The 461,373-nt window shown below is 58.7% G+C and carries 405 protein-coding genes and 19 tRNA genes (2 of these 424 running past the window's edge); 275 read left to right on the forward strand and 149 right to left on the reverse strand.

The window, feature by feature from the left end; translation table 11 throughout:
• From BLW36_RS00240 to BLW36_RS00255, 4 genes are all read left to right on the forward strand, one after another.
• Positions 1-302: the final stretch of a hypothetical protein gene (locus tag BLW36_RS00240; protein WP_170833072.1), read on the forward strand. The gene continues 379 nt to the left of window position 1, outside the view; the window shows 302 of its 681 coding nt (coding positions 380-681); the start codon falls outside the window, past its left edge; it ends in the stop codon at positions 300-302.
• A 126-nt stretch (positions 303-428) separates the two neighbouring features.
• On the forward strand, positions 429-827 hold the full coding sequence (gene fos, locus BLW36_RS00245; protein ID WP_091383803.1) for a fosfomycin resistance glutathione transferase: 399 nt from the start codon (positions 429-431) through the stop codon (positions 825-827).
• Between the two features lie 92 nt (positions 828-919).
• A complete protein-coding gene (locus BLW36_RS00250; protein WP_091383805.1) occupies positions 920-1,387 on the forward strand; it encodes an AAC(3)-I family aminoglycoside N-acetyltransferase in 468 nt (155 codons plus the stop codon).
• Positions 1,388-1,467: 80 nt separating this feature from the next.
• Positions 1,468-1,932, forward strand: a complete 465-nt coding sequence (locus BLW36_RS00255) for a GFA family protein (protein WP_091383807.1) — start codon at positions 1,468-1,470, stop codon at positions 1,930-1,932.
• A gap of 32 nt (positions 1,933-1,964) precedes the next feature.
• Here BLW36_RS00255 and BLW36_RS00260 read toward each other — a convergent pair whose 3' ends face one another.
• A complete protein-coding gene (locus BLW36_RS00260; protein WP_170833073.1) occupies positions 1,965-2,639 on the reverse strand; it encodes a DUF4919 domain-containing protein in 675 nt (224 codons plus the stop codon).
• Here BLW36_RS00260 and BLW36_RS17300 point away from each other — a divergent pair.
• Entirely contained in the window at positions 2,638-2,934 is a 297-nt protein-coding gene (locus tag BLW36_RS17300) for a hypothetical protein (RefSeq protein ID WP_170833074.1), read from the forward strand. The two genes, BLW36_RS00260 and BLW36_RS17300, sit on opposite strands and share 2 nt — an antisense overlap.
• Here BLW36_RS17300 and recQ read toward each other — a convergent pair.
• Positions 2,928-4,724: a DNA helicase RecQ gene (recQ, locus tag BLW36_RS00265; RefSeq protein ID WP_091383811.1), complete on the reverse strand. Its 1,797-nt coding sequence runs from the start codon at positions 4,722-4,724 to the stop codon at positions 2,928-2,930. The two genes, BLW36_RS17300 and recQ, sit on opposite strands and share 7 nt — an antisense overlap.
• A 151-nt stretch (positions 4,725-4,875) precedes the next feature.
• On the opposite strand from recQ, the gene BLW36_RS00270 reads away from it, so the two are divergent.
• On the forward strand, positions 4,876-5,310 hold the full coding sequence (locus BLW36_RS00270) for a hypothetical protein (RefSeq protein WP_139304776.1): 435 nt from the start codon (positions 4,876-4,878) through the stop codon (positions 5,308-5,310).
• Here the strand turns inward: BLW36_RS00270 and BLW36_RS00275 are convergent.
• Positions 5,307-6,050, reverse strand: coding sequence for a glutaminyl-peptide cyclotransferase (locus tag BLW36_RS00275; protein WP_244506066.1), 744 nt, complete (start codon positions 6,048-6,050; stop codon positions 5,307-5,309). The genes BLW36_RS00270 and BLW36_RS00275 overlap by 4 nt on opposite strands.
• Before the next feature lie 60 nt (positions 6,051-6,110).
• On the opposite strand from BLW36_RS00275, the gene BLW36_RS00280 reads away from it, so the two are divergent.
• Positions 6,111-6,737, forward strand: a complete 627-nt coding sequence (locus BLW36_RS00280; protein ID WP_091383817.1) for a DUF502 domain-containing protein — start codon at positions 6,111-6,113, stop codon at positions 6,735-6,737.
• Positions 6,738-6,770: 33 nt separating this feature from the next.
• On the opposite strand, the gene mnmC is transcribed toward BLW36_RS00280, so the two are convergent.
• The 4 genes from mnmC to BLW36_RS00300 form a co-directional block, all read right to left on the reverse strand.
• Positions 6,771-8,753 (reverse strand): bifunctional tRNA (5-methylaminomethyl-2-thiouridine)(34)-methyltransferase MnmC2/FAD-dependent 5-carboxymethylaminomethyl-2-thiouridine(34) oxidoreductase MnmC1, encoded by a 1,983-nt coding sequence (mnmC, locus tag BLW36_RS00285; RefSeq protein ID WP_091383819.1) that lies wholly within the window; start codon positions 8,751-8,753, stop codon positions 6,771-6,773.
• 79 nt (positions 8,754-8,832) lie between these two features.
• Entirely contained in the window at positions 8,833-9,366 is a 534-nt protein-coding gene (gene fldB / locus BLW36_RS00290) for a flavodoxin FldB (protein WP_091383820.1), read from the reverse strand.
• A 16-nt stretch (positions 9,367-9,382) separates the two neighbouring features.
• Positions 9,383-9,853: a tRNA (uridine(34)/cytosine(34)/5-carboxymethylaminomethyluridine(34)-2'-O)-methyltransferase TrmL gene (trmL, locus tag BLW36_RS00295; RefSeq protein WP_091386802.1), complete on the reverse strand. Its 471-nt coding sequence runs from the start codon at positions 9,851-9,853 to the stop codon at positions 9,383-9,385.
• Between the two features lie 94 nt (positions 9,854-9,947).
• Positions 9,948-10,478, reverse strand: a complete 531-nt coding sequence (locus tag BLW36_RS00300) for a glycine cleavage system transcriptional repressor (protein ID WP_091383822.1) — start codon at positions 10,476-10,478, stop codon at positions 9,948-9,950.
• Between the two features lie 134 nt (positions 10,479-10,612).
• Between BLW36_RS00300 and BLW36_RS00305 the strand changes: the two genes are divergently transcribed.
• From BLW36_RS00305 to BLW36_RS00320, 4 genes are all read left to right on the forward strand, one after another.
• Positions 10,613-10,918, forward strand: coding sequence for an MTH1187 family thiamine-binding protein (locus BLW36_RS00305; RefSeq protein WP_091383824.1), 306 nt, complete (start codon positions 10,613-10,615; stop codon positions 10,916-10,918).
• A 15-nt stretch (positions 10,919-10,933) separates the two neighbouring features.
• Entirely contained in the window at positions 10,934-11,740 is an 807-nt protein-coding gene (locus BLW36_RS00310) for a class I SAM-dependent methyltransferase (protein ID WP_091383826.1), read from the forward strand.
• 99 nt (positions 11,741-11,839) lie between these two features.
• Positions 11,840-12,064 carry a YheU family protein gene (locus BLW36_RS00315; RefSeq protein ID WP_091383828.1) on the forward strand — a complete coding sequence of 75 codons (225 nt, stop codon included), beginning with the start codon at positions 11,840-11,842 and terminating at the stop codon, positions 12,062-12,064.
• Positions 12,057-12,692 (forward strand): alpha/beta family hydrolase, encoded by a 636-nt coding sequence (locus tag BLW36_RS00320; protein WP_091383830.1) that lies wholly within the window; start codon positions 12,057-12,059, stop codon positions 12,690-12,692. Before BLW36_RS00315 ends, BLW36_RS00320 begins: the two co-directional genes overlap by 8 nt.
• A 3-nt stretch (positions 12,693-12,695) precedes the next feature.
• On the opposite strand, the gene BLW36_RS00325 is transcribed toward BLW36_RS00320, so the two are convergent.
• A complete protein-coding gene (locus BLW36_RS00325) occupies positions 12,696-12,980 on the reverse strand; it encodes an antibiotic biosynthesis monooxygenase family protein (RefSeq protein ID WP_091383832.1) in 285 nt (94 codons plus the stop codon).
• Positions 12,981-13,136: 156 nt separating this feature from the next.
• Here BLW36_RS00325 and tusA point away from each other — a divergent pair, with 156 nt between their 5' ends.
• Complete coding sequence (gene tusA, locus BLW36_RS00330; protein WP_091383834.1) at positions 13,137-13,385, forward strand: sulfurtransferase TusA; 249 nt, start codon at positions 13,137-13,139, stop codon at positions 13,383-13,385.
• Positions 13,386-13,430: 45 nt separating this feature from the next.
• Here the strand turns inward: tusA and BLW36_RS00335 are convergent, their stop codons facing one another.
• The gene (locus BLW36_RS00335) at positions 13,431-14,117 is read right to left on the reverse strand and encodes a hypothetical protein (RefSeq protein ID WP_091383836.1); all 687 of its coding nucleotides are present in this window, start codon (positions 14,115-14,117) and stop codon (positions 13,431-13,433) included.
• A 307-nt stretch (positions 14,118-14,424) separates the two neighbouring features.
• Between BLW36_RS00335 and BLW36_RS00340 the strand changes: the two genes are divergently transcribed.
• From BLW36_RS00340 to BLW36_RS00360, 5 genes are read left to right on the forward strand one after another with little or no spacing between them, the layout of a single operon-like run.
• Positions 14,425-15,009 carry an elongation factor P hydroxylase gene (locus tag BLW36_RS00340; RefSeq protein WP_244506067.1) on the forward strand — a complete coding sequence of 195 codons (585 nt, stop codon included), beginning with the start codon at positions 14,425-14,427 and terminating at the stop codon, positions 15,007-15,009.
• Entirely contained in the window at positions 15,006-15,929 is a 924-nt protein-coding gene (locus BLW36_RS00345; protein WP_091383838.1) for a 5'-3' exonuclease, read from the forward strand. Before BLW36_RS00340 ends, BLW36_RS00345 begins: the two co-directional genes overlap by 4 nt.
• Positions 15,926-17,059: a 4-phosphoerythronate dehydrogenase gene (locus BLW36_RS00350; RefSeq protein ID WP_244506068.1), complete on the forward strand. Its 1,134-nt coding sequence runs from the start codon at positions 15,926-15,928 to the stop codon at positions 17,057-17,059. Before BLW36_RS00345 ends, BLW36_RS00350 begins: the two co-directional genes overlap by 4 nt.
• 1 nt (position 17,060) lies before the next feature.
• Complete coding sequence (locus tag BLW36_RS00355; RefSeq protein ID WP_091383840.1) at positions 17,061-18,197, forward strand: ATP-NAD kinase family protein; 1,137 nt, start codon at positions 17,061-17,063, stop codon at positions 18,195-18,197.
• Between the two features lie 6 nt (positions 18,198-18,203).
• Positions 18,204-19,136, forward strand: a complete 933-nt coding sequence (locus BLW36_RS00360; RefSeq protein ID WP_091383842.1) for a class I SAM-dependent methyltransferase — start codon at positions 18,204-18,206, stop codon at positions 19,134-19,136.
• Positions 19,137-19,148: 12 nt separating this feature from the next.
• On the opposite strand, the gene BLW36_RS00365 is transcribed toward BLW36_RS00360, so the two are convergent.
• Together BLW36_RS00365 and BLW36_RS00370 are read right to left on the reverse strand one after the other, a co-directional pair.
• Positions 19,149-19,547, reverse strand: a complete 399-nt coding sequence (locus BLW36_RS00365; RefSeq protein WP_091383844.1) for a hypothetical protein — start codon at positions 19,545-19,547, stop codon at positions 19,149-19,151.
• 5 nt (positions 19,548-19,552) lie between these two features.
• On the reverse strand, positions 19,553-20,767 hold the full coding sequence (locus tag BLW36_RS00370) for a pyridoxal phosphate-dependent aminotransferase (protein WP_091383846.1): 1,215 nt from the start codon (positions 20,765-20,767) through the stop codon (positions 19,553-19,555).
• 78 nt (positions 20,768-20,845) lie between these two features.
• Here BLW36_RS00370 and msrB point away from each other — a divergent pair, with 78 nt between their 5' ends.
• From msrB to BLW36_RS00430, 12 genes are all read left to right on the forward strand, one after another.
• On the forward strand, positions 20,846-21,253 hold the full coding sequence (gene msrB, locus BLW36_RS00375) for a peptide-methionine (R)-S-oxide reductase MsrB (protein ID WP_091383848.1): 408 nt from the start codon (positions 20,846-20,848) through the stop codon (positions 21,251-21,253).
• Positions 21,250-22,014, forward strand: a complete 765-nt coding sequence (locus BLW36_RS00380) for a DUF1499 domain-containing protein (protein ID WP_091383850.1) — start codon at positions 21,250-21,252, stop codon at positions 22,012-22,014. The genes msrB and BLW36_RS00380 overlap by 4 nt, the downstream gene beginning before the upstream one ends.
• 184 nt (positions 22,015-22,198) lie before the next feature.
• Positions 22,199-22,274 (forward strand) — tRNA-Glu (locus tag BLW36_RS00385).
• 2 nt (positions 22,275-22,276) lie between these two features.
• Positions 22,277-22,352: transfer RNA gene (locus BLW36_RS00390), tRNA-Gly, on the forward strand.
• 123 nt (positions 22,353-22,475) lie between these two features.
• Positions 22,476-22,551, forward strand: a tRNA-Glu gene (locus BLW36_RS00395).
• A 39-nt stretch (positions 22,552-22,590) separates the two neighbouring features.
• Positions 22,591-22,666, forward strand: a tRNA-Gly gene (locus BLW36_RS00400).
• Positions 22,667-22,826: 160 nt separating this feature from the next.
• On the forward strand, positions 22,827-24,197 hold the full coding sequence (locus BLW36_RS00405; protein WP_139304777.1) for a patatin-like phospholipase family protein: 1,371 nt from the start codon (positions 22,827-22,829) through the stop codon (positions 24,195-24,197).
• 159 nt (positions 24,198-24,356) lie between these two features.
• Positions 24,357-25,292 (forward strand): ABC transporter ATP-binding protein, encoded by a 936-nt coding sequence (locus BLW36_RS00410; RefSeq protein WP_091386808.1) that lies wholly within the window; start codon positions 24,357-24,359, stop codon positions 25,290-25,292.
• A complete protein-coding gene (locus BLW36_RS00415; RefSeq protein WP_091383854.1) occupies positions 25,289-26,062 on the forward strand; it encodes an ABC transporter permease in 774 nt (257 codons plus the stop codon). The genes BLW36_RS00410 and BLW36_RS00415 overlap by 4 nt, the downstream gene beginning before the upstream one ends.
• Before the next feature lie 8 nt (positions 26,063-26,070).
• The gene (gene queF / locus BLW36_RS00420; RefSeq protein ID WP_091383856.1) at positions 26,071-26,901 is read left to right on the forward strand and encodes an NADPH-dependent 7-cyano-7-deazaguanine reductase QueF; all 831 of its coding nucleotides are present in this window, start codon (positions 26,071-26,073) and stop codon (positions 26,899-26,901) included.
• Positions 26,902-27,172: 271 nt separating this feature from the next.
• Positions 27,173-27,694, forward strand: a complete 522-nt coding sequence (locus tag BLW36_RS00425; RefSeq protein ID WP_091383858.1) for an HdeD family acid-resistance protein — start codon at positions 27,173-27,175, stop codon at positions 27,692-27,694.
• A gap of 114 nt (positions 27,695-27,808) precedes the next feature.
• A complete protein-coding gene (locus BLW36_RS00430) occupies positions 27,809-29,251 on the forward strand; it encodes an alpha/beta hydrolase (RefSeq protein ID WP_091383860.1) in 1,443 nt (480 codons plus the stop codon).
• 139 nt (positions 29,252-29,390) lie between these two features.
• On the opposite strand, the gene BLW36_RS00435 is transcribed toward BLW36_RS00430, so the two are convergent.
• The gene (locus BLW36_RS00435; RefSeq protein ID WP_091383862.1) at positions 29,391-30,785 is read right to left on the reverse strand and encodes an adenylate/guanylate cyclase domain-containing protein; all 1,395 of its coding nucleotides are present in this window, start codon (positions 30,783-30,785) and stop codon (positions 29,391-29,393) included.
• Positions 30,786-31,021: 236 nt separating this feature from the next.
• Here BLW36_RS00435 and BLW36_RS00440 point away from each other — a divergent pair, with 236 nt between their 5' ends.
• The 4 genes from BLW36_RS00440 to BLW36_RS00455 all read left to right on the forward strand — a co-directional run bounded on the left by BLW36_RS00440 (position 31,022) and on the right by BLW36_RS00455 (position 34,772).
• Positions 31,022-31,588: a nitroreductase family protein gene (locus BLW36_RS00440; protein WP_091383864.1), complete on the forward strand. Its 567-nt coding sequence runs from the start codon at positions 31,022-31,024 to the stop codon at positions 31,586-31,588.
• A gap of 80 nt (positions 31,589-31,668) precedes the next feature.
• Positions 31,669-31,756 (forward strand) — tRNA-Ser (locus BLW36_RS00445).
• A 579-nt stretch (positions 31,757-32,335) separates the two neighbouring features.
• Positions 32,336-33,790, forward strand: a complete 1,455-nt coding sequence (locus BLW36_RS00450; RefSeq protein WP_091383866.1) for a glutamate-cysteine ligase family protein — start codon at positions 32,336-32,338, stop codon at positions 33,788-33,790.
• Entirely contained in the window at positions 33,759-34,772 is a 1,014-nt protein-coding gene (locus BLW36_RS00455) for a M14 family metallopeptidase (protein WP_170833075.1), read from the forward strand. Before BLW36_RS00450 ends, BLW36_RS00455 begins: the two co-directional genes overlap by 32 nt.
• An 83-nt stretch (positions 34,773-34,855) precedes the next feature.
• On the opposite strand, the gene BLW36_RS00460 is transcribed toward BLW36_RS00455, so the two are convergent.
• Together BLW36_RS00460 and BLW36_RS00465 are read right to left on the reverse strand one after the other, a co-directional pair.
• Positions 34,856-37,993 (reverse strand): efflux RND transporter permease subunit, encoded by a 3,138-nt coding sequence (locus BLW36_RS00460; protein ID WP_091383870.1) that lies wholly within the window; start codon positions 37,991-37,993, stop codon positions 34,856-34,858.
• A gap of 12 nt (positions 37,994-38,005) precedes the next feature.
• On the reverse strand, positions 38,006-39,181 hold the full coding sequence (locus BLW36_RS00465; RefSeq protein WP_091383872.1) for an efflux RND transporter periplasmic adaptor subunit: 1,176 nt from the start codon (positions 39,179-39,181) through the stop codon (positions 38,006-38,008).
• A gap of 438 nt (positions 39,182-39,619) precedes the next feature.
• On the opposite strand from BLW36_RS00465, the gene BLW36_RS00470 reads away from it, so the two are divergent.
• From BLW36_RS00470 to BLW36_RS17305, 9 genes are all read left to right on the forward strand, one after another.
• Complete coding sequence (locus BLW36_RS00470; RefSeq protein ID WP_091383875.1) at positions 39,620-40,840, forward strand: cation:proton antiporter; 1,221 nt, start codon at positions 39,620-39,622, stop codon at positions 40,838-40,840.
• Positions 40,841-40,852: 12 nt separating this feature from the next.
• Positions 40,853-43,006: an FUSC family protein gene (locus BLW36_RS00475; protein WP_091383876.1), complete on the forward strand. Its 2,154-nt coding sequence runs from the start codon at positions 40,853-40,855 to the stop codon at positions 43,004-43,006.
• An 18-nt stretch (positions 43,007-43,024) separates the two neighbouring features.
• A complete protein-coding gene (locus BLW36_RS00480; RefSeq protein WP_091383878.1) occupies positions 43,025-43,237 on the forward strand; it encodes a DUF1656 domain-containing protein in 213 nt (70 codons plus the stop codon).
• A 164-nt stretch (positions 43,238-43,401) separates the two neighbouring features.
• Entirely contained in the window at positions 43,402-44,364 is a 963-nt protein-coding gene (locus BLW36_RS00485) for an HlyD family secretion protein (protein WP_483127654.1), read from the forward strand.
• A gap of 22 nt (positions 44,365-44,386) precedes the next feature.
• Positions 44,387-45,856 carry an efflux transporter outer membrane subunit gene (locus BLW36_RS00490; RefSeq protein ID WP_280140347.1) on the forward strand — a complete coding sequence of 490 codons (1,470 nt, stop codon included), beginning with the start codon at positions 44,387-44,389 and terminating at the stop codon, positions 45,854-45,856.
• Between the two features lie 13 nt (positions 45,857-45,869).
• Positions 45,870-46,319 (forward strand): potassium channel family protein, encoded by a 450-nt coding sequence (locus BLW36_RS00495; protein ID WP_091383883.1) that lies wholly within the window; start codon positions 45,870-45,872, stop codon positions 46,317-46,319.
• A 492-nt stretch (positions 46,320-46,811) separates the two neighbouring features.
• Positions 46,812-47,156 (forward strand): acid-activated periplasmic chaperone HdeA, encoded by a 345-nt coding sequence (hdeA, locus tag BLW36_RS00500; protein ID WP_091386810.1) that lies wholly within the window; start codon positions 46,812-46,814, stop codon positions 47,154-47,156.
• A 268-nt stretch (positions 47,157-47,424) separates the two neighbouring features.
• On the forward strand, positions 47,425-48,402 hold the full coding sequence (locus tag BLW36_RS00505) for an isoaspartyl peptidase/L-asparaginase family protein (RefSeq protein WP_244506069.1): 978 nt from the start codon (positions 47,425-47,427) through the stop codon (positions 48,400-48,402).
• Positions 48,403-48,449: 47 nt separating this feature from the next.
• Entirely contained in the window at positions 48,450-48,587 is a 138-nt protein-coding gene (locus BLW36_RS17305) for a hypothetical protein (RefSeq protein ID WP_170833077.1), read from the forward strand.
• A 38-nt stretch (positions 48,588-48,625) separates the two neighbouring features.
• Here BLW36_RS17305 and BLW36_RS00510 read toward each other — a convergent pair.
• Positions 48,626-48,701 (reverse strand) — tRNA-Arg (locus BLW36_RS00510).
• A gap of 507 nt (positions 48,702-49,208) precedes the next feature.
• Between BLW36_RS00510 and BLW36_RS00515 the strand changes: the two genes are divergently transcribed.
• The 3 genes from BLW36_RS00515 to BLW36_RS00525 all read left to right on the forward strand — a co-directional run bounded on the left by BLW36_RS00515 (position 49,209) and on the right by BLW36_RS00525 (position 51,914).
• Complete coding sequence (locus tag BLW36_RS00515; RefSeq protein WP_091383887.1) at positions 49,209-49,391, forward strand: PA3496 family putative envelope integrity protein; 183 nt, start codon at positions 49,209-49,211, stop codon at positions 49,389-49,391.
• Between the two features lie 421 nt (positions 49,392-49,812).
• Positions 49,813-50,157 carry an STAS domain-containing protein gene (locus BLW36_RS00520; RefSeq protein ID WP_091383889.1) on the forward strand — a complete coding sequence of 115 codons (345 nt, stop codon included), beginning with the start codon at positions 49,813-49,815 and terminating at the stop codon, positions 50,155-50,157.
• Positions 50,158-50,159: 2 nt separating this feature from the next.
• Positions 50,160-51,914 carry an ATP-binding SpoIIE family protein phosphatase gene (locus BLW36_RS00525; protein WP_091383891.1) on the forward strand — a complete coding sequence of 585 codons (1,755 nt, stop codon included), beginning with the start codon at positions 50,160-50,162 and terminating at the stop codon, positions 51,912-51,914.
• A gap of 15 nt (positions 51,915-51,929) precedes the next feature.
• Here the strand turns inward: BLW36_RS00525 and BLW36_RS00530 are convergent, their stop codons facing one another.
• Positions 51,930-52,637, reverse strand: coding sequence for a 2OG-Fe(II) oxygenase (locus BLW36_RS00530; protein WP_139304779.1), 708 nt, complete (start codon positions 52,635-52,637; stop codon positions 51,930-51,932).
• 327 nt (positions 52,638-52,964) lie between these two features.
• Here BLW36_RS00530 and ccmA point away from each other — a divergent pair, with 327 nt between their 5' ends.
• The 11 genes from ccmA (at position 52,965) to BLW36_RS00585 (ending at position 65,066) form a co-directional block, all read left to right on the forward strand.
• Positions 52,965-53,609 carry a cytochrome c biogenesis heme-transporting ATPase CcmA gene (ccmA, locus tag BLW36_RS00535; protein ID WP_244506070.1) on the forward strand — a complete coding sequence of 215 codons (645 nt, stop codon included), beginning with the start codon at positions 52,965-52,967 and terminating at the stop codon, positions 53,607-53,609.
• Complete coding sequence (ccmB, locus tag BLW36_RS00540; RefSeq protein ID WP_091383893.1) at positions 53,596-54,309, forward strand: heme exporter protein CcmB; 714 nt, start codon at positions 53,596-53,598, stop codon at positions 54,307-54,309. Before ccmA ends, ccmB begins: the two co-directional genes overlap by 14 nt.
• A gap of 13 nt (positions 54,310-54,322) precedes the next feature.
• Positions 54,323-55,087 (forward strand): heme ABC transporter permease, encoded by a 765-nt coding sequence (locus BLW36_RS00545; RefSeq protein WP_091386815.1) that lies wholly within the window; start codon positions 54,323-54,325, stop codon positions 55,085-55,087.
• Between the two features lies 1 nt (position 55,088).
• Positions 55,089-55,313, forward strand: coding sequence for a heme exporter protein CcmD (gene ccmD / locus BLW36_RS00550; protein WP_091383895.1), 225 nt, complete (start codon positions 55,089-55,091; stop codon positions 55,311-55,313).
• Positions 55,314-55,409: 96 nt separating this feature from the next.
• The gene (gene ccmE / locus BLW36_RS00555) at positions 55,410-55,859 is read left to right on the forward strand and encodes a cytochrome c maturation protein CcmE (RefSeq protein ID WP_091383897.1); all 450 of its coding nucleotides are present in this window, start codon (positions 55,410-55,412) and stop codon (positions 55,857-55,859) included.
• On the forward strand, positions 55,856-57,856 hold the full coding sequence (locus BLW36_RS00560) for a heme lyase CcmF/NrfE family subunit (protein WP_091383899.1): 2,001 nt from the start codon (positions 55,856-55,858) through the stop codon (positions 57,854-57,856). Before ccmE ends, BLW36_RS00560 begins: the two co-directional genes overlap by 4 nt.
• Positions 57,857-57,874: 18 nt before the next feature.
• A complete protein-coding gene (locus tag BLW36_RS00565; RefSeq protein WP_091383901.1) occupies positions 57,875-58,459 on the forward strand; it encodes a DsbE family thiol:disulfide interchange protein in 585 nt (194 codons plus the stop codon).
• Positions 58,422-59,024 (forward strand): IMPACT family protein, encoded by a 603-nt coding sequence (locus BLW36_RS00570; protein WP_244506072.1) that lies wholly within the window; start codon positions 58,422-58,424, stop codon positions 59,022-59,024. The genes BLW36_RS00565 and BLW36_RS00570 overlap by 38 nt, the downstream gene beginning before the upstream one ends.
• 110 nt (positions 59,025-59,134) lie before the next feature.
• A complete protein-coding gene (locus tag BLW36_RS00575) occupies positions 59,135-59,569 on the forward strand; it encodes an OsmC family protein (RefSeq protein ID WP_091383905.1) in 435 nt (144 codons plus the stop codon).
• A gap of 429 nt (positions 59,570-59,998) precedes the next feature.
• On the forward strand, positions 59,999-64,822 hold the full coding sequence (locus BLW36_RS00580) for an RHS repeat-associated core domain-containing protein (RefSeq protein ID WP_091383906.1): 4,824 nt from the start codon (positions 59,999-60,001) through the stop codon (positions 64,820-64,822).
• A 4-nt stretch (positions 64,823-64,826) separates the two neighbouring features.
• On the forward strand, positions 64,827-65,066 hold the full coding sequence (locus BLW36_RS00585) for an Imm74 family immunity protein (RefSeq protein ID WP_091383908.1): 240 nt from the start codon (positions 64,827-64,829) through the stop codon (positions 65,064-65,066).
• Between the two features lie 343 nt (positions 65,067-65,409).
• Here the strand turns inward: BLW36_RS00585 and BLW36_RS00590 are convergent.
• Together BLW36_RS00590 and BLW36_RS00595 are read right to left on the reverse strand one after the other, a co-directional pair.
• A tRNA-Asp gene (locus BLW36_RS00590) sits at positions 65,410-65,486 on the reverse strand.
• A 50-nt stretch (positions 65,487-65,536) separates the two neighbouring features.
• Positions 65,537-65,612, reverse strand: a tRNA-Val gene (locus BLW36_RS00595).
• Between the two features lie 230 nt (positions 65,613-65,842).
• Between BLW36_RS00595 and BLW36_RS00600 the strand changes: the two genes are divergently transcribed.
• A complete protein-coding gene (locus BLW36_RS00600) occupies positions 65,843-66,550 on the forward strand; it encodes a DUF4197 domain-containing protein (RefSeq protein WP_091383910.1) in 708 nt (235 codons plus the stop codon).
• 322 nt (positions 66,551-66,872) lie between these two features.
• On the opposite strand, the gene BLW36_RS00605 is transcribed toward BLW36_RS00600, so the two are convergent.
• Together BLW36_RS00605 and BLW36_RS00610 are read right to left on the reverse strand one after the other, a co-directional pair.
• Positions 66,873-66,949, reverse strand: a tRNA-Asp gene (locus BLW36_RS00605).
• 48 nt (positions 66,950-66,997) lie between these two features.
• Positions 66,998-67,073 (reverse strand) — tRNA-Val (locus tag BLW36_RS00610).
• A gap of 176 nt (positions 67,074-67,249) precedes the next feature.
• Between BLW36_RS00610 and BLW36_RS00615 the strand changes: the two genes are divergently transcribed.
• The 15 genes from BLW36_RS00615 (at position 67,250) to BLW36_RS00685 (ending at position 85,741) form a co-directional block, all read left to right on the forward strand.
• Positions 67,250-67,780 (forward strand): cytochrome c-type biogenesis protein, encoded by a 531-nt coding sequence (locus BLW36_RS00615; RefSeq protein WP_244506073.1) that lies wholly within the window; start codon positions 67,250-67,252, stop codon positions 67,778-67,780.
• On the forward strand, positions 67,773-68,993 hold the full coding sequence (gene ccmI / locus BLW36_RS00620; RefSeq protein WP_091383912.1) for a c-type cytochrome biogenesis protein CcmI: 1,221 nt from the start codon (positions 67,773-67,775) through the stop codon (positions 68,991-68,993). The genes BLW36_RS00615 and ccmI overlap by 8 nt, the downstream gene beginning before the upstream one ends.
• Positions 68,994-69,189: 196 nt before the next feature.
• Positions 69,190-72,693: a chromosome segregation protein SMC gene (smc, locus tag BLW36_RS00625; protein WP_091383914.1), complete on the forward strand. Its 3,504-nt coding sequence runs from the start codon at positions 69,190-69,192 to the stop codon at positions 72,691-72,693.
• Between the two features lie 23 nt (positions 72,694-72,716).
• On the forward strand, positions 72,717-73,817 hold the full coding sequence (gene zipA, locus BLW36_RS00630; RefSeq protein ID WP_091383915.1) for a cell division protein ZipA: 1,101 nt from the start codon (positions 72,717-72,719) through the stop codon (positions 73,815-73,817).
• Between the two features lie 142 nt (positions 73,818-73,959).
• A complete protein-coding gene (gene ligA, locus BLW36_RS00635; protein WP_091383917.1) occupies positions 73,960-75,999 on the forward strand; it encodes an NAD-dependent DNA ligase LigA in 2,040 nt (679 codons plus the stop codon).
• A gap of 239 nt (positions 76,000-76,238) precedes the next feature.
• A complete protein-coding gene (locus BLW36_RS00640; protein WP_091383919.1) occupies positions 76,239-76,673 on the forward strand; it encodes a hypothetical protein in 435 nt (144 codons plus the stop codon).
• A gap of 281 nt (positions 76,674-76,954) precedes the next feature.
• A complete protein-coding gene (locus BLW36_RS00645; RefSeq protein WP_244506074.1) occupies positions 76,955-77,398 on the forward strand; it encodes a DUF4399 domain-containing protein in 444 nt (147 codons plus the stop codon).
• Positions 77,399-77,468: 70 nt separating this feature from the next.
• Positions 77,469-78,857: a class II fumarate hydratase gene (locus tag BLW36_RS00650; RefSeq protein WP_091383921.1), complete on the forward strand. Its 1,389-nt coding sequence runs from the start codon at positions 77,469-77,471 to the stop codon at positions 78,855-78,857.
• A gap of 307 nt (positions 78,858-79,164) precedes the next feature.
• Positions 79,165-79,368, forward strand: a complete 204-nt coding sequence (locus BLW36_RS00655) for a hypothetical protein (RefSeq protein WP_091383923.1) — start codon at positions 79,165-79,167, stop codon at positions 79,366-79,368.
• Positions 79,369-80,439 (forward strand): AraC family transcriptional regulator, encoded by a 1,071-nt coding sequence (locus tag BLW36_RS00660; RefSeq protein ID WP_091383925.1) that lies wholly within the window; start codon positions 79,369-79,371, stop codon positions 80,437-80,439. It begins immediately after the preceding gene.
• A 181-nt stretch (positions 80,440-80,620) separates the two neighbouring features.
• Complete coding sequence (locus BLW36_RS00665; protein WP_091383927.1) at positions 80,621-82,414, forward strand: acyl-CoA dehydrogenase C-terminal domain-containing protein; 1,794 nt, start codon at positions 80,621-80,623, stop codon at positions 82,412-82,414.
• 105 nt (positions 82,415-82,519) lie between these two features.
• On the forward strand, positions 82,520-82,840 hold the full coding sequence (locus BLW36_RS17665; protein WP_170833078.1) for an SCP2 sterol-binding domain-containing protein: 321 nt from the start codon (positions 82,520-82,522) through the stop codon (positions 82,838-82,840).
• Between the two features lie 166 nt (positions 82,841-83,006).
• On the forward strand, positions 83,007-84,644 hold the full coding sequence (locus BLW36_RS00675; protein WP_091383931.1) for an AMP-binding protein: 1,638 nt from the start codon (positions 83,007-83,009) through the stop codon (positions 84,642-84,644).
• 293 nt (positions 84,645-84,937) lie between these two features.
• Complete coding sequence (locus tag BLW36_RS00680) at positions 84,938-85,342, forward strand: YciI family protein (protein ID WP_091383933.1); 405 nt, start codon at positions 84,938-84,940, stop codon at positions 85,340-85,342.
• Between the two features lie 39 nt (positions 85,343-85,381).
• Positions 85,382-85,741 (forward strand): DUF1428 domain-containing protein, encoded by a 360-nt coding sequence (locus BLW36_RS00685; RefSeq protein ID WP_091383935.1) that lies wholly within the window; start codon positions 85,382-85,384, stop codon positions 85,739-85,741.
• Between the two features lie 75 nt (positions 85,742-85,816).
• On the opposite strand, the gene BLW36_RS00690 is transcribed toward BLW36_RS00685, so the two are convergent.
• The 3 genes from BLW36_RS00690 to BLW36_RS00700 form a co-directional block, all read right to left on the reverse strand.
• Positions 85,817-87,592 (reverse strand): M28 family metallopeptidase, encoded by a 1,776-nt coding sequence (locus BLW36_RS00690; RefSeq protein ID WP_091383937.1) that lies wholly within the window; start codon positions 87,590-87,592, stop codon positions 85,817-85,819.
• Positions 87,593-87,749: 157 nt separating this feature from the next.
• Positions 87,750-88,871 (reverse strand): M14 family metallopeptidase, encoded by a 1,122-nt coding sequence (locus BLW36_RS00695; protein ID WP_091383939.1) that lies wholly within the window; start codon positions 88,869-88,871, stop codon positions 87,750-87,752.
• Positions 88,872-89,270: 399 nt separating this feature from the next.
• Positions 89,271-89,852 (reverse strand): lipid-binding SYLF domain-containing protein, encoded by a 582-nt coding sequence (locus BLW36_RS00700; RefSeq protein ID WP_091386821.1) that lies wholly within the window; start codon positions 89,850-89,852, stop codon positions 89,271-89,273.
• Between the two features lie 208 nt (positions 89,853-90,060).
• Here BLW36_RS00700 and BLW36_RS00705 point away from each other — a divergent pair, with 208 nt between their 5' ends.
• Positions 90,061-90,543, forward strand: coding sequence for a hypothetical protein (locus BLW36_RS00705; protein ID WP_091383942.1), 483 nt, complete (start codon positions 90,061-90,063; stop codon positions 90,541-90,543).
• A gap of 99 nt (positions 90,544-90,642) precedes the next feature.
• Here BLW36_RS00705 and BLW36_RS00710 read toward each other — a convergent pair whose 3' ends face one another.
• A complete protein-coding gene (locus tag BLW36_RS00710) occupies positions 90,643-91,575 on the reverse strand; it encodes an AraC family transcriptional regulator (protein ID WP_244506075.1) in 933 nt (310 codons plus the stop codon).
• Between the two features lie 178 nt (positions 91,576-91,753).
• Between BLW36_RS00710 and BLW36_RS00715 the strand changes: the two genes are divergently transcribed.
• The 4 genes from BLW36_RS00715 to BLW36_RS00730 are packed head-to-tail and all read left to right on the forward strand — an operon-like array spanning position 91,754 to position 95,862.
• On the forward strand, positions 91,754-93,094 hold the full coding sequence (locus BLW36_RS00715) for a flavin-containing monooxygenase (protein WP_091383947.1): 1,341 nt from the start codon (positions 91,754-91,756) through the stop codon (positions 93,092-93,094).
• Positions 93,094-94,050: a bile acid:sodium symporter family protein gene (locus tag BLW36_RS00720; RefSeq protein ID WP_244506076.1), complete on the forward strand. Its 957-nt coding sequence runs from the start codon at positions 93,094-93,096 to the stop codon at positions 94,048-94,050. The genes BLW36_RS00715 and BLW36_RS00720 overlap by 1 nt, the downstream gene beginning before the upstream one ends.
• 19 nt (positions 94,051-94,069) lie before the next feature.
• Positions 94,070-95,032 carry an SDR family oxidoreductase gene (locus BLW36_RS00725; RefSeq protein WP_091383999.1) on the forward strand — a complete coding sequence of 321 codons (963 nt, stop codon included), beginning with the start codon at positions 94,070-94,072 and terminating at the stop codon, positions 95,030-95,032.
• The gene (locus BLW36_RS00730) at positions 95,029-95,862 is read left to right on the forward strand and encodes an SDR family NAD(P)-dependent oxidoreductase (RefSeq protein WP_091384000.1); all 834 of its coding nucleotides are present in this window, start codon (positions 95,029-95,031) and stop codon (positions 95,860-95,862) included. Before BLW36_RS00725 ends, BLW36_RS00730 begins: the two co-directional genes overlap by 4 nt.
• 80 nt (positions 95,863-95,942) lie before the next feature.
• On the opposite strand, the gene BLW36_RS00735 is transcribed toward BLW36_RS00730, so the two are convergent.
• From BLW36_RS00735 to BLW36_RS00750, 4 genes are all read right to left on the reverse strand, one after another.
• Entirely contained in the window at positions 95,943-96,401 is a 459-nt protein-coding gene (locus tag BLW36_RS00735; protein ID WP_091384001.1) for a hypothetical protein, read from the reverse strand.
• Between the two features lie 57 nt (positions 96,402-96,458).
• Entirely contained in the window at positions 96,459-97,016 is a 558-nt protein-coding gene (locus BLW36_RS00740) for an Hsp20/alpha crystallin family protein (protein WP_091384012.1), read from the reverse strand.
• Between the two features lie 77 nt (positions 97,017-97,093).
• Positions 97,094-97,582, reverse strand: a complete 489-nt coding sequence (locus tag BLW36_RS00745; RefSeq protein ID WP_211567110.1) for an Hsp20 family protein — start codon at positions 97,580-97,582, stop codon at positions 97,094-97,096.
• A gap of 217 nt (positions 97,583-97,799) precedes the next feature.
• A complete protein-coding gene (locus tag BLW36_RS00750) occupies positions 97,800-98,405 on the reverse strand; it encodes a LysE family translocator (RefSeq protein WP_280140335.1) in 606 nt (201 codons plus the stop codon).
• A 62-nt stretch (positions 98,406-98,467) separates the two neighbouring features.
• On the opposite strand from BLW36_RS00750, the gene BLW36_RS00755 reads away from it, so the two are divergent.
• Both BLW36_RS00755 and BLW36_RS00760 read left to right on the forward strand, forming a co-directional pair.
• Positions 98,468-99,238, forward strand: a complete 771-nt coding sequence (locus BLW36_RS00755) for a TatD family hydrolase (protein ID WP_091384014.1) — start codon at positions 98,468-98,470, stop codon at positions 99,236-99,238.
• Complete coding sequence (locus tag BLW36_RS00760) at positions 99,235-100,881, forward strand: aminotransferase class V-fold PLP-dependent enzyme (RefSeq protein ID WP_091384016.1); 1,647 nt, start codon at positions 99,235-99,237, stop codon at positions 100,879-100,881. The genes BLW36_RS00755 and BLW36_RS00760 overlap by 4 nt, the downstream gene beginning before the upstream one ends.
• A gap of 14 nt (positions 100,882-100,895) precedes the next feature.
• On the opposite strand, the gene tcdA is transcribed toward BLW36_RS00760, so the two are convergent.
• The 4 genes from tcdA to BLW36_RS00780 all read right to left on the reverse strand — a co-directional run bounded on the left by tcdA (position 100,896) and on the right by BLW36_RS00780 (position 103,212).
• A complete protein-coding gene (gene tcdA / locus BLW36_RS00765; protein ID WP_091384017.1) occupies positions 100,896-101,696 on the reverse strand; it encodes a tRNA cyclic N6-threonylcarbamoyladenosine(37) synthase TcdA in 801 nt (266 codons plus the stop codon).
• Positions 101,683-102,138, reverse strand: coding sequence for a thiol-disulfide oxidoreductase DCC family protein (locus tag BLW36_RS00770; RefSeq protein WP_091384018.1), 456 nt, complete (start codon positions 102,136-102,138; stop codon positions 101,683-101,685). The genes tcdA and BLW36_RS00770 overlap by 14 nt, the downstream gene beginning before the upstream one ends.
• Positions 102,139-102,241: 103 nt before the next feature.
• The gene (locus BLW36_RS00775) at positions 102,242-102,706 is read right to left on the reverse strand and encodes an FKBP-type peptidyl-prolyl cis-trans isomerase (RefSeq protein ID WP_091384019.1); all 465 of its coding nucleotides are present in this window, start codon (positions 102,704-102,706) and stop codon (positions 102,242-102,244) included.
• Between the two features lie 146 nt (positions 102,707-102,852).
• Positions 102,853-103,212, reverse strand: coding sequence for a globin family protein (locus tag BLW36_RS00780; protein WP_091384020.1), 360 nt, complete (start codon positions 103,210-103,212; stop codon positions 102,853-102,855).
• 339 nt (positions 103,213-103,551) lie between these two features.
• Here BLW36_RS00780 and BLW36_RS00785 point away from each other — a divergent pair, with 339 nt between their 5' ends.
• The 5 genes from BLW36_RS00785 to BLW36_RS00805 all read left to right on the forward strand — a co-directional run bounded on the left by BLW36_RS00785 (position 103,552) and on the right by BLW36_RS00805 (position 108,158).
• Positions 103,552-103,974 (forward strand): HIT family protein, encoded by a 423-nt coding sequence (locus BLW36_RS00785; RefSeq protein WP_091384022.1) that lies wholly within the window; start codon positions 103,552-103,554, stop codon positions 103,972-103,974.
• A 158-nt stretch (positions 103,975-104,132) separates the two neighbouring features.
• Positions 104,133-104,933 (forward strand): GIN domain-containing protein, encoded by an 801-nt coding sequence (locus BLW36_RS00790; RefSeq protein ID WP_091384023.1) that lies wholly within the window; start codon positions 104,133-104,135, stop codon positions 104,931-104,933.
• Positions 104,934-105,056: 123 nt separating this feature from the next.
• A complete protein-coding gene (locus tag BLW36_RS00795) occupies positions 105,057-106,469 on the forward strand; it encodes a YcjX family protein (protein ID WP_244506078.1) in 1,413 nt (470 codons plus the stop codon).
• Complete coding sequence (locus BLW36_RS00800; RefSeq protein ID WP_091384025.1) at positions 106,469-107,608, forward strand: TIGR01620 family protein; 1,140 nt, start codon at positions 106,469-106,471, stop codon at positions 107,606-107,608. The genes BLW36_RS00795 and BLW36_RS00800 overlap by 1 nt, the downstream gene beginning before the upstream one ends.
• 22 nt (positions 107,609-107,630) lie before the next feature.
• Complete coding sequence (locus BLW36_RS00805) at positions 107,631-108,158, forward strand: ATPase (protein ID WP_139304780.1); 528 nt, start codon at positions 107,631-107,633, stop codon at positions 108,156-108,158.
• Between the two features lie 78 nt (positions 108,159-108,236).
• Here the strand turns inward: BLW36_RS00805 and BLW36_RS00810 are convergent, their stop codons facing one another.
• A complete protein-coding gene (locus BLW36_RS00810; protein ID WP_244506079.1) occupies positions 108,237-108,614 on the reverse strand; it encodes a hypothetical protein in 378 nt (125 codons plus the stop codon).
• 416 nt (positions 108,615-109,030) lie between these two features.
• Between BLW36_RS00810 and gorA the strand changes: the two genes are divergently transcribed.
• Positions 109,031-110,386 (forward strand): glutathione-disulfide reductase, encoded by a 1,356-nt coding sequence (gene gorA, locus BLW36_RS00815; RefSeq protein ID WP_091386827.1) that lies wholly within the window; start codon positions 109,031-109,033, stop codon positions 110,384-110,386.
• Positions 110,387-110,442: 56 nt separating this feature from the next.
• On the opposite strand, the gene BLW36_RS00820 is transcribed toward gorA, so the two are convergent.
• A complete protein-coding gene (locus BLW36_RS00820; protein ID WP_091384029.1) occupies positions 110,443-110,790 on the reverse strand; it encodes an HPF/RaiA family ribosome-associated protein in 348 nt (115 codons plus the stop codon).
• A 510-nt stretch (positions 110,791-111,300) separates the two neighbouring features.
• Here BLW36_RS00820 and BLW36_RS00825 point away from each other — a divergent pair.
• The gene (locus BLW36_RS00825; RefSeq protein WP_139304781.1) at positions 111,301-112,269 is read left to right on the forward strand and encodes a hypothetical protein; all 969 of its coding nucleotides are present in this window, start codon (positions 111,301-111,303) and stop codon (positions 112,267-112,269) included.
• A gap of 64 nt (positions 112,270-112,333) precedes the next feature.
• Here the strand turns inward: BLW36_RS00825 and thpR are convergent, their stop codons facing one another.
• Positions 112,334-112,924 (reverse strand): RNA 2',3'-cyclic phosphodiesterase, encoded by a 591-nt coding sequence (thpR, locus tag BLW36_RS00830; RefSeq protein WP_091384035.1) that lies wholly within the window; start codon positions 112,922-112,924, stop codon positions 112,334-112,336.
• 148 nt (positions 112,925-113,072) lie between these two features.
• On the opposite strand from thpR, the gene BLW36_RS00835 reads away from it, so the two are divergent.
• Positions 113,073-113,549 carry an Hsp20 family protein gene (locus BLW36_RS00835; RefSeq protein ID WP_091384037.1) on the forward strand — a complete coding sequence of 159 codons (477 nt, stop codon included), beginning with the start codon at positions 113,073-113,075 and terminating at the stop codon, positions 113,547-113,549.
• 1 nt (position 113,550) lies between these two features.
• On the forward strand, positions 113,551-114,204 hold the full coding sequence (locus BLW36_RS00840; RefSeq protein WP_091384039.1) for a class I SAM-dependent methyltransferase: 654 nt from the start codon (positions 113,551-113,553) through the stop codon (positions 114,202-114,204).
• Here the strand turns inward: BLW36_RS00840 and BLW36_RS00845 are convergent.
• Positions 114,184-115,170 carry a GlxA family transcriptional regulator gene (locus tag BLW36_RS00845; protein ID WP_091384042.1) on the reverse strand — a complete coding sequence of 329 codons (987 nt, stop codon included), beginning with the start codon at positions 115,168-115,170 and terminating at the stop codon, positions 114,184-114,186. The two genes, BLW36_RS00840 and BLW36_RS00845, sit on opposite strands and share 21 nt — an antisense overlap.
• 141 nt (positions 115,171-115,311) lie before the next feature.
• On the opposite strand from BLW36_RS00845, the gene BLW36_RS00850 reads away from it, so the two are divergent.
• The 11 genes from BLW36_RS00850 (at position 115,312) to BLW36_RS00900 (ending at position 130,988) form a co-directional block, all read left to right on the forward strand.
• On the forward strand, positions 115,312-117,168 hold the full coding sequence (locus tag BLW36_RS00850) for a beta-ketoacyl synthase (protein WP_091384044.1): 1,857 nt from the start codon (positions 115,312-115,314) through the stop codon (positions 117,166-117,168).
• A gap of 137 nt (positions 117,169-117,305) precedes the next feature.
• Entirely contained in the window at positions 117,306-117,887 is a 582-nt protein-coding gene (locus tag BLW36_RS00855; RefSeq protein WP_244506081.1) for a cupin domain-containing protein, read from the forward strand.
• Between the two features lie 330 nt (positions 117,888-118,217).
• On the forward strand, positions 118,218-120,374 hold the full coding sequence (gene fadB, locus BLW36_RS00860) for a fatty acid oxidation complex subunit alpha FadB (RefSeq protein ID WP_091384047.1): 2,157 nt from the start codon (positions 118,218-118,220) through the stop codon (positions 120,372-120,374).
• An 11-nt stretch (positions 120,375-120,385) separates the two neighbouring features.
• On the forward strand, positions 120,386-121,561 hold the full coding sequence (gene fadA, locus BLW36_RS00865; RefSeq protein ID WP_091384052.1) for an acetyl-CoA C-acyltransferase FadA: 1,176 nt from the start codon (positions 120,386-120,388) through the stop codon (positions 121,559-121,561).
• Between the two features lie 191 nt (positions 121,562-121,752).
• Positions 121,753-121,837 (forward strand) — tRNA-Leu (locus BLW36_RS00870).
• Between the two features lie 194 nt (positions 121,838-122,031).
• Positions 122,032-123,345 carry a trigger factor gene (gene tig / locus BLW36_RS00875; RefSeq protein WP_091384059.1) on the forward strand — a complete coding sequence of 438 codons (1,314 nt, stop codon included), beginning with the start codon at positions 122,032-122,034 and terminating at the stop codon, positions 123,343-123,345.
• A 189-nt stretch (positions 123,346-123,534) separates the two neighbouring features.
• Positions 123,535-124,176, forward strand: coding sequence for an ATP-dependent Clp endopeptidase proteolytic subunit ClpP (gene clpP / locus BLW36_RS00880; protein WP_091384060.1), 642 nt, complete (start codon positions 123,535-123,537; stop codon positions 124,174-124,176).
• A gap of 168 nt (positions 124,177-124,344) precedes the next feature.
• Positions 124,345-125,631 (forward strand): ATP-dependent Clp protease ATP-binding subunit ClpX, encoded by a 1,287-nt coding sequence (gene clpX / locus BLW36_RS00885; RefSeq protein ID WP_091384061.1) that lies wholly within the window; start codon positions 124,345-124,347, stop codon positions 125,629-125,631.
• A gap of 278 nt (positions 125,632-125,909) precedes the next feature.
• Positions 125,910-128,315, forward strand: a complete 2,406-nt coding sequence (gene lon / locus BLW36_RS00890; RefSeq protein ID WP_091384062.1) for an endopeptidase La — start codon at positions 125,910-125,912, stop codon at positions 128,313-128,315.
• A gap of 254 nt (positions 128,316-128,569) precedes the next feature.
• Positions 128,570-128,842, forward strand: coding sequence for an HU family DNA-binding protein (locus BLW36_RS00895; protein WP_091384063.1), 273 nt, complete (start codon positions 128,570-128,572; stop codon positions 128,840-128,842).
• Between the two features lie 265 nt (positions 128,843-129,107).
• Positions 129,108-130,988: a SurA N-terminal domain-containing protein gene (locus tag BLW36_RS00900; RefSeq protein ID WP_091384064.1), complete on the forward strand. Its 1,881-nt coding sequence runs from the start codon at positions 129,108-129,110 to the stop codon at positions 130,986-130,988.
• Positions 130,989-131,059: 71 nt separating this feature from the next.
• Here BLW36_RS00900 and BLW36_RS00905 read toward each other — a convergent pair whose 3' ends face one another.
• A complete protein-coding gene (locus BLW36_RS00905; RefSeq protein WP_244506082.1) occupies positions 131,060-132,595 on the reverse strand; it encodes a LysM peptidoglycan-binding domain-containing protein in 1,536 nt (511 codons plus the stop codon).
• A 219-nt stretch (positions 132,596-132,814) separates the two neighbouring features.
• Positions 132,815-133,597, reverse strand: a complete 783-nt coding sequence (gene gloB, locus BLW36_RS00910; RefSeq protein ID WP_091384070.1) for a hydroxyacylglutathione hydrolase — start codon at positions 133,595-133,597, stop codon at positions 132,815-132,817.
• A 234-nt stretch (positions 133,598-133,831) separates the two neighbouring features.
• Between gloB and BLW36_RS00915 the strand changes: the two genes are divergently transcribed.
• From BLW36_RS00915 to dnaQ, 3 genes are read left to right on the forward strand one after another with little or no spacing between them, the layout of a single operon-like run.
• The gene (locus tag BLW36_RS00915) at positions 133,832-134,620 is read left to right on the forward strand and encodes a class I SAM-dependent methyltransferase (protein WP_091384072.1); all 789 of its coding nucleotides are present in this window, start codon (positions 133,832-133,834) and stop codon (positions 134,618-134,620) included.
• Positions 134,621-134,674: 54 nt separating this feature from the next.
• Entirely contained in the window at positions 134,675-135,106 is a 432-nt protein-coding gene (gene rnhA, locus BLW36_RS00920) for a ribonuclease HI (RefSeq protein ID WP_091384074.1), read from the forward strand.
• Between the two features lie 20 nt (positions 135,107-135,126).
• Positions 135,127-135,855: a DNA polymerase III subunit epsilon gene (gene dnaQ, locus BLW36_RS00925; RefSeq protein WP_091384080.1), complete on the forward strand. Its 729-nt coding sequence runs from the start codon at positions 135,127-135,129 to the stop codon at positions 135,853-135,855.
• Positions 135,856-135,987: 132 nt separating this feature from the next.
• On the opposite strand, the gene nhaB is transcribed toward dnaQ, so the two are convergent.
• Positions 135,988-137,523 carry a sodium/proton antiporter NhaB gene (gene nhaB, locus BLW36_RS00930; protein WP_091384082.1) on the reverse strand — a complete coding sequence of 512 codons (1,536 nt, stop codon included), beginning with the start codon at positions 137,521-137,523 and terminating at the stop codon, positions 135,988-135,990.
• A 373-nt stretch (positions 137,524-137,896) separates the two neighbouring features.
• Between nhaB and BLW36_RS00935 the strand changes: the two genes are divergently transcribed.
• The 7 genes from BLW36_RS00935 (at position 137,897) to BLW36_RS00965 (ending at position 145,533) form a co-directional block, all read left to right on the forward strand.
• A complete protein-coding gene (locus BLW36_RS00935; RefSeq protein WP_091384086.1) occupies positions 137,897-139,594 on the forward strand; it encodes a FimL-related protein in 1,698 nt (565 codons plus the stop codon).
• A gap of 10 nt (positions 139,595-139,604) precedes the next feature.
• Positions 139,605-140,423, forward strand: a complete 819-nt coding sequence (gene nudC, locus BLW36_RS00940; protein ID WP_244506083.1) for an NAD(+) diphosphatase — start codon at positions 139,605-139,607, stop codon at positions 140,421-140,423.
• A gap of 47 nt (positions 140,424-140,470) precedes the next feature.
• Positions 140,471-141,121, forward strand: a complete 651-nt coding sequence (locus BLW36_RS00945) for a cation/multidrug efflux pump (RefSeq protein ID WP_091384087.1) — start codon at positions 140,471-140,473, stop codon at positions 141,119-141,121.
• Between the two features lie 45 nt (positions 141,122-141,166).
• Positions 141,167-142,351, forward strand: a complete 1,185-nt coding sequence (sohB, locus tag BLW36_RS00950; RefSeq protein WP_091384092.1) for a protease SohB — start codon at positions 141,167-141,169, stop codon at positions 142,349-142,351.
• A 57-nt stretch (positions 142,352-142,408) separates the two neighbouring features.
• The gene (locus BLW36_RS00955; protein ID WP_091384093.1) at positions 142,409-143,410 is read left to right on the forward strand and encodes a YhdH/YhfP family quinone oxidoreductase; all 1,002 of its coding nucleotides are present in this window, start codon (positions 142,409-142,411) and stop codon (positions 143,408-143,410) included.
• A gap of 187 nt (positions 143,411-143,597) precedes the next feature.
• Positions 143,598-144,863 (forward strand): patatin-like phospholipase family protein, encoded by a 1,266-nt coding sequence (locus tag BLW36_RS00960; protein ID WP_091384095.1) that lies wholly within the window; start codon positions 143,598-143,600, stop codon positions 144,861-144,863.
• The gene (locus BLW36_RS00965) at positions 144,844-145,533 is read left to right on the forward strand and encodes a DUF4919 domain-containing protein (RefSeq protein WP_091384097.1); all 690 of its coding nucleotides are present in this window, start codon (positions 144,844-144,846) and stop codon (positions 145,531-145,533) included. The genes BLW36_RS00960 and BLW36_RS00965 overlap by 20 nt, the downstream gene beginning before the upstream one ends.
• Positions 145,534-145,575: 42 nt before the next feature.
• On the opposite strand, the gene BLW36_RS00970 is transcribed toward BLW36_RS00965, so the two are convergent.
• From BLW36_RS00970 to BLW36_RS00985, 4 genes are all read right to left on the reverse strand, one after another.
• Positions 145,576-147,789: an ATP-dependent helicase gene (locus tag BLW36_RS00970; RefSeq protein ID WP_091384099.1), complete on the reverse strand. Its 2,214-nt coding sequence runs from the start codon at positions 147,787-147,789 to the stop codon at positions 145,576-145,578.
• Positions 147,790-147,853: 64 nt separating this feature from the next.
• Complete coding sequence (locus tag BLW36_RS00975) at positions 147,854-149,599, reverse strand: SulP family inorganic anion transporter (RefSeq protein ID WP_091384102.1); 1,746 nt, start codon at positions 149,597-149,599, stop codon at positions 147,854-147,856.
• 94 nt (positions 149,600-149,693) lie between these two features.
• Entirely contained in the window at positions 149,694-150,137 is a 444-nt protein-coding gene (locus BLW36_RS00980; RefSeq protein ID WP_091384104.1) for a YeeE/YedE family protein, read from the reverse strand.
• A 4-nt stretch (positions 150,138-150,141) separates the two neighbouring features.
• On the reverse strand, positions 150,142-150,576 hold the full coding sequence (locus tag BLW36_RS00985; RefSeq protein ID WP_091384106.1) for a YeeE/YedE family protein: 435 nt from the start codon (positions 150,574-150,576) through the stop codon (positions 150,142-150,144).
• 246 nt (positions 150,577-150,822) lie between these two features.
• On the opposite strand from BLW36_RS00985, the gene BLW36_RS00990 reads away from it, so the two are divergent.
• The 6 genes from BLW36_RS00990 to BLW36_RS01015 all read left to right on the forward strand — a co-directional run bounded on the left by BLW36_RS00990 (position 150,823) and on the right by BLW36_RS01015 (position 156,569).
• Positions 150,823-151,122 (forward strand): ArsR/SmtB family transcription factor, encoded by a 300-nt coding sequence (locus tag BLW36_RS00990; protein WP_091384108.1) that lies wholly within the window; start codon positions 150,823-150,825, stop codon positions 151,120-151,122.
• Positions 151,123-151,278: 156 nt separating this feature from the next.
• Positions 151,279-153,825, forward strand: a complete 2,547-nt coding sequence (locus BLW36_RS00995) for an efflux RND transporter permease subunit (protein ID WP_091384110.1) — start codon at positions 151,279-151,281, stop codon at positions 153,823-153,825.
• 36 nt (positions 153,826-153,861) lie between these two features.
• Positions 153,862-154,641, forward strand: coding sequence for an outer membrane lipoprotein-sorting protein (locus BLW36_RS01000; protein WP_091384111.1), 780 nt, complete (start codon positions 153,862-153,864; stop codon positions 154,639-154,641).
• Positions 154,638-155,897 carry a hypothetical protein gene (locus BLW36_RS01005; protein WP_091384112.1) on the forward strand — a complete coding sequence of 420 codons (1,260 nt, stop codon included), beginning with the start codon at positions 154,638-154,640 and terminating at the stop codon, positions 155,895-155,897. The genes BLW36_RS01000 and BLW36_RS01005 overlap by 4 nt, the downstream gene beginning before the upstream one ends.
• Before the next feature lie 27 nt (positions 155,898-155,924).
• The gene (locus BLW36_RS01010) at positions 155,925-156,158 is read left to right on the forward strand and encodes a YgaP family membrane protein (RefSeq protein WP_091384113.1); all 234 of its coding nucleotides are present in this window, start codon (positions 155,925-155,927) and stop codon (positions 156,156-156,158) included.
• Between the two features lie 57 nt (positions 156,159-156,215).
• Positions 156,216-156,569, forward strand: coding sequence for a rhodanese-like domain-containing protein (locus BLW36_RS01015; RefSeq protein ID WP_091384114.1), 354 nt, complete (start codon positions 156,216-156,218; stop codon positions 156,567-156,569).
• Between the two features lie 123 nt (positions 156,570-156,692).
• Here BLW36_RS01015 and BLW36_RS17445 read toward each other — a convergent pair whose 3' ends face one another.
• On the reverse strand, positions 156,693-156,881 hold the full coding sequence (locus BLW36_RS17445; RefSeq protein ID WP_342027482.1) for an ArsR/SmtB family transcription factor: 189 nt from the start codon (positions 156,879-156,881) through the stop codon (positions 156,693-156,695).
• Between the two features lie 145 nt (positions 156,882-157,026).
• Between BLW36_RS17445 and BLW36_RS01025 the strand changes: the two genes are divergently transcribed.
• From BLW36_RS01025 to BLW36_RS01035, 3 genes are read left to right on the forward strand one after another with little or no spacing between them, the layout of a single operon-like run.
• Positions 157,027-157,905: an MBL fold metallo-hydrolase gene (locus BLW36_RS01025; protein WP_091386831.1), complete on the forward strand. Its 879-nt coding sequence runs from the start codon at positions 157,027-157,029 to the stop codon at positions 157,903-157,905.
• Between the two features lie 36 nt (positions 157,906-157,941).
• On the forward strand, positions 157,942-158,361 hold the full coding sequence (locus BLW36_RS01030; protein ID WP_091384116.1) for a protein tyrosine phosphatase family protein: 420 nt from the start codon (positions 157,942-157,944) through the stop codon (positions 158,359-158,361).
• 41 nt (positions 158,362-158,402) lie between these two features.
• Positions 158,403-160,130: a SulP family inorganic anion transporter gene (locus tag BLW36_RS01035; RefSeq protein ID WP_091384118.1), complete on the forward strand. Its 1,728-nt coding sequence runs from the start codon at positions 158,403-158,405 to the stop codon at positions 160,128-160,130.
• Here the strand turns inward: BLW36_RS01035 and BLW36_RS01040 are convergent.
• The 7 genes from BLW36_RS01040 to ahpC form a co-directional block, all read right to left on the reverse strand.
• Positions 160,127-160,627 carry an arsinothricin resistance N-acetyltransferase ArsN1 family B gene (locus BLW36_RS01040; protein ID WP_091384120.1) on the reverse strand — a complete coding sequence of 167 codons (501 nt, stop codon included), beginning with the start codon at positions 160,625-160,627 and terminating at the stop codon, positions 160,127-160,129. The genes BLW36_RS01035 and BLW36_RS01040 overlap by 4 nt on opposite strands.
• On the reverse strand, positions 160,605-161,441 hold the full coding sequence (locus BLW36_RS01045; RefSeq protein ID WP_091384122.1) for an alpha/beta fold hydrolase: 837 nt from the start codon (positions 161,439-161,441) through the stop codon (positions 160,605-160,607). The genes BLW36_RS01040 and BLW36_RS01045 overlap by 23 nt, the downstream gene beginning before the upstream one ends.
• 294 nt (positions 161,442-161,735) lie before the next feature.
• Positions 161,736-162,197 carry a DUF6010 family protein gene (locus BLW36_RS01050; RefSeq protein ID WP_091384123.1) on the reverse strand — a complete coding sequence of 154 codons (462 nt, stop codon included), beginning with the start codon at positions 162,195-162,197 and terminating at the stop codon, positions 161,736-161,738.
• Between the two features lie 311 nt (positions 162,198-162,508).
• Positions 162,509-162,718 carry a cold-shock protein gene (locus tag BLW36_RS01055; protein WP_091384124.1) on the reverse strand — a complete coding sequence of 70 codons (210 nt, stop codon included), beginning with the start codon at positions 162,716-162,718 and terminating at the stop codon, positions 162,509-162,511.
• A gap of 364 nt (positions 162,719-163,082) precedes the next feature.
• Positions 163,083-163,517: a GFA family protein gene (locus BLW36_RS01060; RefSeq protein ID WP_091384131.1), complete on the reverse strand. Its 435-nt coding sequence runs from the start codon at positions 163,515-163,517 to the stop codon at positions 163,083-163,085.
• 154 nt (positions 163,518-163,671) lie between these two features.
• Positions 163,672-165,270: an alkyl hydroperoxide reductase subunit F gene (ahpF, locus tag BLW36_RS01065; protein WP_091384140.1), complete on the reverse strand. Its 1,599-nt coding sequence runs from the start codon at positions 165,268-165,270 to the stop codon at positions 163,672-163,674.
• Positions 165,271-165,375: 105 nt separating this feature from the next.
• A complete protein-coding gene (ahpC, locus tag BLW36_RS01070; protein WP_091384142.1) occupies positions 165,376-165,942 on the reverse strand; it encodes an alkyl hydroperoxide reductase subunit C in 567 nt (188 codons plus the stop codon).
• A gap of 261 nt (positions 165,943-166,203) precedes the next feature.
• On the opposite strand from ahpC, the gene BLW36_RS01075 reads away from it, so the two are divergent.
• The 3 genes from BLW36_RS01075 to BLW36_RS01085 are packed head-to-tail and all read left to right on the forward strand — an operon-like array spanning position 166,204 to position 168,743.
• Entirely contained in the window at positions 166,204-167,520 is a 1,317-nt protein-coding gene (locus BLW36_RS01075; RefSeq protein WP_091384146.1) for a DUF2157 domain-containing protein, read from the forward strand.
• Positions 167,517-168,044: a GDYXXLXY domain-containing protein gene (locus BLW36_RS01080; protein WP_244506085.1), complete on the forward strand. Its 528-nt coding sequence runs from the start codon at positions 167,517-167,519 to the stop codon at positions 168,042-168,044. Before BLW36_RS01075 ends, BLW36_RS01080 begins: the two co-directional genes overlap by 4 nt.
• Before the next feature lie 39 nt (positions 168,045-168,083).
• Positions 168,084-168,743 (forward strand): CPBP family intramembrane glutamic endopeptidase, encoded by a 660-nt coding sequence (locus BLW36_RS01085; protein WP_091384147.1) that lies wholly within the window; start codon positions 168,084-168,086, stop codon positions 168,741-168,743.
• Here the strand turns inward: BLW36_RS01085 and BLW36_RS01090 are convergent.
• The 5 genes from BLW36_RS01090 to BLW36_RS01110 form a co-directional block, all read right to left on the reverse strand.
• The gene (locus BLW36_RS01090; RefSeq protein WP_091384148.1) at positions 168,675-169,259 is read right to left on the reverse strand and encodes an exopolysaccharide biosynthesis protein; all 585 of its coding nucleotides are present in this window, start codon (positions 169,257-169,259) and stop codon (positions 168,675-168,677) included. The genes BLW36_RS01085 and BLW36_RS01090 overlap by 69 nt on opposite strands.
• A gap of 76 nt (positions 169,260-169,335) precedes the next feature.
• Complete coding sequence (locus tag BLW36_RS01095; protein WP_091384150.1) at positions 169,336-170,706, reverse strand: MBL fold metallo-hydrolase; 1,371 nt, start codon at positions 170,704-170,706, stop codon at positions 169,336-169,338.
• A 283-nt stretch (positions 170,707-170,989) separates the two neighbouring features.
• On the reverse strand, positions 170,990-174,151 hold the full coding sequence (locus BLW36_RS01100) for an efflux RND transporter permease subunit (RefSeq protein ID WP_091384153.1): 3,162 nt from the start codon (positions 174,149-174,151) through the stop codon (positions 170,990-170,992).
• Between the two features lie 28 nt (positions 174,152-174,179).
• A complete protein-coding gene (locus tag BLW36_RS01105; RefSeq protein WP_170833079.1) occupies positions 174,180-175,295 on the reverse strand; it encodes an efflux RND transporter periplasmic adaptor subunit in 1,116 nt (371 codons plus the stop codon).
• Positions 175,296-175,485: 190 nt separating this feature from the next.
• Positions 175,486-176,130, reverse strand: a complete 645-nt coding sequence (locus tag BLW36_RS01110; RefSeq protein ID WP_091384159.1) for an NAD-dependent epimerase/dehydratase family protein — start codon at positions 176,128-176,130, stop codon at positions 175,486-175,488.
• Positions 176,131-176,283: 153 nt separating this feature from the next.
• Here BLW36_RS01110 and BLW36_RS01115 point away from each other — a divergent pair, with 153 nt between their 5' ends.
• Positions 176,284-177,846, forward strand: a complete 1,563-nt coding sequence (locus tag BLW36_RS01115; protein WP_091384162.1) for a hypothetical protein — start codon at positions 176,284-176,286, stop codon at positions 177,844-177,846.
• 31 nt (positions 177,847-177,877) lie between these two features.
• Here the strand turns inward: BLW36_RS01115 and BLW36_RS01120 are convergent, their stop codons facing one another.
• The 4 genes from BLW36_RS01120 to BLW36_RS01135 form a co-directional block, all read right to left on the reverse strand.
• Entirely contained in the window at positions 177,878-178,549 is a 672-nt protein-coding gene (locus BLW36_RS01120) for a haloacid dehalogenase type II (RefSeq protein ID WP_091384165.1), read from the reverse strand.
• A gap of 70 nt (positions 178,550-178,619) precedes the next feature.
• Positions 178,620-180,926, reverse strand: coding sequence for a xanthine dehydrogenase family protein molybdopterin-binding subunit (locus BLW36_RS01125; protein WP_091384169.1), 2,307 nt, complete (start codon positions 180,924-180,926; stop codon positions 178,620-178,622).
• Positions 180,919-181,410 (reverse strand): (2Fe-2S)-binding protein, encoded by a 492-nt coding sequence (locus tag BLW36_RS01130; RefSeq protein WP_091384172.1) that lies wholly within the window; start codon positions 181,408-181,410, stop codon positions 180,919-180,921. Before BLW36_RS01130 ends, BLW36_RS01125 begins: the two co-directional genes overlap by 8 nt.
• Positions 181,411-181,412: 2 nt before the next feature.
• On the reverse strand, positions 181,413-182,732 hold the full coding sequence (locus BLW36_RS01135; RefSeq protein ID WP_091384175.1) for a cytochrome c: 1,320 nt from the start codon (positions 182,730-182,732) through the stop codon (positions 181,413-181,415).
• Between the two features lie 611 nt (positions 182,733-183,343).
• Between BLW36_RS01135 and BLW36_RS17575 the strand changes: the two genes are divergently transcribed.
• On the forward strand, positions 183,344-183,472 hold the full coding sequence (locus BLW36_RS17575; RefSeq protein ID WP_280140336.1) for a hypothetical protein: 129 nt from the start codon (positions 183,344-183,346) through the stop codon (positions 183,470-183,472).
• 81 nt (positions 183,473-183,553) lie between these two features.
• On the opposite strand, the gene BLW36_RS01140 is transcribed toward BLW36_RS17575, so the two are convergent.
• Together BLW36_RS01140 and BLW36_RS01145 are read right to left on the reverse strand one after the other, a co-directional pair.
• Positions 183,554-183,928, reverse strand: coding sequence for a SpoIIAA family protein (locus tag BLW36_RS01140; protein ID WP_091384180.1), 375 nt, complete (start codon positions 183,926-183,928; stop codon positions 183,554-183,556).
• A 51-nt stretch (positions 183,929-183,979) separates the two neighbouring features.
• Entirely contained in the window at positions 183,980-184,294 is a 315-nt protein-coding gene (locus tag BLW36_RS01145) for a cupin domain-containing protein (RefSeq protein WP_091384183.1), read from the reverse strand.
• A gap of 354 nt (positions 184,295-184,648) precedes the next feature.
• Between BLW36_RS01145 and BLW36_RS01150 the strand changes: the two genes are divergently transcribed.
• Positions 184,649-186,400, forward strand: a complete 1,752-nt coding sequence (locus tag BLW36_RS01150; RefSeq protein WP_091384186.1) for an amidohydrolase — start codon at positions 184,649-184,651, stop codon at positions 186,398-186,400.
• 63 nt (positions 186,401-186,463) lie between these two features.
• Here the strand turns inward: BLW36_RS01150 and BLW36_RS01155 are convergent, their stop codons facing one another.
• The 13 genes from BLW36_RS01155 to BLW36_RS01215 form a co-directional block, all read right to left on the reverse strand.
• Entirely contained in the window at positions 186,464-187,306 is an 843-nt protein-coding gene (locus BLW36_RS01155) for a hypothetical protein (RefSeq protein ID WP_091384189.1), read from the reverse strand.
• 199 nt (positions 187,307-187,505) lie between these two features.
• On the reverse strand, positions 187,506-189,278 hold the full coding sequence (locus BLW36_RS01160; protein WP_091384191.1) for an amidohydrolase: 1,773 nt from the start codon (positions 189,276-189,278) through the stop codon (positions 187,506-187,508).
• A 41-nt stretch (positions 189,279-189,319) separates the two neighbouring features.
• Positions 189,320-191,092 (reverse strand): amidohydrolase, encoded by a 1,773-nt coding sequence (locus BLW36_RS01165; protein WP_091384194.1) that lies wholly within the window; start codon positions 191,090-191,092, stop codon positions 189,320-189,322.
• Between the two features lie 156 nt (positions 191,093-191,248).
• Positions 191,249-192,433, reverse strand: a complete 1,185-nt coding sequence (locus BLW36_RS01170) for a serine hydrolase domain-containing protein (protein WP_211567112.1) — start codon at positions 192,431-192,433, stop codon at positions 191,249-191,251.
• Between the two features lie 211 nt (positions 192,434-192,644).
• Complete coding sequence (locus tag BLW36_RS01175) at positions 192,645-194,396, reverse strand: amidohydrolase (RefSeq protein WP_170833080.1); 1,752 nt, start codon at positions 194,394-194,396, stop codon at positions 192,645-192,647.
• Positions 194,397-194,562: 166 nt separating this feature from the next.
• Entirely contained in the window at positions 194,563-196,008 is a 1,446-nt protein-coding gene (locus BLW36_RS01180) for a catalase (protein ID WP_091384203.1), read from the reverse strand.
• A gap of 226 nt (positions 196,009-196,234) precedes the next feature.
• Complete coding sequence (locus tag BLW36_RS01185) at positions 196,235-198,562, reverse strand: amino acid permease (protein ID WP_091384206.1); 2,328 nt, start codon at positions 198,560-198,562, stop codon at positions 196,235-196,237.
• 52 nt (positions 198,563-198,614) lie between these two features.
• Positions 198,615-199,163, reverse strand: a complete 549-nt coding sequence (locus BLW36_RS01190; protein WP_091384208.1) for an ester cyclase — start codon at positions 199,161-199,163, stop codon at positions 198,615-198,617.
• Positions 199,164-199,180: 17 nt separating this feature from the next.
• The gene (locus BLW36_RS01195; RefSeq protein ID WP_091384211.1) at positions 199,181-199,642 is read right to left on the reverse strand and encodes a PaaI family thioesterase; all 462 of its coding nucleotides are present in this window, start codon (positions 199,640-199,642) and stop codon (positions 199,181-199,183) included.
• A gap of 149 nt (positions 199,643-199,791) precedes the next feature.
• The gene (locus tag BLW36_RS01200) at positions 199,792-200,478 is read right to left on the reverse strand and encodes a DUF6064 family protein (RefSeq protein WP_091384214.1); all 687 of its coding nucleotides are present in this window, start codon (positions 200,476-200,478) and stop codon (positions 199,792-199,794) included.
• Positions 200,475-201,326 carry an aldo/keto reductase gene (locus BLW36_RS01205; RefSeq protein ID WP_211567113.1) on the reverse strand — a complete coding sequence of 284 codons (852 nt, stop codon included), beginning with the start codon at positions 201,324-201,326 and terminating at the stop codon, positions 200,475-200,477. Before BLW36_RS01205 ends, BLW36_RS01200 begins: the two co-directional genes overlap by 4 nt.
• 77 nt (positions 201,327-201,403) lie before the next feature.
• Positions 201,404-201,826, reverse strand: a complete 423-nt coding sequence (locus tag BLW36_RS01210) for a hypothetical protein (RefSeq protein WP_091386834.1) — start codon at positions 201,824-201,826, stop codon at positions 201,404-201,406.
• A gap of 112 nt (positions 201,827-201,938) precedes the next feature.
• Positions 201,939-202,268 (reverse strand): hypothetical protein, encoded by a 330-nt coding sequence (locus BLW36_RS01215; protein WP_091384220.1) that lies wholly within the window; start codon positions 202,266-202,268, stop codon positions 201,939-201,941.
• A 217-nt stretch (positions 202,269-202,485) separates the two neighbouring features.
• On the opposite strand from BLW36_RS01215, the gene BLW36_RS01220 reads away from it, so the two are divergent.
• Both BLW36_RS01220 and BLW36_RS01225 read left to right on the forward strand, forming a co-directional pair.
• Complete coding sequence (locus tag BLW36_RS01220) at positions 202,486-203,568, forward strand: linear amide C-N hydrolase (RefSeq protein WP_139304782.1); 1,083 nt, start codon at positions 202,486-202,488, stop codon at positions 203,566-203,568.
• Between the two features lie 165 nt (positions 203,569-203,733).
• Entirely contained in the window at positions 203,734-204,639 is a 906-nt protein-coding gene (locus tag BLW36_RS01225) for a LysR family transcriptional regulator (protein ID WP_091384225.1), read from the forward strand.
• An 82-nt stretch (positions 204,640-204,721) separates the two neighbouring features.
• On the opposite strand, the gene BLW36_RS01230 is transcribed toward BLW36_RS01225, so the two are convergent.
• The 5 genes from BLW36_RS01230 to BLW36_RS01250 form a co-directional block, all read right to left on the reverse strand.
• Positions 204,722-204,964, reverse strand: coding sequence for a hypothetical protein (locus BLW36_RS01230; RefSeq protein ID WP_139304783.1), 243 nt, complete (start codon positions 204,962-204,964; stop codon positions 204,722-204,724).
• A gap of 95 nt (positions 204,965-205,059) precedes the next feature.
• On the reverse strand, positions 205,060-205,941 hold the full coding sequence (locus BLW36_RS01235; protein WP_211567114.1) for a sulfurtransferase: 882 nt from the start codon (positions 205,939-205,941) through the stop codon (positions 205,060-205,062).
• A gap of 120 nt (positions 205,942-206,061) precedes the next feature.
• Complete coding sequence (locus BLW36_RS01240; protein WP_091384234.1) at positions 206,062-206,637, reverse strand: hypothetical protein; 576 nt, start codon at positions 206,635-206,637, stop codon at positions 206,062-206,064.
• Positions 206,638-206,769: 132 nt separating this feature from the next.
• Complete coding sequence (locus tag BLW36_RS17050) at positions 206,770-207,273, reverse strand: hypothetical protein (RefSeq protein ID WP_139304784.1); 504 nt, start codon at positions 207,271-207,273, stop codon at positions 206,770-206,772.
• Between the two features lie 44 nt (positions 207,274-207,317).
• Positions 207,318-207,770: a DMP19 family protein gene (locus BLW36_RS01250; RefSeq protein WP_091384241.1), complete on the reverse strand. Its 453-nt coding sequence runs from the start codon at positions 207,768-207,770 to the stop codon at positions 207,318-207,320.
• A gap of 753 nt (positions 207,771-208,523) precedes the next feature.
• On the opposite strand from BLW36_RS01250, the gene BLW36_RS17450 reads away from it, so the two are divergent.
• The 3 genes from BLW36_RS17450 to BLW36_RS01260 all read left to right on the forward strand — a co-directional run bounded on the left by BLW36_RS17450 (position 208,524) and on the right by BLW36_RS01260 (position 210,350).
• On the forward strand, positions 208,524-208,757 hold the full coding sequence (locus BLW36_RS17450; protein WP_244506086.1) for a site-specific integrase: 234 nt from the start codon (positions 208,524-208,526) through the stop codon (positions 208,755-208,757).
• Positions 208,738-209,595: an integron integrase gene (locus tag BLW36_RS01255; protein ID WP_244506087.1), complete on the forward strand. Its 858-nt coding sequence runs from the start codon at positions 208,738-208,740 to the stop codon at positions 209,593-209,595. Before BLW36_RS17450 ends, BLW36_RS01255 begins: the two co-directional genes overlap by 20 nt.
• A gap of 179 nt (positions 209,596-209,774) precedes the next feature.
• The gene (locus tag BLW36_RS01260) at positions 209,775-210,350 is read left to right on the forward strand and encodes a GIY-YIG nuclease family protein (protein WP_091384244.1); all 576 of its coding nucleotides are present in this window, start codon (positions 209,775-209,777) and stop codon (positions 210,348-210,350) included.
• Positions 210,351-210,679: 329 nt separating this feature from the next.
• Here the strand turns inward: BLW36_RS01260 and BLW36_RS01265 are convergent, their stop codons facing one another.
• The 3 genes from BLW36_RS01265 to acnB form a co-directional block, all read right to left on the reverse strand.
• A complete protein-coding gene (locus BLW36_RS01265; RefSeq protein ID WP_091384247.1) occupies positions 210,680-211,273 on the reverse strand; it encodes an NAD(P)H-dependent oxidoreductase in 594 nt (197 codons plus the stop codon).
• A 50-nt stretch (positions 211,274-211,323) separates the two neighbouring features.
• The gene (locus BLW36_RS01270; RefSeq protein ID WP_091384250.1) at positions 211,324-211,689 is read right to left on the reverse strand and encodes a MerR family transcriptional regulator; all 366 of its coding nucleotides are present in this window, start codon (positions 211,687-211,689) and stop codon (positions 211,324-211,326) included.
• A gap of 185 nt (positions 211,690-211,874) precedes the next feature.
• Complete coding sequence (gene acnB, locus BLW36_RS01275) at positions 211,875-214,490, reverse strand: bifunctional aconitate hydratase 2/2-methylisocitrate dehydratase (protein ID WP_170833081.1); 2,616 nt, start codon at positions 214,488-214,490, stop codon at positions 211,875-211,877.
• 309 nt (positions 214,491-214,799) lie between these two features.
• On the opposite strand from acnB, the gene BLW36_RS01280 reads away from it, so the two are divergent.
• The 4 genes from BLW36_RS01280 (at position 214,800) to BLW36_RS01295 (ending at position 217,796) form a co-directional block, all read left to right on the forward strand.
• Positions 214,800-215,255 (forward strand): DUF1289 domain-containing protein, encoded by a 456-nt coding sequence (locus tag BLW36_RS01280; protein ID WP_091384255.1) that lies wholly within the window; start codon positions 214,800-214,802, stop codon positions 215,253-215,255.
• 96 nt (positions 215,256-215,351) lie between these two features.
• On the forward strand, positions 215,352-216,332 hold the full coding sequence (locus BLW36_RS17455; RefSeq protein ID WP_244506088.1) for a MerR family transcriptional regulator: 981 nt from the start codon (positions 215,352-215,354) through the stop codon (positions 216,330-216,332).
• Positions 216,333-216,424: 92 nt separating this feature from the next.
• Complete coding sequence (locus BLW36_RS01290; protein WP_091386841.1) at positions 216,425-217,375, forward strand: lipid kinase; 951 nt, start codon at positions 216,425-216,427, stop codon at positions 217,373-217,375.
• Positions 217,356-217,796, forward strand: a complete 441-nt coding sequence (locus BLW36_RS01295; protein WP_091384258.1) for a hypothetical protein — start codon at positions 217,356-217,358, stop codon at positions 217,794-217,796. Before BLW36_RS01290 ends, BLW36_RS01295 begins: the two co-directional genes overlap by 20 nt.
• A 161-nt stretch (positions 217,797-217,957) precedes the next feature.
• Here BLW36_RS01295 and BLW36_RS01300 read toward each other — a convergent pair whose 3' ends face one another.
• Complete coding sequence (locus BLW36_RS01300; protein ID WP_091384261.1) at positions 217,958-218,884, reverse strand: hypothetical protein; 927 nt, start codon at positions 218,882-218,884, stop codon at positions 217,958-217,960.
• A 165-nt stretch (positions 218,885-219,049) separates the two neighbouring features.
• Here BLW36_RS01300 and BLW36_RS01305 point away from each other — a divergent pair, with 165 nt between their 5' ends.
• Positions 219,050-219,796 carry an iron-containing redox enzyme family protein gene (locus BLW36_RS01305; protein WP_091384265.1) on the forward strand — a complete coding sequence of 249 codons (747 nt, stop codon included), beginning with the start codon at positions 219,050-219,052 and terminating at the stop codon, positions 219,794-219,796.
• A gap of 76 nt (positions 219,797-219,872) precedes the next feature.
• Entirely contained in the window at positions 219,873-220,493 is a 621-nt protein-coding gene (locus BLW36_RS01310; protein WP_091384267.1) for a MiaE family protein, read from the forward strand.
• Here BLW36_RS01310 and BLW36_RS01315 read toward each other — a convergent pair.
• Complete coding sequence (locus BLW36_RS01315) at positions 220,490-220,750, reverse strand: DUF3081 family protein (RefSeq protein WP_091384271.1); 261 nt, start codon at positions 220,748-220,750, stop codon at positions 220,490-220,492. The genes BLW36_RS01310 and BLW36_RS01315 overlap by 4 nt on opposite strands.
• 82 nt (positions 220,751-220,832) lie before the next feature.
• On the opposite strand from BLW36_RS01315, the gene BLW36_RS01320 reads away from it, so the two are divergent.
• Together BLW36_RS01320 and BLW36_RS01325 are read left to right on the forward strand one after the other, a co-directional pair.
• Entirely contained in the window at positions 220,833-221,306 is a 474-nt protein-coding gene (locus tag BLW36_RS01320) for a DUF3429 domain-containing protein (protein WP_091384273.1), read from the forward strand.
• Positions 221,307-221,381: 75 nt separating this feature from the next.
• Positions 221,382-222,014 (forward strand): malonic semialdehyde reductase, encoded by a 633-nt coding sequence (locus BLW36_RS01325; RefSeq protein ID WP_091384277.1) that lies wholly within the window; start codon positions 221,382-221,384, stop codon positions 222,012-222,014.
• Between the two features lie 48 nt (positions 222,015-222,062).
• On the opposite strand, the gene BLW36_RS01330 is transcribed toward BLW36_RS01325, so the two are convergent.
• From BLW36_RS01330 to BLW36_RS01345, 4 genes are all read right to left on the reverse strand, one after another.
• Positions 222,063-222,518 carry a DUF2269 domain-containing protein gene (locus BLW36_RS01330; RefSeq protein ID WP_170833082.1) on the reverse strand — a complete coding sequence of 152 codons (456 nt, stop codon included), beginning with the start codon at positions 222,516-222,518 and terminating at the stop codon, positions 222,063-222,065.
• On the reverse strand, positions 222,515-223,678 hold the full coding sequence (locus BLW36_RS01335; protein ID WP_091384285.1) for a saccharopine dehydrogenase NADP-binding domain-containing protein: 1,164 nt from the start codon (positions 223,676-223,678) through the stop codon (positions 222,515-222,517). Before BLW36_RS01335 ends, BLW36_RS01330 begins: the two co-directional genes overlap by 4 nt.
• A gap of 113 nt (positions 223,679-223,791) precedes the next feature.
• On the reverse strand, positions 223,792-224,520 hold the full coding sequence (locus BLW36_RS01340) for a UDP-2,3-diacylglucosamine diphosphatase (protein WP_091384288.1): 729 nt from the start codon (positions 224,518-224,520) through the stop codon (positions 223,792-223,794).
• A gap of 22 nt (positions 224,521-224,542) precedes the next feature.
• A complete protein-coding gene (locus tag BLW36_RS01345) occupies positions 224,543-225,052 on the reverse strand; it encodes a peptidylprolyl isomerase (RefSeq protein ID WP_091384291.1) in 510 nt (169 codons plus the stop codon).
• A 210-nt stretch (positions 225,053-225,262) separates the two neighbouring features.
• Here BLW36_RS01345 and BLW36_RS01350 point away from each other — a divergent pair, with 210 nt between their 5' ends.
• The 10 genes from BLW36_RS01350 (at position 225,263) to BLW36_RS01395 (ending at position 237,172) form a co-directional block, all read left to right on the forward strand.
• The gene (locus BLW36_RS01350; RefSeq protein WP_091384296.1) at positions 225,263-226,936 is read left to right on the forward strand and encodes a glutamine--tRNA ligase/YqeY domain fusion protein; all 1,674 of its coding nucleotides are present in this window, start codon (positions 225,263-225,265) and stop codon (positions 226,934-226,936) included.
• A gap of 162 nt (positions 226,937-227,098) precedes the next feature.
• Positions 227,099-228,472 (forward strand): cysteine--tRNA ligase, encoded by a 1,374-nt coding sequence (gene cysS / locus BLW36_RS01355; protein WP_091384301.1) that lies wholly within the window; start codon positions 227,099-227,101, stop codon positions 228,470-228,472.
• Between the two features lie 139 nt (positions 228,473-228,611).
• The gene (locus BLW36_RS01360; protein WP_091386843.1) at positions 228,612-228,800 is read left to right on the forward strand and encodes a DUF3012 domain-containing protein; all 189 of its coding nucleotides are present in this window, start codon (positions 228,612-228,614) and stop codon (positions 228,798-228,800) included.
• 15 nt (positions 228,801-228,815) lie between these two features.
• Positions 228,816-230,276, forward strand: coding sequence for a Wadjet anti-phage system protein JetA family protein (locus tag BLW36_RS01365; RefSeq protein ID WP_091384304.1), 1,461 nt, complete (start codon positions 228,816-228,818; stop codon positions 230,274-230,276).
• Positions 230,269-231,027 carry a DUF4194 domain-containing protein gene (locus tag BLW36_RS01370; RefSeq protein WP_091384308.1) on the forward strand — a complete coding sequence of 253 codons (759 nt, stop codon included), beginning with the start codon at positions 230,269-230,271 and terminating at the stop codon, positions 231,025-231,027. Before BLW36_RS01365 ends, BLW36_RS01370 begins: the two co-directional genes overlap by 8 nt.
• Positions 231,017-234,661, forward strand: coding sequence for an ATP-binding protein (locus tag BLW36_RS01375; protein ID WP_091384311.1), 3,645 nt, complete (start codon positions 231,017-231,019; stop codon positions 234,659-234,661). Before BLW36_RS01370 ends, BLW36_RS01375 begins: the two co-directional genes overlap by 11 nt.
• A gap of 117 nt (positions 234,662-234,778) precedes the next feature.
• Positions 234,779-235,249 carry a hypothetical protein gene (locus BLW36_RS01380; RefSeq protein WP_091384315.1) on the forward strand — a complete coding sequence of 157 codons (471 nt, stop codon included), beginning with the start codon at positions 234,779-234,781 and terminating at the stop codon, positions 235,247-235,249.
• A 146-nt stretch (positions 235,250-235,395) separates the two neighbouring features.
• Positions 235,396-235,866, forward strand: a complete 471-nt coding sequence (locus tag BLW36_RS01385; RefSeq protein WP_091386845.1) for a GAF domain-containing protein — start codon at positions 235,396-235,398, stop codon at positions 235,864-235,866.
• Positions 235,866-236,612 (forward strand): class I SAM-dependent methyltransferase, encoded by a 747-nt coding sequence (locus tag BLW36_RS01390; RefSeq protein WP_091384318.1) that lies wholly within the window; start codon positions 235,866-235,868, stop codon positions 236,610-236,612. Before BLW36_RS01385 ends, BLW36_RS01390 begins: the two co-directional genes overlap by 1 nt.
• A gap of 104 nt (positions 236,613-236,716) precedes the next feature.
• Positions 236,717-237,172, forward strand: a complete 456-nt coding sequence (locus BLW36_RS01395) for a hypothetical protein (RefSeq protein ID WP_091384322.1) — start codon at positions 236,717-236,719, stop codon at positions 237,170-237,172.
• A 27-nt stretch (positions 237,173-237,199) separates the two neighbouring features.
• Here the strand turns inward: BLW36_RS01395 and BLW36_RS01400 are convergent, their stop codons facing one another.
• The 3 genes from BLW36_RS01400 to folD are packed head-to-tail and all read right to left on the reverse strand — an operon-like array spanning position 237,200 to position 239,758.
• A complete protein-coding gene (locus BLW36_RS01400) occupies positions 237,200-238,210 on the reverse strand; it encodes a class I SAM-dependent methyltransferase (RefSeq protein WP_091384325.1) in 1,011 nt (336 codons plus the stop codon).
• A gap of 5 nt (positions 238,211-238,215) precedes the next feature.
• Positions 238,216-238,920 carry a 16S rRNA pseudouridine(516) synthase RsuA gene (gene rsuA, locus BLW36_RS01405; RefSeq protein ID WP_244506089.1) on the reverse strand — a complete coding sequence of 235 codons (705 nt, stop codon included), beginning with the start codon at positions 238,918-238,920 and terminating at the stop codon, positions 238,216-238,218.
• Entirely contained in the window at positions 238,913-239,758 is an 846-nt protein-coding gene (gene folD, locus BLW36_RS01410) for a bifunctional methylenetetrahydrofolate dehydrogenase/methenyltetrahydrofolate cyclohydrolase FolD (protein ID WP_091384328.1), read from the reverse strand. Before folD ends, rsuA begins: the two co-directional genes overlap by 8 nt.
• Before the next feature lie 352 nt (positions 239,759-240,110).
• On the opposite strand from folD, the gene BLW36_RS01415 reads away from it, so the two are divergent.
• From BLW36_RS01415 to BLW36_RS01545, 27 genes are all read left to right on the forward strand, one after another.
• Positions 240,111-240,187 (forward strand) — tRNA-Pro (locus tag BLW36_RS01415).
• A gap of 21 nt (positions 240,188-240,208) precedes the next feature.
• A tRNA-Arg gene (locus BLW36_RS01420) sits at positions 240,209-240,285 on the forward strand.
• A 212-nt stretch (positions 240,286-240,497) separates the two neighbouring features.
• Positions 240,498-240,573: transfer RNA gene (locus BLW36_RS01425), tRNA-His, on the forward strand.
• 201 nt (positions 240,574-240,774) lie between these two features.
• Positions 240,775-241,401, forward strand: a complete 627-nt coding sequence (gene cysC, locus BLW36_RS01430) for an adenylyl-sulfate kinase (protein WP_244506090.1) — start codon at positions 240,775-240,777, stop codon at positions 241,399-241,401.
• Between the two features lie 195 nt (positions 241,402-241,596).
• Positions 241,597-243,966, forward strand: coding sequence for a DUF6351 family protein (locus BLW36_RS01435; RefSeq protein WP_211567116.1), 2,370 nt, complete (start codon positions 241,597-241,599; stop codon positions 243,964-243,966).
• Positions 243,967-244,065: 99 nt separating this feature from the next.
• A tRNA-Val gene (locus BLW36_RS01440) sits at positions 244,066-244,141 on the forward strand.
• A 26-nt stretch (positions 244,142-244,167) separates the two neighbouring features.
• A tRNA-Asp gene (locus tag BLW36_RS01445) sits at positions 244,168-244,244 on the forward strand.
• Between the two features lie 357 nt (positions 244,245-244,601).
• Positions 244,602-244,967, forward strand: coding sequence for an MbcA/ParS/Xre antitoxin family protein (locus tag BLW36_RS01450; protein ID WP_091386850.1), 366 nt, complete (start codon positions 244,602-244,604; stop codon positions 244,965-244,967).
• The gene (locus BLW36_RS01455; protein WP_091384333.1) at positions 244,964-245,749 is read left to right on the forward strand and encodes an RES family NAD+ phosphorylase; all 786 of its coding nucleotides are present in this window, start codon (positions 244,964-244,966) and stop codon (positions 245,747-245,749) included. Before BLW36_RS01450 ends, BLW36_RS01455 begins: the two co-directional genes overlap by 4 nt.
• Positions 245,750-245,812: 63 nt before the next feature.
• Positions 245,813-246,823 carry a pyridoxal-phosphate dependent enzyme gene (locus BLW36_RS01460; protein WP_170833083.1) on the forward strand — a complete coding sequence of 337 codons (1,011 nt, stop codon included), beginning with the start codon at positions 245,813-245,815 and terminating at the stop codon, positions 246,821-246,823.
• A gap of 194 nt (positions 246,824-247,017) precedes the next feature.
• The gene (locus BLW36_RS01465) at positions 247,018-247,890 is read left to right on the forward strand and encodes an NAD(+) kinase (protein WP_091384340.1); all 873 of its coding nucleotides are present in this window, start codon (positions 247,018-247,020) and stop codon (positions 247,888-247,890) included.
• Positions 247,891-247,904: 14 nt separating this feature from the next.
• Positions 247,905-249,329: a mannose-1-phosphate guanylyltransferase/mannose-6-phosphate isomerase gene (locus tag BLW36_RS01470; RefSeq protein WP_091384343.1), complete on the forward strand. Its 1,425-nt coding sequence runs from the start codon at positions 247,905-247,907 to the stop codon at positions 249,327-249,329.
• Positions 249,330-249,467: 138 nt separating this feature from the next.
• Entirely contained in the window at positions 249,468-252,113 is a 2,646-nt protein-coding gene (locus tag BLW36_RS01475) for a glycosyltransferase family 4 protein (protein ID WP_091384346.1), read from the forward strand.
• A gap of 4 nt (positions 252,114-252,117) precedes the next feature.
• Positions 252,118-253,983, forward strand: coding sequence for a hypothetical protein (locus tag BLW36_RS01480; RefSeq protein WP_139304785.1), 1,866 nt, complete (start codon positions 252,118-252,120; stop codon positions 253,981-253,983).
• A 30-nt stretch (positions 253,984-254,013) separates the two neighbouring features.
• Positions 254,014-255,261 (forward strand): hypothetical protein, encoded by a 1,248-nt coding sequence (locus BLW36_RS01485; RefSeq protein ID WP_091384352.1) that lies wholly within the window; start codon positions 254,014-254,016, stop codon positions 255,259-255,261.
• A 48-nt stretch (positions 255,262-255,309) separates the two neighbouring features.
• On the forward strand, positions 255,310-256,875 hold the full coding sequence (locus tag BLW36_RS01490; protein ID WP_139304786.1) for a cell division protein ZapB: 1,566 nt from the start codon (positions 255,310-255,312) through the stop codon (positions 256,873-256,875).
• A gap of 287 nt (positions 256,876-257,162) precedes the next feature.
• Positions 257,163-257,855: an exostosin domain-containing protein gene (locus tag BLW36_RS01495; RefSeq protein WP_170833084.1), complete on the forward strand. Its 693-nt coding sequence runs from the start codon at positions 257,163-257,165 to the stop codon at positions 257,853-257,855.
• Between the two features lie 9 nt (positions 257,856-257,864).
• Positions 257,865-261,581: a glycosyltransferase gene (locus tag BLW36_RS01500; RefSeq protein WP_170833085.1), complete on the forward strand. Its 3,717-nt coding sequence runs from the start codon at positions 257,865-257,867 to the stop codon at positions 261,579-261,581.
• Between the two features lie 92 nt (positions 261,582-261,673).
• Complete coding sequence (locus BLW36_RS17055; RefSeq protein WP_139304787.1) at positions 261,674-262,609, forward strand: hypothetical protein; 936 nt, start codon at positions 261,674-261,676, stop codon at positions 262,607-262,609.
• A 75-nt stretch (positions 262,610-262,684) separates the two neighbouring features.
• Positions 262,685-263,851 carry a nucleotide sugar dehydrogenase gene (locus BLW36_RS01510; RefSeq protein WP_091384368.1) on the forward strand — a complete coding sequence of 389 codons (1,167 nt, stop codon included), beginning with the start codon at positions 262,685-262,687 and terminating at the stop codon, positions 263,849-263,851.
• Positions 263,852-263,885: 34 nt separating this feature from the next.
• The gene (gmd, locus tag BLW36_RS01515) at positions 263,886-265,001 is read left to right on the forward strand and encodes a GDP-mannose 4,6-dehydratase (protein WP_091384371.1); all 1,116 of its coding nucleotides are present in this window, start codon (positions 263,886-263,888) and stop codon (positions 264,999-265,001) included.
• Between the two features lie 9 nt (positions 265,002-265,010).
• The gene (locus BLW36_RS01520) at positions 265,011-265,937 is read left to right on the forward strand and encodes a GDP-L-fucose synthase family protein (RefSeq protein ID WP_091384373.1); all 927 of its coding nucleotides are present in this window, start codon (positions 265,011-265,013) and stop codon (positions 265,935-265,937) included.
• Entirely contained in the window at positions 265,930-267,129 is a 1,200-nt protein-coding gene (locus BLW36_RS01525; RefSeq protein WP_091384376.1) for a DegT/DnrJ/EryC1/StrS family aminotransferase, read from the forward strand. The genes BLW36_RS01520 and BLW36_RS01525 overlap by 8 nt, the downstream gene beginning before the upstream one ends.
• Before the next feature lie 366 nt (positions 267,130-267,495).
• The gene (locus tag BLW36_RS01530) at positions 267,496-269,409 is read left to right on the forward strand and encodes a WcbI family polysaccharide biosynthesis putative acetyltransferase (protein WP_091384378.1); all 1,914 of its coding nucleotides are present in this window, start codon (positions 267,496-267,498) and stop codon (positions 269,407-269,409) included.
• Positions 269,410-269,447: 38 nt separating this feature from the next.
• Positions 269,448-270,650 carry an adenylyltransferase/cytidyltransferase family protein gene (locus BLW36_RS17660; RefSeq protein WP_091384381.1) on the forward strand — a complete coding sequence of 401 codons (1,203 nt, stop codon included), beginning with the start codon at positions 269,448-269,450 and terminating at the stop codon, positions 270,648-270,650.
• 6 nt (positions 270,651-270,656) lie between these two features.
• The gene (locus BLW36_RS01540) at positions 270,657-271,766 is read left to right on the forward strand and encodes a hypothetical protein (RefSeq protein ID WP_139304788.1); all 1,110 of its coding nucleotides are present in this window, start codon (positions 270,657-270,659) and stop codon (positions 271,764-271,766) included.
• A gap of 73 nt (positions 271,767-271,839) precedes the next feature.
• Positions 271,840-272,604 (forward strand): hypothetical protein, encoded by a 765-nt coding sequence (locus BLW36_RS01545; protein WP_139304789.1) that lies wholly within the window; start codon positions 271,840-271,842, stop codon positions 272,602-272,604.
• A 295-nt stretch (positions 272,605-272,899) separates the two neighbouring features.
• Here the strand turns inward: BLW36_RS01545 and BLW36_RS01550 are convergent, their stop codons facing one another.
• Positions 272,900-273,637, reverse strand: a complete 738-nt coding sequence (locus BLW36_RS01550) for an ABC transporter ATP-binding protein (RefSeq protein WP_091384389.1) — start codon at positions 273,635-273,637, stop codon at positions 272,900-272,902.
• Complete coding sequence (locus BLW36_RS01555; protein ID WP_091384392.1) at positions 273,634-274,401, reverse strand: ABC transporter permease; 768 nt, start codon at positions 274,399-274,401, stop codon at positions 273,634-273,636. The genes BLW36_RS01550 and BLW36_RS01555 overlap by 4 nt, the downstream gene beginning before the upstream one ends.
• A 221-nt stretch (positions 274,402-274,622) precedes the next feature.
• On the opposite strand from BLW36_RS01555, the gene BLW36_RS01560 reads away from it, so the two are divergent.
• Together BLW36_RS01560 and BLW36_RS01565 are read left to right on the forward strand one after the other, a co-directional pair.
• Positions 274,623-275,735 (forward strand): glycosyltransferase, encoded by a 1,113-nt coding sequence (locus BLW36_RS01560; RefSeq protein ID WP_091384395.1) that lies wholly within the window; start codon positions 274,623-274,625, stop codon positions 275,733-275,735.
• Positions 275,735-276,820, forward strand: a complete 1,086-nt coding sequence (locus BLW36_RS01565; RefSeq protein ID WP_091384398.1) for a glycosyltransferase family 4 protein — start codon at positions 275,735-275,737, stop codon at positions 276,818-276,820. The genes BLW36_RS01560 and BLW36_RS01565 overlap by 1 nt, the downstream gene beginning before the upstream one ends.
• A gap of 88 nt (positions 276,821-276,908) precedes the next feature.
• Here the strand turns inward: BLW36_RS01565 and BLW36_RS01570 are convergent, their stop codons facing one another.
• From BLW36_RS01570 to BLW36_RS01595, 6 genes are read right to left on the reverse strand one after another with little or no spacing between them, the layout of a single operon-like run.
• Positions 276,909-278,663, reverse strand: a complete 1,755-nt coding sequence (locus BLW36_RS01570) for a BatD family protein (RefSeq protein WP_244506091.1) — start codon at positions 278,661-278,663, stop codon at positions 276,909-276,911.
• Positions 278,664-278,671: 8 nt separating this feature from the next.
• Entirely contained in the window at positions 278,672-280,507 is a 1,836-nt protein-coding gene (locus BLW36_RS01575; protein WP_091384402.1) for a VWA domain-containing protein, read from the reverse strand.
• On the reverse strand, positions 280,504-281,544 hold the full coding sequence (locus BLW36_RS01580; RefSeq protein ID WP_091384406.1) for a vWA domain-containing protein: 1,041 nt from the start codon (positions 281,542-281,544) through the stop codon (positions 280,504-280,506). Before BLW36_RS01580 ends, BLW36_RS01575 begins: the two co-directional genes overlap by 4 nt.
• Positions 281,537-282,103, reverse strand: a complete 567-nt coding sequence (locus BLW36_RS01585; RefSeq protein WP_091384409.1) for a DUF4381 domain-containing protein — start codon at positions 282,101-282,103, stop codon at positions 281,537-281,539. Before BLW36_RS01585 ends, BLW36_RS01580 begins: the two co-directional genes overlap by 8 nt.
• The gene (locus BLW36_RS01590) at positions 282,100-283,065 is read right to left on the reverse strand and encodes a DUF58 domain-containing protein (RefSeq protein ID WP_091384411.1); all 966 of its coding nucleotides are present in this window, start codon (positions 283,063-283,065) and stop codon (positions 282,100-282,102) included. Before BLW36_RS01590 ends, BLW36_RS01585 begins: the two co-directional genes overlap by 4 nt.
• Positions 283,065-284,036 (reverse strand): AAA family ATPase, encoded by a 972-nt coding sequence (locus BLW36_RS01595; protein ID WP_091384414.1) that lies wholly within the window; start codon positions 284,034-284,036, stop codon positions 283,065-283,067. The genes BLW36_RS01590 and BLW36_RS01595 overlap by 1 nt, the downstream gene beginning before the upstream one ends.
• Before the next feature lie 318 nt (positions 284,037-284,354).
• On the opposite strand from BLW36_RS01595, the gene BLW36_RS01600 reads away from it, so the two are divergent.
• Positions 284,355-289,235, forward strand: coding sequence for an NAD-glutamate dehydrogenase (locus tag BLW36_RS01600; RefSeq protein WP_091384416.1), 4,881 nt, complete (start codon positions 284,355-284,357; stop codon positions 289,233-289,235).
• Between the two features lie 91 nt (positions 289,236-289,326).
• Entirely contained in the window at positions 289,327-290,364 is a 1,038-nt protein-coding gene (locus tag BLW36_RS01605; RefSeq protein ID WP_091384419.1) for a quinone-dependent dihydroorotate dehydrogenase, read from the forward strand.
• Positions 290,365-290,464: 100 nt separating this feature from the next.
• On the opposite strand, the gene rmf is transcribed toward BLW36_RS01605, so the two are convergent.
• Complete coding sequence (rmf, locus tag BLW36_RS01610) at positions 290,465-290,716, reverse strand: ribosome modulation factor (RefSeq protein WP_091384423.1); 252 nt, start codon at positions 290,714-290,716, stop codon at positions 290,465-290,467.
• A gap of 464 nt (positions 290,717-291,180) precedes the next feature.
• Here rmf and rlmKL point away from each other — a divergent pair, with 464 nt between their 5' ends.
• Positions 291,181-293,394: a bifunctional 23S rRNA (guanine(2069)-N(7))-methyltransferase RlmK/23S rRNA (guanine(2445)-N(2))-methyltransferase RlmL gene (rlmKL, locus tag BLW36_RS01615; protein WP_244506092.1), complete on the forward strand. Its 2,214-nt coding sequence runs from the start codon at positions 291,181-291,183 to the stop codon at positions 293,392-293,394.
• A gap of 95 nt (positions 293,395-293,489) precedes the next feature.
• Here the strand turns inward: rlmKL and BLW36_RS01620 are convergent, their stop codons facing one another.
• Both BLW36_RS01620 and BLW36_RS01625 read right to left on the reverse strand, forming a co-directional pair.
• The gene (locus tag BLW36_RS01620; protein WP_091384427.1) at positions 293,490-295,922 is read right to left on the reverse strand and encodes a bifunctional serine/threonine-protein kinase/formylglycine-generating enzyme family protein; all 2,433 of its coding nucleotides are present in this window, start codon (positions 295,920-295,922) and stop codon (positions 293,490-293,492) included.
• 18 nt (positions 295,923-295,940) lie between these two features.
• Entirely contained in the window at positions 295,941-296,864 is a 924-nt protein-coding gene (locus tag BLW36_RS01625; RefSeq protein WP_091384430.1) for a PP2C family protein-serine/threonine phosphatase, read from the reverse strand.
• A 313-nt stretch (positions 296,865-297,177) separates the two neighbouring features.
• On the opposite strand from BLW36_RS01625, the gene BLW36_RS01630 reads away from it, so the two are divergent.
• Both BLW36_RS01630 and BLW36_RS01635 read left to right on the forward strand, forming a co-directional pair.
• Positions 297,178-298,044 (forward strand): FHA domain-containing protein, encoded by an 867-nt coding sequence (locus tag BLW36_RS01630; RefSeq protein ID WP_091384433.1) that lies wholly within the window; start codon positions 297,178-297,180, stop codon positions 298,042-298,044.
• Between the two features lie 5 nt (positions 298,045-298,049).
• Positions 298,050-298,298: a glutaredoxin family protein gene (locus BLW36_RS01635; RefSeq protein ID WP_091384435.1), complete on the forward strand. Its 249-nt coding sequence runs from the start codon at positions 298,050-298,052 to the stop codon at positions 298,296-298,298.
• Between the two features lie 3 nt (positions 298,299-298,301).
• Here BLW36_RS01635 and BLW36_RS01640 read toward each other — a convergent pair whose 3' ends face one another.
• Positions 298,302-300,275, reverse strand: a complete 1,974-nt coding sequence (locus BLW36_RS01640; protein WP_091384441.1) for a transglycosylase SLT domain-containing protein — start codon at positions 300,273-300,275, stop codon at positions 298,302-298,304.
• 158 nt (positions 300,276-300,433) lie between these two features.
• Here BLW36_RS01640 and BLW36_RS01645 point away from each other — a divergent pair, with 158 nt between their 5' ends.
• Entirely contained in the window at positions 300,434-302,311 is a 1,878-nt protein-coding gene (locus tag BLW36_RS01645) for an ATP-binding cassette domain-containing protein (protein ID WP_091384449.1), read from the forward strand.
• Positions 302,312-302,339: 28 nt separating this feature from the next.
• On the opposite strand, the gene BLW36_RS01650 is transcribed toward BLW36_RS01645, so the two are convergent.
• Entirely contained in the window at positions 302,340-302,783 is a 444-nt protein-coding gene (locus BLW36_RS01650) for a universal stress protein (RefSeq protein WP_091384451.1), read from the reverse strand.
• 151 nt (positions 302,784-302,934) lie between these two features.
• On the opposite strand from BLW36_RS01650, the gene BLW36_RS01655 reads away from it, so the two are divergent.
• From BLW36_RS01655 to BLW36_RS01670, 4 genes are all read left to right on the forward strand, one after another.
• Complete coding sequence (locus tag BLW36_RS01655; protein ID WP_091384456.1) at positions 302,935-303,459, forward strand: hypothetical protein; 525 nt, start codon at positions 302,935-302,937, stop codon at positions 303,457-303,459.
• A gap of 196 nt (positions 303,460-303,655) precedes the next feature.
• A complete protein-coding gene (topA, locus tag BLW36_RS01660) occupies positions 303,656-306,340 on the forward strand; it encodes a type I DNA topoisomerase (protein WP_091384459.1) in 2,685 nt (894 codons plus the stop codon).
• A complete protein-coding gene (locus BLW36_RS01665; RefSeq protein WP_091384462.1) occupies positions 306,337-306,825 on the forward strand; it encodes a DUF6586 family protein in 489 nt (162 codons plus the stop codon). Before topA ends, BLW36_RS01665 begins: the two co-directional genes overlap by 4 nt.
• 109 nt (positions 306,826-306,934) lie before the next feature.
• Positions 306,935-307,192 carry a hypothetical protein gene (locus BLW36_RS01670; RefSeq protein ID WP_091384465.1) on the forward strand — a complete coding sequence of 86 codons (258 nt, stop codon included), beginning with the start codon at positions 306,935-306,937 and terminating at the stop codon, positions 307,190-307,192.
• Between the two features lie 128 nt (positions 307,193-307,320).
• On the opposite strand, the gene lexA is transcribed toward BLW36_RS01670, so the two are convergent.
• Positions 307,321-307,926 carry a transcriptional repressor LexA gene (lexA, locus tag BLW36_RS01675; protein ID WP_091384469.1) on the reverse strand — a complete coding sequence of 202 codons (606 nt, stop codon included), beginning with the start codon at positions 307,924-307,926 and terminating at the stop codon, positions 307,321-307,323.
• A 168-nt stretch (positions 307,927-308,094) separates the two neighbouring features.
• On the opposite strand from lexA, the gene BLW36_RS01680 reads away from it, so the two are divergent.
• Entirely contained in the window at positions 308,095-308,733 is a 639-nt protein-coding gene (locus tag BLW36_RS01680; protein WP_091384472.1) for an LOG family protein, read from the forward strand.
• A 16-nt stretch (positions 308,734-308,749) separates the two neighbouring features.
• Here the strand turns inward: BLW36_RS01680 and BLW36_RS01685 are convergent, their stop codons facing one another.
• Entirely contained in the window at positions 308,750-309,073 is a 324-nt protein-coding gene (locus BLW36_RS01685; protein ID WP_091384475.1) for a DUF6763 family protein, read from the reverse strand.
• Between the two features lie 131 nt (positions 309,074-309,204).
• Here BLW36_RS01685 and BLW36_RS01690 point away from each other — a divergent pair, with 131 nt between their 5' ends.
• From BLW36_RS01690 to BLW36_RS01705, 4 genes are all read left to right on the forward strand, one after another.
• Entirely contained in the window at positions 309,205-309,837 is a 633-nt protein-coding gene (locus BLW36_RS01690; protein ID WP_091384480.1) for a TetR/AcrR family transcriptional regulator, read from the forward strand.
• Between the two features lie 50 nt (positions 309,838-309,887).
• Positions 309,888-310,904, forward strand: a complete 1,017-nt coding sequence (gene nagZ, locus BLW36_RS01695; RefSeq protein ID WP_091384484.1) for a beta-N-acetylhexosaminidase — start codon at positions 309,888-309,890, stop codon at positions 310,902-310,904.
• A gap of 63 nt (positions 310,905-310,967) precedes the next feature.
• On the forward strand, positions 310,968-312,056 hold the full coding sequence (locus BLW36_RS01700; protein ID WP_091384487.1) for a mechanosensitive ion channel family protein: 1,089 nt from the start codon (positions 310,968-310,970) through the stop codon (positions 312,054-312,056).
• A 288-nt stretch (positions 312,057-312,344) separates the two neighbouring features.
• A complete protein-coding gene (locus BLW36_RS01705) occupies positions 312,345-312,560 on the forward strand; it encodes a cold-shock protein (RefSeq protein WP_020413094.1) in 216 nt (71 codons plus the stop codon).
• A gap of 177 nt (positions 312,561-312,737) precedes the next feature.
• Here the strand turns inward: BLW36_RS01705 and BLW36_RS01710 are convergent, their stop codons facing one another.
• The 3 genes from BLW36_RS01710 to mfd form a co-directional block, all read right to left on the reverse strand.
• On the reverse strand, positions 312,738-313,973 hold the full coding sequence (locus BLW36_RS01710; protein ID WP_091384490.1) for a DUF819 family protein: 1,236 nt from the start codon (positions 313,971-313,973) through the stop codon (positions 312,738-312,740).
• Positions 313,974-314,030: 57 nt separating this feature from the next.
• Positions 314,031-314,771: a CsiV family protein gene (locus tag BLW36_RS01715; RefSeq protein ID WP_091384493.1), complete on the reverse strand. Its 741-nt coding sequence runs from the start codon at positions 314,769-314,771 to the stop codon at positions 314,031-314,033.
• Between the two features lie 96 nt (positions 314,772-314,867).
• On the reverse strand, positions 314,868-318,347 hold the full coding sequence (mfd, locus tag BLW36_RS01720) for a transcription-repair coupling factor (RefSeq protein ID WP_091384494.1): 3,480 nt from the start codon (positions 318,345-318,347) through the stop codon (positions 314,868-314,870).
• A 382-nt stretch (positions 318,348-318,729) separates the two neighbouring features.
• On the opposite strand from mfd, the gene BLW36_RS01725 reads away from it, so the two are divergent.
• The 11 genes from BLW36_RS01725 (at position 318,730) to BLW36_RS01775 (ending at position 329,573) form a co-directional block, all read left to right on the forward strand.
• Complete coding sequence (locus tag BLW36_RS01725) at positions 318,730-320,115, forward strand: glyceraldehyde-3-phosphate dehydrogenase (protein ID WP_425286747.1); 1,386 nt, start codon at positions 318,730-318,732, stop codon at positions 320,113-320,115.
• 367 nt (positions 320,116-320,482) lie between these two features.
• Positions 320,483-321,823: a Na(+)-translocating NADH-quinone reductase subunit A gene (locus BLW36_RS01730; protein ID WP_091384497.1), complete on the forward strand. Its 1,341-nt coding sequence runs from the start codon at positions 320,483-320,485 to the stop codon at positions 321,821-321,823.
• Positions 321,824-321,825: 2 nt separating this feature from the next.
• Positions 321,826-323,037: an NADH:ubiquinone reductase (Na(+)-transporting) subunit B gene (locus BLW36_RS01735; protein WP_091384500.1), complete on the forward strand. Its 1,212-nt coding sequence runs from the start codon at positions 321,826-321,828 to the stop codon at positions 323,035-323,037.
• On the forward strand, positions 323,030-323,812 hold the full coding sequence (locus tag BLW36_RS01740; protein WP_091384502.1) for a Na(+)-translocating NADH-quinone reductase subunit C: 783 nt from the start codon (positions 323,030-323,032) through the stop codon (positions 323,810-323,812). Before BLW36_RS01735 ends, BLW36_RS01740 begins: the two co-directional genes overlap by 8 nt.
• Positions 323,813-323,814: 2 nt before the next feature.
• A complete protein-coding gene (locus tag BLW36_RS01745) occupies positions 323,815-324,471 on the forward strand; it encodes an NADH:ubiquinone reductase (Na(+)-transporting) subunit D (RefSeq protein ID WP_091384505.1) in 657 nt (218 codons plus the stop codon).
• A gap of 3 nt (positions 324,472-324,474) precedes the next feature.
• Positions 324,475-325,083: an NADH:ubiquinone reductase (Na(+)-transporting) subunit E gene (gene nqrE, locus BLW36_RS01750; RefSeq protein ID WP_091384508.1), complete on the forward strand. Its 609-nt coding sequence runs from the start codon at positions 324,475-324,477 to the stop codon at positions 325,081-325,083.
• 18 nt (positions 325,084-325,101) lie between these two features.
• Entirely contained in the window at positions 325,102-326,325 is a 1,224-nt protein-coding gene (nqrF, locus tag BLW36_RS01755; protein WP_091384511.1) for an NADH:ubiquinone reductase (Na(+)-transporting) subunit F, read from the forward strand.
• A 149-nt stretch (positions 326,326-326,474) separates the two neighbouring features.
• The gene (locus BLW36_RS01760) at positions 326,475-327,401 is read left to right on the forward strand and encodes an FAD:protein FMN transferase (RefSeq protein WP_244506093.1); all 927 of its coding nucleotides are present in this window, start codon (positions 326,475-326,477) and stop codon (positions 327,399-327,401) included.
• The gene (gene nqrM, locus BLW36_RS01765; RefSeq protein WP_091384517.1) at positions 327,398-327,637 is read left to right on the forward strand and encodes a (Na+)-NQR maturation NqrM; all 240 of its coding nucleotides are present in this window, start codon (positions 327,398-327,400) and stop codon (positions 327,635-327,637) included. The genes BLW36_RS01760 and nqrM overlap by 4 nt, the downstream gene beginning before the upstream one ends.
• A gap of 77 nt (positions 327,638-327,714) precedes the next feature.
• Entirely contained in the window at positions 327,715-329,112 is a 1,398-nt protein-coding gene (gene sthA / locus BLW36_RS01770; protein WP_091384520.1) for a Si-specific NAD(P)(+) transhydrogenase, read from the forward strand.
• Complete coding sequence (locus BLW36_RS01775; protein WP_091384523.1) at positions 329,109-329,573, forward strand: thioesterase family protein; 465 nt, start codon at positions 329,109-329,111, stop codon at positions 329,571-329,573. The genes sthA and BLW36_RS01775 overlap by 4 nt, the downstream gene beginning before the upstream one ends.
• 88 nt (positions 329,574-329,661) lie before the next feature.
• Here the strand turns inward: BLW36_RS01775 and BLW36_RS01780 are convergent, their stop codons facing one another.
• Positions 329,662-329,958 carry a hypothetical protein gene (locus tag BLW36_RS01780; protein WP_091384526.1) on the reverse strand — a complete coding sequence of 99 codons (297 nt, stop codon included), beginning with the start codon at positions 329,956-329,958 and terminating at the stop codon, positions 329,662-329,664.
• A gap of 205 nt (positions 329,959-330,163) precedes the next feature.
• Here BLW36_RS01780 and BLW36_RS01785 point away from each other — a divergent pair, with 205 nt between their 5' ends.
• From BLW36_RS01785 to BLW36_RS01800, 4 genes are all read left to right on the forward strand, one after another.
• Complete coding sequence (locus BLW36_RS01785; protein WP_091384529.1) at positions 330,164-331,795, forward strand: alpha/beta hydrolase; 1,632 nt, start codon at positions 330,164-330,166, stop codon at positions 331,793-331,795.
• A gap of 49 nt (positions 331,796-331,844) precedes the next feature.
• A complete protein-coding gene (locus BLW36_RS01790) occupies positions 331,845-333,086 on the forward strand; it encodes a lipoprotein-releasing ABC transporter permease subunit (protein WP_091384532.1) in 1,242 nt (413 codons plus the stop codon).
• Positions 333,087-333,149: 63 nt separating this feature from the next.
• Positions 333,150-333,905: a lipoprotein-releasing ABC transporter ATP-binding protein LolD gene (gene lolD / locus BLW36_RS01795; RefSeq protein ID WP_091384535.1), complete on the forward strand. Its 756-nt coding sequence runs from the start codon at positions 333,150-333,152 to the stop codon at positions 333,903-333,905.
• A complete protein-coding gene (locus BLW36_RS01800) occupies positions 333,898-335,160 on the forward strand; it encodes a lipoprotein-releasing ABC transporter permease subunit (protein ID WP_091384538.1) in 1,263 nt (420 codons plus the stop codon). Before lolD ends, BLW36_RS01800 begins: the two co-directional genes overlap by 8 nt.
• A gap of 84 nt (positions 335,161-335,244) precedes the next feature.
• Here the strand turns inward: BLW36_RS01800 and BLW36_RS01805 are convergent, their stop codons facing one another.
• Positions 335,245-335,769, reverse strand: a complete 525-nt coding sequence (locus BLW36_RS01805) for a DUF2062 domain-containing protein (RefSeq protein WP_091384541.1) — start codon at positions 335,767-335,769, stop codon at positions 335,245-335,247.
• A gap of 320 nt (positions 335,770-336,089) precedes the next feature.
• Here BLW36_RS01805 and BLW36_RS01810 point away from each other — a divergent pair, with 320 nt between their 5' ends.
• The 10 genes from BLW36_RS01810 to BLW36_RS01855 all read left to right on the forward strand — a co-directional run bounded on the left by BLW36_RS01810 (position 336,090) and on the right by BLW36_RS01855 (position 350,413).
• Positions 336,090-336,773: a GntR family transcriptional regulator gene (locus BLW36_RS01810; RefSeq protein ID WP_244506094.1), complete on the forward strand. Its 684-nt coding sequence runs from the start codon at positions 336,090-336,092 to the stop codon at positions 336,771-336,773.
• Between the two features lie 8 nt (positions 336,774-336,781).
• The gene (prpB, locus tag BLW36_RS01815) at positions 336,782-337,660 is read left to right on the forward strand and encodes a methylisocitrate lyase (protein WP_091384544.1); all 879 of its coding nucleotides are present in this window, start codon (positions 336,782-336,784) and stop codon (positions 337,658-337,660) included.
• Positions 337,661-337,812: 152 nt separating this feature from the next.
• Complete coding sequence (gene prpC / locus BLW36_RS01820) at positions 337,813-338,940, forward strand: bifunctional 2-methylcitrate synthase/citrate synthase (RefSeq protein ID WP_091384547.1); 1,128 nt, start codon at positions 337,813-337,815, stop codon at positions 338,938-338,940.
• Positions 338,941-339,224: 284 nt separating this feature from the next.
• On the forward strand, positions 339,225-341,825 hold the full coding sequence (gene acnD, locus BLW36_RS01825; RefSeq protein WP_091384550.1) for a Fe/S-dependent 2-methylisocitrate dehydratase AcnD: 2,601 nt from the start codon (positions 339,225-339,227) through the stop codon (positions 341,823-341,825).
• Positions 341,822-343,003, forward strand: coding sequence for a 2-methylaconitate cis-trans isomerase PrpF (prpF, locus tag BLW36_RS01830; RefSeq protein ID WP_091384552.1), 1,182 nt, complete (start codon positions 341,822-341,824; stop codon positions 343,001-343,003). The genes acnD and prpF overlap by 4 nt, the downstream gene beginning before the upstream one ends.
• A 495-nt stretch (positions 343,004-343,498) precedes the next feature.
• The gene (locus BLW36_RS17060) at positions 343,499-345,799 is read left to right on the forward strand and encodes an ABC transporter permease (protein WP_139304790.1); all 2,301 of its coding nucleotides are present in this window, start codon (positions 343,499-343,501) and stop codon (positions 345,797-345,799) included.
• Positions 345,800-347,070: 1,271 nt separating this feature from the next.
• Positions 347,071-347,235 (forward strand): transposase, encoded by a 165-nt coding sequence (locus BLW36_RS01835; RefSeq protein ID WP_244506095.1) that lies wholly within the window; start codon positions 347,071-347,073, stop codon positions 347,233-347,235.
• 93 nt (positions 347,236-347,328) lie between these two features.
• Complete coding sequence (locus tag BLW36_RS17065) at positions 347,329-348,417, forward strand: hypothetical protein (protein WP_139304791.1); 1,089 nt, start codon at positions 347,329-347,331, stop codon at positions 348,415-348,417.
• Between the two features lie 160 nt (positions 348,418-348,577).
• On the forward strand, positions 348,578-349,501 hold the full coding sequence (locus tag BLW36_RS01850; RefSeq protein ID WP_091384560.1) for a M14 family metallopeptidase: 924 nt from the start codon (positions 348,578-348,580) through the stop codon (positions 349,499-349,501).
• A gap of 66 nt (positions 349,502-349,567) precedes the next feature.
• Positions 349,568-350,413 carry a PA4780 family RIO1-like protein kinase gene (locus tag BLW36_RS01855; RefSeq protein ID WP_091384562.1) on the forward strand — a complete coding sequence of 282 codons (846 nt, stop codon included), beginning with the start codon at positions 349,568-349,570 and terminating at the stop codon, positions 350,411-350,413.
• Positions 350,414-350,481: 68 nt separating this feature from the next.
• Here the strand turns inward: BLW36_RS01855 and BLW36_RS01860 are convergent, their stop codons facing one another.
• From BLW36_RS01860 to BLW36_RS01870, 3 genes are read right to left on the reverse strand one after another with little or no spacing between them, the layout of a single operon-like run.
• Complete coding sequence (locus BLW36_RS01860; RefSeq protein WP_139304792.1) at positions 350,482-350,934, reverse strand: hypothetical protein; 453 nt, start codon at positions 350,932-350,934, stop codon at positions 350,482-350,484.
• Positions 350,921-351,613, reverse strand: a complete 693-nt coding sequence (locus BLW36_RS01865) for a response regulator (protein ID WP_170833086.1) — start codon at positions 351,611-351,613, stop codon at positions 350,921-350,923. The genes BLW36_RS01860 and BLW36_RS01865 overlap by 14 nt, the downstream gene beginning before the upstream one ends.
• The gene (locus BLW36_RS01870; RefSeq protein ID WP_091384569.1) at positions 351,613-352,878 is read right to left on the reverse strand and encodes a sensor histidine kinase; all 1,266 of its coding nucleotides are present in this window, start codon (positions 352,876-352,878) and stop codon (positions 351,613-351,615) included. Before BLW36_RS01870 ends, BLW36_RS01865 begins: the two co-directional genes overlap by 1 nt.
• A gap of 267 nt (positions 352,879-353,145) precedes the next feature.
• On the opposite strand from BLW36_RS01870, the gene BLW36_RS01875 reads away from it, so the two are divergent.
• Positions 353,146-353,976: a DUF2306 domain-containing protein gene (locus BLW36_RS01875; protein ID WP_091384571.1), complete on the forward strand. Its 831-nt coding sequence runs from the start codon at positions 353,146-353,148 to the stop codon at positions 353,974-353,976.
• A 336-nt stretch (positions 353,977-354,312) separates the two neighbouring features.
• Here BLW36_RS01875 and BLW36_RS01880 read toward each other — a convergent pair whose 3' ends face one another.
• The 7 genes from BLW36_RS01880 to rfbF all read right to left on the reverse strand — a co-directional run bounded on the left by BLW36_RS01880 (position 354,313) and on the right by rfbF (position 362,606).
• The gene (locus BLW36_RS01880; RefSeq protein ID WP_091384574.1) at positions 354,313-356,409 is read right to left on the reverse strand and encodes an acyltransferase family protein; all 2,097 of its coding nucleotides are present in this window, start codon (positions 356,407-356,409) and stop codon (positions 354,313-354,315) included.
• Positions 356,410-356,484: 75 nt separating this feature from the next.
• Positions 356,485-357,585 carry a glycosyltransferase gene (locus tag BLW36_RS01885; RefSeq protein WP_091384576.1) on the reverse strand — a complete coding sequence of 367 codons (1,101 nt, stop codon included), beginning with the start codon at positions 357,583-357,585 and terminating at the stop codon, positions 356,485-356,487.
• A 66-nt stretch (positions 357,586-357,651) separates the two neighbouring features.
• Positions 357,652-358,992, reverse strand: a complete 1,341-nt coding sequence (locus tag BLW36_RS01890) for an NAD(P)H-dependent oxidoreductase (RefSeq protein ID WP_091384577.1) — start codon at positions 358,990-358,992, stop codon at positions 357,652-357,654.
• A complete protein-coding gene (gene rfbC / locus BLW36_RS01895) occupies positions 358,986-359,528 on the reverse strand; it encodes a dTDP-4-dehydrorhamnose 3,5-epimerase (RefSeq protein ID WP_091384579.1) in 543 nt (180 codons plus the stop codon). Before rfbC ends, BLW36_RS01890 begins: the two co-directional genes overlap by 7 nt.
• 12 nt (positions 359,529-359,540) lie before the next feature.
• Complete coding sequence (locus tag BLW36_RS01900; protein ID WP_091384581.1) at positions 359,541-360,587, reverse strand: NAD-dependent epimerase/dehydratase family protein; 1,047 nt, start codon at positions 360,585-360,587, stop codon at positions 359,541-359,543.
• Positions 360,565-361,743: an NAD(P)/FAD-dependent oxidoreductase gene (locus tag BLW36_RS01905; RefSeq protein WP_091384583.1), complete on the reverse strand. Its 1,179-nt coding sequence runs from the start codon at positions 361,741-361,743 to the stop codon at positions 360,565-360,567. The genes BLW36_RS01900 and BLW36_RS01905 overlap by 23 nt, the downstream gene beginning before the upstream one ends.
• Positions 361,744-361,832: 89 nt before the next feature.
• Positions 361,833-362,606 (reverse strand): glucose-1-phosphate cytidylyltransferase, encoded by a 774-nt coding sequence (gene rfbF, locus BLW36_RS01910; RefSeq protein WP_091384585.1) that lies wholly within the window; start codon positions 362,604-362,606, stop codon positions 361,833-361,835.
• 757 nt (positions 362,607-363,363) lie between these two features.
• Here rfbF and prpD point away from each other — a divergent pair.
• Positions 363,364-364,860 carry a 2-methylcitrate dehydratase gene (prpD, locus tag BLW36_RS01915; RefSeq protein WP_091384587.1) on the forward strand — a complete coding sequence of 499 codons (1,497 nt, stop codon included), beginning with the start codon at positions 363,364-363,366 and terminating at the stop codon, positions 364,858-364,860.
• Positions 364,861-365,070: 210 nt separating this feature from the next.
• Here the strand turns inward: prpD and BLW36_RS01920 are convergent, their stop codons facing one another.
• Positions 365,071-366,018 carry a porin gene (locus BLW36_RS01920; protein ID WP_091384589.1) on the reverse strand — a complete coding sequence of 316 codons (948 nt, stop codon included), beginning with the start codon at positions 366,016-366,018 and terminating at the stop codon, positions 365,071-365,073.
• A 320-nt stretch (positions 366,019-366,338) separates the two neighbouring features.
• Between BLW36_RS01920 and BLW36_RS01925 the strand changes: the two genes are divergently transcribed.
• From BLW36_RS01925 to pgsA, 13 genes are all read left to right on the forward strand, one after another.
• On the forward strand, positions 366,339-368,750 hold the full coding sequence (locus BLW36_RS01925; RefSeq protein ID WP_170833087.1) for a DNA internalization-related competence protein ComEC/Rec2: 2,412 nt from the start codon (positions 366,339-366,341) through the stop codon (positions 368,748-368,750).
• Between the two features lie 178 nt (positions 368,751-368,928).
• Positions 368,929-369,753, forward strand: a complete 825-nt coding sequence (locus BLW36_RS17310) for a hypothetical protein (protein WP_091384593.1) — start codon at positions 368,929-368,931, stop codon at positions 369,751-369,753.
• 31 nt (positions 369,754-369,784) lie between these two features.
• Positions 369,785-370,531, forward strand: a complete 747-nt coding sequence (locus BLW36_RS01935) for a hypothetical protein (protein WP_091384595.1) — start codon at positions 369,785-369,787, stop codon at positions 370,529-370,531.
• A gap of 238 nt (positions 370,532-370,769) precedes the next feature.
• Positions 370,770-371,390 carry a MotA/TolQ/ExbB proton channel family protein gene (locus BLW36_RS01940; protein WP_091384597.1) on the forward strand — a complete coding sequence of 207 codons (621 nt, stop codon included), beginning with the start codon at positions 370,770-370,772 and terminating at the stop codon, positions 371,388-371,390.
• 15 nt (positions 371,391-371,405) lie between these two features.
• Complete coding sequence (locus BLW36_RS01945) at positions 371,406-371,825, forward strand: ExbD/TolR family protein (RefSeq protein ID WP_091384599.1); 420 nt, start codon at positions 371,406-371,408, stop codon at positions 371,823-371,825.
• Positions 371,826-371,981: 156 nt separating this feature from the next.
• Positions 371,982-373,811 carry a lipid A export permease/ATP-binding protein MsbA gene (msbA, locus tag BLW36_RS01950; protein WP_091384601.1) on the forward strand — a complete coding sequence of 610 codons (1,830 nt, stop codon included), beginning with the start codon at positions 371,982-371,984 and terminating at the stop codon, positions 373,809-373,811.
• A gap of 11 nt (positions 373,812-373,822) precedes the next feature.
• Positions 373,823-374,854, forward strand: coding sequence for a tetraacyldisaccharide 4'-kinase (gene lpxK, locus BLW36_RS01955; RefSeq protein WP_091384603.1), 1,032 nt, complete (start codon positions 373,823-373,825; stop codon positions 374,852-374,854).
• Complete coding sequence (gene kdsB / locus BLW36_RS01960; RefSeq protein ID WP_091384605.1) at positions 374,847-375,614, forward strand: 3-deoxy-manno-octulosonate cytidylyltransferase; 768 nt, start codon at positions 374,847-374,849, stop codon at positions 375,612-375,614. Before lpxK ends, kdsB begins: the two co-directional genes overlap by 8 nt.
• 12 nt (positions 375,615-375,626) lie before the next feature.
• A complete protein-coding gene (murB, locus tag BLW36_RS01965; RefSeq protein WP_091384607.1) occupies positions 375,627-376,643 on the forward strand; it encodes a UDP-N-acetylmuramate dehydrogenase in 1,017 nt (338 codons plus the stop codon).
• Positions 376,549-377,385: an alpha-ketoglutarate-dependent dioxygenase AlkB family protein gene (locus BLW36_RS17580; protein ID WP_280140337.1), complete on the forward strand. Its 837-nt coding sequence runs from the start codon at positions 376,549-376,551 to the stop codon at positions 377,383-377,385. Before murB ends, BLW36_RS17580 begins: the two co-directional genes overlap by 95 nt.
• Positions 377,386-377,599: 214 nt before the next feature.
• The gene (gene uvrY, locus BLW36_RS01975; RefSeq protein ID WP_091384613.1) at positions 377,600-378,253 is read left to right on the forward strand and encodes a UvrY/SirA/GacA family response regulator transcription factor; all 654 of its coding nucleotides are present in this window, start codon (positions 377,600-377,602) and stop codon (positions 378,251-378,253) included.
• Positions 378,254-378,333: 80 nt separating this feature from the next.
• Positions 378,334-380,148, forward strand: a complete 1,815-nt coding sequence (gene uvrC / locus BLW36_RS01980; RefSeq protein WP_091384616.1) for an excinuclease ABC subunit UvrC — start codon at positions 378,334-378,336, stop codon at positions 380,146-380,148.
• Between the two features lie 105 nt (positions 380,149-380,253).
• Complete coding sequence (gene pgsA / locus BLW36_RS01985) at positions 380,254-380,823, forward strand: CDP-diacylglycerol--glycerol-3-phosphate 3-phosphatidyltransferase (protein WP_091384618.1); 570 nt, start codon at positions 380,254-380,256, stop codon at positions 380,821-380,823.
• A gap of 307 nt (positions 380,824-381,130) precedes the next feature.
• Here the strand turns inward: pgsA and BLW36_RS01990 are convergent.
• The 6 genes from BLW36_RS01990 to BLW36_RS02015 all read right to left on the reverse strand — a co-directional run bounded on the left by BLW36_RS01990 (position 381,131) and on the right by BLW36_RS02015 (position 387,230).
• Positions 381,131-381,216: transfer RNA gene (locus BLW36_RS01990), tRNA-Leu, on the reverse strand.
• 96 nt (positions 381,217-381,312) lie between these two features.
• Positions 381,313-381,386, reverse strand: a tRNA-Cys gene (locus BLW36_RS01995).
• 604 nt (positions 381,387-381,990) lie between these two features.
• Positions 381,991-383,226, reverse strand: coding sequence for a hypothetical protein (locus BLW36_RS02000; RefSeq protein WP_091384620.1), 1,236 nt, complete (start codon positions 383,224-383,226; stop codon positions 381,991-381,993).
• Between the two features lie 195 nt (positions 383,227-383,421).
• Positions 383,422-385,218 carry a hypothetical protein gene (locus BLW36_RS02005; RefSeq protein ID WP_139304795.1) on the reverse strand — a complete coding sequence of 599 codons (1,797 nt, stop codon included), beginning with the start codon at positions 385,216-385,218 and terminating at the stop codon, positions 383,422-383,424.
• A gap of 1,015 nt (positions 385,219-386,233) precedes the next feature.
• A tRNA-Pro gene (locus BLW36_RS02010) sits at positions 386,234-386,310 on the reverse strand.
• A gap of 71 nt (positions 386,311-386,381) precedes the next feature.
• Positions 386,382-387,230, reverse strand: a complete 849-nt coding sequence (locus BLW36_RS02015) for an acyl-CoA thioesterase (RefSeq protein WP_091384623.1) — start codon at positions 387,228-387,230, stop codon at positions 386,382-386,384.
• Positions 387,231-387,865: 635 nt separating this feature from the next.
• Here BLW36_RS02015 and BLW36_RS02020 point away from each other — a divergent pair.
• The 4 genes from BLW36_RS02020 to BLW36_RS02035 all read left to right on the forward strand — a co-directional run bounded on the left by BLW36_RS02020 (position 387,866) and on the right by BLW36_RS02035 (position 393,981).
• Positions 387,866-388,546, forward strand: a complete 681-nt coding sequence (locus BLW36_RS02020) for a TetR/AcrR family transcriptional regulator (protein ID WP_091384625.1) — start codon at positions 387,866-387,868, stop codon at positions 388,544-388,546.
• The gene (locus BLW36_RS02025) at positions 388,539-389,099 is read left to right on the forward strand and encodes a DUF1285 domain-containing protein (RefSeq protein ID WP_091384627.1); all 561 of its coding nucleotides are present in this window, start codon (positions 388,539-388,541) and stop codon (positions 389,097-389,099) included. Before BLW36_RS02020 ends, BLW36_RS02025 begins: the two co-directional genes overlap by 8 nt.
• A gap of 365 nt (positions 389,100-389,464) precedes the next feature.
• Positions 389,465-391,135: a serine/threonine protein kinase gene (locus tag BLW36_RS02030; protein ID WP_091384628.1), complete on the forward strand. Its 1,671-nt coding sequence runs from the start codon at positions 389,465-389,467 to the stop codon at positions 391,133-391,135.
• Between the two features lie 116 nt (positions 391,136-391,251).
• Complete coding sequence (locus BLW36_RS02035) at positions 391,252-393,981, forward strand: TonB-dependent receptor domain-containing protein (protein WP_091386860.1); 2,730 nt, start codon at positions 391,252-391,254, stop codon at positions 393,979-393,981.
• A gap of 88 nt (positions 393,982-394,069) precedes the next feature.
• On the opposite strand, the gene BLW36_RS02040 is transcribed toward BLW36_RS02035, so the two are convergent.
• Positions 394,070-394,699 (reverse strand): cysteine hydrolase family protein, encoded by a 630-nt coding sequence (locus BLW36_RS02040; RefSeq protein ID WP_091384630.1) that lies wholly within the window; start codon positions 394,697-394,699, stop codon positions 394,070-394,072.
• A gap of 133 nt (positions 394,700-394,832) precedes the next feature.
• Entirely contained in the window at positions 394,833-396,455 is a 1,623-nt protein-coding gene (locus BLW36_RS02045) for an electron transfer flavoprotein-ubiquinone oxidoreductase (RefSeq protein WP_211567156.1), read from the reverse strand.
• Between the two features lie 371 nt (positions 396,456-396,826).
• On the opposite strand from BLW36_RS02045, the gene BLW36_RS02050 reads away from it, so the two are divergent.
• The 16 genes from BLW36_RS02050 (at position 396,827) to BLW36_RS02125 (ending at position 412,355) form a co-directional block, all read left to right on the forward strand.
• Positions 396,827-397,576, forward strand: coding sequence for an electron transfer flavoprotein subunit beta/FixA family protein (locus BLW36_RS02050; RefSeq protein ID WP_091384634.1), 750 nt, complete (start codon positions 396,827-396,829; stop codon positions 397,574-397,576).
• Complete coding sequence (locus BLW36_RS02055) at positions 397,576-398,505, forward strand: electron transfer flavoprotein subunit alpha/FixB family protein (RefSeq protein ID WP_091384636.1); 930 nt, start codon at positions 397,576-397,578, stop codon at positions 398,503-398,505. The genes BLW36_RS02050 and BLW36_RS02055 overlap by 1 nt, the downstream gene beginning before the upstream one ends.
• A gap of 300 nt (positions 398,506-398,805) precedes the next feature.
• Positions 398,806-399,402, forward strand: a complete 597-nt coding sequence (locus tag BLW36_RS02060; protein WP_244506096.1) for a type II secretion system protein N — start codon at positions 398,806-398,808, stop codon at positions 399,400-399,402.
• A 57-nt stretch (positions 399,403-399,459) separates the two neighbouring features.
• Entirely contained in the window at positions 399,460-401,454 is a 1,995-nt protein-coding gene (gene gspD / locus BLW36_RS02065) for a type II secretion system secretin GspD (protein WP_091384640.1), read from the forward strand.
• Between the two features lie 26 nt (positions 401,455-401,480).
• The gene (gspE, locus tag BLW36_RS02070; protein ID WP_280140338.1) at positions 401,481-402,947 is read left to right on the forward strand and encodes a type II secretion system ATPase GspE; all 1,467 of its coding nucleotides are present in this window, start codon (positions 401,481-401,483) and stop codon (positions 402,945-402,947) included.
• Between the two features lie 2 nt (positions 402,948-402,949).
• Complete coding sequence (gene gspF / locus BLW36_RS02075; RefSeq protein WP_091384644.1) at positions 402,950-404,167, forward strand: type II secretion system inner membrane protein GspF; 1,218 nt, start codon at positions 402,950-402,952, stop codon at positions 404,165-404,167.
• Between the two features lie 31 nt (positions 404,168-404,198).
• A complete protein-coding gene (gspG, locus tag BLW36_RS02080) occupies positions 404,199-404,633 on the forward strand; it encodes a type II secretion system major pseudopilin GspG (protein ID WP_091384646.1) in 435 nt (144 codons plus the stop codon).
• A gap of 21 nt (positions 404,634-404,654) precedes the next feature.
• Positions 404,655-405,227 (forward strand): type II secretion system minor pseudopilin GspH, encoded by a 573-nt coding sequence (gene gspH, locus BLW36_RS02085; protein WP_091384648.1) that lies wholly within the window; start codon positions 404,655-404,657, stop codon positions 405,225-405,227.
• Positions 405,217-405,600: a type II secretion system minor pseudopilin GspI gene (gene gspI, locus BLW36_RS02090; RefSeq protein WP_091384650.1), complete on the forward strand. Its 384-nt coding sequence runs from the start codon at positions 405,217-405,219 to the stop codon at positions 405,598-405,600. Before gspH ends, gspI begins: the two co-directional genes overlap by 11 nt.
• Before the next feature lie 5 nt (positions 405,601-405,605).
• A complete protein-coding gene (gspJ, locus tag BLW36_RS02095; RefSeq protein WP_091384652.1) occupies positions 405,606-406,406 on the forward strand; it encodes a type II secretion system minor pseudopilin GspJ in 801 nt (266 codons plus the stop codon).
• Positions 406,369-407,388: a type II secretion system minor pseudopilin GspK gene (gene gspK, locus BLW36_RS02100; protein ID WP_244506098.1), complete on the forward strand. Its 1,020-nt coding sequence runs from the start codon at positions 406,369-406,371 to the stop codon at positions 407,386-407,388. The genes gspJ and gspK overlap by 38 nt, the downstream gene beginning before the upstream one ends.
• A 23-nt stretch (positions 407,389-407,411) precedes the next feature.
• Positions 407,412-408,713, forward strand: a complete 1,302-nt coding sequence (gene gspL, locus BLW36_RS02105) for a type II secretion system protein GspL (protein WP_170833089.1) — start codon at positions 407,412-407,414, stop codon at positions 408,711-408,713.
• Positions 408,714-408,789: 76 nt separating this feature from the next.
• Positions 408,790-409,275 carry a type II secretion system protein GspM gene (gspM, locus tag BLW36_RS02110; RefSeq protein ID WP_091384657.1) on the forward strand — a complete coding sequence of 162 codons (486 nt, stop codon included), beginning with the start codon at positions 408,790-408,792 and terminating at the stop codon, positions 409,273-409,275.
• A 223-nt stretch (positions 409,276-409,498) separates the two neighbouring features.
• Entirely contained in the window at positions 409,499-409,783 is a 285-nt protein-coding gene (locus BLW36_RS02115) for an acetyltransferase (RefSeq protein ID WP_244506100.1), read from the forward strand.
• A 111-nt stretch (positions 409,784-409,894) separates the two neighbouring features.
• Positions 409,895-410,098 carry a DUF2788 domain-containing protein gene (locus BLW36_RS02120; RefSeq protein WP_091384659.1) on the forward strand — a complete coding sequence of 68 codons (204 nt, stop codon included), beginning with the start codon at positions 409,895-409,897 and terminating at the stop codon, positions 410,096-410,098.
• Between the two features lie 46 nt (positions 410,099-410,144).
• Positions 410,145-412,355 (forward strand): response regulator, encoded by a 2,211-nt coding sequence (locus tag BLW36_RS02125; RefSeq protein WP_091384661.1) that lies wholly within the window; start codon positions 410,145-410,147, stop codon positions 412,353-412,355.
• 67 nt (positions 412,356-412,422) lie between these two features.
• Here the strand turns inward: BLW36_RS02125 and BLW36_RS02130 are convergent, their stop codons facing one another.
• The 3 genes from BLW36_RS02130 to BLW36_RS17470 form a co-directional block, all read right to left on the reverse strand.
• Positions 412,423-413,196, reverse strand: coding sequence for an MFS transporter (locus BLW36_RS02130; RefSeq protein ID WP_139304796.1), 774 nt, complete (start codon positions 413,194-413,196; stop codon positions 412,423-412,425).
• Positions 413,197-413,618: 422 nt separating this feature from the next.
• On the reverse strand, positions 413,619-414,143 hold the full coding sequence (locus BLW36_RS02135) for a hypothetical protein (protein WP_091384663.1): 525 nt from the start codon (positions 414,141-414,143) through the stop codon (positions 413,619-413,621).
• A 94-nt stretch (positions 414,144-414,237) separates the two neighbouring features.
• Positions 414,238-414,489 carry a hypothetical protein gene (locus BLW36_RS17470; RefSeq protein WP_244506101.1) on the reverse strand — a complete coding sequence of 84 codons (252 nt, stop codon included), beginning with the start codon at positions 414,487-414,489 and terminating at the stop codon, positions 414,238-414,240.
• A gap of 54 nt (positions 414,490-414,543) precedes the next feature.
• Between BLW36_RS17470 and BLW36_RS17670 the strand changes: the two genes are divergently transcribed.
• Complete coding sequence (locus tag BLW36_RS17670; protein WP_425286748.1) at positions 414,544-414,774, forward strand: S1/P1 nuclease; 231 nt, start codon at positions 414,544-414,546, stop codon at positions 414,772-414,774.
• A gap of 124 nt (positions 414,775-414,898) precedes the next feature.
• Here the strand turns inward: BLW36_RS17670 and arsJ are convergent, their stop codons facing one another.
• The 7 genes from arsJ to BLW36_RS02175 all read right to left on the reverse strand — a co-directional run bounded on the left by arsJ (position 414,899) and on the right by BLW36_RS02175 (position 423,501).
• Positions 414,899-416,128 carry an organoarsenical effux MFS transporter ArsJ gene (gene arsJ / locus BLW36_RS02145; protein ID WP_091384665.1) on the reverse strand — a complete coding sequence of 410 codons (1,230 nt, stop codon included), beginning with the start codon at positions 416,126-416,128 and terminating at the stop codon, positions 414,899-414,901.
• A gap of 92 nt (positions 416,129-416,220) precedes the next feature.
• Positions 416,221-417,234, reverse strand: coding sequence for an ArsJ-associated glyceraldehyde-3-phosphate dehydrogenase (locus BLW36_RS02150; RefSeq protein ID WP_091384668.1), 1,014 nt, complete (start codon positions 417,232-417,234; stop codon positions 416,221-416,223).
• A gap of 82 nt (positions 417,235-417,316) precedes the next feature.
• The gene (locus BLW36_RS02155) at positions 417,317-417,661 is read right to left on the reverse strand and encodes a metalloregulator ArsR/SmtB family transcription factor (protein WP_091384670.1); all 345 of its coding nucleotides are present in this window, start codon (positions 417,659-417,661) and stop codon (positions 417,317-417,319) included.
• 166 nt (positions 417,662-417,827) lie between these two features.
• Positions 417,828-418,643, reverse strand: a complete 816-nt coding sequence (gene xthA, locus BLW36_RS02160) for an exodeoxyribonuclease III (RefSeq protein ID WP_091384672.1) — start codon at positions 418,641-418,643, stop codon at positions 417,828-417,830.
• A gap of 105 nt (positions 418,644-418,748) precedes the next feature.
• Positions 418,749-420,857: a carboxy terminal-processing peptidase gene (locus tag BLW36_RS02165; protein ID WP_091384677.1), complete on the reverse strand. Its 2,109-nt coding sequence runs from the start codon at positions 420,855-420,857 to the stop codon at positions 418,749-418,751.
• 567 nt (positions 420,858-421,424) lie between these two features.
• Entirely contained in the window at positions 421,425-422,777 is a 1,353-nt protein-coding gene (locus tag BLW36_RS02170; RefSeq protein ID WP_170833090.1) for an ATP-binding protein, read from the reverse strand.
• Positions 422,778-422,784: 7 nt separating this feature from the next.
• Positions 422,785-423,501: a response regulator gene (locus BLW36_RS02175; RefSeq protein WP_091384682.1), complete on the reverse strand. Its 717-nt coding sequence runs from the start codon at positions 423,499-423,501 to the stop codon at positions 422,785-422,787.
• 256 nt (positions 423,502-423,757) lie between these two features.
• Here BLW36_RS02175 and BLW36_RS02180 point away from each other — a divergent pair, with 256 nt between their 5' ends.
• The 10 genes from BLW36_RS02180 to BLW36_RS02225 are packed head-to-tail and all read left to right on the forward strand — an operon-like array spanning position 423,758 to position 431,808.
• Positions 423,758-424,195, forward strand: coding sequence for a Rap1a/Tai family immunity protein (locus BLW36_RS02180; protein WP_091384684.1), 438 nt, complete (start codon positions 423,758-423,760; stop codon positions 424,193-424,195).
• A 47-nt stretch (positions 424,196-424,242) separates the two neighbouring features.
• A complete protein-coding gene (locus BLW36_RS02185) occupies positions 424,243-424,728 on the forward strand; it encodes a Na+/H+ antiporter subunit E (protein ID WP_091384687.1) in 486 nt (161 codons plus the stop codon).
• A complete protein-coding gene (locus BLW36_RS02190) occupies positions 424,728-425,003 on the forward strand; it encodes an MrpF/PhaF family protein (protein ID WP_091384689.1) in 276 nt (91 codons plus the stop codon). Before BLW36_RS02185 ends, BLW36_RS02190 begins: the two co-directional genes overlap by 1 nt.
• Positions 424,996-425,391, forward strand: a complete 396-nt coding sequence (mnhG, locus tag BLW36_RS02195; protein ID WP_091384690.1) for a monovalent cation/H(+) antiporter subunit G — start codon at positions 424,996-424,998, stop codon at positions 425,389-425,391. Before BLW36_RS02190 ends, mnhG begins: the two co-directional genes overlap by 8 nt.
• Before the next feature lie 23 nt (positions 425,392-425,414).
• Positions 425,415-426,449, forward strand: a complete 1,035-nt coding sequence (locus BLW36_RS02200) for a DUF4040 domain-containing protein (protein WP_091384691.1) — start codon at positions 425,415-425,417, stop codon at positions 426,447-426,449.
• A gap of 1 nt (position 426,450) precedes the next feature.
• Positions 426,451-426,840 (forward strand): cation:proton antiporter subunit C, encoded by a 390-nt coding sequence (locus tag BLW36_RS02205; protein ID WP_211567119.1) that lies wholly within the window; start codon positions 426,451-426,453, stop codon positions 426,838-426,840.
• A complete protein-coding gene (locus BLW36_RS02210) occupies positions 426,834-428,318 on the forward strand; it encodes a monovalent cation/H+ antiporter subunit D family protein (RefSeq protein WP_091384693.1) in 1,485 nt (494 codons plus the stop codon). The genes BLW36_RS02205 and BLW36_RS02210 overlap by 7 nt, the downstream gene beginning before the upstream one ends.
• Complete coding sequence (locus tag BLW36_RS02215) at positions 428,315-429,808, forward strand: proton-conducting transporter transmembrane domain-containing protein (protein WP_091384695.1); 1,494 nt, start codon at positions 428,315-428,317, stop codon at positions 429,806-429,808. Before BLW36_RS02210 ends, BLW36_RS02215 begins: the two co-directional genes overlap by 4 nt.
• 7 nt (positions 429,809-429,815) lie before the next feature.
• Positions 429,816-430,109: a hypothetical protein gene (locus BLW36_RS02220; RefSeq protein ID WP_091384697.1), complete on the forward strand. Its 294-nt coding sequence runs from the start codon at positions 429,816-429,818 to the stop codon at positions 430,107-430,109.
• The gene (locus tag BLW36_RS02225; protein WP_091384699.1) at positions 430,102-431,808 is read left to right on the forward strand and encodes a Na(+)/H(+) antiporter subunit D; all 1,707 of its coding nucleotides are present in this window, start codon (positions 430,102-430,104) and stop codon (positions 431,806-431,808) included. Before BLW36_RS02220 ends, BLW36_RS02225 begins: the two co-directional genes overlap by 8 nt.
• Before the next feature lie 17 nt (positions 431,809-431,825).
• On the opposite strand, the gene BLW36_RS02230 is transcribed toward BLW36_RS02225, so the two are convergent.
• Positions 431,826-432,482: a TetR family transcriptional regulator gene (locus tag BLW36_RS02230; RefSeq protein ID WP_091384701.1), complete on the reverse strand. Its 657-nt coding sequence runs from the start codon at positions 432,480-432,482 to the stop codon at positions 431,826-431,828.
• A gap of 317 nt (positions 432,483-432,799) precedes the next feature.
• On the opposite strand from BLW36_RS02230, the gene BLW36_RS02235 reads away from it, so the two are divergent.
• Positions 432,800-434,005, forward strand: coding sequence for an efflux RND transporter periplasmic adaptor subunit (locus tag BLW36_RS02235; RefSeq protein ID WP_091384703.1), 1,206 nt, complete (start codon positions 432,800-432,802; stop codon positions 434,003-434,005).
• Positions 434,006-434,017: 12 nt separating this feature from the next.
• Positions 434,018-437,194, forward strand: a complete 3,177-nt coding sequence (locus BLW36_RS02240) for an efflux RND transporter permease subunit (RefSeq protein ID WP_091384705.1) — start codon at positions 434,018-434,020, stop codon at positions 437,192-437,194.
• A 163-nt stretch (positions 437,195-437,357) separates the two neighbouring features.
• Here the strand turns inward: BLW36_RS02240 and BLW36_RS02245 are convergent, their stop codons facing one another.
• On the reverse strand, positions 437,358-438,866 hold the full coding sequence (locus BLW36_RS02245; protein WP_091384707.1) for an aldehyde dehydrogenase family protein: 1,509 nt from the start codon (positions 438,864-438,866) through the stop codon (positions 437,358-437,360).
• Between the two features lie 253 nt (positions 438,867-439,119).
• Complete coding sequence (locus BLW36_RS02250) at positions 439,120-439,905, reverse strand: IclR family transcriptional regulator (protein ID WP_091384710.1); 786 nt, start codon at positions 439,903-439,905, stop codon at positions 439,120-439,122.
• Between the two features lie 151 nt (positions 439,906-440,056).
• On the opposite strand from BLW36_RS02250, the gene BLW36_RS02255 reads away from it, so the two are divergent.
• From BLW36_RS02255 to BLW36_RS02290, 8 genes are all read left to right on the forward strand, one after another.
• A complete protein-coding gene (locus BLW36_RS02255) occupies positions 440,057-441,034 on the forward strand; it encodes an arginase family protein (protein ID WP_091386871.1) in 978 nt (325 codons plus the stop codon).
• Between the two features lie 64 nt (positions 441,035-441,098).
• Positions 441,099-441,887, forward strand: coding sequence for an SDR family NAD(P)-dependent oxidoreductase (locus tag BLW36_RS02260; protein ID WP_091384711.1), 789 nt, complete (start codon positions 441,099-441,101; stop codon positions 441,885-441,887).
• A gap of 114 nt (positions 441,888-442,001) precedes the next feature.
• Complete coding sequence (locus tag BLW36_RS02265) at positions 442,002-443,372, forward strand: aminotransferase family protein (RefSeq protein ID WP_091384713.1); 1,371 nt, start codon at positions 442,002-442,004, stop codon at positions 443,370-443,372.
• Positions 443,373-444,044: 672 nt separating this feature from the next.
• Positions 444,045-445,412 carry an MATE family efflux transporter gene (locus BLW36_RS02270; protein ID WP_091384716.1) on the forward strand — a complete coding sequence of 456 codons (1,368 nt, stop codon included), beginning with the start codon at positions 444,045-444,047 and terminating at the stop codon, positions 445,410-445,412.
• 564 nt (positions 445,413-445,976) lie between these two features.
• On the forward strand, positions 445,977-446,186 hold the full coding sequence (locus BLW36_RS02275) for a hypothetical protein (RefSeq protein ID WP_091384718.1): 210 nt from the start codon (positions 445,977-445,979) through the stop codon (positions 446,184-446,186).
• 60 nt (positions 446,187-446,246) lie between these two features.
• Complete coding sequence (locus BLW36_RS02280; protein ID WP_091384720.1) at positions 446,247-447,482, forward strand: M20 family metallo-hydrolase; 1,236 nt, start codon at positions 446,247-446,249, stop codon at positions 447,480-447,482.
• A complete protein-coding gene (locus BLW36_RS02285; RefSeq protein WP_091384722.1) occupies positions 447,482-448,939 on the forward strand; it encodes an NAD-dependent succinate-semialdehyde dehydrogenase in 1,458 nt (485 codons plus the stop codon). Before BLW36_RS02280 ends, BLW36_RS02285 begins: the two co-directional genes overlap by 1 nt.
• A 63-nt stretch (positions 448,940-449,002) precedes the next feature.
• Positions 449,003-450,385 (forward strand): aminotransferase, encoded by a 1,383-nt coding sequence (locus BLW36_RS02290; protein WP_091384724.1) that lies wholly within the window; start codon positions 449,003-449,005, stop codon positions 450,383-450,385.
• Between the two features lie 414 nt (positions 450,386-450,799).
• On the opposite strand, the gene BLW36_RS02295 is transcribed toward BLW36_RS02290, so the two are convergent.
• Together BLW36_RS02295 and BLW36_RS02300 are read right to left on the reverse strand one after the other, a co-directional pair.
• On the reverse strand, positions 450,800-452,221 hold the full coding sequence (locus BLW36_RS02295; protein ID WP_091384726.1) for an APC family permease: 1,422 nt from the start codon (positions 452,219-452,221) through the stop codon (positions 450,800-450,802).
• Positions 452,222-452,563: 342 nt separating this feature from the next.
• The gene (locus BLW36_RS02300) at positions 452,564-454,939 is read right to left on the reverse strand and encodes an aminotransferase class III-fold pyridoxal phosphate-dependent enzyme (protein WP_091384728.1); all 2,376 of its coding nucleotides are present in this window, start codon (positions 454,937-454,939) and stop codon (positions 452,564-452,566) included.
• A gap of 341 nt (positions 454,940-455,280) precedes the next feature.
• Here BLW36_RS02300 and BLW36_RS02305 point away from each other — a divergent pair, with 341 nt between their 5' ends.
• A complete protein-coding gene (locus tag BLW36_RS02305) occupies positions 455,281-457,338 on the forward strand; it encodes a TonB-dependent receptor (RefSeq protein WP_091384731.1) in 2,058 nt (685 codons plus the stop codon).
• Between the two features lie 47 nt (positions 457,339-457,385).
• On the opposite strand, the gene ygiD is transcribed toward BLW36_RS02305, so the two are convergent.
• Together ygiD and BLW36_RS02315 are read right to left on the reverse strand one after the other, a co-directional pair.
• Positions 457,386-458,183 carry a 4,5-DOPA-extradiol-dioxygenase gene (gene ygiD / locus BLW36_RS02310; RefSeq protein WP_091384735.1) on the reverse strand — a complete coding sequence of 266 codons (798 nt, stop codon included), beginning with the start codon at positions 458,181-458,183 and terminating at the stop codon, positions 457,386-457,388.
• A gap of 144 nt (positions 458,184-458,327) precedes the next feature.
• Complete coding sequence (locus tag BLW36_RS02315) at positions 458,328-458,921, reverse strand: FMN-dependent NADH-azoreductase (protein ID WP_091384738.1); 594 nt, start codon at positions 458,919-458,921, stop codon at positions 458,328-458,330.
• 111 nt (positions 458,922-459,032) lie between these two features.
• Here BLW36_RS02315 and BLW36_RS02320 point away from each other — a divergent pair, with 111 nt between their 5' ends.
• Positions 459,033-459,968 (forward strand): LysR family transcriptional regulator, encoded by a 936-nt coding sequence (locus BLW36_RS02320; protein WP_091384740.1) that lies wholly within the window; start codon positions 459,033-459,035, stop codon positions 459,966-459,968.
• Positions 459,969-459,975: 7 nt separating this feature from the next.
• On the opposite strand, the gene BLW36_RS02325 is transcribed toward BLW36_RS02320, so the two are convergent.
• On the reverse strand, positions 459,976-460,818 hold the full coding sequence (locus tag BLW36_RS02325; RefSeq protein WP_091384742.1) for a mechanosensitive ion channel family protein: 843 nt from the start codon (positions 460,816-460,818) through the stop codon (positions 459,976-459,978).
• Positions 460,819-461,074: 256 nt separating this feature from the next.
• On the opposite strand from BLW36_RS02325, the gene BLW36_RS02330 reads away from it, so the two are divergent.
• Positions 461,075-461,373 carry the beginning of a pirin family protein gene (locus BLW36_RS02330; protein WP_091384744.1) on the forward strand. The gene runs 619 nt beyond the window's last position, so the window shows 299 of its 918 coding nt (coding positions 1-299); the start codon lies at positions 461,075-461,077; the stop codon falls past the right edge of the window.

Here is a 461,373-nt window from a genome sequence, read left to right on the forward strand (position 1 = left end):
GCGGTGCATTAAGTCCGTTCACTTATGCGCAGAAGTTGTTGGCGAGTTTTTGGCCGGTCGTCAGCGAATCGCCTCTTGAAGCTGCCGCTCTGGTGATGGGCAAGATTGCGGCACTCGCATTCATGCCGATTCCGCCTTTCAGTGGTGGCCAGGCGCTCATGGAGCTATCCCGAAGCAAGGGTGCTACACACGGTCGTAGCGCTATGGTTTTTCTACAACTGGGAATGCTTATAGTGCTTCTGCTAGTAGTGTCCTGGATCGCCGCATTGGGGTATTCGTTAGTGCACAGCGGAGCTATATAAGGGCGCAATGCAGTCGATGTCTCATTTTGCGTGCTTTTGCAGCGTCGCTTCGCTGCCATGATCGTGAAACAAGCACACAGAGAATGCGGCCGCTATGTATGTCGTTCTAATTCCTGAGGTGATTCAGTGCTAAGAGGGTTAAACCATATCACCATTGCAGTAAATGATTTGCGGCGTTCATTGAATTTCTACACAAATCTGCTGGAAATGAAGCCGCATGTTCGCTGGGACAGCGGGGCAGACCTTAGCTTGGGTGATGTTTGGCTTTGTCTGTCACATGATGAAGCAAAGCGCAGTCAGGATTACTGTCATTTAGCATTTGATGTGCCTGAGGATAATTTCAACGCGGTTTCTGAGAAGCATCGCGCAGCAAATGTGGCTGAATGGAAACAAAATAGTAGTGAAGGAAGTTCACTTTATTTTCTAGACCCTAACGGTCATAAGTTAGAGATTCATAGTGGTAGCTTAGAAAGTCGTTTGGAGTCTCTCAAATCCAAGCCGTTTCCAGGGCTGGTATGGATGTAGGCAAATGTTGCAAGTCAATTAACTTCGCGCCTTCGCCGCCGGGTGTGATAAGGCGCGCTGATCCGTGGTGTAATACCGATTAGGAGTGTTTAGTGTCGATAATCATTCACCATCTCAAGTCTGACGACGTCTCTCTGATGGAAGCGCTAACCACGATATTCGGCGAAGCTTTTGGCGACGCAGACACCTACACCGGGAATCGTCCGAGTGCGGATTACCTTCGGCGGCTGCTGGGTGGTGACTCGTTCATTGCGCTGGCCGCTTTGAAGAATGGCAGTGTTGTCGGCGGCATTGCGGCCTACGAGCTTAAAAAATTTGAACAAGAACGCAGTGAAGTCTATATCTACGATCTGGCCGTCTCAGCAGCGCATCGGCGCGAAGGTATTGCTTCGAAATTGATCGAAGAACTGAAGAGGGTCGCGGCAGAGCGCGGGGCTTATGTCGTCTTCGTCCAGGCCGATACCGGCATCGAAGACGAGCCCGCCATCGCGCTGTATACGAAATTGGGAACGCGTGAAGATGTCCTGCACTTCGACATTGCGATCGAGGGAAACAACTGACACAACGCGACAACCGGTACCAGGGAGCAATCCGCTTCGCGATCTTGGAATATTAACTCACTAAGAATCGGACACTGATAATGCCACTTCTATCCGGCGGCTGCGCCTGCGGCAAGGTCCGCTACGAATGCTCGGAAAAGCCGATAGTCCAGCTGATCTGCCATTGCCGCGACTGCCAGCATGCCAGCGGCGCTGCCTTCGCGGCGACGATGTTCGTGCCGGCCGATCGGTTGGAATACAAAATTGATACCGAGTTGCACTTCTACGATGTGCAGGCGGAAAGCGGGCGCACGTTGCGCAGGAATTCCTGCGGCGAGTGCGGCTCGCCGATATCGGCCCATTGGCCGGATATGCCCGGGGTGGTATTGCTGGCCGTGGGCGGCCTCGATGACCAGAGTGTGTTCGAGCCGACCCACGAGGTGTGGGTCTCCCGTGCGGAGGCCTGGCATCCGTTCCTGCCGCACACCGTCAAGCTGGACGAGGGGCCGACGGACGACGTGGTGCGCGATCCGTTGCGTGCCTATTTTTCCTCGCGCCGGGGCTGATATTCCGTTCGCCGGGGCTGAAGGCTCAGACGCTATTTTTGCGCAGTCATGCCCTTGGCCCACTGCTTGGTGATATTGAAAAACAGCGAGTATTCCCTGCCGGTTTCCGGATCCCGGACTTTCATCTGATCGAAGACACCCTGTTCGCCCTGCACCAACGACTGATCGACGATCTCCAGCTCCTGCAACTGCAGAAACGCGCGTAGCTCCTGCGTACTGTAAGTCTCGAATGCGGTTTCCATGGTCTTGCCGTTGCCGGTGGCACGGATGGCGTCCATGAAGCCGTTCAGGGCGAACTTGTATTGTTCTGCGACCTGCCGGTTGCCGAGCATCCTGTTGCAGACCATGCCCAGGTAATGGCCGGTGAGGCTGGTGAAGTTGGCGGCGACGATTTTCGCAGCGGCCTGAGCGCAGGCCTTCCCGTTACCCTTGTGCATCTGGTTGATGCCGTACTTCATGACGTCATAGACGGGATCCATATAGGGGGCGTAGCGGCGGGTGGTGGTGTAGGCCTCGCGCACACGCTGGAAATCGGCGGTTTCCGCCTGATCACCCTTCTGTCTCAGGGTCGCGAGAGACTGCTTATACCAGTCAGCGTTAGCATTTTCGGCCAGTGCCGCAGCCTCGGGTGAGGGCGCCTCGTCGGTTGGGGTGGTGCTGGCGCAAGCCGCGAGCAACACGAGGCTGGCGAGGGCAAGGTATTTCATGGCGCGGCTCCTGCAATGGTCGGTATGGTTATTTTTTGCACCGCTGTGGCGCATGGGCTCTAAGCCGTTTGATTATCGGCCGGCTGCGTCCGTTGATCAATTTTGTGCATGGGTACTGGAGATGATTAATAAAAAGCAGCCTTCAGTTGCCTTTTTTATTTGGTCTTTTGGAGAACACTTAGCTATTGATCGGGAAGCTGAACTGCGCTCCTTCGCGCACACCGCTGGCCGGCCAGCGCTTGCTGCAGAAGCGCAACGAGTCCGGACCTCAGGTGTGCCGGGCATTGATCATTGAAAGTCGCGTAGCACCGCCAGGAAGGCATCGCCGAAGCGTTCCAGTTTGCTGTCGCCAACGCCGGATACCGCCAAGAGTTCTTCCCGGGTTTGTGGGCGAGCGCTCACCATGCCGCGCAGTGTCGCATCGTGGAAGACCACATAGGGCGGCACGCCGTGTTCGTCCGCCAGCTGTTTGCGGCAGGCGCGCAGCGCATCCCACAGCGGCTCGTCGGCGGGGGTTAAATCTGCGGCGGCTGCGGCACGGCGCGTCTCGGCGCGCGCGGCTTTCGGCGGCAGCTTGCGCAATTGCACGGTTTCCTCGCCGCGCAGCAGCGGGCGGCAGGCCTCGGTGAGGCGCAGGCCCTGGAACTCGCCCTCGACTTCCAGGTAGCCGCGCACCACCAGCTGACGCACCACCGCGCGCCACTCGTTGGCTGACAGCTCGGTGCCGATGCCGTGGGTGGTCAGCTGGTCGTGGCCGAACTTGCGCACCTTCTCGTTCTCCGAGCCGCGCAGCACGTCGATCACGTGGGCGGCGCCGAAGCGCTGGCCGGTGCGATAGACGCACGACAGCAGTTTTGCCGCGGCCTCGGTGGCGTCCCAGGTCTGCGGCGGTTCCAGACAGGTGTCGCAGTTGCCGCAGGGCTCCGGCTGTTCCTCGGCGAAGTAGCGCAGCAGTGCCTGCCGGCGGCAGCTGGTGATTTCGCACAGGCCGAGCATGGCGTTCAGGCGCGCGCGCTCCTGGCGCTTGTGTTCCTCGCTGCCATCGGACGATTCCACCATCTGCCCCAGCTTGACCACATCCTCGAAGCCGTACAGCAGCAGTGCCGTGGACGGCTCGCCGTCGCGCCCGGCGCGGCCGGTTTCCTGGTAGTAGGCCTCGACACTCTTGGGCAGGTCCAGGTGGGCGACGAAGCGCACATCCGGTTTGTCGATGCCCATGCCGAAGGCGATGGTGGCAACGACGATGACGCCTTCCTCGCGCAGGAAGCGGCGCTGGTATTCGGCGCGAGTCGCCGCCGGCAGGCCGGCGTGATAGGGCAGGGCGGTGAAGCCCTGCTGGCACAGCCATTCAGCGGTGCTCTCCACCTTGGCCCGCGACAGGCAGTAGACGATACCGGCGTTGCCCTGCTGTTCGGATTGCAGGAACTGCAGCAGCTGGCGGCGCGCATTGTCTTTCTGCGCGATGCGGTACTGGATGTTGGGGCGGTCGAAGCTGCTGACGAAGTGGCGGGCATCCTCGAGATCCAGCCGGGTGGCGATCTCGGCGCGGGTGCGCTGGTCCGCGGTGGCGGTCAGCGCGATGCGCGGTACGTTGGGGAACTGTTCGTGCAGGCAGTTCAGCTGCAGGTAGTCGGCGCGGAAGTCGTGGCCCCACTGGGATACGCAGTGGGCCTCGTCGATCGCGAACAGGGACAGCTGCGCCCGCTGCAGCAGCCCCAGGGTGCGGGGTTGCAGCAGCCGCTCCGGCGCCAGGTAGAGCACATCCAGCTCGCCGTGCAGCAGCGCGCTCTCGATATCCTGGGCTTCGTCGAAAGCCACGGAGGAGTTGAGGAAGGCGGCGCGGACACCGGCGGCCTGCAGCGCCTCGACCTGGTCCTGCATCAGCGCGATCAGCGGGGAAATCACGACGCCACAGCCGGGCCGCGCCAGTGCGGGGATCTGGTAACAGAGGGACTTGCCGCCGCCGGTGGGCATCAGCACCAGCGCATCGCGCCCGGCCATCAGGGTGTCGATCACCTCTGCCTGGGGGCTGCGGAACTGGGTATAGCCGAAGACGTGTTCGAGAATATCTTGGGGAGAGTTCATGGTGGCGGAGTATACCGCGCGGGAGCTCACTATGTGGCGGGGCCATCCTCACGGCAGCTCAAATAATGGACTACAATCTTGCGCGTTTTGTTTTGTGATGGGGTTCACGTTTATAATCGTCGCATCACAGCGATAGGCTAAGGATAAGGCTATGCGTGCTTCGATAATGCTGTCTCTGCTGCTGGCGATCGGGCTGGGAAGCCTCGCCGGATGCTCCACCACTCCTCCGCGGACGCTGGTCCAGTCCGCTCTCGCAGATACCCACCTGGGTTGGCAACCCGCGCCGGAAAACCAGCTCGCCTACTCGGTAGCCACGGCCAGCGGCATCGCGCGGGTGGAACTGCAGCCGCTGCCGGACAACCTGCACACCCTGACCCTGGAACTGCCGGGCATGCGCAAGGTGGAAGGCGTGCAGTGGCGCGGCGATGACGGCCGGCACTCGATGCTGTTCGACGGCGCCGGCGGTCCGGATGGGATCAGCCTGCAGAGCCGCGGCCACGGCTTCCGCCTGCAGATCAAGGGCGCCGCTCTCGATCAGGTGCGCAGCGGCGGTGTGCTGACGGTGATTGATTACTACCGCGGCTAGTCGCTCGGCTCTCCGTCGTTTTCGAACCCCAGCCCCTGCGGGCGGATCAGGTACAGCTTCGGCCAGAATTTTCCCGTTACCCAGAGTCCGTTGCGGGCCTCGTCCCAGGCGATGCCATTGGCGACTACATCCGGGTGGCGGGAGTCCGGCACCAGTTCCCGCAGGTCGATGACGCCTTTCACTGCCCCGCTGGCCGGATCTATCGCGATGATGCGGGTGTCCTGCCAGATATTGGCCCAGATCAGCCCCCGCGCGTACTCCAGTTCGTTGATATTCGACCAGTCCTCACCGCCGCCGTGGACCTTGAGCCGCCGCTTGATCGCGAAGGTGTCGGGATCGCGGTAGGTCAGCTCGTCGCTGCCGTTGCTCATGATCAGCTGCTCGCCGTCACTGGTCAGGCCCCAGCCTTCGCCCGCATAGTGGCGCACGCCCAGCGGCGTCAGGTCACCGGCGCGGTAAATCTGTAATTCCCCGGCCTTGTAGGTGAGCAGGTAGACCTTGCCGTCGAGGACGGTCAGGCCCTCTGCGAAGCGGTTCGCAGCCAGCCATTTGCGCCTTAGGGGATTGGCGCCCGGATCGGTATACTCGGCCAGCCAGGAGCGCCGGTAGAGGCCGCTGCTTTCCCACCAGCGCTGGCCATCGAAGAAAAGCCCCTGGGTAAAGTGATCCGCCGGACGGCTGCGCTCGCCCAGGGTGGTGAAGGGGATTGCCTCAAGACTCGTCTCTGCCGCGGCTGCCACAGGCAACAGCAGCAGTAGTAGACGGCAGTGTCGTATTAGAAGGTTGAGCATCGAGAAATTATGACCAGAGTAAAAACATTCGTAACCTTGACCCTTCTCGGGGGACTGGCGGTGGTACTGCCCATCGCCATCTTTATCCTGCTGATCCAGTGGCTGTTCGGCCAGATCACCGAACTGGTCGCACCGGCAGTCATTTGGCTGGAAGCCCATACGCAATTCAAGGATACCCTCGCCAAGCTGGCGGTGATAGCGCTGATCCTCGGCGGCTGTTTCCTGATCGGCCTGCTGGTAAAGACCAGCGTCGGCCACTGGCTGCACCGGCACCTGGATCACTGGTTCGGCCGCCTGGCCCCGGGTTACAACACGATCAAGGACCTAGTGCTGCAGTTTATCGGCGGTGGCGCCGGTGAAGGGGTGCTGTCCGGGCCGGTGGCGCGGGTGCGTATTCACGGCGCCGGCAACCCGCTGTCGGTGACCGCGATCGTCACCTCCCTGCACGCCAACGGCGATTACACCGTCTATGTGCCGACCGCACCGGTGCCGACCTCGGGGTTCGTCTATCACGTGCCGGCGGACTGCGTGGAGATTCTGCCGGATGTCACCGTCGAGGCGGCGATGAAGTCCATCGTCGCCTGCGGCTCCGGCAGCGCCAACTTGCTCGCCCCTGAGGTTGAGGTTCAGGCGTAAACCGCCGCACCTATTGCGGCTGTCTGAAACGGGTCAGCGGTTCTTGCCCAGCGCGCGAATGGCGAAGCGCGCCGGGTGCAGGGCCCGCGCCAGGTCGGCCGTCACTGGCATGGTTTCCCCGCACAGCCAGCCCGCCAGTACCTCGGCGGCCAGCGGCGCATAGGTAAAGCCCCGCGAGCCGAGCCCACCCAGTACGTAGAGCGCCGGCTGATAGGCGGCTCTCTGCGGAATTAGCAGCTTGCGATTCTTGCGCAGCTCGGCGTAGGTCGTGTCGATCGAATCCCAGTCCGGCACCGGGCCCGCCATCGGCAGGTAATCCGGTGTCGCCGCGCGCACGGCCGCGCGCCCGCTGACCGGCTGCCCCGCGAAGTCGGCGGCCACCTGCGGCAGCATTGCGCCCAGGGTGTCGAGATTTTCCCGCGTTTCCTCCTCGCGCAGTTCGGTCTGCGTTTCCTTCAGCTTGAAGGTGGCGCCAAAGCTGTGGCGTTCGCGGAAGGCCGGGGCGATATAGCCATCGCCGCACAGCGTGGTCTGCAACTGCCGTGAATTGGCGCTGGCCGGGGCGCTGGAGACCTGGCCGCGAATCGGGCGCAGCGGCAGCGCGGCAGTCTGCTCGAACTGGCGGATACCGTGGGCGCTGCAGATCACCACCGCATCGGCGCTGAACTCCTGATCGGCGCTGCGCAGCTGCCAGCCGTTTTCCCGCGGAGTCAGTGCATCGATCCTGGTGTTGCAGCGCAGTTCGATATTGCGGTGCTGCAGCAGCGTGGTGCAGACCCGTTGCGGTTCGATCCAGCCCGCCGCCGGGAAATAGAGCCCGCCAAAGTCGAGCGGTACGCCGGCAATGGCACTGGCCTCTTCGGCGTCCACCATGCGGGCGAGGCCTTCCGCTTTGTGCTGATCCAGCAGCTGGCCGATCTGCTGTTGCAGCTGCTGTTCCTTGTCGCTCTGCGCCAGCTGCAACAGGCCGCTGAAGTGCGTTACGTCCGCGCAGTGTTCGCGGTAGTAGCGCTGCGCAAACATCAGCGCGTGCAGATTGAAGTCGCCGTTGGGGCCCGGTTTCGGCGACAGCTTCGCGTAGAGGATGCCCTGTTCATTACCAGAGGCGCCGGCACCGGGTTGCGGTCCCTGGTCGAACACCTGCACGGCGATACCGCGTTCCGCCAGTGTTCTGGCCACAGTCGCGCCGGAGACGCCGGCGCCGATCACGGCGACTTTATTTGGTGTGCACTGCGATGCGCTGTCCGGCAGGTGCCAGGGCGTTGCCGAAATCTGTGTAGGCGCGGTGGTTTCCAGCTGGCCGCGCAACATCTCCCGCTTGTGGCCGAAGCCCGGCACTTTCTGCAGAGTGAAGCCGGCGTCTTGCAGGCCTCGCTTGACCAGTCCGGCGCAGGTAAAGGTGGCAAAGGTTGCCCCGGGCTTGCTCAGCGCGGCGATGTTCTCGAACAGTTCCGGCGTCCACATGTCCGGGTTCTTGGACGGGGCGAAGCCGTCCAGGAACCAGGCATCGACCTGGCGATCGCGATTGTCGTCTTCCAGTCGCAGTGAGCGGAAGGCCGCGCTGGCTTCGCCGATCGCCAGCGTCAGGCTCACGCGGCCGAAGTGCAGCCGGTGTACCCCCTGCGCCAGCAGCGGCGGATAGCGCTCGCTCAGCTGCTCCGCCAGTGGTTGCAGTTGTGGCCACAGCGCCAGCGCGCGCTGCAGGTCTTCGGGATGCAGCGGGTATTTTTCCACCGAGATGAAATTGAGGCGGGCGTTCGCCGGGGCCGTCTGCAGCCACAGCTCCCAGGCGGCGAGAAAATTGAGGCCGGTGCCGAAGCCGGTCTCGCCGATGGTGAAAGTATCGCCGTCGTCGAGTTTGGCCCAGCGCCGGGGCAGGTCGTTCTGCTGCTGGAAGACGTAGCGGCTCTCTTCCAGTCCGGAGGCGGTGGAAAAGTAGATATCGTCGAAGGCGCGCGACAGCGGTTGTCCGTCGTCCCGCCACTCGATATCGGCGTGGAGGTCTTTGTCGCTCACGGTTGTTCTTTCCTGCTCGTTCGGTTCAGGACTGCCATTCGGCTCAGGGCCGCTAATCGGCTCAGGGCTGCTAATCGGCTCAGGGCTGTAGCCCGAACTCGCGCATGATCTGTGCGCACCACTTGTCGATACGCTCTTCGCTGAGATCGAATTCGTTTTCCTCGTCCAGCGCCAGGCCGACGAACTGGGAGCCGTCGTCGGTGAGGCCCTTGGATTCCTCGAACTCGTAGCCTTCCGCCGGCCAATAGCCGACCGCGCGCGCGCCGCAGGCGAGCAGTTGCGCGTGCAGGTAGCCGAGGGCGTCCTGGAACCACTGCGGGTAGCCTTCCTGGTCGCCGAGCCCGAACAGGGCCACGGTCTTGCCGTGCAGGTTCAGCTGCGCCAGCTCGTCCCAGATATTTTCCCAGTCTTCCTGCAGTTCGCCGTAATCCCAGGTGGGGATACCGAAAATCAGGAAGTCGTAGTTTTCCGCCAGGGCGATATCGTCGTCGGCGACATTGTGCAGGTCTATCCACTCGGCACCGATGCGCTCGCGAATTTTCTCCGCGGCCATCTCGGTGTAGCAGGTGCTGGAACCGTAAAAGAGTCCTATCGGAGCTGTGGATGCGTGCATAACAAAAACTAAAAATTTACTTTGTCAGGGCGCCGGAGAAATCCAGCTGGCGCCAGGCTTCGTATATGACCACGGCGGCGGCATTGGAGAGATTGATGCTGCGGCTCTCGGGGCGCATCGGAATGCGCAGCGTGTGCTCCGTGCCAACTGCGGCGAGAAACTCCGCCGGCAGGCCGCGAGTCTCGGGGCCGAACACGATGGCGTCGTCGGCGCGGTATTCGATCTCCGTATGGCTGCGGCTGCCCTTGGTGGACAGGGCCAGCACACGGGCCGGTTGCTCGCTGTCGACGAATGCCTGCCAGTCCCGGTGGCGCACCACGCGGCTGTACTCGCTGTAGTCCAGCCCGGCGCGGCGCAGGCGCTTGTCGTCCATCGCGAAGCCGAGCGGCTCTATCAGGTGCAGCTCGGCACCGGTGTTGGCGCACAGGCGGATGATATTGCCGGTATTCGGCGCGATTTCCGGTTGGTAGAGGACAATCTTGAACATGGGCTGGTGGCCGGCAGCGGCGGCCATATCTGGCCAAATCTGGACGGAGCCGGGTGTAGTGCCCGGCCCCAATTCGGCGCGGATTATTTCATACTTAGAGAGTTGAGGCGATCTCCTCGCAGTCGATCTCGACGCCCAGCTCATTGGCGATTTCGTCCAGTTCGTCGCGCAGGCCGTCGAAGTCCATGTCCTCAGCGACGGTGATGACGCATTCGGCGGTGAACAGCGGCTCGCCGCTCCACGGGGTGCTGTCGTAGCCGGTTTCCAGCTGCTCCATATTGATATTGCGCGCCGCCAGGGCGCGGGAAATTTCGCGCACTATGCCGGGGCGGTCGTTGCCGACCAGCTTCAGGGTGACGGTCTGTTGCGGGCCCGCGGCAACGGCTACGGCTTCTTCGATGACCAGCTTGAAGCCGTCCCCGGCCAGCTCGCCGAGAGCGTCTTTGAGGTTCTGGCAGGAATCGCTGGGCACGCTGACGCGCAGGATGCCGGCGAACTTACCGGCGAAGTGCGCCATGCGGCTGTCCTCCCAGTTGCCGCCGTTTTCCGCCACCACGGCAGAGAGTTTCTCTACTACGCCGGGCTTGTCGTCGCTGATCAGGGAAATAACGAGGTGCTGTTGCATATGGTGTTCCTTTGCTGCAGGGGAGGCGATTACACTGATTGTAGCGACTGGCGGTCTGTCTGATAACTCCATCGGCTGGTCGTAAAGGTATTATTTCCCGGCGCCATGCCAGATAACGTTCGGAGGGACTGTCGATGAAAGTACATGCGGATCTGTGTGTCATCCCGATCGGGGCCGGAGTTTCGGTGGGCGAATATATCGCGGAGTGCCAGAAAGTATTGGACGAAGCGGGCCTGGAACATCGGATGCACGCCTATGGCACCAATATCGAGGGAGAGTGGGACGAGGTGATGGCGGCGGTCAAGCGCTGCCACGAGCGCGTCCACGCCATGGGTGCGCCGCGTATAAGCACCAGTCTGAAGCTGGGAACTCGCACGGACCGGGAGCAGTCTTTACAGGATAAGATCGACAGCGTGCGATCGAAGTTGGACCAACGATAACAACGAGGAGTCAGGATGAAAATCAACAACATGCTGGTGACACTGGCGTGCGCGGCGGCGTTTACCGGCAGCGTGCAGGCTGCCGATCTCAAGTCGGTTGTTGAGGGCGATCATCGCACAGAGTCTTTCGCCGCGCGCGACCAGTACCGTAACCCGCAGGCAACTCTGCAGTTTATTGGTATCAAGCCGGACATGACCGTGGTGGAAATCGCACCGGGCGGCGGCTGGTACACGGAAATTCTCGCGCCCTACCTGAAGGATGAGGGCACCCTGTATGCGGCGCACTTCCCGGCGGACAGCGAGTCCAGCTACTACCAGCGCTCCCTCAAGGCATTCAAGGAAAAGCTGGCGGCGGACAAAGACAGTTACGGCAAGGTAGAACTGACCGAGTTCGATCCGGCCTCCGGCCGCCCGATTGCACCGGCCGGCAGTGCCGACGCGGTGGTGACCTTCCGTAACGTGCACAACTGGATGAACGGCGGTTACGATCAGAAAGCATTCGACAGCTTCTTCGCCGCACTGAAGCCCGGTGGTGTACTGGGCGTTGTGGAGCACCGCGCTAAGCCGGGCACCAGCCGCGAGGACATGATCCAAAGCGGGTATGTAACCCAGGACTATGTGATCGAGCTGGCCAAGAATGCAGGTTTCGAACTGGAGGCGTCCAGCGATGTGAATGCCAACCCGAAAGATACCGCCAAGCACCCGAAAGGTGTCTGGACCCTGCCGCCGTCCCTGCGTCTCGGCGACCAGGACAAGGACAAGTACCTGGCCATCGGCGAGAGCGATCGCATGACGCTGCGCTTCCGCAAACCCAAGTCCTAATTTTTTCCTGTCAGTGCGGCCCATGGCCGCGATCGGAGGGTATCCTATTACCCCGGATCGCGGCCGTGGGCCGTTTCTATTTTTGCAGTAGCGAGTTTTATGATCATCCCATTCCAACAACTGGACCCCGACACCCTGCAGAACCTGCTGGAGGAATACGCTACCCGCGATGGAACCGATTACGGCGAGCGCGAGGTGAGCCTGGTGGACAAGGTGGCCAGCCTGCGCCGCCAGCTGCAGTCCGGTGAAGTGGTGATCTGGTTCGAGCCCGGCGAGGAGTCGGTCAACCTGGTGCTGGCGAGGGATATTACCGACGATGTCTGAATCGCTGATAGATAGCCCCGCCGAACCCCGCGTGCGCTTCCTGTTTGCCCACGGCGCCGGTGCGCCGATGGATAGCGACTTTATGCAGGCCATCGCGTCCGGACTCTGCGAGTGCGGGGTCGAGGTGGTGCGGTTCGAGTTCCCGTATATGGCGCAACGCCGCACCGGTGGCAGCAAGCGGCCGCCAAACCGGATGCCGGAACTGCTGGAGTGCTTCCGCGAGCAGATCGACAGGATCAGTGAAAAGGACGATGGCCTGCCGCTTTACATCGGCGGCAAGTCCATGGGCGGCAGGGCTGCCAGCCTGTTGGCACAGGAGTATTGCGATCGCGGTGTCGTGGCGGGGCTGGTCTGCCTGGGCTATCCGTTCCACCCCCGCGGCAAGCCCGACAAGCTGCGCACCGAGCACCTGCTGGAACTGAGCTGCCCGACGCTGATAGTGCAGGGCAGTCGCGACCCGCTGGGCAATGTGGAAGAGGTGGAGGGCTATGGACTGTCGGATTCTATCCGGCTGCTGTGGCTGGAAGACGGCGACCACGACTTCAAGCCGCGCCGTGTATGTGGTTTTACACGCGAACAGCACTGGCAGGCGGCGGTCGCTGCGGTGGCGCGGTTTCTGCGGGTCTAAGGGTCAGGCTACCTCGAGAATCGTAATCCGTTCCTCGTCCACCAACACCGGCGCCAACAGGGACATCTGCGCGCGGCGCTCCTCGCTGGTGTACCAGTGCTGCCAGTGCAGCTCCGACTGCCACTTGGACAGGGTAAAGCGTCGCAGCGGGTTGTTCTTCTCAACGAAGGTCTGCCCCTCGACAAACCCTACGGTGCGGTAGGCCTGCGTCAGTATCTTGCGCGCCGTCTCTTCGTAGGTGGTCTGCATGTCCGGGGCGATTTCCCGCTCTATCAAAACGTAAATCATCTTCTACTCTTGATCAGCTTATGGTTCCTGAGCACTCTAGGGATTCTAGCGCGGCTGCACCCGATCTAGGTGGGCAAATTGGCCGACGAGTCAGGCAAAGTTGCAGATGACGACAGTGGGCAAATCCCGGACAATAGCGCCATGAAGTCAGATCCCATGAAACCAGATCCCATAAAATCAGACCACTGTCTCGATGCCCGCGGCCTGCTGTGCCCCGAGCCCATCATGATGCTGCACGCGGCCGTGCGCAAGGTGGCAGACGGTGAAGTGCTGCAGATGATCGCCACCGATCCCTCCACCCAGCGGGACGTACCCAAGTTCTGCCAGTTTCTCGGCTACGAGCTGGTGCACCACGCCGAAGAAAACGACGAGTTCATCTACTGGATCAAAAAAGCGGAAGCTTAGGAAGAAGTCTCGGGGCGAACACGAGGTTCGCCCCGATTGATTGGGTTACGGGGAAGTCACCAGCGCCGCAATGGCAGCCAGCGCCTCCGGGTCTTCGGATTTGATCTTGTTGGCGATATGGTGCTGAAAGAAGTAGCGGAAGCCCTTTGCCTCCTGTGCCGGGTACAGGCACAGGTCGCCTGGCAATACCGGGGTGGTTTCCACGATATCGTGATCGATCAGCATGCCGTGAATCTCTCCGCTGGCATATAAACGCCAGCTCACGACTTCGGTGAGGGTCAGGTTCTCCCGCTGCTCATCCATAAACACCCCGTGGGTGCCAATGGTGTCGGGGATCTCCTGCAACACCTCCTCGGCCTTGCTGCTCTCGTATTCGAAATATTCCGCCGCAGTCTCCAGCTCGACGATCTTGTGGATGGGGGGCTCGTGGAAGATTTCCTCGATGCCGGGATCGTAGTAGCCCTCGAAGCGTCCGTCTAAAGGGTCCTTGATGTCTGGACAGGCCACTATGGAGTTTAACCAGGGAACGAGGCCGACGACCTCGCCATTTGCTTTCAGGCCCCAGCACAGAATTTTCAGGCTGTAGAGATCAGAGCCGCTGGAGCTGTTGGAGTAGAGCATTTCCAGGCCGTCTAGCTCCGGCGAAAGACGGATAAAGCGCCTGCTCGCTGAAGTTTCGATCGGCTCGCCGGTGAAGAGGTCAACCACGTTGGTGAAGCTGTGGTCGGTCATGGAGCACCTCCTTGCAGGGCCGGTTATATACCGTCTCCATCCAGAAGATGTTGCGTACCGCGAGTGCCCTATCTCTGAACGAAGACTGGGGCAGGAGGGTGTTTGACTGCTTATTTCCCCCCTGGGGGATTCCGGGCAAAGGGCAGGGGCCCCTTTCCGGTGTCCCTTCAATAAAGGTATATGTTGATTTCCGGAAATACAACCAGTGGGTTAGACCTGTTGGTTATCCTCGACGTGGATTTTCGTGACTTTGCTCCTGACAGTGGCATTGATATAGTCCCCGCCTTTGTCGCCCCCGGAGAATCCCTTGTCTGCCCCGAGCCTGGAACTGGCCCAAGCCCCGACCGCCGAGCCGCTGGTGGATCGCATTGTGGCGGTGTTCGATCGCTGTTTCGCCAGCCCGCGCGGCCTCAATACCCGGCTGTGTGGCGGCTTCGACGAGCCCTACTACCGGCCGGCACATGACGAACTGCGCTACCACCGGGTGGAGTTCACCCGGGACTACGCCGCCAGCGCGCTGCACGAGGCCGCCCACTGGTGTGTGGCGGGGGCGGCGCGGAGGAGACTGCCGGACTACGGCTACTGGTACGCGCCGGACGGGCGCAGTGCCGAGCAGCAGGCGGAATTCGAGCGGGTGGAGGTCAAGCCCCAGGCGCTGGAGTGGATCTTCGCCCGTGCCAGCGGCCTGCGCTTCCGCGTCAGTGCCGATAACCTCGAGAGCGGCCTGGGCCCCAGCGACAGCTTCAAGCGGGCCATCTGGCAGCAGGTGCAGGATTACTGCCGCCAGGGCGTCAACGAGCGCGCCGCGGCGTTTGCGCGGGCCCTGGCGGCGGAGTTCGGGCGCCCGGATCCGCTGAATCCGGCGCTGTATCAACTTGCGGAGCTGGCATGAGCGCAACTGATTTGAGTGTAAAGAGTCCCGCCACCCTGCTGGTGGACGCCTCGGTCTACATCTTCCGCTACTACTTTGCCCTGCCGCCCAACTGGACCAGCCGTTCCGGCCACTCCACCGAGGCGGTGTACGGTTTCAGCAACTTCCTGCTGGACTTGCTCGGGCGGCGTCCGCGCCATATCGCCTGCGCCTTCGACGAGTCCCTCGGCAGCTGTTTCCGCAACGAGCTCTACCCGGACTACAAGTGCAGCCGCGCGCTGCCGGACGAGGCGCTCGCCTTTCAGCTGGCCGCCTGCCGCACTATGGCAGAGGCGCTGGGTATCGCCTGCTTCGCCAGTGACCGCTACGAGGCGGACGATATCCTCGCCACGCTGACCGCGATTTGCCGCGATCAGGAGCCGATCATCATCAGCCGCGACAAGGACCTGGGCCAGCTGTTGGACCGGGGCGCCGCGTCCCTGTGGGATTTTGCCGCCGATAACCATTCGGATACCGCTGCGATCCAGGCCAAATTCGGTGTGCGCCCCGGACAGATAGCCGATTACCTGGCGCTGGTCGGCGACAGCAGCGACGATATTCCCGGCGTACCCGGCATCGGTGCCAAGACGGCGGCGCGGCTGCTGGCGGAATTCGACGATGTGGACGCGCTGCTGGCGCAGTCCGAGCGGGTGGCCGGCCTGCCTTTGCGCGGTGCGGCCGGCATCGCCACACGCCTGCAGGAGCATGCAGAGCAGATCCGGCTCGCCAAGCGCCTGGCGATGCTGCACGAGGATATCGACCTGGATATACAGCTGGCCGATCTGCAGCCCCAGGCGGCGGATATCGGCGTCGCCCAGGCCCTGGCCGATGAATTCGGCATCGGTGGCCTCAAAGCTAAAATCGAACGGACACTGACAGTCGACAACAGGGAAACGGTGTGAAGCAGGCAGAACTGACAATCGTCGCCGACGAAAATATTCCCGCGCTGGAGCAGTACTTTGGCGATCTGGGTACCCTGGTACGGGTGCCCGGGCGCACGCTGTCGCGCGAGCAGCTGACGCAGGCGGATGTGTTGCTGGTGCGCTCGGTCACCGAGGTGAACCGGGCTTTGCTGGAGAGCACGCCGGTGCGCTTCGTCGGCAGCTGCACCATCGGTACCGATCACCTGGATACCGACTGGTTGGAGCAGCAGGGAATTCCCTGGAGTGCCGCGCCCGGCTGCAATGCCAACTCGGTGGTCGAATACGTGTTCTGTGCGCTGGCCGCGCTGGACGTTGACTGGAGCGGGCGCAGCTTCGGCATCGTCGGCTGTGGCAATGTCGGCGGCCTGCTGCAGCGGCGACTGCATGCGCTCGGTATCCGCTGCGCGGTCTACGATCCCTGGCTGCCGGACAATCCCGATGCGGCGGACCTGCAAGAGGTGCTGCAGCAGGATGTGATCTGCCTGCATGCGCCGCTGGTGAAGGATGGGCCGTATCCGAGCTTGCATATGATCGGCGAGCGGCAGCTGAACTGGATCAAGGACGGCGCGGTGCTGATCAGCGCCGGCCGCGGCGCGGTGGTAGACAACGGCGCGCTGCTGCAGCTGCTGCGACGGGACAAGCGCTTTACCACGGTACTGGACGTGTGGGAAAACGAGCCGGGTATCGATACGGAATTGCTGGCGCAGGTGGATATCGGCACGCCGCATATCGCCGGCTACAGTCTCGATGGCAAGCTGACCGGCACGCGCATGATTCGCACGGCGCTGTCCGAAGCTTTGTCCTTGCCGGCAATTGCGGTCGGTAACCGCGAGCGGGATCCTGTCATATGCGAGGTGATGTTGCCCGCGCCGGGGGAGTCCGCCTTTTCCCATTTGGCACAGGCGCTGCTGCAAATTTACGATCCGCGTACCGATGATCGTCGCCTGCGTGCGGCGGCAGACGGCGAATTGCCGATGGCGAAGGCTTTCGATCAACTGCGCCGCGAATATCCTGAGCGCCTCGAGTTTTCCCATTATCAAACTGACGCCGCCGCAATCGATGAATCACGGTGGCAGGAGCTGCAAATACTGGGCCTGGAGCTAGCCTGACGTGCAACTGAAAAAACTCGGACTGATCATCAATCCCTGGGCCGGTGTCGGTGGGCCGGCGGGCCTGAAGGGCAGTGACGGTGCCGAAACGGTGCAACAGGCGCTGGCGGCGGGCATAGAGCCGCAGTCGCACAAGCGTGCGGCCATTGCCCTCGCCGCACTGGAACCGTTTCGCGAACAACTGGAGCTCCTCTGTTTCGCCGGCAATATGGGCGAGGACACCGCCAAAGCACTGAATTTTTCCACCCGGGTCGTCGGCCGGGCCGAATCCGACCCCTCCACACCTGCGGACACCGAGCGTGCGGCGACGGTGATCAGGGATGCCGGCGCCGACCTGATCGTGTTTGTCGGCGGTGACGGCACCGCGCGCAATATGGTCAATGCGCTAGGCGACGAATTCCCGGTGCTCGGCATTCCCGCCGGAGTGAAGATGCACTCCGCCTGTTTTGCGATTTCCCCCAAGGCCGGTGGCGAGGTATTGCGGCGGCTGATGGTGGGGCAGCTGGTGGACCTGCACGAGCGCGAAGTGCGCGATATCGATGAGAAATCTTTCCGCGAAGGCCGCGTCAGTACGCACCACTACGGTGAACTGCTGGTGCCGGAAGAGGGGCACTTCCTGCAGGCGGTAAAGAATGCCGGCCGTGAGGTGGAGGAGCTGGCGGTGGCGGACATCGCCGCCGACGTGGTCGAGGAGCTGGATGCGGACACCCTGTATGTCGTCGGCCCCGGTTCCACCACGCTGGCAATTCTGGAGGAGCTGGGGCTCGAAGGCACGTTGCTGGGGGTGGACCTGCTGCGCGATGGCGAACTGGTTGCGGCGGACGTCGGCGCACCGGATATCGAGCAGGCCATCGCCGCGCACGGCGGCCCGGTAAAAATCATTCTGACCGCGATCGGCGGTCAGGGGCACCTGATCGGCCGCGGCAATCAACAGTTCTCGCCGGCGGTGTTGCGCGCGGTGGGCCGCGACAATCTGATCGTCGTCGCCACCAAGACCAAGGTGACCGAACTTGGTGGCCGGCCGCTGTTGGTGGACAGCGGTGATCCGGAACTGGACGAACAGTGGAGTGGATTCATACGCGTGATTACCGGCTACCGGGACGCGATTCTGTATCCGCTCAGCAATGGGGATTTGTAAATAAAGATGTCTACAGATTGGCAGGCTCTGCTGGAGCAGGTAGAGACCAAACTGAATGAAGCCAGCCCGGACAGCCGGCGCTTGTTCCACGGACGCGGACGCTGTTACCCGGGCCTGGAACAGGTTTGTGTCGACAGCTTTTTCCCGGCACTGCTGGTGACTTTTTTTGAAGAGTACGAGGGCGAAGAGGCCCTGTGTGAACAGCTGTGGCAGCTGGCGGGACCGCACGGTTACCTGGGGGTGGCGGCGCAGCGGCGCTATCGCCAGGGGGCGCCGGTAGACTGGCACTGCGGCCAGCCGGTGGCGGCACCGCTGGCACGCCGCGGCCAGCTGAAATTCCCAATCACTTTCGAGCGCCAGAACGTCGGCTTCTTTCTCGATATCGAGCCGGGGCGGCGCTGGCTGGAGCAGCAGGTAAAGGCCCACGCGGGCACCGAGAACCTGAAACTGCTGAATCTGTTTGCGTTTACCTGTGCCTTCTCCGCCGTGGCCCGCGCGGCCGGCGAACTGGAAATCGTCAATATCGATGTAAACCGCGGCGTGCTGAATCGCGGCCGCGAGAACCATGAATTCAATAAGTTGCCACTGAAGGGCATCAAGTTCCTGCAGCTGGATGCGCTGCGCGAGTTCAAGCGCTTCGACCGCCGCGGGCCATTCCAGCTGGCGGTGGTGGATCCGCCCACGCGGCAGAAGGGGCGCTTCGACGTCAGCCTTAACTACGAAAAACTGCTGAAGCTGTTGCCGGGTTGTCTGGCGGAAGAGGCGGATCTGTTGATGGTGATAAATTCGCCGCGCCACAGCGAGGCGCACTTTCGCGAATTGATCGAGGGGGCCGACAGCCGTTTCGAAGTGCTGGAACGCCTGCCGCAGAATCCGGATTTCCCCGACCGGGACCCGGATGCAGCATTGAAAATGCTGCACGTAAAATTTCGCAGGTAGCTGATTCCAAATTTACAGGCTGGCGAATTCCCTCATCAGCCGCTCCATCAACTCCTGCAATAGCGGCGACGAGCCGTTGCGCACAGCGCTGTCGAGCAGCTGTGCGTTGCTTTCCCCGGACTCGGTTTTTTTCACCAGCAACAGAAAGCCACGGTGGCTCAGCGCCGCTTCCTCTACCGCCTCCTGGCGCACCAGCTGGGAGAAAGTCATATAGCCGCTCTGTTGCAGCCAGGTCATCGCGCCGAGGCAGGCGAGGTGGCGCGGCGAATGCAGGCCGAATTCGTCCGGGGTGTCGGGCCCGGCGATGTCCTCCACGTAGACCGTGGCCGGGGCCGGGAACTGGTTGAACAGCGCCAGCAGAATCCTGCCGGCGTCGCGGTAGAAGTCGTGAATGTGCAGGTCGTCCAGCATCGGCACTACTGAGAATATCTTTCCAGGAAATAACCCAGCCGCTCTATAGAGTGGGAGAGGTCATCGGCGCGCGGCAGGAAGACGATACGCAAATGGTCCGGTGCATCCCAGTGGAAGGCGCTGCCCTGCACCAGCAGGATTTTTTCCTGGCGCAGGAAGTCCAGCACCAGCCGCTCGTCGTTCTGGATCTTGTGCTGGTCCAGGTGCAGTTTCGGGAACAGGTAGATGGCGCCGCGGGGTTTCACGCAGCTGACCCCCGGAATGTCGTTCAGCATCCGGTAGGCGAGGTCGCGCTGCTGGCGCAGGCGGCCGCCGGGCAGCACCAGGTCATTGATACTCTGGTAGCCCCCCAGTGCGGTCTGTACCGCAAACATGGCCGGCACATTGCCGCACAGGCGCATCGACGACAGTATGTCCATGCCCTCGATAAAACCCTTGGCGCGCTGCTTGGCGCCACTGACGATCATCCAGCCGGAGCGGAAGCCCGCCAGGCGATAGGACTTGGACAGGCCGTTGAAACTCAGGCACAGCACGTCTTGCGCCAGCGTGGCCATCGGCGTGAATTCGGCGTCGTCGTACAGGATCTTGCTGTAGATCTCGTCGGCAAAGATCACCAGGCCGTGGGTGCGGGCAACCTCTACAATCTGTTCCAGCAGCGCACGCGGATAGACGGCGCCGGTGGGATTGTTGGGGTTGATCACGACGATGCCGCGGGTGCGCGGTGTGATCTTGGCCTTGATGTCGGCGATATCCGGCAGCCAGCCGGCTTCCTCGTCGCAGCGGTAGAGCACCGGGTGGGCGCCGGTCAGGTTGGTGGCGGCCATCCACAGCGGATAGTTGGGCATCGGCAGCAGCAGTTCGTCTCCGTCGTTCAGCAGTGCCTGGGTGGCCATCGAAATCAGCTCGGAGACGCCATTGCCGAGATAGATATCGTCGATATCCACCCCTTCGATGCCGAGTGTCTGGCACTCCTGCATAATGGCCTTGCGTGCGGCGAACAGGCCTTTGGATTCCACGTAGCCCTGGGCCTGGGCTAGGTTGTGAATCACATCCTGGATGATTTCGTCGGGGGCGTCGAAGCCGAAAGGGGCCGGATTGCCGATGTTCAGCTTGAGAATACGGTGACCTTCCTCTTCCATGCGGTAGGCCTGTTCCATCACGGGGCCACGGATTTCGTAGCAGACGCCGTGCAGTTTTTCCGACTTTAGAATGTCCTTCATGATGGCTGCGGTAACCCTTGAGGTGCGACTCTGCCGAAGCGGCCGCTCCGGCAAAGGAAGTGATACAGGAAGAAGAGTATGTCAAAAGAAAAAGACGATAACTACTGGCGCGACAAGCTGACTCCGGAAGAATTTCACGTTTGTCGCGAAGGGGGCACCGAGCGCCCCTATACCGGTGAGTACTGGGATGTGTTCGAAGACGGCCACTACCGCTGCCGCTGCTGCGGCGAGGTGCTGTTCCACTCCGACTCCAAATTCGAGTCGCACTGCGGCTGGCCCAGTTTCGACGCCGAGGCGAGCGAGGGAGCGGTGGCAGAGCGGCCCGACAACAGCCTGGGTATGCAGCGCACCGAGATCGTCTGTGCCAAGTGCAACGCACATCTTGGGCACGTTTTTCCCGATGGCCCGACGGAAACAGGATTGCGTTACTGTGTAAACTCGCTATCGGTGAAACTGCATACCGAGTCCGGGAAGGAGGAAAAGTGAGTAAGCTGGCGCGATATACCCATTGGAGTCGTTGGCTGGTGCGGGTGCAGTGGTTGCTGCTGGCCGCCATTTTCTGTGCCGGGCTGGCCCTGCGACTGGAACTGGTGCACTTTCGCCCGGTATTCGAGGTCTTCAAGTTTGCCGGCCTGACGGCCCTCGGCGTGGCGCTGATCGGTATGCTGGTATTCATCTGGGGGCTGGTGAAGCGACATCCGCAGAGCCGCTACAACGCACTCTGGGCGGTGATCCTGGGGCTGCTGCCGGTGGCCGTGCCGCTGCTGACCGTGGGGCGGAGCAATTTCGACGTGCCGCCCATTCACGATATCACCACCGATATGCAGAACCCGCCGGCCTACCAGGCGGTGCTGTCCCTGCGCGAGGAGGGCGACAACAGCCCCGAATACGACGGTGAGGAGGTGGCGAAACTGCAGCGCGAGGCGGATATCTACTCGGATATCATGCCGCTGCAGCTGGAGATACCGGTGGCACGGGCCACCGAGCTATCCGCGAAGGTGGCCGAGGACCTGGGCTGGCGCGTCGTGGCGCTGGAGCCGCAACGGGGCCATCTGGAGGCCGTTGACCGGACCCCGCTGCTTGGTTTCAGTGACGACATAGTGGTGCGGGTGACGGAAGAAAATGGCGGCTCGCGGGTCGATATCCGCTCCAGTTCCCGGGTCGGGATCAGCGATCTGGGGGCGAATGCCGAGCGCATTCGCAGTTTTCTCAGCGAGCTGCAGGCGCGCGCGGCGGGGGTGGAGTAGGGCGCTGCCGCGGCTGGCGCCCGGCAAACCTGCGGATTCGGTAAGTGCCTGACTATAAAAGAAAAAAAACCAAAAAAAGTTTTGATGCGGGTGTTGACAGCCCCCCGGGTGCTACATAGAATGCGCCCCACTTCTGACGCAGAGCGGATCTTTAAGACGCCACGCAGACAGAGGTAAGTCCGGGGTCCCCTTCGTCTAGAGGCCTAGGACACCGCCCTTTCACGGCGGTAACAGGGGTTCGACTCCCCTAGGGGACGCCACTGCGGGAATAGCTCAGTTGGTAGAGCGCAACCTTGCCAAGGTTGAGGTCGCCGGTTCGAACCCGGTTTCCCGCTCCAGTTTTCTACTCCTTGTAGAGCGATGCCTAGATCGCACTGTATGGAGTCGCTAACGGAATTTCCGCTAGCATTGCCACAGACAGTGTGGCAGCATTCGATCCCCGGATCGGAAGCAAGTTTTCTGTCCCCATCGTCTAGAGGCCTAGGACACCGCCCTTTCACGGCGGTAACAGGGGTTCGACTCCCCTTGGGGATGCCAATATGGCCCGGCAGCAATGCTGCCGGGCCAACCCAAAACGCGGGAATAGCTCAGTTGGTAGAGCGCAACCTTGCCAAGGTTGAGGTCGCCGGTTCGAACCCGGTTTCCCGCTCCAAATAAAAAAGCCGCTCGATTGAGCGGCTTTTTTATTTCTCCTTCCTTATTTTCCCTGTTGAGCACGCCTCCTGTGTGAACCGCTGGTCGGGCGATTGAGAGCGGTGCCTATACTTACTGCCGGAAACGCGACCCGCCGGGACGCGCGAAGGAGAGTGATAGTGACTGCATACAGGGATGTCTTGGCGTTCGTCGCCCGACTGCTGCTCGGCTGCTTGTTGCTGCTGTGTGCCGCCTGTTCAGCTGTGCCCCCGCAACCGGAACCGCTGCAGCGGTGGTCGCCGGAGCGAAATGCGCAGGTCCGCGAAATGATGACCGGCGAACGCTCGAAAGAGATCGCTGTGCTGCTGGCGTTTTCGGGCGGTGGCACGCGGGCCGCGGCGCTGTCGTACGGGGTACTCAAGGAATTGAACCGCACCCGCATCCCTACTGCTCACGGAAACCGTTCGCTGCTGCAGGAAGTCGACATGATTTCCTCTGTGTCGGGCGGCAGCTTCACCGCTGCCTATTACGGCCTTTACGGCGAGAGAATTTTTGAGGATTTCGAGCAGCGTTTCCTGCGCCAGGATGTGCAGGGGGCACTTGTTAGCAGGGCGCTGAGCCCGGCCAATTGGCGCAGGCTGGGCAGCCCGCGGTACGGGCGCGCGGATCTCGCGGCCGAGTATTACGACGAGATACTTTTCGATGGCGCCCCCCTGTCCGCATTACAGCGACCCGGCGCGCCCTGGGTCGTCATCAATGCGACCGACCTGGTGAGCGGTGTGCGAATGCCGTTCGTGCAGGAGATGTTCGATCTGTTTTGTATCGACCTGAACAGCTATCCGCTGTCCCGTGCGGTCACTGCCTCTTCAGCAGTCCCGCTGATCTTTTCCCCGGTCGCGGTGCAAAGCTATGCCGGCACCTGTGGATTTGAGGAGCCGGCCTGGGTTGCGGCTGCGCTGCAGGAAGACAAAATCACTTCAGAAAAAATCGTCGCGCGCAGCGTGCGCGAATACCTCGAGCGGGATAGGCGGCCCTGGCTGCACCTGGTGGATGGAGGCATATCCGACAACCTGGGATTACGCAGCTACTACCGCACACTGACGATCACCGAAAAGGCGGGGCCTTCCTCTCACCTGCTGCCACATCTCGACGCCCGGCACGTGCTGGTTGTGCTGGTCAATGCTCACTCCCACCCGCACCGTGACTGGGCGCTGGTACAGAAACCGCCGCCGCTGTTCGAGGTTGCCGGCAGTGTCAGCGGCAGCCAGATCGTCCGCTACAGCGAGGACACTGTCCTGCTTACCCGCCAGACCTTCGAGAACTGGGTTGATGAAAATTCCACCCCCGAGCGCCCGTTGACGTTTAACTTTGTCGAGGTGGGTTTTGACCGGGTGAAAGAACCCCTGGAGCGGGAGTACCTCAACAGTATCGGCACCACCTTCAGGCTCACCGATACCGAGGTTGACCGTTTGATCGCCGCCGGGCAGGAGGTATTGGCGCAGTCGCAGGAATATCGGGATTTCGTGCGCATCGTTGGCGGTTCTGAGTGACGCCTTGCCCGGCCAGCGGTCCGCTGCGGCCTGACCCGCCGTTCAGTATGCGGCCGCCGGTCGCGGCATTGACACTGGCGGAATATCCTCAATTTTTATCCGGTTGCAAAGTGCGCAGTAAGCGCGTTGAATATGCGCCCTCGCATCCAGGAGGAAGTGATGACCGCAGCGCTTTCCATTCGCAACCTGCAGAAAACCTATGACAACGGCTTCGAGGCCCTGAAGGGCATCAGCTTCGATGTGCAGCCGGGGGATTTCTTCGCCTTGCTCGGCCCCAATGGTGCCGGCAAGTCCACCACCATCGGCATTATCTGTTCACTGGTGCGCAAGACTGGCGGCAGTGTGTCGATTTTCGGTATCGATATCGACAAGGATTTCCCCGCGGCCAAGCAGATGCTCGGCGTGGTACCGCAGGAATTCAATTTCAGCCAGTTCGAGAAGGTCTACGACATCGTCTGCACCCAGGGCGGCTTCTACGGCATGTCGCGCAAGCTGGCGGAAGAGCGTACCGAGAAGTACCTGAAACAGCTGGGACTGTGGGACAAGCGCAGCACCCAGGCGCGCATGCTGTCCGGCGGCATGAAACGGCGGCTGATGATTGCCCGCGCGCTGATCCACGAGCCGCAACTGTTGATCCTCGACGAGCCCACCGCCGGCGTCGATATCGAGCTGCGCCGCTCCATGTGGACCTTTCTCGAGGAGATCAACCGGCAGGGCACTACGATCATCCTCACGACCCACTACCTCGAGGAGGCGGAGAGCCTGTGCCGCAATATCGCCATCATCGACAAGGGCGATATCGTCGAGAACACCTCGATCAAATCCCTGCTGAAAACCCTGAATCGGGAAACCTTTATTCTCGATTCGAGTGATGGCCTGACCGAGTGCCCGGATCTCGGCGGTTACGACGGCAGGCTGCTCGATGAGCACAGCCTGGAAGTCACGATCGAGAAAGGGCAGTCGCTGACCCAGCTGTTCGCCTCGTTGACGGAGCAGGGCGTGACCATTACCAGTATGCGCAACCGCGCGAACCGGCTGGAAGAGCTGTTCGTATCACTGCTGGCGGAAGACCGACAGCGGGAGGGCGACAAGTGAACAGCAACGCAATCTGGACATCGTTCGCCACGATATTGCGGCGTGAAGTGCGCCGTTTCACCCGAATCTGGCCGCAGACACTGGTGCCGCCGGTGATCACCATGTCACTGTATTTCGTCATCTTCGGCTCACTGATCGGCAGCCGAATCGGCGAGATGGGTGGCTTTTCCTATATGGAGTTTGTCGTGCCCGGCCTGATCATGATGGCGGTGATCACCAATTCCTATTCCAACGTGGCATCCTCTTTTTACAGCGCCAAGTTTCAGCGCAACGTCGAGGAACTGTTGGTATCGCCAACACCCAACTGGGTGATCATGGCCGGCTATGTGTTGGGCGGAGTTTCCCGCGGCCTGATAGTGGGGCTGGTAGTCACCCTGATCGCGCTGTTCTTCACCGACTTGAAGGTGCAGCATGTGGGCCTGACGGTCTCCATCGTATTCCTGGCCGCGGTGCTCTTTTCCCTGGCTGGCTTTATCAATGCGATCTTCGCCAACAGCTTCGACGATATTTCCATAATTCCGACCTTTGTACTGACGCCGCTGACCTATCTGGGCGGGGTGTTTTACTCCATCGAGCTGCTATCGCCTTTCTGGCAGGGGCTGTCCAAGCTGAACCCGGTTCTGTACATGGTGAATGCGTTCCGCTACGGGGTGCTGGGGGTTTCGGATATCAATGTGGCCTGGGCTTTTGTTGGCGTGCTGGTGTTTGTCGCATTATTGTTTGGCTGGGGTCTGCACCTGATGACCCACGGCAAGCGCCTCAGACATTGAGATCGACTATGACGAGAGAAGACTGGCAGGACCTGCCGCTCGGGCGGGAGACGCAATACGAATCCGCCTATAACCCCGCGCTGCTACACCCGATTCAGCGCTCGATTTCGCGCGCCCATCTGGGCTTGGAGGGCGATACGCTGCCATTTTGCGGCGAGGATGAGTGGTGGGGGTTCGAGCTCTCGTGGCTGAATCCGAAAGGCATGCCGCAGGTGGCGGTGGCCCGTTTCACCTTTCCGGCCGCGAGCCCGCATATGGTGGAATCCAAGTCGCTCAAGCTGTACCTGAATTCCTTCAACCAGACAGAGTTTGCGTCCTGGGACGCGGTGCGCGAAACCCTGATCAAGGATCTGAGCGCAGCCGCCGGCGCCGAAGTAGCCGTCACCTTGTTCGAGGTGGAAGACCCCGCGCTGGCGATTGCGAAGCCCGAGGGCGATTGTCTCGATCGGCTGGATATCGCGATCGATCAGTACCAGCCGGACGCCGCGCTGTTGGCGCTGGCCGATTCCGGTGAGCGCGTCAACGAAACCCTATATAGCCATCTGCTGCGCAGCAACTGCCCGGTTACCGGTCAGCCCGACTGGGCGACCGTGTGTGTGGAATACAAGGGGCCGGCAATAAAACGCGAGGCACTGCTCGCCTACATAGTGTCCTTCCGCGATCATCAGGACTTCCATGAACACTGTGTCGAGCGCATCTTCTGCGATCTGCAGCAGCTGGCGAAGTTCGATGAGCTGACCGTCTGCGCCCGTTACACGCGCCGCGGCGGCCTCGACATCAACCCGCTGCGCAGCACGTTGCAGAACAAGAAACTGCCGCCGCGCTTTGCGCGTCAGTGAATCTCCCCGCCCCCTGTTGCCGTCGCGGCAGGGGCGCCAGTAACGCCATTGCCGAATATGCATCGTCTCTGGCGAGCGACCCCGCGCGCTGTCTGAGCAACCCTCGCCGAAACCTGCCTCTCACGTCTGCAGACTAAGAAATCGCGTTTCCGAATCGCCACCTGTTTCGACCATGGGAGGGAGTCTGGATTTGTCTATCTGGTCCCATGATGGCGACGATGGTCTTTAATGAGGGTGTCGGTACAGGGTTCTGGATAACCGGGAGGTGCATATGAGAGATGCGGGTTTCGGCGGCAAGGCGATGACCACACTCGGCATCCTGACGATCATTCTCGGCGTGGTGGCGTTGATGGCGCCGAGTATTACCGGCCTTTCCATCGCCGTGTTTATCGGCGCGCTGGTGCTGGTCGGCGGCATATTCCGCCTGATCTGGTCGTTTCGCGCCGGCAGCTTTGGCCGGGGACTGGTGAGTATTGCACTCGGTGTGTTGACGGTCCTGGCCGGTGTCATCATGTTGAGCAATCCGCTGTTGGCGGCGGGAATGCTCACCGTACTGCTGGCAATCTATTTCATTGTCGACGGGATCGCCGAAGTGTTGACCGGGTTCGGATCCAGCCCGGAATCCGGCAGGGGCTGGTTGATACTGGGCGGTATGGTGTCGATCCTGCTTGGGGTCATCCTGTGGGCACAGTATCCGCTGTCCGGTGACTGGGCATTGGGAATCCTGTTCGGTATCAAGCTTGTCTTTATCGGCTTGATCATCGTTTCCGGAGCCAGGGCGGTCAGGGTTTAGATCTGGACGTGAGCCGCAAGCGGACAACGCCGGCTCGCCCTGCCGCGCGCGACATAACCGATCCCGTCTATCCGGCGCGCTGTCAGTACAGAGGTTGCCGATAGCGCTCCTGCCATGATGATTCAATGGACTCTGCGATTTATTCTCCACTGCCTCATCGGCGTACTGCTGACGCTGTTGGTCGTCTTCGCGATCTATATCGACCGCCTGCCAGATCTGCATGTCTGGCACACGGCAGATCTGGATGAGGAATTTACCGAAGACTCCCCAGTTGCGACCTTTGCAGAGTATCTGGCGCTGGAACAGCGGCTGTTCGCCCAGCTGGATGAAGAGGTCTACCAGAAGACAGAACCGGCGGGGCTGGACAGTCTCAACCGCTATCGGCGCGGCAGCCTGGCCGACCCCGCACGCTGGCCGACCAACTGGAATCGCAGCTATCTGCTCGAAGCCGAAAATCCGCGCTTCATGGTATTGTTGCTGCACGGCCTGACCGACGCGCCCTACAGCCTGCGGCATATGGGGCGGCGACTGCACGAGTCGGGCGCCACGGTGTTGGGATTGCGTATCCCCGGCCACGGTACGGCGCCGTCCGGGCTGGTCGGCGTTCGCTGGCAAGACATGACGGCAGCGGTTCGCTTGGCAATGCGACACCTGGCGGAGCTGGGAGATGGCCGGCCGATTCATATCGTCGGCTACTCAAACGGTGCCGCACTGGCGGTTCACTACGCGTTGGCGGCGCTGGATGAACCGCAATTGCCGCGGGTGCGCAGCCTGGTATTGCTTTCTCCTGAAATCGGTGTGGCACCGGCTGCGGCGCTGGCGGTCTGGCAGGCGCGTCTGGGCCGGTTGCTGGGGATTGAGAAGCTGCAGTGGAACAGTATCCACCTGCTCGAATACGAACCCTTCAAGTACGGCTCATTTGCGGTCAATGGCGGCGCTTTGACCCATGAACTTACCGTCGAAGTGAAGCGAAAGATCAAGGCCCTGTCTGCCGACAATGGGCTGGAGGCTATGCCGCCGATCCTGTCATTTTCTTCCGTCATCGACGCCACCGTAGAGGCGCCGGCGGTGGTCAACAATCTGTTCAACCTGTTGCCCGCCGGCGGCCATGAACTGGTGCTGTTCGATATCAACCGGCAGGCGCGCATCGAACATATCCTCAAGTGGAAACCAGACCGCATCATCGCCGCGCTGCGGGAGGTTCCCAGGCGGAATTACGCGCTGACGCTGGTCACCAATGTCAGCGCGGACTCGCCGCAGCTGGTGGCTCGGCGCTGGCTGTCGGATAGTGACACTCCTGAAGAACAGAGTATCGGCCTGCAGTGGCCGCCGGATATTTATTCCCTGTCCCACGTGGCCCTGCCGTTTCCGCCCGCTGACAGCATCTACGGTGGTTATCCTGCCGCACCGGGCCCCGGCATACAGCTGGGAAATCTCGCGCTGCGCGGCGAGCGCAATGCACTGGTCATCAGCGCATCGACTCAGCTACGGCTGCGCTGGAATCCTTTCTATCCTTGGCTGGAAAATCGCGCGGTCGAATTCATTGAGTCAAACTGAAATTTAGCTCACCGATACTTTCCATCTTGGCAGTGGAGGTCGGTAACATTTTGAGATTGAATGGGGGCAGCCGAATGTGCCGCGAGCTTGCTGGGGCCGGGCTGCTCTGAAATGATGGATTCGGGCTCGTAAAGCCCGGCTAGATAATGACTTTGCTTTTCAGTGTCTCCGCTGCTTTCTCTAGCGATTGCAACACCTTGTCCTTGTCATAGTTGCGGACCTTGTCCAGATCCAGGTGCATCGAGAAGCCGGGGGCGTGGTCCTCGAGGTAACTCTGCTGACCGCCGAGGTTTTTGCGCAGGTCGGTGACCTGGTACACCTTGACCGGCGTGCTGAAGCCTTTGACGGTTACATGGCCTTTGTCGCGGCACATGACACTGTGCTTGATCAGGGCCCAGGTCTCATGGCTGATCAGGATTTCGCCGGGCTGGGCGGCGCCCTCCAGGCGTGCGGCCAGGTTCACATGGGTGCCCATGACCGTATAGGACTGATAGTTGGCGGTGCCGAAAATACCAACGGTGCAATAGCCGGTATTGATACCCATGCGCACCTGCAGCGGCCGGGAAATGCCCTTGTTGTACCACTCCTGCTTCATCTCGCGTGCCCGTTTGCGCATCGCCAGTGCCATGGCGACACAGCGCAGTGCATCGGACTTGGGCCCTTTGCTGTCGTCATCGCCGAAGACCACCATCACAGCATCACCGATGAACTTGTCGATGGTGCCACCGTACTGGCCGGCGATACGAGCCATTTCCGACAGGTAGCTGTTGAGCAGCTGGGTCAACGTCTCGGCTTCCAGCTCTTCGGTCAGCTGGCTGAAATCTTTGATATCGGAGAAGAACACCGTGAGCAGTTTGCGCTCGGTGACCAGCTCGCCTTCCTTTCCATTGGTCACCGCCCGCCACAGGCGCTGGGGCAGGTACTTGGACAGCTTGTAGGTGCGCATCTTGCTGGTGTGCTGTTCTTGGGTGAGCGCGCGGTTACTGTCTTTTAATTGGCTCAGTTGTTTGTGGGTATAAAACGCGTGCGCACAGAAATAGGTGAATACGCCGATCAGGCTGGCGGCACTGATGTTCAGATCCGCATTGACCACCAGCGCCGGCTCGTGGATCAGGTATCCGCCGCCGGTGCCCAGCAACAGGCCGGTATTGTGTTCAAACCAGCTTCGCCCGCCGCCTTCGGTCAGCGCGTTGAACTGCACCATGGTGACGAACAGTAGCGATGGCAGCAGGCTGAAATTCGCCAGCGCGATAGCCATGCCGATCAGAATGGTGTCGGTAAAGGACAGCCAGCGGCGCACATTGGCGGCATTTTGCGGGCTGGCGCTGCGGCTAATCTGGTACGCGATTACGGTATAGACAAGCAGGAAAGCGGCGAGGCCGAGAGTCAGGGCCTTGTCCAGATGCCAGGGGGTAGACCACTGGATGGCATTCACCAGGGTGCCGGCCGCGGCGAAGCAAATCAGAGTGCGGAAATAGAGCGGATAACGGGGGTTGAGGCTCCGCCCTGTGTTCTCCTCAAGCTGGTCCTGCATTTGTGGTTATCTTTGTCTGATTGAGCAGAAAATAAGCAATGTGCGAGGCGGCGATTCAGCGGGTTCTGGCCCGGCTTTTTTAATAGTTTGTTGCCGCTACTGATGGGACGGAAGTTTACTCCTACAGAGCGAATAATGCGAAATATCTGTGAAGCGGCGCAAGTTCTGTGACGTACGTGGGCCCATTTGCGCGCTTGCGTTAGAATCCTCCGTCCAAGTTCTGACTGGAGACAGCGATGGATGCCCTGACGGCCCTACACAACCGAGTTTCAACCGGCCTACTGACCGATCCGGCCCCCAGTGAGCAGCAACGGCAGAACATTTTTCGCGCGGCCCTGCGCGCAGCGGATCATGGATGCCTGCGCCCCTGGCGCTTCCTGTTGATCGAGGGAGAGGCACGCAACCGCCTCGGCGAGATCTTCCTGCGGGCTGCCGAGCAGGCCGAGTCGGCCCCATTGAGCGAGGCGCAGCGGGAGCGCACCCTGGCCATGCCCCTGCGCGCCCCGCTGGTCATCGTTGCGATCACCTACCTGCAGGAGCACCCCAAGGTACCATTTCTGGAGCAGCATATGTCCACTGCCGGCGCCGTCCAGGCGATGCTGACCGCGGCGTACGCCGAGGGGGTAGGGGCCTACTGGCGCACCGGCGCCCTGGCTTACAGCCCGTTGGTGGCCGAGGGGCTGGGCCTGGCCGAAAACGAGCGAATCGATGGCTTCATCTACTGCGGCACCCCCCAGAAACCCCCACGCAAGGCCCCGGATCTCGCGGTGGCGGACTATTTCGCCCAATGGAGTGGTCAATAGGGGTTGCACTGGGACCGCCGTTTCTGTAAAGTGCGCGCTCGCTGAACGGGGCTATGTCCCTGATTTAGCTGACAATTTGCGGTGAGGTGTCCGAGTGGTCGAAGGAGCACGCCTGGAAAGTGTGTATGTCGAAAGGCATCGAGGGTTCGAATCCCTCCCTCACCGCCACTAAACGAAAAAGCCCGGCTTGTAGCCGGGCTTTTTCGTTTAGCGACGGCGAGGGTCGGTGAGAACCCTCGCGGTTCGACCAACTCGCGAAAGCGAGTTGGGACCGAGGCGCTTGCGCCGAGCCCGCAGGGGCAAAACACGCCCTAGCGTGCTTTGAGTCAATCCCTTCTGAGAGGTCACTCTGATACCGAGCCAATCCTTCCCATATTTTCACTCCGATCTAGCTCAACCCTCTCACAATGCTTTTCTGGCTAACCGCGTTGTGGCGCTAATTTTCTGAGCCTCCACTGAGGAGACCCAAAATAATATTTGCAAGGGTTCTAAGCCCCTAGTCTTCTACTTCACCCAGCCCCCTCTCGGCATGCAGTGTTTAGTGCCGTGGCGGAGCGTCCACTGTTGCGAATGATTAAGACGCCACCGATTGATCCAGATCAGTGGCCGGCCATTTACACGACAATAGATGAGCCCCACGGCCTCTGGCCGCGCCCCTTTGCAGTATGCTGGCCTTATAACCATGCGAGTCCGGCGAGCCCGGGCTGTCAGCGTAAAAGCCAGCAAGTGGACTGCCGGGAGCTTCCTATGGGCCAGGAAATAGCCACCACGGAATTCAGCGATGCGGACGAGAAGGAGTTTCGGCGCCGGCTGCTCGCGGAGACCAATATCCTCAACCGCTGGTTCAAGCAGGAGCGCTTCGAGGTACCGGAAAGTCCCATGTGCGGGCTGGAGCTCGAGGGCTGGCTTACCGATAGCGATTTTGTGCCGGCACCGGAGAGCGAAGCCTTCCTGGAGCAGGTAGATGATGAGCTGGTGGTACCGGAGATCTCGCGCTTCAACTTTGAACTAAACAGTATCCCCGCCCCGATCCGGGCGACGGTGTTCAGCGACTTGAATCGCAGCCTGTCAGCGCTCTGGAAGGGCTGCACTCGCAAGGCCGAGTCCATGGGGCTGCGGGCCATCGCCATCGGTTCGCTGCCGACCATCCGCGCGAATATGCTGACGCTCGAGCATATCTACCCGAGCAAGCGCTATTTCGCGCTGAATAACCGCATCATGAAGCTGCGCCGGAATATGCCTACCGTGCTGTCTCTGGAAGGCAAGGAAGTGCTGCGGGTATCCCACCCGGACATCATGCTCGAGGCGGCGGCGACCTCGGTGCAGGTGCACCTGCAGGTGGCGCTGGCTGAGGGCAAGCGGTTCTTCAATGCGTCCACCATCGCTTCGCCGATCATGGCGGCGGTGGCAGCCAACTCGCCATTCCTGTACGGCAAGGCACTCTGGAGCGAGACCCGCATCCCGATCTTCGAGCAGGCGGTAAACCTCGGCAGTTTCCGCAACCTGGATGGTTCGGTGGCCAAGCGGGTTTCTCTCGGCAATGGTTACGTGCGCGAATCACTGCTGGAGTTGTTCCTGGAAAACCTGGATGGTTACCCGGTATTACTGCCGGACAACTACGATCGCACCCCGGATGAACTCAGTCACCTGCGTTTGCACAATGGCACCATCTGGCGCTGGAACCGGCCCCTGGTCGGCATCGCTGACGACGGTACGCCGCACTTGCGCATCGAGCACCGGGTACCGTCGTCCGGGCCCTCCATGCCGGACGTTGTTGCCAATGCGGCATTTTTCCTCGGCCTGGCCACCTACCTTGCACGCATGCCGGAGGTCCCCGAGGACCGGCTGACGTTTGCCGCGGTGAAACGGAATTTCTTCCAGGCCTGCAAGTACGGCCTCAACGCGGAGGTGGAATGGATTGATGGCAAAATCTGGAATTTACAGACCCTGGTGCGGAGCGAACTGGTTGGCCCGGTGGAGGAGGCGCTCGAGGAGCTGGGCGTAGACCAGGATGATATCTACAAGTACATCACCAGGATCATCCGCCCGCGAATGATGACTGGCCAGAACGGTTCCAACTGGCAGCGTGCCTTTATCAATACCCATGGACCCAATTTCCAGCGGTTGCTGGAAACGTATTACCAGTACCAGAAACAGGATATTCCGGTGCATGAGTGGAAAAGTGAAGCTCAATTTTCTTGAAGCGCTGCCCGAGGCTTTCTTCTCTTGCGACCACCCGAGTAAGCTCAGAGAAATCTTTGCCGGGCCAACCCTGGTCTCCCTGCAGGGCGCCGCCAAGGAGCCACTGATGATCAGTACGTTGCTGCACGGCAACGAGACCACCGGCTTCTTTGCGCTGCAGCAGTTATTAAAGGCTTATCGAGACAGGCTGCCGCGTTCATTGCTGATTTTTTTTGGAAATGTCGAGGCGGCGGCACTGGGCGTTCGGCACCTGCCGGGGCAGCCGGATTTCAATCGTATCTGGGGTGGGGGAGAAAGCCCGGAAGCACGGATGGCGCGCGAGGTGCTCGGCTATGCGCGCGAGCGGCAGGTGATTGCCAATGTCGATATCCACAACACAACCGGCAGGAACCCGTACTATGCCTGTGTGAACCGTACCTCGGCGGATTTTCTGCGGCTTGCCAATGGTTTCACCGATATTGTGATCTACTTTACCGAGCCGCACGAGGTTAACTCGAATGCGTTTGCCAAGATTTGCCCCTCGGTCACACTTGAATGCGGGCTGCCGGGGCTGCCAGAGGGCGTAGAGCACCTATACCGCTATCTGGACAATCTGCTCCTTACTGTGGGCAACCACGACGCTACAGCAAATGATTGCCATATTTACCATACGGTTGCGCGTCTGAAGCTACCTTATTACTGCACGTTTAACTTCGAGTTTGACCAGGAGTCGGGCAAGGACTTCTCGTTTGCCCGCTCCTTCGACCACTTTAATTTTCGACGGATTGCCAAGGGCACGGTAATCGCCTATGCGCGTCGCGGTGGGCCGCAGCTGGCGGTGCTGGATAACAGTGACAGACTGGTAACCGAGAAATATTTTGGCTTCTGCGACGGCAAGGTAATAACGCTGCAGGAGATAATTCCGTCTATGTTCACGACGAATGGAGAGGTGGCGCGGGAGGACTCCCTCGGATATCTGATGGAGCCCTACCGCAGTGGTTAGGTCGGAATTTTCAGCCACTCACCGCGCTTTTCAATGCGCAGTGGTTATTTGGCCGGATCCCGGCGCAGGGCTCCGGCTACGAGTTAAGGATTAGTGGAAGCCTTGCGGGCAATCATCGCCACGCCATTCTTCACCGAATCCTTGACCCGCGCAGTGCCAGCACTGATATCCAGTCCAATCGTATACAGTGCCGGTACCAGCAACAGCGTGACAAAGAAGGCCACGAACACCCCGAATGCCAGTGCCACCACGATGGGCTGCAGGAAGGCTGCCTGGATACTGCGTTCCATCATCATCGGCAGCAGGCCGACAATAGTAGTAACCGTCGTCAGCAGGATAGGACGGAAACGGGCTACGCCGGCCTCGACGATCGCCTTCATGGGATCCATACCCTGGTCGCGCAGGCGGTTACTGTGATCCATCAGTACCAGGTTATCGTTGACCACCACGCCCGCGGCTGCGGCGATGCCGAAGTAGCTGAAGATGGCCATGGTCATGCCCATGATCCCGTGGCCGAAGATGGCACCCACGAACGCAAAGGGAATGGCGATCAGGATCAGTATTGGCTGGAAGTAGCTGCGGAAAGCCACGGCCAGCAGGCTGTACATGGCGAAGAAGGCCATCGTGTAGAGGCCGAGTACTTCCTGAATGAAGCGCTTCTCGCCCTCGGCCTGGCCAACGGCGCCGCGAACGATACCGGGGTAGCGCTTCTCCCATTCCGGGAAAAAGTTTTCGTTCAGGTCGTCCATGATGTCGCCGCGCACGTCGTCCTTCAGATCCGCCATCACGCGCGCTGCGCGATTGCCGTTCCAGCGTTGGATACGTTTGATGCCCGGCGCATACTCGAGATCCGCTACCGCCAACAGGGGCACTTCGCGGCCGTCGGCAGTGCGCACGTGGAAATCCTTCAGGCTCTCGATGGAGCGGCGCGAGGCCAGCGGATAGCGCACCATTACCTTGACGTCCTGTCCGGCGCGGGGAAGCCGCTGAACTTCTTCACCGAAATAGGCCTGGCGCACCTGGCGATTGACTTCCGCCAGTGTCAGCCCCAGTTTGGCCGCGCCCGGCTTCAGGTCGATGCGGATCTCCTCCGAGGCACCTTCGAGATTGTTGCGCACGTCGTACAGGCTTTCGTAAGTGCGCAGCTGGGTTTCCAGCTCTGCGGTAGCACTGCGCAGTAGGTCCAGGTCAGGATGGCGGATGGAGAGTTCAAATCCGGGACCGTTGTTGTTGAGCGAATACTGTACCGAGACCTCTTTTGCGTCCGGCACATCGCCGAGCAGTTCCCGCAGGCGCAGAGCCGCATCCTTGGCTGACATGTCGCGGACTTCCGGCGGCGCCAGTTGCACGATGGCAATGACGCTGTCGCGCCGCGAGCGCGTATACCAGTTCTCGATCAATACACCCTGGCCGTCGGTACGCTGATTGACTTCCTCCTCGAGGCGCTTCTCCGCACCCTGCAGTTGCGCCAGCACTTCCAGTGCGCGGCTATAGGGTGCGCCCTCGGGCATGACGACGTTGACGATGATCTGGTCGGATTCGATATCCGGCATAAAGCTTTTCTTGATCCAGCCACTGCCGAACATGCCGAAACCAATCATCAGAACCGCGATAAAAATGCTCAGCGTCAGGTAGCGGCGATCAACGGCCCACTGGCCGATGCGGCGGTAGTGATTCTGGGCAAAGTGAATGATGCTGTCGGCAATACGTTTCTGCACACGCCCGAACCGGCCCAGTTGAGTGCGCGGCTTCAGGTTGCGCAGGTGGGCCGGCAGGATAAACAGGGATTCGACCAGGGAGAACAACAGCGCGAGTATCACCACCCAGGTGATATGCCGGGTGAACTCGCTGGTGGAACCACTGATAAAAATCCACGGCAGGAAGGCCAGAATTGTCGTTACGACAGCAAAGATTACCGGCTTGGCCACCAGCTGTGTGCCCAGCACCGCCGCGTTCAGGCTGCCGCCGGCGTGTTGGTGTTCCGGATTGTGGGATTCTGTGTGGATGCTCTCACCAACTACGATGGCGTCGTCCACGACGATCCCCAGCACCAACAGGAAGGCGAAGGTGGACAGCATGTTCAGGGATACGCCGACACTAGGCAGCAGCACGAAGGCGCCGGCGTAGGCGGTGGCGATGCCGATTGCCACCCAGAAGGCCACTTTCGGGCGCAGGCTGAACACCAGCACCAGCAGTACCAAAAGCAATCCCTGGAAGGCAGAGCTGCCAATGGTTTCCATCCGGCCCTTGAACTCTTCGGCGTTATCGGTCCACAGCGTGAGCTTGGCGCCTGCCGGCAGCGTCTCGCTGCGCTCGGCGATCCACTTGCGGATCGAATCCGAGGCGGTGACGATGTCCATGGTCTCGGTAGTCATCACCTGAATCAGCACCGCGGGTTCGCCGTTCAGGGTCGCGAGGATTTCGTTGTCCTCGAAGCCGTCCACCACGGTGGCCACATCGCCGACGCGGATGGTGCCGCCGTCCGCTGTCTGCCGCACGATGATATTGGCAAATTCCTGCTCGGTGTCCGCCTGGTTGCGCACCTTGAGCTGGTAGGTGCCCACCTCTGTGCGCACCGTGCCGGCGGACTGGTTGAGCGAGTTAGCGCGAATGGCGTCGGCCAGTTCCTGGAACGTCATGCCGTAACGGCGCAGCGCCATCTCGCTGACCTCGATGGAAACCTCCTCCATGCGCGTGCCGAACAGTTCCACCACTGAGATTGCCGGCAGCGTGGCGGCCTCGCGCCGCAACTGTTCTGCCAGCCGCTTCAGCTCGCGTTCACTCAGGTCGCCGTGCACTGCCACGCGGATAAACTCGTTGCGGTTGACCCACTGGTGTACCTGCGGCGGTTCTATGTCCCGCGGAAACGAGGAGATACCGTCGACACGGATCTTGATGTCGTTCATAAAGCGGGAGAAGTCGACGTTAGACTCCGCCAGGATATAGACCTCGCCCTGGCCTTCGGAAGAAGTCGAGCGCACCCATTCGATATTGTCCAGATCGCTGACCGCTTCTTCGATGCGAGCGACGATCTGCTCTTCCACTTCCTGCGGGGCGGCCCCCGGCCAGGAGACGCGGATCTCGAGGCCCGGGAAACGCACCTGCGGGTCCATTTCCCGTTCCATGCTGGCAAAACCGATGATGCCGGCAACGAAAATACCCACCATCGCCAGGTTGGCGGCGACGCTGTTGCGCGCCCACCATTCAATCAACTTGTTCATATACGTGCTCCGTTACTTCCGTGCCAGCTGGGTGACGGGTTGGACTTCCATGCCGTCTACCGCGTTGGCGATGGTGGAGGTAACCACCCGCTCGCCATTCGCGATACCCGAGGCGACGACCACGCGGTGTTCGGAGGTGGACAGGACTTCTACCGTGCGGATACTCAAGCGATTGTTCTCGTCGATGACATACACCTTGTCGGCGTTGCGCAGTGCCTCCCGCGGCAGTACCAGCGCCTGATGCGCCTGCACACCTTCTGCCTCGGCGCTGACGAACAGGCCGACGGCCAGCGGAGCGCCGTTACTGGCGCCCTTGCCGTAGGGATCTTCGACTTCGGCTACCGCATAGATCAGCCGTGTTTGTTGATCCACCGCCGCCTGGGTGCGCACGATGCGCCCCTGCCAGCGGTGCTGCTCGCGGCCAACCTGGGCGGACAGCGTTACCTGCGGGCCCGGATTTTTGCTGGTGGCGACGAAGCCCATCGGCAGATCGAGTTCCTGCAGTTGCGAGTCGGTGAGCGGCAGGCGTACCTCCACACGATCGGTCGCAAACACCCGGCCCAGCGGGGTGTTGGCGGTGACATATTGGCCCACACCCACGGCGCGGCTGATCACGCGGCCGCGGAACGGCATTTTGATCTGCGTACGCGCGAGGTTGAGTTTCGCATCGGCGAGCTCGGCTTTCGCGGAGCGCAACTTGGCTTCGGCCTCCTCAACCTGGGGCTGGTTGACCTGTAGCGGCGTTGGTTCTCTATTCGGGTTGATAGACTTCCACTGCTGGCGCTTGATGGTGGCGGCGGCCTTGGCCTGCAACAACAGGACTTCCGCCTGCGCCACGCCGGCCTCGGCCTGGGCCAGGGCCAGCCGATAGTCCGCGTCGTCCAGTTGAATCAATGTTTCCCCGGGCTCGAAGCCGGCACCTTCGGCGAAGCTGTCGGAAATGGCGACGATTCGACCGGCGACCTGTGGAGTCAGGTCGATTTCGGTGTGCGGGCGGACTTCCCCCTGGGTTGCCACTTCGAGGTGCACCGTGTCCTCCCGGGCCTCGGCATACATCAGCGATACCAGGCGTTGCTCTTCCTCCTTCTTCTCCGGCGCCGGCTTGGTGGCGGCCATCAACTGTACAACCCCAAAACCCATCGCCAGTACGAGGACCGGCGCTGCAGCTTTTAAATATTTGTTCTTCATTTTTCTCATCTTGCCTGGAAAACGAAATTTGCCAACACGACCGTTGAAGCGGATTGGGTCCCATGGAAGCACGGAAGCCAACGGTTGACTACTGGCCGAAGTCGGGGCGAGCCGGATCAGCGGTGAATGCCAGTTGCCAACGATTCTATTGACTAGCTGGGAAGCCGATTTGGATGCAGGTGGCTAAAAATTTATTGGGGACCTGGATAAATCGAGGCGATAGAAGGAACGAAGTGACAGGAAAGTGCCATTGCAGATGTTATAGAAGGGTGCGCCCTGGCTAATGTGTACTTGAGTACCGCAATGTTGCTTACGACCTATTGTAGATCTTCAGCCCGCAGATGTGTCTACACTGAATCCGCAAACGATCGCCAAGTAACATCCGGCTTCGGTAACGAGACAGGTCTTGACAGTTGCCTGGGGAGGAGTGGTTCGAAAATGAATTACGGCAACCTCACCATCCTCGCGCTGTTTGTATTTGCCTACAGCGCGGTGAGTGGTCGCGCCGACCGCACGCCGATCAACGGGGCGCTGGTTTACACCCTGTTCGGGCTGGCGCTGGGCGCCCATGGTCTCGGCCTCCTGGAGCTGAGCGTCGAGTCCGAGGGACTGCGAACACTGGCGGAGCTTACCCTGGCGCTGGTGCTGTTTACCGACGCGGCCAACGCCGACCTGAGTGTTCTTCGCCAGACGATAAAAGTGCCGCGCCGGCTGTTGCTGGTGGGGTTGCCGCTGACGATTATCCTGGGATTCCTTTGCGGCGTATTGTTATTCGATGATCTCGGCCTGTTTGAGATTGCAGTTTTGGCCACGATGCTGGCCCCCACCGATGCCGCACTCGGCAAGGCCGTGGTCACCAACCCCAGGGTGCCTCCCTTTATACGTCAGGGTCTCAGTGCCGAGAGCGGACTCAACGACGGTATCTGCGTGCCCATCCTATTGCTTTTCCTCGCACTGGCAAGCGGGGCGGCGACTGCAGAGACCACACCAATGCTGGCCCTGAAGCTGGTTCTGGAAGAGCTGGGCATAGGTCTGCTGGTGGGGCTGGGGCTGACGCTTATCATGGCCTACCTGTTGCGGGGCGCCAGTCATCGGGGGTGGGTGGAGGAAAGCTGGCTGCAGCTGCCGGTGGTGACGATGGCACTGGGGTGTTTCGCCGCGGCCCAGTGGCTCGGTGGCAGCGGCTTCATTGCGGCGTTTTCCGGTGGGTTGCTGTTTGGCCGGCTGGCGCAGAAAGAAAAACCGGAATTGTTGATGGCGGCCGAAGGCACCGGGGACACGCTGGCGCTGCTGACGTGGGTGGTTTTCGGTGCCGGCGTGGTCGGTAACTATTTTCAGCTGATCAATTGGCAGGTCATCTGTTATGCAGCACTGAGTCTCACTGTCGTGCGAATGCTGCCGGTCTATCTCTGTCTGGCTGGAACCGGGCCGACACGTGCGGAAAAACTGTTTATCGGCTGGTTCGGCCCGCGAGGGCTTGCCAGCATCGTGTTTGGCGTGATCGTACTGAACGAGAACTTGCCCGGGACGGCGACCATATCACTCACGGTGGTATGCACCATCCTGTTAAGTGTTGTCGCCCACGGTCTCACCGCCAACCCCCTCGCTGCGAGACTGGCCAGTAAGGAGTCCAGCGAAGGCCGGCCGCCTACAGGCTAGTGGAGTTGAGCCATGATTTTGGCTGTTCCGTCTATTTCTCACACCACCAAGGAATCGCTGAAAACGGCTGTCGCAATGGTGGTGACCTACACGATCGCGCTCAGCGCTGGCTGGGACAAGTCCATGTGGGCGGGTCTGGCCGTGGCGCTTGTCAGCCAGCAGACACTGGGGCTCTCACTGAATAAAGCGGCCCTGCGCATGCTCGGCACTCTGGCAGCAATTGTCGTGGCTCTGACATTGATTGCGCTGTTCCCACAGCAGCGTTGGCTGTTCATGGTTTGCCTCTCTCTCTGGGTGGGAGCCTGCGCGTACTTTTTGCTGGGATCGAGCCGCCCCTATTTCTGGCAGGTGAGTGGATTTGTCAGTGTAATTATCTGTGTTGGTGCGGCGACAGCTTCCGAAGGTGCTTTCGAAGTGGCCATGCTGCGCGCCCAGCAAACCGGTCTCGGTGTCCTTGTTTACAGCCTGGTGGCGATGCTGGTCTGGCCCTGCAGCAGCCGTGATCAGCTATTTGAGGCCTGTCAGGCACTGCATGCCAGCCACTTGCTGACAATCAGAAAAATAACCGAATTGAGCTCGAAAACGGTTACTAGCGAAGAGCTGGCAAGGCGGGTCAGTGAGATGGTTCAGGCGCAATCGCGGCTGGAGATGTTGCTGGACGCGGCCATTGCCGACAGCCAGGAAATATGGGAGGCGCGACGGCAATGGCGTGTGTATCTGTCTAAATCTGCGGCAGTGACCACCAGTATGCAGCAGCTCTGTCACAGTCAACCGCTTGACTGCGGCTCGCCATTGAGCGATTTGCTGCCGAATCTTGCCGAGTTCAGCGCTGGGCTGGAGCAATCGTTTGTCCAGCTGCAGGCATTAATTGGTGGCGAGATCGGGCGGGCACAACCCAGCGATGACACGCTGCAGGTGGACGCACGGAAGTTGCGGCAATTGTCGCTGTTCGACGCCGGAGTAGTGGCGCAGCTGCGACATCAGCTGGAAAAACTGTCGTCACAGACTTCTGAATTGTTGCTTGCCGCCACGGCCGCTAGATACGGCGTCGCCACTGGGCCAGTTGCTTCGGATAGCACCACCCCGTCGACACGGCTGATGCCGGATACCGATCGGCTATGGGCGGTATTGCGGGTAATGGGAGCCCTGTGGAGTGCTTACCTGGCCTATCTATTCGTGGACGGGCTTCCCGGTGGCGCGACTTTCGTGACTCTCACCGGCTCTCTGGCGCTGGGCCTGGCAAGGTATCCGCAAATAGCGCCTGCGCGCCTGATAACTCCGGTGGCTCTGTGCATCCTGCTCTCCGGTATCATTTACCTTTTTGTGATGCCGCGCCTGGAGGGGGTGCGCGAACTTGGCCTGTTATTGTTTGTAGTGACATTCGGCATCTGTCAGCTGTTTGCAGATCCGAAAAGGCAAGCGGGTAGGGTGATCGGCCTGGCGATTTTTGTCACTGTCTGCAGTGTCAGTAATCAGCAGACCTATAGTTTTATCGCGGTGGCGAATATGGCGCTGTTATTTCCGCTTGTCTTGCTGTTGTTGTCCGCTTTCCGCTACTTCCCGTCTTCTCCCCGGCCGGAGCGGGTATTCCAGCGCCTGCTAGCCCGGTTTTTTCGCAGTAGCGCCTTCTTGCTTGCCTGCGCCTCGGCGTCACAGAGATCGCAAATACTGGATTGGCGGATGCGTTATCACTGCTTCGCGGTGTCTACAATTCCAGCCAGGCTTGCGACATGGTCAGAGCTGATCGATAAGCGCTATTTACCCGGTGAATCGCGATGCCATTTGCAGGAACTGGTCTTGCGATGCAACGCGTTGAGTTTCCAGAGCGGTGAGCTGGTCAGTGCATTATCGGGTGAACGTTCGGCGCTGCCGCCATTCCAGACATGGCGCGATAAGGCGCGTACCCTACTCCGACGACTGGCAGACTATTGGTCTACCGGTGTGACGCCAACGAGTCCGGCCGAAGTAGCGCCGGAAGGCCTGATTAGGATGGAACAGGCGATAAGGGAAGCTGCAGGAAGTAGGGGCAAGTTGTCGGCCGCGGATATTGAACGCCAGCTACGATTGTTGGGCTTGAGCCGCGGAGTGGCTGATTCCTTGAAGTCGCTCACTGAACTGACTGAGCAGATCAAGCTTGAGGATTGGCGCGAGGAACGGTTCTTTTGACAGTGTGCCAGGATAGAGATGCTACCAGTTCCCCATGAGTTCGCTATCGGCGGTGTTTTCCTGCCGCCGCTTTTGATAGCGGCTGTGATCGGCGTTTTGACCGCAGTCGTAACGGCACGGCTTCTGGATCGCTATCGCTTGTCCCGGTTCTTTGCCTTTCCGCCACTCGTTCTTGTCGGTCTGTCGATCATTTACACGGTGCTATTCGGTAGCCTGTTTATCGGTATCTGAGCTTGAAACTACCGCGGAAATATCTACTAACGATTTTGGTTGTGTTCATCGCGATATTCGCGGTGTTGCTCAGATATTGGGATTTCCTCAATAACCCGTGGACCAGAGATGGACAGGTGCGCGCGGCGGTTATTCAGATTACGCCCAACGTCTCCGGCCAGGTGGTGGAAATCTCGATCGCAGATAACCAGTTTGTTCGGCGGGGCGACCTGCTGTTTCGAATCGATCCGCGGCCATTTGAGGCAAAGCTGGCGCGAGCCCGGGCCGAGTACGACAAGACCGGTGACAATTATCTCGCCGAGCAGCAGAAGGTACAGGCTGCTACAGCACAAGTAGACGGGGCCCGCGCAGCGGTTTGGAAGGCGGAGAGCGCGATCAAGGAAATGGATGCGGAGATCAAGAAAAACAAAGCGGAACTGCAGCGACAACGCCAGCTGCTGCCACAGCGTGCAACCTCACAGAAATCTCTGGAACGGGCCCAGGCGCAGCATGATATCTCCCTGCAGCAGCGCAAGGGGGCGGAAGCTGCACTGGTTCAGGCGCGCGCGAGCCTGTCGCGGTCCGAATCGGATCTCGAGGAGGCGCGCGCGGTGCTGGGAGAGCTCGGCGCGGCAAATGCGAGCATCCGCGCCGCGCGTGCCGCCGTGCGGCAGGCAGAACTGAACGTGGAGTTCACTAAAGTGAAGGCTCCGGTGGACGGCTATGTGACCAATCTGAATATGCGGGTGGGAAGCCACGCGGTGGCAAACCAGCCAGTGCTGGCTCTGGTGGATTCCAGCAGTTACTGGATCGACGGCTATTTCAAGGAAACAACGATTGCGCGAATTGCGCCGGGGGATCGTGCGATCGTGACATTGATGGCCTATCCGGACAAGCCGATTGAGGGGCGCGTACGCAGCCTCGGCTGGGGCATAGCACAAAAGGATGGCAGCACCGGTGCAGATTTGTTGCCCCAGGTGAGCCCAACCTTTGAGTGGATCCGCCTGGCGCAGCGGGTGCCAGTGCAAATTGAGCTGGGGGATCTGCCTGAGGGCATACAGTTGAGGGTGGGTACCACCTGCTCGGTACTGGTAAAAAGCGGTTCCGCCGCACAGAGCAGCAATGCGTCGGCAGCAACGAGTGAATAACCCCTGGGCCGCTGTTGGGAGTATGCCCGCGCTCACACTGTGCCTGTTAGCGGCCGGTAGTATGGGTGGATGTATGCTGGGCCCCGACTATCAGCCACCGGCAGCCCCGGTCGAACACGAGTGGATCTATCAGGGTAGTGAGAGAATCAATACCAGCCAGGCGGTCGATCCGCTGTGGTGGGAGGATGCTTTCTCTGATCCCGTGCTGAACGAGTTGTTGGCGGCGACCCTGGAGCAGAACCTCACCCTGGGTTCGGCAGCCCTGCGCACGGTGCAGGCGCAGCAGCAGCTCGCAATCGCGATTGGAAACCAGTTCCCGCAGCAGCAGCATCTTTCCGGTTCCGCGTCGCGGTCAAAGGAAAGTGAAGTCATATTCGAGGAATATGCCGTGGCTTTCAATCTGTCCTGGGAACTGGACATGTGGGGCAGCTTTCGGCGCGAGGTTGAGACTGCTTCCGCACTGTTTGAAGCCAGTGTGGCCGACTATGACGGCGTGCTGGTGTCGGTACTGGCCCAGGTCGCACAAACCTATATCCTCATTCGCACGACGCAGGCGCGCCTGCAGGTTGCCCGCAGAAATATCGAACTGCAGCAGCAGAGCCGGGACATTGCCCGGGCGAAGTTTGAGGCGGGCGAGGTAAGCGCACTGGATCTGGAGCAGGCGGAAACACTGCTGAACAATACCAGGGCATCCGTACCCGACCTTGAGATCACGTTACAGCAGCTGCGCAATGCCCTTGCCGTGTTACTCGGCATGCCGCCCCATGATCTCGGCTATATGCTTGGCGGTGTTGGCGATATCCCGCGTGCTCCGGCCAGTATTGCCGTTGGTATGCCTCAGGACCTGTTGCGCCAGCGACCGGATGTGCGCGCGCTAGAGCGTCGACTGGCTGCACAGAGTGCGCAGATCGGCGTCGCACAGGCAGAGCTCTACCCGGCCTTTTCCATTGGTGGCGCCATCGGCTCAGAGGCCATGCAGGCGGGGAACTTGTTCGAGGGTGAAAGCGAAACCTGGAATCTGTTTGGCGCATTCGAGTGGAACCTGTTCAACTACGGCAGGTTGCGCAGCAACGTGCGTCTGCAAGACGCACGCTTTCAGCAATTGCTGGAAGACTATCGGCAGATTGTTCTCGAGGCGCAGGCAGATGCAGAGAATGCGATTGTCGCTTACCTGAAATCCCATCAGCAACTGCTGCTGTTGCGCCGCGCTGCGGAAGCCTCACAGCGGGCAGTCGAGCTTTCCACGGCGCAATACACCAATGGCCTGATTCCGTTCAATACCGTTATCAGTACCTTGACCGCAGACGCCCAACAGCAGGATTTGCTGGCCCAGTCCCGCGGTGCGGTAGCGGTGAACCTCGTTCAGGTTTTCCGCGCATTGGGAGGAGGGTGGCAGGTGCGGGACAGCCAGCTGCCGGCCGACCTTGTTCCTGGTCCGGTTCAGGAAGAGATGCGCGAACGCAGCAAGTACTGGCGCAAAGTATTGCAATGAATGGGAGCGAAAAATGCTTGCCACAATTCTGATCGCTTCGTTGTTGATCGTGATAACAACGGCGATCCACGCGGTCGGAATGATGGTGGCTATTCGCCTGAGCCGCTCGTTTTGGAATCTGCACCCCAAACACCCGATGCTGCCGATTGCGCGCCCGATGGTTGTATCCTGTGTCGTTCTACTTATGTTCCTGTTATCCATCCTCGAAGTGCTCGTCTGGTCGGTCTCCTATCGGTTACTGGGAGTATTCCCCGAACTTGAGCCTGCGATGTACTTCTCGATGGTCACCTATACAACCCTGGGATACGGCGATGTAGTGCTCAATGAGCAGTGGCGCTTGCTGGCTTCGTTCCAGGCGGCCAACGGTATTATCATATTCGGCTGGACTACAGCCGTAGTCCTGGCGGTTGTGCAGCGCCTCTACGGCAAACAGGAAAATGCCGCGCGAACAGGCGGACAATAGCTTTCACCATTATCGGTTACGAGGTGCCGCTCCCTGATCCTGCCGATTCCTCTCCAGTAATCAGTCACGGCAACTCGCTGACTGGCCGGTACATGGCATATCAGGATGTCACTCGTCCTCCGCGTGTCCGGGCTGGCAAGGCCCTCCGCATTTCCAAAACTAAATTTCGTGCCGAGCAGATCGCCCGCATTTCTTGCTGCAATCTTCCTTGCACGAGAAAAAATACGTCTATTCTATCTAGGGACTGAGGCGCCTTTTCCAACATGGCCATGCAGTCAGTACTTCTCGCGGCCGGGTGTGCCGCGGAGCTTTCGATTCTGCAGTCGAAGTGTTCCGCTAACTGTGGCCGCAGTACATTTTGTCAGTGTTGCTGATAGCGATAGTGACGAACTGAAATTTTTGGCGTTTAGCGTTAAAGAAACCTATTGCGATCCATTCCCGGGGCATCGTCCCCAGACAACCTCAAACCCTGGAGATATCACCGTGAAGAGCATGCGATTCATACTTCCGTTTATTATCCTCGGCGTTGCATCATCGGCTGTTGTTGCAGACCAACACAAGAAAAAGCCCGCGAAAGACTGGACTTGCGCAGACTTCATTGCCATTGATGACCAGTACAAGCCGAAGGTAGTGTACTGGGCCACCGCCTATTCCAAGCACGGCAAGCCTGAGGCTGCGGTACTCGACATCGAGGGTACCGAGAAGGTCACCCCGATGATCGTTACCGCTTGTACGAACGCACCGAATGACTCCTTCTGGAAGAAATTCAAGGAGGAGTGGCACAAGGTGGACAAGGATACTAAAGATGAAATGAAGAAGATGAAGGACAAGATGTAGCGCTATCCCGCTCATCGATAGAGAAAGCCCGGCTGAGCCGGGCTTTTCTATTTTGATGCGCGCTTCGTAAGGGCCGGTCGAGTAGGGGGCCCTTAGCCTGAGAAGTATGATCGATTGATACGCCCGGTCGTATACCGAAACCGACACTCCGACTTTTTTCGACCCCGGTAACGTGTTAATAAGTACATCGCTATCAGGTATTAAGGCTCTAACTATGAAAAAAACGACCTTGTCAGTTCTTCTTGCCACTCTAATTTGCTGTTTGCCATTGCAGGCAGCTGAAAGTCCCATCGCTATCGCCATTCACGGTGGTGCCGGCACCATCGAAAAGAGCAAGATGACACCCGAACGCGAAAAGGCTTATCGCGACAAATTACGCGAAGCGCTGGATAAGGGGTACGGGGTACTGGAGAAGGGAGGAAGCAGTCTGGATGCCGTTGTGGCGGCCATCAATGTGCTGGAGGACTCCCCGCTGTTCAATGCCGGCAAGGGCGCCGTTTACACCTACGAAGGCCGCCATGAACTGGATGCCTCCATCATGGATGGCAAGACCCGGCAGGCCGGCGCGGTAGCGGGGGTAACCCGTATCGAGAACCCGATCAATCTGGCACGCATGGTGATGGAGAACTCGCCCTTCGTCATGCTCGCCGGTGAGGGCGCCGAGGCCTTTGCGCAGGCGCGGGGCGTGCCGATGGTGGACAACAAGGTATTCGATACCGAGCAGCGCTTCGAGCAGCTGCAGAAAGCCAAGGAAAAGCTCAAGAAGGAGCAGAAGCGGGACAAGGACTACCAGGCGGCCGTGGAGCGCCTGCCGACGCCCTACAAGATGGGTACCGTTGGCGCCGTGGCCCTCGACCGACAGGGCAATATCGCCGCCGGCACCTCTACCGGGGGCATGACCGCCAAGCGCTACGGGCGAATCGGCGATTCTCCGGTCATTGGCGCCGGCACCTTCGCCGACAACGACTCCTGCGCCGTGTCGGCCACCGGTCACGGTGAGTACTTTATCCGCTACAACGTGGCCGCGGATATCTGTGCCCGGGTGCACTACAAGGGCAAATCGGTCGGCGAGGCCGCTGATGAGGTGATCAACCAGGTGCTGTTGCCGATAGGGGGTACCGGCGGCGTGATAGTGCTGGATCCAGCGGGCAATATCGCCATGACCTTCAACACCAAGGGCATGTACCGTGCCAGCCGCTCCTCGAGTCAGCCTGCTCGGGTAGCTATCTTCAAAGATTCCGAATAGGCTAAATTTTCATCAGTTGCTCGGCGAATTCAGAAGGAGTTGATTCAATGAGAAAGGGTGTTAGAAAAGGCGGCAAGAGCCGTCGCGAGATAGAGCGCTCAGTTCGCGTCTTTTGGGGCAGTGTGCTGCTGGTAGGGCTGTTTGCGGTCCTGCTGATGCACGCTGCCCTAGCTTCAGCCAACTGAGCTTCTGCGAGGGTTAACCTGGCTGCTCGACAGTGAGGTGGCGCCCCCGGGTGGACTCGAACCACCAGTCCGGACTTAGGAGGTCCGTGGTTTATCCTGTTAACCGACGGGGGCGGAAGGCCTGGGAGTGGCTGCGATCAAGCCGCCCCGGCCAGTGGAAGGCGGCTATTCTAACGGCTGTTTCCCCGGGTGTCATGCCGGCCGCCCAGGCAGGCCTTCCCCGTTGCTGCTGTTGGCTTACGGTTGCCGTTCCCGCTCCCGATGGCTTCTCTCCCTGTGTAGCCCCACCTAGGCGGCCCCACCTAGGCGGCCCCACCATTTGTCACCGTCGGTAACAGTCTCCTGTTTGGGTTACCGCTTTTCCCGCTGTTTCAGATTCATCGATCTTTCGAAATTCTGTAGCAATTTAGTCACGCTTCGGCGGTAATTTTGCGCCCCTGAGCGGCATTCCGGGGGAGGTTTTTGCCCGCCAGTTTGCTCCTTTGATATGGCGTGGAAAAACTTGTTTACGGAGGCGATTTTTTGCTTGACCAGGGTCAGTCGAGCTGGCTAATCTGCGATTGCAAAACAAAAACAACAAGGGTGTTTCTGCTCCCGTAGATCGAGATTATGGAGTTTCGTATGAGCGGCAACGTTAGCGAAAATTACATTGATTTTGATAACGATGACATCCCCCAAATAGCAAACGAGGTACTTAGGCAAGCCACGTCCCAGCCTCCGCGCGATGCTCGCCGGATGGTGGAGGACAAACTTGAGGAGATACGCCTCAGGCGCGAGTTGATGGATTACGATTACGATTTTTAATCAACAAAAAGGCGCCACTGCTGGCGCCTTTTTTCATTAAAGATCCAGGAAAGAATCGGGCAGCTTGCTCCTGGCCTTTACCTGTTGAGGGAAACTAATTATGGTTCGTCATAATTGGTACGGGTAATTATCGGTATTGGGGCTTTGGCTGGTGTCGATTCGCTCCTCTTCAAAGCAAGGTCGCGGTGATTGGCGAAGGCCTGGCGATTGGTCGAAATCAAACCACGGGGTCCGTAGATAACCGATTAAAAGCCCCCTTTATCTGCACTGGAATGCAACACGAGAACTTGCTCGGGATTCGCATTGGAGCCGATTGGTACAAGTCTTGTTACGGAGTGGTGCGAATTCATATCGGACGGCAACTGATAGGATCTGGATGATCTGATTTGGTTGTTGAAAATCATTGAAAGGGAAGTTCGCAATGAATGTTTCGGAATACAGTGGAGCCCGGGTTTCATCGGAGTTGTCGGAAAATGGTGATGCCCTGACCATACGCGTGACGGGCAACTTCGACTTCAATGTACATCGCGATTTCCAGCGCGCTTATCAGAATCTTTCCTCCTCCCCCAAACAATATTGCATCGACCTCTCCGAAACACAGTATCTGGATAGCGCTGCGCTGGGCATGTTATTGCTTCTGCGTGACTACTGTCTGAGTGACGGGCTGGAAGCAGGTCAGGTGAGGGTTGAACTGCTGAATGCCAACGAGCACGTTGGCAATATTCTCGCCATATCTAACTTCGACAAAATATTCACGATTCGCTGATTGTGATTGACCAATTTAGGGTGCTGGTGATTGAAGGGCATGCCGAGGAGTCGACGCAGCTTCGCCAGTTGTTGATTGGTTTTGCCGGGGGAGGGGAGGGGCTCCGTCCGGTGGTCCTCAACTTGTCAGACGACACCGAAGCGGCATTGGCAGACTATGCGGCTTTGCGTCCGCATGTGGTGATATTCGGCCCACGGGCTGCAGAGGCGGCGACGGCAGACGATCTGCAGCAGTTGCGAGCCCGAGCCGGCCTAGAGCCGGTGCCGATTCTTTTCGTGATGTCCGAGCGGCAATCCATAACGGCTGCCAGTCTGCAGACAGGTTGCGACGATATCCTGCTGAAGCCCTACAATCCCAATCTGGTTCGGCTGAAGCTGGCTGCTCTGCAGCGCTTCTGTGATTTCAGTCGCTCCCTGCTGGCGCAGCGCGACCGAATACGCCGACATCATGCCGATCTCCTACAGGAGCAGGCCAGCGCCCGGCAAATTTTCAGTAACCTCGGGCACGAGGGCTGTCTCGGCCAAACCGATGCCATCCGCTATCACCTTTCTCCGCGTGCAGTGTTGGCGGGAGATGTACTTGCGGCGGCCTATGGACCCGGCGGCAAGCTGATGCTGCTGCTTGGCGATTTTACCGGGCATGGACTCGCTGCGGCGGTAGGTGCCGTGCCGCTCACGTCAATTTTCTACTCCATGGTACCCAAGGGTTTTTCCTTGGGCCACATCCTGCGCGAGCTGAACACGAAGCTGCATAATGTCCTGCCGCCGGATATGTTCTGCTGCGTGGTGATGTTTGAATTCGACCCACACAAGCGCCATATCCGTCTGTTCAATGGCGGCATGCCCAGTGTCTGTCTCCGCCATCACAGCGGCGAGCTTCGCTTGCTGGAGTCGCGACATCTGCCTTTGGGGGTGCTCGATGAGGTGGCGCTTGACGAGGCAGTGGTGCACATTCCGGTGGAGGATGGCGATCACCTGTACCTATGGAGCGATGGGATCCACGAGGCGCGCAACTTGCGGGGCGATCTGTACGGCGAGCAGCGCCTGCTCGAGACGCTATCGGCTGAGGCGGCGGAAGGGCAGCGGTTCGACCACATCTTGTCCGCGGTCAGTCGTTTCAGCGCCGATCAACACGACGACCTATCGCTTGTCGAGGTGGCGCTGGACAACGCCGCGCCCTGGCGTGGTGATGGCTGGGCATTGGAGGATGAGACGGCGAAAAAATCGCCGCGCCTCGGCGACTGGTCGATCAACTTTACCCTCGGGCCGGAGGAATTGCGGGAGGCAGACCCGCTACCGCTACTGCACAGCGTATTGGCGCAGGTGCCGGGTGCTGGCAGCTTCCGGGATCCGCTGACAATTGTGCTGGGGGAGATGTTCCGCAATGCGCTGGAACACGGCCTGCTCAAGCTGGACAGCAGCCTGAAAGGGACGGAGCGCGGTTTTACCGAATACTACCGTCAGCTGAATCGCGACCGGCGCGAGTTGCGGGAGGGGTGGATTCGCATAGAGTTGCGCTGCCGCGATCGCGGTGGACGGGGATCGCTGGAAGTGGTGGTAGAAGACAGTGGCGATGGCTTGCCGGAGCAATATTTTACCAGCAATACCTATTCTGGGCGCGGCCTGCCATTGTTGCGGGCAATTTGCCGAAAGGTGCAGTTGCAACCGGGCAGCAGTCGCGTGCGCGCGGTGTTGAATTGGGGTGAGGCGGCCGCGCCCCGAAAAAAAGTCCGGGCCTCGGCTGCTCACCAGGATTAAGCCGGAAACGGGATCTTACATCTGCTCTGCGGTGCCATTGCCGGCGCCACCAAACTTGCGACCCAGCCAGCCCTGTAGCTGTTTCAGCTTATGCGAAAGCTTGCCGCGTTTGGCTTTGCGATCTTTGTCCGCGGCGCTTACCAGCCATGCGATCTGGATCACCAGGCGCTGCCCTTCGAAAGGGAGGTGGCCGTGAAAGGAGTTCTCGGCGCGCTTGAAGGCCACCAGGGTGCCGTATGCGGGCTTGATCTCGGGTACGACCATATCCTCGTAGTCGTCGATCCGGTTCAGGAAGCGCAGGCAGCCATTACCGTCCAGGGTCCATTCCGGATTCAGGTACAGCAACGCGGTGGCCACCTTGGACTTGCCGTCGGTGTGAATGTTGCCGTGACGCTTTTTCAGTGAGCGGCTGATGGAAACGTAAGTGGGGTACTGGGACAGCTGCTCGATGCCCAGGTTCTTGCCGATCGCATCGGCAAAGGCCGGATCCACTAGTCCCTCGATCAGGGTATTAATTGAATCGCCGCACTCTTCTTTCTCGTATGGCAGGTAACCCGCGCCCTTGAGCCGGGGGAAATCCTCGAGTAACGGGGACATCAGCTCTTCAGTCAGTACTTTGGGGGCGACGAAAAAGGGGAAGGGCAGGCTTTTGATTAAGGCGTCTTCGCCAGTCAGGGCGCTGGTATCGAGCCAGCGGCTGGCATCCGCAACGAGGCTTGTCATTGTTGTGCATCCTTACAAGCTGGTCTTGTATAAGCGTCAATTCACATCTGAATTGAATTTGCTGTCATCGACCGCCGAGACACGTTCCGCTACCCCTGGAACGCCAGACACCGGTTAGGTGGCTTCTCGCGGTCTCGCCAAAATATCAGACCGGGCCGCCTGCGGCCAACAGCAGGTGTGTCCAGCTAGAACGATTTGGTCGGAAATATAGTGGTACCGAGCCAAATTTCATGCAATTGGCGCTGGTGCCGGTATAATGCCGGTCAGTTTTTCATCAAAGCAGTAATCTTCGCACCCATGCTCGCGACTTCGGAATCCCCATATCTGTTGCAAGTTCGCGACCTGTCCTGCCAGCGGGACGGGCGGCAGCTGTTTGCGGGGCTCAGTTTTGCGTTATCTGCGGGCAGTGCGGTGCAAATCGGCGGCGCCAACGGGGCCGGCAAGACTACGCTGCTGCGGACGCTGATTGGCAGTGCCGGCGATTACAGCGGCCAGATCCTGTGGCGGGGACGCCAGTTCCCGGCTTCCCTGCCGCAATTCCGTGAATCTCTTCTTTACATCGGTCACCGGGCCGGGGTGCGCGGCGGTCTGACGCCGCTGGAAAACCTGACCTGGTACGGCGCCGATCGCGAGGCGGCCATGCAGGCGCTGGAGCAGGTTGATCTGTTCGGATTTGAAGACAGCCTGTGCCAGCACCTGTCCGCGGGCCAGAATCGCCGCGTGGCGCTGGCGCGTCTCTTCCTGACCGCAACACCGCCGCTGTGGATTCTGGACGAACCGCTGGCGGCGCTGGATGTGGCCGGCGTGGCCGCGCTGCAGGGGCAGATGGCCGTCCATCTGAGTCGGGGCGGTGCCATGGTGTTTACCTCCCACCAGCCGGTGGCACTGGCGGGGCTGCAGCGGGTCGAGCTGGCCGATTACGCCGTCGATGAGTTTGCACAGAGCGCCGGAGGTGAACATGTCTTCGGTTGAGCATGCATCCGCGGTTGGCGGGGCGCGCAGCGGTCCGGGGCTGGCCGCCCTGCTCAAGGTGGAACTGCTGCTGGCGCTGCGCAAGCGCGCGGATATCGCCAACCCGCTGCTGTTTTTCGTCACCGTTTTGGCGTTGCTGCCGCTGGGAGTCGGGCCCGAACCGGAGCTGCTGGCGCGGCTGGCGCCCGGCATGATCTGGGTCATGGCTCTGCTGGCGACGCTGCTGTCGCAGGAGAGCCTGTTTCGCAGTGATTTCGAAGACGGCACGCTGGAACAGCAGGCCCTGGCGCCGCAGCCGCTCTATTTCGCCGTGCTGATCAAGGCAGCGGTGCACTGGCTGGTCACCGGCCTGCCCCTGGCTCTGCTGTCACCTATGCTGGGACTGATGCTGAACCTGCCCGCGGCAGGTTATCTGTGTCTGCTGGTTTCCCTGCTGCTGGGCACTGCCAGCATGAGCCTGATCGGTGCGGTGGGCGCGGCACTGACCGTCGCGCTGCGGCGCCCGGGTCTGCTGCTGGCGTTGATTGTTATGCCGCTCTATGTGCCCGTGTTAATCTTCGGCACCGGCGCGGTGCAGGCGGCCATCGACGGTTACGTTTTCGCGCCGCAACTGGCTATTCTGGCGGCGCTGCTGGCCGCGGCAGCGGCGCTGGCACCGCTGGCAGCGGCGGGTGCCATCCGCATCAGTCTGGATAATTGATTTGGAGGTTTCCTTGGCCTGGCAATGGTTTCACCGCTTGGGTTCGCCGCGCTGGTTCTATCAGAAGACCGGTGCCTGGCTGCCGTGGCTGGCGCTGGCGAGTGTGGTTCTGCTGACCATTGGCACTGTCTGGGGGCTTGGTTTTGCGCCGCAGGACGCCAAGCAGGGTCACAGCTACCGCATCATCTATATTCATGTGCCGGCGTCCTTCCTCGCGCTGGCTGGCTATTACATCATGGCCATCAGTGGTGCCATCGGCCTGATCTGGAAAATGAAGCTTTCGTTTGCTGTAATGCGTGCGGCTGCACCCATCGGCGCGGTGCTTACGGTCATCGCCCTGTTTACCGGGGCCGTCTGGGGCAAGCCCACCTGGGGCACCTACTGGGTCTGGGATGCCCGTATCACTTCAATGCTGATTCTGCTGTTTCTGTACATCGGCGTGATAGCGCTGGCTCGTGCTTTCAGTCGCGAGCAGGTGGCGGACAAGGCCTGCGCGCTGCTGGCGCTGGTGGGTACCGTGAATATCCCGATTATCTACAAGTCGGTGGACTGGTGGTTTACGTTGCATCAGCCGGCCACTATCAAGCTGACGCAGTCGAGCAGCATAGACCCGAGCATGTTCTACCCGCTGCTAACCATGATCATCGGTTTTTACTGCCTCTACGCCTGGACCCTGATCACCCATACCCGCGTGCTGGTACTGCAGCGGGAATGGCGCACCCAGTGGGTGCAGCAGGAGTTGTTGGCAGGCGAATCTCAAGCAGGGGAGGGAAAGTAAGGTGCAGTTTCAATTTGCCGGCTTTGCCGATTTCATGGCGATGGAAGGCCACGGTATCTATGTGTGGATTTCCTACGGTGTAACCTTCGCCCTACTGGCGTCGCTGGCCGCTTTTCCCTTGTTGCGTCGCCGCCAGTTGCAGCGCGAGTTGCAGCGCCAGCAGCGTATTCAGCAGCGCCGCCGTCAGGCCGAGAATGGGCGCAAGGCGACTACTGAGCCCGCGTAACGCGCACGCCGAGCGCGACAGCGCAACGGAATCCACTGGGTGCGCGCGACGCGCCCGACAAAAATTCATTTAGATGTTCGGAGCACAACGAAAACGATGCACCCTGCACGCAAACAACGCCTGATCCTGGTCATTGTTCTGGTAGCCCTCTCCAGCGCCGCAATCGGTTTTGTCACCTATGCGATGCGCAACAATATGGATTACTTCTATGCACCCAGCGCTTTCGCAGCCGGAGAGGTGCCGTTCGAGAAGCGTATCCGTGCCGGCGGCTGCGTGGTGCCCGGTAGCATACAGCGCGCAGCGGACAGCCTGGATGTGCGTTTCGCCATCACTGACGGCGCGGCCGAGCTGCAGGTGGTGTTCGACAAGATACTGCCGGACCTGTTTGCCGAGGGCGAAGCCGCGGTCATCACCGGTCGCCTGGCGCAGGACGGCATCTTGCGCGCGGACCAGGTACTGGCCAAGCACGATGAAAACTACACGCCGCCCGAAGTGGCGGAATCCATGACCGCCGAGGCCAGCTGCGCGGACGGAGCGAAAATATGATCCCCGAGCTGGGCCACTTCGCCCTGATAGCCGGTCTGTTGCTGGCGCTGGCGCTGGCGGCGGTACCCATGGTCGGCAGCTACACCGCGCGGCCGCTGTGGATGGAGGCCGGTCGCTCACTCTCCCTGGGGGTGCTGGCCTTTACCGCAATCGCATTTGTCTGCCTGACAATTGCATTTGTGCAGAGCGACTTCTCGGTCAATTACGTCGCGCAGAACTCCAACAGTATTCTGCCGCTGCACTACAAGATCACCGCTGTCTGGGGCGGCCACGAGGGCTCTATACTGTTGTGGCTGCTGATTCAGGCCGGCTGGGCCGCCGCAGTGGCACTGTTCAGTCGCCAGTTGCCGGCGGAGCTGGTCGCCCGTGTGCTGTCGGTGCTCGGCCTGGTGCTGGTCGGCTTTTTCCTGTTTATCCTGATGACTTCCAACCCCTTCGATCGCAGCCTGCCGTTCCCGCCGCTGGAAGGCACCGACCTGAATCCGCTGCTGCAGGATCCGGGCATGATTATCCATCCGCCGCTGCTGTATATGGGGTATGTGGGCTTCTCGGTCGCCTTTGCGTTCGCGATCGCGGCACTGCTGGGCGGTCAGCTGGATTCCACCTGGGCCCGCTGGGCACGCCCCTGGACGGCGGTGGCCTGGGCTTTCCTGACCCTCGGAATTGCACTGGGCAGCTGGTGGGCCTACTACGAGCTGGGTTGGGGCGGCTGGTGGTTCTGGGATCCGGTCGAGAATGCCTCCTTTATGCCCTGGCTGGTGGGCACCGCGCTGCTCCATTCTCTCGCGGTTACCGAAAAGCGGGGCCTGTTCAAGAGCTGGACCATTCTGCTGGCGATCTTCGCCTTCAGCCTGAGCCTGTTGGGTACCTTCCTGGTACGCTCGGGCGTGCTCACTTCGGTCCATGCCTTCGCGACTGATCCACTGCGCGGTGGATTTATTCTTGTATTCCTGGCGATTGTGGTCGGGCTGTCACTGCTGCTGTTTGCGCTGCGCGCCCCCGCGGTGAGTGCCGGTAGCGTGTTCTCATTCCGCAGCCTCGAGACCTTCCTGCTCGGCAATAACATCCTGTTAATGTTGATCATGGCCATGGTGCTGACCGGCACCCTGTACCCGCTGCTGGCCGACGCGCTCAATTGGGGCAAGATCAGTGTGGGGCCACCGTTCTTCAACCTGTTCTTCGTGCCGCTGATGGCGCTGCTGTGCCTGCTGCTCGGCCTCGGTATCCGTGCGAACTGGAAAGACAGCCGCTGGGACAAACTGCTTACGGCCTGGCGTCTGCCGTTGGCAGTCGCCGTGATCGCGGCACTGTCGCTGCCGTTTGCCCTCGGCCAGGAAGAGAGGGGAGGGTTCCACTGGGGGGCGGCACTGGGTATTTTTATCGGCGTCTGGGTTACCGCTTCCAGTATCGCCGATATTGTTGCCAGGACCCGCAACGCGGACTCTTTTGTCGCCGGCCTAAGACGGCAGCGCGCCAGTTACTTCGGTATGCACGTGGCCCATGTCGGCCTCGCAGTGACCGTGTTGGGCGTGGCGCTGACGACGATTTACAGTGTGGAAAAAGACCTGCGTATGGGTGCAGGTGACAGCCACAGTGTGGCCGGTTACGACTACCGTTTCGATGGTGTGCGTATTGCCCAGGGGCCAAACTTCCGTGCTTTTGAGGGCATCATTTACGTGAGTAAAAATGGCCGCGCTGTTGCCGAGCTGCACCCGCAGAAACGCAATTATTTCTCCGGTGGCAATACCATGACCGAGGCCGCCATCGATTCGGGTCTGTTCCGGGATATCTACGTGGCCCTCGGTGAGCCGCTGAAGAAGGACAATCCCCACGGTGACTGGGCCGTGCGACTGCAGTACAAGGCATTTGTGGCCTGGATCTGGCTGGGGGCCCTACTGATGGCATTAGGCGGTAGTATCGCCGTGGCCGATAAGCGCTATCGCAAGGTTAAGGCGACGCGCGCAGCGGAAGTGAACGCGGCTGTGACTGCCGCTTGACGGATATAGAGCAAAACGATGGCTAGATTAAAACTGTTCCTGCCGCTGATTATTTTCGCTGCACTGGCGGTATTGTTCTGGCGCGGCCTGTCCCTGGATCCGCAGGAGTTGCCGTCGGCGCTGCTTAACAAGCCGGTGCCGGAATTCTCCCTGCCCAAGGTCGCCGACAGTGAAAAAGTGCTGCGCAAGGCCGACCTGCCCAAGGAGCCGTTGCTGCTGAATGTCTGGGCCACCTGGTGTATCTCCTGCCGTGTGGAGCACCCCTATCTGAACAAGCTGGCGGAACAGGGTGTGCCGATTGTCGGCGTCAACCTGAAGGACGACGACACGGCGGCACAGAAATGGTTGGAAAAATTCCATAACCCCTACCTGTTCAGCATCGCCGACCGGGAAGGGCGCCTGGCGTTGGACCTGGGTGTTTTCGGCGCGCCGGAAACCTTCCTGGTCGACGCCGAAGGTACTATCCGCTGCAAGCATGTGGGGGTAGTCGACGACCGTATCTGGCAGACCAAGCTGCAGCCCCTCTATCAGAAACTGAAGACCCAACACTGGGATGAGTTTGCCGGTGAGCTATCAGATTCCCTGCTCTCCCGTTGTCAGTGAAACCGAGGAAAAGAAAAGCCGCTTTATCTGCTGGCTCGGACCGGTGCAGGATAAGGCGGCCTTCCAGCAGCAGCTGGACAGCGTGCGCGCCCAGTATCCGGATGCAACCCATCACTGCACCGCACTCGTAATCGGCAATCCCGCCAATCCGGAAGTCATGCAGTCCGATGATGACGGTGAGCCCGGCGGCAGCGCCGGCCGCCCCATGCTGGAATTGTTGCTGAAGCAGGAAGTCGGCAACGTCGGCGCCATAGTTACCCGTTATTTCGGCGGCACCAAGCTCGGCGTTGGCGGACTGATGCGCGCCTATCGCGGCGCCGTTGGCGCGGCGCTGAAAGCGGCTGAGTTGCAACCCTTTGTTCCCGTGCGTCGAGTGAGTGTGGCTTGCGACTTTGCCCAGGAGTCGCGATTGCGATTCCTGGTGGGGCAGTATCGTGGCCATTGTGAGGATGCCGATTACAGCAACGGGGTCACCGTCCTGCTGCAATTGCCGGAAGACCAGTGGCCGCCACTGCAACAGCAGTTGCTTGCGGAAGGGTTCACATTAATAAAAGGTGCGGAGTAGCCTTTCGCTCCCACTGTATTTGTATCTGCCCGCCTCGAGCCAGCCCCTCTACTTGCCGCCCATTTTGACGTCATCTAAGCTGAATTGAGACACTCTATTGGATGGCACCCATGCAGAACTTTCCCCACCATTACAAGGTTTCGGCAGCCGGCGGCCCCGACGGCGAGGTGCGCGTTTCAGCCGAGGGTGTGGAGATGATTCCCACCGCCGCGCCGACCCAATTCGGCGGTCCCGGAGATCGATGGTCTCCTGAGGATCTGCTCGTCGCCGCGGTCGCAGATTGTTTTGTGCTGACCTTCCGCGCGATCGCCGGACATTCCAAGCTTGCGTGGAAATCCTTGGATTGCGCCGTTGAGGGTGTGCTGGACAAGGCGGAAGGCAAGATCCGCTTTACCCATTTTTCCGTTCACGCCGCACTGGAACTGGAGCCGGGCACCGATGCAGACAAGGCACGGCAGTTACTGGAAAAATCCGAGGCCTATTGCCTGGTCACCAACTCCCTGTCGGCGGAAGTTGAACTTACGTCGGATATCAGTGGTGCCTGAGTTGCCGACGGGTTGCAGAGTGACAGACTGTTTCGATCAATAATCCTGCATTGGTATGCCGCCGCTTTATTGCCAGTGCAAGTGCCGTTATCGATTTGTGGTTCAGGTGCGTGACACAACCCGCTGTCACGCAATCAATATGTCGAAAATAATTCGAATAAAATCCGTTTTCTCCCCAAGATTAAAAGTTTCGGATTTTTAAAAGAACTTCCTCTGTTCGGTTGCGTCGCTCAGCTGGGCGAGTGGCATTGGCGATATTCATCGCCTTGTGTGCGATCACCTGTTTTAAAAATGATTTTGGTGACATTTCACCAATTCCTTTCCTTATTTTTCGGCAGCGTCTCTCCGCGGGCCCTTTGCTCCAATAGCTGGTTAATTTAGAATTTTGCTCTCAGGGAAGAGCGCGTTGCGCAGTTTAAGGGAATAACAATGCAATTAGTTGTCGAGAACCGATCGGGTGTTCGCTATCGGGTCAGCCGCGGTTGGTCGCATCCGCCGGAAGGTCTGCTAAATCACGCAGCACTGGACCTGATATCAACCTTCGATGAAGCAACCATCGAACAGATATTCGATAAATTCTTCGGAATTGATCAGCGCATAACCTCTCCCGCAAGCCTCAACAAAGGCCCCCAGCACGACATTCTGCCGGCGCTCGGAACCGTCGCTAACTTTACCGGGTTGCTTAATGACCGCTACCGGGAAATCTACCTCGCACTGTCGCAAAACCGGCTGCTGATCGAAGAGGCCCCCCTCGGCGCCGCTGATCTGGACGAGCGTCAATCCGACTTGCGCACGCGTATCCGTATGGCGCTGCAGCAGGTCGTTGCCGAGGAGCGGGCCGAGGCCGCCCGAATTCAGACCGTCCACGAAAAGCGTAGCGCGTTGGAAAAAGTGGGGGCCTATATCGAGCGCGGCGGTGCGGGCCTGGGACGGGCCGCTTGGGATCTGGCCGTCTGGGTCAAGGATGTCGGCGAAGTGGTGGCGCTGATCAACCCTGTGCGGCAGAGCACCGGGATGCTGATGGCCGCCGGCAACTATTACCTGAACGACCAGAATCCTGCCGAGTCGGCGCGCGCGCAGTTGGCGAAAGTTCGCAAGGAAATCGTCGACGTGCTCGGGTTCGATCCTGCCAATGTCACGGTCGAGCAACTCGAGCAGGCTTTTGAGGTCGCCCACCTGATCTATGGTGACAGCGGCCTGCGCAGTGATATCACTCGGTTCGCCAGGGATTATGTGAAGGCGCAGCACAGTCTGGAACTGACGGAGTTTGCTGGCGGCGGCGTCTTCGAAGTCATACTGACGATAGTGCTGGCAGCGGTCACCGGCGGAGCGGGCGCTGCTGCGGCCATGGCCAAGAATACACGGTTGATGAAGCGTTTCCGCGGTGTCGGCGAGCTGATGGTGGATTTCGCCAAGCACCGCAAGCAGCGGCTCGCGCTGGCGGAAAAGCGCGGCGCGCGGCTCGAGGGGACAAAGTTCAGCGACCTCGAAACCGTGGATGCCGCCGAGCCGTCTGTAACGCCGGCCCCGGCCGCACGGAAGCCGAGTGCGGCGGCAAGAGGCGATGGAAAAGAAGGTGGCGACAGTGAGAGCCCCGCATCTTCCGCCGAGCCGGATAAGACCAGCAGTGAGACCGGCAGCAACCAGAATGGAGCAAGCACTCAGTGCAATGCCAACGCCTGTGAGGGCGGTGAGCCGATCAACCTGAAAACCGGCGAGGAGCGCCTCACGCTAGTGGATGCGGTACTGGACGGCCCGCTGCCATTGACGGTCGCGCGCACTTATCGCAGCAGCAATCCAAAAGATTTCGGTATGGGGCACGGCTGGACCCACACGCTGGGCGAACGCCTCGAGTGGCGTGGCGCCGGCAGTGCATTGCACTTCCATGATGCCGAAGGCCGGGTCATCGCACTGCCGGAGCCGGGCGCCAGTGGCCGCAGTCACAATGTGGTGGAGGGGCTTACTCTTACCCGCGTCCGGCATGACCACTGGGTGATCGCACCCTACGGCGCACCCAGCGGCGTGCAGAAACACTTCAAGCCTTGCAGTCCCTCAGCGGACTACCTGGTCCTGGCGGAGATCCGCGACGGTTACGGCAACGGGTATATCTTCCATTATGTCGATGGGCGCCTGATTTGCGTCGAGAGCAGCCTCGGCGAGGCCCTGCATATCAGCCCGGCAGGCGACCGTATCGGTGCGCTGAAAAAAGAAAACCGCGATGGACGCATCGTACCCCTGGCCAGCTACCGATACGACGACGCGGGAGATCTGATCGAGGCGGCAGATGCCGAGGGGCAGAGTGAGCAGTACCAATACCAGCGGCACGTCATTAAGAGACGTACCCTGAAGAGCGGTTACAGCTTCCATTTCGAGTGGGATACGGACGGCCCAAGTGCCCGCTGCCTGCGCCAGTGGGGCGACCCTATCGACGGCCAGCCTACCTACAGCTATCGCTTTGCCTGGGACGATGACGGCAAGGGTGTCACGGTGACCGATACCCGCGGTGGTGAAGAGCGCTATCGCTTCAATGAGCGCGCACTGCCGATCTATCACCGCGACCCGGAAGGGGGCGAGACCCTCTATACATACAATGCGCTCGGACAGCTGACCAAGGCGCAATTGCCGAGCAATGACGGCATCCCGCGCGAGGAGCACTACGAATACGATCGCTATGGCCGGCTGATCAGAAAGGTCGATGCGTCCGGCGGCGAGCACCGCATCGAATACAACGTCGAAGGGCTGCCGGCAAAGATTACCAATCCCGCCGGTCATTCCTGGCGGCGCCAGTACAACAGCAGCGGCCAGGTCACTGCCACCGTTGATCCCCTCGGCAATACCACCCAATACAGCTACAACCCCATCGGTCTGGTGGGCAGCATTACCGATCCACTGGGCAACACCACCCGCTATCTGTGGAATCCTCAGGGCAAGCTGAGTGCCGTGCACGATGCGATGGGCCGCGTGCAGCATTACCGCTATGACAGCGCGCAGCGTCTCGTGGAGGTGCAGCACGGCCCCGAGCAGACCACACGCTACGAGTACGACTCTCAGGACCGCATCAGTGGGGTGACCGGTCCGGACGGTGCCCGTACCCGGTATCGATACAATGCGCAGGGTTTCGTGACCGAGATCTTCGACGCCGCGGGCCGCAGTACCCGCTATGAATACGACGGCCTGAGTCAGGTAAGCACGCGCATTAATCCCGATGGCAGCCGGCTCGAGTATCACTACGACGGCGAGCGCAACCTGGTCGGCCTCACCAATGAAAAAGGTGAGCGGTACCAGCTCAAGTACGATCACAGTGAGCGCCTGATCGAGGAAGTGGGCTTCGACGGCCGTGTGACACGCTATGCCTACAACCGCGCCGGCCACCTGGTCAGCAGCCGCGCGGTTACCGATCCACAAAGCGGCAGTGGCATAGATACGGTTTTCGAACGCGATCCCTTCGGCCGCCTACTGCGTGAGACCACGCCGGACGCTGTGACCAGTTTCCGCTACAACCGCATGGGGCAGATGGTCGAGGCTGAGAATGCCCACCGCAAACTGCGCTGGGAATACGATGCCTGTGGCCGTGTCATTGGCGACTGGCAGGATCAGGCCGAGATTCGCCATCGCTACGACGCCGCCGGCAATCGTACCGCGACCACGCTGCCCGACGGCGAGATGTTGAACTTCGCCTACAACCCCGCCGGTCAGTTCGAGAGCCTATACCACCGCCCTGCGGGCGCCGAGACCGATCAGCTGCTCGCGGCAATCCGGCATGACGACCTGGGCCGCGAGATCCATCGCCAACACGGCAATGGCCTCACCAGTGAGCGCGATTACGACCCGCAGGGCCGCCTGCACAAAGTTCGTCTCGGCAAGGCCGCAGGTCCGATTGAAGATCCGCTGCACGAGCGCGGCTATCACTACAATATCGCCGGACAGCTGGCGCAGATAGATGACAGCCTGCGCGGCAGCCGCAAATACCTTTACGACGCGCTGGATCGCCTGACCCAGGTGCAGGGCCCGAATCCCGAGCACTTCGTCCACGATCCGGCCCACAATATCCTCGCTGCAGCAGCGTCACCGGAAGAGGCGCAGCAACAGGCGGGCACCACGCAGGTGAATGGCAACCGCCTGGCGTTCCGCGGCGACACCCACTACCGCTACGACGTCCACGGTAACCGTATCACCGCCTTGCGCGGCAAGAGACAGAAGCTGCAGACCCGCTATCACTACAACAGCAAACAGCAGCTGGTACGTGTCGAGCAATTGAGAGTAGAGGAGGGCGGGGAAGAGCGGCTCTTGCGTGAGACCCGCTATCAATACGATCCCCTCGGAAGGCGTATAAGCAAAAGTGATGCCGGCAGGGAGATCGACTTCCTCTGGGATGGCGATGTGCTGCTGCGGGAAACTACTCGCGATACCCAGACGGGTCAGGACCTGAAGGCCCGCTCTTACTACTTCGAACCCGGCACCTTCAAGCCAATTGCGTTAAGCGAAGAGAATGAGGTCTATCACTACCACCTGGATCACCTGGGCACACCGGATACACTGACGGACAGCAACGGTGAAGTCGTTTGGAGTGTCAGTTACCGGACCTATGGCAATGTGGCGCTGGCGAATTGCGATGCTGTCGAGCAGCCGATTCGATTTCAGGGGCAGTATTTTGATGAGGAGACCGGGCTGCATTACAACCGGTTTCGGTATTATGATCCTGAGATAGGGCAGTTTACGACACAAGATCCGATAGGAATATTAGGGGGTGTAAATAGCTATAGGTACGCGCCCAACCCTATTTCTTGGATAGATCCATCTGGCTGTAAATGTAAAGAAAATTGGGACTCTAAAGTACAGCGTTGGCGTAACTCCAATGGTCAATTTGTTAAAAAATCTAAAGTCGCAACTGAGCCAGATACAGCTTTCTTCTGGTCTGGGCGCACGGATGGCATTGGTGGCCAGAATGTCGCTTGGGAAATCGCCGAGCAAAAAGATGGCGTGACACTTGAGATACTATTAGATAAGAGGAGGATAAACATGCCGGATTGGGACCCGAATAATCCGGGCGCCATAAAGGCGTGGGAAGATATATCTAAGCAGTATGCAGAAAGCGTTTCAGGAGAGGTTAGGGCTGTGGTTGGGCAAAATATGAGACCGGGGAATATTTGGGAAAATAGAGAACTGCCGGCTTTGCTCAATAATCCCAACGTTTCCAAGATTACAACAATTGATCCAAAATCTATGCAAGAAACAATAATTTTCGAGCGTTAGCAACATGATTAAAGAAATTGCGAGAGGACATATAGTTCTACAAACTGAACATGGGACTGTAACAATTTTAGGGGAGGCACTACTTCCTGGTTATGGGTCTCCTGATTTTATTGCATATGAGAACAGTATAAACGAGTGGGATGAACCAAAAGGTGAACTGATTGGGTGTGATTTAAAGAAGAAGATCTTGAGGCAACTGCTGTCGGATGCAAAGGAAAGAAATATTAAAATAGAGATAGAATGAGATGGGTAAATAGTAGGTGTATTACACTTGCGTCGCCTCATAGCTTGTCTACGCGCGCTTCGCTACGGCGTCCAAAACTGTTCCCGGCAATTTTGTCGAACGGGGCTCTCACACGAGGATCCAAAAAATACAAAAAAGGCCCACACTTTCGTGTGGGCCTTTTTTGTATATGACGGACCGGACGGGAATGATGAGCGCCATCCATGGCGCTCACCCTGCGGGCGCCTGCGCTTTGCTTCGGCGTCCAAAATTGCTCCCGGCAATTTTGTCGAACGTGGGATCTCACCCGCGATCCCCCATATACAAAAAAGCCCCGCTCTTGCGAGCAGGGCTTTTTTGTATATGGCGGACCGGACGGGACTCGAACCCGCGACCTCCGGCGTGACAGGCCGGCATTCTAACCAACTGAACTACCGGTCCGCAGTTCCCTTCTTCCCTTAAAAATCCCTACCCAGCAGGTGAAAGGGAAGTGGTGGGTGGTACAGGGGTCGAACCTGTGACCTACGGCTTGTAAGGCCGTCGCTCTCCCAACTGAGCTAACCACCCGACGTCAGGGGCTGCGTATCTTAACGAAAAACTTTGCCCAGTCAACGCTTGTAGAAAATAAACCCCGCTGGATAGCAACCTGGTCGCCATTTTTCTTTTGTATTCGGTGGTTAAATTTTGTTCGGGATTTCGTCGGGCGACTCTTTGCGGGGCTGCCGTATGAAGATTGTCGCTGCCACGCGTTGTTGGCTGCGGTAATATGTCCGCATCAGAAATAGAGGGGAATTTCGATGAAACGATGCTGGGTACTTGCAGGCTTGATGGCACTGGCGGGCTGTCAGAATATGGAAGCAGTTTCGCCCTGGGTCGATGTGGGCAACCAGATCGCAAAAAACGCGGGCTATGATACCGATTCCAGGCTCGCCCGAGGTATCAAGGAAACCTTGTATACCAGTACCGACCGTGCCAGTACCCGGCTGTCACAGTCGGGGGCATTCAACCTGCAGCTGCCAGCGGCTGCGCGGCCCGTCGCGGACAGCCTGCGCCAGTTTGGATTTGGTAGTTATGTGGACCAGCTGGAAATCGCGATGAATCGTGGTGCGGAGCAGGCAGTAGCCGAAGCGGCACCGGTGTTCAAGCAGGCGATAACCGGCATGACGGTCAATGATGCCCTGGGCATTATCCGTGGCAGTGATACCGCGGCGACCGACTACTTCCGCGGGCAAACTGAAAGTGCACTTCGCCTGCGTTATCAGCCGATTGTGGAAGCAAACCTGCGCAAGACCGGCTTTTACGACCAGTACAAGAGTATGCTCGCGGTCTACGGCAAATTGCCGATCGCCAGCAAACCCGACATGGACCTGGAGCGTCATGTGATCGACAGCAGTATGTCGACGCTGTTCAGCCGAATTGGCGAGGAAGAGACGCTGATCCGGAGGGATCCGGTTGCTCGCGGTAGCGTGCTGATCGGGCAGGTGTTTGGTGCGGCGGAGGGGTAGTGGTTCTATTCTCTGCGTGGCGAGAGTTTGCCTAAACGAAAAAGCCCGCTACGCGCGGGCTTTTGCTTTTTATCTGGGCTGGACGGGATTGACTCGGGCCGTCCTGGCCCTCGCCTTGCGGGCGCCTCCGCTGCGCTGCGGCGTCCAAATTCGTTCCCGACGAATTTGTCGAACGGGATACAGATTCGGGCCATCCTGGCCCTCTCCCTGCGGGCGCCTCTGCTTCGCGTCGGCGTCCAAAATTGTTCCCGACAATTTTGTCGTACGCCGATCCAACATATACAAAAAAGGCCCACACTTTCGTGTGAGCCTTTTTTGTATATGGCGGACCGGACGGGACTCGAACCCGCGACCTCCGGCGTGACAGGCCGGCATTCTAACCAACTGAACTACCGGTCCGCATTCCTTTCTTCCTCTAATGATCCTGCCCAGCAGGTGAAGAGGAAGTGGTGGGTGGTACAGGGGTCGAACCTGTGACCTACGGCTTGTAAGGCCGTCGCTCTCCCAACTGAGCTAACCACCCCGCGTCAGGAGCTGCGTATCTTAATGAAAAATTTTGCCCCGTCAACGCTTTCCCGAAAAATTTTTTGTCTTTCAATAGCTTAAGCGGGTTGAGGCGCAGAACGCGGGCGTGTCCGATACGGGTGGCGCTGCTATAATCGCGCAAATTTCCGGCGGATTGAGATCGTGAGAGATACCGTGAGACAGAAAAGCTGGCTGGCCCCGATTGCCGCGGCGCTGTGCGCCCTGTGCCTGTCCCTGGCTGTACAGGCGGCGGTGGAGGCGGAGCAGTTGTCGTCGCCGGAGTTGCAGGCGCGCTATCACGTGCTGATCGAGGAGATGCGCTGCCCCAAGTGCCAGAACCAGAATCTGGCCGGGTCCGATTCGCCGGTGGCAGGGGACCTGCGTCGGGAGATCCGCCGCCTGCTGGAGGAGGGTTTCACCGATGAGGAAATTACCGACTACATGGTGGCCCGCTATGGTGACTTTGTGCTCTACCGCCCGCCACTGCAGCGCAATACGGTCGCCCTGTGGCTGGCCCCGGGGGTGTTCGGAGCCATTGGGCTGTTCGCGCTGATCGTGATAGTGCTGCGTTCACGCAGTGGCACCGGCGCGCGCCAGGACGATGCCAGTGGCGAATTGACGGAGGACGAGCGCCGCCGGCTGCAGCAGCTGCTCGGTGACGATGTGGATGGACTGAGCGGTAGCGGGAAGAAGAACGATGACTGAACTCTGGCTGGGCCTGGCACTGCTGATGCTGCCGCTCATATTCGTATTTCTGTGGCCCGCGCTACGCGGTGTCGGTGTACGGCGAGCGGCGAACAAGCGCGCGGCGCTGGCGGCGCTGTACCGTGAGCGTAAGGCGGAGTTGCAGGCGGCACTGGAAAGCGGCGCGCTCGACGACAAGCAATACGCGCAGCTGGAAGCCGAAATGGCCCGCAACCTGCTTGCGGCGGAAGAGGGCGCGGGCAGCGTGGTGTCCTCCGGTGGCGGTCGCGGGCTGCTGGTCGTGCTGGCGGTGGTGCTGCCGCTGGTGGCGGTGGGGATCTATTTCTGGTCCGGTAATTCTTCAGGGCTGGCGCTGTACCGCGAGATGGTCGCCAGTCAGCAGGGCAAGACCAATGCTGCGGATGAGGCCCGTATTACCCGCGAGCTGCAGGCGCGCGTCGAATCCCATCCCGAAGATCTGACCAGCCGCTATGTGCTGGCTCAGCGCCTGCTGGTGAGTGGTGATACCCAGGGCGCGGTGGCCGCCTATCGCTATGTGGTCGCGCGTGAGCCCCAGGCGGCAGACGTCAAGGCGGAGCTGGCACAGGCGCTGTTCTTCGCCAACGGCTCGCGGGTGAATGACGAGGTGCGCCGGCTGGCGGGCGAAGTGCTGGCTGTTCAGCCGGACAACGGCACGGCGCTGGGCCTGGCAGGTATCGGCGCCTTCGAAAACGGGGAATACCGCGCGGCGCGGGATTACTGGCAGAGTGCGTTGAATCAGTTGTCGCCGAGCTCTGCTGCTGCGCAGGCGCTGGCTGCCGGCGTGGCGCGGGCGGAAAAGGCGCTCGCCGACAGTGGTGAGCCGGTCGAGGCGGTCAAACGTGAAGTGGCGGCAGGCCCATCCATCCAGGTGCGTGTCAGCCTTGCGGATGGCGTCGAGGCCAAGCCGACCACGCCGGTATTTATCTACGCCCGCGGCAGTGACAGCCCGATTCCGCTGGCAATAGTGCGCCTGACCGCCGATCAGCTGCCTGTGGAGGTTGTGCTGGACGAGTCCCGCGCGATGATGCCCGGGCGTTCGATCGCCAATGTCGATGCGGTACAGCTGGTCGCCCGCCTTGCGGTGCGCGGCGATGCCCGCCCGGCGCCGGGTGACTGGCAGGGCATGATCGAATCGCTGCCGAAAACAGATTGGGGGGAGCCCCAGTCCATCACCATCGATAGCGAACTCTAGGCTCGGCAGGTCCGGGCCGGGGTGATGACCTGGCCCGGAATTGTGCCTCCTTGCGGATACCGGTCTCACATCTTCTGCACCGGGCCTGGTCGGGCTGACTAACGGTGAAAATTAGCGCTGAAACGCCCGCCGCTGCCATGTACAATTGGCGGTTTGGTGAGCCGCTGCCTAGAACAAATACCGAGTTAACAAATACATGCGTCTGAAGTGCATCAAGCTTGCGGGTTTCAAATCTTTCGTTGACCCGACTACTGTCTACTTCCCTTCCAACCTCAGCGCCGTGGTAGGCCCCAATGGTTGTGGCAAGTCCAATACCATCGATGCGGTGCGCTGGGTAATGGGTGAATCGTCCGCCAAGAACCTGCGCGGCGACTCCATGACCGATGTGATCTTCAATGGCTCCAGCGGCCGCAAGCCGGTGGGCCAGGCCTCCATTGAACTGGTATTCGACAACTCAGAGGGCAAACTGCAGGGTGCCTATGCTGCCTTCGCCGAAATCTCGGTGAAGCGAAAGGTGACCCGCGACGGCCAGAACAACTATTACCTGAACGGCGACAAGTGCCGCCGCCGCGACGTGACCGACCTGTTCCTGGGGACCGGTCTGGGGCCGCGCAGTTACGCGATCATCGAACAGGGCATGATCTCCAAGCTGATCGAAGCCAAGCCGGAAGATCTGCGCGTATACATCGAAGAGGCCGCCGGTATCTCCAAGTACAAGGAGCGCCGCCGCGACACCGAAAACCGTATGCGCCGCACCAAGGAGAACCTCGAGCGCCTGACCGATATTCGCGACGAGCTGGACCGCCAGCTGGCGCGCCTCGAGCGGCAGTCCGCCGCGGCGGAAAAGTACAGCCGTTTCAAAGAGGAAGAACGCAGCCATAAGGCCCACCTGCAGGCGCTCAAGTACCGCGACCTGAACGATCAGGCCCAGGGCAAACAGCGCCAGATCGGCGAGCTGGAGCTCACCGTCGAGGAGCTGGTGACCCGTCAGGTCAGCTGCGACACCGATATCGAACAGAAGCGCGTGGGCTACCACGAGCTTTCCGACAGCTTCAACGAAGTGCAGGGCCGCTTCTACGCCGTGGGTGCGGACATCGCGCGCCTGGAGCAGAGCATCGCCCACGCCCGCGAGCGCAACACCCGCCTGCAGTCAGACCTGGCGCAGACGGAGCAGGAATTCCGCGAGGCGGAGACCAATCTCGAGGTGGATCAGGAGAAGGCCGCCCAGTTCGAAGCCGAGCTGGAGGTGATCCTGCCGGACCTGGAAATGGTGCAGGCCGCGGAGGAGGAGTCCGCACAGGCCCTGCTCGCCGCCGAAGACCAGATGCGCGACTGGCAGAATGAGTGGGATCAGTTCAACCAGGGGGCCTCCGGCTCGCGCCAGAAGGCGGAAGTGCAGCAGTCCCGCATCCAGCACCTGGAAACCTCCCGCCAGCGCCTGCAGGAACGCATCAACAAGCTGCAGGCGGAACAGGCCGGCCTCAGTGACGGCGGCGATGACGGCGAAACCGAACAGCTAAGCGAGCAGCTGGCAGAACTGGAGCTGCAGGCCGGCGAGCGCCGCGAGTCTGTGGCAGAGAAGAACGAATCCTTGGCCGAGCTGCGCAGTCGCGAGCGCGATACCGCCACCGAGCTGGATCAGCTGCGCCTGCAGCTGCAGACCAGCCGCGGCCGCCAGGCCTCGCTGGAGGCGCTGCAACAGGCGGCGCTGGGGCAGGGCAAGGCGGTGGAGAACTGGCTGCAGCAGCAGGCGCTGGCCGATAAGCCGCGTCTGGCCGATCAGATTTCCGCTCAGTCCGGCTGGGAAAAAGCGGTGGAGACCGTCCTCGGCGCGCAGCTGCAGGCGGTCTGTGTCGATCAGCTGGAGAGCCTGGGCGAGAGTCTCGCCAGCTTGGAGAGCGGTCAGGCGATCTTTATCGACGGCGCCGGTGTTGCCGCCCCATCTGCCGGCAGCCTGCCGCAGCTGGCCGAAGTGGTCGAGGGGCCACAGTCCATGGCCGGTATTCTCGCCGGTATCTATACCGCCGAAGACCTGACTGCGGCGCTTTCACAGCGCGCCCAGCTGCAGGCGCATGAATCCATCGTCACCAGAGACGGGCTGTGGCTCGGCCCCAACTGGCTGCGGGTCAGCCGCGCCTCCGATGCAGAGTCCGGCGTACTGGCGCGCAAGCAGGAGCTGGAAGAGCTGGAGCAGGCGATTGCCGGCTGCGAAGAACAGATCGAAACCCTCAGCGAGCAGCGCGAAGAGCTGCGCCGCCAGGTGTCCGACCTGGAGAGCGGCATCGAGCAGTCCCGCGGTGAAGCCGAACAGCTGAGCCGCCGCGAAGCGGAGCTGCGCAGCCAGCTGTCCGCCCGCCGCGCCCGCGCCGAGCAGATGAACGAGCGCCGCACCCGCGTCGAGCAGGAAATTACCGAGGTGCGCGAGCAGTTGGAACTGGAGGGTGAATCCCTGTCGGAAGCGCGCCTGTTGCTGCAGGAAGCGGTCGAGGCCATGAGCGACGACACCGATCGCCGCGAAACCCTGCTGGCCCGCCGCGACGAATTGCGCGAGGCCCTGGATGCGGCGCGCCAGCGCGCCCGCGAAGACAAGGACCGCGCCCACGAGCTGGCCATGCGCGAGCAGTCGGTGCGCACCCAGATGATCTCCCTGGAGCGCACCCTGCAGGTGATGCGCGAGCAGCTTGAGCGTCTGCGCAGCCGTCGCGAACTGCTGCAGGAGCAGATGGCCGAGACCCAGGACCCGTCGCAGGATTTTCAGGCGGAGCTGGAAGAGAAGCTGGCCGAACGCATCGAGGTTGAGACCGAACTGTCCGAGGCGCGCAAGAAACTGGAAGAGGTGGAAAGCGGCCTGCGCGAGCAGGAGCAGGAACGCCACAAGGTGGAGTCCGCGCTGCAGGGCGTGCGCGCACAGCTGGAACAGGAGCGCCTGGCCGCACAGACGCTGGAGGTTCAGCGCAATGGCCTGGTAGAACAGCTGCGTGAGTCTGACCACGATGTGGATCAGCTGCTCGAGGAGCTGCCCGGTGACCTGACCATTTCTCAGGTCCAGCAGGAGCTGGAACTGGTGGCTGCGCGCATCTCGCGCCTGGGCCCGATCAACCTCGCGGCCATCGACGAGTACAAGCAGGAATCCGAGCGCAAGCACTATCTGGATCGCCAGTACGGCGACCTGATGGATGCGCTGGAAACCCTGGAAAACGCCATCAAGAAAATCGATCGCGAGACCCGTACCCGCTTCAAGGAGACGTTCGACCAGGTCAATACCGGCCTGCAGGAGCTGTTCCCGAAAGTCTTCGGTGGTGGTCACGCCTACCTGGAACTGACCGGCGAAGATCTGCTGGATACCGGTATCGCCATTATGGCGCGCCCGCCGGGCAAGCGTAACAGCACCATTCACCTTCTCTCCGGTGGTGAAAAGGCGCTCACTGCGATCGCACTCGTATTCTCGATATTCCGCCTGAACCCGGCGCCGTTCTGTATGCTGGACGAGGTGGACGCACCGCTGGACGATGCCAACGTTGGCCGCTATGCACGCATGGTGAAGGAAATGTCCGAGCACGTGCAGTTCATCTATATTACCCACAACAAGATCGCGATGGAGATGGCGAATCAACTGCTGGGTGTGACCATGCACGAGCCGGGTGTCTCACGCCTGGTATCCGTGAACGTGGAAGAGGCGGCCGAGCTGGCATCCGCATAAAGGCGTAAGGGAGAGACGCTGCAATGGGCAACTGGCTGATTACAATCCTTGCGCTGGTGTTGCTGCTGGCAATACTGGACGGCGTGCGCCGCGCAATTGTCAAGCAGCGCGCGGCGATGAAAGTCTCGCGTAACTTGTCTCGTGCGATGCAGGGGGATCGCGACGACGATAGGGATATCCTGTCTGTGCCGCGCCGGGTAACGCCGAAAGAAAGCGACGAGGACGATCAGTACCTCGATCCGGAGGAAGAGGCGAAGCGCCGACAGATCGCGCGGGAGCTGCCGGGGCAGGTGCGCGTGGTGCAAAGGCGCGCGCTGGAAGAGGCCCTGCAGGTAAATCGGCAGGTACAGGAGAGCTTTATGTCTTCGCGCAAACCGCTCGCCGGCAGCAATCCGCAGCGTGATGAGCCGGAGCAGGTATCACTCAACCTCGAAGAGCAGGTCCCCACGCTGATGGATTCCGTTTCCGTCGACGCACAGCGCCGCGAGCCGGAACTAAATGAGTCAGAAAGCCTCGAAGCCCTCAGTGCTGATGTAGCCGACAACGAGGAACCGGTAGCCGAGACAGTTGCGCCGGTCCAGGAATCCACCCGAGCGCCTAGAGCAGAAGCTCCGCGCAAGGAGAAGAAAGCCCCGGTGAACAAACAGAGCGAACAGGGACAGAGTGGGCCGCGCGAAAAATCCCCAGTAGAGGAGGTGCTCATCATCAATGTGATGGCTCCGGAAGGGGATTACTTTGAGGGTAATGATCTACTGCGGGTGATGGTTGCCGCAGGTATGCGTTTTGGGGAAATGAATATTTTCCACTATCACCAGGGCGGCGCTGCTGATGGCCCCGTGGTGTTCAGTCTTGCCAATATGGTGGTGCCCGGAGTCTTCGATCTGGCACAGATGGAAGAATTCACAACCCCAGGCGTGAGCCTTTTCCTGGCATTGCCGATCGAGGGTGAGGCGATCAAGGCATTTGAGCAGCTGCTCGCCACATCGCGCCAGATTGCCGAGCTGCTGGGTGGTGAGCTGAAAGATGAAAACCGCAGTGTTTTTACCGCCCAGACCGCCGAGCACTACCGCCAGCGCGTGATGGAATATCAGCGTCGCAAGGCCCTGGCGCGGGCCCAGGCCTGATTTCAGACAAAATATCATCGTAAGAGCGGCCGTTGGCCGCGATCGCCGTTTGCCATTGGCTGACTCGATCGCGGTCAACGGCCGCTCTTCCGTGTAGAATCCCTGCTTTCCATTCTGAATCCGTGTTGTTTGCGAACAATCGATGACCAATAAGAAAATTCCCAGCGAAAAATGCGAGCGCGCGCAGGAACTACACGAAATCCTGCAGCGCGCCAATTATCAATATTACGTGCTCGACAATCCGGAGCTGCCCGACGCCGAATACGATCGTCGCCTGCGAGAACTGCAGGAACTGGAGCAGGAGTTTCCGGAACTGGTTACCGCGGATTCGCCCACCCAGCGTGTCGGCGCCGAGCCCTTGTCGTCCTTTGCGGAAGTGCGTCACGAAGTGCCGATGCTTTCCCTCGACAATGCTTTCGACGATGAGGAATTGCTCGAGTTCGACCGCCGTGTGCGCGATCGCCTGAATAGCAAGGAGGCGGTGGAATACGCCTGCGAGCCAAAGCTGGACGGCATCGCCATCAGCCTGCTGTATCGCGATGGCGTGCTGGAGCGCGCGGCCACCCGTGGCGACGGCACCACCGGCGAGGACATCACGCAGAATGTGCGCACCATCGGCTCGGTACCACTGCGGTTGCTGGACAACGGCGTGCCCGAGGTACTGGAGGTTCGCGGTGAGATCTACATGCCCAAGGAGGGATTCGCCGAGCTGAACAAAAAGGCGGCGGAGGCGGGCGAGAAAACTTTCGTCAATCCACGCAATGCCGCCGCCGGCAGTCTGCGCCAGTTGGATTCGCGTATCACCGCCAAGCGACCGCTGCAGTTATGCGCCTATGGCGTGGGCCTGGTAGAGGGTGCCACACTACCCGGCAAGCACACGGAAATTCTGCAGCAACTGAATCAGTGGGGCTTTCGCATTAACAGCGAAATGGCCGTGGCTGAAAACATTCAGGCCTGTATCGATTATCACCAGAAACTCGGTGAGAAGCGCGAGCAGCTTCCGTACGATATCGATGGCATTGTGTTTAAAGTCAACGATATCGGGTTGCAGCGACGCCTCGGGTTTGTCGCGCGCGCACCGCGCTGGGCGATGGCATATAAGTTCCCCGCGCAGGAGGAAATGACGGAGCTGCTGGATGTGGAGTTCCAGGTGGGGCGCACAGGCGCTGTGACCCCGGTGGCGCGGCTGAAACCGGTATTCGTCGGTGGTGTGACGGTGTCCAATGCGACCCTGCACAATCGCGATGAAATTGAGCGATTGGGCGTAAAGATCGGCGATACGGTCGTGATTCGGCGCGCTGGAGATGTAATTCCGCAGGTGGTATCCGTCGTCGAAAGCAAGCGCCCGAAAAATGCGCGCGCCATCGAATTCCCGACCCACTGTCCGGTGTGTGCTTCGCCGGTGGAGTCGACGCCCGGTGAGGCGGTGGCGCGTTGCAGTGGCGGTCTGATCTGTAAGGCCCAGCGCAAGCAGGCAATCAAGCATTTTGCCTCGCGCAAGGCGATGGATATCGACGGTCTCGGTGACAAGCTGGTGGAACAGCTGGTGGATGAGGGGCTGTTGCACTCGGTATCCGGACTCTATCACCTGAAGCTGGAGGAACTGGTCGAGCTGGAGCGAATGGGGCAGAAATCCGCCCAGAATCTGCTCGACGCACTGGAGCACAGCAAGGAAACCACGCTGCCGAAATTTCTCTACGCGCTGGGCATCCGCGAAGTGGGGGAGGCCACCGCGCGCAACCTGGCACGGTATTACGGCGACCTGGAACCACTGATGCAGGCAGACGAGGAGTCGTTGCAGGAGGTGGAAGATGTGGGCCCGGTAGTGGCGCACTTCGTCGCCGAGTTTTTTCAGCAGCCTCACGCGCAGGAGGAGATCGAAGCGTTGCGCCAGTCTGGTGTGCACTGGGAACCGGAAGAGCAGGGCGGTGAAGAACAGCCTTTGTCCGGACAGACCTGGGTATTGACCGGCAAACTGGAGACTCTTTCCCGCAGCGAGGCCAAGGATTACCTGCAGCGCCTCGGTGCCAAGGTTGCCGGCAGTGTCTCCGCCAATACCGACAGTGTGGTCGCCGGCCCCGGTGCCGGTTCCAAGCTGAACAAAGCCCGGGAGCTGGATATTCCTGTAATGGACGAAGACGAGCTGCTGACAATGTTACGCGAGCGCGGCTTTGAGATCTGATTGACTTGATTATCGCGTTGGATCTTCATCGGGGCAGCCCGCAGGGCTACCCCGATGCTGTTCAAATATTGCGTAAGTGTCGGCCGGCAATTCGATCATAGTTTGATCAAAAAAATGTCGCGCTTTGATTTGCGATCTGGGTTATAGCTTTCTCTTCCCTTCGCCGTTAAAGTGAAGCTCCCAGGTTTTTTGCGCCGCGCATTTTTTATCCAGTGGCGCAGCGGTAAGGAAGAGAGCAAGTGCTTCAGGGCGATCAGGAATCCATTGTCTACGGCTGTATCAAAGACACCAACAGTCTGGCCGGCGGTGCCGATCGCAGGCGCGTCAATCGCACGGCGATTCTCGCGTTGCCGAGCGCCGACGAATGGCCCTTCCTGTGCCGTGATATGTTTTCCATCCCCACCATCAAGGTGAAGCAGTCCCAGTACCAGACCGATGTCATCCACTTCGGCGCCTCTTACCGGGCCGTGGAGTATGAGTGGAATCACTGGATACAGAAATTCGAGGAACTGCTGCGCAGCATGTATTGGGTTTCGGCGACGGTACACCTCGAGACGGAGCTTTCCGGTATTCACTCCTTTACCTGGGAGGCCGCCGGCCTCTATCACGAGCCGGGCAGTGGCGATATGCAGGTGCGTTGCGAGTGGACCCAGGAAGGTCGCGTCAGCGTCTGACGTCTTTCTCCGGCGCCTTTCTCCGGTGCCTCTCTCCGATCTTGGCTATGCTTAAATCGGTCGCAGTTTTCGACTTCGCGCTGCAGCGCGACTGTGATCCCGTCTCGCGCATCAATCGCTAATCTAGAGAATATTATTTCAGTAAAACCTGCTCATTGGTGGACGTAATTCCAATAAGTAGTGATTTTTGACTTGGCGTGGCGTGACGGCGGCGATAAGCTGTGAGTCGCAACCTTCGAGCAAGGGTGCCCGGCGGGCGCCCATACATGAAAGGAGTTCCCATGACCGCTTACAGATCCATGATTTTTGCCAGTGCCCTGATGCTGTCGCCGCTGTTGCACGCGGGCGAAGGCACCCAGGCCAACCTGATCTCGGAAGCGCCAGCGGATGCCAAGGTTTACATCATCTCACCGAAGGATGGCGAGACGGTTCCCCAGACCTTTACGGTGAAATTCGGCCTTTCGGGCATGGGCGTGGCGCCGGCCGGCGTTGACAAGGAAAAAACCGGCCACCACCACCTGCTGATCGACGTCGATGAAATGCCGGATATGACCAAGCCGCTTCCGGCCACGGAAAATATTGTCCACTTCGGTGGAGGGCAGACGGAAACCGAACTTACCCTGCCGCCCGGCAAGCACACACTGCAGTTGGTGATGGGTAATCACCTGCATATTCCATTCAAGAATCCGGTAATGTCGAAGAAAATTACCGTAGTAGTGGAATAGCGGTTGAGCAGAGGTTTTATGTAGCGATCGGAAACCTACCGAGCGGTGCAGATTGTGCACCGGGTGAGCTATGACCCAAGAATACCGCACTGAAAAGGACAGCCTGGGCGAAGTGCAGGTGCCGGCAGATGCCCTGTACGGCGCCCAGACCCAGCGCGCGCTGGAAAATTTTCCGGTCAGTGGCAGCCAGCTGCCGACGGAGTTTATTCGGGCAATCGTGTTGATCAAGAAGTCTGCAGCCCAGGCCAATAAGGAACTGGGGCTGCTCGACGAGAAACTGGCAGCGGCGATCATCGCCGCCTCCGATTCCCTCGGCGAAGAAGAGTTCGCCACTCAGTTCCCTCTGGATATCTATCAGACCGGCTCGGGCACCAGTTCCAATATGAATGTGAACGAGGTGCTCGCGCATATTGCCGAGCGTGATAGTGGCCTCCAGGTGAGTCCCAACGATCACGTCAATATGAGCCAGAGCAGCAATGATGTGGTTCCCAGTGCGATTCATGTTTCGGCGCTGCTGCGCGTACGGGATCACTTGTTGCCGGCCCTGCGGCACCTCCACGGGCAGCTGTGCGACAAGGCGGCGACGGTGGAGGATGTGGTCAAGACCGGGCGCACCCATTTGATGGATGCCGTGCCGATGACGCTGGCACAGGAGATCAGTGCCTGGGCGGCACAGGTGGAGTCCTGTCGCGAGCGCATTCGCGGGACGCTGCCACGCTTGGCGCAGTTGGCCCAAGGGGGCACCGCTATCGGTACCGGGCTCAATGCGCATCCGGATTTTGCCGAATTGTTCGCGCAGAAACTGAGCGCCAACAGTACCCAGCAATTCCGCCCGGCGGATAATCTGTTCGCCGCCATCGCCAGCCAGGACACGGCGGTCGAGTTGTCCGGCCAGCTCCGGGTGTTGGCTGTGGCGCTGATGAAAATTGCCAACGATCTGCGCTGGATGAACAGCGGGCCGCTCGCGGGTCTTGCGGAAATAGAGCTGCGGGCACTCCAGCCGGGTAGCAGTATTATGCCGGGCAAGGTCAATCCGGTGATCGGAGAGGCGGTGGCCATGGTAGCCGCCCGCGTGATTGGTAACGATGCCACCATCGCGTTGGCCGGGCAAAGTGGTAACTTCCAGCTGAATGTCATGTTGCCGCTCGTTGCGCACGCCTTGCTGGACAGTGTTCACTTGCTCGGCAGTGCTGCGCGGCTACTGGCCGACAAGGCGGTTGCCGATTTTGCCGTAAATCGCGAGCGCATCGAGCAGGTGTTGGCGCGCAACCCGATTCTGGTGACGGCGCTTAACCCCGTGATCGGCTATGCGAAAGCGGCAGAAATTGCCAAAGCCGCCTATAAGGCAGGGCGGCCGGTGATGGATGTGGCGATCGAAATGACGGATCTCAGCGAAGAGGAATTGCGCAAACTGCTCGATCCGGCGCGGCTGGCGAAAGGCGGTCTGGTTGGTGAATAGATACTGTTGCGCTGGAGGCCGGTAAGAAAGCGCGCAGCGGTATCAGGCGAACAGGGCAAGCCCCAGCAATATCGCGACCATAAGGGTCGCCAGGCACTCAATCCACGTAAACAGATGCCTGATGGTGTTACGATCTTCGCGTTGCAGCATTCTTTTGCTCATGCGAACCTCCCGCGGCGTTGACACGGCTGCGCCTATCCCTCACGATTCCACGCCGCGTCGGTGCACGGCACCGACATTACAATGGTAACGCCGCTGTCTGGTGGCAACCAATCGTCCACTGTTTTAATCAACGTTGTAGATCCCCATGGCTAAAAAGAGTCGCCGCTCCTTTGTTACCAGTGTGCTCGCCTGCCTCGCCTTCATCGCTGCGGCGATATGGAGTTGGGATCTGCCAGTAAAAGATGTTGCCTCCTATTTGGTGCTGCTGCTGATATTTCTCGCAGTGATTATTGCCGCAGCTCTGGGTTTCGGGGCACTGTTGAGCTGGTTGCGCAGGCGCAAAAAATAGATGTCAGTACCGGAAGAGGATATCCGCATACCCATCGCTTACCTCGAGCGGTTACTGGACGAGGCGATACGCCACGGCTGTGATCGCAGCGAGTTATTGGCATCGGTGGGGATCGACGAGCGGGAACTGGAGGGCGCCGCGGCATTCTCGGCGCTGAAGTATGGCCGTCTGTACCAACGGGTCATGTGGCAGGTGCAGGATGAGTGGTTCGGAATGCTGAGTGGTGGGCGCGTGCGCTCGGGCTCTTTCCGCCTGCTGTGCCTGACCGTAGTCAACTGTGCGACGGTACGTCAGGCCATCACCCTCAGCGCCGAATTCATGGAGATTTGCCGCGGCTTCAAGGTGAAACCGGTATTCGAGCCGGCGCCGGGCGGTCGCGAGCGAGTGGCCATCCGCGGTATCAGCTCGCTGGCGGAAGGCGAGTTCGAGCAACTGATCGCCGACACCAGCCCCGGCGTGATCCGCACGACTCTGGCGGTCTGGCACCGCTTCTACTGCTGGCTGGTGGGTCGCGAAATTCCGCTGGCGCGGCTGCATTTCTCTTTCCCGTGTCCGGAAGAATTCCGCACGCTGGCACAGAGTGAAGCCGGCGAGCTGCTGTTCGACCAGCCCGTCAATGCACTCGAATACGACAGCCGCTACCTGGATTATCCGGTGGTGCAGAATCCGCAGACGGTGGAGGATTTCATTCGCACCGCTCCGTACCACCTGGTCATCAGTGATGGCAGTGCCAACAGTATCAAGACCAAGGTGAAGACGATCCTGAATCGGGATGTCAGCGAGTCCATGCCCGCGGCAGAAGTGGTAGCGGAACGACTGAATATGTCGGTGACCACGCTGCGCCGGCGCCTGCAGCAGGAGGGCACCTCCTACCAGAAGCTGAAGGACGAGTGTCGCATGGAGGCCGCATTTCACTACCTCAGCTGCCCGGACCTGTCCAATGGGCAGATTGCCGAGATGCTCGGTTTTGACGAGTCCAGTGCCTTTTTCCGCGCTTTCAAGAAATGGACAGGTATCACTCCCGGCGAATATCGCAAGAGCGGTAGACTGGCCGCGGGACTGGCGGACTGACCGGAATCGCCATTTCTCCCTCTCTCACTGCCCCTATTTGTCACCGCTTTGGACGGATTTCGCCATAGAGGGGGCCGCCGCCTTGCTACTATGATGAACCAATCCTAGAAACTAGTCACGAATCTGACTGGCCGGTTTTTCGAGGCGAGTCGGTAAACTACAGCGAATTGAGGGTAGCAGGATGACCGATATCAAGATTCCATTGCGCGACATGCGTTTCGCCATGCGCGAATTGCTGGATTGGGACAAGCACTACGAGTCCCTGGGCTACGAAGAGGCCACTCCGGATCTGGTAGACGCCATCCTGGAAGAGGGCGCCAAGTTCTGTGAGAACGTGCTCGCGCCGCTGAATCAGGTTGGCGACCAGCAGGGCTGTACCTGGAAAGACGGTGAAGTCACCACTCCAGAAGGGTTCAAGGAAGCCTACCAGCAGTTCGTAGAAGCCGGCTGGCCGTCACTGGCCCATGATCCGGCCCACGGTGGCCAGGGTCTGCCGCCTTCGCTGGGTACCGTAATGAGTGAAATGGTGGGTACCGCCAACTGGTCCTGGGGCATGTACCCGGGTCTGTCTCACGGCGCGATGAATACGCTGGAGGCGCACGGTACCGACGAACAGAAAGACACCTATCTGACCAAGCTGGTAGAGGGTAGCTGGACCGGCACCATGTGCCTGACCGAACCGCACTGCGGTACCGACCTCGGTATCCTGCGCACCAAGGCTGAGCCGAACGACGACGGTTCCTATGCCATCACCGGTACCAAGATCTTTATCTCCGCGGGTGAGCACGACATGGCCGAGAATATCGTGCATATCGTGCTCGCGCGCCTGCCCGATGCCCCTGCCGGCACCAAGGGCATCTCCCTGTTTATCGTACCCAAGTTCCTGCCCAACGCCGATGGCTCCCTGGGCGAGCGCAACGGTGTCGTGTGCGGCTCTCTCGAGCACAAGATGGGTATCCACGGCAACGCCACCGCAGTCCTTAACTTCGACGGTGCCAAGGGCTTCCTGATCGGTCCGCCGAACAAAGGCCTGAACTGCATGTTCACCTTTATGAACACCGCGCGCCTGGGCACGGCACTGCAGGGCCTGGCCCATGCGGAAGCGGGCTTCCAGAAGTCCCTCGCCTACGCCAAGGATCGCCTGCAGATGCGTTCCCTGTCCGGTCCGAAAAATCCGGATGGCCCCGCCGATCCGATCATTGTGCATCCGGACGTGCGCCGCATGCTGCTGACCCAGAAGGCGTTTGCCGAGGGTGGCCGTATGCTGATTCTGCTGTGTGCACAGCAGGTAGACCGCCTGCAGAAGGGTAGTGACGAAGACAAGAAGGAAGCCGACGAGCTGCTGGCGTTCCTGACGCCGATCGCCAAGGCGTTCCTGACTGAAACCGGTCTGGAATCCGCCAACCTCGGTCTGCAGTGTTTCGGTGGCCACGGCTACATCGCCGAGTGGGGCATGGAGCAGAACGTGCGCGACGCGCGTATCTCCACCATCTACGAGGGCACCACCGGTGTTCAGGCGCTGGATCTGTTGGGCCGCAAGGTACTGATGAGCCAGGGTGAACTGCTGCGCCGCTTCACCAAGGTAGTGCACAAGTTCTGCCAGGCGGAGATCGACAACGAGGCGCTGGCTCCGTTTGTCACCAAGCTGCAAGAGCTGAACAAACAGTGGGGCGACCTGACTCTGCATGTCGGTGGCAAGGCGATGGAAAACCCGGATGAAGTCGGTGCGGCTTCCGTCGATTACCTGATGTTCTCCGGCTATGCCGTGCAGGCCTACCTGTGGGCGCGCGCCGCGAAAATCGCTAACGACAAGCTGGCCGAGGGTACCGGTGAAGCGGACTTCTACCGCGCCAAACTGGCTACCGCGCGCTTCTACTTCGATCGCATCCTGCCGCGTACCGCTAGTCACGCGACTGCGATGCTGAGCGGAGCGGCCAACCTGATGGATCTGGATGCGGAGCACTTCGCGTTCTGATACCAGGCCCGATCAGAAACCGCCGGTAGCACCGGCGGTTTTTTTATGGCGGAGCACCGGAGATTTTACCGGAGTGCCGCCAGCGGTTTTTATGGAGAGGCCCCCATGCAGTTGCCGGCTCAAATACTCGATCGCCTTCGGCGCCTAGCTTGTTCGCACCCACTCGCTCGGGTACAGTTCCGGCTACCGGATGCCAGTGACTTTTACGTCGATTTGGCGCGGGAATCCGAGCGCGGTGAAGTCGTGTCACAGTTTGGACATGCGGAAAGCCCAGCACTGATACTGGAAATGGCAAACAGCACACTGAGTGCTATATTGGACGGCCGTTTAAGTGCGCGCCACGCATTTCTATTGGGAGATCTTCTTTATTCCGGTGATCGGGAACTGGCTGCCGCACTGGCAGACCTGTTTCCCGCCGAAAGCTGACGGGGCAAGAGAACGAGGATGAGTCCGGGTATTCATCCCTTCCGCCCCGTAACAACATTACAAACAATAATTAAATGCCCACTCCCCCCTGCTGTTGGGAGATTTCGTCTATAAGAACGAATGGTATGGGCAAACCACAACAACAATTAGGATTGGGAGAAGACAGTTGGACATCGACCGCAGCATACTCGACGTATTCACAAACGCCTGCGCCAAGTTCGGTGATAGGCCGGCCTTTACCTGCCTGGGGCAGACGCTTTCCATTGCCGATATCGATAGGCTCAGTGCCCAGTTTGCATCCTACCTGCAGAATCACGCCGGTCTGCAGCCGGGCGACCGTATCGCCGTACAATTGCCCAATGTGCTGCAGTACCCGGTGGTCGTGTTTGGCGCGCTGCGCGCAGGCCTGGTGCTCGTCAATACCAACCCGCTGTATACCCGGCGCGAACTCAAACACCAATTGAATGATTCCGGCGCCAAGGCGCTGGTCGTACTGGCCAATATTGCCGATACCGCCTCCGCCGTGGTGGCGGAAACCGGCGTCGAGAAAGTGATCGTCACCGAGATCGCCGACCTGCACAGCCCGCTCAAGCGTGTGCTGATCAACAGCGTGGCCAAGTACATCAAGAAGATGGTGCCGGACTTCTCCTTCGCCAGCCAAGTGGATTTTCGCGAGGCCATGTCTCTCGGGGCGAAGCAGCCGCAGACTGACGTGCAGCGTGCGCCGGAGGATGTCGCCGTGTTGCAGTACACCGGTGGTACTACCGGTGTTGCTAAGGGCGCCATGCTCACCAACCGCAATCTGGTCGCCAATATGGAGCAGGTGCGCGAGGCGCTGGGCGATTCGATGAAAGAGGGCGAAGAGCTGTATGTGGCGCCGCTGCCGCTGTACCACATTTATGCCTTCACTATTCACTGTATGTGCCTCTTTGCCACCGGCAGCCATTCGCTGCTGATCCCGAACCCGCGCGATATTCCGGCCTTCGTGAAAACACTGAAAGGTGTGCGCTTTACCGGTTTCTGTGGTCTGAATACCTTGTTCAACGGGCTGATGCGTAATCCCGAATTTGCCGAGCTGGACTTCAGCAAACTGCATACGACGGCTTCCGGTGGCATGGCCCTGACCCGCGATACCGCCAAGCGCTGGGAGGAGGTTACTGGTTGTGTGGTAACCGAGGGTTACGGGATGACGGAAACCTCTCCGGTAGTCTCTTTCAATCCGGCGGATGCCGTGCAGCTGGGTACCGTCGGTGTGCCGGTGCCGAATACCGAAGTGAAAGTTATCGATGAAAACGGTAACGACCTGCCGAACAATTCTCCGGGCGAGCTGTGCGTGCGCGGTCCGCAGGTGATGAAAGGCTACTGGGAGCGCCCGGAAGCCACCGCCGAAACTCTGGACAGCGAGGGCTGGCTGCGCACCGGCGATATGGCAGTCATTCAGGATGACGGCTATATCAAGATCGTCGATCGCAAGAAAGACATGATCATCGTATCCGGTTTCAACGTCTATCCGAATGAAATCGAAGACGTGATCAGTGCCCACGATAAGGTTGCCGAAGCGGCCGCCATTGGCATTCCCGATGAGAAGAGTGGCGAGCAGGTGAAGCTGTTCGTGGTGAAGGCCGATGACTCGCTGACCATCGACGAAGTTATCGCCTACTGCCGAGAAAATATGACGGCTTACAAGGTGCCGAAGCAGGTGGAATTCCGCGAAGACCTGCCGAAGACGAACGTTGGCAAGATCCTGCGTCGCGAGTTGCGTGACGAGGAGATGAAGAAGATCGACGAAGCGGTCAGCGCCTGATTCTCAGACGCGATCGTAATGAAAGCCCCGCTGGAGACAGCGGGGCTTTTTTATTGGTCTGAATCGGCCTGATCAGCCCTCTGTTTCCCGTCACGTTCGCGTCGGAACGGCTCACGGCAGCCGCACTCCTCGCTACAGCCCCAGCTGAATGGAAGATTCAGCGCCATATAAACTCCGCAAAAATTTCCCTCGGGATGTCGAAACCATATCGCTCCACTCGACTAATGTGTATGACAGCCGAGTGCGGTCAAAACATACTGAGTAAAGGTTGGCCATCGTTTAGGAGAGTTGATATGCGTTTTATGATGTTGATGATTCCCAAGGGCTATGAAAAGGCGGAGCCGGGTTCCACGCCGGATGCCGCTGCGGTCGAGGCGATGATGCGCTACAACGCCGAACTGCAGGAGGCAGGAGTGTTGCTCAGCCTGGAGGGATTGCACCCGCTGTCGATGGGCGCGCGGGTGTCTTTCCAGAGAGGTGAGGCGACGGTCACCGATGGCCCCTTTGTGGAGACCAATGAAGTGCTGGGCGGATTCTGGATGATTCAGGTTGCCTCCAAGGACGAGGCGATCGAATGGGCCAAGCGCTGCCCCGCGTCCGAAAACGAAATCATCGAACTGCGCCAGGTGCAGGAATTTGAGGATTTCCCCGAGGATGTGCAGGAGGCCGCGGCCGAATTCAAGGCGATGCAATCTTAATCCTTTTAATGACAGAGATCTCGATCAAGGAGTCTACCGATGGCGCGTTATGTAGACGGTTTTGTGCTGCCAGTGCCGAAGAAGAATCTGGATGCTTACCGGAAGTTGGCGCAGATCGCCGGTGAGGTATGGAAGGAATACGGTGCCCTGGAGTATGTAGAGTGCATTGCTGAGGATGTGCAGTCCGGGGAGGTCACTTCCTTTCCCCAGGCTGTCAAACTGCAGGAAGGTGAAACGGTGGTTTTTTCCTGGATTATTTACGAATCGCGCGAACAGCGTGACAGCATCAATGAGAAGGTGATGAAGGATCCGCGCCTGGCCGACTTGAAACCGGAAAACCTGCCTTTCGACGGCAAGCGCCTGTTCTGGGGCGGCTTCGAAATGCTACTGAAGATGTAGCGGCTGGTGCGTTCGAAAAAGCTTAAGACTTGGAACAGGGGCGGCCGCAGGCCGCCCCTTTTTGCCAACTGCTAATTATTTTCTGGTATCGGCGCTGGCGTCGCGAATTGCGCGAAACTCGTTGCCTTCATACCAGTTGGGCCAATCGCGGCTGTTGGCCAGCTGCAGGCCCAGTTGCAGGCCCAGTTGCAGATCCATCGCCGCGCCCTTCAGGTTCCACTCCGGATCGTATTCGTCGTCCGGTTTGTGGTAGGCGTGTGCGGTGTAATCTTCACTTTTCTGCTGCGCCCACTCGCGGCCGTGTTCGAAACTGTCCGTGCCGGAATCGAAGTAGAGCATCGGTACGCCTTTCTTCGCCAGGCTGAAGTGATCCGAGCGGTAGAAGTAGCCGCGCTCCGGGTGATCTTCCGGTGCCAGGTAGCGGCCCTGTTCCTCGGCGGCCTTTTCCAGCATTTTTTCCAGCTCGCTGTTGCCGTAGCCGACGACGATGACGTCGCGCATCGGGCCGAGCACGCCCATAGCATCGAAGTTAATGCCGGCCACGGTCTTCTCCAGCGGTACTACCGGATTCTCGGCATAATACTTGGAACCGAGCAGGCCGGACTCTTCTGCAGTCACTGCGACAAATACCAGTGAGCGGTCCGGGCGTTCCGACATTTCGGCTACTTGCTTAGCCATGGCCAGCAGGCCGGCGGTACCGGTCGCATTATCGACAGCGCCGTTGAAGATATGGTCTTCGCCTTCGGCGTTTTCGTTGACGCCCAGGTGATCCCAGTGCGCAGTGTAGATGATGGCCTCGTCAGGATGGCTCGTGCCGGCGAGCTTGGCGACCACGTTGCGGGAGTTGGAAGTGCGCACCTGGTTCTTCAGCTCCACGCTGGCGTTCAGCCCCAGAGATTTCGGTTTGAAACCGCGGGTCTTGGCCGCTTCCATTTCCTCGGCCAGATCCAGGCCGGCGGCCTTGAAGACTTCCTCGGCGGCTTCGCCGGTCATCCAGGCTTCCACTGCGACGCGATCAGCATTCTTGTCTTCTGCGGCCAGACTGATCTGGGCGCCGGACCAGCTGCCGCTGACCACTTCCCACGGATAGCCGGCGGCGCCGGTCTCGTGAATGATGATGGCGCCGTCGGCCCCCTGGCGCGCCGCCTCTTCAAATTTGTAGCTCCAGCGGCCGTAATAGGTCATGGCGTTGCCGTTGAACAGCGCCTTGTCCTGGGTGGCATAACCGGGGTCGTTGACCAGAATCACGGCGGTTTTGCCGGTCATATCCAGGCCGGCATAATCGTTCCAGTCGTTTTCCGGTGCGACGATACCGTAACCGACGAATACGAGTTCGCTGTTTTCCAGCGCTGAAGAGTCGGTCTGGCGCTGGGTAAACGCCACCATGTCGTCGAGCGGCTGCAGTTTCTTGTCGAAGTTGTCGCCCTTGATCTCCAACGGGGTGGATTCGATTTGCATTTCCACGACAGGTACCTGCTGGAACCAGCTCGGCTTGCCGTCGGCATCGACGGTACCCGGTTCCAGGCCCACGGCCTTGAATTGATCGGCCAGGTAGTTGACGGTCAGCTCTTCACCTTTGCTGGCGGGCGCGCGGCCTTCGAACTTGTCGGAAGCCAGCACTTCGATGTGCTTGTGCAGATCTGCGGCCATGGCTTCGACCTGCGCCTGCTCCGCTTCACTGAGCTGAGGCTTTGCGGCGGCATCCGGACTCGGTGCCTGTTGCTCGCTCTGTGCAGAACTGGTGTCCGCGGTCTGTTGCTCCGGGGCGGAGGTGTCTTTGCCGCAGGCGGTCAGGGCGCCGCCAATCGCGACGGCCAGTCCCAGGCGGCGCCAGAGGGTAGGAATTCGCATAGATTTTTCCTGTGAGTCTTATTCTGAACGAAATAAGGTAACAAAAAGCGCGCCGAGAACCGAGATATTCTGTGCTGAATATCCGGCCTTGCGCAGGAAATTAATTTTGGCGGGGCGCACAGAAGCCGCCCTCGGGCGACTCCTGCGGCAGATAGGCTTACAGGATTTTCAGTGTCTCGCGAATCGGGAACAGGATATCCCGAGCCAGCTGCTGGCAGCGCGCCGGGGACCAGCCCTCGATCGGATCCGGCAGCATGTCGTTGTCCTTGAACGGCATCTCCAGTGTCAGCGCCAGGGTGCGGAACTGGTGGCCGCACCAATTGGTGCCGACGGTCATATTGGCCTCGCCGGGCTTATCCAGGTCATAGCCGCGCTCGGTCTGGAAGTCCGGGCTGATGGCTTCGAAGGCGCGCTTGAAGGTGTCTTCGAGCTTGGCGTGGCGCTCGTCATAACCGGGAATCCCTTCACAGGCGGCGACAAAGTTGTAGGGCAGGGCCTCGTCACCGTGGATGTCGAGAAAGATATCACCGCCCAACTCCAGCATTTTTTCCCGCACCAGATAGACCTCCGGGCTGCGTTCCATGCTCGGGTTCAGCCATTCGCGGTTCAGGTTGGCGCCGGCGGCGTTGGTGCGCAGGTGGCCACGCACGCTGCCATCCGGATTCATGTTCGGCACTATGTAGAAGACGGTGTCGGCCAGCAGGCTCTGCGCCGCGGGGTTGGCATCGTCCAGCAGCGTTTCCAGAAAACCCTCGACAAACCATTCCGCCATGGTTTCCCCCGGGTGCTGACGCGCAATCATCCACACCTTGTGTTTTGCGGCTTCGGCATCGCCCACGGTCAGCATTGTCATGTCGCGACCGTCCAGCGTCTTGCCGAGCGATTGCAGTTGCACGCGGTCGTTACCCTGGGCCCAGGCCAGCAGGTCCAGATGGCGATCCCAGGAGAAGGGGGCAAAGTAGGCGAGATAAATGCTGGGCTGGTCCAGTTCCACGGTGAAGTCGAGCGTCTTGCCATCGTAGTCGGCGCCGATGCGGAACCAGTTCTGGCGGTCGTAAGAGGCGCAGACGCGATAGTTCTCCCAGCCTTCCGGGTAGGCTGCCTTGCCGGCGTTCACGATACGCATCGGGTAGCTTTCACCCACTTCGCCCTCCAAGCGGAAGTGGAACCACTGGTAAAAGTCGGAGTTATTGTCCTGGCGGATCGCCAGTTCCACCGGGCTGCTGTCGGCGTTGATTATTTCGATATTGCCGCTGTCAAAAGCGCTGGTGATATACATGCAAAGGCTCCAGTCAGTTTGTCGCGCGCAGGATACAGGGGACAGAAAGATTTTGCAGTCTAGTCGGAGATTGCTGGCGCGACTTTTGTGGCTGGAGGCTTTTATTAGAGCCTGTTAACAGTAATAAAAAAGCACGGTACCGTTTCCGATACCGTGCTTTTGCCGTTCCTTGGCGGCACCTGTTGCGACTACTGCTCCCTGGAATTTCCGGTGTCGGACCTCTGGCGACTGCTCACTGCCCGGTCTGATCACAAGTGCATCATCCACACTGTCAGAAATTGCGTACTTCTCCCTTACAACCCGCAACCGGTGCTGATCAAAGTTTAGGCACTCGCGTGGCAGTCATGTTGGTATTGCGCGTAGATTGGCGTGCTATTGGTCAACTTTTGATCGATTTGCTCAGTCCAGGTTCAGACTTGGGTCTTTCCAGAACTTGGTCCCCTTGAGGGTTGCCTGCAGGGCGATGCCGCTCTCGGTCAGTTGGTAAACCCGCATCCCATCGGCGACAACCTCACCGCCGATAGCTGCGCCCTTGTCCTGCGCCTTGACCGCGGCGTCTGCATGGCCGCCGAACGACCAGCCGTGGTCGACAAAACGCTGCATCACTTCCGGTGAATCGAACAGGAAGAGGGCGCGGAAATCTTTAACCCCGAATCCCAGGCCCACACCCAGCTCGCCCATCTTCATATAGGTGCGCTCGCGGGAGCGGTTGTTGACCGCGACGCCATAACCCGTGGAGGCGCTGGCGAGCAGCAGGTTGACGTTGACGTTACTGAATACGGCGTAGCCGGGAGCCTTGGCCAGGTCATTGCGCAGGTCTGGTTTCAGCTGATACAGCTGGCTGAGCACCTGACGCTCTGTCTGGTCGATGTGCTGACGCTGGTCGTGGCGGGTTTGGCCGGGTGCGGCACAGCCAGCGGTGATAAGTGCTGAAAGCAGCAAGCTGCAGATGATGGGTAGGCGTAGGGCGGTGCGCAGCATGGAGATTCCCCCGTCGAAAATGGCAGTGATGTCATCATCCATTAAATCAGAGGGGGCGCGGTGACTCGAGCAGTCGTTGCCGACTTTGCGACCTGTACCACAGTGGTGGCATGGGGCGCGGCTTCCAGTGTGGGTGTGGATTGGGTAAGCTAGGCGGCCTTGTGGTGGGGGTGCCCCATAGATTCAAGCCTTATAAAAGAGACAAGTCATGAAAAAAAGCGTTAAACGCGGTGTCGCCGCCAGCTGCCTGCTGGTAATGATGATGAACCTGACCGCTTGCGGCTATTTCCTCTACCCGGAACGCAAGGGCCAGGCCGGCGGCCGGGTTGACCCGGTAGTTGTCATCCTCGATGGCGCGGCATTGTTGTTCGGTATTCTGCCGGGCGTGGTAGCCTTTGCGGTAGATTTCACCACCGGCACCATCTACCTGCCGGCGGGCGGCTCCTCTGCAATCGACCGCCACGTGAGCAGCGTGGACACTGACGAGGCGAAGAAGGTGATTGACCAGCAGGGCCAGGAATGGCTGCAGATGCCGATCGACAGCGTTGCGGGCGAAGGCGACGATCTGCAGCAGCTGGGTGCGGCCCTGTCTAACATTACTGAGCGTCAGGTAGCAGTGCAGGACATTGTCTGGCTGGAAGACCTGGCCGCTCTGCGCGCCGCGACAGCCGAGCGCACTGCTGCTCGCTAAGACTCAGCAGTATTCGGTCTGGAAGCCGCGGGTGCGGCTTCCGGGCTCGATAACCAAGCCCTCCCGTTTGTCCTTGCGCCCCTCATCCGCGCCGGGTGATCACGCCGGCTGTTTGCGATAGGCCTTGGGAGAAATCCCGGTCCAGCGCCTGAACGCCTTGCCGAACGCGCTCTCGTCGCAGTAGCCGAGCGCCGCCGCTATCTCCGCGTTATTCCTGTCGTCCTGAAGCAGCCACTGGCGCGCGTAATGACTGCGCACCTCGTCCTGAATGGCACGAAAACTCGCGTTCTCCTCCTGCAGTTTGCGCCCCAAATGGCGCGGGCTGATACACAGCTGGCTGGCTACCTGCTCGCGGGTTAACTGCGGTTCCTGCTGTAACAGGTGGCTCACCTGTAGTTGCAGGCTCTTGTTGGTCAGTGCGCGCAGCAGGGCATCAGCCTCCGGCTTAAGCCGGGCCATCACCTGCTGGTCGGCCGCCACCAGGGGAATCTCCAGATCCTGGGAGCGGAAACGGATAGCGGATACCGGCGCATTGAACTGCACCGGGGTCTGCAGCAGCTGTTGATACTGCTGTTGCAGGGCCAGTGACGGCGCCGGGTAGGCCAGCTGGACGCTCTGGGCGCGGAACGGGTATCCGGTCATGCTGCGAGTCTGCGCGAGACAGGCGGACAGCACCGTCTCCACGCGTAGCTGAGCGCAGCGCAGATAGTTGGGCTGGTAACAGAGGTCGGCGTGGTGGGCGCCGCGGCGCAATTCAAACTGGCCGCCTTCGCCCACCAATGGATGGTAGATCAGCAGCTGCTCTATCGCCGCGCCCAGGGTTTTCTGGGTCATCAGCAGGTAGCCGACCAGGCCCATCTGGCTGCTGTGCATGGCGCGGCCGAGTTTTACGCCCAGCAGCGGGTCCGGATAGGCATCGGCCAGTGCCAGCCACAGCTGCTCCTGTACGCCCATCGGCACCCGTTGGTTTTCGTCTATCCCGGACAGGATGCTCCTGGCATTTTCTGGGATTGGCAGTTCGAGGCTGTTCAAGGCTGCCGTAATTGCTCGTGTATAGCTGAGGGTGACGCTTCTACAATCCGCCGGTTTCACTACTGCTGTCCGAAATTAACCACTGATTGCCCGATTATGACGATCTGCCCGTACCTTGTCACGGTATATTGCCGTCAACGCAACGAGTTTTGGCGAGCAAGCCAGCGGGAGAATAACAATGAAACCCTATGCGGTGATCGGCGCTGGGCCCATGGGCCTCTGCACAGTACGCAACCTGGTCAAGTACGGCATACCCTGTGTCGGCTTCGAGATACACAGCGATGTGGGAGGTCTCTGGGATATCGACAGCCCCACCAGCACCATGTATGAAACGGCCCACCTGATTTCGTCGAAGAAAATGACCGAATTCGCCGAGTTCCCGATGGATGAGGGCGTGGCCCAGTTCCCGCACCACAGCGAGCTGCGCGAGTATTTCCGTGCTTACGCACGCGAGTTCGGCCTGTACGAGCGTTACGAATTCAATACCGAGGTGGTGCATTGTGAGCGCGACGGCGACGACTGGCGCATTACCACCCGTTGCAATGGTGACGAGCAGACCCGCACCTTCGGCGGACTGCTGATCGCCAACGGCACCTTGCATCACCCGAACCTGCCGCAATTGCCGGGGGAGTTCGCCGGCGAAATCATGCATTCCTGTGACTACCGCGATCCGGCCATCTTCGAAGGCAAGCGGGTGCTGCTGGTGGGTTGCGGTAACAGCGGTGCGGACATCGCCGTGGATGCCGTGCACCGGGCGAAGAGCGTGGATATCAGCCTGCGCCGCGGCTACTACTTTCTGCCCAAGTTTATCGGCGGCAAGCCCACCGATGCGGTGGGCGGTAAGGTCAAATTGCCGCGTTTTATCCAGCAGCGTATCAGTGCCGCCCTGAGCCGCTTTATGCTCGGCCGCCCGAGCCAGTATGGTCTGCCGGAGCCGGACTACAAGATGTTCGAGTCCCACCCGGTGATCAATTCGCTGATCCTGCACCATATCGGTCACGGCGATATTCAGCCGCAGGGCGACATAGCGGCCATCGACGGCAGCACCGTGACCTTCAAGGATGGCCGCAGCGGCGATTACGACATGATCCTGCTTGCGACCGGCTACAAGCTGCACTATCCGTTTATCGATTCCGCGGAGTTGAACTGGAGTGGTTACGCGCCGCGCCTGTATCTCAATGTCTTCCACCCGGATTCTGACAACCTGTTCCTGATGGGAATGGTGGAGGCTGCGGGCCTCGGCTGGGAGGGACGCAACGAGCAGGCTGAGCTGGTGGCCCTGTATATCCGCCAGCTGGCGTCCGGTGCCGACTCCGCGCAGCGTTTCAAGGCCACCAAGCATGAGCGCGCGTCCCAGCGCGCCGATGGCGGCATGAAATATCTCGAGCTGGAGCGGATGGCCTACTACGTGCACAAGGACACCTACCTGAAGGCACTGCGCAGTCACGCCGCAGACTTGCGGAGAGATCTGGCGTCGCGGGATACTGCTCAATTAATCAGCAGCGCGGGAGCGGCCTAGTGGATAACACCCTGTCAGTGTCTGAGACGGTGGCGAGCAATTTCCAGATGTCGCCGACTGCGCTGCTGGCATTGAATGCGGTGCTGGCATTCATGATGTTCGGTGTCTCCCTGGGGCTGCGCCCGGCAGACTTTGCCGCAGTGCTGCGTCGGCCGCTGGCGCCGGCCACCGGCCTGATGGCCCAGTTTCTGTTGCTGCCGGCACTCACCTGTCTGGTGACATGGTGGCTCGCCATCGAGCCGGGACTGGCTCTGGGGATGATCCTCGTATCCTGTTGTCCTGGCGGTACCTTCTCCAACGTGATGACCTGGATCGGCCGCGGCAGTGTGGCCACTTCGGTCAGTATGACCGCAGTGTCCAGCCTCGCCGCAGTGGTGATGACGCCACTCAACTTTGCGCTCTACGGCGGGCTGAATCCCCACACGCGGCAGATGCTGCAGGACATAGCCCTGCCGGCGGACAACATGATCCTGCTGGTGGTGCTGGTGTTGGCGCTGCCGATGCTCGCCGGCATGACAGTCGGCGGTCGCTTTCCGCAGTTCGCCGAGCGCAGTGAGCGCTACTTCCGCAGCGCCTCGCTGCTGGTTTTCCTGCTGTTTGTGGTGGTCTCTTTCTCCAAGCATTGGCAAACGGCGGTGCAGATCGCCGGTTCCGTACTGCTACTGGTGGTCGCGCACAATGCACTGGCGTTTCTGATTGGCAACATCAGCGGCCGCCTGATGGGGCTGCCGCTCGCGGACCGCCGTGCGGTGACCATGGAAGTCGGAATTCAAAATTCCGGCTTGGCGCTGGCGATTCTCTTTACCTTTTACCCGTCGGCCGGCGAAATGTTGGTAGTGGCCGGTTTCTGGGGCGTCTGGCACCTGGTGTCCGGCCTGAGCCTGGCGGGTATCTGGAACTTCCACAATCGAAAATGGGGGCTGCGGCGCGAGCTGCAACAGAGCCCGCAAGCGTGAACAAACAAAGATAAGAATTATGACTGAACAACGGGTTTTGATTACCGGTGCCGCCGGCTACGTCGGGCATCAGCTGGGTGAGCTGCTGGCGAGGGAAATGTCTGTGGTGGGGGTGGATATCCGCTCGCGCCCGGCGACCTTCCCGATCTTTACGCTCGACATCTGCGATCCCGCTCTGGGCGAACTGCTGCGCGCCGAGTCCATCACGCACGTGGTGCATCTCGCGTCGGTGATGGCCGCCGGTCGCGATCGTGAGGCGGAGTACCGCATCGATGTCGAGGGCACCGAAAATGTGTTGAAGGCCTGCATCTATGCCGGCGTAAAACATATTACCGTGACCAGCAGCGGTGCCGCCTACGGTTACTACCCCGACAACCCGAAGTGGCTGGAGGAGCACCACCGGCTGCGCGGCAACCCGGAATTCGGTTATTCCGACAACAAGCGCCTGGTCGAGGAAATGCTGGCCGCTTACCGGGAAAAATATCCGCGCCTGCAGCAGCTGGTGTTCCGCCCCTGCTCAATTGTCGGCTCGACCACCAACAACAAGATCGGCGAGCTCTTTTCCGGCCGCGCGATCCTGGATCCCGGCGGCCACAACTCGCCGTTTGTGTTTATCTGGGATCAGGATGTGATCCGCGCGATCCAGTACGGCGTGCAGCGCAGCGCCAGCGGCATTTACAACCTCGCCGGCGACGGCGCCCTGACGCCGCAAGAGATCGCACTGCTGCTGGGCAAGCCGCTGCGCAAGCCGCCGGTATGGCTGGTTAAATTGCTGCTCGGTGTCGGTTACTTCCTGCACCTGACGGACAAGCAGCCGGAGCAGGTGATGTTTCTGCAGTACCGCCCGGTGCTGCTGAACCGCCGTCTGAAAGAAGAGCTGGGGTTTGTGCCGGAAAAAACCTCGGCGGAAGCCTTTGCCTATTTTGCCCGTGAAGCGCTTGGTATCGAACCAGTTGCAGAGGCTGTCGAGGGAATGGCATGAGGCTTCAGCACGATCAGAAAAAAGTTTTCGTCGTCACCGGTGCCGCCGGTGGTTTGGGCTGGGCGATTGTCGAGGCGCTGGCCGCCCGCTTTGGGGCCCGTTTTGCGCTGGTAGATATCAGCGGGCAGGCACTGACCGAACGCGCGCAGCAACTGCGTGAGCGCGGCATTGACGCCGAGAGTTTTGTCGCCGATCTGTCCAGCGAGCAGGCGGTTGCCGAGCTTGCGGCACAGTTGCGCGGGCGCTATCCGCGAGTGGATCTGCTGGTGAACAACGCCGGTATCACGCACCGCAGCCTCTCGACCCAGACCAGCAATGCGGTGATCCGCCGGGTAATGGCGGTGGATTACCACGCGCCGGTCGAGCTGGCCCAAGCGCTGTTGGCGGAACTGCGCGCGGCCTCGGGCTGCGTGATCAATATCAGCTCCATGGCCGGCTGGATGCCGGTATTGGGCCGCGCCGGATACTGTGCGGCGAAGAGCGCACTGCACCAGTATTTCGAAACCTTCCGCGAGGAGGTGCGTGACGATGGCGTGCGTGTATTGATGGTCTATCCAAGTTTTGTCGCCACCAATATTGAGCAAAATGCGCTGTCCGGCGATGGCGGTCGTGCCAGGCACAAGCAGAGCACGATCGGTCAGGTGCGCACTGCCGACTGGATGGCGGACAGGATTGTGACCGCGCTCGAAGAAGGTCGAGAGCGTCTGTTTCCGCGCGACAAGACCCTGCTCGGCGCTTACCTGTACAAATTCTTTCCGCGCCTGTTTATGAAACAGATGGTGAGGAATTTCCGCGTCGAGCTGGAGGTGGCTCGCGGGGCAGGGGGCTGACGGAAACAAAAAGCCCTCCGGGGGGCCGGAGGGTGGCAAAGTGACAGGCCGCGCAGGCTCAGAGCGCAGTAGGCTTGGGCTCAGAGTGCCGCGCTGGCGTCGGGGTTGAGACTGGAATAGTGGCGATACTGCTCTTCGATGTGCCAGGTCAGGTAGGCTGGCTGCGGTTCGGCGCCGCCATTGGCCTCGAAGCGCGTGCCCTGCACCCGGTCGCCGACCACGGCCTCGATGGTGTAGCTACCCGCTGGCACGTCGAGTAAAAATACCGGGCCGTCGCTGATGGTGTTCAGCACCAGGTTACCGCGGGAGTCCCTTACCTTGATCTGGCCGCCACCGAGCAGGTGGCCTGACTCCGTGCTCAGCACCACCTTGAGATCGAAACCCGGTGCGACTTCCTCCAGTGCACGGCGCTCGTCGATGCCAACGCCGCCGGATACAAAGCGCAGGTCGCCGTTGTACTGGATTTCCGGCACCGACAGCGCCACGGCGGGTGCAGACAACAGGCAGAATAACAAGGAAATGGCTCGGCATATTTCCATGGTTACCTCCAGAATTCTCCTCTATCGCTCGTTTTTTGCTTCGGTTGGGATGGTGCCTCAAGCGACCCGGCGGATATCGATCACCTTGCCGCGGGATTTTGGCAGCGCCTTGCGCGGCAGGGTGATGGTCAGCACACCGTTGCTGAACTGGGCATCGATGTTGTCGCAATCGGTATCCTCCGGCAGCGACAAGACCCGCTGGAAGGCGCCGTAGCGTCGCTCGATGCGATAAAATTCCGCCTCCCGGCTTTCCGCTTGCAGCTTTTTTTCGCCGCGAATGGTGAGAGTGTTGTCCACCAGTTCCAGGTGAATATTCTCTTCGTCGACCCCGGGTGCCTCGACAGTGATGCTGTAGGCATCGGCAGTCGTCGCGATATCCACATTCGGTCTCAGCAGCATGCCCCGGCCGGCCAGTGTCGATGGCGTGTCGGGGTTGGGCGGGTTGTGCCGGCCGAAACTATCCAGCAGACGATCGAACAGCCGCTCCACTTCCTCGTGCAGCTGCGCCATAGGTGCCTGATACCCCGGTTCCGTGCGGTTTATCGGCAGGTTACCGCTATGCGTACTTTCCTCATCCTTGAACCAGTTCCAGGGGGCAATCTTCTTGATGTCCATAATGACCTCCGATAATGGTTTCAGTGGCTGACGTGCGAGTGTGAAAAGAACCTGAACTACAGCGATTTTTTACCAGCTCAGCCGGTATTTGCTCGCGCCTCTGACTCCAGAGCCTTGGCTTCCCGGTTTTCATTGCCGGCGACGCTGTTGATGGGGATCCGGCGCGGCCGGTCCTCCTCGGGGACTTCGCGCGTCAGGTGGATGCGAAGCAGGCCGTCGCGGATATTGGCTCCGGTTACCTGCATGTGTTCCGCGAGGCGGAAGCTGCGTTCGAAAGTTTGCGCGGCAATGCCACGGTGCAGATATTCCACGCCGTCCCGAGCCTTGTCCTCGAGCCGCCCGTGGATGGTGAGCTGATCGTTCTGCAACTCGATAGAGAGGTTTTCCCGCTGAAAGCCGGCCACGGCCATAGTGATGAGGTAGTCGTCCTCGCCGTGCTTTTCGATATCGTAACGGGGGTAGCTGTGCGCGCTTTCGTCGCTGCCGAGTGCCGATTCAAACAGTTCGTTGAAGCGGTCGAAGCCGACAGAGTTACGCAACAATGGTGTAAGGGAGCGTGCGTTCACAATTGCCTCCTTCCTCAACAAGCAAGGTCACAACGATGAATGAACACTTGTGGTGCTGAACACCAGCGCATTTCTGTGAGCGCCCATTTGGGCCGCTCACGATATCTGATATGGGAAATGCAGGATAAATTTCAAGGGGCGAAAGTTGACAAACTCGTCGCAATCCGCGCCATCGATTGCCCAGTGCCGCCAGGGGGCAATCAATGGCGCGCGGTGATCAACCGGGTGTGTGTTCGAGCACCATCGGTATCACGCTGGCCGCCAGCAATAAGCCCATGGTGATATTGAACCGGCGCAGGTGCGTGGGTTCGGTCAGTATCCGTTTCAGCCCGACGCCGAACAGCAGCCAGATGATGATGCAGGGGCCGCCGATGGCGATAAAGGTCAGCGCGATGCGTGCGGTGTCGATCCACATTTCGCCGCTGGGGCTGGTAAACGCAGCCAGCGCGCCCACTGCCATAATCCACCCCTTGGGATTCACCCACTGGAAGGCCACGGCCTGCAAAAAAGTGAAGGGCTTGTTGTGACGGGTATTGCCGACTTCCCGGGTGCCGGCAATAACCCAGGCGAGATACAGCAGATAGGCGATCCCGACCCAGCGAATGATTTCATGCAGTAGCGGAAACTGGCTGAACAGGGTTCCCAGGCCCAGCCCAATAGCGATGATCATGGCCGGAAAACCGAGGCAGATACCCAGCAGGTGGGGGATAGAGCGGTTTACGCCGTAGTTCAGTCCGGATGACATTATCATCAGGTTGTTCGGTCCAGGAGTAATACTGGTAGCGAAAGTGAATAACACGATCGGGAGTAGGGTTTCTAACACTGCTGCCTCGGGGCTGGGTAACGCGACCGTGCTAAGATGCGGGCAAAATCGGGGAAGCACAAGTGCAATTGATCGATAGCCACTGCCATTTCGATTTCGACGCTTTCGAGCCGGACCGCATGCGCGTCTGGCGGCAGTGTCGCGAGGTCGGCGTGGAGCAGGTGATTATTCCCGGTGTGACCGTGGCCCAGTGGGCCACCCTGGCGCAGCTGGTTGAAAAAGAGCCGCGCTGGTATGCGGCAGCAGGCGTGCATCCCTGGTGGGTCGGCGAGCTGGATACGCCTCCGGCAACGCTGCGGCAGCTGCTGGGCGAGCACCTGGATCGCCACCCGTGTGTGGCGGTTGGGGAGTGCGGATTGGACGCCGCGGTTGCCACGCCGCTGGAGGAACAGGTCGCGGCTCTGCGACCGCAGCTGGAAGTCGCGTGTGAGCTGAATTTGCCGCTGATTCTGCACGTGCATAAAGCCCACAATGAAATGCTGCGCCTGCTGAAAGAATTTTCTCCGCCGCGCGGCGGCGTGATACATGCATTTAGCGGCAGCGAACAGATGGCACGGGATTACTGGTCGCTGGGCTTTTATCTCGGCATCGGCGGCACCATTACCTACGAGCGCGCGGCCAAGACCCGCCGCGCCGCAGCCGCACTGCCGTTGGAGTCGCTGCTGCTGGAATCGGATGCTCCGGATATGCCGCTGTGCGGTCGCCAGGGGCAGCGCAACAGCCCGGCCAATCTGCCGCTGATCGCAGCAGAGCTGGCAAAATTGCGCGGCGTGTCCGTCGAAGAAGTTGCTGCGCAGACCTGTCACAACACCCGGATTTTATTTTCTTTATGAGTTTCTCCGCCGAAGCGTTCAAGCGGCAGTTCCCACTGTTTGCCCAGCCCGAAAACCAACAGCTGGTCTATCTCGATAATGCGGCAACGACGCAGAAGCCGCAGGCGGTGATCGACGCGATCTGCGGTTTCTATCTGCACAGTAATGCCAACACACACAGATCCAGCCACCGCCTCGCGCGCCTCGCCACCGACATGGTCGAGCGGGTACGCGGGCAGGCCGCCGGCTTCCTGAATGCCACCAGTGCGCGGGAGATCGTCTTCTGTCGCGGTGCCACCGAAGCGCTCAACCTGCTGGCGAACAGCCTGTGCAGCGAACTGCAGGCCGGCGATGAAATTGTCATCTCCACCGCAGAACACCACGCCAATATCGTGCCCTGGCAGATGATGGCACAGCGTTTTCAACTGACGCTGCGCTACGTGCCGCACACGGCCGGCATTCCGCAGTTTGACCGCCTCAGCGAGGTGCTGACGGCGCGCACGCGGATTGTTTCACTGACCGGGGGCTCCAACGCCCTCGGGTTGCGCCCCGATCTGCAAGGTATCGCGCGGCAATTGCGCGGGCGGCAGCTGCACTGGATCGTCGATGGCGCCCAGCTGGCGGCGCACGAGAGGGTTGACGTACAGCAGCTAGGTTGCGATTTCCTGGTCTGCTCCGCGCACAAGTTCTACGGGCCCAGCGGCATCGGGCTCCTGTATGGGCGCGAGCAGCTATTGGAAGCAATGCCGCCCTGGCAGGGCGGCGGCGAGATGATTGCCGAGGTGGACCTGTACACCAGTCACTACGCCGGCTTGCCACACAAGTTCGAAGCGGGCACCTCGTCACTGGCGGCAATTGCCGGCCTCGGTGCTGCGCTGGAGTTTCTTGGCACCCAGGACCGCGAGGCCATGGCCGCCCACGAACAGCAGCTGATGGCGTGGCTGCACGAAGAGCTGGCGGAAATACCGGGAATACGCCTCCTCAGCCAGCCGCAGCACAATCTGGGTATCGTCGCTTTCGCGCCGGTGAACGGCAGTGCGGCGGATCTGATGCATTGGCTGGACGGGCGCGATATCGCGGTGCGGGTCGGCCACCACTGTGCACAGCCGCTGATCCGCGCCGCCGGCGAAACCGCGACCGTGCGCGCATCCATTGCCGCCTACACTACCCGCAACGACGTGGAAGCATTTGTACAGGCGCTGCGGGAGTACCTGGCATTGGCGGAAACTCCGGACTCGGAGGCGCCACAGCGGGGTGTCGAGTGGAGCCTGGACGATCTGTCGGCGCTGCAGGTGGAACGGCTCGCGTCCCAGCGCAACTGGCAGGATCGCTACCGCGAACTGATGCGCTGGAGCAAAGCGATCGGCGCAAAGCCGGAAATCCGCCGCCCGGAAAACCTGGTGCGCGGCTGCGAGTCGGATGCCTGGCTGGCTCATGTGGAGGGGGGCGGTCGCCATTATTTTGCCCTCGACAGTGACAGTCGCGTGGTCAAAGGGCTTGGGGCCCTGTTGCTATCGCAGATCGACGGGCGTACGGCAGAGGAGATACGCGCGCTGGACCTGCCGCTGTTGTTTGCCGATCTGGGGCTGGAGCAACATCTCAGCCAGTCCCGCAGCAATGGGTTCTACGCGCTGCTGCGGCAGGCGCTCGCTTTCGTCGGCTAGCGGCTGGCCGCGCTTCAGCGCTTGCGTTGCAGCAGCCGTTCTATACCGCGGGATGCGGCAACAAATCCGAATGTGCCGGTGACCATGGTGGCGGCACCGAAGCCGCCGCTGCAATCGAGCTTCACGCCGTCCTGCATCGCAGTTTTCTGTTGGCACACCTGGCCATCCGGCTGCGGATAGACCATTGGCTCGGTGGAGTAAATGGCATCCACTCCGAACTGGCGTTTGCGCGATTTCTGGAAATTGTGAAAGCGATACAGGTGGCTGCGCACCTTGGCGAGCATCGGGTCGTTGATGGTGCGGCCGAGATCGGCGCAGCCGATCAGCCGCGGATCTCGCTTGCCGCCGGCAGAGCCAACGGTGATCAGGCGCAGCTTGCGCGCCTTGCAGTAGGCAATCAGCGCAGCCTTGACCCGTGCCGCGTCGATGGCGTCGATGACAATATCGATTGGCCGCGTGTCCGGATCGAGCAACTCGCCAAGGTTGTCCGTGGCGATAAAATCCTCTTCGGTATGCACCGAGATTTCCGGGTTGATCTGTCGCAGACGTTCCGCCATCACATCGACTTTGATCTGTCCGATGGTGTCGGCCAGTGCGTGACTCTGGCGGTTGGTGTTGGTAATACAGACATCGTCCAGGTCGATCAGGGTAATCGCGCCGACCCCGCTTCTGGCCAGCGCCTCCGCGGTCCAGCTGCCCACGCCGCCGATGCCGATTACCACGAAGTGCGCCTCGTGCAGGCGTTTCAAGGCGTCGTCACCATAGAGGCGGCCAATGCCACCAAAGCGTTGCCGGTATTGCTCAGACAGGCTCATCGGTATTTTCTTCCGGTACTTCTTCCAAAAATCGGTGTCTTTCCGCTGCGTTCGGCAGCAGGCATTGATCTCGGCGGCCGAACAGTCGGTAGCGATTGCGCGCTATGACGTCGTAAGCGAAATCCCGCAGAGGGCGCGGTATGTAGCGCAGCACGGCCAGATGGCGCGCGGGGCCCGACAGCCGCGCAGTGATGCGCAGCGCCGCGTCGCTCTTGTGGAAATCGCGATAGCTGCCGTTGCCCCGCTCCAGCAAAATCACCGTTTCATAGGTGTCGAGGGGCAGTCCCAGATCGCCCAATAGCTTCTGGCCGGCGGGGGATTGTACACGGCAGAAGGTGAATCGGCGCAGGCTATCCCGCTTGAGTACAAAGCGGGTCCAGCCATTGCACAGGTTGCACAGGCTGTCGAAGAGGATGATGTGGTCCGGCGGTGGTAGTGACATCTCGGCTTGAACCGGTGGCAGCGGGCCGGGAAATGGTAGTCGGGGGCGGGAAGGTCGGCAAAGGCTGGGGCGGCAGCCGGACTGGCTGCCGCCCCGCGGCGGATTAATGCACGTGGCCGTGATCAATCTCTTCCGGAGTGGCTTCGCGCACGGATACCACTTCGATGTCGAAGTGCAGCTCGACGCCTGCCAGCGGGTGGTTGCCGTTGATGGTGACGTTGTCGCCGTCGATATCGATGATCTCCACCTCTATCGGGTGACCCTCGGTGCTCTGGGCGCGGAAGGCCATACCCACTTCCAGCTTGTCGACACCGCCGAAAGCGTCGCGCGGCAGGGTTTGGATCAGTTCCGGGTTCTGCGGACCGTAGGCTTCTTCCGGCGCGATAACCGCGGTGAATTTGTCGCCAGGCGCCTTCTCAAGCATCTCTTTTTCGAGACCGGGGATGATATTGCCCACGCCCTGCAGATACTTGAGTGGCTCGCCGCCGTCGGAGGAATCGATGACTGTACCGTCAGCGTCTTTCAGGGTGTAGTGAATTTCCACTACAGAGTGGTTGGCAATCTTCATGAATACTCTCTGGAAAATGAAGGAAGGTGAGTGAAGTAGCGCTTACCGGATGCGGTAGCAAACAGGAGGTAAAGGCTGCGAGGGGCCCATTGTATTGAGCGGCCCGCCGAGTCGCAACCTGGCGGGGCGCGAAGGGCCGGCAGCGCTCAGCAGGCGATAGAGAGATCCTGCTCGCAGCTGTCGTACAGCTTGCCGGCGGTTTCCGTCAGGTGGCTGCTCAGCTGCGAGGTGAAACCCAGTTCCACCAGGCGTGCCTCGAAGTACTCCAGCAGGGCCTCGAACAGGGTGGGATTGAGCCCTTGGGCGAGGAAGCCGGCGCGGCTGGTGCGCACCGATTCGGGCTGCGAGGAGAGGGCGAGGCTGAGGAACTGAGCCTGGCGGCTCTCTTGTTTGCGGTGATCGCTGGTTTCAAATGCGGAAAGGTGGCGACCGATGGTCTGGTAGAACTCGCTGACCGTTCGGTTGACAATTTGAGTGCCACCGACCTGCTCCAACAGGCTGTCCATAACTCTTCCCCCGGCGAGAAGTTAACACTGAAAATAATGTTCCCGCCGAGCCGAAAGATGTTCTGGTTTACAAGGGCTACAGCGTGCCCTGGCTCGATAGCGGTACCTCTAAGTTAGTGCTCGAGCCTAAGGCAAATGTTTAGCGCTGCCAATGCGGGTTGATGAAATTGTCATCTTGTTCGACGGGTTGTCATTAGGTGTCAAATCCGCTTTGGAGCGTTTTGCGGCACAGGTTTTGCGATCCGTGTTGTAGAGCTTGCGGCTGCGCTTTCCCGTCAACCTGTTAGACTCCACGGTCGAACGGATTTCCACTGTTGGCGAGAGATATCGAGGCGAGTTATGGCGAGTATTTTTACCAAGATCATCAACGGCGACCTGCCCGGGCATTTTCTCTGGCGCGATGACCGAGCCGTAGCGATCATGACCATTGCCCCCATCAAGCCGGGACACTGCCTGGTCATTCCGGTGGAGGAGGTGGACCACTGGGACGATGTTCCGCCGGATCTGGCGGCCCACCTGATGCATGTCGCCCAGAAAGTTGCGAAGGGACTTAAGGCGGTTTATTCGCCGAAGCGGGTGGGGGTGATGGTTGCCGGGCTGGAAGTGCCGCACACCCATTTGCACCTGATTCCCGTGGATGCGCTGACAGATTTGGACTTCTCCCTGCAAAAGTCCGCGGAGGCCGAGGAGCTGGCCGCCGAGGCGAAGAAAATCCGCGCCGCGCTGGCGGATATGGGCTGCTCTGAGGCAGAGTGCGGCTAGCGCCGGGGGGCGACCCGAAACCGGAATCTGGCAGGGCGCGGGCGGGCTCCGCGGTCACGGGAGACCGGGCTGGAAAATTATTTTGCGGCCGGTGCATCCAAATGGCTCGGTCGGTCGGTCTATTAGAGCAGAACGGTAATTCAAGCGAGAGGATACCCATGGCCGTGAAAAATATTATGTTCGCTCCGCTGGCGGCGCTGCTGCTGGTTGTCGCCACCTTCAGCGCGGTGGCTCAGGCGGAGGAGACGACCAGCAGGCAGTTCGACGTATCGGGGTTTACCCGTATCGCGCTGAAGGGAAGTTCCCATGTGCAGGTGATTCAGGGGGAGCGCTTTGAAGTGGTGGCTAGTGGCCCGGCGAAAGCCATGCCGTACGCCAAGGCCGAGGTAAATGGCGACACCCTGGAATTGTCTGTGGAAGAGGACAAGAAACGCTGGTTCGGCATCATTACCGTCAGCTCGGACCTGGAAGTGGAGTACCGGGTGACCATGCCGAAGGTGGAAGCCATCAAGGTAACCGGCTCAGGCGAGGCAATGGCCGACACCCTCGAGAGCGAAAGCCTGGAGCTGCGGGTGACCGGGTCCGGTACCATTCGCGTCGACAAGGTGGCTGCAGAATCACTGGTGACCACTGTGACCGGTTCCGGCGACCTGATGGTGGGTACGGCGCTCGCAGTGAAGGGACAGGCATCGATTACCGGTTCCGGCGACCTGCGTCTGGACAACTTTGCCGGTGAGAGCCTCGGCGCGGATATCAAGGGCTCTGGCGATATGGTCATCGGCGGTCGCGTGGCGGAGCTCAGTATCAATGTGATGGGATCCGGTGACTTCGTTGGTCGCAGCCTGCGGGCAGACAGCGCCAGCGGCTCGGTGATGGGATCCGGCGATATCGTGATTCGTCGCCCCGCCCGGGACTCCTTCTCGGTCATGGGCTCCGGAGATATCGCCCTGGTGGACTGAGATCACTGAAACTCCTCACACAGAGCGCGCCGACCGAGAGGTCGGCGCGCTTTTTTGTATTCGGCTCACGGCAGGCGAGCTGTTATCCTTGCTCCAGAAACTACCCCTCACATGGAATCGCAGATGAGTGATAGCGGGCGCGTCAGGGACAAGCTGCGAAAGTGGCGTCGCGAAGCGCGGGACAAATCACACTGGGCTGCCGAGCGGTTGCTCGATCGCCGGGTCTGTGTCGGCATCACTGGCCTCAGTGGCGCGGGCAAGTCGACTCTGTTGACCAGCCTCATATATCAGCTCAGCCACCCGCACAAGGCGCAGCTGCCCGGCTTTGCCCCGGCACTGAATGGCGATCTGCTGGGCGCCGAGCTAAAGCCGGCACTGGATTCCGGACTGCCGCCATTCGATTATCAGCACTGCCTCGACGCCCTGATGTCCCAGCCGCCACGGTGGCCGGAGAGTACCCGCGAGGTGTCGGCAATGGAGCTGCACATCCATCTGCGCCGGCGCCGACGGCTGACCGGACCGCAGACCAAAACCCTCATTCTGGAGCTGCGCGACTACCCCGGCGAATGGCTGATGGACCTGCCGCTGCTGCAAATGGATTACCGCGACTGGTGCCGCCAACAGGCCCATATCATCGGCGCCGACGCACGTGCCGGCCTGGCGCCGCAGCTGATGTCGCAGCTTGCGGCCCTGGAACCCCAGGCCAGCGCCGAATCCGCCCTTCTCGATCGGCTCTGGCGCGAGTACCGCCAGTTTCTGCTCGACTGCCGCGAACAGCGCAAATTGAGTTATCTGCAGCCTGGCCGCGCGCTGCTGGACGACGAGAATTACGGTCTGCTGCCGATGCTGGATCTGCGCGGCTATTCGGACGAGCAGCTGGCGGGCATGCCAGAGCAGAGCAATTACCAGCATCTGGCGCGGCGCTACCGCGAATACGTACGCGAGCAGGTGACCCCCTTTGTCGAGAGTCATTTCCGTCACCTTGATCGGCAGCTGGTGCTGGTGGACATGATCGGCACACTGTTTGCCGGGGAGCAGGCCCTGGACGACATGCGACTGGCTTTCGGACACATCGCCGATACCTTCCGTTACGGGCCGTCGGGAATGCTGCGCAAACTCTGGCGCCCACGGGTAGATCGCCTGCTGTTCACCGCGACCAAGGTGGACCAGGTGCTGGCGGCGGACCACGATGCGCTGCGCCAGCTGCTGGGGCAGCAACTACAGCAGGCCTTCAGCGGCGCGCGCCATCGGGGACTGCCATTGTTTTGCGAAGCGATAGCGGCGGTGCGCTGTTCCAACGAGACCCAGCGCGATGGCCGCCGCATGCTGATGGGGCACGACCTGGACGGGCGCTACCTGGGCTTTGAGAACGCGGAAATCTTTGCTCAGCTGCCACGGGAAGGGGAGGAGTGGCGACACTACGCCGGCGCCGCGCCACCGCAACTGCGCCCGCCGGCCGGCATGGCGGCCGGACAGTGCATTCCGCATATCCGTGTCGATGCGCTGCTCAATCTGTTGCTGGGAGACAAAGTGTGATGAACGGCGAAAGCAAACCCACCAGGCGGCAGACCCGTATCGAACCGCTCGACGAGCCGGAAGCGCAGACTTCACATCGCGATGCCACCCGTGTCGAGGCGCTCAGCGAGGAATCGACGGAACTGCCGCGCTCTATCACTACCGGCGAATCCCTGCCCGACAGGGTCTCTTTCTCGGAACTGCGGTTGCCGCTGTTTCGCCTGCGCCTGTGGAAGCCTGCGCTGCTCGCAGCCCTGGGGCTCGCCGGGGCGGCGGTGGCCTGGGAGTTGCGTCAGCTTTACACCTGGGCTGCGGACAAGCACTGGAGCCTGGGCGTATTGGCCGGAGTAATAATCGTCGCCTTTTGCGCGACGATAGTGAGTGCCGTATGGGAATACTTTCGTGCGGGGCGCCCGCTGCGCGGATTACAGAAAACCCAGGAGCTGGCCCGCGAACTGCGCGACTGCCGCAGCCACGAAGAGGCGCAGCCGTTTCGCAGGCAGCTGCAGGAGCACTTTAACGGCAAGCCGCAGGGCGTGCTGCTCGAGCGGGTGCTTGATGAGGCCCCGGATTATTACGACAGCAGTGAGTTGTTACAGCACCTGGAGGTGTCCTTTCTCGATGCTCTCGATCAGGAGGCAATGCGGCGAATAGTTCGGCACGCCACGACCACCGGCGCGTTGGTCGGGCTGAGTCCTTTCGCGACCATCGATATTCTGGTGGCCTTGCGTCAGTCAATGCGGATGATCGATGACGTGGCGCAGATCTACGGTGTGCGCCCCTCGGTCGTGGTGCGCTGGCGGTTGTTTAAGAAAGTTCTGGCACTGGTCGCCTACAGCGGTGCCAGTGAATACGCGGTGAGTGAATTGTGGCCGGAACTGGTTGGCGACAGTATGCTCAGCACCCTGTCTGCACGCCTGGGACAGGGCATGGGCGCAAGCCTGTTTATGGGGCGCATCGGGCTGGCCTCGATGCAGAGTTGCAGGCCCATCCCCTTCGCCGAGAAACAGCGTCCGCGCCTGGGAGCACTGACGCGGCGAATTGCCAGCAGCCTCAAGGAACGCATGCTGGGCAATAATATGACTGCGGGAATAGACAGCGGTGCGCCGCTTGGCGCGGGTCGGGATGAGGCAGTCAAATCCCGGTCTGGGAGAAAATAACCGTCTCGATGGGATCGAAACGATGATCAGAAAAGCTACAACTGTGGTCGGCGCACTGTTGCTCGGCATGGCTGGGGCCGGCCTGTCTCATGCGGAAGTGGTGACCAAGTCTGCCGGCGAATTTTCCATCAAGCTGGAGCAGGAGCTGGCACAGGACAGCGCTGCTGTTTATCGGGGGCTTGCCAGCTTGCCGGCCTGGTGGAATCCGGTCCACAGCTATTCCGGTTCGGCAGAAAACCTGTCGATGGAATTGCGTGCCGGCGGGTGTTTTTGCGAGCGTTGGGACGAGGCTTCCGTCGAGCACCTGCGGGTTATTTACGTGGTGCCAGGCCGTGAGGTCCGCCTCTCTGGGGGGCTGGGGCCGCTACAGAGCATGCCCGTGAACGGGCTGATGCAGTGGCGAATTGTATCGCTCGGTGAAAAGTCACTGTTGACCTGGGAGTATCGGGTCTGGGGCTCCAATGCTAACAATCTGCATGTGATTGCCGAGCCGGTTAACAGCGTGCTGAAAGAGCAATTTGGCGCGCTGCGGGACTATCTTGAGGGGTGACAGGGGGTTGGAGGGGTGATCGCGGGAAGTAGGCTCTGACAGTGGAGCGAGGCGCCGCCACTGTCAGAGGCGTTCCTGTTATTGGAACTGTTTCTTCATCAGCATGCGTGTGTGATGCTGATCTACCAGCTTGGCAAGGGTGTTGTAGTGTTCCTTGATGAACGGTGCTGGATTGTTATTGCCGGCTTCGTCGGGGTACTCAACGCCTTGGCGTACGAGCTGGAGCTCCTTGGCCAGGGCATCTATAGCCGCAAAAATCGCCTTGGTGTTCTGGTCGCTGTAGAAGATATGGCTGTGCCCGGTGTCCAGGAGGTAATCGTTACACTCGTTCAGCCATGCTGATCGCTGTTCCAGAAAGTGAATGGTATTGCGGATACCGCCCTTGTACTGGGGATTGAAATGTTCATTGACGTACTTGCCCAAGCTGCGCATACCGGAGTCGACAAACTGCTCCACTACGCTTTCGCAATATTTCTCGGTCAAGTACGAAGGATGGGTTTTGGCATTGCTCACGCTACTGGCAAGCAGCAGGCAAATAAGCCACAGAGCTCGCTGTATAGTTGAGGAAAGGGAGTCCATTTTTCTTGCCTATATCTTGTTGTTTTTGCACATGGCAATTTTATTTGCCAAAGGCTTAGCGTTGTTTCGTTGTTTTCTGTAAAACGTTATTTTTTGTGACAACCATCACATGAATATCGAAACTGCAAGTCAGTGTCAACGGATATTAAGTAAAAATTGTCAGCTTTGTACCAATTGCATTTTATAACTTTGTCGCCCTGATAAAATTGGTCGAAAGGTCGACAGTTTGTTGGAATTTTAACAGTCGCCGTTAAGTCGCAATGGCTGTGGTGAGCAATCAACAGGAGTCTGTTTTGGCGGAATACGATTTTGATTTGTTTGTGATCGGTGCCGGTTCTGGTGGTGTCCGCGCGGCACGCATGTCCGCAGCAGCCGGTATGCGCGTCGCGGTGGCGGAAGACCGCTACATGGGGGGTACCTGCGTCAATGTCGGTTGCGTGCCTAAAAAACTGTTTGTCTATGCAAGTGCTTACAGTGAAGCTTTTGAGGATGCGGTCGCCTACGGCTGGCAAAACCAGGGAGCGGAATTCCATTGGAAAACCTTGCGGGAGAATAACGCCAGTGAGATTTCCCGCCTGAATGGAATTTATCGCAATCTGCTCGCCAATGCGGGTGTCACCGTGATCGATGGACGGGCGAATATCGAAGATCCCCACTCGGTGGTCGTGGATGGGAAAAGTTATAGCGCTGAGCGCATTTTGGTGGCGACTGGCGGTTGGCCGCATATACCGGATATACCGGGACGTGAACTCGCGATCACGTCGAATGAAGTCTTCTCCATGGATGAATTTCCGCGCCGCGTGCTGGTCGTCGGCGGTGGTTACATTGCCGTCGAGTTTGCCGGGATATTTGCCGGTCTCGGCGCCGAGACCCATCTGTCCTACCGCCGTGACTTGTTCTTGCGCGGATTCGATCGCGACGTGCGCAAGTTCGTGCGCGATGAAATGGGCAAGAAAGGCGCGCAATTACACTTTAATCACCAGGTTGAGGCGATAGAGCAACAGGGCGATGGCAGTTTGCTGGTACGAGCAGAGGATGGCTCCACACTGACGGTGGACACGGTGCTCTACGCAACCGGCCGGGTTCCGAACACCAAGGGCCTGGGGCTGGAAAAGCTCGGCGTCGTACTGCACCGGGATGGCACTATTTCGGTCGATGACAATTTCCGCACGAATGTGCACTCGATTTATGCGCTCGGCGATGTCACTGGCGAGCCGCAACTAACGCCGGTGGCGCTGGCAGAGGCCATGGCACTGGTCAAGCACCTGCAGACCGGACAGTTGACCGAAATTGACTACAACAACATTCCAACCGCAGTGTTCTGTCAGCCGAATATCGGCACAGTTGGCCTCTCCGAAGAGGAAGCGCGGGATTCGGGTATTCCGGTGCAAATATTCAAGTCGGAATTCCGCCCGATGCGCCATACGGTCAGTGGACGCGACGAGCGTACCTTGATGAAGCTGGTAGTGGATTCCAGCAGTGACAAAGTGATTGGTGTGCATATGGTGGGCCCGGATGCCGGGGAAATTATTCAGGGCATGGCGGTTGCACTAAAGGCCGGTGCGACGAAGAAGACTTTTGATCAGACTATCGGTATTCACCCCACGGCGGCGGAAGAGTTCGTGACGATGCGTACGCCGGTTGCCTGACGGCGGCATATAAAAAAGGCGGTGCACCGGCACCGCCTTTTTCCGATTGGTCCCACTTATTCTTCGGTTACGCAGACTGCCTGATGGCGCCGAGCCTTGCGACGCTCGCCACGCTCTTTCAGGCGACGTTCGGCCGATGCGAAGGCATCGCTGACCGCCCGGTGAATGGATTCGTTTTCACAACTGATGGTCACGGGACTGCCGCTGATCGCGAGCTCGACAGAGGCCTTGAATTGTTTGCCTTTCGTTTTGTGTTGATGGGGGGCTTCGAGGACTACGCGACTCCGTATGATGTCGCCACAATAACGTTCCAGTTTATGTAACTTCTTCGATACCGTGGTGGCCAGGGCGGCCGATTTGTCGATATCGCGGAACACAATGTTATCGTTAGGCGCAGATTTCATGGGCAAATACCTCCGGTTAAAAGAAACCATGCAGGCCGCGTTTGCGGTTTGCTGAAAAAGGTAGGGCGCCCTTGGGGGAGTGACGAGGCTGCGAGTGGATAACCGAAGCGCCGGGAACGCAACTAAAACTTTGCTGATTGAACAGCTATGGGTGTTTTACGTCCGGGTCGGATCTCCGCTGAGTCCAGCGATCTTCTCCCTGTTACCCATAATGCGTGCGCACAAAAAAAAATCAAGCACTGCGAACGGAAAATTGTCACAAAAAATTCGCGTGACGGTGTTAGGCAGCGAAATTAGGCGCAGTCGAGCGCGGCCGTCTGTCGATTGTGAACGACCGCTGGCCGTGAGGTCATTGCCCGGCGGCGGGGGCGTGCGTAGAATTGCGGGTTAGCACGGTGGTTTCATTTTGATTTGTTTAAAAAATGATCTCCGTGTGATTTTTCTATGGATCTAAAAAAACCGAGTAATGGGTTCTTTACTATGGCGGTAACGCGGTACTGCTCGCTCTTGATGGCGGGTCTTGTAGTTTTTGGGGGGGCGGGGGCCTTTGCGCAGACGCAGGCGACCCTGACGGCGGAGAAAAACCGACTGGCGCGCATGGAGCAGTCTCTCGAAAACCGAATGGTGGAAGTAGAGGATATCGAGAACGAGCTGCTGTCCTACGAATACAAGCTGGAGCGCGCCAAGGAGTCCCTCGACAAGGCCCGCCAGCACTATGAGGAGAGCCGTGCTGAGTTGCAAAAAGCCGAACGTGACCACCAGCTGAACGGCGATTCAGATACCGAGCGCCAGTTGAGCAAGGCGAAGCACGGTTTCGCCATGGCTGAGCGCGGCGTTGATAGCCGCAATCGGCGGGTCGAGTTCATCCAGACAAACTTCGATGAACTGAAGGCGCAGCTGGATGCTGAGCAAAAAGCCATCACTCAGACCAAGAGCCGGATTTCTGCCCAGGAGAACAAGGTAGCGGAGATGGTGAGCGCGATGCTGGCCAAGGCGGAGGCGGCGCAGCGAACCGCGGCGGCGGCAAAAAACGTCGCACCGGTCAACAGGCCGCAGCTGCCGGCACCGACTGTAGCCGCTGTAGAAGAGGCTCCGAAAAAAGAGGTGGTAGCGGAACCGGCCGCCGAGGTGCGCGAAGTGGATCCGGAGCTGCTGGACTATGTGAAACGCGAGCGCGCACGCCTGGATAAGCTGCTCGCAGACAACAGCGGCGAGGGTAAGCACACGTTCCGCAACCTGGAACTGAGGCCGTCCCGCGGTGAGGCATTGCCGTTCGAGTTCCTGGGGCAGAACCAGTATCGACTGATAGCGCCGGTCGAAGCAGGACGTCAGACTTACAAGATCAATACTTGGAAATTCCGCCGTACCATCCCGGCTGACGACGATGGCGTACGCTACGTGTTCATCTTCGATGCGCGGCGACTTTCCAGGCCCCGCCTGGTGATGTACCCAGAGTATGTGTTGTCACGACTCGATTAATATCGAACATATCGAGAATAAAAAGACCCGCTCAACGCGGGTCTTTTTATTTGCGCGTCACTAGCTAGTTGCCCGTCTCCCCCAGCAGCGCCTCGAATAGTGGCAGATACTGGCTGCCGCCGGGGGCCACATGGCTCTGGTACAGAACCAGGTTGTCGATAGGCATGGTGTATTCCAGCATCAGCGGCTCGAGGCGGGCAAAACCGCGTCTACTGCGCGCCAGGGTGACATGGGGCCGGTAGGTTGCCCGCTCAGGTTTCATGCCCAAATCCATCATCAGTTCCCGGCAGGACTGGTGTAGCTTGTCCAGGTCTGGATTGGTCAGGAGCTCGGCGGCCAGCAGGCTGGAGCGCCGTTGCGGGAAGGGGTTTAGCGACACGATTCGCCCGCTGCAGCGTGGCTGGGCCGTGGCAATTTGTGCCAGTCTTTGCTCGATTTGCGGAATCAACCGATCGGGGGTCTCGCCCAGGAAGGCCAGAGTCAGGTGGCGGTTTGCGTGGCTGGTCCAGCGGATGCGGTCGCGCTTGTCGGATCCCAGTTGCCGCTTTGCTTGACTGGTTAGTCCATCGAGGAATTGCTGCGTACGCGTGTCCGGGCGTATGCCGATAAACAGCCGTGAAACTTCCTCCGGGTTTTCCTGGTTTCTGGTCTGCATAAAATTTTTTTCTCTGCCCTTGAAAGTCCATCGTCAGCCCATACCTATGAAGTACGGGAGGCAGGTTCCTGTCGGAAGTGCCCCCGAAATCAATGCTCGTGCTTCGGACGAGCGAATTTAAATATTGCTCTGAATTGAGGATATGACAATGCGTAATTTTGACTTTACTCCGCTGTACCGTTCCGCTATCGGTTTCGATCGCATGGCCAGCCTGCTAGACGCCATGACCACCAGCGAACAGAAGCAGCCCGCCTATCCGCCCTACGATATCGAGTTGACCGGTGACGACAGTTATCGCATCTCCATGGCCGTGGCCGGGTTTGAACAATCAGAATTGGACATTCAGGTAGAGCAGAATCGCCTGACTGTCAGCGGCAAGAAGCCGGAAGACAGCGAGCAGCGCAACTTCCTGCATCGCGGCATTGCGGCGCGCAATTTCGAGCGGCGCTTCCAGCTGGCCGATCACGTCAAGGTGACGGATGCCAAGCTCGAGAACGGGCTCCTGCATATCGAGCTGGTGCGCGAGATCCCCGAAGCGATGAAACCGCGAAAAATCGAAATCTCCCAGGGCAATCTGCTGCAACACTCGGATGAGGAGAAAAAATCCGATTCTGTAGCGGCCTGATTTGTCCAGACAATGTCCACTGTGCCGCCATCCGGCGGCACAGCCATATTACCGCGATAAATTTCGCCCCTATTACCAGTGCGGCAATTGCGCACTGGTATTCGTGCCGCCTGAATATCACCTGTCACCAGAGGAAGAGCGCGCCTACTATGATTTGCACGAGAACTCTCTGCAGGACGAAGGTTACCAGCGCTTTCTGAATCGCTGTGCGACGCCGCTTCTGAATGAACTGCAGCGCCCCAGTGAAGGACTGGATTTTGGTTGTGGTCCGGCACCACTACTAGCTCAGATGCTTGCGCAGGCAGGCCACAGGGTCGAACTCTACGATAGCTACTACCTGCCCAACACCGGGGCGATGAAACGGGATTATGATTTTATCGTCGCAACTGAGGTGATCGAGCATCTCTCGGCCCCGGACAAAGAGCTGCAACGCCTGTGGCAGCGCCTGCGTCCCGGTGGGCTGTTGGCGGTGATGACCAAGCTTGTTATATCACCGGAGCGCTTTGCGAACTGGCACTACATTCGCGATCCGACTCACATCAGCTTTTTCAGTGTGCCTACCTTTCGCTGGCTGGCTGACTATCTGCAGGCGGAGCTGCAGTTTGCCGATAGCGACGTGATTTTCCTGCGCAAATCAGGTGTTCACTCGGAATAATTTCGCCCGCACCGTTGTGCGGTATTCACTCGGGGTTGTCGACAGGAATTTCTTGAACAGCGCGGTGAAATGGCCCATGTCCTGGTAGCCGACTTTTTCCGCAATTTCATTGACGGAAAGGTTGCTCGACTGCAACAGTTCCCGAGCCATATCTACGCGCACGTTTTGTAAATACTGCAAGGGTGTCTGCCCCGTAGCGAGTTTGAAGCGGCGGTTGAATGAGCGCACGCTCATGTCAAAGTGGCTGGCCACCTCGCTCAGCCGAATTTCCTCGCTGCAGTGCTCCTTCAGCCAGGTTTGCGCCTGCACAATCTCCTCGTCCGGGTGCAGGCGCACCGCACCCTCCGAATAGGCGATTTCCTCGAAAGGCCGGCGTATTTCGTGAGAGAAATTGCGCTCGACGTGGCTGGCAACCGCGGGCCCATACAGCTGACGTATCAGGTAGACGGTGACGTCTGCGAGGGCATTCACGCTGGCGGCGCAAAACAGCTTGTCGGCCTGGGTGATGAAATATTGGCGCTTCAGTTTGACTCGCGGGTAATCGGCGGTAAATCGCTCGAAGTAGTGCCAGTGGGTGGTGGCCGGCTTGCCGTCCAGTAGTCCGGCTTCGGCGAGGAAGCAGACCCCGGTACCGACCGCACTGATGGCGGCACCGGCTTCCGCCTGACGGCGCAGCCATTGCAGTAGTGGGCCACTGCGCTTCAGCGCTGGCCGTGGATTGCGCCACATGGCCGGAATGTAGACGAGATCGCTATCCGGTGCGTCCGCCAGCGCCACGTCGGGCGTAAAAGAAAAGCCGGAACGGGTACTGACCGGGCGTCCGTCAAGACTGGCGGTGAGCAGGCGCAGAGGGGAAGCTTCTCCCTCGACGCGGGCGCGGCTCTCGGCGCCGCGCAGCATCTCCAGAGGCAGCACGGTACCGGTAGCCAGCATCTGGTCTATCAATAGAAAAGTGACTGTTCGCATTACATCTCAACGTGCATTGGCGCCATTGGCCAAAAACTCAATTTTGCTGGCCAGTATGCCCATAACCCGGCCGAATCGCCACCCCATAAACTGACCGGCTCTTGGAATTGGTAATTTCTCAGCGCTTCGCTGGAGGTCAGGATGCAGCGTCTTCCCGTAATCACCGCTTTCGGCGGCTTTAACCCCGCCGGTCGCAGTTCTTTCCACCGCGGTTATCGCCGCTTGGTGTTGGACCAGCTCGGCGCCGCCGAGCGGACCGATACGCTGTCCGATCTCGCGGCACTGATGGGGCTGCGCACCGGTGCGGAAGCAGACGGGGCCCTGGACGCGGACATGGAGCGGCAGGTGCTTGATCGCACCCTGGTGCGGGAACTGGAACAGCGTTTTTACGACTACCGCAAATGCCATTTCCACCAGCCGGCGGAGCTGCGCAGCCCCGATGGCTTTACCTTCGAAATGTCGGCGCGCCAGCTGCCGGAACCCCTGCCGGCGGACTGGCAGGTCGAGTCTCTCGGTGACGGCAGAGTTCGAGTGCGCGCCGGAGGCCTCTCGGTCATGCTCGACAGTTATCGCGAAATCCCGGTCGCCTCTGCCGGTCAGCTGCCGACAGGGTTCGAGCCGGGAGAGCTGTATAACTCCCGCTTTCATCCCCGCGGGTTGCAGTTGGCGATTTTGGGCGCCTCGGACGCAGTGCAGGCGCTGGGTATCGATTGGGAAACCGTTGTTGCAGCAGCCGGCCCGGACAAGATTTCCGTTTATGCCAGCTCCGCCATGAGTCAGCTGGACCCCTACGGTAACGGCGGTCTGTTGCAGTCGCGCCTGCGCGGCAACAGAGTCAGCTCCAAGCAGCTGGCGCTGGGATTGACCAGCATGCCGGCGGACTTCGTCAACGCCTATGTGCTGGGCAGTGTCGGCACCACCGGGGCCGTCGCCGGAGCCTGTGCCACCTACCTGTACAACCTGCGCGCAGCCGTGGAGGACATCCGTTCGGGCCGTGCCCGCGTTGCGGTTGTCGGTGCCGCGGAAGCGCCGCTGGTACCTGAGGTTGTGGACGGCTATACGACGATGGGGGCCTTGGCCAATATCGACAACCTGCGCAAAATTTTCTCCGGTGAAATTGATTACCGCCGCGCCAGCCGGCCGTTTGGTGAGAACTGCGGCTTTACCCTGGGCGAGGGCACCCAGTGGGCGATCCTGATGGACGATGCGCTGGCTCTGGAGCTGGGGGCGACTGTACATGGCGCCGTCGCCAACGTATTTGTTAATGCAGACGGTACCAAGAAATCCATTTCCGCACCCGGACCGGGCAATTATTTGACCGTGGCGAGGGCCATGGCGGAAGCGCGTGCGATCGTAGGCGAGGAGAGTCTGCGCCGGCGCAGCTTCGTGCAGGCACACGGTTCCAGCACGCCGCAAAACCGGGTGACCGAATCGGCAATTTTCGACCGCTTGGCCGGTGCTTTCGGCATCGAGAAATGGCCGGTGTGTGCGGTGAAGGCCTATCTCGGCCACACGGTGGCGGCCGCCAGTGGTGACCAGCTCATCACCAGTCTTGGGATTTTTGCCCGCGGTATCCTGCCGGGAATTACCACCATCGACCGGGTAGCCGACGACGTCCATCACCAGAACCTGGATATTTCGCTGCAGCACAGCGAGCGAGATGCGGGCTCGCTGGACGTTGCTTTCCTGAACTCCAAGGGGTTCGGCGGCAACAACGCCACCGCTACCGTGTTGGCGCCGCATCTGGCGGAGAGCATGCTGGCCAAGCGGCACGGTGAAAAGGCGATTACCGAGTATCGCAGGCGCAACGAGGCTGTCACCGAGCAGTCGCTGGCTTACGATGCCCGCGCCAGTCGTGGTGATCTGAAAGCGATCTACCGCTTCGGTGAAGGCCTGGTGGACGAGAGTGACATCGAGATGTCTGTCGACCAGGTTACCCTGCCGGGATTGCCTTCCGTAGAGCTGCCCAACAGCAATCCGTTCGACGATATGGTGTGAAACGCCGATTTTCCGCTGGGGGCTTGTTATGTCCGCTGTGGCGGATTTCTGTAATGTCGGCGTGACTCCTTTGTCCGCCGGGCCCTGATGGCGCTAAACTGTGGGTCCCGCAATACCCAGGCGACAGCATGGCAAGCATGGAATCGGTTGTTCAGGCGCAGGATGCCAATAGCAGCGATGACGTTGGGCCGCGTCTGAAGGCGGTGCGCTTGATGCATGGCCTCTCCCAGCGGGAGCTGGCCAGGCGCGCCGGCGTAACCAACGCCACCATCTCCCTGATCGAACAGGGGCGAGTCAGCCCTTCCGTTGGATCCCTCAAGAAAGTACTGGACGGTATTCCCCTGTCGCTGTCCGCGTTCTTCAGTTTGCAGCTTGACGATGATACGCAGGTGTTCTTCCGTGCAGACGAGATGCCTGATGTCGGGGTAGAGCCGATTCGGCGCCGGCTTCTCGGTGCCGTCAACGACAGGCGCGAAATGTCCATTATTTATACTGTCTACCCGCCGGGTGGGGATAGCGGCGCGGAATTGCTCACTCGGGGCGGTGAGCAAGGTGGAATCATCGTAGCGGGAAAGCTGGAGGTGACCGTCGGCGGGGAGGTGGCGCTGTTGGGTCCTGGTGATGGTTACTATTTCAGCAGCGATCGACCGCATCGATTTCGCAACGTCGGCGACTGCGACTGTGTGCTGGTGAGCGCAATTTCCCCTTCCACCATTTGAGCTGAATCCTTGTGTTGATTGCTGCGCGGAATGCGAGGCAACCGGCGCCACGGGGCTGATATGCCGGCGCGGTTGGATATAGACTTCCGTCCGACTCTTCTCGCTACCAGCCGAAAGGTTGGTGAATTTCTGAACTCTGGCACCTTTGGTGCCATCTCATTTGTAAGAAAATAGTATTCAAACAATCGTTTGAATCTGGCTATACTAAGGCTGGCTGACTGGATTGTGTCTTCGTGTCACGGCATTGCGCCGGGTCCGCAGACGTTCCGGTCGCAGAACAATCCCGACCCCGGGCCAGGATTCCAGGCCCCGAATAAAAGAGGTCAATCAATGTTATTTAGTGGCAAAGCGCTATCGGTGCAGATGCTCGACAACGGCATCGCCGAGCTCACTTTCGACCTGCAAGGCGAGTCCGTCAATAAATTCAATCGCCAGACAGTTTCAGAATTCTCTCAGGCGCTGGACGCCATTGAAGCGGCGGATGGCATCAAAGGTGTGCTGCTGACCAGTGGCAAGAGCGTGTTTATTGTCGGTGCCGACATCACCGAGTTCGGTGGCGCCTTCTCCGCGGGCCCCGAGGGTATTGCGGATCTGATGAACAAGAACAACGAAAACATGAATCGCCTGGAAGACCTGTCGGTGCCGACTGTTGTCGCCATCAACGGCTACGCGCTGGGCGGTGGTTTCGAGGTTTGTCTCGCAAGTGATTACCGGGTGATGGGCGACCAGGCCAAGGTGGGTCTGCCTGAGGTGAAATTGGGCCTGATTCCTGGCTGGGGCGGCACTGTGCGCCTGCCGCGCGTTGTCGGTGTCGATGTTGCCGCCGAGTGGATTGCCGCCGGCAAAGAGCAGCGCCCGGATGCGGCGCTGACCGCACATGCCGTCGACGCCGTCGTGCCGACAGACAAGCTCAAAGACGCAGCGCTCAAGTTGCTTGGCCGTGCTATCGACGGCGAGCTGGACTACAAGGCGCGCCGCGAAGTCAAGAAGTCGCCGATTCCGCTGAACGATACCGAAGCGATGATGGCATTTTTCACCACCAAGGCATTTGTCGGTGCGCAGGCGGGTAAAAACTATCCGTCCCCGGTTGCAGCGGTTACCTCCATCGAACAGGGCTACAAGGTCGGTCGTGAAGAGGCGCTGAAGATCGAGCAGGAGCAGTTCATCGAGTGTGCCCAGACCGATACCGCCGAGTCCCTGGTCAACCTGTTCCTGAACGACCAGAAAATCGGCAAGGTTGCCAAGGGCTGGGAGAAGAAGGCAGACAAGAAGATCGAGCGCGCTGCGGTGCTGGGTGCCGGCATCATGGGTGGCGGTATTGCCTACCAGTCCGCCTATAAGGGTACCCCGATCAAGATGAAGGATATCGACCAGAAGGGTATCGACCTGGGCCTGAAGGAGGCCAGCAAGCTGCTGACCAAGCTCGTCGATCGCGGCCGCATGACGCCGGCCAAGATGGGTGAGACGCTGAACCGCATCGAACCGACCCTGAGCTATGACGGCTTCGACAATGTCGACGTGGTGGTAGAGGCCGTGGTGGAAAAGCTGAAGGTCAAGCACTCGGTACTGTCCGAGGTGGAAGGCAAGGTGAGCGACGACACCGTGATCGCCTCCAATACATCGACCATTTCCATCGACAAGCTGGCTGAAGCCCTGAAGCGACCGGAAAACTTCCTCGGCATGCACTTCTTCAATCCGGTACACAAGATGCCGCTGGTGGAAGTGATTCGCGGTGAGAAGACCTCTGACAACGCGATTGCCCGTGTGGTGGCCTTTGCCAACAAAATGGGCAAGAAGCCGATTGTCGTGCGCGACTGTCCGGGGTTCCTGGTCAACCGCGTACTGTTCCCGTACTTTGCGGGCTTTTCCATGCTGGTGCGCGACGGTGCCGATTTCCAGGAAATCGACAAAGTCATGGAGCGCTGGGGCTGGCCGATGGGTCCTGCCTACCTGATGGACGTGGTCGGTATCGACACCGGCGTGCATGCCGAGGAAGTAATGGCGGAAGGCTTCCCCGATCGCATGGGCAAATCCTTCAAGGCGGCCTCCGATGTGATGTATGAAGCCGAGCGCTACGGCCAGAAGAATGGCAAGGGCTTCTACAACTACGAGGAGGACAAGAAGGGCAAGCCCAAGAAGGTGGCCACCGATGAGGCCTACGAGCTGCTGAAGCCGCATGTGGCCGAGCCGCAAGAGTTCGAGAAGGATGTAATCATCGAGCGCATGATGATTCCCATGGCCACCGAAATGGCGCGCTGCCTGGAAGAGGGTATCGTTGACTCTCCGGCCGAAGCCGATATGGCGCTGATTTACGGTATTGGTTTCCCGCCCTTCCGCGGCGGCATCTTTACCTGGCTCGACAAGATCGGCATGGCTGAGTTCGTGAAGATGGCAGACAAGTACGCCGAGCTGGGTGAGCTGTACAAGCCCACCGAGCGCATGCGCGAAATGGCCGAGAAAGGCGAAACCTACTACGGCGATAAGTGAGGAGAATTGCGATGAGTTTAGATCCTAGAGATGCCGTAATCGTCGACTATGCACGCACGGCGATGGGCCGCTCCAAGAATGGTGTCTACCGCCACGTGCGCGCGGATGACATGTCTGCGGAGCTGCTGAAAAAATTCCTGCAGCGTAACGACAAGCTGGATCCGGCCGAGATTGATGACCTGATCTGGGGCTGTGTGATGCAGCGTGATGAGCAGGGCTTCAACGTGGCGCGCTTTATTCTGCTGCGCGCCGGTCTGCCGCACACGATCCCGGCGCAGACGGTTAACCGCCTGTGCGGTTCCTCCATGTCCTCGCTGCACACCGCGGCGGCGAATATTCGCGCCGGTGTCGGTGATGTCTATGTGGTCGGCGGTGTCGAGCATATGGGGCACCTGAACATGATGGAGCATGTCAGCCCGAACCCGATGCTGGGTCGGTATATGGCCAAGGCCGCCGGCTCCATGGGTATGACCGCCGAATACCTGGCGATGATGCACGGTATCCAGCGTCAGCAGATGGATGAGTTCGGAGCTCGCTCTCACCAGCGTGCCGCCGCAGCCACCAAAGAGGGCAAGTTCAACCGGGAAATCATTGCCATCGAAGGCCATGACGACGACGGCGTGCCGTTCCTGGTAGAAACCGACCAGACCATCCGCCCCGATACCACGGTTGAGGGGCTGGCGCAGCTGAAGCCGGCTTTCGATCCCAAGCACGGTCAGGTGACCGCGGGTACCTCGTCGCAGATCACTGACGGCGCGTCTGTGATGCTGGTGATGTCTGCCGAGCGAGCCAAGGCGCTGGGTTTGACACCGATCGCCAAGGTGCGCGAAATGACGCTCGCCGGCGTGGATCCGTCGATCATGGGCTATGGACCGGTGCCTTCTACCAAGAAAGCGCTGAAGAAAGCCGGTCTCACCATCGACGACATCGACAAGGTTGAGTTGAACGAGGCCTTCGCCGCCCAGGCTCTGCCGGTGTTGAAGGATCTCGGCCTGCTCGACAAGATGGATGAGAAGGTGAACCTGTACGGCGGCGCCATCGCGCTCGGTCACCCGTTCGGCTGTTCCGGTGTCCGCATTACGGGCACTCTGCTGTCGGTCATGCAGAACGAGGGCGGTAACCTGGGTATATCCACCATGTGTATCGGCCTGGGCCAGGGTATCACCACCATCGTGGAGCGGGTGTAACACACCCCCTCCTGCCTGGATGGAAGAGGGCGCCTTTAAGGCGCCCTCTTTGTATCTGCAGGCCGCCACGGCCGCCATTTTGTTGAAGCCCTCTGGCGCCTGTGGCACAATCTGCTCCCCTCGTCGCCGGGACCCGATGTTTTTGCGGTAAATTGCAGAGATATCAATGAGTTAGCGTCGAGGCGGTTTTCGGGGACGTGGTGGAATTGGTAGACACGCCAGATTTAGGTTCTGGTGCCGCAAGGTGTGGGAGTTCAAGTCTCCCCGTCCCCACCAAACATTGAATTATGCAGTCCGCATTGCTTGCCCGAATAGGGGAGGTGCGGGCTATTTGTATTTGGCGTCGGTCGGGAATTGCCGGGCAATTCCGATATACATGCCATGCGAGGCGGTTGGCCGGCTGTGTCCCGGCGCCCCGGTATAAGTTGGCGCTGCGGCGCGATAAAAGAGATAGTCTCACGAGGATTAACATGCAGGTTTCCATCGAAACAACTTCCGGCCTGGAGCGTCGTTTAACGGTTAATTTGCCGGCGGAAATCGTCGATAAGGAAGTGGACAAGCGCCTCCAGCAAGCAGCCAAGAACGTTCGTGTAAACGGCTTCCGCAAGGGTAAGGTGCCACTGAAGGTTGTGCGTCAGCGCTATGGCGCCGGCGTGCGTCAGGAAGTGCTCGGCGAAGTGATGAGCCGCTCTTTCTACGAAGCGGTACAAAAAGAAGAGGTCAAGCCGGCTGGCCAGCCAAGCATTGAGGCCAAGCAGACTGCGCCCGGTGAGAACCTGGAATATGTCGCCACTTTCGAAGTTTACCCCGAAGTTGAGCTGACTGACCTGGCGGAAATCAAGGTTGAGCGCCCGGTTGCCGAAGTGACCGACAAAGACGTCGACAATATGATCGATGTACTGCGCAAGCAGCAGTCCTCCTGGAAGGACACCAAGCGCAAGGCGCAGAAGGGTGACCGCGTAACCATCGACTTCGTCGGTCGCAAAGACGGCGAAGAGTTCGAGGGTGGCAAGGCCGAGGGCCACCAGCTGGTGCTGGGTTCCGGTCAGATGATCCCGGGCTTCGAAGACGGCATCCTGGGCATGAAGCCGGGTGAAGAGAAAGACATCGAAGTGACCTTCCCGGAAGATTACCAGGCGGAAGAACTGCGCGGTGCTGAAGTCACCTTCAATATCAGGGTTACTGCTTCCGAGAAGCCTGAGCTGCCTGAACTGAACGAAGAGTTCTTCAAGACCTATGGTGTTGAAGAGGGCGGTGAAGACAAGTTCCGCGAAGAAGTGCGCGGCAACATGGAGCGCGAGCTGAAAAATGCGGCGCTGAACAAGGTCAAGACCCAGGTCATGGACCAGCTGTTCGAAAAACACCAGGTGGAACTGCCTTCCGCACTGGTAGCCGGCGAAGTTCGCGCGTTGCGCGGCCAGATGGTTCAGCAGTTCGGCGGTCAGATCAAAATGGAAGACGCCGAGAGGATGCTGCCGGACACCATGTTCGAAGATCAGGCCAAGCGTCGTGTGGTGCTGGGTCTGGTGGTCGGCGAGATCGTCAAGCAGAACAAGCTCGCTGTGGATGCCGATCGCGTAAAAGCAAAGGTCGAAGAGCTGGCCTCTACTTACCAGCAGCCGGAAGAGGTGGTCGAGTACTACTACAACAACCGCGAGTTGCTGTCCGGCGTTGAGTCCGTCGTGCTGGAAGACCAGGTGGTTGATTTCGTCCTCGAAGCCGCCAAGGTCGAAGAGGTGAAGAGCACCTACGACGACGTTATTCAGCCTCAGAAGCAGGGCTAACAACTCGGTTAGCCTCTGCCGAATGGCGGCCGCAACCCGGCGGTCGCCATTCCCCTTTCCTCTCTTTTTTGCCGGCTGGCTTTCTCGCCCATGACCGGTTAAGCTCTGAAAGACCGAATTTTCAGCTTGGGCGCGCGGCGTTCAACAGCTGTCCTGCCTAATACGCCACAAAAGGAAGCAACGGTATCTATGGCACGTTTTGACTATCCCCGTTCCGCGATTGATCCTACAGCTACTGGTCTGGTGCCCATGGTGGTGGAGCAGACTGCCAGAGGAGAGCGCTCCTTCGATATTTACTCCCGTCTGCTGAAGGAGCGGGTGATTTTTCTGGTGGGACCCGTCGAAGACCATATGGCCAACCTGGTCGTCGCCCAGCTGCTTTTCCTCGAGGCGGAAAATCCGGACAAGGACATTCACCTGTATATCAACTCGCCCGGTGGTTCCGTGACCGCAGGTATGTCGATTTACGACACCATGCAGTTTATCAAGCCCGACGTCAGCACCATGTGTATTGGTCAGGCCTGCAGCATGGGGGCTTTCCTGCTGGCTTCCGGGGCCAACGGCAAGCGCTTCGCGACACCGAATTCCCGCGTGATGATTCACCAGCCCAGCGGCGGCGCCCAGGGGCAGGCAAGCGATATCCATATCCACGCGCAGGAAATCCTCAAAATCCGTCAGCGCCTGAATGAGTTGATGGCGCATCATTCCGGTCGCTCTGTCAGCGATATAGAGCGGGATACCGAACGCGATCATTTTCTGAGCGCTGATGAGGCCAAGGAATACGGCCTTGTGGACGATGTGCTCTCGCGTCGTCAGGCGTTGGAAAAATAGAGTCGCGATGTGACAAATTTTGAGCCGTTGGTGGCTTTGCCGGCGGCTATTATTCAGGGCTGGGCCCAGCTGAATACAAAGGGCTTGAAAAACCCGCCAAAAGACAGCATCTTGCTATAGAAGCCGATATGTAGGGCCCCGGCAGGCCGAAGACCACGGAGTATTTTGATGACCGACCAGAGCAGCGGAGAAGACAACGGCAAACTGCTGTATTGCTCTTTCTGTGGCAAGAGCCAGCAGGAAGTGCGCAAGCTGATCGCTGGGCCGTCCGTCTTTATCTGCGACGAATGCGTCGAGCTTTGCACCGATATCATCCGCGAAGAGGTGCAGGAGACTTCGGAGGGTCCTGAGGGTCGACTGCCAACTCCGCGTGAAATCACCGACATCCTCGATCAGTATGTGATCGGTCAGGAGCGTGCCAAGCGCGTGCTGGCGGTGGCGGTGTACAACCACTATAAGCGCCTGCGCAGCAAAACTGGCGTCAAGAGCAAAGAAGACGTCGAGCTGAGCAAGTCCAACATTCTGCTGGTGGGGCCCACCGGGAGTGGTAAAACCCTGCTGGCCGAGACGCTGGCGCGCCTGCTGAATGTCCCCTTTACCATTGCCGACGCCACTACGTTGACCGAAGCCGGCTACGTGGGCGAGGACGTGGAAAATATTATTCAGAAGTTGTTGCAGAAATGCGACTACGACGTCGAGAAGGCGCAGCAGGGTATCGTCTATATCGACGAAATCGACAAGATTTCGCGCAAGTCCGACAATCCTTCAATCACCCGGGATGTATCCGGTGAGGGTGTGCAGCAGGCGTTGCTGAAGCTGATCGAAGGAACTGTGGCCTCCGTGCCGCCCCAGGGGGGGCGCAAGCACCCGCAGCAGGAATTCCTGCAGGTGGACACGTCGAATATCCTGTTTATTTGTGGCGGCGCTTTTGCCGGCCTCGACAAGGTCATCCGGGATCGCTCCGAGAAGGGCGGCATTGGTTTTGGCGCCGAGGTCAAATCCAAGGATAGCAACAGTAACTTTGGTGAGATTCTGCGCGATCTGGAGCCGGAAGACCTGGTGCGCTACGGTCTGATCCCGGAATTTGTCGGCCGTCTGCCGGTCACTGCAACACTGGAAGAGTTGGATCGTGTCGCACTGGTCAAGATTCTGACCGAACCGCGCAACGCCCTGACCAAACAGTACGCCAAACTGTTTGAGATGGAAGATGTGGAGCTGGATTTCCGGCCGGACGCGCTGGATGCCGTGGCTACCAAAGCCATGGAACGCAAGACCGGCGCCCGCGGCCTGCGTTCCATTATGGAATCGGTTCTGCTGGAGACCATGTACGATATCCCCTCGACCGACAATGTCGCCAAGGTCGTGATCGACGAGGCGGTCATCAAGGGCGAGTCCGCGCCGCTGCTGGTCTACGAGAGCGAATCCCAGCCGCAAAAGGCGGCGCCGGAAGAGTAACTCGCGATAAACGGAAGAAAGCCCCAAATTGGGGCTTTTTTTATGCCCTGATGGGCAGGGAAGGGCGGCGCGCCGGTCCCGCCATTAACGTCCAGATCCCTGTTCTGCAAGTTTTCTAGCATCCCATCACTGAATTCGGCACAAATTCGCCGTTAGATTAGACTTGTATTCCGGCCACCGCTCCCCCATTAACTAGCTACTAAGGCGGCGGCTAAAAGTAAGCTGAAGCAGCATTGATGCCGCGCCAACTACCCAGTGATCGGGCCGAGAGGAGTTCTATGGATCAGTCATCCGATACCACACTTGAATACCCGCTGTTGCCGTTGCGCGATGTCGTTGTTTACCCGCATATGGTGATTCCGCTGTTCGTCGGCCGGGAGAAATCCATCGACGCGCTGGAAGAGGCGATGCGCAATGACAAGCAGGTATTGCTTGTCGCGCAGCGAAAGGCTTCGGAAGATGATCCCGGCGCCGAAGATATCTATCGCGTCGGTACCGTTGCCAGCGTGTTGCAACTGCTGAAACTACCCGACGGCACCGTAAAGGTGTTGGTTGAGGGGAGTCAGCGGGTGAACATCCTCGATGTTATCGAAGGGGATGGCCACTACCGGGCTACAGTGGAGCCGATGGAGACGGAGGAGTTGCCCGAGGCGGAGGCCGAGGCACTGGTACGCTCCGCCATGTCCCAGTTCGAGCAGTATGTCTCGGTGAGCAAAAAGGTGCCCAACGAGGTGATAACCTCACTGTCCGGTATCGACGAGCCGGGGCGTCTGGCCGATACCATTGCCGCCCATATGTCACTCGAACTGCCGCAAAAGCAGGAATTGCTGGAAATGACCAGCGTGAAGGACCGCCTCGAACATCTGCTCGGCTTGATGGATTCGGAAATTGACCTGATCCAGGTTGAAAAGCGCATTCGCGGCCGGGTCAAGAAGCAGATGGAAAAGAGCCAGCGGGAGTACTATCTGAATGAGCAAATGAAAGCCATTCAGAAGGAACTGGGTGAAATTACCGAAGAGGCCAGTGAGGTAGAGGAACTCGAGAAAAAGATTGCCGAGTCCGGCATGAGTGCCGAGGCGGAAAAGAAAACCCGCGCGGAACTGGCCAAGCTGAAAATGATGTCCCCCATGTCGGCGGAAGCATCGGTGCTGCGCAGTTATATTGACTGGATGCTGAGTGTGCCCTGGAAGAAAGCCAGCCGGGTGCGACACGACTTGAAAAAGGCCGAGGAGATTCTGGAGAAAGATCACTACGGCTTGGAAGAGGTCAAGGAGCGCATTCTCGAGTATCTGGCAGTGCAGAAACGGGTCAAGAAAGTCAAAGGTCCCATTCTCTGCCTGGTGGGTCCACCCGGGGTGGGCAAGACCTCACTTGGTCAGTCCATTGCCCGTGCGACCAATCGCCAATACGTACGCATGGCGCTTGGCGGCGTGCGCGATGAAGCGGAAATCCGCGGCCACCGCCGCACCTATATCGGTTCATTACCGGGCAAGTTGATTCAGAAAATTTCCAAAGTCGGGGTCAAGAACCCGCTTTTCCTGCTCGACGAAGTCGACAAGATGGGCATGGATCACCGCGGCGATCCGGCGTCGGCGCTGCTGGAAGTACTGGATCCGGAGCAGAACAAGTCCTTCAACGACCATTATCTGGAGGTGGATTACGATCTCTCCGATGTAATGTTCGTCTGTACTTCCAACTCGATGAATATCCCCGGTCCGTTGCTGGACCGCATGGAGGTAATCCGCATTCCGGGTTACACCGAAGACGAAAAACTGAATATCGCCCAGCGTTACCTGGTGCCGAAGCAACGAGCTGCCAATGGTCTCAAAGAGGACGAGTTGGCACTTTCCGATGCGACCGTGCGGGATATCGTGCGCTATTACACCCGCGAAGCCGGGGTGCGCGGTCTGGATCGTGAGATCGCAAAAATCTGCCGCAAGATCGTTACCGAGCATGTGCGCGAGTCGACCACCGCCAAGGCGGTTGTGGGGCCCGAGCAGTTAGAAGATCTGCTCGGTGTGCGCAAATACGATTTCGGTCGCGCCGAAGAGGAAAACAAGATCGGTATCGTGACCGGCCTTGCCTGGACCGAAGTGGGTGGTGAGCTGCTCAGTATCGAGGCATCCGCCGTTCCCGGTAAGGGGCGCATGATTAAGACCGGGTCGCTCGGTGATGTGATGCAGGAGTCTATCCAGGCGGCGCTCACAGTGGTTCGCGCGCGCGCTCAGGCTCTGGGAATAGCGCCGGACTTCCACGAGACTCGGGATATTCATATTCATGTGCCGGAGGGCGCAACGCCCAAGGATGGCCCCTCCGCCGGTATCGCCATGTGCACGGCTCTGTCATCGGTGCTGACCAATATTCCGGTGCGCTCGGAAGTCGCGATGACCGGTGAAATCACCCTGCGCGGAGAGGTTTTACGTATTGGTGGTCTAAAGGAAAAGCTGCTTGCAGCGCACCGGGGGGGCATTAAGACTGTGCTGATTCCGGCGGACAACGAGCGCGACCTCAAGGATATTCCGGATAATATTCTTCAGGATCTGGTGATCAAGCCCGTCAAATGGATTGATCAGGTGTTGGAGTATGCACTCGAGCACAAACCGGAATCCCTGTCTGACGAGGAATATTCCGCGTTGCAAAAACAGGCCGAAGAGCGCTCGCAGCGCTCGATGCACACGCATTAAGCAAGTCCTGGGAGGAGCGCCAGCGCCCCGCTGGCGCTCTCAGGCTAAAAAGTAATCTTCCCGCGGCACAAAGCTGGTGGATTATTGTCCAACTGCCCCGAAACCCGCATGGTTCCTTGACCCGCTACCGGGCAGTTGGTATAAATCGGGGCTTATTGACCGGCGCACAATTCGCCGGCGATTGAAGACTCGAACGCAGCGGCCCCCGGACGTGGGAGCCCAAACATACCTAAAAAAGAACAGAGGGATTAAGCGTGAATAAGTCCGAACTGATTGAAGCAATTGCCGCATCTGCAGACATTCCGAAAGCAGCTGCTGGCCGTGCTCTGGACGCAATGGTAGACAGCATCACAAGTGCTCTGAAAAACGGGGATCAGGTTGCTCTGGTTGGTTTCGGCACTTTTGCCGTTAAAGAGCGCGCAGCTCGTACCGGCCGCAATCCGCGCACCGGCGACCCGATCGAAATCGCCGCTGCCAAAATCCCGAACTTCAAGGCTGGTAAAGCCCTGAAGGACGCCGTGAACTAAGGTATGCGGTAAGTAAAGAAGCCTCCTTATATTAAGTCGAAGCTTCAAAGAGGCGTATCTCTCGGATGCGCCTTTTTTGTTTCGGGCCATCCATGGCCCTCACCTTCCGGGGCAGCTAAAGCTGACCAAAATCGCTCCGGGCGATTTTGTGTTTCGGGCCATCCATGGCCCTCACCCCTTCGGGGCAGCCAAAGCTGACCAAAATCGCTCCCGGCGATTTTGTGTATCTGGTAATAATTTTTAGAGTTAACTTTCGGAGCTGAGCATGCTTCAGTCCATGCGAGATAACCTGAAAGGTACTGCGGCAATTATCGTCGCGGCCTTTTTTGGTTTCATTATGGTCATTGGGGGGATTGATTTTTTTACCGGTGCCAGCGGCGGTTCCGCCGATGCGGTGGCAGAGGTCAACGGTGAGAAAATCAGTAATCTGGATTTGCAGCGCGCGATCCAGAATCGTCGCAACTTGATCATGAGTCAGTACGGTGAGAATGTCCCCGCTGACCTGTTGAGTGACGAGCAACTCCGCGAGCCGGTTTTGCAGCAGCTGATCACGAGTTCTGTGATGCGCCAGGCCGCCCAGGACAGCGGGATGGTGATGAGTGCTGCGGTGGTGGATAAGGAAACCGTGCAGATTCCCGGATTCCAGATCAACGGAAAGTTTGACCCGCAGGTGTTTCGCGACGCCCTGCGTCGAATGGGCTACAGCCCCGCCAGTTTCCGCCAGATCATGGAGCGCGATCTGGTATTACAGCAGTACGCAGACAGTGTGACAGAAAGCGCCTTTACCACTCGTGCCGATGCGGAGCAGGTGGTTGCGGTTTCCATGGAAGAGCGAGACTTCGATTACGTCGTGTTGCCGGTCCAGGGGCTGATGGAGCAAGTGGATGTCAGCGACAGTGAAGTTGAGCGCTACTACGAGGAGAATCAGGCACAGTTTCAGCGCCCGGAGCAGGTGGCCATTGAGTATATCGAGCTGAAGCCGGAACTGTTTGCCGCCAATATCGACGTGTCCGAGCAGGACGTGCGTGCGCAGTACGAGCAGGAAGTGGCCAATTTCCAGGCGGATATCCGCCGTCATGCGGCGCACATCCTGTTGGAAGACGCGAACAAGGACAAGGTGGCTGAGGTCCAGGCCAAGCTAGACGCGGGCGAGGATTTCACCGAGCTGGCCAAGACTTATTCCGATGACCTGGGTTCCCGCGATGAGGGCGGCGACCTCGGTTTTACCAGCGGCGACGTCTTCCCGGAGGAATTCGAGGCTGCCCTGGCGTCACTCGAAGTGGGTCAGGTATCCGGCCCGGTGACCACTGACAGTGGCACGCACTTTATCAAGTTGCTCGAAGTCGAAGATGCCGAGGCGCCAACATTTGAAGAGCGGAAGGCGGAGATAACCGCGCAACTCCGCAATGCTGAGGCTGAGCGCGAATTTGTCGGCGCACTTGGCCGCCTCGCGGATCTGGCCTATAACGCTGACACCCTGGCGGGTCCCGCCGAGGAGCTGGGCGTGCCGCTGCAAACCAGTGCGCTGTTTGGTCGTCAGGGTGGTGCGGGCGTTACCGGCAACGACAAGGTAGTGGCTGCTGCGTTTGCCCCGGAAGTGAAAGAGGACGGCAATACTTCCGATGTGCTGAACCTCAGTGAGGAACATTCCGTGGTTCTGCGGGTGACCGAGCACAAGCCGGCCGGTACCTATCCGTTGGAAGAGGTGCGCCAGCAGATCGTGGATCGTCTCAAGCGCGATAAAGCCAGCACCCAGTTGGCCAGTCGTGCGCAGGAGCTGAAGGCGCAGCTGGAAGCGGGCGGGGACTTCGCCAAGCTGGCTGAGGAACAGCAGTTGACGCTCGAGACCAGCGACAAGACCCGTCGCGGCGGCTTCGGTGAGCGCGGTGAGATTGTTGATCAGGCCTTCAAATTGGAGGCGCCGGAATCCCGTGAAGATGTGGTGACCACCTTTGCGACCAGTGATGGGGATCAGGTGGTGTTGAAACTGCGCGATGTTCGTCCGGGCCAGCTGGCGCGGCAGAGCAGGGAGCAGCGCCAGGCGGTGATGCAACAGCTGGCCACGGTAACCGGTAACGCGGAGCTGATGGCGGTGCAAAAATACCTGTCCAACCAGGCAGATATCGAAATGGGCAAGTCCGACTGAGACTCGTCGACTTCAAAGCAATAAAAAACCCGGCCTAGGCCGGGTTTTTTATTGGGTCTAGCTTGGAGTTTTCAGCTATTCGCTGCGCTGTCGACGAACAGCGTCAGACGCTGGCCGGGCTGTAAATAGCTGGACTTACTGATCTTGTTCCAGCGCAGAATGTCGTCGATGTCGATGCGGAACTTGCTGGCGATACGGTACAGGGAGTCGCCGCTGCGCACACGGTAGGAAAGTTTGCGGGTGGTGCGATTATCGCTGCTGCTTCCGCCACTGTAGGCGACCAGCGTCTGCCCGGGGCGCAGCGTATCGGCCGGCGCCATGCTGTTCCAGCTGGATAATTGGCGGACGCTGACATTCAGGCCGCGCGCGATGCCCCACAGAGTATCACCGGGGCGGACAGTGTAACTGGTTTTGCGTCCGCTGCCGGAAGACTGCTGGCGTTTGACGCGTTCGTCCAGGGCGAAGGCGTATTGTCCGGTCGGCCCGGAGGCGCTCGGGATCAGCAGTTCCTTGCCCGCACGAATATTGTTGCCGCGCAGCTTGTTGGCTTCGCGAATTGCCGCCACAGTGGTCTCGTAGCGGCGGGCAATCGTGGATAGAGTATCGCCGCGGGCGATCTTGTAGCGCTGCCACGTGACGCGCTGGTCCGTGGGAAGCTCTGCCAGCCCCGCTTCAAAGGTTTCCCGCTTTTCCACCGGGATCAGCAGTCGATGATTGCCATTCGGATCCGTGGCCCAGCGGTTGAAGCCCGGATTGAGCAGGTAGAGTTCTTCAATTTCGATATCGGCGAGATCGGCGGCCTGTGCCAAATCGATCTGGCTGCCCACATCCACTGCGGTGTAATAGGGCTGGTTGGCCACATCGTGCAGCGGGATCCGGTAGTAGTCCGGGCGGGATATAACTTCGGCCAGTGCGAGCAGCTGCGGTACGTAACGCTGGGTTTCCCGGGGGAGTTTCAGGTCCCAGAAACTGGTGCCGAGTCCACGGCGTTGATTGCGCTCGATTGCCCGACGTACGGTGCCCTCACCGGCATTGTAGGCCGCCAGCGCCAGCTCCCAGTCACCGCCAAAGCGCTCCGAGAGATAGGTGAAGTACTCGGCTGCGGCACGGGTCGATTGGTCGACATCCCGTCGCCCGTCGTACCACCAGTTCTGGTGCAGGCCGAAAGACCGTCCAGTGGCTGGAATGAACTGCCACATGCCGGACGCCCGGGCATGGGAGTAAGCAAAGGGGTCGTAGGCACTTTCGACGATCGGCAGCAGCGCCAGCTCGAGCGGGAGGTTGGACTGCTCCAGTTCCTCGGCCACGTGGAAAATGTAGCGGCGCGAGCGCTCGGTAACCCGGGCCATATAGCCCTCGTTACGCGAGAAGTAGGCAATGTAGTCTTTGACTTTGGGGTGGTCGATGTTGCGATCGAGACGGAAGCCGCGGCGCAGGCGATCCCAGATGTCCACCGGCGGCAATGCCTTTTCCGGCACCTTGATGGTATCGGAGCCGATACCGGTCAGCGCAGCGGTATCTTCCCCCTGCAGATTCTGTTTGTTATGCGAGATGCTCTTGTCCGGCATCTGCGCACAAGCCCCCACTGCCGCAGCAAGGACTGCCATGGCAAATTTCTTGTGAACCATGCTTGGTATCCGCGAGTCGTTTTTTTAATTTCCGGGCTCAGGATGCGCTTCTGCGCTTATCTAGTACTACACCTGAGCTTTCGTTCGTAATTGTCTGATTCTAAAGAGTGGAATTAGTTTCGGTCAATAAAAACGGCGAGTTTTTGCACAATTTGTCGGCGTTATCACCGATCTATTGCGTGTTGGCGCGCCGCTGCCTCAGAAATCGTCTTTCCAGCGCCTAAGTCTAGCGAATACCCCGACCTCGTCGCTGTCCTCAATCGCGCCATTGGCGCCGTGATTTGCCGCTCGCCGGGCCACGGCGGGAATATGGCAGCGCAGAAAGGGGTTGGTGGCCAATTCTTCGCCAATCGTGGACGGCAGGGTGGGGAGGTTCTTGGCGCGCAGTGCTTTGCTCTCGGCAATGCGGTTTTTGATGGCAGCATTGCCCGGTTCGGCCGCCTCGGCAAACTGCAGATTCGCCACAGTGTACTCGTGGGCGCAGTAGACCAGGGTCTCTGGTGGCAGGGTACTCAGTTTTGACAGCGAGCTGTACATCTGTGCCGGTGTGCCTTCAAACAGGCGACCGCAGCCGGCGGCGAAGAGTGTGTCGCCACAAAACAAATGCTGTTGGGACGCACCATTCTCGCCGCTCTCTTCGAGCACCAGCGCCAGGTGGTCGAGGGTATGGCCGGGCACATCCATTACCCGTAGCGGCAAGCCGAGAATTTCACACCGGTCGCCACTGCTCAGTGGATCCGTGACACCATCAATGGAGCCCGGTCCATAGACCGGACAGTCATAGCGTTCGCGCAGTTTGGCGATGCCGCCTGTGTGATCCAGGTGGTGGTGGGTAATGAGAATCCCGTCGAGAGGTGCGTCACCCAGGGCGTCGAACACCGGCTTGGCCTCGCCGGGATCCACGACCCAGTGCTGGCCGTCCCGTTCGAGATGCCAGATATAGTTGTCACTGAAAGCAGGAATCGGGGAGATTGTGAGCATTTCCGTGGCCCGTTAATCTGGAAGTTGCAACGATACCATGTAAGGTAGCTGGCGATGAATCACAACGACACCTCGGTAGCAATACGGCTTGCTGGAGGCATGGAGTCGCGGGATTCATGGAATGTGGAGTCTCATATTTGCCAAGCTGCGCTGTTTGGTAAAATATTGACCTCTCTTTGGGCGGTGTCTCATTAAAATCGGGTTTACACGGACCCGCAAATGGCTGGAGAAACCATGGCGAAGAAACCGATATTGGGGTCGCGTGCTGAAGCTCCGTCACTGGCGAGATCCTGCGCCGCACTGTCCCACTGGTTCTCCAGCGGGCTGGGGGAAGAAATATTGTCGCAGCAGCTGGCGCTGACGCAGCCGCTGGTGGAAAAGCTGTTCGGTTATCATCTGATGCAGGCGGGGGTTACCAGCGCCGTTGACTTTGCTGCCTGCAGTCGCATCAACCACCGCTTTCGCCTCAGTGCCTGTCCCGAGCAGGAAGGCGCTGCGCTGGTCGAATTCGAGCAGTTGCCCTTGCCATCTGAGTCTATCGATGTGGTGCTGTTGCACCACCTTCTGGACTTCGCCGGCCATCCCCACCAGATTCTGCGGGAGGCAGCGCGAGTGCTGATCCCGGGTGGGCACCTTCTGTTGATTGGCTTCAATCCATTCTCGCTGTTGGGCTTGTCACGGCTGCTGTTCTCCAGTAGCGCATACCAACGCGGCAATCAGCTGCGCGCCGCGCGGGTCGCGGACTGGATGAACCTGCTCGATCTGCAGGCCAATACGGTCGAACGGGGATTTTTTCGCCTGCCACTGCAACAGCGCGAGCTGCTGGCCAAGACGAGCTGGATGGAACGGCTCGGCGCCCGCTGGAGCTTGCCTTGGGGTGGCTTTTACATCATAGTCGCGCGCAAAGAAGTGGCGCGTATGCGCACGATCAAGATCAATTGGCGTGGCGATCAGAAACCGGCTCTGACCGCCGTGTCTTCGAGTCCGCGTGTCGCTGCGCGCGGGCACCATCACAAGCGCTGATTCTCAGGCGGCTGCGCCGCGGAACGGCGCAGTACCGACAAGCAAGCATTCGATTTGAAACAAGTTACCATTTATACCGATGGCGCCTGCCGCGGAAATCCGGGGCCCGGGGGCTGGGGTGCATTGCTGGTCTACGGCGATGCGGAGAAAGAGCTGTTCGGTGGCGAGGCGCATACCACCAATAATCGCATGGAGCTGCTGGCGGCGATCAAGGCGCTGGGTGCCCTCCGACAGCCCTGCCGGGTGGACCTGCACACGGACTCTCAGTACCTGCGCCAGGGGATCACCAGCTGGATTCACAATTGGAAAAAAAATGGCTGGAAGACCGCCAACAAGAAACCGGTGAAGAACGCCGACCTGTGGCGGGCGCTGGACGAGGGTATCGCCAGCCACGATGTACACTGGCACTGGGTCAAGGGGCATGCCGGCCACCCGGGCAATGAGCGGGCCGATCAGTTGGCCAACCGCGGCATTGACGAACAGTAGGGCAGAGGGGAGAGAGGGCGATGCGTCAGGTAGTTCTGGATACTGAAACCACGGGCCTGGATCCAAAAAGCGGGCACCGCATTATCGAAATCGGCTGCGTCGAACTGGTCAATCGTAAACTGACCGGGCGCCACTACCATCAGTACATCAATCCCGAGCGGGAAGTTGATGACGGTGCAATTGAAGTACATGGTATCACCAACGAGTTCCTGGTGGACAAGCCGGTCTTCGCACAGATTGCCGACGAATTTATGGCTTTTTGTGAAGGCGCAGAGCTGGTTATTCACAACGCGCCCTTCGATGTCGGCTTTATCGACTGGGAGCTGAAACTGCTCGGCAGCCCACGTTGGCAGAATGTTGCCGCCCACTGTAGCGTGCTGGATACGCTGGCGCTGGCACGGGAAAAGCACCCCGGCCAGAAAAACAACCTGGATGCCCTGTGCAAGCGCTACTTCGTCGATAACTCTCAGCGCGACTTGCACGGCGCCCTGCTGGATGCGGAGATCCTGGCTGACGTCTACCTGATGATGACCGGTGGCCAGACAGACCTTGCACTGGCTCAGGGCGACCAGCAATCGGGCAATGACGAACAGAGTAGTGAGCAGCGCAATACAGCAGCCGGTGCCACTCGCCGGTTGGCTGCGGACCGCGCAGCATTAACAATATTGCCGGCCTCTGCCGAAGAGATAGAGGCCCATCAATCGATGCTGGCCCTGCTGGAAAAATCCGCCGGCAAGCATTTCTGGTAGTGCAGGCGAGAAACTGCTGTTGATTGCTCCGGGGTGGGCGCGCTGACGGATAGAAGTCGGCAAATAGCTAATGGCAGGGGTAGTGGAAGTCGGTGATGGAAGCGGTACTCGCCTCCATCACCCCATATCGAATTAAATCGCGTAAACCACGCAGATCAGGGCCACAGCGCTGAGCACTATCGTGTAGGGCAGGGCCATCAATACCATGCGGCCGTAAGACAGGCGAATCAAGGGCGCCACCGCAGACGTCAGCAGGAACAGGAAGGCTGCCTGTCCGTTGGGCGTTGCCACACTCGGCAGGTTGGTGCCGGTGTTGATCGCAATTGCCAGCTTGTCAAAATGCTCGCGGGTGATTTCTCCGGCAGTCAGTGCGGCCTTCACTTCGTTGATGTAAACGGTTGCCACGAATACGTTATCGCTGATCATCGATAAGATACCGTTGGCGAGAAACAGCATGCCCGGTTGCTGCTCGGGTTTCAAACCCAGTACGAAGTGAGTAACCGGTTCAAACAGGTGCTGCTGGTGAATCACCGCGACTATCGCAAAGAAGACCACTAGCAGCGCGGTAAACGGCAGCGCCTCTTCAAACGCGTGACCGATACGTGCTTCCTGCACAACGCCGTTGAATGCCGTCAGCAGCACGATAATCATCAGGCCGATAATGCCCACTTCTGCGACGTGAAATGCCAGCGCCAGTACCAGTAGAACAGCGACGATGCCCTGAATCCACAGTTGTGCCACATCACTTGCGGTGCGCTTCTTTTCCTCTTCCTGAGCAAAATTAAACAGCACTTCGCGTACGGCACTTGGCAGTTTAGCGCCATAGCCAAATAACCGGGTTTTTTCCAGCAGTGCGCAGGTTGTCAGGCCGGCGATCAGTGTCGGTATGGTGACCGGGGCCATATTCAGGAAGAACTGTAGGAACTCCCAGCCAGCCTTTTCTGCGATCAACAGGTTTTGCGGTTCGCCGACCAGGGTGCACACCCCGCCGAGCGCTGTGCCGACCGCACCGTGCATGATCAGGCTGCGCAGATAGGCGCGGAACTGGTCGAGATCCTCACGGTGGTATTCCACAACATGCTCGTCATTGGAGTGATCGTGCTCGTGATGGTGGTGAGGTTGGTTGGAGGCCACCCGGTGGTACACCGAATAGAAGCCCACGGCTACCGCTATCAATACTGCGGTCACGGTCAGCGCATCCAGGAATGCCGACAGGACCGCGGCCACGGCGCAAAACAGCAGTGATAACAGCGTCTTGGAATTTACATGGATCAGAATTTTGGTGAAGACGAACAGCAACAGGCTCTTCATGAAGTAAATGCCAGCCACCATAAACATCAGCAGCAGAATCACTTCGATATTTTCCACCACCTCGTGGTAAACGGCATCCGTGCTCGTCATGCCGAGTAATACCGCCTCGATGGCCAGCAGGCCGCCGGGCTGCAGCGGATAGCACTTGAGCGCCATCGCGAGGGTGAAAATAAATTCGGCGATCAAAACCCAGCCGGTTATGAAGGGGCCGCTAACGTACAGCAGTAGCGGGTTGATGATCAAAAATGCAGCAATGGCGAGTTTGTACCAATCGGGAGCTTCGCCCAAAAAGTTGTCGGTAAAGGCGCGACCAAAACCGCTGCCGGAAGCAGTGAGCGCGTTATTGTAGGTGTTCATTTTGTACTTCCTTGGTTAGCCGTAAGGTCCCGGTGGGTTCGGGGCATCGCTATACCCTCTGGCTCCCGCGGTATCGCCTTACAGGAGGCCGGGTGGAGACGGTCTCGCACCCGGCGCAGCACAGGCACTCCGCCACTGTTGATGGGGAGTACAGCTAATTTCGCCGTAGCAAACGCTACTCAGTTTCGGGGAAAATTCAAGTGGTTTGACCAATATTCATTGTGTCGGGGCAGAATTGTCGATTGTTCGATGGACTTTGCCGGCGGAAAGGTGGACTCTTGGCTGCTTTGGTATAAATTGCCATCTACTTAGCCAATCAGTTAACAGTTGGTTAAAATTTGTACAGAAAATGCAGAGTGCAGCGGTGTAGTCAGTGACTGAATTGCGCGATATCAATATAACTTCTGTCAATGTGGTCAAGGATGAGCTGGTCGTTGCGATAGACGGCGCTGCGGCCCATCTCGATCAGTTCGCAGCAGACAACAACAACAAACATTCGCTGGAGCTGTGCCTCGCGGCATTGCGCCAGGTGAATGGCGTATTGCAGATGGTGCAGCTGCGCGCCGGTGAGTTATTGGCCCAGGAGATGCTGAGCGCGCTGGCCGACTTGCAGGAGGGGCGCCAAGACGCCGCCGGGGATCTGATGGAGGGTCTTGGTACTGGTTTCTATGTGCTTACCCGCTATCTCGACTTCGTGCAGGGCCGCGGCACCGCGCGTCCTGAACTGCTGATTCCCTACATCAACAACCTGCGTGCAGCGCGATCGCAGCCACCAGTACCCGAAAGCCATTTTTTTCGCTGCCGCCTGGAGGGGAATGTGCCGGGTGCGGTCGCGTCAGCCGTGATGTCGGAGGATCTGCGGAATTTTGTCCGGCGCTTTCGTCACATGTATCAGGTAGGGCTGTTGGCGCTACTGAAGGGTAAACCCTGCAAACCGGCCTATACGATGATGGCGCGCGCGCTGCAGCGAATAGCCAGCATTTCGGCTGGCCGTCCCAATGGAAGGCTGTGGGCGGTGGCCGGCGAGGCGCTTGGTGGCATGGCTGCACGGGAAATGCATATCAACCGCTCCCGGGTCATGGTATTCAGCATGTTCGACCGGCGGCTGCGCGCGCTGCAGAAGGATGGCGACGCAGCACTGGATCAGCCGGCCCCGCCGGTACTGTTGAAGGAGTGCCTTTACTGGCTCGCGCTCTCTGCGCCGGCGGGGGAGGGAGCCAAGGTGCTGGAAGCCTTTTCTGCTGGCCCCCTGGGATATAGCGAGGCGGAACTGGAACGCGAGCGGGCCAGCCTCGGCGGACCGGGTGCGACCGCGATCAATGCGGTGGCGACAGCCCTCGATGAGGAGCTGTCCGGCGTGCGCCGTATGCTCGATGATGTGGAGCTGATCGGAACGTCCGGGCTGGATGAAGAGGATGGCCTACTGGGAACGCTGCAGCGGGTTGCGAGTACTCTGCAGTTGCTGAATTTCAAGCGGGTCGGCGAGGGACTGCGCAGCGCGGTGCAAGAATGCCGCACCGCTGCCGGTGCCGCCGGTTCCGTAGCGGACGAGGCGCTGCAAAAGCTGACCGGGCAGGTCCTGATGGTCGACAGTACTATCCGCGCCCTGCGCCAGAGTTCTTCTATCGATGTGGACGAGTACGGACACGCCGATGTGGCACTGGAGCACAGTCAGCTGGCGGAGGCCGAAGTTGCGGTGCTGAAGGAAGCGGAAGCGGGCCTGTCGCTGATCAAGCGGGCGCTGGCCTCCTATGCAGAGTCCGGATTCGATCACGGCCACATCCGCAATGTCGCCACCACCCTTAATTCGGTGCGGGGGGGGCTGATCGTGCTCAACCTGCGTCGTGCCGCCGGGGTAGTAGAGCGACTGGTGGATTTCGTGGAAACGGTAATGGATCAGCACGATTCGGCACCTGCGGTCGAGCAGTCCCTGGATATCTTTGCGGATGCCATTATCAGCCTCGAGTACTACCTGGGCGAGGTGAAACTGCATCGCAAGGCCGACATCCAATCCCTGAATCTTGCCGTCGAGAGTCTCGATGCACTCGGCTACCCGGTCGAGGTGGCTTGATCGGGAGGTCATGTTGAACGATTTCTTCGTGCCCGCCGGCAGTGCTTGGCCTGCCCCGGACTTCGCCCGTCATATTTTTGTGGCAGAAGGGCAGTTGCTCTGCTGTGGTGACCGGTTCTTACATGACGGTGACGTGCTGGGTCGCGAGCTGATTATTTGCAGCCATTATCTCGGCGACCTGAGTGGTCGCCCGTGCGGGGTGCACTTATTGTCGGCGCAGATTGAAGTACGTGGCTGCGAGTGGCGCAATCTCCGCAGTCTGTTGCTGTGTACCGACGAGCAACTGTTCGCACTGGCCGGGCGGGCCATGCAGGTGGTTAACTGGGATAGCGAACACCGCTTCTGCGGGCGCTGTGGTAGCAGGACGGAATACCATCCCAGCGACCGCGCACGTGTGTGCCCCGCCTGCCATTTCACGGTATATCCTCGCATTTCACCCTGTGTCATCATGTTAATCACTCGCGGCGATGAGTGCCTGCTGGCCCGACACACCCATCATCGCCACGCGATGTACACGGCATTGGCTGGCTTCATCGAGCCGGGGGAAAATGCCGAGCAGGCACTGATGCGTGAAGTGCGGGAAGAAGTGGGGCTCGAAGTCGGTGAGGTACATTATATCGGCAGCCAGTCCTGGCCGTTTCCGGGGCAGTTGATGCTGGGCTTCCTGGCGGAATGGGCTGCTGGTGATTTGCAGCCGGATCGGGAGGAAATCTCCGAGGCCGCCTGGTTTCACTACGATGCGTTGCCCGAGATTCCACCGCCGCAGACATTGTCGGGACAGCTAATTCGCAAATTTGCGCAAGTCGCGGCGAACAAGAATCGTTGTTGAGTCGTTCCAGTTTTTGGCCGCTGTACAAGTACGGAGCTCGATAAATCATGTATATCGCCATTGTTTTCCTGATTGCCATACTGGCACTGTTACTGATTTTCTGGGGCGCCCGGGTACTGTTGGGTGGCAACTGGTTTTTCGGGTTTATTCGCGGTAGCGTCGGCCTGTTGTTTTTCGGTGTGGCGCTGTTGATCGTCTTGGTGGCCGCGGACGTATATAGCTATCGCAATCTCGCCGAGGAGCACAGTGTCGGCACCGTCTCTTTCAGGAAGGTCGGTGAGCAGCATTTCGAGGCAAAGTTTTCCGACGCGGACGGGCTGGCACAGAGCTTTGAATTACACGGCGATCAGTGGCAGCTGGACGCCCGTATGCTGAAGTGGAAGGGTCCTCTGGCACGCTGGGGAATTCAGCCGGCCTATCGCCTGGACCGTCTCAGTGGTCGTTACCTTACGTTGCAGGATGAGCGCTCCAAACAGCGTTCGGTACATCAGTTGACCGGCAGCAATTACGGTGTGGATGTGTGGCAGTCACTGCGCGGTATCGACAAGAAACTCTCCTTCGTGGATGCGGTATACGGTAGCGCGACTTTCCTGCCGATGGAGGACGGCGCTGTTTACGAGGTGCGGATTACCCATAGCGGCCTGCTGGCGAGACCTCTCAACAAGCAGGCGACCTCGGCGCTGAATGAGTGGCAATAAAAAATCGGACAATTTGTTTTTGCACGGTAGCAATCTGGAGTCTTAGTGGAATTCCTTACTGAATACGGCCTGTTTCTGGCCAAAGTGGTGACCATCGTCGTCGCCCTGCTGGTAATCATCGGGTTTATCGTTGCCAACCGCGAACATCTGAAGGAGCGCGTGCAGGGGCACATCAGTGTCACGCACCTCAATGATCGTTACGAGCAGTTCAAAGAGACCTTGCTCGAGGCGGTAATGGACAAGCACGAATTTTCCCGGCGTAAAAAGCAGATGGCCAAGGAGAAGAAGGCCGAGGAAAAAGCGCTGGCGAAGAAACACAAGGCTGAACTGAAGAAGAAACCACAGGAAAAAGTGCAGCACGCCGGGCTTGAGAGCACGGAAACGCCGGTGCCCGAACAGGGCGAAGCCGATGCGGAGGCGGGCGACCAGCATTCCCCGGCCGTTATTACGCAGAAACCGGAGGGCGAGCGCAAGCGCATCTTCGTGATGCATTTTGACGGTGATATCAAGGCCAGCGCGCTGTCGCAGCTGCGGGAGGAGGTTACCGCCGTGCTGCAGGTAGCCGAGCCCGGTGATGAAGTGGTGGTGTGTCTGGAAAGTCCTGGCGGCATGGTGGCCAATTACGGTCTCGCGGCCAGCCAGCTCGCGCGCGTACGGGGTGCCGGCATCCAGCTGACCATTGCCGTCGACAAGGTTGCCGCCAGCGGCGGTTATATGATGGCGTGCGTGGCCGACCGCATTCTTGCTGCGCCTTTCGCCATGCTCGGTTCCATCGGTGTGTTGGCGCAGCTGCCCAATTTCAACCGCCTGCTCAAGCGTCACGATGTGGATTTTGAGTTGTTTACCGCCGGCGAGTACAAGCGCACGGTGACGATGTTCGGCGAGAACACCGCCGAGGGGCGTGAGAAGTTCCAGAGTGACCTGGAGGAGATACACGCGCTCTTCCAGCATTTCGTCGCCGAGTACCGGCCGAAGCTGGATATCGCCAAGGTGGCAACGGGTGAAGTCTGGTTCGGCCAGCGTGCACTGGATCTCGGCCTGGTCGATGAACTGAAAACGTCCGACGAATACCTGACCAGTTGCGCCGCGAATGCGGACCTGTACCAGGTCGAATATAAAGAGAGAAAGAACATCGCCAAGAAGATGGGACTCGCCGCCCAAGCCGGTTTGGAAGGCGCGCTAATGCGGTTGTTTACCCGCCTGTCCGCCTGGCGTCACCAGGCGCAGTAAGCGAGACCAGTTCAAGATTTGCCGGGGCGTCGCGCGCTCCCGCTGGAGGATGTCACCATGGATGAGACCTTTCGCGCTATTTGGGTTGAGGAAGTGGCTGCGGGCAAGTTCGACCAGCAGTTGGTGCAGAGGCGTCTGCAGGACCTGCCGGACAATCCGTTAGTACTGGCCGTTTCTCACTCCTCCCTGAATTACAAGGATGCGCTGTCCGCTTTCGGCAACCGCACCATAACCCGCGAGTATCCGCATACGCCCGGTATCGATGCAGTCGGAAAGGTGCTCGAGGATGCGAGCGACACCTACGAGCCGGGAACCGAGCTGCTTGTCACCGGTTACGACCTCGGCATGAATACGCCCGGCGGCCTCGCCGAACGTATAGCGATTCCCGCCGGCTGGGCGTTGCCACTGCCCGCGGGCCTCAGTGCGCGTGAGTCCATGATTCTCGGCACCGCCGGCCTGACCGCGGGACTCTGTGTGGAGAAGCTGCTCGAGGCCGGAGCCAAGCCGGCAGACGGCGAGGTATTGGTGACCGGGGCCACCGGCGGCGTGGGCTCCATCGCTGTGGCTCTGCTCGCAAAACTCGGATTTCGTGTCGCAGCGGTGACCGGCAAGCTGGAGTCGGCGGACTTCCTGACCGCCCTCGGGGCATGGAAGGTCATCGACCGGGAAACCCTGGCGCCATTTGCCAGCAAGGCGATGGCCAAGCCCTTGTGGGCCTGGGCGGTGGACACGGTCGGGGGTGAAACCCTGTTCAATGTGATCAAGTCTCTGGCCTACGGCGGCGGTGTCGCCGCCTGTGGCATGGCCTCCGGCGCTCAGTTCCAGGCCAATGTATTTCCGTTTATCCTGCGCGGTATCAGCTTGCTGGGGGTCGACAGTGTCGAGTTGCCGCTGGAGAAGAAGGCGAGGGTTTGGGATAGGCTCGCCAGTGACTGGTATATCGGTGAGCAGCTGGGCCGTATCGCCGAAGATATCTCCCTGGAGCAGGCGCCAGAGTTTCTCGCACGCCTGCACCGCGGCCACGGCATAGGGCGCTATGTGGTGGATATGGCGCTGTAATCGCCGCTACGGCTGACGCAGCAGATCTCTTTATGGTTTGTGACCGGTTTCCCATCTCGGTCATCTGGATCTGGAATCATGCCTGCTATGCTAATAGCCCCGGCAATGTGATTGGACGGAATCAGAGTTCCCAGATTTTTGATTCGTAGTATCCATGTCAGCGTTTTATCGCTATTGGTAGAACAAATTGACTGAAAATAACGAGTTACCAAAGCTCACTCACCAGGCTAGTGCTCTGGTGCTATCTGGTGGCGGCGCCCGGGCTGCCTATCAGGCTGGTGTGTTGAAGGCATTGGGGGAATTGACACCGGACACCAATCCGCACCCCTTCCCGATCATCTGCGGTACCTCGGCGGGAGCGGTCAATGCGTTGTTGCTCGCCTCGCATCCGGGCACTTTCAAGGAGGCGGTCGAACGGCTTTGCGCCCTGTGGCTTCAACTGACTGTGGATCAGATCTATTGCAGTAGTTGGCGCAGCCTGCTGGGCAATATGTTCTCCATCACCCGTTCCTTGTTCAATCAGGGGGTAGGGCGCCAGCGACCACTGGCTCTGCTGGACAACATGCCGTTGCGAAAGCTGATCGAAGAAGTCATCCCTTTTGGCAACGTGCAGAAGAATATCGACGCAGGGCATTTGCGTGCGGTCTGTGTGAACGCCCTGTCTTACAGTGAGGGAGAGTCGGTCAGTTTCTTTCAGGGGGCGGAGAACCTGTTGGAATGGCGGCGGTTTCGTCGATATGGCGTGCGTACCCAACTGACCGCAGACCACTTGATGGCTTCGGCGGCGATTCCGACCCTGTTTTCCACCGTAAAGATTGGCAATGACTATTTTGGAGATGGCGCTGTGCGCCAGCTGGCGCCGATTAGTCCGGCGCTGCACCTCGGTGCCAATCGGGTGTTCGTGGTGGGCGTATCCGATAATCGCTCACCGGAACATTGGGGCAAGACGCGTACCAAGCCGCCGCGGCATTCGCCATCGATGGCGCAAATTGCCGGCCAGTTGTTCAACGCGGCGTTTATAGACAGTCTGGAAGGGGACCTGGAACACCTGGATAGGGTCAATTTGCTGTTGGATTCGGTCGACGAAAAGGCCCTCGGCGGCCTGGCGCCACTGCGCCCGGTAGAATCGGCGGTGATTGAGCCATCCCAGAGCCTGGATCGTCTCGCTGGACGCAAGGTCCGCTACCTGCCGCCGGCGCTGCGCTGGCTGTTCCGTTCGACCGGTGCGACCACGTCCGGAGGCGGCGCGTCAGCGGCCAGTTATCTCCTTTTCGAGAAACCTTTTATCGGCGAACTGGTCGAACTTGGTTACCAGGATGCCATGTGGGAGCGGGACAAGCTGCGCGCATTTTTGCAGCCGCACGCGGAGCCGCAGGAGGCCGAGCGAAGAGGTCTGTTCGGCATCAGAGTTAAACAGGTATCGGAAGCAGCGAATGGCAATTCTCAGACATAAAAACTTCTGCACTGCGGTAGTAGTGGGTCTCTGTGCGATCCTGGCGGCCTGTAGCGGGCCGGCCACCCGTCAGGCCGATCAACAGGCTGGCCCGCAGTTGCGCCAAGCGGAAGTGAGCGAGTACCGGCGCCTGTTGACGGAGGCGCAGCAGCTGTCGTTTACCCTCGACTTTGACGCCTTGCGGCGCGCCTATGTGGAGTCATCGGAGTACAACCCCTATGGCGGCGTGAAGCTGGCCGGCCTGCCCGAGGCCTATCAGTCGGTGGAGAACGCCCAGTTCGGTGAATGTCTCAAGCATGTAGACCAGGTGCTGGCCAGCAACTACATGAGCCTGGAAGCCCATATGATCGGTGTTCTCTGCAGCGGCCGCAGTGCCAACCTGGAGCGGGAAGACCGGCATCGTTACATGGTCGAGGGGTTGATGGAATCCATCGAGAGCAGCGGTGACGGCAGGAGCCAGGACAGTGCCTACCACACCATCAGCACCTCTGAGTTGCGTGGTTTCGTGCGCCTGAAGGGGCTAATGGTGCTGGAGCAGTCCATCGTTTACGATCAGCGGGGCATCTATGACAAGATGCAGGTACGCGATCCCGAATCCGGCGACGAATACGCGCTGTTTTTCAATGTCAGCCAGCAGTTTGCGCACGGCATGGAGAGCGCCGCGGAATAACGCCTGCAGTGCGGCGAATCAGCCCTGATGTGCGTGTCTGTATCACATCAGGTGCTGCGCCAGCGTTTCCCAATCGAAGCGCCGTGTCTTGCGGTCGCTGAACAGTATTTCCAGTCTTTCATCTTCCCACTTGGTGACGCGGCCGTAACCGAGCTTGCGGTGGCGTATTCCCTCGCCCAGCGATGGTTTGCGCATGGGCGCACGGGGACCGCTGATCTCCGGGTTGTAGTTGCAGGCTTCCAGGTAGTGCAGTGCCTGGCGGGAAATCGGTACGGTGCTGTGTATCTCCGCTGGGCGTTGTTGCAAAGCGCCGGCAATCAGTTTGCACAGTGGCAGCTGCATCTCGTCGATAAACAGCGACGGCTGTTGCTCTGCGCCCGCGTCCTGTGCCGCTGGTGGCGCGAGCAAGTAGAGTTTGTTGCGGGCGCGGGTCATGGCCACATACATCAGACGTCGTTCGCTTTCGAGTGACGCGGGTGTGGTGAAATCCCGTTGCGGCTGATAGGGCATATTGTGTTGCGTCAGCGACGGGATAATGACCTGGTCCCATTCCAGCCCCTTGGCTTGGTGCATGGTGGTAATCTGTACCGCGTCCGTCTCACTCTGTTCGCCCTCGCGGTGCTGGCGCTGCAGCTCCTGCAGGTGGGCCAGCGCCGCAACGGGTGGCTGTTTGAGGCTGTCGAGGTACTGGCAGAAGGCCAGTATCGTCTGCTGGCGTTCCTCACCCTGCTGGCGGGTGAAGCTGTCTTCGCCAATACCGGTGAGGTAATCCAACTCTCCCAGTTGGCGGCGCAACAGCTCGCCGGCCAGGCCGCGCCATTTCTCCACTTCGCTAAGCAGGTCGGCGCGTTGTCGCAGCCGTTTTAATTGCGCCTTGCTCAGTGATTCCGGAATCAGACCCAGTAATTGCTTACCCCAGTCGCGCTCGCACAGCGCCAACTGCGCACACAGCGGTTGCAGCACTTTGCGTGGTATGCGGATATGCGGTGCGGTCAGCCACTCGTACAGGCCTTGCTCACGGCGCTTGGCCGGCAATTCGGCAAAGCGCCCGGCAGCAATGTTCAGGCTCCAGAATAATGGCCGCAGTTCGCGCCGCGACAGTACCGTATTGCGGCTGCCGGAATGGTAGGGAATATTACTGGCCAGTAGTGCCAGCTCGATTGGCGCGGCCACGGACCAGAGGCGCACCAGAATCGCGACCCGGTCCAGCGGCTGGCCCTGTTTTTTGCTGCGGCGCAGATGCTCCACCAGCCAGCGGGTCTCTTTTTCGGTGTGTACCAGCTCGATATCCGTCGGTCGTTCCCCGTTGGCGGAAACACAGAAAATATCCGCGCGCTCACGGTTGTTGCCGATAAAGTGATTGGCGGCCAGGGACAACTGGTGGCCGTAGCGGAAAGTACGGCTCAATTGATAAATGTTAGACGGTGGGAAATCGCCGTCGAAAAACTTGAGCAGGTAATCCGGTTTGGAGCCGCGCCATTCGTAAATGGTCTGGTCCGGATCGCCGATGGCAATTACGTTGCCGGATTTTCCGTAGAGCACGCGCAGTAAAAAATGCTGCACTTCATTGATGTCCTGGTATTCGTCCACCAGGATGTCCGCGTAGTAGCTGCCGTACTGCTCGGCGATGTCGGGCTCCAGGCTCAGCAGTATGGCCGGATCGTAGATCAGGTCGGCATAGGTCACCGCCTTCTGGCTGCGGCGCCAGTCTTCAAACGCGCGGAACACCTTCAAGAAATACATATACTCGTCGCCGAGTTTCAGTTCCTGGAAAGCGCTCAGGTCGCCGCTCAAAATCGTTTTGGTGTAGTCGATAAAATATTCCGCGGCTTCAATTTCCGACTGCTTGCGTGCGCGGATTTCCTCCAGCTCGTAGGGTGTTGCGCACTCTTCGATGGCCTTCCAGATCTGCAATTGAATCGTCGATTGAGGCAGGGGGGTCAAATTGGCCGGCGCGATATGGCGGTTGGCGATCATGCGCTGGTAGAGGCGGTAGCCGAGGCTGTGGAAGGTGTGTACCGCGGGCGCAGGACCCGTGACAAGTTGCCGCAGGCGGCGATCGAAATCCTCCCGCGCGCTGCGGTTGTACATCAGCACCAGTATCCGCTCCGCCGCTGTTCCCGCATCGAGCCGGTTGCGGACGTAGTGCAGCAGCGCGGTGGTTTTGCCGGAGCCGGCCACGGCGATGATTTTGGCATGGCCGCCGGCGTGATCGGCAATGGCCTGTTGTTCTTCCGTGAGTTCGGGCGTGCGCATTCAGGATGGTCGCTCAAATACTGTATATTTTGCCAGTATAAGGCGATGGCTTACAAGTGCGCGATCAGGCGTTTTGTGGGCTGGCGGGCGCCGGTCCCTCGTCGCTCATCCGGTCGCGGCGCAGGGCCAGCTCGGCGATGTAGGAGGAGAGAAAGATCCGGCCGGTCAATTCTTCCAGGAATCTCGAGCGCCCCAGCCGGTCGAGAACTGGTCCCTTCACCTCCGATAGGTGCAGGCGGATATCCCGTTCATGCAGGTCGCGGTTGACCTGTTGCAGCCTTTCCAGGGCGGTGCCGTCGATGCGGCTGACCGAAGAGAGGATCAGCACCATCTCGCGTATTGTCGGATGCCGCTTGAGTTCGCTCAGCAGGCGATCCTCCACCGCGCTGATATTGCTGAAAAAGAGATTCTCGTCGATACGCAGGAACAGGATATCCGGCTGGGTCTTGACCGTGTGGCGCAGTACATTGCGGAATTGCTCGGTGCCGGGCACTCGACCGACCACGGCGATATGGGGGCGGCTGGTGCGCCAGATGAGTGTCGCGAACGACAGCCCGATGCCGAGCCCGATGCCCGCCTCGACACCAAACAGCAGCACGCCGAGCAAGGTGCCGGTCATCGCGACACCATCGGTGCGGTCGTAGCGCCAGTTGTGCACGAACCCGCGCGCGTCGATGAGGCTGGCGGCCGCTACGATAATGGTCGCCGCCAGCACGCACAGCGGCAGTTCGCTGAACAGGCCGGTCAGGAACAGCAGTACCAGCGCCATCAGCAACGCGGCGATGACGCCGCTCATCGGTGACATGGCACCGCCCTCATCGTTGATAGCGGTGCGGGCAAAGCTGCCGGTCACCGCAAAACCGCCGGACAGGGCGCTGAACAGGTTGGCCGAGCCCAGCCCGCGCAACTCCGCGTCCGCATTGAGGCGCTCGCCGCGACGCAAGGCGATGGCGTGCGCGATCGACAGGCTCTCGACAAAGCCCAGCAGCGCGATAATCAGTGCCGGCAGCAGCAGCCGGTAAGTCATGTTCCAGTCGAATTCCGGGATCCTGAGCTGTGGCAGGCCGGGCGGAATGGCACCAACCACCGCCATCTGTTCCTCCCAGTGGAGCAGCGTCGTCAGCGCGATGGCAATCAGTACCACCAGCATCGGCGCCAGCCGTGACAACAGCTTCGCCCGCGATGTCGATACGCCCAGTTTGTGCAGCAGAGGCGCCAGCCCCAGGCGCGCGCCGATCAGCGTCGCCGTTGCCGCAACGCCGAGGCCGGCGGTGGCGGGGTCGGCATTGGGGATTTCCATCAGCGTGCTTACCAGCAGCTGCAGGGCGGTGTCGCCATCGCTCTCGATGCCGAACAGTGGTCCTATCTGGCCGACGATAATCAGAATCGAGGCGCCGGAAACGAAGCCGTTGATGACCGGATGGCTGAGCAGGTTGGAGAGGGTACCGAGTCCCAGCAGGCCCATCGCAAACAGAAAGGCGCCACTGAGGGCGGCGAGGATGATCGCGCCGGCGATGTATTCGGCACTGCCCGGAGCCGCGAGGGGCGTCAGTGCGGAGGCGGTCATCAGCGCCAGCACCGCGACGGGACCGACTGACAGTACCGAACTGGAGCCGAACATCGCATATCCCAGCAGCGGCAGCAGGCCCGCGTACAGGCCGATATGGGGCGGAAGCCCGGCCAGGGCGGCGTAAGCCAGCGCCTGCGGCACCAGCATCATGGTGGCCACCAATGCGGCAATCGAGTCCCCCGCCAGCCATTGGCGCCGGTAGTGCTTCAACCAGTTGGGAATCAGTTTGCTGGCCCGCATCCCTGTCATTTATTCCATAGCAGCGGCGTAACAGACAAGATAGACGGGATTTCGGCATTCCCTCTCTCCGCAGGGAGAGAGGGTGGGGGGGAAGTTATGCGGGGCTATCGCTGCCGCCGGCTTTGGGGCGGTTCAGCAGGTGGAAGATGCCCATACCGGCGAGCATCGCCGCGGTGAAGACGATCGCCTTGATCTCTCCGGCGCCAGTCGCGACTATCGCCGGCCCCGGGCAGAAACCGGCCAGCCCCCAGCCGATGCCGAACAGCAGGCCACCGATCACCAGCGGGCGGTCGATGTCGCTGCGTTTGGGCAGCTTCATCTGTTCCCCCAGCACCGACAGATCACGGCCCTTTGCCAGGTAGAACACCGGCAGGCCGACGCAGATGGCGCCGATCATCACCAGTGCCAGGGACGGATCCCAGGCGCCGGCCAGGTCCAGGAAGGCGAGTACTTTCGCCGGATTTGCCAGGCCGGACAACAGCAGACCGAAGCCGAATAGCAGCCCGGCGATGAAGGCGGTTAGATGTGTCTTTTTCATCGCATCAGGCTCCCAGCAGGTGGCGGACGACGAATACCGTGGCGAAGCCGGCGCCCATAAACATCAGGGTCGCCACCAGCGAGCGCGGTGACAGGCGCGACAGGCCGCAGACCCCGTGACCACTGGTACAGCCGGAGCCGTAGCGGGTACCGATTCCCACCAGCAGTCCTGCGGCGACCAGCATCGGATAGTCGGCCCGGATTTCGATTGCGGGCAGGGCGGCGAACAGCAGCCAGGCGGCCGGCCCGAGCAGCAGGCCGAGGGTGAAGGCCAGGCGCCAGCCGGTTTCGCCGGGGGTGCGGTCGATCAGCCCGCCGAGAATGCCCGAAATACCGGCGATGCGCCCGTTCAGAGCGAGGAGGAGGGCCGTTGCGACGCCGATAAGCACTCCTCCCGCCAGCGCCGAAATGGGAGTAAACGCACTCCAATCTATGGTCATAGTCGGTGAACAACTCCGTGACGTAGAACAAACAGAAATCCGATATGCCGAACTGGCTGCCGGTCCAGTGAGAGGTATCGGCAGCAGCGGCAGCTTCTACATGATAATCCAGACCGCATGGCGCCGTGTCGGTCATCGGCCAAAACGCGCATATTCTGCGCCCGCAGAAATATTAGATATTACTAATTTATTGGCTTTGGTATAATGCCGCTCGACGAGAGGAATGATTGGGCGAAAGGAGAAACGATGAGCACTCCCCTGGACCTCCTCGCCAACGCTTCTCAAGCGGCGGCGCTTCTGAAAGCCATGAGTAACGAAAACCGGCTGATGGTGCTTTGCTGCCTGCAGGAAGGTGAGATGTCTGTGAGCGAACTCAATGAAGTCGTTCCCCTCAGTCAGTCGGCGCTGTCACAGCATTTGGCTGCGCTGCGCTCCGCAGACCTGGTGGCCACGCGGCGCGAGGGAAATACCATCTACTATCGGCTGCACGGCGAGGCGCCCAGCGCCATTGTCTCGGTGCTGCACGACCTCTACTGCCCGCGCTAACCCCCCCCCTCTAATTTTTCCTGACGCCGATGCCGGCGATGATCTACTCCGCCGCGGCGCCGGCGATGCCGGCGGTCAGCCAGAGTATTAGGAAAGTCTAATTTTCTGTGTTAGCATTCTCTAAAGTAGATAAATCTAATTTAGAAAGTGCTAACTATGACTGAACGATTTTTCCAGTGGGTGATAGAACACCCGCGCCGCATCTATGCCGGGGTGCTGCTGCTGACTGTGGCACTGGGAGCCCTGATCCCGAATATCCAGATAGATACCGATCCCGAGAATATGCTGCCCGCGGATAACCCCGCGCGCGTTTTCCACAATGAGGTCAAGTCCCGTTTCGCGCTGCACGATTCCATCGTTGTCGGCGCAGTAGCCGAAGAGGGCATCTACAACCCCGCCTCCCTCGCGGCGATCCACCGTCTCAGCGAATCCATTTTGCAGATCGAAGGTGTGGTCGAACGAGACCTGATGTCCCTGTCTGAGGTGGACAACATCCGTCAGGAGGGAGCGGGAACCATCCGCTTCGAGTGGATGATGCGCAATCCGCCGCAGACTCAGGCCGGTGCGGATGATATCGCCCGCTCCGTGGCCCGCCTGCCGATGCTGCGCAACACCCTGGTCTCCGCCGATGGCCAGGCAGCGGCCATCTACGTGCCCATCGAAGACAAAAACGAGAGTTACCGCATCGCCGAAGAGATCCGCGCAATTTTTGCCGGTCTGGATTCCGGCGACACCTACTACCTCACTGGCCTGCCGGTGGCCGAAGATCAGTTCGGCTTCGAGATGTTTGTGCAGATGGGTATCTCCGCGCCGATGGCCGGTGCCATGATCTTCGTGCTGATGCTGCTGTTTTTCCGCAGCCTGCCGTTGGTGGTGGCGCCGATGGTCGTGGCCATGAGTACCGTGATTGCCACTATGGGGCTGTTGATCGGCATGGGCTTCACCGTGCACATCATGTCGTCGATGATCGCGATCTTTCTGATGCCCATCGCCGTGGTGGATTCGGTGCATATCATGAGTGAATTCGCCGACCGCTACCGGCCGGGTAGGGATGCGCGCGAAACCATGCGCGAAGTGATGCGTCATCTGTTCAAGCCAATGCTGCTGACGTCTGTGACTTCCTCGGTGGGCTTCCTGTCACTGATGCTGACGCCCATTCCGCCGGTGCAGATCTTCGGTGCTTTCGTCGCCTTCGGCATCCTGCTGGCATTTCTGCTGACGATTATCTACATCCCGGCCTACATCACTCGTATGAAGCCGGAAACCCTCAGTGCGCTGCAGGCGGCCCAGCACCGCTCCGATAAGGCTCGCGGTATCGATAGCCTGCTCAGGCCCATCGCCGCGCTGGCGCGCAGGCGCCAGGGCGGGCTGTTGCTGGCCTTTACCGTAACACTGGTATTCAGCGCGGTTGGCATTGGCAAAATCCACATCAATGACAATCCCATTAACTGGTTCAAGAGCGAGCACGAATTGCGCGTGGCGGACCGTGCGCTCAACAGCCATTTCGCCGGCACCTACGACGCCTATCTGGTGCTGTCGGCGAAGGATGATGGCAGCGCGCTCGAAAAACTGAATCGCGATGCCGCCAGAATCACTGCCAGTAGTGAAGGGGTGAACTGGCAGCCGCTAAAGACGGACGCCGACTTCAGCGCTGCACTGGATCGCCGCATTACCGAGCTGGATGACGCCCTGTTCGCTGCCGAAGGCGATGATGCGGAGATTATCGAACAACTGCTGGCAGCCGCGGAGCAGGCACGCACTGCCAGCAAGGCGCTCAGTTCCCCCGCGCTGCTGAACTGGATGGCGGAACTGCAGCAGCACCTGGCCGATAGCGGCCTGGTGGGCAAGAGCAATGGCCTGCCGCAGCTGGTAAAAACCGTCAATCGCGAGCTGGTCTCCGGTGAGCCGCAGGACTACCGCATCCCCGCCACCGCCGCCGGCGTGGCACAGACGCTGCTGCAGTACCAGTCCTCACATCGTCCGGCGGACCTGTGGCACTTCGTCACGCCGGATTACCGCAGTGGTCTGGTCTGGGTTCAGCTGACCAGTGGCGACAACCAGCACATGAACGCCGTGGTCGAGTTGGTGGAGCAGTATGTCGCCGCCAATCCGCCGCCGCTGGCTGTGGAACTGCAGTGGGCTGGCAAGGCCTATCTGAATTCGGTTTGGCAGGACGCCATGGTGGCCGGAATGATGGACAGCCTGATGTCCGCATTCGTCGTCGTATTAATCATGATGGTACTGCTGTTCCGCTCCCTGCTGTGGGGGCTGCTGGCCATGCTGCCGCTCACGCTCACCATCAGTCTGATCTACGGCATGGTGGGCTGGCTGGGTATCGATTACGACATGCCGATTGCGGTGCTGTCCGCACTGACTCTGGGGCTCAGCGTAGATTTTGCCATCCACTTTATCGAGCGTACGCGCAGTTATCTGCACAGTGGGCGCGGGTATGACGAGACCATGCGCCTGATGTTCGACGAGCCGGGCCGTGCCATCGCGCGCAACGCGCTGGTCATTGCGCTGGGTTTCACTCCGCTGCTGTTTGCACCACTGGTGCCCTACGTCACCGTGGGCATTTTCCTCGCCACGATCATGGCCGCCTCGGCGCTGGTCACGCTATTGCTGTTGCCGGCGGGTATCTGGGCTCTGCAGCGATGGCTGGTGCCAACGGGTACGGCCATGCCAGTGGCAGCCGATGCCTGACTACAGGTTGAGCGAAATAAATTGAGAGGTGTCATTATGAAAAAACTACTGTTCGGACTGTTGATGTCCGCTGCGACACTCGCGCAGGGTGCCGAGTTGAGTGCGGATGAAATCGTCACCAGGGCGAACCACGCCGCCCTCTATGCGGGCGACAGCGGCCGCGCCGAGGCCCGCATGATGATCGTCGACGCGAGCGGCCAGAGACAGGTGCGCCAGTTTTCACTGCTGCGCCAGAACGGCAGCGGTGGCGACCAGGATTACCTGGTGTATTTTTCCCGGCCGGCGGATGTGCGCGGCACCGTGTTCCTGGTGAAAAAGCAGATCGAGCGGGGTGACGACCGCTGGCTTTACCTGCCGGCACTGGACCTGGTAAAGCGCATCGCCGCCGGTGACAAGCGCACTTCGTTCGTGGGTTCGCACTTTTTCTACGAGGACGTATCGGGCCGCAACCTGAACGAGGATATCTTCACTCTGGCCGGAGAGAACGCCGAGCACTTCCTGGTGCAGGGCAAGCCCAGGCATCCGGACAGTGTGGAATTTGCCAGCTACACCGCGCATATCAGCAAGGACACCTTCCTGCCGGAGCGAGTGGAGTACAAAAACGCGCGCGGCGAAGCCTATCGCCGCGTGACGGTGGTGGAAACCGCTGAAATCGACGGCATCCCCACGGTGGTCAAGTCAAAGGTCGAAGACCTGAAAAACGGCGGTTATACACTGCTGCAATTCCGCAACGTCGCCTATGGCCTGAATCTGGATCGGTCCCTGTTCGGCGAGCGCAGCCTGCGCAACCCGCCGCGGGAGCTGTTAGGCAAATGAATAGTTTGAAAGTGTTTTATCCGTTGGCCGTGGCCCTGACGGTGTCGGGGTACGTTATGGCCCAGGAGGAAGCCGCTGGCGAATGGGAAGAGTGGGACAACTGGGAGGAGAGTACTGCGGAGGAGGAAAAGCCCTTCCCCCTGCACGGCTTCCTGGAACAGTCCTGGGGGCAGCGCACGGGTACCGATCCGCTGCTCGACGACGGCACCCTCGCCGACAGCCGCGCGCGCCTGGAGTGGACGCCCTCCACGGGTCGGGTGCAGTTCAAGCTGAAGGGGGATCTGTACTACGACGGGGTCACCGCCGATTGGGAATCGGATGTTCGCGAAGCCAGCGCTCTGTATTCGCCGACGGGAAATATAGATCTGAAGCTGGGGCGCCAGCCACTGACGTGGGGCACCGGCGATTACCTGTTTATCAACGATCAGTTCGCCAAGGACTGGCAGTCATTCTTCAGCGGGCGCGACGACGAATATCTGAAAGCGCCGCAGGATGCGCTGCGTGCAAGTTGGTACGGGAGCGATATCAACCTCGAGCTGGTGTGGATGCCCCGGTTCACGCCGGACCGGTTTATCAACGGCGAGCGCTTTTCCTTCTTTTCACCGCAGCTGGGCCAACAGATAGCGCCGGACTTCTCCGTGGCTGAACCCTCCGCCGACGAGGTGGCGGCGCGGGTCTTCTGGCGCAGAAACAGCAGCGAGTTCGCGTTATACGGATACCAGGGATACCAGGGCACACCGGATATGCATCCGGTCGCCGGGCCTGTCCATCCGCGCCTCAACGTCTGGGGTGGCAGCCTGCGCCGTCCGCTGGCCGGAGGTCTGTTCAACACCGAGGTTGGCTATCTGGACAACCAGTACAAGCCCGATCAGTGGCGCGCACTCGTCGGTTACGAGCGGGAACTGGTCACCAACCTTACCGCCAGTGGACAGCTGTATCTGGAACGCTATGACGGCAAGCCGGAGCCCTCGCAGTTTGCGACACCGTCGGAATACCTGCCGGCGCGCAGCCGCAGTGTGGTTACCACGCGGTTAAGGTACAGCGCTATGCGCGGCACGCTTATCTGGTCGCTGTTCGCATTTCATTCACCCAGTGATAGCGACGGCTACCTGCGCCCGAGTATCGACTGGCGATACAGTGACAAATGGCAGTGGACCCTGGGGGGCAACCTCTTTTATGGCCGCGACGATTACACCTTCTTCGGCCAGTTCGATCGCGCAGACAACGTCTACCTGCGCGTGAAGTACAGCTTTTAACACCCGATGGGAAAATGGAGAAAAATTATGTCAACCGAACGTGCTACTTTTGTTTTTGCCGGCGTTATGCTGTTGGTTTCTGTGGCGCTGACCCAGCTGGTACATCCCAACTGGTTCTGGTTCAGCGTTTTTATCGGCGTTAACATGATTCAGAGCGCCTTCACCGGTTTCTGCCCCGCGACTCGGGTGATGAGAATACTCGGCATGCACAGTGAAGCAGAGATTGCCTGTGCGGCCGGGAAAAGCCCCGCGGCCCGGTGAGCGGTCGTATTCAGTCAGGAACTTACCGAAGATATTGGATAAGGAAAGGTGTCTCACGTGATTAAAACACTTCCGGAAATTGTGGGCCCGGCCAAGGCTCAGTGCGATTTGATATCGGCCGAGGAGGCCGCGGCGATCAAGGCGCAGGCGCCGGACACGTTGATAGTCGATGTGCGCGAACCAGCCGAGGTGGAGAAGCTGAAAACCGAAGGTAGCGTCAATATCCCCCGCGGCGTTTTGGAAATGAAAATTGGTGAAGTGGCGACAAGTGCCGATCAGCCGATTCTCATTCACTGCGCCACCGGTGGGCGTGCCGCGCTATCGGCAGTTGCCCTCGCCAATATGGGCTATACCAATGTCAGGGTGATCGACGCCGACTGCGAATCGGTGGCGGCCTGTCTGCACTGCTGACCAAAGCGTATACATTACGGGAGGTGGGCGGAATGCGCATCTCCCATACCGCAATGCCGACCGCGCGCAAAAGAGCTGGAACAGGGTGTGCAGTAGCTCTGACCGGCGGGGATCGGCAATTCGTTAGTATCCATACTTTCCCGTGCGACGCGCGGCTACCAAACCTTCCCGGCGCAGTACTCCCAATTGCTGAGACAGAGAGGGCTTGCGGATGTCCAGCGGTTGTTCCAGCTCACTGACACACAGTTCCCCAACGCTTACCTGGCACAGTAGCAGGAGGCGATCCCGATTTTGCAGTGTACGCAGTAACAGGGCGGTTTCCGCTGCGGAAGCGCGCGGCTATTCCAGGGGGAGAGGGGCTGGATTCTCTGACAGCAGCGGGGTATTGCTCTAAATATTAGAGTTTGCTAATATATCTGCGTGAATTGAGTGCAATCTCGAAATGAGAGGAATGTTTATGTCCATCAGTGCTGTTCGTACCCAAGTACAGTCTTTCCTAGACAGGGATACCGAAACCTGGAGCTATGTCGTCTACGACCGCGAAGGCGGCGCGGCCGCAGTGGTGGATGCAGTGCTCAACTATGATGCCGCCTCGGGTCGCACCAGCACCGAGGGTGCCGAAGAGATCGTAGCCTTCGTGCGGGAAAAAAAACTGACCGTCGAATGGATCCTGGAAACCCACGCCCACGCCGACCACCTGTCCGCGGCGCCGTTTATCCGCGAACAGCTCGGCGGCAAGATCGGGATTGGCAACCAGATATGCCAGGTGCAAAAAATCTTCCGCGAGGTGTTCAACCTGGAAAAAGAATTCCTCGTCGATGGCAGCCAGTTCGATCACCTGTTCGGCGACGGCGAGACCTTTAGCGTCGGTGACCTGGAGGCCCGCGTGATCTACGCACCGGGCCACACGCCGGCGGACATGGCATGGCTGATCGGCGATGCGCTGTTTGTCGGCGACACGCTGTTTATGCCGGACGTGGGCAGCGCGCGCTGCGATTTCCCCGGTGGCGATGCCGCGACCCTGTATCGCTCGGTGCAAAAGCTGCTCGCGCTGCCGGAAGAGACGCGCATGTTCATGTGCCACGACTATCCGCCGTCCGATGGTCGGGAGCACCAGTGTGAAACCACTGTGGGCGACCAGAAGCGCGAAAATATCCATCTGCACGACGGCATCAGTGAAGCCGAGTTTGTGGCCATGCGCTCCGAGCGCGATGCAACCCTGGCGATGCCGCGCCTGATAATTCCGTCCATCCAGGTCAATATCCGCGCGGGAGAGATGCCACCGGCAGAAGATAACGGTACTGTCTATCTGAAGGTGCCGATCAACGCGCTGTAAAGTTTTTTCTCGCGAATAGTTAATCAGGTGCAATGTATGGATAACAAACGACTCGACGACCAGGTCAGTGTATCCGGGCAGTTCAGCTGCGCCGCTATGGCGCAGCTGGCCGAGTCCGGCGTCAAGGTGGTGGTGTGTAACCGCCCGGAAAGCGAGAGCGAAGATCAGCCGACACACGCGGCGATGGAGCAGGCGGCACAGGAAAACGGCGTGGAGTACGTCGTTATTCCGTTCGCGCGTGGCCAGATGACGCTGGCACACTGCCAGCAGTTTGCCGAGCTGCTGGCGCGCGGTGAGAAGGTGCACGCCTTCTGTCGCACCGGTAATCGCTCCTGCAATCTATGGGCCGGCGCACGGGTACTGCAGGGCGCGGACAAGAAGACGCTGCTGGGCCAGGCCCGCGCCGCGGGTTTCGATGTCAGCGGCGTACTGGTGGCGATTGATCCCGAGTCGTGAGATCGCTTTTTATCAGATTAATGCAGTAACGGGAGTCATCGATGCGCGCCATTGCCAGCTATCTCCCCATTTTTGCCTCGCTGCGGACTTATGATCGGCAGGCACTGAGCCGCGACCTGCTGGCCGCGGTAATCGTCACGATCATGCTGATACCGCAGTCGCTGGCCTATGCCTTGCTCGCCGGGCTGCCGGCACAGGTGGGGCTCTATGCGAGCATCGTGCCGCTGCTGGCCTATGCGGTGACCGGCACCAGCCGCACCCTGTCGGTGGGGCCGGTGGCGGTAGCTTCCCTGATGAGTGCCGCCGCGCTGAGCGAGGTGGCACTCGCCGGCACCGCGGATTATCTGCTGGCGGCCGCGGTGCTGGCGTTGCTGTCCGGCCTGTTTTTGCTGCTGATGGGGGTGTTACGCCTCGGCTTCCTCGCCAATTTTCTGTCGCACCCGGTGATCTCCGGATTTATCACCGCCTCCGGCCTGCTGATTGCGCTGAGCCAGCTGAAGCACCTGCTCGGCGTCCGCGCCAACGGCGACAATCTGCCGCACCTGTTCGATTCGCTGCTGGAAAATATCGGCGGCATCAATCTCTATGCGCTACTCACCGGTGTTGCAGTTATCGTGTTTCTGTACTGGTCGCGTTCCGGCGCGTCGCGGCTGCTGCAGCGCTGGTCCGTGCATCCGGATACCGCCGCTATCCTGGTCAAGGCGGCGCCGGTGGTCGGCGTCATTGCGACTATTGTCGCGGCGGTGCTATTTGATTTCGAGGGTAAACAGGTGGCGCTGGTCGGAGCCGTGCCGTCGGGCCTGCCGACGCTGCAGTTGCCGGTTATCTCCCGGGAGTTGGTCGAGGCGCTGATACTGCCGGCGATCATGATATCGATCATCGGCTATGTGGAATCGGTTTCCGTCGGTAAGACGCTGGCCGCCAAGCGGCGCCAGAAAATCGACGTGAACCAGGAACTGATCGGCCTGGGCGCAGCCAATGTGGGGGCGGGTCTTTCCGGCGCCTTTCCGGTCACCGGCGGCTTCTCTCGCTCCGTGGTCAATTTCGACGCGGGTGCTGAGACGCAGATGGCGAGCGTATTCACCGCCGCCGGTATTGCATTGGCTTCAATATTCCTGACGCCATTCCTGTACTACCTGCCGAAGGCGACCCTGGCGGCGACGATAATCGTGGCGGTGCTGTCGCTGGTGGACTTCTCCATCCTGAAAAAGACCTGGAAGTTTTCCCGTAGCGACTTTTTCGCGGTGACGGTCACTATCGTCGTGACGCTGCTGTTTGGTGTCGAGGCGGGCGTATCCTGTGGTGTGGCGGCCTCTATCATGTTGTTCCTGTACCGCACGTCCAGGCCGCATATCGCCGAAGTGGGGCTGGTCGAGGGAACGGAGCATTTCCGCAATATCAAACGGCACCGGGTACTCACCGTGCCGGAAATACTGACCATTCGCGTCGACGAGAGCCTGATGTTCTCCAATGCCGCCTTTCTGGAGGAGCGGGTCTACGAGGATCTGGCCAACAACAAGCGGGTGCGTCAGGTGATTCTGATGTGCAGCGCCATCAACGAGATCGACTGGAGCGCACTCGAAGTGCTCGAGGCCCTGAACAGCCAGTTGGCCGAACTCGGTATCGTGCTGCACCTGTCCGAGGTCAAGGGGCCGGTCATGGACGCGCTGCAGCGCAGCGGTTTCCTCCAGCACCTGTCCGGCAAGGTCTACCTGACCCAGTTCCAGGCCTTCAGCGAGGCGCGCCAGGCAGTGGTTGCCGCGGTCTAGAACGCGTCGGGTTCCAGCAGGCACTGCCAGTAACCCACGTCGATCCAGCGATCGAACTTGAATCCGACTTCCTTGAAGTGGGCGACCTTTTCCATGCCGAATTTCTCGTGCAGCGCGACACTGGCGGTGTTGGGCAGCGCGATGCCGCAGATAACGGCGTGGATGGAGCGCTGTTTGAGTTCATCGAACAGGGCCCGATAGAGGATGGAGCCCAGGCCGCGTCCACGGGCATCCGTATGCAGATAGACACTGGCCTCGACGGAGCGGCGGTAGGCGGCGCGGCTGCGCCACGGCGTCGCATACGCATAGCCGCTGATACCGGATTCCCCTTCCGCTACCAGCCACGGCAGGCCGTTTGCAGCCACATCGGTGATTCGCCCCGCCATTTCACTGCCTGAAACCGGTTCCGTTTCGAAAGTGGCCACGGTGTTGCGGATATAGTGGTTGTAAATATCCGCAATCTGCTCGGCGTCGTCAGGTTGAGCGAATCGAATCATTTTTCTGTTCGCTCTGCGGCGGCTGGTGTTCGCGCATAAACTCGAGCATGGCTTTGGTCACCGCCTCGGGTTGCTCGAGCGACGACAGGTGCCCGGCCTTTTCGACAACCTTCAGCTGCGCGTCAGGCAACCGCTCGGCCATACTGATCGAACAGGGCGGCGGCAGGGACAGGTCTTCCTCGCCGACGAGAACCAGGGCTGGCTGCTGTATCTCGCCGAGTTGCGTTTTGAGGGAATCGCGATTGCACAGCGCGTCGACCATGTGTTCGATCGAGAGCAGGGGCATAGTGGCAAATTTCCCTTTCCAGTATTGCACCAACTCTGGCTGGGTCGTCAGGGTATGCTGTCCGAACATCAACTTGGATACCTTGGGCAGCAGCGGTTTTATACCGAACAGCTTGGCGGCCGCGACCATCGCCCTGTATTTGAATTTCTTGAAGCCGGTTTCGGTACCGGCGTGGCTGTCGAGCAGCATGAGACCGGCAACGCGTTTGGGCACCGTCAGCGCCGCACGCAGGGCAATCATGCCGCCGATCGACAGGCCGGCCCAGGTGGCGCTCTCTACACCCTCTTTATCCAGTACTGCGATAACGTCCAGCACCAGATCGTAGATATCCAGTGGCTGATCTGCAGCGCTCGACCGCCCATGGCCGCGGATATCGATATTGATCACCCGGTAGTGTTCACTCAGTGGTGCAACCTGTTCTTTCCACATCTCACCATCGCAGAGGAAGCTGTGCAGCAATACCAGCGCCGGGCCGGAGCCGCTCACCGCGTAATAGATCTCGTACTGGTTGTGTTGGGCAGTAGGCATGGTGATTGATGGCTCCTTCGCCGTATTTATTCTTTCCGGGAGTCAGCGGGTGTGAGTCGCGATACTGGAGTGGCTGCCGGCATAAGTCCCTCGACAGACGATAGATTCTACAAACGATGTGATGAATGGCCAAGGTTGGCCTGGAAAAGGTGACATTCTTCTGTTTCTCCGGCACCTCATCATCTGGCGCCATGTGGATATCTTTGTTGCAGCCGGCAGCAGAGGTTCGCGAGGCGCTGCCGTGGGTCCAGGTTGATCTTCGCAGGACGCTCCGCAGCCGTGACTTAGCGGAATTCAGCTGTCGTTCTTTGACCAGGCCGCATGCCAGGTGCTGCGCCTGGTGCAGAAGTAGGCTGCCATGCACCAGTCGTAAGCGGCACAGAAGATACCGTAGGCCACCGGAATTTCGGTGAGGTGCTCAGTTTGCAGATCATTATTCGTATAGACGGTCAGCTCATGAAGCAGGTCCCAGGCACCGTGCAGCAGGTAGCCGATCACCAGCAGTGCCGGTATGCGGCAGCCGGCTAAGCCTAATAGGGTAAACAGAACGACTGCGGCGATCTCGACCGGCCAGGCCCCCGGGCTATTGAAATAGGCGGTAAAGGCAAGATAGAAAGCGGCAATCAGAGCGAGGAAAAGACCGAAAAAGATCTGTTCTCCTTTGGGCGGCAATAGCCTTTTGACGATAGCGATGGTTCCCGCCGCCGCCATCAGACCAATCGTTGCGTAAAGAACAATAATTACCGCAAGCGCCATTTGCCTCTCCCGTGCGTGACCCGATCGGCCGGCAGGCCGCGCCTGTGATTCGATATCTGCGATCGAGTGTAGATGAATCTTCGCCGTGGGCGATCGTATGTGTCGCGACAGATCAGGCGCTGCGATGTTCAAATGGAATGGAATATCAGGGCAGCGCGGGTATGGGATGTTGGCGTGGGGGTAGGGGAGGCGGATAGCCGGAAATAAAAAGGGCGAACCCTCGCGGATTCGCCCTTGATTGCGCGCTGAGTCAGCGCGACGCGGTGGCGGATTCGGTTCCAGTCAGGAGCCGGGTTGCCAGCCGCACGTCATTAGATAATGACGATATTTTCCGCCTGCAGACCCTTGGGGCCTTTGGCTACGGAAAAGGAGACCTGCTGGCCTTCGACCAGGGTCCGGAAACCGGAATCGCTGATGGCGGAATAGTGGGCAAAAACGTCGGGGCCGGACTGCTGTTCAATAAAACCGAAGCCCTTGGATTCGTCGAACCACTTAACGGTTCCTGTAACGGTGTTAGACATAATCGTGTCCTATAACTTAAAGATATATAGCGCCACACAAAATGGCAGTTTTGGCGGAAAATAAGCAGGAGTGAAAACTAACGGACGAGGACTATGGGTATAACTTCGTAACAGGAGAGATATTCGCGATGCTTAATTTCTAGCTCCAAGGCAGTGTATAGGGGTTTGGCTGGAAGTCAATCAATTCTTTTATCGCTGCCAGGTCCCCTGGCTGTCGCAAAGGGGACTGGCAGGCACGCGATACTGGGCCGGTAACTGCTAACGACAGCGTGCGATCAATTGCACCGGCGCCCCCGCAGCGCTGACATCCCGTGGGGTTGGGAACGGGGGGGGAGCGAATGTGATTAAGATCAGGCCGGAATCGTTACTCTTCCAGCGTGATACCGGATCCGCCCATTTCCTTCGGGAAATCCTTCAGCTTTGGCAGGCCGTCCCTGATTCGCAGCTTCGCCTCCTGATAGTTGACGTGTACGCTCGGCTCGAAAGGGAGATCCGGAATGACCGCCGCATAGACGTCGGTAAGCCCCATGCCCGGATGTTCACTGAAAATATGGCCGCCACAATTCTGACACCACTTGCGATAGCTGTTTGGTGTCTTGTGGTAAGTCCCGATCTTGTCCTCCCCCTCAGTAACCTTTACCGCTTCCGGTTGCCACAGCGAGAAGGCGTTTACCGGGCCCGCCGACCAGTGGCGGCAGGATTCACAGTGGCAGTAGCCCATTGCGGCGGGCTCTCCGCTAACCGTGAATTGAACGGCACCACAGAAGCAACTGCCTTGATAAGATTTTGTTTCGCCCATGGTTTTCTCCTTTTTCTGGCCGCGCCTGGGCGGCAGATCTATAGGGTAGACCAGACCTGTTTTTTTGAAGGCACGGTGCGTTCGGATCAATGGCTAGCCAGCGGCGAAATTGGTTGTGGCGAAAAAAGGCCGGCACCGAGCCGGCCAGAGGGAATCAGGCGCTTTGGGCGAGCGCCTGTTCGGGTTGGCTATTGCCGCTCACTGCGTCAACAGACGAGCGAATCAGATAATCAAAGGCACCCAGTGCTGCGGTGGCGCCGGCGCCCATGGAGATAACAATCTGCTTGTAGGGCACAGTGGTCGCATCGCCAGCGGCGTAGACGCCGGGCATGGAAGTCGCGCCGCGCCCGTCGATGACGATTTCCCCCATGCGGTTCATTTCCACGCCGCTGTCCTGCAGGAACTCGGTATTGGGTACCAGCCCGATCTGCACGAAGACGCCGGCCAGTTGCAGGTGTTTGCCCTTGCCGGTGGCGCGATCGCTATAGGCGAGGCCGGTGACCCTGTTGCCGTCACCGACGATTTCGGTGGTCTGGGCGTTCACGATGATATCGATGTTGTCCATCGAGCGCGCCTTGCGCACCAGTACGTCGTCGGCGCGCAGCGTGTCGGCGAACTCCAGTACGGTGACATGCTCGACGATACCGGCAAGATCGATCGCCGCCTCGATGCCGGAATTGCCGCCGCCGATAACCGCCACCTGCTTGCCCTTGAAGAAGGGACCGTCACAGTGAGGGCAGTAGGCCACGCCCCTGGTGCGGTATTCTGCTTCGCCGGGTACGCCCAGCTCGCGCCAGCGGGCGCCGGTGGCCAACACCACGGAGCGGCTGGACAGGGTGGCGCCGCTCTGCAGCTCCAGCTTCACGCTGTTACTGCGGCTCAGGGTGGCCACGCGCTGGTCGGTAATAATATCCACGCCGTATTCCTTTACGTGCTGTTCGAGGCTGGCGGCGAGTTTCGGGCCCTCGGTGTAGGGCACGGAAATAAAGTTTTCGATACCCACGGTATCCATCACCTGGCCACCGAAGCGCTCGGCGACCAGACCGGTGCGGATACCCTTGCGCGCGGCGTAGATGGCCGCTGCGGCACCGGCGGGACCGCCGCCGACGACCAACAAATCGTAGGGATCCTTTTCATTCAGGGCCGCGGCCTTGCGCTCGGCGGCGCCGGTATCCAGCTTGCCGACAATTTCCTCTAGTGTCATGCGGCCCTGGGCGAAGTGTTCGCCGTTCAGGTAGACCGCGGGCACTGCCATGACATTGCGCTGTTCCACTTCATCCTGGAACAGCGCACCGTCGATCATCTCGTGGCGGATGTTCGGATTCAGTGTCGCCATCAGGTTCAGCGCCTGTACCACATCCGGGCAGTTCTGGCACGACAGCGAGATATAGGTTTCGAAATGGTACTCGCCGTCGAGGTCGCGAATCTGCTGCAGCAGTTCCGGATCGGCCTTCGACGGGTGGCCACCGGCCTGCAGCAGCGCGAGTACCAGGGAGGTGAATTCGTGACCCAGCGGAATACCGGCAAAACTTACCCGGGGGGCTTCACCCCGCCGCGCGATTGCCATGCTGGGCGTGCGCTTGCCGTTACCGCTGTGGGTTTCAATCTTGGCGGAGAGACCGGCGATTTCATCGGCCAGTTGCTCCAGCTCCGCGGATTTGGGGCTATTGTCACCGGACACACGAATCTCGATCGGGTCAATAATATTGCGCAGGTAGGTGTCCAGTTGCTGTTTCAGGTTTGCGTCCAACATCGGTGTGTCCTGTCGATAATCAAAGGGGTTAAAAAAGGCCCACCCGCAGGTGGGCCTAAGGGATGGCAGTCCCGGATCGGGTCCGGGATGGCGAACGGAAGGGGTTTAGATCTTGCCGACCAGGTCCAGAGACGGTGCCAGGGTCTCTTCGCCTTCCTTCCACTTGGCCGGGCAGACTTCACCCGGGTGGCTGGCGACATACTGAGCCGCCTTGATCTTGCGCAGCAGCTCCTGGGCGTCGCGGCCGATACCGCCGGCGGTGATCTCGACAATCTGGATACGGCCTTCCGGGTCGATCACGAAGGTGCCGCGGTCGGCGATGCCTTCTTCCTCAATCATCACGCCGAAGTTGCGGGTGATGGTGCCGGTCGGGTCGCCGATCATCGGAAACTGGATCTTGCCGATGGTGTCGGACGTGTCGTGCCACGCCTTGTGGGTGAAGTGGGTGTCGGTGGACACCGAGTAGATCTCGACGCCCAGTTTCTTGAACTCTTCGTAGTTGTCGGCCAGGTCGCCCAGTTCGGTGGGGCAGACGAAGGTGAAGTCGGCCGGGTAGAAGAAGAATACCGCCCACTTGCCCTTGACGTCGGCGTCGCTGATGTCGAAGAAGTCACCAGATTGGTAAGCCTTGGCCTGGAAGGGTTTCAGTTCGGATTCGATGTAGCGAGACATAAGTAGCTCCTCGTTCAATGTGTTTGGCTGTGAAGTTGTCTGGAACGGGTGAGATGCTATCGAGTGATATAAACCAATAAAAATAATCTATTTAAATGGCTGTGATAGCTTTTATTGATCAGATTGGGTTTTCCAATAGTCAGGCTCGCTGCCACAGCCCGTTTGCAGTGGTTGCCGGCTTTGGGGATACTCGGGGTAAGTGACCGGTGAGTGCTGATTCAGTCAGAGCCGGTAGCGAACAGGTTTGAGCGGGACAGCGCGATGCGATTGATTCGGTTACTGAAAAACGACCTGGCCCGCGAGGCCGGCGAGTGGGTGGAGGAGGGCGTGATCAGTGAGCCCCAGGCGGAGCTGATCTGCGGTCGCTACGGCGTCGACTACCACCAGGCGAAAAACCGCTCCTTCGGCTACAACGTGCTGGTGGGGCTGGGCTACCTATTTATCGGTCTCGCGATTATCACGTTGCTCGGCGCCAACTGGGATGAGATACCGCGGGCGCTGCGCATGTGGGGACTCATAGCCATTACCCTGACCACCCAGGGGTTCGCCCTGCAGCACTACCGGGCCGGCGACTACAGTGCCGGAGTGGGGCTGTTCCTGCTCGGCAATCTGTTCTTCGGTGCCTCGATTATCCTGATCGCGCAGATCTATCACCTCGGCGAACATATGCCGGATGGCGTTTTCTGGTGGGCGCTGGGCTGCCTGCCGTTCGCGCTGCTGACAAAAAATCCGTGGCTGGCGCTGCAGGCCAACCTGCTGGCCGCGATCTGGTTTTTCATGCAGATCAGCTACGGATTTTACCCGGCACTGTTTCCGCTGTTTATCCTCGCCTCTGTCTATGTGCTCCGGCACGGCCGCCAGAGCATCGTGTTGCTGCTGGTGGTACTCGGCAGCATCGGTTTCTGGGTTGAATACTCACTGGCGGCGCTGTGGCGCGACGCCGACCAATTTTTCCTGTTTGACCTGCATGCGGAGAACCTGGCGGTAGCAGTGGCGTTGTTCATCCTGTTGTTCGCCTTCAGCCAGTGGCTGAGATTGCGGCCTGCGTCGGATGCCAAGGACTACGCGGCGGTGATCTCGGTGTGGTGCCTGCGCTTCACGCTGATAACGCTGCTGGTGTTGAGTTTTGCCGCCCCGTGGCGGCAGCTGCTAGAGGCGGACTGGAATCACCTGCTGTCGATGTGGCTGGTAATCGTGCTGCTGTCCGCGGCCGCGTTGTGGCTGGCCACCAGGGCGGGAGGGCGGCTTTCCAGCGCGCTGCTGCTGGGCGCGTTCGCGGTAGTGCTGTTGGCGGTGACGGTTTCCGGCGATCCCGAGCACGCGATCTTTTTCCAGGTGGTGACCAATTTCGCCCTGATCGGCAGTGGCGTCTGGCTGATAGTACGGGGCATTCAGGGCGGCATCTCCCATTACTTCTTTCTCGGCGTGGCCTCGATACTGGTCACCGCGCTGCTGCGTTATTTCGATCTGATCGGTGATTACGTCGGCGGTGCGCTGATCTTTACGCTGTTTGCGGTATTGCTGCTGGGCGCCGCCCGCTACTGGAAACGCCATCAGGCGAAGGAGGGCGCCGCGTGAAGTCGACCATCACCAGCGGCCTGATCGCGGCTATCGCGCTGCAGTTTGTGATATTGACCGGCATGTACCTCAGCGCGCAGATGCCGTTGTGGACGGGCGAGGAGATACGCCTGAAAACCATCCCGGTGGACCCGCGCAGCCTGTTCCGCGGCAACTACGCGCGACTGGAGTACGATTTTTCCCAGCTGGACGCCTCCATGTTTGCCGACGGCAAGAAATTGCGCGAAGGGGAGGTAGTCTATGTGCAGCTGCAACCGAAGAAGTCGGGCCTGCACGAGGTGTCCGGGGTCAGCCTGAAGAAGCCGGATGAGGGGGTTTTTCTGCGGGGCCGGGTGACCGGTACCTGGTGGCGCGATACCGGTAGCAGTTACCGGATCAAATACGGCATCGAGGCCTTTTTCGCCCCGAAGGAAAAGGCCTTGGGGCTGGAAAGCGACCTGCGTAACGGCGGTGTTGCCGAAGTGATGGTTTCCGGCGGCGGCAGGGCGCGCCTGAAGAATGTCGTTGCCGATGCGGCAGAGTAATCGGCGGCAGGGACTTTACAGGCACAAGGAACCATAACGATGACCCACCCCAATGTGGAAAGAGTTAACGCCTTTGTGCTGGTGATGGCGATACAGCTGGTCAGCCTGGCGGTGGCGCTGGCCGGACTGTATTTTCTCGATGTCGAAGTGCTGTTGGTCGGTCACTCCGCGACGCTGGCAATCGCGATCGGCGCCGTCGGCGCGCTGCTCAGCTACGCCGCCGCTGTCGGGCTGACCCGCTCGCCCACGGCCGTCGGGCGCACGTTGCGCCGGCACTGTGCCGAGCTGCACCCCTTCTTCGCCCGTTTCTCCACCCCGCAGATTGTACTGACCGCGTTTGCGGCGGGCGTGTGTGAAGAGTTGCTGTTTCGCGGCCTGCTGCAGCCGTGGCTGTCGGAACTGACTACGCCGCTGTTGGGCTTGCTCGGTGCCTCGCTGTTGTTCGGCTTGCTGCACTACGCGTCTTTCACTTACTTCGCCACCATTCTGCTGGTCGGACTGATATTGGGGATCTGCTACCGCGTCACCGAGAGCCTGCTGTGTGTCATCACCTGGCACGCGGTATACGACCTGCTGGCGATCACGGCGCTGGCGCGCTATCCGCGCGTACTGGGGGTGCCGACGGCGCGTTTAGATCAAAGCCCCGGCAATCAGTCCGAATACAAAACCGGTCACCGCGAGCGCGACCACTGCGAGTAGCCCGTCGTGGGCGACCAGAGCCAGTCCGAACGCCGTCAGGGCCAGGCCGGCGATGGTTGCCGAAAACGGGACTACTTCCATCAGCGGCAGTGCCAGTGCGATGACGGTGCAGATGGTGGCAATCACAAAGGTGCCGCTGCGCCGCACCAGGAACACCAGGCGTGGGCGCAGCCAGCGGTCCACAAAAAGCGCCGGTTTATCGAGCCATTGCAGCGCCCGCTGCAGTTTCTGCTCGGAGATCGAACGCCGCAATATCCACTGCGGCAGCCAGAAGTGTTTGCGGCCCAGCAACAGCTGGATCGTCACCAATAACACCAGCAGCGCCATCGCTGTCGGTACGCCGGGAATGCCGCTCAACGGCGAAAAAAGGATCAGCCCTACCAATAGCAGTAGGGGGGCAAAGGAGCGCAGTCCTACCGCTTGCACCACCATATCCAGCGATACGCGTTCACTGTCGCGGGCGCTGCTGGCGATATGTTCGAGTAGCTGGTGAAGGCTGGTGAGTTCCCGGGGCATATAAGGATCAATCGATAAAACCACACACCATTCTACTGTGCCGCCGTGCGCAGTGCCCAATCCCGCGCATTCAATCCTATTGCGTAACACTGTTACCGGCTGCCTGCCAGGCCCCCATCGAGCCGAGAAAAACATCCACATGCTGAAACCCGGCGCGCCGCAATATCGATGCGGCAATGGTGGCCCGCGCACCGCTGGCACACATGGTCGTGTAGTGCTTTTCCTTCGATAATTGCTCGAGCTGCTGCGGGAGGTGTCCGATATAGATGGTTGTGGCCCCGCTCACGACACCCTCTTCGATCTCGTTCCTGCCACGCACATCCAGCAGGCTCCACTGCTCGCCGTTATCTGCGACTCTTGCCTTGACTTCATCGACGTCGACAACCGGCACGCTATCGAATGGTCGCGCAGCCGCGGCCCAGCCGGGTAGGGCGGGGTCGAGGTAACCGAGCACGTGGTCAAAGCCGATTCGGGCGAGGTGGCGCGCCGCGGCCTCGGCCTGTTCGCTGCTTTCCGCAACGAGCAATAGCTCATCCTGCTCATCGAGAATCCAGCCGGCGAAGGCGGGAATCATATCCTCGGGCAGGGCGATACTGCGAGGCAGGTGCGCACCGAGGTAGGCACTGATGCCGCGTACATCGATCACCACTGCGTTGTCGCAGAGCTGGTCAAACTTTTCCGCACTGAGTGCGGGTGGTGTTAACACGCGGCGAGTCGGTGCTGCGCCTTTCAGGTTGAGCCGTTCCATGGTGCGGAAGTAGGGTGGCTGTTCGTGGTGCTCGGCCACCTTCCTGTCGATGAACTTGTCCCGGTCGCGGATCTGCAGCATGGGATTGTTGTCACGCTCATAGCCGAGCGTGGAAAATTCCCGGTTGGCCATATTGTCCCCGCAGACCGAGCCGGCACCGTGGGCGGGGTAGAGAATGGCCTGGTCTCCCAGTGACAGGATCTTTTCGAGACTGTCGTATAGGCACCCCGCCACTTCCTTCGCCCGATCGGGATAGAAATCCGTGCGCCCGACATCGCCGACAAACATGGCGTCGCCGGTAAAGACCCCCACGGCCTGCTCGCCGAAGTTGTCGTCGTAGATTGCGAAGGACAGGCTGTCGTCGGTATGTCCCGGAGTTTCGAGGACTTTCAGCGTCATCTCACCAAAAGTGAATGTGTCTCCTTCGCGTACCGTGTCTGCGTAGGTCACGTCGCCGGCTGCATTGGGGCCGTGGTGAACCGGGGCGCCGGTAATTTCGGACAGTATCGGCGCGCCGGAAATCAGGTCCTCGTTGCGGTGGGTTTCAAAGATATGGGTAATGCGACAACCGCGCTGCCGGGCCATCTGCGCGTAATCATCGCAGTCCCGTCGCGGGTCGATGACGGCGGCCTCGTTACCGTCGCCAATCAGGTAGGAGAGTTGCGCCAGCCCCGGGGTCTTGATGGATTCGACAAACATGAAACCTCCTCAGGTTTTGCCGCAGCAGCGCGTTTCTACGCGGAAAATCTACGGCCGCTATTCCAATATCATAGCCCCTGAGTGCAGTGCTTCGCCGGTGTCGACGCAGCATGCCTAAACACCGCTGTCGGTGGCGTTTTGCCCGCGACCACCGAGTCGCCGGCCACCGGCATCCTGCACACAGTTGGCAGTGGTGGCAGAGAAAAGAAAGGCGAAAATCGGCAGCAGCACGGCAACGGGTTTAACGATGGCCCTTTACAGCGCGGTGGGCACCAGAGATTCCCTAGACATTGCGTGCCGGGTGGGAGCGGTTCGCCAGCCGCAGGTGCCAGTTCAGTACTAGCACCGTCAGTGCCGGCAGCATGGTCAGCGTCACGATGGTTGCGCCGATAATCCCGCTCATGACGATTACGCCGACGCCACGGTACAGTTCGGTGCCGGCGCCGGGCAGGAATACCAGCGGTGCCAGGCCGCAGATGGTGGTGATCGACGAAATAGCGATCGGGCGCAGACGCGAGCTGACGGCCTCCTGCACCGCCTCCAGCGACGACATGCCTTCCTCGTTCACGTTACTGATCGCGCGGTGCACGATCAGTATCGGGTTATTGACCACCGTGCCCATCAGGATCAGGAAACCGAGCATCGAAATCATATCGAACGGCTGATGGAAGCCTTCCAGCCCCATGCTGCGCATAGTGGCACCGATCATGTTCAGCAGCGCCAGGCCGGCGATGCCGCCGGCAATACCCAGCGGAATGGTGGTCATGATCAGCAGCGGATAGCCCCAGTGGGTGAAGATGGCCACCATCAGCAGATACACGATCAGCAGCGCGACGATATAGTTGCCGCCCAGCGATTCGCGGGTGGCGTCCAGCTGGTCGGCGGCGCCGGAAATATTCAGGCTGACGCCGGCGGGCACCTGGCCGCGGTCTTTCAAATATTGCACCAGCTCGGTTTTCACCCGCTCCACACCGGTTTCCAGCGCGACCGAGCGCGGCGGGATGATGTTCAGCGTTACCGTGCGTCGGCCGTCGACGCGCCGCACCGTACTGGTGTCGACGGTCTCCACCGTCTGCGCCAGTTCCGACAGGGGCAGTACCCGGCCCGCGGGCGTATAGACGAAGATATTCTGCAGTGTCTCTACGGTCGCCGCGGGGCCTTCGCGGTTGTAGAGATACATGTCGATCTTGTCGTCGTCGAGAAAGAATTCGTTGACGAAGGCACCGTCGGTCAGCGCAGACACGGTAAAGCCAATATCCTCGGCACTCATGCCCACTTCTGCAGCCCGGTCCCAGTTGGGGGTCACCTGCAGCAGTGGCTGTGCCAGCGACAGACTGGACGGGCGCGTCTGGATACTGGGGTCGTCGAATATCTGCCCGGCACGCGTATAGGCGGCACGGGCCACCTTGTACAGATCGGCGAGATTGGCTCCGGAGATGTCCAGGTTCACACTGCGGGTGCCGCCGTCATTGCTGCTGATGATGGAACCGCGTGCGGCGAAGGCGCGCATGCCCGGGTAGCTCTCGTACTTGCGTACAATCGCTGCCATCAGCTCGTCGATATGGGCGGGATTCTTGGACTCGGCGATGATGCGCAGGCTCTGCGGCGACACGCGCATATTGACATACTTCATTGCCGGCACTTCCGCCTCGCCAGCTGCAAAGGCCTCGGGTTCGTCGTCGACAAACGGCAGAAAATACTCCTGCAGCTCGCTCGCGATCTCCTCCATGGTGGCCAGGTTGTAGCCGGGCGGCGCGTTCACGGTGGCGAAAGTTTTCGCCTCCTCGCCCTCCGGCAGGTATTCCGCTGGCGGGGTCAGAAACACAATGATGGCGAGGCTGAGGGCGACGGTGACGCCGATGGTATAGAGTCGCCGGACCGGTGTGGCGATCAGCCAGCCGATGCGGTTGAGGACCCCGTTGCGCAGCCGGCTGTGGGAAATGGCCTCCGTTTGCGCGCCGTCGAAATCCAGTCGCGCACTGGCGGTGGGGATGACCGTAATCGCCACCAGCATCGACACCATGATCGAAGCGGAAATGGCGATGGCGATATCGGAATAGAGCTGCCCGGCCTCTTCGGCGATAAACACCACCGGCAGGAACACCATCACCGTGGTCAGCGTCGAGGCGAGTACTGCCGGCCACACCTTCTGCACGCCACTGATGGCGGATTGCAGTTTGTTCAGGCCGCGCCGTCTTTCCAGCTCGATGCTCTCCAGCACTACGATGCTGTTGTCCAGCGTCATGCCGATGGCAAAGGCCACCCCGGCCAGCGAAATAACATTGATCGTGCGCCCGGCGACCAGCAGGCCGATAAACGCGGCAATGGTACAGATGGGAATGCCGGCGACACCGAGTGCGGTCGCGCGCACGGAGCGCAGGAACAGGTACATGATCGCAGTGGCGAGCAGGGCACCGAGCAGCAGGTTCTTCCAGACGTTGAACACCGAGTCCTGCACATAGCCGACGTCGTCCGCAGTCAGCTCCATAATCATGCCCTGTGGCTCGAGCAGCTCGCGGTTGATCTGTTCTACCGCTTGCAGCATGGCCTTCTTGATCGCGATCACATTGGAACCGCTCTCGCGCCTGACCGACAGACTGATTACCGGCCGCCCGTTGACATAGGAATTGCTGCGAATCTTGAAGTGGTCCAGCTTTACTTCCGCCACATCGCCGAGGCGTGTGATGCCGTCGCCGCTACGTTGCAGAATCAGGTCGCGCAGCTCGTCGAGGTCGCGAAAGCGGCCCAGTGTCCGCAACAGGTAGCGGCGTTTACCGCTCTCCACTTCGCCACCGGAAATATCGCGGTTGCGCAACGCGATGGCCGCGCGCACGTCGTCCAGAGTTAGATTGCGTTCGGCCAGGCGCGAGGGGATCAGCCGAATCTGAACCTGCCGCTCGGCGCCGCCGCCCACATCCACCTGGGCCACACCGGGGACGCCCGACATGCGCGGGCGTACATTGTCCTCGACAAAATCCCGCATCATGTCCATATCCAGATTGCGCGGATTGCCGGGCAGCGGCGAGATCCGGAAATACATAAAGGCGTTGGCGGAGAAGGACGTCGCATAGACGCGCGGCTCGTCCACATTCACCGGGTAGGAGGGCACCTGGGTCAGGGCGTTATTGACGCGGATCAGCGCCTCGGTAATATCCACGCCGAACGGAAACTCCAGTTCAATTTCCGCCGAGCCCAGGTCGGCAGAGGACTGCAGTTCCTGCAGGTAGGGGATATTGCGCAGGTATTCTTCCTGCTCGATCAGGATTTCCTTTTCGATATCCTGTGGCGTGGCGCCGGGCCAGCGGGTCTGGATCGAAATCGTGCGCACTTCCAGGTCCGGAATCATCTGTACCGGGATTCGCAGCGCCGCCACTACGCCGAGCACGGCGACAATCAGCACGCTGACGGTTACCAGAATGCCGTTGCGGACTATGTGCTCAAACATGCGGGAAGCCCCCGTTCTGGAAGCGCATTCAGCTTGCCTGCCGCAGTATCACTGTCTGGCCTTCCTGCAGGCTTTCGTTGCCACGCGTGACTACCACCTGCCCCTCCTTCAGTCCGGAACGGATCTCAATCAGGCCGGCGAAGCCGAGGCCGATACTCACCTGCTGCTCGCGTACCCGCGCCGCTTTCCCCCAGCCATTAAATTTCTCCGCCACCCAGACCGTAATGCGCCCGTCCGGGTAGCGCAGCACGGCGTCGCGGGGAATGGCGACGCTGCGACGCCCGGAGCCGAGCAACAGCGTGGCCGATACCGACATGCCGGGAATCAGTTCCGGCGTACTGTCAGTGGCTATTTCGGTGCGCAGCATGAAAGTGCGCGCTCCACTGCTGCTGAGTGGTACCTTGTGCTGCACGCTGGCCTTGTAGGTGTGGTCGCTGTCGGTATCGAAGCGCACTTCCAGCGGTGTCTTGGGGTCGATGCGGGCGTAGACCCGTTGCGGCACCTGGAAATCTGCGCGCAGTCCGTCGGCGCTGACCAGTTCGAACAGGTTCACGCCCGGTTCCACCCACTCCCCCAGCTCGGCAAAGCGCTGGCTGATGGCGCCATCGAAAGGCGCACTGATTTTGTGGCGCCGCAGCAGGGCCTCCTGGTGCTTGGCTTCAATCTGTGCGCGGCGCAGTTCGGCATTGCGGATGCGCACCTGTGAAGCCAGTGCTTCCACCTCGGTCTCGGCGATATGGTTGTCACCGATCAGCCGCTGTGCCTCGCCCAGGCGGCGCCGGCTTTCCGCCAGTGCCTCGCGGCTGCGCTCCACTTCGGCGAGGGCGGCATCGCGGGCGATGACGTTCAGCTCCGGATCCAGCTCCAGCAGTGGCTGGCCCTTCTTTACGCGGTTGCCGACGTCGACGTGGATCTCACTGACGAGTCCGTCCACCTCGGCCGATAGCATCGCTTGTCGCGACGGCGTCAGGGTGCCGGTAACCGGTACCGGCTCCACAATCGCCTGCTGCCTGGCGGTTACCGCCTCGACGGTAATGGCATCCCCTTTGTCGTCCTGCGCCGAGACAAAAGGAACGGCGGTCAGTGCCGACAGGCTCACGGCAAGGGTCAGCGGGGAGAACAACTTCGCAATAGTGCACTGCATAGCGTAAAGCGCTTCCATGTGTTCGCGAAATAGAGCATTGAGCATACATAGCCGGTTGTCGCAAGGAAACCGCGGACGAGCAGCTGCCAGGCGTGGCTACAGTGACAATTTTACGAGTGGGGGCGCCGAATGGATCTATCGCGGGACCAGGGCGACTCTGTTGTGTCTGTTGAATTTGGCGCTAGGGAATTTAGTCGAACAGTTCGTCGAGAGTGAATATCTCCACGGCGGGCCCCGGCGTATTGCTGACTCGCACCATCTTGGCGGCCACCTGTGCGCCGCGGATCGGCCGGTAGCGGCGCAGGCCGGGCAGGGTGCAGATCAACGGCAGCAGCCAGCTGCCGAGCTTTTCCGCCGGGCGAAACTCCCGACGGTCACCGAGTAACAGCGACGGGCGGAAAATACTGATGCGCGCAAAGGGCAGGCGCATCACCGCCTGTTCCAGCTCGCCTTTCATGCGCAGGTAGGCGTTGTTGCTATTCGGGTTGGCGCCGCTCGACGAGACCAACAGGTAGTGGGCGACGCCGGCCTCGGCGGCCAGTCTGGCCGCATGGAGCTGATAGTCCACATCGACCGTGCGCTGTGCGTCCAGCGAACCGGCCTGGCTGCGTGTGGTGCCGAGGCAGGAGAACAGCAAATCCGCGCGGAAAAGTCGGGCAGACTCGTCCAGTCGCGCGAAGTCCAGCACTTCATTGCGCACTTTGGCCGACGGGTGGGGCGCGGCTCTTCGCGTCAGGGAAATTATCTCGCCAATGTGATCGGCGTCGACGAGCTGGTCGATGAGCTGGCGCCCGATGAGTCCGGTTGCGCCGATGATCAGTGCTCTTTTTGTCATACTTTGTTTGCGAACAGTTCTGCAGAATGTTTTTTTTGACGGTGGATAGTGTCACCACTGATTACCGCACGCCGCCTATGACGTTAAATCCAACTCCGGGGAGTCTACTCTTACTCTGTGGTTGAGCGGTAGAGATACCATGGAGTAAACCGGATGGACTCGTTCAAGGCAGTACTTCGGGTATGTGCGGCGGCACTGATCGTTCAACAGGGCGCCTTGGCCTCGCCTTACCTTGCCGAGAAACCCTGGATAATGCCGTTCGACGTCAACCAGCGTTTCCGCCCCCAGAACCCGCACCAAACTCCCCCGGAAGATCCTTCACAGCGCGATATTTACGAATTCGCCTGGCAATCCTTTATCGCCCTGAACTGGCCGTACAAGGTCGGCGGTGTGCGCGGCCAGCCGGACCCCAAGGTGCCGCTGGCACCGATCGCCAACACCACCAATCCGGACAAGGTTGTCGTTTGGGAAACCTACATGTCTCCCGAAACCGTCTTCGTACACCCGCAGGATTGGCCGGTGGTGTGGGGGCAGCCGGACTTTTCCGGCTTGCTGAGAGTGAGCAAGCCACCCTGTTACGTCGGCGGTTACCAGTACGGCCAACCCTTCGCGCCGGGCATCAATCAGCCCTATACGAATGCCAATGTGCCGACCGGACCGGTGGTGGATCAGAACAAGGAGTACCTGCGGGTGGAGGTCACCCTGAGCCAGCCGTATTTCAACTACATCAAGCAGTTCGGATACTACGACGCGGATACCCAGACGAGTGCGGTGAAGAAATATATTCAGTTCGCCAATGACACCGGAGACGCGCCGCCACCGGCCATCAAGCCGTCGGACGACGCCAGCCGTTTCCAGCCGCTACCGACCGGGCTGGAGTTCTATCTCGACGGCCTGCCGAAATACGCCCTGCAGGGCATGACCGAGGTCAAGGCCGCCTGGAAAGTATTGAAGACCGAAGGTGAGGGCGCGGATATTCCTGGCCGCTATTTCCGCCGCATGATGCAGTTTCCGCAACCGGACGGCTCCCTGAGTGAGCCGATGCTGATGGGGCTGGTGGGCTTCCATATTCATCGGGTGACACCGTTCGGCCACCTGCCGTCGACGTTCGAGCATGTCGACAATGTGCGTGTGCGCAAGCGGCGGTTCGATCCGCTGCCGGTGCCGAAACACCCGGCGCTGAATCCCGGCCGTGGAAACGGTCGTCCGGTCCGCTACGCCAACGGGTACGAAGTAAACGGCGAGAGCGGTGTCGCCGGGGTCATACCCCTGCCGTATAAACAGGGTGACTCACTGATTCCGATCGATGAGCGCGAACAGGTCAACGTATCGCGGGTCACGCCGATTCCGCGGGATGTGCAGCGGGTGAACTACAAATACCAGAGGCTGTTGAAAGACAGTGTCTGGTCCTACTACCAGTTGATCGGCACCCAGAACAAGAACCTGGAAACCCCCAACCGGCATCTGGGCCCGGGTATCCCGGGGCCGCAGCGCTCAAACGTGCAGAACCTCGTCAACACAACCCTGGAGACCTATACCCAAAAGGGCTTCAGTTGTGCCCGCTGCCACCTGAATGCGTTCCCCCAAGGGGTTAGCAGCTTCCCGCCCTATGAAAAGCGTTTCGAAGACCTGCACGTGATGAGCTTCCTGCTGCTGAACGCCAAGCCGGGCAGCCAGCCGCCGGGCAAGTTCGAGTGCCTGAAGCCAGGTTACTGACGCGATGGGGCAGGGCAGCGGTAGGCGACAGTCAGCCGGCTTCCAGCGCCACCCGGACTGCCTCTTGCAGGTCGTCGACACAGGCCCGGGGTTCGCGCATCAACGGGTGGTAGAGCGCGTCCTGGCGCCGCACCCAGATGGCCTGCAGGCCGGCTTCCAGCGCGCCATTGGTGTCCCAGGCGTGGGCGGCGATCAGCGTCGCCTCAGCGGGGGACGTGCCCGCCTTGCCGGCCGCCTGGCGGTAGACTTCTGGCCGGGGCTTCCAGACCCCGAACTCCTCGATAGAGATAATCCCGTCCACCAGGGATTCCAGTCCCGCCTGTTGCACCAGTGATTCGGTGTTCTGTTGCGAGCCGTTGGTTAGCAGGAACGACCGCTGCCCGCCCGCGCGGGCCCGCTCGAGGGCAGGGCGCACATCCGGGTGGGCGGGGAGCTCGCCGAATTGTTGCAGGATGGTGTCGATCTCATCCTCGCCGGCTTCGGCCCCCGCGTTGGCGAGGACCACTGCCAGTGTGGCCCGGGCGATCTCCGGGAAAGGCCGGAAGCTGCCCGCGGCCGACAGGGCAAAGGCGTCGCGCAACAATTGCGCAAAGAATACCGCGGCTGTCTGTTCCGGCAGGTCGAGAGCGGTAAATCGCTGACGCAGCGGCGCCAGGGAGAAAAGGGTTTCGATCACATCGAAAAAAATTACCCGGCTCGTCATACCCTGTCCTTATCCGATGAGGGCGATAACCGCCTTTGCATGGGGACGGCCAGCGGCCCTCGTTTGTGGTCTAGGCCTTTTGGTTGCGCTGCAGCTCCGCCCGTATCGCCTCGGGGCGGATGGGAATCTCCCGCATGCGCACACCCACCGCGGCAAAGATCGCATTGGCGATGGCGGGCCCCACCACCGTGGTGGCCGGCTCGCCTAGGCCCACGGCGGTCTCGGTGCTGTCGACAAACTCCATGTCGATGTCGGGCACGTCGCGCATCCGCAGCGGCGTGTAGGTATTCAGGTTGGTATCCACCACGTTGCCGTTGCGCAGCGTGGTGCCCTCATGCAGCGCCATGCTCAATCCCCACAGCGCCGCCCCCTCGACCTGGGCGCGGGCGCCATCCGGGTGCACGATGGTGCCGGCGTCGGTGACCACGAAGAGTTTTTCCACGGTCGGCCGGCCGCTGTCGCGATCCACTCGCACCCTGGCGACGCACGCGGTCCAGGTGGGCATGTTGCGTTCCTGGCCATAGCTGGTTGCGACGCCGAGGGCCGTGTCCGCCGGTAGCTCGCCGCCCCAGCCGGAGAGTTCACGCACGCGGCGCAACACGTTGGCCTGGCGCGAGGCGCCGCCGACCGAATTGGGGGCGCTGCCGGCGTTTATGCCCTGTGCTTTCAGCCGGCGCAGGCGGAATTCGATCGGATCCTCGCCCGCCTTGTGGGCGGCCTCGTCCATGGCGCTCTCCAGGGCCCAGTTGACCCAGCCGGAGCCCACGGAGCGCAGCCAACCCGGGCGGAAGGTATCGTTGGCCAGGTCGTTGGAGATGGCCCGCACGCGGTGGCCGTCCATCGTGTACCAGTGCAGGGCGCCCTGGATGGAGAAGGGGTCGTATTTGCCGTTGATGCCATCGGCCATAAAGCCGGGCGCCATCACCTGCGTGGGCCAGCCGGCGGTGGCGTGGTGTTCCATCGCGGTGATCTTGCCGTCGCCATCGAAGGCCATGCGGATTTTCTGCACCGACGGCGAGCGGATGGAATCGAACAGCGCATCGTCTTCGCGGGTGAGGACCATTTTCACCGGGCGACCCACTGCCTTGGCCGCCAGCGCCGCCGGCACTGCATAGTCCCCGTTCAGGCGCCGGCCGAAGCCGCCGCCGAGCAGGTAGGTGCGCATGACGATACGGTCCTCGGGCACCTGCAGGGCCTTTGCCAGCACCGGGATGATCAGTGACTGCCACTGGTTGCCGGTGTGGATTTCCCAGCGGCCGTCTTTCTCCAGGGCGAGGGCATTGACCGGCTCCAGCTGGAAATGCAGTACGCCGTGGGTGATGTATTCGCTCTCCAGGATCTCGGCGGCGTCGCTGAAGGCTTGATCGACTTCCCCTGCGTCCCGGACCAGCACGCCCTGGTCGGCAGCGTCGATCAGCTTGCGGCCGTGGTCCAGTACGGCCTGCTCGTGCACGCCGGTGGTCTTGCCCGGCGACCATTTCACGGCGACGCGCTCGACCGCCTGGTTGGCGGCATGAAAGCTGTCGGCAATCACCATTGCCCAGCCCGGCACGGTGCCGGACGGGTCCTCCAGCGTAATCGTCTGGCGATAGCCGGGGATTTCCCGCGCCGCGCTATCGTCGATGCTGCTGACGGCCGAGCCGTAGCGGGTGGGCGGCATGATGGGGCGGCCGTACACCATGCCGTCCACTCTCGCGTCCAGGCCGTACAGGGTGCTGCCGTCGACCTTGCCGGGAATGTCGAGCGCGCGGGTCTGCCCGCCGATGATGCGCCGCTCGGAGGGCGGCTTGATGGGCATCTGTTTCAGTTCCTCATCGGTAAAGCTGCGGCTGATGCCGCCGCCGCGGACAAGGTCGGCGTAACTGATCGATCGATTCCCGGCGATGACCCTGCCGGCGCGCGCGCGGCACTGTTCCGGTTTCACGCCGAGTTCTTTTGCGCCGGCCTCGATCAGCACACTGCGCCCGGCGGCCCCCGCGCGACTCAGTTGGTCGAAGCTCTGCCACACCGACCAGCTGCCACCGGTGACCATGTAACCCCACTTCGGGTCGCTATCCACGTAGCGCAGCTCGACCTGGTCCCAGTCGGCCTCCAGCTCGTCCGCCACGATTCGCGCCAGCGCCGTGCCGATGTGCTGGCCCATTTCCGCCTTGGCGATGTTGACCACCACCCGGCCATCGGGCTCGATCCAGTACCAGACGGTGGGGTCGAAGGCCCCCTCGGCAACGGCCTTGTCCGGGTTGGCCAGGCTGAGCGGCGAGCGCGCAAAGGCCAGCGTGAGGGCGGCGCCCGCCATGCCGACGATGAAGCCGCGCCGGCCCGGAGAGGCCAGCTCGTCGGCGCCGGCGGAATTTTTTCCGGTCAGGTACTTAAGCATGGTCGGCCTCCTGTGGGCGCGCGGATCCGGCCTGCATCCGCCGCGCCGCCATCCGGATCGCCTCGCGGATACGCACGTAGGCCATGCAGCGACACAGGTTGCCGCTCATCACCTGGTTGATCTGCTCATCGGTGGGGGCGGGAAAGTCCCGCAGCATGGCGGCGGCCTGCATGATCTGGCCCGGCTGGCAGTAGCCGCACTGGGGCGTCTGCGCCTCGACCCAGGTTTCCAGCAGGGGGTGCCCTTTTTCCGCCAGCCCCTCGATGGTGGTGACCACTGAATTGGCCACGTCCTTTACCGGGGTGATGCAGGAGCGCGTGGCGCGGCCATTCACGTGCACGGTGCAGGCGCCGCACAGGCCGATGCCACAGCCGAATTTGGTGCCGGTATAACCGAGGTCGTCGCGGATCACCCAGAGCAGGGGGGTATCGTCGGGTACGTCCACAGTGACGGGTCTGGCGTTGATCTTGAATTCCGTGGGCATGGCTATTCTCCCGCCTTTCCTGTGGCGCTGTGCTGTGACTGCCGGTGCAACTCGCGCAGTTCCCCGATCCGCTGCTGCAGGTTTTTCCACGGCGGCAGGTTTGAGCGCCGGCGCAGGAAATCCGCGAGTTCCACCAGGTTCTCGTCGCTGAGTGTGGAGAACCCCGGCATCACCAGGATGGGGGTGCCAGCGCCGGTACCGACGCCCTCGATGACCACCCGCAGCAGGTTGGTGGGATCATCGGCGGTTACCGCGCTGTTCAGGCTCAGCTCTGCCCGCGCCGCCAACGGATGCTGGGGGTCGTTGTAATGGCAGGAGGCACAGGCGGAGACATACAGCGCTTCCCCCGCGCCGTGCTCCGAGTGCGCGCGCTGCTGGGCTGCGGTGATTGTCTCGGCGGCTAGTTGCCGGGGATTGCCGGTGTTCCGACGGTCGGCGGAAAGCGACTCCATGTAGCTGGCCAGGGCGCGGATGTCGCTGTCCGGGGCCTGCCTCAGGCCGCGGTGCACTACCTCGCCCATGGAGCCGACGGCGACACCGTGGTAGTTGGATGTCCCCGAACGCAGGTACTGATAGAGGGAGTCCGTATCCCAGTGCACCGGCACCGGCTGGCTCTCGTCCAGCGCTGTCGCGTACCAGTTGTCGACCAGTGCGCCGGCATAGGCCCGGTTCTTTTTCTCTGCCTGCATGAAGTTGCGGGGGGTGTGGCAGGCGCTGCAATGCCCCAGCCCCTTGGCCAGGTAGGCGCCGCGGTTCCATTGCTCGCTCCGGCCCGGGTCCGGCTGCCACGGGTCCGGATCGAAAAACAACAGCTTCCAGCCCCACTGCAGGAAACGCAGGTTGAATGGAAAGGACAGGTTGTTCGATGGCGGTGTGTGGGCGACGGGCTCCCGCGTCATGAAATACGCGTAAAGCGCGTCCAAGTCCTCGTCGGTGATGTTCTTGTAGTGGGTGTAGGGGAAGGCGGGATACAAGTGTGCGCCTTCGCGCGAAACACCTTCCCGCATCGCGCGGACAAAGGCCTCGCGCGGCCAGCGGCCAATTCCGTCCTCCGGGTGCGGTGAGATATTGGTGGAATAGAGGCTGCCGAATGGAGATGGGAATTCAACGCCACCGGCATAGGGCTTGTCCGCGGTGATGGTGTGGCAGGTTTCGCAGTTGCCGATGCCTGCCAGCACCTTGCCCCGTTCAACCAGCTCGGGACTGAAGCTGTGCCGCTTGGCCAGGTCTGCAGCCGGGATTGAAGGTTGCCACACCGCCAGTGCTAGAACGACGGCAAGGATGACGAGCAGTGCGATGGCAAGGTACCAGCCTTTACTCATGGCCGCTTCTCCACTGATAGGGGAACTGATGATTTCGCGACATGTTGTGATTGAGTTTCGTGTCGCTCCGCTTGCAGCTCGCATGGACGTTGGCAAGCAGCACCGGCCGCAGGGCCTCCAGGACCGTGGCCCGGAATACCGGCCTGCGCCAGCGCCCACGTCATCTTTATAGCAGCGGACAGAGACCTGTCGGGCGCCGCCGTTGGCCTGCGTGGATATTTGGCGGGAGTATTTCCGTCACTGTGTCTGCTGTCGCTGTTAACCCTTCTCGGCAAGAAGGACGAATCGGGCGAATTCAGCTTCCTGTGCGCCTAGCTGATTGTGTCATTGGCAGAGCCGAATATCGGCGAGCGATCGACCAGCCCGTAACCGCGTTTCAAAAAAGGTCCGGAGTACCCGGTACGCGCTGTGGTTTCCACAGACGGCCGGGCTCACTTAGGTTGCGATGGAGGGAGATGGAGGGAAGTACAACCCAAATCGCAGTAGAGCAGGGTAGCATTAACTGTAACGCCGAAATTGACAGCAGCTATCTTGCTCAGAGAAAAAATTCATTTAACCCGCACAGTACCCCTCGTTACTCTGGGGACCTGAAAAATAATCAGGAGGTGATTATGAGCAAGGTGATGTCGATTGTTATCCGCTCCACGGGTACTCGCCAAACGCAGCAGCCGGCGGAGTGCAATTACGCCGACAACTACTACGGCGATCAGGTGTGCGTGGTACGGCGCAAAGCCCGGTGAGCGTTTAGTCGCAGGGGCAGGGTCCGCAGCACACGGCAAGGTTTCTCCTGGCGGAGCGCTGCGGGTTCGAAGGTTCCCGTTTCAGGCGGAGTCGCTGGCGAGCCAGATCTCGGCCTCTTGCTTCTGATCGTGGCCAAAGGCCTTGATATGCAGGCCCGGAATCAGCGCACCTTCCAGTTCACTGATTTTCCCGATCCATGCCTTGTCGGTCAGCACAGCGGCCTTACGGAATTGCCGGATAAAATGCAGCATCGATGGCAGGCGCGAGAACTCTACGGCGATAGCCGCGAGGGAGGGCAGCTGGTATTCGATCACGTCAAACAGCATTTGCCCGTCTTCAATGCCATCGGCTTTTTCCGCCAGCTCGTCCAGGGCCCGCTTCATATCGTCGGAATCCAGCTTGCCGCTCATTGAAATATCAAGGCGGTTTTCGCCGGTCCTTTCCACGGTAAACATATCTTCTCCTTGCGTATTCTGTTCGGGCGTTTTCTTTCGCGCTGACAGAGGCTAACGATAGAAAACTGCCAGCCATAATGTCATTTTATCGGGCTCTGTCCAACTCACCCTGTGCCTGGCGTGGGCCGGGATATTGATATAGTCACCTTTGTCCAGGGTGATTTCGCGCCCGTCCTCAAACTGAATCGTTCCCGCGCCCTCGAGCACGATGACCCACTCATGTTCGTCCTGGTCATACCATCCCGATTCGGGAGAGTTCTGCCCATGGGAAACGATACGCTCTATCCGCACGTTCTCCGTGCGAATCAAGTCGAAAAAGTGTTCCGTGGTGTGATCGTCGGGGAGGTTCGAATAAATGCTTTCCACAATTTTAATTCGCGTTAACTGTTAAGCAGGATTTTCGGTGTTCGGCCGTTCGCGTTGGCCGTTGACTGCCAGTGCACCGGCAGCATGCTGATGCGCAACCTATCGGCACCCGCGACAGCCCAGAGTATATACGGAAGGGGCAAATCGCGGGTTTTACCTGAGAGTGACAACAGGGTGGTAGCAGGCAGTCGCGCGGTGCAGTTCGGCGATTCCGTGACTAGACTCAGGTAAGCGATAGTTTTGACGCCATTGCCCCGCGCTGCTGCCTCCCGATCCGGTGGCTGCGGCGCGGTGCATTGTTCAAGTCTGGGGAACAACCTCGTTGACAGCTGTTCCCCGCACAGGAGTTCCCGGATGAAGTCACTGATTTCTGCAGCCATGATCTTCACCGTAATGATGGCGGTGCTGCTGCCGATGCGACTGTCGGCGGCGGACCCCAAGGCTGGTAACGGCAATGCCGACTATGTGTTCACCAATGCCAAGGTCTACACGGTGAACAAGGAGGCACCCTGGGCCGAGGCCATCGCCATCAAGGGCAACAAGATCGTCTATGTCGGCGATGCCGAAGGGGTCAAATCACAGGTCGGCAAGGGCACCAAAGTCGTGGACCTCAAGGGCAAGATGGTGTTGCCCGGCTTTGTCGAAGGCCATTTCCATAGCATCGTCGGTGCCATGATTGCAAAGGGACTCGACTTGCAGACAGATGACAAGCAGGAGCTGTTTGACCGAATCCGCAAGTATGCAAAGGAAAATCCGGACCTTGACGTAATCGTCGGTTACGGAGTGCGCTTCAACGTATTTCCAGACCAGCTGCCGACGGCGGCGATGCTCGACGAGATCGAGTCGGAGCGTCCGATCTACTTTTTTGGGATCGACGGTCATACCGCTTGGGTAAACTCCAAGGCGTTGGAAATGGCCGGGATCAACAAGGATACTCCGGACACTGCCCCTGGTTTCTCCTATTTTGTGCGCGACGACGATAACAACCCAACCGGCTGGATTGTGGAGTGGCCGGCTGAGCTACAGGTGCTGGGTAGCCTGGTCGATTTCAACGTCGAATATGTCAAGGATGGCGTCAAGGAATGGCTGCCGCGCTTCTCGGCTGCCGGCATCACCGCGGTCCACGATTACGGTGTCCTCGGGATTCCGGCGGAAGAGGCCTTTCAATTTTTCACCGACATGGCCGCGCAAGGTAAGCTGCCGATCCGCATCCAGGGTTCCTATTACTGGAACGATCCGAAGACGGATCCGATCCCGCCGCTGAAGAAGCTGATGAAGCAGTTCGATACCGAACTGGTCAGCGTCAAATCACTGAAGGTCAATCTCGATGGCGGTGACGACAAGTGGAATGCGCTCTACACCCATCCCTACACCGATAAGCCAGACCTCAAGGTAGAACCCATCATTCCCTACGATATCGTCAATGCAACGGTAGAGCGGGCGGACAAAGAGCGTATCAACGTGACCTGCCACTGCTTTGGCGATCTCGCGGTGCGCAAATTTCTGGATGCGGTCGAGATGGCGAAGAAAAAGAACCCGCAATGGGACCGGCGCCCGGTGGCCAGCCATGCCACGATGGTTGACGAGGCAGATATCCCGCGCTTCGCCGAACTGGGGGCCACCTATGACACTACCGGTTTCTGGATGAGCCTCGATCCGCTGCTGCAAACGGTGTCTACGACGCGCCTCGGCCCCGAGCGTGTCCAGGCGATGTTTCCGATGAAGAAGATTGCCGAGGCCGGCGGCAATGTGTCACTTGGATCGGATTGGCCGACAGGCGCCTACGTCTCGGATTACCGGCCGCTGCTGTCTATTCGGGTCGCGGTGACCCGCCAGCTTCCCGGTCGCGATGATGTGCCCCCGCTCGGCGGCAAAGAGGCCCGCGTTCCGCTGGATCTGGCGCTGTATGCCCAGACTTTAGGTGCGGCCTACGGTATGGCCCTGGACGACAAGATCGGTTCACTGGAAGTCGGCAAGCTGGCGGACCTGGTGGTGCTGGATAAGAACCTGTTCGATATCAATCCGCACGACATTCACAAGGCCAAGGTTCTGCTCACCATCATGAATGGCAAGGTGGTGCACGACGAGTTGAAACTGGAGAAGTGATTTTTTGCACAGGGGCGGCGCCGCATCTGTCGAGGATCGGTGCCGCCCCTTCCCAGGGCTGTATCACGGCCAGATGAAACTCAGGCCAATCTTCAGCTGCCGATCGGCACCGCCTTTCGGCGCATCGACCACTTTGTAGCCGCCCAGGCTGAAATCAATCATATGGCCGCTTTTCAGGATAAAGGTCTTTCCGACGGTAAGGCCGAGCGGAGTCTGCCAGGCGCTGCTGCTACTGGGGGCCGACCAGTCATAGCTAACTGCATTCATGTAGCCGATATAGGAGCCACCAAACAAGTCGGTGTTATAAATAATGATGGGCCTGATGGTGGTGAGATTGAAGTCGTCCTGACCCCAGTGATGCCCAAGGATACCGCCGTAAGAGAGGTTTCCGGCAGAACCGAACACCACACCGGCGAAACCGCCGCCCCAGCCCGGCCCGCCAACGACACTGTCTGTACGCGTGCGCAGCGAGATCTGCGGGCCGATGCCGAACTTGATGCTGCTGTCCGTTTTGGGAACGAAGAACCCCTGCACAATGGAGTCACTCAGGCCCCAGGTGCGCCCGGTCCCGCCGACGGGATCCGGGCCGAGTATTGGCAGGCCTGCGCCCTTGGGCGCGCCGATGTAGGGAATGACACCGCGGAGAACAAAATTGAAGCTGCGGTCCGTTTCAATGGAGTAGACCGGTTGCAGGGAAATACCGTAGGCCGTCTCGTCATCGGAGGTGCCGTAGGAGATGGTATTGTCCGACATCAGCGCCTTCACGTCGGCGAGCGGATCCTGTGCTTTCTTCAGTGCTTCCGCCTCGTCGACGGCCGGCTGTGCCTGCGCGAGACTGGCAAATAGCGTGAAGAGTAATAGAGCAAAGAGAGTGCCGAAGCGGCGGGTGCGGGGGTGATATCTCATGGCTTGTACATCTCCTTCGTTCCTAGCCAAATATCCTTGCGTGCCGTCTCCTATGCCCGCCGAGCACCCGAGCAAAGAATCCGCAGGGGCTCTCAATAACGTCACGTCATCAAGTCGTGTCGCTGGTATTGACGAGCCCCCCGAGGTGCTAGGGTGGACGGGCAACGCGGCCGATTGGACACATGATGCCGCGAGCGTCTCAAAGTCCGTTGCGGTATCGGACTACGCCATCCATCATCGTGAAGACTACCTTCGCTTTGTAGATGTCATGCGGGTCTATCTCGAACAGGTTCTGGTCGAGCACGATCAGGTCGGCCTTCTTGCCCACCTCGATCGAGCCGATCTTGTCCTCTACGCCGATGCCGTAGGCAGAGCCATAGGTATTCGCGCGGATCGCCTCGGCCACCGTCAGCCGCATATCCTCGCCGCCCAATATCGGCATATCGGGCTTGCCCAGCATCTGGCGCGTCACTGCCTGGGTGATCGCGTTAAGCGGCTTGTAGTCGGCGACATAGGCTGCCGCGGGGAAATCCGAACCCAGCGAGACATTGCCCCCGGCCTCGAGTATTGGCTTGAGGGGGAAGAGTCGCTTCATCCGTTCCGGGCCGATCCGCTCGGGGGTGATGTTGCCGGTGTAGGGGTCGAGCGCTATCCACTGGCCGCTGGTGTCGTAGGTGGCGTTCAGCTCCTTGAAGCGCGGATAGTCGTCCGGATGCACCAGAATGGCGTGCGAGGCGACCGGTCGCCGGTCCCATTCGGGGTTTTTCTCCTTCGCCAGTTCAACGGCATCGAGGAACTTGCGCACCGCTAGGTCGCCGAAGCAGTGACAGATAAGGTGCAATTGCTCCTTGTCGGCGCGCACGGCCGCATCATTGATTACGTCGAACGGCAAGATCGGCTTGGGGTCGGCGTCGGGCTTGTCGCTATAGCCGCCGACAAGAAGAGCACTGTACTTGTCGTCGTCACCATCCATATTGATTTTCAGGGCGTTGAACTGCACCAGCCCGGACTGGTTCTCGTCGCGCCACTTCTTGGCAATCGGCACGGGATCGATAGTGGCATCGTTCCAGTAGTAACTGCCGTAGAACCGCGTCGTCAGCGTGCCTTCCTGTTCTAGCTCTTTCATGAGCCTGACGGCATCATCATTACTGAGAAAGCCGAGACCATAATCATGATAAGCGGTGATACCGGCCTTGGAATATTCGGGATACCATTGGGCCACCCCTTCCTTGACGTAATCGTAATCAATATCCTGTAGGGCATTGAGTACCTGGAGCACGGCCGGAACTTCGACGATATAGCCGGTAGGATTGCCCTCGTCGTCACGGACAAAATAGGCCACATCGGGCACGGGATCCTCTGTGTCCTTGGTGATGCCAGCCATCTCCAGGGCCTTGGAGTTGGCCCAGGCGGAGTGGCCATCGACCTGCCACAGAAACACCGGCCGGTCGGACTCAATTTTGTCCAGCATGGCCGCAGTGGGCTGCTTACCTCCATAGAGATTGGGACGCACTCCCCAGCCGTGGATCTGCTCCAAGTCCGGATTGGCTTCCGCATATTCTTTCAGCTTGCCCAGCAGCTCTTCCATGCTCTCGGATTGCAGGTTGACTCCGCGCAACATGACGCCGGGGGTGATGGAATGGAAATGGCCCTCGACAAAACCGGGCAGCATCAGCTTGCCGCCGAGATCGATCTCCTTGGTATTCTCTCCGATCATTGCCTCCGCGCCGGCGTCGTCGCCGACGTAGACGATCTCGTCACCGCGCACGGCGACGGCCTCCGCCCAGGAGTTCTCCTCATCGACGGTGTAGACCTTGCCGTTGGTGAAGACGAAGTCGGCAGCTTCAGCTGCGGAAGCGGCAGCGGTCGGCTGCGTGTCCGCCGGCGCGGTGGATTCAGGCTTTTCGGAACACCCGGCCAGCGCGAAGGCCAGCACAGTGAGTATGGAGCCTAAGGTCCTAGTCAGATCCATGACTTGTCTCCTGAGTGTGAAACTGCAATATCAATCTAAGGTCAGAGGCCGTCGCGGTACCGGACTACGCCATCCATCATGGTGAAGACCACCTTCGCCTTGTAGATGTCATGCGGGTCTATCTCGAACAGGTTTTGGTCGAGCACGATCAGGTCGGCCTTCTTGCCCACCTCGATCGAGCCGATCTTGTCCTCCACGCCGATGCCGTAGGCAGCGCCATAGGTATTCGCGCGGATCGCTTCGGCCACCGTCAGACGCGCGTCTTCGCCACCCAATATCGGCATGTCCGGCTTGCCGAGCATCTGGCGGGTCACCGCCACCGTGATGGCGTTGAGCGGTTTATAGTCTGCAACATAAGATGCTGCGGGGAAATCCGAGCCGAGCGAAACATTGGCGCCGGCCTCGAGCATCGCCTTGATCGGGAAGAGCTGCTTCATCCGCGCCTCGCCCAGTCGTACAGGGCTGACATTGGCTGTGTAGGGATCGAACGCGAACCACTGTCCGGTCGTATCGTAGGTCGCGTTCAACTCCTTGAAGCGCGGCCGGTCGTCCGGATGCACGAGCTGCGCGTGCGAGGCGACCGGCCGCCGGTCCCATTCGGGATTGGACTTCTTCGCTAGCTCGACCGCATCGAGGAACTTGCGCACGGCAAGATCGCCGAAGCAGTGACAGATGAGGTGCAGTTGCTCCTTGTCGGCGCGCACGGCCGCATCGTTGATCACGTCGAACGGAATGATCGGCTCGGGCTTGGCGTCGGGCTTGTCGGCGTAGCCGTCGACATAGAGGCCGCTGTACTTGTCGTCGTCGCCGTCCATGTTGATCTTGAGCGCACTGACCTGCACCAGGCCCTCCTGGTTCTCGTCGCGCATCTTCTTGGCAATCGGCACCGGGTCGATGCTGGCATCATTCCAGTAATAACTGCCGTATATCCGCGTCCCCAGCGTGCCGTCTTTTTCGAAATCCTTGAGGATACCGATGGCCATGTCCTGGTCGACGCCGGCCCAGCCGAAATCGTGCACGGCGGTGATACCGGCCTTCGAATATTCCGGGAACCACTTGGCCATACCTCCGCGGATATAGTCCTCATCGACCGTGACAAACTTGTTCAGGATTTCGACCTGCGCCGGGACCTCGATGATATAGCCGGTGGGATTGCCCTCGTTGTCGCGGACAAAATAGGACACCCCGGGCACGGTGTCCGGCGTGTCCTTGTTGAGTCCCGCCATTTCCATGGCCTTGGAATTGACCCAGGCAGAATGGCCATCGACCTGCCACAGATAGACCGGTCTATCGGGGACAACGGCGTCGAGCATCGCCGCATTCGGCTCGCCCGGACCATAAATGTTGGGGCGCACACCCCAGCCGTTGATAAACTTGAGATCGGGATGCTCGTCGGCATATTTTTTGAGCTTGGCGAGCAGCTCGTCCATCGAATCGGTCTGCAAGTCGGGGCCGTGCAGGATGATACCCTGCGTCGTCGTGTGGAAATGACCTTCGACAAAGCCGGGCAGCATCAGCCTGCCGCCGAGATCGATCTTCTCGGTGCCGTCTCCGACCATTGCCTCCGCGCCGGCGTTGTCGCCGACGTAGACGATTTTGTCACCGCGAACGGCCACAGCCTCCGCCCAGGAGTTGTCGCTATCGACGGTGTAGACCTTGCCGTTGGTAAAAACAAAATCGGCGACTTCCGCGGCGGGTGATGCGGCCCCGGGCTCTGCGGTGGTTGGGGCGCGGGATTCCGGTTTTTCGGAACAGCCGGCCAGAACAAAGGCCAATACGGCCGCCAGACTGACCAGGGTCTTTTGCAGGAACATGATTACCTCATAAACCGTTAACGGATTATTTACGTTAAGTTCCGAGACCGTTGCTGTGTCGGAACTTGCCGCATACGACCGCTAGCAGGACTCTCGTTTTGTGAGTGTCATGCGGCCCAATGTCGAAAAGATTTTTCCGCGCAGTTTTAATAAGCTCTACTTGTTCGCCAGGTATTTCACGATGCCGTAAAAGCCTTCCAGGTTGTAGCCATCCAGATAGGTGTCCTTGGATACTGGCATGGAGCTGACCTTGACGATGGCGATATCATGATTCCTGTCGATGTAGATCCACTGCCCGTGAACCCCGATGGCCATGAACGCTTCCATGCCCGGCGTATGCTTGACCCACCACTGGCCGCGGTAGCTCCATTCGCCCTTCTTGTGGACAATATCATCGGAATCGGGGCCCGCATCGAATGCCTCGATGCTGCCGCCCTTGGCAATCGTATCGACAACCGATTTTGGCACTACCTGCTTGCCGTTGAACTTGCCGTTGTTCAGCATCATCATCGCGAATCGGGCCAGGTTGTACGGCGTGGCGTTCAGACCGCCCCCCGCAACCAGCGTGGCGTTGTTGTCGAGCAGCACGTAGGTCTCGCCCTCGGTGCCGATCTTCGACCATACCTCGTCGTAGAGCGCCTCTTGGAATGATGCGTTGTTCACGCGGTTGGTGACCCAGTTGACCACGTCGGTCTTGGGCGTCTGGTAGTGAAAGATTTCGCCGTGCTTGTGGTCTTTATCGATTTTGAGGGTCATCAGGTAGTCGTATAGGCTGTCAGGGTATTCGACATCCTCCAATTTCGGCACCCAACCCAGTACAGCTGCGTAGGTCATGATGCCCGACCTGGGATCGTCGTAGACCTCGCTAAAGTCCATGGAGTTGGTCATGTCGAGGACCTGGCCGAAGGTGGCGTTGGCGAAAGCCCCGTCCTTCACGTTGAGCTCGGGGACGTACTTCGTAACCGGATCGGACTCCTTCAATTTACCATTTGCAACAGCCATCAACCCCAGCAAGCCACCAAAGGATTTGGTTGCGGACATCATCTGATGCGGCGTATTCGGGGTCATGCCGTTGAGGAATTTTTCGTAGACGATCTTGTCGCCGTGGATCACGACAATGGCGTCGGTCCAGGTCTCCTTCAGGAACTCGGCCAGGCTCTTCGTCTTGCCGGTACCCGGCTCCTTGATTTTTACTTCCTTGGCGAAATTGGGGTCGATATCCTTGCGGAGCGGTACCGGCACATCGGCGGCAGGCACATTGGCGGTAGGATAGAACATCCGCATATGCTGGTAGGCCCAGCGGTTATACGGCGGGGTTTGTAACGCGTTGGCTTTAGTCACCCGTTTATCGGGCGGTGGTGGGAAACCTTCCATCAGCCCCAGTTCTTTTGCCGTGGCGTATTTGTCTTCCGCGTGGGCTAAAGGGTTTACAGCAGCGATGGCCGCTAATATCGAGAGGCTAAAATAAATGGTTTTCCGGAAAAAAACTAAATTGCCCATCGCGTATCTTCTCCATTACTAGCTATTGATTGACGAGCAGGTCCACTGCTTGCTAATCGCTGCTGCCCTTCTTGTAGGTGAATTTTCCGTCCATCATCGTCATCTCTACGCCGATGTCCGCGAGCTTGTCCGGGTCGACTTCGAGGGGGTTGCCATCGAGTACCACTATGTCGGCGTATTTGCCCACTTCCAGGCTGCCGATCTTGTCCTCCATGCGCAGTTGCCAGGCGGCGTCGACGGTCATGGCCCGCAGTGCCTGCTCCACGGTCATCGGTTTGACATTGGGCGGGAAGGGCTTGGCATCCGGATTGGACGGATCTTTCATCGTCACGGCGCCCTCGATGACGAACAGCGGTGCCTGCATGCTTGACGGCGTGCTGGGCACATCGGCGGACAGGCTGACCGGTACACCGGCGCGTGCGAACTCTGGGTAGCGGCCGAAATATGACATAGTGCGCTTCTTGCCCATCACGCGCAGCGCGTCCTTGTCGGTATCGCTCCAGTCATTGGTGAAGTTCGGCGTTGCATTGACCGGGATCTTGTTGTCGATGACCCGTTGCTGATCCTCCGGTGTCAGCCAGGTGGCGTGGTGCAGCGCGCTGCGATTGTCGGGATCTACCTTGCGCGCCGCCAGAATCGCATCGATGCCCGCATGGGACGTGCCGGTGCTGTCGGTGTGAATGACAGAGTCGAAGCCTGACTTGGCGCCCGCCACCATGATCTCCTTGATCTTCTCTGGCGGAATACCGTAAGTGCCCTTTTTACCGGATTCGTAGGGCTCGAGCATCGGGCTGAGTTCGACATTCCAGTTGGCTTCGGGGTGAATTTTTACCTGTCGTACAAACAGTTTGTCGCCGTTGTACTGCTTTCTCATTTCGCCCATAAATTCCATCAACTGCCCGGTGTCCGCCTTGGGATTCTTGACGAAAGGCAGTACGAAAGTGCGCATTTTCAGTGTCCCGGCCTGTTCGCGCTTTTTCAGCAGGGCCATCGCCGTCTTCATGTCATCCTGCATCTTGCCGTTGGTGTCCTTCATGTTGGGCGTGACAATGCCGGGGTTCAGGTAGGTGGTGGTGCCATTCTTCGCGGCGAGGGGGTGCAGAGTGTCGATTGTCTCATTGAGGATTTTGTCGGCATCCCAGGCGCCGATGGCGACATAGGCCTCCATCCACTGGCCCTCTACGCCAGTGCCGGTCGGTGTGCCATTATCGTCCCGCACCCAGTAGATCACCCCCGGCTGGTCGTCGGGCGAATCATTGGTAACACCGGCTATTTCCATCGCCTTGGAATTCAGCCAGGCATCGTGTGCGGTGAAATCGAGGATGAGTGCCGGTCGGTCCGGCACCGCCTCGTCGAGGTCCTTCGCGGTAGGGCGGCCGCCATAGGTACCGGTGCTCCAGCCAATGCCGACGATACGCTCCAGATCCGGGTTCTCTTCGGCATATTTCTTGACCTTGGCGATATAGTCCGCCTTGCTCTTGCCGTCGAACAGGTGCACCCCTTTGCTGGTCCACCCGGAGCCGATCAGGTGGTCGTGCGTGCTGATGAAACCGGGCATGACCACGTCGCCGGTCGTGTCGATCACCTTGGTTTTGTCACCGATAAAGGGCTTGGCCCCCTTGGCATCGCCCACATAGACGATCTTGTTGCCCTTGACGGCGACGGCCTCGGCCCAGGGCTGTTTTTTATCGAGGGTGTAGACCTTGCCGCCACTGAAAACGTAGTCCGCAGTCTGGGCGGCGAATAGTGCCGGTGAGACGCAGAGCACGGTCAGGCATAGTGCGAAAGTGAATAAGACATGCAAAGTCGGCTTTAAAAATGTCGGCCGACTGGTCAGGAGATCGCGACGGATCATGGGGCTGAATCCTCAAAAAAGAAACCTCCCAACAGTCTAGACACTCGGAAAAATGTGTCACAACAAGCCGTCCGCCTGATACGACGCGCTTAGTGGGCGGCTGTGCTGGGGTCGATCAACCGCCTGTGACGCCTTTCTCGATACGGTCGCCAATATCCCTGTCGACATTGCGCCAGTACTCGAAGGCGCGTTGCAAAATTTCGTCGGACACGCCCGCCTTCAGGTGGCCGACGACATTGGCTACCAGCCGCTGGCGCGCGGCGTCGTCCATGACCTCGCGCACCAGCGTGCCCGGCTGCACGAAGTCGTCGTCTTCCTTGTGCGGCGTATAGGCCGCGTGCATAAACTCGCCGCTGGCCTCCCATTTTTCCGTGTAGGCGTGATTGGCCGCGGGGCCACCCTTGGAATTCGGCGCGTAGACCGGGTCGGACACATTGTCCACGCGCAGGGCGCCGTCCTTGCTGTAGCTGTGCACCGGGCACTTGGGCTTGTTGACCGGAATCTGCTTGTAGTTGACGCCCATGCGCGCCCGGTGGGCATCCGCATAGGAGAAAACGCGTGCCAGCAGCATCTTGTCCGGGCTGAAGCCGATGCCGGGCACAATATTGTTGGGTTCGAAGGCCGCCTGTTCGATTTCGGTGTGGAAGTCGGTCGGGTTGCGGTTCAGTGTTAGGCGGCCGACCTCGTGCAACGGGTAGTCGCCGTGCGGCCACACCTTGGTCAGGTCAAACGGATTGAAGCGGTAATCCTGCGCCTCTGCGAACGGCATTATCTGTACATTCAGGGTCCAGCTGGGGTGGTCGCCGCTGGCAATGGCATTGAACAGGTCGCGGCGGTGCGCATCGGCATCCTCGCCGGCGAGCCGGTCCGCCTCTTCCTGGGTCAGGCACTCGATGCCCTGGTCCGTCTTGAAGTGGTATTTGACCCAGAAGCGTTCACCTTTCCCGTTCACCCACATATAGGTGTGGCTGGAGTAGCCGTTCATATGGCGGTAGCTCTTCGGGATGCCGCGATCGCCCATCAGCCAGGTTACCTGGTGGGCGGACTCCGGTGACAGGGTCCAGAAATCCCACTGCATATCGTGATCGCGCAGGCCGGAATCCGCGCGCCGTTTCTGCGAGCGGATAAAGTGCTGGAACTTCATCGGATCGCGGACAAAGAACACCGGCGTGTTGTTGCCCACCATGTCGTAGTTGCCTTCGCTGGTGTAGAACTTGAGGGCAAAGCCGCGCGGATCGCGCCAGGTGTCGGGGCTGCCTTTTTCGCCGGCGACGGTGGAGAAGCGGATCAGCGTATCGGTCTTGGTGCCCGGCTGGAACACCGCCGCCTTCGTATAAGCACTCACGTCCTTGGTGACCTCGAAGTGGCCGAAGGCGCCGGAGCCTTTGGCGTGCGGCTGGCGCTCGGGAATATGCTCGCGGTTGAAATTGGCCATCTGCTCGATCAGGTAGTGGTCCTGCAGCAGGATGGGGCCGTCGGCGCCGACCGTCAGGGAATACTCGTCGCTTGCTACCGGAATACCGGCGTCATTCGTGGTGCGGTTTTTGTCATCTTTAGCCACGGCACTACATCCTCCATCTCAGGTTTTATTCAGTTCGCCCGTATGGGGCGGGCGCAAGATAGGGGAAACGATAGTGCAGTAACGGCGTTCATGAAGGGAATTACACGCTAGGCGCGCGAAGTTTTTCACTGGGTGATGCAACTGCTGGATCCGGTCTCGTGCAACGCATCAGAGTGAGCATTGCTGGCCGCCTGCGCCTCGGCGTCCATCGCGGATTATTACGGCACTAGGCCAGTGCACTCTCGTCGCCACTGTCCTGGGTGAAAAGGCACGTCGAACCGGTGGCGTCACGCAGGCTCCAGAGAAAGTCTGCATCCAGTTCCGTCGGCAGAGGAAATACATTCAGATCCGCCTTGGGCGCGTTGCTGGCAAAACGGCCGAAATCGCCATCGGCGACATGTGCCGCCGTATCCGCCGGCAGCCGGGCAAGATCGACCAGGCGGGCGAGAAACCGCTTCGCTTTCCCTTTGTCAGTTTCCTGTTGGACCGCAGCAATAACTGTCAGCTGCGCATCTTTCCAACTGTCCATCATCCGGTAGGCCAGCAGAATAGCCAGGTCGAGTTCTCTGAAATCCATTTTCATGGTCCAGTCGGGCCCCTGATCGGGGATCCACAGGTTGATGCGTTTGCGCCGCCCGAGACCGGCGGTATCGTGGCGCACGAGTAACGCCACGCCCATGCGCTGGTGCCCGGCGTCCCGGATCAACTGTTGCAGGGATTCGTGTGTCTCCTTCTCTTTGGGAAGCTGCAGAAACAGCAGGTTGGGGCGGAAAAACGAACCGGCCAGCGCCTGCATGCCGGTGCGCACACCATCGGGGAAGTGATCGTTTTCGAGCACCGTCGAGGAAGTGAAGATGCCCTCCCTTGTAAATGCGTGTTGTGCATCGACCAGGTCCGTCTCGAGCTCTTCGACACGATCGGCCGGAGCAATGCCGAGTAACTTGATGGACCCCATCGGGTAGGCCAGCTCCCCGACAAATTCGAAGGCGCCGCGCAAACGGTTGGGATCGGCGACGGGCATCAGGATGTTTGGCTTCCAGGCCCGCTCGGCGCCGCCCTGTGATTGTATGACCTGCTTGGCGGCCCACTCTGCCAGGGCGGTAAACAGGCCGCTGCGCACGTCGCCGGTGGGGGCGGTTAACCGCCGTTTGATCAGGCTGAAGTAGATTGCCACCACGACGCCGATTGCCACCAGACTGACGGTTGGATTGATGATAAACATCGCCAACAGACAGCCGACCAATCCGAACAGCGGCACGATCCGCGGCACTCGCATCAATGGCCGAAAGCTGATCAGCCGCAGGCTTTCCTCTGTCACCACGACAAGATTGATCGTGGCGTAGGTGAGCAGGAATATCATCGCGACCATCGGCGCAATAGCATTCAACTCGCGCAGCATTACCGCGGCCAGCACGATCAGCGCGGTGATGAATGTCGCATTGCGTGGTTCCCCTCTTTTCGTTCGCCGGGCAATCCATGCCGAGGCGGGCACGATGCTATGACCGCCCAGCGCTTCGAGAATGCGCGGGGCCCCGACAAATGACGCCAGCGCAGAGGAGAAAGTCGCGGCCAGCAGGCCTCCGAGTACCGCCGGACCCCAGTAGGCACGGTCGATCATGATGGTGTAGTTTTTGGTCAACTCATCCACCGTCGCCACCCGCATCAACCAATAAGCCAGTGCCAGGTAGACAACCAGGCTCAGGCCGACCGCCGCCAGGGTACCGATCGGGATTGATTTGCGCGGATTCTTCAGATCGCTCGACATGTTGGCGCCGGCCATGATGCCGGTAGAGGCGGGAAAGAACACCGCAAACACAATCCAGAAGGTCGCGCCTGAAAATCCGTTTTCCGGGCTGCCGGGAAACTCGCCCCACCATACGATCGGGTTGTCCAGTGGCTCTCGGAGCCCGGCCATGCCGATCGAAACGAGAGACCCGATGATGATCGCCAGGATCACATATTGAACCTTGAAGGCCAGCCCGGTACTGATCTGGGTGATGGCAAAGATGACGGCGAAAATAATCAGGTCGATTGCCAGCGACGGCAGCTCGGGCAGCCCCCATGCCTCCACCGCCCACAGGTAGCCCTCGCGGAAGCCGAAGATGTACATCACCACGGCGAGAGCCTGCGAGACGTACAGCGGCACGCCGATGGCGCCGCCGGCTTCCAGTCCCAGCGATTGTGAAATCATCGAGAAGGCGCCGCCCGGGCCGACGCGGATATTGGTCACGAACGAAGCCATCGAGAGCGCCGTGGCGGCGGTGATTGCAAACGACAACAGGATGATGAGTATCCCGCCGCCCAGCCCGGCATTGCCGATGACCCAGCCCTCGCGCAGAAACATGATCACACCGAGGATCGTCAGCAGTGTCGGCGTGAACACCCCGGCAAAGGTGCCGAACTTCTTCGACTGCTCCGCCTCGTGTGTCTCTACCTGTTGCTGGACATCCTTTGGCGCTTCGCCTTCGGCACCGCCCGCGCTCTCCAGCGGCTCAACCCTCTGGTCCTCGGGGCCGGGTTCGCCGGTCGGTGCCTGATCCTGGTCGTCATTCATCGGCAGGTTTCATAGGTCGCGTAATTGATTGACACATCGGTTGTGCCAACAACTATAGATGCCGGAGCTCGATTAACCGGTTGGATGGGTGACTGGTGTGATCGACGACCTTATGGGACGCCTCAACGCCGCAGACCGGCAATGTTTCCACGTCGATCAGGCCAATTTGCGCCAGCACCGAGGCCTGGTCCCAGTAGATACGCTCGCCGGCAATTTTCCCATCCTCGAATTGCACCACGACAACAACCGCCACTTCGACACGTCTGTTTGTAGGTGCCACGCCGGGAAGAATCCAGGGCATTTCGATTGAGTGGGTGAACTTGTGAATCAGCTCGTCTACCAAACGGTCTTCGCCCACCGTGCGGGCAATGGGGGTTATCTCGGTATCGGGCGGATGGCCTGTCAGGAAATGCTTACTGTAGAAATCGCGGACACCGTCAGCGCCGGCACCGCCAGTCATTACCGGCACGTGATTGACGAAAGGATGCTCGACCATGGTCTCCATGGTCGCATCGATGCTCTTCATCTCGAACTCGGCAGCCATGTGCCGCTCCCACATGTCGACTATCGCCTGCTGCCTGGAAGTAAGTGGATTGTTCATAATTTACGTGGCGTGGCTTACTTAACTTCGGACCCTTGGTAGCGCAAATCGACGGCCATGTAGGTAGCGAGGGCGGTTGCACAGAATGCCTGCGAGTCGTCTCCCGCTACGGCAAAGACGTCACTTCGGCATACGGTCAGTGTACGGCCGCACCTGAGCACAGTGGCGGTTGCAATGAGTTTCGCGCCCTGAGCCGGCAACAACAGATTTAGCTTGAACTCAACAGTTACGTTGGTGCGGTCGGCCGGTAGAAGGGAGAAGGCGGCGTATCCACCACTAACATCCGCCAGACTTGCAATGACACCGCCATGGAAGAAACCGTGTTGCTGCGCCAGTGCGTCGGTGAAGCCAATCTCCAGCTCACAATGTCCCGGCGTGAGCTTAGACATCTCGGCGCCCAACGTATGCATAAACCCCTGACCTAGGAAACTCTCCCGCGTTCGTTGCTCAAATCCGGGATCGCGCGGCGTAAAAATCATACGTCTACTCTCTGCCCAACTTTTTAGTGGGTAAGGTGACTTTTTATGATAGCTATACTCGGTGCGCCCACCCCATTTCACCCAGTCGCAAACCGGCCTGCTTAAGTTTAAGGCTGTGGCATTCCCCTTTCATCGTGGGTAGACGTTCGTCACATTTTGCCGTGTCGATCCCGACCTGTCGCGCTCTTCCAAACCATACCGGCCAAGCCTAGCGCCAACCCAGCAAACAGTGCATCCGCCCAGGGGGCGCCCAGCGCGGTCAGGGTCAAGCCGGCGAGAATTAACCACAGGAAAGGGACAATGGCGGCGAGCCACATCGCCGTGCCCCTGAGCGTAATCAGGATCAGGCCTAGTGTGGCGATGGCTGTGGGGGCAGGGTGGATACCGAAGGTTTCTGCCTGGAACCAGGAGTAGCCCATCAGCGGCGCGATCAACGGGTAACCGATCAGGCCGCAGGCCGCGATCAGTATCCCGGCGATTGACGGCAGACGCCGCAAGTGTGGCGACTTCCCAATACCGCAGCGGGTGATGGCGATTAGGGCCAGCACGCCGCCCTCGGCGATAAAGGCCCAGCCCGCATAGCGCCCGGCCCAGTTGAGTTCGGCGTAACGCTGCAGGAAGTAGGCGACACCGACGAACACCCACAGCGGGGCTATCAGCAGCAACGTGATACGTTCACGCCCGGTCAGCGCGCACAGCAGGGCCGAACAGCCCAGTGCGAGGGTAAGCAGGTGAAACGGCCAGAAGGTATCACTCGTGCGCTCCAGCAGGCGGAAGTAGACGTCCGCGGTGAACGGGATGAAGTCCTGCAGTTCGTAGCTGGACCAGTCACTCACAGCGACTCGATATATTTGATCATCCGCTGCCGCGTTTCGGGGGAGGGCAGGGGGGCGCGGCCGGCGCGCATATTCTCGTTCAGGTGATCGACGCGAGTAGTGGCGGGAATTGCGCAGTTCACCGCCGGGTGGCTAACGATGAATTTCAGCAGGAAGTCCGCCCAAGTGCGGCAGCCGAACTCCTTCACCGCCCACTCCGGTACCTGTTCCCGGCGCTTCAGCCCCTTGATCAGGCTGCCGCCGTCGTAGGGCCGGTTGGCAATCACCGCGATACCTCTCTCCTTTGCCAGCGGCAGCAGCCGCCTCTCGACTTCGCGGTGGGTAATGTTGTAGGTCATCTGCGCAAAGTCGATATCCTCGGACGCCATGATCTGCTCCAGCTCCGCGTGGCGGCGCCCGTGCGAGGTAGTGACGCCGACATAGTCGATCGTGCCGGCGGCCTTCATTTCCCGCAGCGCCGGCAGGTATTCGCGCCAGTCGGTCAGGTTGTGTACCTGCATCAGGTCGAAGTGCTTCACGCCCCAGCGCTCCGCCAGCCGCGCGACCTGTTCGCGGGCGGAACCGCCCGCCGGGCTCCAGACCTTCTCGGCAGAAAACAGCGAGGCGGGAATGCCGAGGCGCTTGAGGGCGTAGCCGATGACATCGGGCGCGGAGCCGTACATCGGCGACGAATCGATCAGGCCGCCGCCATTGTCGAAGAAGGCCCGAACCACTTCGCTGCGCGCGTGCAGCAGTTCGGGGTCGTTACCTACGTTGAACGTGCGCCAGGTGCCCAGGCCGATCACCGGCAGCGCTTTGCCGCTGCTGGGAATGGGTTTGGTCAGCAGCCCGCCGGCTTCAGCCGACATCAAATCTGCTGGCAATAGGGCGGCAGTGATACCGGCGCTTATCAGTTTCAGGCTTTGTCTGCGGGTGAGGCGGCGTGTCATGCGATTTTGGCTTGCAGTGATCCGGGGCGCGTCAGCGCCGTGACAAGCAGCAGTATAAAACAGGCCAACACGAACACTTTGTTGACAAACCAGTTGCTGCGCCAGATCGACCACTCCGGATCCGCCAGGAACCGGGCAAACAGCGTGCAGATAATGATGATCTCCACTGCAGACACCGCGACAGCCAGGCGGTAGGTATATCCGGGGCGCGCCAGCAGCGCCCAGCCGACCCAGACATGGATGACGGGCCAGGCATCCCAGTAGACATGACTCGACCACGGCTCACCATTGGCCAGCGCAAAGCCGATCGGGAGCAGGTACTTGATGAACAGCGTCCACGCCGCGAGGATAAAGAGGAAGTGCGCGAGAAAGGTGATCCAGGTATTCGCGGGTTGTCGATCCGGCCGTGAACGGACCATGGTGGGCTCCTGAAAGTGCTTTCTCACCAAAGGTATCGCCTTGAAGCGTATTTTTCTACCGCGGCGGCTGGACTCGTCTGCAATCGAAGATCGAAAGGGGATTTAGCGGCCTTCAACCCGGCACCCTGGGGATTTCAGTGCGTCGATCCGTATCGGCAGAGAAACTGGTGACCTGCACGGTGATCATATATTCCCGCTCTGTATCGAGTGATGAAAAATCGGGGGCGCTAGATGGATCCACTCTTACATCAATTGCGTTTAATTTCTCGCAAAGCAGATTGAGTTTTCCGGGGAATATTTCTGCCCTGACAATCAGGGCCTTGTTGCCCAGAAAATGCATATCATCGATCCCGCCACAAATATTGCTCGCGATGTCTTTTACCTGACCGAACACCGCCGTAATTGCTTGTTCGGTTGTTGCCTGTAGCTGAATGATATTCATGCGCTTTCTGACTAGGTGCTCCCATGAGTTTATACAAAGGTGATAGACCCCGAGTCCCACCGGCTCTGTAGCCTGGCATTCCAACGGCAGCCACTGGCAATGCTTGGAGCCCCTTGCCGAGCAACCTCAAAGCATTGCTTTAAGGTAACTAAAATCCTCAAATCTCCGGTTCCGCATAATGGCCTCATCGCTAATACCTGTCGAATGAGGTTTCATCATGAAAAAGTCACTGTTAGCACTGTCTCTGTCAGCCATGACCACCGTTGCCGCGGTCCATAGCGCCAGCGCCTGCACCACCTGGACAGCGGATACCGCCCAGGGTGTCACCGTGACCCGTAGCGTGGACTGGTTCACGCCCCTGGGTGGTGTGGCCGAAGTGACCATTCGCGGCACGCAGCTGAGCACCGGTGAGGTAAAAGGCTACGCCAACCCGGCGCAGTGGACTGCAAAGTATCAGACTCTGAATATTAAAGAGTACGAGTCCTTCCACGGTGCCACTGTCACTGCCATCAACGCCGACAAGGGCCTGAGCGTCAACGGCCAGTATCAAATGGACTCGCTGGAACTGCTGGCCCAACACAAAGACTCCGGTGCCCCCGCCGTGGCGCTGGCTGACCTCAGCACCTATATCGCCAGTAACTTCGCCACCGCTGGTGAAGTGAAACAGGCGCTGGAAAACAATGAATTCCAGATTGCCTGGGCCGCCGGCTTGGCGGGAGGGCAACACGGTGTGCACTTCTCCGTGCAGGACAAGCACGACAACAAGCTCGTGATCCAGCTGCAGGCTGATGGCGAGACAGTGCTGTTCTACAACGACGACGACCTGCGCTCCTTTACGAACGCGCCCCTGTTGCAGGAGCACCGCAAGTATGTGGCCGATCTTGACTTCAGCGACAACAAGACCCTGACCGAAATGAGCGCCCACATCTCTTCCCGTGAGCGCAATGCCAGACTGCTATTTATGTCCAGCAAGGTGGACCTGAAAGACCCCAAGCTGAGCTACGAGCAGGTCGAAGGCAAGGTGCTGGGTATCTTTGACCGCGCGGTACTGGTTCCCCAGGATCTGATCGATCCGGACAACGGTGACACCTACGCCACCTGGGTGAGCTATGTGTATAACTTCGACCAGGCTAGCTTCCGCTTCCGCAACCACGAGATTTACCGGGACGTGAACCTGAGCCTGGAGGATGTGAAAAACTTCAAGGCGCCCATGTGTTCCGACCTGGTACAAGAAACCCGGGACCGCAATGCAGAGGCCAGCTGGCAAGCCTGCGACGCCTTCTACCAGGCGCGCAACTGATTACCCCGCCCGAACAGAGAGCCCATGAGTTTCATGGGCTCTTTCTCTTGCAGAGATCTCTAAATTTTTTTCCCTCCGTGTTTTCATCGCATGATTCCCGCGGGCAAGCCTTTTCGCGTCATCCGCTAAACTAGCGGGAGAGTGCTACCCAAAGGTCCACGGGCCATGATCATCACCACCGAGCGCCTGCTCTACCTTTGGACCATCGCCGAAACCGGCTCCTTTTCCGCAGCCGGGCGCAAACTGGGCCTCAGTGGCGCAGCGGTGCAGCAGGCTATTCAGGCCTTTGAGCACGATCTGGAAGCGCAACTTTTTGAACGCCACAGCGGCAAGAAGCCCACGCTGACCCTGCTGGGACGGCAAATCTATTTTCAGGCACTGGATATCATTCCCCGCCTGGAGGGCATAGAGAATCACGTCCGCGCCGTGCGTGAAGGGGTCGAGCCCCAGCTGCGCATTGCCCTGCATGGCATGACCCTGTTTCCGCGCTTTCAGCAAGCCCTGGTGGCCATGCAGCGGCGTTTTCCCACCGTCGAGCTGGTGCTGCTCGACAGCGAAAGCGCGGCCCTGAGCTGCGACAAGGTACGCCTTGCCAGTCAGCCCGGCGTACAGCCCGCCGATATCACCCTGTCGTTGGGGCGCCTCCGTAGCGATCACAGTGGCCACGAGCGGATTGTTGATCGCATCCTGTGGAGCGTTGTCGTCGCCGCCGAGCACCCCCTGGCAAAGATTCGCGGCGATATCGCCGTTCAGGATCTACAGGGGTACCCGCAGCTGTTCCCCCTGCCGGGTCTGAGCATCACCCCCGAGCTCAGCGAGGGGTTACGTTGCAGCAGCAAGTTGATTTACTACAAGGCCTTTTATCAGCTGCGGGTGATGTTGCTGGCGGGCTTGGGCTTTGGCTTTTACCCCCGCCAATTGGCGGAGCCCCTGATAGAGCAGGGGCAGCTCAAAGCCCTACATCTGGAAGTGGACGACGGCAAGCTCAACTGGCCCATCGAACTGTGCTGGATTGACGGCCTGGGCAAAGCCGGCCAGTGGTTTGTGGACCACCTGTGTGGGGACAGCTAGCGTCGGTTAACGCGCGTTCCGGGTCCGGCGAGCGTAGCGAGATCCAGTCCCGAAGGTGCGATAACCGCCGATGGTCGGGGATTCAATTCCCCCCAAACAGCCCGCCCATAGCAGACGACACAAGAATAAGTACAACAATCGGAGTAAACCCCATAACCAATCCAGACTGAACCAGAATACTGCTAGCTGGTTTTTTGGCGATTTTACCGTAGACACATATCGCGATTCCGGCAACAAGGAAGAATAGCAATGCAGGCCATGCTGTAACCGAAAGTAGGGCTACAAGCAAAAAAATAATAACTAGAAGAAAAATCCGTTTGTACATTCTTAGATCCTTAACGCCGCGCGCAGGGGAGGCAAGGGAGCGCAGCGGAATTGGCGCCCAGTGAAGCGCCTTGTTGGGCGACTTACTTGTGAGCGTCATTCTCCGAGTTCAAGGGGTAAGCTGCGATCTGCCGACCACTCGATGAGCCCCCCGTCGTAAACGGCGACGTTCTGATGCCCCAGCAAGTGGAGGATAAACGCATCGCTCGAAGAGGCAATGCCACCGCCACAGTAGGTAATAACGCGCTCGGCCTCCAACATTGGGCGAAACAGCTTGCGCAACTCTTCTGCCGGGCGATAGCGCATCGTCTCCCGGTCGAGGATTTCCCATGCCGTCACGTTTTTTGCGCCTGGAATATGCCCTCGTGCCCCATATTCCTTACGCTCACCACGATGCTGGCGGCGGCCCAGCGCATTCACGATGCACGTTGTCGAGTCGTCAATTGCGGTCAGCACCTCCTCTTTGCCGACGATGAGCTCCGGTCGGACATGCGGGGTGAACGTGGTAGCCGGGTACGCGCAAGGTTTCGAGGAGATCGGACGGTCTTCAAGCCGCCAGGCCGTCCACCCACCGTTAAGGACCGCCGCGTTGTCGAACCCGAACGTGCGGAGCATCCACCACAATCGCGCTGCCCACATGTTCTCCCGCCCATCGTAAAGCACGACACGTGTGCCGTTCCCGATGCCAAGCCGGCCCATGTGGTCGGCGAACCGTTCCGCGGTTGGCATCGTAAACGTGTAGGAAGGCCGTTGGGGATCCGATATTTTCAGGAGGTCTGCAAATGTTGCGCCTGGGATGTGGCTCCGCTTAAACCCACGCCTACCGCTCCTGATGCGCGGGAATGGCCAGAGCTTTACTTGCACCGTTGCATCCACGATGCGTAGGTCAGGGTCGTCCAGGTGTTTCTCCAGCCACTCTGGTTCGACGAGCGGGTTGAGAGAGCCCGTGTCGGGGACATGCATATTGAGCTCACTCATGGCAATCTCCCTGTGGTTCCGCGTCAGTGTCTAAACGCCGACTAACGCCGCGCTCAGGTGCGGCTGAAGCGTAGCGTAAGCCGTCCCAGCCGCGCTTTTCCCAGCGCCTACAACTGTTTGTTAGCTTTGACCACATTTTGCTATCTTAGCCAAAGAGTCTTCCCAAGCAGCATCCGCATCGAAACTTTCTACTAGACCATCTCTTGTGCTTTGGCCCGTAAAGGCGCCCATACCATGTTGAATCATATAAGTCGGCTTATATGCAGGAGCGCCTAAGCTGGAAAGCTTTTTACAAAGCTCAGCATTGTTTGACGAAATATTTGTTATTTCTGATTGAAACTTTTCCATAGATTCTTGTGGTTGAAAGCTAAAAGTATTCATACGTAGAACGCTGATTGCCTGATGCGCTGTTTTATCGGAAACTCGCTTAGTATCAAAATAGCCAAAAGCCATGCCAGCAAAATACAGTTCCGCCGCATTCTGATAGTTATTTTGTGATAAGCAGGTATTTAGGCCAGTAAAAATATCTACCGGGTTTTGCTCATTTGAAAGTCTGCTAATTTCTACACAGCCAGATGGCTTAGGTGATTCTAGATTACCTTGTGTCTGGTAACTGGAGACGCTACTAGTCGGTGTTGAACTACAGGCTGACAGAAATAAAGCAGACAAAGTAGTAAATATGATAAATTTGCCCATTTTTTATGATTCTCCTATAAAAAATAACGCCGTGCTCAGGGGCGGCCTATTTTGTGTGCTTTATGCGCGACAATGGAGCGAAGCGACTGCGCATAAAGGGCGCAAAGTAAGCCGTCTCTCTGCGGCACATTGTTATGCATCTGGCTCCCACTCGACTTCGCTAAGGTCGAATCCTGCCACTCCAACTCGTGCTGGCTTTCCTGGTATAACCATGATTGTTACAGGATCATAACCCCATTCATATTCTTTTTTCCCGTTTACTTCACGCTCGGCTCGCTTTCTATTTCCGGACGTAAGGCGGATTACAATATAATCCTCGAAAAAATCATACATTGGTTTTGCGGGTTGATCTGGATTACGATGCATCCCATGCTGAAGGGACAAATCACTAAGGTTTATATCTTTCAGCTTTTCAAGCTCACTTTTTGGAAAAAATATTTGTTTTCCGCCAATTACGATATTTACCCTACGCGCGTTATCTGTTTCTTCATCAAGCTCAATTTCTAATAAGAAATCAATATGCGGCTCAGGAAGAACCCCAACAAGTTTGACATAGTGCTGATGTATAGGCATGTCTTCGAATGCAAATACCTGAAAGCTAAAGATCATCAAGCAAAATATAGATGGTATCTTCATAGTTCTCTCGATACATAACGCCCGCAGCAAACTGCCTGCGTTTGTTAGCCTTGATTCGCGTAATTATTTGCCGCCACCTCAAATCCACCACTTTCTTCCTCTAGTTCCTCCGCTATAGCGACTTCATAAACATCCATTGGATTTTCTTCATCTCCGTATTTGTCGAAGAAATCTTCTAACAATTGGTCACGGGTATCTCTATCTCTTGGATACTCGTTACCAAATAATTCCATTGCCCCTAGAAGGCTTGAGGCACAATTTGGCATACCAATAGCCTTGAATCCTTCGACTGCTTCAGGTGCAAGAACGCCGGTGCTATTACTAAAGAACTGCCCCAATCCACCATTCATTATTTCTGATTGAGCCCAGTGTGTCGCGTAAAGGTGTCTTTGCTTTTCAGTAGCCTTTCTAAACTCTTGGAGAAAGACCTCGCCGCCATCATAGATACTTACGGTATGCCATATTGGCTCTACAAATCTCCAGTATGATTCACTCATCGGACTTCCTAAGAGGCTAACGCCCACAGCAGGGGCGGCCGAAGCGTAGCGCAGGCCGTCCCGCAGAGGTCCCGCTAGGGGCCGGCGCAAACTGCCTGTGATTGTTAAGTGTTTGTTCCACCGTGCTCTTTGTTCCAGCAGTAGCTTACGAATAGGTAGTACCCACCAAATAGAGCGTATAGCCACATGAAGGTGAAACCTATATGGGAAGCCGCATTATTGCCAAATCTTGTATAGAGCAGGAACGCCAAGATTAAAGCAAAAAATGTTGTGTTCAGAAGAACCGTACCTACAAAACGAGCAACACCAAATCTGTGACCCGACTTCGGGCACAGAAAAGCAAATGGAAACCACGCAAATTTCTTTGAGTGGAATATATTCATTATTCTAATTATTTCATTCATAGCTCAATCTTCATTCCGAAGACACTTAACATTTGTATCGTGGTCGTCAGGACCGATAACCCGCTGACGCATATTTCAAAACAGATTTTCCGCCAGAATGACGCCAACCCCTTGATTCGTCAAGCTTTCCGCATGGTTACACGTCCTAAGCCCGCTGGGTAAAACGGCCTCCGCGACCACTATCCCAGGTGCATGCTCCTCACGGCAAGCGATTGATATTAAATCGGTTTTCGGTGTATCGAGACGCTGCTGTGAAAATCACGGTCGTGACGACTGCAATGTCAGGGAGATATTGGTCATTGCTCGGTTATTCTGTATAAATAACCAGTCTTTTGGCGAGGGAGCGCTTATGGAAGATATACTCGTACCAATTCCGGCGCGGCCGGTTCGTTTTATGGACAGGCTTCGTGCTTTTATGCGTGGGTGGCAGCTTGCGTATCGGACAGAAAAGACGTATTGCGGCTGGATTCGGGACTACATTCAGTTTCACAAGATGCGCAGGCCCGAGGAGATGGGCAGGGCCGAGGTGGATGAATGGTTGGGGCACTTGGCTTCGCAGCGCAATGTATGCATCAACACGTAAAAAAACTGCCCTGAACGCCGTCGTATTCTTGTATCGCCAGTTCTTGAATATTGGGCTCGGTAACCTGGACTTCGACAGGACCAGTAAGGGGCGGCGACTTCCTGTTGTGTTCACTCACGAGGAAGCCATGTCGGTAATAGCCAACATGCGCGGCCACCACAAGCTCCTCGCATCCCTCATGTATGGCGCTGGATTGCGGGTGATGGAGGCGGTACGGCTGCGGGTGCAGGATGTGGATTTTGGCCATAGGTGCATTTTTGTGCGTGAGGCAAAAGGGGATAAGTGGCGGCGCACGCTGCTGCCCAAGTCACTTGTGGCGCCGTTGCAGGCGCAGATCGACTTGGCACTGGCAGTTCACCAGCGTGATCTGGAAGAAGGTTTCGGAGAGGTGTATCTGCCCTATGCATTGGCTAAAAAGTATCCGGGAGCCGCGTGCAGTCCCGGCTGGCAATATGTGTTCCCGGCGCCAGAGCGTTCTACGGATCCGCGTGCCGAGGTGATTCGCCGGCATCATTTGCGCGAACAGCAGGTGCGCCGTGCGGTGGCGAAGGCGCTGGCGGAAGCGGGTATCCGCAAGAAGGCGAGTTGCCATACGTTTCGTCATTCGTTTGCAACCAACTTGCTGGCCGGGGGGACTGACGTTCGCAATATCCAGGAGTTGCTCGATCACAACGATGTGGGTACTACCATGATCTACACCCATGTGATTGGTGTACATAAGCGGGGGGTGTTGTCAGCCCGATGGATTGAGCTATCAGACATACAAAGCCTGCTCGGTTTGGCGGAGAGGGGGCGTTGCTGCTCGGCGCTGCTCGCCAGGTTGTCTATGGCAGTTTAAATGTTGATCAGGATATTCACTCGATGCCGCCGATTTGGCCTGCTCAATTCTATTTCTATTCGCCCAAGTCAAGACTGCACTTTTATTTTTATCTCATTAGAATGCGCGCCCTTTTAGCCTGTCAGAGAGTTCAGAACAGGTGGTCCAGTGTTGATCTCCAATTAGTTGTTTAAGGTTCTATGATCGTATTTACCCTTGTAAATGAGGCGACAGACGATGTCTGGGTTGGCACCGCGCGCGAAGGCGTGTCGCCGGAAGCCAGATTCAAGCAATTCCAGGACGCGCTTGAGCTCGGTATTGACCATCCGTTTTATAAGGAGCTAAAGACATTTGGCCCGGGCGCCTTCTCGGTAAATCTGTTCGCAGCCGCTGAAGATCCGGCAGAGTTGAAGATGCTCGTGGAGGAGGCGCTAGAGGCACATGACGGTAAAAGTCTCGCGGGTATCAAAACCGTTCGGCCTGGCACTACCAAGGCGGCCCTGGCTACCAAGCCAAAGTCCAGGTCCGGAACCGCAGCGGCCAAGAAGGCCTCTACACGGGGAGGTTCGCGTGTTGCCACCAAGCCGGCCAAAGAGAAGCTCTCGAGCGGTCGCACCGGTAGCGCCGCCAAAGAGCGCAAGATCAAGGAGGCCATAGAGGCCGAAAAGGCGGCCATCGCCGCTGCCAAGGCAAAGCGGGCGGCGGAAGAGGCCGCAGAAATAAAGGCGATTCTGGCGGGCTTGGATGCCCGCGGCTCAACCCTGAGAAAGCGTTGATGTCATATACCGGCGGCCGTAGTCATCGCTCAATATGGGCGGCGCGGCGCGGCGCGGCGCGGCGCAGCGGGGAGAGACTGGCTGCCTGTCCCGCCCGGCGGCCACGCTGATAGCAATGGATCCTCAAAATATCGAGCTATTTCAGGGCGGGACATTTGAATAAAAAGTAGCCCCGCTGGGGGGCGGAGCTATCCGCATGGGGGAGAACCGCCCTTAGTGCTGCTCGAGTATGTTGCTGGCACGGAAATGGCCGATGTTGGTCATGCGGGCGTCGAGGAGAAACTCGTCCGGGCAAGGGACTTTCGCTTGAAGCTGTTCTCAGCTGCCTCTCACGGAATAGCGGCGCTCAACTTTTCGCTCTCCGCAGCCATGTTCGCTACGGATTGAATCCATTCTTCTTTCTTGAGCTCATCGGCCATTATTACCGAGCCGAAAAGGGTTACTTGTGCTGCGCATATGCCGCTGAACTGCAATGTAAAGCGATCCAGCTGCTCCAATGCCGGGCGGGATTGCTCCGCGGCAAAGTCCTCCGGAGCGTCCATGGTGAATATAATTCGTGCTGTTTTTCCGGTAAGTAGTGGTATGGGCTCGGCGCTGCGGCTTTCATATTTGAAGGCAAAACCGGGTAAAAAAGTGCGATCAAGCAGCCCCTTCAGTTTTGCCGGCAGGCCTCCCCACCATATGGGCGAGACGATCACCAGGTGATCGGCCTGTACAATAGCGCTCTGGAATGCTTTTAAGCACGGCTCTAACTCCTGGACGCTGTCGTAGCCATGCTCCAGGCTGGGATTGAACGCCATATCTGAAATATCCAGTCGGTGGACATGGGAATTATCTCTCGCCTGCCGTTCATAGGTATCGCACAGTTGCCTTGAAAAGCTGTTTTTCTTGGGGTTTCCGTTAATCAACAGGATGTTTCTCATCTTCAATCCTTACGTCTTGTCGGGAATTGTTGATGAGTTTACTGTCTCCCCTACAGGGTATAGTCAACAGTTTGCGGGCAGGATCTGATGGACTTTATACATTCATCTATTTTTTCGATTTTTTCGTGCAGCAATCCAAGCTCTGCCTGGAGATCGCTTTTTGTTCTGGCTAAAAATTCGGCTATCCTGTTCCAGTCTACATTGCCATTCTGATAGGTAATAACCCCCTGAAGCTTGGCCAGAGAAACCCCCAGGGATTTCGCTTCGGCGATAAGCTTGAGTACTTCGACATCCATACTTGAATAGACTCTGTATCGCCCCTGGCGAGCAGGCGTTCGAGTCAATCCGATTTTTTCATAGAAGCGAATCGCTTTTATCGACAGGCCGGTCTTTCTGGAAACTTCACCGATAAACATTATGCCCCCACTATTTCGTATGCCACTCGACCCTGCAGCCCTAGCAGGTCAATGATACGGGACTTTCAGTCAGTAGTTATCTGCTCGGACACTTGGAAACAGCTTGCTTGGCAGGATGTGTGCGGCTGGATATTAAAAAGCCCCGCCGGTAAGGGCGGGGCTTTCAGTTCGAGACCGGCTATCGCTTAAACAGCGACATCCTGGATCTCGGTAGCGGCGATGCGCTTGCCTTCTTCGGCAGATTTCTGGAATTCCTCAATCTGGTCGAAGTTCAGGTAGCGGTAGATTTCCGCGGACATGGAGTCCAGGTTGGCCGCGTACTGCTGGTACTCCTCAGGAGTCGGCAGCTTGCCCAGGATCGCACCCACAGAGGCCAGTTCCGCGCTGGTCAGGTACACGTTGGCACCGTCGCCGAGGCGGTTCGGGAAGTTGCGGGTGGAGGTGGACAGCACGGTGCTGTTAGGGGCCACGCGTGCCTGGTTACCCATGCACAGGGAACAACCGGGCATCTCGGTGCGGGCACCGGCTGCGCCGTAGATGTTGTAGTAGCCTTCTTCCATCAGCTGGTGCTCGTCCATCTTGGTGGGCGGAGCGATCCACATGCGGGTGGAGATGCCACCCTTGTGCTGTTGCAGCAGTTTACCTGCGGCGCGGAAGTGACCGATGTTGGTCATGCAGGAGCCGAGGAATACCTCGTCGACCTTGTCGCCGGCTACTGAAGAGAGTAGGCGCGCGTCGTCCGGGTCGTTCGGCGCGCACACGATCGGCTCTTTCACTTCGGCCAGATCGATTTCGATTACCGCAGCGTACTCGGCGTCGGCGTCGGCACTCATCAGTTCCGGCTTCTCCAGCCACTCTTCCATGGCGCGTGCGCGACGTTCCAGGGTGCGCTTGGAGCCGTAACCTTCGGCGATCATCCAGCGCAGCAGGGTGATGTTGGAGCGCAGGTACTCGGCGATGGCTTCTTCCGGCAGCTTGATGGTACAGCCGGCAGCGGAACGCTCGGCGGAGGCGTCAGACAGTTCGAACGCCTGCTCGACGGTCAGGCTGTCCAGGCCTTCGATCTCGAGGATGCGGCCGGAGAAGATGTTCTTCTTGCCTTTCTTCTCCACGGTCAGCAGGCCCTGCTGGATCGCGTAGTAAGGGATCGCATGTACCAGGTCACGCAGGGTGATACCCGGCTGCATTTCGCCCTTGAAGCGCACCAGTACGGACTCCGGCATATCCAGCGGCATAACGCCGGTGGCAGCGGCGAAGGCTACCAGACCGGAACCGGCCGGGAAGGAGATACCCATCGGGAAGCGGGTGTGGGAGTCGCCACCGGTGCCGACGGTGTCGGGCAGCAGCATACGGTTCAGCCAGCTGTGGATGATGCCGTCACCCGGGCGCAGGGATACGCCGCCGCGGTTCATGATGAAGTCGGGCAGGGTGTGCTGGGTGTCGATGTCCACCGGCTTCGGGTAAGCGGCGGTGTGACAGAAAGACTGCATGGTGAGATCCGCGGAGAAGCCCAGACAGGCCAGGTCTTTCAGTTCGTCGCGGGTCATCGGGCCGGTGGTGTCCTGGGAACCAACGGTGGTCATCTTCGGCTCGCAGTAGGTGCCGGGGCGAACGCCGTCGACGCCGCAGGCCTTGCCGACCATCTTCTGTGCCAGGGTGTAGCCCTTGCCGGTGTCGGCCGGCTGCTCCGGCTTGCGGAACAGGTCGGACGGCTCCAGGCCGAGGGATTCACGGGCCTTGCCGGTGAGGCCGCGGCCGATGATCAGGTTGATACGGCCGCCGGCGCGGACTTCGTCCAGCAGAACCTGGGACTTCAGTTCGAACTCCGACAGTACCTTGCCGTCTTCGGACAGGATCTTGCCGTCGTAGGGGCGGATCTCAATGATGTCGCCCATGTTCAGGTCGTCGACCGGCGCTTCGAATACCAGCGCACCGGCGTCTTCCATGGTGTTGTAGAAGATCGGTGCTACTTTGCCGCCGATACAGATACCACCGCCTTTCTTGTTCGGTACGCCCGGCAGGTCGTCACCGAAGAACCACAGTACGGAGTTGGTGGCGGACTTACGGGAGGAACCGGTACCGACCACGTCGCCGACGAAGGCGACTGGCAGGCCCTTGGCTTTCACTTCTTCGATCTGCTTCAGCGGGCCGGTTACGCCGTGCTCTTCCGGCTCCAGGCCGTCGCGGGTCATCTTGTACATGGCCAGCGCGTGCAGCGGGATGTCCGGGCGGGACCAGGCATCGGGGGCAGGGGACAGGTCGTCGGTGTTGGTTTCGCCGGTTACCTTGAATACGGCAACCTTGATGCTTTCCGGCACCTTGTCGCGCTTGGTGAACCACTCGCCCTCGGCCCAGGATTTAATTACAGCCTTGGCGTGTTCGTTGCCGGCCTTGGCTTTCTCTTCCACGTCGTGGAAGGCGTCGAACATCAGCAGGGTGCCCTTCAGCTGCTCGGCAGCCAGCTCGCCCAGGTCTTTGTCGTCCAGCAGTTCAACCAGGGTGGCGATGTTGTAGCCACCCAGCATCTTGCCCAGCAGCTTGACCGCGTGCTCGCGATCGATCAGCGGGGACTCGGCTTCGCCTTTAACGATGGCAGACAGGAAACCGGCTTTTACGTAAGCGGCTTCGTCCACACCCGGCGGTACGCGGTGGGTGAGCAGTTCTACCAGTTCTTGTTCTTCGCCGGCGGGAGGATTCTTCAGCAGCTCTACCAGCCCGGCCACTTGTTCGGCATTGAGCGGTTTCGGCGGAATACCCTGTTCGGCGCGTTCGGCGACGTGTTTGCGATAGGCTTCAAGCACGGATATGTCCCTCTTGGTGTGTGGGGTGGCACCAACAGCGGGCGGAATTCCCGATCGTTCTCGGTGCCGGGATTTTTTATTCGAGGCCGCTGGAGGCGGGTGGCGAATTCTACAGCAAAGCCCTAATGCTGTTAAGTTTATTGAAAAATCAATAACTTAGGCGAATTGCGACTATTTGTTCGGTGAATTTTGGTCGATTCGTGGGCGATGCGCTTCCTTTCGGAATCCAAACAAAATAGTCTACTGCGCAGATTACACCCACCCGATTTCAGACTGGTTTCAACCAGCGCAGACTGATTTGGTTATTTGATGTACAAAAAGGTGCGCACCCCCTGCATTGGCGTCTGCTCCACCGGTATCGGCGATGATGTGTGCCGCGGTTGCAAGCGCTTTGCCCACGAGGTGATCGACTGGAACGCCTATTCCGAGGAGCAGCGGCGCATTATCGCCGAGCGCCGCGAGGGCTACCTGGTCAATGCGGTGCGCAGCCAGCTGGAAATCATCGATCAGAACCGGCTGCTGGCGCAGCTGCGTCATCAGCAGATCCGCTTTGACGAGTCGCAGAATCCCTATTGCTGGGTATTCGAACTGTTGCGGGCCGGCGCCAGCCAGATCCGGAATCCCGCCGACTACGGTCTGCAGCCGACGCCGCAGGCGCGCGGGGTGTCGCTGGTGGAACTGCGCAAGCGTATCGACGAGGATTTCTACGCGCTGTCCGTAGCTTATTACCAGCGCTTTGTCGCCCCCGGCCTGCAACCGGCCTGACGGAACGTCTGTGGTCAAAGCGGTTGGCCAGGGCTTGACCCGTCTACGGCTTCACGGCCGAAGCTGGGCGAGTTTGGACAACCGAAGGGACCAGCGATGCCAATCGATGACGAGACATTCCTCGCGCAGTTCTGCGACCAGACTCTGAACCCCGAGCACTTCGACCACCGCGGGCACCTGCGCGTGGGCTGGCTCTACCTTAATCGCCTGCCGCTGCCGCAAGCCTGCACCCGCGTGTGCGACGGCATCCGCGCGCTGGCCATGGCACTCGGCGCCGCAGACAAGTTCCATCACACGATCAGCGAGGGGCTGGTACGTATAATTGCCGAGCGCATGGCCGGCACCGCCGCGGAGAATTTCGATCAGTTCCTGGCGGCCAACCCGGACCTGCTCGCCGATGCGCGCGGATTACTGACGCGCCATTACAGTGACGCGTGCCTGCATTCGGCGGCAGCGCGCTGCAGTTGGGTGCAGCCGGACCTGGCGCCCCTCGTAGAACCCTCTCACAACCAATGGATGCAGATGCTGACGATCACCGCCTTTGCCCGGCGTTTCAATTTGTCCCGCTCCACGCTGCTGTATTACGACCGCATCGGCCTGCTGAAGCCGGCGAGCACCAGTGACAGCGGTTATCGACTCTACGGTGAGCGCGAGCTGGCGCGCATGGAGCGGATAGAAACCTTCCGCAATGCCGGTCTGCCGTTGAAGGCCATCCGCGACATTGTCGATGGCGAATGCATGGGCAGCGTGGAGGTGGCGCTGGAGCGGCAGCTGGCCGCACTCAACGACGAGATCACGCGCTTGCGCGCGCAGCAGAAACTGGTGGTGCAACTGCTCGGGCGCGGCGCTGAGACCGGCCACGCTGTCGATGTCGCCCAATGGGTGGCGATGCTGGAAGAGGCCGGCGTGGACAAGGCCGGGCGCCGGCGCTGGCATGCGGCTTTCGAGCGGGATGCACCGCAGGCCCACCGGGAGTTTCTGCAGTCACTGGGACTCGACGACGAGGAAATCGCCGAGATCCGCCGGCGCTCGCGGCAGGATGCGGATGGCGACCTGCCCGGATCGGCAGAGGACTAACTTTTCCGGCGAATGCGCGCCTACCGTGCTTTGTTGCTGGCAGTCCGGTTAGAATCTTCGCTAAACCAACCGCCCGCAACGGAGAGCCGGTTATCAATTCAACATCACAAGCCCCTACACGTGCACTGCTGATCCTGAACCCGAAGAGCCGCAGCGGTGCCGAAGCCGATCTCGACGACGGTATCGCGGCGCTGCGCAATGCCGGTATGGAGCTGGAAGTGTTTTACTCCGGCGGGCCGGACGAAACCGAAAACGCAATACGCCAACGCCGCGAGCAGCTCGATCTGGTGATCGTCGGCGGCGGCGACGGCACCATCAGTTCCACCGCGGGCACGCTGTACGACTGCCAGTTGCCGCTGGCTATTCTGCCGCTGGGTACCGCGAACGATCTGGCGCGCTCTCTGGGTATCGGTAACGATCTGCAGCACGCCTTTGCCGTGATTGCGGCCAACCACCGCCGCGCCATCGACCTCGGCGTCGTCAACGACCACTATTTTTTCAACGCCGCGAATATGGGCCTCGGGGTAAAAGTCACCGAGGAGCTTGGGCCGGAAGTAAAGAAGCGCTGGGGCGTATTCAGCTATCTAAAGGCTTTTTCTGCCGCGCTGACCCGCGCACAGCAATTCAAGGCAGAAATTGTCGTCGACGGTGAGCGCCATATGGAGCGTTCTATCCAGCTGGCGGTGGGCAACGGCCGCTACTATGGTGGCGGTAATATCGTGGCCGATTCGGCGCGAATCAACGATGCTAGACTCGACCTGTATAGCCTGCGGCCGCAGGGTGTGTGGGAATTGCTGACCTTGGCACCGCTGGTGCGCGGGGGCAAGCACCACCTGGCCCAGCGTGTCTTTAACATCTCGGGGCAGCGCATCGAGATCACCACCCGGCCGGGCGCCATGGCCATCCACGCCGATGGCGAGCCGGTAACACAGACGCCGGCGACGTTTACCGTGATCCCCGACGCGCTGCAGGTGGTGGTCCCGCGCGATTCACAGGAATTACTCAGCGAGGAAGATAAAACCCATGGCACTGATCCGCAGTGAATCCCAAGCCGCACTGAACGACTTGCATGTTGCGCTGAAACACAGTGCAGACAATTACCGCGATGCGGCGGAATTTCTCGATGATGAGCCTGCCAGCGAATTTTTCCGTAAGGTCGCGGCCGAGCGCGACAGCCTGGCCGCCGAGGTGGAACAGGCCATTCGTGCGGAAAATGATCTGCCGTCGGAGCCGGATCGCGATCTCGAAGCCGGTGAACAGTTATTGCACCGGCTGGAGTCCCTGTTCGCCCCGGACCAGACCGGCGAAGTCATCGAACAGCGCCGCCAGGATGACCTCGATTTGCTGGCACAAATCGATGGTGAGGAGCTGAAAGCTCTGGAGCAGGATTACGGCGAACTGAAGGCCAGCTGCCGCAAAAAAGTAACGGCAACCGTCGATGCACTGAACGATTGGAACCATTGACGGGTTGTCGGAACTGAGCGAATAAAAAGCCAGGCACTCAGTCCCAAACCTGTTCACTTAGTTGAGCTTGCCGCGAAGGCGCCGATACCCGGTAGTGGTACCGCCTCGCTGTTGTTGAGTGAGCCTCAGTCCGAGTTTTTTGTTTCCCTGTCGAATCCTTCTCAGCGGGCCTCCCGCAGGAATACCCGCAGTGCCGGCAAAAACGCTTCCGCGGACAACGCTAAATCGCGCCGCTGCCGGCGCTGGCCCTGGCTGGGCTGGTGATCCACGCGGGTGAAGTCCGGCAGCTGGCCGCTGTCATCGCCGAGCACCAGCACCGGCATGGCTGAGTAGCCCACCTGCCGGTACTCCTCACCATCACGCCGGCGGAAGATCTCCGCCACCTGCAGGTTGGGGCGGCTCTGCACCTGTACCTGGCGCAGATCCTCGTGCTGACTCTTGTGCAGCCCGGCCAGCAGTTGCCGCTGGTACTGGATGCCCGGGTCGGAACCCTGCGGGTCCAGCTGCACCAGCTTCTTCTCACACCATTGCACCGTCACCTTGCGGATCGACTTGCGCGCCTTGATCCACGACAGCGCAATGGCATCTGGCCGCTCCGCACACAGCAGTACCTGGCGATAGCACTGGCGCAGGTGCGCGCGGGCGTGGCCGGCATCGGAGAGCAGCTCGCGCAGGTTGCGATCCCGTTCCGGGGCAGGGCGATCGCCCAGTGCTGCCTTGTACTCGGCCACGGCGCTGGCGAAGGCTTCTTTGTCTGCATTCAGCTGGCGGGCGGCGGCGATGGTGGCGGTGGGCACCGCCAGCAATCCGGGAATCTGCAGGGTCGCGCGGGCGTCGCCGGCGGCATCGAGCGGATCGCAGTAGTCCAGCTGTGCGAACAGCGCCGCGGCCAGCGCGAACGGACGTTCAAACGAGACACCGAGGCGCTCCGCCGCATCGCGGGCGAAGGGTGGCTGCAACAGATAGTGCTGCCAGGCCCTGGGGCTGTCCTGCAGCTGTTCCAGTGACTGACGTAGGCTCGCGGCGCTGCTGTGGAGCTGCTCCAGCAAAGGCGGAATTGCCGCTGCCAGCTTGCGGTGATCGGTCATCGATGCGCCTGTTCGTGTGAAGTATCTGGAAATATTAATCCACTTAATAAGCCGTTATCAATGATTCGTTTACCGCCCACCAGCCGGGCCTTGTGCCACCTCCAAGCCGGCTAATCAGTGGGACGGGCGCTACCGGCCAGCCGGCGGCCTGCCTACCATTGCGCCATGAATCGCTGCGAATTCAAAGAAGGGCTCCTGCACGTGATGGAGCGCAAGGTGCACTGGGCCTGGCCGGCGTTTACCGCGGGGCAGGTGCCGAAAGAGCTGTTGCATATCCACCTGGAGCAGGAGTACGGCACCTATGTGCGCGACTTCCCGACTCTGTTGGCGCGCGCCTATATCCAGTGCCCGATTGCCGCGGTGCGGCGGGAGCTGGCCGAGAATATCTACGAGGAGGAGACTGGGGGGCTGAGCGGCGGCGTGCCGCACCCGGAGCTGTTCCTCGAATATCCGCGCGGTCTGGGCATGAACCTGGAGCGCTTCAAGCGCGTGGAGCTGCTGCCGGCGGCGGCGGAGTTTCGTGCGCTGTTGGACGATGCCACGACTGGGCATGGCTGGGAGGTGGCTGCGGCGGTGACCACATTGTTTCTCGAGGGCACCGAATACGAGCGCGGTGAGCTGGATCCCGGCCAGCCGAAACGCCCGCAGTTTGCGCCTGCCGAGCATCCGCTGGTCAAGCACTACGGTCTGCCGGTCAAGAACCTGGCCCTGAGTCGCGTACACCACCAGGTGGAGGGCAGCCATCGCAAGGCGGCCTGGCATCTGATGCTGGACTTCGTCGACGAGTCGATGCGGCCGAAGGTGCTGCAGTGGATGGGGCAGGTGTTGCACGGCTGGCTCCGCTATCGCGACGAGGTCGCCGAGCACTGCGGTCTGCTGCCGATGAAGCCGCAGGCACCGGCGCGGCGCTGAAACCTGCTATTCCTGCGCCTTGCGGCTATAATCCCGCGCTTTCCACCGTCCAGAGTCTGACCGAGCCAGCCGCAGTATGAACGCCCAAGCCCCCGATCTTTCCGCCATCCACGAATTCCTGCTGTGCCCGACACCGGACGCCTGGGTGCAGGCGGCGCTGGCGGAGCCGGAGCTGATGCTGGTGGATCACGCCAACTGCGAGAAGAAGGCCGCCGGTACCGCGCTGAACCTGATGTTCCGTTATGTGGACAATTTCGAGCTGCTGAACAAGATGTCGCGGCTGGCGCGGGAGGAGTTGCGACACTTCGAGCAGGTGCTGGCCATCATGCAGAAGCGCGGTATCGCTTACCCGCATATCAGCGCCTCCCGCTATGCCGCCGGCCTGCGCGCCGAGGTGCGCAGTGCCGAGCCGGGCCGCCTGGTCGATACGCTGATCTGCGGTGCGATCATCGAGGCCCGCTCCTGCGAACGCTTCGCGCGCATCGCGCCGCAGCTGGATGAAGAGCTGCAGAAGTTCTATCTGTCACTGCTGAAGTCGGAGGCGCGCCATTTCCGCGACTACCTGAGCCTGGCGCAGAAGGCGACCGATGAGGATATCGCGCCGCGCGTGCAGCAGCTGTTGCAGGTGGAGCGGGAGCTGGTCGAGGGCGGTGACGGCGAGTTCCGTTTTCACAGTGGCGTGCCCAGCAGGGCCTAGTCCTTGTCGAGCTTCGCCAGCAGGTCGACAAATTCCTGCAGGTCGTGGGCATTGTCGTAGTCGACCGCGTATTTGTTGTGAAAGAACACCGTCAGCTGCACTTTGGGCGTATTGATAAACACGGTGTAGCCGTCGAAATCCGTACTGACGGTAAGTCCGCGATAGCGCCAGCCGTCGGATTCCTTGACGCCTTCCTTGGTGGCCTTGTCGAACACCCGCAATGCCTGTTTGACGTCAATCTTGTGTTCCTGCTCCACGTAAACCCCCGCTGCCGCTAAGCTTATTTTTCTTGCGCCGCCGATCATTCCGGTGGCCGTTGAGTTTGATAGCTTAGACGACATGCCGCACGCAAGCCAAAGACCCGCCGCAATCGACACGTGCCTGTTCGACGCGCTGGCCTATCTCGGCTTGCTGCCGTTCGTGATCGGTATCGCCATGCAGATAACCGGCGTGACATTGTTCGGCGTCGGCGGCCGCTTCTGGTTTGCGGCCTACAGTACTGCAATTCTGAGCTTTCTTTGTGGAATCTGGTGGGGTGGGGCACTGAACCGGGTTCGTCACCCGCATCGTTTGGCGCTGATTTTGTTGAGCAACCTCGTTTGCGTCGCCGCCTGGTTCGCGCTGCTGCTGTATGCAACTTTCTGGGGCCTGCCGCTGCTGGCGGCTGGATTCGCGTTCGTGCTCTGGGCAGAGGCGCGCCTGAACCCGAATCTGCCGCGACGCTATAACTACTTCAAGACCCGCAGCCGGGTCAGTTACCTGGTGATTGGCTGTCACCTGGTAATGATCGCCGTGATAGCGCTGACCGGTTGACGACTGTTAAGTGTCTGATCGCTGACGCAGTCCGCGCGGTCAGGCGAATCACACCTACCAACTGAGGAGCCACAAATGGGCGATGCAATTTCCTCTGGAGCGCTGGATCAGCTATTTCGCGAAGCCAGAACCTACAGCCACTGGCTGGACAAGCCGGTCAGTGACGAAACGCTGCAGCAGCTTTATGACCTGATGAAGATGGGGCCGACCAGCGCCAATTGCTGCCCGGTGCGCATCGTCTTTATCAAGACGAAGGAGGGCAAGGAGCGGCTGCGCCCGGCGCTGAACGAGGGTAACGTGGACAAGACTATGGCGGCGCCGGTGACCGCGATCATCGCGCATGACCTGAAGTTCTACGAGTATCTGCCGCGGCTGTTTCCCCATGCGCCGGCGCGGGAGTGGTACGTGGACAACTCGGAACTGGCAGCGACCACCGCATTCCGCAATGGCTCGCTACAGGGCGGTTACTTTATCCTCGCTGCGCGCGCCCTCGGCCTGGATTGTGGCCCCATGTCCGGGTTCGACAATGCCAAAGTGGACCACGAATTTTTCGGTGAGCAGGGCAATGCGGCGGCCTTCCAGCAGGAGCACTGCCCGGACAGCCATATCAAGTCGAACTTCCTCTGTAACCTGGGCTACGGCGACTCGGAAATGCTGCATCCGCGCGGTACGCGATTTGAGTTTTCGGAGGTGTGCAAAATTCTCTGAGGGATGGCAATGCGCGTGCGCGGCAGCGATGTACGCGCACTACTCAATTTATTGGAAGGTGGGCTTCGCCACCATCAGGAAGACGATCGCTACCATCAGCGGAAACGCCGTCGCACCGAGCAGGCACCAGAGCCGCATGGTGTGGCGGATGTCCGTCTCACTGGACTCATGAGCGTGGCGGCGCAGGCGGTACTGCAGCATCACCACCGGCAGCCACAGCAGGAAAACCGTGATGGTGAGCGCAATGGCCAGCTTTAGCCAAAACTGCTGCAGCCAGCCGGGATTGATCGCCAGCATTCCCACCGCACTGCCGAGCAGCGCGACAATCGCGCTGGCGGTAAAGATCCAGTCGGCCGCTACCGTCTCTGTGCTGATCCAGCGCAACACCCGCAAATCCCCCGATTGCCACCCGCGCAACGTGTACCAGGCGATACCGATGCCGGTGCCCAGCACGACCATCGCGCTGAGGACGTGCAGCGCCTTCAGCGTCAGGTAAACGTTCACGGGTTGGAGACCGGTGCAGGGACCATCGGTGCCGGTGATTCCAGCCGTTCCATCGCGGTGACGATAGAGTAGGGGGCAAGTTCCGCGAGTATTTCGTCGACCGTCAGCAGTTGCCAGCAGGCCTGGGCGCCGCTGAAGGTCCAGTCGTCGCGCAGGAATTTGCGCGCCAGCGCCGCCGCCGGGGCGGCGGGAATCCACGGGCCGTCGCCATTCAAGCCGAGAATCTGCCATTGGAAGGAGCCGGCGTTGCCGCGCTGATCCAGGCCGTCCGCGCGAACCAGCATGCCGCCGTGGCGACTGCCGCCGGGCCAGTGCGCGGCGAGTTTGTGGCCGAGGCGGGCCACGCGTTGGTTGGCAGTGGGCAGGTGCATGCGTGCGAGGCGGGCGCACACAGCCAGCCCGGTCTGCAGCGTGCGCGGCTGCAGCCCGGTCGCGAAGCGCGCGCTGTGCAGGTGCGGCAGCTCGCGCGGGCACAGTTCCAGATCCGGTACGTCGAAGTCACACAGCCAGCGCTCACCCACCGGGTGGGCGAGCTTGACGCCGCGCAGGTAGTTGCCGGCGTAGGATTCGCGCCACTCACCGTTCTGCAGCAGTGGAAAGCTCTGGCCAAGGGCTTCGAACCCGGACCTGACCGTGGCGAGACCGCGCACTATCCGGTGGGCCGGCGCAATCGCGATGTCCACCGAGTGAATCGTCGGCAGCTCGCGCTGGATCTCCGCCAACACGGCAGAGCTGAGCGCCGGCAGCGAGCTGGCGCCGGAGACCATGGCGATGCCGGCGGTCTCCGCGGCCGGCGACAGCCGCTGGAAGTCGCACACGTAGCGGCGCGCATCGGCGATGTCGATATAGGGGGTGCCGGATTGAATACAGGCCTGGGCGACGCGGTAATCCTGCTGTTGCTGGAAGGGGCCGGCGCAGTGAATCAGCAGGTCGAGGTGCAGCGTCTTCAGCTGTGATGACAGGTTGACGGAATCCCGCTCCAGGCGCAGACCCTCGGCGATACCGGGCAGTTTGGACGCGCACAGCTCGGCCTTGAGACGGTCGTGACCGGCGATAATCAGTTGCACGTCCGACTCGCTGCTGAGCATGCGCGCGATGCGCGCGCCGAAGTTGCCGTAGCCGCCGAGTATCAGTACGCGTTTCTTGTAGTTTTTGACCATTTGCAGCGCCCCAGTCCCTAGTCGCCGTACTATCTGTGGTGCGTCACTGGCCGATCATGTGGTGTGCGCACGTTACTGCGGACAGGGGGCTAAAAGTGCCCCTGCCTTGGGGGCTAGGATGCTATGGGCCAGTGGATCAGTTCAAGTGAATCTTTATCCGCCTTGACGCACCAGCCCTGTTCACCCCAGTCGCCGAGGACGATGCGCTCCGCTGGCGCGCCGTCGATGGTCAGGGCGTGGCGTGCGGGTCTGTGGGTGTGGCCGTGGATCAGTGTATGCACGCCTTGCTCGCACATGGTCTTCTCCACTTCCTCCGGCGTCACGTCCATGATGTCCTCGGCCTTGCGGCTGTTCATGGACTTGGACACGGCGCGGATCTGTGCGGCGATGGCCCGGCGCTCCTCGAGCGGCTTGGCCAGCAGTTCCCGCTGCCAGTTGGGATCGCGGGCCTGCTGGCGGAAGGCCATATATTCGCTGTCGCGGGTGCACAGGCTGTCGCCGTGCATCAGCAGGACTTTCTGGCCGGCCAGCGTGACGGTGCTCGGATCCGGCAGCAGCACCGCGCCGGCGCGGTGGGCGAAGTCCTGGCCGAGCAGGAAATCGCGGTTGCCGTGCATCAGGTACAGCTCGGCGCCGCTGCCGCTGAAGCGGCTCAGCTCCTGCGCCACCTCGGCCGCCAGGGGCGCATCGTCGTCATCGCCGATCCACACCTCGAAAAAGTCGCCGAGGATATACAGCGCCTCGGCGCCGGCGGCGCGACCCCGCAGGAAGTCGAAGAATGCCCGGGTGATGTCCGGGCGGCTCTCGTCGAGGTGCAGATCGGAGATGATATAGGTCGACAATGTTCCGCCCTTTGCTTCCGCGTTACTTGTCAGAATAGGCGTCGGATACGGTAACGCCGGTGATCTCGATGGTCTCCAGCGGTACGTCCTGGTGGAAATCCTTGCTGCCGGTCTTCACGCTCTTGATCTTGTTGACCACGTCCATGCCGTCGACCACCTTGCCGAACACACAGTAGCCCCAGCCCTGCGGGTCCTTGCTGCGGAAGTTCAGGAAGTCATTGTCCTTCACGTTGATGAAGAACTGGGAGCTGGCGGAGTGCGGATCCATGGTGCGGGCCATGGCCAGGGTGCCGGTGTCGTTTTTCAGGCCGTTGTCGGCTTCGTTCTCGATCGGCTCGCGGGTCTCCTTCTGCTGCATGTCCGGAGTCATGCCGCCGCCCTGGACCATGAAGTTGTCGATCACCCGGTGAAAGATGGTGCCGGTGTAGAAGCCGTCGCGGCAGTACTGCAGGAAGTTGGCCGCGGTCTTGGGGGCTTTGTCGAAGTCCAGCTCGATGGCGATGTCGCCGTGGGTGGTGTGCAGGGTGATCATAAAATATCCTAACCGGGGTGAATTTGGGGCGGCATAATACCGTGTCGCCCATGGCTGTAAAATGGCCTTATGCTTTGAATGATCGCTTCGTTCAAAAAGTGAGCAGGTGTCGGTGGGGCGGAAGAAAACGGCAATTCGGACTCGATATTCTGCGACCCATCTGGGCTATAATCCGCCGCTTACGTTCGCACAGCTGTAATAGAGAATCCTATGACATCCGAGAGCAAGCCCGCTCACTTTTTGCAGAACATTATTCGCGAAGATCTGGCCCAGGGCCGGGTAAGCCAACTGGCGACCCGCTTTCCGCCGGAGCCCAACGGCTACCTGCATATCGGCCACGCCAAGTCTATCTGCCTGAACTTCGGTCTGGCGCAGGAGTTCGGTGGTACCTGCAATCTGCGTTTCGACGACACCAATCCGGCCAAGGAAGAGGAAGAGTATGTCGATGCGATCAAGCGCGATGTTTCCTGGCTCGGCTTCGAGTGGAACGGCGAAGCGCGCTATACGTCGGATTACTTTGACCAGCTGCACGACTGGGCCCTGTACCTGATTAAAGAGGGCAAGGCCTACGTCTGCCACCTGTCGCCGGAAGAGGCGCGTCACTATCGCGGTACCCTGACCGAGCCGGGTAGGAACAGTCCCTACCGCGATCGTTCGGTGGAGGAGAATCTCGAGCTGTTCGAGAAAATGAAGAATGGCGAAATGGCCGAGGGCGAATGCAGCCTGCGCGCCAAGATCAATATGGCCGCGCCAAATATCAACCTGCGCGACCCGATCATCTACCGCATCAAGAAGATGGCGCACCACCAGACCGGCGACAAGTGGTGCATCTACCCGAGCTATGACTTCGCCCACGGCCAGTCCGATGCCATCGAGGGCATCAGCCACTCCATCTGTACGCTGGAGTTCGAGGACCACAAGCCGCTGTACGACTGGTTTATCGACAACCTGCCGGTGCCGGCGCGCCCGCGCCAGTACGAGTTTGCGCGCCTGAACCTGAACTACACCGTGGTTTCCAAGCGCAAACTGAAGCAGCTGGTGGACGAGGGCCATGTGGATGGCTGGGACGACCCGCGGATGCCGACCCTGTCCGGTCAGCGCCGTCGCGGCGTGCCGCCGACCGCCATTCGCAATTTCTGCGAGATGATCGGTGTGACCCGCTCCGACTCGGTGGTGGACGTGGGCATGCTGGAATACTGCATTCGCGACGAGCTGGACAAGAATGCGCCCCGCGCCATGTGCGTGATGGAGCCGCTCAAGGTCACCCTGAGCAATTACCCGGAAGGCAAGGAGGAGATCCTCACCGCTCCCGGCCACCCGGTGCGCGAGGACCTGCCGGCGCGCGACCTGCCGTTCACCCGCACCCTGTACATCGAACAGGAGGACTTCCGCGAGGAGGCCAACAAGAAGTACAAGCGGCTGGTGCTGGGCAAGAAGGTGCGCCTGCGCAACGCCTATGTGATTCAGGCCGACGAGGTGGTCAAGAACGATGCCGGCGAGATCGTCGAGGTCATCTGCTCGGTGGACCTGGATACCCTGGGCAAGGACCCGGCCGACGGCGTCAAGCCGAAGGGCGTGATCCACTGGGTTTCCGCGGAGAAAAACGTCGACTGCGAGGTGCGTCTTTACGACCGCCTGTTCAGCGATCCGGCTCCGGATGCCGGCGGCAAGAATTTCCTCGATCACGTCAACCCGGACAACCTCAAAGTACTGACCGGCTGTAAGGCTGAGGTCGGGCTAGCCGCAGCGGCGGCCGAGCAGAGTTACCAGTTCGAGCGCAACGGTTACTTCTGCCGCGACAACAAGTACGGCACCGCGGAAAAACCGGTATTCAACCGCACCATCGGTCTGCGCGACAGCTGGGCCAAGGAACAGGGCAAGTAGCCGAGTCGGACACTGGGTGCCGGCCTGCGCCGGTTCGACGAAAATTAAAAGTCGTCATGCCGGCGCAGTCCGGCATCCAGACTAACCGAACTGGCAGGCCCGGCCGGCAACCAGAAACGAACGAGCAAATGGAGCGGCCCAGAGCCGCGAAAAACTGAATTTATGGCCTTACAGCTCTACAACACTTTCTCCGGACAGAAAGAAGCCTTCCAGCCACTGGTGCAAGATCGCGTGCGCATGTATGTCTGCGGCCCGACCGTGTACAACCGCGTGCATATCGGCAATGCGCGCCCGGTGGTGGTGTTCGACACCCTGTACCGGCTGCTAAAAAGAAATTTCAGCGATGTGATCTACGCGCGCAATATCACCGATATCGACGACAAGATCATGAAAGCCGCGCGCGATAACGGCGAGGAGATCGGTGTGCTGTCGGCGCGCTTCGCGCAGGCCTATTTCGAGGATATGGCCGCGCTCAACAACCTCGAGCCGGATGTCATTCCCTACGCGACCCAGCACCTGCCGGAAATGATCGACATGATCGAGCGCTTGCTTGAAAAGGGCCACGCCTATGCCGCCGAGGGGCACGTGTTGTTTGCGGTGGATTCGATGGCCGATTACGGCAAGTTGTCGAAGCGCTCGCTGGACGACATGCTCGCCGGCGCGCGGGTCGAAGTGGCACCCTACAAGAAGTACGCCGGGGATTTCGTGCTGTGGAAGCCGTCCAAGGAAGACGAGCCCGGCTGGGACAGCCCCTGGGGCCGCGGTCGCCCCGGCTGGCACCTCGAGTGCTCGGCGATGATCAAGAAGCACCTGGGCGAGACCATCGACATTCACGGTGGCGGCCGCGACCTGACATTCCCGCACCACGAAAACGAGCGTGCCCAGAGCTGCTGCGCCAACGGTGTCGACTTCGTGCGCTACTGGATGCACAACGGCTACGTCAACATTGAAGGCGAGAAGATGTCCAAGTCCCTGGGCAACTTTCGTATGGTCAACGATCTGCTCAAGCAGTATCCGGGTGAAGTGCTGCGCTTTGCGCTGCTGTCGGCGCACTACCGCTCGGAGCTGAACTTCAGTTCCGATCTGCTGGACCAGGCCTGGCGCAGTCTCGACTCGCTCTACGGTGCGCTGCGGGAAACGGAATCCGTGGCGGCAGCCAGCGTGGATCTCGATGGCTCCGCGTTTATGGCGGCACTCGAGGACGACCTGAACACGCCGATCGCGATCAGCGAGCTGCACCAGATCGCCAAGGATCTGAACAAGGCCGAGGCCGGCGATCAGGCGGGTCTGAGGGGCATGCTGCTGCAGGCGGGCGAGATGCTTGGCATACTGCAGCAGGACCCGGAAAGCTGGTTCCAGCAGGCCCGCGGCGACGAGTCAATTTCCGCGGAAGAAATTGAACAGCTGATCGCCGAACGCGCGCAGAGTAAAAAGGACAAAAACTATGCCCGCGCCGACGAGATCCGCGAGGAACTCAAAGCCAAGGGCGTGGTGCTGGAAGACAGCCGCGAAGGCACCAAGTGGCGGAGAGAATAGTCACTCGCCACTAATTGATTGTGTCATTCCGGCGTATGCCGGAATCCAGATTCCCCGGCCCCCGGGGACTGGATATCGGCCTGCGCCGGTATGACGAAGTGAAGCAAAAGCAATTTAATAAGAATCAATGGAAAGCAAAATGAAAAAAATCTTTATCCTGCTCGTTTCTGCCATCGCCCTGATTACTCTGACCGCCTGTGGACCCAAGCGCGGTTCCGAGGCCTGGTGTAAGAAAATGGACGAAATCCCCAAGGGCGAGTGGTCCCTCAACGACGCCGGCGACTACACCAAGTACTGCGTATTCAAGCAAAAGCCTGAACAAGAGTAAGCGGAATCGACGCCGTTGTTCTTCGTCGATTCCTATCAGCACTTCTTTCGCCCGCTTACCGGAAAATACCGTGAACAGGTGGTGGAGTGCCTGCGCCTGCTGTATGAGCGTCTGTATACCGCCAAGGCGGATTACGGCGAATCCCTGGCGCGCGAGCAGATCCTGGAGATATTCAGCGAGGCACTGACCCGGGCGCCGCAGCTGGACAGCGATGACAACGGCTCCGAGTCTGGGCCCTCCGCCGACAGGGAGCACCGCTTCCGAAACCTGCGCGAGCAGGCGGTATGGGTGCTGAATAGCCTGGTGGAATTCGGCTGGCTGGAAAAACAGGTGGACAGCGCAACGCTTTCCGCCACCTATCCATTCAGCCGCCGCGGGCGCCTGTTCACCCAACCGTTGGTGGAGGTGAACAGTACCCGCGTCCGCACCCGCCACCGCAATACCCGCAATACCCTCAATGCGCTGGAAGCCTTTGCGGCCCGGGGAGAGGTCCACGACCTGATCGATGCCTGGGAGTATTCAGAGCGCATCGTCGCCGACTTCACCGACATGATCGCCGAGCTCGAAGAGCGCAAGCGCGAAATGGTGCGGGAAGTCGAGGCGCAGCTGCTGGTACAGCAGGCCACCGACGAATTCTTTTCCTTTATGGAGAGCCGCTTCCAGCCGGATCTGGCGATCCGTCTGTCCGCCGACAGCGTGGAGAAACACCGCGATGCCATAGGCCGGGTCATAGCGCGCATTCGCCGCAAAGAAAAGGCAGTAAAGGCCGAGTGGGAGAAGCGTCTGCGGCAGTTGCTGCCGGAGCTGGTGGAAGAGGGGCGTTCGTTGCTGTGGCTGATGCTCGATACCATCGAAGACCGCATGCGCCGCGCCTGTGAGGTCAAGCTGCCGGCATTGCGCCGCGCGCTGCAGGGGTTTACCAAGCGCGCCGACATCATTATCCGCCAGCTGAGTTATCTGCACAGCCAGTCTGAAGGTGAGTTCGCCGATCTGTGCCAGCGCCTTGGCGACAATACAGAGAAATCTGCATTACTCGAGCGTCTCGGCGGCGAGCTGGGCGGATTTCAGTTGCGCTTATTCGATCCGAAACAGACGCAGTTGTGGCAGCGCAGCCGGCGGCAGCCGGTCAATACCCGGGTCGAGGATGAATCGCCGCTGGCGGAAGAAAGCCGCCGCGACATTGTGCTGCAGCAGTTGCTGGATCAGGCATTCAACTTCAACAGCAGCCACCTGCGCGATTATCTGCACAAGGCGCTGGGCGACGGTCGCCGTATCAGCAGTCGAGACCTGCCGTTGCAAGATGCGCGTGACCTGCTGGCGATGAGCCATATGCTGGAGGCAGCGGCCGTAAACCAGGCCGGCGCGGCCGCGGTACAGGTGGAATTTACCGGTGCAACCGCCAGCAACGACTATTTTGCCCAATTCGACGAATACTTCTTGGAAGTAAAGAACCTGGAGCCGAAAGAAAGTGATTGAACAGGCTTTGGAAGAAGCGCTGGCCCAGTGTCGCCTGACGCGCGGGGAGTTTTCCGAGTTATTGGTGCGGCTGCTGGATTACGGGGTCATCTGTCGCGATGAGAGCCAGGTGGAAACGGTTCTGTACGACCGCTTCCAGCGCTGCGAGCAGTTGATTCGCGAGTGGCTGGCACCGCTGGGGCTGCGCCTGCAGCACGACAGCCGCTTTCAGTTTATCCGCGTCTACCCGCCCGGTGCCGAGGTGCCCGGCATGCCGGACCAGGAAGAACCCCATCACGGCGGTTTCCGCGCCCGCCTGACCCAGCAGGAAGTCGCCGCGATTCTCGTGCTGCGCGTCGAATACGACAAGGCGCTGCGGGAGGGACAGGTGGATGAAAATGGCTGTGCCGCGCTGTCCCTGGAGGCGCTGGAGCTCGGGCTGCGCAACCTGCTGAAAATGTCACTCCCAGACAAACTGGCGGAGCGCAAGAACCTGCTGAAGAAGCTCCGCCAGCTGCGCCTGGTGCAGTTTGCCGGTGAGGAGACGGAATCTGTCGCGGAGATCTGGCTGCGTGTGCGTCCAACCATTGCGCACTTCGTCAGCGAAGAAACACTGCAGCAGCTGTTCGACGGACAGCCGGCCGCCGAGGCCGGCGAAGAGAAAGAAGAAAAATCCACTGAAACGACAGAGCGCATCACTCCTGACAGCGAAGATCACAGCCTCTTTGCAGACAGTGCAGTGACAGACGAGGAGCGCGAGAGTGTTTCTTAAAAAACTGATTCTGATCAACTGGGGCAACATTCCCCAGCTGGAATACGAGTTCGGCCCGATCAACCTGTTTTCCGGCGGCAACGGCTCCGGCAAGACGACGGCTGCCGATGCGATCCAGACCCTGATGACCGCAGCGCACGACACGCTGTTCACCTTTAATCCGGGGCAGGACGAGACGACCCAGCGCGGCCGCGGCGGCAAGCAGGTGCGTACACTCGCCTCCTATGTGCTCGGCTGTGACGACGGCAGTTACGCCCGCCTGCAGCCCACCGACTGCTATATCGCCGGCGTTTTCTACCCGACCGCAGGTGAGGACGGCGACCCCTTTACTTCGGTGATGGCGATCCGCGCGCACCTGGATAGCAGCAGCAAGCCCGCACAGGCGCGCCAGGACGACCTGCGCTTCTTTATTTTCCCCGGTGAGCAGCTTTCCATTGGTGACTTTATTCGCGAGTACAAGGATGGCAAACACCTGTTGCCGCTGGATAAGTTTTACGGAGTGCTCGGCAAGCAGTTCGAAAAAGTAGAGCAGTACGACAAGAAAAAGGCCTACCTGCGCCGCCTCTACGGCGCGTTGCGCGGTCGCCGCGACGCGGTGCCCGACCGCGAGGCGATGCACGCGGCGCGCACCTTCGCCAATTTCATGGCGTACAAGCCGGTCAAAAGCATCAACGATTTCGTGGCCCAGGAAGTGCTGGAGAAGCGCGACCTGGGGGATGCCATCCGCTCGGTGTCCGAACTGATGAAAACCATCCACGCAATGGAGCTGGAGGCGCGCCAGATTGTCGAGCGGGTGTCGTCTCTGGAGCAGATTGCCCACTCCGCCGACCTTTATCGGGAGCAGTGGCTGCAGTTGCGGCTGCAGGAATATCTGCAGGCGCGCCACCGCCAGCTGCGGGTGCAGAAAACCTACCTTGCCGGCAAGAGTAATCAGCAACAGTTGCGCGCCGATCTGCAGAGCAACGAGCGCGAGACACGCGTCGCGCTCGAGCGCATCGAGCAGCTCAACCAGCAGTTGGTTGAGTTGCAGGCACAGCGCCTTGGTATCGACGCCCTGCGCAGCAAGGACCAGCTCGAGCAGCGTATCAACGGCGCCCACCGGCAACTGTCGGAGCAGGGCGCTCCGCTGGCTGCCCAGGAGCGGCAATGGCAGCGCAACCGCGCCGCCGCGGAGGAACTGCTGAGCCTGTTGAACGGCACTGCCGCGGAGCTGGAGATTCCCGCGCTGGGCAACAAGACGCTGGTGCAGTGCATCAAGCAGATTGCCCGCGAAGAGGAGTTGCCGGACCTGCACAAGTTGCTGGGCAAGGACTGGATCGACCTGGCCGCACTGGAGCCACTGCGCGAGCGGGCGGCGAGCAGTGAGGCCCTGCACAATAAACTCTACGGTTTGCTGGTCGGCACCGATTCCGCTGATAACGCCGTGAGTGACAACCAGAGTCTGCGCGAACAGATCAATCAGCAGGTATCCCGCTGGGAGCTGAAAGTGCAGCAACTGCAGAAACAGCTGCACGCGCAGGAGAACCGTATTCAGCATCTGCAGGCCAACCGGGTGCGCTATCCGCAATCGGTTGAGCAGGCGCTGGCGGCGATTCGCGAACAGTGTCCGGCGGCGGAGCCGCGGGTGCTGTGTGACTATGTGGAAGTATTGGACGAGCGTTGGCAGATGGCGGTCGAGGGCTACCTCGGCGGTGCGCGCTTCTCGATTATCGTGGAGCCGGAGCACGAGGCCGCGGCGATTCGCATTGTGCGCAATATGCCCGGCCGCAGCAATCGCGCGCGGGTGATCCAGGGGGACAAGGCGCGCCGCGATGCGGAGCGAGCATCGGTGGCCAAAGACTCCATTGTCGAGTTGATGGAATTCAGCCACAAGACGGCCGAGTACTACTTGCGTGCGTCCTACGGCTCGGTGCTGCAGGTTCGCGATGAGGGCGAACTGCGCGGTACCCGTCGCGGCCTGACCGCGGACGGCCTGGCCAGCGGCAACTACAGTATGTGGCGCTGTGATATCGACGATGCGGAACTGGTATTCGGTCAGGGGGCCCGCGCGCGAGCGCTGGCGGCGCAGCAGCAGGCCATGGAGCAACTGCTGGCCGAGGCGACTCAGGTCAACGAACAGTACCAGCTGTATCGCCGTGTCGCTGCGGCCGTGCGCGAACTGAGCGGCCTGCAGTTGTTACCGGTGGTGGATGCCGCCCTGGCGGCCCAGCGCGAATGGCGCAGTGCCGAACAGGCGCTGGAAAACCTGGATCTGCAGGACTGCGAACAGCTCGAGCAGCAAGTGGCGGAGCTGAAGGCGCAGCTGCAAGCACAGCAGAAGACTCAGTCCGGCCTGCAGAACCAGGCCGGCAAGCTGGAGCGGGACCTGGAAAACACCGGCAAGCAGTTGAAGGCGCTGTCCGCCGAGCTGGATACCCTCGACGATGCACTCAGCGATTGCGAAGCCGCGGTGCGGCGCATCTCCCAGATCACGCCCGACTACGACGCCGAACAAATTCTCGAGCAGGCGGATGAGCAGGCCGAGCGCGCCGGCGACAGCTTTGATTTTGGTGCCGATATCGAAGAGTGGCAGGGATTACTGGAGAAATACTGCCGTCAGCTGGACCGGGCGGTAATGGACTACAACGCCAACTGCGCCGCCGGCGATACGCTGGTGTTCGAGCCGGACCTGGGGAACGGTCACAATGAGGCGCTGTTCAAGCTGGTGTGCGGCCTGTACAGCCAGGTGGAGAAGCTGCGCAACCGCCTGAAGAACAACCTGCTGGTAGACCGGCACGAGCAGCTGCTGGGGCTGAAGAAGTCCTTCAACACCACCTTTGTCACGCACCTGTGCCACGCGATCTACCAGTCGATCAACGACGGCAAGCGCGTGCTGGACGACCTGAACAAGGAACTGGAGCATCACCGCTTCGGCGCGGATCGTGAGCGCTTCCGTTTCGCCTACAGCTGGGTGCCGGAATTCAAGGAGTACTGGAATTTTTTCAAGGCGGTGATCGAGCTTCCAAATCTTGGCGAGGAAGAAAACCTGTTCGACGCCCAGCTATCTCAGGCCCATATGAAGGTACGCGACAAGCTGCTGAATATGCTACTGAGCGAAGACGAGCAGGTGGCGCGGCGGGAGCTGGATCGCATCAGCGATTATCGCAACTACCGCAACTACGAGATTTTCAAGGAGCCCGAGGGCAAGGAGCCGATCGCGCTGAGCCAGTACGGTACCGGCTCCGGCGGCCAGCTGGAAACGCCAGCCTATATCATCCGTTCGGCGGCGGTGACGTCGGCGTTCCGCTTCAATGAGGGCAGCAGCCACCTGCAGATGGTACTGGTGGACGAAGCCTTCTCGAAGATGGATGAATCCCGCTCGCGGGAGGTAATCCGCTACCTGACAGAGACCCTCGGCCTGCAACTGCTGTTTATCATGCCGAGCAGCAAGTCGGGGCCATTCATGGACCTGATCTCCAACCAGTTCGTGTTCAGTAAATGCCCGAGCGCCAAGCCCGTCGGCCAGCTCAATACCCGCGTCTATGTGGACCGCAAGGTCTGTAACCGGGAGAAGATCGCGGAGCTCTGGGCCAACCACCGCCGCACGATTCGGCAACAGGCGTCGCTGGACTTCATGGAGTTGGTGGAGGGGTGACCGGGATTTACTAGTCAGTTTTGACTATTGCAAATAGTGCGCAACTTCTCGGAAGATGCAGCCAGTTTGCTGTAAAAATCACCTTTCGTCACATAAAGGGAATTTCTGGAGATTGCTATGCGTCAGTTTTCCATACTGGTCATTTTCGTTTTGGCCTTTGGCGGCGCCGCGGTGATGTATGAGAAGGAGAGCCGCAAAGTCAAAGGGGTGCTTACCCAAATCACCGAGCTGCAGGCGCAGCTGGGGGACCTGCAGGCCGAGGTCAATCGCCTCGACGGCGAGCTGGAGGCGGTCAAGCTGGCGGAGCGTCGTCGCCCCAATCTGAAGAACATTGCCACCCGGGTTCGCACACAGGATCGTCCGGCCTCGACCAGTGCTGCTCCCGTGCGTAGTACTGACGGCGGCAAGTCGCGCCAGCTGATCGCGTCTGATGTGACCAGTGCGCCGCCGGCCATACATGGTCGCGATGACGAGGAAACGGCCGACGACAGCGAATGGAATCGCCCTACAGTGGACGCGGAACAGTATCAAGGCCAGAGTACCGGCGAAGGCGGCAGCGAACAGCCGGCCGCGGACCCCTACCAGTAAACCGCGCCATTCTGCCATTGAATCTAAATTACAAAGCCCCCAAATTGTCCGCATCCAGGCGTGAGGCGCCGCGGACAATTTGGGGGTTTTGTCGTTTCGAGCCGGCAAAATCCCGGTTCAATAGTTGCTAAGGAGTGGATCCGTCCATGTCATCGAGCCAGTTTTACGCTTCACTGAACGAACAACTTGCCGGGCTGCTGTCCGGGGAAACTGACTGGCTGGCCAACGCCGCCAATGCCAGCGCGCTGCTGTATATGGAGCTCGAGGACATCAACTGGGCCGGATTCTATTTCCTGCACGGAGAGGAGTTGCGACTTGGACCCTTCCAGGGCAAGCCGGCCTGCACCCGAATCCCGGTCGGCGCGGGTGTCTGCGGCACGGCGGTGGCCACCGGTGAATCCCAGCTGGTGGAAGATGTACATCAGTTCCCGGGACATATCGCCTGCGACGCGGTGTCCGCATCCGAAGTGGTAATCCCTCTCTACGACGGCGAGCGCTGCCTCGGCGTGCTGGATATCGACAGCCCGAGCGTGGCCCGTTTCTCTGCCGAGGATCTCGCCGGACTGCAGCAATTCGCCCGGGTGCTGCTGGACGCGTCAGATCTCTCCGCCGCCTGATGGCGCTGCTGTGGCAGAAGCGGGTAGGGGACTGCGAATACCAGGTGCGCAGTCACGGTGCCAGTGTTCGCCTGTACAGCAATGGGGTTTTCCACTCCCAGTGGAATCCGCGGGACCCGCTGAAAGGTTCCCTGTGGGAGTTGTTGTTACTGCCGGCTTTTTTCCGTGACATTTCACAGGTGAAATCGGTACTGCTGTTGGGTGTGGGTGGCGGTGCCCTTATCCGCTTGCTGCAGCAATTTTTTGACCCGGCCAGGATCGTCGGCGTGGATCTGGATGCGACGCATCTCGATATCGCCCGCCGGTATTTTGGCGTGCGCGACGCAGAACTGGTGTGTGCCGATGCCAGGGAGTTTGTCGGTGAGCTGCAGTCGGCGACGGAGCCGCAGACCTTCGATCTGGTCATTGATGATCTGTTTGGTCACGGCTCCGGCGAAGCGCAGCGCGCGGTTGCCGCCGACCCTGCATGGTGCCGCAGCCTGTTGCACTTGTTGAACCAAAATGGCGTGCTGGTCAGCAACTTCGGCAGCCGGCGGGAGTTGCTGGACAGTGGCTGGCGTGACCAGGGCGTGCGCAGCCAGCTGCATGGCGGCTGGACCGCCGAGCTGCCCTCCTATGAAAACGCCATCCTGGCGGTCAGCAGAGAGCCGTTGTCTCTGGCCGATCTGACCAAAAATGCTCCAGATAAGATCAATCCGCACAATCCAGCTCGCCGACTGCACAGCCGGTTGCGCCGGCTTTCCTGATCCTGCCGCAAATACAAGCATCCTGTTGCGCCATTGTCGGTTGGCGCCCTTTGACACTGCGTGTCTATACTGAAAAAAGGCAATTATTTTCCCGGGATCGGTCGATGCGCTACAAAACTGTGGAGGAAGTAATCCAGGATGGGCGGGATTTTCATGCCAAACTGGCGCAGCAGTACGGCGAATATGAGCAGCTGGCCACCAACAGACGTATAGAGTTGTTGTTGGACCAGTTAAAGCGGCGCGAGGACTCCATGAAGCATTCACTGGAGAACTTTCACGCCGATCTCAGTCCCGGGGCCTTGCACACCTGGGTACAGTTTGCCCCCGAGGGGCGCGAGAAAGAATTCCTGCAGCGGTTGCGCAATATCGATATCGACAATCTCGACGATATCGCCAAGCTGGCGCTGGATATCGAGATATATCTGGCGGACCAGTACCGCGATCTGGCGCAGGGGGCGGAAACGCCGTCCGCGCGGGATGCATTCGAGCGGCTGCGACAGCTGGAGGAGCTGGAAGAGCACACGCTGTCGATGAACCTGTGCAACTTGCGCGACTATTAGCAGTGGCACCAGGGACCCGATGGGGTCCTAGCGGCTGAGTCGGTAAGTGCAAAACCCCCCGGATTTCTCCAGCAGTGTCACTGTGGAGAAGTGTTCGCGTGCTTTCCGCGCCAGCGGAATAAATTCATTCACGACGAACAGCGCGCTGCCGGAGCTCTTCAGCAGGCGTGCACTCTGTCTCAGGAAGCGCTCGGTGAGATCTCCCTCTACCTGGAACCCCTGGTGGAATGGCGGATTGCAAATCAACAGGTCCGCGATATTGGCTTCTAGTTCCACGCCGGCGTCAGACGGGACGACGGCACCCTCCAGCCCCTGTACTTCAAAATTTTTCCGGCACGCAATCAGAGCCGCGGCATTGTTGTCGGTTGCGGTGAAGTAATAGTCGCCGTGGGTGGCCAGTCGGGTGCTCAGGTAGCCGTAACCGCAGCCGAGATCGACGACATGGTCGCCGCTATTCGGCAGATGATCAGCAAACAGCTTGGCGAGCAGCGCGCTGCCGCGGTCTATCTTATTCCAGCCGAACAGGCCGGGTTTGCTGTAGAGCCCGTTCAACTCGGCGAGCGGACGCAGCGCCGTGTAGTCCTGGTCTTCGATCGCTTCACCGCTGCGGGTCTGCAGCGGATTGATGCTGCAATACTCGGCGCCGTGCTTTTGCAGCTGCTTGGCGCAGCCGAGGCGCTGCGCTGCTTTGGCCGCATAGGTTTTGATGCCGCTCTGTTTGCCGCCAATGAGCACCAGTTCGCCACCTTCGCCGAGAAATTCTGCTGCCCGGTTGATGACATGGTGCACGATGGCCTTTTCTTTGGAGACGGGAAAGACGATACGGCGATAATTGCGCCCCAGTTCCTCGAAGTGAAAATCGCTGAAGAAACTGCGCCCGGCCTTGCCTTCGCCTAGCCTGGCGATATCCCAGCGGTTGCTCAGCAGGTCACCGGTAAAGGTAAAGCCCTGCTGCAGCAGCGCCTTGCTGTTCTCATCGGCAATCCACAGGGTTTCGCGGGGGGCATTCTGCAGCTCATGGCAGAGTAGGGCGGACATGGTTGTTATTGTACCGACGCAATTTCTTCCGGAGTCAGGTCGCGGTAATCGCCTTCCTGAAGGTCTTCATCCAGCAGGATGTCACCAATCCGTTCCCGATGAAGTTCGAGCACCTTGTTGCCGAGTGCGGCGAACATGCGCTTTACCTGGTGGTAGCGCCCTTCACTGATGGTGATGCGCACTTCGTTGGCAAAGAGTATTTCCAGCTTGGCCGGTTTGGTTCGCTTCTTTTCGTTGTCGAGCCAGATACCCTTGGCAAACTTTTCCACCGCCTCCTCGCCGATTCTGTCGGCCAGGTGCGCGTAGTAAGTCTTGTCGCAGTGGTGGCGCGGAGAGGTGACCATATGGGACCACTGGCCATCGTCCGTCAGCAGCACCAGGCCGGTGGTGTCGATATCCAGGCGTCCGGCGATATGCAGCTTGTGCTTATTGGGCTCGTCGATCAGGTCGAGCACCGTGGGGTGCTCGCTGTCCTTGGTCGCGCAGACATAGCCCAGCGGCTTGTGCAGCATCAGGTAGCGCGGACCGGGTTCCATTAGCGGCTCCCCGTCGAGGCACAGGGTATCCGTGGCGGCGATCTTGGTGGCCGGATCGGTCACCACCTCGTCATTGACGGTAATGCGCTCCGCCCGGGCGGCGCGCTTTACTTCCGCACGGGAGAGATCGGTGACCTGGCTGATTGCCTTGTCGAGACGGATTGCCTTAGCCAATCTTGCGCTCGCCGGAATCCACGGATTGGTAGATCAGGGTGTTGATCGTCATCGGGCCGACACCGCCGGGAACCGGGGTGTAGGCGGCGACGCGGTCCACCAGCGGGCCCAGCTCGATATCGCCGACGCCGCCGGGGTGATAGCCGGCATCGACGACGACGGCCCCGTCCTTGATCCACTCTGCCTTGATGAACTCCGGTTTGCCGACCGCTCCAACAATGATGTCGGCGCGACGGATATGATCGGCCAGGTCCTGGGTGCGCGAGTGGCAGGTGGTTACCGTGGCATTGGCGTTCAGCAGCATTGCGGCCATCGGCTTGCCCAGGATCGGGCTGCGGCCAACGACGACGGCGTGTTTGCCGGCGAGTTCGATATTGTAGGCTTCCAGCAGGCGCATGATGCCCTTGGGGGTCGCGCAGCCGTAGGCCTCCTCACCCATGGCCATGCGGCCGAAGCCGAGGCAGGTGACGCCGTCTACATCCTTTTCCAGGCTGATGGCGTCGAAGCAGGCGCGCTCATCGATCTGTGCCGGTACCGGATGTTGCAGCAGAATGCCGTGTACGTTCGGGTTGGCATTTAGCTCTTCGATCTTGGCCAGCAGCTGCTCGGTGGTGGTCGAAGAGGGCAGTTCGACTTGCAGGGAGTCCATACCGATACGGCGACAGGCGTTGCCCTTCATCTTTACATAGGTGGCAGAGGCGGGATCGTCGCCCACGAGGATGGTGGCCAGGATCGGGGTTTGGCCACCGCTCTTCTCTTTCAGCGCGGCCACGCGGGCCGACAGTTCCTCTTCCGTTTTATGTGCCAGGGCTTTGCCGTCCAGAACCAGTGCAGACATAGGTGCAATCTCAAACAAATAAGAATCGTGGACCAACTGGCCGGGAAGGATCCCCAGTAGCAGCGCGATCGCAGGCGACGCCGGCCGTTCGCCGCGGCTACGGAAGAACCGGTAAATTGCTGCCCGGCCCGGGTTGTGAAGGGCGCTATTTTCGCACAGGCGGCGAATAATTTCCCTAGTTGGTCACAGGCTTACTGGGGGGGGCTAAACTTCTGCAAAAAGAATAGCTTAGCGCCGTTGACTCCCATGGGGGCTGTCAGTATTATGCGCGCTCTTCGCAAGGGAGGCGGCCTTCGAAACTGCATGACTGCAGTTGTTCGCGAGACGCGACCCCAGCGATGGAAGAAGTGTACGGGGCATAGCGCAGTCTGGTAGCGCGCCTGCTTTGGGAGCAGGATGTCGGGGGTTCGAATCCCTCTGCCCCGACCAGATGTTTACCGGGTTTACCTTGCGCCCGTAGCTCAGCTGGATAGAGCATCCGCCTTCTAAGCGGATGGTCGCAGGTTCGAGTCCTGCCGGGCGTGCCAACCTTATATGGTGGCTTTGAGTCTGGCGGATTCGATATAGTCCGCTGCTGGCTTATAGTCGCAGGACTAATCCGGCCCATCAGCACAGCTGATGGGCGCCGAAACGGCCGCAAAGCGGTGCTTTGCAGACGACCGTTTCGACCCTGCCGGGCTTTGTGCTCGAGGCGGGTCATTCAGCACTGCCACAAAGTGCTGAGATGTCACTTTCTATGGTGGCCGTAGCTCAGTTGGTAGAGCACAGGATTGTGGCTCCTGAGGTCGCGGGTTCGATCCCCGTCGGCCACCCCATTTTCCGGCCCGTTCGACGGGCAGCAGAAAAACCCGGCTTATGCCGGGTTTTTTTGTTTTGGTGCGCAGATGCTATAAGCAGCTTCTTTACGGTGCCTGTAGCTTTGCCTGATAATAGGCGCCTCATTCTTTTGATAGCTGTTGGTTATAACGGCTGTTGGGAGGAGCGTTGAAATGGCATTTACAAGTTTGGAGAGATCGGTGGCGGTTACAACTGTTGAGCGCAAGGCGACAAACGTGCATTGGCATGATGGTGATGTTACCCGTAATGACCGGGCGAGCATTCTTGGCCATAAAGGTGTGACCCTCTGGTTCACCGGCCTGTCTGGCTCCGGTAAGAGCACCGTCGCTGTCGCCGTGGAAAAAGCCCTGGCTGCCCGAGGTGTGCTGACCTATCGCCTGGACGGCGACAATATTCGCCTCGGCATCAACTCCAACCTCGGTTTCTCCGCCGAAGACCGTCAAGAGAACATCCGTCGGGTGGGTGAGATTTCCAAGCTGTTCGCCGATACCGGTGTTGTCGTGCTGAGCAGCTTTATCAGCCCCTACCGCGAAGACCGCGAGATGGTGCGCCGCATGCACGTTGAAGGCGACCTGCCGTACCTGGAAGTGTTTGTCGATTGCCCGCTGGAGGAAGCGGAATCCCGCGATCCGAAGGGTCTGTACAAGAAAGCCCGCGCCGGTGAGATCCGCGGCTTTACCGGTATTGACGACCCCTATGAGGCGCCGTCTGCCCCTGAACTGCACCTGCGTACGGATCAGATGTCGCTCGAGGAAGAGGTTGAAATGATTATTTCCAACCTGCAGACCCGCGGCATTATCGCCTAAGCAGACTTCCCCCGCAGGAAGCCCGCGCCAGGGCTTCCTCGAATATCGTCAAATTCCCCCGGACCGCCGTGAATGGCGGTCCGCGATTCGTTTCCCCTTTTAGTTTAATCAGACGCCAACTGCCGGTCGGCTCGTCCATCCCTACATATACTCAAGCTGTACCAGATAAAGAAATTGACAGCTGTGGAGGCGAGTATGTTGGTTCGGAGAGCATGGATTCTCTCTGGGGTCGTGTTTGCGATTGCGGCAATGATGGGGTGGGGCGTCTGGTACGGATATGGAAAACTGCCGAGACTGCCGGGGGTGCCTGAGGCGCCGGTGGTCGGCGTCCCCGAAGGCGCGCTTGAGCACCTGCCCGTGCCTGCTTATGCAGGGCCTCACCCTCGCGTGATGGAGCGTCCGCCCGAGTATTTCCCCTTCCCAATAACCATCGGCGAGATAGGCCCGGTGGAAACCCTGTTTGCCGGCCCATCCACTTATCCCTTCTACTGCGGCGAAAATGAAGTCACGCATCGCCAGCCGTTGGTGGATAACCATCGGCGCGAGGGTGTGCCCGTTTTTGCACTGGACGAAATGGGGCAAAAAACCGATGAGGTGATCGGTTACAGCCGCGATTGCAGTCACGCGACCCAGGTGAATTATTTCTATCGCAGTACCAACGACGGTGACTTCTATCCGCTGGAAAAGGCAAACGGCGATATCGATCAGGTAACAGTCAACGGTGAGGTCACCGACTTCATCGTGCGCCTCGAAACCGGCACGATAAACCGCTTCTTCTACGCCATTGCGGTATTGAAAGGCGAGGGCGAGTCGGCGGGCAAGCCCAGTGCCAGCAACTGGAACCGCCGGCTTATTTATCAGCTCCGTGGCGGTGTCGGCGTCGGCCGGCGCCAGGGGGATATCAGTAAGGGAGACATCGTTACCCGACGGGCCGACCAGTTGGCGCGCGGTTATGCCATTGTGTTCTCCACCGCCAACCAGACCAGCAATCACTACAATATCTGGCTCGCCGAAGACACCGCCCGGCGTTTGAAAAAACAGTTTGCGGCGCTCTATGGTGAGCCGCTGTATACCGTCGGGGTCGGTGGTTCCGGCGGCGCAATTCAGCAATACCTGTTTGCGCAAAATGCACCGGGGCTTCTGGATGCGGCCATTCCTCTCTATTCCTATCCCGACATGGTCAGCCAGACCATTTATGTTTTCGACTGCGAGCCGCTGGAATACTTTTTCGATGTCGTTGACGCAGACAACCCGCGCTGGCGCGATGCATCCGAGCGAACCGTGATCCAGGGGCTTGCAGCCAGCCGCGATGTGAAGAGCCGCTTCCGCTCATTGAAAAAAGCAGTGGCGCTATTTGACGGCCGCTATCGCGACGGTACCGAAGGTGCGACCGAATGTACCCAGGGCTGGCGCGGACTGGTGCCGCTGGTGAACAACCCCAACTTCGTCCATTTCATCAAGAGCTATGCGGACGAGGTGGCAGAAAAGACTCACTGGACCCACTGGGAGGATCTGCGCCAGTTTTACGGCGCCGACCAGACCGGTTATGCCAACAGCGCATGGGATAACGAGGGGGTGCAGTATGGGCTGCAGGCCCTGGTCAGCGGGGAAATTTCCGTCGATACCTTCCTGCGGCTGAATGCGACGATCGGTGGATGGAAGCCGCAACAGGACATTGCGGATGAAAAACTGTGGTTCATGAATGGCTCACTCTTTCCGGTCGATTTTTCGATGTGGAGTGAACAGAACATGCAGTTGGGTAGCCTGGACAGGCCGGCTCAGCGCAGTCGCGCCAGCCGCGCGGCGATCGAGGGCATTTACCGCTCCGGGCATGTGTTCCTCGGCGATGTCGAGATACCGATCATCGACCTGCGCCACTACCTCGACGGTGACTTGGATATGCATCACAGCTCCGCATCCTTCTCGGCGCGCGAGCGTATCCGACGAGCTCGAGGCCACGCGGACAACCAGTTGATCTGGGTGAGTCACAAGCGCTACACACCACTAGACGAGGCACTGGATACCATGGATCGCTGGATGCAGAACATTATCGAACAGCCGGATCGCGGCGTTGCCGCCAATCGGCCAGTCGATGCCGGCGATCAGTGCTTCGACAGTGAGGGCAATGTGATGGCGGTCGGCTCCAATGTCTGGAATGGCGAGTGGAATCACCAGCCGACCGGTGTCTGTATGCAGGAATATCCGATCTACAGCACCTCCCGTCAGGTTGCTGGAGCCCCGATAACGGATGATGTGTTTAAGTGCGCTTTGCAGCCGGTCGAGAGGGCAGTGGCCAAGGGAATATATGGCCCCTACACCGAGCAGATTGCTGAGCATATCAACGACATGCAGCGGATATTTCCGACGGGGGTTTGTAACTACAGTCAGCCGGATCTGGCGAGGCCGGAAGGGGATCTGATACCGGGAGAGAATCCGGTCAGGATTGCCGGCCATATGATCGAACCGGATTACCGACAGCCGACCGATCAACTCGCAGACGATGTGGATGAGGCGGAACCCCAGCCCGTGTCCGTTTCCCTGCCGGCGGGACAGAGGACTAATTAGCAACCGGGAATTATTGGCGCGTTTTTTGTTGACAGGTCTGCGCAATCCGGTATGATGCGCGTCGCTCGAGGGGGCAAGGCCCCTGGTAAAAAGAGCTTCGGGTGGTTAGCTCAGTTGGGAGAGCGACGGCCTTACAAGCCGTAGGTCACAGGTTCGACCCCTGTACCACCCACCACCTCTCAAAAGAGGTGAGTCTACCGCGGACCGGTAGTTCAGTTGGTTAGAATGCCGGCCTGTCACGCCGGAGGTCGCGGGTTCGAGTCCCGTCCGGTCCGCCATATACGAAAAAGGCCCCCTCGAAAGAGGGGGCCTTTTTCGTATATGGCGGATCGCGGATGAGACCCCCCGTTCGACAAATCGGCAGGAAAGCCGATTTGGACGATGCCGCACAGCGGCATCGCCCGAAGGGCGAGGGCCAGGACGGCCCGAGTCAGTCCCGTCCGGTCAGGTATAGAGCAAAGCCCGCTAATGCGGGCTTTTTCAATATTACAAAGCGCTCGACGCGAAGCCTCCAGGAGAATTGGGTGCTCGGCGGCGCAAAACACGCTGTCTGCGCCGCTCCAAATGTTGTTAATTGTCCGTTTTGCCTCTATGATTCGGACAAGTGACCATTTCCAATGGAGGCGGGCCGCGCAATGACATCAATCCCCAATCATCAGCCTCAACCCAGCGGCGATGCGGTATTGCTCGAAGCACTGCTGAACACCGCTGACCACCTGGGGCTGAAAAAGAAAGAGCTCGGCGAAATCATTCACCTGGATGACCGCACATTGCGGCGCAGATCCGGCCTGGATCCCCAGAGTGCCCCCGGGCAGCTGGCACTCTTATTGGTGCGCGCCTACCGCGCCGCTTTTGTGCTGATGGGGGGTGCAGAAGGGGCCCGGTATTGGTTCGCAACCCCCAACCGCGCTCTCAATGGTACGCCCCGGGAGCTCGCCAGCCGTATTGATGGTCTGGTGCGTGTCGTCACCTATCTGGATGCCATGCGGGGCAAGGTTTGAGTGCTGATATTGCCCGGCGCATAGAGGCAGGCAAAGTACGTCTTCTAGGGCGCCTCTATCGCATTGTCGAATCCCAGGAGGAGGTCGCGACCCGCAGTCTGGTCGACAGCCTGCAAAAACAACAGGTGCTCGAAGACCTGCTCGAAGAGAATAAGCCGGCGCGGCTCCCCGGCAGCGAGCAGCTGCATTATCTGCTCGCAACCCCCTTTCGCTATCCCCCGTTGCCATGGGGTTCCCGCTTTGGCAGTACCGCGGAATCCGGCATTTTTTACGGCAGTAAGACGATTCCCACTGTACTGGCCGAGGCCGCCTATTACCGCCTGCTGTTCTTTCACGATATGGATCCGCTGCCACCGAAGCCGGTGACCAGCTACCACAATATATTTTCTGCCAAGTACTGTGCCGATCCGGGTATTCGGCTGCAGGCCCCTTCCTGGGAGCAGGAGTGGCCGGCCCTGACGCATCCGGCGAATTACCGCTATTGTCAAAGCCTCGGGCGACAGCTACGTGAACTCGCTATCGTCGGTCTGGAAGTGCCGTCATCGCGGGCGCTGCAGGCCGGCAAAACACAGCTACCGCCGGGCAATTCCGAGGGTATCAATGTCGCCCTGTTCGAACCGCAGGCTTTACTCAAGCGTCCGCCCACACAGGAGGCAGACGTGACGGCGGAAACCAGTGACGGGGAAGTTGTTTTCCTGGTGAAGTCCGGTGACGGTACTGCGACACAAACCTTCGCGCGTGAAGTTTTCCAAGTCGACGGTCTTCTGCCCCGGCCCGCATAGAAACAAGTGAACGGCCGTGACCAGTGGGAACATCCAGGCTCTAGATAATAGCCAGTGAAGTGCGTGACAATCCGTTATTTAACCAGTCTCGATCTCGACAGCTTCATCGAAGTCGCTCGCACGGTTCCCTATCAGCGAATCAACAGTGATCTGTTCCCCGGAGTAGAGGTCTGGATTCGCCGTGACGATCTGCTGGACCCACTGATCTCCGGCAACAAAGCCTACAAGCTACTTTTCAACCTTCTCGAGGCGAGAGAGCAGGGTGCCGATACGCTGATTACCTGTGGCGGCGCCTGGTCAAATCACCTGCATGCCACTGCAGCTGCTGGCGCCCGTTTCGGCTTTCGAACCATCGGTATTGTGCGCGGTGAGCGCCCTCAGGTACTGAGTGCCACGCTGCAGGATGCGGAGCGCTTTGGCATGCAGCTCAAATTCGTCAGCCGCGACTTGTATCGGGAACGCAGCCAGCCAGCGTTTCTGGATCTGGTCGGTCTCGAAGCGGCGAATAGTATTTTTATCCCGGAAGGCGGGGCCAACTTTGCCGGGGCCAAGGGCGTTCGTCTATTGGGGGAGTTAATTGAATCGACGCTTCCAATTAGTTTTGATCAGCTTTGGGTGGCCTGTGGCACCGGCCTCACCATGGGAGGATTGAGTTCTTCCATACACAGCTTCCCTGTGTGTGGTGTGGAGGTGCTAAAAGCGGGTGAATCCATTCGCCGTGATGCTCGGCACTGGCACGCCGCACTGAAAAAGTTTCCCCGGCCACCCGATTTAGGGCAGGAGTGGCAAAGGACAAGCTCTGACACTGATGAGGCGCCCTCAGCTGCAACAGGTATAAAACTCGTGAATGAATACCATTGCGGGGGCTATGCCAAATATCCGACCTATCTACGGGAATTTCAGCGAAGTTTCGAGCGACAATCGGGTATCCCACTGGATCCCGTCTATACCGCAAAACTCATGTTCGCAGTTTCCAAGGAGGTTGCTGCCGGTCGTATTTCCCCTGGTACCCGCATGCTGACACTGCATTCCGGCGGCTTGCAGGGGAGGCGCGGATTTCAGCTTATTAAATAGGTTGAAAAACATACAGCTTGTGTCGATGACTTGCCGCTGACTCCCCGTCCTCGTTCGACTCCACCACCAAGCTAAGGCATAATCGCCTGTCAAAATTTTGGGGAAGCTTTTCCCTTCGGTGCACAAAAAACAACCAGGTGCCGGTAGGAAAAGTGTCAATCGCTGGGCCCAGATTCGGGCACCTTGGGGGAGCGGTGTCGGAATTTCAGAATATCGGCCTGATCGGCCGCACCGAAAGTGATAGTGCTGTCCTCTCGCTTAAGCGCCTGATGGCGTTTCTCGAGCGGGAGGGCTACGCCGTCGTGCTGGAGAAGGAGACCGCCACAGCGGTGACCTCCCACAGCGCGCGTGTATCCTCAAAGGAAAAACTGGGCGAGCTCTGCGATCTGGTCATCGTCGTCGGCGGTGATGGCAGTCTACTTGCCGCCGCGCGCGCGCTGGCTAAATTCAGCGTGCCCCTCCTCGGTATCAACCGCGGCCGTCTTGGCTTCCTGACCGATATCACCCCTGACGAAATCGAACAAAAAGTAGGCGAGGTGCTGGCCGGCAAATATATGGCCGAGAGTCGCTTCCTGCTGGATATGTCCGTGACTCGCGCTGGCAAGCCGATCGGTAAGGGATCGGCGCTGAATGATGTCGTGCTCCACCCAGGCGAATTTATCCGCATGATCGAATTCGACCTCTATATCGATGGTCAATTCGTGTACACCCAGCGATCAGACGGACTGATCATTTCCACACCGACAGGTTCCACTGCTTACGCGCTTTCCGGCGGAGGCCCGATTATGCATCCGAAATTGGATGCGATCGTGCTGGTGCCACTAAACCCGCACACGTTGAGCAGCCGCCCGATTGTTGTCGAGGGTAGTAGTGAGTTCAAGATCATTGTGGGTGAGCACAATACTGCCAATCCACATGTGACCTGCGACGGGCACGACCAGGTGATTACCGAACCAGGAGATGTAATCCGGATCCATAAAAAGCCGCATCGATTGACACTCATTCACCCCATCGATCACAACTTTTACGAAACCTGTCGATCGAAGCTGAACTGGCAAAATAATTAAGAACGAGGAAGTAAATGGAAAAGCGAACCATAACACCTGTAATTTTATGTGGTGGTTCGGGCACCCGTCTGTGGCCTAAGTCCCGACGTATGCTGCCCAAGCAGCTGCTGAGCCTTACTGGAGAGCAGACAATGCTGCAGCAGACGTTGGAAAGGGTGCGTTGCTACTCCCAGCCGATTGTGGTCTGTAACGAAGATCACCGTTTTATGGTGGCGCAACAGGCGCGAGAAATTGGCTTCGATGATCTGACAATCATTATCGAGCCGGTAGGCCGTAACACTGCGCCCGCGATAGCCTTTGCAGCTCTTACAGCACTAAAAAATGGTGAAGATACTAACCTGTTGGTATTGCCTGCGGATCACCTGCTGGACGACGTCGACCAGTTTCACGCTGCTGTTGATAGTGGCTTGCAGACCAGTGCCGACAAGGGCTTGGTTACTTTCGGTATTGTGCCTACCGCGCCGGAAACAGGCTATGGCTACATCCAGATGGCCGGGGAGAGCCCCGAGAGCGTGAAGCCGATCGCTCAGTTCGTGGAAAAGCCGGACCTCGGAACCGCGCAGGCCTATCTGGCGGATGGAAACTACTACTGGAATGCAGGGATGTTCCTGTTTGGAGCCAAAACCCTCCTCGATGAGCTCGCGAATCATGCACCCTCCATCGCTGCAGCCTCAGAAAAAGCCGTTAAAAATGCGATAGTGGAAAGCGACTTCGTCCGTCTGCAAAAGGCCGATGTGGAAAGTATCCCGGAAGACAGTATTGACTACGCCGTAATGGAAAAGACTAAGGCGGGGTATGTGATTCCGCTGGAGTGCGGTTGGTCTGACGTGGGTTCCTGGTCATCTTTGTGGGAGGCCCTTGATAAAGACGAGCAGGGCAACGTGGCCCTGGGCGATGTCATCCTCGAAGACTGTACTGATTCGCTGGTATTCGGCGAAGATCATTTGGTGGCGGCAATTGGTATCGACAACCTGATTGTTGTGGATACCAAGAACGCCACACTGGTGGCGCCGAAAGATCGCGCCCAGGAAGTTAAAGCTATTGTTAGCAAGCTAAAAGTAGCTGGCCGTGATGAGCATGAGCTCCATCGTGAGGTGGTACGTCCATGGGGCAAATATGACTCCATTGGAAGTGGGCCGCGTTTTCAGGTGAAGCGTATAACCGTGAATCCGGGAGCAAGCCTTTCCCTGCAGATGCACCATCACCGCGCGGAGCATTGGGTAGTCGTGTCCGGCACCGCGATCGTTGAGCGGGATGGTGAGGAAATCATGCTCTCAGAAAACGAGAGTGTCTACATCCCAATTGGAGCCAAACACCGATTGAAAAATCCGGGAATCCTTCCGATCGAGCTTATTGAAGTTCAGAGCGGCAGCTACCTCGGCGAAGACGACATTGTCCGATTTGACGATATCTATGGGCGACAAGCCGAGCCAGCATAAATTAGCCAATTTAACGCCAAGGATGGCCGTACGGTGCTCTTGCACCGATAAATATTGGGGTGTCGTTTCCGGTTGGAAAAAAACGAGATCTCCAGAGAAGAATTAATTACGGTTTTATAAAAAATTCGAGTTTTCTTAATGAGTCAGGGCGTTAAAGAAAGATACGGCAGAATAGTTATCGTCGATCCCCAGTTAAAGGACTGCAAGGGGCACAATTACCGTTATGCCAAAGGTATCGCCGAAGAGCTGGGCCTTCCTGCCGTCGTGCTCTCCCATCGGAATTTCGATGGCGAGGGCGATAACGACATCGATGTGCGCCCTTGTCTATCCTTTGATCAGTACAATAACAGTGCTTTCAAGGATGGCTATCGCCCAAGCTTCTTTGAAAAGCTCACACGTTTTAAAGACCATGTTTTTACCCGCCTGAAGCAGGACAACGGCATTTGGGAAAAGAAGTCCCCGCTGGGTACTCTGGTCAATATAGCCGTCGCCGTCGGCAACTTCCTGTGGTTTTTCCCCGCGCTTTTCCATCAGCTGTACCTGCTCACTTTCGGCCGCGGCACGTCCGCGCACACCGATCTGGCGGCGATGGAGCTCCAGGCGGCATTCGAACGTGTAGGCCTGCGGCAAGGCGACCTGCTGGTAATGCAAACCATGCTCTGGCCTACGTTCGAATCTCTGCTTGAGCTGAAGATCCAGGCCAACAAAAATTACGGCTGCGATGCGTTGTTTATAGTCCATGAAGACTGGACTATCTACAACACCATGTATGCGCGCTTTTCCCCGGCTAAGCTGGAAAAGCGAGTGCTGGAATCGCTGCCGTTCCGGCGGGCGAAAATTGTCTCAACTAACAAGCCCCTGAGCGATTACTGCCAGGAGTGGTGTGGTTACTATCCTCAAGTAGTCAACGAGATCAGCTTCCCGTTAGCCGAGGGTCTGCCGCATAGAAATATTGACGATAACGGCAAGAGAAAAGTGCTGATACCCGGCGTCTATCGGGGAGACAAAAATTTCGAAAGCCTGGAACAATTGATCGCCAAGGTCACCGCCGAAGAAAGTGATGTGGAATTTTGCATACACGAGTCGGTAATGGCCCGGGTCCAGTTGCCTTCACAAGGTGGCTGTACCTATGCGGCGTATTCCAGCGTGAACGGTGCCTATGCCTGGCTGGAGTTTTTGAGCCAGTTCCACTTGATTCTTATTCCCTACGGGCAGGAGTACCGTCACCGTATCTCTGGGATAGTGCACGAAGCACGCCTGCTGAATATTCCTGTGGTATGCCACTCCGGCATCGCCGATGCCAGCCTGCTGGCAGACGAGCGCTGCACCTATGGCAACGATGGCGAGAGGATCGCGGAAGCCATCCAGATTGCTGCCAGCCAGGCCACCAATGGCACCGCTTTCAAGCCAGAACGTGCGCCGGCAATCGATGAAGTATTGCTGGATAAAACAGGCTGGGTAGAGGGCCGGGAAAAGCCAATAGCCGTACAAGTAAAGCCCGCCTGGACCCGGTGTGGCACATCCGTTGTGCTGGATACACAGATGGATTGCCTCGTCGAGCAGGGCTATTTTGTCATCGAAATATATTTGAAGACAGAGCCTTGGCTGCTACGTCAGGACCAGGTAGACAACTGCTATCAGGTAATGCGCGCTGGGCGCGAATTCAGTGGTGGCATGGCCGTGCGCGTATTACTTAAGAACGTAACTTTGGCTCGCCTTTTATCATATATGTACAGATTGGCTCGAAAGCGCATTAGAGCATTCTTTGAGAGGGAGAATATCCACAGTACCTGGTGCGATCCAGATGTGGAGCTCGTTGATTATTTCAAGAAGAATCGTATTGAACTGGCTTTAGTTAACCATATTTTCAACGATGGTTTCGCGCGAAAGAATATTCCTGCACAAAAATTTATCTGTGAAACCCACGATGTACAAATAAACCAACTTCTGTTGCGTCGGCCGGAGCTTAAGGATCGTTACGACTCCGAATTGGATTACGAGTTGCAGCTCCTGAAATCATACGATGCGGTAGTAAACCTAAATCGTATTGAGCACAAAATGATTCAGCAGGTGGTTGGTGAAAAAGCCCATTTTATTCCTCCACCGATTAAGTCTCGTCCTATGAAGAGGCGGTATAGGAGTATTCAAGCCCTGCTAGAAAATGAATCTCAATTTACCGATTTTTTGAGTCTCCCTGATAGGCTTGATTTGTTAATTATTGCCGATGGGCATCCAGCAAATATAAAGTCCGTTGAAGGATTCCTGAATGATGTATTCCCGGAATTACAGCAGGGAATTACGCTCGGCCTAGTCGGTACTATTGGCAAACACATAAAGCTGCCAAGAGAGTCTAAGGGAAGGATATTTGTTTTCGGGTATGTGGAAAATCTAGCAAATATCTATGATTTTACAAAAGTCATGGTTCTTCCTGATATTGCCGGCGAAGGCATCCCGATCAAAACTAATGAGGTCTTAGCGCTCGGGGTGCCATTTGTCGCCACCAGTCATGCACTTCGCGCTTTTAGCGGGGATGAACTAAGAACTAATGGAGTATTGTCTGCGGATACACCCGCGTGTTTTGCTCGCAAATTGACCGCGCTCTTGCGCGACACTTCGATTTGGAAAGCGCAGCGCGAGGGGATTAATAGGCTGACCGGTGTCTATAGTTGGGCCAGATATATGGAGGGATGGAAGACGGTTCTTCCAGCTACTGCCGAGAAAAAGAGCATTAGCCGGTCAGAGATGTTTATAAAGAAAGAATCCAATTTAGAATCTCAGGGCTAGATACATGAGGCATAAGTTTATTATCACTGGTTTTGATGGTGGCGTTAATCCAGAAAAAGAAACGCTATCGAATCAATCTGGGCTTTCGTCGATTTTGTTTCAACACTTCTTGCCTGCATTCGGTGACAGGGTTAGTTGGGTACCTTTAGAATCAGGCCCAGATAAACTCATAGAAGCTTTTGAAATGCTACCAAAGGATAAGGTTGCAGTTGCGGCAGACATAAATGCGTTGAATATCGAGGAGTTGGATCGACGTGCTGAGAGCCAACGTTATCTGTTTATTTACTCCTCCCCGGAAAATGTATTCTTTAATGCATACAAAGCGGCTGACCACGACTTAACCAGAGCAAACTTTGCGTTAGAAGCTTGGTTGATGGCGAGTGAGAAAATACTCAAATTCTTCAATGAAAACAGCGATCGATGTGCTTTAGTTCATATTTCTTCTCCAAGAGCTTACGTCAAGGATTTCACGGGTATTCTTTCATCTTTGGCAGAAGAACCTGTTGATGTAGAGCTAGATTTTCCGGTCGTGGGAAATCCCGCGATCGAAGCGCAAGCTGCAGCTTTGGTGAGCGACTTTTCAGCATACCAAAAGATGTATGAAAAGCTTCAGTTGAGTGCATCACTGCCTGGCGAAGATTTCTTTGCAGGAAAAAGTAAACTTGAAAAAGCTCAGTTTCTCGCAAAGAAAGCTGTCGAGTATATAGACTCTGCTGAGGAAAATAATAGCCGAATTACAGAGCTGGAGTCCGACATTACGAGTATCCGCAAGGAAAATGAGCTCGCTCTGTTTCAAATACACCAGTTGCAAGAGGAGCTAGAGCGGTACTATTTCAAGTATGAAGGTATTCAATCTATTTCTGCAGGTTCGCCCGCGGCACTTTCACGCTCGGTTGATTTTGCGAGAGCTTCTACTGTTAGTATCACAGGAGGTTATTCAGAGGAAGGTTACAAAGATCTCCACTTGAAGATCTCGAATGTGATACTTGCAGATGAAAGGCAATTCGGAGAACTTACTTGCAAATTGGCAAAACATGGAGGCGCAGTCGCTATAGAGCTTCGCCAATCTGACAAGAGCTTAAAGGAGGCCATTAAATATTGGCCGAGCGTTATGAAGGATGCATATGGGCATTTTATTTTGTTGAGCCCGTCGATGGAAAAAAATTCCAGCCTAAATTTTGCTAATTTGATCAGTAGCTTATGCACGTCAGATCGGCAACTGATTTTTGGCCTGGTGAACATTCTATTTGATCATTTTGTTTCCTCTAGTGTAAGAGGGTTGGGCGCTCTGTCAATTGAGGACGCAACACTTTGGAGGTCTGCTGCAACGGAGCTGGCAAAGCAGTGCCAAGAAATGGATTCATTTATATCGATGGAAGACGTTGAGCTGAAAGAAGAGATGGTGACTGAAAGCTATAGCCACCTCTGGCTTAAATTTTATTCTCTACAATATCGAAAAGCCATCTTTAGCAATTACGAATTCAAATTTGCTGTAATAGAGGAATCGAAAAGTCAGCGAATACTATTAGAATTTCGCGACCTTGAAAGTGCGCGACCTCCATTTGGCGCTTGGCCTCCCAGAAACTGTGACCAATTCGGGCCGAAATTGTTGGTGAACATTACACCTAGCTCGAATTCAATAAAAATTTCTTTGAGCGATAAGCTAGGCTCAGAAGATAAAGATATGCTGACCGCTCTTATCAAAAAGCTGCCAAGTGTAGTTGGCCAGCTGAGTGCAGGTGGGTATACATCAAAAAGAGGATGGGCTTCATGGGAGAAGGCTGTCAATGAGCTGCGAGATAAACCTATAGTATTTAAAAGCAGGCAACGAAATCTAGTCCACCGAGCAAGGACGAGAATTATTCGTTAATTTTCCTCTTAGGTTGTGAGAGCTTATTTGATGGGCAATAAAGATTCTGTCAGGTTCGTTGTGCTAGATCCTGCGCTCATAAAGGAGGGCGGGCATCATACCGCACTCTCGCTACTCGTCGCCGCTTCAAAGGAGGATGATGTTGATGTGACTTTTATTTCTCATCAGTATATTTCTGACTCCCTTAAGCAGCAGCTAGAGAACAATGGTTGCATTGTGAAGCCTGAGTTCCTTTTGAATTTCTATGAGATATTTGAGAAGCAAATAGAGCTGAATGCAGCAAACGCTTATGTTTTAAATGCTGCTAAAGAGTATGCGAAAGTAATTCAAGGACAATGTGAACAGGGGGGGAGTGGCAAGCTAGTCTTCTTTCATCCTAGCATGAGCTGGGAGCACGCGTATGCACTGTCACTAGCACTGAAAACAATCGATTACAGCATGGACATGTGCCATATAGTGTGCGCCATGTTTAACCCTGGGCTTGGCCCAGACGGTACTGTTTTCGATCCTCAGCGGAAGTTGAATTTCGAAATTGCTTTTAGAGCGGTGTCTTCGTCGACGCGAGTAAAGCTCTTCGCTAGCGATATTGAGCTTTCATCGATATATAAAAAATTATTGAACCTCGGTAGCGATGTTCCAGTACATCCCTGCTATCTTTCAACCTGGATGCGTTCTGCTAAGGAAGAATCAGGCGATCCGAATTGCGATTTCATCGATGACGGTTCAGAGATAATTCTCTATATGGGTGATGCCAAGTCCGAGAAAGGGTTCTGTGATTTGCCGGACTTAGTATGTGAGAGCCTGAAGAACGTTGATTCGCATCAAAAACTTTATATTCAGTTCAATATTCCATGGCCCGACCCTGAACTAGAGATGGTTGCAGAGAAGCTCAGGTATTGTGCCTCCGTAAATGAGCAACTAATCCTTCATGAAGGGTTTATCTCTCAGCACGAGGTGGAAAGGCGTCTGTCAAATGCTTCACTGTTTGTTTTTAATTACTGTAATGAACACTATCAAAATAAGAGTTCGGGATTTTTGTGGTTTGTTGTTTGGCATCAAACTCCCGTTTATTTCTTTGGCCATTCATGGCTAAGTCGTGAAGCGCGTAGATTGAGCGCGCCTGTGTTGGGGCAGAGTAGAGATCGAAAACAGTTTTGGGCGGCCATTAGAGAAAGTCGGAAATATAGAATATTTGGAGCGCCAAGTAGCCGTTTTTACTTTGATTCTTTATACCGAGATTTCTGGGACTGGATAAAGGAAGTCTGTCAGAGCGCATAAAATTTGAAATCTTGGTGTTTACTTAAGTTTGGATAAGGGCCGTCAACTATGATCGGAAACCAGGTTCTTGAATTAGTCCAAGAACAACTTTATTTGTCAGATTCTCAGCCAGGATCATTTGTGCATGTGGCCTGTGGTAGAGATGTTAAATCTTCTTTTTTCCGTGATCTAAAATTCAAAGATGTATTTTTAATTGACGGAAATCCAGAAGTTTGTCGTCACCTTCATGAAGAAGCATCTTTAGGTGAGAACACTAAAATCCTCCAGGAGGTGGTGAGTGAGGTTGATGGTTGCAAAAAATTCTACCTAACGAATAATGAAAGATTTGACTCAACAACGGACCCCTCTGATCTTTGTGGTGTTTTTAAGAATTTAAAAGTTATTGGAGTTGAAGAGAGGGAAACGGTTTCTATTTCTACTCTACTTGCTAAGGTTGATGCCGATAGAAAGAAATTCAATGTATTGATATTGGAATCTATTGGAAGAGCCACGGTTGTGCTTGGGTCGGTGTCGAAGGAAAGGTTAAGCGAATATTCGATAGTAGGAATTAAACTTAATCAATCTGATTCTGAGGCTGCTAAAAAGCAGGGGAGCCTAGATTCACTGTTGGTGAGGCGCGGTTATAAACTTCTGTTAGACGATAGAACGGATTTCCCCTTTGCTTTTAGAGTTTATGTCCGTAGGGACGAGTTGATCCAGATTAACGCTTTGGTTGAAGAAAATAGAGCTCTTAAAGAAGAAAATGAATCTCTTGCGCAGGAGTTGCGCTCGCTGGAAAGGGCAGAAGTTCTAGAGAAAACGCTATTTTTTGAAAAGCGCTTAGACAAACTTGAGCAATTCCTATCTGAGAAAATTGAGGGCGTGGTGGCCCGCTTGGATAAGCGTTTAGATCGTAAACTATTTAATACAGCCCTGAGGCTGGAATCTTCGATTGCGTTGCAAAATTACTTTTCATCGACCGACTTCACAACTTCGTTTCAAGGCTGGGCGATAAGTAGTGACGTCGCAGCATACCTGATTGGTAAAATAGAAGAAAATAACTATGATTTGATAATTGAATTTGGTAGCGGTTCTTCAACAGCGCTATTTGCTAGGACAGCTTCTAGAGCGAAAAGCCTACCAAAAGAGAAAGCCAATGCTGCAAATGGGCGAAGTTCGATAAAAGAGGTTGTGGCATTTGAACATCACGAACACTACCTTGATAAAACTGCAAGACAGCTGGATAAGCTGGGGGTTGGTGGCTGCGTAAATTTAGTGCATGCTCCCTTAATCAATCAAGTCATTGATGGAGAGGAGTACCTTTATTATGACTGCGGAACATCCTTAGCGGAAATATCAAAAGATTATTCCGTCCCTTCTAAGAAGATATTGGTGCTCGTGGATGGACCTCCTGGGAATACAGGTCATTGTGCGCGATTCCCCGCAGTGCCGTTAGTTTTAGAATACCTAGGTATGCATCAGATCGATTTTGTTCTAGATGATTACGCACGCCCGGAAGAGAAAGAGGTCGTGGAAAAGTGGAAGGATTTCTTTGAGCGCAAGGGTATAGATTTCTTCGATGAGGTATTCCGCTGTGAAAAGGGTGTCTATTTTTGTCGGGTTGGACCGCAATGAGTGACGTGATTTCCTACCCAACTGGATGGGAAAGGTATAGAAATGTTGTCGTCTACCCTCACGAATGGCTAATGCCAGTAAAAACTGAGCTATGGGCTTATGAAAGCTTGGTGAAACACTCTCCGGATGATCCTTACACCCAGTTCTTGTGCTTCCCTTGGGCAACGTTAATAGATCTCTTGAGGCAGGGGGAGTTAAAGCGTGCGCGGAGGCTTCAAGCCTGTATCGATTCAGCGCCTCCAAAGAGTAGACTCCGACGCGCTACCTTTTGTCAGCATATTTACGCAATGGACTTACTTCCATTTTTTAAAAGATTGGGGATTACAGACATATATTGGTCACACAAAACCAAAAGCGTATCTGTGATAGATGGGATTAATATTCATCCATTCCCTTTATTTCCGGTTATGAGTTCAAAACGAAAAAAACATAGAAGAAATAAGCCCCTGAAAGAGAGGAAGTATCTTTATAGTTTTATTGGATCATATCAGCCGCTTCTATATCTGACGCCGGTGCGAAATTGGATATTTAGCCTAAAAGCTCGGCCGGATGAGTTCATATTGCAGCGCGAAGAGTGGCACTTTGAGAGTGATGTATATCGCAAACAGATTTCTGGCCTTACTTTAGACGAAAGGGAGCGGATAAAGAAGCAACTCTGGGAGCATGAATATACTTCTGTGCTAGAAGACTCAGTTTTTTGCCTTTGCCCATCTGGGAGTGGCCCTAACTCCATAAGACTTTGGGAGGCTCCATTATTTGGTAGTGTACCGGTGTTGTTGAGTGATAGCCTTTGTCTAGAAGGTATTCCTAGCATGGAGAATCTCGTTATCAAGATTGAGGAGAGTATTTCTGCGGTCCGTAATTTGCCTGCGTATTTGCGAGACCTTTCGCAGGACGCAGAATACATTGAGAAAAAGCAGAAAGCTCTCAATTCGATAGCACTACAGAACCTATTTTGCGAGACCTTAACCGGAAACTGAAATCCACTATTGGTTGTTTCAGGTGTTCAAGTATCTATTATTATCAATAAAGTATCTCTGTATTTAAGGCGCACCATGATAAAGTTAGCAAATTCTGCCTTCGCTAAAGGGGATTACCAAAAATCCGTTAAGCTATACCGTAAGTTATTAAGCGATCAAGTTGTTTTGAATCCTGTGTTTGAGAATTCAATTCAATATTTAATTGATGTTTGTGAGGAAAGACTCAAAGGACAAGTTATTGGATTTCAAGCTCATCCAGAAGATATTAAGGCGTTGGAAATGCAGAGCTTTATATTCCAAGATTCTTTTGCTGTCGACACAGTTAGCGAGAGCCGCGAGGCGTTTCCCCCTTCTATTTATGATCAAGGCTGTTTGTTTTTGGGTTCCTCAGACTTTGAGGTTGGGGACGCCTTAAAGCGGAAAATTTTTGATGAGCTAATTGTCTCTCCATTTGAAAAGGCGGGTGGGAGCTCGATAAATACAAGTTTATTTTTATTTTCTAAATATGATGAGATTGTTTTCGTATTAGGCCAGTTTACTCCGAACTTTATAACAGCAGTTGGGAAGTTTCTAGCTTACCTTCCACATTTTGACGCCACGATAACCGAGGAGAACGGAGCCTATAAAATTAGAGTTGCGATGTCTCGTAACGAATTTCTTGAGTTGGGGGCGCTACTTCCTCTTAGCGCTGTCAACAATTCCGAATTACTTCTACTCTTTATAGAGTGGCATATGCGAGGTAATTCCGCCGACCATATTGGGAGCCCAAATCACTGTCCGTTTTCAAAGATATTACTTGAAGTCCTTAGTGCAACTGATTTAGATGAGTCTCGTAAGGAGTTTTATAGACTCCTACTTTCCGATAGTTACTTAGGTCGATCTCTAATCACAACTGAGCAATCAATTTGCTATGGTATGGTCGGTGTTCTTGACCCTGAGAATCTTTACGAATTGGGTTTGATTTCCACCGGAGAGATCTCGGCCGAAAATTCCTCATCTGGGCTTCACGATACTATTCAATTCATTTCAGATGAGTTTCTTGCCGCGTCGGGATTGCAGTTGAGTGAGCTGAAACGAAGAGATCGAAAAAGTAAATTTTTCTCCATTAACGATCTTGAAAAAGTTGGAGCGAGCTCGGGGTATCTTCTGGAGACAATACCAGTAAATCTGCGCACTCAAAAAACTGCAAAAAATGGTTTAAAGGTGGGCATTCCGCCAATACCAATTACTTCACTGTGTTTCTCGAAAGAATCATCATTTGAGAATGACGCCACTTCAGCTGGTTCCTCTTTAGGGATGAGTATTTCTGTATTGATGAGTTCTTATAATTCGAAAAGAAGTCTCTGGTACTCTATATTTAGTTTGGCGAACCAAAGTCATAGGCCAGACGAAATTTTGGTGTGTGACGACAATTCATCTGACGACTCTTTGGTGGAAATTGAGCAATTAGCGCAGCTCTACCCTGGTTTAAATATAAGAATTTTATCTAATCTTAAAAACTATGGCACTTATGTTTCTCGAAACAAAATGATTTTGGAAACAAATTGTGACTTGATAGCTATTAACGATTCAGATGACTTCTCATCGAGAAATCGATTTAAGTTGCAGCTTGGTGATATTGCAAGGACTGGTGCTAGCTTAGTCCTGCCCCAGCACTATCGTTTTAGTTCTGCCGGCTTCCCACTTGGAATGGAGCAACGTGACTCCACACAACGTAGATATAAGTACCGTAGGCCGGGGGTCATGTCGATCCTTTATCGGCGTGAGCTCCATAACATGTTGGGATACTATGCTTCAGAGCGGAAGGGGGCCGATAGCGATTGGATTGAGCGCGTTTCCACACTCGACGGGGCTATTGAGAGTAGCCGATCAAATACTATGTTTACTATCATTGAGTTTGATCCAGAGCGTCGGCATAACCTAACAGGAGATATATTTTCATTCGGTGATTCGGTTCTATCGTATACTTTCAACGAAACTGAGGAGAGAAAACGAATCAAGGAAAGGATGACCGCAAGGCGCCTGATGAATTCTGACGTGGGTTTGCGGCCACACTTTCTTCCAACTCCTACTCGTCGGGTCATAGGTAATATGGCCACTATACCCTCTAGAATTTCCGGTTTAAAAGAAGTTTTGGAGTCCATATTACCTCAGGTAGATGAGCTCTTTCTCTTTTTGAATAATTTTGAAAAAGACTTCGACTTTGAAAGTGCTGTACCGCTGTGTCACGAATTAAGATCCAAGCTTTTGGTCCGAACGTGTTCAGAGATAGGCGACCGAAGAGATCATATAAAATTCTACGAAGTATGTTCGTATGGAAGCGACACATATTATGCTTGTTTTGACGACGATTTGATTTACCCAAGCAATTACGTAGATCGTCTATATTTTAGAAGCCAATGCTATTCAGATTCGGCAATACTTTGCGTTCACGGCTACGAAATGTGGGATAATCTGGTTAATTTCACAGAAGATAGTGCTAGGCGGTCACGCTATTTCCACTTCTCTGAGAGCTTGTCGAGTGATGCATTAGTTGATATTCCCGGCACTGGAACACTCTTCACCCCCGCCGAACTGATTGACACTGACTTTCCAGATCCTCCCTTTGGGTTCATTGACCTTAAAGTGGCTGATTATGCGCTGGAAAAAGACATTCCCGTTGTATCAGTTGCGCGGGATAGAAACTGGATAAAAGAGTTAAGGTATGCTGAATCTCTTTATTCCGAAGCAAAGTCAGGCTCGAATCCTGCTCAGGCTTTCGCTGTCTATCTCTCTAAGAAATATGAAGGTGTTAACAGAAGAAGTTTCAAAAGAAATGAAGTAGGTGGGAGTCCTCTATCTCAACTTTACTCCGGCCTTTCGATTTCGTTCAGTGGCTCTAATGTTAATCATAATCCCAGGCAGGCTTTTGTAATTTCTGGCTATAATTGTCCAACAGAAGCAAAGAGGAACGTTCAATCAATTTTCGAAACATTAAAAACCGTCGAAAATGATAATTTTGAATTGGTGTTTGTGATAGACGGCGCGTGTCAAAAGACCTTCAATGTTGTTACAGAAGAATGTAAAAAACTACTTTCGAGATGGCGTTATCAAATTAAGTTAAACGCCGAAAGGTACGGGCCGGCGATAAGTCGTTATGAGGGATTAAGGGTATTAAATAGAGTTCCTGGAGATAAGTTCGTTATTTTCTTGGACTTGGACGATGTCGTAACAACGTCGATGGGGCGTTATTTTCAATTAATGGCGGAAAGTAATTCTAAAGACACATTTTATTGTGGTGGGTGGTATTTTTCCAATACGACTAAAGCACCATGGCCTTCGCCAAATATAGAGCGAGAAGCAATCGATGCTGAATCGGTATTCTCAATGCCGTTTAATTTGGGGCACGCCAGAGCTTGCTGGGTCCATGATAATCTACAGTTGCAGTCTCATGAGTTTCAGGTTGGGCCCGTCCCCGTTCAGTATTGTTCAGATGTCTCTTTCTTTAGCGTTTTATACAAACGCTTAAAGCTACAAAGAGTGGAGCGTTCCTTCTCTAAACTTTACGGTTATAACTACATGCTGCAGCAGGGGACGCAGAAAGAGTTTAGTAGTCGCAAACCACCAATGGCTTGGTACTTGCTGGCGAAGCATTGGCTTTCAATGAATAATAGTTATGAAGAAAAAAATTCTCCTGGAAATGAAACCAATTGTTCGGCAGCGAGTGCTGTCGGAATGACGGGCTAGTCTTTAGATCGGTGATGAGGTTGTATTTTTATTACGATAAAAAGTAATTTTGACTTATCTCTATCAGTTTTTATTTTTGGTTACTTATATATATGAAATATATTGTTTTTTGTGCTCATGAGATTCCAAAGGTTTATGAAGGTTTAACAGGTGGTTTCGTCGACCGGTTAAAGGGTTTGTCATCCGCGATTTTATTGTCTCGATTATTTGGGGTGAAGCTCGTAGTCCTTTGGCGCGAGCCTTTCCCGATTAATAATTATTTCAATTTTTCGGACGAGATAGAGTTCTTTGAAGGGCATGTGGACAATCTTGTAGAGTGCCCCAAGATCAATTTCTTACATAAGAATTTTCAGGCTCAGATCAGTAATCGTAACCCGTTAGAGTTTTATCAATCGCTCAAAGATATTTTACAATCATCACCAGTTGTATTCTTCTCAAATAGAGAGTGTGGGGAGTTGTTTAGATATTTTTCGAAATGTTGTGGTGAAGAGGCTCTGAAGCTGCTCCCTCAAAATGGATGGGATATTTTCGGGCAGGGATATATTTCAGTATCCGATAGAATTCGCCCTGAAAAAATTAATTTCGAGACAAAGAAGGATACTGTTTCACTTCATTTTCGTGTGGGTGGTGAGAATCTCAGATGGACAGACCCGGCGCTCTATAACGAAGAAAGGCTTCCTAATGACTTGGGTCGATTATGCAGTAGCCTAGCAAAAGCCCGCGGTAAGATTCGTTTTAAGGTTTTTTCTGATAATACGCAAGTAAGAGAACGTGCGGTGAATATCTTGCGGAGTAATAGCTTTGAAGTTCACGAATCGAATTGTGAGCCGGTACATTTAGAGCGAAGCCAGGGGTTTCATGCTGCTGAGCTCGCGGCTACGCTTCGTGAGTGGGTTGATATCGGGGATGCCTCTTTTGTGATTCGAACGGCTGGGGCGTTCGCGGCCTATGCCGCGAAGTGTCGAGGCATTGATGTCTTCAATATAGATGATATCTCGGCTATTGAAGGTCGGGTTACACAAATGTGATGAAAGTTAGTTAAATTCAGGCTTGGTTCGTCCAGCCTCGATGGCTGGTGATATGAATATTTTGTGAGTTATTTGATGAAAATTGCTGTAGTAGGGACGGGTTACGTCGGCATCTCCAACTCATTGCTTTTGGCTCAGCATAATGAGGTGGTGGCCCTTGACATTGACCAACATAAAATTGATTTGCTAAATGACAGGCTATCGCCGATTGATGATCACGAAATAAGAAGTTTCCTTAAGCTCAGGTCATTAAATTTTAGTGCGACGACTGATAAACAGTATGCATATAAAGATGCTGATTATGTGGTTATCGCGACTCCAACTGATTACGATCCTGTTACCAATTACTTTGATACATCAACTGTCGAGAGTGTAATAGATGATGTCCTGACGTTTAATTCATCAGCTTTTATTGTTATTAAGTCAACAGTACCTGTTGGTTTTACTAATCGGGTTAGAGATAGATTTGGAACTGATAGAATTGTATTTTCGCCAGAGTTTCTGCGAGAAGGGAAGGCGCTGTATGACAATTTATATCCGTCAAGAATTATTATAGGTTCAAATTCTAGTGCGGCAAAGAAATTCGGACATTTGCTTTTAGAGGGAGCGAAAGCTGAGAATGTTCGCATGCTATTTACGAACTCTACGGAGGCGGAGGCTATTAAGTTATTTTCAAATACGTACCTTGCAATGCGTGTTGCGTATTTTAATGAGCTTGATACGTATGCTGAAAGCCATGGCTTGAATACACGCGATATTATCAGTGGTGTTTGTTTGGACAGTAGGATTGGTGAACATTATAACAACCCTTCTTTCGGCTATGGTGGTTATTGTTTGCCGAAGGATACAAAGCAGCTATTGGCAAATTACGCTGATGTGCCTAATAACTTAATAAGAGCTATTGTTGAAGCTAACTCAACTCGAAAGGATTTTATCGCAGAATCCATCCTCAAGAGGCAGCCAAGGATAGTTGGAATTTACCGGTTAGTCATGAAATTCGGTTCTGATAATTTCCGTGCGTCTTCGATTCAGGGGGTAATGAAGCGCCTGAAGGCCAAAGGAGTTGAGGTTATAGTATATGAACCTGAACTTGATGCTGGTAAATTTTTTAATTCGGACGTTGTTAACGATTTAGACCGATTCAAGTCGATGAGTGATGTTGTTGTCGCAAATAGAATTTCAGAAGAGATTTTAGATATAAAGAATAAGGTTTATTCTAGGGACCTTTTTTGTTCTGATTAGTAATCATAAACGATAATATTTTGAGATTTAAACGATGAAAAGAGCTCTAATTACTGGTGTTACGGGACAAGATGGTTCATATTTAGCTGAGTTTTTGCTAGATAAGGGGTATGAGGTTCATGGCATTAAGAGACGTGCCTCTCAGTTTAATACTCAACGGGTGGACCATATATTCGAGGATCCTCACACCTCGAATAATAATTTTTCCCTTCATTATGGTGATCTTTCCGACACCTCGAATTTAATCCGTATTCTGCAAGAGGTTCAACCCGACGAAGTCTATAACTTGGGTGCGCAATCCCACGTAGCGGTCAGTTTCGAATCTCCTGAGTATACGGCAGATGTGGATGCAATGGGGACTCTCCGGTTACTGGAAGCTATTCGGATCCTTGGTCTTGAAAAGAAGACCCGCTTTTATCAGGCTTCGACTTCAGAGCTATATGGATTGGTACAGGAAGTTCCACAAAAAGAAACGACTCCATTCTACCCTCGCTCACCGTATGCGGTTGCTAAGTTGTATTCTTACTGGATTACGGTCAATTATCGTGAATCTTACGGTATGTACGCTTGTAACGGAATTTTGTTCAATCATGAGTCTCCGCGAAGAGGTGAGACGTTTGTCACACGGAAAATCACCAGGGGGTTAGCAAATATAAGTCAGGGATTGGAGTCATGCCTATATATGGGAAATATGGATGCACTGCGGGATTGGGGGCATGCTAAAGATTACGTTCGTATGCAGTGGATGATGCTTCAGCAGGAACGTGCAGAGGATTTCGTCATTGCTACAGGGCGTCAAATTTCGGTCCGTGAGTTTATTAAGATGTCTGCCGGTGAGTTAGGTATTAAGCTCAAATTTCAAGGTACCGGTGTCGATGAAATAGCAATTGTTGATTCCGTACAAGGTGACAAAGCGCCCGCATTGAGCGAGGGGGATATTATAGTCAGAGTTGATCCTCGTTATTTTAGACCCGCAGAGGTAGAGACTTTACTCGGTGATGCGACAAAGGCAAAATTAAAGCTCGGATGGGAGCCGGAGATTTCCGTTGATGAAATGTGCGCGGAAATGGTCGAGGAAGACTTGAAGGTTGCGAAGCGCCATGCATTGTTGAAAGAGCACGGCCATGAAATACCGGTTTCTGTGGAGTGAGCTAAACCTATGAAACTCTTGATGACCGGTGCCGGCGGAATGGTAGGCCGGAACATCCTCGAACACCCTTCCGCCAGCAATTTCGATATTTTTGCGCCGAGCAGCAAAGAATTGAATCTGCTGGATCTTGGTGCAACGCGATCTTATATTTCCGAAAGTCGGCCAGACCTGATTATCCACGCTGCAGGTGTAGTCGGTGGTATCCAGGCGAATATTGCTCAGCCTGTTAAATTCTTGGTTGACAATATGCGTATGGGTTTAAACCTCCTGGATGCTGCAAGAGAAGCCGGTGTTGAGCGGCTCATTAATCTTGGCAGTTCGTGTATGTATCCGAGAAAGGCCGATAACCCGCTCTCCGAAGAGTTGATATTAACAGGAGAGCTAGAACCGACGAATGAAGGTTATGCATTGGCGAAATCTGCATGTGCTCGGCTATGTGAGTATATTAATAGAGAAGACGACAGGTTCGTATATAAAACTGTAATTCCATGTAACCTGTATGGGCGCTACGATAAATTTGATCCTAGGCATTCCCATATGATTCCCGCGGTAATTCGTAAGCTTTCTGAGGCTGCACGGGACGATGTTGAATCAATTGATATTTGGGGAGATGGACTCGCGAGAAGGGAGTTCATGTATGCTGCGGACCTCGCGGATTTTATTTTCTATGCTATCCGGAATCTGGAGAGTATGCCGCAAAATATCAACGTTGGTCTGGGTGAAGACTACTCAATAAATGAATACTACCGAGCTATAGCGGAAGTGGTCGGGTACAGCGGAGATTTTGTCCACGACCTTTCAAAGCCGGTAGGAATGCGTCAAAAACTGATCGATGATACAAATCTCAATGAATTTGGGTGGAGACACAATACTTCGCTGGTTGAAGGTCTGCGCCTGACTTATCAATATTTCCTGGAAGAATTTGAAGATGTCTAATTACCCGTTAGCAAGCAGTACGTGGGATGAGAAAGAAATCGCTGCAATTCAGAGCGTTATTTCATCTGATCAATATACTATGGGTAAGTATGTTGCCGAATATGAAAAGCAGTTTTCTGACTTCTTTGGGGCTAACTATGCTGTGATGGTTAGTTCTGGTTCAGCTGCAAATCTCCTCATGATAGCAGCGCTTTTCTTTACCAAGGATGAAAGTAGGAGGCTTAAGAGGGGGGATGAGGTTATTGTTCCCGCTGTCTCCTGGTCAACTACTTACTTTCCTTTGCAGCAGTACGGATTGAAAGTTAAATTTGTTGATATCGATCAGGAAACCCTCAATATAGATTTGAATGCGCTCGAAGGTGCTATTACAGAGAGGACACGAGCGATTCTCTGCGTAAATCTTTTGGGAAACCCTAATGATTTCAATCGTATTGACTCAATGATCGAAGGAAAAAATATTCTCCTTCTCGAAGATAATTGTGAGTCTATGGGGGCTACCTACGAGAATAGGCAAGCTGGAAGCTACGGTTTGATGGGCACATTCAGCTCCTTCTTTTCCCATCATATAGCTACGATGGAAGGCGGTTGTGTAATTACAGATGATGAAGAGCTGTACCACATCCTGCTGGCACTCCGTGCACACGGCTGGACCAGAAACCTGCCGGATGAGAATCACGTTTCCGGTACAAAGAGTCCAGACCCATTTGAAGAATCTTTTAAGTTTGTGCTCCCAGGTTATAACGTTCGTCCGTTGGAGATGAGCGGTGCTATCGGTATCGAACAGCTAAAAAAACTGCCAGGTTTTATCAACGTTCGGCGTGAGAATGCTGAATATTTCGTTGAATTGTTTAAGTCTCACCCATTTATACAGATACAACGGGAAATTGGGGATAGTAGTTGGTTCGGCTTTTCACTCGTTTTAAAGAATAGTAGCCCAATCTCTCGGCAGGAGCTTGTTGAGCATTTGCGTGAAGCCGGTATTGAATGCCGGCCTATCGTTACAGGAAATTTTGTAAAGAATGAAAGCGTTCTGAAGTACTTTGATTACGAAGTTTATGGCACATTAGATAATTCGGAGTATATCGACGCAAATGGCCTTTTCGTGGGTAATCATCATATCGATTTGCGGGGTCAAATAGACAATCTATATTCGGTTCTCTCTCCGGAAAAATTTGAAACCGATTACGCTTAATTTTGTCGTTAACGAAGTCCCTGGCCTTCGGTGAGTAAAGCTGGAGGTCAGGGATTTTTTGGTGTTATGGAGCTGACTGGATTAGCGACGTTGGAATTTTGTTTATGGCATGTGCAGGCAGAAATATATGGTTGCGGTGGCAGACACTGGATATGCCGGACGTTTGTAATGCGCTGTTGCTCGCGCAGAGTAACATACACGTTGGTATGCCACTTCAGATAGATACTGTTTGTTATTCGTACAATTTGTGCTCCATTAATGTTTATTGAGCTGCCGGGGGATCGGAGTTTATGTTTAGATCCGGTATAATTGGACAATTTTCGGGCGAATCTCGGCTTGGCTTTGCATAAGTGGTGAATAATATATATGCAAAAAGTACTTATTTTGGCCAATTGTCAGGGCCCCGCGCTGGCTAAGATCCTGGAGAAGGTTGTCGATCGGCAGGGGAATCGCCTTTTCGAGGTGCTCAACCTTAAGCCCGTGTATGAGCTTACCCATGAGCAGCAGCCGTTGCTCGAGGAGCTGTGTGGCCAGTGTGATATTCTCCTGTACCAGCCCCACATTAAGCACAGGTTCACGCCGGAATGGCGTACTAGTGATTTCTGGGTCTCCACGACATCGGCCACGCACGCAATCAGCTTTCCGTCACTTTACTTTGCCGGCTACAATCCGGAACTGACCTACCTCCGCAATAAAAAGAACCAACACCTCAATGCCGGTTTCGTGGACTACCACGATAAGAGGGTTGTGAAGCTGTTTCTTGAGGGTAGGTCTGATAACGAAATCAAACACAGTTTTCACCGATTGCAACCGGTGCGTGAAGACGTCGAAGCCGTTCTCAACGACACTCTTGCTGAACTTCGTAGAAGGGAGCAGGAGCAGGAACTCGATATCGCTGTGGCAGACTTTGTTGAAAGGAATTTCACCAAAGAGCGCCTCTTCTATACATACAATCACCCTGCCAATGCGGTGCTTTATGAAGTTGTCCGTCAGTTACTGCGCAAACTGGGTTGTGGTGATGTCCCTGTACCCAAGGTAGAGCAGGAATTACTACGCTATGATTACTTCCCCATCGCTCCTGCGGTGAGAAAATACCTCGACTTGCAATTCAGCGATGACGGTGAGTATTACCGCATCCAAGGTGAAGACTTGCGGCGGGATCAAGTGGTGGATCGCTATCTGGATATCTACCGCAATAATCGCGACTGGGTTAACGAAGCCGCTACCTTTACCGATGAAAGATGGCTCAACCGTAAAAAGCTGATCCTGCATATCGGGCAGTCGAAGACAGGAACCACGTCATTCCAGAGCTTTTGCTTTAAGCACCGCAAGAAACTGTTGGCGGAAGGCACACTGTACCCGGAAGCAGGACTGCTTTTTACCCACCATAGACATCTGGCCTTGCACTACAAAGGCGAAAAACGCGACGATGCCCTCGTTAAGAAGCTGAAACAGGAGATCGCGGCCAGTGACTGTGAAAGGGTGTTGCTCTCTTGCGAGTCATTCGAGGATTTGAATCGCGACCAGGCAGAGGAATTCCTTGGTGATTTCTCGGACATGGATGTTTCCATTGTTTGTACTCTGCGCAATCGCTTGGACTGGATCCAGTCGATGTATGCGGAGTACGTGAAAAAGGCATGGTTTAGCGGCAGCTTCTCACAGTTTATTGGATATCGAAAAGTACACCCACAGTTCGATCGAATTTTGAACTGGAAGGTTGGGTTGTCTCGGCGGGAGAATCAGATTATCAGGCATGTGCACAAGCTGCTCAGTGATCGTGCAAGCTTGAGTTTCTGGCTGGACCTCCTGCCAAGAGAGAAGTTAATTTTTGCAAGTGCAGAGGCTGCAAAATTCTGGGAACTGTTATCTCATGAATGCGGCATAAGCAAGCCAGTGGTTGAAGAGAGCGAAGAGAAGCGCCTGAATCCTAGCCCTTCAGTTCAGGCTGTGGAGTTTGCGCGGATGCACTTCCGGCGCCAGGGTATTCACGACCTGCATTATCCAATTGCCATGCATTTTTCTCTGAGGCTTGACAAAGACTTTGCCCCGAATAATTCGCCTGCCAGCTTTTTCCGTTCAAATGAGCAGATTCGTGCATTTCTTTCCCGCTATATCGCGGATGATATCTGGCTGCAGCAGAACTTTGGTTTTAGCCGCTCGGATGTGACGCACTTGCACGAGAAAACTCTGTCTGTGACCGGGCATCTGTCCAGGGAGTTTAAAATGCGCGCAAATGATATAGCTGACACTTATCAGTCTGTGCTCAGCAAGTTTTCCTGAGGCCTTCTTTCGAGAGGCTGATTAGAGACGAGATTCTTATGGATGTAACCGAACAAAAGGTCGAACTCCACGATTTCTTTAAGCGTGTAATTCTGTCTGATGGCATCATCGCCAGCTATTACCGTTTCTACGATGTATTTCGCCAAGTCATGGAGCGCAGCGGTGTGGAGTTCTTTGCGCACTCAGGAACCATGCTCGGTGCTGTGCGCCATAAGGGAATGATCCCCTGGGATGATGATCTGGACGTAATGGTGGAGGAGGTCTTTGAGGAAGAGTTCTGCAAGCTGATTCCGGAACTGGAGAAATATGGTGTCACACTGAAGGAGAAACTTTGCGAACACCTCTATCAGTTTAAGTGTACCAATAAGAAGATCTGCCCCTCAGGCGCGTACCTGCAGATCGACGTCTTTATTGGTAAGCGCGAAGAGATCGATGGAGAACTCTGTCTACATTATAAAACACCGGAATTCCGCAAGTGGTTCAAGAAACGCTATATCCGTGTCTGTGATCTCTACCCCTTGAGAGACTATGAATTTGGATCTTTGAAAATCAAAGGGATCGGGGATTATCGTCACTATTTTTCCCAGAGCGGTTTTGGCCTGGACGAAGCTATAGTCGCCAGACATAACAATTTCGACCATTTTAAGCCGGAAATAGAAGCCCTTGAGGAGCAAGGTGATTACCCAATTCGAGACCCGGAGATTCTTGGTTACCGCCACGAAATTCCTGAGGCGACTGTCAGTCATCCTCTGAATTATTACGCTGAGGGTGGGGCGAAGACTGTTATCACCTATGGGACTTTTGATCTATTCCATGTGGGCCATGTCCGAATCTTGAAACGATTGCGCGCGCTGGGTGATAGGTTGGTGGTAGGGCTTTCTACTGATGAGTTCAATGCTGCAAAGGGTAAGAAGTCCTTCTATTCCTACGATGAACGGAGAGAGATTCTGCTTTCATCGGGGTATGTGGATGAGGTCTTTCCGGAGAACGGCTGGGATCAGAAGCGTACAGATATAAAACGCACGGGCGCTGCCGTCTTTGGAATGGGAGGCGATTGGCGCGGAAAATTTGACGACTTGTCAAACATTTGTGAGGTTGTCTATCTTGATCGCACTGAGGATATATCGACTACTGATATCAAGAAGTCTCTTGCCGGAATCAAGTCAACGGATATAGAGGGATTGGAGAAATCACTTCATTCGGCATTGGAGATCGTCCGTTCACTTTCGCAATCAGTGTAATTGTTTATGTTATCTCGCTTGATAGGGAAAATAAAAAAGGCTGGAGACTGTTCTGTCAATAGAAATATCTATATCCACATCGGTATTTCGAAGACAGGAACCACGGCAATCCAAAAGTTTTTTCACAAAAATTCGGAAATGCTGGCTTCGAAGGGGTTTCATTATGTCCGAGGCGGACGCGCAGAAGGTGGCGCGTGCCACCATCACCTGGCAAGGCTCTATAAGAGCGGAAATGCGCGCCGCGAAGATGTTTTAGCCCTTCGCGATGAAATGGCACAATCGGACAGTCATAGCTTTATTATCTCAAGCGAGATGTTTGAATACCTTGGGCCTTCTCAGATAAAGCAGCTAAAGCGTGATTTTGAAGGGTATACTCTAATATTGGTTGTATATCTTCGATACCAAGACCAAGCTCTATCTTCTATGTATAACGAGCTGGTAAAAAAGCATGCCTGCGCCACTTCCTTTTCCGAGCACGTGCGGGAAACCCCTAGGAAGGGGTTGCTGTTATACGGAAAGATGCTTAAGCAGTGGGAGAAGGAGTTCGGAAGAAATAATATTCGTGTGCGTGTCTATGATCGAGAGAGATTGCGCGGTGGGAATGTCATAGAAGATATGTGCGTGACGATTGGAATGGATGTTCGGGATATAAATATTCCTGATTCCTCGGCCAATCCTTCGATATCCGCTGCCGCTATACACCTTCTTCGGGATATTAACTCTCACATGGATTATTCCATTGATCATGCCGAGCATTATGGCTTGGCTTGCAAACTGGCTTTTACGCTCGATAAGCTGATACGGAACGAGTTCCCTTGTTTTGATCACAACGCAAGTAGCTATTTCCCCTCCTGTGGCGAATACGATGAACTTATGGAGTACTACCGTCGAGACAATCTGAGGATTTCTCGTCGCTATTTGTCCGGGGAGGGTTTTTCGGAGCGGGAATTTTCGTCAGCAAAAGAATTGACCGATGGCTCTAAGCGGGATGTTCTGATAGCTCTCGCGGAGAAGCTCGGAATACCAAGGGACTGCGATAAAATGGAGGTGGCAGCATTGACAAGGCTAATTGCGGAATTCTGGTCTGGAGAGTTGAGAAGGCTTTGCAAATCATAGTGGCGACAAAATGCCTTTGAAATTCTAGCTTCATAGAAGTTGGTGCATTCAAGTTTCTTGTTGTTGAGTTGATATGAAGAATCATATATTGGTCGGAACACATCACAAAACTGGCTCCGTGTGGATGTTGAAGGTTTTTCGCAATATCGCGAGCAGACTAAAAGTGCCATTTATCAATTTGTCTGCGCACTCTAAGTATTATCGAGAAAATATCGGTAGCCAAGAAGGTGTTAACGCTTTACTCGCGGAGGTAGGGCTGTCCTCCGAATACACGATTTTCTTTGATGACCATAGTTATTTCGGTACTATCGATGATGGTCTGGCTGAGCGCTTTCGTGGCTTTCGCATGGTGCGGTCGCCTGTTTCCGTTATTTCTTCCGCGGCGAAATATCACTGTTGGTCAAAGGAAAAGTGGCTGCATACTCCAAGGAAGGGCGTGAACGGCATCCCTTATCAGGAATATATAAAATCATTGCCGGATGATAACGCCAGGTATCGTTTTGAGATGAAAATGTCTGCAATGAATGTAATAACGGCGATGGCGGAATTTGATAGAGAGCCTTACTTTCTTACGGTTAAGTATGAAGACGTAATCAATGATAGGTCGCTTGTAAAATTTGCTGGCATTATGGCGCACCTCGGCCTGGAGGGTAGGGAAGTGTTGGAGGCGCTTGAAGCGGTATACGTGAACTCGCTCTTTGGTGAGCTGTCGAGTGAAGACCAATCGCACGTTCAGTCAGATTCGAATACGAAGTATGGATCTGACTGGGATGAAGATACCTGGAATTTGTATAATCAAAAAGTCCGACCGCTAGCTGAAAAACTGGGATATGTTTAGTCTGATCTGTAATTTTTAGGGTTGTGAGTTCGAATTCTCTCCGCGCGCTGATGCATGGAGGGTGTTGGCGATGTTCTCTGGTGCGACGGATTTACCATGATGTTACAGACTTGGTTTCGGCTTGGATGGTAGCGGCGAGGCCCGGGACTGCTTCAGTGTTAATACAAGTGAGTGACAGATTGAATATGAGTAGATGGATTCCTTCGGTCGAGCAAAGGTAACATGAAGCGGGAATTGCTGAGGGGAGAGAAGAGCCTGAAGATGGCGGGCGGTGATGCGCCCGCAATTCCAGATTTTATGCTGCTTTCACTGCTGCTTTTTTACTATGGTCTTTATCGCGGTCTGGTGCAGACTGTTCGTAGCGATCGAGCACTTCATCAGTTGGGCCTAGCGCCTTGACCAATCCATCTTCAATCCATAGGGCGCGCTCACAAAACTTTCGGATGGTTCCGGCAGAGTGTGAAACGAGCACCGCAGTCTGGTCGGATTGCACCCGTTCTTGGAGAGCTTTGCCGGACTTCCGCTTGAATTCCTTGTCGCCGACGCCCAGCATTTCATCGAGAAGTAGAATATCTGGCGTCGCCTGCATCGCGATGGCAAAGCCGAGTCGAGCGCGTTCGCCCGCAGAATAGGTGCTTACAGAGTGGTCCATCAAATGTCCGATGCCAGAGAATTCAATTACACCGTCAAGCAGTTGATTGGCCTCTTTTATGGTCTTGCCTTGTGTGACAAGGGACATGATTGCGTTGTCGAAGCCGCTGAGCTTATGAATAAAGCCTAGATTCAGCGTGAGTAGCTGAGAGCGGACGCCTTTCTCTTTGAAAATCTTTCCCTGGTTTGGAGCAATAATTCCCGCAAGCAACCGCAGCAGGGTACTTTTCCCGGCTCCGTTGTGGCCTATTACGCCCAGCACTTCTCCGCGGAATAGCTGGAAGTTTATCTCCTTCAGGACCCAGTTCTTTTGGGAGAAGGGGTTCAGGCTGCGACGATAGGCGAGCCCGACATTGTCGAATGACATGATCTCTCGATTCATGGCAAGGCTCTCGGGTAGTAGCGGTCAAAACGGATAAGCAGCGCAATTCCTGCTGCGAAAGCACTGATACTGGCTATGAAAGGGTAAACAAGTGCTGAGAGGTTGGCTGTCCTCCCGTGCAGCAGCACATCCCGATAGCCTTCCAGAATGGTAACAAAAGGATTGAGGCGCAGTATTGCCTGGATCTCTTCTGGCCTTTCGCTGATATCGAAGAAAATTCCCGAGGTGAACATCATGGCCATAACGATCAGTGGAACCACATGAGTCAGGTCGGGTATGAGGGGTACAGTTGCAGCGAGGAAAAAGCTGATGCTCAGGTTAAATAGAATCTGGCACAAGATAACGTTCACGATTGACAGCCAGTCGCTGGTGGGTTCGTAGCCGCCCATGATTACCAGTAAAAGCATGAGGGGAAATACAAACGCGAACCTGATCAGTGCTGTCAGGTTGGCAACTGAGGGAAATATCCACTTGGGTAGGTAAGTCTGCCCGAGGATGCCTTTACTGTTGATCAGTGAGTTGGAGCTGGCTGTGAGAGCGGAGGCGGTCCATTTGAACGGGAATAGTCCGGTGAGCAAAAAGTAAACAAAGCTGCTGCCCGATTGACCGCCACCCCTGACTCCACTCGCGAAAGCGAGATAGAAGAGTGCGGCCATAAGAAGCGGCTCGAGAATCCACCAGAGCATGCCGAGGTAAGACTGCTTGGTGTCGGCTTTGAGTGCGCCGATTCCCCGCAGCCAGATAAGATCCAGGTATTTCCGCATATATATCTAACAGCCTGAGGCGGATGTTCGCATTAAGTCCCGCCCTGAGAATTGAGAGGGGCGCTTGTGGGCGCAAGTTGGTCGAAAATCTACATTCTCCATGGCGCCAATCAGGCGCTTAATATACAGTAACCCCCTTAAAAACAACAGGTTAACGATGGTGCTGTAGCCTCGAAACGATGCGCTACCGCCAAAAACGATCAAAAAATGTACAGCCCTATATGAGAGTTCTCCACTGTTACCGTACCTTCTACCCGGAAACCCAGGGGGGGCTTGAACAGGCGATTTTGGAGATGGCACGCCACGAGGCGGGTTCCGAGGTACTGACTCTTTCGTCCTCACCCGGAGAGGTCTCAGTGAGCGACATCCCGGTGAAAGCGGATCGCCGTTGGTTATCTGTGGCTTCCTGTTGTATGGGGCCGGGCCTGGTGTCAACTCTGTACAAATCACAGGCTGATATTTTGCATTTGCACTTTCCCTGGCCGTTTGGGGATTTGTCCTATCTGTTGGGTGGCCGACGTAGGCCGCTCATTGTGACTTATCATTCCGATATTGTCCGACAGCGGGCATTGGGTGCGGTTTATGGGCCGCTGATGCGGCTGTTTCTGAATAAGGCGGACAGGATTGTTGCCACTTCTCCGAATTATTTGGCATCGAGCCCGGTATTGACTGAGTACGCAAAGAAAGTTGAGGTGATTCCCCTCGGCATTTCCGAAAGTGGTTATCCGCGGCCGAGCAATAATACTATCGGGCATCTGCGCGAACGCTTTGGGCAGGACTTCATGCTATTTATTGGAGCTCTTCGCTATTACAAAGGCCTGGAGTATCTGCTGCATGCCGCAAAAGGCTTGCCTTTCCCCATATTGATTGCGGGAAAGGGGCCGGAAGAAAAAATGCTCAAAGCACTTGCGGTGACTCTGGGGGCGGAGAATGTCCACTTTCTCGGTCACGTCGATGATGAAGAGAAGATGGCACTGCTAGACCTTTGTCGAGCAGTTGTTTTCCCTTCCCACCTGCGTTCTGAAGCGTTCGGGGTGACCCTACTCGAAGGCATGATGGCTGCAAAACCGTTGATTTCTTGTGATATCGGCACAGGAACTAGTTTTGTGAATCTTGATGGGGTAACGGGGCATGTCATTGCCCCAGCGGATGTGCAAGCGCTCCGAAGCGCAATGATGGATCTCTGGGATGATCGCAAAAAGGCGGAGTCCTGGGGGCATGCGGCACGTGCAAGATACGAAGAGATGTTTACCGGTCAGAAAATGGCGGAGGCTTACCAGGACTTGTATCGGAGGGTACTGGGTGAGCGCACTGACCACGGGGCGCGTGGTTGATGTATCGTATTGCCATTGATGCGAGGCCGCTTTCTTTTCCCACCACGGGAATAGGTCGTTACACTCGAGCGATCATATCTCGTCTGATTGAGCGGGAATGGGATTGGTATCTGTATAGCGATAGGCCATTGTTATGGCCGGAGCTGCCGCCGTCGAATGTCAAAATCCGCCATCCGGCCTTCATGCCGCCGGCAGCGGGTTCAGTCTTTTCTCAGATCGCATACCCGATCTGGTGCTGGCGTGACAAGGTCGACCTGTTCTGGTCCCCTCGGCATCACTTGCCGTTAATGCTCGGGGGCGATGTTCGTTCAGTGGTTACAGTCCATGACTTGGTCTGGAAGCACTTCCCTGGGACCATGTCCCGCTTTGGCCGCTTGCTGGATGCCGGTTTGATGCCGCCGTCTATCCGTAAGGCAGATAGGGTCATTAGCGTCTCTGATTCGACAACAAGTGAAATTCTTTCCGTCAGTTCCTGTGCAACTGTTGCCACGATTTACGAGGCACCTTTCCTTGAGTTGGCAGACGAAATTCAAGACGGGAACTACTTTCTCTTTGTTGGGACTTTGGAACCACGAAAAAATCTGTCGACACTTTTGAAAGCATATCGCCTTTATGCTGATTCATGTGGTGGTGCTCTTCCCCTGAAAATTTGTGGTGGCAAGGGTTGGGGCTTGCCGGCTCTGCAGCAGCTTATCTCCGAGCTGAACTTGCAGGATAAAGTCATGCTTATGGGCTATGTATCAGATGCCGAGTTGCCTGATCTTTATCGTAATGCGCGGGCGCTGTTGATGCCTTCTTTATATGAAGGGTTTGGGTTGCCAATCGTTGAGGCATACAGTCAAAACACGCCAGTGATTACTTCGGATCGTGGTGCGATGCGCGAGGTTGCTGGCGAAGCTGCACTTCTGGTGGACCCAGAATGTCAGGTAGAGATTTCGCGTGCATTAACACAGTTAACAGTGGATTCATCTGCGCTTCGCGCACTGCAAAGGGCGGCACACCAGCGAGCTCAGCATTTTTCTTGGGACAAGGCGGCGAGGGAGACGCTGGAGCTTATGGAGTCCTTGTTAGCGTGTGGTGATTGATATGGCGAGTTCCTTCTTGGTATTCGTGCCGTCGATCGCCATATTCAGTCGTGCAAAAACCCGTTAAAAACCGAAGCTCGGGCTTTGTTTAGGCAAATAAATCTGGCAACGGTTTGGCTTCCTCCGCATCACTTTCTACCAGCTCACGTTTAAGCAGCCGGCTCACCAAAATCTGCATCTGCTGCTGATTCAGCGGCCTTGGCGGCGTGAGGTACAGAGCTGCATCGAGAAGTCGCTGGAGTTTTTGCAGCTCTTCGAATCGCAGTTCGCGATTGGCTTCGCTCAAAGTTTTGCCGCTGATATGGGGCCAGCGGGTGCGCAGCCAGTTTAATATGGCTTGTTGTATCTTCTGCGGATCACCGCTCTGCACGGCTTTCTCCAGCGCGCGGGCCTGTTGCTCGGCGTTGGGTTGCCGTTTTTCCTCTACTGAGCTAGTGATACTGCCGCGATTGCGCAGGTAAAAGAAATACAGCAGCCACAGCAGGTGGGAGGCGAGGGCAGCTATGGCCAGGTTGCGCCAGAACTGGCTCTGCTCTGCCACTGGCTCGGTGCCGGGCTTCAGCTCCGGTAACCGCTCGCCGGGTTGCTGCGAAGGTGCGGCTGCGGCCGCGCCGCTTACGGTGAAGCGGAAAGCGGGCAGCTGGGTGGCGCGCTGGCGGCCGGTTTTGGTGTCCCACCAGGTGATGGTGATGGGCGGCAGCTGATAGTCGCCGGGCTTGGTGGCGACGATGGCGGTAGTTTCTATGCGGCTGCCGGTGACGCCGCTCTGGTCTACCTGGTCATCCTGTTGTGGCTGGTCGGGGTAGGTTTTCAGGCCGTCGACACCGAGTTTCGGCAGCGGCGGCAGTTGGGCGGCGCGAAGGCCTTCGGCGCGCAGGGCGATGATGCGGGTGATGGGCTCGCCGACTCGGAAGTTTTCCGGGTCCTGGCTCCAGCTCTGCACTATGCCGAGACTGCTGGCGGGCAGCCAGTGGCTGCCGCTGTACTGGTCGGGCTTGGACTGCACCTCGATGGTCTTGGCCTCCGAGCGCAGGCGCAGGCGCTGGCTGTTACGGTTGAACAGCGAGAAGGGGTCGCGTCGGCCGGCGACGGCGACGTAGTTCAGTTGCGGAATGGTCAGCTCGCCGGAGCTTTCCGGGAAAACCGCGTAGGTGAGTTCGTAGACGGCGTGGCCAACGCCGTTGATGCGCCGTTCGTAGCGCTGTTCATCGACTTTCTCCACGTGGGCGCCGGGAATCTGCAGCGGCTCCGTGGCGATGTCGTGCAGGCCGACGGTTGTGTAAAGGCGCACCTTGACCAGTAGCTGCTCCTGCACGTAGATCTCTTCCTTGTCCAGCTCCACTTCCAGGAACGCTTGGCGGTCACCGGCATTGGGGCTGCTTCCGGCTTCGGTCACGGTAATCGGTATCGCATCTGAAACCTGTCCCTTGTAGTGGAGGGAGGGGACGAACAGCTTGCCCTCGCGTTTGGGCGCAAGAGTCAGCATCCATTCGACGAAGCTCTCGGCGCGACCATTGATGACGCGGTATTGGTTGGACTGCTGGCGGGAGAGTATGTCGAAGTCCTGTTCCAGCAGTTCAAAGTCCGGCTGGCCACCGCTTTCATCACCGGAGTAGCGCAGGCGCAGGTTCAGGGTTTCATCGATACCGATTTGGTTGCGGTCGACGGTGGCGCTGAGGTCTGACGCCTGCACCGCGCTGGCCAAGGCCAATAACAGGAAGATCTGAATCAGCCTGGATGCCCAGTGGCGAGGAGAGACTCGATTGCATAGCGCGGATACCGCTGGGGCATAGCCGGCCGCGGTTCGGCTGGTTGACGTCACTTCGAAAAGATCTTTCATCATTCTCTTCACTACCATCGCTGCGTGGCGCCATTTTCCGGCGGGCGCCACTCGCCACTGCGGTAGGCGCGCCGGCGCTGCAGGCTTTCGTATTTGAATTTCTCCCGCATCAGGCCGGCGGGGTCATCCGGTATCTGGCGCAGCCACTGATCCAGGGCCTGCTGGGTCTCCGGATCCAGCGGGCTCTCCTCGGCACCGGCGCGCTGCTGTTCTCCCTGCTGCTGGTCTTCTCCTTGCTGCTTTTCCCCGGGTTTTTGCTGTTCCTGTTCCTGCTGCTCACCGTTTTGCGGCTGCTGCGCGGAAGAGTCCTCGCTCTCGGAGCCGGATGGTTCCGACTGGGAACCGGCGTTCTGCTGGCTTTGCTGTTGTTGCTGATCCTGATTCTGTTGCTGCTGCTTGTCACCGGATTGCTGTTGCTGCTGTTCGCCGGACTGCTGCTGGTCTTGCTGGGACTGCTGTTGCTGCTTTTCCTGCAGTTTCTTCAGTTTCTCGGCGATTGCGCGGTTGTGCCTGGCGTCGGCAAACTGTGGTTGTTCTTTCAGGGCTTCGTCGTAGGCGGCGATGGCCTCATTGTAGAGCCCCTGTTGCGTCAGGCTGTTGCCGAGATTGTAGAGCCCCTCGGCATCGCTACTCCGGGCAAAATCCTGTTCGGCTGCGGGATAATTGCCGGCGCGGTAATTGGCGGTGCCGCGCCACTGGGGGCTCTCGAAGGTTTCTGCGGCTTGTTCGGGCTGGCCTTCCTCGAGTAGTTCGCGGGCCTGTTGATCCTCTCGCTGCCACAGGTCGCGCCATTCAAATGCCTGGGCCTGCTTGGCAGGCAGGAGCAATAGCGCAAATGGCAGAGTGCAGGCCAGAGCGCCGCGGCGGAATAGCAGCGCGGCGAGTGGTAATAACAGCAGCACCAGCCACGGACCCTCCTCGCGCCACTGGTCAAACTCTCGTTCCGTGAGCTGGGCCTGTTCCGGTGCTTCGGTATCCGGAAGCAGCCGGACTATGTCGCTGTCGTCGACGCTGATTCTGGCAAAGCGGCCGCCGCTACCGCGCGCCAGCCGCGCCAGCTCCCGGGCGTCGAAGTTGGCGATGATGATTGAGCCGTTGCTGTCGGTGATAAAACCGCTGCCATTGCCGCGGGGGATGGGGCTGCCTTCGCCGCTGCCGACGGCCAGAATGCTCAGCTCCACCCTGGCACCGGCGACCAGCTTGGCCACTGTGTCCACGGCCATTTCGTCGATGCCGTCGGTAACCGCCAGCAGCTGGCCGCGCCCCGCCGCGCCGTCTTTCAGCAGGCGGATGCCGGTTTCCACTGCCATTTCGATATTGCTGCCGGGCACCGGCATGATTGCCGGCGACAGAGCCGGTACGAGGTTGGCGATAGTGGCGGTGTCCTCGGTCAGTGGCGTTACCACATGGGCTTCGCCGCCATAGGCTACCAGCGCGGTAAGGCCGTCCTTGCGCTGCCGCAATATGTCGAGAACTTTCAGCCGTGCGCGGGTGAGCCGGTCCGGCGACAGGTCGGTGGCCATCATCGAGGGCGACAGGTCCAGCAGGATCACCAGCGCATCCTGGCTGCTGTATACGGGCGTGGGCAGCTTGCGCCAGGTTGGGCCGGCCAGGGCGACGATCATGCCGGCGAACAGGGTGAAGATCAGCGCGAAGAGCCACGGGCGCCGGGCACCGCCGCGTAGCAGCAGGTGTGGCAGCAGGTCGGCATCGATGATTTTCTGTAGCTGGCCACTGCTCAGCACCGTGCGGGCCAGGCCCCAGCAGGTGAGGGCGGCGGGCAACAGCAGCCACAGGAAATGCGGTCGCAGAAAGTGGAACTGTTGGAGGTCGGCAAGCGTGCTCACGAGACCCGGCCCTCCCCGATATTCCGCTCAATGGCGCTGCTCTCCCTGTTGCGGATATTGAGCAGCAGCGGCACCGCGGCCCACAGCAGTGCCAGCACCAGCGCGGCACTGAGCGGCCAGATGTACAGTGACTTCAGTGGCCGGTAGCTCTCGGCTTCCTGCTCCACCGGTTCCAGCCGATCCAGCTCTGCGTAAATCTCTGCCAGCTCCTGTGGGTTGTGGGCGCGGAAATAGCGCCCGCCGGTTTTGTCGGCGATGGCCTGTAGGGTTTCGCTGTCCAGGTCGCGGGACGGATTGATGCGGCGGCTGCCGAAGCGGCTGCCAAGCAACCCCGGCTGTACCATTTCCTCGGCGCCGACGCCGATGGTATAGACGGTGACTCCCGCCTGTTGCGCCAGCTCGGCGGCCTTCAGTGGCGAAACTTCACCCGCGGTATTGGCACCGTCGGTCAGCAGGATCAGCACGCGCTGTTCCGCCGGCCGCTGCGTCAGGCGCTTTACCGACAGTCCTATCGCATCGCCGATGGCAGTGCCCTGGCCGGCAAAGCCGATCTGTGCCTCGCGCAGCAGGGTACCCACGGTTTCGCGGTCATAGGTCAGCGGTGCCTGCAAATAGGCGCGGGTACCGAAGAGGACCAGGCCCAGGCGGTCGCCTTCGCGGCGTTCGACGAAATCGCCGACGACCTGTTTTACCGCGTCGATTCGCATTGCCGGCCGGCCGCCGAGCAGCATGTCCGGGGTTTCCATACTGCCGGAAATATCCACCGCGACGAGCAGATCCCTAGCGCTGCTGGTCTGGGTGATCGGCTCGCCGTACCACTGTGGCCGCGCGGCAGCGCCTATGAGTAACAGCCACAGCAGCGTCAGCAACAGCAGGTTGAGCAGGTTACTCTGGTCACTGCTGCCGCGCTGGGACAGCTCGGCATAAAAGGGTACTTTGAGTGCACTACTGAGCGGCCGCGAGCGCGGCATAAAAAAGCGGGCCACCAGGGGTAGCGGCAAGAGCAGGAAAGTCCATGGCCAGGCAAACTCAAACACTGCCGGCCTCCGCTGTTTCCGCTTGGGCTATGGCGGGGCGACTCTGTCTGTGACGCTGCACCCATTCTATCGCGTAGTTTCGGAAGGCTTCGTTTCCGGCCTTGTCCGTGTTGTCGGCCCGGTAGATGTGTTGCAGCACAACTTTTTTCACTGCGTCCGGGCATTCGATTTCGGCGCTGTCCTGCAGGAAGTCGAGCCAGGGGCGGCCGGTCAGGTTGCCGCAGGCGGTGCGGCCATAGGTGGTAACCGCGACCCGTTTCAGGATCTCGTTGATTTCCTGGGGGGCCATTCGGGCCCCGGCATCCACTGACCGCAGTAGTTCGACCGCCTCCACGCGGTAGCGATTGTGCAGCCGCTGTTGGCGCTTGTGTCGTAACCACAAATAGACACCGGCGGCGCAGGCTAGCAGCAGTAGCGCCAGCAGCCACCAGCCCGGTGCCGGCGGCCACCAGCTGATCGGCGCCGGTTCGTGAATATCGCGCAGCTGCTCGAGTAGCTTCTGGGCTTCCGGGGATGGCGGAGGCGCCGCCTGGGCCTGCTTCAGCACAGTCGCGTTCATGCTCGCCGCCCCCTCAACGCCTGTTGGCGCGAGCCGTAATAGGAGAGCAGGCTGGGCACCAGCGGCTGGGTGTTGTCAAAGTCCAGCAGCGGCAGGCGGTGCTTGCGGCAGAGCTGTTCCACATCGGCGCGGGCCTGAGCCTGCTTTTCGGCGAAGTGTTCGCGCAGCGGGCGGCTGCCGGCGTTCAGAAAAGTGCGCTGGCGGCCATCGGAAATCGTCAGGGAGTGCGCCGGCAGTTGCCGTTCCAGCGGATCGGTAATACGGATCACCTGCAGATCGGCGTGGCGGCTCAGCAGGTATAGAGGTTGCGAGCAGCTCTCGTCCAGATCGTGACAATCGCTGATCAGGAACAGGGCGCTGCCGGGGCGCGCAATGCGGCGGGCCTCTTCGAGCAATTGCTTGAGCGGCTGACAGTCCTGTTCGGCGATCGGGCTGTGCAGCTCGCCGGCGCGGGCAACCATACCGTGAATCATCGCCAGTACCGCGTGGTGGCTGCGGCGCGGGCGCACGGTATCGATTTCCCGATCGGCAAACAGCAGGGCGCCGATGCGGTCGCTGTGCTGCAGGCCCGCCCAGCCGAGGGCGGCGGCGATGCCACTGGCGGCGACGGATTTGAACGCCAGGTGGCTGCCGAAGAACATAGGTGAGCGCAGGTCGAGCAGAATCACGACCGGGCGCTCGCGCTCTTCCTGATACAGCTTGGTGTGGGTGCTGCCTGTGCGTGCCGTCACGCGCCAGTCGATCGTGCGCACATCGTCTCCGGCCTGGTAGTCCCGCACCTCTTCGAAGTTCATACCGCGACCGCGGTAGCGGGTGAGCAGGTTACCGGCCTGGTCGCTGCGCGCCAGGCGCGGCTTGAACAGCTGCAGCTGGCGCGCGATATAGCGCATCTGCACCAGTGGGCCCACCTTGGGGTAGGCGCCGCGCAGTACCAGCTCGGAATGGGGGGCGGCCTGAGGCATCAGATCGCCGGTACCTGTTGCAGCAGTCGCGCGATCACTTGATCAGCGGTGACGCCGGCGGCTTCGGCCTCGAAACTGAGTAGTAGGCGGTGGCGCAGAATGTCCGGAGCCACGTCCATGACATCGTCAGGGGTGACGAAGTCGCGGCCGGCGAGCCAGGCGCGGGCGCGGGCGCACCGATCCAGTGCAATTGTGGCCCGCGGGCTTGCACCAAAATCTAGCCAGGATGCTAGCTCGCTGTCATACTTCGCCGGCTCTCGTGTAGCAATGACAAGTTGGACAGCATAGGTCTCTACCGCCTCCACCATCTGCATCTCCAGAATCTGGCTGCGGGCGCGGAAAATGGTTTCCTGGCTGATCACATCGGAAGGGCGATTTTCGCCAAGGCTTGCCTCGGATCTGGCCAGGCGCAAAATTTTCGCTTCCGCGTCGGCACCCGGATAGGCAAGATTCACCTGCATGAGGAACCTATCCAATTGTGCCTCTGGCAGCGGATAAGTCCCTTCTTGTTCTATAGGGTTTTGTGTCGCCATCACCAGGAATAATTCTGGTAGCGGATAAGTTTTGCGGCCGACGCTGATCTGGCGTTCCGCCATAGCCTCCAGCAGCGCCGACTGTACTTTTGCCGGCGCGCGGTTGATCTCATCCGCCAATACCAGGTTGTGGAACACAGGCCCGGGTTGAAAATGGAACTCTCCGGTTTCCGGTCGGTAGATATCGGTGCCGGTAATATCGGCCGGCAACAGGTCCGGCGTAAATTGGACGCGATGGAAATCACCCTCAATAGCCTCGCCCAGCGTTTTGATCGCCTTGGTTTTGGCCAGCCCCGGCGCTCCCTCTACCAGCAGGTGGCCGTCCGCCAACAGGGCGATCAGTATGCGGTTGACCAGGGTCTCCTGGCCGATGATCTGTTGGCCCAGCCAGTCGCCCAGCGTGATGATGCGTTCCCTGATATTCCGGTTTGCTTCCATAGTGTCGATTCTTCTGTGAATGATCCTGCCCCCGCCCGCTCGGGGGGCTATCTATCCTCTTTATATATAGTCGCCGCCACACAGGCGGGGCCTGTTGATTTTAGTGGCACCCGGCGGAGAGGCAACCGCCGGGCAGCCGGTAGACCCCGCCGGTTGTACAAAGTTCGGCCGGGATTGTTGCAGGGTTGTAACCCAGCAAAATTTTAATTTTATGAACGTGTTCCTGCACCCGTGTGGGGATAAGACGACAGTATTTTCGGATCTGGGGAAGCCGGAACCGATGGCAAAGAGAATGAACTTGGGAGGTTCTCCGTGAATATGGCGACGGTGATCACCGACAGCCGCGAAGAATTGATGGCGCAGATCGGCGCTTTAATTCGGGAAAAACTGGCGGATCAGGCAGAGCCGGTAGTGGCTTTTGCAGAGCAGTTCCTGCACCAGTATCCACTGGAGGATCTGGCCGGGCGGCGCCTGATGGATGTCTACGGCTGCATCTATACCTGGTGGAACTTTGTCCAGCAGCGCCCGAGCGACAAGCCCAAGGTGCGGGTCTTCAATCCGCGCCTGGAGGATGACGGCTGGGAGTGTTCGCACACGGTGGTCGGCGTTCTGCAGCGGGACATGCCATTCCTGGTGGATTCGGTGCGTATCGAGATCAACCGCCGCGACACGGTGATTCATTCGATCAAGAGCACCGTGATGCAGCTGAAGCGCAGCAAGGGCGGCAAGCTGCAGAAACTGCTGCCTTCGCCCTGTGAAGCGCCGGACGAGCCGCAGCAGGCGAGCGCATCGAATGAAGCGCTGATCTATGTCGAAATCAACCTAGACACGTCAACGAGCTTCGCATCCGATCTGGCCGCGGGGTTAACGGACGTGCTCGGCGATGTCGAACTGGTCGTAGACGACTATGTGCCGATGCTCGACACCTGCAGTGCGATGGAGGACCAGCTGCACACCGGTATCGCCGAGGACGACGCCAACCTGCAGGAGGCCTGCGCCTTCATGCAGTGGATGCGCGACGGCAACTTTACCTTCCTCGGTTATCGCGAGTACGAATTCTGCCAGCAGGGAGACAAGAAAATTCTCTGCGAGGTGGAGCAGCGGCGCCTGGGTATCTTCAAGAAGCTGGAGGAGACGGCGGAGCCGACACCGGAAGCCGCTTTTAACGAAGGCAAGCAGCGTTTTTACCAGGGGCCGAACTATCTCACCTTTGCCAAGTCGTCGGTGAAGTCGCGGGTGCACCGCGCCGCCTATTCGGACTATGTAACCATCAAGCGCTACTCTGCCTCCGGCGAGGTGATTGGCGAGTCGGCCTTCATGGGGCTCTACACGTCACCGGTATATACCGAGAGCCCGGCCAAGATTCCGATTATCCGCCGCAAGATGGCATCGATTATCGAGTCCAGCGGCCTCTCGCCCCACAGTCACGATGGCAAGGCGCTGCGTCGCATCCTCGATACCTTCCCGCGCGACGAACTGTTCCAGAGCAGCACCCAGGGTCTGTTCGAAACGGTGATGGGTGTGCTGAGCATGAATGAGCGGGCGCACATCCGCCTGTTTATGCGCCGCGATCCTTTCGGCAAGTTCGTCACCGCCACCGTCTACGTGCCACGCGAGCAGTTCAACAGTAGCGTGCGCGAGCTGATCTGTGCGCATATCGCCAAGGCCATCAAGGCCATAGATTCCGACTTCACTACTTATTTTTCCGAATCCATCCTCGCGCGAGTGCACTTCGTGTTCCGTGTTTCCCCGAGCGAGCCGCTGGATATCGATGTCGCGCGACTGGAGGCGCAAATCGTGGACATTACCCGTTCCTGGGAAGATGTATTCCAAAAATCCCTGATCGAAAGCCACGGAGAGGAGGAGGGCAATCGCCTCTACAGCGTCTATGGCCGGGCTTTCCCCGCCGGCTATCGCGAGGATTTTGAGCCGCGTATCGCAGTGCAGGACATCGCCGCAATCGAAGACCTGAGCGAAGCGGACCGGGTGGCGATGAGCTTTTATCAGCCGGTCGGCGCGGCGCCCGGCAGCCTGCGCTTCAAGGTGTTCAACTGGGGCAGCGGCCTGACCCTGTCCGACGTGATTCCCGTGCTGGAAAATTTGGGCCTGCGGGTAATGGGGGAATTCCCTTACACCATTCGCCCCCACGGCAGAACCGATGTGTGGATGCACGAGTTCCATCTTGAATTTGGCCTGCCGACTCGGGTGGATGCTCAGGCCTCGCGCAACCTGTTCCAGGATGCCTTTGCCGCGATCTGGAACAATGTAGCGGAGAGCGACTCCTTCAACCGCCTGGTACTGGCGGCGCGCCTGAACTGGCGTGAAGTAGCCATGCTGCGCGCCTACGCCCGCTACCTGAAACAGACCAAGTTCAGTGCCAGCCAGGAATATATCGCCGCGACCCTGGCGAACCATGTGGAGATCACCCGCAACCTGGTGGCGCTGTTTCGCGCGTTGTTTGATCCGCGCGTAAGCAGCGGCAAACAAGACCAGACTCGCACAGAGCGGCTGATCAAGAAGATCCACCAGGGGCTCGACGCCGTCGACAATCTGAATGAAGACCAGGTGATCCGCCGCTATCTAGAGCTGATCCTCGGAACGCTGCGCACCAACGCCTTCCAATTCGACGATGAGGGTCTGCTGAAAGATTACATTTCCATCAAGTTCAGTCCGCGCAATATCCCGGGTATTCCCGAGCCGCGGCCGGAATTCGAGATCTTCGTCTACTCGCCGCGGGTGGAGGGTGTGCACCTGCGCGGCGGCAAGGTGGCGCGCGGCGGCCTGCGCTGGTCCGACCGGTTGGAGGATTTCCGCACCGAGGTACTGGGGCTGGTAAAAGCGCAGGCGGTGAAGAATGCCGTCATCGTCCCCAGTGGCGCCAAAGGTGGCTTCGTCGTGCGTCAGCCGCCGGCGGACAGCAGCCGCGAGGCGATGATGGAGGCGGGAATCGCCTGCTATCAGACATTTATCCGGGGCCTGCTCGATATCACCGACAACCTCAAGGACGGCGAGATAGTGCCGCCGGAGCAGGTAGTGCGCCGCGATGGTGACGACCCCTACCTGGTGGTGGCGGCGGACAAGGGCACCGCGACCTTCTCCGATATCGCCAACGGCATTGCTGCCGAGTACGATTTCTGGCTCGGCGACGCCTTCGCCTCCGGCGGCAGTCAGGGCTACGACCACAAGAAGATGGGTATCACCGCGCGTGGTGCCTGGGTATCGGTGCAGCGCCACTTCCGCGAGATGGGCGTCAATGTGCAGGATGAGGATTTCTCCGTCATCGGCATCGGAGATATGGCCGGCGACGTGTTCGGCAACGGCATGCTGTTGTCCGAGCACATCTGCCTGAAGGCGGCTTTCAACCACCTGCACATCTTCATCGATCCGAACCCGGATGTGGCCACCAGCTTCGCTGAGCGCAAGCGCCTGTTCGAAATGCCGCGCTCCAGCTGGACTGATTACAACCAGAAACTGATCTCCAAGGGCGGCGGCATCTTCGAGCGCCGCGCCAAGTCGATCAGCATCACTCCGGAGATGAAGGCCGCATTCGGCATCGAGGCGGACCAGCTGAATCCGAACGAGCTGATCAGCGCGCTGTTGCGCGCGCCGGTGGACCTGATCTGGAACGGCGGCATCGGTACCTATGTGAAGGCCAGCACCGAGTCCCACGCGGAGGTCGGTGACAAGTCCAACGACCACCTGCGGGTCGACGGACGCGAGCTGCGTGCCAAGGTATTCGGCGAGGGCGGCAACCTGGGCATGACCCAGCGGGGCCGTATCGAGTTCGCCCTGAATGGCGGGCGCTGTAATACCGACTTTATCGACAATGCGGCCGGTGTGGACTGCTCGGATCACGAGGTCAACATCAAGATCCTGCTGAACAAGGTCGTCACCAATGGCGATCTCACCAACAAGCAGCGCAACCAGCTGCTGGAGGATATGACCGAATCGGTGGCCGATCTGGTGCTGCAAAACAACTACGACCAGACCCGCGCGCTGAGCCTGGCGGAATACCAGGTGCCGGAACGCCTGGACGAGTACCGTCGCACCATCAATGCGCTGGAGAGCGAGGGCCGGCTGAAGCGTGCGCTGGAATTCATTCCCGACAATGAGCAGATCACCGAGCGCCAGAACAAGGGCCAGTTCCTGACCCGCCCGGAACTGTCGGTGCTCATTTCGTACGTGAAGGTGAAGCTGAAAGAAGAGCTGCTCAGTGCAGGTATCATCGACAATGCACGGGTGCAGGAGGCGGTTGAGTCGGCCTTCCCCGAGGAGCTGGTAGCGCGCTACGGCGAGCTGGTCTATGACCACCCGCTGCGCCGCCAGATAGTGTCCACCCAGGTGGCCAACGAAATGGTCAACAGCATGGGGATCACCTTCTATCACCGTATCAGCAGCGCGACCGGCGCGGATATCGATACCGTTGCCGCGGCCTATATCAGCGCCCGCGATGTCTACCTGATGCCCCAGTTCCAGGATCAGGTGGCGTTGCTGGACTATCAGGTACCGTCCGAGCTGCAGAAAAAGCTGCTGAGCTCCATGATCGGCCGCGTGCGCCGCGCCACCCGCTGGTTTATCCGCAATCGCCGCAACGAGCTGGAGCCGGCGCTGAATCGGGAACTGTTCCAGGAGTCAGTACAGAGGGTGATCAAGGCGTTGCCCGAAGTGCTGAGTGGTGCGCCGCGCCGTGACTGGGAATCCCGCTACCAGAAGTTGCTTGAGGCCAATGTGCCGGAACAGGTGGCCTTGCTGGCTGCCTCCCCGACCTACCTCTACTCGGCGCTGGGGATATCCGAATCCGCCCGTGCCAGTGAGCGCCCGGTGGAAGAGGTGGCGAGTGTCTACTTCCGCCTCGCCGACGTGCTGAATCTGCACTGGTTCGGTAACCTGATTATCGATCTGCCGGTGGAAAGTTTCTGGCAGGCCCAGGCCCGCGAGACCAGCATGGACGACCTGGATAGCCAGCTGTCCAGCCTGGCAGTCAACATCCTGAGACTTGCCGGTGAGGCAGAAGTGGATCTGGATGGTGCAATGTCCCGCTGGAGCGCTATCATGGCGCCCACGATCCAGCGCTGGAACGGCATGATCGCGGAGTTGAAAGCCGCCCCGGTGAGCGATTTCGCGATGTTCACGGTCGCGCTGCGCGAGCTGATGTACCTGGCCAACGCGACCGCTGACCAGGAGTCGCTGGCGGACTAGCGTCGCGCGGCCCGCATTGGCGCGGCCGCGCAAACACGAGGAGGGCGTTCGAAAGCGTCCTGCCTGGCGAAGAGACAAAGAAAGGAAAGGCATGTATTCACAATTGCGCAAGGCCCTGTTTGCGCTCGACCCGGAGCGGGCCCACCACCTGTCACTGGATGCCATCGGCGCGGCGGAGCGGCTCGGCCTGATGTCCCTGTTCAGCAAGCCCATCGCGGACGACCCGGTGGAATTGATGGGATTGACCCTGCCGAATCCGGTCGGGTTGGCGGCGGGGCTCGACAAAAATGCGCAGGCGTTCAACGGGCTCGGTGCGCTGGGCTTTGGCTTTGTCGAAGTCGGTACCGTGACGCCGCGTCCGCAGCCGGGTAATCCGCAGCCGCGCCTATTCCGCCTGGAGGAGGCCGACGCGATTATCAACCGCATGGGCTTCAACAACGAGGGTGTGGACTACCTGGTGCAGCGGGTCAAGCGGCGCCGCTTCGGCGGTGTGCTGGGTATCAATGTCGGCAAGAACTTCGATACTCCGGTGGAACGTGCGGCTGACGACTATTGCCTGTGTATGGACAAGGTCTATCCGTATGCGGATTACATCACGGCCAATGTTTCCTCTCCGAACACCAAAGGGCTGCGGGACCTGCAATTCGGCGAGAGCCTGAACCGGCTGCTCGGCGCAATCAAGGACAAGCAGGCACAGCTCGCGCAGCAGAGTGATCGCTATGTACCGGTGGCGGTCAAGATTGCGCCGGATATCGAGGGCGATGCGATCGCGCAGATTGCCGAGGCGTTGTGCGAGTTTGAGCTAGACGGTGTCATCGCGACCAACACCACCATTGATAAATCGGCAGTAAAACATTTGCCGCACGGCAATGAAGAGGGCGGCTTGAGCGGCCGGCCGTTGCAGCAGAAATCCACCAAGGTCATTGCCCAGCTGGCCAAAGAGCTGAGTGGCCGTATTCCGATTATCGGTGTTGGTGGGATTTTTGATGGCGAAAGTGCTGCGGAAAAAATCCGCGCGGGCGCAACTGCAGTGCAGATTTACACCGGCTTCATCTATCGCGGTCCGGAAGTGATCCGTGAAGCCGCGGACGCGATAGCGCTCGTACGCCGTAGTGGCGCCGCGAGCTGAAATCCTGTCACTCGCTCATAGCGAGATGAAGCCTGGAAAAAGCCCCGCGGCGCGGTCGGTCTAAAGCCTATTCATAGTTCGAGCTGGACGTCACTCGTAACTAAATAGTGCTCCACCCGTCGGGAAATTGGATATCGGTGGAGACGGCGCTGTAGATCTCCAGTTTTTGCGCCTTGGTGGTCTTGTCGAAGCCGTTCCAGTAGTCTTCGCGCCCTTCACGCCAGCCGTTTACCCATTCTTGGTGTGAGTCGCCATTGATGAACGGGCAGCTATCCATGGATTTGTTGTGCAGGGCTGCGAGGTAGCCCTTGTAGAATGCTCTATCGGCCGGGTTGCGTTTTTGGCGTTTCATCGTATGCAGTACCTCTGCTCTTGTTTATGCACAGGCGGCTCCGCCGCACGATCATTAGTTATTGCCGTTTTATTGCATCTGTATTTCTAAGCTTAGTGAATGATTTAGTCAGATTGTCACGCCGCCCTCCTTTTAAGTCCGCTTTACTGCAAGAGTATTGTCGTGCCTGGCGAATCAAAGAAAGCGCTCACCGTGACGCGCTGTTTCATTCGCTGAGCCGCCTGGGTTCGAGTTGCTCGACCGGTTGGCTCCTCAAAGCTAAGAGTAATGAGTGCAGATCCCAGTAGAGCAAAACGTGATCAAGGTGTGAACGAATACTTTAGTCTTAAAGCGGCTCCGCATAGAAAAAAACTGTATAGGGAAGGCTGCAGAGCCGCTATTCTGGCGCCAACATGCAATATTCTGCGCCCCGATAGTTCCGGAGGCATCTTTCCCTGCCTGGCCCTGAATATGAGTAAATAATTTTGATTGAACAGTCGACCGAAAACCTGGCGTTTACCGCCACCTGTCCGAAGGGCCTCGAGGGGCTGCTGGCCGAGGAGTTGCGTGAACTCGGGGCCGCCGATATCCGCGAGCAGCCCGCGGCGGTGTACTTTAGCGGCCCGCTGGTGTTGGCGTACCGCTGCTGTCTGTGGAGCCGGTTGGCCAACCGCATCATGCTGCGTCTGCAGCAGGTGCGTATCGGCGATGCGGAAGATCTGTACCGTGCGGTCGCGGCCCAGCCCTGGGAGCAGCATATCAGTCCGTCCGGCAAGCTGTGGCTGCAGTTTTCCGGCACCAACCGCGAGATCCGTAACAGTCAGTTTGGCGCGCAGAAGGCCAAGGATGCGATAGTCGACCGCTTGCGACGCCAGAGCGGTGCGCGGCCTGTTGTGGACAAGCAGAGCCCGGACTTGACCGTGGCGCTGCGACTGCACCGCGATAAGCTGGATATCGCCATCGACCTCAGCGGCGACAGCCTGCACCGACGGGGCTACCGTACCCATATCGGCGCCGCACCATTGAAGGAGAATCTGGCCGCGGCGCTCCTGCTGCGCGCCGGCTGGCCGAAGATTGCCGAAGCGGGCGGCGCCCTGCTGGATCCGATGTGCGGATCCGGCACCATCCTGATCGAAGGTGCGATGATGGCCGCGGATATAGCCCCGGGCCTGCTGCGGGAGAGCTTCGGCTTCGAGCGCTGGCTCAATCATCAGAGTGATATCTGGAACCAGATACGTGAGGAGGCGCTGGAGCGTCGCCGTCGCGGGCTGGAGCGTGAATTGCCGGAGATCCGTGGCTACGATGCCGACGCCAAGGTGTTGTTTGCGGCGGAAGCCAATATTGCCCGTGCCGGCCTGGAGCGGCAGGTGCGGGTCAGCTGTCGTCCCGTCGCGGCGCTCAAGGTGCCGAGTCACCGTGAGATCAAACCCGGCTTGGTGCTGACCAACCCTCCCTACGGCGAGCGCCTCGGGGAGCAGGAGGCGCTGCGCGAAACCTATGCGGAACTAGGGCGCCAGCTGAAGAGCGAGTTCGGTGGATGGCTGGCTGGTATCTTTACCGGTAACCCCGAACTCGGCTATGAGACAGGGCTGCGCTCGCACAAGCAGTACCAGCTGTATAACGGCAGTATCCCCAGCCAGCTGTTGCTGTTCCATATTCTCGAGCAGTCCGCGGACAAGGCGGCGGAAGAGGGGGCCCGCAAGCTCTCTGCGGAAGCGGAGATGGTGGCCAACCGGCTGCGCAAGAACCTGCGCACTGTCGGCAAATGGGCGCAGAAAAACGGCATCGACTGCTATCGCCTGTACGACGCCGACTTGCCTGAATACGCCGCAGCGATCGATCTATACAGATCCGTTGACGGGCAGCTTTTCGCCCATGTGCAGGAGTATCGGGCACCCGCGAGTATCGATGAGAGCAAGGCCCGTGGGCGGTTGCGCGACCTGGTGCGAGCGGTGCAACAGGTGCTGGAGATTCCGCAGCGCAGTGTCAGTATCAAGGAGCGGCGGCGCCACAGCCACAAGGGCGGGCAGAAGGGCGGCAGCCAGTATCAGAAGCAGGCACAGCTGCAGAAGCAGACAGGGGCTGCGGCCTTCTGGGTTTCCGAGTACGGGGCCGAGCTGGAGATCGATCTCTGGACTTATCTGGATACCGGTCTCTTCCTGGATCACCGCCCGGTGCGCCGCTATCTGCGGGAGCAAGCGCGGGGCAAGAAGTTTTTGAATCTGTTCTGCTATACCGCCAGCGCCACGGTTCAAGCGGCTCTGGGGGGCTGTGTGCAGAGTACCAGTGTGGATATGTCGAAGACCTATCAGGCCTGGAGTGCGCGAAATTTCCGCCGCAACAATATGGATCCTTACCAGCACCAGCTGGTGGAGGCGGACTGTCTGCAGTGGTTGACATCGGCGCAACAGAATCGCCGTGCTCACTACGATCTGATTTTCCTGGATCCGCCCAGTTTTTCCAACTCTGCCAAAATGCGTGGCGTGCTGGATATTCAGCGTGATCACGCAACACTGATCCGCCAGTGTATGGCTCTGTTAGCGCCCGGCGGGACACTGGTATTTTCCAATAATTTGCGCAGCTTCCAGATGGATGAAAGCGTGAAAACGGAGTTTTCGGTCGAGAATTTACCACTGCTCGATAAGGACTTTCAGCGCAATCCAAAAATTCACAACGTATGGAAAGTACAGTCGAAATAGAGTGGGGATGTGGCTCCGTTACGATGCGCCGATAAGCCGCAACCTTGCGGCTTATCGGCGCCACCAGCAATGCGGCGGCGAGAATTTGTATTCGATCAGTCCAGTTCCATCACCACCCGGAAGCCCACCTCGGTAGACATGGTGTTCGCGCTCAGCCCTTTGCGGTAGTCCGAACTGATATTGGCCAGCGGATCGCGCATGGAGCCGCCGCGCACCGCGCGTAGGTTGCAGTTGCTGGTAACCACGGGACGAGCGTCGCTGCGACTATTACTGTAATCGCCGAGATAGCAGTCCTGAACCCATTCGGCGACGTTGCCGGCGGTGTCAAACAATCCGAACCGGTTCGCCTCGTAATGGCCCACCGGGGCACTGGTGGCGCTGAAAATACTGTTGAATTCACTGTTACAGCCACGCCGACAATTTGCTTTGCCGCGCCCGTCGTTGTCACCCCACCAGAATGGATGTCGAACGCCCCCGCGGGCAGCGTATTCCCACTCCGCCTCACTGGCGAGACGGTAGCGCTTGCCAGTTTCCCGCGACAGCCAACGCACATAGTCCTGGGCGTCGTGCCAGCTGACGTTGATCACCGGCCGCTCGCCGCGACCCCAGCCGCCATCACCGGGCAGGGCAGCGCCGGTCGCGTCCGCAAAACGGTCGTATTCTTCGAACGTGATCTCGTGAACGGAAATGGCAAAAGGCCTGTCGATACGCACCCGATGTGCCGGACTGGCGAAAGCGCGATTGCTGTTACCCATTCTGAAACTGCCGGCCTTGACCACGATCATCTGCGGGCCACTCCCCCCGGACGCGAGCGGCGAGCGGATGGTTTTACCGTGATAGTAGGCGCGCTTAAGTTTCACGGGTATGGAAATGTCGCGATCGTCGATAACCACCCAGCGACGAACCGTGGTGTAGCCGCGTTTGCTAACCTCCAGGTCGTATTTGCCGGGCTCCAGCTCCATACCGGGTCGGTAGCGCGGATTGATATTCATGATCCGCACCCGCGCATCGCGCGGCTCCGGACGGACATTGAGGCTGAACACTTCAGGCGAAGCCTCGTCGGCGGCCTCTTGCTGTGCCGCGGAAAGTGCACTTTCCGTGTCGGCAGCCGCCTTTTCTTCCGCCTCTGCCACCGCAAGTTCCGTCGCTGCCGCTGCAGTGGTCTGCTGCGCGGCCGCCGACGTTATCTCGGTCAGTTCATTATCGGTGGAGGTACCGGCGGCTGGCGCAGCGGCGCTGAGTTTCGCTCGTTCCGCTGCGGCCGTTAGTGGTGTTTGCGCGCTCGCTTCAGGTTGCGGGGTAGCCGAATTTCCATCCGTTGCGCTCTCCGGCAGTAACAGCTGTGCGGTAAATCGGGTGGTGCTGTTCAGTAGCGGGGAGTCCGCATGCCACTGGAGCTTGAAGCTGATCAGGCTGAACAGTATCCAGGCGAAAGCGGTGGATATGCTGATCAGGCTGCCAAACAGCCACTGCCGCCGCTTGTACTGGGGCGCCTGCTGAATCACCTGTTGAATGCGCATGATCGTCGCCTGCTCTGCGCGCGGGTGATTCTCGTCTATCGGTTTATCACGCCAGCGGGCCCAGGCGCTGGCGAGCTTATCGCTCAGGGTGCCCCACAGTGTCAACAGCAGGGCGCGCATCAGGCTCGAGACGCCTACTGAGGTATTGTTGAGCTGGGTGGTCTGTGCCGCCGGTTTGCCCGCCAGAGTGGCGATCAGCTGATCAATGGCATCCACGACGTCCAGGCCGCGCTGGAAGCGGTGCTCCGGATCCTTGGCAAGGAAGCGGTCCACCAGGTTCTGGTACAGGGAGTGGCGAGCGGGCAATCGCGGAATCGGATCCGTCAGATGCTTGATAGCAATGGCTACCGCTTCATCCGCCTGGTAGGGCACGGCGCTGGTGATCATTTCATAGAACACCACGCCGAGGCTGTAGAGATCGGCGCGGCCGTCGATTGCTGCGCCGCGGGCCTGTTCCGGGCTCATGTAATGGGGTGTGCCCACGACCATGCCGGTACTTGTCATGCGCGTAGTGCGAGCGACTGCGCGCGCCACGCCGAAGTCCGTCAGCACTGCCGAGCCGTCCTCGCGGAACAGGATGTTTTCCGGTTTGAGATCCCGGTGTACATAGCCCTTGCCGTGGGCGTGGTCCAGGGCCAAGGCGATCTGCCGAGTGACGTTCAGGGCCTCCAGCGGTTCCATGACGCCCTTGGCCAGTCGATCGGACACCGAGCCGCCGGGCATATAGTCCATGGCGATGTAGTTCAGGCTGCGGTACCGGCCAATATCGTGAATCGCGACGATATTGGGGTGCGATAACTGGCCGACAATATTGGCCTCGCGCTGGAAACGTTCGCTGAAAATCGGATCGGCATTGAGTACCGGTGACATCACTTTGAGAGCCACCTGGCGTCCGACGCTGCGTTGTACCGCCAGGTAGACGGTGGACATACCGCCCTGATTAATTTTCTTCAGAATCCGGTAGCCGGGAATTTCCAGTGAGGTATTACTGGTACTGACGACTTCCATGGAGCGCTTTCCCCGGGATTAGAGTTGGCCGAGCAGGTCGGCAGCGAGGACGGCAATAAGGCCGAGTGCGACAATCGCCAGCAGCATTTTAGCGCCCAGTTTAAATCGCTGGGTGAATGCACGTAGCGCCGCAGCTGTGCGCGACGTCCACTTTTTGGTATTTGCTGGCGCCGGACTCGGCGCGTCGATGACCTGAACGGTGATATTGTCCTTGCCGCCGGCATCCAGGGCGGCGGCAATCAACAGGTCGGCGGCACGGCGATTGTCGCTGTTTTCCGCCAGTATGCGGGCGATCTGTTCCTGTTCCACTTCGGCGCTGAGGCCGTCGCTGCACAGTAACAGTCTCTGCCCTGGCGCCCAGGGTGATGACACCCGATCAATCTCCAGTTTGGGATTGGTGCTGCCGCCGATGCAGCGGGTGATTACGTGGCGATTGGGGTGATGGGCGGCTTCCGCCGAATCGATGGCGCCAGAATCAACGAGCATTTGCACATAGGAGTGATCGCTGGTGAGCTGTTTCAATGTGCCGTCATTTTCACCGGGCGACCAGAGGTAGGCGCGACTGTCGCCAACCCAGTAGATGTGGAAATAGGCGCCATCTTCGGCGACCACCACTGCTGTGGAGCCCATATTGGCGGCGTTCTGCTCGTCCCCCAATAACAGCGCATGAGCACGCTGCAGGGCCCGCTCGTAATGGCGATCGGTAGCCGCGGAGCGCTGAATTTCCTCCACCACCGTCTGGCTGGCGATCTCGCCCGCCTGATGGCCGCCGAGGCCATCCGCCACGACCCAGACACCCCGTTGCTCGTCGGCCCAGTGGGCGTCTTCGTTCTGTTCGCGTTTATAGCCGGGGTGGGTGGCGCCGGCGCTGCGCGTGGCGCCACTGGTGCGCTGGACTGTCCCGCTGTGCCGCGATACTTCGCGTACTTTGGCTTCACTCACTGGCGTGCAACTACCTGTCGTTATTCTGGTTTTCCGGCGATCCAATGGCTATCCGTGATAACCGCTGGCCTCGTCCCTGTGGAACTGCAAGGCAAAGCAGTCGATGTTGTTTTTGGCGCATTGCAGATGCTAGACGCTTTGGCCATTGTAAGCTGCAAACCGAATCACACGCTAACGAAAAACCTCGTGGTAAACTTCAGGGCATCAATAAGAATCAATATTGTGGCTGTGAACCGCCGCAAAATTGCCATCATCACCACCCGGTGAGCGCGGTATGCACTGCCGCAGCGGGTCTGGTAGGGGAATTATTCACATGTTCAAGCTTTGTGATCTGAAGGACGCCAGTTCAAGCGTCTGGTTGGTTGCGCCCAAAGTCACCATCGGGCGTGCGGCCAGTTGTGATTTGACGATTGCCGATGATTCGGTTGCCAAGTTGCATGCGGAGATCGCTGTTGAAGGCGACAGCCTGACGCTGCACAACTTATCTGGGTCCGGCCAGATTTTGCTCAACGGCAAGCCGGTAAAGACCCGCAGTGAGATCCGGCTCAACGATCAGTTGCAGATCGGTGGTCGCGTGCTGAAGGTGGTGGATCCCAAAGTGACCAAGCTGAGATCGGCGGCTCCCGCCAGCAGCGTTGCCTGGGCGCTTAGAGCAAACCATCCGGCGATTGCCGGCAAGGTCTTTCCGGTAAAAGAGACCACCGTGGTGGGGCGCTCGGATGAGTGCGATATCACCTTTTCGCTGTCGCATCTGTCCCGCCGCCACGCCCGCCTGGAGGTGCGCGAGGGGCTGCTGTTCGTTACCGATCTCGGCTCGGCAAACGGCACCTACCTGAATAACAAGCGCATCGTCGAAACCCGCGTACGCCGCGGGGACGAGCTGCGATTCGACACCTTGAGTTTCAGCGTAGTAGGTCCTGCGGACGACCTGGACAAGACCACGGTGCGCCCGGCGATCTCCATGCCCCAGATCAAGGCAGTGGTCCAGGAAGCCAGGGAGGCCGTGGACCGGCCGAGCCCCGCTTCCGAAGGTGGGTCCACACAGGAGCGGCAGAAGTTTGAAGGCAGCTCGGCGATCGCCGAAGAGGGGGGTAGCAGTGGCTGGATCTGGGTGACCGGGTTGTTGCTCACCGCGGCCGCGCTCGGCTACTTCTGGGCGCGCAACCAGGGGTTGCTCTGACCCCTATGTCGCGCGAGTTACTGCTCTACACCACCCTCGGCTGCAGTCTGTGCGAAAAAGCCAAGCTCGAGATCTGGCCGCAACTGGAACGTTTCCGGTTGCGGCTGCGGGAGGTGGATATCGCCGATGATCCGCTGTTGCTCGAACGCTTTGCGGTGCGGATCCCCGTGGTGGGGCTGGGTGATCCCGAAGATGTCTGCGCCTGGCCTTTCGACCAGGCGCAGTTGCATGACTGGCTCCGTCAGCGTTTATGACGATTACAGCTTAGTGGCAGCCTCATTCTCTCTCAGCAGCGGCAGTTTGGTGCCGCTGCGGTAGGCGTAAATAACCGTGTAGGCCAATACATTCTGCACATATTTACGTGTTTCTCTGTACGGAATCGTCTCTATCCACACGTCGTAAGGCAGCTGTCTTTTCGTTTCCTTCAACCAACTGGCAACTCGTGTAGGGCCGGCGTTATACGCTGCGGCGGCGAGAAAGCGGTTGTTATCGAAGCGGTTGAGCAGTGTGCTGAGATAAAAGCTGCCCAGGGTGATATTTGTGCTGGGGCTGAGCAGGTCCCAGCTGCGCCGATAGCGCACGCCGGCCCGGCGCGCAGTGGCGCGGGCCGTTGATGGCAGCAGTTGCATCAGCCCCAGGGCGCCGGCATGGGATTTGGCGTCGTGACTGAAATGACTCTCCTGGCGTGCCACCGCGAAGATCAGGTAGGGGTCCAGTGCAGTCTTCTTGCCCATCCGCCTGCTGACGTCATCGACGATGTCGGCGAAGGCCAGCGGAAAGCGCAGCTCCAGATCATCCAGGTAATCCGCCGCCAGCACCGACTGGATCGATTTGTGATACCAGCCCCAGGAGCTGGCCAATTTGCCCGCGGTCAGCAGCTCTTCGTGGGACATACCGGCCGTGGCGTAATCCCATTCCCTGCGTGCGTGATATAGCTCGCCGATGGCCTGTAGCTCCCGCGCCCGCTGCATGGCCGGGCGTTCGGCCATTTGCTCTACCTGGTTGGGCGTCACCGGTGCCGGGCGGTCGACGAAGCTGTAATTCTGCCCCAGTATGTCGGCGGCCAGGAAGCCGTAGTAGCTGCGTTCCTCTGCAGCCTTGCTATACAGGAGCACCGCTGCATCGGCGCGGCCCTTGCCATAGAGTTCCTCCAGCGAGCGGGCCTTCCAGTAAAGCCAGCGGTCGCGCTGTTGCTCATCTTCCGGCAGCCGGTCGATCCAGAAGGCGACCTGTTCCCAGTCCATTTCTCGCAAAGACTGCCGCGCCAGCCATTCGATCGTACGGCCGTCGGCCAACTCCTGCTCCTTCACGAGCTTCTTCACTGCGGCCAGATTATCCTGCCGGGCAAACTGCAGGGCCAGGTCGCGCAGAATCTCTTCCCGCTCCTGGTCACTGAACAGGTAGCTGGCCTGGTAGCGACGCCAGGCTTTTTCGGCTCCGGCGGCATCTTTGCGCGCCAGGCGATGGAGGCCGTGCACGACAATGTCGCGGTACTCCGTCTTGTCGCTGATAAAGCGGGAATAGTCCTGTAGCTGCTCGGGATTCTTGTGCACAGAGCGCAGCAACATGGCCATCTGAGCGTGCGAAGCATCCATCTTGCCCGCGATATAGGTGGCCAAATCTAGGTGGCCGCTCTGCACGGCCAGCTGGTGGCGTCGCCACGCCAGTTCCTGTGTGAGACCGCCGTCCTTCATCCAGCGTGCGAAGACCGGGTCACATTCTTCGGCCTGGGAGCTGCCCACCAGCCATAGCTCCTCTACCAGGCGGTAGGCGTCGCCCTTGTCGCCGTGGCGGGAGAGGGCGTCCGCATAGTAGCAGCGCAGGGAGTCGCGGGTGATTTTGTCCGGCCGGTAGTACTTGAGGTAGGCGCGAAAGCGCTCGCGGCCGCCGAGTTCACGCAATACGCGCACACGCATCCAGTCGCCGATGGCGGTGTCCTGGTTGTCAACGAGGAACTGATCTATCTCGTCATAGGGCAGGCGCGAGAGCTTCTTGCTGATGGCCCAGTAGTCGATATAGGACCGCAGTGGATAGTCTCTTAATTCCTGCTTCAGTTTCTTCAGGGTGCGCTGGTCATTGTGCGCTATGGCCGCGCGTGCCGCCTGCAGCTTTTCGCGCTGGGCAACGGCCGCCTCGGCGTCGCTTTCGGCCGCCAGCGCCGGCGTCAGTGCCGATATGGAGGTGGTCAGAAGAGAAAAGAGAAGCGCGATTCCCTTTGCGTCAATCGACATCACATTCACCCGATTGGAAATTCGCACCGTTAATTTACCAGAACGGCGCGAAAAAAATGCGTAAAATATCCGTTTTTCACATGGCCGGACTCACTTATCTCGACAGTTTTCAGGGCTGTTTGGTTTCGAGCCGGCTTAATTAATTGTAGTGCTTATTTATGTTACTTCAGTTGGACGGGGTCAGCCTTCGCTACGGGACCCAGGTGCTCGCGGATCATGTCAGCGCCAAGATCGAGCGCGGCGACCGCATCTGTCTGGTGGGGCGCAATGGCGAGGGTAAATCCAGCCTGTTGCGCCTGATTGCCGGCCAGATTGACGCAGATGGCGGCGAAGTTATACGCGCAAGCGGTTTGGTGCTGGCCACGCTGGAGCAGGAGCTGCCGTCGGACTGTAGCGATAGCGTATACCGCTTTGTCGCCGGCGGCCTGGGCGATGTGGGGCTGTGGCTGGCAGATTACCGCGCTGAGCCCTGTGCCGACTTGCAGTCGCGAATCGAAGCCGCCCACGGCTGGGACCTGCTGCCGCGCATTGACAGCGTACTCGACCGGCTCGGTCTGAACGGTGAAGACACGGTAGCGGACTTGTCCGGCGGCTGGCAGCGGCGCGCCGCGCTGGCGCGGGCGCTGGTGACCGAGCCGGATCTGCTGATTCTCGACGAGCCCACCAACCACCTGGATATCTCTGCGGTGGAGTGGCTGGAAAACTTTCTCGCCAGCTATCGCGGCGCACTACTGTTCGTCAGCCACGACCGCGCGCTTGCACAGCGGCTGGCACAGACAGTTTGGGATTTGGACCGCGGCCACCTGCGGGTATTCCAGTGCAGTTTCGACCGGTACCAGCAGGAAAAGGAGAAGCTGCTCGAGGAAGAGGCGCGCAATGAGGCCCTGTTCGACAAGAAACTCGCTCAGGAGGAGGCATGGATACGGCAGGGCATCAAGGCGCGCCGCACGCGTAACGAGGGCAGGGTGAGGGCGCTGCAGTCGCTGCGGCGACAGCGCGAGGCGCGCCGCAACCGCCAGGGTACTGCCAAAATGGCGCTGGATGCCGGTGAGATGTCCGGCAAGCTTGTGGCGGAGCTGACGGATGTATCTTTCGCCTATCCCGGCGAAGAACCGCTGATCCGGGACCTGTCCTTTACGCTGATGCGTGGCGACAAGGTCGGCCTTATCGGCCCCAATGGCGTGGGCAAGAGTACCCTGATCCGCCTGTTGCTGGGCGAGCTGCAGCCAAGCTCGGGTCGGATCCGACTGGGCACGAAGCAGCAGGTCGCGTATTTCGATCAGCGACGGAATCAGCTGAATCCCGAGCTGACTGTGCTGGACAATATCGCCGAAGGGCGGGATTCCGTCACCATCGGTGGCAAGAGCCGCCACGTTATGTCGTATCTGGCAGATTTCCTGTTCAGCGGCGTAAAGGCGCGCACCAGGGTTGAGGCACTGAGTGGTGGTGAGCGCAACCGCGCGCTGCTGGCCAAGTTGTTCAGTCAGCCGGCCAATATCCTGGTGCTGGACGAGCCGACCAACGACCTCGACGTGGAAACCCTGGAACTGCTCGAACAGCTGTTGCTGGACTTCTCGGGTACGGTATTGCTGGTCAGCCACGACCGCGCTTTTCTCGATAACGTGGTGGACTCCTGTCTCGCGTTTGAGGGCAATGGTCGTGTGCGGGAGTACGTCGGTGGTTACGGCGATTTCCTGCGCCAGGGCGGCACATTCGCCGCGCTTGATCAGGGCGGAAAGGCGCCGGACGCCAAGGCGGAAAAGGTCTCAGAAGCAAAGCCGGCGACTGCCGATAAGCCGCTGGCCCAGAAGAAAAAGCTCAGCTACAAATTGCAGCGTGAGCTGGACAGTCTGCCGGCCTTGATCGAACAGCTTGAAACGGAAATTGACGGGCTTGAGCAGGAGGTTGCGCAGCCCGAATTCTATCAGCAGGAGCAGGCGACGGTCGAAGCCAGGCTGCGCCAGCTCGCCGACAAGCAGTCACAGCTGGAGGCCGCGTTTGATCGCTGGTCGGAACTGGAAAGCGGTGAGGGCTGAATGGAGGACCCTCATCACTCGCCGTGCACTATTTTGTTTCCACGTTCACCCTGACGGCCAATACATCGCAGCTGGCGCCGTGCAGTACGCCGTTGGCGGTAGAGCCGAGCAGCAGTGCAAGCCCGTGGCGCCCGTGGCTGCCGATAACGATCAGGTCCGCTTCGAGCTCTTCGGCGAGGCGATGAATCTCCGTTGCCGGCTGACCGAGGACTACATGTTGGCGCTCCGCGGGCACATTCAGCTGCTCTGCCGCCTTGCGTAGTTGCTCCTTGGCCTGGGTTTGCAGCTGTTCCTGAACCTCCGACAGGTCCATCGGAATATCGCCACCATAGGCAAAAGTCAGGGGTTCTATCACGTGGGCGAGGCTCAGGTCGCCACCGTAGGCCTTGCCGAGTTCACCGGCCTTTTCCAGCACTTGGGAAGATTCTTCCGATAGATCCAAACCGACGAGAATGCGTTTGTAACTGCCCATAAATCGCTCAGCTCCTTTCCTTTTATTTGATGCGAGCGCTTTCGTTGCGCGGATTCGTCTCCGAAAGTCTACTGTAAAAAAAACCGGTTGACATGAATGGCGCAGCCCACCGCACAATAGGCGCCGTTTTTTTAACTGATAAGGGGTTGTTATGTCTGGTTGGCTGCCGCTGATCATTATTATCTTCGCCGTCGCGCTCGTGCTGGGCCCGGTGATGTGGCTAAAACCCAATCAGCGTGACCGCCGCCTGGCCAAATTGCGCGGCAGTGCTGCCAAGGCCGGCATGCCCGTCCAGATGCTACCGTTGCCTGCGGCGGAGGGAGAGGGAACCGCTGCAGTCTATTACAGCCGCTGGGAGGATGCTCGCCGATTACAGCTGGGCTGGGTGCTGGAGTTACAACGAGTCGAGCACGATATGCACTTCTCCGGCCGTTGGGACTGGCGCAATAGCCGCGCCGCGCCGAAGCCGGCGTGGGAACCGCTGCGGCAAATGCTGGACCAACTACCCAGGGATGCCTGTGCAATTGTGGCCAACCAGAGCGGGCTCGGCATCCAGTGGCAGGAGTCTGGCGGCGACGGCGCTTTCAGTGCGCTGCAAGCCGTTCTTGACGAGTTTCGCCCCCGAATAGAGGAAGCAATCAGGCGGCCGAAACCCGCGGAACCTGAGCGGGAATAGTGCCTGCGGACGTGGATATGATCGGGGTAGTTCGACGTTGGACGCCCCCATAATTCCTGTGACCAACTTCGGGAATTTGCGTCACTTGCTTGACCGCACCGGGGGCGGAGCTTATATATTCGCGCAGCGCAAGTCTCAGCCTCGAGGCTGCCGGGAATGCGAAAGCAGTAAATTTTTTATTTGAAATCAAGGGCTTATGGGTAAATCACTGGTCATAGTCGAGTCACCGGCCAAAGCGAAAACGATCAATAAATATCTCGGCAAGGACTTCGTCGTGAAGTCCAGCGTCGGCCATATTCGCGATTTGCCCACCGGTGGCGGCAATAAGCAGCCGGTCGATCCCAAGGAGCGCGCCCGCCGAGCCGCCGAGACACGCAAGCTGTCGCCGGAGGCGAAGGAGGTCTACAAGCGCAAGAAAAGCCGTGAGCAATTGATCAAACGCATGGGTATCGACCCGGATCACGACTGGGCCGCGCACTACGAAATCCTGCCGGGCAAGGAAAAGGTTGTCAGTGAGCTGCGTAAACTCGCTGCCGAAGCCGACAACATTTACCTGGCGACGGACTTGGATCGCGAGGGGGAAGCCATCGCCTGGCACCTGCGCGAAGCCATCGGTGGCGATGACCAGCGCTACCGGCGGGTGGTGTTTAACGAAATCACCAAATCCGCGATTCAGGAGGCGTTCAAGGATCCGGGGCGGCTGAATATCAACCGCGTCAATGCACAGCAGGCACGCCGTTTCCTCGACCGTATTGTCGGCTACATGGTTTCGCCGCTGTTGTGGGAGAAAGTCGCCCGCGGTCTGTCTGCCGGGCGTGTGCAGTCGGTGGCCGTGCGCCTTGTCGTGGAACGGGAGCGCGAAATCCGTGCCTTTATTCCCGAAGAGTACTGGACGCTGTTTGCCGATACGGCGACAGCCAAGGCGGATGCCCTGCGGCTGGAAGTGAAGAAGCAGGGCGGCGAGGCGTTCCGTCCGACCAACGAGGCGCAGGCGAGCGCCGCCACCCAGGCGCTGCAGGGCAGTGAATTCGTTGTCAGCGCGCGGGATGACAAGCCGACCAGCTCCAAGCCGTCTGCACCTTTTATTACTTCCACGCTGCAGCAGGCGGCGAGCAATCGTCTCGGCTTCAGTGTCAAGAAAACCATGATGCTGGCGCAGCGCCTGTACGAGGCCGGGCATATCACCTACATGCGAACCGACTCCACCAACCTGAGTAAGGAGGCGGTGGAGTCTGCGCGCGAATTTATCGGCGAAAATTACGGCGAGAAATACCTGCCGGAGACCCCCAACAGCTACAGCAGCAAAGAGGGCGCCCAGGAGGCGCACGAGGCGATCCGTCCGTCGGACGTGCGGGTACAGCCGAATATGCTCACCGGGGTCGAGCGGGATGCGGAGCGTCTGTACAACCTGATCTGGCAACAGTTTGTCGCCTGCCAGATGACGCCGGCGCAGTTTACTTCCACCTCCGTAGTGGTGAGTGCCGGTGATTTCGAGCTGCGCGCACGTGGGCGCGTGATCCGTTTCGACGGCTTCCTGAAAGTGGCACCGCCTGTCAGCAAGAAGGACGAGGACCTGGTGTTACCGGATGTGAAAGTCGGCGAAAAGCTGTCACTGAAAAAGCTGGATCCGAAGCAGCACTTCACCAAACCGCCGGCGCGCTACAGCGAGGCGGCACTGGTCAAAGAGCTGGAAAAACGCGGTATCGGCCGCCCGTCCACTTACGCGTCGATCATTTCCACGATCCAGGATCGCGGCTATGTGCGTCTGGAGAACCGCCGTTTTTATGCAGAAAAAATGGGGGATATCGTCACCGATCGGCTCAGTGAGAGTTTCAAGAACCTGATGGACTATGGCTTTACCGCCAATCTTGAAGAGTCCCTGGACTCGGTTGCCGAAGGTGAGAAGGGCTGGAAGCAGCTGCTCGACGAGTTTTACGAGGACTTCTCCGGCCGCCTGGAAAAGGCCCAGGCCGCCGATGGCGGAATGCGCCGCAATACGCCCACCGACACGGATATCGAGTGCAGCAAGTGTGGCCGCCATATGCAGATCCGTACCGGTTCCACCGGTGTGTTCCTTGGCTGTTCCGGCTATGCGCTGCCGCCGAAAGAGCGCTGTACCAACACCATGAACCTGGTGTCCGGCGACGAGGCCGTGGATGCCGATAAGGATGAAGAGGCGGAGTCCCGCCAGCTGCGTGAAAAGCGCCGCTGCCCCAAGTGCGGTACCGCCATGGACAGCTATCTGCTGGACGAGCACCGCAAACTGCATATCTGCGGCAACAACCCGGATTGCAGTGGTTACGAGGTCGAGAAGGGCACCTTCAAGATCAAGGGCTACGATGGTCCGGTAATAGAATGCGATAAGTGTGGCAGCGATATGCAGCTGAAGTCGGGCCGCTTTGGCAAGTACTTCGGCTGTACCAACGAAGAGTGCAAGAATACCCGCAAGCTGCTCAAGAACGGTCAGCCCGCGCCGCCGAAAATGGATCCGGTGCCGATGCCCGAGCTGCCGTGTCAGAAGGTGGACGATCACTATATCCTGCGGGACGGTGCCTCGGGGCTGTTCCTCGCCGCCAGCCAGTTCCCGAAAAACCGTGAGACGCGTGCACCACTGGTGAAGGAGCTGCTGCCGCACAAAGACGAGATCGATCCCAAGTACAGCTTCCTGTTCTCGGCGCCCACGGAGGATGACCAGGGCCGGGATACGGTAGTGCGCTTCAGCCGCAAGACCCAGGAGCAATACGTGCAGTCCGAGGAAGAGGGTAAGGCCACCGGTTGGCGCGCCTTTTACCGCGACGGCAAGTGGCAGATCGAGGCTAGCAGCAAGGCCTCTGCCAAGCGCAAGCCGGCCCGCAAGAAAGCGGCGGTGAAGAAAAAATGAGTAATCCCTACACTGGATCGGTTGCCGCGGCGCTGCGCAAAACCCAGCTTCTGCTGGAGACCGGCGCCGAGGCGCCGCTGCACCGCAGCGCGATCCAGGAAGCCGCCGTGTTGCAACTGTGGCGGGCCTATCGCGCGTTTCTCGCCGAGCTGGCCTATCAGTTGCAGCTGGATACCGAGCCTGAGTCCGCTCAGGCACTGATCGAGCGTGTTCACGCCTTCGGCAAGGCCAGTGGCGAGGCAGCAGAATTGCATGAGCTGGCCACGAATCCGGACAGCTGGCTGGCCCAATTGCAGGCTGCCTGGGTACAGTTGTGGAGCTTTTCCGCCGACAAGGATCAGAAGCGCAAAGCCGCAAATCTCATTCCGGTGCAAAATCTTTCGGCGCCGAGGCCGGCCGAGCTGACGGATGATCTATTGCGCGATTGGCACTCTGCGCTGAGCGAACTGGTGCGGCGCCAGCGCGCACAGTTGGAAGAGTGGTAGCTCCCGGCCCCATCAAACCCGTCCGTTAGCCCAGGCGCGCCGCGCTGAAACTGCCAATTTGCCTGTGGTACACTGGGCATAAATTGATGTGCAGTGAAGGGAGAAGCGAATGTCCTCCGAGACTTTTGAAATAATCGAGCTGGCCAACGGTGATGTGGCACTGCGTCGCGCCGGCCACAAGGAGGACCCGCTGGTGCGCATCCACTTTTCAGCGGAGAGCCTGGAGTTCCTGCGCGAACACAAGGTCGCCATTGCCCGGGCTATGCTCGAAGCGGGCATCGAAGCGGTGCAGGATCTCGATGGTCTCGAGCCGGGTTATCTGGACGAAGAAGATGAGTTGATGCCGATCAACCACACGGTGCACTGATCGAAAAATAGACAGAAAGCCCATTAAAGAAACGGCCCATGGCCGCGATCAGTATCCCCGCAGGCGCGGGTTGATCGCGGCCATGGGCCGTTTTGCGTTTTGTCAGAATGAACGAAAGCCCTCGGTAATTACGGGCTTTGGCGAATCACTCCTACCGCCAGCCCTTCGATCGCGAAAGTCTTGTCCCGCATGTCCACCTGAATCACTTCGAAATCTTCATTTTCGGGCAGTAATTGCACCGTGGCCTGATTGCCTTTGCGGCGGAAGCGTTTGACCGTTACCTCGTCCTCGATACGGGCGACAACGATCTGGCCGTTGCGTACCTGATCGGTCTTCTGCACTGCCAGCAGATCGCCATCCAGAATGCCGGCATCGCGCATACTCATGCCGTGCACCCGCAACAGGTAGTCGGCAGGCGGATGGAAGAAGTCCGCGGGCAGGTCGCAGTAGTCTTCAATATTCTCTTCGGCCAGCACCGGATTGCCCGCCGCCACGCGGCCGACGATCGGCAGACCCGTATGATGATCCGGTATGCGAATGCCGCGCGAGGCGCCGGCAACCATCTCGATAGCCCCCTTGCGTGCCAATGCCTTCAGGTGCTCCTCGGCTGCATTTGGCGAGCGAAAGCCGAGTTCCTGGGCGATCTCGGCGCGCGTAGGTGGGTAACCGGTTTCGTCCAGGTAGACTTTGATCAGTTCCAGTACCTGAGCCTGGCGTGCAGTGAGATTGGTCATAGGATCACCTTGTCGGTTTCTGTATTTATATACAGTTGCTGTGATTATATACAGATTTGCTTACGGCGCAATCTTGGCGGTGTTGTCGTGCAAAACTGCTACATTGAAGAGGAAGGAATAAGGCGAATAACTAGAACGTCGAAAGACGCGACATGAGGGAATAGAATAATGCTAGATGCAAAAATGCCCGAAGCCTGGCGCGTGCTGCGTATTCAATCGGAACTAGTGGACGGCATAGAGCGGCTGATCGCACTCAGTGGTGCGGTCACTGTATTCGGCAGTGCGCGATTTACGGCGAACAGTGCGGAGTACAAGCAGGGGGTGAGGCTGGGAGAATTACTGGCCGCGGAGGGAATTCCGGTGATTACCGGGGGCGGACCGGGCCTGATGGAAGCCTGCAATCGCGGTGCTTATCCGCAGCCCGGTGCATCAATCGGGCTCAATATCGAGTTGCCGTTCGAGCAGGCCGCAAATCCGTATCAGGATATCAGTCTGCATTTTCGTTACTTTTTTGTCCGCAAATTTATGTTCGTAAAGCACGCAGTCGGCTTTGTAGGATTGCCCGGGGGCTACGGTACGCTCGACGAATTGTTCGAGGCCTTGACCTTGGTGCAGACACAAAAAGTACGCGGCTTTCCGATTGTGCTGGTGGGCAAGCGCTATTGGTCCGGGCTGTACGATTGGCTGGTAGATACGGTGCTGGAGCGCAGCTGTATTGACGCTTCCGATCTCGATCTGTTTCGGATTGTCGATACCGTGGACGAGGCCGCCGAAGTTATCATCGAATACATCAAGGAGCGCCAGTAATGGGAACCGCTCTCTGTCAAAAGAGAGATTCGTCGGTACCGGAAAAGCTCTCTCCCTCCATTGTATCCAGCGGGCTCAGGCCCTTGGAGAATTCTGTTTCGCTGGTGTTCGGATCCTGCTCCGCTGCAGTCATGCCGTAGGCGACATTGGAGTCTTCGGGCGGGGCGGCGCCGATGACCGGCAGAGCCTGCCAGTGGCTCAATTCAAATTCGTCCAGGGTTCCATCCAGGTATTGCACCTCCACTGTCTGCTGCAGTTCATCGATGGCCACCACCTCGAATAGCTGACCGCTTTCTAGATCCTCAAACCAGTTGCCGATTTCCGGTTGCAAATGTGTCATGGCCGTTTGCTCCCTGTTGCTTTCCTCTCAATCTAATGTGCGTCCGCCCGCCCCGGTAACGGTCTCAGTTGGCGCGGAATGTGCTAATCTGGCCATACTAAACAACCGTTTTAAATGTTGGTTTGAAACCTATGAGCCAGACGGATACCGTCAGTCGAATTCTGGACGCAGCGGAAGTGCTGTTTGCCGAGCGCGGCTTCACCGAGACGTCTCTGCGCACCATAACCACTACCGCGGGCGTCAACCTGGCTGCGGTAAATTATCATTTCGGGTCAAAAAAAGAATTGATCCAGGCAGTATTCGAGCGGTTTTTGACGCCTTTTACCGGAGCGTTGGCCGCCGAGCTGGACAGGCGTGTCGCCGCCGGAGAGCCGCTGACGGTGGAGGGGCTGCTGGAAAGCCTGTACCGCGTGGGGATGGGCAGTCTCGCAGAGCAGGGGCGCGATCCCCAGCGCTTCATGCGGTTGCTCGGGTTGGCCTATACGCAATACCAGGGGCACCTGCGCCGCTTCATCGTATCCCGCTACGGCGACAGCTACCGCCGTTTCGCCGGCTTGCTGGCGCAGGCATTGCCGGGGCTGGATCCAGTGACTTTCTACTGGCGCCTGTATTTTATGCTTGGGGCCACCATATTTACCTTGTCGAGCTACGACGCCATCGAGGCTATCCTGAGGGAAGATTTTGGTGCACAGAGCAGTCTGCCGGAAACACTGGAGCGGCTGGTACCCGCTGCGGCAGCCATGCTCAAAGTCGATTCGCAGTGAAGTCGGCTGCTGTAACCTGATGAGCACGCCAAATTATTGAGGAAAGCCCTATGTCTGCACCGCTCGGCCCGGTAATGATCGATATCGATGGACTTGAACTGACTGCGGAAGATCGGGAGTTGCTGCAACATCCGCTCGTGGGTGGGCTGATTTTTTTTGCGCGCAACTATCGCGATCGCAGCCAGTTACATCAACTGGTTGCGGCAATTCGCGAGGTGCGCCCGGAAATATTGCTGGCAGTTGATCAGGAGGGGGGCAGGGTACAGCGCTTTCGCGACGAATTCACCCGCCTGCCGTCCATGCAGGCGCTCTGCGCCCGGGCTGACAGCGAGCGGTTGCAGGATGTCGGCTGGTTGCTGGCTGCCGAATTGCTCGCCGTGGGCATCGATTTCAGTTTTGCCCCGGTACTCGATGCGGATGACCAGCATTGCCGAATCGTTGGCGACCGTAGTTTCTGTGCCGATCCGGCGCGCGTGGCCGCTCGGGTGCGGCCCTTCATGCGGGGTATGCATGAGGCCGGTATGGCGACGACCGGCAAGCACTTTCCGGGCCATGGTCATGTGCTCGAGGACAGTCACGAAGAGCTACCCGAGGACGAGCGCTCCCTTGAGCAGGTCATGACCTCGGATGCGCTGCCTTTTATCGAGTGCATCGAGGCGGGCGAGTTGGATGCCGTCATGCCCGCTCATATTCGCTTCGTGCAGGTCGATAAACAGCCGGTAGGCTTTTCTCGCTACTGGCTGCAGGAAGTTCTGCGCGGCCACCTGGGTTTCGACGGAGTCATTTTCAGTGATGACCTGTCTATGGGGGGGGCCGGCGCTGCCGGCGGCTATGGAGACCGGATCAGGGCCGCCATGGATGCCGGTTGCGATATGGGTGTGGTTTGCAACAATCGCGCAGGGGCCCTTGAGATACTGGACGCCCTGCATGATTTTTCGCCACGGCACGCGTCCAGTGACAGGCTGCAACGTATGCGCGGTAGGCCGGCGATAGAGTCCTGGTCAGAGCTCGAAGGCAATGCGCGCTGGCAGCGTACCCGCGATTGGCTGTCCTCACTGACGGCCTGACAATCCGACACAATAGACATAACCGTATTACAGGAGAGGTTTTCAGTGGAGTCCGTGAAGGGGATGGTGTTGTCCTGGGTAAATAGTAACCAGTACTGGATTCTGGCGATCTTTCTGATCGTACTGGCGACGGCAGTGGCGGCCTGGCTGTTTGGGCGCTTCGTGCAGCGCTTGCAGTTGCGTGCCGAGAAGACGGCGAACGCCTGGGACGATGCCTTGGTAGGAGCGCTGACGCCGCCTGGCCCGGTGCTAATCTGGCTGCTGGGGCTGACGGTGGCGGCGGGGCGTGCGGGTAAAGCGACCGGAGCCGAGATATTCGATCTCGCCACACCGGTCCGGGATGTGGGCGTGATACTCGCAATTACCTGGTTCGCCTGGCGCTTTTCCCACAATATCGAAAGGAATCTGCGCGACCCGCGCTATATGGGTAAGCCAATGGACGCGACTACTGTTCGCGCTATGGGCAAGCTGGTGCGGGCATCAATCCTGATCACCGCCGCGATGGTGATCATGCAGTACTTCCAGTACAGCATCAGCGGCATACTGGCATTTGGTGGTATCGGCGGCCTGGCAATCGGTTTTGCGGCCAAAGACCTGCTGGGCAACTTCTTCGGTGGTCTGATGATCTATCTGGATCGGCCGTTTTCGGTGGGCGACTGGGTGCGTTCCCCGGACAAAGAAATCGAGGGCACGGTAGAGGATATTGGCTGGCGCCTCACGCGTATCCGCACTTTCGACAAGCGTCCACTCTACATTCCAAACGGTATATTTACCCAAATAGCGGTGGAAAACCCGTCGCGTATGTTAAATCGGCGTATATACGAAACGATCGGGATACGCTACGAGGACGCCCCGCTAATGCCGGCAATTGTTGCCGATGTAAAGGCGATGTTGCAGCGGCACCCCGAAATCGATGCCAATCAAACGCTTATCGTCAATTTCAATAGTTTTGCGCCGTCTTCGCTGGATTTCTTTATTTATACCTTTACGAAAACCACCGAATGGGTGCGATATCACGAGATCAAGCAGGATATCCTGCTGACGATCCTGAAGATAATCGAGGGACACGGGGCCTCTTGTGCCTTCCCGACATCCACGCTGCATATTGCCGAAATCCCCGCATTGGCTAGGGAAGCCGCGTTAGACAGCTGAAGAACAGTAGTACGCAAAAGCACAATTGGTCAGTTATGGGGCAATTTATTTTGTCTTTTGGCGATTAATTGCGCATAGATAAAAAACGGTAGTATTTATTTCACATAGAAACCTAGACACTGGCGCCGTTTTATCTAAGAATCAGATTACGTCCATTGAGTATGACTCGGTGGACAGTGCAAGACAGTTATCGGCAGCGAGTTGGTGACTGATATTGGGGTGGCGTTTTCCCCTCTTGCCAGTTGGGGTAATAGAGGTGAACGCAATAACAATAATGAGGTTGTCTCAATGAGTGATCGCGTTACAGGTACCGTGAAGTGGTTTAATAACGCCCGGGGTTATGGCTTCATCACCTGTGGAGAAGGAACTGAAGACATTTTCGTTCATTACCGCAGTATTCGTGGTGAAGGATATAAGACTCTGAACGAAGGTCAGGCGGTTGAATTTGAAATGCAACAGGGTGACAAGGGATTGCTGGCGGAAGATGTTGTTCCCTGTGAGTGATTCCCGCCGAATTACTCGTTGAAATAACTTTTCTGCAAGTAGGATCCGGAGTGGCGTATCAGTCCCGGATCCCGATTGGCGTTTCCTGAAAAGCGGGCCTGGTGGTCCGCTTTTTTATTGGGCGCTGTTAGTGGCACTCCCGCGGAAAAGGCCGCAGGGGTGCCTGTTCGATGTGTATCAGCCCCCGCCGACTACCCGCAGCAGCTGGCCGCAGAACCAGGCTGCGTAGGTGCCCAACGCATAACCCATCACTGCCAGCAGCACACCCACCGGCGCCAGGGAGGGGTGGAAGGCCGCCGCGACTACCGGTGCAGAGGCCGCGCCACCGACATTGGCCTGGCTGCCGACTGCCATAAAGAAGGTCGGAGCCTTAATCAGCTTGGCGACCAGTAGTATCAGGCCCGCGTGTACGGCCATCCAGATGGCGCCGAGCACAAACAGCTCGGGGCTGTCTCTCAGGGCGGTGATATCCATGTGGGTGCCGATGGTGGCGACCAGGAAGTAGATAAAGACCGAGCCCACTTTGGACGCGCCGGCTCCCTCGAGCTTCTTGGCCGGCGAGAAGGCCATGACGATGCCGAGGGTGGTGGCAATGACGATCAGCCAGAAGAACTGACTGGTGAAGCTGAAGCGTGCCAGCTGCGGCGCGTTGACCTGGAACCAGGGGGCCAGCTGGTCGGCAAAGGCGTGCGCGATGGCGGTCACACCGAAGCCCACGGCGGCAATCAGCATCAGGTCGGGCAGGCTCGGAATGCGCGCGTGCTTCTTCTGCAGTGCTTCGACCTTCTCGCGCAGTTCGGTGATGGCGGTGGTGTCCGCGCCGCGACGCGCGTCCAGTTGTTTGGCGTTGCCGGCCATAATCAGCAGTACCGCCATCCAGATATTGGCGATGATCACGTCTACGGCGACCATGGCCGAGAATACCTGGCCGCCTACATCGAAGATTTCCTTCATGGCCGCCTGGTTGGCGCCGCCACCGATCCAGCTGCCGGCCACGGTGGTCATGCCGCGCCAGACCGCCTCGGGACCGGTCACGCCGATCAGTTCCGGATCGAAGGTGGACATGATCAGCAGCGCGATCGGGCCGCCGATCACGATACCCAGTGTGCCGGTCAAAAACAGTATCAGGGCTTTCGGCCCGAGATTGACGATGCCCTTCAGGTCGATGCTCAGCGTTAGCAGCACCAGGCTCGCCGGCAGCAGATAACGCGAGGCGACGTAGTAAAGCTGTGAGCCCTCGGCGTCGATAATACCGAAGGTGGTCAGCAGTGATGGCAGGAAGTAACAGAGCAGCAGTGCCGGGACAAAGCGATAGAAGCGTTTCCAGAAGCGATGCTCACTGCCGGCGGTGTAAAAGACAAAACCGAGGATAGCGGCAAGCATGCCGAGAATAATGGCGTCGTTGGTAATCATCAGATAATTGTGAGTCGAGTCGGGGGTTGTTGTTGTAGTTGTTATAGAGGCGCGGGCTTATTCGCCCGCGCTTTGCTGTTCTTCTTCCGGCGCTACAGTGCGGATTTCGATCAGGATGCCGAATGCGGGATGGTCGAGGTAGTGCAGTTCGCCGCTGCGCATGCGGCGTTCCTGCTGCAGCTGCGCCACGCGCTGGGCGTAGACTGGTTGCGGGGGCCGTGTGGCAAAAGCGTTCGCGGCCGGGCCGAACTGAGCAGCGGTGCCCGCCAGTGCCAGTGGCTCTTCACGGGGAGCCTCGGGGCGCCGGGGCAGCAGTATGCCGTTGTTTACCTGCTGCGGCCCGAATTCACTCAGCCACAGATCCGTGCTCAGGTGCAGGTAACGGGAAACGCTTACCGTGACGCTGCCCTCCAGGCGCTGGTGTCCGCTGAAGCTGTCGCCGCCGGAGATCAATATTGCCGGGGAATTGCGTTTTTGCTGTAGCACCTGTTGCCAGGCCTTGTGGAACAGCACGCGGTCGCCGCCGCGGCGCAGTGCGGCCACTTTGTTGTCCAGTTTGGTGGCCACCGGGGACAGGAACAGCGCCTCGCCCTTGGCGGTGTCGAAGTCCACCCAGCGGTTCGGGTATTGCATGCGCGGCGCCGCCGGCCAGGTCTCGCGCGCCTGTGCCATGCCCTGCGGGCGTTCGAATACGATCATCTCGATTTCGAACGTGGTGCCGGCATAGTTGGCTGCCTGTGCGCCTGCCGCCGTCAGGGCCAGGAGCAGGGCGGAGCAGATCTTTAGGATTCTTGTCATGGTGTTACCGCTTTATTCGTAATACTGTCAGTTGCGTGTCTGTCCGGGGCGGCGCGGGGTTGCCGTCCCGGACAGTTGGCCAATGGCCAGATGGTATCATTGCGCCAGCCGCTCCAACACTCCTGCGACCTGTTGCAGCCGCTGGTCGGGGCCATCTTCGTCCAGGCTGAAGTTCAGCTGGTTGGCGCCGGCCAGCTGGTAGCGCCCGGGCTCAGTCTGCACCATCTTAACCAATGTGAGCGGATCCACCCGGGTATTTTCCGCAAATTCGATACGTCCCTTGGCTGCCGAGGCTTCCAGCTTGCGAATTCCCATCGCATCGGCCTTGAGTTTGATCTCGGTGGTGCGGAACAGGTGCTTGACCGGCTCCGGCAGCAGGCCGAAGCGGTCGATCATCTCCACCTGCAGCTCCCTGAGTTCGTGGGCATCGCCGGCGTTGGCGATGCGCTTGTACATGATCAGGCGCCCGTGGACATCCGGCAGATAGTCCTCTGGTATCAGCGCCGGCACGCGCAGGTTCACGTCTACTGCCGGGGATTCCAGTGGCTCGTCGATATTCGGTGTCTTGCCCGCGCGAATGGCTTTTACCGCCCGGTCGAGCATCTCCATGTAGAGATTGAAGCCGACGCTCTGGATCTGACCGCTCTGCTCCTCACCGAGCAGCTCGCCGGCGCCGCGGATCTCCAGGTCATGCGTCGCCAGGGTGAAGCCCGCACCCAGGTCCTGGGCTTCGCTGATCGCCTCCAGTCGCTTGATCGCGTCGGCGGTCATCGCGCGCTTGTTCGGGGTCAGCAGGTAGGCGTAAGCCTGGTGGTGCGAGCGGCCGACCCGGCCGCGCAGCTGGTGCAGCTGCGCCAGGCCAAACTTGTCGGCGCGCTCGATCAATATCGTGTTGGCGGTCGGCACATCGATACCGGTCTCGATAATGGTGGTGCAGACGAGCACATTGAAGCGCTTGTGATAGAAGTCGCTCATCACCTGTTCCAGCTCGCGCTCGCGCATCTGGCCGTGGCCGATGCCGATACGCGCCTCGGGAATCAGTTCCTGCAGCTCCCGCGCCATGCGCTCGATGCTCTTGACCTCGTTGTGCAGGAAGTACACCTGGCCGCCGCGCAGGATCTCCCGCAGCACCGCCTCCTTGATCAGGGCGTCATCCCGCTCACGCACGAAGGTCTTCACCGACAGGCGCCGCGCCGGTGGCGTGGCGATGACGGACAGGTCGCGGATACCGGCCATGGCCATGTTCAGGGTGCGTGGGATGGGTGTGGCGGTCAGTGTCAGGATGTCCACCTCGGCACGCAGGCTCTTGAGCCGCTCTTTTTGCCGCACGCCGAAGCGGTGCTCCTCGTCGATAATCAGCAGGCCCAGGTTCTTAAAGTCGAGGTCGCTCTGCAGCAGCTTGTGGGTGCCGACGAGTATGTCGACTTTGCCGCTGGCGACCTTCTCTTTCACGCTGTCCACTTCTTTGCCGCTGCGGAAGCGCGAAATCACCTCCACGTTCACCGGCCAGTCGGCGAAGCGATCCTGGAAGGACTGGAAGTGCTGCTGTGCCAGCAGGGTGGTGGGCACCAGCATCGCCACCTGCTTGCCGGCGTGGGCGGCGACGAACGCCGCGCGCATCGCGACTTCGGTTTTCCCGAAGCCAACATCGCCGCAGACCAGGCGATCCATCGGCTTTTTCGAAAGCATGTCGGCGACGACCGCTTCGATCGTCTGTTGCTGGTCCGGCGTTTCCTCGAACGGGAAGCCGGCGGCGAACTCGCGATAGGCGAGCCCGGGATCCGCAAACGCGTGACCGACGCGAGCCTCGCGCCGGGCGTAGATATCGAGCAGCTCGGCGGCGGCGTCGCGGACCTTCTCCGCCGCCTTGCGCTTGGCCTTCTGCCACTGCTCGCTGCCCAGCTTGTGTTGCGGTGCCAGCGCCTCATCGGCGCCGGAGTAGCGGCTGATCAGGTGCAGGCTGGCGACCGGCACATAGAGCTTGGCTTCGTCCGCGTATTCGAGGGTCAGGAATTCCGCCGGTTGGCCGTCGATGTCGAGACTCTGCAGGCCGCGGTAGCGGCCGACGCCGTGATCGATATGGACCACCGGTGCGCCGATGCGCAGCTCCGCCAGGTTCTTGACCGCATTGTCGGCATCGTCCTTGGCTTTCTTGCGCCGCCGCTGCTGCAGTACGCGCTCGCCGAACAGCTGTGGCTCGGCGATCAGGTTGATGGCGGGTTCCGCCAGCTTCAGGCCCTGGTCCAGCGGCGCCACGGTGATGCCGAAGGTCTCGTCGCTGTCGAGGAACTCTGCCCAGCTGGCAAAATTCTTCGGCTGCACGCGGATGCCCTGCAGCAGTTCCAGCAGGGCTTCGCGACGTCCGCCGCTCTCTGCGCAGAAGAGCACCCTGCCGGAGTACTCCATCAGGTAGCTCTCCAGCGCCGCCAGCGGCTGTTCCGACTTGCCATCGACCGGCAGTTTCGGTGGAGCCTCGCTGGCGAAGTTGTGGTTGCCCTGGGCTGCCGGCAGGGTATCTGCAGAAAAGATCGCGCGCGGCATGGCTTTTACGGCCGCATTGAACTCGGTGGGGTCGAGCAGTATCTGCCGCGGGCGCAGGATCGGTCGGGTCAGGTCGCCGCAGCGACTTTCGTAGCGGTTGCTGACTTCCCGCCAGAAGCTCTCCAGCGGCTGCTGGATATCGCCCTCCAGGAAGGCCTGGCTGCCCTCCGGCAGATAGTCGAACAGGCTGGCGCAGTTGCCGCCGAAGAACAGCGGCAGGTAGTACTCGATGCCCGCGGGGGCGATACCGGAGCTGATGTCCTGGTAAATCGGCACCAGGCTCGGATCGCAGTCGAACTGTTCGTGCCAGTTTTGCAGGAATTCTGCCAGTGCGGCCTTGTGCAGCGGGAACTCTCGTGCGGGCAGCAGGTGCACGCTGTCGACCTTGTCGACCGTGCGCTGGCTCTCGGGATCGAAGGTGCGCAGGGATTCGATCTCTTCGTCGAACAGGTCGACGCGATAGGGCAGGCGGCTGCCCATCGGGTAGATATCCATCAGTGCGCCGCGCACTGCGAATTCGCCGTGTTCGTAGACGGTGTCGACGCAGTGGTAGCCGGCCTGCTCCAGCAGGCGGCGCTGTGTGTCGATGTCGAACCGCTGTCCCTCGCTCAGGATCAGTGCGTTGCCGGCTACATAGTCCCGCGGCGGCAGGCGGTGCATCAGGGTGCTGACCGGCACGATAACGATGCCGCGCCCCATTTGCGGCAACCGGTAGAGGGTGGCGAGCCTGTCGGAGATGATGTCCTGGTGGGGGGAGAAGGTATCGTAGGGCAGGATCTCCCAGTCCGGAAAGTGGAAGATTTCCAGTGCCTCGGTTTCTCCGCCATCTCGCCCCGACTTGTTAAAAAATTTCAGCTGCACCTCGAGTCGATGGGCTTCGAGACTGTCGCGGGCGACCAGCAGGGTTGGCGCCGGGTTGTTGCGCGCGGCATTCAGGATTGCGAGTGCGGCTGCTGCACCGTGCAGTTGACCCCAGAATTGCCGGTCACTGGGTGAACGGAACGGGGGCGGGGACAGGGGCTGTGAATCGGTCATCTTTCCTTATATATCCGCACTTTCAGTCGGGACTGGCTCAGGGGGGCGCTATTGTAACGGTGAACTCCCGCCGGTGCAGAGTATCTGCGCCGGGAACTGTATTTCTTCCGGCGGGAACACCCTGTTTTTCGGGTTGCGCAAAGCTCCTGAGGAGGGGCACAAGTTGGTAGTTTTACTACAATTTTGGGGCTTTTTTTTGCTCGGTTGCGCACCCACAGGTGAATGCTGATAATGCGCAGCCACACGGTCCGGGACCTGTTCCCGGGCCTGGATTTCCCGCCTATCAAACACATTGCAGAGGTGTCTGACAGTGACTCAGAAGCGACCGAAGCCCGCGGACTTTTTCAAGGACTGGAAAGAGCGTGAAGCACTGGCCGAATCCATGATTCCGATGATTGGTAAGCTCAATCGCGAGCGCAACGTCGGTATTTACATGTATGGCCGCAACCTGGTTAACCGCTCAGTTCTGAGCATCATGAAGGCACACCGCTTTGTGCGGCAGGTCGAGGAGAACGAGCTCTCCGAATTTGAAAGCTTCCCGGTGCTGGAGGCGATCACCAAGCTGGATCTGGGTCCGGTACATATCGACCTGGGTACCCTGACCAACAAATATATGCGCGACGATCGCGGCCTGTCCGTGGACGAGTTCGTGCGCGAAGAGCTGGCGGAAGCCGAGGGTGCCGGCACGCCGCTGCCCGAGCCGAAAGATGTGGTTATCTACGGTTTCGGTCGCATCGGCCGCCTGGTGGCGCGCCTGCTGATCGACAAGGCTGGCAGTGGCGACGTGCTGCGCCTGCGCGCGATCGTGCTGCGCAAGGGCAAGGCCGACAACGACCTGGTCAAGCGCGCCTCTCTGCTGCGCCGCGACTCCGTACACGGCGCGTTCAAGGGCACCATCCGTGTCGACGAAGAGACCAACACCCTGATCTGCAACGGCAACGAGATCAAGGTCATCTACGCCAACTCTCCGCAGGAGGTCGACTATACCGCGCACGGCATTCACGATGCGCTCATCGTCGACAGTACCGGCGTGTGGCGCGATGAGGCTGGCCTGAGCCAGCATCTCGAGAGCAAGGGTGCCGCCAAGGTGCTGCTGACTGCGCCGGGCAAGGGTGATATCAAGAATATCGTTTACGGCATCAACAACGGCGACATCACGGCGGAAGACAAGATCCTGTCCGCCGCTTCCTGTACCACCAATGCGATTGTGCCGGTGCTGAAGGCGATGATGGACAAGTACGGTGTCGAGCACGGCCACGTTGAAACCGTACACGCTTACACCAACGACCAGAACCTGATCGACAACTACCACAAGGGTGAGCGTCGCGGCCGCGCTGCTGCGCTAAACATGGTATTGACCGAAACCGGTGCGGCCAAGGCGGTGGCCAAGGCGCTGCCGGAGCTGAAAGGCAAGCTGACCGGTAATGCGATCCGCGTTCCGACCCCGAACGTGTCCATGGCCATCCTGAACCTGAATCTGGGCCAGGAGACCACCAAGGACGAGTTGAACGAGTACATGCGAGAAGTGGCGCTGCACTCACCGCTGCGCCAGCAGATCGACTACACCAATTCCCCGGAAGTGGTGTCCAGTGATTTCGTCGGCTCCCGTCGCGCCTGCGTGTTCGACTCCATCGCCACCATTGTCGATGGCAAGAACGCGGTGCTGTACTGCTGGTACGACAACGAATTCGGCTACAGCTGCCAGGTGGTGCGCTGCCTGGAGGACATGGCCGGCGTTCGCTACAAGCTGTTCCCGAAAAGGGACTAGGCGCCACAGCTGGCGTCGCCCGGGCGGTTTCTGTGGCCGCCCGGGACGCTCGGGGTGACATTAGTGTTCGCCCCGATCACTACCCCCAAATCCCTGTTTTTTCAGCAAAAATTTCCTATCGCAGCGCCAATTCGGCCGCTTCTGCACTGGTAAACAAACTGGCCGATCTTTATAATGCGCGCGATTTTGGCGGGGCCGCCGTGCGCCGAGAAGTTAGCTTCCTGATGCCCGACCTCCGGGTAAAGCGGTTTAAGTCCTCGTAAGTAGGAATTCCTATATCTGGCTTTGCGACCCGGGCGCGATTCCGTGCGCTGGGTTGCAAGGCCAGTTTGCATACTTTTTAAACTAGAAACTTAGGCATAGGCGTATGAGAAAGATCCGTCGGGGATTGGATTTACCCATATCCGGCGCGCCCGAGCAGGTCATCCACGATGGCCCTGCACTCAAGACCGTCGCTGTGCTCGGCCCCGATTATCACGGGATGAAGCCGACCATGGCGGTGGCAGAGGGGGATAGCGTCAAACTCGGACAGCTGCTGTTTACCGATAAGAAGACCGAAGGTGTGCGTTACACGGCGCCGGCTGCGGGTCGCGTCGTCGCGATCAACCGCGGTGCCCGCCGCGTGCTGCAGTCTGTGGTCATCGAGATCGATGGCGACGACGCTGAGCAGTTCGCGACCTACGGCGCTGACCAGCTGGCCAGCCTCAGTCGTGAGCAGGTGGTGGAGAACCTGGTCGAGTCCGGTCTGTGGGCCGCACTGCGCACCCGCCCGTACAGCAAGGTCCCGGCGATCGACGCCCAGCCGGCGGCGATCTTTATCAACGCCATGGACACCAACCCGCTGGCAGTGAACCCGGAGCTGGTTATCGCCGAGCACCGCGATGCGTTCGCCCAGGGGGTAGAGATCCTGTCCAGGCTGGCGGATACCACTTTCGTGTGTACCGCGCCGGACGCCGATATCCCGGTTCCGACCGCCAACAACATTCGCCGCGAGGCCTTCGCCGGGCCGCATCCGGCGGGGCTGTCCGGTACCCATATCCACTTCCTGAGCCCGGTCAAGGCCGGTCGCAGCGTATTCACGATCAATTACCAGGATGTAATCGCGGTAGGTAAGTTGTTTGCGACCGGCAAGCTGTTCACCGACCGAGTGATTTCCCTGGCTGGTCCGCGCGTGAGCAAGCCGCGCGTGTTGCGCACCCGCCTGGGCGCCAGCCTGGACGAGCTGACCGCCGGTGAGCTGCAGGGCGACGACAACCGCGTCGTATCCGGTTCCGTATTCGGTGGCCGCACCGCAGAGGACGCGCTGGCTTACCTGGGGCGTTACCACAACCAGGTAACCGTGCTGGAAGAGGGGCGCGAGCGTCCGTTCCTGCACTACATGCGTGCCGGTAACAAGCGTTTCTCGGTCTTCCCGATCTACCTGTCGCGTCTGTTCAAGAACAGGCTGTTCAACTTCACCACCAGCACCAACGGCTCCGAGCGAGCGCTGATGCCGATCGGTACCTACGAGGCGGTGATGCCACTGGATATCCTGCCGACTCAGCTGCTGCGCGCGATGATCGTTGGCGATACCGCGACCGCGCAGAAACTGGGCGTGCTGGAGCTGGATGAAGAAGATCTGGCGCTGTGCACTTTCGTGTGCCCGGGCAAGTATGAATACGGCCCCATTTTGCGGGACAACCTGACCCGTATTGAGAAGGAGGGTTAAGGATGTTGCGCAAATTCCTCGATTCCATTGAGCCGCATTTCCACAAGGGCGGCAAATACGAGAAGTTCTACGCGCTGTACGAGGCCGTCGATACCGGCCTGTTCCAGCCCGCAGAGACCACCAAAACCACGGCACACGTGCGCGACGGCATCGACCTGAAGCGCATCATGATCACCGTGTGGGCCTGTGCCATGATCCCGATGTTCTACGGCATGTGGAACGTCGGCTTCCAGGCAAACACCATCATCGCCGGCATGGCCGATGCAGAGCTGACCGGCTGGCGCCATGCGCTGATCGGCGCACTGTCCGGCTATGATCCCAGCAGCCTGTGGGACAACTTCGTACACGGTGCCATGTACTTCCTGCCGATCTATGCGGTGACCTTCATCGTTGGCGGTATCTGGGAAGTACTGTTCGCCGCAGTGCGCGGCCACGAGGTGAACGAGGGCTTCTTCGTTACCTCCATCCTGTTCGCGCTGACCTGCCCGCCGGATCTGCCGCTGTGGATGGTGGCGATGGGTATCAGCTTCGGTGTCGTGATCGGCAAGGAAGTGTTCGGTGGTACCGGCAAGAACTTCCTGAACCCGGCCCTGACCGGCCGCGCCTTCCTGTTCTTCGCCTATCCGGCGGCCATGTCCGGTGATGCCGTGTGGACCGCCGTAGACGGCTACACCGGCGCGACTGCGCTGTCCGTAATGGCCAGTGAAGGTATCCAGAACGGTGCCGTCGGCGTACCGACCGGCCAGCTGACCTGGTTTGATGCCTTCCTCGGCAACATGCACGGCTCCATCGGCGAGACCTCGACGCTGGCTATGCTGATTGCTGGTGCCATCCTGCTGTTCATGAAGATCGCCAGCTGGCGCATCGTCGCCGGCACCATGCTCGGCATGATGGCGACAGCCTTCCTGTTCAACATGATCGGCTCCGACAGCAACCCGATGTTCGGTGTGCCCTGGTACTGGCACCTGGTAGTCGGTGGTTTCGCCTTCGGCCTGATCTTCATGACCACCGACCCGGTGTCGGCGTCCATGACCGATACCGGCCGCTGGTGGTACGGCATCCTGATCGGCGTGATGTGTGTATTGATTCGCGTGGTGAACCCGGCCTTCCCGGAAGGCATGATGCTGGCGATTCTGTTCGCCAACCTGTTCGCACCGCTGTTTGACCACTTTGTGGTGCAGTCCCATATCAAACGGAGGTTGGCACGTGGCTAATAAAGATTCCGTAAAAGGCACACTGCTGGTAGCACTGGTGATGTGTCTGGTGTGTTCGGTAGTGGTGTCCACCGCTGCCGTAATGCTGAAGCCGGCGCAGCAGGCCAACGCGGCACTGGACATGAAGCGCAACGTGCTGATGGCTGGCGGCCTGCTGGAGGACTCCAAGGCGAGCGCGGCAGAGGTCGAACAGGCTTTTGCGTCTGTGACCATCAAGTACGTTGATCTGGAAACCGGCAAGTTCACCGATGAGGCGCCGGCCGGCGGCAGTGGCCGCGCGGCTTCCAAGATTGCTTCCGCCAGCGAGAAGCTGCCGCCCGAGCAGGACAAGGCCAAGATCATCCGCCGTGAAAATACCAAAGAGGTATATCTGGTGGAGAAAGACGGCGAGCTGCAGCGCATCATTCTGCCGGTGCGTGGCTACGGCCTCTGGGGCCAGCTGTATGGCTTCCTCGCGCTTGAGAGCGACCTGAAGACCGTCGCTGGTCTCGGCTTCTACGAGCACAAGGAGACTCCGGGACTGGGTGGCGAAGTAGACAATCCGAACTGGAAGGCTCAATGGGTCGGCAAGGAAGTCTATGACGAGAACGGCAATGTCAAAATTGACGTGATCAAAGGCAGTGTCGATCCCAACAGCCCGCAGGCGGAGCACCAGGTAGACGGTCTGTCCGGTGCGACCCTGACCAGCAACGGCGTGGATAACCTGATCAACTTCTGGTTGGGCAGTGAGGGCTACGGTCCCTTCCTGAAAAACCTCAAAGCAGGGGAGGCGTAAGCATGAAAGTTAAAGAAACTCTGCTAGAGCCGATTTTTAACAACAACCCGATTGCGCTGCAGATCCTCGGCATCTGTTCCGCGCTGGCGGTTACCAGCTCGCTGCAGGTAACCCTGGTGATGTGTATCGCACTGACTACCGTTGTGGCGTTCTCCAACGTCGCGGTGTCGCTGATCCGCAAGCAGATTCCCAACAGCATCCGGATCATCGTGCAGATGACCGTGATCGCATCGCTGGTAATCCTGGTGGATCAGGTGATCAAGGCGGTGGCCTACGACATCTCCAAGCAGCTGTCGGTATTCGTCGGCCTGATCATCACCAACTGTATCGTGATGGGCCGCGCGGAAGCTTTCGCGATGAAAAATCCTCCGCTGCCCAGCTTCCTCGACGGCATCGGTAACGGCCTTGGCTACAGCGTTATCCTGATCGCCCTGGCCTTCATTCGCGAACTCTTTGGTGCGGGCAAGCTGTTCGGTATCGAACTGCTGGAAACCGTCAGCAACGGTGGCTGGTATGTACCCAACGGCATACTGCTGCTGCCGCCGAGCGCCTTCTTCCTGATCGGCCTGTTCATCTGGGCACTTCGCAGCTGGAAACCGGCTCAGGTGGAAGAGGACGAGTTCAAGATTGCGCCCAATACCCAAGCGCAGGAGGCCTGATCCGTGGAGCACTTTATTTCTTTGATTATCCGCGCCGTTTTCGTTGAAAACATGGCGCTGGCCTTCTTCCTCGGTATGTGTACTTTCCTCGCCGTATCGAAGAAGATCGAAGCGGCCATCGGCCTGGGTGTGGCGGTGATCGTGGTGCTGACGCTGACAGTGCCGGTCAACAACCTGATCTACACCTACCTGCTGAAAGATGGCGCGCTGGCCTGGGCCGGTTACCCGGACGTGGACCTCAGCTTCCTCGGCCTGCTGTCCTACATCGGCGTGATCGCTGCACTGGTGCAGATCCTGGAGATGTTCCTGGATAAGTATGTGCCGGCGCTGTACAACGCACTGGGTGTGTTCCTGCCGCTGATTACCGTGAACTGCGCCATCATGGGTGCGTCCCTGTTCATGGTGGAGCGCGAGTACAACTTCGGTGAGAGTGTCGCCTATGGTTTCGGTGCCGGCCTCGGCTGGGCACTGGCGATTACCGCGCTGGCGGGTATTCGCGAGAAGCTGAAATACAGCGACGTTCCGAACGGCCTGAAAGGACTGGGCATCACCTTCATTACCGTAGGTCTGATGTCCCTGGGCTTCATGTCTTTCGGCGGCATCGACATCTAAGCGGGGGAACGCAATAGCATGAATATTGAAATCATCCTCGGCGTAGCCATGTTTACCGTCATCGTGCTGGCGCTGGTGGCGGTGATCCTCGTCGCCCGCTCGCGCCTGGTAAACACCGGCAACGTCAACATTCTGGTCAACGGTGAGAAAACCCTCACCGTACCCGCCGGCGGCAAGCTGCTGCAAACCCTGGCGGCCAACAACCTGTTCCTGGCCTCTGCCTGTGGTGGTGGCGGCAGCTGCGCCCAGTGCGTGTGTAAAGTGATCTCCGGCGGCGGCGACATGCTGCCGACCGAAGCTGCACACTTCACGCCGCGCGATGCGAAGGAAGGCAAGCGCCTGTCCTGTCAGGTTGCGGTGAAGCAGGATATGGAAATCGAGGTGCCGGAAGAGGTATTCGGTGTGAAGCAGTGGGAGTGCACTGTGGAATCCAACCCGAACGTGGCCACCTTCATTAAAGAGCTGACGCTGAAACTGCCGGAAGGCGAGAACGTCGACTTCCGCGCTGGCGGTTACGTGCAGCTGGAGGCGCCGCCCCACCATGTGAAATTCTCCGATTTCGATATCGAGGAACAGTATCGCGGTGACTGGGAGCACTTCGGCTTCTTCAACCTGGAGTCCAAGGTAACCGAGCCGGTAGTGCGCGCCTACTCCATGGCCAACTACCCGGAAGAGAAGGGTGTTGTTAAATTCAACATCCGTATCGCCACTCCGCCGCCGCGCACCGAAGGTGTACCGCCGGGGCAGATGTCTTCCTACGTGTTCAGCCTGAAGCCGGGTGACAAGATCAAGGTGTACGGTCCCTTCGGTGAGTTCTTCGCCAAGGATACCGACAATGAGATGGTCTTCATCGGCGGTGGTGCCGGTATGGCGCCGATGCGTTCGCACATCTTCGACCAGCTGAAGCGCCTGAACAGCAAGCGCAAGATCAGCTTCTGGTACGGTGCTCGCTCTCTGCGCGAGATGTTCTACGAAGACGACTACAACGGCCTGGCGGAAGAGTTCGACAACTTCCAGTGGCACGTGGCCCTGTCTGACCCGCAGCCGGAAGACAACTGGACCGGTTACACCGGCTTCATTCACAACGTGGTCTACGAGAACTACCTCAAGGACCACCCGGCGCCGGAAGACTGCGAGTACTACATGTGCGGACCGCCCATGATGAACGCAGCCGTCATCAATATGCTCAAGGATCTGGGCGTAGAGGATGACAACATCCTGCTGGATGACTTCGGTGGTTAATCGGAGAGCTTAACTTGCGAGAAGCAATCCGAGTGCCGATAAAAATAAAAACAGGGCCCGTATTACCGGCCCTGTTTTTGCTTTGTATAGCGGCAATTTTTTCCGCCTGCACGCCATCCCCGAAGAGTTGGCAGCTGAGTGGCCCGACCATGGGCACCAGCTACCACATCACCGTGGTGGACGTGCCCGCTGGCTTGACGCGTGCCGAGCTGCAGCAGCTGATTGACAGCGAACTGCAGCAGGTCAATCAGGAGATGTCGACCTATATCAACGACTCGGAATTGATGCGGTTCAACCGCGGTCCGGTCGGTGAGGCGGTGCCGGTCAGCGAGCATCTGGCGCAGGTGGTCGAGCTGTCCAAGGATATTTACCGGCGCAGTGACGGTGCCTTCGATGTTACCGTCGGTCCGCTGGTCAACCTGTGGGGCTTTGGCCCGCAGCCGGAGCCGGAGCAGGTGCCGGACGATGCGGCTATCGCTTCGCTGCAGCAACAACTGGGTTCGGATGCACTGACGATAGACCGTGGGCCGGACCGCATCACCCGCAGCCGTCCGGTACAGATCGACCTGTCGGCCATCGCCAAGGGCCACGGCGTCGATCGCGTGGCACAGCTGCTGGAAACCAAGGGTATTGCCAATTACCTGGTGGAGATCGGTGGCGAGCTGCGCACGCTGGGCAGGAACCCGAAGGGGCGGGAGTGGCGCATTGGCATCGAGAGTCCCGATCCTTCTGGCAGAATCGTCCAGAAGCCGATTTCGGTGAGCGGTAAATCGGTCGCCACCAGTGGCGATTACCGCAATTACTATGAGCGTGATGGCGTGCGCTATGCGCACAGCATCGATCCGCGCACCGGTCGACCCCTGCAGCACCGTCTGGCATCGGTCACCGTGATCGCCGAAACCTGCGCAGAGGCCGATGGCCTGGCGACAGCGCTGAATGTGCTCGGGGCCGACGCCGGATTAAAATTGGCAGAGAGGGAGCATCTCGCCGTCTTTATGTTGGTGAAAACCGACGCGGGATTCGAGGAGCGGTACAGCAGCTCTTTCGAGCCTTATTTAGAGAGGTCTGAAAAATGACAGTATTTGTTTTTGCCTTCGTTGCCATGTTGCTGATCGTTACCGGCATGGCGCTGGGTGCAATTCTGCAGAACAAGCCGCTGAAAGGCTCCTGTGGCGGTCTGAACACCCTTGGCCTGAAAGACGGCTGTGAGATTTGCGGCGGTGATGATGATGCCTGCAAAAAAGAGCAGGAGCGCCAGCAGCGCCTGGCCGAAGAGCCGGATCTCGCTTACGACGCAACCAAGCGCAAGTGATCTGATTGTGCGGGAGTGGTGGCCGCCACTCCCGCCTGCGTAGTTTTTTTCTGAATAATTAAAAACAGAGCTAGTAGATGGCAGAGCAAAAATTCGATCTGGTAGTAATCGGCTCCGGCCCGGCCGGTGAGGCGGCGGCGATGAGCGCCGCCAAGAAAGGTATGCGCGCGGCAGTGATTGAGAAGCGCCATGTGGTGGGGGGTAACTGTACCCACAAGGGCACCATCCCCTCCAAGGCCCTGCGTCACTCAGTGAAACAGTTGATGCGCTACAACACCCAGAGCGTATTCCGTGCCCTCGGCGAGCCGCGCCGCCTGACATTCCCGCAGGTCATGCGGACGGTCAACAAAGTGATCTCCTACCAGGTGGAAATGCACACGGCCTGCTACGCGCGCAATCGCGTTGAGCTGATTGTCGGTGAGGCCCGCTTCCGCGATGCCAACAAAGTGGAAGTGCAGCTGCCGGATGGCGCGGTGGAAATAGTCAGCGCTGAAAAGATTATCATTGCAACGGGTTCGCGTCCGTATCGCCCAGCTGACGTGGACTTCGCACACCCGCGCGTCTACGACAGCGATACCATCCTGGATATGCAGCACACGCCGCACTCAATCATGATCTACGGTGCCGGTGTGATTGGCTGTGAGTACGCGTCGATTTTTGCCGGGCTCGGCATCAAGGTGGACTTGATCAATACCCGCGGCAGCCTGCTGGAGTTTCTCGATGATGAGATCTCCGATGCGCTCAGCTACCACCTGCGCGATATGGGCGTCACCGTCCGCCACCGCGAGGAGTATGCCAAGGTGGAGCCCACCGAGAGGGGCGTGATCATGGAAATGCAGTCGGGCAAGCGCATTCACGCCGACGCGCTGCTGTGGTGTAACGGCCGTACCGGCAATACCAGTTCTCTGGGACTCGACAGTATCGGTCTGGAGGCCAACCACCGCGGTCAGCTGAGTGTCGACGAGCACTACTGCACCGAAGTGGAAAGTGTCTACGCCGTAGGTGATGTGATCGGCTGGCCGAGTCTCGCCAGTGCTTCCTACGACCAGGGCCGTGCCGTTGCGGCCGCGATTGCCGGCCGCGGCCACCGTATTATCGAGGACGCGCCCACCGGTATCTACACGCTGCCGGAAATCTCCTCCGTCGGTAAAACGGAATCGGAATTGACCGCCGCGAAAGTGCCCTATGAAGTGGGGCGCGCGCTGTTCAAGCACACCGCGCGGGCGCAGATCTCCGGCGAGCGTGTGGGCATGCTGAAAATCCTGTTCCACATCGAAACCCGCGAAATACTCGGTATCCACTGTTTTGGCGCCGAGGCAGCGGAGATCGTGCATATCGGCCAGGCCATCATGAAACAGCCGGCGCCGAATAACAGCATCGACTACTTCGTCAACACCACCTTCAACTATCCGACCATGGCGGAAGCCTACCGCAGCGCGGCACTGGACGGACTGAATAGGGTGGCACGACTGTGACGGAACCTTCCCCAAGCGAATTCCGCGAGCTGGTGAGAGGGTTTTTCGAACAGATTCCCTTCAACCGTCAAATTGGCCTGGAGATGGGCGAGCTGGATCTGGAGGCGCTGACCCTGTCGGCGTCTTTCGAGCTGCGCCCGGAACTGATCGGGAATATCTGGAAGAAAATACTCCACGGTGGCGTGATCGCGACTGCGCTGGACACTATCGGCGGCCTCACTGCCATGGTGGCCGCCTATCAGCGCATGGGGGATATCGACTGGAAGGAAAAAGCCGAGCGCCTGTCGAAACTCGGCACCGTGGATATGCGTGTGGACTACCTGAAGCCGGGCAGGGGCGAGCACTTTACCTGTCACGGCTCGATACTGCGCACCGGTAACAAACTGGTGGTGACGCGGATGGAACTGGTCAACGATGCAGGGGAGTTGATCGCCACAGGCACGGCAACCTATCTCTACTAGAACCTATCTCTACTAGAGGGGTGGATCACCACTCCTCTGGTCTCAAAACTCTCTGCGCTGCTTGCTGCGAAACTTGACCCGGCCGGTATCAACTGCGGTGCTTGCGTACCGTATGCAGTACCGTATCCCGCTCGAAGTACACATAGAAATCGGCGTATTCCCAGCGGGTGATGGCGGGGTCGCCAACCGGGCCCTGGATGCCGATGGGGTCGCCGAGTCTCGAAGACACCTCGTCTTTCTTCAGGCCGCGCACCTGCGCGACATAGGCGTCGCTGCCCTGGGCGCCGACGGGGACTTCGATGGTTTCAGCCTGGACGCCCAGTGCGAAGAGCAGCGTGGCTGCGCCGGCTAACAGGGGGGCGCGGCTGCGGAGTCTGCTGAACATGTGACCTTCTCCGGTTCTTGTTCTGTGTTGCTGGCCAATTAAAGCAGATATTGTGCCTAAACATTTGGATTTCTTCACGTTTTTACGCCGCAATCGCCCTGATGGCGCGGCGCTAGCCTGTGCCTGCCATTGGGATACTCCAACGGGGGCGCGAGACGCCATATGCTAGTCTGAAGGTCAAACTTGGCCCCGCGGGCAGGCATGGATGCGACTCGGACACCGCTTTTCAATCCCCGGATTACTGCTCGGCACAGTCTTCTTCGCGCTGTCGCTGACTCCGTCGCTGATTCCCCGTAGCGACCTGATGCAGGGCGCTATCTCCGGCGTGTCGTTTACAGCCGGTTATGCGGTGGGCGCGCTCTGCTCGTGGCTGTGGCGCTATCTGGGCTTGCCGACACCGGCGGACAGGGCGCGCCGGCTGTTGCTGTGGATCGCCGTCGCGGTCTGTGGCCTGCTGGTGGTGGCATTTCTGTGGCGAGCCAGTCACTGGCAGAACTCGGTCAGGGCGTTGATGGGGCTGGAAGAGGTGTCCGGCGGGCGCCCCTTGACCGTAACGCTGGTGGCGCTGGCGCTCTTTCTGCTGTTACTCGCGATCGGTCGGCTGTTCCGGCGTACCTTTTTCTTTTTGTCGCGCAAGCTCGAACACGTGATACCGCGGCGCGTCTCTGTGTTGTTTGGGTTGCTGGCGGCGTTCTGGCTGTTCTGGGCCGTGGTCAACGACGTGCTCCTGTCTGCGGCGCTGCGCACGGTGGATTCCATCTATCAGAAGCTGGACGCGGGTATCCAGCCGGACATGCAGGCACCCACCGATCCGGATAAACCGGGCGGCGCGAAATCACTGGTGCGCTGGCAGGATATGGGGCACCAGGGGCGCCGCTACCTGGCGCTCGGACCCACCGCAACCGATATCGGCGCCGTGACTGGTCAGGCGATGGCGCCGATTCGCGTTTACGTAGGGCTGAATGCCGCAGAGACGCCGGCTGAGCGCGCCCGCCTGGCCCTCGAAGAATTGAAGCGGGTGGGCGGCTTCTCACGCTCGACGTTGGTGCTGATCACGCCCACGGGTACTGGCTGGGTGGATCCCGGCGGCATCAACTCGGTCGAGTTCCTCCACCGGGGCGATATCGCCAGTGTCGCCGCCCAGTATTCCTATTTGCCGAGCCCCATTGCGCTGATGACCGAAGACGCCTACGGCCGGGAGACCGCCGAAGCGCTGTTTCAATCGATTTACGGCTACTGGCGCGAACTGCCGCCGGAATCGCGACCGAAGCTGTACCTGTTTGGTCTGAGCCTGGGAGCACTGAATTCCGATCGTTCCTTCGATTTTTACGACATCATCGATGATCCCTTTCACGGTGCGCTGTGGACCGGGCCGCCGTTTCGCAGTGATACCTGGCGGGACGTGACGGCGCACCGGGATGCCGGTTCGCCGGCGTGGCTGCCGCAATTCGGCGGTGGCGCCGTGGTGCGGTTTGGCAATCATTTCGGCGGCTACGAGGCGGGCAGGGTGCCATGGGGCAATTTCCGAATCGCCTACCTGCAGCACGCCAGCGATCCGATCGTGTTCTTCGAACCCGAGGCCCTGTTCCGCAGACCGGCGTGGATGGAGGTGCCGCGGGGGCCGGATGTGTCCCCGGACCTGCAGTGGTATCCGATCGTGACCATGTTCCAGCTGGCGGCGGATATGCACGCGGGTATAGCGCCGATGGGCTATGGCCACAGCTACGCGCCGGCCGACTATGTGCGTGCCTGGCTGGCACTGACGGAACCGGCGGGCTGGAGCGAGCAGGATCTCGAGTGGCTGCGGGAGAAGCTCGCCACGTTTAATGCGAGGTAAAACTCTAAACCCTTGGATTTCTGGACGTTTTTCCGCTTAAATCGTCCCTATGTTGAAACCTGTCCCTCTTTTTATCGGCCTGCGCTACGTAGCCGCACGTCGCCGTCAGCAGTTCATTTCCTTTATCAACGGCTTCTCGCTGCTGGGCATGGCGCTTGGTGTGTTTGCGCTCATCGTTGTGACTTCGGTGATGAACGGCTTCGATCGCGAGCTGAAGACCCGCATTCTGAGCGTCGTGCCGCACGGCTTTGTCGAGAAGGAGGGCGGCCTGGAAGACTGGCACGGTGTGGCAGCACAGCTGGGGCAACAGCCCCATGTTGAGGCGGTCAGCCCGTTCGTACGTGGCTTCGCGCTGCTGAGTGCCGGGGGCGGCAGTCACGGCGTCCAATTTCAGGGCGTCGACCCGCAGGCGCTGCGCGATGTTTCCACGGTCGGTGAACATATGCTGATGGGCAGCCTGGACACCCTGCAGTCGCGCAGCTACCAGATCGTATTGGGCCGCATTCTGGCCCGCCAGTTGAACGTCATCCCGGGTGATCGCGTCGTCCTGACTCTGCCGGAAGTGGTGGTGACGCCCGCCGGAATTTTCCCGCGTACCAAGCGCTTTACCGTGGCCGGCGTTTTCTCCGTCGGCGCGCAGGTGGACCAGAGCATGGCGCTGATGCATATCGACGATGCCGCGCGCCTGCTGCGCATGCCGGGCCGGGTGCAGGGACTGCAGCTGCGTTTCGACGATATGAACAACGCGCTCGGCCGCGTAGGTGATTATGCGGAAAACCTGGGTGAAGGATTCAGCGGCGAAGACTGGAGCCATTCCCAGGGCAGTCTGTTCCAGGCGGTGAAGATGGAGAAAACCGTCGTCACCCTGATGCTGCTGATTATCGTCGCCGTGGCCGCCTTCAATATTGTCTCCGCACTGGTGCTGATGGTGGCGGACAAACGCTCGGATATCGCCGTGCTGCGCACCCTGGGCCTGACTTCCCGGCAGATCATGTCGGTGTTTGTCGTGCAGGGCAGTGCCATCGGTATTCTCGGGGCGTTTATCGGCGCGGTACTGGGCATTCTGATCGCGCTCAACCTGACCGAAATGGTCAGCTGGATGGAGAATCTGCTGGGCGCGAAGATTTTCGATCCGCGGGTGTTTTTTGTCAGTTTCCTGCCGTCTGAATTCCGCCCCGGCGATGCGGTCATAGTACTCACGGCCGCCGTGCTGATGAGCCTGCTGGCGACGCTGTTCCCGGCCTGGCGCGCGGCGCAGATAGAGCCGGCCGAGGCGCTGCGCTATGAATAGCAATGATGGAAAACTGTCAGTGGAAGTTGCGCACCGCGAAGAAACAATAGGCCAGATAGATTGATGAACAGCCAAGTGGAAATAAATACCGATCAGGCAACACCTGCGGAGTCCGGCGCCAATGGCGCAGTGCTGGCTTGCCGTCAGCTACGCAAGAGTTATCGCCAGGGCAACAACGAACTCGAAGTGCTGCGCGGCGTAGAGCTGGAAGTAAAACGCGGCGAGAAGCTGGCGATTGTCGGTGCTTCCGGTTCCGGCAAATCGACACTGCTGAATCTCCTCGGCGGTCTGGATACGCCCACGTCTGGCGAAGTCTGGGTGGCCGGGGAGAATCTGGCCAGCCTGAACGCCAACGAGCGCGGCTGGCTGCGCAACAGCAGTCTCGGCTTCGTGTATCAGTTTCACCACCTGCTGGGCGAATTTTCCGCGCTGGAAAACGTGGCCATGCCGCTGCTGATCGGCAAGCAATCGGTCGCCAGTGCACGCGAGGAAGCCAGGGCAATGCTGCAGGCCGTCGGCCTCGGTGAGCGCCTCACGCACAAGCCCTCGCAACTCTCCGGCGGCGAGCGCCAGCGGGTCGCGATTGCGCGGGCCCTGGTGACCCGGCCGGCCTGCGTGCTGATGGATGAACCCACCGGTAACCTGGACCGCGCTACTGCCAGAGAAATTCACAAGCTGATGGACAAACTGAATCAGGAGATGGGCATCAGCTTCGTGATCGTCACCCACGATCCGGATCTGGCCGCGGCGCTGGATCGGTGTCTGCACCTGATCGACGGCAAGCTGGAACGCGACTGGCACGAGGGCGATCGTGTTTAGGCCACTGCCCGCGTTTATCGGCCTGCGTTACGCGGGGGCCCAGCGCCACAGCGAAGATTCCGCTGGTCTGGTGTCGTTTATCTCTGGTCTGTCGATGGTGGGGCTGATTCTCGGCGTGGCGCTGATGATCGTCGTGATGTCGGTCATGAACGGATTCGACCGCGAATTGCGCGAGCGCATCCTCGGCATAATGCCCCACGCGACCATCTACAACTCTGCCCCCGACATCGACTGGCCCGCGCTGCGCGACCAGCTGGCGGCAGATCCGGAGGTGGTGGCAGCGGCAGAGGTGTGGCAGGTCAACGCGCTGGCACGCAAGGGCAGGGAAGTGACGCCGCTGCTGGTGCAGGGGGTCAATCCGGGCACCATCGTCGAGGTGTCGAACATTGGCGAATTTCTCGATCCCGAGGCATTCGCCGCGCTCGCTGACTCGACCGAAGCCGGCGTCATCCTCGGCCGCGGTATCGCGGAGAAGCTCGGTATCGAGGAGGGCGAGCACCTCTCCCTGATAGTGCCGAACAGCGACAGCGATGACGGCGGCCGCCGCGCGGCGCGCCTGGCGGGCTTCAAGGTCACCGACATCTTCCACTCGGGTACCGCACTGGATCACTCCCTGGCACTGGTGTCCTGGTCCCAGGCCCAGGCCCTGGCCGGCGGCAGTGGCGGCGCGGGCATACAACTGCGGCTGCAGGAAATGCTGCAGGCCAACTGGATCATGCGCCGTCTGCTTGGCGATCTGCCGGCACAGGACTTCTATGGCAGCGACTGGAGCAGCACCCACGGCAACCTCTATCAGGCGATCCAGATGTCGCGCAATCTGGTGGGGCTGCTGGTGTTGCTGATTATCGCCATCGCCGCCTTCAACGTGGTGTCGACCCTGGTAATGGTGGTGATCGACAAGCACAGCGATATCGCCATCCTGCGCACCATGGGGGCCAGTACCCGTGAGATTCTGCTGACGTTTGTCAGCCAGGGTGCGCTGGTGGGGCTTGTCGGCGCCGTGGTCGGCGGGCTGTTGGGCGTGCTCGGCTCGCTGACGGTCACCGACCTGGTCGCGGGGCTGGAATCGGCATTCGGCATCCAGTTCCTGAAATCCGATGTCTACCCGGTGGATTACCTGCCGTCCGAATTGCAGTGGCCCGATGTGGCGCTGGTGGTGGGAGCGGGTTTCCTGCTGAGCCTGCTGGCGACCCTGTACCCGGCGCTACAGGCGAGCCGCGTACAGCCGGCGGCGGCCCTGCGCAACGAACAGTGATCGATCTAAAAGGCTATTGGTGAAACTGCGGCCGATACCGGCCGCGCTGGCGCTTCCGACGTGTGGCCGGTGACGTGAATTCGTTTAACTGGTGATCGAGCGGCGCTGCAGGCGCAGCTTCCAGCGCTTCACCACATGCCAGCGCCACAGCGCCTGCATCGAAAAGTACGACACGGCGGCAAAGAAGATGCCGGCCAGCAGTGAGCCGAAGAACAGCGGCAGCCAGATTTTCCCAACCTCTTCAGTCAGCCATTCCCACGACAGCTCAATACGGAAATCCAGAGGCGGCGTGCCCAGGATCCAGGCACCCAGCTTGTAGGTGCTGTAGAAGATCGCCGGCATCGTGACCGGGTTGCTGATCCACACCAGAATCATCGACAGCGGCAGGTTGCAGCGGAACCAGAGGGCCAGCAGGGCGGCGATGATCATCTGGCCGGGCAGCGGCAGGAAACTGGTGAAGACGCCGACGGCGAATGCCACGGATACCGAATGCCGGTTGAGGTGGAATAGGTTGGGGTCGTGCAGCAGAGTACCGAGGAACTTCAGGCCGCCTTTGGCGCGAACCTGCTCGGGTGTTGGCAGCCATCGCCTGATAATACTCTTCGGCATAACTCTGTTTACCCGGGTACCGGCAAGCCTTGGACAGTGTCGCTCGTGAAACTGGGAAGAAATTTCGGCGACGGGACTTTCCGCGCTGCCCTCGAATAAGCATAGAGTGCTCGAGCAGTCGGAGCACGGACGTACCGGCGCCGGCGCTATTATGCCCACTTAGCGGGCACAAGACTACCGCTCCACAAGAAGTCAGCTTTTTCGACGGATTGTCAACACTTGTGCGGCTAAGGTCTAGTTGACTGGCTAATTGGACTCGTTTAAGGTCGCTTCTCAACAATATTGTCGACAATCTGTAAGCGGTGCGGGAGAAGTTGACGTTGGAAGGCGAACAACTGCAGGCAATAGAGACAAGCCAGAGCCTGGCCGAGCGCCTGTTCGTGACCCTGCGCGGCGAAATCGTCGAAGGACAGATCGCCGCCGGCACCAAAATCAGCGAACCGGAGCTGGCGCGGCGCTTCAACGCGAGCCGCGGCAGCCTGCGCGAGGCCCTGATGCGGCTCGAGTCTTTGGGGCTGTTGGAGCGCCGTGTGAATGTCGGCGCCCGCGTGGTCGAGTTGAGTGAGCGCGGTCTGCTCGACCTTTATGAAGTGCGCGAAGCACTCGAGGGTATGGCCTGCCGTCTCGCAGCCCAGTACCACACCGACGAAGACCTGACTGAACTGCGCCAGATGCTCGCCCACCACGAGAAGCAGGAAGGATTGCAGGCGGGCCAGGCCTATTTCCAGCCAGAAGGCGATTTCGATTTCCATTTCCGTATTGTGCAGGCTTCCAAAAACGATCTGCTGATCGACACGCTGTGCAATCGTCTCTATTACCGGGTGCGCATGTACCGCTACCAGCTGGGTATGGCGAGTCCGCGCGCAAAGCGTGCCTTCCGGGAACACAGTCACATTATTGAAGCCATCGAAGCAGGGGATGGTGAGCTGGCGGAGCTGTTGATGCGCCGGCATATCCGCGCTTCGCGAAACAACATTGAAAAGAAACTAACGAGAGATCACTGAGGTCGTCTATGAGCCAGAAGCTTTCCGCCGGCGCGCGTTTCCGCCGCGCCCTCGCCGAAAACCAACCCCTGCAGGTGGTCGGTACCATCAATGCCTACACGGCCATGATGGCCGAGCGCATCGGCCACAAGGCGATCTACCTGTCTGGTGCCGGCGTTGCGAATGCGTCCTATGGTCTGCCCGACCTGGGCATGACCAGCCTCGAGAATGTACTGGAAGATGTGCGCCGTATCACCGCAGCCAGCGAACTGCCACTGCTGGTGGATATCGACACTGGCTGGGGCGGTGCCTTCAATATCGCCCGCACCATCAAGGAAATGATCCGTGCCGGTGCTGCGGCAGTACATATCGAAGACCAGGTGGCGCAGAAGCGCTGCGGTCATCGCCCGAACAAGGAGATTGTCTCCAAAGAGGAGATGGTTGACCGCATCAAGGCCGCGGTCGACGCGCGCACTGACGACGACTTCTTCATCATGGCCCGCACCGATTCTTTTGCTCAGGAAGGACTGGAAGCTGCCATCGATCGCGCCCAGGCCTGCATTGAAGCCGGCGCCGACGGTATCTTTGCCGAAGCGGTTACCGAGCTGGAGCACTACCGCGCATTCAAGGACGCGCTGAATGTGCCGATCCTTGCCAATATCACCGAGTTCGGAAAAACCAAGCTATACAACAAGGCGGAACTGGCAGAGTCTGGTGCCGATATGGTGCTGTACCCGCTGTCTGCCTTCCGTGCCATGAACAAGGCCGCTGAGAATGTGTACACCAGCATTCTGGAAAACGGTGACCAGCAGGCGGTGGTCGACACCATGCAGACCCGCGCGGAACTGTATGACTACCTGAATTACCACGAGTTTGAAGACAAGCTCGACGCCTTGTTTAAAAAGTAAGTGATCAAGAAGTAACACGAATTCAACTTTGTACCCACCGCCATCCCGGCGTAGGCCGGGATCCAGTAGAAGTTGCCGCAAGGCGCATTGCTGGATGTTGGATCGAGTCCGGCATGGCGAAGTAAAAACTTAAATTGATAGGGGAATTAACGATGGCAGAGAAAAAAGTTGGTGGTGCAGGCCTGCGTGGTCAAGTCGCCGGTAAAACCGCACTGTCCACCGTCGGCAAATCCGGCTCCGGCCTGACTTACCGCGGCTACGACGTCAAAGACCTGGCGGAAAACTGTGAGTTCGAAGAAGTAGCCTATCTGATTTTCTACGGCGAGTTGCCCACCAAGGCACAGCTGGCCGACTACAAAGGCGTACTGAAAGGCATGCGCGGCCTGCCGCAGGCGCTGAAGGAAGTTCTCGAGCGCATCCCTGCCGACGCCCACCCGATGGACGTAATGCGCACCGGCTGCTCCATGCTGGGCAACCTGGAGGGCGAGGAGTCCTTCGACGAGCAGCAGGATCGCGCCAACCGCCTGCTGGCCGCTTTCCCGTCCATCATCTGCTACTGGTACCGCTTCAGCCACGACGGTGTGCGCATCGAGACCGAGACCGATGACGATTCCATTGGCGGCCACTTCCTGCACATGCTGCGCGACGAGAAGCCGAACGACCTGCACGAGCAGGTCATGAATGTTTCCCTGATCCTGTATGCCGAGCACGAGTTCAACGCATCTACCTTTACCGCGCGCGTCTGTGCCTCCACTTTGTCCGACCTGTTCAGCTGCATCACCGGTGCTATCGGCTCCCTGCGCGGCCCGCTGCACGGCGGCGCCAACGAGGCGGCGATGGAACTGATCGAGCGTTTCTCTTCGCCGGACGAGGCAGAGAAAGAACTGCTCGGCATGCTGGAGCGCAAGGAAAAGATCATGGGCTTCGGCCACGCGGTCTACACCGAATCCGATCCGCGCAACGCCATCATCAAGCAGTGGTCCGAAAAGCTGGCCGCAGACGTCGGCGACGACGTGCTGTACCCGGTTTCCGTGCGCTGCGAAGAAGTTATGTGGCGCGAGAAGAAGCTGTTCTGTAACGCGGACTTCTTCCACGCTTCCGCGTACCACTTCATGGGCATCCCGACCAAGCTGTTCACACCGATCTTCGTAATGTCCCGCGTAACCGGCTGGGCAGCCCACGTGTTTGAGCAGCGCGCCGACAACCGCATCATCCGCCCGAGCGCGGAATATGTCGGTCCGGAACTGCGCAAGGTTGAGCCGATTGCCGAGCGCGGTTAATCCCCACTGCCGTCATCCCGGCGCAGGCCGGGATCCAGTGTGGTCGGAGAATCCGAGGAGCTGGATTCCGGCCTGCGCCGGAATGACGACGAAGAGCTATGTAAGTTCGAAAAGAACACTGAACGCGATGCATAGCCCCTGATGCCGGTGGTCCTTTGCGGGACTGTCGGCCGGAGGGACCCGGCCGACAAGCCTACAGGGATGTATTCACGGCGTGTCCCGCAAAGGACCACCGGCATCAGGGGCGCCACTGAGTTATCTTATTGCCCGCCCAAAGGCCCCGAATGAATACCGAATACCGCAAAAACCTCCCCGGCACGGATCTCGATTATTTCGACACCCGCGCTGCCGTCGACACCATCCAGCCCGGCGCCTACGCCAAGCTGCCGTACACCTCGCGTATTCTCGCGGAGAACCTGGTGCGCCGCTGTGAGCCGGAGCAGCTCACCGACGCGCTGAAGCAGATCATCGAGCGCAAGCGCGACCTGGATTTCCCCTGGTTCCCCGCGCGTGTCGTCTGCCACGATATTCTCGGCCAGACCGCACTGGTGGACCTCGCCGGCCTGCGCGATGCCATCGCAGAGAAGGGCGGTGACCCGGCCAAAGTAAACCCGGTCGTGCCCACGCAGCTGATCGTCGATCATTCCCTGGCCGTCGAACACCCCGGTTTTGAAAAAGATGCGTTCGAAAAGAACCGCGCAGTGGAAGAGCGCCGCAACGAAGACCGCTTCCACTTCATCAACTGGACCAAGACCGCGTTCGAAAACGTCGACGTGATCCCGCCCGGCAACGGCATCATGCACCAGATCAACCTGGAGAAAATGTCTCCGGTGGTGCAGCAAAAAGACGGCGTCGCCTTCCCGGATACCTGCGTCGGCACCGACAGCCACACCCCGATGGTGGATGCGCTCGGCGTCATCTCCGTCGGCGTGGGTGGCCTCGAAGCCGAGAGCGTCATGCTCGGCCGCGCATCCTACATGCGCCTGCCCGATATCGTCGGCGTCGAGCTGATCGGCAAACTGCAGCCCGGCATCACCGGAACCGACATGGTTCTGGCCCTGACCGAATTCCTGCGCCGCGAGCGCGTGGTCGGCGCCTACCTGGAATTCTTCGGCGAGGGCGCCTCCAGCCTGAGCCTGGGCGACCGCGCCACCATCGCCAACATGACGCCCGAATACGGCGCCACCGCCGGCATGTTCGCCATCGACGAGCAGACCATCGACTACCTGAAACTCACCGGCCGCGACGACGAGCAGGTAGCTTTGGTGGAGAGATTCGCGAAAGAAACCGGCCTCTGGGCAGATAGCCTGAAAGATGCCGAATACGAGCGCGTACTCAAGTTCGACCTCTCCTCCGTTGGCCGCAACCTGGCCGGTCCGTCCAACCCGCACGCACTGCTGCCGGTCTCCGAACTGGCTAATCGTGGCATTGCGAAGGAATGGGAAGAGAAAGAAGGCGAGATGCCGGACGGCGCGGTGATCATTGCCGCGATCACCAGCTGCACCAACACCAGCAACCCGCGCAACATGATTGCCGCGGGCCTGATTGCGCGCAACGCCAACAAGCTCGGCCTGACCCGCAAGCCCTGGGTAAAAACCTCCCTGGCACCGGGTTCCAAGACCGTAAAAATGTATCTGGAAGAGGCCGACCTGCTGCCGGAACTGCAGCAGCAGGGCTTCGACGTGGTCGCCTTTGCCTGCACCACCTGTAACGGCATGAGCGGCGCACTGGATCCGAAAATCCAGAAAGAAGTCATCGACCGCGACCTGTACGCCACTGCCGTACTGTCCGGCAACCGCAACTTCGACGGCCGTATCCATCCCTACGCCAAGCAGGCCTTCCTGGCTTCGCCGCCCCTGGTAGTCGCCTACGCCATTGCCGGCACCATCCGCTTCGATATCGAGAAAGACGTACTGGGCCACGACAAAGACGGCAACCCGGTCACCCTGAAAGATATCTGGCCGAGCGACGAAGAGATCGACGCGATCGTCAAGCAGAGCGTGAAGCCCGAGCAGTTCCGCGAGGTCTACATCCCGATGTTCGACCTGAACAAGGCGGAAGCAGAGAAGGGCGAGCCGCTGTACAACTGGCGCCCGCAGAGCACCTACATCCGCCGCCCGCCATATTGGGAAGGCGCTTTAGCGGGCGAGCGTGCGCTGAAAGGCATGCGCCCGCTGGCGGTGCTGGGTGACAACATCACCACCGACCACCTGTCGCCGTCCAACGCGATCCTGGCCAGCAGTGCCGCCGGTGAATACCTGGCGAAGATGGGCCTGCCGGAAGAGGACTTCAACTCGTACGCCACCCACCGCGGCGATCACCTCACCGCCCAGCGCGCCACCTTCGCCAACCCGAAGCTGTTGAACGAAATGGTGCGCGACGAAAACGGTGCAGTGAAGCAGGGCTCTCTGGCTCGTATCGAGCCGGAAGGCAAGGTCACCCGCATGTGGGAAGCTATTGAAACCTACATGGACCGCAAGCAGCCGCTGATCATTATCGCCGGCGCCGACTACGGTCAGGGTTCCTCCCGCGACTGGGCTGCCAAGGGCGTGCGCCTGGCCGGTGTGGAAGCGATTGTGGCGGAAGGCTTCGAGCGAATTCACCGCACCAACCTGATCGGCATGGGCGTACTGCCGCTGGAATTCCAGCCCGGCACCACCCGCGAGACCCTGGGTATCGACGGTACTGAAACCTTCGACGTACTCGGCGACCGCACCCCGGGCGCAACCCTGACCCTGCTGATCCACCGCAAAGACGGCGAGACCGTAGAAGTACCGGTGAAATGCCGCCTGGATACCGCGGAAGAAGTCTCCATCTACGACGCCGGCGGTGTACTGCAGCGCTTCGCCAACGACTTCCTCGAAGCGGAGGGTGCTGCGCAATGACCGCTTTTGCTCCGCAAATAAAAGTGCCCGCCACCTACATGCGTGGCGGCACCAGCAAGGGCGTGTTCTTCCGCCTGCAGGACCTCCCGGAATCCGCGCAGGTACCCGGCGAGGCCCGCGACAAGCTGCTGCTGCGGGTGATCGGCAGCCCCGATCCCTACGGCAAGCAGACCGACGGCATGGGCGGGGCCACCTCCAGCACCAGCAAGACCGTGATCCTGTCGAAGAGCGAGCAGCCGGAGCACGACGTGGATTACCTGTTCGGCCAGGTCTCCATCGACAAGCCGTTCGTGGACTGGTCCGGCAACTGCGGCAACCTCACTGCCGCCGTCGGTGCCTTCGCCATCAACAGCGGTTTTGTGGATGCAGCGCGCGTGCCAGAGAACGGTATCTGCACCGTGCGCATCTGGCAGGCCAACATCAAGAAAACCATCATCGCCCACGTACCCATCACCAATGGGGAAGTGCAGGAGACCGGTGATTTCGAACTGGACGGCGTCACCTTTCCCGCGGCCGAAGTGCAGATCGAATTCATGGACCCGGCGGATGGAGAAGGGGCCATGTTCCCCACCGGCAACCTGGTGGACGATTTAGAGGTGCCGGGCGTCGGCACCCTGAAAGCCACCATGATCAACGCCGGTATCCCGACCATCTTCGTCAACGCTGCGGATATCGGTTACACCGGCACCGAACTGCAGGAAGCCATCAACGGTGACGACAAGGCGCTGGCCATGTTCGAGACTATTCGTGCTTATGGTGCGAAGGCCATGGGCCTGATCGAAAAGGTGGAAGAGGCAGCCGCTCGCCAGCATACCCCCAAGGTCGCATTCGTCGCGGCACCCAAGGGCTATGCGGCCTCCAGTGGCAAGGAAGTGGCAGCGGGTGATATCGACCTGCTGGTGCGCGCCCTGTCCATGGGCAAACTGCACCACGCCATGATGGGCACTGCCGCCGTTGCCATCGGCACCGCCGCCGCCATTCCCGGCACCCTGGTTAATCTGGCAGCGGGGGGAGGGGAGCGCAATGCGGTGACTTTTGGCCATCCGTCCGGCACCCTGCGGGTCGGTGCGGAAGCGGAAATCGTCAACGGACAGTGGACGGCCACCAAGGCCATTATGAGCCGCAGTGCGCGGATTCTGATGGAAGGTTGGGTGCGGGTGCCCGGAGACTGCTTCTAGTTCGCCTTGCAGTAAGATCTGCGAATAGCGCTGAGTGGCGTTTAAGCGGATTTTGGAAGTTGAAAAAGCGAGTCTCAATTGGGGCTCGCTTTTTTTATGTCAGCTATTTTTTGTTTGATATTTAACCGGTGTGCAACTTGCAACCATTTGGTAGTGTGGCGTATGGCGTGAAAATCATCGCGCGGAGGTTAAGCCATTGACTTAAAAGACAATTAAAATACTATCGGTTGTAGGTCTATTCCGAGTTATAGAGACGCTCTGCTGCCTAATTTTGACAAGATATCTGCAGGTAGATCTTAACTTGCTGATTTTTTGGTGTTTTTCTAGGGCTGGTTGTTAGGCTTCGTCGAGTTGAAGAAAACCGAGCTGTATGGGTGGGTCTTATTGAGGAACTGCTGTGTGGCTCAGTAAGCGTTAATATAAGCGTCCATAGAAAATGTCTACTGCACGAAGTTATTTAAAAAACTATTTATTAAATAGAAGGCTCGCCAAACTGTGATCGACAAAGCTGTAGTGCGATGGGAAAAAATAAAACGAAAATCAATCACTATTAAAATAAAAGCAAAAGAGATGTTTCTTCTCTGGTATGCTAAGGGTTGGCAGTATATCTATTTCCTAAAGAACAGGCTTTTTAATGTTAGTTCGAACTATGGCGGACGGCTAGGATTGATATTCCTAGCAGCGCTAATAGTGGCAAGTGCAATATTTGTCCCGGCGCTTAAAGGTTATTTCGAACCATATTTCTCCGAGTCAGGGCGATTCAACTCAATTAGGGCTCTTTTTCTTACTCTTGGTGGCGCCTTGATCGGTGCTACCGCGATCGCATTTTCACTCATCATGTTTGCAATGCAGGTTAATGTTGAGCGAATGCCGCATGGCTTATTCAGGAAATTTAGCTCAGACGTAAAGCTGCTTGGAGCATTTGTTTTGACATTCTCATTGGCGGCGATCATAGCAGGGTTGTCACTGATACCAGATGGATCTTGGGTGGCTGGGGCTACTGTGGCAACACTCTGGTGTTCATTGTTAATTATGTTGCTATTTGTGCTTGCGTATCGCAGAGCGCTTGCTTTGATTAGCCCTACTATGCAATTGGGATTGGTGGTCGCGGATACGAAGAGAAATTTTAAAACATGGGATAGAGCTGTAAAACGATTAGTGCCGATATTTCGAGCAAATTCAAATTCTGAAAAAGAAAATGAGGAAATAAGAAATAAATACGATATGGATCGTGTAGCCTATTTTAAATTGCATCCGAGGTGGACAGAATCGGGCGAGCAAGCGATTTACTATTGCATTACCTTTTCAAGGCGGTACGCAGAACAAGGCGACCACGAGGTTTCGCGAGCTGCGCTTAATGGGGTAGTCGCAATCAATGCATTGTATATTAAAGCAAAAGGTAAAACGTTTTTTTCAAACAACTACATTGTCAATAATCCGCTGGCATCTGACAGTTTTCTAATAAATACACTTGAGCATTTGCGGCAGAATGTACAAGTAGGCGTTTCACGAAAAGATGAGCAATTCATTGAGCAAAATCTACAGGGTCTACTTCAGCTCACGCGACTTTACCTTTCAATAGAATATGGAGATTCGCATGCCATAAAGTCTCATGCGCAACTGGTATCAGGCTATTTGGCAAGTGCAGTAGAAAGCATTATTCCCCATGATATGCCTGATGTGTTAATTGAAGGTGTATCGCTACTTGGAAGTGCGGCTCGACTTATCGTTGAATATGACAGGCCTGAGTACATAGCCACGATCTCGGAGAAGATCGCGTTTATAGCTTGCGCTGGTGCTGTTAATCAAAACTACCAGCCGGTATCCCAAGTTGCAGTAAAACAGCTCGCAATTCTCACTTTCGAATTACTGCGGAGCAAGTCACGGCAGGTGCGTTATGCAATCAAAGAAGTGCGAGATGATGTAAAGCTAATTGCAGAAATGTACCTCAAAATACCTGATAAACCACTAATAAGTATTCATAGCTCGAGTTTAGCGCCATACTATTCCGGAACAAGCAATGATTCATTAATGTCGAGTCTGACAGACTTGACCAATGCCATATTAAACGCAGAGCCCGGTGATGAATTGGCGCAGCGAGTTATACGCCATTTAGTGGAATGGGCAGAGGAATTATATCAAACAGAGAAAGAATTATTATTGCTGGCGATTGAGAAAAGATCTCATCTCACATTTGACCTAATCCACTGGATAGTACATGTCACAAAATTACTACTCGCTGTTTCTTGTGCGGATGTTTGCGATGATCATTTTAGAGATAAACTAAGAAGATCAGCACATTGGTTGATTTATGTACTTTCATGGATTCCTGATAATGAAGAAACGATCAAGTATGTAGAAACGTTTCGTATCGCAGATAACATATTCGAATCCGCAGTAGATGCACATAAACGAGGTTGCGAAGCGGAGGCGTTAGAAATTCGAAAGCTGCTTCTTAGTTGGACACGCAAGGTGGGTAAATATGAGACTGGGTGGGCTTCCCTAGAAAAAGCTTGTTGTGGCTTAGCATGCTTAAATCTTATTCTTAACCTGCCAGATGATAAACTATTCACTGATATCGATACATTCCTTTCTAAGGAAGGTGCTCCTGATTTTGATACTAGATTACGAGCCGCCTCTGACCTACATGAACAAGCAGACAAATATCGTCCCGGGTATGGTCATGGCGATATAGACATGGCAATGGCACGTGTCGATCAATCTAGACTTAGCGTGCTGCTGCATGGAGTAGCTAACCATTTATGTCCTGAAATTGATAGCGTGGAATCAACTTAAGTTTACGGATGGCAATTGAGAATTGTCACACTACAGCACCGTGAAATCCGACGCTCGCTCCCCGCGCGGTTTATGGTAATCGTTATTCATCTAAAATAAGTAATTAGCGTGAGATCAATTTTATGGAGTTAATTTGGTCGAATTTAATCGGTGTGAAAAGCTTTGACCTACCTCGTTTAACGGTTTTCTTTTAGTTGGAGGATCAAAATTTGAAGGTGAATAGAAATTCTCCAGGCCGTCAAAAATGATCATGCTGGACCGGCATGTAAATCTAAAGGGATTCTTGGAAGGCGGTCCTTGCTACCCTATGCATTGGCATTCGGTCCTACTCAACGCCAACTTGTCGCAAGATGAGTGGCGCTGTATCGAGTACTTTCAAATACGCGCGCGCGAATTTCTACTTAATGTAGAAGATCTAAAGTTGCCTGGGTTCTTTTCACTTTCTATCGATCATGGTGGTCAAAAAGTAACCGTGGAATCAAACGCATTTCCTGGGCGCCACCGTGTAAAGTCACTTTATCTAGATTTTCGGCATTTTATTGCAGACAAAGAGCCCTCGAAGTTTCAGAGAACTGTCAATATCCTTAGTAAAAATATAGATAGGTCGAACCCGCTGCAAACTTTCCTTTCTGAACTCAAGCGAAACTTTCTTCGAGAGGCGAGCTTTGGTATTACGGCTAATGGAAGAGAACTATCCGTGGCTCGCTTGGTAGATTTGTGGTTTAACACAGAGTTCTTTCATGCTGGAAGAGAGGAGCAAGAGAAAGAACGTCTCGAGTGGCTAGCAGTACTTCATGATGACGCGGCTCACCAGTTGTTGTTATGGGGTGTTATAAATACGACACACACTGTTAAGTCACTCTATGCATGTGTAAAGGATCTCTGTCGCACCGGATCACTTTCTGTGAACTGCCCAGACCCAAGAATAATTTTTAGGGATGCTTCAAATTAGTAAACAGGTCGCGCGGATTGGAGAATGTGTAGGCATTCATCGCTGCAACCTAATAAATGGGGGTCAGATCAACATTATGATACCCATTAGCACCCACTGAGTTTTCCATCCATTAGTCTATGGTTATAGCAAAAAGGGAAGGGAAAGCTCGATGGCCAGATTGCCGCGCCTCGGACCTGCAGGGATTCCGCAGCATGTTATACAGCGGGGTAACAACCGGCAGGTTTGCTTCTGTTCCGTGCAGGACATGATCGCCTACGCCGATTGGCTAAAACAGTATGCAAAGGAGTTCGATATTCAGGTACATGCCTGAGTGTTGATGACCAATCACGTCCACCTGCTGGTAACCCCGCAGTCTGATCAGGGTGTTAGTAAGATGATGCAGGCCCTCGGGCGTATTTATGTGCGTTTCTTCAACCGCGAGTATCGACGTCGGGAACTCTGTGGCAGGGGACTGGGCTGGCCGCGCATCACTTTGCCGTGAACATAGTTCTTCTTTGTTCTTTTGCGAGCAAATTCAGCGGCGATTCAGTTGCGCCGGGTTAAAAAGCAGGTGTGAATCCAAGGAATACGCACCATGCGCCAGATCCCATACCGATTACTCGCCGCTCTCACCATCAGTTTGACGCTCGGTGGCTGTGTCACCTACCCAGCTACGCCGGTGATCGTCGGGAACACCTATGTCCGGAAGGCTCCTCCGGTTTACTCCTATTCAGTGATCACTGATCCCGGCTATCGCTACTACGACGATACCCTCGGCGTTTACGTATTCTATGACCGCAGCGACGTTTTCTATCGACAGGGGCATTACTATCGTTGGCACCATGACCATTGGATCAGTGCCAGTCACTGGCGTGGCCCCTGGTATCCGGCCCCGAATCTGTATATCTCGGGAAACTTCAATGATCGCTGGCATTCGCGCTTGCGCCGCCACGGCCATCGCTATGCCGGAGGACACGACTACAGACCGCCGCGCCGGCACGTTCATGACGACGGTTACAACCGGCGGGACCGGCATGAAAGCAACGGGCATCGACGTGATCGTCGTGAGGAGGGCCAGGATCGTCGTGGGCAGGGCCAGAATCGTGGCCGAGGCGGAGAACATGGGTTTGCTGGCGTAGCCGAGCCGAAGCGGCGGGCGTCTCAGACGGATAACCGGAGCGGGCATCGAGATGATCGTCGTGAGAAGGGCCAGAATCGTGGCCGAGGCGGTGAACATGGGTTTGCTGGCATAGCCGAGCCAAAGCCGCGGCCTTCTCAGATGGATAACCGGAGCGGGGATCGCCGTAATGAACGCCGGAACCCTCGTCCGAACGAGCGGGCAGTGAAACTGGCGGACAAACCCATCGGCATTCGCGACCCACGAGTTGTTCCTGCATTAGAGCGTCCGGCAACCGATCGCCGCGCGGTGCGCGACAGGCCCAAGCCACAAAACAAGCGTGGCCAGCCCCAGCCCCAGCCCCAGCGCCAGCGAAATGCGCCAAATGATCGGCGCAATACTGCCGCGAAGCCAACTTCGCACCAGGAGCGTGAGCAACCAAAGAACGAGCAACCAAAGGAAAAGAAAAAGAAGTCCAAGAAGAAAACGGATAAGCGCGATCAGGTACGCCTGGTGCATGAGCCGCGTACCCGCCTGTCCAATGAAGCACGCCGTCGGATCGATTGATCCTGTCTAATAAATGGGGTCAGATCAACTTTATGGCATTCATTTGATTGACCCTATTTGATGCCAATATGGCGGTCTGCGCCCATTTAGTTAGAAACTCCGCAATGTTTTGGTCGGGGTGTAGAATACCTCCCTCGCTCATCACCGGAGAACAAGCGACATGAACACGGCCCCCGCATTCTATCCAATCGGTACCCCCGGCACGCCCTGGGGCGAGGCGGAACGCGCCGAGTGGTTGTCCCGTCAGGCCCGCCAGCGCAGTTATGAGTCCGAAGTACTGAGTGCAATCGAGGGCCTGCGCCCGCGCTTCGATGTGGAAGAGTATGGCCGTCTGGAATACGGTGATGAGCGCTTTCCGCTACTGGCGATCCGCAGCCGCGACTGGCGGGACGACCTGCCGGTGGTGCTGGTGACGGGCGGCGTGCACGGCTACGAAACCAGTGGCGTACACGGTGCGCTGCAGTTCGTCGATCAGCATGCCGCGGATTACGCCGGCCGCGTCAACCTGCTGGTCGCGCCCTGTGTCAGCCCCTGGGGCTACGAGCGCATCCACCGCTGGAACCCGAATGCGATAGACCCGAACCGCTCGTTCCGCGAAGACAGCCCGGCCGAGGAATCGGCGGCGCTTCTGCGTCTGGTAGCACCCGTCCGCGATCGTGTACTGATGCATATCGACCTGCATGAGACCACCGATACCGACGAAACCGAGTTCCGCCCTGCGCTGGCTGCTCGCGATGGCAAGCCGTTCACGCCGGGCGGGATTCCCGATGGCTTCTATCTGGTGGACGACAGCGAGAACCCGCAGCCCGAATTCCTGCAGGCGGTGATCGCGGCGGTGGAGAAGGTCACCCATATTGCCCCGGCGGACGACAACAACGAGATCATCGGCTCGCCGGTGGTCGCGCGGGGCGTGATCCAGTACCCGCTCAAGCAGCTGGGCCTGTGTGCCAGCATCACCAACGCCCCCTACAAGACCACCACCGAGGTCTACCCCGACAGCCCCCGCGCAACGCCCGAGCAGTGCAATGAAGCGCAGGCCGTGGCGGTGTGTGCGGCGATCGACTACGCACTGGCGCACCGCTAACAGGGGCAAGAAATCGGCGGCTGCGCGGCCAGCAGGTCGCCTCCGCCGACGATCAAAAGAAGATCTATGAAAGTACCCAAGAGATTACAACCGCTGGTCGATGACGGCATGATCGACGAGGTCATGGCCCAGTTGATGAGCGGCAAGGAAGCACAGGTGTATGTGGTGCGCTGCGGCGACAGCTTGCGCTGTGCCAAGGTCTTTAAGGAGGCCAGGCAGCGCAGCTTCAAGCAGGCGGTGCAGTACCAGGAAGGCCGCAAGATGCGCAACAGCCGCCGCGCGCGGGCGATGTCGAAGAAGACCCGCTACGGACAGAAAGAGCAGGAGCAGGCCTGGCTGAGTGCCGAGGTCGATGCGCTGTATCGGCTGGCGGCAGCCGGCGTGCGCGTCCCCGAGCCCTATGGCTTCGTCGACGGTGTATTGCTGATGGAACTGGTGGCCGATGAGGAGGGCTACGCGGCCCCGCGGCTGGATGACGTCACGCTGACTGCGGAGCAGGCCCGCGATTATCACGGCCAGGTGATGGCCGACGTCGTGCGCATGTTGTGTGCGGGCCTGGTACACGGCGACCTTTCCGAGTTCAACGTGCTGGTGGACCGCCACGGCCCCGTGATCATCGATTTGCCCCAGGCGGTGGATGCGGCCGGCAACAACAACGCTGCCATGATGCTGCAGCGCGATGTCGACAATATGCGCAACTATTTCGGCCGCTTCGCCCCGGAACTATTGACCACCGATTACGGCAGGGAAATCTGGGCGCTGTATGAGGCGGGTGACTTGCACCCGGAAACTACCCTTACCGGGGTTTTCGAACATGAGGCGAAAAGTGTCGACGTCGCGGACCTGATGGCCGTCATCGATGATGTTCGCGAAGAACAGGCCGAGCGCATGGCACCGGCCTGGGAAGAGTAGGGCCACGTGCTGGCGCATCGTTGAGACGGGAGAGTAGTAGCGGAAAGGGCTGAATTATTTTCTCGGCGCTACTTCGTATTGGTAGCAGCCGGGGTTTCAGCCGCGGCGGGCCACACCAGGCCCGCGCGTATCACCACCAGCAGAATGACAAACGACATTTCCAGTGCAAGGAAGACACCGATGGGGTGGTCGGGCACACCTTGTATCATCAGATAAATCAAATAGAGCGTGGCGAGCAGGTTGCCGGCCAGGGTAATGCTGAGCGCATAGCCTCGCGCTTGCCATAGCGGCTTGCTGAGCAGGATATTCAACGCGGCGGTGCCGGCGAGCATGGCCCCGGGCAGCATAAGCAACAGACGACGGGGCAGGGCAGTATCCTCGCTCATCACCTGCGCCCAGATAGCGACAAAATGACCGTTGGCGCCCAGGGTGAGCAGAACGCTCAGGAGTACAGCGCCAGCCGCGGCAACCTTATACAGGGCATTCTGCTGCAAACCCGGTGATGAACTAGAAGCCGACATCGCGCCCTCCGGCGGTGGCCAGGCCACATTCGTAGGCAAAAACAACGGCCTGGGCGCGATCGCGCAATCCCAGCTTGGACAGCACACTGGAAACGTGGGTTTTTACGGTGGCCGCGCCAATAAACAGGGCCTCGGCAATTTCGGCATTGCTCTTGCCGTCGGCAATCGCCGCCAGCACTTCGCGCTCCCGCGTGGTCAGGCGCTCCAGACGCTCGGCCAGGTTGCGGCCCGCCCCCAACTTTTGCGCGAACTGGCTGATCAGGCGCTGGGTGATACCGGGTGCGAGCATGGCACCACCATCCGCAACTGTGCGCACCGCCTCCACCAGCGCCTCGGGTGGAATATCCTTAAGCACAAACCCACTGGCTCCCGCCTGCAGGGCGCGAAACACGTATTCGTCGGGATCGAAGGTGGTGAGGATGATGACCCGGCAGGTTGTGTCGCCGGCCTCCGCTCTTTCCTCTGTTTGTAATAGGCGCGCTGTGGCTTCCAGCCCGTCCATCTCCGGCATGCGTATGTCCATAAGGATGATGTCTGGCTGGTGCTCGCGTGCTGCCTCTATTGCCTCAACGCCGGTGCCGGCTTCGGCCACCACCTGAATGTCGGGCTCGTTATCCAGCACCAGGGCAAAGCCGCGCCGCACCAGCGCCTGATCATCCACCACCATGACTCGTAACATCAGGTTCCCCCTTCCGTAGTGGGCAGTTGTGCAGTCACCTCAAAGCCACCGCCATCGATCACACCGGCGCGCAGGTGGCCGCCGAGTAGTTCCGCCCGCTCGCGCATGCCCGCGATGCCATGGCCACCGCTTTGTTGTTCATCGCTTCGTTGTTCACCAAGAGGCTGCTCACCGGCACCGTCATCCTGAACACAGATAGCAATATGATCAGGCGCAACGCTCACACTCACGCGCACGCTGGCTTCGGCACCAACGTGTTTGATGACGTTGGTCAATGACTCCTGAATGATGCGGTAGGCGGCAAGGGCGACTCGGGCCGGCACGCCGTCGTACTCGCCGTGGGCTTTATAGTCGACCCGGGCAACGACATGCCGGACCTTTTCGATCAGGGCAGGGAGATCACCCAGGCCCGGCTGCGGTGTGAGGGTCGTCTCGTCACTGGCCGGGCGCAGCACGCCCAGCAAATGACGCATCTCCGACAGGGCGTGGCGGCCGGCGGCCTCCACCGCAGTCATGGCTTCGCTGGCCGCCTCCGGGTTATTGCGGCTGATGGTTCTGGCGGCGCCGGCCTGTACCGTCATCAGGCTCACCTGATGCGCCACCACATCGTGCATCTCACGCGCGATGCGGGTGCGCTCCGCCGCCACAGCGCGCTCGGACTCGGCATTGCGCTCGCGCTCCAGATACTCGGCTCTCTCTTCCAGCAAACGCAGGTATTCACCGCGAAAGCGCAGCCGGCGACCGCTGTACCACAGTGCCCACGCCAGCATCACTGACACGGTACCTCCGGCCGTGGGCTGAACCAGTAACCTCTCGTCTTGCACCACAAACGCCAGCGTCGCCAGGACCGCGATCAAGCTGACTCGGGTGTTGGCCTCATAGCGGCCGAGGCTGTAGAGCGAAAACGCCAGGGCAACGATTCCTTCCGCCGGCAAACCCAGCTCCAGTATCAGCGTGGCTCCGAGAACAACGGCGTGTACCTGCCAGGGGTGGGTGCGACGCCACAACAGGGCGAAGCAGCCGACGAAGGCGCATTGAAAAGCGGCGACGTCCCACAGGCTTTGCAGGGCCAGGACATCGCTTGCGTCTTGGCGCGACCACATCAGCAGCGTCAGCAAAAAGGCGAGGGTGGCGATGAGCAGGTCGGTCATCTGCGGCCAGCGCACGAATGGGCCACGGAATGGCTGCCATACCGGGAGCTTGGGTAATTCTGTGCTGGCGTTGTGCGGATTCGACGCCGGCGTCGTGGGGGACGGCGATTTCATTTCCGCATGCTAAACCAGGCGCGGCCAGCTGTCATGAGACTTCCGGGGGAGGTGACAGCAGCACCGTCTCCGCCTTTTGGGGGAGGCCAGATTCCTGCCTGTGGCGGATGTTCTGATGTCTGAAAGCGCCGACCATGCTCGCCAAGCAAATTCAGCCCAAGCCCGCGAGAACCATGCCGCGAAAAACAAGGTGAGCCAACACCGCGTGAGTCGTGTGAGTTCCGTGATTCGCGTGCATCCCGCCATCTAAACACCTGGAGAAAAACGATGAACGACGCTGTTCTTGGCCCAACACTGCTCCGCCCATTCGATACATCCCGCGCCGTCAGGCTGGCGGTAACCACCTGGTTTGGCATTGCGGCGATCGGCCACGGGATATTCCTTGCCTACATTCTTGCCGTATTCTACCCACCCATTGCGCAGTCGGGACTGCACGGCCTGCAGGGCCTCGAGCACCTGCCGGCTGGCTTTCGCGAGGGCGATACACTGGGCAACCTGGCAGCGGTAGCGCACGTGCTGCTGGCCGCGATTGTGATCGGTGGCGGCCCCCTACAGCTGGTGCCCGCCGTGCGCCGACACGCCCCAAGCTTCCACCGTTGGCTGGGCCGCAGCTATCTGCTGGCTGCCGTCATTAGCAGTGTGGGCGGGCTGTACATGATCTGGACCCGTCACAGCATTGGCAACCTGGTGAATCAGATCACCATCTCCATCGACGGGGTACTGATTCTCGTGTTTGCATTCCTGGCGCTGCGCAACGTCATGGCCGGCCGGATTGCCGAGCACCGGCGCTGGGCACTGCGCCTGTTCATGGTTGCCAGCGCGGTATGGTTCTTTCGTGTGGCGCTGATGGGCTGGGCGACACTGACCGGTGGCTGGGGCATCGACTGGGAGTCCTTCACCGGCCCCTTCGTGTACGCCCTGGGTGTCGGCCAGTACTTGCTCCCTCTGGCCATGCTGGAGTGGTACTTCCATTGCCAAAAGCGTGAAGCCGGGCATCGTGCAAAGCTCGCCTTTGTAAGTACTCTGGTGCCACTGACCGTCTTTATGGCCATTGGTATTTTCGCCGCGACCATGGGTATGTGGTTGCCGCGGATCTAAGCCTGTCACTCAGGCGGCCGCAAAACTGTTCCCGTAGACTTGGCTGTAAAGAATTAACGGGGTCGATCAACGCGCTGACGGCCGGCGATGGCACGCCGTTGATGCCAAGCGGGATTCCGGGCGCCTTCCACCCGGCCGATGACAACGGCGAGATCATCGGCTCACCGGTGATCTGGGGGCGTCACCGAGTTCGCGCTCAAGCAGCTCGATATTTGCCCGGGCATCACCAACGCCCCCGACAAAACCACCACCGAAATGTACCCCGAAGCCCCAGTATCACGAACAGACAATGTCGCGGCGCTGGTTCCGCCCCACGGTTTAGCAGGTGTATAGGGCTTACATCGTACGGCGGTCGCCGGTGGCCTCCCTTTCCTTCAGCGCAGCCCAGAGCGCCTCGATCAAGAGGTCGGCACCGAAAGACGTCACGTGATTGTCGTCGTACAGAACCGGCAACTGGTTGATCACTCCCCGGCAAATGGTCTCGTCGCACAGAACCTGATAGCTATTGAAAAGTACGGCGCCGTTATTCTCCGCGACTTCGGTGATGGTTTTTATCGTGTCATTGGCGCGGGCGACTGCGTCCAGGTAGGGCATGGAAATATCTATCGCTCGGTCAGTCATTGCCAGCCGCATGGCCGTGGGCGCGACGAGTAGGGGGAATTCGGGCGGCGATATGATTACCGTCACCTCGCGGTCCATCGACTTGAGTGCGGCAAGCGTGCGTTGCAGCCCACGGGAAAACACGGCTGGATTGTTGGCAACGTCTATGTTCTCTGTTTCTTCATCGAACAGGTACACGAGGTCGTCGGGCAGGTAGTCCGTGGGCAGGCGCCTGCCCTCATAGTTTACGACCCACCTCGCATTCAATATGACATGCTGTATCTCCGGGTGTTCGCGTATGAACATCAGTACCGAGCTGTTGAAGCGACGGCAGGCGTTTTCCGCTCGGGGTCGTTCTGGTGTGGCATTCTTGGCCACGCCGAGCAGGGGTGGGCAGTCGACTGCACCAAAGAAATACATGTCCCGGTCGCTCCCTGACGCCGCCAGCAGTGAACTGAATGCCGGGGTCAGTGCGCGTGCGTGTGAGTCGCCCCACAGCAATATCCCGTTTTCGTGGGTGGATTCTCCTTGCCCTTTGTGGATCCTGCATTTGTCGAGTGAAAGTTCGAGTGCTTCCTTCCCGCGTTGAAAACAGAGGTTCCGAATGGAGCGGTACTGTTCGATAGTGTGGTTTATGGCTTGAGCCTGTTTTGGCAGCCGGCCGGCAAGCCCATCACTGAGGAACAGTGCCAGCGCCAGCGTAACGCCCACAGTGCTGACAGTCGCTGCGGTCAAAATTGGCTTTGCCGAGCCGAGGCTGGGCAAGAAGCCTGCGCTTGGGCGGCCCTGCACTCTGCCGGAAGCGGGTACAGCGCTTTTTTTGCGCAGGAATGGCTGCTCTATATACCTTTGTGAAAGCAACGCAATGGCCAGGGTCACGGTCAGCATGAGTGCAGTTTCGCCGCTGCCGAGTGACCGCCCCATGTACATGCCTGTGAATACGATTAGCGGCCAGTGCCAGAGGTAAAGGGAGTAAGACGCTTTACCTAGTGTTACCAGGCTTCTGTGCGAAAGCATGCGGGTTGCGATGCTGGGGCCATTGAGACCGGCATTGATCACCAGCATACTGCCGAGTACCGGCAAAAGTGCTGCGACGCCGGGAAATCGAGTTGAATCATCATAATAAATCGCGGCGCCGATGATCGCGGCGAGCCCCGCCATGCCCAGTAGATCGTTAACCGGTCCGTGTGACAGCCGCAGCCGGAACCCGCACGCCAGGACTGCCCCTGCCAGCAGTTCCCATGCACGGCTGCCGAGCAGGTAATAGGCGGCAGAGGCTGAATTCCTTGTCTGATACACGCTGAATAAGAAAGACAACAGGATCAGGAAGAGCAGGATATTGCGCAGTTTTACCGTGGACATTTTCGGGAAGAACAGGAACAGCAGCGGGTAGAGCAGGTAAAACTGCTCCTCCACAGCGAGTGACCAGGTGTGCAGGAGTGGCTTGGTTTCCGCCGCCACGTCGAAGTAGCCGCTTTCCATCCAGAAAACAAAATTTGAACTGAAAGCGAAAGTGGCGCCGAGACTCTTGGCGAATGATTTCAGTTCCGCCGGCAGCAGCAGAAAATAGGCCGCGATCGTAGAGGCCACCAAAACGCCAAACAGTGCGGGGAGCAGCCGCCGCACGCGGCGGTTGTAGAAGCGGATACTACTGAAGGTTCCTGCTTTGTGCTCGGCGAGCAGAATCGAAGTGATCAGGTAGCCGGATACGACAAAAAATACATCGACCCCAACGAATCCGCCACTGAACGCTGACAGGTCGGCATGGAAAAGTATCACGGGAATGACGGCAAGGGCGCGCAGTCCATCGATATCACTTCTATATTTGGTCATTGTAATTCTCAGGTCCGCGAGTGCTGTCTCCGTTAGGGGGCTTGTGTTTCGATAAGGGCGTCCATTCCTGCGATGTCAGAATGCCGAAACCGGAGCTGTGGACGGCGGCTTGTCGACTTCGCAGAGCGTTTGCAGAGTATCGAGCTGGATCTGCAGCGGCTCTGGGAAGGGAAGCCCCATCGTTTTCAGAATCCTGGCAAACCGATAGCGCCAGTCGTGCCGGTGCAGGGCGTGGATCTGGTTTCGTCGCTGGATTGCGTGCAGACGCTCTCGGTCGCGAAGCAAACGGACGATTGCGTCCGGTCCGTCGGCCGGATCGGCAGGTACGGATACCATACTGTCTTGCCAATCCATCAGGTTGGGCGCCGAAGCGCATCTAGGCCTGGTGCCCACAACCACGTTGCCCGCCGCCCAGGCCTCAAACCACCGGTAGAGCACCGGTGAGCGATTGAGGAATCGCGGGTTGTCGCTGGGTTCGAAACAGAGGTTAACGCTGCTCGACGACATAAGTTTCCACTGCAACTGTCGATGTTCCCGCATGCTCTGGATCGTGGGTGTCTCAAAAGTAGAGTGCACATAGGTGTAGGGGCTGCCGGGGGTGCCGAATGCGGTTTGCAGTGCCCTGTGGTATTCCCGGTTGATGCGACCGTAGCCGAAAATGTCTATGCCGTTTTTGTTTGGAATCCGCGCGTGTAACAGGGCGTCGATTCCAAATGGCAGGAAGTAGGCTCGCTCGAAACCATGGCAGCTCCGCAGTTCCGCGGCTATTTCTTCGATGCCCGTGAATACCAGGTCGACGGACTGCAATATGCGTGGTCCAAAGCCGTCCAGAGTCATGGAGTCAAAGCTATCGGTAAAATAGACCGCAATACGCGAAAAGCGTTGGAGGTCACGGCCGAGACTTGCCAGGGTTAATAGGAAATGCGGGGTGCTGCAAATGACCAGCAGCTGGTTGCCTGGCAAGGTTTTGGATGAAACGCCGGTAACGCGATAGGGGTTGCGGAAGCGATAGTGCAGCTTGCGGATATCCTGCGCCGGAAACCGGTATGCAACATCGAGGATGGGGACATTCCAGCTAAGAATCAATTCATGGAGGTCATAGAGTAGCGAGAAACCGACGTGATTCTGCTGGAGCGGATATTCCGACAGGACTACCAATTTCTGTTCCGGGGGCATCTGTTCTCCCTACCTGGCCGGCGGCCAGTAATGGTTGCGGGAAGCGGTAAAAGTGATCGGTCCGGGCTAGTTTATGACTCTGCTGTTATCGGCCTCCTGCGTCGCCTGTGCATGCTCGAAATACATTGAGTCCTGCCGGGACCTGAGTCTGTCTACCAGCCTGCCCGGAGGCAGAATTACGTCGTCGTAGGTAAGGACCGTGTCCTTGGGGATGTCACGCTTGAGCACGCAGTCTTCAGCCAGCCCCATGGGCAGGAGCTTGTCGGCAAAGACACGGTCTGCGTTTTCCGCCTGCCCATAGGTCATGTACCAGCCAATGCCGTCAAGTCTCTGCCCGGCTTTCAGGTCGACCTTGGCGGTCGCGACTACATCAACCACCGGTCCTGCCAGCGGCGCCACCGCGGCGTCCTGGAACAGGGCAGCCCGCGCTACGGTATTGGCCACTTCGAAATGGCACAGGTGGTAGGGGTTGTAGAAGCAGTACAGCGGCCCGGGGCCGACTTTGTATAGGTTCAGGTAGTGCTGTTGGCGAGGGTCGTCGTGCATGCCGAGCACAAACACGCCTCCGTTCGGTGTCGGCCCGACGACATAGTCGACAATACCGGGGCCGTCCTGCAGGTATTCGAGCGGATAGATCTCTGTGGTCTTTTCCAGCGGCGTACCCGGTGGGAGTGACGGGCCCAGCATGCCGCGCTGCGCCACCCGCATCCCGGTTGCATTGGCGACAATAGCCTGCTCAAAGGAAATCTTGGTCCCGTCGGCAAATGACGTCACCATGTGGGGTTTCTGTCCCCACTTCTCGGCGAATGAACGTTGAGTGGTCGGGTTGCGGTAAGGATCCTGGAGTCCCTTGACATTCCCGCACAGGACGGGCCGTATGCCCAACCCGCGGACAAAGCGGTAAAGATTGAGAATGACACCGGGCTGGTCTCCGTCAACATTGGTGTAGACGACGCCTGCCCGATCCGCTTCTGATTTCAGCAGGGGGCCAATAGTGCTGTCGAGTTCTGCATTCATCAGCAGCAGGTGCTTGCCGTGGCGGATCGCTTCCTGCGCAATGGCCGCGCCGTATTCGATGGCTCCGGTAACCTCGAGGATCACGTCTACATTGTCAGCCTGACACAGGGCCAGACCGTCTTCGGTGATTGCCGGCTTACCCGCGGCGATGGCAGACTCAATTTCTGCACGGGTGTCAGCATAAGTGCATTCCCGGACACCGGCCTCCTGATACGCTTGCTTCGCGCCGTCGATATGCCTGTTTGCAATGGCGACCAGGTCGATTCCGGGCGTTGATTTGACGATATTCAGGGCGACCCCGCGCCCCATGAAGCCCGCGCCGATCATGCCCAGGCGTATTGGCCGTCCACGTTGCGCGCGCTGCTGCAGCGCCGTGTCAATAATCAGCATTGCGGCAGCTCCGTGTATTCCGGCCAGCCGGCGTCCTTGTCCGAAATCACACTCGGTTCCAGGGGCCACTGGATGGAGAAAAAGGGGTCGTTCCAGCGAATACCGCGCTCCGAGCCGGGCCGGTAGCGTTGGCTCACCATATAAAATGCCTCGGTATTGTTGCTGAGGGTGATGAAGCCGTGGGCGAAACCCCGGGGCACGAACAGCGCCCGGCGATTGTCCGCGGTCAGTTCGATGCCGAACGACTGCCGATACGTGGCCGAATCCGGGCGCAGGTCGATGATGACGTCGTAGAGCGCGCCCCGAATACAGCGGACGAATTTGGTTTCCCGGTAGGGTTCAACTTGGTAGTGCATGCCACGCAGTGTGCCGCGGCTAGGGTTCCACGACAGGTTGGCTTGCAATACGTCGCGCTCTAGACCCAGCTCGCCGAACTCATCGGCACAGAACACCCGGGAGAAAAAGCCGCGATCGTCAACGATCGGGTCTATGTCGATGACAAACGCGCCCTGTAGCGCCGTTTCGGTAAAATGCATCTTTGCTTCCTGTCAGTTCAGCCAGTTCAAGTCGACGTCGACACGCTTTTGGGCCATGTGCTCGTTGAGGACTTTCAGGCGGATAAAATCTGAGTTGCGGAAATCCCTGTCGCTGAAACCGATCTGTTCCAGTCCATCTTTCAGGCCTTCGACTGCCTCCGCCAGCGACACCTGTGGCTGGTGGTGCGGTGCCAGTTCGCGAAAGCGGTTGAAGTCCACCCGGTAGGAGCGCTTATCCGGTGCCGCATCGCTGTTGATGGTTATGCGGGTCCCGGGCACGACTTTGGCGACGGCTTCAGCCAGGTCTTTGACCTGGTAGTTCCATTGGTCGCTGCCGGCATTGATAGCCAGGAAGTCACCGCCATTGGCGGCAGGGCGGTCGATCGCCCATTCGATCGCGCGCGCCATATCCTCGATGTGAATCAATGGTCGCCAGGGAGAACCGTCACTCAGGATATTGATTTCGCCGCAGGCAACGGCACCCGCGACAAAGTCATTCAGTACCAGGTCGAGGCGCGTGCGGTCGCTAAAGCCACAGGCAGTCGCAAAGCGCAGGCAGGTAATGACAAACTCCGCGTCAGCCAACCCCCGGATACCTTCCTCGGTGCCGATCTTGGACTTCGCATAGGCCGTTAAAGGATTGAGCGGATCTTCCTCCTGTCGCGGCGCCCCGTCAGCGGCGCCGTAGACGCTGCAGCTGGAGGCAAACACGTAGTGCCGGACACCCGCTTCCTTGGCCATCCGGGCAATCTCGATACTCGACCTGCAATTGATCTCATGCGTGACTCTTTCGAAGGTGTGCCCCATCGGGTCATTGCTGATTGCGGCCAGGTGAACGACGGCGTCAAAGCCCTGAAGATGGTGCGGCTGTATCCGCCGCACGTCAGCAAACCACTGCTGGTCGAGCCGGGTCTCGGGCAATTTCTGTGGGCCGCTGAGGCAGTGGGCAAAGAAGCCCTGGTCCAGGCCGACCAGGGTGGCGTCGGGTTTTACTTTGCGTAGGTGGCGAGTCAGGGTGGGGCCGATATATCCAAGGTTACCGGTGATCAGAATTTTCATAGTCCGCCTGTTGCTTTGTTATGTGCGAGTTAGGTCGTGAATTTTCTCTGTCGTGACAGCGAAGCCGGGCGCAGACTTCCTCGGCAATGGCCAGGCATGATGTCAGTCCGGGGGACTCGATCCCGTAAAGAGCAATGTAGTCCGGAATCCCGTGGGTGCGTTGATCCACGATGATAAAATCGCCGGAAGCTTCCCCTGGTCCTGTGACCTTCGGTCGGATCCCCGCGTAGTCAGGTACCAGCTCACCGTCGCGCAGGTCCGGGTAGTAGGTGCGGATTGCCCGGTAAAAAGACTCGCATCGGGTCGGGTCCACGCGGTAGTCGAGGCTGGTAACCCACTCAGTATCGGGGCCAAAACGGGCGTTCCCAGCCAGGTCGAGAGTGAGGTGAATGCCGAGGCCCCCGTCCGAGGGCAGGGGATAGATCAGGTGGCTGAAAGGCAGCCGGCGGGAAACCGTGAAGTAGCAGCCCTTGGAAAGGTAAGCGGGGGGGATTCCCGCCGCGCCGGGCCCCTGCAAAATCCTGCTCAGGTACTGTGCGCTGTGACCGGCGCAATTCACGAGTACACGGCTGCTGACTGCGGTCGGCTCCGCGCCGCCCACTTCTACCCGGAAGCCGCCATCATCAAGCTGTGTGAGCTCCGTCACCGGGCTGTTGCAGCAGACCAGGCCGCCGTGTGCTTCCAGGTCTCCCTGCAGCGCCAGCATCAGGCCATGACTGTCGATAATGCCGGTGGAGGGTGAGTAAACGGCTTCGATGGCTGCCAGATCCGGTTCCATTTCAGACAGGCTTTGCCGGTTCAGGATCTGCAGGTCAGTAACGCCGTTTGCCTGTCCTTGTGCAAGGAGGCGGGCCAGAGCCGGGCGCTGTTCCGGCGCGGTGGCGACAATCAGCTTGCCGGTTTTCCTATAACTTACCCTGTGTGCGTCACAGTACTGGTAGAGCAGCTTGCGCCCCGTGACACACAGTTTTGCCTTCAGGCTGTTCGCTGGGTAATAGATGCCGGCGTGAATTACCTCGCTGTTGCGGGCGCTGGTCTCGGTTCCCGGTCGAGCGTGTTGCTCGAGCACCAATACCGAACGCCCGGTTAGGGCAAGCTGCCGTGCCGTGGCGAGACCGATGACGCCGGCCCCCAGAATGATCGCATCAAAATCCATATTCAGACGAAAGCTGTCAGTCCCTGCATGGAGGGGGTAGCTCGCGCCGCGCTTGCGCTGCTCCCCGGTGAGTGCGGTGTGCTAATTGTTCACCACTTGACCCAGGGAGCCTCGCCGGAATTAACCAGGCTTTCCAGGTAATGCTTGTCTCGCAGTGTATCCATAGGATGCCAGAAACCACGGTGTTTATAGGCGTTGAGCTGCCTTTCGCGAGCAAGTGTCTGCAGCGGTTCGGCCTCCCAGGTAGTGTGGTCGTCCTCAATCAGGTCAAACACTGTCGGTTCGAGGACAAAGTAGCCGCCATTGATCCAGGCCCCGTCGCCGTTCGGCTTCTCGTGGAAAGAATTGATCCTGGTCTCGCACTCGCCCAGGGCTATGGCACCAAACCGGCCCGGCGGCTGAACCGCGGTGAGGGTTGCCATGAGTCCCTCTTGCCGATGGAATGACACCAGCTCGGAAATGTTCACATCGCTGACGCCATCGCCATAGGTGAAGCAGAATGTCTCGTCACCGATAAAATCACGTACCCTTTTCAGCCGACCGCCAGTGAGGGTGCTCTCCCCGGTATCGGCCAGAGTGACCCGCCAGGTTTCCGATGGTCGGTTGTGTACTTCCAGCGTGTTATTCACCATATCCACGGTAATGCTGGCAGTCTTCACGAGATAGTTGGCAAAAAACTCCTTGATGATGTGACCCTTGTAGCCACAGCAGATAATGAAATCATCGATTCCATGTTGGGAATAAATTTTCATGATATGCCAGAGGATTGGCATACCGCCGATTTCGACCATCGGCTTGGGTTTTACGGTGGTTTCCTCGCTGAGCCTGGTTCCCAGGCCGCCGGCAAGAATGACAGCTTTCATGGCTACTCCTTAGCTCTATGTGCGATCACGTACTCACTGTGTCATTGAAATGCACAGAGTGAGCAAGAGAATCTCCGATATCTCATCGCACTTAAATAGCCGTCTCTTCGACGGCCCGGTAACTCCCCGCCCCGGGATGTTCATGTCCTGTGTCGATCGTAATAGGGATAAATTTATTATTTACACAAGAGCTGGAGAACCGCCTCGTGGTTTTTAACTTCCGCAGAGTTTTAGATCAAAAATAAAGCAGGCGGGGGTGAATGCATGACATTTTAGTAATGACCGAACTGTACGTGACGCGCCTTTCGGCAGGTGGTGATTCACGGCGCGGATTTCCATCGTCAGCGGTTGTCAATGGTTGGCGTGAACGATCGATCTTGTCGATGCCGGATTGTCATCAGTCTCCGCACTTCGGTTGTCGATTCCGCGGTCGCAGGAAACCATCCAGTCGCCAACAATATTCCCACCTGCGATTTTCGTGTTCGAAAAAATAAACCGGAACAGATCGGGGCAGCGAGCGAAGGTTAGAATCGGGCACAGATATCGATGTTTCCTCGCAGTGCATTGGCGCGCTTCCTCTCAGGCGGAAGCGACCGCGACCTCTCGCATTTATCTATGCTCACAGTATTCAAACCCGCTTGTCGTTACAGCAGTAGGCTCTTTCCGGTCGCGCTGGATAATCGCTGTATGGCATGGCGCCGACCACAGTGGCCAGGCGCTTTGTATTGTGTTCGTCAAATGTCAAAGGGGTAGGCGTATGAGCGCCAATGTCGACCTGAACATCCGCCCGGACTACGACCGAGTCATCCAGGATATTGCTGACTACGTCCTGAACTACCAGATCGACTCCGACGAGGCATGGGAGACCGCGCGCTACTGCCTGATGGACACACTTGGCTGTGGCCTGCTGGCGCTGCGCTTTCCCGAATGCACCAAGCTCCTCGGGCCGGTCGTCGAGGGAACTGTAGTACCGAACGGCGCGCGGGTGCCGGGAACCCAGTTGCGCCTGGATCCGGTCAAGGCTGCCTGGGATATCGGTTGTATCGTGCGCTGGCTGGATTACAACGATACCTGGCTGGCGGCGGAGTGGGGGCATCCGTCTGACAACCTGGGCGCCATCCTCGCAGTGACCGACTACCTGTCACAGAAGTATCTGTACGTCGGAAAAGAGCCGTTCACTATGAGGGACGTGCTGGATGCCATGATACGGGCGCACGAAATCCAGGGTGTGCTGGCGCTGGAGAACAGTTTCAACCGGGTGGGACTGGATCATGTGCTGCTGGTGCGGGTGGCCTCCACTGCGGTGGCCACCATGCTGAAAGGCGGCAGCCGCGAGCAGGTCATGGCCGCGCTGTCGCAGGCCTGGGTGGATGGTAGCGCGCTGCGCACTTACCGCCACGCGCCCAACGCCGGCTCGCGCAAATCCTGGGCCGCCGGCGATGCGACCTCACGGGGCGTGCGGCTGGCGGATATCGCGATGCGCGGTGAGATGGGGATACCCGGCGTGCTGACCGCGCCGCAGTGGGGGTTTTACGATGTATCCTTCAGCAAGACCAACGCCGATCAGAAAGTGAAAGCCGAGGAAGACCGGCAGTTTAAATTCCCGGGCGGTAGCTCAGCCGACTACGGCAGTTACGTGATGGAAAATGTGCTGTTCAAGATTTCATTTCCGGCGGAGTTTCACTGCCAGACCGCGTGCGAGGCCGCCGTCACCCTGCATCCACAGGTAAAGGACCGTGTCGACGATATCGACAAGGTCGAGATCACCACGCACGAATCCGCGATCCGGATCATTTCCAAACAGGGGCCGCTGGCGAATGCCGCCGATCGCGACCACTGCCTGCAGTACATGACGGCAGTGCCGCTACTGTTTGGCGACCTGGTGGCGGAGCACTACGAGGATGGTTTTCACGCGGCGCACCCGGAAATCGACAGGCTGCGCGAGAAGATGGAAGTGGTCGAGGACAAGCGTTATTCAGGTGAGTACCTGGATCCGGACAAGCGCTCGATTGCCAATGCCGTGCAGGTTTTTTTTAAAGATGGCAGTGCTACGAATAAAGTTGAGGTCGAATACCCGATTGGCCATCGCCGGCGTCGGAAAGAGGGCATCCCGTTACTGGAGGAAAAGTTTAAGCGCAATCTCGCCACGCGTTTTCCCGAATCGCGCTGTGAAGAAATCTTCTCGCTGTGCAGCGATCGGGAGCGGCTTGAGCAGGCGCCGGTGAATGAGTTTATGAATCTGTTTGTTATCTGATTGCGATCGCGGCCAACGGCGGCTCCTACAATGGTGATCTCGTCATGCCGGCGCAGGCCGGCATCCAGTTTCGTGGCTTCTGGTTTCCGGCCTGCGCCGGAACGACGACATTGCAACCTAGCAGTGGCCGGCGGCCGCGATTGATCTGTCTACAACAAAAAAGCCCCGGCTGTTACGCCGGGGCTTTCCTTCAAGCGGGATCGCGTTCGATCAGAACTTGTACTCGGTGCCGATACCGAAGTAGCTGCGGTCATAGTCATCCGCGGCAGTTTCGTCGGTGTAGAAACCGAATACCTTGGCGGCGCTGGACAGTTTGTAGTCCAGGCCCAGGCTGTAGGTCTCACCGTCGGTCTTGACGATATCGGACTCGCCGTACTGGCCCTTCAGGGTCCACTGGTTGATCTTGTAGGCAACGGAAGTCAGCCAGCCATCCTGGGTGCTGCCGTCGGCTTTTTCCTGCTCTTCATACAGGCCGCCGACCTGTACCGGGCCGATGTTGTACTGGGCTACCACGCGGTTCACGTTCCAGTCATTGGCCTCTACGTCCTGATCGTAGGCGTAAGCCAGGTAGAAACCGTTATTGTCGTACGCCAGTGATACAGAGGTACCGTTGTCGCGGGTGTCGATCAGGTTGCCGTCAACGTCGAGGATCTCTTCGTCCTTGTGGCTGATGTACGCCGCGGATACCTGGAAGCCACCGAAAGACGGAGTCGTGTACTGCAGGTTGTTGGATTCGCGGTTGTCGCTCTTGGTGATGATGCTCTTGATATCGCCTTCCAGATCGTTAAACAGGTCGACTTTCTTCTGGGCGACTTTCAGCGGGGTATCGAACTTACCGCCAATCACCTGACCAAAACCGCCTTCCAGGCCGGCGTAGATATTGCGCTGCTCAAAGGTATCTTCGGCTTCGCCGTCGATATCCACCTGATATTCCATCTTGTAGATACCCTTGAGGCCGTTGTCGAACGGCAGCTCACCCTTAACGCCGAGGCGGGAAGCGTTGCTCTTGATATCGGTGTTCGCACCATCGCCTTCGTCGGCGGACTGGAAAGCGACGTTGGCCTTGCCGTAGAAGTCGATTACCTGTGACTCGTCTTGGGCGTTAGCCAGTGCCGGAATCATCGCAGTGATGGCCAGGGAGATAGCGGTCTTGTTCATGGTCGTCTCGCACAGTTTATGGTTTTTGGGCTGAGAGGCGGCTTTTGTTGTTGCGAATACTGGCCGTCTCTCGAGTTGGTGCGGATTCTGCGATCCGAATATGACAAACGTGTTAAAGATGGCGTTTTTCTTAAATTTTTATGACCGCCTGGTGCCATTTCATTCTGGAGAGACAGTTTTAGGTTCGCGGCTGGCGGTCCTTCCGCTTTGCAGCCTGCTGATAAATCTGGCAAAACGTTGCCCTGAACACAGGAAGTGGGGCGGGGGCTATGGGATCCACGGCTGGAACTCGGACAGGACGCATATCTCTGACGGCGTTGATGTGGGCATATTCTCTGGCCATTGTCGCCACCGGCAGTCTGCCAAGTCTGCCGACACTTACGTCGCTGGCCCTGCTCGCAGCGGCGCTGCTCGGCGGCATCCTGATACTGCCAGGGCGAGTGCAGCTGCTGCCGCTACTGTTCGCGTCGCTGGCCGGGGCCGGCTGGAGCCTCTGGCACAACCAGCAGGCGCTGTCCGAACGCCTGTCGCTAAACGACCACGGCGCCGACTTTGTACTCGAAGTGCAGGTGGACTCGCTGCCCGACCTCCGCCGCCATCAGTCCGGCTTCGGCCACTCTCTCAACACTGCCAGCGTGCACTTCAGCGCGCGGGTCATCAGAACCGTCGCGGCGGTTGACGCCGAGCAGATCCCGGCCGGGCAGCTTTTGGATCTGACCTGGTACCGGGTCGACGACGAGGTACGCAGGCGGTTACGAGGCGGCAGCCGCTGGATGCTGCCGGTGCGGCTGAAACACCCGCGGGGCAGCGTGAACCCCCATGGTTTTGACTATGAGGGCTGGCTATTGCAGCGGGGCGTTTATGCCACCGGCTACGTACGGCCGCAGGATCGGCAGCCGCAATGGCTGGGCGATAAACCGGGCCTGGTTAAATTACGCCACTGGCTGCGCGATCGGCTGCTGGAGCTGGCACCGCGCCGGGGAGCGCTGTTGTCCGCGCTGTTGCTCGGGGATCGGGGCGGCTTGACCGATGAAGAGCGTCGCCTGCTGCGGCAGACGGGTACGGCGCACCTGCTGGCCATCTCCGGCCTGCATGTGGGGCTGGTTGCGGGGCTGTTTCTGTTGTTGGGAGGCTTCTGTGGGCGGGTGATCGGCCTTTACCGCGGTGTTACTCCCAGGTTGCTGGGGGTTGTCATCGCCCTGGTCGCGACCCTGGCTTACACGCTGCTGGCCGGCGCGCCGCTGTCCGCCCGGCGGGCGCTGGTGATGACCTGGGTGGTGTTGTTCGCTTGGCAGTGGCGGCACCGCGTTCAACCGGGTTTCGCTTTCAGCCTGTCGCTGGCGCTGGTGCTGTCGTTGCAGCCACTGGCTTTTTTCGCGGCGGGCTTCTGGTTGTCATTCGGCGCCGTTGGGGCGCTGTTACTGGGCTTCAGCGGTCGCCAGCGCCTTGGACTGCCGAGTGACGAGGGACGCGCAGATCTCACGCAACGCCTGCGCAACAGCGGGGCGGGATTGCTCCGCAGTCAGTGGCTCGTGGCCCTGGCACTGTTGCTGCCTTCGCTGCTGTATTTCTCCGGTTTCAGCCCGGCGGGTATGCTCCTGAACCTGGTGGCGATTCCGTGGCTGGGGATCCTGGTGTTGCCGCCGCTGCTACTCGGCGCATTGCTGGTTGCCACTACAGTTGGGAGCTGGTGTATCGGGTTTGCCGCCTGGCAGCTGGATCTGTTGATCCGCTTCCTGGAGCTAGGTCGGGAAATACTGCCCGCCTGGCAGGTGCTGGGGGCGCCATTCGGCTGGGTGGGCCTGGCGCTGGCCGGCGCGGGCGTTCTGCTGCTTTTGCTGCCGGCGGGTTTACCCGGGCGGCGATTGGGCTGGCTGTTCCTGTTGCCGCCATTGCTGCCAATGTTGCCTGCGGCAACCGAAACAGAGCCACACCTGCGTGTCACGGTGCTTGACGTCGGCCAGGGGCTGGCCGTGGTATTGCGGACACCGCAACAGAGGCTGGTCTACGACACCGGTCCCATGTCCGGAAGCGGTTGGAGCGCCGGCAGCCAGATAGTCGCGCCGTATCTGCTTGGCGAAGGAATGCCGGGGCTGGATACGTTGGTGGTCAGCCATGGCGACAGGGACCATGCCGGCGGTTTTAACGGCCTGGCGGAAATGGTACCGCCGGCGCGAGTCTACGCGCCGGGGCGGCTGGCCGACAGACTCCGCAGTGGTCCGCAACAAAGCGTTTCCAGTTGCCGGGCCGGCGCACAGGAAGATCTCGGTGACCTCCAGCTGCAGTGGCTTTGGCCGCAGGACCAGGATTTATCCGGGGAGGAAAACGACCACAGTTGCGTGGCGCTGGTGCAGTGGCGTGGCGTCAGAGTGCTGTTGGCCGGGGATATTTCCCGCAGTGTGGAGCGGCAGCTCCGGCAGCGCTATCCAAACTTCGCACCGGTGGATCTGCTGATCGCGCCGCATCACGGCTCCCGCACTTCATCTTCGGCTGACTTTATCCGCTGGGCGCAGCCGGCCAGCGTGGTCTTCAGTGCCGGTTTTCGCCATCACTTCGGCCATCCGCACCCGCAGGTGGTCCAACGCTACCAGAGCGCTGACGCGAAGCTCTGGAACACCGCGACCAGCGGCGCTATTACGCTGGTCTGGCAGGGCAGGGGCAGTCTCTCTGTTGAGGAGGCGCGCGCCTCGGGGCCATTTTGGTATCGCGACACAGGGCTGGTTAAATTTTGATCGCTATTGGTCGGTTTGAATTTGCAGTACGCCAAATCGGTACTGAGTAACCGTTCAAACTTCGCAAATATTGTCAGTTACCGGAACCATCGATTGCGAAGCCTGTCGCAATGTGGGGAGAGACCTGTGCTAAGGTCTCGGAGAAATCGAAATACAAGAAGTACTAGGTATTTTCTGCATGAATAAAAAAGTGCTTTGCAGCGTGATGCTGACAGTAGCGGGGGTGGTCGCCAGTCCGATGTCGAGCGCATCGGAGTGGAAATACACTCTGGGGACGGATATCAGCAGTGGCGATTACGGTGACAGTGCCGATACCGATATCGTCAGCAGCCCTTTCACCGTGAGCTATTCTCCCTCAGCCAGCTGGACTTTCAAGGCTTCGCTGCCGTGGACCCAGATCGAGGGGCCCGGTGGCGTTGTCCCCGGCGGTGATGGCGGCGTTATTGTTGGGCGGGGAAACGGTGGCGGTAACGGCCTTGGCGGCAACGGCGGCACCGAAACGGCGACGTTTCAGGAATCCGGCATAGGTGATCTGTGGCTGTCGGGCACCTACAGCCTGCAGCCGGTGGCCGATCGCTGGTTTTTTGACCTGACCGGCAAGTACAAGATTCCGACGGCAGACGAAGACAAGGGCCTGGGTACCGGCGAACCGGATTACACCCTGCAGGCCGAAGTGTTCACTGTGGCCGGCGATTTCACACCCTTCGCCACCGTGGCACGCAAGTTCAAGGGCGACCTGCCGGAAACGGAAATCAAGGATGTCTGGTACACCTCTGTTGGCAGCGGCTATCGTCTCAACGAGCAGAGCAGCGTCGGCGCTTCGCTGGATTATCAGCAGGCGACGACCGACACCAGTGATCCTTCCACCGAGCTCTTCGGCTATTTCAACCACAAGCTGAATGCCCAGTGGAGTGGCATGGTATACGCCTACCTGGGGCTCGCCGATGGCAGCCCGGACCAGGGTTTTGGTTTTCAGGTCAGCTATCGGCCTGGCAATAATTAAGTCGCGGTAAACTTCACAGGAGACAATAGCGATGAATATTCCTTTTAAAAAGAGTCTGCTGCCGGCAATGCTCGCCGGTGTGCTGGCCGGCACGCTGGCCTGGGCCGACGAGCTTCCGGATAACGACGCGTCGGATACCGCCGTGGTCGAGTCGGTAGAAGACGTTTCCTCCGGCAACATCGCCGGCTTCTTCAGCGACTTCCTCGGTGAAGATGCCGAAGCCACGGTAGCTGGTCTCCGCGATGGCACTATCCAATACCAGCCGCCGGAGGAAACTGCCGATGGCGAGGGTGACGCCGCCGAGGATGTCGTTGAATCTGGTCAAGATACCGAAGTCGAAGGCGAGGGCGGCGAAGCCACCGCCGGCATGGGCTACGGCAATGTCTTCATCACGCTGGCGCTCGCAGAGCAGCTGGCTATGTCCTCCGCTGCCGAGGCGCTGGAGGGTGAGACCGGCATGACGGCAGAGGAATCACTGAACGAAATCCTCTACATGCGCCAGGTAGAGGGTATGGGCTGGGGCAGTATCGCCAAAGCGAAAGGCTTCAACCTGGGTGAGGTCATCAGCAGTATCCGCTCCAACCGCCCGGAGAAAGTCGAAACCGCCAAGGCTGAAAGAGCGGCTGGTAAAGACATGCGTGCCGAAAAGGCGCAAAAGGTCGAGAAGGCCGAGCGTGTAGCCAAGCTGGAGCGCCCGGAACGACCGGTCAAGCCAGAGCGCGCCGAGAAGCCGGAGCGCCCGGCAAAGCCGGAGCGCGCTGAGCGTCCCGGCCGCTAAGGCCTGGAGGCCTAGTCGCTCCCCAGGTCTTTAGGGGAGGATGTTGAAAGCCGCCGCACAACCGTGCGGCGGCTTTTTTATTTGGTGCCATGGCCGCCGCCTTACGCAGCCGCGGCGCAAGCCGGCAATTTGTAATCTGCTTCACACTGGTGAAAAAGACGCCTCTGTTGGTCTTAGCTGGCGTCGCCAGCTGTGGTAGAGTCACAAGCCGATTTTCCGCAGTCTGGGAACCAGAAGAGTGTTAGAAATAATAAAATCCGGCGGCTGGTTGATGCTGCCAATTCTGCTTTGTTCCGTCGCCGTTATCGCCATCTGTGTCGAGCGCCTCTGGACGCTGAACCCGCGCCGTCTCGCTCCGCGTACCCTGTTGGGGGAAGTCTGGAGTTGGTTAAAAAATAACCAGATTGACGCCCGGAAACTGAAAGAGCTGCGTGATTCCAGTCCCCTGGGACGCATCTTTGCCTCCGGCCTGTCCAACTCCCGCCACGGCCGCGAGGTGATGAAGGACAGTATTGAAGAGACCGCCAGTCAGGTGGTCCACGAACTGGAGCGTTTCCTTGGCGCCCTGGGGACTATCGCGGCGGTCGCGCCGTTGATCGGCCTGCTGGGGACGGTACTGGGGATGATCCAGGTGTTCACCGCCATTATGCTGGAAGGCACAGGCAATGCGGGTGTGCTGGCGGGCGGTATCAGCCAGGCGCTGATAACCACTGCGGCGGGTCTGACGGTGGCCATTCCCGCTCTGATGGCTCACCGTTACTTCCAACGCCGGGTGGACACGATTGTCGTCACCATGGAGCAGGAGGCGGTGAAACTGGTGGATGCACTGCACAGCGACCGCCGTATCGAAGCGGCCTGAGCGAGGTAGCGATATATGCAATTTCGCCGCCAGGCCAAAGAGCAGGATGGGGTCAATCTCACGCCGCTGATCGACGTAGTATTCCTGCTACTGATCTTCTTTATGGTGTCGACCACATTTACCAAGGAGAGCCACCTGAAGCTGAACCTGCCCGAGGCCGCGGGGCCCAAGGCTGAGAATCCGCCCAGTGCCGTGGAAGTGCTGATCAACGCGGATGGCTCTTATTCGGTGGATGGTCGCCCCCTGATCAACAAAAAACTGACTACCCTGAAATCGGCGCTGTCGGAAGTTTCCGCGGGCGAGTACAATCGCCCCCTCGTGATAACCGCCGACGCCACCGCCCAGCACCAGGCTGTGGTGCGGGCCATGGATGCCGCCGGACAGCTGGGGTTTGTCAACCTCAGTATTACCACGCGGCAGCCGGAAGAAAACTAGCTCCTCGCGCTGCGCTTCGCGCCTTTAATGTCCGCAGCGGACTGGTGCCGACGGAAGACCGCCCCATGGCGCTTCTGTCGGCCGCTATCGGTTCGTCGATTTCCGCTCACGCCTCAGTGAGTGCCGCGCCAGCGAGGGGCCCAGTCAAAAGTTTGTATGGATAGAGCCAAAACGCCCCCGAGCAAACCGAAACGCGGGGCGGAAACCTACCGCCGTCTGCTTTCCTACGCACTGCCTCACTGGCCGATCTTCGCCCTTGCGGTGGTGGGATTCCTGCTGTTTTCCACCATGGGTGTCAGCCTGATTGCAGTCACCGAGTTACTACTCGACGCGGTCGGTGCCGGCATTCAGGAGAGCCGTGGCTTTCTTGCCAAGATTGTAGCTGCCCATTTCCCCGGCGGTGTCATGCCGCAGGAGACGGCGCGCTGGCTGATACCGCTGGGCATGTTGATGATTATCGTGTTGCGCGCCTGCGGCAACTTTATCGGCAGCTATGGCCTCGCCTATGTTGCGCGCTCGGTGATCCACCGGTTGCGCACCCAGCTGTTTGAGAAAATCGGCCAGCTGCCCAGTGCCTATTTCGATCGCTATACCGGTGCCTTTCTGATTTCCAAGGTTTCCTACAACGTCGAGCAGGTGACGAACTCCATCACCAAGGCGGTCAAGGTACTGCTGCGCGAGTCGTTCACGACCATTGGGCTGTTGATTTACCTGCTGATGGTGAACTGGAAACTGACACTGACCTTTTTCCTGTTCGCACCGTTTATCGCCTTTATTGTCCGCAGCGTCGGCAAGCGTTTCCGCAAGCTGAGCCACCGCATCCAGAACACCATGGGCGATGTGACCCATGTGACCCAGGAGGCGATCAACGGCTATCACGTCGTGCGTATGTACGGTGGCCAGACTTATGAAAACCAGCGTTTTGCATCGGCCAGCGACAATAATCGCCAGCAGTTTATGAAGCTGGTGGTGGCAGATAACGCTAGCGTTTCTGTGATTCAGATTCTGGTCGGCCTTTCCACCGCCACCATTGTCTGGCTGGCGCTGGCGCCGGGCATGGTGGAGTCGATGACCGCCGGCGTATTTGCGGCCTATATCGGTGCCGCCGCTTCTCTGGCCAAGCCCGTGCGCAGCTTGTCGGAAGTGTTCGCGGATATCCAGAAAGGCATCGCGGCAGCGGAAAGTATCTTCGAAGTCATCGATGCACCGAAAGAGCCGCAGGGCGGTACGGCTCGGTTGCCGGAGCCTGTACGCGGTGCCGTCACCTTTGAGAAGTTGGGTTTTAGCTACGACGCATCGGTGCCGGCGGTACTGACCGATATCAGCTTTGCGGTGGAACCGGGGCAGACGGTGGCTCTGGTCGGTGCCTCAGGATCGGGTAAGAGCACGCTGGTGAGTCTGCTGGCGCGTTTTTATGAGCCCAGCAGTGGGCGTATCCTGATCGATGGTGTGGATATCAATTCGGTACCTCTGACTGATCTGCGGCACCAGATAAGCATGGTGTCGCAAAACATCGTACTGTTTAACGATACCGTCTATCGCAATATCGCCTATGGCGAACTGCAGAATGTTAATGCGGAGCAGGTTCGGCGCGCAGTCGAATTGGCCCATGCCAGTGAGTTTGTCGATGAGCTGCCCCAGGGATTGCAGACAGTATTGGGCGACAATGCGCAGATGCTGTCCGGCGGCCAGCGCCAGCGTCTGGCTATCGCCCGCGCGCTGCTGAAGGATGCGCCGATATTGATTCTCGATGAGGCGACTTCGGCGCTGGACAATGAATCGGAGCGCGCCATTCAAATGGCGCTGGCTGAGGTGATGAAAAACCGCACGACTTTTGTTATCGCCCACCGGCTGAGTACCATTGAAAATGCGGATCGCATCCTGGTGATGGAGCAGGGGCGGATTGTCGAGAGTGGTAATCACGCTGAGCTGCTCGCTCAGGGCGGTCGCTACGCGACCCTGTTACAACAGCAAACCGCCGGATAAGGCTTCACACAATGTCACTGGAAGACTGGTTCAACAAGCGCTGGTATCCGGATAAGGGGCAGGGCAGCACGCTGCCGCTGTTGGCTCCGCTGGAGTCCCTGTACGGATTCGTCAGTAAAAGTCGCCGCGACACAAACCTAAAGAGTCCGCCGGAGCCGCTGCCGGTACCGGTCATTGTGATCGGTAATATCACCGTGGGCGGTGCGGGCAAGACACCGTTGGTCGCGGAGCTGGCGCGCTGGCTTCGCGAACGGGGCCGCAACCCGGGTATCGTCAGTCGCGGCTACGGTGGCAGGGCCAGGCAGTATCCGTACCAGGTCACCGCGCAATCGCATCCGCTTGAGTCCGGTGATGAGCCGTTGATGCTGCACCTGGTTACCGGTCTGCCGGTCATGGTATCGCCGAACCGCGATGAAGCGGCACGGGCCCTGGTAGATTACCACCAGTGCGATGTGATTCTGTCGGACGACGGCCTGCAGCACTATAAGCTGTGGCGCAGCATGGAGATCTGTGTGGTCGACGGCCACCGCGGACTCGGCAACGGCCACCTGTTACCGCGCGGGCCATTGCGAGAGCCTGCGGAGCGACTGCGCAGTGTGGATCTGGTGGTGGTCAACGGCGAGCCCGAAGAACGGGTGAAGCAGCAGTGTGGCGACTTGCTGGAATTCCCGATGAAGCTGGAGCCGGCCAGCTGGCACCAGTTCAACCTGGACAAGACCTCCACGCAGAGCTTGGCCTCGGGACCGGAGCCCGGTCTCTGCCATGGCGTTGCGGCGATCGGCAATCCGGAGCGCTTTTTCCGTGAATTGCGGCAGTTGGGTTTTCGGGTGACCGCGCAGGCTTTCGCCGATCATCACCAGTTCACTGAGCAGGAGCTCCAGTTTGACGGTGAAACACCGGTAATCATGACGATGAAAGACGCGGTCAAGTGCCGTGATTTCTGGCAGGCCCACTGGTGGGCACTGGAAGTGCGAGCCAGTCTGCCGGATGTCTTCTACCAGAAAATTCACCAGCATCTACAACAGTTTTCCGACCATGAGTAACAGCCTTTCTTTCGATGTGATCATTCCGGCCCGCTTTGCCTCGAGCCGCCTGCCCGGCAAACCGCTGGCAGATATCGGGGGCAAGCCGATGGTGCAGCACGTATACCAGCGTGCACTGGAAAGCGGTGCGGAGCGGGTGATCGTCGCCACCGACGATATGCGGGTGGCCGAAGCGGTGCGCGCTTTCGGCGGTGAGGTATGCATGACGTCCGCCGATCACGCCTCGGGAACTGATCGCCTACAGGAGGTTGCCTCCAATCTTGGGCTTGCCGGCGACCGGATACTGGTGAATGTCCAGGGCGACGAGCCGCTGATACCTCCGAAGGTCATCGACCAGGTGGCAGCCAACCTGGCGGCGAACACCAGTGCCGGTGTCGCGACCCTGGCAGAGCCGATCCACAGCCTTGACGATTTTCGCAATCCGAATATCGTCAAGGTGGTCGCGGCGGAATCCGGTCTGGCGCGCTATTTTTCCCGCGCCCCGGTTCCCTGGCCACGAGACGCCTTCGCGGTCGATACCGCGGAGTTACCGGCCGGGCTGCAACCGCGCCGGCACATCGGAATCTATGCTTACCGGGTGGCGTTGCTGAACCGTTTTGTCTCCTGGCCGGTGGCGCCTATCGAGCACTTTGAGGCACTCGAGCAGCTGCGCTTCCTGTACCACGACGAAAATATTCACGTGGCGGACGCCTGCGAAGATGTGCCCGGCGGAGTAGACACTGAGCAGGACCTAGAACGTATGCGGAAGTTGTTGGGCTAGAGCCGTTCCCTGATGATTGAGACCGATGTAGATCTACAGCCGCTGAACACCCTGGCCATTGCCGCGCGCGCAGCGCACTTTGCCAGGGTCGAGAATGTTGAGGAATTGCGTGAAGCACTGGCGTACGCCCGTGAGAAAAAGCTTCCGATACTTCCTCTCGGTGGCGGTAGCAACATAGTACTGACTGGTGACTTTCCCGGTTTGGTCATTCTGATCGAACTCCGCGGTTTATCGCTGGCAAAAAATGCCCTCGGTACCAGCGTGAGCGCGGCTGCGGGGGAAAACTGGCACCAGCTGGTGATGCAGACGGTGGAGCAAGGGCTGGGTGGCCTGGAAAATCTGGCGCTGATCCCCGGTAAGATTGGCGCAGCGCCAATCCAGAATATCGGTGCCTACGGAGTGGAGCTGCGGGACACTTTCACCGAACTGCAGGCGCTGCATATTCCGACCGGTGAACTGCACGTTTTTTCCAATGCTGATTGTCAGTTCGGGTACCGGGACAGTGTCTTCAAGGGTACCGCGCGCGATCAGTACATCATTACCCGGGTCAGCCTGCAGCTGCCGACGGACTGGCGGGCACGCTTGGATTATCCGGCGCTGCGAGAATATTTTACGGAGCGCGGGCAGGGCACTGCGGGTTTGCGCCCCGCGGAAGTGGCGCGGGCGGTGATCGATATCCGCAACAGCAAGCTGCCGTCACCTGACGACATTCCGAATGCCGGCAGTTTCTTCAAGAACCCCCTGGTGGATGCGGCTCTTTACCGCAGCCTGAAGGAGGCCCACCCCGACCTGGTGGCCTTCGCCGCGGGCGATCAGTGGAAGCTGGCGGCGGGCTGGCTGATAGACCGGGCCGGCTGGCGCGGCGCGCGGCGCCATGCGGTCGGTGTACACGACCGCCAGGCCCTGGTGCTGGTCAACCCCGGTCGCGGCAGCGGTGCCGAGGTTACCGGCCTGGCGGCAGAGATCGCGGCGGATATTCGCAGCAAGTTCGGCGTCGACCTGGAACCGGAACCGCGCTATTACCCATAACCGACGGAAGTGCCGCGCTGCCGGCATCGCTGTTCCCTGGGTCGCGCGGTGGCTTCATAGAGCGGAAATCTTCAAACACAACGCGATTTTCCCTTTGGACGAGCAGAGTTTCACTTCCTGTGCTGCAGCACTCGCAAGATCGAGCCTCGACAGTGAGTGGCCCGATCTGTCCCCAGGTAAGGCATTGCTGATCCGCGGCTGGCTGTCGCCGGCAGAATCCGCCGCTATGTACGAAGCATGCCTGCGGCTTTTGCAATGGGAACAGCCACTGGTGCGGCTGTTCGGCAAATCCCATCCGATCCCGCGTCGCCATGCTTTTGTCGGCGATCCGGATGTGATCTACCGCTGGTCTGGCTTGGAGCAGCGGCCGCAGTCGTGGGTAGAACCGCTGGATATAATTCGGTCAAAATTGAATGACGCCGGCTTCCGATTTAACTCGGTGCTGGTCAACCATTACCGCGATGGCAAGGACAGCATGGGTTGGCATGCGGACAATGAAAAGGAGCTGGGAGAGTGGCCGGTAGTGGCCACTGTCAGCCTTGGCCAGCAGCGACGGTTGGGTTTTAAACGGCGCGATGGCACCGGGCGCCTGTCACTGGATCTGCCCGATGGATCTCTGCTGTTGACGTCGGGAGCAGTGCAGCGCTATTGGCTGCATGGTGTCGCCAAAAGCGCACGCAAACTGGGGGGCAGAATCAGCCTGACTTTTCGCCATATAAACGCTCGCTATATGGTTGGCTAGAACTGGCCGGTAATTGTCTATTTGGCAGCATTTGAAGCGCTTGTCTCGCTTTCCAGCAGGGTATTTGTCTGGTATGTTGCGATAAGGCTCTGTGGATGGATCTATGCGAGGTAGGAAACCTCGTGGGCAAAAACAAGAACGCAGTCATAAGGGCGCGTGCGGCCGGGGAATTCGCGCAACGCAGCCACTGCATATATCCGTAGTTGGGGCTAAATTGATCAAAGTCTTAGTGGTGGACGATCACGACTTGGTGCGCATGGGTATATCGCGCATGTTGGGTGACGTCAGTGGTATACAGGTCGTCGGCGAGGCGAACAGCGGCGAAGAGGCGCTCGCTTTCGTGCGTGAGGCCGATGTGGATGTCATCCTGATGGACGTCAAGATGCCCGGCATGGGGGGGCTTGAGGCGACCCGCAAGCTGCTTTCCCGTTGCCCCGAAGCCAAGGTGGTCGCCGTCAGCGCGCTGGACGATGACCTGTTCCCGGGTCGATTGATGCAGGCCGGCGCCATGGGCTATGTCACCAAGGGCGCCGATCTGGAAGAGATGGTAAAGGCCATCCGCGCCGTCGTTCGCGGCGATGTATTTATCAGCAGCTCCATGGCCACCAAGATGGCCCTGCGCAATGTCAGTGGCAAATCGGATAAAAACTCGCCGTTTGATGACCTGTCCAAGCGCGAGCTGCAAATCGCCGATATGATCGTCAACGGCACCAAGGTCGCGGATATTGCCGAGACGTTGTCGGTCAGCCCCAAGACGGTCAACAGTTACCGCTACCGCATTTTCGAAAAGCTGGGCATTCACAGCGATGTGGAGCTGACGCTGCTGGCGGTTAAGTACCATATACTGGATCCGGAAGCTGCGCTCTAATCGTGGAGCTTGTTCTCACGGCGTAACCGGGTCCGCGGCCGCGTAATTGGCCGTACCTTCCCTTTCTAATTGACTGCCAGATGTTCGACAGCAAACGCTTCCTTTCTACCGTCACCCGCAAGCCCGGCGTCTATCAGATGTTCGACGCCGATGGCAAAATCCTCTATGTGGGTAAGGCTAAGAACCTGCGCAATCGTCTCTCCAGCTACTTTCGCGCATCCGGCCTCACCGCCAAGACCATGGCGTTGGTGCAGCGTATCAACAGTATCGAAGTCACCGTTGCCCGCAGCGAAACGGAGGCGCTGGTACTGGAGCAGAGCCTGATAAAATCCCAGCGGCCGCCCTACAACGTCATGCTGAAAGACGATAAGGGCTACCCGTATATTTTTCTGTCGAGTAAAGACACCTTTCCACGGATAGCATTCCATCGCGGCAGCAAACGCAAGAAAGGGCAGTATTTCGGCCCTTTTCCCAATGCATCCTCCGTGCGCGACAGTTTGAATTTTCTGCAGAAAACCTTTCGCATCCGCTCTTGCGAGGACAGCGTGTTCCGCAACCGCTCACGTCCGTGCCTGCAATACCAGATACAGCGTTGTACGGCGCCCTGCGTAGACTTCATCAGCGAAGAGGACTATCGCCAAGATGTCCGTCACGCAGAGATGTTCCTGACCGGCAAGAGCGACAAGATTATCCGTGAACTCGCCGACGAGATGGATCGCGCTTCGCGGGCGTTGGAGTTCGAGAGAGCGGCGCGACTCCGCGACCAGATCTCCGCATTGCGGCGGCTGCAGGCCGACCAAGTGGCGGAGCGCTCCCACGGTGATGTGGATGTGCTTGGCGTGGCGAGCCAGGGAGGCAGCTGCTGTGTCCACATTCTGTTTATCCGTCAGGGCCGCATACTCGGCAGTCGCAGCTATTTCCCGGACGAGCGCCTGGGGCTGTCCAGCGCGGAGCTGCTGTCGGCATTTATTCCCCAGTTCTACCTCGGCAGCCAGCGCGAAGTACCGCGGGAGATCTTGATTTCTGAGCCTGTGGAAGACCTGGAGCCCCTGCAGCAAGCGCTGACCGAGCAAAGTGGCCGGGATGTTTCCATTGTCCACCGGCTGCGGGGTAATCGGGCCACCTGGGTAACCATGGCGCAGCAGGCGGCAGAGCAGAACCTCAATAGCCGTACCGCGGCGCAACAGAAGCTACAAAATCGTTTTGAGGCCCTGCAGGAAGCCTTGGAGCTGGAGCAGTTGCCGGAACGTCTCGAGTGTTTCGATATCAGTCACTCCGCTGGCGAGGCCACCGTCGCTTCATGCGTGGTCTTCGATACCGGTGGCCCGGTCAAGTCGGACTACCGGCGCTTCAATATCGAAAACATCCAGCCCGGTGACGATTACGCGGCCATGGCGCAGGCCCTGAAGCGGCGCTACACGCGCCTGTCGAGCGGGGAGGGCAAATTCCCCAATATTCTCCTGATTGACGGCGGCAAGGGGCAGGTGCGCCAGGCGGTAGAGGCCCTCAATGAGCTCGGCGTGGTCGGCGTTCAGATTGTCGGTGTCGCCAAGGGCACAACGCGGAAAGCGGGCTTCGAAACCCTGCACGTGGTTGCCAGTAACAAAGAGCTGGTAATGTCCGCTGATTCACCGGCGCTGCACTTGATCCAGCAGGTGCGCGACGAGGCCCACCGCTTTGCCATTACCGGCCACCGCCAGCGGCGCGACAAGAAACGGCGTGAATCACCACTGGAGGGGATTCCCGGCGTCGGTCCGGCGCGCCGCCGGGCGCTACTGCGCCATTTCGGCGGACTGCAGGAGATTCGCCGTGCATCGGTGGACGAGATTGCCGGGGTAGAGGGAGTCAGTCGCAAGCTCGCTCAGGATATATACTCGGCATTACACAATGAATAGTCTGCTCGGGGCGTCTGGCAATGATTATGCGCTGGTGCCCCGGTGGGCGTTTCAATTTTTGCGACGGCCTGATAAGTTACGCCCACCGCAAGTACAGGGAATAGCATGACTCTCGCCAACCAATTAACACTGCTACGCGTCGCACTGATACCCGTTTTTGTCGTGGTCTTCTATCTGCCCTACAAGTGGAGCTATATCGCTTCCGCGGTGATTTTTGCCGCGGCCGCCGCTACCGATTGGCTGGACGGCTACATCGCTCGCAAACTCAACCAGAGCACGCCGTTCGGCGCCTTCCTGGATCCCGTTGCCGACAAGCTGATGGTCGCCACCGCGCTGGTGCTGTTGGTTGGCCTGCATAAAAGTCCCTGGTTCACTATCGCCGCAGCTGTGATCATTGGTCGCGAAATCGCCGTATCCGGCCTGCGCGAGTGGATGGCGGAACTCGGTAAGCGCAGTAGTGTGGCCGTTTCTTATATCGGCAAGATAAAAACTACGGCGCAGATAGCCGCAATTATTGTGCTGCTCGCTTTTGATGTGCGCGAGTATCCGGTTATGGAGGCGATTGGCTATGTGCTGCTATATGTTGCCGCGGCGCTGACGCTGTGGAGTATGGTCCTGTATCTGCGCGCAGCCTGGCCGACCTTGACCAGCGATGAGAATAGCGGGGGCTTGTAGCCCCGGAGCTGTCGAGGAATCAGCATTCTATCCGGCCGTGTCGGTGGCCAGCGGAAGCCAGCTGAGAATTCTGGATAGTTGCACCTGCTTTCTACAATCGAGCCGTTTGGCGCGAAGCCCGGCGGCGCCAATCTGATCCGTGTTCTCGAGCTTCCGAAGACCCTTAACTTTCTCTTTTGACGTGAAGGTGCCGTGCTGTGGCTCTGAACCCGTCCGAGCAGCATAGAATCGCCGGTCTTGCGGCCCCGCGCTTAAATGCTGTGTATGAATGTCGGAGGTGGAGAGGGTACGGGGCTGAGATATGTATTGGTGCCCGGGGCGGGACTTGAACCCGCACGGCCAGAAGCCGAGGGATTTTAAATCCCTTGTGTCTACCAATTTCACCACCCGGGCGGGAGGTGTGCGAGGATCTCACAGTGGTGCCCGAAGTTTGGATCGGGGCCTCGCTAGTCGCAGTGCTTCACAGGGAGAAGCCGGCGATGGAGAAAATGGAGGCTAGGGTCGGAATCGAACCGGCGTACACGGAGTTGCAGTCCGCTGCATGACCACTCTGCCACCTAGCCTTAACATCAAATTCAGAGCTTTCGCTCCGCCGGTTCGATGTCACCGGCACTCTCTATTGGCCACGGGCGCTGGAGCTGCAGTCTGCTGCATGATCTCTATGCTACCTGGCCAGATATTCCCGCGCTTGGCGGAAATGAAAACGCCGCGGATTCTATCGGATTGAAACGAAAAATCCCAGCATTTTCTTATACTTACGCGCAGCGGGGCGTGTAAGAAGGCGCTATTCTAGGGACTGCTCCGGATTAGTCAAGCACTGTAGTCACCGCCTCGGGGGCGGCGATTAAAAAGTGGGAAAGTCCGTTTTGCACAGTGGGGCAGGGCGCTTAATAACTTTTAGCACTACTTCTAAGGAAAATATTTCTATTTGATCTAAATTTCTCCGGAGCCCGGCTGGCAATCTCCCGGCGGTGTTCAATACTTCCTTTAACTGGCTAACACAACTCCCCCAAATGTGTTTAGTAATGCCGGTAGGGCGTCCCACTAGGTACTCGCCCGCTGTGTAGTAAGGATGAAATCCTCCAAGTTTCACTCCTAATGGTCTTGGCCCTGACGCTCTCCCCCCCCCCCGTCGTCAGGGCTTTTTTTTGTCCGCGATTTGGCTGTTCAGGGGCTCTTGTCGCGCAAATTGTCTCTGTCGAGGGCTTTGACCGGCCTCCCGGCAGCCTTTTCTGCCAGTTGCCTGAATCTGTCCAGCGTCACCTCGCCGCGCTTTTCCGCCAGGCCCCGTGCGACATCGTCGATGCTGGCCTTACCATCACTGGCAGCACGGATCTCTCTGTCCAATTCGCGCATTACCCCCACTGCGCGGGCGGTGACCGGGCCAGAGGAGCGTCTCACCAACAGGCTGGGTGCCTTCTTTCCCCAGTCGGCCAGCTTGTCCATCGCCTCATCGTAGCGGCGCTGGCTGATGCCGCCGGAGCGGCGCAGTATCTCGAGGGAGTAGTACTCTGCCAGCCCCTCGACAATCCAGTCGCTCTTCTTGTCGCCGCGAATGCCGGTGGCGACATGCACCAGCTCGTGGATCATACTGCTGGTACGGTTGCCGCTGATCATCGGTCGGTCGGCGTGCATGTATAGCGAGCGGGTGCCGGACAAACCGCCGCGCCACATAGGGTCTCCGGCACTGACAACCAGCAGGTATTTGGGGAATTTGGGGAATACCTCTTTGATTTCCGGCAGGTTCCAGTTGAGGAAGGCCAGGGTGTCCTGACGGTGAATGTCCTCACCGAGCGGCGCCGCCACCTTGGTGTCCACGCCGGCGATGATGTCCTGGCGACTGCCGATGTTGCCGACAATCATCCAGCCCTTCGGGCGCACGAAGCGGCGTCCGGCATCCTTTAGACGGTAGTGGTGCTCGCCGATCTCAGGATAGGGAAGTGCCGACGACCAGCCCTCCGGCATCTCCAGCTGGAGTTCGGCCTTGGAGCGGCCTTTGCCGGTGACCGACATCGGCGGAATCAGCTTGTCGCTGCGTAGGATGGCCCAGTCCTCGGTAATGCGGGAGTCGTAGCTGCCGCTGCCTTTCTTGTTGTTTATCGCAAACCGGTAACTGAGGCTCGCTCGTGTCCCCTCGGGGCGCCAGATGGCCCTGTCATCGCTCAGTTCAAGCCCTCGATCGCTGGTGACATCTGAATAGCGACCGGAGCTCAGGTTCAGTGACAGTTTCTTGGGCAGGGTTTTCCCATCCAGCTCGATCTCCACGTGCGCAGTACCGGATTTCGGGTCGATATGCGCCGTATAGAGGAGCTTATAGGTATCGCTGAGCGCTGCCGGTGAGGCGATGGCCAGGCACAGGCAAATGAGGGTTGGGAGGACGAGAGCGGGCATCTGCTTCAGCATGGTGTCCTGCTAGGGTTGCTGCACGGGTGAGTTTTGACAGCAAAAGAGGGTACTCGTGCCCTCGTGCCAGTTTCAAGTGCAGTCGCTGAAAGACTCGGGGGGGGAAGGGTGTCGAGAAATGGGGGGCTCAGCCCCCCGCGCTCTGGCGATATGCCTGGATCTCACCAGCCTCAACCGGCTGGTTGGCAAGTTTGGCTAGGGAGAGCCGTTACCATTGGCCTCGTTCTCGCAGTTCTCGAAGCAGAAAGGACACATCGCGCTGGTTTCCACTTCCTCGGTCTCGTCTGTTACAGGATTGAAGAACTCAACCGTGACCACATCCTTGAAAAACACCTCATTGGCACAGGTGGTGGGATTGTCCTCTGCGTCGTTCGCTACCGCCGGTGTGTAGGTTGTAGAGTATTCGACACAGTTCTCAGCGCCGGGATCCAGCGTAGCGAATTCGGCCACCAGCACCACATCCGTATCCCCGTTACCCGCGGGATTGTTAAAGATTTTGACTTGCGTGACGGGGACGTCGCCGGTATTGCACACCTGACCGGTGGCCGTAACCTCTGCGACTACCTGATTGGCGTCGACTTTCACGGCTGCGGTACAGGATTTGTCCGGAACCACCACGACATTGACGGGAATTGTAGGGCAGTCAGCCATTGCGGGGCCGGCCGAAAGCGTATCAGTGCCGCCGTCGGTTATCGCCCCGGTAACCGAGATCACATTGGTGCCGCCGTTGAATCCATTGACGGCAGAGCCGGTCATCGAATTCAGGTAACAGACCTTGCCATTGAGGGAGTCGAGCTCTCCGGTATCGAGTACCGGACCGGTGGGCAGATCGTCGCCGTCACACGCGAACCAGTCGAAATCGCCGTCCAGCACTCCATCGCCCGGCGGTGTATCGTCGAGATTGATATCGAAGATGGTACCGCCATTCGCCGTTACCGTTCCGAATATCGTGTAGCTAACCTGGCCATTCGTGACGGCGCCACCGTTGGCAGCTTCGCACTGCTTGGTTACCTCGAGACCGCAGCTCTCGAGCTCTCCCAGGATGAAGTCGAATAAGCGTGCGGTGATTGATTGCGAACTGCGTGTTTCGATTAGAAAAGTACTAAAACACAAATCAGCAAGGGTCGTGCCATTTCCATCGATCTCGAATGCGCTGAGATTGATGATGCCTTCCGCGAAAATATTGGGCACCAAATCAACATTGCCATCCTTATCTAGGTGTTCCCAGTCATGGTCAGAGGCCTCCTCCAAGACTGCGTTGGCAATCGCACAAGCCTCATCCCCTGCCGCTAACCAGGCTGTACTTGTGTCACAAGTGCCGAAGTCCAATGGGAGCGGCACCAAGCCGGGCTGGTCACCTGCTTGACCATCATCCGCATCATCTTTCCAAAGGAATGCCTCAATTGTCGGGTCGGTACCACCCTGAATGAAATTGATCAGTAAAAGAAGGTCATTTTCACGGTGATCACCGGTAAAGGTCCCTCCAGCGATATTGGTGACGTCATCCTGAAGGAACCAGAGGCCAATCTGGGCATTGCCGTCAGTGGAAAACCTGGTGCCACCAAATGCAATGTGCTTGTCACCATCGTACTCAACAAGAGTGGCGGCACCCGCGGTTATATTGTTTTTGTCCAGTGGAGTTCCCTCTTTCCATCGCCAATTGGCAATCTCTTGCTCATCCTTGGATCCCCCTTGAGTAAATTGCGTTCCATCGGGGTTTGTATCCACAACAAATACGGAGCCGGGGCCTAAATTATCCAACACGTCCGCCCAGTCTATGCCGGGGAAAGTAGCATCGTTGTCGTTCTCGATATCGCCTTCCAGCTCGAATGGGAAAGGTTGTGCTTCGGCCAGGGGTGACATTCCGACAGAACTGATCAGCGCAAGCCCCACAGCTCCACAGATGGTTCTCAGTTTGACACCAAACTTTCTTCGTCTTTTGCGTCGAGACCGGCATTCCGTATCCTGATCATCCACAAGGGTTTTGTTCATGTTCTTAACTCCGTGTACTTCAAGTTCCTGTCTCCAGCAGCGGCCGTCTTGTCGTAAAGATCGACCGAGCGGGTCGAACAATGCTCAGGGCGATTAAAAAGTGAGCAGTTTTAGCGTAGGGGAGTGTCGGCTGAGTAAGGTTGAACGCTGTGGCTAAATTTTGATCAGCGATTTGTCGTGTGTTCTGGTGGGTAAAGAGGCGCAATCAGCCGCGAAAATGACAGTGGGACGGAGAAGCATGTGTGAGTCGCCTCCGTCTGCAATCGGTAAGGCTCCAACTTTAGCTAGGGGGTGGAGTTATTCCTTAGGGGGTAGGTAGGCTTCCGCTTCGGGTGGTCTGGCGGTGCTGCCTTGGTCTATAAGCCATCCAGATTTCACCGCCTTTTCGACGTCTAGACGTGCAAAAACGTGCACAAAAACCTAATGAGTTGTTGGATAAAAATTGCCGGGCGTCGACTGAGGGCGGTGAACTAGATCCGAATAGGTGCGGATTCAGAGCCTGGAACGGCATCGGTGGAACATGTCGCTTGTAAGCTCCTGTTCCACGTGGAGCAGTGTCAATCTGCGCCGATTGATACCGGGTTGGGAGAAAAGTGGGGGGGCACGTCTCCCGGTGCTGGAACACCGTCAATCCAGATTGGTTTGGCGACATTGTGTTGGATATGCAGCCACCTCTGAGAGGTATGTTCCGTCTGCAGATCGGTAGTTACGGATTCAGCAGGGACCTTAATCGAGCGCTGTCTTGCTGTCTGTTTGTAGACAGCAGGAGCTCTGGCTGAAAACGCTGAATGCGATCTAACCAATCGACTGATTGTGCTGGCTTTGGGTCAGTATGATCGGTTTGTTTGATGTTGGCTGGGCGCCAATACTCTTCAAGTGCCAAAGGGTTGGCGAAAAAGGTCGGTGAGAGAGGATTAGCTTCACCCTGCGGGCTCACTGGTCTCTGCTGGCTACGCCTCGAGCCTCGTTGAGATCGGAGTGCTTGGATACTAGCTAAAGGGGGGGGGTAAGAAAATGGTCGGTGAGAGAGGATTCGAACCTCCGACCCCTTCGTCCCGAACGAAGTGCGCTACCAGGCTGCGCTACTCACCGACTTTTTGAGGTGCTTCATCAACGAAGCGGGGCGCATTATAACAGCCAATTCCCCGCTGTAAACCATTGATTTAACTTTTAATTTGTCTGATCAGCCCCTCCTGGGCGGTGGAGGCCACGAGGACGCCCTCGCGGGTGAAGATCTGGCCGCGACAGAAGCCACGCGCGCCGCTGGCAGAGGGGCTGTCGGTCACGTACAGCAGCCAGTCGTCGGCCCGGAAGTCGCGGTGAAACCACATGGCGTGATCGAGGCTGGCCGGCATCAGGTGCGGGTCAAACAGGGAAATGGGGTGCGGCTGCAGGGCGGTCCCGAGCAGGGCCAGGTCCGAGGCGTAACACAGCGCGCAGCGGTGCTCCAGCGGGTCGTCGGACATCTCGCCTTCCACACGCAGCCAGTGCATGCAGCGGGCTTCGCGTACTTCGGCACCGAAGTAAACCTGTGGGTCCACTGGGCGGAAATCGATCATGTAACGGCGTTGGTCGTGCTGTGGACTGACTAGCCCCGCCTCCTGCGCCAATTGCTGCGTGTTCTTCAGGCTTTCTGGTGCGGGAACCCCATCGGTTGGCATATCGGCCTGATGGTCAAAGCCCGATTCCTGAATTTGAAAAGACGCGGACATATTGAAGATGGCGCGTCCTTTCTGCTTGGCCACAACCCGGCGGGTGGTGAAGCTGCCACCGTCGCGAATCGGATCCACATCATAGATCACCGGCAGTTCACTGCTGCCCGGACGCAGAAAATAGGCGTGCAGCGAGTGCGGCATGCGGTCTTCGACGGTGCGCGTGGCGGCCATCAGCGCCTGCCCCAGAACCTGACCACCGAAGAGTATCTTGCGGTAATTCTCCACGTGATGACGGCTGCGGAACAGGTTGCGGTCCAACTCCTCGACATCAAGTAGCTTGCTCAGCTTTTCCAACATGGGTGAACTGCCTGTCAAATAAAAGTGTGTGGGCGGAAGCCTGTTTGGGCTCCCTCGGGATCCATTCGGACGCGCGGATAATAGCAATTGTCGCTCCTTTGGCCATTGCCGAAGTTGTCATTCGGGATGTCCAAGTAACTCTGCGTTCATTCTCCCGGCCAGCCAGAGGGCCCGATAGCGGTGGTGAGCCGAAGCCTGGGTATGTTGCCTGACGCCAGCGCTAACGATGTCAGGCGAGCAAAGTGACGTCTCTCAGAAAAGCCACGCTTTTCTCCAGTCGCGGTTATCTGGTTTGAAATCCGATCATCGGCGGCGCCCAGTGAAAGAGATGTGGGCGACTCCACACGGAAAGCAAATGGCTAGGTTGGGCTAGCGCTACCTGTTTCAGGATGTCTATCCTGGGATTGAGGGTCCGGCGGCAACCAGACTGGCTAGCAGTGCGCGTCTGTGGCAGGTGCTAGTCTGGCATCAATTAACACAATTTGGCGGAAAATTGAGCCAATTATGGCTGGGGAATCGGTTTAGGCAGAAGCTAATTCCTCTATCTGCTTTTCCAAGCGGCGTGAATTGCCTATCATTCATGAATGGATAGTCAATTTCAGTCTCCAAATTTACGGACGGGTAAGGTCGGAAGTATGGACAAGGCAAAAGAGAAGGTTCAGCGGTTCCGCGCGCGCGAGCAGCGCATTCTGGATGCTGCCCTGGAGCTTCTGCTCGAACACGGTGAAGAAAAGGTCACCGTGGAGCAGATTGCCGAACGCGTGGATATCGGTAAGGGCACCATCTACAAGCATTTCATCTCCAAGACAGAGATCTACATGCGCTTGTTGATGGATTACGAGAAGTCCCTGACCGAGCGATTAAAGACGGCATTGGCCGCGGCCGAGCAGGGCGATATCACTGCGCCGGCGCGGGCCTATTTCGAGTCGCGTATGGCCGATCCGTCTAAAGATCGCCTGTTTCAGCGCCTGGAAGAAAAAATTATCGCCCTGAACCTGGCGCCGGAAATGATTGCGGAGCTGCACGCCATCCGCAATTCCAATGCCTCGGCCCTGAATCGGGTATTCGAGCGGCGCATGGAGCAGGGGGTGCTGAAAAAGGTACCTCCCTACTACTACTACTCGACCTACTGGGCCCTGGTACAAGGTGCAGTAGAGCTGTATCACTCCAAGTCCTTCGCCGATGTGATCGAAGATCGCGAAGGCCTGATGGAGTTCATCATGGACGTAGGCGTTCATATTGGCGATATCTCCGGTCGTCGCCATCAGGAAGAAGGGCGCCCCGGCGGCGAGGCGACGGACTCCTCCTTTGGCTGAACCGTTATTTCAGCAGCTGCAACAGTTGCAGCGGGAGTTTCGCGGGCACCCGCCGGTACACAAATGGAACCCGGATTTGTGCGGCGATATGGATATGGTGATCCGCCGGGACGGTCGCTGGGTTCATGAGGGTACCGAGATACGCCGCCAGCCACTGGTGAAGTTGTTTGCCAGTATCCTCAAGCGAGAAGGGGACGAGTACTTTCTGGTTACGCCGGTAGAGAAGATGCGTATCCTGGTGGAGGACGTTCCCTTTGTCGCCACCCAGGTGGCGAGGGGGTCCGAGGGTGGAACAGAGTGTCTGTTGTTCACCACCAATACCGGTGACGTGGTACCCCTGAAGCGCAAAAGTGACTGGCAGCTCAAGCCGTTCGGCGATCCCCCCCAGCCGGTTCCCTATATCGAAGTCCGCGACGGCCTGCAGGCGCGTGTTTCCCGCGAAGTCTTTTACCAATTGGTAAATTGGGCGGAAGAGGGCAGTGAGCAGCCCGAGGCCCATGGAAAACTCTGGCTCCACAGCGACGGCAAAGAATTTTTGCTCGGTACCTATTGATTCAATTCCCTGCTGGTGCCCTGACAATCTCTCAGTCAGGGCGTTTCATTTCTTTATTTCTATGTTCTCTGCTCTGGTCGATTGCAATTCAATCTTCGGTTGAAACCTGTTTGCAATAAAAATGTAATTTTGGTGGCTTCGAAGGAAAATTATTTCAAATTCTCTCGAAAAGAACTTCAAAAGTAACATTTTCGCAATACTCCCTTCCTACACTCCCTCGCGTCCGAATCGCCAAGGCGAATAAAAAATCACGGTTTCAGGGCAACTGGAAATCAGTTTTTAAAAAACTTCAGGGCTCATAGCTGAAGCATAAAAAACAGATTTCTAGCTGCCAGATCTTTCAAAAATTTCCGTTAGGGGGAACTATGAAGCGCGTAAACAACGAGCTGCTGCTGGCAGCTGCGATCTCCGCTCTGCTGGCCGGTTGCGACAGTGGTGGTATCAACATTGAGCCGGAAACCGTCGACAATTCTGTCGATAACTCCACCAGCACGCCTGCTCCTGCTGAGACTGAAAATCCCTGTGCTTTCTACGAGAAAGCTGGCAAGACTGTCCAGGGCGAGTTCGTTGCTCCGAATTGTCTCTACGCTCCAAGCTTCGTGGATTCCGGCAACAACCTGACTGTTGATCTGTACATCCCCGCACTGGAAGAGGGCGGTGCGCACGTATTCGAAGGCAGTTTGTTTGTCGGAGAGAACTTCGACAACGACGCCGACATGGCTGCTGCCGGCATCGTCAAAGGCGGCGACGGCGCTAAGCTGACCGTCGAGGCCGGGGCAACCATCGCATTCCCTGACAAAACCAAATTCATGGTTATCAACCGGGGCTCCCAGTTGATCGCCCGCGGCAGCCAGACTGCCCCTATCACCTTTACCTCTCTGTCTGACGTGGAAGGAACCGTTGATCCGGAAGACGTTTCCCAGTGGGGCGGCCTGGTTATCAACGGCTTCGGGGTAACCAACAAGTGTGACTACACCGGCTCTGTTGCAGTTGGTGACCTGGCTACTTCCGAGTGTCACGTTGATGCGGAAGGTTCCGAGGGTGCCGACCAGTCAAACTACGGCGGCGCCAACAATGCGGATAACTCCGGTGAATTGCAGTACGTAGTTGTGAAGCACACCGGTGCAGCTGTGGCCAACGGCGACGAACTGAACGGTATTTCCTGGGGGGCTGTAGGCAGTGGCACCATCGTCAAGAACATAGAAACCTACTCCACTTACGATGATGGAATAGAGTTCTTCGGTGGTGCCGTAAATGTTGAGAACTTCCTCGCCGTTTACGTACGCGATGATTCCATCGATATGGACGAGGGTTTCTCCGGCAGCATCACCAATGCTCTGGTGATTCAGAGTGCGACCGATGGTGCCAACTGTATCGAGTCTGACGGTATCGGCAGTTACGATGGTGCCCAGGATTACTCTGCCGTGATTGCTCAGGGTATCAACAGCCGCCCGAAAATCGACGGCCTGACCTGCATCATTTCTCCGACCGATAAGGCTGCTGCGACTCACGACTTCGGTGCCGGCTGGCGTTTCCGCGAGGGCATCATGCCGCAGGTGACCAACTCCATGGTCGTGGCTTCCTACAGCGCCGATGCCACTGTTGGTGACGGTAACAACTACTGCCTGCGTATCGACGATGACGAAACCCTGCAGGGCGCCGAAGACGGTGACATGGTGCTGAAATCCAACCTCTTCATCTGTGAAGAGCTGGTTAAGGGCAGCAACCTGCCCGGCGGCCAGACCATTCGGCAGTGGGCTGAAGCCAATGGTAACCAGTTCGCCACCATCACTGGTGCAACCAACCCGACTGCAACTGCCAATACAGGTCTGCAGGTGTTGGAAGGTGTCCCCTCCATCTTCTCCATCGACGTTGCCAGCATGATGGTAGACGGTGCCGCTACAACTATCGTTCCGGATGCGGCGGCTCGCGCTTACATCGGTGCGCTGAGCCAGGGTGGTACTGACTGGACTCAAGGCTGGACTTACGGCCTGCATGACGGTGCTCGTGGTCAGGCGCTGTGGTTCGAAAACTAAGCCCAGCGCTTAGTTGCAGGGAATGAATCCCGACCTGGGGGCGCCGCTTTCGCAACGGGAGTCGGCGCCCTCTTCGATTCCACCGTGTCGAACAGAAACGATAAGAGGCCATGGTTATGGTTAAGAACGAAAAATTTCAAAGAGCGCCGTTGGTATTGGCTGTGGCCGCGGCCTCTACCCTCGGGACTGGCGCTTTTGCGCAGGATGCTGAACTGATAGAAAACTCTGCCGGTCCTGCACCTCAGGTGAGCGCTCCCGCACTCGAAGAAGTGATGGTCCAGGGGCGTCTGCGCGACTCCGCCGAGATGCTGATCAAAGAGCGCCTGGATGAAGAAGTGGTTACCGATATTCTCGGTTCAGAAATGATCGGCCGGGTTGGTGATTCCACAGTGGCTGCTGCGCTACGCCGTGTGTCCGGCTTGACGCTGGTCAATGAGAAGTTCATCTACGTGCGCGGCCTGGGTGAGCGCTATTCCAGCACTACCCTAAATGGCGCGACAGTGCCGTCACCGGATCTGACCCGTAACGTAATCCCACTGGATATTTTCCCCACCTCGGTAGTCGAGTCTCTGGCGGTGCAGAAAAGCTATTCTGCCGATCAGGCGGCAACTTTCGGTGGCGGCAATGTCGATATCCGCACAAAGGGCATTCCGGGCCAGCTGACTTACTCTCTGGAAATCGGCAGTGGCTTTAACAGCGAAACCAAAGGGGATGTACTGAGTTACAGCGGCGGTTCGGACGATGACTTGGGTACCGACGATGGCACTCGTGCATTGCCACGTGAAATCGATCGAGCGCTGGAGCGCTTCAACGGCAGTTTCGGTGTGCAGAATATCCGCTCTACGCTGGTTAAAGAAGGCAATGTCTACGCCGATGCACAGGAAGCTACCGCCGCGGCAGCTGCCTTAAACCGTGAGCTGGCCCTGAACCTCAATCGCGAAATCGCGATTGAAGAAGATTCGAGCAAGCCGGACTATGACGTCAAAGGCAGTGTTGGCAATCAGTTTTATGTCGGAGATAGCTGGCAGGTTGGCTTCCTCGCTGGCGGTTCCTACAAGAATCAACTGCGTGAAGAAAGCAAGCTGAAGCGCAGCTATGGCTTCCCGGACGAGCGAATTGACACTGAGAATAAGTCCATTTATTCCGTGGACTTGAGCGGAAACCTGAACCTAGGCGTAAATTTCGCCGATGAGCACGATATTTCTGCAACCAGTCTGTATCTCCGCAATACCGACGACTCTACAGCCATCCGCGATTACTTCAACGAAAATGGCGAAGTGTCGAGTGGTCATGGCTTCCGGGAGTACTCGCTCAAATATGAAGAGCGCGATATGGTGGTCAACCAGGTCAAAGGAAGCCACTCAATTGGTCCGCAGAGCAAGCATCTGCTGCCGTTAGTTGGCTGGATGCCTGAAGATCTACGTGTCGATTGGTTCTATACCGATGCACGAGCGGCAACCGATATTCCGAACGAGGTAAGTGTTTCGGCAATAACCGATTTCGATCCGGTTACTGGCGAAGTACTTGACTCGCAAGTATCCGGTGCAGCGGGGCCGTCTGCCAGCTACCGCTTTACCAAGCTGGAAGATGAGGTGATCAACTACGGATGGTCCGCCACCCTCCCGCTCGAGTTTTCCTCTTCCACCCTGGAGCTGAGCGGTGGCGCGGCTCGCACTGACAAGGGGCGTACCTACAAGGAAACCAACCTCGTCCTGGAGCAGGACGCCGACAGTTCCGTTCTGCAAGGCCCGCTGGATATGGTGTTTTCGGACGGCAACATCGGCGATGCTGACAACGATTTTGTACTCGGTGTTGCCGGCAATAACCGTAGCTATATCGCGGCCACCCTGACCGACGCAGTTTTCGCCAAAGTGGACTGGACGCTGAATGAAACCTGGCGTGTCTCCGCGGGTGCCCGCTGGGAGGACTATAGCCAGGCTGCCATCAAGTGGAATCCCTACGGAAACACCGTTGACAATCCTCAGGTAGACCTAGCCGATCCCGATGCAATCCGCTCGTTTAACGAGGATAAGGTTTACCCGTCACTGTCGCTGACGTACATGGGCGACCTATGGGCGGAGACGTTCCAGTTGCGTTTTGGTGCCAGCAAGACCGCCGTGCGGCCGGACCTGCGGGAAATTACCGATGCAATTTACATTGATCCGATTACCGGTGAGCGTATCAGTGGTAATCCGAATACTCGTCCGTCGGAAATTACCAACCTGGATGTGCGCGCGGAGTGGTTCTTCGACAGCGGAGACAACCTGACCGTTTCCCTGTTTAACAAGGATGTCCGGGATCCTATCGAGTTCTTCGAGAGAGCTTCCAGTGATACCAACATTTCCCGTGAAATTGTCAATGCCGAATCCGGTGTGGTTAGAGGTGTTGAATTTGAAGGGATGAAGTCATTGGGCTTCATGGGTGAGCCCATGGATGCTTTCTTTGTACAGGGCAACGTTACCCTGCAGGATTCTGAGCTCGTTGCCGGTGACGAAGCCGATGCGCCGACCAATATGGAGCGGGAAATGACGGAAGCTTCTGAGTATGTTGTAAATATGCTGGTCGGTTTCGATTCGCCTGAAGGTAACCACTCGGCAACCCTGGGTTACAACGTGTTCGGGGAGCGTCTTTACATCGCCGGTCGCAATGGCGCACCGGATGGCTACGAGCAGCCGTTCCACTCCCTGGACCTTACTTACTCCTGGTATCCGACCGCAGAAGTCACTCTCAAGGCCAAGATTCAGAACCTGCTGGACGAGGCCATTGAGATCGAGCGCGCGGGTGTCACCGTATTCGAAGAGAAGCCAGGACAAACCTTCGCACTGAGCACGCAATATAAATTCTAATTACAATCGATCAATATTATTACGAATTAAATAACAGGAATCTATGTCAGCCGGGCACTGGTTACAGTGCCCGTTTTTTTGGCTTCGGTCAGCCGACAGAGCGCAGGTGCTGCTTCAAATCTTCTATGAGATCCTCGGTCTTCGTTACTTCGCAAAACCGATCCTGCAGACGCTCGATGCATTCCGATTGCAGCTGCTTGCTGGCGGTCGCAGTCGCATCCGCGATCAGCAGCGGGCAGTAGCCGAAGTCCGCAGCGGCGCGAATGGTGGACTCCACCGATTCATCGGTAAATACCCCGCAACAATACAGCTGGGAGATGCCCAGCTGATGCAGGTGTGCCTGCAGGACACTGTTGCCGAAAGGGCCCGAGCCGGTCTTGTTGACGATCACTTCATCGCCGCGTGGGCCCACCGAATCGACAAATTCCGCAGCTTGCGAACCTGGTGTCGAGCGCAGGTTGCGCTTCTTGTGCCAATAGGTGCGGTCGCGGCCGTCATGGGTTTTACTACGCGTGCGTATGTGGATGACTTCGATGCCCTTGTCGCGGAATACCGCCTGCAGGCTTTGAATGTTTGGCAGTACTGTCTGTTCGAGCGTGGTGAAGTAGTAGGTCTGTTCAGATTCACCGAATGGGCTCTGGCTGCTTGCTGTGAAGAAGTCACCGTCGCGGGAGGCGAACAGGTGCTGGAGATCGATGCAGAGTAGGGCGGGTTTCATGACCGAGTTTCCAATGCGCTGACCGGAGGAAGCTTAGCCCGGTAAGCCGCTGGCGGCCAATGCCGCGACGTCCGGCCAGGGTGCGGACCAAAAAAAAGGGCGCCCGGAGGCGCCCATACAAATAAACCGCTTATTACATGTTTGGATAGTTCGGGCCGCCGCCACCTTCCGGCGCCACCCAGACGATATTCTGGGTCGGATCCTTGATGTCGCAAGTCTTACAGTGCACGCAGTTCTGCGCATTGATCTGGAAGCGCTTGCCATTCGCATCCTCGACCACCTCGTAAACGGCGGCGGGGCAGTAGCGCTGCGCCGGCTCGTCGTAAATCGGCAGGTTGTGGTTCAGAGGGATCTCGTCGTCCTTCAGAGTCAGGTGACAGGGCTGGTCTTCCTCGTGGTTGGTGTTGGAGATAAACACCGAGGACAGCTTGTCAAAGCTGAGCACGCCGTCGGGCTTCGGATAATCGATCTTCTTGCAGTCCGCCGCGGGTTTCAGCTGGGCGTGATCGGCCTTGGTGTCGCGCAGGGTCCACGGCAGTTTGCCCTGGAAAATGTTGATGTCGATAAACGCGTAGGCAGAGCCGATGATGTTGCCCCACTTGTGCTGCGCCGGGCCGAAGTTGCGCTGCTTGTGCAGCTCTTTCCAGGCCCAGCTGTCGCGGTACTTGGCGGAGTATTCGGTCAGCTCGTCGCTGGCGCGCTCGGCCGCCAGTGCTTCGACCACTGTTTCCGCGGCGATCATGCCGGACTTCATCGCGGTGTGGTTGCCCTTGATCTTGGCGAAGTTCAGCGTGCCGGCGTTGTCGCCGATCAGCAGGCCGCCGGGGAAGGTCATCTTCGGCTGGGACTGCAGGCCGCCTTTGGTGATGGCGCGGGCGCCATAGGCCACGCGCTGGCCACCTTCCAGGTACTGCTTGATCACCGGGTGGTGCTTGTAGCGCTGGAACTCGTCGAACGGGCTTACATGCGGATTGCTGTAGGCCAGGTCGGTGATCAGACCGACAACCACCTGATTGTCTTCCAGATGGTACAGGAAGCCGCCGCCGTGAGAGCCGCTCTCGTCCAGCGGCCAGCCGGCGGTATGTACCACCAGGCCCTGCTGGTGCTTGTCGTCGGCGACCTTCCAGATTTCCTTGATGCCAATACCGTAGTGCTGCGGATCGGCACCTTCATCGAGCTTGAAGCGCTCGATCAGCTGCTTGCCCAGGTGGCCGCGGCAGCCTTCAGCAAACAGGGTGTACTTGGCGTGCAGCTCCATGCCGGGCATGTAGGAATCCTTGTGCTCGCCATTGGCGCCCACCCCCATATCGCCGGTGGCAATGCCCTTCACGGAGCCGTCTTCGTTGTACAGCACTTCCGCAGCGGCGAAGCCGGGGAAAATCTCTACGCCGAGGTTTTCGGCCTGTTCCCCCAGCCAGCGGCACAGGTTGCCGAGGCTGATAATGTAGTTACCCTCATTGTGCATGGTGCTGGGCACGAACATGTTGGGTACCTTGGTGGCCTTTTCGGCGCTACCCATCACATAGATGTCATCGCCTTTCACCTCGGTATTGAGGGGGGCGCCGCGGTCTTTCCAGTCGGGGAAGAGCTCGTTCAGGGCGGTGGGCTCAAATACCGCGCCGGAGAGGATATGAGCGCCGACTTCGGAGCCTTTCTCCACTACACAAACGGAGACATCTTCGTTGAGCTGGCGAATACGGCAGGCCGCTGCCAGACCTGCGGGGCCGGCACCCACGATCACTACATCGTATTCCATTGATTCGCGTTCCACGGCGCTCTCCTCAGCTGGTTGCAATCGATTATCGTCGGCCGCAATCGGCCTTATACATTTATACTGGTCGCGGATTATATAGGCGTTTGGGTGTCCCTACCAATTGCAGGACTATTCATTTGTCATGGCAAAAGTGCTGTATTTCAAGCACTTAGGCTACCGGTATTGCTAGGTTCTATTTCCGGAAATAGATTTGCTGAATGGCAGTTGGCTCGTCCATTTGCCTATTGATTTTGCGATATAGAAGGGCCACCATACACGCCGTTCAAACACTTGTTTGACCAGAATAGCGTATTAGTTCGCGATATGAACTATCAGTCGCGGCTCCCAAATGGCTTATTTAAGACGGGATTTCCATGAAAGTTCTTGTAGCTGTGAAGCGCGTTGTGGATTACAACGTCAAGGTTCGCCCCAAGGCGGACGGTTCTGACGTCGATACTGCCAACGTAAAAATGTCTATCAACCCCTTCTGCGAAATTGCGGTGGAAGAGGCGGTACGCTTGAAGGAAAAAGGCGTTGTCAGCGAGATAGTCGCCGTTTCCATGGGTCCCAAGCAGTGCCAGGAGCAGATCCGCACCGCGCTGGCGCTGGGCGCCGATCGCGGCATCCTGGTAGAGACCGATGCCGAGCTGCAGCCGCTGGCGGTAGCTAAATGCCTGAAGGCGCTCGTCGACAAAGAAGAACCGCAGATGGTGATCATGGGCAAGCAGTCCATCGACGGCGATAACAACCAAACCGGCCAGATGCTGGGCGCACTGACCGGCATGGGGCAGGGCACCTTCGCCTCGGAAGTGACTGTTGAAGGTGAATCCGTCAAAGTGACCCGCGAGATCGACGGCGGCCTGCAGACCGTAGAGCTGAAACTGCCGGCGATCGTGACCACCGACCTGCGTCTGAACGAGCCGCGCTACGCCTCCCTGCCGAACATCATGAAGGCGAAGAAGAAGCCGCTCGACACCACTAACCCGGAAGAACTGGGTGTGGACATCACTCCTCGCACCAAGACCCTGAAAGTTGAGCCGCCGGCCGAGCGCCAGGCCGGCGTCAAGGTTGCCGATGTGGCGGAACTGGTAGAGAAACTGAAGAATGAGGCGAAGGTAATCTGATGAGCATTCTGGTTATTGCTGAACACGACAACGCCGAACTGAAAGGCGCCACGCTCAACACCATCGCCGCGGCCAAGGCCATGGGTGGCGATATCGATGTGCTGGTAGCCGGCGCAGGTTGTGGTGCGGTGGGCGAAGCTGCCGCAAAAATCGAAGGTGTGAATAAGGTGCTGGTAGCGGACAACGCCGCATATGAGCACCAGCTCGCCGAGAATGTGGCCAAGCTGGTAGCGGACCTGGGTAAGGACTATAGCCATATCCTGGCCCCCGCCACTACCACAGGCAAGAACATGCTGCCGCGCGTCGCAGCACTGCTGGACGTGCAGCCGATTTCCGACATCATCGCGGTAGAGAGCGCTGACACCTTCAAGCGCCCGATTTACGCCGGTAACGTGATTGCCACCGTACAGAGCAGCGATGCGATCAAGGTGATCACCGTTCGCACCACCGCGTTCGACGCCGTACCCGCAGAGGGTGGCAGCGCGGCGGTGGAATCCGTGGATATCGCGGACGACGCCGGTGTTTCCTCTTTTGTTGGCGAAGAGCTGGCTGTATCCGACCGTCCGGAGCTGACCTCCGCCCGCGTGGTGATTTCCGGTGGCCGCGGTATGCAGAACGGCGACAACTTCGAGATGCTCTACAAGCTGGCCGACAAACTGGGCGCCGCCGTGGGTGCATCCCGAGCTGCGGTTGACGCTGGCTTCGTGCCCAATGACATGCAGGTTGGTCAGACCGGCAAGATCGTTGCGCCGGATCTGTATATCGCCGTGGGTATCTCCGGCGCGATCCAGCACCTGGCCGGTATGAAGGATTCCAAGGTGATCGTGGCGATCAACAAGGATGAAGAGGCGCCGATCTTCTCCGTCGCCGACTACGGCCTGGTAGCGGATCTCTTCGAGGCGGTACCGGAGCTTGAAACAAAGTTGTAATTTTCGATTAATATACTAATAAAAATAGGAAGGGCGGCATTGAGTCGCCCTTTCTTGTATCAGAAAGACTCATTTTTGGCTGTCGCGTATATGAGGACAAACTATGTGCGGCAGTACGCCAAGCCAGGAACATTGCCTTTCCCGGGCTGACGAAAGAGAATAGGCGTCAATAATTGATAAATTCAGTCGATTTTTGAACTGATACGCAGGTTATACATGTCCCCAGTAAAGCGAGCCGTTGGATCCATCGGAGCCAGATTCGCACAGCGCGAGGCGCCCAGGTCGCTGTCGCGCGGCGCTATGGCTTCGATCGCGGTCGTTGCGGGGTGGTCGTTTTTTAACCTTTTCGCCTATGGAGCGCTGCTGATCCCCGCTGGTGAGGAGGACTCACTGCTGGCAAAGCGCAGCAGCAATGCCCCCACCGCCGGTCGCGTGGCCTCCCTTCCCAGCACCCCCTTCTTCGGTCGCGCGCCGGTCAAAACGGAAAAACAACCGGAAGTCGATCTGGCCAATATCCCGATCACCCAGCTCAATCTGGTGCTATCTGGCGTGCTGGATAGCAGCGCCAAAGATAAGGCCAGCGCCCTGGTGGCGGAAAAAGGCAAGCCGGCCCAGCGTCTGTATGTGGGCGATACCCTGCCCGGAGGAGCCGAACTCTACTCGGTGGCGGTGGATCACGTGATCCTGCGCCGCAATGGCCGGATGGAAAAGCTGACCTATCCGGACGAGGATGGCCGGCCCAGTGTGCCGTTGCGAAACTACACGAATCTCTCCTCCCGGGCAGCAGACGTCAGTGCGGCGAGTGGGGCCAGTCAGGGGGAGAAGCAGCAATCCATACGTGAGCGGCTGGAGGAGCTGCGTAAATTGGCGCGGGAGCGCCGGGCCGAGCGCCGTTAACAGATATTTTTTCAAGACCATTATTCTTTTTACAAAGACATAAGAGCCAGACAAATAATGATGAGGATGTTTTATCGGCGGTTTTTGGCCGCCGGGCTGGGATTGCTGTTATCAACTGCAGTGCTGGCTCAGACTCCGGAACGAGTCACTCTGTCTCTGGACAATGCGGATATCCGCGATCTAATCAACTGGGCCGCGGACTTCACTGGCAAGAACATCATTGTGCACCCGAACGTAAAGGGGAAGGTCACCGTGGTCGCCGGCGATCCGATGACCCACGAAGAAGCCTTCGACGTCTTTATGTCGGTGTTGCAGGTCAACGGCTTCAGCCTGGTGGAGCAGGGTGGCACCTGGAAAGTAGTGCCGGATGCACTGGCGAAGCAGCAGGCGATTCCGGTGGTGGGCGATCAAACTCGCGCCCCGGCGGAATCGCTGGTGGTGCGCACCGTGCGAGTGGAGAACATCTCGGCGGCGCAGCTGATCGCCATGCTGCGCCCACTGATTCCGCAAACCGGCCACCTGGCAGCTTACGCCGATACCAATACCCTGATCATCGCCGACCGCGCGGCCAATATTGACCAGATTGTCCGGCTGGTGAAGCAGCTGGACCGTGCCGGTGCTATTGAGATCGAGCTGGTGCCGTTACAGTTTGCTTCTGCCAAGGACGTCAAGCAGGTGCTGAACGAGCTGCTGCAGTCCGCTGGCAACAAGGGCGCCGCTGGCAGCGAGGTGCAGCCGTTACGCATCGCCGTGGACGAGCGTTCCAATAGTGTGCTGCTGACCGGCGACCCGGTGACCCGCCAGCAACTCAAGAATGTCATTCGCCGTCTCGACCAGCCGCTGTCGGGTGAGGGCAACACCGCAGTAGTCTACGTGCAGTACGCCAACGCCGCGGATTTGAAACCCATCCTGGAGGGGATGAGCGGCAGTATCCAGAAGACGGAAAAAGACCAGCAGGTCGCCGACGTGGAAGTGAGCATCCAGGTCAATGAGGCGCTCAACTCGCTGGTGCTGACCGCGCCGCCGTCGCTGCTGGAAACCATGAAAGGGGTGATCGCCAAGCTGGACGTGCGCCGCGCCCAGGTGCTGATCGAGGCGATTATCGTCGAGGTTACCGAGGGAACCGGCAACGAGCTGGGCATCAGCTGGATCGCCGGAGCCAATGAAGAAGTGGTCGCGGCCTGGGATAACCTGCCGGCCACCACCGATGTCGACGATGACGGCAACATCATTGATACCCTGAATCCTTTCTCGCTACCGTTGACAAGCCTGACCGGCCCCGGCGCCCTGCATCTGGGCTACCTGAGTGGTACGGATATCCGCGCGGCGATCAATGCGGTGGCATCTGAGAGTAACGCCAATATCCTCTCCACGCCGACCATCATGGCACTGGACAATGAGGAGGCGGAGATCCTCGTCGGCCAGAACGTGCCCTTCATCACCGGCGAGCAGCTGTTGTCGGGCAGCAACCGCGATCCGTTTACGACCATCCAGCGCGAGGATGTGGGTACCACCCTGAAGGTCACGCCGCGCGTGAACAACAACAATTCAGTCACGCTGGAGATAGAGCAGAAGGTTGAGAATGTGCTGCCGTTTGCCGAAACCGCAACCGGCGCCTCGGATATTGTGACCAGCAAGCGCGAGATCCGCACCAAGGTGCTGATCGACGACGGCGCCATACTGGTGCTCGGTGGGCTGATCGAGGACAAGGTGACCGAGTCGGTGTCAAAGGTCCCGCTGCTCGGCGACATTCCGGGTATCGGCCGTCTGTTCCGTAACACCAACAAGGATGTCGACAAGACCAACCTGATGGTGTTTCTGCGCCCGAAGATCCTCAGCACCCAGGTGGCCGGTTACGAGGAGACACGTAAACGCTACCTCGACCTGCAGCAAAAGCAGATTTATCTTAAGGACAGGACCAGCCTGATCTGGGACTGGCATCGCGGCGATATACTGCCGGACCTGCTGCCGCCCACCGGCAGCTACGACGAGGGGGGCGAGGGCCCCGCGGGCGCACCAGTCGAAGTACTGGAGGCAGAAATAACAAAATGACGGTTGATGCGGTAGAGACACCTCCGATGACACGGCGCCTCCCCTATGCGTTCGCCAAGCGCCACCGTGTATTGCTGATCGATCTGGACGGCCAGCCCCGCTGCCAGTATGTAGCGCCACTGAGCCCCACTGTCCTGGCCGAGGTACAGCGACTCAGCGGCATTGCCGTGGATATCGAGGCAGTGGGAGACGAGGCCTTTCAGGCCGCGCTGCAGCGTCTCTACGAAAACCGTGAGGGTGGCAACCTGTCCGAGGTCGAGGGCCTCGGCGAAGAGCTGGATCTTGCTGCCATCGTCGACTCCCTGCCGGAAACCGAGGATCTTCTGGAGCAGGAAGACGATGCCCCCATCGTCAAACTGATCAACGCCATCTTTGCCGAATCGCTGAAGCAGGGCGCCTCGGATATCCATATCGAAACCTTCGAAAAGCGCCTGGTGGTACGCTTCCGGGTCGACGGCGTGTTACGCGAAGTGCTGCAACCGCGCCGCGCGCTGGCACCGCTGCTGGTGTCCCGCATCAAGGTGATGGCGAAGTTGGATATCGCCGAAAAGCGCGTGCCCCAGGATGGTCGCATCTCGCTGTTGATGGCCGGGCGCGAGGTGGACGTGCGTGTTTCCACCATGCCGTCCTCGGCCGGCGAGCGGGTCGTGATGCGCCTGCTGGACAAGCAGGCCGGCAAGATGGATCTGGGCAGGCTCGGCATGGCGGATCGCGATCTGCGTGTCATGAGCGACCTGCTGTCCCGGCCACACGGCATCCTGCTGGTGACCGGTCCCACCGGCTCCGGTAAGACCACGACGCTGTATGCCGGTCTGGGCAGTATCAACAGCCGCGAAAAGAACATCCTCACCGTCGAGGATCCGGTCGAATACAACCTCGAGGGTATCGGCCAGACCCAGGTCAACACCAAGGCGGACATGACCTTCGCCCGCGGCCTGCGCGCCATCCTGCGCCAGGATCCGGATGTGGTGATGGTGGGCGAGATCCGTGACCTGGAGACGATGCAGATCGCGATTCAGGCCAGCCTGACCGGCCACCTGGTGCTGTCGACACTGCACACCAACACGGCACTCGGCGCCGTGACGCGCCTGGTGGATATGGGCATCGAACCTTTCCTGCTGTCCTCGAGCCTGATCGGCGTGCTGGCCCAGCGCCTGGTGCGGGTTCTGTGCCCCGAGTGCAAACAGCCCCATACGGCCGACGCCGGTGAGCGCCGCATGCTCGGTATCGACGGAGACGGCGACACGATCATCTACCGTCCCAACGGCTGCGAACACTGCAATCACAGCGGCTATGTCGGTCGCGTGGGTATCTATGAACTGGTGCCGGTCAACGAGACCATGCGCCAGCTGATTCACGACCGCGCGTCGGAGAGCAAGCTGGTGGCGGAGGCGCGCAAGGTGGCGTCCAGCATCCGCGATGACGGTGTGGCCAAGGTGCTGGCCGGAACGACTTCACTGGAAGAAGTGCTGCGCGTCACGCAGGAGTCCTGACCGTGGCGGCCTTCGAGTACACAGCCCTCAACCACGCCGGCCGCAAGAACCGCGGTACCTTGGAGGCCGACAGTGCCCGCGCCGCGCGGCAGCAGTTGCGCGCCAAGGGTATGGTGCCGCTGGAGGTGGCCCCGGCCACCGAGACTGCCGCCGAGGGTGGTGCGCAGCTGTTCGGCGGCAGTCCCGGCCTCAGTATCAAACACCTGGCCCTGCTGACCCGCCAGATCGCGACTCTGCTGCGCGCCGGCATTCCACTCGAGGAAACTCTCGGCGCCATCGCCAATCAGACCCGCAACCACAAGATCCGCCGCATCGTGCTGGCGGTGCGGGGCAAGGTGCTCGAAGGGCACAGTTTCGCCCAGGCTCTGGGCAGTTTCCCGCGTGCCTTCCCGAAACTCTACCGCGCGACGGTGGAGGCCGGCGAGCACTCCGGTCACCTGGACGCGGTGCTGGAGCGCCTCGGCGACTACACCGAGAATCAGCAGAAATTCCGCCAGAAGGTGCAGCTGGCGCTGATCTATCCGATGGTGTTGGTATTCATCTGCATTCTGGTCGTCACCGGCTTGATGGTTTATGTAGTGCCCGATGTGATCGAGGTATTTACCGGTACCGGCCAGGTGCTGCCATTGCCGACGCGCATCCTGGTGGCGCTGAGTGACTTTATCTCCGCGTGGGGTTGGCTGGTGCCGCCAGCGCTGGCCGCACTGATCGCCGTCGCCATTTTCATGTTGCGCCGCCCGGCGATTCGCTACCGCTTCCACCACCGCCTGCTGGAGCTGCCGCTAATCGGCTGGCTGGTGCGCGGTAGCCAGAGCGCCCGCTATGTCGGTACTCTGGCGATATTGACCGGCAGCAGCCTGCCGCTGGTACAGGCGATGGGTATCGCCAGTGGCGTCATGAGCAACGAATTCCTCAAGGAACGCCTGCAGGCGGCACAGAAATCGGTGCGGGAAGGGGGCAGCCTGCGCCGCGCTCTGGAGGACGTGGAATATTTTCCTCCAATGATGATCTACATGATTGCCAGCGGGGAATCCTCCGGGACGCTGGACGAGATGCTCGGTCGCGCGGCCGAGTCGCAGGAGCAGGATATGCAGGGTGCGGTGACGGCATTTATTAGCCTGTTCGAGCCGGTCATGCTGCTGCTGATGGCCAGTATCGTATTGTTTATCGTGATGGCGATTATGATGCCGATCATGAGCATGAACCAACTCGTGGTATAGAGCCTGTGTACAGGCGATTGGGAGAAGAGCAATGAAAAATTTACGCAAGAGCGGCGGCTTTACGCTGATTGAGATCATGGTGGTGATCGTGATTCTCGGGGTATTGGCGGGGTTGGTCGTGAATGCGGTAGGTGGTAAGACGGAGCAGGCTAGAGTAACCGCAGCCAAGTCGGATATTCGTGCAATTGAAAATGCGCTTGAGTTTTACAAAATGGACAACTTTGCCTACCCGAGTTCGGATCAGGGCCTAGAGGCGCTGGTGGCGAAACCCTCCGGCTTCCCGGAAGCGAAGAACTGGACCCAGCCTTATCTTAAGAGTAAGCAGACTCCCAAGGATCCCTGGGGTAATGAGTACCAGTACATCAGCCCGGGTAGCGCTGGCCCCTTCGATCTGTTCAGCCTGGGCGCCGACGGCAAGCCGGGCGGCGAGGGTGATGCGGCCGATATCTTTGCGGCCGAACTCTAAGCAGTCTTCCGGTTGATCCCGATGCGCGCCTGCCCCCGCCACAGCCGAGGCTTTACGCTGATCGAGGTGTTGGTGGTGATCGTGATCATCGCCACGCTGGCGGGCATGGCGGTGCTGTCGCTGGGCAATTCTGACGCCCGCGCCTGGAGCGGCGAGGTGCAGCGTCTCGCCGCGCTGTTGCAGTTGGTCGCCGATCGGGCGTTGATCGACAAGGCCCACTACGGCGTCGTGCTGGAGCAGGACCGTTACAGTGTGGTGCGCTTTGATCCTGCGGCGATGCAGTGGCAATCGCTGGAAACGGGGGCGGCCAAGTCTTTGGCGGCGCGTTTTGCCACCCACGAACTGCCGGGCAATATGCGCCTGGAGGTGATTGCCGAGGCGGAGCTGCCGGCTGCCGCGCCGGCCGAATTTGCCGCCGATCAGGAAGATGCCGAGCAATCATTGCCGCAATTTGTCGCGCTCTCGAGTGGCGAGATTTTGCCAGTGGAACTGGCCCTGTTCCTGCTGCAGGACGCCGATATAAGCCGCGGCGCGAGCATTTCCTACAACAGCCTGCACGGCCTGCAGCTCGAGTGGCAGGCAGATGAGTTCTAGATCCCTGCGGTCCAAATCCGAGCGCGGTTTCACCCTGGTCGAAGTGCTGGTGGCACTGGTGATTTTCGGCGTTGTCGCGGCCAGTGTGCTGAAGACGATGCAGGGCAGCGTGCGCCAGCAGGCGGCAATGGAAGAGCGGCTGGCGGCCAACTGGGTCGCACAACAGGTGCTCGCCGAGGTGCGTATGCGCACGCCGTGGCCGCCGCTGGGAGAAAAGTCCGAGCGCGTGCCTTTCGCCGAGCGCGAGTGGCAGGTCACCGCACGGGTGGAGGCGACCCGCGAAGAGCGTATGCGCCACATCATCATTGAGGTGGCGCGCCCCGACGCCGAAAACCCGACCCTCACCCTCGATGCCTGGGCGGCGCAGGAGTGACGGCTATGCGTTTTTCTCTTTGCCGTCGCCAGTCCGGTTTTACCCTGATTGAAATTCTCGTCGTGCTGATGCTGGTGGCGATTATCAGTATCGGTTCCTTCGCGCTGCTGGATACGTTCAACAGCACAGACCGCGAGCTGGAAGTGCGGGCCGAGGAGCTGCGCCGCTTCTCCATGGCCATGTATCGAATCGATGACGACCTGCGTCAGCTGACCGCGCGCGCCGTCAAGAATGGCTACAACGGCTACGAGCCTGCCTTGCGGGGCGATGCGGACGAAGTGGAATTCACCCGCCTCGGAGCCGCGAATCTGACCGGAGAGCCGCGGGGTGAATTGCAGCGGTTGAGCTACAGCATTGGCTTTGCCGACGAGGCACAAAGCGGCGGGGCGGAAGAGGACAGCGGCGGCCTGCTGATACGCAGTCGCTGGCGCGTGCTGGACCGGGCACCGGATTCAGAGCCGGTGGCCGAACCGTTGTTGCCCGGCGTCGACAGCCTGAGCCTGCGCTATTACGACCCGGACACCGAAGCCTGGCTGTCACAGTGGCCACCGGTCACCTCGCGCACCGGGACTGCGGCGGCGGAAACCAGACTGCCGCAGGCGCTGGAGCTGGTTCTGGTTACCCGCTCTGGTGGAGAGTTGCGTCGCGTCTTCCCGCTGCCGCGCGTATCGGTGACCGCCGGCGGCGGCAATGGGAATTCCGCCGGGGGCGACGAACAGGAAGGCGACGACGGGCAGCATGAAAGCCGCGACGAGACGGAAGACTCTGATGGCAGTGAAGAGCGCGGGGGACGCGACAGTGAATAGCATCGGTCGCCAGCGCGGCGTCGCCCTGATTACGGTGCTGCTGGTGATGGTGATCGCCATTGCCGCCGTCACCCATGCGATTACCCGCAACCGCATCGCGGTGTCGCGCACCGGGGCACTGCTGGCGAATACCCAGCTGGCAGAATTTGTCGGCGGGGCTGAAGCCTGGGCGCGGGTCGCGCTGGAGAGGGATTATGAAGCCGACCGCGAACAGAATCCGTCGGCGGATTCCGCCGTGGAGGCCTGGGCGCAGAAGGCCCTGGCCTTCAATCCGGATAACGGCAAGATTCGCATTAATATCAAAGACTTAAACTCATGTTTTAATGTAAACAATCTTGTCGACGCCGGCGACAGCAAGTCGCAGCAGCGGCAGATATTCGAGCGTCTGGTGCGCAATGTGAGCGGCAAGACGGAACTGGCCAAGTCGATTCAGGACTGGGTCGATGCGGGCGACACGCCGCTGGCCCCCGGCACCGAGGACGACGGCTACCTCGGTCGCGAGCTGGCCCACCGCACGCCGGACACGCTGATCAGCGACATTTCCGAGCTGTCGGCGGTGCAGGGTATGGAAGCGGAGGACTGGCAGAAGCTGCAGCCTTTCCTGTGTGCGCTGCCGGAGACAGGTACGGCGATCAATATCAATTTTGCCCCGCTGGAGCTGCTGGAGGCGCTGGATCCGCAGGCGAATGCGGCCGAGATCGTGGGTTTCCGGGAGGCAGACGGCGTGTTCAGTGACCGCGCGCAGCTGGCCGAGTACGGCGTAGCCAATGCCGGTGGGCTGGTCTTTCACAGCCAGTACTATCTGGTACGTATCGCTGTGCAGTTGGGGGCGGATGGCGATTTTCGACAGTACTGGGAATCCACGGTACAGGTGGATGAAACCAGCGGCCAGGCGAAGGTGGTCCAGCGGCAGCGCCGCACCTTTTCCGGTGCGATAATGCAGGAACTGCTGGATTACGATGTCGCCGAAGCGAACAATTAGATCAATGAAATCATATGGTTACGATGAATAATTCAAGTGCCGACAGAAGGGCGCCGACAGCCACGCAGCAGCTGATGCTGCTGCGCCTGCGTGAGGGCAGTGGCCGCAGTGCGCCGCTGCAGCTGCACTGCTGGAGTGATGGGAGTTGGCAGCGGGTCGCACTCGACGACGACTTTGTGCAAGCCTTCAATCCGGACTGCGCAGCCGCGGACAGCCCGGAAGGAGCGATGCGGCTCAGCTTTCCCGAAGGGGCACGGGTGCTGTTGTTGCTGCCGGGCAACTGGGTCTGGAGCGGGCTGGAATCGATTCCGAAGGCCGCGCGCCGTCAGGCCAATGCCATCGGCTACATGGTGGAGGAGCGCCTGGCGGAAGACGTAGAGGATCTGCACTTCGTCTGCCAGCCGCGGACCGGTGATCTCTGCAGCGTCTACGCCATCGCGCTGGAAAAGATGGATGCATTGATCAGCCAGGTGCAGCGCCTGAACTGGCCGCTGGTTGCAGCGATACCGGAATATCAGCTGCTCGACCTGCTACATGGGGATATAGCGCTGTGGCTCGATGGCGATCAGGCGCACATATGGCAGCAGGCCGGATACGGCCTGTCTGTCCGCCGTCAGCATCTGCAACCGCTGCTGGCAACACTGTCAGCCGGCGATGACGACGCTGCCGGAGCGCAAAAGCTCGAGTTGCTCGGCGCTGGTGAAGAGGACGCGATGACCGTTGCCGAGCTGCAGTCGCTGTTCGCGGATGACTTGCAGTGTATCGAAGGGACTGCGGAAGAGGTGTTGCTGGTCGAGTACAAACCGGGGCGCCTGGCCAATTTGCTGAGTGGCGACTACCAGCTGGCCGATGGCAGTGAAGAGCGCGACTGGTGGCGCAAGCCACTCAAGGTTGCCGCAGCCTGTTTCGTGGCCCAGCTGCTGCTGTTTGGCGCCGCCGGTGGCTACTTCCAGTGGCGCGCGAGCAGCGCCGAGGAACAGGCGCGTACCCTGTTCAGCGAACTCTTCCCCCAGGACAGGCCCGGCGCGGATATCCGGCGCCAGATCGAGGGTTACTTGAAGCGGGCCGGCAGCAGCGGTGGCAATTTTGGCGGCCAGATGCAACTGCTGGGCCGGGTCTGGGGGCAGCACAGCGGCGGGGCGCTGAAACTCCAGTCACTGCGCTATGACGGCAATCGCGGTGAGATGGTGCTGCAGTTGCAGGCGCCAAACCTCGCCGACCTGGATGCCTTTGTCGGTCGCCTGTCGGCAGGTGAGTTCCGTGCGGAACTGCTGGGGGCCAATGAACTGGAGAAGGGTGTGTCCGGGCGTATACGCCTGCGGTGATGGCCGGTGAATCATTAAGGGTTTTGAGCCCAGATACCCACCTGTTGGCGGGTTAACGAAGCGACAGTAGATAGCGATGAAAGAACAAATCGAACAGTGGCAACAGAAGTGGCAGGCGCTGCCCGCCAATGACCAGCGCGCGCTCGGCATACTGATCCTGTTTCTCGGCGGCCTGTTCCTGGTCTATGGCTTGTTCATGCCGGCCAAAAACTTCTTCGACAGCGCGCATCTTCGCGCGGAAGAGTCCCGCGAACTGGTGCAATGGATAGAGACGCAGCGTCCGGTGTTGGAGCGGCTCGAGCCCACTGTAACCAGCGGACAGGCGTCAGGCACGCTGCTGCAGCGGGTGACCGCAGCGGCCGACAGACACCGTATCACCATCAAGCGCTTCGAGCCGGAAGGCGACAACCGTATTCGCCTGTGGATCGAAGAGGCCCGCTACCAGGACCTGCAGCCCTGGCTGAACAGCCTGATGCAGCAGCAGTTCACCATTCACACGGTAAATCTCGACGCGCTGGCCGAGGAAGGGATGGTATCGGCGCGACTCACGCTCGAGGGGTGATCACCGCGTGCGGCAACCTGTCCGAGCGGCGATTCTGGTACCTGCTCGATAAATAGAAGCTTCTATCGAGCCTGGCTTCTATTTATTTGGAGGTTATTGGTTTTTCAAGGCCGATACGTTTCGATTTATTAGTAAGTATTGGGGCAGTGTAGCCCGGCATCTTTTTCGCGCTAGTCGCAGGGATAGGTCGCTAAAAGCCCTATACTGTGGTTAGCAAGACGAAATGGGTGCCAAGATGCTGTTCAAAGATACATCCACCAATCATCTGGTAGAAGTGGCCGATATAGTCACACTGTCAAATCCGTACGAGTTGACGGTGGTCGGCCGCTACCTTTGGGGCGAGGAAATGCAGGATCCCGAGGTTTTTGACAAGACGCAGCTCTGCTTCCTGTCTGGCGAGGCGTTGCCGCGCTGCTGGCACGACAGCCGCTATCGGGATCGCGAGGTGCGACGACTGCGCTGTGGTACCAAAGCCGCGGAAGACGGGGACTATTACCAGGGCGCCTGAACGGTTGGAATATTCGGGCGATACCGGGCGGAAGTAGGGCGCCGGGCGCATTACTTATCAGCCGTGGCGAACCGCTGTACAATGCGCGCCAATTTTTAAGCGGGCCAGTACATGTCGTTCGAGCAGTTTGAAGAGTACTCACTGTTACTGGGAGTCGGCGGACTCATCTTATTTATGGTTTTTATCGTCTGGAACCTGGCGAAAGAGTCCAGGGCCGGTCGGTTTGGCACCTTTATTCTATTTATCGCGCTGGGCCTCGGTTTGCTCGGCTTTCTAATAAAAACAGTGCTGGTTGAAGTACTGGGAATAGGCTAGGAACCGCAGATGCAAGCGCAAACCCGGCCGTCCAGGGAAGATCTCCATGCCGATATTTGACCGCCCGGAACTGAAAGTCCAAAAGGACCGCCGCGTCTGCCGCGTCACCGATACGCGCATTGCGAAATACAGTCGGCGCGGCATGCTGTTGTCGGTGGCGGCATTCCTGATCGCGGCCGCCATTGGCGACCTCCGTGTCGAGGCGCCGCAGCTGCTGCTGGCACTGGGCATCGGCCTGGTGTTGGTAACGATGCTGCGCGGCTATTACGTTTTCCGCTTCGGCTATCTCTATTCCACCGGGCCGCACCGCTGGCGCCGGCGCTATTTCCTCGCTTCTACCGCAGGCGCTGCCTGGTGGGGGCTGATTCTGTTTTGCCATATCTGGCTGCTGGGGTTTGCGCCGGAAACACAATTCCTGTGGCTCTACACGGTCGTCTTCTGTTCCAGCGTGACGACAGTGTTTGCCCCTTATCATCGCTTTCTGACCTGGTTTATCGCCTGGCCCCTGCTGCCGGCGGCGGCCATGGCCATTATGTCCGGGGAGATCCTTGGCACCATCTACGGTGCGCTGACGCTGGCATTTGTCTGGCTGACTGCGCACCAGGCGCGCCGCGAGTCGGAGAATTACTGGGACCGACTCGCCGCCATGCAGGAATTGCAGCAGCGCGCCAGTAGTCTGGCCGCAGCGCGCAAACACTCCGAGGCCGCGGTGGAACTCACCAATGAATTCGTGGCCAACATCGGTCAGGAATTCCGCAGCCAGCTGTCGGATTCCCTGGGTGCGCTGGCACTACTCGAAGCGGAGCCGCTGTCGGAGCGGCAGCGCGAATGGGTGCGTCTGGCGAAAACTGCCAGCAGCCAGCAGTTGAAGCTGGTGGACAATGTGGGGCTGTTTACCCGCGTTGCGCGCAAGGATATTCGCCTGCGCCAGGGTAGCTTCAATCTGGTCAAGACGATCGAGAAGTCGTTCAAGTTCGCTGCCCGTGCGGCGCACCGCCAGCGACTCGAATTCAATTTCCAGATCGATGACAACCTGCCGGTGATGGTGACCGGCGACAACCGCAAAACCGCACAGTTGATCCGTAACCTGGTCGACTCGGCCACCGTAATCGCCCAGGTTGGTGAACTCTGGGGGCAGGTGAGCTTTACGCCGATCACCAGCGCCGAAGGTCAGCTGACGATCAGCCTGATCGACGACGGTCGCGGCGAAATCCTGCCGGACGAGAGTGAACTGTTCGGCGCCTTCGCGCGCCTGGATACGACGCAGGTCACCACCGGACTCGGCCTGTCGATCGCCAAGGGCTTGGCGGAAGCCATGGGCGGCTACCTGCAGCTTCACTCGACGCCGGACGGCAACCGCTATCAGGCGGTGATTAAATTCACGATGGAACCCAATCAGCGGGTTTATCTGACGCCCGATCGTCGACTGCAGGATTTTGAAGTATTGCTGGTGCACCAGAAAGGGCTGTTTGTAGCCGGTCTGGCACAGGTGCTGCGTTCCTTCGGAATGGAGGTCGGCACGATCAAATGGAAAGCGGATACCCGGGAGCAGGTGCAGGAGTCACTGCGACTGGCGGTAGACAGAAAGCAGCTGGTACTGCTGGCGCCGGCCATGGGCGACAGCGGACTGCTGACTGCAGTAGCCGATTTCTTTAAGCAGCTGGATGCGGATACCAGTGAATTCCCGCTACTCTGCCTGGGCGGCTATGGGCACAAATCGGATTTCACGCAGGTGCTGCAGGTTCTGCCTGGTGCTCAATACCTGGGGCGACCCGCCACACGCAAGGAGCTGCACGATGCGCTGATTACGCGTCTGTTCGGCGGGGTCAAGAAGACTAGCCGTCGAATAGTCACCACCGGCGGCGACCTGCCGCGCCAGCACTCGCTATTACTGATCGAGGAGTCGCGCCAGCATCAGGGCGTCACCGAGGAGATGTTGCAGGCACTGGGCTATCGCGTGGATGTCGCCGCATCCGTAATGGACGCCCTGGAACAGCTACCTGAAGTTCAATACGACCTGGTGTTGGTTGACTGCCAGCAGAATACCGATCATAGCGCGCAGATTATCGAGACACTGCGCCACTGGGAGGCGGATAACAGACCGGAAGATCGCCTGCCGATCATTGCATTGACCAGTACCACGGAAGAGCAGTTCGAGGGCCGTTGCCTGGCGGCGGGTATGGACGACTTCCTGACCAAACCCCTGAGCAAGGATGCACTGCGGGAGACTCTTGAGCGCTGGCTCGTTAACGCCTGACGCACGAGGGCTCTAACGCGGCCAGAAACTGGTATAAGAAATCACTTCCCGCGGGAAGGTTTCGCTATTAAATGGTCAGGCGGGCCGCAGGCTCGCCCACACCCCTTCCGAATGCGGCCGGCGGCCATGCCTTTTCGTTCTCCTTAAGCGTAGTCTGCGCCCCGCGGTGCTTTGGCAGCAGCACGGATATGGCAGCGGTTAACAGCAGGAATCCACTCGAGATCCACAGGCACGCCTCCAGCCCTGCGTGCTGGTAAACCCAGCCCGACAGCAGGGTGCCGAGCAGGCGCCCGAGCGCATTGGCCATATAGTAAAAGCCGACATCCATCGAGACACCGTCTTCGCGCGCATAGCTGACTATAAGGTAACTGTGCAGCGACGAGCTGACCGCGAACACTATGCCGAAAAGCAACAGGCCGCCAAGCAGGCTGGCAGCCGGATGAATTCCTCCGATAAGCGCCGTCGCGATCAGGGCCGGGATCACTGCCAGCACGATGGCCCATCGAAAGGCGGAGCGGCCATCTGGTAACCCCCCGGATTGCATGCCGGTAATCCGCGGCGCGGCCGCCTGGACGATGCCGTAGCCTATGATCCACAGTGCCAGGAACCCGCCCACCAGCCAATGATCCCAGCCGAACTGGCTGGCCAGGAATACTGGCAGCGCCACCACGAACCAGACATCCCGCGACGCGAACAAAAACAACCGCGCTGCGACCGGCACGTTGACTGCGCGGCTTTTGGAAAAAACATCGCGGAACCTGCTTTTCCCTTTGGTCTTGCCTAGATCCTTTTTCAGCAAAGCCAGGCTCAGTAGCCACACGGCGGCCAGCGCGAGCGCCATGACAAAAACGGCACCCCTGGTAGTGAGAATAAAAAAGTGTGCCTACAAAAACCGCTTCAGGAACGATCGCTGCCGCCGCCACTCTAGCCGCCAGCACAATGAATCAGGGAAGATAAATGATGTCCGAAGCGATCGGTCTCGACCCTCGCCCTCCTGCCTACTTCATATCCTCCCCGGCGCGCCGGATTACTCCACGCATTCACCGGGCAATCGTCCTGGCGTTACTCGCTGCCAGCCTTCTCCATGGCGCAATGTTGCTGCTTCCGCCATCCGCTGAAACAAGCGCCCATGCACCGCCGCAACGGCTCGAAATCGAGCTACATAGAAAGGCATTGCCAGAGCCTTCACGGGTATCCGTGAGCGCCCCCAAGACAAGCAGTGAAACTCCATCGAGTCAGCCGCAGAGTTTTTCGCGTGAGCGTTCAGTCAGAACTTTCGGGAAATTGGTCGGTGGGTGGTGCCAAGCTTTCGTCCTGGGGAGGCCGGGGGCAGATCTTGAGGAAGATTCCGAGGCCGATGAGGAGGATCGCGGAACTCACTACCACGACCATGGGGTAGATCAGCTCTTCTTTGTTTGCATCCTGGCTGAATTTGATGACAAGCACCAAGCCTTCCAGGGCCAGGGCGACGCATACCACAATAATAAACCGCGGGGCAGAGTTGAGTAGCACGTGCATGGTCTGGTGTCTTGACCGCGGGTGTTCGTCGACATCGATTACCAGGAAGAGCTCGAACATGGCGAGCGCAATGATCAGGTTACTAATGGCGTTGATGACTAGTTGCGGAATTTCATGCTCCCTGTAGAAGAAAGCAGTTGAGAATATAAATTCGCCGAATGTGAAGACGGTGGAGATCAGGATGGCTACGCACATGGAGAGGAACAGCAGGGAAAAGGCCTTGCCTACAATATAGTAAGCGCTGAATTTCGGGTTTTTAGGTCTGCTCATACCGCTATCAGATCCTATATCCTATGAAGAGCCAGGCCGTGAGTTGCTGTGGTCGCTCTCACACATACTAGTGTGGTGGCAGATGGCGGAGTAATTACGGGGATGAAACCACCCGGTGCCGCCGCAATAGGTGCAGGATGTGCCTTTTGCCCCCGGGCTCGACCAGCGCCAGCAGTGAGCCGAACAGCGTCCCCCGGGTTTCGTAGCCATCGAAGAATTCGCGACCGTAATCCAGCGTCAGCGTGAAGCGGTACGGAATCGCATAGTTCGATGTGGCGGTACCCAGATCATCGGCATCGGCGGTCGCGACACCACTGTAGTTGGAGAAAGCCATGAAGCTGGTCATCGGGTTGACCTCTTCTGCCTCGTCGGCGATCTACACCAGCCGCCGCATACCGGGCTGGCCGCCGACCGGGGCGGGAATGACGTAGAAGTACGTTTCTTCGGTTATACGACTAACCTGCATGCACTCTGGGATGTCTATCTCCCCGCGGGCTTTATTCGGGATTGGCAGGCATACGCAGATGCGCAACTCGGAAATATTGATGAGCATCAACGCCAGCTGTGGTCCGGCAGTAATGCGTCGGAATGGGCTGCCGACTCCCAGCGCCTGGTGCACAGCCACGCTTAAACAGCGAATTCCAATCTGTGAGAAGGTTATTACCTAAGCAGTCGCAGCGCTGTCGAACAGCGTCTGAGGCAGGGCGCTGTGCGCCTGGCGGTTATGCTCAACCGGGTGCTGGGCGAAAAAGCGCTCAGGTGGAATACTTGCCGGTGCGATGCTTGGGTAGCAGTAGGGATGTTGCGGCGGCCAGAGTCAGGAATGCGCTGGAAATCCACAGGCACGCCTCCAGCCCTGCGTGCTGGTAAACCCAGCCCGACAGCAGGGTGCCGAGCAGGCGGCCGAGCGCATTGGCCATATAGTAGAAGCCGACATCCATCGAGACCCCGTCCTCGCGCGCGTAGCTGACAATCAGATAGCTGTGCAGGGCGGAATTGATCGCGAAAACTATTCCAAACAGCAGCAGCCCGCCAAGCAGACTCGCGGCGGGATGGATTCCTCCGTTGAGTGCAATGGCGATCAGCGCAGGGAGTGCAGCCAGTGCAGTGGCCCATTGCAAGGCGGTGCGACCGTCTGGCAGTTTTCCGGATTGACTTCCGGTAATCCGTGGGGCCGCGGACTGGACGGCGCCGTAGCCGATAATCCACAGTGCGAGGAATCCGCCCACTTGCCAATAGTCCCAGCCGAACTGGCTGGCGAGGAACACAGGCAGTGCCACCACGAACCAGACATCCCTCGAGGCGAATAAAAACAACCGCGCCGCAGCCAGCACATTGACCGCTCGGCTGTTGGAAAAGATATCGCGAAAGCGGCTTTTTGCGCTGGCCTTGCCCAGGTCTTTTTTCAGCAGCACAGTGCTCAGCAGCCAGACGAGCGCCAGAGCGATGGCCATCAATAGCACTGCCCCCTTGAATCCTAACAGCGCCAACAGCGCGCCACCGAGGAAGAAGCCAACGCCCTTCAGCGCGTTTTTTGAGCCGGTCAGCAGCGCGATCCACTTGTACAACGCACCCTGCGCCTCCGCGGGCAGCAGTAACTTGATCGCGCTCTTGGCGCTCATTTTGTTCAGATCCTTGGCGATACCTGACAGGGCCTGGGCGGCCATTACCCAGGGCACGGTCAGCAGGGTGGTTGGCACCAGCAGCATAGACAGTGCCATTACCTGCAGCGCCAGTCCGATATTCATCGTGCGGTTGAGGCCGAGGCGTGCACCGAGCCATCCACCGACAAGGTTGGTCACCACACCGAATATCTCGTAGAACAGAAACAGCATCGCTATCTGCAGCGGGCTGTAGCCGAGCTCGTGGAAATAGAGCACCACCAGCATGCGCAGGGCGCCGTCGGTCAGCGTGAACGCCCAGTAATTACCGGTGACCAGCAGATACTGGCGTACTTGGGGGGGCAGGGCGGAAATCAATTGCATCTGGAAAGCGTGATCAAAATGGATGTGAGCTCGCGGACGACAAAGTGCAGCGCCAGTGCACATACGCCCGCGAGCACCGAAGAAATTGTTTTCTAAGCGTTCTGGTCTGCAGCGCCTACCATCCGTGCCAGCTCCGCGGTGCGGTTGGCATAACCCCATTCGTTGTCATACCAGGCATAGATTTTGACCTGCGTGTCGTTGACGACCATCGTCGACAGTGCGTCGATGATGCTGGAGCGTGGATCCGTCTTGTAGTCGATGGATACCAGCGGGCGTTCCTCGTAGCCGAGAATATCTTTCAGTTCACTTTGCGCCGCAGCCTTGAACAGACGGTTGACCTCTTCGGCATCGGTGGGCCGCTCGACCTCGAAAACGCAATCGGTTAGCGAGGCGTTGGCCAGCGGCACGCGTACCGCGTGGCCGTTCAGTTTGCCGGTAAGCTCGGGAAAAATGGCCGTGATCGCCGTTGCGGAGCCGGTAGTGGTCGGAATCAGGCTCATGCCACAGGCGCGGGCACGGCGCAGATCCTTGTGCGGCGCATCGAGAATTGTCTGGGTGTTGGTCACGTCATGAATGGTGGTCATGGAACCGTGTTTGATACCCAGGTTCTCATGAAGCACTTTTACAACCGGCGCCAGGCAGTTGGTCGTGCAGGACGCGGCGGTGACAATGCGGTGCCTGTTGCTGTCGTAAAGATGGTCGTTAACACCCATCACCACATTGAGCACACTCTCTTCCTTGACCGGTGCGGTAACGACGACACGTTTCACGCCCTGATCCAGGTAGGCCTGCAGCAGTTCTGTGGAGCGCATCTTGCCGGAAGCCTCGATGACCAGGTCGCAGTTGGACCAGTCGGTATCGGCGATGGACTTGTTGCCGGTACAGGTCAGCCGCTGTCCGTCAATGGTTATCGTATTACCCGCGGCGCTTGCCGAGTGCTGCCAGCGCCCGTGAACCGAATCGAAATTGAGCAGGTGTGCCAATGTCTCCGCGTCGGCGGCCGGATCATTGATCTGCACAAACTCCAGTTCCGGCCAGTTCCAGGCCGCGCGCAGAGCCAGCCGGCCAATTCTGCCGAAACCGTTGATACCCACTCTAATCGCCATCGTTGATCTCCGAAAAATCCGTTTGTCTGTTGTTACTAATACTAGTTATATGACAAGACATATATCTAGAGCTCAATTTCCCTCAGCAACAGAGGTGCTCTCGCTCCGGCCTGGCCCCCATCCGGTGCAATTTGCGCAGGTTGTCGGCCACGAACGGACGGTTGGCTTCCAGGGTTTCCTGCAATACCGATGTGGCCCAGGTGGGCAGGGCGGGATTGAGACGGTAGAAGACCCACTGTCCCTGTCGCCGATCCTGCAGCAGATCGCAGTTGCGCAGTTGCGCCAGATGTCGGGATATCTTTGGCTGGCTTTCCCCCAGGGCCTCGGTCAGTTCGCACACGCACAGTTCCCCCTCGTGGACGATCAACAGCAAACTGCGCAGTCGGGTTTCATCGGCGAGGCATTTGTAAAACTGTACGGGGTTCATCCACTGGTCTCCGCTTTCGGCCACCACTGTGTGCGCCGGGTTGCCTCACAGTGAAATAGAGCAGCATTTGTGAGGGCTGTTTACTGGCTGGAAGTATATATGGAAAACCATATATGAAAAGGGCAAAAAAAGGCCGGCGAGTGTGCCGGCCGCTTTCGCGTCGGGTTTAGAGCTTAAACTCCGCCCAGACCGGCGCGTGGTCTGACGGGCGCTCCATTGCGCGGATGTCGTAGTCGACACCGGTATTCACACAGGCGTCGGCCAGGGGCTTGCTCGCCAGGATCAGGTCGATGCGCAGGCCGCGCTTCGGCTCGCGGTCGAAACCGCGGCTGCGGTAATCGAACCAGCTGAAGATATCGTTGGTGTCCGGATTCTGGGCGCGGAACGTATCCACCAGGCCCCAATCCTCGATTTTCTGCAGCCACTCGCGCTCTTCCGGCAGGAAGCTGCACTTGCCATCGCGCAGCCAGCGCTTGCGGTTGGGTTCACCGATACCGATATCCAGATCGGTCGGGGAGACATTCATATCGCCGATTACCAGCACCGGTGCCTCCGGTTTGCAGGTGGTCTGCAGGTAATCGTCGAGGTCCGCGTAGTATTTGCGCTTGGCCGGGAATTTAACCGGATGCTCGCGGTTTTCCCCCTGGGGGAAGTAGCCGTTGATCACAGTCAGCGGCTCCTTGCCGCCGATATCGAACTTGCCGGCTACCATGCGCCGCTGGGCATTCTTGTCTTCTTTCGGGAAGCCGTATTCGCGGTCGATGAACGGCAGTCGCGAGAGCAGGGCGACACCGTAGTGGGTCTTCTGGCCGAAATAGATCAGCTCGTAACCGAGTTCGCGGACCTCGTCCACCGGGAAGTCCTCATCGGTCACCTTGGTTTCCTGCAGGCCGATGATGTCGGGCTGGTGTCCCTCTACCAGGGCGGCCAGCTGGTGCAGGCGCGCGCGGATACTGTTGACGTTAAAGGAAACGACTTTCATTTTTCCCCCCGGAAAATAAAAAGGTCGGGCGCACCCAACCTGAATTTCTTATGGTTAAAGGGTGCGCAAGGCGCACCCTCATATTGATTAATTACTTGGGCGCATTTAACGCGAATTGAAGTCCGCCACCTGGGGCGGAGTCTTGCTCATTTTTTCACCTAGGCCGATAAAGTCCGCCATGATGTAGCCGGCCTCGTTCAGGATCGGATCTTTCTCCAGTTTGATTTCCACCGGACCGCCGATGGTCGCGACATCTTCAGACTCGCTTTCTTCATAGGCCTCGAAACTCGCGTAGGGCTCGAGTCCCTTGGCGGTGCGGCGGCGGTTCTCCATTGTCAGCAGGCGCTCGTTGAGGTTTTTGCGCTCCTCTTCGCGGGCGAACTCGTTCAGGGAAACGAATTTCCGATCGGCGCGCTCGCTCTCGTACTGGAACTGCTCGCGCAGGAAGATGAAGTCCGGATCCGCGGACGTGCGCTGGTTGTGCTTGCTGATCAGATCCGGCAGCAGGTCCTTCAGATTGAAGTACTTGGCGTGTGGCACTGCGTGAATCTTATCCCAGGGCAGGGCGGTGTCATACGCGCTTTCGCCCACACTCTCGGCATCGATCAGCTGCGGCATCGGAATGTCCGGGGTGACGCCGGCGTGCTGGGTGCTGTCACCGGACACGCGGTAGAACTTTGACTGGGTGATCTTCAGCTGCCCCTCTTTCAGCGGCGCCATGGTCTGTACGGTGCCCTTGCCGAAAGACTGGTTACCCACCACCAGGCCGCGGTTGTAGTCCTGGATGGCACCGGCAAAAATTTCCGAAGCGGACGCGGACAGGCGGTTGATCAGTACCATCAGCGGGCCGCGATACATGGCGCGCGAGCGCGAGCGGTTGTGCCGCGAGATCTGCTCGTTGGCGTGGCGAATCTGTACCACCGGACCCTGGTCGATAAACAGGTCGGTGAGCATGGTGGCTTCCTGCAGGGAACCGCCGCCATTGTTGCGCAGATCGAGGATAATGCCGTCGACTTTCTCCTCTTTCAGCTCGGCGAGCAGCCTGGCCACATCGCGGGTGGTGCTCTTGTAGTTCGGGTCGCGGCGGCGATAGGCCTCGAAATCGATATAGAAGGTCGGCAGGTTGATTACGCCGATCTTGTATGACTTCTCACCGTCGGAGAACTCGAAAGTGGCTTTCTTGGCCGCCTGGTCCTCGAGCTTGACCTTGCTGCGCTGAATCAGGATGGTCTTGTGGCTGCCGTCGCCGCCGGTGGGAATGGTTTCGAGGCGCACGAAGGTTCCGGCAGCGCCGCGGATCAGGTCGACCACATCGTCCAGGCGCCAGCCGACCACGTCGACCATCTCACCTTCTTTGTCCTGACCAACCGCAACAATCTTGTCGTTCGGTTTGATCTTGCCGGTGCGGTCAGCCGGGCCGCCGGCTACCAGCCGCGCGACTTTGGTGTATTCCTCTTCCGCCTGTAGCACAGCGCCAATGCCCTCGAGGGACAGTGACATGCTCATGTTGAAGTTTTCCAGCGAGCGCGGCGACAGGTAGTTGCTGTGCGGATCGTACAGGCGCGTCAGCGAGTTCATGTACAGCTCGAACACGTCGTCGCTGTTCTGTTGCTCGACGCGCTTCAGCTGACCCTTGTAGCGGCGTGACAGCAGATCGCGGATCTCTTCATCTTCCTTGCCGGTCAGGCGCAGGTTGAGCACGCTGCTTTTCAGGCGCTTGCGCCACAGCTCATCGGCGGCACTGATGGAGGCCGGCCACTGGCTTTCCTCGCGGTCCAACGCCAGTGACTCGTCGCGGGTGAAGTCGAACGCGGGCAGGCCCTTGTCCAGTTGCGACACGATGTTGTTCAGGCGGTCGGTGACCCGCAGGCGATAGCGGTTGTAGATCTCGAAGCCCGCCTTGACATCACCGGCGCGGAGCTGGTCATCCAGCTTGGTACGCCACTCGCGGAACTCGGCGATATCGGAGGCGAGGAAGTAGCTCTTGGTCGGATCCAGGGCTTCGACATATTCGTCCCAGAGGCCCTCGGACATCTCGTCTCCAACCTTCAGCTTGTTGTAGTGCAGCATCTCCAGCTTGCCGACAATCTCACGGGCTGTACTGCCATGGTCCTGTTCGGCCTGCAGGGCGCTGGTTTCGGCCTGTGTGGTCGCGGACAGCAGGGTGAGGAGCAAGAAGCCGGAAAACAGAACGGCGATCCGATTCGTAAGCATAGGGAGTCTCTTTATACGTCCTACTTCACAGGCTGCCGGCGTCCCGTGGGCGACGGCGACCTATAGCTTAGGACAAGTATAAAGGCTGAAAGCTCCAAAGGGCATGAAATGCTTCTAATGCGAGACAGTTGGTGCCTTCGGCGGGGTCAAAGGGGGAAATGATTGCGCTGAGAGGCGGTGATTTTGCCATTACGTGCCAGTTTCGGAGATGTTGGCTCGCTGAAACTGGTCAAAAAAGTAGCAGTTTTTACATTAATTAACATTGCTAAGCCTCTGATATGGCTGAATTTGCCGTTCCGGTCGAAGCTATTTCGGCAGAGTTGGGACAACACTATTGGTACCGGTCGGTCACAAGTCCAAATCTGGCTTCAGCCGGATTAGCCCCGGGCCGCAAGATCAGCGGGGTCTGGCCAATGGTGTTGGAGGCGAAGTCGAGCAGTAGGGCGATCAGTACGAGTGACAGCGGAACCACCAACATCAGTCGCCGCTGTGCGCGTTGCTGGCTTTCGTATTGTCCGCCGATTTAGCAGAGTCCGCAGCCCCTTACCAACGCTGTCTGATCTGATGTCAGCACTTGGACAGCTTCATTTGTACCCGCAGACCACCGCCATCCATATTTTCCAGCAAGAGTTCGCCGCCGTGGGCCTGGACGGTGTTGCCAGTGATGGACAGACCGAGACCGACGCCGCCGGTCTTGCTGTTGCGGGATTTTTCCAGGCGATAGAAAGGCTGCAGCACCGCCTCCAGTTCGTGCGCGGGGATACCCGGTCCGCAATCTTCCACCGCGATATGGATGCTATCTGCACGGCTTTCGACGCTGACTTTCGCCTCGCTACCGTACTTGATTGCGTTGTCGATAAGGTTGTGCAGGCTGCGCCGCAGCACAACCGGCCGGCATTCGGTCACGCAGTCTGTACCGCCGCCGCAAAACTGCACCGGGTAGCCTTCCTCTTTCAGGTCGTCGCAAAGGCTCTCCGCCAGTGCGCTGAGATCGGTTCTACGGGGCGTCTCGCTAGGATCAAGGCCGCGGACAAAATCCAGTACTGACTGGATCATGGTTTTCATGTCATCGACCACCCGCTGCAGCCCCTCCCGCTCCTGGTGATCCTGCAGTAATTCCGCACGCAACTGCAGACGTGTGACCGCGGAGCGCAGATCGTGAGAGATCGCGGCGAGCATTTCTGTCTGGCCGTGTACCATTCGGGCGAGGCGCTGCTGCATGCGATTAAAGGCGCGGGCGGCGGCGGCGACTTCGGTTGGCCCATTTTCCGGCAGCGGTGGTGTGTCAATATTGGTGCCAATGCTGTCCGCGGCCTTGGCCAGCTGGCCGAGCGGCGCCACGGTTTTGCGAATCAGGTAACCGGCCAGCAGCAGCGCGATGAGCCCGGAGAACAACAGGTACACCAGCACGGCATCGTGGATCAGGGATTCGCCTTCCGGCAGTATCGCGTGAAACACGGCGCGCTCGTTATCGGGAAAATTGACCGCGACCAACACGTCGAAGCCGTGCAATGGCTCGTTTCTGGCGAGCAGGGGGGCGGGCTTCAGCCGACGCAAACAGACCTGCGCATGGAAGTCGGGTACATCGGCGAAGGCGGCGTCGAGAGATTCTGCCAGACGATGCGAAAATTCGTTGTCACGGCAGCGCTCGTCGTCGAGATTCCCGGGCTCGGGAAACATGGTCAGGAACTGGGTTTCCGCCGCGGCGAGAATGCGCTGGCGGTCTCGTTCCGGAAAGCTACGCGCCAACTCAACCACGCCAATAATGCGATCTGCCATGTCTGTGGCCTCGGTCAGCAGGATCGTCTTGTCTCGGTTGAATTCGTAAATCGCCAGACTGATCGTGTGCGAGAGCAGGAAGGCACAGAACAGCACCAGAATCGTGCGCGACCGGATCGTGTGTGGCAGCCGGAACTTCACCCTGCGTTCACTCCGCCTCGACCGCATAGGTGAACATATAACCGGTACCCCAGGCGGTCTTGATGATTTCCGGCTTCTTCGCATCGTCGCCAAGCTTGCGTCGCAGCCGGCTGACGTGGGAGTCGATACTGCGGTCGAAGGGGAAACTGTCCCGGCCCTTGGTCAGATCCAGCAGGCGGTCGCGGGACAGTGGCACCTGGGGATTCTGCACGAAGGCGAGCAGCAATTCGGTCTCGCTGGTGGAGAGCGGAATCGCGGTGGCGTCGACGTCGTACAGTTCCATCTGCGCCGGGTAGAAGCGCCAGCCGGAGAAGCGATAGGCACCGCGCTTGCCGCTGACCGCCGGTTGCCGCGCGCGGCGCAGCACCGCCTTGATTCGCGCGAGCAGTTCGCGGCCGCTGAACGGCTTGACGATGTAGTCATCGGCGCCCAGTTCCAGCCCCACAACGCGATCGATCTCGTCATCCTTGGCGGTGACCATGATCACCGGCGGCATCTCCGTGTCACTGCGCAGCTGTCGGCACAGCTCGAAGCCATCCTGGCCCGGCAGCATCACGTCGAGCAGGATCAAGTCCACCGGCCGCTGCGCCATCAGCCGAGACATCTCCTCGCCGTCCGCCGCCGTCACGACGCTGTAGCCCTCTGTTGTCAGCAGCCGGGCGATCAGGTCGCGGATATCGCAGTCATCATCGACCACCAGTACACAGGCTTTCGGCGCTGCCATCGGAACCACTTCGAATTGTTGTCAATTGTTACAGTAGGTGTAATGTTGCGCCGTGCGGCACACTATGCCGGACTGTAACAGAGCCCCCGCAGCGCGCCAACTCACGGCACCTGGCATCGGGCAGGGTAGGCCGGTGAGGTGCGCCGACAAACTCTGCCACACTTTTTCACAACCCTGACAATATTCGGTACAGCAAAAATGCCAAAGTGATCGCAACAAGAAGATCGATAAACCGTAGGCATTTATGGCGAGAACAATGCGAATAGGGATATCTATCGGAGCGCCACTGGCGCTGATTTTCAGCCAGTCGCTGGCCGCACTGGAGCCGATGACTGCGACCGCGCTGGTGTCCGCGTGCAAGTCCTACCAGAGCGACAGTCAATCGGCGGCCACATCCAGCTGCAGGGCGTTCATACAGGGTTACCTGTCAGCAAGTAATGAGATTGTCGCCGTAGCGGATCTCCCATCTGAGTTTGTCGCCCGGGCCATACGTACCCGCGCCAGCCGTCTGTCCGATGCCGCGGAACAGCGCCTCAACAGCCGCTACTGTCTGCCCGAGGGGGAGACCCTGGAACAGCTGATCGCCAAGGTCGCCGCCGAAGATAAGCAGTTTGCACCGGATGCGGAAGCGGCGGTCGTGATGCGTCGGGTGTTTGACGCCCACTATCTGTGCGACGCGGTGATCCAGAGCTGATGTTGCTGTGTTGCCGGCATTAACGGCTGAGTCTGTGCGAGTTGAGTATGCGTTACACCCTCTCCCTGATCGCGGTGCTGGCCTTTATCTGGCTGGCCAATTCCGGCCTCTACACGCCGCTGCTGCTGACGTTCGGCCTGCTGTCGATCGCCCTGGTGATACTGCTGGCCCGGCGGATGCAACTGGTGGATCGCGAGTCCCAGCCACTGCACCTGGCCGCGGCGTTGCCGGGCTACTACTGGTGGCTGTTGTGCAAGATTGTGCAGAGCAACCTGCAGGTGGTCGCCTGCGTGTGGCGCAGCGTCTTCAGTCCGAGTGAATCCGTCATCTCTCCCACCCATGCGCGGCTGAGAACCAGCCTGCGGACTGATTTGGGCAAAGTGCTCTACGCGAATTCGATCACGCTGACACCGGGCACCGTGGCAGTGGCAATCGAAGGCGATGAAGTCCTGGTACACGCGCTGGACGCTGACGGAATAGAGGAGCTGCGCCGCGGTGATATGGAACGGCGGGTAAGGGTGCTGGAAGAATAATGCTGGCCACAACGATTATTGCACTGCTGGTGGTCATGGCGATGGCGCTGACAAGGGCGTTGCTGGGGCCGACTATCTACGACCGCATTCTCGCCGTGAATGTCTTCGGTACCAAGACGGTGCTGCTGATCGCGGTGATCTGCTTCACGCTCGGCAAGCCGGAATTTCTCGATATTGCGCTGGTGTACGCGCTGATCAATTTTGTCAGCGTGATCGGTGTGCTGCGCTATTTTGAGTTCCGCTCCAGCAACGGCGGCGAGGTGATGGATGATTGAGCAAATTGTTTTGCTGCTCAGCGGTTGTGCGCTCGCCCTGGGCTGCTTCTTTATGCTGTCCGGTGCCGTCGGCCTGCTGCGCTTTCCCGATTTCTATACCCGCATGCATGCTGCCGGTGTCACTGACACCCTGGCGACCTTTCTGATTCTCGGCGGCTTGATGTTGCTCGCCGGCTGGAGCCTGGCGCTGTTCAAGCTCGGCCTGATTCTGCTGTTCCTTTTCTTTACCGGTCCCGTTGCGAGTCACGCACTGGCCAGGGCCGCCCAGCACAGCGAGTGGAAATTGTCCGGTAGCGGAAGCCGCGGCGGAAAACGTGGGCCGGCAGAGCCTGTGAGCGCTCCGGCAGAGGTTGCCGAAGCGGACGCGCTCAATACGGATCGGGTCTAGGCGGCGGTGGAGATACAAAGCTGATGGAACTGTTACTGGATATTTCATTACTCGCGATGCTGCTGACGACCGCCGTGGCGATCGCCTGGACCAGAGACCTGTTCGCTGCGGCGATGCTCGCCGGCATTTATGGGCTGCTTTCTGCGAGTTTCTTTATGACGATGGGGGCGGTGGACGTGGCCTTTACCGAGGCGGCGGTCGGTGCCGGCATCGCGCCGCTGTTGATCCTGTTGACGCTGGCGCTGTGCGGCCGCCGCCAGCGGTCAGACAAAACCCGGGCGGTCCTGGCCTTATCACTGGTTGCTGCCGTCGGGGCGCTGCTGCTGGCTGCCACCTTCGACATGCCGGCGTTCGGCGCTGCCGACGCGCCGGCACACGAGCATGTGGCGCCGCGTTACATCGGTGAGTCTATGGCGGAGATTGGCATTCCCAATATCGTTACGTCGGTACTGGCTAGTTACAGGGCCCTCGATACCCTGGGTGAAGTGGTAGTGATATTCACCGCAGGGCTCGGTGTACTGGCGCTTCTGCTCGGTGGCAGCGACAGCCGCTCCCCCGTGCAGAATTCGACACCGCGTGCGGCTGAGCAGTCCCACGACCTGGTGCTGCGCGTGGTGGCCAAGATTCTGATCGCGCCGATCATGCTGTTTGCCCTCTATGTGCAGTTTCATGGCGAGTATGGCCCCGGTGGTGGTTTTCAGGCCGGGGTAATTTTTGCGGTGGGCTTTATTCTGTACGGACTGGTGTTCGGGCTCGACGCGGTGCACCGGGTCGCCGGCCATGGCCTGGTGCAGCTGCTCGCCGCTGTCGGTGTAATGATCTATGGGTCCGTCGGCCTGCTGGGGCTGGCTACCGGCAGGAACTTTCTCGACTACAGCGCGCTCGCCGGCACTCCGGTCAGCGGGCAGCATGTCGGCATCATCGCCATCGAACTGGGAGTCGGCATTACCGTGGCGGCGGTGATGATATTGATTTTCTACGCCTTCTCCGCGCAGTTACGGCGCCACGGGCGGCTGCCGGAGCCGGAAGTGGAGACAGTCGAGGGGAGGGCGGGATAACGTGTTGCTGACATCGCTTTACAACTACTGGGTGGTGATTGCCCTGATGATGATCGGACTCTACATGGTCATCGCCCAGGGCAACCTGATCAAGAAAGTTATCGGGCTGAATATCTTCCAGACCTCGGTGTTCATCTTCTATATCAGCGTCGGCAAGGTCGACGGCGGTGGCGCGCCGATTCTGGAGCAGGGCGAAAACCTCTATTCAAATCCATTGCCCCACGTACTGATACTCACCGCCATCGTCGTCGGCATTGCCACCACGGCGCTGGCGCTGGCGCTGGTGATCCGCATCAAACGCGCCTATGGCAGTGTTGAGGAGCGGGATATTCAGGCCGCCGAAGATTTTCAGGCTGCGGGGCGAGTTGCGGGAGAAGAAAAGCCGTGCTGAGCCATCTTCCGATACTGCAGGTCATTCTGCCGCTGGTGGCAGCACCATCTTGCCTGATCATTCGCAGGGCCACGCTCGTGTGGCTGTTTACGCTGGGTGTCTGTCTGGCGGCGCTCGCTGTCAGTGCATTGCTGTTACAGCAGGTCTACACCACGGGTCCGATCAGTTACGCTCTCGGCGGCTGGGATGCGCCCTGGGGCATCGAGTACCGTATCGACCTGCTGAATGCCTGGGTGTTGCTGATCGTGTCCGGTCTCAGCAGCGCAGTCATCGCCGCAGCACACAGCAGCATCGCGCGGGAACTGGCTGCCGGCCGGCAGATGCTCTTCTACACACTCTACCTGCTGTGCTTCGCGGGGCTGCTGGGAATCGTCGCCACCGGCGATGTTTTCAATGTGTTTGTGTTTCTGGAGATCTCGTCGCTGTCCAGCTATGCACTGCTCGCCCTGGGCCGCGACCGCCGCGCACTGTGGGCGTCTTTCCAGTACCTGATCATGGGCACCATCGGCGCGACCTTTATCCTGATCGGGATCGGTTTTCTGTACATGATGACCGGCACCCTGAATATGGCCGATCTGGCCGCGCGCCTGCCGGCGGTGAGCGGTACCACAACCGTACTCGCAGCTTTCGCGTTTATTTTCGTCGGCATCTGTCTGAAGCTTGCACTGTTTCCAATGCATCTGTGGCTGCCGAATGCCTACAGTTATGCGCCGTCGATCGTCACCGCATTTCTCGCCGCAACTGCCACCAAGGTGGCGCTCTACCTGCTGCTGCGTTTTACCGTCACCGTATTCGGGGTGGATTTCGCCCTCGCCAGTCTGCCGCTGGAGCTGCTGTTGATCGGTCTCGGACTCGCGGGCGTGTTCGCTGCGTCCGCAGTGGCCATCTACCAGGTGGATATCAAGCGCATGTTCGCCTATTCGAGTGTCGCGCAGGTCGGTTACATGGTGGTGGGTATCGGTATCGGCACTGCGACGGCGCTGCAGGCGACTCTGCTGCACCTGTTCAACCACGCGTTGATGAAGGGCGGGCTTTTCCTGGCGCTGGCGGGGCTGGTCTATCAGGTAGGCGGCTGCCGCATCGATAGCTTTCGCGGGCTCGGCCGCACCATGCCCTGGACCATGGCGGCCATCGCGATCGGCGGCATCAGCCTGATCGGCATGCCGCTGACCGTCGGCTTTGTCAGCAAGTGGTACCTGGTTGCGGCGGCTATCGACGCCGGTCTCTGGTGGGTGGCGATCCTGGTAGTGTTGGGGTCGCTGCTGGCGGTGCTCTATGTCTGGCGGCTGGTGGAAGCCGGCTACCTGCAGTCTCCACCGGAGGCCCTGGCGATGATCCGCCGCGAGGCCCCCCTCGGACTGCTATTGCCCACTTGGTTGTTGATCGCTGCCAACCTTTATTTCGGCGTTGATACCCGCCTGCCGGTGGCGGTGACGGCTGCGGCTTCGCAATTCCTGCTCGGAGGCGCTGCACCGTGAACGATTCGACTCTTGTGCAACTGGGGCTGTTGATTCCGTTACTGGCGCTGGTCGGTATCCAGTTGACCGCCCGGCATGCGAACCTGCGTGAGGCCGTATCGATAATCGCCGGCACAGCGCTGTTTGCCGTAGTGGCGTCGATGTACGGCCCGGTCATCGAAGGAAAGGAAATCGCGGTGCACTGGCTCGACGTGCTGCCCGGCATGGCGCTGGCGTTTCGCATCGAGCCGCTGGGGCTGCTGTTCGCACTGGTGGCTAGCTTCCTGTGGATCGTTACCACCCTGTACGCGATCGGCTATATGCGCGGCCACGGCGAGGAAAACCAGACGCGCTTTTTCAGTCTTTTTGCGCTGTCGATCGCTTCGGTAATGGGCATCGCGTTTGCGGAAAACCTGTTTACCTTATTTGTCTTCTACGAGCTTCTGACCCTCTGCACCTATCCGCTGGTAACGCATGCCGGTACCGACAAGGCGCGCCGCGGGGGCAGGGTGTACCTGAGCGTGCTGCTCGGTACCTCCATCGGCTTTTTCCTGCTGGCAATTATCGCCACCTGGCTGCTCGCCGGCACCCTGTCGTTCAAACCCGGCGGGGTGTTTGCGCCCGGCACTTCCGCGGCACTGCTTTCGGTGTTGCTGGTGCTCTATGTCTTCGGTGTCGGCAAGGCGGCCATCATGCCGTTTCACCGCTGGCTGCCGGCGGCGATGGTGGCGCCCACTCCGGTCAGTGCGCTGTTGCATGCGGTGGCGGTGGTCAAGGCCGGAGTCTTTGTGCTGCTGAAGGTCTGCCTGATGATTTTCGGGCTGGAGACACTGCGCAGCATTCCTGCAACCGAATGGCTGCTGTACCTGGCGGGGGTTTCGATTCTGCTCGCGTCCATTATCGCGCTGCGCCAGCAGAACCTGAAGAAGCGCCTTGCCTATTCCACGGTTAGCCAGCTCGGGTATATCACCCTGGGTGCATTACTCGCGACCAGCGCCGGCGCGACGGGCAGTGCACTGCATATCGTGATGCACGCCTTCGGCAAGATTACGCTGTTCTTCTGCGCGGGCGCGATCCTGGTAGCCGCACACAAGACCGAGATCGGCGAGCTGCGCGGTATCGGCCGGCAGATGCCGGTCACCATGACCGCCTTCCTGGTGGCCAGTCTGTGCATTATCGGCATTCCGCCGACGGGCGGTACCTGGAGCAAATGGTACCTGATGCTGGGCACTTTCGAGGCGCAGCAGTGGATTTTGATGGCACTGTTGATGGCCAGTTCGCTGCTCAGTATCGCCTACCTGCTGCCAATTCCGCTGCGCGCCTTTTTTGGCGGCAACTCAGCTAACGGATTCGACAGCGAGCCATCGTTGCTGGCGGAGCAGGGCGAAGCGGTGGCGATACGGGAGGCGCCGCTACCGTCGCTGATTGCACTGGGCATCACTGCCATCGGCTGTATCTATCTGTTGCTGTATCCGGATGTTTTCTATCTGCTGATCAAAGCTGGAATCTAGAGCGCGTATGAGTGGCGATAAATCGGATTTTTTTGATAAGCCGGCCAATATCCGCCTGATGTTGCGGGTTTTCTACGGCATCTGTGCACTGCTGGTGGCGCTGGATTTTGTCGTGCACCGTCATACCGAGTTCCGCTGGGAGGGGCTGCCGGCGTTCTATCCGCTGTACGGCTTCGTCGGCTGTGTCTTGCTGGTTGTCGTCGCCAAGTGGATGCGCAAATTCCTGATGCGCCCCGAGGACTACTACGACCGGGTCGAGCTCGTAGAGAGTGACTCGCAGCGAGGGCGCGGCGATGTTTGAAGTGGCTCCGTTTATTCCGTTTTTTGTCGCGGCGGCAATCGCCCTCTTTGTTCGCGGCTGGCCGCGCGCACTGTTGATGGTCGCCGTGCCTGTGCTGGGACTCGCGAACCTCTGGCTGCTTGGTCCCGGAAGTTTCGGCGCCTATTCGGTGCTGGACTTTGATCTGCTGCTGTTCCGCGCTGACCGGCTGAGCCTGCTGTTCGGCTATCTGTTTCATATCGCCGCACTGATTGCCATCGTCTATTCGCTGCACCTGCGCGATACGATGCAGCAGGTCGCGAGTCTGTTGTATGCCGGCAGCGCGCTGGGCGCTGTGTTTGCCGGCGACCTGCTGACGCTATTCATCTTCTGGGAACTGCTGGCGCTGACTTCTGTAATGTTGGTGTGGGCGCGTCGCACCGGCCGCGCTTACCTGGCAGGGCTGCGCTATTTCACGCTGCAGATCCTGTCCGGATTGCTGTTGCTGGGCGGTATTATTTTTTACGCGCAGGCGCACAGCTCGCTGGAATTCGGAAATATCGGGCTGGAGGACGGCGCTCAGGGTTCGATGGGCCAGTGGATGATCTTCCTCGCCTTCGGCATCAAGTGTGCCTTCCCGTTCTTCCACAACTGGCTGACCGACGCCTACCCGGAATCGACGCCTACCGGCACTGTCTTCCTGAGTGCGTTTACCACCAAGGTCGCCGTTTACGCGCTGGCGCGCGCCTATCCGGGTACCGAGTTGCTGGTCTATATCGGCGCGACCATGGCGTGTTTCCCGATCTTCTATGCGGTGATCGAAAACGACCTGCGTCGCGTGTTGGCCTACAGCCTGATCAACCAGCTCGGATTTATGGTGGTGGGTATCGGTATCGGCACCTCACTGGCAATCAACGGTGCGGTGGCGCACGCGTTCAACGATGTGATCTTCAAGGGGCTGCTGTTTATGTCCATGGGTGCCGTGCTGCAGATGACCGGGCGCATCAACGGCTCTGAGCTGGGCGGCCTCTACAAGACAATGCCGAAGACCACCGTGCTGTGCATTATCGGCGCCGCCTCGATTTCCGCCTTCCCGCTGTTCAGCGGTTTTGTCAGCAAGTCGATGATCATGAGCGCGGCGATCAAGAACGGCTACGATTGGGTGTGGCTGATCCTGTTGTTTGCCTCGGCGGGCGTATTCCATCACGCGGGCATCAAGATTCCATACTTCGCCTTCTTCGCCCACGACTCGGGCATTCGCGCTCAGGAGCCGCCGACCAATATGCTGGTGGCCATGAGTATCGCCGCGGCGCTGTGTCTGGCCGTGGGAATCTATCCGCAGGCACTATATAGCCTGCTGCCGTTCGAGATGGCGTATTCACCCTACGACCTAACTCACGTACTGACGCAGCTGCAGCTGTTGTTCTTCTCGGCGCTGGCGTTCGTGTGGCTGAACCTGCGGCGGCTGTATCCGCCGGAGCTGCCGTCGGTGAACCTGGATGTCGAGTGGCTCTACCGGCGCTTGCTGCCGACAGCCGCGCGCAACTTTGTCGCGGGCGTATTCCGCCTGGACGAGAGGGCGCGAAGGGGTGCATTGAGGATTATCGAGCGGCTGTTAACGGCGATGACCAGTCACTATAAGCCCGACGGGATCATGGCGCGAAGCTGGCTGACCGGCAGTATGGTGGCAGGTGTCGTGTTGGTGCTGGGCGTTTACCTACTGCTCGGTTTCAGCCGGTAGTCCCGGACAGCCCGGCATCAATGGAGCGCTACCGCCTTGTGTTCGTGGCGCAACGTCGGCGAGAAGCGCACCATATCGATCAGTGAATCGATGTAGCGCTCTCCCAGGTCGGCCAGATCACCCACCTGCGGATCCAGCAGCCACTCCTGCAGCAGACCGATCAGTGAGCCGTGCAGCATCGGCACTGTCACGCCGATATTCAGATCCGTGGGCAGTTGCCCCTGCGCGACAGCGGCGCTGACCAGCTGGCGCATACGCTCAATACCCTCCGCGCGCCCCTGCATCAGGCGTTGCTGAATCTCGCCACTCTCGGTAACCAGTTCGCAGCGGTGAAAGATGATCTCCAGGATCAGCTGCCACTCGCGGTTGCAGGCCACTTCCTGGAACAGCCACAGCCAGCGGGTGCGCAGCACCCCCAGTGGGTCTTTCTTTTGTTCTGGGCTGGCGGATTCACACAGTTTTTCCCCGGGCAATTGCACCCGTTCCGCGAGCGCGTTGAGCAGGTCCGCCTTGTTGCGGAAGTGCCCGTAGACGGCGCCGCGGGTGACGCCGGCGAGTTCGGCAACTTCGGTGAGGGAGGGGCGGGCGACACCGTTTTTATGGAATACGGTGATGGCCGCGTCGAGGATGCGCTCGCGGGTTTCCTGGGCTTCCTCTTTTCTGCGTTTGGCCATGGCTTTGGGTGCTGCTGTCAGTAAGTCACAAATTGCATTTGGGCCCATGTGGCGTGCTTTTTACCGCAGTTCGATTGAACTGTGTCGAATTGCCACCGTTAATGGCGACCAATGATTGGCGGCCTGTCTGCGCAGTGCCGCCGTGGTGTCCGGGCCGGGTGGGCAGTTTAGTTCATATTCATGCATGAATGAATACTTGATATGGATTCGCGCATGAACATAAAATGCCAGCCTTTGACCGGACTTACCTGTCTGATCGTACATTTGATCCTGTTTCTGCGGCTGCGCCCGGATGGCGCGCCGTTATCGAGGTAGTAATGCTGAACAAGAAAGCGTTCGTCAGTCTGCTAATCGCATCTGCACTGCTCACCGCCTGTGGCGAGAAGTCTGCGGCGCCGCAACCCTCGGCCGCCCAGGTGACCGTGGTTACGCTCAAGGCGGAACCGGTGACCCTGACCCGGGAACTGCCGGGCCGCACCGCCCCCTACAAGGTGGCGGAGGTTCGTCCGCAGGTGAACGGTATCGTCAAGCAGCAGCTGTTCCGTGAGGGCGGCCTGGTCGATGCCAACCAGCCGCTGTACCAGCTGGATGACGCCACTTACCGGGCCGATGTCGACAGCGCCAAAGCCAGCCTGCAGCGAGCCGAGGCGGCCGCCAATATCGCGCGGCTGAACGCCGCTCGCACCAAGGATCTGGTCAAGACCGGCGCCGTCAGCAAGCAGGACAATGACAGCGCCCAGGCGAGCCTGCAGCAGGCCAGGGCGGATGTGGCCGCGGCCAGGGCAGCGCTGCAGCGCGCGCAGATTCAGCTGGATTACGCTCGGATCACCGCGCCGATCGGCGGCCGTATCGGCAAATCTACCGTGACCCAGGGTGCGCTGGTGACCGCGAATCAGTCTTCCGCCCTGGCCACGGTGCAGCAACTGGATCCGATCTATGTCGATCTGACGCAATCTACCGCCGAAATCCTGCGCCTGCGCAAGGCGCTGGATGCCGGCACCCTCGAGCAGACCGCCGACCTGCCGGTAACCATTCTGCTGGAAGACGGCACGCCCTATGAGCATCAGGGCAAGCTGGAATTTGCCGAAGCCAGCGTCGACCCGACCACCGGCAGCGTGCTGCTGCGCGTGGTCGTACCTAACCCGGACAATATGCTGTTGCCGGGCATGTATGTGCGTGCGGAGATCGGTCGCGGCATCCGTGCCAATGCGATTCTGGTACCGCAGCAGGGCATTGCGCGCGATCCCAAAGGCAATACCTCGGCAATGGTCGTGACCGATGAGGGGGTTGTAGCCCGGCGCTCGGTGCAGGTCAGCCGTACCATCGGCAGCAAGTGGCTGGTGGAGGAGGGACTTCACGCGGGCGACAAAGTCGTGATTGCCGGCCTGCAGAAGATACGCCCGGGTGCGCCGGTACAGGCCAGCGAAGCAGAAGCCGAGCAGGTACCGGCGGCTGGTGAGGCCACCACTGCCAGCAAAGAAAAAGCCGCAGAAGTGAAAGCGCCTGCCGCGCACGAGTCGTAAGGGAGTCCGGCAATGGCAAGTTTCTTTATCAATCGCCCGATTTTCGCCTGGGTATTGGCGATCATCACCATGCTCGGTGGCGGCCTGGCGATCACCCAGCTGGCGGTGGAGCGTTACCCGAATATTGCACCGCCCTCGGTGAACATTTCCGCAAACTATCCGGGCGCATCCGCGAAAGTGGTCGAGGACTCGGTGACGCAGATCATCGAGCAGAGCATGAAAGGCCTGGACGGCCTGCTGTACATGTCCGCCACCAGCCAGTCGAACGGCGGCGCATCCATTTCGCTGACTTTCGAAAACGGCACCGATCCGGATACCGCGCAGGTACAGGTGCAGAACAAGCTGCAACTGGCGATGCCGCTGCTGCCGCAGGAGGTGCAGCGACAGGGCGTGAATGTCAGTAAGTCCCGCAGTGGCTTCCTGATGGTGGCCGGCTTCGTGTCTGAAGACGGCAGCATGAGCCGCAACGACATTGCCGACTACATCAACTCGAGCCTGGTGGACCCGATCAGCCGCGTGCCCGGTGTCGGCAGTCTGCAGGTGTTCGGCTCCAAATACGCGATGCGTATCTGGCTCGATCCGAACAAGCTGGAAACCTACAAGCTGACGCCCGGCGACGTGACTGCGGCTGTGCGCGCGCAAAACGCGCAGGTGGCGGTGGGCAGTCTCGGCGGGGCGCCGGCGGTGCCGGGTCAGCAGTTGAACGCGGCCATCACATCCCAGGAGCGCCTGCAGACGCCGGAGCAGTTCCGCGATATCGTCATCCGCGCCAACGAGGACGGTTCGGTGCTGCGTCTCGGTGACATCGCCCGTGTCGAGCTCGGTGCGGAGAACTACGAATTTATTTCCCGCTACAATCGCCAGCCGGCCACCGGTATCGCCATCAGCCTGGCCACCGGTGCCAACGCGCTGGAAACCGCGGCCGCGGTAAAGGCGAGGCTGAAGGAGCTGGAAGCCTTTTTCCCGCCGGGCCTGAAGGCGGTTGTACCCTTCGATACCACACCGTTTGTCGAGGTTTCGATCAAGGGGGTGATTCAGACCCTGGTCGAGGCGGTGATCCTGGTATTCCTGGTGATGTACCTGTTCCTGCAGAACTTCCGCGCCACGCTGATCCCCACGATTGCCGTGCCGGTGGTGCTGCTCGGTACCTTCGGCGTGCTGGCCGCACTCGGTTTCTCCATCAATATGCTGACGATGTTTGCGATGGTGCTCGCGATCGGCCTGCTGGTGGATGACGCCATCGTCGTGGTGGAGAACGTCGAGCGGGTCATGAGCGAAGAGGGACTATCGCCGAAGGAAGCCACGAAGAAATCCATGAAGCAGATTACCGGCGCGCTGGTCGGTATCGGTGTGGTGTTGTCGGCGGTATTCGTGCCGATGGCGTTTATGAGTGGTGCTACCGGGGTGATCTACCGGCAATTCTCCGCCACGATTGTCGCCGCGATGGCGCTGTCGGTACTGGTGGCGATTGTGCTGACTCCGGCGCTGTGCGCGACGGTTCTGAAGCCGCTGAAGAAAGGCGAGCATCACGGCCAGAAGGGTTTCTTCGGCTGGTTCAACCGCAATTTCGAGCGCGGCAGCAACAAGTACCAGGGCGGCGTGCGCGGCATTCTCGCACGCGGTGGCCGCTTTATGGCGATCTTCGTCGGCCTGTCGCTGGTGATGGCGGTGCTGTTTGTGCGCCTGCCCAGTTCCTTCCTGCCGCAGGAAGACCAGGGCGTATTGTTCTCGATGATTCAGGCTCCGGTAGGTGCAACCCAGGAGCGCACGATGGAATCGATCTACAAGGTCGAGGACCATTTCCTGAACAACGAACCGGATACCGTGGAGTCGGTGTTCTCGGTACAGGGCTTCAGTTTTGCCGGTAGCGGCCAGAACAACGGCATCGCGTTTATCAAGCTGAAAGACTGGGACGAACGCGAAGAGGCATCCGAGGGCGCCGGTCCCGTGGCGATGCGCGGCATGGGGGCACTGATGCGGATCAAGGATGCGATCGCCTATGCCTTCTCGCCGCCGGCACTGCCGGAGCTGGGTACCTCGGGTGGTTTCAACTTCTACCTGAAGGACAATGCCAACCTCGGTCACGAAGCGTTGACCGCGGCCCGCAACCAGTTTCTCGGCATGGCCGGGCAGAGCAAGTTGCTGGCTAACGTGCGCCCCAACGGCCAGGAGGACACACCGCAGTTCCGCGTGAACATCGACACCGCCAAGGCGGCCGCACTGGGACTGTCCATTGCCGATATCAATGCGACCCTGAGCGCGGCCTGGGGCGGTTCCTATATCGATGACTTTATCGATCGCGGCCGCGTCAAGCGTGTGTACATGCAGTCCGATGCACCTTTCCGCATGGTGCCGGAGGACTTCCAGCGCTGGTCGGTGCGCAACAGCAAGGGCGAAATGGTGCCGCTGTCTTCCTTCGCCAGCTTCGGTTGGGAGTACGGCTCGCCGCGCCTGGAGCGCTACAACGGCGTGCCGGCGATGCAGGTCAACGGCGAAGCGGCGGCGGGCGTCAGCTCAGGCGAAGCCATGGCGGAAGTGGAAAACCTGGTGGCACAGCTGCCGGCCGGAATCGGCATGGAGTGGAGCGGCCTGTCCTATCAGGAGCGCGCCGCCGGTGCACAGACGCCACTGCTGTATACGCTGTCACTGCTGATTGTGTTCCTGTGCCTGGCGGCACTCTACGAGAGCTGGACGGTACCGACCGCGGTACTGCTGATGGCGCCGCTGGGGATTCTCGGTGCGGTACTGGCGAACACCATGCGCGGCATGGAGCGGGATATTTACTTCCAGGTGGCCATGCTGACCACCGTGGGGCTGACCAGTAAAAACGCGATTCTGATTGTCGAGTTCGCCAAGCAGAATCTGGAGAGCGGCATGGAGCTGATCGAGGCCACCATGCGCGCCGTGCGCGACCGGCTGCGCCCGATCCTGATGACGTCGCTGGCATTCGGTCTCGGCGTGCTGCCGCTGGCGATTGCCTCCGGCGCCGGCTCCGGGGCCCAGCGGGCCATCGGTACCGGGGTGCTCGGCGGCATGCTGGTGGGAACGCTGCTGGGGATTTTCTTTATTCCGCTGTTCTTTGTCGTAGTACAGAAGCTGTTTGGAGGCAAAAGAGCGGCTGCCACCGCGACTATTACCAGCGAACCCGGAGACGCTCGACGAGAAGCGGAAACAGCGGAAGCGCTGTAACCAACGCAAAAACAAAACGCCGGCAAATGCCGGCGTTTTCCGTTATGGCAACGGACCCAAGCCACAACTGTGGCCCTGACCATTTCGGGTGGGCAGGGCGTGCGTCAATCTCGAGCCCGGTGGACAGGCCCGGTTTCCCGGCACTGTCCGGATCGCTGCGGGTTTAGAGTTGCATAATCACCGATTTGGTTTCGAGGAAGTGTTCCAGCTGCTCCTTGCCCATATCCTTGCCGACACCCGACTGTTTGTAGCCGCCGAAGGGCAGGGCCACATCGATGGCGTCGTGGGTGTTGACGGATATTGACCCGCTTTCCAGCGCCCTGACCACTCGCATGGCGCGGCTCAGATCCTGGGTGAATACCGAGCCTGCCAGGCCATAGATGTTGTCGTTGGCCAGGCGAATCGCTTCCTCTTCGGTCTCGAACGGTATCACCACCAGCACCGGACCGAAGATTTCTTCCTGTACGATACGCATGGTGTTGGTGCAGTCGGCAAACAGCGTCGGCTGCACGAAGTAGCCTTCGCGATCCACCGGCTTGCCGCCGTAAACCAGGCGGGCGCCTTCGTCCTGACCTATCTGGATGTAATTCAGAACGGAATCCAGCTGGCCTTTGGAAATCTGTGGCCCCTGGGTGGTGGCCGGATCCAGCGGGTCGCCGATTACCGTTTGTTGCAGGGCCGCCGTCAGGGCGTTCAGGGTGTCCTCGTAAATATCCTTATGGACATAGAGACGGGAACCAGCCGAGCATACCTGGCCGGAATTGAAGAATACCGATTGCTGGGTGCCGGCGACGATGTCGTCAATATTGGCATCTTCAAATGCCACCATCGGTGATTTGCCGCCCAGCTCCAGGGTCAGGTGCGTCATGTTTTCCAGTGCGGCCTTGCCGACGAGCTTGCCCACCGGTGTAGAACCGGTGAAGCTGATTTTGTTGATACCGGGGTGGCCCGCCAGATGATTGCCGATGACGGAACCCTTGCCGGTGACGATATTCACCACACCGTCCGGCAGCCCCGCCTCCTTCCAGATCTTCATCAGGTAGAGCATGCTCATCGGTGTGATTTCGGCCGGCTTCAGCACCACGGTACAGCCGACGGTCAATGGTGCGGCAAGCTTCCACATGGACATATTTAGCGGCCAGTTCCAAGGCACAATAGCGCCGACAACGCCGACGGGCTCTTTCAGCGTAAAGCCGAAGCTGTCCCCGGGCCAGGAGATGTCGCGGGTATTGCCTTCAATCTTGGTCGCCCAACCAGCCATATAGCGCAGGAAATCGATGGATCCCTGAATATCCACGGGCATACAGCCGCTGATGGCTTTGCCGGCATCGATAGATTCCAGTTCGGCCAGTGTCTGGGCGTGTTCTTCCATGGCGTCAGCCAGCTTCATCAGCAGGTGCTGGCGCTCAATGGGTTTCATCTCTGCCCAGGGGCCGCCGCGGAAAGCAAGCTTGGCCGCGTCCACGGCGCGGTCAACATCAGCGGTTGTCGCCGAAGGGACGGTAATTACCGGCGCGCCGGTGGAGGGATCCTCAACCGTTGAAACAGCGCCGTCCTCTGCATCTATAAACTCGCCGTTTACAAACATCTTCTGGTGGCCGGTCTCAATAAATTCCCGGGTCTTTTGAGTGACCTGATACCTGTCCAGCGTTGCTTGCAATATTTCGTTCATCGATTTTATCCTCCCGGGAATTTATAGCTTTTGATTTCGCCTGCTTTCGCAACGATATCGTGGTTGTTTCGTGACTAAATCCCACAGGTTCTATCTGAGGGGTTCGTCAAGTCGGTTAGTTTTTTTGCTATTAACATTTAGAAAAACTAACTGATGAATTTTCCTGTCGCATTTTAACCGGTGCTTTCCCTCGGTTAACCGGTTATGCGTCAACCAGTCCGTTGTGTCCGCTGCGAGAATATAGCGCAGAAACTCATTCGAAACGATAACTCAACGGATTGCTCGTCAGTGTCTGACTGATTTCATTGGCACCCTGGCGCAACAGGCGCGCGACCTCCGGGATTTTCATGCGGGATAGCAAACGCTCTTTAACGCATACCACGGCAAGGCTGTAGATGACGCCGGCGTTGTCGGAGTGAATCGGTACGCTCATGGCGAACACATTCTCATCGAGTTCATCGTCGATCAGCGCGTAGCCCTGTTTTTTAACCTTGTCGAATTCTTCCTCTAGCGCCTTTCTGTCGGTAATAGTATTGGGACGAAATTGCTCCAGCTCATTGGAACCGAGCATTTCCTTTTGTACGGCTGGTTCCTGGTAGGCGCAAAGAACTTTGCCCGACGCAGAGGCGTGCACCGGGAAAAAATCGCCGGGCATGATAACGGTGCGCGCCTTTTCCGAGTGGGGAAACTCGGCGCAGACGGGACGGATCGTCAAACCCGTCAGCGAGTTGAAATAGACCACTTCATCAAACTGATCACACAGGTGGCGCAGCGTGGGCCTGACCAGTTCGACCAGATTCCTGGTGGCAACTGAGCTGTGGTACTGGCGCAGGAAGCGGCGCCCCAAACGATAGCGCCCGTGGCGACCGCCGCCCTGCAGGTATTCCTCATCCACCAGATTTTTTACGAGTCTGTATATCGAAGAGATGGGGATATCCAGCTGTTCCACCATTTCCGCCATGGTGGCGCCGGACGGGTGGGCGGAAACCACATCCATAATCCGCAGCATGCGGCTGAAGGGCTTGTCACTATTGGTCATTCCATACTCTCAATAAATGGAAGTTGTGTCCGCAGAAAGAGGGATAAGGATTGTCTGCAATAGCTAAATCTATATCTTTACTGGCCATATCTGCAGTCTATTGCACGTTTATAGCATTATCAATATTCAAGAATTAGTTGAGGATGAGCTGATGTCAGAGTTTAACCAGCCCATCGATTCGTCGCGTTTTAGCCGCGAATCGCAAGTGGCCACCATGATGCGCAACGTACTGGCCGGCCCGGAGCAGTACGATGAGCTGGAAATCGGCTTGTGGGGCTGCCCGTTTGATCTGGGTCTGGGTGCCCGTAACGGTGTCCGCATGGGGCCGGCCGCCATTCGCGAGGCATCCCGCTACATCCGCAAGGTAAACCCGACCACCGCGATCAATCCGTACAAGCTGGCCAACATCGCCGACATCGGCGATCCGGAAATGAATATGATGATCCAGTCTCAGGCGCTGGAGGATATCGAGAAGTTCGTCGCCGAGTTTACCGGCAAGGACATTGCGCCCATCTGTGCCGGCGGCGACCACACCATACCCCTGCCGATCCTGCGTGGCATGAAAAAGGGTGGCTACATCGACGGCGGCATTTCCGTGCTGCACATCGACGCCCACGCGGACACCCTGGACACGCTCGGTGATGAAAAAATCTGTAACGCCACGCCTTTCCGCCGCGCCGTAGAGGAAGGACTGATCGACCCGAGCAAGAGTATCCAGGTCGGCCTTCGCGGCACTCGCTTTGCTGAGGACGATATTCAGGGCTCATACGACCTCGGCTACAACGTCATCACCATGGACGAGTATGAAGAGATGGGGCGCGCCGCGGTGATCGATCGGATCAAGCAGGCGATCGGCAACAATCCCTGCTACATCACCATTGACGTGGACGGCCTGGATCCAATCTGCTGCCCTGGCACCGGCGCACCAGAGCCCGGCGGCATCATGATGCGCGATATGCAGATGATCCTTCGCAATATCCGCCAGCTGGATGTCATCGGTGGCGATGTATGTGAAGTGATGCCGCACCGCGACCCAACCGGGATGACCCAATTGAACGCAGCCAATCTGATTTTTGAAATCACCTGTCTGGCCGCAGAAAACATCGCGCGCAAGAAGGGGCGCATTTAACGCTCGTCTGGCTAGGGGCGGGATTTCCGGCTCCTTTTTGAAATGTATTGGAAGGGGAGGCGGCATGAATCATCTTCGCCCCGTTGCTATCGTGACTGGGTCAGGCACCGGAGTCGGTTGCGCCATTGCGCACAAGCTGGCCGAGAGCGGCTGGAACCTGGTCGTCAACTACACACGCTCTAGCGAAGCGGCTCGGCATACCGCCGAAGAGTTGCAGGGCAAGGGCGCCGAGGTGCTGCTGGTACAGGCGGATATTGCCGTGGATGCCGACTGTCGCAAGTTGGCGACAGAGGCCGAGGCCAAATGGGGTCGTATCGATGGGTTGGTCAACAATGCCGGTGTTACCAGGTTCTGCCCCGCTGCTGAATTGGACGGCCTCGAGGCGGACGACTTCCAGCGAGTCATGGGCGTCAATGTCGTCGGCACCTATCAGATGACCCGCGCCTGTGTGCCGGCTCTGAAAAAATCCGATTGTGGTTCGGTGCTGAATATTTCCTCTCAGGCGGGCTTCAGTGGGCTTGGCAGCTCGATCGCCTACGCCGCGTCCAAGGCCGCGATAAACAATATGACACTGGCCCTGGCGCGCGCGCTGGCACCGGAGATTCGCGTCAATGCGCTGTGCCCGGGTTTTGTGAATACACGCTGGGTCAAAGGCAGCATGGATGATGCGACCTACAAGCGTTTCCAGAAGCACATCAACGAAATGACGCCGTTGGGGCGCATGACCGAAGCGGAAGAGGTGGCTGAGACCGCGCACTTCCTGCTGACCACTCGTGCACCGATTACCGGTGAGTTATTGGGTATCGATGGCGGCAACCACCTGACGGTCAACGCGCCGAACTTTACGCCCTGACTTTCATTTTTGCGCTCAGGTCCGGGTCTGGGCGAGCGTTGGTAATTTTGTAAATACGTCGGCACCGGCCAGGCTGACGGCTCTGGTTGTTGAATTTTTGTGAGGTAAGCCAGCATGAGCGAAATTAACTTGGGTGGTCCGCAGGATCTCTTTTACTCAAAGAGCAACATCGTACCCCTGCCTTTGATCGTCAAGACCGAAGGTATCTGGATGGTAGACGATCAGGGTAATCGTTATATCGACGTGTCCTCCGGTCCGGTGGTGAGCAATATCGGCCACGGCAACGAGAAAGTGGCCAGGGCCATGTACGATCAGGCAGTGACGATGGATTTCGCCTATTCAAGGGTTTCCCGCCACCAGCCAAATATCGATGTGACCAGAAAAATCGCTGAGCTAGCCGGTGGCGGCTACCAGCGTGTTGCATTGGCCTCCGGCGGTTCCGAGGCAATGGAAATCGCGCTGAAGTTCCTGCGTCAATATGTGGTAGCCAGAGGGCAATTGCAGAAGCGCAAGATTATTACGCTGTCGCCGTCCTATCATGGCGGGACCATCGCCACCCTGGCCATCACCGGGGACGAGGCTCTGGACCCGTTTATCGAAGGCTTCGCCATGAAGTCCGAGCGCATCCCGGCGCCTTTCCAGTACCGTGTGCCCGAAGGCCACAGCCGCGAAAGCTACCGCATGGAATGCGCCGATGCGTTGGAGGCAAAAATTCAGCAGCTGGGTGCCGACAACGTGCTCGCCTTTGTCGTTGAGCCCATCGGCGGGCTGGCCACCGGTGCGCAAATGTTGCGTGAGGACTACGCCAACCGTGTGCGCGAAATCTGCGACAGGCACGGCATCTATCTGATTTACGATGAGATCCTGTGCGGTGCCGGCCGTTCCGGCAAGTTCCTGGCTTCCAGTCACTGGCCGAAGGCCAAGGGCGATTTGGTGGTCCTGGCCAAAGGTCTGGCCGCCGGTTATGCGCCGCTGGGTGCGGTACTGATGCCCGGTAGCATGGTCGATGAGCTGGCGAGTCTGACAGGGTTCAACTTTTCCCACACCTACAACGCGAATCCGATAACCTGCGCGACCGGTGTCGCAGTGCTGGAGGTGCTGGAGGAGCAGCAATTGGTCGCCAAAGCCGCACTCCGCGGTGACTATCTGCGCGGCAAGCTGGAACTGCTGGCCGAGAAATACGCCTGCATCGGCGATATTCGCGGCAAGGGGCTGCTGATGGCGGTCGAGCTGGTCGCCGATCGCAAAACCAAGCAAAGCTACCCGGCCAGCTTTCCACCCACCGAGCACATCCGCATCATCGGTCTGCAGCACGGCCTGATTATCTACTCGCGTCGCACCGCCAACGGCAAGTACGGCGACTGGTTTATGGTCGCACCTCCGCTGACCATCACCGAAGCCGAGTGCGACGACCTTATCGACAGACTGGATGCTGTGCTCGGCGATTTCGAAGCTGCGGCCGCGGCGCATTTGGGCGGTCAGTGACCGGCGGAATGTCCCCGCTCTTGATCGTGGCCGAGCGTAAACGGCGGCCCTGTTCAGGCGTTGATTTGCGCTTGGACTACATGCGCTGCGGTTTGCTGGAAGCCGTAGAAGAGCAGGGGGCAGGGCCCTCTGTTAGTCATCGGGCGCCCGCCGCGCAGGTTTTAGCGGCTGGCCGCCGCGGTCTGGTCCGTCGCTGGCACTCCCTCGCTTTCCTTCCGGGCGCCGATCGCGGCTCATGGCCGCAATCCGGCTCCGAGTGCCGACTTTTCGATGCAGCCTTCGCCGGCTTGCAGTCATGACTCCTGGCGCCCTTGTCCCAAATTGTGGCCGGTGATCATCAAGTGCATTTGACCTAAAGATATGGTAGCTGTAATTGTGTGCGCTGACGGATTGATAACAGGCGGCAGCTGGAGCCGCTGCAAGCGAATCGAGCCGTTCGAAACACCAACGGGTGCTGAATAAATGTGACCTTGGCAGTCCAACCAGTCGATATGCGGCAGGTGCAGATTTAGGCATTTTATTGGATGGGGCGGTTGCCGGGCAGGATCTCACGCTATTGCAACAGCTGGCGGGGAGCGACTGGATTCTTCTGCGATAACCAGCGAGCGCATGACCCGGATAACGAAGAAACAGAGGTGCTGATAGCCCGTCGCTCAGCAAGAGAATAACCCAATGGTTACGGAAAAAAACCGGGATCCCATTACAGGTCCCGTCAATAAGGTGTTTTTTCACTACAGCATCCCGGTCACCATGGGGATGTTGTGCACCACTTCCGCGACGCTTATCGACGGTTTGTTCGTTGGCAACTATGTGGGTGCCGAAGCGCTGGCGGCAATCAACTTTGTCAGTCCCATCATGTTGCTGGTCTATGGCCTGATTTTCATGTTGGACACCGGGGCTTCGGTGATTGCAGGGAAGTATATCGGCGAGGGTAAGCTGCAGCTCGCCAGTGAATCTTACGCGGCGGCGTTGGTAGGCATTGTGCTGCTGACCCTGCTTGTCGTGGTGCCGTCACTGGTGTTCATGCCCGAGTTGCTTTTTGTCCTCGGTATCCAGGGGCACCCACTCATCACCGCTCTGGCGAGTGAGTATCTCAGTACATTCCTGTTGTTTGTACCGCTCATCTGCATGGGCCCCGCCTTCATGATGCTGTTGCAGACGGATAATCACCCCCGCTTGGCAGCCGCAGCCATGGTTTTGACGGCTGCGAGCAACGTGGCCCTGAACTGGCTGCTGGTGGACAGACTCGATATGGGAATGACCGGCGCGGCAATGGCAACCGGGCTCGCCGCGCTGCCTATGTGGCTGGCGCTGCTGGTGTATGTATACTCGCCCGGTCGCAGTTTGACCTTCAGGTGGCCCCGGCAGATCTGGCCGCACTGCAAGAAGGCGAGTATCAACGGTGTTTCCGAGCTGGGCAGCGAAGCGTCCTATTCGGTGACCACGGTGATATTTAACTGGGCGATCATGTCGGTCATCGGCGCTCAGGGGGTCACGGCTTTTACCATCATCAATTACGTATTGCTGCTGGGGCTGATGGCGGCCTTTGGCATCAGCGATTCCATCCGGCCGGTCTTGAGCAAAAACCTGGGGGCGCGGCAGCCCGAGCGTATCTACCAGTTCGCCAAGCTGAGTGTTGCTTCGGCCTTGGCAATTGGTTTGCTGATTATTCTGAGTCTGTTCCTGTTTCCGCGCGCCATCATCACGCTGTTCGTGGCCGCCGATGAGCACACGCTGGTGCAATTGACACAGGAGTTCATCGGTTTTCTTTGGCCGGCCTTTCTGTTTCTGGGCATTAATGTGGTTGCTACTGCCTATCAAACGGCGATGCATCGACCGCTGGAGTCGTTCGTCATTTCCTTTGTCAGAACCTTGCTGTTCCCGGTGGTTTTGGTGCTATCGCTGCCGTTGTGGCTCGGTGACAAGGGGATATTCCTGGCGCTGCCGATTACAGAAGTGTTGTGTTTTATGATCGCCGTCTACTATTTCCGCGTTAATCGCCCGACAAAAATCGTGCAGGCAATCAATTTGTCGGCATAAATGTTGTCGGTTTCTTCGACCTGGCCGGAATTCCTGCCCACATGCCGATACCGGTATGGGCCTTCCGCGACCACCGTACATCGTTCTCATAACAGGGCAGGTTATCTCGTATCTGCGAACGGCCGCTATTGATGGCGCGCGACCGTGAATGTCTTTGATGTCCTGGTCGAGCTGGCAAATAGTTAAAAAACAGACTGACACGACGGTTTTCGCCCTCGTCTCGTTACTTCTCATTTCCTTCCGCTGCTTTTTCCGACGGCTACGCAGGCCTTTTTCTGCGGCCTTGAAATGGGTTGCGGCATATTTCAGTTCGCGGGTGCTTGCCGGGCCCACAATGGTTCACGGCCGGGTAGGGTGCCACCGCTTACTGGTGATGCCATTCTCGAATATCGGAAGTCGTGGCCGGATAGAAAGGTGTTTCCCGGAGTTAATATTGCACTGAAACTACTGTGTATTTAGATTGCGGTCAGGTAGAGAACTGGATAACAGAAATCGCCAATTTGTGAAAATTGAGATTAGGTCCGCGTGTGGCGAAAAGCCGCTGCTTTTGAATGAGGTTGAGTCGTGGCTAAAAATCCCAAGTACGATCCTACAGATCCCGCAATCGTTCCCCGCTTTTCCGACATCGCTACCCTGTTGCGCACCAAGCGGCTGGAAGCGACCGAGGAAGTCGATATCGGCCTATGTGGTGTGCCGTTTGATCTGGCGGTGAATTATCGCGCTGGTCAGCGTTCCGGCCCGGCTGCGGAAGCACAGCAGGCTGTAATTCATTGAACCGACGGTCGGGTCACCGTGGTGAGCCGGCGGGCCACAATGTCATATCGGAAAAAGAAAATGCTGTTACAAGTCAATCAAGAACGCCTTTGGCAAAGTATCGAAGACATCAATCAGTTCGGCGCGACCGCGGAAGGTGGTGTCTGTCGCCTGGAGTTTTCGCCGGAAAACAAGCAGGCCCGCGATCTGTTCGTGCGCTGGTGTGAGGAAGCCGGCTGTACCGTGCGCGTGGACAAGTTCGGCAATATCTTTGCCCGCCGTCCCGGCAAGAATCCGGACGGTGCTGCCGTGATTACCGGCTCGCACTTGGACACACAGACCTCTGGCGGCCGCTTTGACGGCATCTACGGCGTACTGGCCGGCCTGGAAGTGGTGCGCACGCTGAACGACAACAACATCGAGACGGAAAACCCTATCGAAATTGCCGTGTGGACCAACGAAGAGGGCGAGCTATTCCTGCCGATGATCGGCTCGGCGGTCTGGCTGGGTATGAACGATCTGGAAGAAACCCTGGAGCTGCAGGAGTCCGATGGCCTTACCATTCGCCAGGGGCTGCAAAACATGGGCTACCTGGGCGACATGGAAGTGAACTCCTACCCGGTGAAATGCTACTTCGAAGCCCATATCGAGCAGGGGCCGGTATTGGAAGAAAATGGTGAAGTTCTGGGTGTAGTGAACTGCGCCCAGAAACAGTACTGGTACAACCTGAAAGTCGTCGGCCAGGAAGCCCACGCCGGCCCGACGCCGATGGCGAGCCGCAAAGACGCCATGGTGGCCGTCAGCCGTATGGTACTGGAATTCGATCGTATCGGTCGCGCCTATGACAACGCCCGCTCCACCTGCGGCCACTTCGAGGTGTATCCCAACTCGCGCAACACGGTGCCCGGAGAAGTCTGTTTCACCGGTGATCTGCGCAATCCCGATCCCGCCGTACTGGAAAAAATGGATATCGAAATGCGCGATTCGCTGGCGAAGATCGCCGATGAAATGCGCGTTGAACTGGATATTGAGCTGCACACGACTATCGACTATGTGCCTTTCAATGAAACCCTGGTGAACTGGGTGCGCGAAGCGACCATCGACACCGGTTTGCCCTGGCGGGAGATGTACACCGGTGCCGGTCACGACTGTGTCAACATCGCCCAGCGCTATCCGGCGACGATGATCTTTGTGCCCTGCAAAGACGGCATCAGTCACAACCCGGCCGAAGATGCGAAAGCTGAAGACCTGGCTGCCGGTGCGACGGTACTTGCGAATGCCATGCTGAAAGCGGCCAATTATGGAGGTGAACTCTAATGACGTTGAATTTGAAAGATCCCACGCTGCTGAAAACCCAGTGCTTTGTCGGCGGCGAATGGGTTAGCGGCAGTGGTAAGCTGGAGGTATTCAATCCCGCCACCGGCAAACTGCTGGCCACCGTTGAAACTGTTGGTTCGTCAGAAACTGAGCAGGCGATTGAGGCGGCCGACAAAGCCATGAAGGCGTGGCAGAAAACTTCGGCCAAAGAGCGTGCTGTACTGCTGCGCAACTGGTACGACCTTATTATGGAGAACCAGGAAGACCTGGCTACCATACTGACTGCGGAGCAAGGCAAGTCCCTGGCCGAGTCCCGCGGCGAAATCGCTTACTCCGCCTCCTATGCCGAGTGGTTCTCGGAAGAGGCTCGTCGCAATTACGGCGATACCATCGCCATGCCGCAGACTGACCGGCGCGGCCTGGTCGTGCGCCAGCCCGTGGGCGTTGTGGCGGCCATGATCCCGTGGAACTTCCCCAGCCTGATTACCCGCAAGATCTGCCCGGCCCTGGCCGCTGGCTGTGGTGTGGTGCTGAAACCGTCGGAGGAAACGCCGCTGTCTGCTTTGGCCATGATTGAGCTGGGCCGCCGCGCGGGTATTCCGGCCGGTCTGGTAAGCGTGGTGGTCGCCGACAACCCCGCCGACATCGGCGATGTGCTGACGGCCAGCGAAACCGTGAAGAAACTGACCTTCACCGGCTCCACCGCTGTAGGCAAAATGCTGGCCGCCCAGTGTGCCGGCACCGTCAAGAAGCTGACCCTGGAATTGGGTGGCAATGCACCCTTTATCGTATTTGACGACGCCGACCTGGAAGCCGCGGCGCAAAACGCGGCGCTGTCCAAATTCCGCAACGCCGGCCAGGTTTGTGTCTGTGCCCAGCGCATCTTCGTGCAGGAAGGAATCTACGATCGGTTCGTTGCCCGCCTGAAGGAAATCGTGCAGGACTACAGGGTGGGTGACTGTATGGATGAATCCAATACCCACGGCCCGCAAATTCACGAGCGCTCTGTGCTGAGCATCGAAGAGAAAGTCCAGGACGCGATTGCCAAGGGGGGCCAGGTGGTGCTCGGCGGCAAGCGCGGCGAGCAGGGCCCCAACTTCTACGAACCGACGATCCTGACCAATGTGGACGACTCCATGCGCGTGTTCAAAGAGGAAATCTTTGGCCCGGTGGCTGCCATCTATAAGTTCAAGACCGAAGAGGAAGCGATCCAGCGCGGTAACGACACCGAATACGGTCTGGCTGCTTACTTCTACACCCGTGACCTGGGGCGCGCCTGGCGCGTATCCGAGGCGCTCGATTTCGGCATGGTGGGCGTCAACGAAACCGTGATCACCGCAGATATCATTCCCTTCGGCGGCATGAAGCAGAGCGGGATAGGGCGGGAAGGTTCCAGGTACGGCCTGGAAGAATTCACCGAAATGAAATTCATCTGTATGGGCGGCTTGGATCAGTAATCCTGCCTGGCTTGAAGTCCGCCTGCGATCCGCGGATGGCAGGCAAATTCTGAGATTTTGATTATGACCTCACATCTGATTTATCCCTCCACCAACCTCAACGCCATTGAGCAGTTGGAAATCGTTGGTGGTGAAGGTATCTACGTAGTTGACAGCAATGGCAAGCAGTACATCGAGGGCCTGTCCGGCCTGTGGTGTACCGGGCTCGGTTACGGCAATGAGGAGCTGGTGGAAACCGCGGCGCGCGCGATGAAGCAGGCCTCCTTCAGCCACCTGTTCGCCGGTAAGTTCCACCGCCCGGCGGTCGAGCTGGCAGAAAAACTGCACGAACTGATGCCGGTGAACAATGCCAGTGTCTTCTTCGGCAACTCCGGCTCCGATGGTAACGACACGCTGGTCAAGCTGATCAACTACTATGCTGATGCCACCGGTCAGCCTCAGCGTCGCAAGATCATCGCCCGCGAGCGCTCCTACCACGGAATCACCGTCGCCGCAGCCTCGCTGACCGGCTTGCCCGCCAACCAGAAACATTTCGGTTTGCCCGTTGATGCACTGGGAATCCTGCGCACCCATGCGCCTCACTACTACCGTGGGCAGCAGGGTAGTGAAAGCGAAGACCAGTTTGTCGATCGTATTCTGGCCGACCTGGAAGCACAGATCCTGTCGGAGGGACCGGAAACGATTGCGGCCTTTATCGCCGAACCCATCACCGGCGCTTCCGGCGTGATCGTAGCCCCGGAAAGCTACTACCCAAAACTGACTGCGCTACTGAAGAAATACGGTATCTGGTTCTGGTCTGACGAAGTGATCACCGGGTTTGGTCGCACCGGTAACGTGTTCGGCTGTACCACCATGGGCGCCCCGGAGCCCGACCTGATGACCACTGCCAAGCAGCTCACTTCCGCCTACTTCCCGCTGTCGGCCGTTGCGGTACGTGGTGATATCCACGCAGCGATGCTGGAGCAGTGTGGTCAGGTCGGTATCTTCGGCCATGGTTACACCTACTCCGGTCACTCCACCGCCTGTGCCGTTGGCCTGAAAACGCTGGAAATTTACCAGCGCGACGGAATCTATCAAAACGCTGCCGAGCGCGGTGTGAAGTTGCAGGCGGAACTGGCCAAGTTTGCCGATCACCCCATGGTGGGTGAAGTGCGCGGCAAGGGCCTGATCGCTGCCGTCGAGGTGGTGGCGAACAAGGAGACCCGCGCAGAGTTCGCAGGCGGCGACGGTGCCAACAGGGTACTGAAGCATGCGCAGGATAACGGTCTGTTGCTGCGCAACACCGGTGGCTCTGCACTGGCCTTCTGTCCGCCGATGATCATTACCGATGAACAGATCGATGACATCATCGATAAATTCGGCGATGCCTTGGATAAGTCTTTCGCTGAACTGACGGCCGAAGGCCTGATTGACAGGGACCATGCACAGGAAGCATTACCCGCATAAGCTTAAAGATGCCGTTCGGCCGCTTTTGTGTGAGCCGAGGAGGCCGACAATCACGCCCTGATCATGGGGCGTGACTGTCATTCGCCGACTAGATTCTTCCACTCTTTTTTCCAACTATGTTGCAAAACCTTTCTGAGGCCGTAAGGCGATCAAGGGACTAGCCGCAGTGCGAGCCAATTCTCAGCCTGTCGTCGATGTGGTGGTGCGATGGCAATCGTTTCGGTTGCAGTTAAAAAATAGCGAGTAAAAAACTCGTACAGTGAGGAGTGGCCATGTCTTGCACTTTAGAAGCCTCGAACAGTACCTCGGTACTGCCGACGCTTCATTTTCAGTCTGGCGGATGCGTCATAGGGCATCGCGGAAATGGTCCCGGTTGGCCTGTCCCTGGCGCACCTGTTGATTGAAAAGACGGTTCTATTTTTCTGCCACTACATCGAGATTCTGCTGCAAACGCGCGCGTTTTATGCGTTTCTCGGCCTCGCTGATCAGAATAACCACCTCTCCAATGGCGAGAGCGACTACCACGCCGATGATGACCGACCACTGTGGCCCCTCACCGGGAACGTAGGAAAACAGGAATGCGGTCAAGGTTAAGATGGTAATGGTGATAAAGGTCAGCAGATAGGCCACAGGCTGGCCACCGGGGATCTTGAAGGGACGCTTCAGGTGTGTTTCAACGCGACGCATTTTCAAAAATGCAAGGGCCAGACCAATATAGGGCAGCATAAAGATTACCGCGCTGAATGACATCAGCGACCAGAACAGATCCGCGCTGCTTTCAGCCACTTGACCGTAGAGCAAGAGAGCCGTGGAACACACTATTCCCATCGCCACGGCGGCGCCTACCGGGCCGCCATGCTTGGGGTGGGTCCAGCCAAACAGACTGGGTAGCTCGCCCTCTTTGCCAGCCTGGCCCGCAGTGCGGTTGCAGCCCATTGTCCAGGTGGCGCCATTGGAGAAAAAGGTGAAGATCGCTGCGAGGCCCAGGGCCATAACAATCGTTTCGCCACCGGGAATATCGGCCAGGAACAGCGTGAGGGTATCGATCAGGCCCTCAACGATATCCACCTCGCCGGCCGGAATGACAACCAGGATGCCGGCGGTGGCAAGAATATACATAAACAATACGCAGAAGGCGGACAGGAACACCGCGCGGGGTATATTGCGCTGGGGATTACGAATTTCGCCACCGGCGCCGGATACCAATTCGAAACCGAGCATGCCGTACATCACTACCGGCAGATATTTGAGCCCCTCGTCCCAGGAAGGCTTCATCTGTTCCAGCGTGAACTCGTTGGCGAGCTCGTGATTCATCCCATATTGCAGACCGCCAAAAATCAATATGGTGAACAACACCATCTTAAGGATGGCCCCGACATTCGGTACCCACTTGCCGATTTTAAGGCCAATGACATCCAGTAAAACCGTCAGCCAGCAAAGCGTGAGGCCGATCGTTATCTGTTGGCCGATACTCAGTTCGATATTAAACAGGCGCGCGACAAAGGCGTTGAGCATGACATAAAGGGACGGCAGCCAGATGGCAGTATTCACCCAGTAAGCCCAGACAGCTCTCGCTGCCCAGCGGTTGCCAAACACTCGACGTATCCATACATAGATCCCCCCTTCTTCCGGCAGGGCGGTGCCCACCTCGGCGGTGATCAGGGCGATAGGGACCAGGAAGGTAATTCCGAAAAACACCCAGAAGAAAATGGCGGATGGCCCCATGGAGGCTGCCGAACCAAGTGTCTCCAGTAACACGATGGCCGATACGGTGAACAGTACAAGATCCCGCATGCCGAGTGTCTTAGGTAGACTGTCTTTTTTATTGTTTGTCATTTTTTTATATCCCCCGAAAAGGGCTTGTGTAAATTATGCTGGAAGTGGGCAAATACCGATGTTTTATCGGTGCTGGCAAACCAACAGCACAAGCGAACGGTGCAAAATTATTGTCTGTACTTTTAGATACTCTGTGGGGTTAAGTTAACCTCTCCCGGATTAGGTTGTGTCATTTCCGGTTGCACGGAAAATTCCTCCAGCCATGCCGCCAGTCTGGCGCCGCGGCCTGACAGCAACTACTGCCTTCGTATTTCGAAAGCCGGCGATAAACGACAGAATTGACGCAGAGTGCCGATTACATCCTCGCTATCGCCGGAAAAAAGCCGCGATTCGCCTGTCTTGTTACCGTATTGCCGTCAGACTCTCATCCAGTACACGGATGAAGAAGTCTACTTCCTCTTTATCCCAGGCCAACGACGGGCGCAGCTTGAGAATACCGGGCGCGCCTTTGCCGATCATTACTCTGCGATTCAGCATCTCGCGGATGACCTGTTCGGTTTCTTCTACCGCCGGCGTGCGCGCCCCGCGATCGGTGACAAACTCCAGACCAACGAGCATGCCGCGTCCGCGTACATCGCCGATCAGCGGGTGATGGCCGGCCAGGCGGCGCAGCTCGGCGCGGAAGTAGTCGCCGATTTCATTCGACTTCTGCAGCAGGTTTTCCCGCTCAATCACGTCGAGAACTGCCATACCGGCAGCACAGGCGACAGTGTTGCCGCCGAAAGTACTGAACAGTAACGGGTAGGTGCCGCCGAGGAAGTCTTTCATGATCTTGCTGGATAAAATGATCACCCCCAGCGGATGGCCATTCGCCACGGGTTTGCCCATGGTGATGAAGTCCACGTTCTCGGCTTTCATGCCTGTGGCCATAAAGCCCCAGAAGGTACCCATGCGGCCGAGCCCGGGTTGTACTTCGTCGGCGATCACGAATCCGCCGGCAGTGCGGGTCTTCTCTGCTACCAGGTTGAAATACTCACCGGGTGGAGTGATCAGCCCGTGTGCGCACATGGCGGTGTCGACCATAAAGCTGGCCGGCTTGTAGCCGCGCTCGGCCAGTGCGGCAATCGCGCGGTCGGCGTCGGCGGCGTACTTGGCGGCGGCTTCAGGATCGCCGGCATAAGGACCGTTGTAGGTGTCGGGCTCGATCAGGCGCTCGATCTGCTCCGGGTGCTGCTCCGCAGGCAGGTGCTGCCAGGATTCGGGTGAGTACCTGGTCGTGAGTTCGGTACAGCCGTGGTAGGCGTTTTCAATGACCAATCCACCCTGGTTGCCACTCAGCGACTGGGCGATCTGTACTGCCAGGTCATTGGCTTCGGAACCGGAATTCACGAAGATGCAGGTATCCAGGTGATCGGGCAGGTCTTTGGTCAGGCGTTCGGCGTAGTCCGCGACGATATCGCACATGTAGCGCGTGTTGGTGTTCAGCGCCTTGGCCTGGCGGGCAATGGCCTTAACGATGTGCGGATGGCTGTGGCCCATTTGCGGCACGTTGTTGTAGGCATCGAGGTAAGCGGTGCCGTCGGCGGTATACATCCAGCCGCCTTGCGCGCGGGTGATGTTCAGGGGGCGGTCGTAGAAGTGCCAGATCTTACCGAGATATTTTTCCCGACGTTCCTCCAGCTCATCCTGGTGGTCGGCAAACACAGGGCCATCGGTATCGATGGGGCTGTAGACCGGGAAGCGCAGAGCCTCGCGTAGTCGACGGGTGACGGTTTCGCGGCCCATCTCCACCAGTTTCAGCAGCATGCGCGAGTAGTTGCGGTCCGCCACGTGCATCTCGTCTTCCGCGTCGTGCAGGGCGCGGTAGTTGCAGATGATCGAGGCCACCGCCAGGCGCAGGCGCAGGGTGTCGAACAGCAGATCCACTTCCTGTTCGGTAAGGGGGTTGGTGGTGTCGTAACCCTGGGCCACTTTGATCAGCGGGCGGATCGGGTCTTGCTCATCGTCACCGTAGGCTTCGGCAGCAACGACAATTTCCGTGAGAATGCTGTTGTGGCCCATGTCGCCAAAGTCGAGCAGGGCCGCCACCCGGGTATGGTCGTCGTGGCGCACCATCACATTGCCGTCGTGGCCATCCTGATGCACGATCTGGCAGCGGGTTTTCTTCAGGCGGCCGAGCGTGCTTTGTTCGGCTTCATCGATGATGCTGGTCAGCAGATCGCGCAGCTCGCCGGCGGGCAGGTCGGGCAGCATGGCGCGCAACTGCAGGCAGCGACCGATATCCCACAGGTGTTCGTTGCTACCGGCATAGGGGTGGAAAAAACTTTGCAGCGCGTTGTCCACACGGCCCAGCATTGTCCCGACATTGAAATAATATTCGTCGCAGTAGGCCTCGGGGGTATCTTCAACGGTGCGGCCTTCCATGAAGCTGATCATGCGAATCATGTGACGAGCACCGCTGAAGTAGGAGGTTACCCACTCATAGGGTTTGCCGTTCTTGGTCGGGATAATCGGCGGGACCTTGAGTTCCGGGTCCTGCTCCAGGATGTGTTCCACCGCTTTGACCTGCAGGTCAACGACCCCTTCAGGTTCCAGGGCATTGGAGATCTTAACCACCCCCAGTGGGCCAGACTCATTGCTGATGAGCCACGTGAGGTCTCGTTCGCTATTGAGCGCCCGGTAATCGCCGTCCAGGCCATAGAGATCTTTTACTAAGTCCTTAACTTGATTGAGTTCAATTTTCGGCAGATTGCGATCGATGGGGGGATTTTTACTCATAGTCTGGCTTCAGTGTTACCAAGATTGCCGGGCCCAGCGGGCGAGCTGACTGGCCGCAGTCGGGCGGTAAGTTCCGCTGTTTTCAAAGTTCACATCAGCGTACGCCAAACTTACAGGAGCTGTAAAGTTCGGTTGATGCCCCGTTTGGGGTAATCGGTCACGGTGCTAGCGGAATTGTCGAGAGCCTGCGAATACAACCCGGCTGGGCCTTCTTGTCCCTTGCGGCACGTTAGAGCATCGCGTGCGGTATCAGATCACGTAGAGCGGGCCGCTCCTCCCGCTATTGGGCTCATATTCCCGTACAATGTGCGCTATCGAAGTTCAATAAAGAGGGCAAGGGAATGCGCTTCGCACTGATCCCACTGTTTGTAATTTGCGGCTCGGCCAGTGCCGAGCAGACGCGTCTCGAAACGCTGGTGGTTACCGCCAGCCGCTTGGAACAACCTCTCGCGGATCACGCCGGCAGTCTCTCCTCGCTCGACGGCGAGTCGCTGCAAATGGTCGGCCACAACCATATTCAGCAGAGCCTGGTGCGTATTCCCGGGGCGAATTTCGCTCGCGGAGAAGGGCAGGAATATTTGCCATCACTGCGCTCACCGGTGCTGACCGGGGCCGGGGCGTGCGGCAGTTTGCTGGTCATGGAAGACGGTATCCCGCTGCGGGCGGCGGGTTTCTGCAACGTCAATGAGCTTTTCGAGTCCCATTCCGAGCAGGCCCGGCGCATCGAGGTTGTGCGCGGGCCTGCGGGCAGCCTGTATGGTTCCAATGCGATGCACGGCGTGGTCAATATCATCGGTGCGAGCGTGGCCGAGGAGTCCGGTGGCTCTATCGGCGTGGAGGCCGGGCCGAACCAGTTTGTCCGCACGACAGTCTCCGTCGATTCCGGCAAGCGCGCCGACAGCGGCGTACGCGCTGATCTGTCCTTGAGTCACGACGGTGGCTACAGGGCTGATTCCGGCTATGCCCAGCAAAAGCTCAGTCTCGTGCACGAGGCTGCGGTCGGTGCTGTCGCAGTGCGCACCCGTCTGGCGGCAACCAACCTGAATCAGGAAACGGCGGGCTATATCGAAGGCGAGAGCGCCTACAAGGATCGGCAACTGAGCCGCAGCAACCCGAATCCCGAGGCCTTCCGCGACGCGCGCGCGTTGCGCTTGTCTTCCGAACTGGATTTCGGCGCTGTCGGCGGCGGGCAGCTGCGGGTTACACCGTACCTGCGCACAACCGACATGGTATTCCGGCAACACTACCTGCCGGGGCAGGCACTGGAGGAGAACGGCCAGCGGGGCGTTGGACTGCGCACCATCTACCATGCCGAACTGGCGCGGGCGGCGCGATTCAGTGCGGGTGTGGATGCGGAGTACAGCCGCGGCTATCTGCGTGAATTTCAGGACGCCGCCACGTCGGGCTCGGAGTTTCTTCGCGAAACCATTCCCGTTGGCAGCCACTACGATTATCGCGTGGATGCGACGATGCTGGCCCCCTTCGTTCACGCCAGCTGGCAGGCTGCAGACAGACTGACCCTGCAGGCCGGCCTGCGCTACGAATACATGGGCTATGACTATGACAACCAAATGCTCGCCGGCCGCACGAGAGCCGATGGCACTGCCTGCGGATTTGGCGGCTGCCGTTTTAATCGGCCGGCAGATCAGTCGGACGATTTTCGCAGTCTGTCACCGAGTTTCGGTGCGGTTTACCGGCTGAATCCCGGTTTACAGCTGTTTGCAAACCTGGCCCAGGGATTTCGCGTGCCCCAGGCAACGGAATTGTACCGCCTGCAGCGGGAGCAGACAGTGGCAGAGCTGGATGCGGAGGAGATCCGCAGCCTGGAGCTGGGAGTCAGAGGCGAGGAGGACCACATAAGCTATGAGCTGGTGGCCTACGCCATGGGCAAGGACAATGTAATTTTCCGCGATGCAGATTACTTCAACCAGTCGAACGGTGAGACGGCGCACAGCGGACTGGAACTCGAACTCGACTACACACTGGCCAGCGACTGGCGCGTGCAAATATCCGCGAGCTACGCCGAACACCGCTACCGCGATGAACGCCTGCTGGGCGGTGACTCAATACAGAACAATCTGGTCGACTCGGCGCCCCGGCATTTCGGCAGCAGCCGATTACTGTGGCAACCGGAAGCAGCGCTCAGCTGGGAGTTGGAATGGGTGCACCAGGGGCGCTATTACACCGATCCGGAAAATCGTCACAGTTATCCCGGTCACGAGCTGCTTAATCTGCGCGCACGCTGGGAATGGCAGGAGGGCTGGGAACTGGCCGTCAGGGCGTTAAATCTGACCGACGAAGCCTACGCGGAGCGCGCCGACTTCAGCAATTTTTCCGGCGACCGCTATTTTCCCGGTGGCCGGCGCTCGCTTTATCTCGCGGTTTCGACAGGCTGGTAATCAGTTCATAGAAATAACGCAAGCAGCGCATTGCCGCGCTCGGTGCATCATTGAGTCGCAGTCTGTCGAGCGAACATTACCGACAGCATGCTGATAGTCCCCAGCTCTATGCCATCGGTGGGAAAAGTCACGTTGTCTTTTTCACTGCTGGCGCCGGCGACGTATAGCAGCGGCAGAAAGTGCTCCGGCGTCGGTACCGCGAGCCGCGCGTCGTGGCCGGCGAGCTGGTAGTGGATCAGGCTCCGGTGGTCGCCACGCGCCAGTGCGTCCCGAATCAATGCGTTGAAATTCTCCGCCCACGCCGGTACTGCAACCCGCTCGCCCCACGTCACCTGCGCAAGGTTGTGTACCACATTGCCGCTGGCGAGGATCAGTACGCCGCGATCGCGCAACGGTCGCAACTGGCGTCCCAGCTCGTAGTGAAATTCCGCCGGCTTGGTCGCATCGATACTCAGTTGCAGTGTCGGGATCCCGGCCTGCGGGTACATATGCATCAATACCGACCAGATGCCGTGGTCGAGCCCCCAGTTATCGTCGAGTTCAACGTTTAAGGGCTGTAACAGCTCCTGGATTTCTCGGGCGAGGTCCGGTGCGCCGGGCGCGGGGTAATCGCATTCGTACAGCGCCGGCGGAAAGCCGTGAAAATCGTGCAGTGTGGCGGGTTTTTCGGCAGCTGCGATTTCGGTGCCGCGGGTATACCAGTGCGCGGAGATCGCGAGAATCGCACGGGGTTTCGGCAATTGCTCGCCCAAGCGGCACCAGGCGCGCGTGTGGGCGTTGTCTTCCAGTGCATTCATTGGACTGCCATGTCCGATAAACAGTGTGGGCATCGGTTGCTGACTCATTCGATCTTTCCCGTCGGTAAAAGCTGCGCTATTCACGCGTTGATCCATTCTGACTAGCTTACTAACTTTGCTGTGTAGCAAATAAAAAAGGCGGCGGAAAACCGCCGCCCAAAAGTAAGCGCGTCTACAGGGGGATTACGGGATTCAGGCGAGCTCGGCGATACGCGCCTGCGCCGCATTCAGTGCCTGCTCCTTGGCTTCGTCGCCAACTGCCAGACCTTCGGCGTGCACAAAATCCACATCGGTGATGCCGATAAAGGCGAGGAACTGGCGCACGAATGCGGTCTGGGAGTGATCCTCGCCGTACTGGCCGCCGCGGGTGATAAACACGACGGCCTTCTTGCCTTTCATCAGGCCTTCGGGGCCTTCCGGGGTGTACTGGAAGGTCACACCGGCACGCGCGATATGATCGAAGTAGGCGCGCAGGGTGGAGGGCACGCTGAAGTTGTACATAGGAATACCGAGCACCAGTACGTCGGAGCTGGCAATTTCCTCGATCAGGGCGTCGGAGTAGCTGACGACGGCTTTCTGTTCGGCCGTGCGCTCTTCCGCCGGGGTGATGAAGGACTGGAAGCGGGCCAGGTCCAGGTGCGGCACCGGTTCGGCGGCGAGGTCGCGGCTGATTACCTTACCGTCCGGGTTGCGGGCCTGCCAGTTCTTAACGAACTGCTCCGCCAACTGTGATGACTGGCCATCGTTCTGGAAAATACTGGTCTGAATCTTGAGTAGCTTTGCCATGCGTCGTTACCTCCAACAGGGGTTAATTCCAACATGGGGCGCATTGAAGCATTGAATGATTCGATAAAAAATCATAAAAATACGCTTCTATCTATCGAATGAATCGATCATATGACGGAAAAAATGACCTCGAAGTCGTCCCTGACACCCCGTATCAGCCTGGAACAGTGGCGCTGCCTGATTGCGGTGGTGGAGCAGGGCGGCTACGCCCAGGCGGCGGAACGGCTGCACAAGAGCCAGTCGTCGGTCAGCTACGCGGTGCAGAAGCTGGAATCGGTACTGGATCTGAAGGCCTTCGCCATTGAGGGTCGCCGGGCGGTGCTGACGCCGGCGGGCGAGATGCTGTACCGCCGCGCCAAGCTGTTGCTGGAGGACGCCGCAGGGTTGGAACTCGCCGCGCACAGGGCCTCGGCGGGCTGGGAAGCGGAGATCGGCATTGCGGTCGAGGTGCTGTTCCCGACCTGGTTGCTGCTGGACTGCCTGAACCAGTTTGGCGAGGAGAGCCCGCAGACGCGCATAGAACTCTACGAAACCGTGATCGGTGGCGGACCGGAAGCGCTGGAACAGGGGCGGGTCGATCTGGCAATCACACCGCACATTCCCAAGGGGTTCAATGGTGAGCCGCTGCCGCGTCCGGCGCGGGTCATTCCGGTGGCGCATCCGGAGCACCCGCTGCACCAGTTGGGGCGGGAATTGACGCTGCGCGACCTGCGCCAGCACCGCCACCTGGTGGTGCGCGATACCGGCTCCCAGCGCACCAGTCGCACCACCACGGTGGAAGTGGCGCAGCGCTGGACTGTGACCAATATGGCCACATCCATCGGTGCAGCCTGCCGCGGCTACGGTTTTGCCTGGTTGCCGGAGGAAAAAATACGCGCGGAGTTGGACGAGGGTATTCTTAAGCCGCTGTCGCTGCGGGGTGGCAGCGAGCGCACCATTCCCATGTACCTGATTTTCGCCGACCGCGAGAGCCCCGGGCCCGGGGCGGCGCGCCTGGCCGAAATTGTCCGCCTGCAGATGCAGTCGATGTGCTCGGAAACCGATTGATCAGGGACTATTTGTCTGCGTCGGCATCACTGCCCGGAGCGGTCTTCTCGTACCAGAAGTTGTAGAAGTCCTCGGTTACCAGCTGCTCGATATTGGTGGCTTCCTCCCGGGGGCAGAACACGGTCACCGTCAGCACATCATGGCCAAGTTCGTTGGTGGTGATGCTGACCTTGGCATCGGGTCCTGACAGTTCCACGCCCATACGGTGCTCGATCAGGCTGCAGTAGCGTTCGGCTACTTCGCGAAAGAATTCGCAGTGCTCGCGCAGGCGCTCCGCGACAAATTTCTTTGCCTCGAACGGATTGATCCCCTTGCTCTCGCGCACAATGGAAAAGGTGTGCTCGATATAGCGACGCATGAAATTCAGGTTTTTTATCGGCTTGGTAAAAAACGCGCTGTTGGGGATGTACAGCGTCGTGCCGGTATAGCCGTTGCCGAGGCCGTGCGGGTCTATCTCCAGCAGCGTGGTGCTCAGCCAGTCGCTGTCGATCACCTCGCCGAATTCGTCGCCGATCTTGACCCAGTCGCCGACGGTAAAGGAGCGCATGCCCGCCTGGAAGACACCGCCGACAAAACACTGCACGAATTCGCGTAAGGCGATCACTATGGCTACCGAGAAGGCGGCGATAGACAGCGCAAACTCGCGCAGCTCTGCTATCCAGATGGAGATCAGCCCAATCACCAACAGCAGGTTGCCGAAGTTGTGCACGGTGTTGATACGGCGCCGCTTATCCGGTTTGGCCCAGCTGCTGCGGGAAATAGCGAAGGAAATTAGCCAGCGCAGCAACAGGATAACGGCGACGAACGACAGGGTTATGATGAGTTTGTTATCGAGAAGCTGCTGCAACATCACTGATCTCGTGCGAAGGAATGAGGGTTGTGGTGATAAACGGCTTCACCTTGTCGGCCTCGCGTATAAAAGCTTAGCTGACCGCACGCCGTGGATTTGCGGTCAACAGCGGATGAATTAACGGTCCGCTGTCGGGGCCGCAACTGTAGCTTTTCCCGCCGCCGAATGTAAGAGGTGGGCGCGCTAGTGGCCAAAAAATAGTAGCGCTATAGTTAACCCCTAACAGTCAACGCACGGAAGGTTCCTGGGGGCAATAATGAGCAACGTGACCAAAGAGGTTGAACAGGAATGCTTCGTTCTCGAGGGCTGTGGAGCCCTGGAGGAGATAGTGAGGCCCAAGGAAAAGGAGCTCGGCGGTTTTTCCGTCAGACGTTGTCTGCCGAGCCGCGAACGGCAGATGGTTGGGCCCTGGATCTTCTTCGACCATATGGGCCCTGCCGAATTTCCTTCGGGCGAAGGTATAGACGTGCGCCCGCACCCGCATATCGGTATTGCCACAGTGACCTATCTGTTCGATGGCGAGATCCTGCACCGAGATTCACTGGGAAGCCTGCA

It is taken from the genome of Microbulbifer marinus (assembly GCF_900107725.1).
Lineage (GTDB): Bacteria > Pseudomonadota > Gammaproteobacteria > Pseudomonadales > Cellvibrionaceae > Microbulbifer > Microbulbifer marinus.

Excerpts from the sequence above, each read along its gene's own strand:
- BLW36_RS01605 (WP_091384419.1), top strand. The coding sequence starts at position 289,327 with ATGTATTCACAATTGCGCAAGGCCCTGTTTGCGCTCGACCCGGAGCGG.
- tig (WP_091384059.1), top strand. The coding sequence starts at position 122,032 with ATGCAGGTTTCCATCGAAACAACTTCCGGCCTGGAGCGTCGTTTAACG.
- gloB (WP_091384070.1), bottom strand. The coding sequence starts at position 133,597 with ATGCTCACAATCTCCCCGATTCCTGCTTTCAGTGACAACTATATCTGG.
- BLW36_RS01620 (WP_091384427.1), bottom strand. The coding sequence starts at position 295,922 with ATGGAAGTCGTCAGTACCAGTAATACCTCACTGGAAATTCCCGGCTAC.
- BLW36_RS00520 (WP_091383889.1), top strand. The coding sequence starts at position 49,813 with ATGAATGTTTCGGAATACAGTGGAGCCCGGGTTTCATCGGAGTTGTCG.
- BLW36_RS00300 (WP_091383822.1), bottom strand. The coding sequence starts at position 10,478 with ATGCAACAGCACCTCGTTATTTCCCTGATCAGCGACGACAAGCCCGGC.
- BLW36_RS01495 (WP_170833084.1), top strand. The coding sequence starts at position 257,163 with ATGGACTTACTTCCATTTTTTAAAAGATTGGGGATTACAGACATATAT.
- BLW36_RS01025 (WP_091386831.1), top strand. The coding sequence starts at position 157,027 with ATGTCCATCAGTGCTGTTCGTACCCAAGTACAGTCTTTCCTAGACAGG.
- BLW36_RS00450 (WP_091383866.1), top strand. The coding sequence starts at position 32,336 with ATGGGCCAGGAAATAGCCACCACGGAATTCAGCGATGCGGACGAGAAG.
- BLW36_RS01520 (WP_091384373.1), top strand. The coding sequence starts at position 265,011 with ATGAAACTCTTGATGACCGGTGCCGGCGGAATGGTAGGCCGGAACATC.
- BLW36_RS01710 (WP_091384490.1), bottom strand. The coding sequence starts at position 313,973 with ATGATTACCAACGACGCCATTATTCTCGGCATGCTTGCCGCTATCCTC.
- BLW36_RS00905 (WP_244506082.1), bottom strand. The coding sequence starts at position 132,595 with ATGGCAGTCCTTGCTGCGGCAGTGGGGGCTTGTGCGCAGATGCCGGAC.
- BLW36_RS00310 (WP_091383826.1), top strand. The coding sequence starts at position 10,934 with ATGAAAATCAACAACATGCTGGTGACACTGGCGTGCGCGGCGGCGTTT.
- gspM (WP_091384657.1), top strand. The coding sequence starts at position 408,790 with ATGAAAGAACAAATCGAACAGTGGCAACAGAAGTGGCAGGCGCTGCCC.
- BLW36_RS01875 (WP_091384571.1), top strand. The coding sequence starts at position 353,146 with ATGAACGACGCTGTTCTTGGCCCAACACTGCTCCGCCCATTCGATACA.
- BLW36_RS00480 (WP_091383878.1), top strand. The coding sequence starts at position 43,025 with ATGCTACCAGTTCCCCATGAGTTCGCTATCGGCGGTGTTTTCCTGCCG.
- BLW36_RS01060 (WP_091384131.1), bottom strand. The coding sequence starts at position 163,517 with ATGGGCGAAACAAAATCTTATCAAGGCAGTTGCTTCTGTGGTGCCGTT.
- prpF (WP_091384552.1), top strand. The coding sequence starts at position 341,822 with ATGACCGCTTTTGCTCCGCAAATAAAAGTGCCCGCCACCTACATGCGT.
- BLW36_RS01585 (WP_091384409.1), bottom strand. The coding sequence starts at position 282,103 with ATGAACGCGACTGTGCTGAAGCAGGCCCAGGCGGCGCCTCCGCCATCC.
- rfbC (WP_091384579.1), bottom strand. The coding sequence starts at position 359,528 with ATGCATTTTACCGAAACGGCGCTACAGGGCGCGTTTGTCATCGACATA.
- BLW36_RS01835 (WP_244506095.1), top strand. The coding sequence starts at position 347,071 with ATGACCAATCACGTCCACCTGCTGGTAACCCCGCAGTCTGATCAGGGT.
- BLW36_RS01050 (WP_091384123.1), bottom strand. The coding sequence starts at position 162,197 with ATGGCGCTTGCGGTAATTATTGTTCTTTACGCAACGATTGGTCTGATG.
- BLW36_RS01920 (WP_091384589.1), bottom strand. The coding sequence starts at position 366,018 with ATGAACAAGACCGCTATCTCCCTGGCCATCACTGCGATGATTCCGGCA.
- BLW36_RS00990 (WP_091384108.1), top strand. The coding sequence starts at position 150,823 with ATGAGCACTCCCCTGGACCTCCTCGCCAACGCTTCTCAAGCGGCGGCG.
- BLW36_RS02290 (WP_091384724.1), top strand. The coding sequence starts at position 449,003 with ATGACCTCACATCTGATTTATCCCTCCACCAACCTCAACGCCATTGAG.
- BLW36_RS01935 (WP_091384595.1), top strand. The coding sequence starts at position 369,785 with ATGAATATTCCTTTTAAAAAGAGTCTGCTGCCGGCAATGCTCGCCGGT.
- BLW36_RS01035 (WP_091384118.1), top strand. The coding sequence starts at position 158,403 with ATGCGCGCCATTGCCAGCTATCTCCCCATTTTTGCCTCGCTGCGGACT.
- BLW36_RS00740 (WP_091384012.1), bottom strand. The coding sequence starts at position 97,016 with ATGGACATCAAGAAGATTGCCCCCTGGAACTGGTTCAAGGATGAGGAA.
- BLW36_RS00580 (WP_091383906.1), top strand. The coding sequence starts at position 59,999 with ATGCAATTAGTTGTCGAGAACCGATCGGGTGTTCGCTATCGGGTCAGC.
- BLW36_RS01165 (WP_091384194.1), bottom strand. The coding sequence starts at position 191,092 with ATGTTCCTGCAAAAGACCCTGGTCAGTCTGGCGGCCGTATTGGCCTTT.
- BLW36_RS00915 (WP_091384072.1), top strand. The coding sequence starts at position 133,832 with ATGGCGAAGAAACCGATATTGGGGTCGCGTGCTGAAGCTCCGTCACTG.
- ligA (WP_091383917.1), top strand. The coding sequence starts at position 73,960 with ATGACCAATAAGAAAATTCCCAGCGAAAAATGCGAGCGCGCGCAGGAA.
- folD (WP_091384328.1), bottom strand. The coding sequence starts at position 239,758 with ATGTCTGCACTGGTTCTGGACGGCAAAGCCCTGGCACATAAAACGGAA.
- BLW36_RS01390 (WP_091384318.1), top strand. The coding sequence starts at position 235,866 with ATGGCGCTGCTGTGGCAGAAGCGGGTAGGGGACTGCGAATACCAGGTG.
- BLW36_RS17310 (WP_091384593.1), top strand. The coding sequence starts at position 368,929 with ATGAATAAAAAAGTGCTTTGCAGCGTGATGCTGACAGTAGCGGGGGTG.
- BLW36_RS17050 (WP_139304784.1), bottom strand. The coding sequence starts at position 207,273 with ATGAAGATACCATCTATATTTTGCTTGATGATCTTTAGCTTTCAGGTA.
- BLW36_RS00560 (WP_091383899.1), top strand. The coding sequence starts at position 55,856 with ATGATCCCCGAGCTGGGCCACTTCGCCCTGATAGCCGGTCTGTTGCTG.
- BLW36_RS17575 (WP_280140336.1), top strand. The coding sequence starts at position 183,344 with ATGAGCAAGGTGATGTCGATTGTTATCCGCTCCACGGGTACTCGCCAA.
- BLW36_RS00650 (WP_091383921.1), top strand. The coding sequence starts at position 77,469 with ATGACCCAAGAATACCGCACTGAAAAGGACAGCCTGGGCGAAGTGCAG.
- BLW36_RS01255 (WP_244506087.1), top strand. The coding sequence starts at position 208,738 with ATGTATGCATCAACACGTAAAAAAACTGCCCTGAACGCCGTCGTATTC.
- trmL (WP_091386802.1), bottom strand. The coding sequence starts at position 9,853 with ATGTTCAAGATTGTCCTCTACCAACCGGAAATCGCGCCGAATACCGGC.
- BLW36_RS01865 (WP_170833086.1), bottom strand. The coding sequence starts at position 351,613 with ATGTTACGAGTCATGGTGGTGGATGATCAGGCGCTGGTGCGGCGCGGC.
- thpR (WP_091384035.1), bottom strand. The coding sequence starts at position 112,924 with ATGCAGACCAGAAACCAGGAAAACCCGGAGGAAGTTTCACGGCTGTTT.
- BLW36_RS00470 (WP_091383875.1), top strand. The coding sequence starts at position 39,620 with ATGAATTACGGCAACCTCACCATCCTCGCGCTGTTTGTATTTGCCTAC.
- BLW36_RS02055 (WP_091384636.1), top strand. The coding sequence starts at position 397,576 with ATGAGCATTCTGGTTATTGCTGAACACGACAACGCCGAACTGAAAGGC.
- BLW36_RS02000 (WP_091384620.1), bottom strand. The coding sequence starts at position 383,226 with ATGCTGAAGCAGATGCCCGCTCTCGTCCTCCCAACCCTCATTTGCCTG.
- BLW36_RS01220 (WP_139304782.1), top strand. The coding sequence starts at position 202,486 with ATGAAAAAGTCACTGTTAGCACTGTCTCTGTCAGCCATGACCACCGTT.
- zipA (WP_091383915.1), top strand. The coding sequence starts at position 72,717 with ATGGGCAACTGGCTGATTACAATCCTTGCGCTGGTGTTGCTGCTGGCA.
- BLW36_RS01115 (WP_091384162.1), top strand. The coding sequence starts at position 176,284 with ATGGACTCGTTCAAGGCAGTACTTCGGGTATGTGCGGCGGCACTGATC.
- BLW36_RS01185 (WP_091384206.1), bottom strand. The coding sequence starts at position 198,562 with ATGAATGACGACCAGGATCAGGCACCGACCGGCGAACCCGGCCCCGAG.
- ccmB (WP_091383893.1), top strand. The coding sequence starts at position 53,596 with ATGTCTTCGGTTGAGCATGCATCCGCGGTTGGCGGGGCGCGCAGCGGT.
- BLW36_RS17660 (WP_091384381.1), top strand. The coding sequence starts at position 269,448 with ATGGATGTAACCGAACAAAAGGTCGAACTCCACGATTTCTTTAAGCGT.
- BLW36_RS01670 (WP_091384465.1), top strand. The coding sequence starts at position 306,935 with ATGTCCTCCGAGACTTTTGAAATAATCGAGCTGGCCAACGGTGATGTG.
- BLW36_RS02270 (WP_091384716.1), top strand. The coding sequence starts at position 444,045 with ATGGTTACGGAAAAAAACCGGGATCCCATTACAGGTCCCGTCAATAAG.
- BLW36_RS01045 (WP_091384122.1), bottom strand. The coding sequence starts at position 161,441 with ATGCCTACTGCCCAACACAACCAGTACGAGATCTATTACGCGGTGAGC.
- BLW36_RS02045 (WP_211567156.1), bottom strand. The coding sequence starts at position 396,455 with ATGGAATACGATGTAGTGATCGTGGGTGCCGGCCCCGCAGGTCTGGCA.
- BLW36_RS01270 (WP_091384250.1), bottom strand. The coding sequence starts at position 211,689 with ATGTTTATCGGTGAAGTTTCCAGAAAGACCGGCCTGTCGATAAAAGCG.
- fadB (WP_091384047.1), top strand. The coding sequence starts at position 118,218 with ATGTTATTTAGTGGCAAAGCGCTATCGGTGCAGATGCTCGACAACGGC.
- BLW36_RS00335 (WP_091383836.1), bottom strand. The coding sequence starts at position 14,117 with ATGACCGACCACAGCTTCACCAACGTGGTTGACCTCTTCACCGGCGAG.
- BLW36_RS02175 (WP_091384682.1), bottom strand. The coding sequence starts at position 423,501 with ATGGCAGCGCCGAAAGCCTGTGTACTGGTGGTCGATGATGACTGCGAT.
- BLW36_RS01230 (WP_139304783.1), bottom strand. The coding sequence starts at position 204,964 with ATGTACAAACGGATTTTTCTTCTAGTTATTATTTTTTTGCTTGTAGCC.
- BLW36_RS00725 (WP_091383999.1), top strand. The coding sequence starts at position 94,070 with ATGACTGAACAACGGGTTTTGATTACCGGTGCCGCCGGCTACGTCGGG.
- BLW36_RS01870 (WP_091384569.1), bottom strand. The coding sequence starts at position 352,878 with ATGAAATCGCCGTCCCCCACGACGCCGGCGTCGAATCCGCACAACGCC.
- BLW36_RS01480 (WP_139304785.1), top strand. The coding sequence starts at position 252,118 with ATGAGGCATAAGTTTATTATCACTGGTTTTGATGGTGGCGTTAATCCA.
- BLW36_RS00665 (WP_091383927.1), top strand. The coding sequence starts at position 80,621 with ATGACCGATATCAAGATTCCATTGCGCGACATGCGTTTCGCCATGCGC.
- BLW36_RS01125 (WP_091384169.1), bottom strand. The coding sequence starts at position 180,926 with ATGCTTAAGTACCTGACCGGAAAAAATTCCGCCGGCGCCGACGAGCTG.
- BLW36_RS02130 (WP_139304796.1), bottom strand. The coding sequence starts at position 413,196 with ATGGCGCTCGCGCTGGCCGCCGTGTGGCTACTGAGCCTGGCTTTGCTG.
- BLW36_RS00985 (WP_091384106.1), bottom strand. The coding sequence starts at position 150,576 with ATGACCATAGATTGGAGTGCGTTTACTCCCATTTCGGCGCTGGCGGGA.
- BLW36_RS00770 (WP_091384018.1), bottom strand. The coding sequence starts at position 102,138 with ATGTCACTACCACCGCCGGACCACATCATCCTCTTCGACAGCCTGTGC.
- BLW36_RS00455 (WP_170833075.1), top strand. The coding sequence starts at position 33,759 with ATGAGTGGAAAAGTGAAGCTCAATTTTCTTGAAGCGCTGCCCGAGGCT.
- BLW36_RS01490 (WP_139304786.1), top strand. The coding sequence starts at position 255,310 with ATGATCGGAAACCAGGTTCTTGAATTAGTCCAAGAACAACTTTATTTG.
- BLW36_RS02125 (WP_091384661.1), top strand. The coding sequence starts at position 410,145 with ATGCCGATATTTGACCGCCCGGAACTGAAAGTCCAAAAGGACCGCCGC.
- BLW36_RS00820 (WP_091384029.1), bottom strand. The coding sequence starts at position 110,790 with ATGAAATCTGCGCCTAACGATAACATTGTGTTCCGCGATATCGACAAA.
- lpxK (WP_091384603.1), top strand. The coding sequence starts at position 373,823 with ATGTCACTGGAAGACTGGTTCAACAAGCGCTGGTATCCGGATAAGGGG.
- BLW36_RS01885 (WP_091384576.1), bottom strand. The coding sequence starts at position 357,585 with ATGCCCCCGGAACAGAAATTGGTAGTCCTGTCGGAATATCCGCTCCAG.
- BLW36_RS00495 (WP_091383883.1), top strand. The coding sequence starts at position 45,870 with ATGCTTGCCACAATTCTGATCGCTTCGTTGTTGATCGTGATAACAACG.
- smc (WP_091383914.1), top strand. The coding sequence starts at position 69,190 with ATGCGTCTGAAGTGCATCAAGCTTGCGGGTTTCAAATCTTTCGTTGAC.
- nudC (WP_244506083.1), top strand. The coding sequence starts at position 139,605 with ATGTTGAACGATTTCTTCGTGCCCGCCGGCAGTGCTTGGCCTGCCCCG.
- BLW36_RS17055 (WP_139304787.1), top strand. The coding sequence starts at position 261,674 with ATGAAATATATTGTTTTTTGTGCTCATGAGATTCCAAAGGTTTATGAA.
- BLW36_RS01760 (WP_244506093.1), top strand. The coding sequence starts at position 326,475 with ATGGGCACCAGCTACCACATCACCGTGGTGGACGTGCCCGCTGGCTTG.
- BLW36_RS01085 (WP_091384147.1), top strand. The coding sequence starts at position 168,084 with ATGACCCACCCCAATGTGGAAAGAGTTAACGCCTTTGTGCTGGTGATG.
- BLW36_RS01105 (WP_170833079.1), bottom strand. The coding sequence starts at position 175,295 with ATGCAGTGCACTATTGCGAAGTTGTTCTCCCCGCTGACCCTTGCCGTG.
- mnhG (WP_091384690.1), top strand. The coding sequence starts at position 424,996 with ATGATTGAGCAAATTGTTTTGCTGCTCAGCGGTTGTGCGCTCGCCCTG.
- BLW36_RS01685 (WP_091384475.1), bottom strand. The coding sequence starts at position 309,073 with ATGACACATTTGCAACCGGAAATCGGCAACTGGTTTGAGGATCTAGAA.
- BLW36_RS01860 (WP_139304792.1), bottom strand. The coding sequence starts at position 350,934 with ATGTCGGCTTCTAGTTCATCACCGGGTTTGCAGCAGAATGCCCTGTAT.
- arsJ (WP_091384665.1), bottom strand. The coding sequence starts at position 416,128 with ATGCAATTGATTTCCGCCCTGCCCCCCCAAGTACGCCAGTATCTGCTG.
- BLW36_RS01525 (WP_091384376.1), top strand. The coding sequence starts at position 265,930 with ATGTCTAATTACCCGTTAGCAAGCAGTACGTGGGATGAGAAAGAAATC.
- BLW36_RS01635 (WP_091384435.1), top strand. The coding sequence starts at position 298,050 with ATGTCGCGCGAGTTACTGCTCTACACCACCCTCGGCTGCAGTCTGTGC.
- kdsB (WP_091384605.1), top strand. The coding sequence starts at position 374,847 with ATGAGTAACAGCCTTTCTTTCGATGTGATCATTCCGGCCCGCTTTGCC.
- BLW36_RS01075 (WP_091384146.1), top strand. The coding sequence starts at position 166,204 with ATGCGATTGATTCGGTTACTGAAAAACGACCTGGCCCGCGAGGCCGGC.
- BLW36_RS01545 (WP_139304789.1), top strand. The coding sequence starts at position 271,840 with ATGAAGAATCATATATTGGTCGGAACACATCACAAAACTGGCTCCGTG.
- gspI (WP_091384650.1), top strand. The coding sequence starts at position 405,217 with ATGAGTTCTAGATCCCTGCGGTCCAAATCCGAGCGCGGTTTCACCCTG.
- BLW36_RS01510 (WP_091384368.1), top strand. The coding sequence starts at position 262,685 with ATGAAAATTGCTGTAGTAGGGACGGGTTACGTCGGCATCTCCAACTCA.
- topA (WP_091384459.1), top strand. The coding sequence starts at position 303,656 with ATGGGTAAATCACTGGTCATAGTCGAGTCACCGGCCAAAGCGAAAACG.
- BLW36_RS00345 (WP_091383838.1), top strand. The coding sequence starts at position 15,006 with ATGAGCGCAACTGATTTGAGTGTAAAGAGTCCCGCCACCCTGCTGGTG.
- BLW36_RS01380 (WP_091384315.1), top strand. The coding sequence starts at position 234,779 with ATGCGTCAGTTTTCCATACTGGTCATTTTCGTTTTGGCCTTTGGCGGC.
- BLW36_RS02255 (WP_091386871.1), top strand. The coding sequence starts at position 440,057 with ATGTCAGAGTTTAACCAGCCCATCGATTCGTCGCGTTTTAGCCGCGAA.
- BLW36_RS17665 (WP_170833078.1), top strand. The coding sequence starts at position 82,520 with ATGCAGTTGCCGGCTCAAATACTCGATCGCCTTCGGCGCCTAGCTTGT.
- cysS (WP_091384301.1), top strand. The coding sequence starts at position 227,099 with ATGGCCTTACAGCTCTACAACACTTTCTCCGGACAGAAAGAAGCCTTC.
- BLW36_RS00715 (WP_091383947.1), top strand. The coding sequence starts at position 91,754 with ATGAAACCCTATGCGGTGATCGGCGCTGGGCCCATGGGCCTCTGCACA.
- BLW36_RS02050 (WP_091384634.1), top strand. The coding sequence starts at position 396,827 with ATGAAAGTTCTTGTAGCTGTGAAGCGCGTTGTGGATTACAACGTCAAG.
- BLW36_RS01530 (WP_091384378.1), top strand. The coding sequence starts at position 267,496 with ATGCAAAAAGTACTTATTTTGGCCAATTGTCAGGGCCCCGCGCTGGCT.
- BLW36_RS01725 (WP_425286747.1), top strand. The coding sequence starts at position 318,730 with ATGATTCCGATGATTGGTAAGCTCAATCGCGAGCGCAACGTCGGTATT.
- BLW36_RS01110 (WP_091384159.1), bottom strand. The coding sequence starts at position 176,130 with ATGACAAAAAGAGCACTGATCATCGGCGCAACCGGACTCATCGGGCGC.
- BLW36_RS02260 (WP_091384711.1), top strand. The coding sequence starts at position 441,099 with ATGAATCATCTTCGCCCCGTTGCTATCGTGACTGGGTCAGGCACCGGA.
- nqrF (WP_091384511.1), top strand. The coding sequence starts at position 325,102 with ATGAATATTGAAATCATCCTCGGCGTAGCCATGTTTACCGTCATCGTG.
- BLW36_RS00835 (WP_091384037.1), top strand. The coding sequence starts at position 113,073 with ATGCGTAATTTTGACTTTACTCCGCTGTACCGTTCCGCTATCGGTTTC.
- BLW36_RS01010 (WP_091384113.1), top strand. The coding sequence starts at position 155,925 with ATGTCAACCGAACGTGCTACTTTTGTTTTTGCCGGCGTTATGCTGTTG.
- BLW36_RS02040 (WP_091384630.1), bottom strand. The coding sequence starts at position 394,699 with ATGAAACCCGCCCTACTCTGCATCGATCTCCAGCACCTGTTCGCCTCC.
- BLW36_RS02325 (WP_091384742.1), bottom strand. The coding sequence starts at position 460,818 with ATGTTGCAGCAGCTTCTCGATAACAAACTCATCATAACCCTGTCGTTC.
- BLW36_RS00515 (WP_091383887.1), top strand. The coding sequence starts at position 49,209 with ATGAGCGGCAACGTTAGCGAAAATTACATTGATTTTGATAACGATGAC.
- BLW36_RS00800 (WP_091384025.1), top strand. The coding sequence starts at position 106,469 with ATGAACGGCGAAAGCAAACCCACCAGGCGGCAGACCCGTATCGAACCG.
- BLW36_RS00660 (WP_091383925.1), top strand. The coding sequence starts at position 79,369 with ATGTCAGTACCGGAAGAGGATATCCGCATACCCATCGCTTACCTCGAG.
- BLW36_RS00440 (WP_091383864.1), top strand. The coding sequence starts at position 31,022 with ATGGATGCCCTGACGGCCCTACACAACCGAGTTTCAACCGGCCTACTG.
- BLW36_RS01890 (WP_091384577.1), bottom strand. The coding sequence starts at position 358,992 with ATGCTGATTATTGACACGGCGCTGCAGCAGCGCGCGCAACGTGGACGG.
- BLW36_RS00685 (WP_091383935.1), top strand. The coding sequence starts at position 85,382 with ATGGCGCGTTATGTAGACGGTTTTGTGCTGCCAGTGCCGAAGAAGAAT.
- BLW36_RS01350 (WP_091384296.1), top strand. The coding sequence starts at position 225,263 with ATGACATCCGAGAGCAAGCCCGCTCACTTTTTGCAGAACATTATTCGC.
- BLW36_RS00260 (WP_170833073.1), bottom strand. The coding sequence starts at position 2,639 with ATGAAATACCTTGCCCTCGCCAGCCTCGTGTTGCTCGCGGCTTGCGCC.
- BLW36_RS01805 (WP_091384541.1), bottom strand. The coding sequence starts at position 335,769 with ATGCCGAAGAGTATTATCAGGCGATGGCTGCCAACACCCGAGCAGGTT.
- BLW36_RS02280 (WP_091384720.1), top strand. The coding sequence starts at position 446,247 with ATGCTGTTACAAGTCAATCAAGAACGCCTTTGGCAAAGTATCGAAGAC.
- BLW36_RS01260 (WP_091384244.1), top strand. The coding sequence starts at position 209,775 with ATGATCGTATTTACCCTTGTAAATGAGGCGACAGACGATGTCTGGGTT.
- prpD (WP_091384587.1), top strand. The coding sequence starts at position 363,364 with ATGAGCGCCAATGTCGACCTGAACATCCGCCCGGACTACGACCGAGTC.
- BLW36_RS00700 (WP_091386821.1), bottom strand. The coding sequence starts at position 89,852 with ATGCTGCGCACCGCCCTACGCCTACCCATCATCTGCAGCTTGCTGCTT.
- BLW36_RS01785 (WP_091384529.1), top strand. The coding sequence starts at position 330,164 with ATGCGACTCGGACACCGCTTTTCAATCCCCGGATTACTGCTCGGCACA.
- BLW36_RS01880 (WP_091384574.1), bottom strand. The coding sequence starts at position 356,409 with ATGACCAAATATAGAAGTGATATCGATGGACTGCGCGCCCTTGCCGTC.
- BLW36_RS01905 (WP_091384583.1), bottom strand. The coding sequence starts at position 361,743 with ATGGATTTTGATGCGATCATTCTGGGGGCCGGCGTCATCGGTCTCGCC.
- BLW36_RS01155 (WP_091384189.1), bottom strand. The coding sequence starts at position 187,306 with ATGAGATATCACCCCCGCACCCGCCGCTTCGGCACTCTCTTTGCTCTA.
- lolD (WP_091384535.1), top strand. The coding sequence starts at position 333,150 with ATGAACAGCCAAGTGGAAATAAATACCGATCAGGCAACACCTGCGGAG.
- uvrC (WP_091384616.1), top strand. The coding sequence starts at position 378,334 with ATGTTCGACAGCAAACGCTTCCTTTCTACCGTCACCCGCAAGCCCGGC.
- BLW36_RS02165 (WP_091384677.1), bottom strand. The coding sequence starts at position 420,857 with ATGCTTACGAATCGGATCGCCGTTCTGTTTTCCGGCTTCTTGCTCCTC.
- ccmE (WP_091383897.1), top strand. The coding sequence starts at position 55,410 with ATGCACCCTGCACGCAAACAACGCCTGATCCTGGTCATTGTTCTGGTA.
- msrB (WP_091383848.1), top strand. The coding sequence starts at position 20,846 with ATGTCAAAAGAAAAAGACGATAACTACTGGCGCGACAAGCTGACTCCG.
- BLW36_RS00760 (WP_091384016.1), top strand. The coding sequence starts at position 99,235 with ATGAGTTTCTCCGCCGAAGCGTTCAAGCGGCAGTTCCCACTGTTTGCC.
- BLW36_RS00970 (WP_091384099.1), bottom strand. The coding sequence starts at position 147,789 with ATGCGCACGCCCGAACTCACGGAAGAACAACAGGCCATTGCCGATCAC.
- BLW36_RS01150 (WP_091384186.1), top strand. The coding sequence starts at position 184,649 with ATGAAGTCACTGATTTCTGCAGCCATGATCTTCACCGTAATGATGGCG.
- BLW36_RS02265 (WP_091384713.1), top strand. The coding sequence starts at position 442,002 with ATGAGCGAAATTAACTTGGGTGGTCCGCAGGATCTCTTTTACTCAAAG.
- BLW36_RS01250 (WP_091384241.1), bottom strand. The coding sequence starts at position 207,770 with ATGAGTGAATCATACTGGAGATTTGTAGAGCCAATATGGCATACCGTA.
- gspJ (WP_091384652.1), top strand. The coding sequence starts at position 405,606 with ATGCGTTTTTCTCTTTGCCGTCGCCAGTCCGGTTTTACCCTGATTGAA.
- BLW36_RS00255 (WP_091383807.1), top strand. The coding sequence starts at position 1,468 with ATGCCACTTCTATCCGGCGGCTGCGCCTGCGGCAAGGTCCGCTACGAA.
- BLW36_RS00280 (WP_091383817.1), top strand. The coding sequence starts at position 6,111 with ATGACCAGAGTAAAAACATTCGTAACCTTGACCCTTCTCGGGGGACTG.
- BLW36_RS00425 (WP_091383858.1), top strand. The coding sequence starts at position 27,173 with ATGAGAGATGCGGGTTTCGGCGGCAAGGCGATGACCACACTCGGCATC.
- BLW36_RS01310 (WP_091384267.1), top strand. The coding sequence starts at position 219,873 with ATGAACGCCCAAGCCCCCGATCTTTCCGCCATCCACGAATTCCTGCTG.
- BLW36_RS01650 (WP_091384451.1), bottom strand. The coding sequence starts at position 302,783 with ATGGGCAGTTACAAACGCATTCTCGTCGGTTTGGATCTATCGGAAGAA.
- BLW36_RS00460 (WP_091383870.1), bottom strand. The coding sequence starts at position 37,993 with ATGAACAAGTTGATTGAATGGTGGGCGCGCAACAGCGTCGCCGCCAAC.
- tusA (WP_091383834.1), top strand. The coding sequence starts at position 13,137 with ATGAAACCAGATCCCATAAAATCAGACCACTGTCTCGATGCCCGCGGC.
- BLW36_RS00785 (WP_091384022.1), top strand. The coding sequence starts at position 103,552 with ATGGCGAGTATTTTTACCAAGATCATCAACGGCGACCTGCCCGGGCAT.
- rmf (WP_091384423.1), bottom strand. The coding sequence starts at position 290,716 with ATGAAACGCCAAAAACGCAACCCGGCCGATAGAGCATTCTACAAGGGC.
- BLW36_RS02200 (WP_091384691.1), top strand. The coding sequence starts at position 425,415 with ATGGAACTGTTACTGGATATTTCATTACTCGCGATGCTGCTGACGACC.
- BLW36_RS01565 (WP_091384398.1), top strand. The coding sequence starts at position 275,735 with ATGTATCGTATTGCCATTGATGCGAGGCCGCTTTCTTTTCCCACCACG.
- BLW36_RS01640 (WP_091384441.1), bottom strand. The coding sequence starts at position 300,275 with ATGTCGATTGACGCAAAGGGAATCGCGCTTCTCTTTTCTCTTCTGACC.
- BLW36_RS01555 (WP_091384392.1), bottom strand. The coding sequence starts at position 274,401 with ATGCGGAAATACCTGGATCTTATCTGGCTGCGGGGAATCGGCGCACTC.
- BLW36_RS17455 (WP_244506088.1), top strand. The coding sequence starts at position 215,352 with ATGCCAATCGATGACGAGACATTCCTCGCGCAGTTCTGCGACCAGACT.
- recQ (WP_091383811.1), bottom strand. The coding sequence starts at position 4,724 with ATGAACTCTCCCCAAGATATTCTCGAACACGTCTTCGGCTATACCCAG.
- fldB (WP_091383820.1), bottom strand. The coding sequence starts at position 9,366 with ATGCACGCATCCACAGCTCCGATAGGACTCTTTTACGGTTCCAGCACC.
- BLW36_RS01540 (WP_139304788.1), top strand. The coding sequence starts at position 270,657 with ATGTTATCTCGCTTGATAGGGAAAATAAAAAAGGCTGGAGACTGTTCT.
- BLW36_RS00325 (WP_091383832.1), bottom strand. The coding sequence starts at position 12,980 with ATGATTTACGTTTTGATAGAGCGGGAAATCGCCCCGGACATGCAGACC.
- BLW36_RS01100 (WP_091384153.1), bottom strand. The coding sequence starts at position 174,151 with ATGTTTGAGCACATAGTCCGCAACGGCATTCTGGTAACCGTCAGCGTG.
- BLW36_RS01345 (WP_091384291.1), bottom strand. The coding sequence starts at position 225,052 with ATGATCACCCTGCACACCACCCACGGCGACATCGCCATCGAGCTGGAC.
- ygiD (WP_091384735.1), bottom strand. The coding sequence starts at position 458,183 with ATGAGTCAGCAACCGATGCCCACACTGTTTATCGGACATGGCAGTCCA.
- BLW36_RS01560 (WP_091384395.1), top strand. The coding sequence starts at position 274,623 with ATGAGAGTTCTCCACTGTTACCGTACCTTCTACCCGGAAACCCAGGGG.
- BLW36_RS00730 (WP_091384000.1), top strand. The coding sequence starts at position 95,029 with ATGAGGCTTCAGCACGATCAGAAAAAAGTTTTCGTCGTCACCGGTGCC.
- BLW36_RS00475 (WP_091383876.1), top strand. The coding sequence starts at position 40,853 with ATGATTTTGGCTGTTCCGTCTATTTCTCACACCACCAAGGAATCGCTG.
- fadA (WP_091384052.1), top strand. The coding sequence starts at position 120,386 with ATGAGTTTAGATCCTAGAGATGCCGTAATCGTCGACTATGCACGCACG.
- BLW36_RS01160 (WP_091384191.1), bottom strand. The coding sequence starts at position 189,278 with ATGGATCTGACTAGGACCTTAGGCTCCATACTCACTGTGCTGGCCTTC.
- nagZ (WP_091384484.1), top strand. The coding sequence starts at position 309,888 with ATGTCTGCACCGCTCGGCCCGGTAATGATCGATATCGATGGACTTGAA.
- BLW36_RS01665 (WP_091384462.1), top strand. The coding sequence starts at position 306,337 with ATGAGTAATCCCTACACTGGATCGGTTGCCGCGGCGCTGCGCAAAACC.
- BLW36_RS01595 (WP_091384414.1), bottom strand. The coding sequence starts at position 284,036 with ATGGAAGCAAACCGGAATATCAGGGAACGCATCATCACGCTGGGCGAC.
- BLW36_RS01225 (WP_091384225.1), top strand. The coding sequence starts at position 203,734 with ATGATCATCACCACCGAGCGCCTGCTCTACCTTTGGACCATCGCCGAA.
- xthA (WP_091384672.1), bottom strand. The coding sequence starts at position 418,643 with ATGAAAGTCGTTTCCTTTAACGTCAACAGTATCCGCGCGCGCCTGCAC.
- BLW36_RS01320 (WP_091384273.1), top strand. The coding sequence starts at position 220,833 with ATGCCGCACGCAAGCCAAAGACCCGCCGCAATCGACACGTGCCTGTTC.
- BLW36_RS01705 (WP_020413094.1), top strand. The coding sequence starts at position 312,345 with ATGAGTGATCGCGTTACAGGTACCGTGAAGTGGTTTAATAACGCCCGG.
- BLW36_RS00410 (WP_091386808.1), top strand. The coding sequence starts at position 24,357 with ATGACCGCAGCGCTTTCCATTCGCAACCTGCAGAAAACCTATGACAAC.
- BLW36_RS01630 (WP_091384433.1), top strand. The coding sequence starts at position 297,178 with ATGTTCAAGCTTTGTGATCTGAAGGACGCCAGTTCAAGCGTCTGGTTG.
- BLW36_RS02190 (WP_091384689.1), top strand. The coding sequence starts at position 424,728 with ATGCTGGCCACAACGATTATTGCACTGCTGGTGGTCATGGCGATGGCG.
- BLW36_RS01690 (WP_091384480.1), top strand. The coding sequence starts at position 309,205 with ATGAGCCAGACGGATACCGTCAGTCGAATTCTGGACGCAGCGGAAGTG.
- BLW36_RS00825 (WP_139304781.1), top strand. The coding sequence starts at position 111,301 with ATGGCGGGTCTTGTAGTTTTTGGGGGGGCGGGGGCCTTTGCGCAGACG.
- BLW36_RS01850 (WP_091384560.1), top strand. The coding sequence starts at position 348,578 with ATGAACACGGCCCCCGCATTCTATCCAATCGGTACCCCCGGCACGCCC.
- BLW36_RS01475 (WP_091384346.1), top strand. The coding sequence starts at position 249,468 with ATGAGTCAGGGCGTTAAAGAAAGATACGGCAGAATAGTTATCGTCGAT.
- mfd (WP_091384494.1), bottom strand. The coding sequence starts at position 318,347 with ATGACCGATTCACAGCCCCTGTCCCCGCCCCCGTTCCGTTCACCCAGT.
- BLW36_RS01135 (WP_091384175.1), bottom strand. The coding sequence starts at position 182,732 with ATGAGTAAAGGCTGGTACCTTGCCATCGCACTGCTCGTCATCCTTGCC.
- BLW36_RS02240 (WP_091384705.1), top strand. The coding sequence starts at position 434,018 with ATGGCAAGTTTCTTTATCAATCGCCCGATTTTCGCCTGGGTATTGGCG.
- tcdA (WP_091384017.1), bottom strand. The coding sequence starts at position 101,696 with ATGAGCCTGTCTGAGCAATACCGGCAACGCTTTGGTGGCATTGGCCGC.
- BLW36_RS01470 (WP_091384343.1), top strand. The coding sequence starts at position 247,905 with ATGGAAAAGCGAACCATAACACCTGTAATTTTATGTGGTGGTTCGGGC.
- BLW36_RS02020 (WP_091384625.1), top strand. The coding sequence starts at position 387,866 with ATGGACAAGGCAAAAGAGAAGGTTCAGCGGTTCCGCGCGCGCGAGCAG.
- BLW36_RS00980 (WP_091384104.1), bottom strand. The coding sequence starts at position 150,137 with ATGAAAAAGACACATCTAACCGCCTTCATCGCCGGGCTGCTATTCGGC.
- BLW36_RS01570 (WP_244506091.1), bottom strand. The coding sequence starts at position 278,663 with ATGATGAAAGATCTTTTCGAAGTGACGTCAACCAGCCGAACCGCGGCC.
- gspG (WP_091384646.1), top strand. The coding sequence starts at position 404,199 with ATGAAAAATTTACGCAAGAGCGGCGGCTTTACGCTGATTGAGATCATG.
- BLW36_RS00965 (WP_091384097.1), top strand. The coding sequence starts at position 144,844 with ATGGCAATTCTCAGACATAAAAACTTCTGCACTGCGGTAGTAGTGGGT.
- BLW36_RS01730 (WP_091384497.1), top strand. The coding sequence starts at position 320,483 with ATGAGAAAGATCCGTCGGGGATTGGATTTACCCATATCCGGCGCGCCC.
- BLW36_RS01790 (WP_091384532.1), top strand. The coding sequence starts at position 331,845 with ATGTTGAAACCTGTCCCTCTTTTTATCGGCCTGCGCTACGTAGCCGCA.
- BLW36_RS01040 (WP_091384120.1), bottom strand. The coding sequence starts at position 160,627 with ATGATTCGATTCGCTCAACCTGACGACGCCGAGCAGATTGCGGATATT.
- clpP (WP_091384060.1), top strand. The coding sequence starts at position 123,535 with ATGGCACGTTTTGACTATCCCCGTTCCGCGATTGATCCTACAGCTACT.
- BLW36_RS01240 (WP_091384234.1), bottom strand. The coding sequence starts at position 206,637 with ATGGGCAAATTTATCATATTTACTACTTTGTCTGCTTTATTTCTGTCA.
- nqrM (WP_091384517.1), top strand. The coding sequence starts at position 327,398 with ATGACAGTATTTGTTTTTGCCTTCGTTGCCATGTTGCTGATCGTTACC.
- BLW36_RS00855 (WP_244506081.1), top strand. The coding sequence starts at position 117,306 with ATGGAATCGGTTGTTCAGGCGCAGGATGCCAATAGCAGCGATGACGTT.
- BLW36_RS00805 (WP_139304780.1), top strand. The coding sequence starts at position 107,631 with ATGATCAGAAAAGCTACAACTGTGGTCGGCGCACTGTTGCTCGGCATG.
- prpC (WP_091384547.1), top strand. The coding sequence starts at position 337,813 with ATGGCAGAGAAAAAAGTTGGTGGTGCAGGCCTGCGTGGTCAAGTCGCC.
- BLW36_RS00735 (WP_091384001.1), bottom strand. The coding sequence starts at position 96,401 with ATGGAAATATGCCGAGCCATTTCCTTGTTATTCTGCCTGTTGTCTGCA.
- BLW36_RS01325 (WP_091384277.1), top strand. The coding sequence starts at position 221,382 with ATGGGCGATGCAATTTCCTCTGGAGCGCTGGATCAGCTATTTCGCGAA.
- lexA (WP_091384469.1), bottom strand. The coding sequence starts at position 307,926 with ATGACCAATCTCACTGCACGCCAGGCTCAGGTACTGGAACTGATCAAA.
- BLW36_RS01195 (WP_091384211.1), bottom strand. The coding sequence starts at position 199,642 with ATGATTTTTACGCCGCGCGATCCCGGATTTGAGCAACGAACGCGGGAG.
- BLW36_RS00585 (WP_091383908.1), top strand. The coding sequence starts at position 64,827 with ATGATTAAAGAAATTGCGAGAGGACATATAGTTCTACAAACTGAACAT.
- BLW36_RS01305 (WP_091384265.1), top strand. The coding sequence starts at position 219,050 with ATGAATCGCTGCGAATTCAAAGAAGGGCTCCTGCACGTGATGGAGCGC.
- BLW36_RS00430 (WP_091383860.1), top strand. The coding sequence starts at position 27,809 with ATGATGATTCAATGGACTCTGCGATTTATTCTCCACTGCCTCATCGGC.
- BLW36_RS00645 (WP_244506074.1), top strand. The coding sequence starts at position 76,955 with ATGACCGCTTACAGATCCATGATTTTTGCCAGTGCCCTGATGCTGTCG.
- prpB (WP_091384544.1), top strand. The coding sequence starts at position 336,782 with ATGAGCCAGAAGCTTTCCGCCGGCGCGCGTTTCCGCCGCGCCCTCGCC.
- BLW36_RS01205 (WP_211567113.1), bottom strand. The coding sequence starts at position 201,326 with ATGTCGGCTGAAGCCGGCGGGCTGCTGACCAAACCCATTCCCAGCAGC.
- BLW36_RS01900 (WP_091384581.1), bottom strand. The coding sequence starts at position 360,587 with ATGAAAATTCTGATCACCGGTAACCTTGGATATATCGGCCCCACCCTG.
- BLW36_RS01000 (WP_091384111.1), top strand. The coding sequence starts at position 153,862 with ATGAAAAAACTACTGTTCGGACTGTTGATGTCCGCTGCGACACTCGCG.
- BLW36_RS01590 (WP_091384411.1), bottom strand. The coding sequence starts at position 283,065 with ATGCCTCAGGCCGCCCCCCATTCCGAGCTGGTACTGCGCGGCGCCTAC.
- BLW36_RS01550 (WP_091384389.1), bottom strand. The coding sequence starts at position 273,637 with ATGAATCGAGAGATCATGTCATTCGACAATGTCGGGCTCGCCTATCGT.
- BLW36_RS02150 (WP_091384668.1), bottom strand. The coding sequence starts at position 417,234 with ATGGCGATTAGAGTGGGTATCAACGGTTTCGGCAGAATTGGCCGGCTG.
- BLW36_RS01120 (WP_091384165.1), bottom strand. The coding sequence starts at position 178,549 with ATGACGAGCCGGGTAATTTTTTTCGATGTGATCGAAACCCTTTTCTCC.
- BLW36_RS00795 (WP_244506078.1), top strand. The coding sequence starts at position 105,057 with ATGAGTGATAGCGGGCGCGTCAGGGACAAGCTGCGAAAGTGGCGTCGC.
- BLW36_RS00695 (WP_091383939.1), bottom strand. The coding sequence starts at position 88,871 with ATGTATATCACCAGCGCTTTTGACAGCGGCAATATCGAAATAATCAAC.
- BLW36_RS01715 (WP_091384493.1), bottom strand. The coding sequence starts at position 314,771 with ATGACAAGAATCCTAAAGATCTGCTCCGCCCTGCTCCTGGCCCTGACG.
- BLW36_RS02245 (WP_091384707.1), bottom strand. The coding sequence starts at position 438,866 with ATGAACGAAATATTGCAAGCAACGCTGGACAGGTATCAGGTCACTCAA.
- BLW36_RS01235 (WP_211567114.1), bottom strand. The coding sequence starts at position 205,941 with ATGAGTGAGCTCAATATGCATGTCCCCGACACGGGCTCTCTCAACCCG.
- BLW36_RS01485 (WP_091384352.1), top strand. The coding sequence starts at position 254,014 with ATGGGCAATAAAGATTCTGTCAGGTTCGTTGTGCTAGATCCTGCGCTC.
- BLW36_RS01265 (WP_091384247.1), bottom strand. The coding sequence starts at position 211,273 with ATGAGAAACATCCTGTTGATTAACGGAAACCCCAAGAAAAACAGCTTT.
- BLW36_RS02285 (WP_091384722.1), top strand. The coding sequence starts at position 447,482 with ATGACGTTGAATTTGAAAGATCCCACGCTGCTGAAAACCCAGTGCTTT.
- BLW36_RS00600 (WP_091383910.1), top strand. The coding sequence starts at position 65,843 with ATGAAACGATGCTGGGTACTTGCAGGCTTGATGGCACTGGCGGGCTGT.
- BLW36_RS02135 (WP_091384663.1), bottom strand. The coding sequence starts at position 414,143 with ATGAGCAGACCTAAAAACCCGAAATTCAGCGCTTACTATATTGTAGGC.
- BLW36_RS02030 (WP_091384628.1), top strand. The coding sequence starts at position 389,465 with ATGAAGCGCGTAAACAACGAGCTGCTGCTGGCAGCTGCGATCTCCGCT.
- BLW36_RS01280 (WP_091384255.1), top strand. The coding sequence starts at position 214,800 with ATGTACAAAAAGGTGCGCACCCCCTGCATTGGCGTCTGCTCCACCGGT.
- BLW36_RS01030 (WP_091384116.1), top strand. The coding sequence starts at position 157,942 with ATGGATAACAAACGACTCGACGACCAGGTCAGTGTATCCGGGCAGTTC.
- BLW36_RS02115 (WP_244506100.1), top strand. The coding sequence starts at position 409,499 with ATGGGTGCCAAGATGCTGTTCAAAGATACATCCACCAATCATCTGGTA.
- BLW36_RS02015 (WP_091384623.1), bottom strand. The coding sequence starts at position 387,230 with ATGTTGGAAAAGCTGAGCAAGCTACTTGATGTCGAGGAGTTGGACCGC.
- BLW36_RS00680 (WP_091383933.1), top strand. The coding sequence starts at position 84,938 with ATGCGTTTTATGATGTTGATGATTCCCAAGGGCTATGAAAAGGCGGAG.
- clpX (WP_091384061.1), top strand. The coding sequence starts at position 124,345 with ATGACCGACCAGAGCAGCGGAGAAGACAACGGCAAACTGCTGTATTGC.
- BLW36_RS01210 (WP_091386834.1), bottom strand. The coding sequence starts at position 201,826 with ATGGTCCGTTCACGGCCGGATCGACAACCCGCGAATACCTGGATCACC.
- BLW36_RS01680 (WP_091384472.1), top strand. The coding sequence starts at position 308,095 with ATGCTAGATGCAAAAATGCCCGAAGCCTGGCGCGTGCTGCGTATTCAA.
- lon (WP_091384062.1), top strand. The coding sequence starts at position 125,910 with ATGGATCAGTCATCCGATACCACACTTGAATACCCGCTGTTGCCGTTG.
- BLW36_RS17470 (WP_244506101.1), bottom strand. The coding sequence starts at position 414,489 with ATGACCAGCTTCATGGCTTTCTCCAACTACAGTGGTGTCGCGACCGCC.
- BLW36_RS01090 (WP_091384148.1), bottom strand. The coding sequence starts at position 169,259 with ATGCCCCGGGAACTCACCAGCCTTCACCAGCTACTCGAACATATCGCC.
- BLW36_RS01735 (WP_091384500.1), top strand. The coding sequence starts at position 321,826 with ATGTTGCGCAAATTCCTCGATTCCATTGAGCCGCATTTCCACAAGGGC.
- BLW36_RS01400 (WP_091384325.1), bottom strand. The coding sequence starts at position 238,210 with ATGTCCGCCCTACTCTGCCATGAGCTGCAGAATGCCCCCCGCGAAACC.
- BLW36_RS01095 (WP_091384150.1), bottom strand. The coding sequence starts at position 170,706 with ATGTTTGTCGAATCCATCAAGACCCCGGGGCTGGCGCAACTCTCCTAC.
- rfbF (WP_091384585.1), bottom strand. The coding sequence starts at position 362,606 with ATGAAAGCTGTCATTCTTGCCGGCGGCCTGGGAACCAGGCTCAGCGAG.
- BLW36_RS01385 (WP_091386845.1), top strand. The coding sequence starts at position 235,396 with ATGTCATCGAGCCAGTTTTACGCTTCACTGAACGAACAACTTGCCGGG.
- BLW36_RS01335 (WP_091384285.1), bottom strand. The coding sequence starts at position 223,678 with ATGGTCAAAAACTACAAGAAACGCGTACTGATACTCGGCGGCTACGGC.
- BLW36_RS00565 (WP_091383901.1), top strand. The coding sequence starts at position 57,875 with ATGGCTAGATTAAAACTGTTCCTGCCGCTGATTATTTTCGCTGCACTG.
- BLW36_RS00900 (WP_091384064.1), top strand. The coding sequence starts at position 129,108 with ATGCTTCAGTCCATGCGAGATAACCTGAAAGGTACTGCGGCAATTATC.
- BLW36_RS01055 (WP_091384124.1), bottom strand. The coding sequence starts at position 162,718 with ATGTCTAACACCGTTACAGGAACCGTTAAGTGGTTCGACGAATCCAAG.
- BLW36_RS00775 (WP_091384019.1), bottom strand. The coding sequence starts at position 102,706 with ATGAAGATTGCCAACCACTCTGTAGTGGAAATTCACTACACCCTGAAA.
- BLW36_RS01215 (WP_091384220.1), bottom strand. The coding sequence starts at position 202,268 with ATGAATATCATTCAGCTACAGGCAACAACCGAACAAGCAATTACGGCG.
- BLW36_RS00955 (WP_091384093.1), top strand. The coding sequence starts at position 142,409 with ATGGATGAGACCTTTCGCGCTATTTGGGTTGAGGAAGTGGCTGCGGGC.
- BLW36_RS00530 (WP_139304779.1), bottom strand. The coding sequence starts at position 52,637 with ATGACAAGCCTCGTTGCGGATGCCAGCCGCTGGCTCGATACCAGCGCC.
- BLW36_RS01005 (WP_091384112.1), top strand. The coding sequence starts at position 154,638 with ATGAATAGTTTGAAAGTGTTTTATCCGTTGGCCGTGGCCCTGACGGTG.
- BLW36_RS01945 (WP_091384599.1), top strand. The coding sequence starts at position 371,406 with ATGCAATTTCGCCGCCAGGCCAAAGAGCAGGATGGGGTCAATCTCACG.
- BLW36_RS17300 (WP_170833074.1), top strand. The coding sequence starts at position 2,638 with ATGGCGCGGCTCCTGCAATGGTCGGTATGGTTATTTTTTGCACCGCTG.
- BLW36_RS02155 (WP_091384670.1), bottom strand. The coding sequence starts at position 417,661 with ATGAACCCCGTACAGTTTTACAAATGCCTCGCCGATGAAACCCGACTG.
- BLW36_RS00305 (WP_091383824.1), top strand. The coding sequence starts at position 10,613 with ATGAAAGTACATGCGGATCTGTGTGTCATCCCGATCGGGGCCGGAGTT.
- gspD (WP_091384640.1), top strand. The coding sequence starts at position 399,460 with ATGATGAGGATGTTTTATCGGCGGTTTTTGGCCGCCGGGCTGGGATTG.
- gspK (WP_244506098.1), top strand. The coding sequence starts at position 406,369 with ATGGCAGTGAAGAGCGCGGGGGACGCGACAGTGAATAGCATCGGTCGC.
- BLW36_RS01130 (WP_091384172.1), bottom strand. The coding sequence starts at position 181,410 with ATGCCCACGGAATTCAAGATCAACGCCAGACCCGTCACTGTGGACGTA.
- BLW36_RS00575 (WP_091383905.1), top strand. The coding sequence starts at position 59,135 with ATGCAGAACTTTCCCCACCATTACAAGGTTTCGGCAGCCGGCGGCCCC.
- BLW36_RS00370 (WP_091383846.1), bottom strand. The coding sequence starts at position 20,767 with ATGAAGGACATTCTAAAGTCGGAAAAACTGCACGGCGTCTGCTACGAA.
- BLW36_RS01295 (WP_091384258.1), top strand. The coding sequence starts at position 217,356 with ATGGCACTGATCCGCAGTGAATCCCAAGCCGCACTGAACGACTTGCAT.
- BLW36_RS00780 (WP_091384020.1), bottom strand. The coding sequence starts at position 103,212 with ATGGACAGCCTGTTGGAGCAGGTCGGTGGCACTCAAATTGTCAACCGA.
- gspE (WP_280140338.1), top strand. The coding sequence starts at position 401,481 with ATGACACGGCGCCTCCCCTATGCGTTCGCCAAGCGCCACCGTGTATTG.
- BLW36_RS02220 (WP_091384697.1), top strand. The coding sequence starts at position 429,816 with ATGAGTGGCGATAAATCGGATTTTTTTGATAAGCCGGCCAATATCCGC.
- BLW36_RS01140 (WP_091384180.1), bottom strand. The coding sequence starts at position 183,928 with ATGTTTACCGTGGAAAGGACCGGCGAAAACCGCCTTGATATTTCAATG.
- BLW36_RS02185 (WP_091384687.1), top strand. The coding sequence starts at position 424,243 with ATGCGTTACACCCTCTCCCTGATCGCGGTGCTGGCCTTTATCTGGCTG.
- BLW36_RS00705 (WP_091383942.1), top strand. The coding sequence starts at position 90,061 with ATGAAAAAAAGCGTTAAACGCGGTGTCGCCGCCAGCTGCCTGCTGGTA.
- dnaQ (WP_091384080.1), top strand. The coding sequence starts at position 135,127 with ATGCGTCAGGTAGTTCTGGATACTGAAACCACGGGCCTGGATCCAAAA.
- BLW36_RS01600 (WP_091384416.1), top strand. The coding sequence starts at position 284,355 with ATGGCGACGGTGATCACCGACAGCCGCGAAGAATTGATGGCGCAGATC.
- sthA (WP_091384520.1), top strand. The coding sequence starts at position 327,715 with ATGGCAGAGCAAAAATTCGATCTGGTAGTAATCGGCTCCGGCCCGGCC.
- BLW36_RS00270 (WP_139304776.1), top strand. The coding sequence starts at position 4,876 with ATGCGTGCTTCGATAATGCTGTCTCTGCTGCTGGCGATCGGGCTGGGA.
- BLW36_RS02305 (WP_091384731.1), top strand. The coding sequence starts at position 455,281 with ATGCGCTTCGCACTGATCCCACTGTTTGTAATTTGCGGCTCGGCCAGT.
- BLW36_RS00465 (WP_091383872.1), bottom strand. The coding sequence starts at position 39,181 with ATGAAGAACAAATATTTAAAAGCTGCAGCGCCGGTCCTCGTACTGGCG.
- BLW36_RS01745 (WP_091384505.1), top strand. The coding sequence starts at position 323,815 with ATGAAAGTTAAAGAAACTCTGCTAGAGCCGATTTTTAACAACAACCCG.
- BLW36_RS00320 (WP_091383830.1), top strand. The coding sequence starts at position 12,057 with ATGTCTGAATCGCTGATAGATAGCCCCGCCGAACCCCGCGTGCGCTTC.
- BLW36_RS02035 (WP_091386860.1), top strand. The coding sequence starts at position 391,252 with ATGGTTAAGAACGAAAAATTTCAAAGAGCGCCGTTGGTATTGGCTGTG.
- BLW36_RS00435 (WP_091383862.1), bottom strand. The coding sequence starts at position 30,785 with ATGCAGGACCAGCTTGAGGAGAACACAGGGCGGAGCCTCAACCCCCGT.
- BLW36_RS00655 (WP_091383923.1), top strand. The coding sequence starts at position 79,165 with ATGGCTAAAAAGAGTCGCCGCTCCTTTGTTACCAGTGTGCTCGCCTGC.
- BLW36_RS01360 (WP_091386843.1), top strand. The coding sequence starts at position 228,612 with ATGAAAAAAATCTTTATCCTGCTCGTTTCTGCCATCGCCCTGATTACT.
- gspL (WP_170833089.1), top strand. The coding sequence starts at position 407,412 with ATGAATAATTCAAGTGCCGACAGAAGGGCGCCGACAGCCACGCAGCAG.
- BLW36_RS00360 (WP_091383842.1), top strand. The coding sequence starts at position 18,204 with ATGTCTACAGATTGGCAGGCTCTGCTGGAGCAGGTAGAGACCAAACTG.
- BLW36_RS00845 (WP_091384042.1), bottom strand. The coding sequence starts at position 115,170 with ATGCGAACAGTCACTTTTCTATTGATAGACCAGATGCTGGCTACCGGT.
- BLW36_RS01780 (WP_091384526.1), bottom strand. The coding sequence starts at position 329,958 with ATGTTCAGCAGACTCCGCAGCCGCGCCCCCCTGTTAGCCGGCGCAGCC.
- BLW36_RS00995 (WP_091384110.1), top strand. The coding sequence starts at position 151,279 with ATGACTGAACGATTTTTCCAGTGGGTGATAGAACACCCGCGCCGCATC.
- BLW36_RS02060 (WP_244506096.1), top strand. The coding sequence starts at position 398,806 with ATGGCTTCGATCGCGGTCGTTGCGGGGTGGTCGTTTTTTAACCTTTTC.
- BLW36_RS01645 (WP_091384449.1), top strand. The coding sequence starts at position 300,434 with ATGTTACTTCAGTTGGACGGGGTCAGCCTTCGCTACGGGACCCAGGTG.
- msbA (WP_091384601.1), top strand. The coding sequence starts at position 371,982 with ATGGATAGAGCCAAAACGCCCCCGAGCAAACCGAAACGCGGGGCGGAA.
- queF (WP_091383856.1), top strand. The coding sequence starts at position 26,071 with ATGACGAGAGAAGACTGGCAGGACCTGCCGCTCGGGCGGGAGACGCAA.
- BLW36_RS01300 (WP_091384261.1), bottom strand. The coding sequence starts at position 218,884 with ATGACCGATCACCGCAAGCTGGCAGCGGCAATTCCGCCTTTGCTGGAG.
- BLW36_RS00690 (WP_091383937.1), bottom strand. The coding sequence starts at position 87,592 with ATGCGAATTCCTACCCTCTGGCGCCGCCTGGGACTGGCCGTCGCGATT.
- BLW36_RS02230 (WP_091384701.1), bottom strand. The coding sequence starts at position 432,482 with ATGGCCAAACGCAGAAAAGAGGAAGCCCAGGAAACCCGCGAGCGCATC.
- BLW36_RS02295 (WP_091384726.1), bottom strand. The coding sequence starts at position 452,221 with ATGACAAACAATAAAAAAGACAGTCTACCTAAGACACTCGGCATGCGG.
- BLW36_RS01190 (WP_091384208.1), bottom strand. The coding sequence starts at position 199,163 with ATGAACAATCCACTTACTTCCAGGCAGCAGGCGATAGTCGACATGTGG.
- BLW36_RS17450 (WP_244506086.1), top strand. The coding sequence starts at position 208,524 with ATGGAAGATATACTCGTACCAATTCCGGCGCGGCCGGTTCGTTTTATG.
- BLW36_RS17305 (WP_170833077.1), top strand. The coding sequence starts at position 48,450 with ATGAGAAAGGGTGTTAGAAAAGGCGGCAAGAGCCGTCGCGAGATAGAG.
- BLW36_RS02235 (WP_091384703.1), top strand. The coding sequence starts at position 432,800 with ATGCTGAACAAGAAAGCGTTCGTCAGTCTGCTAATCGCATCTGCACTG.
- BLW36_RS01700 (WP_091384487.1), top strand. The coding sequence starts at position 310,968 with ATGGTGTTGTCCTGGGTAAATAGTAACCAGTACTGGATTCTGGCGATC.
- BLW36_RS01855 (WP_091384562.1), top strand. The coding sequence starts at position 349,568 with ATGAAAGTACCCAAGAGATTACAACCGCTGGTCGATGACGGCATGATC.
- BLW36_RS01655 (WP_091384456.1), top strand. The coding sequence starts at position 302,935 with ATGTCTGGTTGGCTGCCGCTGATCATTATTATCTTCGCCGTCGCGCTC.
- BLW36_RS17065 (WP_139304791.1), top strand. The coding sequence starts at position 347,329 with ATGCGCCAGATCCCATACCGATTACTCGCCGCTCTCACCATCAGTTTG.
- BLW36_RS00315 (WP_091383828.1), top strand. The coding sequence starts at position 11,840 with ATGATCATCCCATTCCAACAACTGGACCCCGACACCCTGCAGAACCTG.
- gmd (WP_091384371.1), top strand. The coding sequence starts at position 263,886 with ATGAAAAGAGCTCTAATTACTGGTGTTACGGGACAAGATGGTTCATAT.
- BLW36_RS02250 (WP_091384710.1), bottom strand. The coding sequence starts at position 439,905 with ATGACCAATAGTGACAAGCCCTTCAGCCGCATGCTGCGGATTATGGAT.
- BLW36_RS01395 (WP_091384322.1), top strand. The coding sequence starts at position 236,717 with ATGCGCTACAAAACTGTGGAGGAAGTAATCCAGGATGGGCGGGATTTT.
- BLW36_RS01925 (WP_170833087.1), top strand. The coding sequence starts at position 366,339 with ATGTGGGCATATTCTCTGGCCATTGTCGCCACCGGCAGTCTGCCAAGT.
- BLW36_RS00850 (WP_091384044.1), top strand. The coding sequence starts at position 115,312 with ATGCAGCGTCTTCCCGTAATCACCGCTTTCGGCGGCTTTAACCCCGCC.
- BLW36_RS02315 (WP_091384738.1), bottom strand. The coding sequence starts at position 458,921 with ATGGCAAAGCTACTCAAGATTCAGACCAGTATTTTCCAGAACGATGGC.
- BLW36_RS02225 (WP_091384699.1), top strand. The coding sequence starts at position 430,102 with ATGTTTGAAGTGGCTCCGTTTATTCCGTTTTTTGTCGCGGCGGCAATC.
- murB (WP_091384607.1), top strand. The coding sequence starts at position 375,627 with ATGATTGAGACCGATGTAGATCTACAGCCGCTGAACACCCTGGCCATT.
- acnD (WP_091384550.1), top strand. The coding sequence starts at position 339,225 with ATGAATACCGAATACCGCAAAAACCTCCCCGGCACGGATCTCGATTAT.
- ahpC (WP_091384142.1), bottom strand. The coding sequence starts at position 165,942 with ATGTCTCGCTACATCGAATCCGAACTGAAACCCTTCCAGGCCAAGGCT.
- BLW36_RS02120 (WP_091384659.1), top strand. The coding sequence starts at position 409,895 with ATGTCGTTCGAGCAGTTTGAAGAGTACTCACTGTTACTGGGAGTCGGC.
- BLW36_RS00945 (WP_091384087.1), top strand. The coding sequence starts at position 140,471 with ATGTATATCGCCATTGTTTTCCTGATTGCCATACTGGCACTGTTACTG.
- ccmI (WP_091383912.1), top strand. The coding sequence starts at position 67,773 with ATGACTGAACTCTGGCTGGGCCTGGCACTGCTGATGCTGCCGCTCATA.
- BLW36_RS01435 (WP_211567116.1), top strand. The coding sequence starts at position 241,597 with ATGTTGGTTCGGAGAGCATGGATTCTCTCTGGGGTCGTGTTTGCGATT.
- BLW36_RS02180 (WP_091384684.1), top strand. The coding sequence starts at position 423,758 with ATGCGAATAGGGATATCTATCGGAGCGCCACTGGCGCTGATTTTCAGC.
- BLW36_RS02300 (WP_091384728.1), bottom strand. The coding sequence starts at position 454,939 with ATGAGTAAAAATCCCCCCATCGATCGCAATCTGCCGAAAATTGAACTC.
- nhaB (WP_091384082.1), bottom strand. The coding sequence starts at position 137,523 with ATGAACACCTACAATAACGCGCTCACTGCTTCCGGCAGCGGTTTTGGT.
- BLW36_RS01450 (WP_091386850.1), top strand. The coding sequence starts at position 244,602 with ATGACATCAATCCCCAATCATCAGCCTCAACCCAGCGGCGATGCGGTA.
- pgsA (WP_091384618.1), top strand. The coding sequence starts at position 380,254 with ATGACTCTCGCCAACCAATTAACACTGCTACGCGTCGCACTGATACCC.
- BLW36_RS00975 (WP_091384102.1), bottom strand. The coding sequence starts at position 149,599 with ATGCGGGCCAGCAAACTGATTCCCAACTGGTTGAAGCACTACCGGCGC.
- BLW36_RS00490 (WP_280140347.1), top strand. The coding sequence starts at position 44,387 with ATGCCCGCGCTCACACTGTGCCTGTTAGCGGCCGGTAGTATGGGTGGA.
- hdeA (WP_091386810.1), top strand. The coding sequence starts at position 46,812 with ATGCGATTCATACTTCCGTTTATTATCCTCGGCGTTGCATCATCGGCT.
- BLW36_RS02005 (WP_139304795.1), bottom strand. The coding sequence starts at position 385,218 with ATGAACAAAACCCTTGTGGATGATCAGGATACGGAATGCCGGTCTCGA.
- BLW36_RS02320 (WP_091384740.1), top strand. The coding sequence starts at position 459,033 with ATGACGGAAAAAATGACCTCGAAGTCGTCCCTGACACCCCGTATCAGC.
- BLW36_RS00365 (WP_091383844.1), bottom strand. The coding sequence starts at position 19,547 with ATGCTGGACGACCTGCACATTCACGACTTCTACCGCGACGCCGGCAGG.
- ahpF (WP_091384140.1), bottom strand. The coding sequence starts at position 165,270 with ATGTTGGACGCAAACCTGAAACAGCAACTGGACACCTACCTGCGCAAT.
- BLW36_RS00790 (WP_091384023.1), top strand. The coding sequence starts at position 104,133 with ATGGCCGTGAAAAATATTATGTTCGCTCCGCTGGCGGCGCTGCTGCTG.
- gspH (WP_091384648.1), top strand. The coding sequence starts at position 404,655 with ATGCGCGCCTGCCCCCGCCACAGCCGAGGCTTTACGCTGATCGAGGTG.